Here is a 351,096-nt window from a genome sequence, read left to right on the forward strand (position 1 = left end):
CGGCCCTTCCAGCTCACCCGGCAGGATCGACGAGACATAAGCTGATGCGCTGTCCAATCCCGCCGTGAGGCGGTCGGTCTTCTGGCGGATCTCTTCGTTGGCCCGCTCCAGCGCGGCTGTTCGGTCCTGTACCCGTTGTTCCAGTTCGGCGTAGACCTGCACGTTTTCCATGGCGATCGACGTCGCGTCCGCCAGGGCCTGCAGGAGGGAGACCTGCTGCTCGGAGGGCTGCCGTGCAGTCGCCCAGTAGTTGCCGATCGCCCCGATCGGGTCGAGCTTGCGGATCGGAACCATCACCAGGCTCTTGACGAAGGTGGGCCGGTACGCCTCGTGGGGTATGCGGGCATCGAGATAGATATCCGGGATCACCGCCGCATCGCGGTTGAGCATCGCCCAGCCGCTGATACAGCTCTCTAGAGGAAACCGCATGCCCTTCCACAGCGGGGCGATCGCATCCTCGTCCGCGTAGTAGCACTTGCCGTCATCTCGCAGCACGAAAGTTGCGCCGTCGCAGCCGGTGAGTTCGCGAGCAGCCGTACGAACAATGCGCTGCACCTCCGGCAGGCTCCGTGCCAGCGAAAGTTCCTGAACCGCTTGCACCAACCGTGCCATGCCACGGGCATAGTCAATGAAGTTGAATTCGCCGCTGTTGGCGAAGAAACTGGCCGGGAAGGTCTGAGTCTCCATGACGCCCCCTTCGCTGACCCCCCAGATGTCGTGAGTACGGCGGGTAACTGGCAGCGTCAGCAATTCACTATCCCATAAACGAAACGAAAAGTTGCCACGTTTCTTGGGGCGAACTCGTGATCAGCGGCTAACGGTCTTCTTCTTCGTGCAACCGTTCTTCGAAGGGCAACCAGCTACGTCGTGGTGGGTGGCGATGATGGCGCGCAGCGTGCGTCGGCACCGTCCGCAGTCACCGCCGGCGCCGCAGGCTTCGGTGATCTGCTTCGACGTGCACGCGCCGTTGGCCACGGCCTTGTCGACGTCGTGACTCGTCACTCCCATGCACAGACACACAAACATCGGCGGCTCAGCTCTGCTCGTCGATACTCAAGAGGTGGGCGAACCTGCCCACGAACTGGCTGGGGTAGGGGCCGAGGCCCGCATTCGACATCCATTCCGCGGCGGCATCGGGATGGTCGATCCACTGCCGCGCCGCGGTCTCGTCCTCGATCTCCTGCAGGATCATCACTTCCTGCCCGTCGTCGAGCGCACGGTAGACCCAGATCTTGCGCACCCCGCCACGCTTGAAGCGCTCGACTCCGTCGTGCAACTTGACCATCAGCGCCGAGACGTCTTCAACCGAAGACATGACGCCGACAACGACACGGCCGACATGCTCCTCAGACGACGGGGGATACAGGTCGATCTTCTCGACGACCTCGCCCCCGAAGATCGGCGGAATGTCGTCGGCTCCCGAAATGTTGAACCACTCGAAAATGGCGGGTGACCGCAGGACATCACGCATCGAACGGACATGCCGAATGCCGATCGTCACCAATACCCGATTTTGTTCCCAAATTGACGTATAGAGAACGACATGATGGGCTCCGATCGAAGCGAGCCCGTCGGAATGTTTCTTGAGCCATTGCCACATGCGATCGACGTCGTCGACGCGAAAATCGCAGGCGAGAATAAGTGAGTGCAGATCGAAATCACTCATTCCCATTCCTTATCGCTTAGGCGAGGCTTGCAACTGTTAGCGCAGTCTAACCTTACTTAGCCTAGGCAGTCCAGAGTAGGGGCCTGATCTGCGCCCCGCGGTTGACCCGAACTTTCGCGATCGGCCCGAAAACACGCCTAGCGCAACGAAAAAGATGCGCCGTGAGGCATTTCCTGCACTAGATTGGGTACTGCACGATCGACGGCGACAACTGACAGCCCTCAAGTTGCTTAGGAGCCATGATGCAAGGCGATCCCGACGTTCTGAAATTGCTCAACGAGCAATTGACGAGCGAGCTGACTGCCATTAACCAGTACTTCCTGCATTCGAAAATGCAGGCGAATTGGGGATTCACCGAACTGGCCGAATACACTCGCAAAGAGTCGTTCGAGGAAATGCAGCACGCGGAAGCAATCACCGACCGGATCCTTTTGCTTGACGGGCTGCCGAACTATCAGCGGCTTTTCTCACTGCGAATCGGTCAGACCCTGCGTGAACAATTCGAGGCCGACCTGGCGATCGAATACGAGGTGCTCGCGCGCCTCCGCCCGGGCATCATCATGTGCCGCGAGAAGGAAGACGCCACCTCAGCGAATCTGCTGGAGAAGATCCTGGCCAACGAAGAGGATCACATCGACTACCTCGAGACGCAGCTCGAACTGATGGTGAAGCTCGGCGAGGAGCTGTACGCAGCTCAGTGCGTTTCCCGGCCGCCTGGCCACGCATAGCACCGTTCAGAACGAGGTTTTGCACGCGGTCGCGCGTCTACTCTTCCTGGGTGACGTAACTTTCATAGCCTGTCTAACGATAGGTCTGATGGGCACGTCACCAAGGGAAGGTAGGTATGACGAGTACGCGAGCCGATACAGCAGTCGCGGATTGCGAATCTCCCAGCGCCCGTATCAGCCTTCAGCGCCGCAACGTCATATTCGTTGCGGTCTTGCTCGGCATGCTGTTGGCGGCGCTGGATCAGACGATCGTCGCGACCGCGTTGCCGACAGTCGTCGCTGATCTCGGCGGAGCCGGCCACCAGTCGTGGGTGGTGACCAGCTATCTGCTCGCGTCCACGATCGTCACTGCGATCGTCGGAAAGCTCGGAGATCTCTTCGGTCGAAAGACCGTGTTCCAGGTGGCGATCCTGTTCTTCATCGCCGGATCCGTGCTGTGCGGGCTCGCCGGCTCGATGACGATGTTGGTCGCCTCGCGCGCGCTTCAGGGCATCGGCGGCGGCGCGATGATGGTGACGGCCATGGCCGTCATCGGCGAGGTCATCCCGTTGCGTGAACGCGGCCGATACCAGGGCGCGCTCGGCGCGGTCTTCGGAGTCACGACCGTCATCGGCCCGCTGCTGGGCGGGTTCTTCACCGATCACCTCACCTGGCGATGGGCGTTCTGGATCAACGTGCCGATCGGAATCATCGTGATCGCGGTGGGCACCATGGCTATACCGTCGTTGGCCAAGGCCGCCAAGCCGGTGATCGACTACGCGGGCATCCTGTTCATCGGCCTCGCCGCCTCCGGCCTGACACTGGCCACCAGCTGGGGCGGCAGCACCTACGCCTGGTCATCCCCGATGATCATCGGCCTGTTCGCCGGTTCTGTGCTCGCGCTCGCGATCTTCGTGTGGGTGGAATCCCATGTCCCGGAGCCGATTCTGCCGATCCGGCTGTTTGCGAGCCCAGTCTTCACGGTGTGCTGCATCCTCGGGTTCATCGTCGGTTTCGCGATGCTCGGTGCGCTGACGTTCCTGCCCACGTTCATGCAGTTCGTCAACGGCGTCTCTGCGACGGAATCGGGCATGCGCACCCTACCGATGGTGGCGGGCATGCTCATCACATCCATCGGAAGCGGGCAGATCGTCGGCCGCACCGGTCGATACAAAGTGTTTCCGATCGCGGGCACCGCCACCATGGCAGTGGGATTCGTGCTGCTGTCGCAGATGGGTGCCGCCACGCCGCTGTGGCAGCAATCGGTGTCGCTGTTCATCCTCGGCGCAGGTATCGGCCTGTGCATGCAGGTCTTGATCCTCGTCGTCCAGAACACCTCGAGCTTCGCCGATCTCGGCGTCGCGACGTCGGGTGTCACGTTCTTCCGGACCATTGGAAGTTCCTTCGGGGCAGCGATCTTCGGCTCGTTGTTCGCCAACTTTCTCGCGAGCCGAATCCCGGCCGCACTGACGGCCAGTGGTGCGCCGCCACGTGCTGCGGATTCCCCTCAGGCGTTGCACGCGCTGTCACCGGAGATGGCCGCACCGATAGTCGACGCCTACGCGGACTCGCTGGGGACGGTGTTCTTGTGCGGGTTGCCCGTCGCGATCGTCGGCTTCGTCGTCTCGCTGTTTCTCAGGGAGGTGCGGCTGCGCGAGATCGAGACCGTATCGGCGACCGACCTCGGCGAGGGGTTCGGAATGCCTAGTACCGAGTCGCCCGAGAAGATCCTCGAGGTCGCGATCGGGCGGATCTTCCGGGACTCACCCGAGATCCGGCTGCGCAGCATCGCCCAACTGCCCGGCTGTAGCCTCGACGTCACGCAGATGTGGGCGCTGCTCCAGATCTACCGGCAGAACCAGGTTTTCGGCACGGCCACCCTCACCGATATCTCGGAGCGCCTCCGGGTGCCTTATGAGGTCATCGAGCCCACGTTCGATGGGCTGATACGCGACGGTCTTGTGCTGGGGAGAGCGGGCAGGCTGTGGCTCACCCAGGCCGGGATGAAACAGGTCGACGCGATATCCGCTCTCATCGTCGGGCGCATCGTCGAGAAATTGGCCACGTCATCCTCGTTCGACGGACGACCGGACCGGGGTCAGGTGGAGGCCGCACTAGAGCGCATCGTGCACCGAATGTTGATGCAGCGGAGCTGGACCGAGGACCGTGGTGAACTGACCACCGCACGCTGACGCGCAGACAGGTCGATCGACTCATCCGTTGCGGCACAGGGCCACCGCGGTGACGTCGTCGGCATCGGCCAAGTCGCCCGCATTCACACAAAGGTGGTCGACAATCGCCTGCGGGGTTGTTCCAATATTGTTGGCGCACTGCAGGATTGCGTCCTCCAGCCCCTGCAGCGATCCGCCCCACAGGTCGAGTACTCCGTCACTGACGAGCAAGATCATGTCCCCCGGATCCAGGCGGTCCGCGATTTCTCGCCACTCGTTGCCCACTCCCACCGGCATATCGTTTGATGCCAGCCGCTCGATCCGGCCCAAGCTGGTACGGATGACAAAGTGCAAGCCGTGGCCCGCGTCTGCGAATCGGAAGTCGCCGGAGTCCATGTCGACCACGACATACGCGAGTGTGATGAATGCGCTGACCCTACGCAGATCGCCGTCGAGGATTCCCGCAGCGTCGTTGACGACATCTGATGGCGTCGTTGCGGGATCCCTGGAGCGCAGCGCCGTGCGCGTCGCCGCAGCGAGCATCCCTGCGTCCATGCCCTTACCCATGACGTCGCCGAGGCTCAGCGCGATAGCAGGTCGATCCACGCGCACGTCGTAGAAATCTCCGCCGATCTGTCTGGCCGGACTGGTGAATGTGCCGAAGGTCCAACCTGGGGTCGCGGGCAGGGTGCCCGGCACCAGGGCACGTTGTACCTCGATGGCCCGGTTCATCTCCGCCTGCTCGAGCTGGCGTAGCCGCTCCGATTCGGTGACATCGTGGAAGTGGAGGACGAATTGGGTTCCCTCGGGCTTCTCGCCGATTACGGCGATACTCACGTTGAGGCTGCGGCCATCGTCGAGCTGCACGGTCACCCGCGCGTTGTCGTCATCGGCGAGAGAATCGGCGACGGCCGAAAGCTCTTCCATGACAACCGGACCCATCAACGCGTCGAGGTTTGTGATCTCCTCGCGCAGCCCCGGCAGCAGGTCCTCTGCTGAGGGATTGGCCCGTTCGACGATCCATTCGTCTGCCGTACGGACGACCAGCAACTTGCCGGCGACAGAGGAATTGAAGCTCTTGCGGAACAACTCCTCACTCTCGTAGAGCTCGGCTTGTGCCGCCTGTGATGTCTCGAGCTCATCGACGATGCGCCGCCGCATATCGTTGGCATCCAGTGCAATGCCCTGAATATCGCTGGGCCCCTCGACCGGGATCCTCGCTTCGAATTCTCCCTGGGTGATCCGTCGGCATGCCGCCGCGACCGCGGCCACCGGTCGGGTAACCGCTCCGCGCACGAGGAAAGTCAGCATCAGCCCGGTGCCCAGGATCGCCACCAACACGCCGATCAGGACCCTGTTGAGTGACGTCTGGTCTTGCTGCAATTGGGTACGGGCGTCGGTTCTCGCCGAATTGAGGTTTGCGTTCTGTGTGTTGAACAGCGTGCGCAGATTATCGAACTGCGCCTTGCCGGAATCGGCCTCGGCCTCACTGAGCGGGTAGTGCCGACCGGGGGACACGCGCGCGATCACCGGTTGGGCGTAGCTGGTGCGCCACTGCTCGACAGCTGTTTCGATCGCGGTGAGATCGGCCAGCAGATCGTCGTTCCCACTCAACCGTTGGCGTAACGCAGTGGCCGCGGTGTCCTCGGCTTCTTGGCCGGCGACGTATGGCTCGAGGAATCGAGGATTTCCCGTGATGACGTAGCCGCGGACGCCAGTCTCCTGGTCGCGCAATGCGGCCTGTAATTGGAAGGCGGTGGAACGTGCCGGCGAAATGGTGTCTGCCAGTTGGTGAGTAGCGGTGTCGGTGCGGTGGAGCAGGATACCGACGACGACGGAACCGCTGATGACAACCACGCCCATCACGCACAGCACGATCGTCAGCCAACCCTGCACAGTCAGGCGGGAATCGAGCCGGCGCCGACGTGGGATTGCATCAGTCTCCGAGACTGAGGTGCTTACCGAGTGGCTGCTCGGTGGCTGCAGGCCTGGCCTATTCGGCACGGCTCAATGCCACCGCGGTGACGTCATCGGCATCTAGTAATTCGCCCGCATTCGCACACAGATAGTCGACGACCGCTTGTGGGCCCGTCGTCCCATTGCCGTTGGTGCACTGCGAGATTGCGTCTTCGAGTCCCTGCAGCGATCCACCCCACAGGTCGAGCACTCCGTCACTGACGAGCAGAATCATGTCGCCCGGGGCGAGACTGTCGGAGCGTTCCCGCCACTGGCTGCCCACTCCGACGGGCATGTCGTCGGACGAAAGCCGTTCGACCCGGCCGGATCTGGGCCGGATGACATAGTGGAGGCCGTGGCCCGCGTCCGCGAATCGGAAGTCGCCGGAGTCGGTGTCGACCAGGACGTACGACAGCGTGACGAACGCGCTGATGCGGCGCAGGTCTCCTTCGAGAATGTCCGCCGCGCTCGTGACGACCGCCGACGGGGTCGTCCCGGGATCGTGGGACCGTAGCGCGGTGCGCGTCGCGGCGGCAAGCATCCCCGCGTCCATGCCCTTGCCCATCACGTCGCCGAGACTGAGCACGATGGAGGGTTCGCGTACGCGCACGTCGTAGAAGTCGCCGCCGACCTGTCTCGCCGGGCTGTTGGACGTACCGAACGTCCAGCCCGGGGTTTCGGGGAGATTGCCAGGAAGCAGTGCACGTTGAACCTCGACTGCCCTGTTCATTTCCTCCAGTTCGAGCTGACGTAGCCGCTCCGATTCGGTGACGTCGTGAAAGTGCAACACGAACTGCGTTCCCTCAGGCTTCTCGCCGATGACAGCGATACTCACATTGAGGCTGCGGCCGTCCGTCACCTTCAGTGTGATACGCGCATTGTCGCCAACAAGAGAATCGGCGGCTGCTGAGAGTCTGGCAACGGCATCATCACCCATCAACGTGTCGAGGTTGCGAATTCCCTTTCGCAGTCCGGGCAGCAGATCTCGCGCGGAGGGGTTGGCGCGCTCGACAATCCATTGATTGGTCGTACGGATGCCCATGAGTTTTCCGGCGACAGACGAGTTGAAGCTCTTGCGAAACAATTCCTCGCTCTCGTGGAGTCGCGTCGCCATATCGCGCTCGGAACCCACCACGATGGACAGCGTGAGGAACACGGCCACCATCGACATCTGATAGACCTGCATCAGAACGGTTCCCGTCGAAACCCCCCACAGGTCGAACGACAACGGACCCATACCGAAAACACTGCCGTTGGCCGAGATACTGGCAACCCCGACCATCAGCATGGACAGCATCCAGGTAGACAACCGGAGGGCCGCCCATACCAAGGGCAGGAACGGCAGATATTCCAGTGGCAACGGCCCAACCGTGAACACCGCGGCGGTGACAGCGAGCGTCGCGACAGCGAGTCCTATCGATTCGGCAAGGCCGGCCTGTTGATTTCGCAGCGGCGGCGTGATGAACAGCGGAGTGAGCAGGGCGATGCCGGCCGCGTGCTTGAGCAAGGCGGTCTCCATCGACTCCACGGCGGATGCATGATCGCCGAGAAACGAAAAGGCGCAATAGGCGAGCGCGCTGTAGACCGCTGTCGATACCAGAGCAATCCCGAAGAACATGACAAGATCGCGTGGGGTTGCCAGCCGGGGTACGCGATCCCGACGTCCGCGCAGCAGCACCGCGCCGACCACCATCTCGACGGCGAAGGCTGCGACCAACGCAAGAGAGAGCGATAGCGATCGTCCTGACCACAGCAAGACCGGGAGCGACACCAGTGCGACGGCCGGTGCGAGGAACCACAGGTAGCGACGCGGGAAACAGACGCCTAAGCCCAGCGCGATGCCGGAGGCCGGCCACAGGGGCGGCGTGGCCATGCCCGCCGGTTGGCTGGTGAAGCTCAGCGCCGCCACCGCGGCCATCGAAAGCAGGTTCGTGACGATCACGGCGGCGTCGGGAGCCCGCCGCCCGTTCCATACGAAGGCCTGCTTGTGCGGCCGAAGGTCAGCTCGGAATAGGTGAGGGCTTGACGTGACCTGGTCAGACAAGCCGGCCGCGCCCGTCACCAGTTTCCGCGCCCACTCATTCTGACCGCCGCCGGATCAGCGTCCAGTGATTGCCGTCTGGATCACGGGTGTACGACAGCTTGTCGAGTACGCGATGCGCAAGCGCCAGTCCGCGCCCGCTCTCGGCGGCCTCGCCGGGCATGCTTATTCGAGCAAGGTCGACCGGCGCTGGATGACCATCGTCGGTGAATTTGACGGCTACGCTTTCCGGCGAGACGTCGACGACCATGCGCAATCGCACCGGCCGCCCGTCACCCGAATACTCGATGATGTTCGTCGCGATCTCGCTGACGGCGAGTTCCATGCACATCCTGCTGTGATCCGGGATTTCCTCTCCTGACCACGCCATATCGAGTGTTTGCTGAATCTCCGCCAGCGTGTCGGGCCCGGTCAGTACTTCCAGCGTGTGTTCACTCATCGAAGGCGCTGTCCGCAGAGGGGAAGGAGCGCAAGACCCGGTCCAGGTTGCTCAACTCGAGCACCGTGCAGACCTGCTGTGTGGGTGCGGCGATCCGGAGATCGCCACCCGCGTTGCGGGCGATCTTCAATCCGGCGATCAACGCGCCCAACCCCGATGAATCGATGAATTCTGTGGCGCTGAGGTCGACGACGATTCTGCTCTCGCCGCCGTCGACGATGTCGTTCAGCTGTTTGCGCAGCGCGGGGGCGGCGACCATGTTCAGCCGCCCCGTCGGTTGGACCACAACGACACCCGATCCCGTTGTGCGAGTGGAAAAGTCGCTCATCCCGTCCTCCTTCTTCGTCGCAGTCACCGTAGACACGCGCCGCTAGGGGCGGAACCAACGGCTAGACAAAGCCCCGAGTCAGCTTGCCATGTGGGCTGCGAATTCGGATCAAAGCGCGCAAAACGCCGCACCGAGTTTCGCGACATCGCGGGCGAGATTTCGCGCTTCACCGCGGGGAGTGTCCCGGCGTCTTACGCTGAGTCACGTGGATGACGCAATGCCGTCAGACGGGGGGCGAGCTACGGCGGGGCTTTCCGATGCTGAGAGGCGCGAGCTCAAAGAAGGCCTGATAGCTGCCGTGGTAGGCGTCGGAGTCGACGACGCTGCTTCAAGCTTGTTGATACAACAACTTTCGACGAACCCCGACGCACTGGAACCCCTGGTTCAGCACTCCTTGAACGAACCAGCGCGGCTGGCCGCGCTGCGCAGGACGGGGATGCTGGACCGCCCCGAAGACGGCAAGCTCGATGGTGTCGCGTTGTTGACGGCGGAGGCGCTTGCGACACCTTTTGCGGCCGTGTCTCTGCTCGACGAGAGCAGGGAGTTTCTTGTCGGATCCAACGTCGCCGTCAGCGACTCCGAAAGAGTGCGGCCGGCGGGCCTGTCAATCGGCAAGTTCACGGTGATCAGCGGTATCCCGTTCATCGTTGACGATGCGACTGTCCACCCATTGCTGGCCAACCTCCCGCCGGTGCTCAACGGTGAGATCGGGTCGTACGCAGGCGTTCCGATTTTCAGCGACGACGACGACGCGGTCGGTTCGCTCTTCAGCTGGACTACCCGTCCGCACAATTGGTCCGGCGGTCAGATACTCGTCTTGCAGGACATGGCCGACCTTGCAAGCGCAAAGATATTTCGCCGACCGATATGACGAATCGCCAAGGTGAATTGAGCGACTGATGGCGATCCAGACCGAACCAGCTGGCACGGCACCGAACGACGAGGCGCCCGTCCATCCTGCGCGCCAAAAGTACAAGGCGCTTGCCGGTTTGGTTCGGGTCGGTCGAATCGGCACGGTGGTAGCCGTCGCCATCGACATCGTGTCTGCGTCGGCGGCAGTCGGTATCGGTTTGTGGTGGTCGTCGATGTCGGAGCAACTTCCGCCGTCATCGTGGATGGTCGTCCTGTTCGTGCCCTTTGTCGTGGTCCTTTTCACCGTGCAGAAGCTGTACCGACGCAAACTCGGCCGCCACTTCATCGACGAGTTCGGGCCAATCCAGACCAACGTCGCACTTGCCGCCGTCTTCGTGCTGGTCATCATGACCCTCACCCAGACGGGGCATGGTGCCGGGGCCTTGGTCTCCAAGATGTGGGTCTGCGCCGCCGTCCTGATGCCGATACCGCACTTCTTCCACTCGCTCATTCGGAAGCGACTGAGGAAGAATCACCATTTCATGGCGCCCGCCCTCATCATCGGGAGCGGGGAAGTCGCCAGCCGAATCGTTGAACGTTTGCGGTCTTTCCCCGAGTACGGCCTGACGCCTATCGGGCGTCTCGATGCCGAAGGTTCGGCAGCGAGGGCGGATGCGAGTCCGGACGTCCCGATTCTCGGGACCCCCGAGTCGATTGGTCCTGCGATAGAGAAGACCGGGGCAGAGGCCGTTCTGATTGCCTTCTCGCAGATCCGCGACGAGTCCCTGACCCGCGTCGTTCGGGTTGCTCACCGGCACAAGGCGCGGGTGTGGGTGGTGCCCCGCATGTTCGACGCAGTCGGCGAGCGGGCCACGGTCGATCACCTCGGCGGCCTGCCGCTGATGGCTCTGCCGAGCGCCGACCCGCACGGCTGGCAATTCAACGTCAAACACATCTTCGACCGAGTTGCGGCAGGCCTTGGTCTGCTTGCGATCTCCCCGTTGCTCATAACTCTGGTCGTGTTGGTTCGGCTCAGCTCACCGGGACCGATCTTCTTCCGACAGGACCGGATCGGACGAGACGGACGAGTCTTCCAGTGTCTCAAGTTCCGCACGATGCGGCCGGAAACACCGTCAGACGCAGAGTTTGAACTGAAGTCGAGTTCTGCCCCTGGCGGAGTCGAAGGTGTCGACAGACGAACCGGAATCGGCAAAATCATGCGGTCGACATCGCTGGATGAGCTGCCGCAACTGATCAACGTGCTCAAAGGGGAGATGAGCATGGTCGGTCCGCGCCCAGAGAGGCCGCAATTCGTCGAGTTCTTCGAAATACAGATTCACCGCTACGGCGAGCGCCACCGCGTGAAGGCCGGCATCACCGGCTGGGCGCAGGTGCACGGGCTGCGCGGCCAGACCTCGATCGCAGACCGGGTCGAATGGGACAACTACTACATCGAGAACTGGTCACTCGCACTTGACCTCAAGATCCTCGCGCTGACGGTGGGGGCCGTCATGCGCGGTGCCGAATAAAACAAAAACTAGAACGTGTTCCAATTCGCGGGGCTTCAGGCGTACGATGCCGTCATGAGCCGAATTGGACCTTTCGCCGACGACGACGCCGCAGCTTGGGTGGTCAAGTCGCCTGACATCGGTGTTGCGATGGCCGGATTCACGAACGCGGTCTACAACAAGAACCGCCTGCCGATGCGGGTCCGCGAACTGGCGCGGATGGTCATCGCACTCGACAACGAGTGCGTGGTGTGCCAGAACACACGCGACTCCGAGGGCATCGCCGCCGGCGTCGACGAGGATCTCTACGACCATGCCGCCGAATGGCGGACGTGGCCCGGTTACAGCGCACAGGAGCGGGTCGCCGCCGAATTCGCCGAGCGCTTCGCGAGCGACCACACGGGGCTGCGCGACGACGAGGACTTCTGGGCGCGGGCCGGGGAGCAGTTCGATGACGAGCTGCTGACGGATCTCGCGCTGTCGTGTGCGATGTGGCTCGGCATGGGCCGGATGCTGCGAACGCTCGACATCGGCCAAAGCTGCAAGATCACCCTGTAGCCGAAGCCGCACCGCGCACAATGGCGTAATGACGTCGAGGGCCGCAAAACCTCTCGCTGCAGCCGCCATCGCCGGTCTCGAGGCCGACGGTGTCGCCACGTTGATCGGTACCGTCGTGAACCCGGCGGGTCTGACGCACGCCAAGACCGTTCCATTGCGGCGGATGGGCGCGTTCGCGGACCCGGGACTCGGTGCCAGTCCTGTCTTTCACGTCTTCGCCATCGACCAGACCGGCATAGTGTTCGGCGATGCGATCGGCGTGGTGGGGGATCAGCGAATCCGGATCGACCTGGGAGCGTTGCGCATTCTCGGCGACGGATTGTGCTGGGCGCCCGGCGCTTTCTTCAATCAGGACGGTTCACCGGATCCCTATTGCAGTCGTGGCGCTCTCAGCAGGGTTTGCGAACGTCTGTCCGAGGCGGGCATCGACACGGTGGTCGGGCACGAGATGGAATTCGTCCTCGTCGCCCCCGACGGCGGCGAACTTCCGTCGCACCTGTGGGCCCAGTACGGGCTAGCCGGAGTGCTCGAGTTCGAAGGGTTCGTCCGCGACGTCACCAACGCCGCGACGAACTCCGGACTCGCGATCGAACAGTTCCACCCCGAGTACGGCAGGAATCAGTTCGAGATCTCGCTGTCCCCACAGGCGCCGGTGGCGGCGGCCGACGCACTGGTGCTGACGCGCATCATCATCGGCCGGGTTGCTCGGAAATACGGGCTGCGGGTCAGCCTCTCGCCGGTGCCGTTCGCGGGTAGCGTCGGATCCGGTTCCCATCAACATTTCTCGATGAAGCGCGGTGACGTCCCGCTGTTTTCCGGGGGCCCAGGCGCCGCCGGCATGACGGCGGAGGGAGAGAGCGCAGTCGCCGGATTGCTCGCCGGTCTGCCTCAAGCGCAGGGCATACTGTGCGGCTCGGTGCTGTCAGGACTGCGCATGCAGCCCGGCCACTGGTCGGGTGCCTACGTCTGTTGGGGAACGGAAAACCGGGAAGCGGCAGTCCGATTCCTCATCGGCGGCCCCAGCAATCCGCAGGGTGCCAACGTCGAGGTCAAAGTCATCGACCCGTCGGCCAATCCCTACCTCGCGACCGCCTCGATGCTCGGCCTCGCGTTCGATGGCATTCAGCGAAAGCTGACGGCACCGCCGGAGGTTACCGTCGACCCTGCATCGTTGACCGATGCCGAACGCGCCGATGCCGGAATCGCACTGCTGGCGGACAACCAGGCGGACGCGATCGATGTGCTCGACCAATCTGCGCTGCTGCGAGGGATTCTCGGTGACGAGCCGGTGGATGCGGTCGTGGCGGTGCGGCGCTACGAGCGGGAAAACTACGGCGAGCTGAACCCCGACGAGCTGGCGGAGAAGTTCCGTCTGTCCTGGAGCGTATGAACGCGCTGGCCGAGCACATCGAGAGTGTGGCGCTGGTCGACCACCACGTGCACGGCTGTCGGCTGCATGCGGTTGACCGTCGCCGTTTCGAGGACAGCCTGAATGAGGCCAACGTCGAACCGCTGGCCGTTTTTGATTCCGCGTTCGACACGCAACTGGGGTTCGCGGTTCGCGCCTACTGCGCCCCACTGCTGGGGCTGCCGCGCCACGCCGACGCCGACGCGTACTGGCAAGCGCGTAACGAGCATTCTGAAGCCGATCTCGCGCGGCTGTTCCTGTCGTCGGCGGAGGTATCCGACTGGGTGGTGGATACCGGATTCGCCACCGGAGTAGCCGATTTGGCGGAGTTGGCTGAGTTGTCGGTGGGCCGGGTGCATGAGATCGTCCGGCTGGAGTCGGTTGCCGAACAGGCAGTCCACCTGTCGGGTGACTACACGTCGGCATTCACGGAACTCCTGCACGAGCGGGCGGCGACGGCGGTGGCGAGGCGACCAAGTCGATCCTGGCATACCGCGGTGGCTTCGCCGGTGACCTCTCCGAACCCACCGCCCACGAGGTCGTCGCAGCGGCCGAGAGATGGCGCGACAGCGGCGATTCGCGCCTAACCGACCGTATCCTGTTGCGGTTCGGCCTGTATCAAGCTCTGCGGCTGGGAAAACCGCTGCAATTCCACGTCGGCTTCGGCGACCGGGACTGTGACCTGCAGACCACCAATCCGCTCCATCTCCTGGATTTCCTGCGACGCAGCGGCGATGTGCCGATCATGTTGTTGCACTGTTATCCGTACGAACGTGAAGCTGGCTATCTGGCGCAGGCGTTCTACAACGTGTATCTCGATGGTGGGCTGGCCATCAACTATCTGGGTGCGCGGTCGCGGGCGTTCGTCGGCCGGCTGGTTGAGATGGCACCGTTTCGCAAGATTCTCTATTCGTCAGACGGTTTCGGTCCGGCGGAGTTGCACTACCTCGGAGCACGGTTGTGGCGCAACGGAATCCGAGACGTATTCCAGGGTTTCGTCGACGCCGACGAATGGAGCGAGTCGGACGCGACCCGTGTGGTGGATTTGATCGCCCGGGGTAATGCCCAGCGCATCTACGAGCTCGGCTGAGCGTTAGATCAGGCCGGTGGCATCGAACATCGGCACAGTGTATGCGGCCGTCACGTCCTCGAGCCAGGTTGCGGGCGCGGTGTTGGTCAGCCCGCCCATGTCCCAGTAGTCCTTCCACACCGTGATCTTGCCGTCGTGGACTTTGTGCACCGTGACAAACCTCAGCAGAGCAGTTTCTCCGCTGACCCATTTCCATGTCTCGGAGTGCTCGTAGAGCACGTCGTCGCCGTTGCTCACCAGAGTGCCGTCGTGATTCTCATACGAGGCCAGCGGGTCGAGCCCGACCTTGAGTTTCGCAATGATGTTCTCGGGTCCACGAGTAGAAAGCGCCGGGCCTAGCGGCATATCGCAATAGATGCAGTCGTCCGACAGGAAGTCCGGCAGTGAATCCCAGTCGCGCGCCGACAGGGCCTTCCACATGCCCAGAACCGTATCCTCAACTGACACTTGACAACTCCGATTCTTTGATGGTCTGAGCCGGCGCCTTGTGCGCGGCCCGCAGGAATCTTCCGGTGCGCTGAGCGTCGACGGTATCGGTCGGCTCGCCGTCGAGGAACACCGCGCGACCGGCGACGAACACGGCACGCACGGTGTCCTCGTTGCGGTTGACCATCCGGGACAGGCCGCCGTACTGCTCAACAGGCGACTCGGCGTAGTCCTCCAGCGAGTCGTCCAGGCGCTCGGGGTCGATGACGACGACGTCGGCGCGGTCGCCGATGCGCAGATGGCCGGCGTCGATGCGGTACCAGTCGGCGAGTTCGCCCGTGAGCCGGTGCACCGCCTGTTCGATGGTCATGAACGGCTTGCCCGCCTTCTGTGCCTCGCGGACATGGCGCAGGAGTCGCAGGTTCATGTTGTAGAACGCCATGTTTCGCAGATGCGCGCCCGCGTCCGAGAAGCCCACCTGGATGCCAGGGTCTTGTGCCAGCTTCTTGAGGACCTCGGGCCGGTGATTGGAGATCGTGGTACGCCAGCGCAGCGCCGTGCCGTGCTCGAGCACCAGGTCGAGGAACGCGTCGACGGGGTGCAGACCGCCGCGATCGAGGCCCACCCGGCCAAAGGACTTGCCCACCACGGACTCGTCGGGGCAGGCGACGATCTCGGCGTCGAAGAAGTCGCGCTGCCACACCCGCATCCCGAACTTGCTCTCGTACTGCTTGCGGAACTTGCGCCGGTAGGTCTCGTCGCGGAGCAGTTCGTTGCGTTCGACCTCGTCGCGCAGATGCAGAGCCGCCGCGCCCGCCCCGAACTCCTCGAAGACCACCAGATCGATGCCGTCGGCGTACACCTCGAACGGCACCGGCAGGTGCTGCCAGCGGAAGTTGCCGCCGAGGCGATTGACCAACCGCGCCAGCGGGCCGAGCAATTTGATCGCGTACGGGTTCGATTTGACGTCCGCCGCCGACAGCAGGCTGGTCTTGAGCGGGTTTCGGAAGATACCCAGCGACTGGAAGACCTGCGACCCGAGGTTCAACGGGTTCTCGATGTCGGGCCCGGACTGCAGCACCCGGCCGGCCCGCCGTAGCTGCGACTTGAGGCGACGCAGCTCGCGTGGCTTGGCGTAGGTCGACGGCAGCGTGCGAGACCGGCAGACCTCGCCGTCGAGTTTGTCGAAAAGCAGTTGCTGCGAGGACATTCCGACGAAGCCGGCGCGCAGCGCCTCGTCGAGCCACTTCTCCATCTGAGCTTGTTCGCTTCGGGTCGGTCGCTGTCGCTTCTGGGTCGCGCGGTCCAGCCCCATGGTCGCGGCGCGCATATCCGAGTGACCGATGAACGCGGCGATGTTGGGGCCGAGTGGGCGTGCCTCCAGCGCCGCGATGTACTCCTCGCAATTCGTCCAGGACTTGTGGGTGTCGACCGCGTCGATCACGTGTTCGCGGGGGATCGCCTCGACGCGTCCGAAGATGTCGCCCGCGTCCACCCCGTCGACGTGGACGGTGGACAGTGAGCAGGACCCGAGCATCACGGTGGTGACGCCGTGTCGGAGAGACTCCGATAGCGACGGGCCGACCAGCACCTCGACGTCGTAATGGGTGTGGATGTCGAGCATGCCGGGAAGCACCCACTGCCCCGTAGCATCGATGACTCGTCGGCAACCCGTTTCGTCGAGGTCGTCGGCGCTGACCGCAGCGATGTGGCCGTTTCGGATACCGAGGTTGCGCACCGCCGACGGCGCACCGGAGCCGTCGAACCAGCGACCGTTTTTGATGATCGTGTCAAAACTCACCAAGTCATAGAACAGTGCGGACCCGCGGGTGTCAACGAAATCGGTGAACAGATTTCGATATTTGTCTACTTTTATGTCTGAGCTGCGGCTATCCGGGTGCCCAACAGTCGGGTTGACGGCCGTCGAGGTCGGTGAAGCCGTACTCGCGCGCGAGGTCGGCCGACGTGACCGACTGCTGATTGAACCGCGATCGATCGGCGTCCGCAGCGATTGCGGCGACGCCGCGTCCGACGAATCTTGGCGTCTCGGACATGGCGAAGCCCGGCGGAGCAACCGGGCCGTCAGACCGCAGCGGGTCCAGTGCGTCGTGCCAGGTCTCCTCGGTGACGCCCCAGTTGTCGAGCATCATCTCCGATCGCAGCCAACCCGGCGTCACGGCCACCGCGGTGGCGCCGAATGTCTCCAGTTCGTGGCCTTGGCTGTAGGCGAGCCGGTTGACCGCGACCTTGGCCAGGTCGTAGAACACCGACAACCGGTAGTTGTGGTCGTTGAAATCCTTTGTTCCATCGGTCACTTCGATGAGCAGCCCACCGGGCTTGCACACCAGCAGCGGCAGCAGGCAGTGCGAAGTGATGAGATGCGTGTCGATTCCGAGCCGCAGGATCCGCAGACCGTCGGAAAGGTCGTGCTCCCAGAGCGGCCGGTTCCACAGCGGAGGCCCGCCCTTGAGAATCTCCGCACCCCAGATGTCGTTGACGAGGATGTCGATCGCGCCATGATCGTCGCGGATGCGGTCCGCAAGCCGGCGCACCGCGTCGGCCTCGAGGTGGTCGACCTGCTGTGCGATGCCGGTGCCGCCCAGTTGAGTGACGAGTTCGGCGGTCTGTTCGATGGTTTCCGGCCGGTCGTAGTCGGATTGGTCATTGCCTGATGTGCTGCTGCGGCCGGTACAGATCACCGTCGCTCCGGCTTCACCGAGCGCCGCCGCGATACCTCGTCCCGCCCCGCGCGTCGCCCCGGCCACGACGGCTACGCGGCCGCGCAGCGCTTCCGGGTCCGGAGTCCAGTCCATGAGGGCATACTCGCGAATGTGACCCCGTTACAGCGGTATATCGCCGAAGAAATCGCGACCGATCACGTTGACGGGCTGTTGTCGAGGCGCGAAGCCCTGAGAAGGCTGGCACTGCTCGGTGTCGGTACCGCCGCGGCGACAGCGCTGATCGCGGCGTGCGGCGAGAACAAGCAACCGACGTCCGACGCCCCCGTGACATCGAACGAGCCGGCCACCGTCAGCGCGCCGCCGCCGGGGTCGGAGAACACCGTCCCGTCAACGCCGATCACCTGGGCCGGACCGCGCGGCGAACTGCAGGGTGCCTGGGCGCCCGCGGCCGATCCACGCGGGGGAGTACTCGTCATCCACGAGAACAAGGGCCTCAACGACTACATCCGGTCGGTGGCCGGGCGGTTCGCCGGCATCGGATACTCCGCGCTCGCGATCGACCTGCTGTCGGCACGGGGCGGTACCGGCACGTTCGCCGATCCCGCCCAAGCCACCGCGGCATTGGGCGAGCTGCCGCCGGAGGACGCGCTGGCCGATCTGAAGTCCGGAGTCGACGAACTCCAGCGCCGGGTGCCGGGCAAGAAGGTGGCCGCGGTGGGCTTCTGCATGGGCGGCGGTTTTGTCTGGCGATTGCTGGCCTCCGGTGAGCCTCGGCTCGCCGCTGCGGTGCCTTTCTACGGTCCGACACCGGACAATCCCGATTTCGCGGGCTCCAAAGACGTTGCGGTGCTGGGTATCTACGCCGCTCAAGACCAGCGCGTCAACGCCACCGAGCCGGTGGCGCGGGCGGCTCTCGAGAAGGCCGGCCTGGTGTTCGAGCTTGTCACCGAACCCGACGCCAACCATGCGTTCTTCAACGACACCGGCGACCGCTACAACGCCACCGCCGCCGAGGATGCCTGGCGTCGCGTACAGGAATGGTTCACTCAGCACCTGGCCTGACCTGATTTCCGCGAGCGTGCGTGTCAGAGGGCGACACGCCGCCTTTCTCCACGAGTTCACGCACGGTCGCCGGAGTTGAGCCTCATTCGCGACGGGACCGAATTCGTGTGCAATTCAGCTGGGCGTTGATGTCGCGTTGTTGACCGCACATGCTTCCAGGTCAAATTCAGCTCATGCGGGTGGTGCAGGTCGCGAACTTCTACGGCCCGCGTTCAGGGGGCCTGCGCACGGCAGTGGATCGTCTGGGCGCGGAGTACTGCGCTCGTGGCCACGAGGTCTTCCTGGTGGTACCGGGCCGGACGTCCGAATGGCATGAGCTGCCGTCGGGAGTCGTTCGAGTCTCCCTGCCGGCCCGGCTCATTCCGTTCACCGGCGGATACCGTGCCGTGCTGCCCAGGCCCGTCACCGAATTGTTGACACAACTGGCGCCTGACGCCTTGGAAGTGTCCGACCGTCTCACGCTGCGTTCGCTCGGCGAATGGGGTCGACGCCACGACGTCGCTACCGTGATGATCTCCCACGAGCGGCTTGATCGCCTTGTCGGACAAATACTTCCGGCGCGTGCCGCCCGGTCGATAGCCGACGCCGCCAATCGCCGCACCGCCGAGAGCTACGACGCGGTCGTGTGCACAACGGCGTTCGCACGCGAAGAATTTGACAGAATCGACGCCACCAACGTCGTCACGGTGCCGCTCGGAGTCGATCTCGACCAGTTCCACCCAAGCAGGCGATCGACCTCGGTCCGTCAGCAATGGGCCAGCCCGGAACAGACGCTGCTGGTGCACTGCGGCCGGCTGTCGGTGGAGAAACATGCCCACCGCAGCGTCGATACCGTTGCCTCGCTGAGGGACTCGGGTGTGGATGCCCGCCTCGTCGTTGTCGGCGAAGGCCCGATGCGCGCCAGGCTCGAACGCCAGGCTGCGGGCCTTCCCGTCGACTTCACCGGCTACATCGGGTGTCGCGACACCGTAGCCACCATCCTGGCGACCGCCGACGTTGCGATCGCTCCTGGCCCGCACGAAACGTTTGGCCTCGCCGCCCTCGAAGCCCTGGCCTGCGGTACGCCCGCGGTGGTTTCGCGGACGTCAGCGCTCGCCGAAATCCTGACCGCCGAAAGCGGCGCGGCGGCCGACAACGATCCGGCTGCCATCGCGGAGGCGGTGACCACCATCATCAGCCGTCCAGAGCTGTTGCGCCGCAACGATGCACGACGCCGCGCCGAACAGTTCACCTGGCCTAGGGCCGCGACCGGAATGCTCAACGCGCTGGGCGCGGGCTAGGCAGCAACGACAAACGCAGATTAGGTTGTCGGGCATGGGTGGCCTACCGACCGGCCCACAGGACATCGAGCGAACCCGAACCCTGTGGTTTGCCCTACTGTTGACGCTGGCCAATGGCTTCCTCGACGCGCACACCTACATCGCCCGCGGTGGGGTTTTCGCCAACGTCCAGACCGCCAACGTGATTTTCGGTGCGATCGACACGTCGGAAGGCAAGTGGTCTGCGGCGCTCGCGCACGTCTGGCCGCTGCTCGCGTTCATCGTCGGCATGGCCTTGGCGTCGCATATCAAGTCCGGCCGCGTGGACCGCTTCATCGCGCACCCACTGCGCTGGACCATGGCCGTGCAGGCCGTCGCGCTGGGCATCATCGGATTCGTTCCCGCCTCCGTACCCCACAGCTACGTAACGGTGCCGATCTCCTTCCTGGCCGCCGTGCAGATCGGGCTCTTTCGCAACATCGGCGACCTCGCCTACCTGCCGGTCGCGACCACGGGCAACCTGATGCGCTTGATGGAATCGGGGTACGACGCATTCGTCGATAAGCACACCGAGTCGCGGCGGGCCTTCGGCGTCTACGGCGCGCTGATCACCGTCTTCGGGATTGGTGCCCTAGCGGGATCGTTCGCCAGTGTCGCGTGGGGTGTGCATGCGATCTGGCTGCCCGCCGGATTCCTGGCGATCACACTTTGTCTCTTCATCATCGATGAGCACTACCTGCGGTGATCTACGATCCAGGGATGATCCGGTCGCTGACGCTCCTCATCGCTGCAGCGACGCTGCCGCTTGCCGGAACCGCCGCTGTCGCCGTGGCCGAACCACCGCCCACCTGCAGTTACAACCTGACCGCGCCGCAGGTCGTGGACGTCTCGGGCACCAGCATGGTCACCGCGACGATCCAAGCGGGCGCATGCGAGCGGTCGAACGTCTACCTCTCGGTGGCCTGCGTTCAGATGCAGGGCAACCCCGGACCCCCCAAGTGCGCGGAGAACAACGGGGTGCTGCCCGCACAGGTCTTCTACGCGCCCTATGAGCCTGGCGCCACCTACGTCTCCACCGGCCGCGGATGCGCCTACACCGGGAATCCGCCCCTGCCGGTGTGCACGCCGGTCGGGCCGTACACCGCGACGATTTAATCCCGCGCGGTTGCACAAAGCGGTTTGGCTGAACCGCAACCGGTCGATAATCGTGTTCTCGGAGGACGATCTTCAGGAGACACGATGAAGAAAATCTTGCTGTTGTGTATGGCTGTTTGCCTGGCCATTGTGGTTGCGGCGTGTGACAGCGAATCCAGCTACACCACCTCGGAGGGCGACAGCGGCACTGCCACCGCGACCGCGAGTCCGGAAACCACCAGTGAAGCCCCTCCCGCGGAAGCATCGGGCCCGACGATCACCATGGCGAACATGAGTTTCGGCGAGCCGATCACCGTGGCACCGGGGGCGACGATCACCGTCAAGAACGACGACTCCGCCGAGCACTCCGTGACATCGCAGACCGAAGGCAAGTTTGACGTGCACGTAGACGCAGGGGAGCAAGGCACCCTCACCGCGCCGACCGAGCCGGGCGAGTACGCGTTCTACTGCATCTATCACCCGTCCATGAAGGGCACCCTGATCGTCCAGTAAGCCGCGCAAGCGGCCGGCTCCTACGACCCATCTCGGTTTAGATGCATCGATGGGCGGGCATCCGCAGAATTAGCGGGTTCGTCAATCGTCGTGACCCCGAGGCAATTCGAAGGAGCCGACATGGATAACAACGCCATGATCTGGATCGTTGTCGCAGTCGCGGCCATAATCGTCATCGCGCTCGTTGCGTGGACGGTCCGCAAATCACGCCGTCGCGCCGAAGCCGAACGACTTCGTGGTGAAATCGGGCAGCGCACAGAGCATCTCGAGAAGCGCGAAGTCGTCGCCGCGGAAACCGAAGCGAGGGCGAAGGCTGCCCAGGCGGAGGCGGAGGCAAAGGCGGCCGAGGCTGCGCGCCTGCAGAACACCGCGCGCACCCACCGTGAAGAGGTGAACAACTCGCGCGAGGAACTCGACGCGCACCGGGAGCGGGCAGACAAGCTGGATCCGAAGGGCAGCACGACCGAAGACGCGCCTGGCAAGGCAGACGAGGTACGGACAGACATGCCCACGACGCCACAGCAGCGTCCCGCGACACAGGACCACCTGCGTTCGTGAAGTCCGGCAAACGCGACCCGGCTGCGGCGGTGCTGTTCGACATCGACGGCACGCTTGTTGATTCGAACTACCAGCACGTCCACGCGTGGTCCCGCGCGTTCGCCGACATCGGAATTCCGGTGGACGCGTGGCGGATCCACCGTTGCATCGGCATGGACGGCAGCACCCTCCTTTCGACGCTGACCGACGGTGCCGACGACGACGTACAGAAGCGGGCGAAGGATCTGCATTCCGGTTACTACAAGGAATGCGCGTCGCTCCTGCGGCCGCTGCCAGGTGCCCGAGGACTCCTCGAAGCCGTCGAAAAGCTAGGTGTGCAGGTCGTTTTGGCCACATCGGCGCCTGACGACGAACTCCAGATCCTGCGCGACGTGCTGGAGTGCGACCACCTCGTGTCGGCAATGACATCGTCGGCGGACGTGGACACGGCCAAGCCCAAGCCCGACATCATCAACGTCGCCCTCGAGCGTGCGGGCGTGGAAGCCGCGCATGCTGTTTTCGTCGGCGATGCGGTGTGGGACGTCGAGGCCTGTAAGCGGGCCGGCGTCGTCACGATTGCGCTGCTCAGCGGCGGGGTGTCGAAGTGCGAACTCGAGGAGGCCGGAGCACACCAGGTTTTCGAGGACGCGATCGATCTGTGTCAACATCTCGATGACACCCCGATCGCGGCACTGGCCAACCTGGTGGGGGCCCGCTGATCAGGTGAGGGAGTAGCGAAGGACCGCGGCAATCCCATCCGAGGGTGAAATGCGCTCGTCCGTGCGGACCAGAGATGCATCGGTAGCGATCGCGACCACCGGCAGCGCCTCGTCGGCCCGCAGCGTCTGCGTCGGCGCAGCGCCCAGTTCGGACAGCACATTCGGATTCGGCGCGATGAGGGCAATGTCGTCGTCGGCAACCACGGTCGCATCGCCGAGTTCGCCGATGATCAGAGTGTCGACCGCGCCGGCCCGCAGCGCGGCCGTCACACCGTCGAGTCCCTCTGTCGCCAGCCCTGACCCGCGCCCGATCTCGGCGCTGAATCGCTGTGCGGCATCATCGATCACGGTCACCCGGCGGCGCTGAAACTCCTGCTCGATCTCGTGCTGCAGCGCGGTGTCGTCGAAGCCGCTGTGCCGGGCTCCGACGTGCAGCTCAACGACCCGCGACGTGACGCGTTCGGGCAGTTCGGCGGTGAGGTCGCTGCGCGACTGCACTTCGCCGACGAGAAAGACGACCTCGGGTGAGGCATCGTCGACAAGCTTCGCGAGCCGATCCGCCACAGCGCGGATGTTCTGGTGCCGGGCGCCCTCGGCCGTCCGCTGTGGGTCGCCGTAGCCCGCCGACTCCGCGCCGGATGCCTTGTGCACCGGGTACGCATCACCGTCGACGGTGTCGGTGACCGCGGTGTCTTCACGCCACAGCGTGACGTCGGCGCCCTCGTGATCGACGATCACCACCGCGTACGTCGCCTTATCCACACCGTGCTCGATGACGGGAACGATGTACGGCAGCGGGGACACCCGGACGACCGGCCCGGCCGGCCTGATCAGGTGTTCGTTGACCAGGACTCCCTCGGCGCTCGCGACCACACCGCGGCCACTCCGGCCGACTGGCGGTAGGGAGTCGAAGACAGCGTGTTGAATGCTTTCGGTGAGCACGGGTTCTGCGCGCTGCTGTTCGAGGTGTTTGCGAATCGTCCGCCATTTGATCTCGAGCTGGGCGACAGCGTCCTCAGTGTTGTGCGAGTCGTCGAAGTAGACCGAAGCATAGGGACCATGTGAGGACAGCAGCGTCTTGAAGTGTTCCGATTGCATGCTTCATGGGGTGCCCGGACGCGTGTCAGACAAACCGCAGCGAGGACCTTAGGTCGGTGGTGTCCAGGACACCGGCAGCCGCTTGATTCCGTGGATGAACGGCGACAACAGTCGCCGGGGTTCCTCGGTTGCGGCGATGTCGGGTATCTGGCGGTGCAACTCCTCGAAGACGACGCTGATTTCTCGGCGTGCGAGGTTGGCGCCGAGACAGAAATGCGCGCCGCCGCCACCGAAGCCGGCATGCGGATTCGGGTTCCGGCCCACATCGAACGTCCACGGATCGGCGAACTTGTCCTCATCGCGGTTGGCCGAGCAGTACCAGAGGGAAACCTTGTCACCCGCCGCCATCTTGGTGCCGCTCAGCTCGCAGTCCTCGGTCAGTGTCCGCCGCATATAGATGACCGGCGACGCCCACCGCACGATTTCCTCGACCGCGGTCGGTGCCAGTGCGTCGTAGTCGGCCCACCACCGCGCGCGTTCCTCTGGATACCGGGTCAGCGCGAGTACACCGTGACTGATGGCGTTCCGGGTGGTCTCATTGCCCGCGACCACCAGCAGGATGAAAAACGAGGCGATCTCGGCCGAGGTCAGCCGCTCACCGTCGACCTCCGCCTGCACCAGCGCGGTGGTCAGATCCTCGTGCGGGTTGGCCCTGCGGTCCTCGGCGTGCGCGGTGGCGTACGCGCCGATGTCCATCGCGACCTTGACGAACTCCTCGTAGTCCGTGGCGATGTCCTTGTCACCGAATCCGAGAATCACGTTCGTCCAGTGGAAGATCTGCTCGTGGTCCTCCTCAGGGAGGCCCATCATGTCGCAGATGACCTGCAGCGGCAGCGGCCCCGCCAGCTCCGTCACCACCTCACCCGAGCCGTCGGGATGCTCGGCGATCATCTTCTCGACGAGGCGGCGTGCCCGCTCCCGCACCGACGTCTCGGTCCGAGCGACAACGCGAGGGGTGAACGCCCTGCTGACGATGTTGCGCAGGCGTAGGTGCTTCGGGTCGTCCATGGCGATCATCGACCCGAAGAACTCCGACACGTCGGGGTTGGCGTCGTTGATGGTGATTCCCGGGCTGGAACTGAAGATCTGCGGGTGACGGCTCGCGAAGTGGACGTCGTCGAACCGGGTAATCGCCCAATGCCCGGGCCCGGCCACCACGCCCGGTGTTTCCAGCGGCATATGGAAGGAGACGGGCGCCTCGCGCCGCAGCGTGGCGAACGCGCCGTCGCGCATATCGTCGTCGAGGACCCAGAACTTCCAATCGGAGAGGTCAATGTCCGACATCGGCACGTCCGGGGGTGCTGATCCGTTCACTTTGGTCGAGATGCCCACAGTTCGGAGCGTAGGCCGCTTCGAGCGCGAGCAGACGTGAAACCCCCCATTTCCGCGGCAAATAGGGGGTTTACGCGTCTGCTCGCGGTAGAAAGGTTCGGTGCGCAACCCACATGCCGGACAACCCTTTACAGCGACTGACGACGAGATCGCCGAAGCGTTGCTCGACGTCAGCATCCCGACCCTGATGCTGTCGCTGGTGCACATGTCCGGTGACCCGTCGCTGATCCGAGGCGAGCTGAAGCCGGCGGGCCTGTTCCTCAACGAAGTCCAGGGCTATATGTCCGAAGAGGACAAGGCGGCGGTCCGCAAGATAGCGCTTGAGGTCATCACGGATTACCGCGACCGCGGCTGCCCGGAGCCTGAACCCGTCAGCGCCGAGCTGTTGCACGAGATGATGCAGTGGCTGGTGTGCGAGCCGGTGCCTGCCGAGTACGTGCCGATGGTGCTCGAAGAGATGGAGCTCGACGGCCGTGATGCCAGGGCGACCGGCGCGGTGACCGAGTCCGCCCGCGAGGATTTCCCGGTCGTCGTGATCGGATGCGGTGAATCCGGCCTGCTGGCGGGTATCCGGCTCAAGGAAGCCGGCATTCCGTTCACGATCGTCGAGAAGAACGCGGGCGTCGGCGGCACGTGGTATCGGAACACGTACCCCGGTGCGCGCGTCGACGTCGGAAATCACTTCTACTGCTACAGCTTCGAGCCGACGGATCACTGGACCCACTTCTTCGCTGAACAGCCCGAGCTGCAGTCGTATTTCCAGGACGTGATGGAGAAGTACGACATCGCGCCGCACGTTCGCTGGGAGACCGAGGTGACCGAGGCCGCCTGGAACGACGACGACGCGACGTGGACAGTTCGCGCCCGCGACCGCAACGGGAAACCGACGGAGCTCACCGCCCGCGCGGTGATCAGCGCGGTCGGTCAGCTCGACCGCCCGCACACGCCACAGATCAAGGGGCAGCAGGACTTCGCAGGCCCGGCGTTCCATTCCAACGAGTGGGACCATTCGGTGGATTTGCGCGACAAGAACGTCGCGATGATCGGCGCGGGTGCCAGTGGATTCCAGATCGCCCCGACGATCGCGCCGGATGTCAACCGGCTCACCGTGTTTCAGCGCACGGCCCAGTGGATGTTTCCGAACCCCAATTACCATGAACGCGTCGGGCCCGGCGTCCAGTGGGCGCTTCGCCACCTTCCGTTCTACGGTCGGTGGTACCGCTTTCTGATTTTCTGGCCGGGGTGCGACAAGGGACTGGACGCGGCGCGCGTCGACCCCGACTATCCGGACCAGCAGACCGCCGTCAGCGAGATCAACGAGATCACGCGACTCATGTTCACCGAGTGGATCACCAGTCAGGTCGGGGACGACGCGGACCTGGCGGCCAAGGTGGTGCCCGACTATCCGGCCACCGGCAAGCGCACCCTGCAGGACAATGGCAGCTGGCTGAAAACTCTGACCCGCGACAACGTCGAGCTGGTGCGCACCGGTATCGACCACATCGAAGCCGATGCGATCGTCACCGAGGACGGCAATCGGTATCCGGCCGATGTCCTTGTGTACGCCACGGGGTTCGAGCACACCAAGATGTTGTGGCCCATGACGATTCGGGGCCGCGACGACGAGATTCTCAGCGAACGCTGGGGGGAGAGGCCGTCGGCATATCTGGGCATCACGATTCCGGGCTATCCGAACTTCTTCTGTATGAACGGTCCCGGCACCTGGCTGGCGAGTGGTGGCAGCCTGATCTTCCACTCCGAATGCCAAATGCGTTACATCAGTGAATGTCTGGAGCTGCTCATCGAAGGCGGTCATGCCACGATCGAGCCGACGGTCGAGAAGACCAAGGACTGGCACGAGCGCAGCCAGGCCGAAATGCGCAAGATGGTGTGGTCACAGCCGACCATCAAGCATTCGTTCTTCAAGAACAGTTTCGGCGAGATCCACACGCTGAGCCCGTGGCGTCTCGTCGACTACTGGACCTGGACCCGCGAACCCGATCCGGAGGACTTCGTGATCGCTTAGGTCAGTGCCCAGTTCATGTTCTTGGCGAAGGTCCGGGCGTCCTCGGAAATGGTGCCCAATTCATGGCTGCGCTGGATGTAGCCCTGGACCATCGGCAGGAAGTTCGTCGGGTTGTAGGCGTCTTCCTCGTTGTGCCACATCCCGTTGCCGCCGTACCGCAGGATCGTGATGCACGGCGCCTCGAAGACGGTGCCGTCCCCGGGATCTTTCATCCGGTTCATGATCTCGCTGAAGACCCAGCCTTTGTCGGTGTCGATCGAGTACCACGTGACTGGATAGAACGGCATCTCGCTACCCGGGAAGGTGTCCATCGTCGACGCGATCCACTCGCTGATTTTGTCGCGTCCCGCCATCTTCCCGTACAGATGTTCGACGTAGGTCGCGTCCTCGGTGAACAGCTCGCCGTACCGCGCCCAGTCCCATGACTTGCCGATCTCGACGACCAGATCCTGGTGGTGCTGAAAGGTTTCCTCGATCTCCTCGCGTGACCATTTTCCCGCGGAGTACCCCATGACGTTTCTCCTTGATGTGTTAGGTCAGTTCCCAGTTCATGTTCTTGGCGAATGCTTTGGCGTCGTCGGAGATGGTGCCGAGTTCGTGGCTGCGCTGGATGTACTGCTGGATCATCAGCATGAAGTTCATCGGGTTGTAGGCGTCTTCCTCGTAACTCCACTTGTCATCGCCGGCGTACTCGAGGACGGTGATGACGCCGGCACCGTGGACGCTGCCGTCGCCGGGATCACGCATGGTGTTGATGTTCTTGAAGATGACCCAGCCCTTGTCGGTGTCGATCGAGTACCACTCGACCGGGTAGGTCGGCATCTCGCTGCCGGGGAAGGTGTTCATCGTCGAGACGATCCACTCGCGGATGTTCTCGCGGCCCTCCATATTGCCGAGGGCGTGTTCGACGTACTTCGCGTCCTCGGTGAAATGATCGGCGTAACTGGACCAGTCCCAGGTCTTTCCGACGTCGACGACTGACTGCTGGTAGCGGCTCCAGGCCTCTTCTAGTTCCTCACGTGACCATTTGCCCATCGCGGCGACTCCCTTGTCTGGCGAACGAAACTAGAACCTGTTCTACCAAACGAGACGGTGCCGAGGAGGGGATTCAGGACACCTCGGAACTCCGTGCTAGCGACCAGATCTGGTTCCGCGACGCCAGTCGTGCGGTCAGCAAATACGCGCTCAAGTCCTTGGCGGTGTTCCCGACCCAAAGCGCCTGCGGCACAGTGAAAAACGCTCAACTCTACCGGCGATCGGCAAATGGGCGTCGGGGGCGAACGGTGCGATTTTCCGATCCGGCGCTGTCTCGGTTCTCGACGTCGTTACTGTCGCAGCCATGACACTCGGTATCGACGCGCAGGTGCTCGCGGAGATGGCGCCCTTGCTTGCAGAGCTCGGCGAGGCAGAACCCGCAGCGGTCGGCGACGTCGAAGCGCGTCGCATCAGTGGCCACCGGATGTTCGACCTGGTCGGCTCCAGGCGGGCACCCACCGCAGGCGTCGACACGGAACAACACACCATGACCGCATCCGATGGCGCGACCGTCGACCTCACGTGGTACCGCCCGTCCAGTGGCGACTGGCCGGGTAGCGCCGCGCTCTACCTGCACGGCGGCGGCATGATCTTCAGCCTCGCGCAGATCGGCGTCCTCTACGACCTGGCGGTGCGGGAGTATGTCGCGGCGTCGGGTGTGCCGATGCTGGTGGTCGACTACCGCGTCGCACCCGAGCATCCGGATCCAACCCCGATCGAGGACTGCTACAGCGCACTGGTCTGGCTGGCCGAACACGCCTCCGATTTCGGAGTCGATCCCGCGCGCCTCGCGGTGATGGGAGACAGCGCCGGTGGTGGCCTGGCGGCGGGGGTGTGCCTGCTGGCGCGGGACCGCGGGGGGCCAGCGGTTGCACAACAGATCCTGATCTACCCGATGCTCGACGACCGGCCGGCGACGCCCGATCCCGAACTGCTTCCGTTCCTGACGTGGACCTACGACGACAACGTCACCGGATGGGGTGCGCTGCTGGGCGAAAGGGCCGGGGGAGACGGCGTTTCGCCGTATGCGGCGCCCGCCCGTGCCGACGACCTCAGCAGATTGCCCGACACCTATATCGACGTCGGTGACCTCGACGTGTTCCGCAACGAGGACATCGCCTATGCCCGACGGCTGGGGGACGCGGGTGTCCCGACGGAGCTGCATGTGTATCCGGGATGCCCACATGCGTTCGAGGCGCTGGCCCGCGAAGCGGCCGTGTCCAGGCGGGCGATCAGCGATCGCGTCCGTCGCCTTCGGGGTCTGTAATCGTCAGGCCGCGTCCGGTTCCTCGACGACAGCCTTGATCCGCTCCAGCGTCTTGCGCATGTCGCGGATATTGCGGCGGCGACGCAGCTGCCCACCGAAGACCGAGAAGAGTTTCATCGTGAGCGAGTCGTCGAGGCGGAAGGATTCGGTGACGTCGGTACCGCCGTCGGTTTCAGCGAGGCGGTAGTGCCAGTTGTTCACCGCCTTGCCGTTGAGCAGGACGGCGAAGCCGAACTCGCGTCCCGGCTCGCAGGCGGTGACCTCGCACGTCGTCCAGTAGACGGGGCCGATCTCGTTGCGCTTGACGTGACCGCGGAAGCGGGCGCCCAGCGCGGGACCCGTCGCCGCGCCGACCCACTCGGCCTCCATCACCTCCGGGGAGAAGCGTCCGGTGTTGCGTACGTCGGCGATGAGATCCCAGATCTTGTCCGCGGGTGCCTTCATCGACACCGTCACCGATCCGTCCATGGCTACTCCTGTTTCGGTAAACGCCTTGGCTGTCACGCGCTTTGCCACCGTAGCAAGAGCTTCCATCGCACGGTCCGTAGCATTGCGACGGAGTCCAGGAGGCACGGTTTGAAGATTCGTTTCGGTGTCGGGTTGGGCGCGGAAACTGGCCCGGACGAACTATCGGGCATCGTGGACCATCTGGAATCCGCGGGCGTCGATTCACTGTGGTTCTCCGAACTCGTCTACACCAAGGCAGTGGACCCGTTCATCGGTATGGCACATGCGTTGTCGCGTACCGACAACTTGAAGGTCGGCACATCCGTCGCGGTGCTGCCGGGCCGGCATCCGGTGCTGGTGGCAAAGCAATTGGCGTCATTGGCGGCACTGGCACCCGGGCGGGTGCTGCCCGTGTTCGGCCTGCGGCCGGCCATCCCGGCGGAGCGTCAGATCTTCGTCGTCCCCGACGGCGCGCGGGCCGCCGTCTTCGACGAGTCGCTGCGATTGCTGAGATCTGTTCTTAAACAAGACGATGTCTCGTTCACCGGCGACTACTTCTCGGTGAATTCGGTCGATATCGCCCCCCGCCCGGTCAAGGCTCTGGACATCTGGCTCGGCGGCTCAGCGCCGGCCGGCTTTCGTCGCATCGGTGCACTGGGCGACGGATGGCTGGGCAGTTTTCTCACCCCGGATGAAGCCCGGGCTGGGCGTGAGCAGATCCAGCAGGCGGCCGAGCAGGCCGACCGCGAAATCGATGCCGACCACTATGGGATCAACCTCGCGGTATCCGACGGCGCTCTGCCCGACGAAGTCGCCGCCGCGATCCGCCGCCGCAGACCGGACCTGGACCCGTCGGCTTTCATTGCGGACAGCTGGTCCCACCTGCAGCGTCAGCTCGACGCTTACATCGAAGCGGGACTGAGCAAGTTCGTCATCCGAGCGGCGGGTCGCTCGAACGCATCGGACTTCATCGACCGATTCGTCGCTGAACTTCTCCCACGACAGAACTGATCTCGCCGACGACTCAGGGTCCGCCGATGAACCATTTCGGCCGACAACGCGTGTTTAGAAATGTGTGGTCGGGCCATACATTTGCTGCGCCGTGCCCGAGAGGAGATCGGAATGAGGCTTCGATTCTTGCGGATTGGTCGTTCGTTGACACTGGCTGGGCTGGCGGTTCTGTTGGCGTTCGGCCTCGTCAGTCCGCCCGTCGCGATCGCTGATGACCGCCTGCAGTTCACCGGGACGACGCTGTCCGGGGCGCCGTTTTCCGGTGCGAGTCTGGTCGGCAAACCGGCGGTGTTGTGGTTCTGGACGCCGTGGTGCCCGTTCTGCAATGCCGAGGCACCGAGCGTGAGCCAGGTCGCCGCGGCCAACCCGGACGTGACCTTCGTCGGTGTGGCGGCCCGTTCGGACGTCTCGGCCATGCAGGGCTTCGTATCGAAGTACAACCTCAACTTCACGAACCTCGACGACGCCGACGGCTCCATCTGGGCGCGCTACAACGTGCCGTGGCAGCCCGCCTACGTGTTCTACCGCGCGGACGGCTCGTCGTCGTTCGTGAACAACCCAACCTCGGCGATGCCCCTGAAGGAGCTCTCCGACCGGGTTGCGGCGCTCGCCTGACCGGCGAGCGCGTGGACAACGAGCTGATCGGCCTGGCGTTCGCCGCTGGGCTGGTCGCGGCGATCAATCCGTGCGGCTTCGCGATGCTGCCCGCTTACCTGGCGCTGGTGGTGCGGGGCGAGCGCGAACGAAGCGGTTTGCTCACCGCGCTGCCCCGGGCAATCGCCGCGACCGTAGCCATGGCGCTCGGCTTCGTCGCCGTGTTCGGGGCCTTCGGACTGCTGACGATCGCCGCGGCGTCGACGGTCCAGCGGTACCTGCCCTACGTCACGGTGGTCATCGGCTTGGCACTCGTCGCTCTAGGTGTCTGGCTGTTGCTCGGACGCGACTTCACGGCGCTGATCCCGACGGTGGATACCCGCTGGGCGCCCACCGCGCGCCTCGGCTCGATGTTCGGCTACGGGTTGAGCTATGCCCTCGCATCGTTGTCCTGCACGGTCGGCCCGTTCCTCGCGGTCACCGGTGCGGCGGTCAAGGACGGTTCGCATCTCGGCGGGGCGCTCGTCTATGTCGCCTACGCCGCCGGCTTCACGTTGATCGTCGGCGCGCTGGCCGTCGCCGCCGCGTTGGCGAGTTCGGCCGTCGCCGATCGAATGCGGCGAGTCATTCCGTACGTCAACCGAATCAGTGGCGCGCTGCTGATCGCGGTCGGCCTCTACGTGAGCTACTACGGCTATTACGAGGTGCGACTGTTCACCGCCGGTGGCGATCCGGCCGATCCGGTGATCGCCGCGGCGGGCCGACTGCAGGGCACGCTCGCGGGATGGATCCACCAACACGGGGCATGGCCGTGGGTGGCCGGGTTGGTTGTACTCGCAGGCGTAGCGGCGCTGGTGGCGTGGCGTTCGAGGACTAAGCCCGCGTCGAGATATCGCCGTGCAGATCAGGCCACGGCGGGCGGCGCACCATAGCCACGCCGGCAAACGCGGCCGACACGAGGCCGACGCAGATGCCCAACAGCGCGATGCGGGTCGTGTCCGCCGCGGGGACCCACTTGGCCTCCCCGTCTTTGACGACGAACACACCCAGAGCTCCACCGCGCACCCTGCTGACCGGTATGACCGTTGTGCCGTCCGCGGTTTCGCACGGCTGCCCGTACGCACGTGAAGCATCGGCCGGCACGGCGTCGCGTAGTTCTGAGACGTCTCGCAGGTTCATGCCTCCATGCTTACTACTGTGTCGATGATTTCGGTGGGCCGTCGCAGTCTCCATGGCAGGAGATGGACATATATAGGAGGTTGTCATGGCCGTCCCGGAGGTTATCGTCGCCGGTCATCTGATCGTCGACCCCGCGCAGCGCGACGATTACCTGGCAGGGTGCGTGGAGGTCGTCCGGCAGGCCCGTACGACGGCGGGCTGTCGTGACTTCGCCTTGTCGGCGGACCTCATAGACACCGGGCGGATCAACATCCTGGAACGCTGGGATTCGCGCGCCGCGGTCGAGGCATTCCGCGGCAGCGGTGTCGGTGGCGAGCAGGGCGCCGCCATCCTCGCCGCGTCGGTAGCGGAGTACGACGTGGGCGCCTCCCGCGGTCTCAGCTGAGCGTGCTCGTGGATGTGACGAGTTCCTGACGTCTCGCGGTGCTGTCGTGGCCGCGGCGCGTTGCTGTACCGCGGCATGACCCGCACGACGACAGCGGATCGGCCGGTCATCCAGCCGGACCCATAGGCGCTTGAAAACCCGAGGACGTGGGTATAGACACCGTGGAATTCACATTCACTACGACACTGAACATCAGCCGTCACGACGCGCGCCAGAATATTCGCTGGCGTCAGTTCGCGGCGCGGCGCGACAGGCAGGATCTGCGCATGAGGCCATTAGGGGATGTCTCATGTACTGTGCGTAAACTGCGCAGATGACGGGGGAGGGCGCCCGCACCGACGCAGGGCCCTCGCAAATATTCCATGAACCAAAACGTCAGAGGCTATAACTTGCCAGAAACGACCAGCGACGAGCGGGAACTGAAGCCGCACTTCGAGAACGTCCAGGCGCATTACGACCTGTCCGACGAGTTCTTCCGGCTTTTCCTTGACCCGACGCAGACTTACAGCTGCGCGTACTTCGAGCGCGACGACATGACGCTCGAAGAGGCGCAGATCGCCAAGATCGACCTGTCGCTTGGCAAGCTGGGTCTGAAGCCCGGGATGACGCTTCTCGACATCGGATGCGGGTGGGGGGCGACGCTCAACCGCGCTCTGGAGAAGTACGACGTCAACGTCATTGGCCTCACCTTGAGTGAGAACCAGAAGGCCCACGTCGAGAAGATGCTCGCCGCATCGCCCAGTACGCGCACCAAGAAGGTGCTGTTGCAGGGGTGGGAGCAGTTCGATGAACCGATTGACCGCATCGTGTCGATCGGCGCCTTCGAGCACTTCGGCGCGGACCGCTACGACGACTTCTTCAAGATGGCTTATGCCGCGCTGCCGAGCGATGGCGTGATGCTGTTACACACGATCGTCAAGCCCAGCGACGAGGAGTTCGCCGAGCGCGGGTTGCCGCTGACCATGACGAAGCTGAAATTCTTCAAGTTCATCATGGACGAGATCTTCCCCGGCGGGATGCTGCCCTTTGTATCGACCGTCGAGGAGCACTCCGCCAAGGTCGGCTTCGAGGTCACCCGAGTCCAGCCGCTGCGCTTGCACTACCAGCGCACGCTCGAGATCTGGGCGGAGGCGTTGGAGTCCCGCAAGGGCGAGGCCATCGCGGTGCAGTCCGAAGAGGTCTACGACCGCTACATGAAGTACTTGACCGGTTGCGCCGACCTCTTCCGCGAGGGCTACACCGACATCTGTCAGTTCACCCTCGCCAAGAGCTAGGCGGGTCGACTCGCGCCGATCGTCGCGACAGCGTTGATCACCTCAGTCGGCGCATCGAGCGACACGAAAGTCCGCGCTTCGGGCACCTCGATCAGCGTCGAGTCACTGAACAACGCTGCCAGCCGGCGGCCGAGTGCCGGGGTGAACGCGCGGTCACGCTGACCCCAGACGATGGTGACCGGTTTGGTGAAGCGGGGCAACCGCGTCGACACATCGGTCAGGTCGGTTTTCGCGACAGCCCGCAACAGCTGCGCCAAATCGCGTCGGATCCGGACATCGGTGCGGGCAGGCTCCAACCACGACGCCGTCAGTTGGGCGTCGGGGTTGACCAGCAGGCCGAAGCCGAGCGGAGAGTGCCGCAGGGCCTTGAGCCGCATCTGCTCGAACAACAGCTTGATCGAGACCGGTCCGCGCAGCAGCGCAAACACAAGGGTGAACGGGAATGGCGGGAATTTGTCGAATGCGTCGCAGTTCGTCAGCACCAACCGGCCGACGACGTCGGGGTACGCATCGATGACCAGCTGACACAACCCGCCGCCGGTGTCATTGCCGACCAGGGTCACGTTCGAAAGGCCCAGTTCGACGATGAAGTCATGGATCATCGTCGCGACCGAGCGCGGGGACAACCCGACCCCGTCGTTGACGGGGACCGTGTGCGAGCCCAGCGGCCAGTTCGGCAGGTAGCACCGGAACCCACGCTTGGCCAGACCGTCGGCCACGCGGTCCCAAAGCCGGCTGTCGACGAGAATCCCGTGCACGAACACCACGGGAGTGTGCGGCGAATCCTCCGGTCCCAACACGCGGTACTCGATGGTGGCCTGATCCAGTACGACCTGGGGCATGTTCGCTATCCTTCCCGTAACTTACAAACACTTGGTATGAAAGTTACGTGCAGGCTGTATGAAAGTCAACGATCAGGCCGCAGCGACGGCAACGACCCGGCGCACCCAGGCGGAGCGGACGGCGGCGACCCGCGCGCTGCTGATCGATGCTGGCCGAAAGCTGTTCGCCGACAAGGGCTTCAACGATGTATCCACCCAGGCGATCGTGGCCGCCGCCGGGGTGACGCGTGGCGCGCTGTATCACCAGTTCGACGACAAGGTGGGCCTTTTCGCGGCGGTCTATGAGCAGGTAGAGCAGCAGCTGGTCGAGGACATCGCGCGTCAGATCATGGAACTGCAGCCCCTCGATCCGCTTGAGGCGATGCAGGTCGGGGCACGCCTGTTCCTCGACGGCTGTGCGGCGCCCGACGTGCAGCAGATCGTGCTGATCGACGCCCCGGCGGTGCTCGGATGGGATCGCTGGCGCGCCGTGGGCGTCAAGTACGGGCTCGGAGTGATCGAGGGCATGCTCGCCCATGCGATCGCCGACGGAGCCGTCCCTGAGCAGCCGATGCGCCCGACAGCGCATGTGCTCCTCGGCGCGCTCGATGAAGCAGCACTGTACGTATCGCGTGCCGCCGACCGCGAACAGGCCCGTGTGGAGATGGACGCCGTGTGCGCGCGGTTGATCAACGGGATCGCCGGACGCGGATAGCTTCGGTCATGGACAGCGACTGGATCTCCTCACGACGGGCGAGGGGATTGCTCTGGGCGGCGCTCCTGTTGTCGCTGGCTCTGGGGTCAGCGCTCATCATCGTCGGTCGACACGAGGCCGACGTGGCTCATCGGCAGTTCGCCTCCATCACCGATGAGCAGGCTGCCCGGCAAGTCGTCGACGCGGCCAAGCGCATCGTCGCGGTGGCGCACCTGCAGGAGGCTTCCGGCGGCTACACGTTCGTGTCGTGCGCCGGGGAGAACGAGCCGCCCTATCAGGCCGCGCTCTACATGAGTTTCAGCCTCCCGCACAGTGATTGGGATCGGTACTTGGATGACGTCGCCTCGGCGATGATTGCCGACGGCTGGTCGGATGCACCCGCGAAGGCTGAGCATTTCGGCCGCAAACTCGCCGGCGTCGGCGTCACAGCCGTGCTGCAACGCAACGTCGACGACCCAGCGTTCGCCACCATGCGTCTGTACGGCGAATGCCGGAACACCACGGATCATCGAAACGACAATCCAGCGTGGACTGAAGTCAGTCTGTAACGTCGGCGATGCTGTGTTGCAGCAGCAGCGTGTCAAGCCATCGACCGTGCTTGAAGCCGACCGCCCTCAGTCGCCCAGCGTCGATGAATCTGCGATTGCGGTGCAGTGCAAGAGAAGCCGCGGCGGACTCGGTATCCACGATGACGGCGATGATCTGCCGAACGCCTGCACGGCCACACTCGGTGAGTAGGGTGTCGAGCACGCGGCCGCCGATCCCCAGCCCAGTCGCGCCCGGCGCAAGGTACACCGAATTCTCTACGGTCTGGCGATAGGCCGGACGTGTCTTCCACGGCGCGCAGTAACCGTATCCCGCAATTTTGCCTTCCAAAGTCGCAGTGACAAACGGCAATTCGCGGTCGGTGACCGCGTCGAACCGACTGCGCCACTCATCTTCGTCCGGGGGAATCAGCTCGAAGGTCGCCACCCCGGTCAGGACGTGGTGAGCGTAGATCTGTGCGATCGCATCGAGGTCGTCGGTGACCGCGGGCCGGATCACGACGTCGTTGCGGCTCATCGACCGGTCAGCAGGAGACCGGATGCGATTCGCAGTATGGAGTGGTGCCGGGGAAGCGGTAGCGATGATCGGCCACCCACCGGTAGACCGCTTCCTCGAGCGACCCGATGCCCGGGATGCGGTAGATCATCAGCGGAATCCGCGTGCCCAGCGCCACTGATACCGCGGCGTTCGCCGCCTCGGCGCCTGCATACACGTTGCCGGCGGCATCGAGCCAGCGCACCGAATCCATCAGGCTTGATTCAGGAATGCCGAGTCGCTCCGCGGTGCCGGCCGACTGCAGTGGTTCGGTGTGCAGGTCGCCGCTGCGGTTGAGTTTCAGCAGGAAGTTTCGCGATCGCGTGCACATCCCGCAGTTGCCATCGAAGAACAGCGTTCCGGACATATCTTCATTATCCTCTCGGCCGTCCTCGCCATGGGACTACCTAGCCGGCGGTCCCGGCGGTGGGGCGTCAGGAGCGGCATCCCGGCGGCGCGCGGCCATGCCGCCCAGTGCCTCGAACACCACGCGATGCGCCGCATTGACGGTCAACTCCGCGTGGTCGTAAGCGGGGGCCACCTCGACCACGTCGACGCCGACGACATCGTGTTCGCGGCAGAGTTGCCGCACCAGCCTCAGCAGGTCTGCGGTGGTGATGCCGCCGGGTTCCGGTGTGCCGGTGCCGGGTGCGTGCGCGGGGTCGAGCACGTCGATGTCGACGGAGACATACAGCTTCTCGGCCTTGGCCAGCGCCTCGTTGACGGCGTCGCGCATGACCTCCTTGAATCCGCGCTCCCAGATCTCCTGCATGGTGTGCCACGTCATGCGTTGTTCTTGCATCCACTCGAAGGTGTCCTGTGGCGGCCAGTAGCCACGAAGACCGACCTGGACGAAATGGCTACCGGGTACGGCGCCGGACTCGATGAGCCGGCGCATCGGGGTGCCGTGGCTGGCGAGGTTGCCTTCGATCTCGTCGGCGGTGTCGGCGTGTGCGTCGAAGTGCACGATGCCGACGTTGCCGTAGCCGTGGACATCGGCGACGGCGGTCGCGGCGGGCCACGTGATCGAGTGGTCGCCGCCGAGGATGACCGGCACGATGCCGTGCGACGCGATGGCGTGCACGCGCTCACGGATGTTGTTGTGCGACTTCTCGGTCTGGCCGTGCGGGCAATACGCGTCGCCGAAGTCGACGACTTCGAGCCAGTCGAAGATCTCGAGCCCCAGATCCATGTGGTAGGTGCCCGGCTCGTAGGCGGTGGCGCGAATGGCGCGAGGGCCGAAGCGCGCACCCGGCCGGTTCGTGGTCCCGACGTCGAACGGCGCGCCGACGATCGCGACGTCCGGTTGCCACGACTCCAGTTGTTCGACCTCGGTGAGGAACGGCCGGTGCCCGAACGATGTCACGCCGGCATAGGCGAGCTCGAGCTGTTCGATCATGCCTGGCGGAAGGTCGCGCCGATGTCCGTGATCGTGACCGTGGCCCATGCCTCGACCGTACCGTCCCCGGCGTTCGGTGTGGGCTCAGTCGCAGGTTCAGCCGGGTACGTTATGGGCTTGACGCTCAACCGAAGTGAGCGCTTCGCGCAACACCGGCGGAATCGGACGCTTGGCCCAATCATCGGTTGAGACGACGACGTAGACGTTGTGGCCGCGGACCGCCGACTGCTCGCCGGCGGGGTCGCCGTCGCTGCCGCGCAATACGTTGAAGCTCAGCGTGAAGCTGGTGGATCCGATTCTCTCGCAGTGCACCTCGACGCGGACGACGTCGCGCCACCTGACAGGACCCTTGAAGTCGATCTCGCTGTGCACCACCTGTATGTCGTATCCGCTCGCGATCAAAGCCGGGTAGCTAACGTCGAGATGGTCGAGAAAGCCGGTGCACGCCTCGTCGAACCAGGTGAGGTAGTGACCGTTGAAGACGACACCCTGTTGGTCGACCTCGGCGTAACGCGGCGTGATCGGCAACGAAAACGAGGGCACGGCCACACACTATCGGCCCCGGCCGCTCAGCTGGTCGCGGCTTCGCGGAGTTCGGGTCGGCAACGGAACCCGACGCTACGATCTTGGCGTGAGCACCGGCCACGAAGCCCGGCAACGGCCGGAGGAGACCGCTGAGCGGCTGCTCACGTGGTGGCAACGAGCGCTGCGCTGGGTGCTGTGGCTGACGTTTCTGGGCCTGGCGATCTGGAACTCGCAGAGTGTGTCCTTTGGGCCGCTCGAGTTCGTGGCTCTTTTCGCGGCGATCGGCGTCAGCGTGTGGTGTATGGCCAAGCCGCTGGGCGGACCCAAGTTCGAACTGTCCGAGCCGACGCACGTGCTGGGCGCGTTCTTGTCACGAACCAACTGGGCGCTGGTGATCATCGGCGTGCTGTTGACGATCGGCGGTATCGCGGGCACCGGGGCGGCGATCTACGACATGTCCGCAGGACGGGCGAGTTTCGGTGACGTGCTGAAGGACATCGCGATTTTCGTCGAGGGCTGGTTCGCCGAGCTGATCGTCCCCACCTACGACGCCGAATTGGAAAAGACGCACGCGTACGCGTTGTTCTTGCTGATCGTGCCTGGGCTTCTGCTCTTGATGTTCAACCTGGTCCCGTTGCTCAAGCGCGGCAGCGAGTTTCAGGTGCATCCTGACGGGTCGGTTTCGGTGCGGCGCGGCGACAGCTGGGAACCGCTGATGGAGTACCAATATGCGACCGTGACGGCCGACGGCAGCTCAATCGAGTTCACCCCGTTAGCCGACGGCCCGCCCGCGATTCGGCTGCCCCAGGACCGGGTCTTCTCCCGTGAATACGGCGTGCGGCTGAAAAGCGACGTCAGTGCCGAGTTCTTTCGCCGGCTGCTGGTCGGCCGCGGGTTCGAGATCGAAGGCCCGGCAACCGGAAACAGTTTCACCGCACGCCGGAAGTGACCGGGAGTGCATCCCGGGGCGACGCTCGGGAAGACTGAATTCGTGGACATGGTGACCATCGACGACATCAGGGCGGCGGCAGCACGGATTCACGCGTTCGTGGTGCGCACGCCATTGCTACCGACGCTGTGGGCCGACGCCGACCGGCCGCTGTGGATCAAGCCGGAGAACCTGCAGCCCATCGGCGCTTTCAAGGTCCGCGGTGCGTTCAATGCGATCGGCAACCTCGACGAGTCGGTGCGCACCCGCGGCGTGGTGGCATATTCCAGCGGAAACCACGCGCAAGCCGTGGCATACGCCGCTGCGGTCTACGGCATTCCGGCACATATCGTCATGCCGAAAGAGACACCGGCGGTCAAAGTCGACGCAACCCGCGGTCACGGGGCCGAGGTGGTGCTCTGCGACGCGGGCCAACGCGAGCGCGTCGCCGTGGACGTACTGGAGCAGACGGGCGGGGTGTTGGTCCCGCCGTTCGACCATCCCGACATCATTGCCGGGCAGGGCACGATCGGTATGGAGATCGCCGAGGACCTGCCCGCGGTCGAGAACGTCCTCGTTCCGGTGAGCGGCGGCGGCCTGGCTTCCGGTGTCGGCACGGCCGTCAAGGCGCTGTGCCCGCGGGCCCGCGTCTTCGGCGTGGAACCCGAGCTCGCCGCCGACACCGCCGAGGGGCTCACGAAAGGTCATCGCGTCGACTGGCCGATCGAAGACCGGAATCGCACCATCGCCGACGGCCTTCGTTCACAACCGTCGGAGTTGACGTTCGCTCATCTGCAGCGGGTGCTCGACGGCATCATCACGGTGTCGGAGAGCGAGATCCGAAGTGCGGTGCGTGAACTCGCGGCTAAGGTGCATCTGGTGAGTGAACCCAGCGGAGCGGTCACCCTGGCCGCCTACCGCCAGGGCCGGACACCTCCGGGCCGCACCGTGATAGTGCTTTCCGGTGGGAACATCGATCCCCGCGCGCTGAACGACATCCTGGCGGGGTAGCGGTTTCCGCGTCAGTGCACGCCTTCCATCAGTCGGCTTATCCGGGGAGACAACGCGAATACGCCGATGCCGGCGATTACGGCGACGGCGCCGAGAATGCCGAAGTACGCGAATTCGTGCGCCGGATCGTAGTAGCCCGACAGCACGCCGGACATCGAGGTGCCGATGCCGACCGAAAAGAAGTACAGCGCCATCATCTGCGCCCGAAATGCCTCCGGGGCAAGCTTTGTCGTGACGGAGAGGCCGATCGGCGATAGCAGCAATTCGGAGATCGCGAAGACCGCCATGATGCCCAGCACCCACAGCGCGGGAACCGCCCGGCCCGTGGTGCCCGCCATAGGCAGGAACAACAGGAACGCGACTCCCATACCGATGACACCGTAGGCGAACTTTCGCGGGGTGGTGGGCGCCCGCTCGCCGAGGCGTGTCCACATGATCGCGAACAGCGGTGAGAGCAGGATGATCCAGACCGGCTCGATGGATCCGATCCAGTTCGACGGGGCGGTCCAGCCGAAGATCGACCAGTTCATCCGCTCGTCGGAGTAGATCGCGAGCACTGTGAAGATCTGCTGAAACAGCGACCAGAACACCGCATTGGCGATGAACAGCGGAATGAATCCCGTGAGCCTGGTCCGCTCGATCGGCGCCACCTTCGAACTCGTCAGCATCACGACGAAGTAGGCGACCGCCGCGGCGATGAGCACTCCCGTCGTCACCTGCGACAGATTGGACAACTTCACCAGACCTGTCGCGAAGGCCCCGACGACCGCCGCGACGGCGATGACGGCGATGCCCACGTACCAGCCAATAGCACTGCGGGGCAATGGGTTCGGAACAATACGACCGTGGTCGCCGAGGTTGCGGCGGAACACGACATACTGTGTGAGACCCAGCGCCATCCCAACAGCCGCTGCGCCGAAGCCCCAGTGAAACCCGATCCGCGTCTGCAACAGCCCCGTCACGAGCGGTCCGATGAACCCGCCGAGGTTGATGCCCAGATAGAACAGGGTGAAACCGCCGTCGCAGCGCGGATCGTCCTTCTCGTAAAGAGTGCCCAGCAGCGACGACGCATTGGCTTTCAGGGCGCCTGAGCCCAGCGCCACCAGCACGAGACCCACGGCGACTCCGCTGAAGCCCGGTATGAACGCGAGCGCGATGTGGCCGCACATCACCACCAGGCCGCCGTAGAAGACGGTTCGCTCCATGCCGAGCACTCGGTCGGCGATCCAGCCGCCGAGAACGGTGGCGAGGTAGACCAACCCGCCGTAGGCGCCCACGATGCCGGTTGCGGTGGCCCTGGGCATGCCGAGGCCACCCTCGGTGAGTGAGTAATAGAGGTAGTAGCCGAGGATTGTGAGCATCCCGTAGTACGAGAATCGCTCCCATAGCTCGACGCCGAACAGATTTGCCAGACCGATCGGATGGCCGAACACCGTGCGCCCGGCGGGCCTGCCTTCCAGATGTTCTGTCGTTGCCATGGGCGTCACCATGCCACTCGCCTCTGAATTGAGGTGGCCGATCGAAAGAGCCCGGACCGCGGGCAAAGTCAGAGCTCGAGAACGTGCAGTGATTTTGGTCGGCACAGCACATCTCGATGGGCCGACGAACACCTTTGCCCACCCGGGCGGAACCCCGCCCGGTGAGCCAGCTCACGAAGGCGCGGGTAAGGTCACCCCGAACAGATGGACGTCCGGAAGGGTGGTATGGACGCCGTACTCGGCTTATCGGTGACGCCGTCCGCCGTTGGTCTCGTGCTCGTCGAAGGGCAGGACGCCGACGGTTCAACGGTCGACCGCGAAGCCTTTGAGATTGTTTCCGGCCGGCATTCGACGCCGTTCGACACCTCCGAGAAGGCAGCCGCCGCCGTGCTGCGCACCGAGGCGATCGCGGCCAATCGCGGTCAGCGGCTGCATTCGATCGGTGTGACGTGGAGTGACGGCGCCGACGCTGAAGCCTCGCTGCTGTTGAAGTCGTTGAACGACAACGGTTTTGACAACGTCGTGCCCATTCGTCTGCCCGAAGCGACGGAAGCCCTGGCATGGGGTATCGCCGAGGTCATCGGATATGACGTCACCGCGGTCTGTGTGATCGAGCCCGACACGGTGATCACGCTCATCGTCCATGCGGGCGAAGGCGCGGTGCAGACCGCCGTCAATCATGCGATCGACAGCGAAGAAGACCTGCTTCGATGGTTGAGCGCCGTCTTCACGAGGGCGGACTGGCAACCCGAGGCGTTGGTCGTGGTTGGGTCGGGAAGCGATCGGCACCGAGTCGTGCCCCGGCTCGAGGGCGTCCTGGGTGTGCCTGTGTTCGTTCCGGCCGAGTCCGAGCTCGCTCTGGCCAGGGGCGCCGCGCTGGCGTCGGCACACAACACCGAGTTCATGCAGATCGGCCGCACGCCCGAGCGAGCGCCACGTGAGCGCCGTCGGCGGTTGGCTCAGACCGGCCCGCTGGCCATGCTCGCGGTCGGCGCGGTGACGTTCGTCGTATCGGTGTCGGTCGCCGTCAGCCTCGAAGTGACCCCCGAGCGGGACGTCGCGGCGCCTGAGCCACGACCCGCGGCGAAGACGTCGCCTGACGTCGGATCGGCTGCGGTCCGCGCCGCTCTGCCTGCGGCCCCGAGGGAAGCCATCCCGGCTCCGATCGCCGAATCACCACTGCCTCCGCCGGAGGCGCCGCCGATCGAGCCGCCCGCGGCTGCTCCCGTCGATATCCCCGAGGCACTTCCGGCCGACGGTTTGGCACCGGAAGCCGCTGCCGACGCGATGGCTCCAGAGGCACCCGTTCTGCCCCCGCCCGTCGCGCCTATCGAAGCTCTGGCGCCCGGAGCCGCCCCTCCCGCGCCCGGTCTCATCCCCGCGCAGCCGACTCCGGTGCAGCAGCGTCGTGGCCTGCTCACCCGGATCAGGGACCGGCTGTCGAACATCGGCGGGAACGACGAAGCACCCGCCGCGCAGCAGGCGCCCGCACCTGCCCCCGCGGGCGCACCCCCGGTACCGGGTGCACCGGCACCTCTACCTGAAGGCGCGGCACCCCCGCCGGACGCCGCTGTGCCGCCGCCGGGAGCGCCGCCCCTGCTGCCACCTCAGTGACGGCGTCTGTCACCGGTCCCGCACTTCTGCGCCTCGTGCTGCGGGTCGCGATCGTCGCGGCCGTGCTCGCCGCGTTGGTCGTCGTCGAGGTCTCCTCGCGATCGGGTGTGATGTGGCGGCTGATCACCTTCACCTACCAGGCCAACATCCTCGCCGCGGCGTACTACCTGTGGACCCTGGTGTCGCCCAGCGCCGATGCGCGGGTCGGCCTTCGCGGGGCCGTGGTGCTGTATCTCCTGATCACAGGAGTCGTGTGGAATCTGCTGTTGACGGAACGAAGCATGGGCTACACGGTCGCGAACTTCCTGCTGCACGTCGCGGTTCCAGCCCTGGCGCTCAGCGACTGGCTGCTCGTCGGGCGTGGGCAGGCAAGGGTGCATTGGTGGCATCCGCTGGCCTGGCTGGCGTACCCGGCGCTCTACGTCGTCGCGGCCATCCTGATTCTCAACGAGGCCGGCCGGCGGGCGCCGTACTACTTCCTGGATCCCGCCAGTGTCGGCGCGGGCACGGTGCTCCTCAATATTAGTGTGCTAGGCGGTGGTGTGCTTGCCGTCGGCTACGCGTTGCTGGCGGTCAACCGGCTCGCGACGCCCGCGCGAATCGATGCCGTCTGAAACATTCTGAGCGGCGGTTTCGATGATCAGACGACATGGAAAGCAACAATGGCGACGACATGCGGTAGCCCGTAGGACTTGCGGCTACCCTGCTAACACTCCCGGACGAACTAGGATAAAAGTGTGCTGAAGCTTCGTTTTGTAGCCGTGATCGGCTTCATGGTCGCCGCCCTTTCGGGGTCCGTCGCGACCGTTTCTGCCGGCGTCTCCGTTCCGACTGACGTCGTGAGCATCTCGCCGTCCGGCATGACGGTCGGCGTGGCGCATCCGGTCACGGTGACCTTCGCAGGGCGCATCGCTGACCGCACGGCGGCGGAGCGCAGCCTCGACATCACCTCACCGCAGACACCGGCGGGGGAGTTCACGTGGCTCAACGACCATGTCATGCAATGGCAACCGAGTGAGTTCTGGCCCGCGCACAGCACGATCGCGTTGTCCGTCGGTGATACGAAGGCGAATTTCCAGACCGGTTCGACCACCGTCGGAGTGGCCAGCATCAGCAACCACACGTTCACGGTCAGCCAGGACGGCGTGGTCCTACGTGAAATGCCCGCATCGATGGGCAAATACGGGTTTGCGACGCCGACCGGAAACTTCACCGCACTCGAGAAGCAGTCGGTCGTGATCATGGACTCGCGCACGATCGGAATCCCGTTGGATGACCCGGAGGGTTACAAGCTCACCGTTTACGACGCGGTGCGTGTCACCTGGGGCGGTGTCTATGTGCACGGCGCACCGTGGTCGACCGGTTCGCAGGGCTATGAGAACGTCAGCCACGGCTGCATCAACCTCAGCCCTGACAACGCGGATTGGTACTACAACACGGTGTCGATCGGCGATCCGATCATCGTCGAGCCGTAACTTGCACTGCGCGGAAGGTGCGGCGCCTCTACTACGCCGAGAGTTCGGCGTGCAGGTTCTTTGCGGTCGGTGAGTTCTCCACCGCGGCCGGGTCCGGGTAGGTCTGCAGCACGCGGTCGGCAGTGCCGGAGCTGGTGACCGTGAACCAGTAGTGCTCGTTCTTGTAGTGATGGTTGCGGTGATTGCGCCAAATCGCCCGGTAGGCAGCGGTTTTCGGCTTGTAATCGGTATGGATCAGGTAGTGGGTCCACTCGTAGACGAGCCCGGCCACCGCGATACACACCAGGAACGTCAGCCCCATCCCGAGGCGCGGGAACGCCAGCAGTGAGATGCCGATCGCCAGCGGAAGTACCCATGTCGCAAGCGATTTCCACGGTATGAAGATGAGCGGGATGCTGCGCGGGTCGACGTGATGCGCGCGGTGCTCCCTCGACAGCAACGGGTCGATCGTCAGCGGCCCGACTCGCCTAGGGCGCCAATGCAGGATGAACACGTGGATCATCCACTCGAAGAACGGGAAGACCGCCGCCATCGCCAGCGGCACGACGGCGTCGGTGAGCTGCCAGTCGCCGACGATGATCCGCGCGGTCACCGCCACGACGAGGACGGCGCCAATCATCCAGGGGGATGGGTACTTAACGAAAAGGCGCGCGGCGTCGCCCAGCGTCATCTTCTTGCGTGCGGTACGGCCGGTGGCGGTGGTCATGACTGCTCCTTCAGAACGTCGAGGGCGGCGAGTAGCGACGTCGTCGCGGGTTCGAGTAGGTCGTGTGCGGCCTGTCGGGCCCGCGCGGGATCACCGGCGGCGATCGCATTGGCCAGCTCGCGGTAAGCCTGCGGACGGCCCACTTCGTCGGCCATCACCGCGGCAAGGGCAGGCAACGCCGGCTCGTAGGTTGCGCGAAGCGTGTTGTACATCAACCGGAGCGCGATCGAGTCCGCGCCGTCGACGATGTGATCCCAGAACGTCAGGGCGCAGCGCTGCTGTTCGACGGGGTCGGTCTCGTCGGCCAGGGCGCGCAACGCGTCATCGAGGATTCCGGCGAGTTCGGGGGTACGCCGCTGCGCGGCGAGTTCGGCGACCTTGGGGCCGTTGTGCAGCCGGGTCTCCAGGATGCTGCGGACCACGGACAGATCGAGTTCGCCGCCGCGGATCAGCAGGCGGGGGAGCAGGTCGAGGCCCGCGTGCCGACGGAAATCGCGCACCGTGGTGGCGTCGCCCTGGCGCACCTCGACGAGGCCTGCCGCGGTAAGTCGCTTGAGCGCCTCGCGCACCGCGGGTCGCGAGACGCCGAGCACCTCTGCCAGCCGGCGCTCGCTGGGCAGCGATTCTCCGGGCTGCATCTGGCCGCTGAGCACCTCTGTGACGATCTGTTCGAAGACGTCCTCGGGCACCGAGCGGCGGTTCACCGGTTGCAGAGCCATGCCGACCACCCTGCCAGGCAACTGGCCAGAGGTCAAGTGGTCAGACCAGTTGCTTAACCTGCGGCGAGGCGCGCTTTCATAGCCTCGGCCAGTGCGAGCATGGCCTGCATGGGCCGCACCATGACCGTGAACTCGTCGATCGCACCGTCGGAGTCGAAGTGGATGAAGTCGCACCCCTGAAGCTGTTTATCGCCGACTCTGGCTTCGAACACCAGCGCATGGTCAGGTGCACCGTCGGCGCCGATCTCACGTACGTAGCGGAAGTCCTCGAAGACGTCGATGACGGCTGCCAGGATCTGCCTGAGGGCATCACGGCCCTCATACGGTGTGAAGACAACAGGGCTGCGGAAGACGACGTCCTCACGTAAGAGCGCGACGGCGGCGTCGAGGTCTTTGGATTCGATGGCCGCGCGGAACGGATGTACCACGTGTCAGCAGTTGGCTTCGATGCGGAACGACGCCGTCACGGCATTGCTCGGGTTGTCCTTGAAGGAACCGTCGGCCGATCCGGTGATCGTGAACTTGCCGCCGTCGGCCGCCACCTCGGCTTTGCCGATTCGGCCATCCCAGAACACGCCCGTGAAACCCGCGAAATCGCGGAAGTCGACTGATTGGACGGTGACGTCGCCGCCCTCGCTGTCCAGGAACGCAGTCAATGTGGTCGGTTCGCCGGGGGTCTTGATGTTCCACATCGACCCGGTCTGCGAGCACACCACGGCATGCGCATCGCCGGTGCTCTCTCCGTCGATGGTCACTTTCGCGTTCGTGCCGCCGAGAGCGGCCGGCGGTGGCGAGCAGCCTGCCGCTGCCGCGGCGAGCGCAACGGCGACCGTCGCGACGAGTCGATTGTCCATGTCGCCAGACTCTATTGCTGTTGGCGGTCCGTTATGGGCATTTCACTCCGAGCGCGGCGGCGGTCGCCTCGTCGGCTGGCAGAAAGGCCTCGATGGACAGCTCTGCCGCCGTGAGGTCGAGCGCGGTGCCGAACGTCGTCACGGTTGACAGGAACGTCAGTAGTTGACCCTGCGGGGTGTAGAGCTCCAACGGAACTGCCACACCGCCGAGATCGCGCGTTCCGTCGAAACCTCCTGGAAAGGACTCGATCTCGGCCAACAGTGCCGAACTGTCACTCGATCCGCTGACCGTCGCCTCGCGGCGCAGGCGCTCGATCACGTGGTGACGCCACTGCGCGAGGTTGCGAATCCGTGGTGCCAGTCCTTCGGGATGCAGCGAGATGCGGAGCGCATTCGGCCGCTCGAGAAGGCTCGGCGCGACGCCCTCCAGAAGTACGCCGGCGCCCGCGTTCGCGTGCACGATCTGCCAGCCCCGGTCGACGACGACGCAGGGGAACGGGTCGTAGGCGCTCAGAACGCGCTCGACACCGTCGCGCACTGCGGCCATATCGGGATCGTGGAGGGATCGCTCGCTGTACACCGGGGCGAGGCCCGCGGCCATCAACAACTGGTTCTGTTCGCGCAGCGGTACGTCGAGCACCTCGGCGAGGCGCAGCACCATGGCCCGGCTCGGGCTCGACCGTCCGGTTTCGATGAAGCTGACGTGGCGGGCGGACACGTCGGCCTCGATGGCCAGGTCGAGCTGGCTCAGCCGACGCCGCTGCCGCCAGTCGCGCATCATCGTCCCGAACGGCGGGGTCTGCACAGCGGCGGTGGTCATCGGCCCAGTGTCGCGCACCTACACGTTCGTGACCATTACGCGTCAGGTAATTGCGGCGCTTACGTGCGTCGGGGAGCGTAAGTGGTGACCGTCGAACAGAGGAGAACGATCATGCGGGCCGCATCATCCGTCGACCGACCGATCCCGCGGTGGCTGCACTTCGTACTGATCTCCGATCGGGCCGGTTCGTCGTGGTACATCGGCACCGGATTCTTCTTCGCACCGCTGCTGGTCGTGCTGTCGCCGTGGCCGACGGTCACCGCCATCGCGTGGGTGGTCATCGGGCTGGCTGGCCTGTGGCTGGGCGTCCTCGGCATCGCCATGGCGACCGGACTCGCCATGGCCATGCGCTCGAACGTCGAGATCCCCGAGGACTACTGGCGTTCGCTGGTCGATTATCCGGTCAGCTAGCGCCGGCGCCGGTGTAGTCGACCTGCCAGTGCTTGATGCCGTTGAGCCAGCCAGACCGTAGCCGCTCGGGTGCGGAAATCGGTGTGAGGTTGGGCATTTCGTCGGCAATGGCGTTGAAGATCAGGTCGATCGTCATCCGGGCGAGGTTCGCGCCGACGCAGTAGTGGGCGCCGGTGCCGCCAAATCCGACGTGCGGGTTGGGATCCCGCAGGATGTTGAACGTGTAGGGGTCCTCGAACACTTCCTCGTCGAAGTTGGCCGACCGGTAGAACATCACCACCCGGTCATCCTTCTTGATCTTGACACCGCTGAGCTCGGTGTCCTCGAGCGCGGTGCGCTGGAAGGAGGTAACCGGCGTCGCCCACCGGACGATTTCGTCTGCGGCAGTCGCGGGCCGCTCCCGCTTGAAAAGGTCCCACTGGTCGGGGAATTCGGTGAACGCCATCATGCCCTGGGTGATCGAGTTGCGAGTGGTCTCATTGCCCGCCACAGCCAGCAGGATCACGAAGAAGCCGAACTCGTCGTCGGTGAGCTTGTGGCCCTCGACGTCGGCCTGCACCAACTTGGTGACGAGGTCGTCGCCCGGGTTCTTGCCGCGCTCGGCCGCCATCGCCATCCCGTACATGATCAGTTCGACAGACGCGGCCGTCGGGTCGTTCCTGGTGTACTCGGGATCCTGGTCGCCGACCATCTGGTTCGACCAGTCGAACAACTTCATCCGGTCTTCCTGGGGCACGCCCATCAGGCCGGCAATGGCCTGCAGCGGCAGCTCACAGGACACCTGCTCGACGAAATCGCCGGATCCCTCCGCCGCCGCCCTCTTGACGATGTCGGCGGCCCGCAGGCGCAGCTCGTCGCGCAGTGACTCGATGGCGCGCGGGGTGAATGCGCGCGAGATGATCTTGCGCAGGTGGGTGTGGTGCGGCGCGTCCTGGTTGAGCAGTACGACCTTGCCGCCCTCCAACGAGTCGGGTTCGGCCTCGTCGCGGTAGCGCGGTAATGCGGTCTTCTTGTTGCTGGAAAACACGTCGCTGCGGCGCGACACCTCTTTGACGTCCTTGTGCTTGGTCACCACCCAATAGCCGTTGTCGCCGAACGCGAGGTTGCCCTTGGTCTGGTTCTGCCACCAGATCGGGGCGACCTTCCGCATCTCGGCGAGCTCGTCGACCGGCAGCCGCTCCGCGTAAATGTCGGGATCGGTGAAGTCGAATCCGGGCGGAAGGTTCGGAGTTGGCATCGATACATCCCTCATATGACGTTGTCTAGGCAGGTGATCCATTGCTACACCACAGTTGGGGCCCATTGCGGGCGGTTACAGATACTCCGAAGTAGAACGTGTTCCCACGGCCGGCTCATTCTTGACCGGTTGTTCACTCGGGACCCAGGTGTAACAATTTTGACGTTCAAATTGAAGCACTCGGTAGACCGGATCGGGTCAGCTTGTAAAAGGGGCTCAAGTGAGAATCGACATCAAGGTCACGGCGGCGACGGTGGCCGCGGCGAGCCTGGGCGCTCTGGCCGCGCTGCTGGCAGGAGCGTCGACGGCGCAGGCCGATCCCGGTGTTCCTCTTCCGCCCCCGGCGCCCCCCGCGGTGGTCGCTCCCGCACCTCCGGGCCTCCCGCCCGCAGCACCGCCGGCCCAGCCTGCGGCATCGCCGGCGCCCGTCGAGGTCGATGCCGCACCGCCCGCGGAGGTCCCGCACCTGGCGAGTCCCGAGAACTTGCCGCCGGGCACCAGCATGACCCCGGAGCCGAGCACCGGCGGTTCCTATCTTCGCGATCTTTGGCACGCGGTTCAGACGCAAGAGGTGAGCGGCAAAGACGCTCTGTTGCTGCTCACGCAGCGACCGATGAACGCCAATGCCACACCGCCGCCCGGGCTGTCCGCGAATCCGGCGCAGCAGATGCCCGTGGCGCCGCCTCCGGCTCCGGGTGAACCGCTGCCACCCGCTGCGGTTCCGCCGCCTGCACCCGCGGCGCCTGCGCCGACGCCGTAAGTCTGACTAGGCGGGTACCGCTTCGATCCGGGCCGGCACGTGCTTATGCCATGGCGTGCCGGCATATGCATCACGCCAGTCCGACGAGGTCAACGCGTTCGGCGCCACGCCCGGGATGTGTTCTCGGCCTTCGCCGTCGACGAAATCCAGGCCGAACCCGTTGGGTAGTGACGCGTGGCCGGGCAGCATCGCCTCGCTGATCTCGACGCTCGCCTCCGCACTGCCTGCTGCGGTGGTGATGCGGGCCCGCGCGCCGTGGACCAAGCCGAGCGCCTCGGCGTCCTCGAGGCTGACCCGTAGCGCGCCCTCGACATCGCGTTTGCGCCACGTTGGGTCGCGGAATATGTCGTTGGCGGTATAGGCGCGACGTTCGCCGGCGGACAGCACGATCGGGAAGTCGGCCGTGGTGAAATGTGGCTGCGCGTCGGCCAGCGCGCGAATCTCGTCGAGCATTTCCGGCATTTCCAGCGCGATCTTGTGATCGGCGTGGGTGATCAGCGCGAAGTCGTCCTCGTACTCGTGAACGGTGAACGTGACGCCGGAACGGCTCGACAGGATCGCGTCGAAAAGCGCATTGCCGTCGGTGTGCCCGGCTCGTTGCACCGCCTCGGGATAGGTCATGGCCGCCTTCTGGGCAAGACCCCACAACGCCGCGGCGCCCGAAAGTCCTTCGGGCAGAGTCGGTCCCAGGGTCTCGTATAGCACGTAGGGGAGTACCTTGCCCAGCATCGGGCTGGCCCCGACGGCGTGCAGGAAGGCCACGGTGAACGCCTCGCGACCTTCGGCCGCGGCACGCCGCAACGGTTCGAGATCGGCGTCGTCAACCACGTCGAGTGCTCGCATCAGCCGCGCCCAGATCTCGGGCTCGGGAAGCGTGCCTTCGAGTGGCTCCATCAGTCGATGACGCAAATGGAAGGTGTTGTGCGGGAATTCGAGGTTGAAGAATGTCGATTCCGCCTTCTCGTACTGCGACGCCGCGGGCAGCACGTAATGGGCCAGTCGGGCGGTTTCAGTCATCGCGACGTCGATCACCACCATCAGTTCCAGCGAGGCGAACGCCTCGCGGCACGCGGTGGAATCCGCAAGTGAATGCGCCGGATTGCTGCTCTCTACGATCATCGCGCGGAATCGGTCCGGGTGATCGCCCAGCATCTCCTGGGGTATGACATTGCTCGGGATGAGGCCCCCGACGATGGGGGCACCGGTGACCGGTGTGCGACCCACGTCTGGAGTGTGCCGGAACAGCGGCCCGAACGACGAATGCAGGTGCTGGGCACCGCGTTTCGCGAAGTTTCCGGTGAGAATCCAGAGCAGCTTGTTGAGGTAGGAGCACAGCGTGCTGTTGGGGGCCTGCTGGATGCCGAGGTCCTCGAACACAGACACGCTGGCCGCGGCGCCGATCCGTCGGGCCGCCGCGCGAATCAGTTCCTCGTCGAGCCCGCATCGCAGCGCATAGTCGGCGACGTCGACAGTGCGCAGGATGTCCAGGACAGGGTTGACACCCGTGACGTGCTTGGCGAGGAACTCCTTGTCGCAGAGATCCTCCTGCACCACGACCGCGGCCAGCGCGGCCAGCACCCAGGCGTCGGTTCCCGGCCGCACGCGCAAGTGGATGTCAGCCATTTTGGCGGTGTCGGTGATCACCGGGTCGATGACGATCATCGCCCGCTCGGGGTCCTTCGCGATGTCGTTGAGCACCGTCCTCGCCCGCGGGAAACTCTGCGACATCCACGGGTTCTTGCCAATGAAGACGGAAACGTCAGCATGCTCGAATTCGCCTCGGGTGTGGCCGCCATAGAGGTGGGCGTCGACCCACGCTTCGCCCGTCTTCTCCTGGGCCAGCGCATTGGAGCGGTAGTGCGAGCCCAGTGCTTTTAGGAAGGCGCCGCTGTATGCACCGCCGAGGTGGTTGCCCTGCCCGCCGCCGCCGTAGTAGAAGATCTTGTCGCCGCCATACGTCTCGGCGATGCGTTTGAAGCCCACCGCGATCTCGGCAATCGCTGTGTCCCAGTCGATCTCCTCGTAGCTACCGTCGGGACGCCGACGCATCGGAGAGGTCAGTCGGCTGCGATTGTTCTGGTAGTGGTCCAGTCGCAGCGCCTTGTTGCAGGTGTATCCCTGCGATGCCGGATGCTCCTTGTCTCCGCGGATCTTCGCCAACTTGCGGCCGTCGAGTTGCACGACGATGCCGCAATTGCACTCGCAGAGGATGCACGCGGTCGACTGCCAACCTTCTGGAGCCGCCACGGCGGCGACGTCTTCGTTAGCCATCTCCGGATTTCCTTTCCGAGGTTTCCGCCAGCACGAGGGCGCGCAACTGGCTGTGAACTAGGTCGAGGGCCTTGACGTCTCGAGATGCGCGCGCGACGACGATCGCACCTTCGACGGATGTGGTTGTCAGCATGGCGAGTTCGGCGGCGCGCTTCTTGGGGACGCCGTCGGATACCAGACGGGTGGTGATGAGGTCGGTCCACTGAGTGAAGGCCGCGGCCGCGCGTTCGATCACTGCGGCGGAGGCGTCGGGCTTATCGGGGTCGCCCGCCTCGACGCTCACCGCGACGACGGGGCATCCTGCGCGAAAGTCGCTCTTCAGCAATTGCTTTCGATAGTCGTCAAAGAGTTTGTCGAGTGCTTCGACGCCGGATTCGGCTTTGGTGATCTTCGCAGCGATGTACTCGCCGGCGTAATCGATCGCCTCGCACAACAGTTGCGTGCGGCCGCCGGGGAAGTAGTGATAGGCCGAGCCTCGCGGCGCCCCGCTGTGCTCCAGCACATCGGCGATGGCAGTCGGGTGGGCACCGCGCTCGCGGATGAGTAGAGCGGCCGATATGACCATCCGCTCGCGGGGGCTTGGCACGTGTGGAACCCTTCCGTCCGGCTGGCTATGTATGTCACCCTACATAATCGCCGCGCCGAAGCAATGCCGAGACTGCTGACAGATCGCCAAATCGCACGTATTCGCGATCTGTGCGCAGTCTCGGCGCGAGGAGGGCGGCTATTGGGTCGCCAGCCAGACGACCAGGAAGCCCAGCAGGCAGGCCAGGCACACCACGTGGTCGACGCACACCGCGCGCGCCAGCCGCGACTGCTCCGCGATATCGCCGATGCGCGCACCGAGTCGGACTGCGTTTGGGACGGTCCGCAGCATCGCCAGCAGGATCGGGCCGACGGCGAGCAATGACGCCGCGGCCAGTGGCCAGCCTGCAGTCGGCTCGCTGATCCATGCGAGGCCCAACGCACCGATCAGGACGGCCATCACCAGCGCGATGAGATAGCTCATCGGCCGCGATGTCGTCGTGGCCCGGCGGTAGTACGCGCAGATCGACGCGAGTACCGACTCCGGAAGTACGTCAGCGCCGCGGTGCCGGAGGACCTGACTGTCGAAGATCAGGTCCATCCACAGGACCGCGACGAGAAAGCCGGCGGATGCCGCGGCGATCAGACCGAAGCCGCCTCGTTGAGGTCGTTGAGGGTGGCGGTGGCCTCGAGGTACTCCTGCACCCACCGCTCGATCACGGCCGAGGACTTCTCCACCTTGGTGAACTGGCCGACAACCTGGCCGATCGGGTTGAACGCGACGTCAACACTCTCGTTGGGGTACTTGTGCGTGGCCGCGACCGCCATGCCGGACACCATGTACTGCAACGGCATTCCGAGCGGCTTCGGGTTGTCCGGGTTCTCCCAGGCCTCGGTCCAGTCGTTCTTCAACATGCGGGCGGGCTTACCGGTGAAGGACCGGCTGCGGACGGTGTCGCGGCTCTCGGCCTTCACGTATGCGGCGTGCTGAACGGGGGTGTGCTCGGACTCCTCGACCACGACCCACTGTGAACCCGTCCACGCGCCCTGCGCGCCAAGTGCCAGCGCCGCGGCGATCTGCTGGCCGCTTCCGATGCCACCCGCGGCGAGCACGGGAACCGGGGCGACCTCCTTGACGACCTGCGGCCACAGCACGATCGAGCCGATCTCCCCGCAGTGTCCGCCCGCCTCGCCGCCCTGGGCGATGATGATGTCGACTCCGGCGTCGGCGTGCTTGCGCGCCTGCGACGGCGAGCCGCACAGCGCGGCGACCTTACGACCTTCATCGTGGATGTGCTTGATCATGTCGGCGGGCGGGGTGCCCAGCGCGTTGGCGATCAGCGTGCACTTGGAGTGCTGCAGCGCGACCTCCACCTGCGGGGTCGCGGTCGCCTCGGTCCAGCCCAGCAGCTGCAGCGCATCGTCGTCGCTGTGGTCGACGGGTACGCCGTGCTCGGCGAGGATCTTCTTCGCGAACTCGATGTGCTCCTCGGGCACGAGTGCGTTGAGCTGCTTCTTGAGCACCTCAGGGTCCAGGTCGACCGAATCCATGCCCTCGTACTTGTTGGGGATGACGATGTCCACGCCGTAGGGGTGATCGCCGATGTTCTCGTCGATCCAATTCAACTCGATTTCGAGCTGCTCAGGGCTGAAGCCGACCGCGCCGAGCACGCCGAACCCGCCGGCCTTGCTGACGGCGACGACCACGTCCCGGCAATGGGTGAAGGCGAAGATCGGGTATTCGATGTTGAGTTCGTCGCAGATGGGGGTGCGCATGACTGCTCCTTGGGGCGCCGATCACGAATTGGAACGTGTTCTAGTTTAGTACGTCGCGATGCGAATGTGACCAGTCGGGGGTGTCAGAACTCGATGAGGACTATTCGGTCCGCAGGTCCTGGACGAAGGAAACCTCGTTGCCGTCCGGATCGGCGACATCGACGACCTTGACCATGTCGGCGATCACCACGACTTCGCCCGTCGTGATGCCTTCGTCCTCCAGCGTCGCGATCTGGGCCGCCAGGTCGTCGACGCCCAGGCGTACCGCGGTCTTGCCTGCCCGGTCGTGGTCCTCGGCGACTTGAAGCCACGCGGTCGCGGCGATCTGCCACTCGCCGACGCCGTCGATCGGTTCCAGGTCGGGCTCGCGACCGATGACTCGGACATACCAGGACCGGGCGGTGACGTAATCCTTCGTCGCGATGACCGCCGCGATGTCATTGAACTTGCCCGGCATTGCGTCTCCCTCAGTCGTAGCCGACGAACCTGCGCAAAGATGGGTGTCTGCGGCCTGCGGTGCCGACGACACGAAGTATCGGCCAGCCGTGCTCGGTGGCCAGTGCGGCGAGTTTCGGGCGTGGGTTCACCGGACGGGGGTTGCCGACCATGACCATCAGAGCCGCGTCCTCGTCGCCGTCGGCATAGAAGTAACTGCGTTGCAGGTCAAGCTGATTGGCATCGCAGAAGTTCGTCACTGCGGTGGCCTTGTTCCGACCCCATACGACTGGTTTCGCGATCTGACCGGTGAGGCGTCCAGAGCTGTCGAGCGCGAAGTGGTTGCACAGCACGTGGTCGATGTCGAGGAAGCGTGCCACCGGGTTGGCATGGATGGTGACGGCCGAGGTGGTGAGCACCACCGTGTGGCCGCGTTCCTGATGCGCCGCGACGATCTCGCGCATTGCGGGGAAGACGCGGGTGACCACACTGTCGACGAAGATTCGTTCGCAGACGTCGTCGAGGTCGGCGAGTGTCTCGCCCTGCAGATAACCCGCCGCCCTGGTCAGCAGGTGCTCAAACCGCATCCGGCCCAGGCGATACCGCATCGCCGCTTCGAAGACCCCGAGAATCTCGCCGATGCCGGCCTGCCTGCGTTTGAACCGGTCGCTGGCATGCGCTGCCGCAGTGAAACCGTCCACGACGGTGCCGTCGAGGTCGAAGAATGCACCGACGGTGGCCCCGGGTGCACTCGCGGCGATCTCCGCAATAGGGTCGTCCGCCACGCGCTGCGCGGTCATCGCGCTCAAGCCTACGTCGCCGCGACGACACCCTTGCCGGTCACGAGCGGCATATCCAATGTGGTGCGGATGCCCGCGGGCGCGGCGACGACGTCGGGGATCGCGTTCACGATGCGGCCTGCGGCAGCCAGGATGGCCGCGTACGGTGCTCCGCCGTTGCGGCTCATCGGAACGATGTCGCAGAAGTACGAGGGTTCACCTGTGATCTCGACTCGATATGAGCCACCCGGGTGCGCCGGCTGCGCCCAGTCCGGACGTAGATCGGGGTCCAGCCGTGTCACGTGCTCGACGACGATCACCGGCTTGCCGCCGACCATGCCTTCGATAAGGAAGCGGACCGCGGCGACCGTGCCCTTCTTGATCGTGCCGACCGCGACCTGGAGGTCCTGCGGGGCAGGCTCTTGTTCGACGGAATCACGGATCTCGTCGACCTCGATGCCCAGCCCCGCGGCGAGTTGACGGATGGCGGTGCCCCATGCGATGGACAGCACGCCCGGCTGATACAGGATCGGCAGATCGCCTATTGCATTGCCGAAGCCCATCACGTCGAACATCACCGTCTCGCCGTCGTAGGTGGCGTAGTCGGCGATCTCCATGGTGCGTATCTGCTCGATGCTCTGGCACGTGCCGGCCAGCGCGAAGGGCAGCAGGTCGGTGCAGAAGCCTGGGTCGACTCCGGTGAAGAAGACTGTCGAATTCCCCTCGCGCGCAGCGTCTTCGACCTTCTGGATGGCCTTCTCTGGGAGCAGGCCCCACGGGTACTGCAGCGCGCCGACGCTCGAACCGACGACGTTGATGCCCGCGGACAGAAACGTGCGCACGTCCGCGAGTGCCTCGCGGGGTCGCGTGTCACCCATCGCGGTGTAGACGACGCAGTCGGGCTTGGCGGCGATGATCGCGTCGATGTCGTTGGTCGCGGTGATGCCGGTGGTGACGTCCTGCCCGGCGAGTTCGCCGGCGTCCGTGCCCACTTTGGCCTCCGTCGACACCCACACACCGGTGAGGTCGAAGCGCGCATCGGTGATCAATTGCCTGAGCGCCAGGCTGCCGCAGTTGCCAGTTCCGAGGAGCGCGACGCGAATTGCCATGGCGAGCAGTATGCAAGCTGCCCTCCGAAATTGGAACAGGTTCTAGTTCGTAGAGGTCGTGCGGTAACCTGACGCCCCATGGGACGCGTGGACGGAAAAGTGGCACTGATCAGTGGCGGAGCGCGCGGCATGGGCGCTGCTCACGCTAGGGCGCTTGTCGCGGAGGGCGGCAAAGTGGTCATCGGGGACATCCTCGACGACGAGGGCAAGGCGCTGGCTGACGAACTCGGCGAATCGGCGCGCTATGTCCACCTCGACGTCACGGATGCCGAGCAGTGGGAAGCGGCGGTCAATGTCGCCGTGGAGGCGTTCGGCAAGCTGACCGCGCTCGTCAACAACGCCGCGATCGTCGCGCTGGGCCAGATCGGCAAGTTCGACATGGCGAAGTGGCAGCAGGTCATCGACGTCAATCTGACCGGCACGTTCCTGGGCATGCAGGCCGTCGTCGAAGAGATGAAGAAGGCTGGCGGCGGCTCGATCATCAACGTCTCGTCGATCGAGGGTCTGCGCGGCGCGCCGATGGTGCACCCCTACGTCGCATCGAAGTGGGCGGTCCGCGGCCTGGCCAAGTCGGCCGCGATCGAACTGGGTCCCAAGAACATCCGGGTCAACTCGATCCATCCGGGATTCATCCGCACTCCGATGACCAAGCATTTCCCAGACGACATGGTCACCGCGCCGCTGCGTCGGCCCGGCCAGTCCGAGGAGGTTGCCCCGTTCGTCGTATTTCTGGTCAGCGACGAGTCGTCCTTCGCGACGGGTGCGGAGTTCATCATGGACGGCGGCCTGGTGACCGACGTTCCGCACAAGCCGCTGCCGCTCGGTTGATCAGTCGACGGCGGCGAAATTGACCGTCGCCGTTGCCCCGATCTGGTCGTCGTTGGCCCGGTAGATGTCGACCTGCACGACGACAGATCGCTTACCGGTTCGCAGGATGCGTGCCACCGCGCGGGCCGGGCCGACCTTGATCGGCCGCAGGTAGCGAATGAACAGATCCGTGGTCGCGATCGCGTGCCCGAATGGGGTGGCCCGGGCGGCGAGTTGGCCGGCGGTCACATCGGCCATGGTTGCGATCAGTCCGCCCTGCAGACCGCCCGCAGTGTTGACGGTGCGCTCATCGACGGGCATCTCCATGATCACGCTGTCGTCCGTCGACGGGACTTCGGCGAGGCCGAGCTGATCGAAAAGTTCTCGCAGAGACCTCGGCGCAGTCATGCGGAACGACATTACCGACCGTCGTGCCCCATGTCCGATGTGCGTAATGTCGTACGGCGTGAGTGCGCGCGCGGGCATCGTGGTGACGGGAACCGAAGTCCTCACCGGAAGGGTGACCGACCGCAACGGTCCGTGGATCGCCGACCGACTGCTCGAACTCGGTGTCGAACTGGCGCACATCACCATTTGCGGCGACCGGCCCGACGACATCGAGGCGCAGCTGCGGTTCCTCGCAGCCGAGGGCGTGGATCTCATCGTCACCAGCGGCGGCCTCGGCCCGACTGCCGACGATATGACGGTGGCGACGGTGGCCCGGTTCTGCGGCCGGGAGTTGTTGCTGGACAACGATCTTGAGGTCAAGATCGCCGACATCGTGCAGCGACTCATGGCGCGCTTTCCCAACGTCGACATGGAGGCGGTGCGCGTCGCGAATCGCAAGCAGGCTCTGATTCCCGACGGTGCCCACGTCATCGATCCGGTCGGCACCGCGCCGGGTGTCGTTGTCCCCGGAAACCCGACGGTCGTCGTGCTGCCCGGGCCGCCGCGCGAACTACAGCCCATGTGGCCATCGGCGCTGCAGACGCCCGCGGTGCAGGAGGCGATTGCCGGCCGCACGACGTACCACCAGGAGATGGTGCGGATGTTCGGGCTGCCGGAGTCGGGGCTTGCCGACACGCTGCGCGACGCCGAAGAGCACGTCGACGGCTTCGAGCGCCTCGAGATCACGACTTGCCTGCGGCGCGGCGAGATCGAGATGGTCACCCGCTACGAACCCGATGCCGCGGCCGTCTACGCCGGCCTGATGGAACTGCTGCGCGAGCGCCACGGCTCCGAGATCTTCTCCGAGGACGGCGCCACGGTCGACGTTCAGGTTGCGGCGCTGATGGCCGGACGGCAGATCGCGACCGCGGAGTCCTGCACCGCCGGCCTGGTGGCGGCACGGCTGACCGAGCTGCCGGGTTCGTCGGCCTACGTCGCGGGCGGAGTGGTGTCGTATTCGAACGAGGCCAAATCTGAGCTGCTCGGTGTGGATCCGGCGCTGATCGAGGCGCACGGAGCCGTCTCCGAACCCGTGGCCGAGGCGATGGCCGATGGGGCTTTGCGCCGGTTCTCCGCCGACACCGCCGTCGCGATCACGGGGATCGCCGGGCCGGGCGGCGGCACCGCCGACAAACCCGTAGGCACGGTGTGTTTCTGCGTGAAGCTCGCCGACGGAACGACCGATGTCCGGAGGATGCGACTACCCGGCAACCGGTCCGACGTCCGCGAGAGGGCGACGACCGTTGCGATGCATCTCCTGCGCCGCGCGCTGGGCTGACAAGCCACCGCGGGGAGATGACGTACGCTCCTCGGCAGGAGGATTACCCAATGACTGCAGCTGACCAGCGCGAAGAGCTTTCGGAGCTCGCCGTGCAGGCCGGTTGGCACCACCGAGATGCCGACCGCACCGACTACTTCACCCGCAGCCCGGTACGTGTGCACGTGATCTGGCAGGGGACCGACGCGATCAGCGGTGGCGCGCTGTACCAAGACGATCTGCTGATGACGTACACCAGGGACCTCGCCACCGTGACGGGTTGGCTCAAGCGCTGATCAGCTGAGCGCCGGCGTCATCGTTGGCCGCCAGAAAATGGGATGCGACGGCCGACTTGTCTGTGGCACCGTCGAATTCCGTGCTGGTCCATGACACAACGACAGCGCTGACTGTCCGCTCGGCGTCCGACGCCGACTGGCCGGCAATCAACCTGTTGGACGCCACGTGCTTCGGCCACGTCGCCCATCCCGACACCGTCGCGGCATGGCGGTCGATGATTGCCCGGGACGGCTCAGTGGTGGCCTGCGACGGCGACGAAGTCGTCGGCGTGTCGGTCTACCTGGACTTGGAGCTCACGGTGCCGGGCGGCGCGGTGCTCCCGGTCGCGGGCGTCACGATGGTCGCCGTAGCACCGACCCATCGCCGGCGCGGTGCGTTGCGCGCGATGTACACCGAACTGCACAACCGAATCGCAGATGCGCGGTACCCGATCGCGGCGCTGACGGCGAGCGAGGGCGGCATCTATGGGCGGTTCGGCTACGGCCCGGCGACCGTCGAGGTGGAGTTGACCGTCAACCGCGCGAACGCCCAGTTTCGCGCCGACGCACCGGATCCCGGCGGAGTGCGGTTGGTCAGACCCGCCGAACACCGCGACGAGTTTGCGGGCATCTACGAACGCTGGCGTACCCGCACGCCGGGCGGCCTGATGATGCCGCAGGTGCTGTGGGACGACTGGCTGGCCGACCGCGAGAACGCCCGGCGCGGCGGGACCGAGATGTTCTCCATGCTGCACCCTGACGGATACGCGGTGTACCGGGTGTTCGGCGATGACCCGATGATGGTGCGCGTCGCCGAACTCACGGCGGTGACTCCCGAAGCGCACGCGGCGTTGTGCCGGGCGCTGCTTGGCCTCGACCTGATGGAGAAGGTCGCGTTCGGTACGAATCCGGCCGATCCGCTGCCCTATCTGCTGACCGATGCTCGGTGCGCCCGTGTCACCCACTATGAGGACGACCTGTGGTTACGCCTGATGGATATCCCTGCCGCGCTCGAGGCGCGACGTTACCAAGGTGACGTGACGACGGTGCTCGACGTGTCCGACGATTTCCGAAGCGACGGTGGCCGATTCGCCCTCGAGGTTCGCGATGGACGCGCACGGTGTGTGCCCACCAGCGCGCCCGCCGATGTCTTCACAGATCTCGACGTGCTCGGCAGTCTGTACTTGGGAAGCCATCGCGCCACGGTCCTCGCGGCAGCAAACCGCTTGCGCTGCAACGATTCCGGACTCATCGCACAGCTTGACGCGGCGTTCGCCAGCGACGTCTGCGCCGAGATCGGGTTCGGCTTCTAGGAGTCGTACTCGTCCCACACTTTGGTCATCGTGTGCAGGATCTCTTCGGCACGGCCGAGCCCGGCGAGGTGGCTTTCGCCGGGCATCGGATAGAGCTCGGCGTCGGTCAAGCGCGACACGACATGCTGTCCGTGGGCGTACGGCACGATGTGGTCGGCGTCGCCGTGCCACCAGCGCACGGGCACGGTGATATCGCTGAGCCGGAAGCCCCAGTCCCTGGCGAAAACGACGACGTCGGAGAACGGGGCCGACAACTGTTTGCGGCTTCCGTTGAGCAGGTCGTCGAGGAACATCGCCTTGATCTCCGGCCGGGCCAACAGCTTTCGATCGGCCTCCGGCGACACCCTGCCGTACAGGTCAGCGGCGGGGGAGGCGACCGGACGGATCATCCGGATGACGGCGCTGGCGACCAGGCCGATAGGCATTCCGGCGACCTGCAGCAGTGGTGCGACCCGCGTACCGAGGGTGCCCATCAGGCCGCCGGTGATGGCGTCCGAACCCATGGTCGGGGCGACGCCGCCGATGACACCGGCGGCCACGACGCGGTCCGGCATGGCCGCCGCGCAGCCCAGCGTGTAGGGGCCTCCGCCAGACAGCCCGACGACCTCCATCTTGTCGATGCCGAGGGTGTCTGCGATCGTGCGCAGATCGTCGGCGAAGGCGACCACGGTGTCGTAGCTGTGCGGTGTGGACGAGCCGATACCGGGCCGGTCGACCCCGATCAGCCGGATGTGCTGCTGTTCGGCGTAGACCCGGGCCTCCATCGGGATCTGACGCCTGGCCCCAGGCGTCCCGTGCAGCCAGAAGATTGCGCGGCCTTGCGGGTCGCCGAACTCGGCGAATCCAATTTGGCGGTCATCGCCGACAGCGATGTTGCCTTCGAGCTTGGGGCGGGCGATTGCGACAACCATGGCCAAAGTGTCTCATGCCGTCCTGAGTGGCACAGGCGCTACACCGTGCGGAATTGGTAGCACGCGGTCGTGACCAGTCGGTCGCCGTTACCTTCGTCGCGCATGAGGACGCGCACCGCGACCATGCCGTCGGCGCCGGTCATCGGTTCGGTCTCGAGGCGGAACGGGCCGGCCTTGCCCCGCGCAAGGAACATCACGTGTGTCGAGACACCCTGGAGCCGGTCGGTACCCGCAACGCTGGCTGCGGCGTCCATCGCGGCGGTTTCGAGCATGACGAACTGGGGTCCGATATGCAGTGCCGCGTCGGGCGAGGCGACCTCCACCGCGAGTTCAGGTAGCCCCCACAGACCGTCGGGCCGGCGGTAGCCGCCAAAGACCTGCCACAGCGGAGGCAGGTCGGGTGAGTCGATGACCTCGAGCGGGTTGGCCTCCATTCGTTCGAGTCCTTCGGGCGGCGTCCCGATCGTCACGCCTTGGCCTTCGATCAGCGCGAGCACGCGGTCTGGGTGGTCGGCGTCGACGATTTTCGCGCGGCTGTAGCCCATCTGGCGACCAGACTTGAGCTCCTCGGAGATGATTTCGATGCGACGTACGTCGTGGCCGGCGTCGATGATCTGGCATGAATGAATGACGGGGTTGGGCACCGCCTCCAGATCGGACATATGGCCGCTTTCCGGTGCCGATATGCCGAGCACGGCGAACAACAGTCCGCCGGTGGTGTTCCGCATGTCGTGGCGCAGCGCCACGGTGTTGTCCTCGGTGACGACATCCATCACCGCGTAGCTGCGGCCGATGTAGCGATAGCTCAACAATCCGCCCCAGCGGCGACGCAGTTCGGCCGCGTACTCCTCCGGCGAATCGATCAGTTCGCGAATATCACGCAGCATTGCGCACTCCGTCCGTCTTGATGTTTCAGCCGACATCGACAGCTGAGGCGCTCTGGCGCCGACATCGACGGAAGCACGAATCGGCGGCTAGCGCTAGATCACAGAACGGGATGTCGCGGGGTCAGGCTCATCACGTAGTCGGCGGGGAAGGACGCCTCGATCACCCGGATCTGATCGTGGGCCTTGGATTCCAGTTCTAGGACGACGCAGCCCTCGGCGAGCTTCTTGGACTCCAGAACTATGTAATGCTGACCGCCACCGTTGACGTCGGTGATTGGGTCCCCTGAGCGCAGTGCCCCGACCGGTACCAGGCCGGGGGCTTTAGTTCCTGGAGCAGGGTCTATTTCCATCTTTCAACGGTAGGTGACGACGTCGAGTCAGATGCGGGATTCGTCTGATGGCTACTCGTCGGTGCTCATCCGACGGCCAGCACGTAGCCGACGCCTCCGAGGAACACTGCGATCGTGCACAACGCAAGCGTCCCAACAGCTAACGGCCAGCTCCGCTTTCGTTGGAACAGTTGCACCACCGTCACGACGACGCCGACCACCCCGATGACGGCGGCGATACCGAGAGCGATCATCACCGCGGTGACGGCTCCCTCCACACTGCAGGTGGTCGGCGGGCAGGAGTCGAGGAACGCCAGCGAGAAGAGCCCGAAAAATGACGCGGTCGCAACGAGGAGCACGGTGAGGACGAGCGCCGTGACCGAGACGGCGATGTCGCCGCCGGACGCCGCACGCTTCGGTGGGCCGACCGGGGGATAGCCGTACTGCGCCATGCCACGTGATGCTAACGGCCCGGTTGTGCGTTTCCTGCCAAACAGCTGCGGCGATCGGCAATCATGAGTGCCTGCCCACCTATGCGCCTTGGGGGTGACATGGACAGCACGATGCAAGACTTTCCGCTGACCGTGACGGGAATCCTGCGGCATGGGACCACGTGGTATTCCGGTCGCAAGGTGATCACGAGGACTCCCGACGGCTATCGGGAGATCAGTTTCGGCGAACTCGGCACGCGCGTCGCCCGACTCGCGCATGGCCTGCGGCAAGTCGGCGTCACGAAGGGACAGCGCGTCGCTACGTTCATGACGAACAACCAGGAGCACCTGGAGGCGTACTTCGCCGCGCCGTGCATGGGCGCGGTGCTGCACACACTGAATATCCGGCTGGCAGCCGAGCAGATCGCGTTCATCGCGAATCAGGCTGAGGATTCCGTTGTACTGGTGGACATGTCGGTGGCGCCGGTGTTCGCCGCAGTGCTGCCGGATCTGACGACGGTGCACACCGTGGTGGCGGTCGGTCCCGGAGATCTGGGCCAGCTCAGCGCTTCCGGCAAGCAGGTGATTCGTTACGACGACCTGCTCGACGGCCAGCCGTCCGAGTATGCATGGCCCGATCTCGATGAAAAGAGCGCCGCCGCAATGTGTTACACCAGCGGCACCACCGGCAACCCCAAGGGCGTCGTGTACAGCCATCGATCGACCTATTTGCATTCGATGGCCGTGTGCTCAGCGAATTCGATCGGCCTCGTCGAGGGCGACCGTGTGCTACCTATCGCGTCGATGTTCCATGCCAACGCCTGGGGACAGCCCTATGCGGCGGTGATGGCGGGCGCCGACCTGCTGATGCCGGACCGATACCTGCAGGCCGAGCCGCTGGTCGACATGATCGAGCGACATCGGCCCACCGTCGCCGCCGCCGTCCCGACGATCTGGAATGACGTACTGCAGTACCTGCACGCCAACCCGAGTCGCGATATCTCGTCCTTGCGAACCGTCGCATGCGGAGGCTCGGCGGTCCCGCTTGCGATGATGAAGGAATTCGAGCAGCACTACGGTGTGACAATTGTTCAGGCCTGGGGCATGACCGAGACGTCTCCGCTGGCCGCGATCGCCATACCGCCGCCGGAGGCCACCGGAAACGACGCCTGGACGTTGCGTGCCTCGGCAGGCCGTGTCGTCAGCGGCGCGGAGGTCAGAGTCGTCGACGACGACGGCGCAGTCTTGCCCAATGACGGTAAAGCCGTGGGCGAGATAGAAATTCGCGGGCCGTGGGTCACCGGGTCGTATTACCTGAACGCCGACCCGTCGAAGTTTCACGACGGCTGGCTACGCACCGGCGACGTGGGGCACGTCGACCCGCAGGGTTTCATTACGCTCACCGATCGCGCCAAGGATGTCATCAAGTCGGGCGGTGAGTGGATCTCGTCGGTTGAACTCGAACTGTGCATCATGGAGCACCCCGCAGTCCTCGAGGCGGCCGTGGTCGCAGTGCCCGACGAGCGCTGGCAGGAGCGGCCGCTTGCCGCCGTCGTGATCAAGAATGACGCCTCATCCACCGCGCAGGAATTGCGGAAACATCTGTGCGACAAGGTGGCTCGCTTCTGGCTGCCCGAGCGGTGGACGTTCATCGACGAGGTGCCGAAAACCAGCGTTGGCAAGTTCGACAAGAAGCACATCCGTTCGCGCTACGCGGACGGCGCCTATGACGTCATCGAGTGCCGGGACTGAGTCAGTCGGCGGACGTCAACGCCCAACGGATGCCGCCGACGACGACACGACCCGATAGCCGGATGACAGTGGCTTCGACCGGCGGAACATAGGGCAGCCGCAGCGGCATACGGGCCCAGGCAGGCAGCATCGCCACCGACGTCGCTGCCAGCAGACCGTACGGTGCGCGTGCGACGACCGGCAGCGGGGGAGTCAGCAACAGGTACCTGGCCGCTTCTCGCGCTGACGGCGTACTCCTCAACTCCGGGCGGTAGGCCTTGATGCGTTCCGCCAGTTCCCGTTCGGTTCGAGGCGGATCGATGACACCGAGTGCCGCGGCGACACGGGCGGTGTCGGCCACATATCCGTCACGGCCGCTCTGGTCGAGCGGGCGCGCCCCATAGAGCTGATGCGCGAGCAAGAAGCTGTCGACCTCCGCAATGTGCACCCACTCGAGCAAGTGTGGATCGCCGGCGGCATACGGCCTGCTGTCCGGGGCGACACCGGTGACCCGCCGATGGATGCCGCGCACCCGATCGACCGCGCGTTGCGCATCGGTGGCCGTACCGAAGGTGGTCACCGCCAAGAATGTGCTGGTGCGCTGCAGTCGGCCCCACGGGTCACCTCGATAGTCGGAGTGCTCGGCGACACCCGCCATGGCCAGTGGATGCAGCGACTGCAGCAGTAGTGCGCGCAATCCACCGACGAACATCGACGCGTCGGCGTGCACGCGGCGAATCGGGCGATCCTCGTCGAACCACCGCGGGCCGGGGGTGTCGTGAATGCGGGAGCGCTTCGCCGGACCATCCGGGCCTGCAACCAAACCGAACAGGCTGCGTCCCAGCTTCTTCCGCACGACTTCGACGTCCGGCAGCACCGTCATGACTCAACCGTACGGAAATCGCGAGCGCGATGCCCGACCGTTTGCCGACCCGCTGGAATTGCCCAATGTGCCGCTGATCGGTGATTTACTCGGGACATGCGACAGACGACGCGGATTTTGACGCTGGCGGCGGCGATGGCTTTGGTGGCACCTCCGGCGGCCGCCCTCGCCGACGGGACCAGCGACGCAGGGGTGACTGCTGGCACCGGCGGCACTGTGCTGCCGTTCTCGCAGATCTCGCGTCGGTGCGATTTCAGCGAGACCGATTACAACGGCCCGACGGGGACCGCGGCGCCGATGGGCAACCTGCGGTCGGACGGTTCGACGCTGACGGCTGACGTGCAGTTGATGAGCGCCGTGCCGAACATGCATTACGACGTCAGGCTGATCCAGCTGCCCCGGTCGTCCGCGGCACACTGCTGGGGTGCCGACCCCGGCGTCGCGCAGGGTTCGTTGAACACCGACCGGGCAGGTGCGGCGTCGATAACCCTGCAGGACGCACTCGAGCCGTGGGCGACGGGCGCGTGGGTGATCATCAGCCGCCCGGACCAGTTCTCTCAAAATCCGAAGGAGTTCTACACGACGGACTTCATCGCGCCGGTCTAACAACCGGATCACGGTGGTGGCAAGCCCGTTTAGTCACGATCAACCCGCGATCACGACCGTCAACTGATTGCCTTCACGTTCCATTTGCATTCCGGCGCGACGCGCGATCGTCGCAACCGCGCTGGCGCTGCCGGGTTCGGATCGGGTGGATGCCAAGATGCGGGCCAGCCGCCCCTTGTGCGCCTTGTTGAAGTGGCTGACGACCGTGCGCTTGCCGTCCGCACGCTCGGACACGACATCGACGTGCACCGCGTCGGGCAACCTGCCGAGCGATGCGTAGGAGCCTGACCGCAGGTCGACGACCAGCTCGCCTGCCGCCGCCGCGGCCAGCACAGGTTCCAACAGTGGTCGCCAGCGGGTCGCCAGCGCAGGTTGCCCCGGCAGTTTCGACGTGGCTGAGAGCCGATACGCCGGAATCGAGTCGTCGGCGCGCAACAGCCCGAACAGTGCTGAGCCGACCGCAAGCCTGGCGCGAGCGCGGTCCGCGGCGGCTCCCGCCAGCGAGGTAACGTCGAGCGCGTCGTACAGAACGCCGGTGTAGCGGTTGATCGCGGGCATGGTCGCAGCGCTGCGCAGTGCGGCGTTGCGTTCGATTTCGCCGTGTTGGGATGCCGACAGCCCGAGAGCCCGACTGCACGCCGACTTGTCGGCGGCCAGCTCGACCAGTTCATCGACAAGTGCGGCGCGCAGCAGCGCGAGCTCGGGGTATGACAGGGCGTCGAGGCGTAGCGGTGGCCCGTCGCCGCCGGGGTGTTTGGTCTCCGACGGCGGCAGCAGCACAATCACGCCGCAGACGCTATCGGGTCAGGCAGGTGGCATCCCCGGCGCGGGAGGCATGCCCGGCGCGGGAGGTGGCGGCAACGGAGCTCCCGGAGGCGGGGGCAGAGGCGCACCCGGGGGCGGCGGCGCCATCGGTGGTGCGGGCGGGGGAGGCGGCGCCAACATCGGATCGACCGGGCCCGCCATCGGAGCGCCCGGTGGAGGCGGCGGTGGAGGAGGTGCCATCGGCGGTGCCGGCGGCATCGGGGCCGGCCCGTTCATCAGCACGATCGGGGCACCGGGGGGCGGCGGCACCTGCTCGGCCGGCATCGGCAGGAACATGTGGTTGGTGAACTGCGACTGGTACGCGCCGCCGCCACCGACCTTCACCCCACCGCCCTCACCGGAGGAAACCGGAGTCCCGTCGGGCAGCGTCGCGGCGGTATGCCCACCGTTCCAGCCGACGTTGAGGGCGCCGGGCTGCGAGCCGTACTGGAAGCCACGCGCAAGCAGTGCCTGCTCGATGTTCCCGGTGTGGAACCGATCCCCGTAAATGGGGCGTCCGGTCGCCGCATTGGTGACCCAGGAGACCAAACCTGAGCAGTCGGTACCGGCCGGGGAATCCCCGCCGGTGACGTAAGGCGTGCCGGACACGGAATTGACAAGCGTCAAAAGCGTTGCAACAGCAAACATGACGACGGACGTTAACAGAGCATTTTGTAAGCAGCCAAAATCTGTGACCACCTTCACCGAAAAGCGTGTGACCCCGTTCACAATGCCGCAGATCAGTGCGCTGATTCACTGAAATTTCAGCAGATAGATGCATATTCACCGAGTTGTTTGCTGGTCGTGACCTTTGTGAAAGCGATTTATGTTGTCACGAGCAACTATTCGCACCGATGACGCGATTTGACGACCGCAGAACACACGAAAAATGTTGCGATACAACCAGTTACATCAGTCTCCAGTCGATTGGCCAGCATCTCTCATCCGTAGGCGAGCAGCAGCGGGACGTTCTGTTCGGCGGTTGTCAGTGAGCCATGGTGGCCGATCAACGAGGACTCCAGCGGCTCGGTCGTTCGCCTCAGCAAACCTACAGAACCGCGGGCGGCCGCTACGACGTCGCCGATGCGGCTTCGCGTGGTGTCGCTGACGCGCTCACCGAACCATCCTGCGTGGATCGCCTCCTCGCGCGAAACCACCCACGCGCGGTCCGCGAGCGTCGCCCGCCACGTCGCCAATACGTCGTTTTCCGCACCGGGGACTACATATATATGTCGCGCTCGTGCCTCGCCCCCGATATCGGCCACGCCGACCGTGAGCGCGTGGTCGCTGTCGATGTCGACGTCGTCGGTGCCGACGGAGACCATCCCGTGGTCGGCCACCACCGCGAGGAGCGCACCCGGCGGCAGGCCCTCGACGATCGATTCCACCAGCCGATCGACCTGGCGCAGCTGCAGCGTCCACGCTGTCGATCCGGGCCCGTAGAGATGGCCCATCATGTCGAGTTCGCTGTGGTAGGCGTAGCAGAACCCGCCGGCGGCGACGGCTTCCCGCACCCGCGCGGACAGATCTCCCATGGCGTGTACGCCGACATACCGACCGCCGCGTAGCGCCGCGCGCGTCATGCCGGACCCGGTGAATTCCGCTCCGGAGATGATGCTGACCGAGGCCCCGGCCGAGACGGCCCGTTCGAACGTGGTCGGCATCGGCTGCACTTGCTCGGGCGGCGCGGCATCGCGCACGTCGGCGCCCCACGGGTGCAAGCGCCACCGCAAGGTGTTGACAACACCGACGTCGGGCAGCCGGAAGGAGTATCCGACGAGGCCGTGCTCGCCCGAGCGGCATCCGGTACCCAGCGCGGCGAGCCCGGCGACGGTGGTGGCCGGGAAGCCGACCTGCAGGGTGCGTCCGCGTAAGCCGGCCAAGACGGGCGCATCGACGGCGTGCTCGTCGAGAAGTTCGGCACCCAGTCCGTCGATCAGCAGCACGCAGGCGCCGGCGATATCAGCCTGTAGTGGTATCCGAGTGTCGAATCCCGCGACACCCATCGCGGAGAGAACCGACGGAACCACGTCGGCGAGGTGGGGGATATCCGGACTGGGCTGCGGCAGGTCCACAAGCCGAGCCTAGGACAACGCGAAATTGCAGTGCCTCATCAATGTTCTCCCCAGGTATCCCAGAACGTGATGGTCTCCGCAGGCGGCCGCGTCGCGGCTCGGAAGTCCGTGCCGATGGTGTACGCCACCGGGAAGAGTGCGGCCTGCGTTGCGGTCTCGGGGATTCCCAGCACTTCACCGACTTCCCGCTCTTTGGCCAAATGCAATGTCGTCCAAACAGATCCCAAGCCGCGGGACCGCAGTGCTAGTAGGAAGCTCCAGCCGGCGGGAAGGATCGACGCCCAGGCCGACGCCGCGACGAGGTGGTTGGACCCGTCGATTCGGTTGTCAAGGCAGGGGATTACGTGGACAGGTACTTGCGCCAGCGTCTCTGTGAGACCCAGAGCGCTTTGGTAAACACGTTGGGTCTGTGGGTCCGTCGCGGTCGCGGCGGCCTGGGTGAGGTATTCAGTGCCCACACTGCGGTAGATCTCGGCGATCGCCGCACGCTTCTCGGCGTCGGTAACCACCATCCAGCGCCAGTCCTGGGCATTGCTTGCCGTCGGTGCCTGCATCGCCAGCTGTATGGATTCGAGAATGACGTCACGCGGGACTGGCCGCGTCAGATCGAGTCGTTTGCGTACCGCTCGCGTGGTGGTGAGGAGCTGGTCGACCGAAGAGATGTCCACGGGGAGATCACACCCTTACGCCGCTAGGTCCGCGCAAGACGTTAAGCCTTGCGATCAAACAACTTTCCAACGCAATGAACATCGGCACCCTGTGAGGAAACCAGACCCGGCGTACCGCTGTCTACGGTGATGATCGCGAGCTTTACCCGATCTTGACCGCGTGTTTAATCCACTTTCTGACCATCACTATGTGAGTACGCTTCAACAGGTGGAGCTGGGGGTTTTAGGGCCTCTGCAGGTCCGGCAGTACGGACTGCCGGTCTCCATTCCGGGCGCCAAACCCCGCGCCATCCTGACGATGCTCGGGCTGCACGGCGGTTCGATCGTGTCGGCCGAGACCCTCGTCGAGCTGCTGTGGGGGGATGATCCGCCGCGCACCGCGGCGAAGGCGCTGCCGACCCATATCTCCACGCTGCGTCGCACCTTGGGCGACGGTTTCGTACTGACGGCGGGCACGGGTTGGGCTTTGGGCGCAGCCGACGTCGATGCCACCCGCTACAAGTCGGCGGCGAAACTGGGACGCGACGCGCTGGCCGCCGGGGATGCCAGCCAGGCAGTGACCCGCTTCGACGAAGCGCTGGCCTTGTGGCGCGACACCCCAGAACTGCCCGGCGGTCTCCGCGGGGTGTCCGAGAGGACCCGCTGGATTGAGGATCACGCCGCGCTCGTCGAGGACCGTGCTGACGCACTGCTTGCAACCGGCCGTGCCGCGGAGATCATCGGCGAGCTCGAAGCCGCCATATCTGAAGCGCCGCTGCGTGAGAGGCGTTGGGGTCAACTCATGCTCGCGCTTTATCGCGCCGGCAGGCAAGGCGAGGCGCTCGGTGCTTACCAACGAGCACGGTCACTGCTTGTTGAAGAGCTCGGCGTCGACCCAGGGCCGGATCTCCGAAGGCTCGAAGCTGCCATAGTCGCCCAAGATGCTGAACTGGAAGTGACTGTGCCACAGCAACTTCAAACGGCAACACGAACGGTCACATTTCTCCTCACCGACATCGAGGGGTCGACCGCCGCCTGGGAGACAGATGCCGACGCGATGGCGGTGGCGCTCGCCCGCCATGACGAGCTCGTCGAACAGGTCGTCACATCCCGCGGCGGCCGGCTGATCAAGACGCGCGGCGAAGGCGATGCGACGTTCTCAGTTTTTGATCGGGCGTCGGGAGCCGCCACGTCCGCCATCGAGCTGCAAGAGGCGATGCGTCATGAGCCGTGGGCTCTGCGAGAGCCCATGCGTATCCGAGTGGCGCTGCACACCGGTGAGGTCGAACTGCGTGACGGCGACTATTTCGGGCGGGCGGTCAACCGTGCCGCGCGTCTCCGGTCGCTCGCCGTGGGTGGCCAGATCTTGTGCTCGGGCGCAACAGCCGAGCTTGTGATCGACACCCTTCCGGACGATGTCGTCCTGGCGGACCTGGGCACGCGCCAACTCAAGAACCTCGCGCGTCCGGAGCACGTTTTCGAGCTTCGCTTGGAGACTGCCGCGGATGCCGGCGCTCCCAACGCGGACGCATCGATCGAACAACCCGAATTGCCCGCAGTGCTCGCTGGGACTGGCCCGTTCGTGGGACGTAGCCGCGAGCTCGAAGGCCTGTTGTCCGCATGGCAGACCGCGCTCGCTACGGGTACGCATGCCGTGCTCATCGCGGGCGAACCGGGCGTCGGCAAGACACGATTGGCCGGGGAATGGGCGCGTCAGGCTCACGAGTTGGGCGCAGTGGTTCTTTACGGTCGTTGCGACGAGGACCTCGGCGCGCCGTATCAACCATTCGCCGAGGCGCTGCGGACGCTGGTGCCCTGCCTCGGCAGTGACCGATTGCGCGGCCTTCGCGGCGTCAAGGCGTTGTTTCCGTTGATTCCCGGATTGGCCGATGACTTGCCCGACCTTGTCGCGCCCACTCATGCGGACGCTGATGCCGAACGCTATGCGCTTTTCGACGCTGTCGCTGCGCTGTTGGGAATCGTGTGCGCCAGTGCACCTGTGGTCGTGATTCTCGACGATCTTCATTGGGCGGCCAAGCCCACGCTGTTGTTGTTACGGCATCTGCTGCGCTTCGGCGAGCACGCACCCGTGCAGATTGTCGGCACCTATCGCAGCACGGATCTCGACCGTGCTCATCCGCTCGCTGCGATGCTCGCGGACCTGCACCGTGACGGCAGCGCTGACCGCCTTGCGCTCAGTGGTCTGGATCAAGACGACATCACGGCGTACGTCAATAAGGCCGGATACGACGACGACGAGCTGGCCCGGGCATTGGCGACAGTCACCGGCGGCAACCCGTTCTTCCTCATCGAGGCGCTTCGTCACGTCGATGAAAGCGGCGGCCGCTGGGATCCGAGAACGCTTCCACAGGGTGTTCGGGAAGCGGTGAGCCGCAGGCTTTCCCGGCTTACGGAGGAGACGAACACGGCGCTGTCCGCGGCTGCGGTCGTTGGTAGCCGCTTCTCGCTCGACTTGGTAGAGCGTGTGACCGGCGATGATCTCATCGATGCGTTCGACGAAGCGTCCAAGGCGGGGATCGTGATCGAGGAGCCGGGAGGTCGATACCGGTTCAATCACGCCCTCGTCCGGCAGTCGCTGCTCGCCGAATTGGCGTCCGTGCGGCGCATGCGGCTTCATCAGCGGATCGCCACGACCCTGGAGGCCGAGCCCGGTGCCGACGAAGAGTTGTTGGCCGAGTTGGCATATCACTACTTCGAGTGTGCGTGGGCGGGCAACGCGGTGAAGGCCGTCGAGTACTGTCGGCGCGCAGCGGACCAAGCGATGGCACGGTTGGCATACGAGGGCGCCGCCGACCTTTACGACAAAGCGCTGCACGCCCTCGACGAACTCGATGACGAACTGCCCAACCGGGACGACCAGCAAGCCGAGTTGCTGATCGCTCGCTGTGAGGCATTGCTGGCAGCAGGTGATGTGGTGTCGGCTGCCAAAGCGGTGTCTCAGCTGCAGGCGGCGGCTCGCGACTCGGCCCGTCTCACCGCGTGGGGTGCCTGCTTCGACGGTCAGCTTTCGATGCTCACCGATCCGGAGCGCTTGGACGATATAGAGGTTGCGGTGAGTGCCGCCGCCGAGAAGCTGGCCGAACTCGATGACGCTGCGGGGGAAGCGAAGGCACACACTGTCCGAGCCACGTGCCTGGCCCGGTTGGGCCGGATTGGCGACGCTGAGACGGCTTTGGATCAGGCTCTGACTGCAGCGCGGCATGCTCGCGAGCATCGCCGAGTCAACAACGTGCTGGCCAACGCACCACTGGCGGCGCTGTGGGGGCCGAACCCCGTCCCGCGAGCGGGCGGCCGGTGTCTCGATGTCGTTCGGCTGCTTCGCATCACCACAGGGTCTCCGGTCGTTGAGGCGACGTCGACGAGGTGCCAGGGTGTGCTGGATGCGTTTCGCGGACGTGCCGCTGCTGGTCGCCGCTTGATCGACTCCGCCAGACGCACGCTCACCGAGCTCGGCATGCGGCATGCATTGCTGGAAGTCGAGCAGTTCGCTGGCATCGTCGAGCTGGTGGCCGACGACCCCGCGGCCGCCGAGCCGCACTTGCGACGAGCCTGCGACGGATTCCGCCGCATGGGTCTGGATGCGGACACGGCCGAGACAGCGGCTTTACTGGCGCGCGCGTGTCTCGCGCTCGACCGAGTCGATGAAGCTGGCGAATTGTGTACGGAGAGTGAGCGGCTCGCCGGTCACGCGTTGAAGGCCTCAATTGCGTGGCGGACGGTCCGGGCGCAACTGATGGCGCGCAACGGCGACCACGGCGAGGCCAAGCGGATGGCCGAGGAGGCAGTCGATATCGCCGGGGGCACCGATCTGTTGGTCGATCACGGCGATGCCTGCGTGACACTGGCGACGGTGCTGTCCGCTGGAGGCGATGTCGCGGGAGCGCGAGCCGCCGCAGACAAGGCCGTCGCGCTCTACGAAGCGAAAGGTGCTGCGGCACTTGTCGATAAGGCGCGCGACATATTGGGCCGGCCTACTTTGCCGGGCGTTCCACCGGAGTCCGAAGCACCGCAACTCGAGCTGGACAATGAGTGCGTGCGAGTCGCCGACCGGGCGATGGATTTGATCAATCGCGAGGCTTTGGACGAAGCCGAGCAGCTGTGGGCGCCCGATCTCCAGATCGAAAGTCGTCGAAAGATCGTCCGCTTCACGTCGGCCGACCTTCCGCCCAATGAGTGGTATGCCCGGCGTGCTCTCCAAGTCGGTGGAGTCCGCGTCAGTGGGGTTGTCATCGCCATCCGGGGTGAGCGGCTGGCGCTCGCTCGAACGGCGATAGCTACCACAGACGCGAGTCCAGGGGCGGCGATCGACGAATTCCTCCGCGTATTCGGCCTCGATGAGGAGGGGCGGATCGCGCTGGAGGTGTGGTTCGACGTCGATGATATGGACGCTGCGGTCGCTGAACTCGACGCCAGGTATGCGCAACTCGAGGCGGAACATCCTCCGAAGGCACTGCAAAACGCAGCCAGCCGCGCTGAGGAACGTCTGAACCTTCTCTTTGCCGATAGGCGCTGGGATGAAATCGCTGTTCTGCTGGCTGACGACCTCCAAGCGGAAGAGCGGCGCCGTGGATTACGTCGAGAGAGCGGCGACGGGGTAAAGAGAATGATCGACGAGGTGCGTGTGATCGCCGACCTCGGCGTCAAAACGATCACATCGGATCCGGTTGCGATTCGCGGCGAACATCTCGTCCTCAGCCGCGTTCGCTTCGCGGGCCGAGACGTACGGCCAGATGCCTATCGAACCGATGTGTTCCGGCTCACGGAGATAGGTGACGACGGGCGGGTCGTCTCGTTCATGACGTTGGATATCGACGACCTCGACCCCGCGGTCGCTGAACTCGACGCGAGATACCTTGCGGGCGAGGCAGCCCCACACGCGGACAACTGGCAGGCGGTCATGGACGCGCTCGGCGAGCTCAATCGCCACGAGCGCGGCGCGATTCTCATGGGACTCACGTTCGAAAATCACCGGCGAGCATCGTTTGCCTCGGAGGACTATGGGCGCGCTGTGGAAGATCTGTGGGCGCTGGCGCCCGATGCCCATTACCGCGTTCCAGTGGTGTACGAATTGGACGCTGAAGGCGTCGTTTTCGGTCTCGTCGTTGTCGGCACAGATACACATGGGACCGAAGTGCAATGGGCAGGCAATATTTCGTGGCTGTTCGAGCAATCACGTGCAGAAATGTACGAAGCGGAAGATCTCGACGCTGCTCTTGCGCGGTTCACGGAGTTGCACGCGCTGCGACCACGGCTTGAAAACTCCGCAAGTCGAGCCGTCGAGCGCTACCTCGGAAATTTCGGTACACGTAACTGGGACGCTATTGCCCAAACGCTGGCTGAGGAGGTCGTCACAGACGATCGCCGGCGGACAGTCAACGCCGGGGTAAGGCATGGTCGAGAGGCGCCCATCGCGGACATGCAAGCCGGCGCCGAGGTGGGTGGCGAGAAGTTAACGGCGACCGTAATCGCCACGCGCGGTGAACACCTCGCACTTTGCCGTGTCTGCAGTTTCAACCGGGGCGCACCGGACGAGATCGGCGCAGAGTTGGTCGGCATCGCTGAGCTCAACGACGACAATCAGCTTGCAGCATTCGTCATGTTCGACCTCGGCGACATCGATGCCGCCTTCGAGGAGCTCGACGCTCGATACGAGACCGGCGAAGCTGCTGCGTGCGCGCAGACATGGTCAGTGATCAAGGAGGCTTACGCTGCGATCAACCGACGCGAGATCGTCGCGACCACGCCGGACTGGATGAGCCACGACTACCGGCGCGCGATAGCGTTCGAACCGGGCGAACTGCCCTCGTGGATCCGTGCCTCATGGGGGGACATGGCGCCCGACTTCACCATTCGCATCGAGGCTGTGCATCGCCTGACGGAAGTCGGCGCGGTCGTAACGCATACGGGCAGGGGCACCTCACAGGAGGGCTTCGGTGCCGAGTGGCGGATAGTCAGTCTCGTCACAGTCGAGGGCTCGCTGATCAACCGCGGCGAGTTGTACGACGAGGAAGACCTCGATACCGCGCTCGCGAAACTCGGAAAGCTCAGCCAAGCCGCGCATGGGCTCGAAAACTCCGCCAGCAGAGCGGTCGAGCGATACCTGGCGCACTTCACGACACGCAACTGGGACGCGATGGCGGGCGAGCTGGCAGAGGATGTCGTCGCTCAGGATCACCGTCGATTCGTGGGTGCCGGGACACGGCTCGGAAGCGACCTGCAAATCGCAGATATGCGAGCCAGCGCAGAGGTGGGGGCCGAAAAAATGACGTCGGCCGTGATCGCGACCCGCGGCGAGCGCATCGCCCTCAGTCGCGTCCGAGCCTATAACCGCGATTTTTCGTCCGACGAGTTCGGCGCCGAGATGCTTGGAGTTGTCGAGCTCGGCACCGATGATCGGATCGCAGCCATCGTCGTTTTCGACGTCGACGACATCGATGCTGCCTTCGCGGAACTCGACGTGCGATACCTGGCTGGTGAGGCTGCACCCTATGCGCAGACGTGGTCGCTCGTCTCGAAGGCTTACACAGCGCTCGATCGTCATGAACTTCCCGCGACGACACCGGACTGGGTAAATGTCGATCACCGGCAAATATCAACTATTGAGTCCGGCGCGTTGACCGCCAGCATCCGCGCGTCGTGGGACCTCTTCGCTTACGTCAGGTGGCGTATCGAGAATGTTCATCGGCTGAGCCAGCTCGGTGGCGTCTTCTCGCAAGTGGCGCAGGTGACTTCGCAAGAGGGATTTGAGGCGGAGGCCCGGGAAATCGCCGTTCTGACGTTCGACGGGGACATGATCGAGCGCTGCGAAATTTTCGACGAGGCCGACCTTGAAACCGCGCTCGCGACATTCGACGAGCTCACTCAGACGACCCATCAGCTGGAGAATGCGGCCAGTCGACTGGCGGGGAAATACTTGGCGCACTTCGCACCCCGCGACTGGAACGCGATGGGGGAGATCCTTGCCGACGATTTCTCGGCCGATGATCGTCGTCATGTGGTGAATGCCGGCGTACGCAGCGGTCGAGACGCCGAGATTGCGAACCTGAAAGCTATCGCAGAGATTGGGTGTGTCAGCGTCACGCCGACCCCGATTGCTACCCGTGGCGATCGCCTCGCTCTCGTACGCGACTGCTTCACGATCCCGGACTCGCCCGAAGCGCTGCAGCTGGAGGTGATCGACGTCATCGAGATCAACGCCGACAACCGAATCTTGGCTTACGTCACCTTCGATGCTGGTGATCTCGACGCCGCATTGGCAGAACTCGATGCTCGATACGTCGCCGGGGAAGCGGCAGCGCATGCGGACGCTTGGTCAACAATTGCGCGGGCCTACGCAGCGATCAATCGTCGTGAGATACAGGCGAATACAGAAAGCGTTGTCAACATCGACCATCGGCGCGTGGCATCCTTCGCGCCCGGTGAAGGATCCGCATATTTCCATGCTTCGTGGGAGCTCGCGGCCCACTTACACGTCTACATCGAGGTCGTGCATCGGCTGAACGATCTCGGAGCGGTTTTCTCCTATGTCGCGAAGGGGTTCTCGCAGGACGACTTCGAGGCCGATTGGCGAGCAATCGACCTCATCACGGTCGAAGGCGATCTCATCAACCGCAGCGAACTTTTCGACGAGTCGGACCGCGATATCGCGCTCGCGAAATTCGACGAGCTCAGCCAACCGGCACATGAACTGAACAATTCCGCCAGCCGGGCCGTGGGGCGCTACTTGGCGTACTTCACGACCCGTGACTGGGGCGCGATGGCGGGGGAAGTGGCCGAGGGGGTCGTCACAGAAGATCGCCGTCGGGTCATCGGCGCCGGAATTCGTCGGGGCAGAGACTTACATATTGCGGACATGCGGGCCGCAGCCGGGGTGGGGGGTGAAAGAACGACGGCAGAGGTGATTGCAACCCGCGGCGAGTGTCTGGTCTTGAGCCGCATCCGTACCTATAACCGCGGCATGTCCTCCGACGAGTTCGGCGCCGAAATGCTTGGCATTGCCGAACTCGACGCCGACGGCCAGATCGCACTCCTGCTAGCGACCGATGGAGATGATTTCGACGCCGCCCTCCAGGAGCTCGAGGTTCGGTACCTCGCCGGGGACGGCGCTGCCCATGCTCGAGTGTGGTCGGTGATCGCGCGGGGCTACGCGGGACTCAATCGGCGCGAGTTGCCGCCGCACACAGCAGATCTCGTGAGTATCGACCACCGGCGTGGAGCCTCAGCATTCGCGCCCGGGAATCTAACCGCCTACATCGGGGCCATCTTCGAACTCGCGAATATCGCCACATATGTAGAAGCCGTACATCGGCTGACCGATCAAGGGGTGCTCGTCACCCATGTGGGAAGCGCAGCATCTCCAGAAGGTTTCGACGCCGAGTGGCGGATGATCGTCTTGGTGACGGTCGAGGGAGACCTGATAAACCGCGCCGAGTTCTTCGACGAAGACGATCTCGAGGCCGCACTCGCCCGCTTCGACGAACTGGAACAACCCCCACGGCTGGAAAACGACGCAAGCCGAGCCTACAACCGCTTCACCACGTTCCTGACAGCTCGCGACTGGGACGCCATGAGGGAAATGATCGCTGCCGACATTTGGAACGATGACCGTCGTCGGGTGGTGAACACCGGCATCATCAGCGGCCGAGAAGCGCAGATCGCGAACGTGCGCGCAATCTTGGACGTGGCGACCACCGACGAAGGTGACGATGTCGCTGAACTCCGTGTCGAGTCGACCGTCATCGCGATCCGCGGCGAACGCCTTGCGCTCATTCGCAGCCGTGTGGGCAGCGGCCAGCAGGCAGTGGTGTGGAGAGTCGAGATGCTCAACGTTGTCGAACTGAACGCCGAGCATCGGATCGCGGCGGGAATCACCTTCGATATCGACGACCTCGACGCCGCGTTCGCAGAACTCAATGCCCGGTACGGCACTGGTGAAGGCGTCGCTGGGGCGCAGACGTGGTCGTTGGTCGGCCGCGCCATCGCAACGCTCAATCGACGTGAATTACCTGGTTGCACAACAGATTGGGTGAATGTCGACCATCGCAAAGCCGTTGCCTTCGCGCCTGGCGACATGACTGCGAACATCCGGGCCGCGTGGAACCAGAACTCTGATTTCTACATCTATATCGAGTCCGTGCACCGCTTGACCAATTTGGGTGCCGTGTTCACCCGATCGGTGAATGCCACCTCGCGAGAGGGGTTCGACGCGGAGTGGCGGGTAGTCGAATTACTCACGTTCCGAGACGATCTGGTAAGTCGCTTGGAAATCTTCGACGAAGCCGACATTGGTTCCGCGCTCGCGAGTTTTGATGAGCTCAGTCGATCCGTTTCGCAGGTGGAAAACACCGCGAGCCGAGTGTACGCCCACTTTCGGGGAGCTTTCTCGGCCCACGATTGGGACACGCTCCGCGAGATAATGACCGACGACATTATTCTCGACGACCGCCGAAGTGTTGTGAACGCCGGCGTCCGACAAGGTCGGGACACTCAGATAAATGATCTGCGTGCCATCGTCAGCGTCGGAGGCGAAGGCGTCAACGTGTGCTGGACAATCGTTGCCATACGGGGTGAGCGACTTGCCCTCGTTCGCAACCGATGGAGCATCGGCGACGAGCCCGAGGCTTTCCACAACGATGCCCTCGAAATTGTCGAGATAGATGCCGACGAGCGGGCGGTGGCCGCCGTCCAATTCGATTCGGATGACCTCGAGGCGGCGATCGCGGAGCTCGATGCGCGGTACCTCGCCGGCGAAGCCGCCCGTTACGCGGACGTGTGGTTGGTCGTGGCGGAAACCTATGCTGCGCTCAACCGGCGCAAGCTACCCGCGACGACCCCGGACTGGGTCAACGTCGACCACCGGCGTGGGTTCGGCTTCGCACCCGGCGATCTAAGCGCGTACACCCACGCGTCGTGGGACCTGTCGCCAGACCTCACTGTCTATATCGAAGCTGTTCACCGAATAGCCAGTTTCGGAGCAGTCGTCACGCACACGGCCCACGGAACCACCTCGGAAGGCTTCGCGGCCGAGTGGCGCGGAATCAACGTTCTGACAATTGAAGGCGAGCTGATCAATCGTTGGGAAGTGTTCGACGAGTCCGACATCGAGGCCGCGCTTTCCCGCTTCGATGAACTCGGTCGGCGTACGTCGCAGCTCGAAAACACGGCAAGCCGAACGTATGACCGCTTCAACGCGTCCCTAACAGCTCGTGATTGGGACGCCATGGCTGAAATGATCGCCGATGACGATGTCAATATCGATCGTCGCCGGGTGGTAAACACCGGCGTCCTGCGCGGCCGAGAAGCCCAGATCGAGAACTTGCGTGTCATCGTCGACGTCGGAGCCACGAACCATGAGTCGACCGTCGTCGCGATCCGCGGGGACCGCCTCGTGCTCACTCGCACCAGTTGGTCCGGCAGCAGCCGGCCTGGAGCGTTCGGCATCGAGCTGCTCGCCGTCATTGAAATCGATGACAACGACCGGATCGCGGCCGGTATCACGTTCGATCTCGACGATATCGATGCGGCGTTCAACGAACTCGAAACACGCTATCTCGCAGGCGAAGCAGCCGCCGATGCCAGCGCTTGGTCGCTTGTCACAAGCACATACGCCACGCTGAACCGGCACGAATTCCCTGCGACAACCCCAGACTGGGTGAATCTGGATCACCGGCGAGTGACAGGCTTTGCGCCCGGCGAGATGATCCCGTGGATCCGCGCCGCGTGGGAGGTCGCGCCGGACCTCGGCTTCCACGTTGTGGCCGTGCACAGGCTGACGAATCGCGGAGCAGTCATCACCCACGAGGCATACGGGACTTCGCAGGACGGCTTCGATGCTGAGTGGCGGACGGTCCTCCTGCTGATGTTTGAAGCCGGGGCGGTCAGCCGCTGTGAGACTTTCGACGAAGCCGACCTCGCAACGGCTCTCGCCAGGTTCGACGAGCTCGAGAGGTCGGCACTACGGCTCGAAAACACAGCAAGCCGAACGTATGACCGTTTCAATACCTATCTCACAGTTCAAGACTGGGACGCAATGGCAGAAATGATCGCCGAGGACGTTAGGCATGACGATCGTCGCAGGGTGGTAAACGCCGGCGCCATACGCGGACGAGACGCTCAGCTCGCGAACTTACGGGCCATCGTCGACGTCGGGGCGGTCACGCACCACGAGTCGATCGTAATCGCGATCCGCGGGGAGCGCCTCGCGCTCACTCGCAACCGCGTCTCGGGCAGCAGCGAGCATGCAGTGGCGTGGAACCTCGAGCTCCTCACTGTGGTTGAAGTCGACTCCGATCACCGGATCGCGGCTGGCATCACGTTCGACATCGACGACATCGACGCTGCTTTCACGGAACTCGATTCTCGCTATGCCGCAGGCGAAGCCGCCACCCACACGAACGCGTGGTCGGTTGTAAACGGGGCGTACAACGCCTTCAACCGGCGGGAGCTGTTCACAACAGCCCCGGACTGGGTGAGCATCGACCACAGGAGCGGGACAACTATTGCTCCCGGCGACCTGAAAGAATTCGTCCGCGCCTCCTGGGACGACATGCGTGACGTTCGCATCTACATCGAAGCTGTGCACCGGCTGAGTGATATCGGCGTGGTCGCAACCAGCACATCGCACGGCACGTCGCGAGAAGGCTTCGATGCGGAGTGGCGGGAGATTGCTGTTACAACAGTGCACGGCAACATGGTCAGCCGCAGCGAGCTTTTCGACGCCACAGACCTCGACGCAGCGCTGGCGCGGTTCGACGAATTGCAAACTACGGCACCGGGGCTCGAAAACGGGGCGAGCCGAGCCAGCAATCGCTTTGCGGCGCGATTTGCTGCGCGCGACTTGAATGCTATGGCTGAGATGCTGACCGACGACTTTTCCAATGTTGATCGCCGGCGGACCGTGAATACCGGGACCCGACGCGGTCGCGACGCCGAGATCGTGAATCAACGGACACTCGTCGAGCTCGGGTTCACACGCATGACATCTATCGTCTTTGCGACCCGTGGGGAACATCTCGTCCTCACACGAAGTCGCATAGCGTTCGACGATGAACGACCCGATGCCTTCGAGGGCGAATGCCTCCAGGTCGTCGAGGTCGACAGCAACGATCAGTTTGTGGCGCTGGTCGTGTTCGACATCGAAGACACCGACGCTGCCATCGCCGAGCTCGATGCTCGCTATGCCGCAGGCGAAGCACCGGCCCACGCGCACACGTGGGAGGTCGTCGCCAACGCCATCGCCGCATTCAACCTGGGCGAACTCCCCGCCAGAACTGCGGATTTTGCTTTCGTCGACCACCGGCAGTTCGCGATCATCGAGGAGGGTGCTCTGGACGGGTACGCCCGCGCTGCATGGAACCAGACTCCGGGCCTCAGCCTCCGCGTCGAGTCTGTCCTTTGTCTGAACGACGTCGGATCGGTATTTGCCATTTCCGCTCACGGCACCTCGCAAGACGGCTTCGATGCCGAATGGCGAATGATCGAACTCCTCGTGGTCGAAGGCGATCTGGTCACCCGTATCGAGCTGTTCGATGAGGCCGACATCGACACCGCTCTCGCCAGATTCAGCGAGCTCAGTGGCTCAACGAAGCCGCCGCACCCCGGCTGCTGACCTGCAGGCTTCGCGGCGATTTTGTTGACAAGGCAACGGGTTTCGCACGACCTTTACTATTTCTTGACCGGCCCCTGAATACCCGCCCTGACGATGTCTTCATGACTACGCTTCAACAGGTGGAGCTGGGGGTTTTAGGGACTCTGCAGGTCCGGCAGTACGGCCTGCCGGTGGCTATCCCTGGCGCCAAACCGCGAGCCATCCTCACCATGCTCGGGCTATACAGCGGTTCGGCCGTCTCGGCAGACATGCTCGTCGAGCTCCTCTGGGGAGACGAGCCGCCGCGCACTGCCGCCAAGGCATTGCAGACCCACATCTCGGCGCTTCGTCGGACCCTCGGCGACGGCTTCGTACTGACCGAGGGGACAGGCTGGACCGTCCGCACATCCAAGATCGACGCCACCCGGTACAAGGCCGCCGCTCGACTGGCCCGCGACGCCATCGTCGCGGGAGACGTCGGCCAGGCGGTGGCACGGTTCGACGAGGCGCTGAGCCTTTGGCGCGGCACACCCGAACTACCGGATAGTGCGCGAGGGACCTCCGAAAAAACGCGCTGGATCGAGGGGCATGACGCTCTGGTAGAAGACCGCGCTGACGCACTGCTGGCGACCGGCCGCGCCGCAGAGATCATCGGAGAGCTGGAGGCCGCCGTCGCCGACGCGCCACTTCGTGAGAGGCGCTGGGGTCAGCTGATGCTCGCGCTTTACCGGGCAGGTAGGCAAGGGGAGGCGCTCGGCGCATTTCAGCGCGCACGTTCACTGCTCGCCGAGGAGTTGGGTGTCGATCCCGGCCCGGACCTTCGCCGTCTCGAAGCGGCGATCGTCGCGCAGGACGATGCGCTAGAATTACCTGTCGCGCAACAACTCTCGGCCGTGACGCGCGCCGTGACCTTCCTGCTCACCGACATCGAAGGCTCAACTGCCGCTTGGGAGGCCGACGCGGACGCAATGGCGGTGGCGTTGGCGCGGCACGACGAGCTGGTCGAACAGGTCGTCACGTCGCGAGGCGGACGGCTTGTCAAGACTCGTGGCGAAGGCGATGCGACGTTCTCGGTCTTCGACAGGCCTTCCGGAGCGGCCGCGGCGGCGATAGAGCTGCAGGAAGCGATCCGACACGAGCCATGGGCCCTGGCGAACCCCATGCGCATTCGTGTGGCGCTGCACACCGGCGAGGTAGAGCTTCGCGGCGGGGACTACTTCGGCCGCGCGGTCAACCGTGCGGCGCGACTGCGGTCGTTGGCGCTCGGCGGCCAGATCCTCTGCTCGGGCGCGACGGCCGAACTCGTCATCGACACTTTGTCCGACGACGTCCTCCTCGTGGATCTGGGTTCACGTCAGCTGAAAAACCTCGCCCGCCCAGAGCACGTTTTCGAGCTGCGCTTGGAAGCCGCGGAATCGCCGGCAGCGCCCACCACCGAGGCACCCCCGATCGAGCGACCCGAATTGCCCGCTGTGCTGGCAGGAACCGGGCCGTTCGTCGGGCGCGCAACCGAACTCGAACGACTGCTGTCCGCGTGGGAATCCACGATGGAAGCTGGTGCCCGTGCCGTCCTGATCGCGGGTGAACCAGGCGTCGGCAAGACGCGTCTGGCCGGCGAATGGTCACGGCAGGCCTTCGAGCTAGGCGCCGTCGTCATCTACGGGCGGTGCGACGAAGACCTTGGCGTTCCATACCAGCCGTTCGCGGAAGCACTGCGGTCCTTGGTGCCGTGCCTGGGCGCCGATCGCCTACGCGGGCTGAGGGGTGTCGAGTCGCTGCTATCTATGGTCCCGGGTTTGACCGATGCGTTACCGGATCTAGTTGGGCCCGCTCGTGCTGATGCAGACTCCGACCGGTATGCGCTTTTCGATGCCGTTGTTGCACTGTTGGCGGTGGCCTCGGCGAGTGCACCGGTGGTGCTCATTCTTGATGACCTCCACTGGGCTGCCAAACCGACGCTGCTGCTGCTACGGCACCTCCTGCGATTCGGTGAGCACACACGCGTGCAGATCGTCGGTACGTACCGCAGCACGGACCTGGACCGCTCGCACCCATTGGCGGCGATGCTTGCCGACCTGCACCGCGACGGGACCGCGCATCGGTTACAACTCGACGGTCTCGACGAAGACGACGTCACGGCGTACGTCACCGAAGCGGGCTATGACGACGAAGAGCTGGCAAGAGCGCTGGCAGCAGTGACGGGCGGCAATCCGTTCTTTCTCATCGAAGCCTTGCGCCATGTGGATGAGAGCGGTGGCCGGTGGGATCCGAGCACTCTGCCACAAGGTGTTCGGGAAGCGGTGAGCCGCAGGCTTTCTCGACTACCAGCGCAAACGAACAAGGCGCTTGCAGCGGCGGCGGTGGTCGGTAGCCGGTTTGCGGTCGACCTGGTTGAGCGTGTGGTCGACCAAGATCTCATCGATGCGTTCGACGACGCATGCACAGCAGGAATCATCATCGAGGAGCCGGGCGGTCGATATCGATTCAACCACGCCCTCGTGCGGCAGTCGCTACTCGCCGAGCTTGCGTCCGTACGTCGCATGCGACTGCATCAGCGCATCGCTGTGACACTCGAGAACGAACCGGGCGCCGACGATGAGTTGCTGTCCGACTTGGCGTACCACTACTTCGAATGCGCCTGGGCGGGTAACGCAGCCAAGGCGGTCGATTACTGCCGCCGTGCCGCCGATCAGGCGATGACACGCCTGGCCTATGAAGGCGCGGCCGATCTTTACGACAGGGCGCTGCACGCACTGGAGGAGCTCGACGACGAGCTACCTGACCGAGAGGATCAGCAGGCAGAGCTGCTGGTCGCGCGGTGTGAGGCACTTCTCGCCGCCGGTGACGTGGTCTCAGCCAGCGGCGCAGTTGAGCAATTGCTGCAGGCCGCAGGCGATTCCGCCCGGCTTGCGGCATGGGGCGCCTGCTTTGACGGCGAGGTCTCGATGCTCACCAACCCCGAGCGGCTGGACGAGATCGAATCCGCTGTCGCTGCGGCCGCTGAGGAACTGGCCGGGCTGGACGACGCGGCGGGGGAGGCCAAAGCTCACACCGTGCGGGCGTTATGTCTGGGGCGCCTTGGGAGAATCGCGGATTGCGAAACCGCTCTGGATCAGGCATTGACTGCTGCGCGGCGCGCTGGCGACCACCGGCGTGTCAACGCCGTACTCGCGACCGCGCCGCTGGCGGCCCTGTGGGGGCCGAATCCGGTTCCGCGTGCCGGTGGGCGGTGTCTCGATGTTGTTCGACTGCTTCGTATCACGACGGGATCGCCGGTTGTGGAGGCCACGTCGACGCGATGCCAGGGAGTGCTGGATGCTTTCCGCGGCCGTGCTGCCGCGGGCCGCCAACTTATCGACTCCGCCAGGCGTTCACTCACTGAACTGGGGATGCGGCACGCACTGCTCGAGGTCGAGCAATTTGCAGGACTCGTGGAGTTGGTCGCCGACGATCCTGTGGCCGCCGAGCCCCACCTGAGACGCGCCTACCACGGTTTTCGCCGGATGGGCCTCGACGCGGACTCTGCCGAGACCGCCGCTATGTTGGCGCGTGCCTGTCTTGCACTCGATAGAGATGGCGAAGCCGACGAATTGTGCACGGAAAGTGAGCGACTCGCAGGCCACGCGTCGAAGGCGGCGATTGCCTGGCGAATTGTTCGGGCACAACTCCTTTCGCGTAAGCGCGCCCATCACGAGGCTCGCCGGGTGGCCGAGGAAGCTATTGCCCTCGCGGAGCGCACAGATGCGTTGGTCGACCACGGTGACGCTTGTCTGGCGCTGGCGAGCGTGCTGGCTGCAGCAGGTAACACAGCGGAAGCGCGTGCGGCTGCTGAACACGCGCTCGAACTGTACGACCGCAAAGGTGCTGCGGCACTTGCAGAAAAGGCACGAGGCCTGCTTGTCATTAAGCAACCGGAACCGCCTGCCAAACCCGAAGGGCCGACCGTCGAGTTGGAAAACGCCTGCGTCCGGGTAATGCATCAAGCGGATGCCGCTTTCGACCGCGGAGCATGGGACGAGTGCGAACAGTTCTTCGCCCCTGACGTCTTGGTTGAGAGTCGCCGTAAGGTGGTCGGCTTTATGCCCGGCGATCTTCGGCGGGGAGACTGGCCGCAAGTTGCCAGACATCTTCGCGAAGGCTGGTCCTGGCACCGAGCGACGGTTATCGCTCTCCGAGGCGAGCGTTTGGCGCTCGCTCGAATCGAACTCGGAACCGATGACCCGAGCCTCGGCGCGCCGCACGAGGAATTCCTCGGGCTGTGGGGCCTCGACGAAGACGGTCGAATCGCGTTACAAGTGTTCTTCGACATCGACGACACGGAAGCCGCGGTCGCGGAACTTGATGCCCGACATCGGGCAATTGAATCTGAACCCGGGGAACCGGACACCGCGTGTGTGCGTGTGGCTCGGCGGCTTGACGCCGCTTACGACCGCAATGCGTGGGACGAGCTCGAGCAGCACATCTCACCCGTTATTTTCTGCGAGAGCCGCCGGAAGGTGGTTCGATTCGGCCCCCTTGAGTGGACCAGAAGCGAATGGCTAGCCGAGGCAAAACATTACCGCGAAACGTTGGCCGAAGTACGGTACCGCCATGTCATCCTCGCCGTGCGGGGTGAGCGCTTAGCTCTCACCTCGTTCAGTGTCGGACCGACTGATGAGACCCCTGGAGCGCCGCGAGATGAACTGGTCCAGCTATACGGCCTCGACGAAGAGGGCCGACTTGCGCTGCAGATGTGGTTTGACGTCGAAGACATGGACGCAGCGATCGCTGAGTTGGACGCCGCGTACACGCGGCTCGAAGGTCGAGTTCCGCCGCCAACACTCGAGAACGCTGCGAGCCGAGTAGATAAGCGCTTTCAAGAGTGCTTCATTGCTCAAGATTGGGACGCGTTGACCTCGATGCTGTCAAGCGGCACAGTCGCTGAAGATCGCCGTCGAGTCGTGAACGCCGGAAGCTTAGATCGACGAGATTTCGAACTCACCGTCCGTGCATACGCCGCCGTTGAATCCCAGACTCTGACGTCGACGGTCATTGCAACCCGCGGGCAGCGCCTCGCTATGAGTCATCACCGATTCTCGGGACGAGACCACCGGCCCGACGCGTTCAGCACCGAAATGCTTGTCGTCATCGAGATAGACGCCGACGAGCGGATGGCCGCAATCGTCACGTTCGACCTCGACGAATTCGACGCTGCCATCGAGGAACTCGACGCCCGGTACATCGCCGGCGAAGCCGCCGAATACGAACAGACGTGGTCCAAGGTCGCTGAAGCGTACGCAAGGCTGAACCGGCGGGAGCTGCCGGCGACAACGCGTGGTTGGTTCAATACTGACCATCGACGGCTCGCGCCAGTCGAGGCCGGCCAATTAGCCGCGTTCGTACGGGATGCCCAAGATCAATGGGGCGTCATCTATATCGAGAGGGTGCATCGGCTCAGCGATCTGGGGGCGGTCGTCAGTCGAGCGATTGATGCGACGTCGCACGACGGGTTCGACGCAGAGTGGCGCGAGATCGATTTATTGACGTTTGAGGGCAACAGAATCAGCCGCCTTGAACTCTTCGATGCCTCGGATCTCGAGGGTGCTATCGCTAAATTCGACAGCCTCAGCCAACCGGCGCACAACATTGAAAATCGGGCGAGCCGAGTGGGCGATCGTTACTTCACGCATTTTGCCGACCGCGACTGGGACGCGCTTGCGGGCGTCGTGGCCGAAGACATTCTCAATGACGATCGCCGGAGTGTCGTGAACACAGGAATCCGGTGCGGGCGAGATAACGATGTCGAAAATATGCGTACTGCTGCGGATCTCGGATTCGTGCATATCACCTCAGATGTGCTTGCGACACGCGGAGAACGGCTTGTTCTCGCGCGTGTCTCAGGCCATGACGGCGGACGCGAAACGTTTGTCAACTCGATGCTCGCTGTCGTCGAAATCGACTCAGACGATCGGATCGCGGTCATCATCACCTTCGACCTAAGTGATCTTGACGCTGCGACCACCGAACTCGATGCCCGCTACCTCGCAGGCGAGGCCGCACTGCACGGGCACGCATGGTCGGTCGCCGCGGGCGTCTTCGCTGCGCTCAACCGTCACGAATTGCCGGCTGCAACGCCGGAATGGGTGAGCATCGATCACCGGCGAGGGACGCCACTAGCCGAAACCGATCTCAAGGGACTCGTCACCAACCTCAACGAGCTCACGCCGGACCTCACCAACTACATAGAGGTAGTGCATCTTCTGCGCGACCACGGAGCCGTTATCACCCAGGTGTCTCGTGGGACGTCCCCCGAAGGCTTCGACGCCGAATGGCGAATGGTCAACCTCTTGACGATCGACGGCGACGCGGTCAATCGCTGTGAATTGTTCGACGAGGACGATGTCGACGTCGCCGTTGCGAGACTCGACGCGCTGGTACGACCGGAGACGAAGCTGGATAATCTCGCGAACCGAGTGGTGGAGCAGTATCTGTCGCACTTCGCGACTCGCTCTTGGGATGTCATGGCCCAAGCAGTGGGCGATGACTTCACAGGCGACGACCGCCGACGCGTCGTTAACGGGGGTGTGCGGCACGGTCGAGAAAGCGAAATCGCGAGCTTGAAAGCCATGGCCGAAATCGGCTGCTCAAACATCACGTCCACGCCGCTTGCAGTCCGCGGCAAGCGTCTCGTGCTGGCTCGGCACACTTTCGATGCACCCGATTGGCCCGAGTTGGATGTCGAGACAGTCGATGTTGTCGAGGTGAACGACGACGGGCAGATCGTGGCTGAAATCGCTTTCGATGCGGATGATCTCGATGCGGCCTCGGCTGAGCTCGACGCCCGATACCTCGCTGGAGAAGCAGCGTCGAACGCGACGACGTGGTCGGTAGTCACCCGAGCCTATACCGAGGCAAACAACAAGAAGCAGCTCATGCTTTCACCGGATGCTGTCACGGTGGATCACCGGCGGGGCAGAGCGTTCTCACCCGGTGAGATGGCCGAATATATGTATGCCACCTGGAATCTCGCACCTGACGTCTGTGCCTACATCGAGGTCGTACACCGGCTGAGTCAGTTCGGGACCGTCGTCACCCACGTGGCGCGTGGAGCCTCACAGCAAGGGTTCGAAGCCGAGTGGCGGGAGCTCATTCTCGCGACGGTCGATGCCGACCTGATTGATCGCTGCGAGATGTTCGACGAGGCCGACCTCGATGCCGCGCTGGCGCGTTTCGATGAGCTCAGTCGTCCGGCACGACAGCTGGAGAACGACGCAGTCCGAGTGGGTGACCGCCTTCGGGCGTTGTTCGAAGCCCGCGATTGGACTGCACTTGCAGAGCTGTATGCAGATGACGTAGCCGGCGACGATCGCCGCCGTGTCATCGGTGGCGGGGCCCGCAGCGGCAAGGACACCGAGATCGTAAATATGCGTGCGATGGCGGAACTCAACGCGCCACGTATTCATGCGACCGTGCTTGCGGTTCGCGGACAACGGCTCGCCCTTTTTCAAGATTTCGTCATGGACGACGAGGAACTGGTCGAGGCATCGTTCCTCGGTGTCTTCGAAATCAACGCCGACAACCGGATCGTCGGAGTCGTTGGGTTCGACGACGAGGATATCGACGCCGCCTACGAAGAACTCGATAAGCGTTACCTCGCAGGCGAAGCCGCGGCGAATCCGCACGTGTGGTCGGTTGTCTCGGGGGCCTACGCAGCGGTCAACAGGCATGAACTCCCGCCGTGGACCGCCGATGCGGTAAGCATCGATCACCGGAGTGCGATAGCTCTTTCGCCCGGTGACCTGGCCTCCTACATTCACGCCATGTGGGGTCAAACACCGAATGTCAGAGTCGACGTCGTCGCCGTTCATCGGTTGACGAGATTCGGCGCGCTCGTCACGCACGTCGCGACCGGAACCACGGAGCAGGGGTTCGAGGGCGAATGGCGAGAGATCACCCTCTCAATTGTCGAAGGCGACCGCATAACTCGGAGCGAGATGTTCGATGAGGCAGACCTCGACGCCGCCCTCGCGAAATTTGACGAACTTAACCGGCCGAAGCAACTGTTCGAAAACGCGGCGAGTCGAATCTACGACAGTGTCCAGGAATACAACGCGGAGCGTAATTGGGATGCCGTGGCGAGCTTGCTGGCCGAAGACCTACTCGTCGACGATCGCCGACCGATGATGGGTGCCGGCATCCGACACGGTCGAGATGCCGCAATCTCCGACATGCGGACGACTGCCGAACTGGGCCTCACGCATGTGACGTCAGACATACTTGCCATCCGAGGCGAGCGCCTCCTACTGGTACGAAGCCACTATTTCCGCTCGGACGACGAATCCGACGACTTCGTGAACGAAGTGATTTCTCTCTATGAACTCAATGCCGATGACCAGGTGGCGGTTAGCGTCATTTTCAACCCGGATGAGATAGATATCGCCATAGAGGAACTCGAAACTCGCTATCTTGCGGGCGAAGGCGCCGCATACGCGCACACGTGGGCCAGCATCACTCGGAATGTCGCAGCGTTCAATCGGGGTGAGCGGTCCACGACAACCCCTGACTGGATCACCATCGATCACCGCAGTGTGACGCGCTTCGCTCCCGGAGAATTGTCTGCGGCTGTTAACGAATCCGCCGACCCGACAACGGAATTCCGAGCCCGCAACATCGCGGTACATCGGCTCTGCGCTCGCGGCGCTGTCGTGACAACTGTGTCGCAGGGGACCTCACCGCAGGGCTTTGAAGCCGAGTGGAAGGTGATTCAGATCCTGACAGTCGACGGCGATTTCATCAACCGTTGCGAGCTTTTCGACGAAACAGATCTCGATGCCGCGCTCGTGAGATTCGACGAAATCGCCCAGCCCGCAGAGCGGCTCGATAACACGGCGAGCCGAGTAGAGGCGCGCGCCCAGGCGTGCATCGCAGCAGGGGACTGGGATGCGCTGACAGGCGTTCTGGCGGGCGACGTCTCGATTGATGACCGTCGTCGCGTCGTCAATGCCGGTCTGCGGCGTGGTCGCGATGCCGTTGTCGAGGACCTGCGGGTTGGTGCCGAGATAGGTCTGACGCAGATCACGCCAACCGCGATCGCGACGCGAGGCGAGAATCTGACGCTCCGTCGTATCCGCTATTCAGGTGGCGAACAGCGACCTGAGGTCGGTGTGATCGACTTGGTTCAAATCGTCGAAATCGACGCGGAAGAACAGATCGTGGTGCTGGTTTTGTTCGACGCCGACGACCTCGAGCGCGCCCTCGCGGAGTTGGACGCCCGTTACATCGCAGGCGAAGCCGCCGCGCACGCACGGACGTGGTCGCAGATCAAAGATGATTGCGATGCTCTCAACCAACAGCAACTTCCTACGCGGCCGGACTTCGTGTTTGTCGACCGGCGGCGAGTCGCAAGTATTGGCGCGGCCGACGTAGAGGAATTCTTCCAGGCGGCGTGGGAACTCACGCCGGACATGACGACCTTTGTTGAAAGCGTGCATCGATTGAGCGATGTGGGTGCGGTCGTCAGTCAAGTGGCGCATGGGACTTCCCGCGATGGGTTTTACGCCGAGTGGCGGGTAATCAACCTGTACAAGGTCGATGGTGATCACCTGAGTCGCTGCGAGGTTTTCGACGAAACCGATATCGATGCGGCACTCGCGCGGTTCGATGAACTCACTCCTGCGAGATCCCTCCTCGCCAATACGGCAAGCCGAGTAGCTGATCGGTTCTGGTCGCGCTATGAGGTCCGCGATTGGGACTCGATGAAAGAAACACTGTGCGACGACGTCGCCACTGACGATCGTCGTTCGGTTGTGAGGTTCGACGCGGAACAACAGGGCGTCGATGCCGTCGTTCAGATCATGCGCGCGGCGCCCGACGTCGGCATACCGCAGGTGACGCAAACCGTTATCGCCACACGCGGCGAGCGCCTCGCCCTCGTTCACACCCGCTTCTCGGGCCGTGAGCCGCAGACCGAACCGTTCTATTCTGAATTGCTCTACGTGTTCGAGGTGAACTCCGACAACAAGATCGCGGCATTCGTCCTGATGGATGTTGATGCCGTCGACGCCGCACGCGAGGAGCTCGACAAGCGTTACCTAACAGGTGACGCTGCACCCCACGCACACACGTTCTCGCTGATCGCAGAGGCATTCGCTGCTGTCAACCGACGCGAACTGCCCACAACAGCAGCAGAGTTCGTAAGCCTCGATCACCGGCGACCAGTTGCGTTCGCGCCAGGTGAGATGATGGTCTTCCTCCAGGCCACCTTTAACGACGCACCTGAAATTCGTATCGACATCGATACGGTGCACCGACTCAGCAACTGCGGCGCGGTCGTCTCGCACACGTTGCGCAACACCTCACCACAGGGGTTCGACGCCGAGTGGCGGGTGATCGGCGTTTCGATGGTCGAGGGCGGCGTGATCAATCGTTGTGAGCTGTTCGACGAGGCGGACCTCGACGCCGCGCTGACGCGGTTCGGTGAACTGAGCCATCCGGTACGCATGCTGGAAAACGCGGCGAGCCAGGTAGTTCAGCGCTTCAACAGCTGTTTCGCGGAGCGCGATTGGCCCGCAATGGCGGAGATTCTTGCAGACAACATTTTCGACGACGATCGTCGACGTGTGGTGAACGCCGGTACGTTGCGCGGCAGGGCTGATGTGATCGGCGATGTGTCGGCACTCGCCAACATCGGGGCTCGGAATATCACGTCGGAACTGATTGCAACCCGCGGCGCGCGTCTTGTCCTTAACCGTGCGAGGTACTCCGGCCGTGAAGAGCGTCCGGAGTCGTTCCACATTGACGCCCTGGACATCGTTGGGGTTAACGCCGAGAACCAGATCGTGACACACATCGCGTTCGATCCCGACGATATCGACGCAGCCTTCGCCGAACTCGATGCCCGCTACCTCGCCGACGAAGCGGCGCCTTACGCGGATACCTGGACAGTCATCACACAGGCGTATGCCGCGCTCAACCGTCACGAGCTGCCCCCGGCTGTTTCGGACTTGGTCCACGACGATCACCACCGACTCCCGCTGTGGAAAGGCGACTTGGCGGCCAACATGCGTGCCGCGTGGGAAGGCATGCCCGACTGGCACATTCAAATAGTGGCCGTGCACCGGCTGACCGACGTCGGGGTAGTAGTGACGTGTATCGCCGATGGAAAGTCGCAACAGGGCTTCGGCGCCGAGGTGTCCGGCATCGCGATGTTGACGGTCCAAGGCGGACAGATCAATCGTTTCGAGTACTTCGACGATGCCGATCTCGACACGGCGATGGCGAGGTTCGAGGAACTAAGCCGCCCGATGCCGCGACTGGGGAATGCGGCTAGCCGGGTGTACGAACGCCGCAATGCCTACTTCGCGGCCCGCGATTGGGCTGCACTTGCGGAGACGCTCGCCGACGACGTATTCAGCGACGACCGTCGCCGGGTTGTGAACACCGGCGCGACCCGTGGGCGGGATGCTCAAATGGCGAATAACCGGGCGGCCGCCGATGTTGGGGTCACAACCATAACGTCGACCGTCCTTGCCACTCGCGGTGAGCGCCTCGCACTCAGTCAGAGCCGAATCTCCGGACGGGACCGGGGTCCAGAGGCTTTCCAACTTGAGTTGCTTGGGGTTGTCGAAATCGATGCCGACGAGCGGATGGTGGCATACATCGCGTTCGAGGTGGACGACCTCGGCGCAGCTCTTGCAGAACTCGACGCGCGGTATCTCGCCGGTGAAGCCGCGGTTCACTCACGAACATGGTCAGTCATCAAAGATGGTTACGCGGCGCTCAACCGTCATGAAATTCCACCGACGACGCCGAATTGGGTGAATGTCGACCACCGACGCGGAGGCAGCGCATTCGCATCCGGCGAGATGGCGACATATATTCGCTCCTCCTGGGAGGATTCACCGCAGAATAAGATCCACGTCGAGACGGTGCATCGGCTGAACGATCTCGGGGCCGTCGTCACCACCACGACGCGCGGGGTCTCGGTCACGGGCTTTTACGCCGAGTGGCGAGAGGTCGGTCTGGTGACCGTCGACGGGGAGAAGCTCGACCGCACTGAGCTATTCGACGAGTCCGACCTCGATGCCGCGCTCACAAAGTTCGACGAACTGAGCCGCCCAGCGAGGGTTTTGGAGAACGCAGCCGGCCGCATAGTCAAGCGAGCGCGCTCATATTTCGCGGTTGGTGATTGGGACGGCATGCGCGCCACTCTTGCGGAGGACTTCACCCTTGACGATCGCCGACGCACCGTAAACGGCGGGATGCGTCATGGCGGGGGTTCCATGATCAGTGATGCCCGCATAGCAGCCGATGTCGGCCTCACAGGTGTCGCTTACGAGGTCATGGCTGTGCGAGGAATGCGGCTGATCTTGACTCGGACGCGATATTCGGAGAAGGAGGGAGACACCGAGGCCTTTTTTGGCGAGGTACTCGAGGTCATCGAGATCGACGATGCCGGCAAAGTCTCCAACATTGTCACGTTCGACCCTGACGACATCGACGCGGCCTTCGCGGAACTCGACGCACGATACGCCGCCGGCGAAGCGGCGCCATATGCGCACACGTGGAACGTCATCGCAGACACCCACTCCGCATACAACCGGGATGGGAGTGTTCCCAACGAAAATTGGACAGGGATCGACCACCGGAAGGGTTACCCGGCGGAAAAACTTAGCGAGACGATCCGGATCGCTAGAGACCTCACTCCAGACTTCAGCATCTATATCGAGTGTGTGCATCGCCTGAGCGATCGCGGAGCGGTCATCGCAAACAAATCGTTCGCGACCGGGGAAAAGGGATTCGCCGCTGAGTGGCGAATGATTCAGCTAATGACAGTTGATGGCGACCGTGTCCTACGCTTGGAGATTTTCGACGAGGACGACCTCGACGCCGCGCTCGCGCGGTTCGACGAACTAAGCCGACCTGCGCAGCAACTGAGAAACACTGCGAGCGAGGTGAATCAACGCCTGTGGTCGTTGTATGAAACTCACGAATGGGACGCCATAGCAGGCCTTCTCGCCGAAGATATCGTTACCGAAGACCGTCGCGCGGTTGTCAACGCGGGCATCCAACATGGCCGAGATGTCGAACTGGTCAACATGCGTACCCTTGCTGAGATCGGGGCGAAGGTCACCTCAACGGCCATTGCCACGCGCGGACAGCGCCTCGTTCTCACCCTCGTCTGTACACGGAATCGAGATCTCCAGCGAGGCGAATTGTCCGCGGAGATGCTCGACATGATTGAGGTCGACAAAGACCATCAAATCGTGCGCGGAGTCCTCTTCGAAACCGAAGACATTGACGCCGCGTTCGCGGAACTTGACACGCGATATCTCGCCGGCGAGGCGGCGACTCATTCACAGACATGGACGGCTGTCACGCAGATATTCGACGCCATCGGGCGCCGCGAACTACCTGCGACGAGCCAAGACTGGGTACACGTTGACCATCGCCCAGCTGCGGCTCTCGAGACGAACGATTCGACGACGTTTCTTAGCGCCGTGCTGGAACAATTCTCGAGCCTCTCGATTCGTATCGAAGCCGTTCATAGGCTGACCGAGCTCGGAGCCGTGATTACTCATTCCTCTCATGGGACGTCCAAAGACGGCTTTGACGCCGAGTGGCGCATGATCGACTTGCTAACGGTCGAGAGGGGACTGGTCAAACGTGGTGAAGTCTTTGACGACACCGACCTCGACGCGGCGCTCGCCAAGTTCGATGCGCTAAATCTCCCGCCACGGCGACTGGAGAACGCCGCGACGCGCGCGGAATCGCGCTGTCAGAAATCGTTCGCCATGCGCGACTGGGACGCTATGGCCACCATGATGGCTCCGAATCTGGTCGGCGACGACCGTCGGCGTGATCTGGCATCTGGCGTGCGCCACGGCCGAGAAGCCGAGATCGAAAATCTACGGGCGTGGGCCGGTGTCGGGATCGAGCAGATGACGTCGGAGACGATGGCGATTCGCGGGGAGCATCTCGTCCTGAGTCGCACCCGATTGTCCGGTCGCAATTATGGGCCGGACGGATTCCACACCGACCTGCTTCGAATCGTCGAGACCAACGCCGACGAGCGAATCGTCGCGCGAGTCGTGTTCGACCCAGATGACGTCGACGCGGCCTTCGCCGAACTCGACGCACGATACGCCGCCGACGAAGCGGCGCCGCACGCACAGACATGGTCCGTGCTCGCACCGATTCCAGCTGCGTTCAATCGGCGGGAGCTTCCCGCGACGACACCAGACTGCATCAACATCGACCATCGGCGCGGAACAGCCTTCAGTCCTGGCGAACTGACCGCCTACGTACGCGCCACGTGGGACATGTCACCCGAGGCGCACGTCAACATTGAATCCGTCCAACGGTTGAGCGGTTTCGGGGCGGTCGTCACTCATGCCGCACACGCGGTTTCCCAGGACGGTTTCGCCGCCGAATGGCGAGTGGTGAATCTCTATGGTGTGACTGGCGATCGCATCAGTCGCTGCGAGATCTTCGACGAAGATGAACTGGACGCGGCGCTTGCCAGGTTCGATGAACTCAGCAGACCATCGCCAGCACTCGAGAATTCGGCGAGCCGAGTAGCCACGCGCTTCCGAGCATCTTTCGCAGCCCGAGACTGGGATGCGATGGCCAAGATGCTGGCCGGAGACCTGTACAACGAGGATCGCAGGCCAGTCGTGAACGCCGGGATTCGGCACGGTCGAGACTCGATGCTGGAAGATATGCGGTCTGCCGCTGACATCGGCGTTCCAGAACTCTTGTCCACCGACATCGCGACCCGTGGGGAACGCCTCGTTCTGGTTCGTGCGCAAGCGCCTTACGGTGTGCGACCCGAGGCGTTCTACGTCGACAACCTTGCGATAGCCGAGATCGACGGCGATGGGTTAGTTACAGCTCAGGTAGTGTTCGGCGTCGACGAATTTGCCGCGGCCCTGGTGGAACTGGACGCACGCTATGCCGCCGGAGAGGCTTCCGCGCACTCGCATACATGGTCGGCCATCGCAGAGGCCTATGCCGCCTTCAACCGGCGCGAGATGCCCCAGACGACGCCGGACTGGGTGAGTATCGATCACCGGCGAGCGGGGCGTGCGTTCGCGCCCGGCGACCAGACGTCATACATTCAAGCCACCTGGGAAGTCGCCCCGCGGGTTCATAGTTTCGCGTCGACCGTGCATCGGCTGAACGATCTCGGCGCCGTCGTCACCCAGGTGACGAGTGGAACATCGCACCAGGGCTTTGACGTCGAATGGCAGGACATCGTCATCCTGACCGTCGATGGCGCCTTGCTCAGTCGCTGCGAGGTCTTCGACGAAGCAGATCTCGACACGGCGCTCGCCACGTTTGACGAACTCACCGCGCCCCCTACTCGCGTCGAGAACGCGGCAACGCGAATCTGGGAGCGGCTTGCCGACGCATTCAATAGCCGCGATGTGGAAACCTATCTCGACCTCACCGCACCGGATGGCCATTTTGTAGATCGGCGCAAGGGCCTGCGCGACTCCCATGAAGGGGTAATGCGTCGGCGAGTCATCGAGACACTGTTCGAGTATCCACGATTGTGGCGGATGAGTGTCGAGCATATTGCCGTTCGCGGGTCACGTATGTGCCTGAGTCGTCAAACGTTTCGCGATCACGGCGACGTCGCCCGGCCGATCACCGTTGAAGTCCTGGCAGTGACAGACAGCGCCGGTGGTGACGTCGTGTATGACTTCGCGCTCTTCGATCCTGATGACATCGATGCCGCGTTCGAGGAACTCGAATCCCGATACGTGGCGGGCGAGGCCGCCGTTCATGCAGGCGCATGGTCCGTCATCGCGTCGACGTATGGCGCATTCAACCGACGTGAACTGCTCCCGACAAGAATGGCTCGTGTACACGTCGACCATCGATCGCTCGACACGTTAGGCCCGAGCAATCTGGCTGAATCTGTCCGCGCCTCGTGGAATCTCGTACCTGACATCGTCCTGTATGTCGAGATTGTCCATCGACTCAGCAGTTTCGGTGCTCTTGTGACCATCAGGTCTCACGGAACCTCGCACGATGGCTTCGATGCTGAGTGGCGAATGATTCAGATACTCATGATCGAAGGTGACCGGGTCGATCGCCTGGAGATCTTTGGCGAAACAGACCTCGACGCCGCGATCACCAGATTCGACGAACTGAGTGTGTCGGCACCACAACTTGCGAACGCCGCGACCCAAAACTTCGCGCTGATCGCGGATGCGTTCAATCGCCGTGATCTAAAGGCTTTCCTTGATGCGGTCTCGGCGGATGCACGCTACGAGGATCGGCGCAAAGGTCTCCGCAACGAGGGGCGGGTCGATGCCAACCTTGTACACGCGATGCTGTCGGAGGCGGCTGACGGCTGGCGGCTGACGATCGATCCGATTGCCGTCCGGGGTCATCGATTGGCGCTGAGCCGCTACACCTACCGCGATGCGAATGAGGCCGAGTGTCCGGTTGAGCTCGAAGCATTGGTCCTTACCGAGGTTACCGACGATCAATTGGCTGATCTCTCGATCGTTTTCGACCCCGACGACATCGACTCCGCATTCGCAGAATTGGACACCCAGTACGGCGCAGGCGAAGGGGCAGCGCAAGCGCATACCTGGGCACTCATTGTGCAGAACTACGCCACGTTCAATCGGCATGAGATGCCCGCGCAGACGCCGGACTGGACCAACATTGACCACCGGCGAGCAACGGCATTCGCGCCCGGTGACCTCACCGAGTACATCCACGCGGCGTGGAGCGTCACTCCGGACACCAAGGCCTATGTACAGAGGGTGCATCGGCTGGACAGCCATGGAGCGGTTCTCACCGCGTTGACGTATGGCACGTCACCACAGGGATTCCATGCGGAGTGGCAGGACATCCATCTTGCGACATTCGAGGGCGATCTGTGCAACCGCTTCGAGCTCTTCGACGAGACAGCGCTTAACGCCGCGCTGTCCAGATACGACGAACTCACCTCTGCGACAACGCAGCTCGAGAATGCGGCGACTCGCAATACTGCCTTGATTGTCGACGCGTTCAATCGCCGCGACTTGGATGGGGTTCTCTCGGCCTGGGATATGAACGCACGATACGACGATCGGCGGAAAGGCCTGCGTGACGCAGGTCAGATGGACCGGGACTACGCAACACACCTGCTGTTCGACGCACCGACAAGTTGGCAGATGGAATTCGAGCCTATAGCAATCAGGGGCCGGCACCTGGCGCTAACTCGACTCATCTGGCGTGATACCGCTGAGGCCGACAGAGCAGTCACAGTCGAGATGTCCAGTGTGGTAGCGGTCGCGGACAGTGAATTGCTCTATCATGCGACACTTTTCGACCCCAACGACGTCGACGCGGCCTTCGCCGAATTGGACACCCGCTGGATCGCCTTGGGCGAGGTCGAGCATCCCGATGTAATTCGTGCCACGAGCCGGCTTTTCGAAGCGACCAATCGCCATGACTGGGAAGCGCTCGCGGCGATTCAGGCCGGTGCCAAGTACATAAATCACCGCCAGTTGGCGACGGGGGAGGACATCGGTGACCACTGGTTCTCGCTGCGGACGATGGCGTCGCTAATCCCTGATATGCGCGTACTGGTTGCCGAAATTCCCGCTAGTTCGGCACGCGGTGTTGTCACCGACATCGTCGTGACCGGGACGACGGCCGAGGGCACCGCGATAGAGCTGCCCGCAGTGATCGTGCTTCTCTTCGACGGCGACCGTCTCACGCACATGGAGGCGTTCGATTCAGACCGGCGACCACAGGCGCTCGCTCGTTTCCAAGCGCTAGACAGCTAGGGCCGCGCGATTATCACGGAGTGAAGAAACGCATATCCGTGATGCTCCAACCCTATTGAGTCTCCGACAAAACCGACGATGAGCGGCTAGTTGTTGGTTGGTGGTTTGGGTTCGTAGGGGTCGTACCACTTCCATTGGGCGCGTTCGCCGATGGGGCCGCGGTAGGGCGGTGCGTCGGGTGGGGGTCGGTTGGGTGGTCGCGCGAGCGATGCTGAGGTGAGCGTGCGTCCGCGGGTGTCGGTGACGGTGATGTTGGGTGCGGGTCCGGTGACGGTGATCTCGCCGCGGTGGTGTGCGCGGTGGTGGTAGGGGCACAGCAGCACGAGGTTGTCGAGTTCGGTGTGCCCGCCGTCTTCCCAATGCTGGATGTGGTGGGCGTGCAGTCCGCGGGTGGCCGCACAGCCGGGCACCGCGCACGTGGGGTGGCGGTATTCCAGGGCGCGACGCAGCCGCCGGCTGATGGTGCGGGTGGTGCGTCCGGCGCCGAGGGGTTGGCCGTCACGTTCGAACCACACCTCACACGTCGCATCACAGGTCAGGTATTGGCGATCAGACGGCGAGAGCAGCGGCCCCAAATGTAGCTGCGCGATCTGGTCTTTGAGATCGAGGTGCACCACGACGGTGGTGTGTTGGCCGTGCGGGCGGCGCGCCACATCGGCGTCGGCGCCGGATTCGACGAGCGCCATGAACGCCGAACCTTTGGTGGGAAACGGCGGCCGATGCTGCGGCAGCAGGTCACCGTCTTCGTGGTCGCGTTTCCATTGGGCGATCGCGGCATCGAGTTGGGAGGCCACGGCGGCGTCGAACGTCGCGGCATCGAGGTGCGACAGTTTGATCTTCCAGTAGACGTACTGGTCGTCGCTGTGGGTTTTGGCGAGTTGGGGCGGCAGTTCGGGCTCGGGTTTGGGTGCGGGGTCGGGTTCGCGGTAGGGGTCGGGTTCGGGTGGCAGGGGTGGTTCGAGTTTGAGGGCGGTGTTGAGTTGGCTGACGGTGGCGACTTCGGCCAGTTTGGCGTAGTGCTCATCGGATCCGGTGGCGGCTTTCTTGGCGATGGTCCCGACCTGGTCCAATGACAGCCGGCCTTCGCGCATCCCTTGGACACAGCGCGGAAACTCCGGCAGCCGGTGCGCGATCGCGGCAATCGTGTTGGCGGTGGTCGTCGAGGAGCCGGTCTTCCAGCCGACCAGCGCCGACATCGAGCGACACCCGGTGATGCCCAACATTCTGCCGTGGTCCATCTCCGCAACGACCTCGACGATGCGGGCATCGATGGCGTTGCGTTGACCCATCAACTCGCCCAGTTCCTCGAAACACTCCGCCAGCCGGTCCTTCGGACCCATCACCGGAGCGTCGGTCAATGGGACAGCGGCCATGACCCCATCAAAACAGAAGGGTCCGACAAATCCTGGGCTGCTGGCGGAGGGCCGCACACGCTTCTGACCATTGACATGCAGCCGGTGGACTGCCTATGGTAGACATGCAGCCAGGCAGCTGCATAAACGCAGATGACACAAACAGACGAGGTATTTAGGGCGCTGGCCGATCCCAGTCGGCGACTGCTGCTCGACAGCCTCAACTCCCGCAATGGGCAGAGCCTGCGCGACCTGTGCGCGGAACTGTCCATGGCGCGGCAGTCGGTCAGCAAGCACCTGGCGGTGCTCGAGGCAGCCAACCTGATCACCACGGTGTGGCGGGGCAGGGAAAAGCTGCACTACCTCAACGCAGAACCGATCAACGCGATCGCCGACCGCTGGATCAACCAATACGACCGTGCGCGAGTGCAGACACTCGCCGATCTGAAGATTGCATTGGAGGCAGAACCGATGAGCGACAGCGCCGCATTCGTCTACACCACCTACATCCGCACTACGCCGGAACGGCTGTGGCAGGCAATCACCGATCCCGCGTTCTCAAACCGGTATATGGGGCACGCGTTGGTGTCGGATTTCCAGAAGGGCTCCTCGTATGTGTGGTCCGACTGCACGGGCCTCGAAATCGAGGACCCCGAGCAGCAGGTGATCCTCGAGTCCGATCCGTACCGCAGGCTTGCTTTCACCTTCCACACGTTCGTGCCGGAGCTCACGGAGTTGGGCCTCGACGGGGACGTCGTGAAGAAGGCCGCGGCGGAAAGGCGATCCAAGGTTTCGTTTGACATCGAGCCGGTCGACGACGGTCAGGTGAAGCTGACGGTCGTGCACGACGACTTCCCATCGGAAAGCACTGTGCGCGAGCTTATCTCAGGCGGCTGGCCGTGGAAGCTGTCGAATCTCAAGACAGCATTGGAAGAGTCGTGACAGGCCAGCCCGACATAGTCGACCACGCAACGTGGCAGGCGCAGATCGACGCGCTACGAGTCCGTGAAAAGGCACACACCCGCGAAGGCGACGCGATAGCTGCCGCCCGTCGCCGGCTCCCCATGGTAGAGATCGACGGCGGAACTCCACTGGTCGGCGCACAGGGCGCCACCACGTTGCTCGATGCTTTCGAAGGCCGCTCTCAGCTGATCGCCTACTACTTCATGTGGCACACAGGGCATTCCGCCGCCGAACAGTGCGAAGGCTGCACATGGTGCACCACCAGCGTCCAAGAGCTGTCGTATCTGCACTCGCGCGACATCACCTACGCGGTGCTGTGCCAGGGGCCGTACGACGAGAGCCGCCGATACCGCGACTTCATGGGCTGGGAAATGCCCTGGTACTCCGCACAGAAATCCCTGGACGCATTGCTTGTCGGTCGGCAGCAAGGCCTCATGCATCTCGTGTCGTACCTGCGCGACGGCGACCGCGTGTTCGAGACCTACTGGACCAACTACCGCGGCGTGGAGTCCATGGACTACAGCCTCGCGCTGATGGATCTCACCGTTTATGGACGTCAGGAGGAGTGGGAGGAATCGCCGAGCGGCTGGCCCATATACCCGCTCGGCGATGATCTGCAGCCAATGCGTTCAGACGGCCGTCCCATTGCGCAGTGGTCTCGACTGCAGGACGGGCGGTCCGATGATCTGACGTTGACGCAAGAAGGGAGTGACGCGAAGTGAAGACACCACCGATTGTGTCGGCAGGGGAGTGGGACGCCGCCCTGGCCGAGATGCTCACCAAGGAAAAAGAGGTTCAGCGGGCCCGTGACGCACTGGCCGCACAGAGGCGTCGCATGCCGTGGACTGCCGTTGAAAAGGACTATGTCTTCGACGGACCCGACGGCAAGCTGAGCCTGCTCGATCTGTTCGACGGCCGTCGCCAGCTGATCGTCTATCGCGCGTTCATTGAACCCGGCACGGGCAGTGACGATGTTCCCGGGCATCCGGGCTGGCCCGACCACGGTTGCGTGGGTTGCTCGTTGATGGCCGACCACGTTCCCAACCTGGCCCACCTCAATGCCCGCGATACCACCTTCGTCTATGTTTCTCGCGCAACGCAATCCGACCTCGAGCGGATGAAGTCGAAGATGGGGTGGCGGCACCCGTGGTACACGATCACAGACGACTTCGACAAGGACTTCGGCGTCGACCTGTGGCACGGCACCAACGCGTTCATCCGCGACGAGAACGACCGAATCTTCCGCACTTACATGATCTCCGGTCGCGGCGACGAGGTGTTCGTCGCCACCTGGAACCTGCTCGATATGACCGCGCTTGGCCGACAGGAGAATTGGGAAGACTCACCCGAGGGCTATCCGCAGACCCCGCCCTACGAGTGGTGGCGCTGGAACGACACGTACGCGGAGCAGGGTAGCGGCCATAGCGGGTGCTGCCACTAGGGCTTCACGCTCGCCAGTGCCTGGTCGACAATCTCCGACCACCGTGCCGCATTGACGGTTTCGACCGCCGTCTCGCCTGCGAAAGCACTTGAGATCACGATGTCGGGCTCGACCGAACCCAGCAGTTTGACGCTGTCGCGCATCGCCGCCGCGTCGCCCCTGCCGGGCACCACGAACGTCGACCAGGTGCCGTCGCCGGCGGGAAATATGGTGTCGCCGGTGAACAGATACCGGACGCCGCCCGTGCCCGTCACGAGGTAGCAGGTGCTCCCCGGCGAATGCCCTGGCGTCGGAAGCACTTCCACCTCGTTGACATCGACGTGTCGCACCGATTCCAGCAGTACGTCGACGCGACCGTGTTCGCTGATCTCCTTCAGTTCGGCTGCCGGAGCGTGTAACTGACGGCCGAAATGCTCGGCAATGCGCACCAAATTCGGGCCGGCTTCGTCGAGATGCGACAGATACTGGGCGCTGACCCCTCCCAATTCATCGATGGCATCGAAATCGACATCGCTGGCCGGACTGTAGAACAGCACATTGCCGGCTGACCGCGCCCACAGGTAGGCATGGGTGGTCAGACCAGGGAACGGTGAATCCATGCGGGTTTGATAGAGATCGTCATTGATCTTCGTCAAGGTAGCCATGACTCCACCCTGCTTCCTCAACCATTGTTGAGGTCAAGCGTGAATAGGTCGGAGGTTAGATTTCGCCGCTGGCGGCAACAGAGTACGTAGCCGACGGCTCTCCGCGGCTGAATCGAGTCGCTTCAGAACGAAGGGTGCCATTTTGGGTCGGATCGTCGTTGCCGCCAGCTCGCTGTCCGGCCATGTGCTTCCGATGATGCATATCGGCTCCTACCTGCGGCAAAGCGACCACGACGTCGTTGTCGTATCCGCACCGGAATTCCGGGACGACGTCGAGCGCGCTGGTCTGCGACTGGTATCTCTCGGCCCGGCGGCTCGGGTCCGCCCGCCGTCACACTCACCGCGTATCCCGATGCCAAATCTTCTGCGCCGCTTGATACTTGGACTCGCAGAATTGGAGTCGACGTTCGTATCACCGCTGGCAGCCCAGTTCGAGACGCTCGAGCAGGTGCTTTCCGAGGATTCAGTCGACGTCATATTCGCTGATCTGACGTTCACCGGCGTCTTGCCTCTGTTACTCAGAGAAGGGCCCCGACCAGCGGTGTTTGTGGTCGGAGTCGGTCCAGTCACCCTATCGAGTGCCGACACTCCGCCGTTCGGGATGGCGTGGGCGCCCCGGCCGGGCATGGACTACGACGGCGTCCACCGGGTGGTTCAGGGCGTCCTGTTGCGCGGTGTGCAGAAGTCTTTGAACCGGGCCCTCGACGCGCTTGGTGCACGACCGTCACCCGTCAGCCTGGTCGACTGGCCGCGGTTGGCCGATCGACTGGTCCAGCTGACGGTACCGGCCTTCGAGTACCCACGTCGGGACATACCCGAGAGCGTCGACTTCGTCGGGCCGGTGCTCCCCGGCGACGTCGAGACGTTCAACCCACCCGACTGGTGGCCCGAGGTTGTCACCGCGCGCACCGTCGTGCACGTGACGCAGGGGACCTTCGACAACCACGATCACAGCCGCCTGATCGGCGCGACAGTCGCAGCGCTCGATGGGACGGACACCGTCGTCGTCGCGACGACCGGTCGAGCGTTCGAACCCATCACGCTGCCACCCAACGTCTTTGTCGCCGAGTGGCTGCCCTATCACGCGCTTCTACCGCACGTCGATGTCATGGTGACCAACGGCGGTTATGGCGGCGTGCAGCATGCGTTGCGCTATGGAATTCCGTTGATCGTCGCAGGCGAGACGTCGGACAAGGCCGAGGTAGCCGCCCGCGTCGCGTACACAGGAGTTGGCGTCAATCTAGGCACTAACACGCCTTCGCCCGCGCAAATCAATTCCGCCATCGACGTCGTGCTCGCGCGGACCGGATATCGCGCTGCAGCCGAGCGCATCGGCGCCGACATCGCCGCGTCGCAGCCGCTGGACAGCATCGGCCAGTTGGTCAGCGATGTGATGCACACACCCACAGTTCACACCTGAGCCTCAAAGGCCACGAACGATATTCGAGATTTTCTCAGCGACCGAATCCACCGTGAGAAGCGCCCGAGGTTCAGTCGCGGGCCGATAGCGATCCGAAAGTTCGTCGTAGTCCGCACCGGCGATCGCGGCGTGGTCTGTCGGCAGTTCGGCGAGCTCGACAATCCACCCATTCCGCCGCAGGATGGCCGCGAAATCGCGGCTGGCCTCGACCGGAATGACGTCGTCCTGGACGCCGTGCAACAAGGTAAACGGTGAGCCCTCGCCGAACTCGGAAAGGTCGGTGGGCAGCGTCTGTCCGGAAACCGAGTCCGCTACCGTGAACGCGCCCGCCAGGCAGACCGTGTGGGCCAGTTCAAGACCGAACTTCGTCGCATGGATGGTCGCTCCCGCTGCCGCCGCTCCGCCAAGTGACCAGCCCACGAGCACGATCGGTGCCGTCCACCGCGTGCGGACGAACTCCAGCGACCCCATCAAGTCGGCATGACCACGGTCCGAAGCACGTGAATTCCAGTCCGCCACTACGACACCGGCAGCCTGGCGGGCAACGCGCTCGGCCAACGGACCCATCGTCGCCCGCGCGTCGACCTGCGCACCGTGCCACATGAGAACTGCGCGCTGGGCGGGATCACCGTAGACGTCGGCGAACCGACCCTGTGCGTATTCGACAGTCTCCATGCGTCCGGAGTTCCCGACCTCGACGAAGTTATGCGCCCCCGTTCACGCCGTTTTCGAATACCGCTCGACGAACCGCCGCAGAATCGCGTGTGGGTACTGGACATTCCACTGCCGCGCTTCGGTTTTCAACTCCTCGGCGGACTCAGGCGCAAAGTAGCCGTGGTTCTTGTACGCCTCGACGCGGGTATCGATGCCGTGGAGATCAAGTTCAGGATGAAATTGTGTGGCGTAGACGTTCTCTCGGACCCGGAAGGCCTGGACGGGGCACTGTGGTGACGTGGCCAGGCACACCGCCTCGGCCGGCAGCGTCGTCGCCGCCTCCTTGTGTCCGCCGTACGCATCGAAGACGTCGGGCAGCGCGGTGAACAGTGGATCGTCGCGACCTGCGCTGGTGATCGTGATCTGCATGCCACCAACGGGTTCGGGGTATGAGCGGTCGATGCCGGCTCCTATGACGGTGCCCAGCGTGCCCACGCCGTAGCAGCATCCGAGAAACGGGTAGTCCTCGTCGACGATTCGTCCGAGCAACGCGAACAATTCGGATTCGACTCGTTGCTGCGTCGCGGATTTCGACTCGGCTGCGTCGCTGACGTTGTAGGGGCCGCCACCGAGGATGATGCCCGACCAGTCATCAAGATCGATGGATCCCAGCGGCTCGTGGGTGAGGCTGATCCGATGCAATCCCGTCGAATCCAGTCCGCCGAAGCGCATCACTGCGCCGTACTCGTCGTCGGCCGCCTCGTCCTCGCCACGGATCGACAGGAGCAGGAAGGGTGCAGAATGCACGACACCCCGCGAGCCGTCGGAGCCCGCGGGGTGTCGCATGAAACTAATTAGGCCAGATCGAACCGGTCGCTGTTCATGACCTTGACCCAAGCGGCGACGAAGTCCTCGACGAACTTCTGCTTGTTGTCGTCCTGGGCGTAGTGCTCGGCGAGCGCCCGCAGCTGCGAGTTCGAGCCGAACACCAGGTCATTGGCCGTCGCCGTCCACTTGGTCTGGCCCGACGCGTCCTTGCCCTCGTAGACGTTCTCCGCAGACTCCGACGCCTTCCATTGCGTGCTCATGTCGAGCAGGTTCACGAAGAAGTCGTTGCTCAACGTGCCGACCTTGTCGGTGAACACACCGTGCTTGCTACCGCCGTGGTTGGCGCCGAGGACGCGTAGGCCACCGACGAGCACAGTGAGTTCCGGTGCCGTCACGTCCAGCAGGTAGGCCTTCTCGACCAGCAGCTGCTCCAGCGGAGCCTTCTCGCCCGGCCGGACGAAGTTGCGGAAACCGTCCCACCGCGGCTCGAGCACGGCGAACGACTCGACATCGGTGTCCTCCTGCGTGGCATCGGTGCGCCCCGGCGCGAAGTGCACATCGATCTCGAAGCCTGCATCCTTCGCCGCCTTCTCGACCGCCGCCGAACCGGCCAGCACGATCAGGTCAGCCAGCGACACATTCTTGCCGAACTCCTGCCGGATCTTCTCCAGCTCCGGCAACACCTTGGCCAACTCGGACGGCTCGTTGGCCTCCCAGTTCTTCTGCGGCTCAAGGCGAATGCGGGCACCGTTGGCGCCACCGCGCTTGTCGGTGCCGCGGAAGCTGGCTGCCGACGACCACGCCGTCTTGACCAACTGCTGCACGGTCAGGCCGGAGTCGAGCACTTTGGCCTTGAGCGCCTTGATGTCGGCGTCGTCGATCAGATCGCCCTCGACGGCAGGAACCGGGTCCTGCCACAGCTGCGGCTCGGCGATCCACGGGCCCACGTACCGGCTGATCGGACCCATGTCGCGATGCAGCAGCTTGTACCAGGCCTTGGCGAACGCCTCGTTGAGCTCCTCGGGGTGGTCGAGCCAGCGACGGGTGATGGCGCCGAACTCAGGGTCCTGACGCATCGAGACGTCGGTGACCAGCATCGTCGGCTTGCGGTTCGGACCGCCGAACGGATCGGGGATGATCGCCTCGGCATCCTTGGCCTCGAACTGCCAGGCACCGGCGGGGCTCTTGGTCAGCTCCCACTCGTGGCCGTAAAGGATCTCGAGGTACCGGTTGCTCCACTGCGTGGGCTTGTCGGTCCACACCACCTCGAGACCGCTGGTGACGGTGTCGCCGGCCTTGCCGGAGCCGAACGGGCACTTCCACCCGAGGCCCTGCTGCTCGATGGGGGCACCCTCGGGCTCAGGGCCCATTCCCTCGTCCGGGCCTGCGCCGTGGGTCTTACCCAGCGTGTGGCCGCCGACGATCAGCGCGGCGGTCTCCTCGACGTTCATGGCCATCCGGCCGAAGGTCTCCTTGATGTCGATCGCAGCGGCGATCGGATCCGGCTTGCCTTCGGGCCCTTCGGGATTGACGTAGATCAGGCCCATCGTGGTGGCGCCGTACGGCTCCGCGAGATCACGCTCACCGGAGTAGCGCCGATCGGTGCCCAGCCACTCGTCCTCCTCGCCGAAGAGAATTTCGACGGGCTCCCACACGTCGGGCCGGCCGAAGCCGAAGCCGAAGGTCTCGAATCCGGCCGACTCCAGCGCGACGTTGCCGGCGAACACCAGCAGGTCGGCCCAGGAGATCTTGTTGCCGTACTTCTGCTTGACCGGCCACAGCAGACGACGCGCCTTGTCCAGGTTTGCGTTGTCCGGCCAGCTGTTCAGCGGCGCGAAACGCTGCATGCCCTCGCCGCCACCGCCGCGGCCGTCATAGATGCGGTAGGTGCCGGCGGCGTGCCAGCTCATACGGATGAACAGACCGGCGTAGCTGCCGTAGTCGGCCGGCCACCAGTCCTGCGAGGTGGTGATCACCGACAACACCTCGGCCTTGAGCGCCTCGGGGTCGAGCTTCGCGAATTCCTCGGCGTAGTTGAAGTCGCCACCGTAGGGATCGGACGCCGAGCCGTGCGCGTGCAGCTTCGACACGTCGACCTGATCCGGCCACCAGTCTTGATTGGTCCGGGGTGCGTGCGCCTTGGGCTTGGGCGAATCGATTACCGGATTTTCGCTCTCACTTCCGCTGCTCGCCGTGGGCTTCTCCGGCGTCGGCGGCTTCGCGTCAGGTGAATCAGACACAACATTCCTTCCAGGGTGGGTGATGGGCTGTGATCACGGATGTGATCTGGAAGCTTGTGATGCCAAACAATCAGGGCACAGGCCCCAGTAGATGACTTCGGCCTCGTCCAGGACGAAACCGTCGAGCACGCCGTCCGGATCGGACGGCGTCAGGCAAGGCGTGTCGCCGACGGCGCAATCGATATCCGCGATGACCCCGCACGAGCGGCAGACCACGTGATGGTGGTTGTCACCGACTCGCGATTCGTAGCGGGCGACTGAGCCAGAGGGCTGGATACGACGAACGAGATTCGCTGAGGTCAACGCCGCTAGCACGTCGTACACCGCTTGCCGGGACACCTCGGGAAGGCCGACCCGAACCGCAGAGAAAATCGTCTCGGTATCGGCGTGCGGGTGCGCGCAAACCGCCTCGAGGACTGCGAGGCGGGGACGGGTCACCCGGAGGTCTGCCAGCCGAAGCTGCTCCGAGAAATCCGACGTTGTGGGCACAGACCCATCATGCCCCTTTTCTGGAATGAGTCAAGACTTGATCAGGGGCGTGTTCGGACGCACCTCGCCTCAACGGCGCTGGCGCGAGTTTCGAACGCGCTCAGAACGCGCTCAGAACGCCTGGTTAGCAACAATTCTGGTCATTCCACAGCGGATTGACAGCGTGTCTGAGTGTGCTGCCTGGGTGGTCTCGCTGGTAGCCTGCGGAACTGCCGGAAGCGTGGTCAGGGGACGCGGACCGCCCGGTAGATGACCGAAACTGATCGATTCCCTCACGAAGAGAGTGTTGTGCGCACCGGAGAGATCAAGGCCCTATCCGGCTTGCGCATCGTCGCAGCCGTGTGGGTCGTGCTCTTCCACTTCCGGCCGTTGCTCGAGCAGGCCGCCCCGGGTTTCAGGTCGGCGCTCGCACCGATCCTCGACTGCGGCGCTCAGGGCGTCGATCTGTTTTTCATCCTCAGTGGCTTCGTGTTGACATGGAATTACCTCGACCGGATGGGCGAGTCCTTTTCGTGGCGATCAACACTGCATTTCCTGTGGTTGCGGCTGTCCCGCGTATGGCCCGTCTACCTGGTGACGATGCACCTGGCAGCGCTGTGGATCATCTTCACGCTCAACATCGGCCATGTTCCCTCGGAGGCCGCCGAATCGTTGACCGCCATGAACTACGTCCGGCAGTTCCTGCTCGTGCAGCTGTGGTTCGCGCCCTACTTCGACGGCACCAGCTGGGACGGTCCCGCATGGTCGATCAGCGCCGAATGGCTGGCGTACCTGCTATTCGGTGCGTTGGTGCTGGTGATCTTTCGGATCGCCCGTGCCACGAGGGCGCGCGGCCTGATCTACCTGGCTGTCGCCGCGTCGCTGCCGCCCGTGGTGCTGCTCATGGCCACCGGCCTGTTCTATACGCCGTGGAGTTGGTTGCCGCGGATCATCATGCAGTTCACCGCGGGGGCGCTGGTGTGCGCGGCCGTCCGCAAGCTGCAGCCCAGCGATCGGGCCCGCACCGGCGCGGGTATCGCGTCACTGCTCCTGGCAGTGGCCATCATCGGGATCCTGTACTGGTTGGACGCCAATCCCATACCGACGATCTACGACTCGGCCGGGCTGGTCGACGTGCTGTTCGTGCCACTGGTGCTGACCTTGGCGATGGGCGCGGGTGCCTTGCCTGCGCTGCTATCCGTTCGTCCGATGGTCTACCTCGGGCACGTCTCGTTCAGCCTCTACATGGTTCACGAGTTGGTGCACACGACGTGGAACTGGATGGTTCTGCAGTTCGAACTGCGACTCGGCTCCGACCTTGCCGGTAAGGCGGTGCTGCTGGCGTTGTTCGCGGTGGCCTTGCTCGGCGCGGTCTTGCTCTACCACTTCGTCGAGGAGCCCGCGCGCAAATGGATGCGCGGCATGATGAAGCCGCCCCGCGACTCTCGCGGGATCTCAGCGCACGGCAAGCTGCAGACCATCGACGGTCAGCGTGAGGATCGAGCATCTGTGGTTTCTGCCCGTGCGGGATGAGTTCGCGCGTCGTCAACGTCGATTTGGTCAAATGAGCCCTAGGCTGGTCCGGTGAGGCGGTTGATCACGGCCATGCTTGCACTCGCGCTCCTGGTCAGCGTGAGCGGTGAGCGCCCAACGCGGTTAGGGCACAACGGCTCCGATGATGTAGCGATGCTGAATTCGTCCATGAATCGCATCGCGGTGATCGGCGATTCCTATACGACGGGTACCGACATCGGGGGCCTCGGTCGGGCGGGATGGACCGCCCGTGCCTGGGACGAGCTCGCGAACCACCGGATGACGGTCTCCGCGGACGTCGGCGCCGAGGGCGGAGCCGGATACGGCACACGCGGTAACCAGGGCAGCATCTTCGAGGATCTGACGGCCCGGACGATCAAGCCCGACGACTCGCTCGTCGTCTTCTTCGGCTCGCGCAACGACTTGAATGTCGACCCCGCGCAGCTGTCGATCCTGGCGTACGGCACCTTCCAATTGGCCCGGCGCATTGCGCCGTCGGCGACTTTCCTGGTTATCGGGCCGCCGTGGCCGACCGCGGATCCGCCCGCGAACCTCGTCCGGATTCGCGACGCACTTCAGTATCAGGCCGGCGTCGCGGGTGCGACGTTCGTCGACCCCATCGCCGAACGCTGGTTCGTGGGACGTCCCGGATTGATCGGCTCCGACGGCGTGCACCCGACGAACGCCGGACACCAATACATGGCGGACAAGATCGCGCCGCTCATCGCGGCACAACTGCCCGTTCGCTTATGAAGCTCGGCGAGCGCGTCTTCGAGCTGTTGACGCGTGTTCTTTCACTGCGTGTGATCGTCATCGTCGCGGCGCTTTCGGTTGTCGCATTGGTGATCACGCTCGGGGCGTGGGTGTGGTTCGGCGTGACGAACGACCAGTACAGCCAGCTGGATCGTCGACTCGATTCGGTGAGCAGTCTCGGCGACATCAGCACACTGCTGCGCACCGCGCAGCAGGCGGGAACCGATCAGCCGCAGGCGCCGGACGGCAACGTCGTACGTACCGCACGCGTAGATGGCCTGACCGTGTCGTTGCCGCGCGAAGTGGTGTTGCCGGAGTTCGACGTCGGCTACGCCAACACGACGATCGATGGTGTCGAGTACCGCGTCCGCACCTTTACCGCGGGTGACGCGAAGATCGCGGTGGGTGCGCCGCTCACCGAAACACAGCGGCGCATCAACGAATTGCACAGGCGGGTGCTGTTGATCTGCAGCGGCGTGATCATCGGCACCGTTGTGGTCGGCTCGGTGATGTGGTCGATCATGATCAATCCCTTCCGGCTGCTCGCACAGCAGGCTCGGGCGATCAACGCACAGTCCAACCCCGACGAGGTCAAGGTACGCGGCGTGCAGGAAGCCGTGGAGATAGCCGAGGCCGTGGAGGGCATGCTGGCCCGTATCGGCGACGAGCAGCAGCGCACCAAGGCGGCACTCGAATCGGCGCGTGACTTCGCCGCGGTGGCCTCGCACGAACTGCGTACGCCGTTGACGGCGATGCGCACCAACCTCGAGGTGCTCTCCATGCTCGAGATGCGTGAACATCAGCGTCAGGAGGTGATCGCCGATGTCATGCGGACGCAGACCCGTATCGAAGCGACCCTCACCGCACTCGAGCGGCTGGCCCAGGGCGAATTGACGACGGTCGACGACTTCGTGCCCGTCGACATCACCGAACTGCTGGATCGCGCGGCTCACGATGCAATGCGCAACTATCCGGATCTGGCCGTGTCGCTGGGATCGTCGACCACGGTGCTGATGGTGGGGTTGCCCGCCGGCCTGCGGCTGGTCATCGACAATGCGATCACCAACGCGGTCAAGCACGGCGGCGCGACCGAAATCCGCCTCAGCGCAGTCAGTTCCGGTGAGGGCGTGGAGATCGTCGTCGACGACAACGGGGCTGGTGTGCCGGAGGAGGAGCGGGCCGCCATCTTCGAGCGGTTCTCCCGCGGGTCGACGGCCGCGCGGTCCGGTTCCGGACTCGGACTCGCCCTGGTCGCCCAACAGGCAGACCTGCACGGCGGCACAGCAGCAATGGAAGCCAGTCCGCTGGGTGGCGCGCGGCTGGTGTTGCGGCTACCAGCGCCGAGTTAGTGTGTAGCGCCTACGAATTCGGTGATGACGGCGGCCAGTTCCGCGCCCTTCTGTTCTGCGATGAAGTGCCCGGCCCCGACGATGGTCGTGTGCGGTTGCTTCCGGGCACCGGGAATGTGCTCCTGGAAAACCTTGTCCCAGCCACGCGTTGGCGGGTCGCCGTCTGAATACGCGGTCAGGAACGGGCGTTCCCAGTGCCGCAGGGCGGCCATGGTGTCCCGGCCGATCGCCGTGCCGGGATCATTGCGCGTCAGCGGGATGAGTGCGGTCATCTGCCGCAGTCCGGCCTTGTAACTACGGTCGGGGAACGGCGCGTCGTACGCGGCGAGCACGGCGGCGTCGAGCGGACCTGCCACCGCGTCGACGAATATGCTCGGATTGATCTCCGGCGCACGCGAATACAACGTGACGTAGTCGAGCAGCGTCTCCTGCAGCAGCACTTGGTCGTCGTCGACGCCATGGTGGGCCCACGTGAGCTTGCCCGCCAACGCCGGGTCGCAGGTGTGGAGGATGGTGTTCGTCGCGACGACCCTCGCGAAACGGTCGGGTTCGCGGGCCAGCACACTCAAGCCGATCGGCCCGCCCCAGTCCTGGACAACCAGCGTCGCTTGGTGCAGGTCGAGGCTGTTGACCAGACCCTGGACCCAGTCGATGTGCCGGCGAAAGGTGTAGGCGGTCGGTTCGGTGAGCTTGTCGGAGCGACCGTAGCCGATGTTGTCCGGCGCGATGACCCGCATGCCCGAGTCCGCAAGCACGCGAACGACATTGCGGTACATGAACGACCACGTCGGCTGCCCGTGCAAGAGCACGACGACCGGCCCATCGGCCGGGCCGGCATCGACGTAGTGCATCTGCACCGGCGGTGCGCCGCGGGCTTCGACGACGGCGTAATTGGGCGCAAACGGGTAGTCGGGTAGCTCGTCGAAGCGCTCGTCGGGAGTTCTCAGTACATCCATGGATTGACGTGCGGCCCGCTCAGTCCTCCTTGGCGATCAGCCGCTTGAGCGCCTCACGGTCGGGTGCGAGCAGTTCGTCGATGCGCGTCTGGTTCACGTCGGCGACGATGATTTCGCCGACCTCCTGGTATACGTTGCTGAAAATACCGTGGGACTTCATCTTTTCGGTCTGATAGATGTTGTCCTCTGTAGGCGTCACGTAGTAGACGATCTCCGGCTTGAAGCGGTGGATCAGCCATAGGTGGATGACGTCCATCAACCGCTTCTTGCGCATCTTCTCGGAGAACGTGTTCTGGTCGCGCACCGTCAAGATGTTGCGGCCGTGACGGTCCTTGATCGGGTCGACGACGACGTTGGCCAACGGCTCCTCGCCGTCGCCGAGAATTTGCAGGTCGAGGACATCCGAGCCGGCACGGCGCGGACGCAGCTGCACCCGCAGATTTTCGCCGATCTGGTAGTGGTCGCTCCACAGCGCCAGCCATTCCTCGAGCAGCTTCTTCGGCACCTCGGTCTGCACCAGGTGCTGATGCTGAGTCGAGCCTTCGCCCATGGCCTTCGTGGTCGCCGTGCGACCCGAGGAGGCGGCCAGCGCGGCATCGCTGCGTGGGCCGCCGACCAGCGTCTGCGGTGTGCGATAGGGAGATTCGACCAACCGCATCTTGCGCTGCAGGCGAGCGAGCGCAAGCATGCCCTCCTGGCGCAGCGACGTGGCGAACTCCTCGCAGGCGACACCGTCGACCTGGTGGCCGCCGTAGGTGATGAAGTTGAAGACGAAGCCCATCTTTCCGAGTTCCTCAGGGAACGCGCGCATCTGGTCATCGGACATACCGGTGGTGTCCCAGTTGAACGAGGGGGACAGGTTGTAGGCCAGCATCTGGTCGGGGTAGACGGCGTGGATCGCGTCGGCGAACTGCTTGGCGTCGGCGAGATCGGCGGTCTTGGTCTCCATCCAGAGGATGTCGGCGAACGGTGCGGCCGCCAACGACTTTGCGATCGCATAAGGGATACCGCCGCGAATCTGGTAGTAGCCCTCCGGCGTCTTCGCGCGCTCGCAGTCCCATGCGACGTCGGCACCGAGTTCCTTGGCCTTCTCCCGTGCGGAGTACATCGACGCCGTCGCGGCGAACGTGCGCCAATCCGCGGCGTTCATCTCGGCCGGCTCGCCTTCGCGCTCGCGGAAGTCGAGCAGATCGCCAACCGCTTCGCCGTAGGTCTGCAGGCCGGCATCGACCTGCCAGGCGTCGACGAACTTCGACTCGACCTTGTCGAACATCGCATCGATCGAATCGTCGGCGCCGTCCTGCCATTCCTTGGCTGCATCGGCAATCACGGCCTGGATGCCATGGCGCTGCAGCCATGCGTCGGCGGCGGCGTACTCACCGTCGGGCAGCGCATACAGCAGATGCCCCCTGAGATCGGTGACTCCGGCCCCGTGGAACTGGCGCATCATGGCCAGGAAGCAGGACTTGTACGAGGGGATCTTGAGGTTGGTGACGCCGAGCAGGAACGGCTGATCGCGTTCGTCGGACCGGCCTTCGAGCAGGTTGGCGGCTTCAGCGTCCGTGCGCGCCACGATGATGCCGGGCACTCGCATGATGTCGAGCTGGAAGCGGGCGGTGTTGAGGCGCTTGATCTGCTCATCGGAGGGCACCAGCACCTTGCCGCCCTGGTGGCCGCATTTCTTGGTGCCTGGGCGTTGATCTTCGATGTGATAGCCGGGTACACCTGACTCGACGAAGCGGCGAATGAGGTTGCGCACGTGCGGATCACCGCCGTGGCCGGTGTCCGCGTCGGCGATGATGAACGGACGGTAGTCGTAGGCCGGGGTGGTCTCGCGCTGCTCCTCGCTCATCTTCAGCCGAAGGTATTGCTGATTGCGGTCCGCGGTCAGCAGGGCGCGCACCAGTCCGGCGGCCTCGTCGGGCACCTGACTGAGCGGGTAGCTGGCCAGGTCGGGTCCGGGATCCTCGCTGATCGAGCCCTTGGCCGACGTCGCCCAGCCGCCGAGATAGATACCCTCGATGCCCATCCGCTTCATGACCACGGCCTGCCCCGGCGAGTACGGGCCGAACGTGGTGATGCTCTTCTTCTGGGCGAACAGTTCGCGCAGGCGGGGATAGAACGCCGCGGCGGCCTCGCGCGCAATGGTGTAGTCGGACGGGATCGTCCCGCGCTGCTCGACTACCTGTCGAGCTGAGTACAGACGGATGATCCCCTCGAACCGCGGGCTGTCGAAGTATTGCTGGGTATCTGCAACGTCGCGCTCGAACGGTGTCTGGGGCGCTGCATCCGCTTCGATAATGGCCATGACTTCACACTACGACCGACGCCTGGCAGTCGATGGCGAATCGGCTACGGCCAGCTGTGACTCACACTCGCCGAGTGTGCGTTCACTGCGAGAAATCGGTCGAATCTTCGCAGCGGATTCACGTTCGGCGAGCCCACTCCTTCGCGAGTCGGGTGATGATGACCGCTTCGGTGTCCATGGAGGTTACGCGGATGTCGGTCCATCCCAGTTCGGTGACCTCGTCATGCCGGCGAATGTCCTTATTGAACCGGCTCGGGGCTCGATGGTGATCGCCTTCGTAATCGAGCGCCAGCTTGATTTCTTCCCACCCCATATCCAGGACGGCGATCAGCTCGCCGTATTCGTTGCGCACCGGTATCTGAGTCTTGGGCGGAGGAAAGTCATGTCGCATGACGAGTAAGCGCAGCCACGTCTCTCTCGGTGACTCGGCGCCCGGATCGACGAGTTCGAGAACTGTGCGGGCATTGCGGATGCCGCGCCGGCCCTTATGTCGCTCAGCGAGCAGTTCAACGTCAGCCATCTTGAGGTGTGTCGCACGGGACAGAGAATCGATTGCCGCGACCGCTCGGTCGCGCGGATATCGGCATGCGATGTCGAGCGCGGTGCGTGCGGGTGTCGTCACTCGAATGCCGTCGACTACTTCGATCTCATCGCTGGTGGCTACGTCGGACCACACCCGAATGCCGCGCGGCGATCGACGATTACGCCAGAGCACCTCGGCGGGCTGACGAGCATCGACCCATTTCGCATTGTGCAGTGCCGCCGCTGATTGGCCAGCCACCACGCCGTTACGCCCTGTCCACAGGAACGCGGCCTTCGCGCGGGTGATCGCCGTGACTTCTGCCTCTGGCGAGATGTAGACGTCGGGATGCACCGCGCGGTATTGGGCGCGTAATGCGTATGACGTCAGCCGCCCCTCCCTGACTGCCTCACTGCCAATAAATGGTTCCTCCATGGACGAAGTGTGGCGACGACCGCCGACACCTTCCCCGGCGTGCGTTCAATGCGAAAAATGCGCTGAAATTTCGCAGTGAACGCACGTTCGGCCTAAGACCTAGCGCACCGGGTTGGTCAGTGCCGCGAGGCCGTCGCCGAGTTCACAGCGCACCACGTCGCCAGGCTCGATCGCGACCGCACCCGGGGTGCCCGTTGACAGGATGTCACCGGGATAGAACGGCATCACCTGGCTGTGGAAGCTGAGCAACTCGGCAGGGGAGAACGTCATCCCCGAGACGGTGTCCTTACGGTGCACGGCGCCGTTGTGGATGGTCGCGACGCGCAAATCCGTCAGCGGAGCGTGGGCCAGCACCTCGTCGAGCGTGATCAGGTCCGGGCCGAAGGCGAAGAAGGTGGGGTAGTTTTTGACCCGCGTCAGATAGCGCGGGTTTTCCAGCAGCACCGCCTCGGCCGTCTGGTCCAGCACCGGCACGACGCCTGCCACATACGACATCGCGTCGTCGACGGACACTTGATAGCAGGTGTGGCCGATGACCAGACCCAACTCGGCTTCCGCGGTCACCTTGCCGATTCCCGGCGGCACGACGATCGGTTCACCGGGGCCGACGATCGTGTGGTCGCCTTTGATGAACGACGCGGGCGAGGTGCGCGGTGCCTGCTCTCCAAGATCGCCGGCGTGTGCGCCGTAGTTGAGTCCGATGCCCAAAATTTTCCGAGGCCGCGTCCAAGGCGCCAGCACCGGCGTATCGGGGTCGACGCAGTCCTCGTCGCCCACCGCGCTGTCCACCGCTGCGGCGAGTGCGTCCAACTGTTGAGCCGCGATGAGCGAGAACAGGTCTGACGGTGCGCCGGGCACCACCCGATCGACTCGGGCGAGGCGGCCGTCGGCCAGCGCGACGCAGGCGAGCCGTGCGTCGCCCAGCGCCACGGTACGGATGCGCATCAACCAACCCCGCGAATCAGTCCACCGTCCACGCGTACAACGGACCCGGTGACATACGAGGCTCTTTCGCTGCACAGGAATGCCGCCACGTCGGCGTACTCCTCGGGACGGCCGTAGCGTCCTACCGCCATCGTCGCCGCACTGTCCCGCATCACCTCGTCGGTCGTGCGCCCTTCCCGTTCTGCCCGGCGTTCGTCGAGGAATCGGGTCCGGTCGGTCTCGATTCGGCCCGGCACAATGACATTGGACGTCACGCCGTCGCATCCCACCTCGTCGGCGAGCGTCTTGGACCACACGTGCAAGCTCGCCCGGAGCGTGTTCGACAGGCCGAGGTTGGGGATGGGGGCGAGCGCCCCCGATGACGTCGACGTCAGGATGCGGCCCCAGCGACGCTCGCGCATCCCGGGCAGGACGCGATCGGTCAGCATGATCACCGACAGGACCATCTGGTCGAAACTCGTCCGCCATACGACGGCCTCCTGGCCGCTGACGGACGTCGGCGGCGGGCCGCCGGTGTTGTTGACCAGAATGTCGACAGGCCCGAGTGTGGATTCAACCTCTGTCACGACCGACTCCATGCGATCGAGATCGCCGAGGTCCCATGCCAGCGGCAATGCCCTCACCCCCGCGGCCTCCACCCGGGCAGCGGTCGCGGCCAGCGCGTCGGCAGAGCGTCCCGCCGCGGCGACATTCGCCCCTTCAGCGGCAAGGCGCGAGGCGATGGCGCTACCGAGGCCGCCGCTCGCACCGAGCACCAGCGCGGTGCGTCCTGCAATGCCGAGATCCATTGTGGCGCTCCTTCAGCGGTCGGAAATGGTCGACACGACGTGTTCTGCGATGGCCAGTGCGGACGTCGCCGCCGGCGAGGGGGCGTTGCGCAGCAGGACGATACGGTCGCGAACACTGATCCGGAAATCGTCGACCAACGTGCCGTCGGATTCGAGCGCCTGGGCACGGATCCCTGCCGGGCCGGGCACGACGTCGTCGTCGCGGATCTCCGGAACATAGTCGCGCGCCGCGGCGATGAACCGCCGCTTGCTCAGCGAGCCGCTCATCTCGCGGATCCCGGTGCGCCAATGATGGCGGGCAAATCGCCAGAATGCCGGTGTGCGAACGATTTCCGCGAGGTCGTGCTTCGACACCGTTCGCCAGTCGTAGCCTTCGCGCGCCAGCGCCAGCACGGCGTTGGGGCCGACGAGTACCTCGCCGTCCACGCGTGGGGTGATGTGGACTCCGAGGAACGGATACCGCGGGTCAGGCACCGGATAAACCAAGCCGTTGACCAGATCACGCCGTTCCGGTTTGAGCGCGTAGTACTCGCCGCGGAACGGCATGATCACCGGATCAGGTCCGTCACCTGCGAGTTCGGCGAGCCGGTCGCTCTGTAGTCCTCCGCAGGCGATGAGCTGGTCGAAGGCGGCCTGATACGTACCGCCCGCCGTCCGCGCGGTGACAATCACCTCGGAGCCGGTCGAGCGAAGCCCGATGACTTCCTGTCCGAGAAGGACTTTCGCCCCCGCATGGACGGCGTCCGCTGCGAGCGCGAGGGTCACCGCGGCGAAGTCGACGATCGATGTCGACGGCGAGTGGAGCGCGGCGACGCCGCGAACGTGCGGCTCGATCTCGCGCAATTCCTCCGGGCCGATAGTGCGGACACCGGGGACGCCGTTGGCGAGAGCGCGTTCTTCGATACCGCTCAGCCGCGCACGTTCGGCTTCGTTCAGCGCAACGAGCACCTTGCCGCACTTGACGTTCTCGATGCCGCGCTGCGAACAGAATTCCTCGAGGAGGCCGACGCCGCGCCGGCACAGCACTGCCTTCGCCGAACCGGGCTGGTAGTACAGGCCGGCGTGGACCACCCCGCTGTTGCGCCCCGTTTGGTGCGCGGCCAGCCGGTCCTCCTTCTCGAACAACGTCACCTGCGCGTCGGGACGCTGCGTGAGGATCTCGCGCGCGATGGCGACACCGACGATCCCTCCACCGATGACGGCGATCCGGTCGGTCATCGGCAGCGTCCGGCGCGCGGGTAAGCAGAAAGGTGCAGCGGAGAGCCTGGAACGTCCAGGTCACCCAGCATGGGCAAAGTCAACACCACCGATTCACGCACCTGCGCCCAATCGTAGACCTCGGGGATGGTCGAACAGGGTCGGGTCGGATCGCACGCCGACCGGGTGACCTGAACCACTCGCCGGAGCCGAGCGGTCACTTTTCGATCACGGTACGACAACTCATTGGCCATGTGCCATGGCGCAATTGGGCTGCACATAGTTGCTGGCTGTACAAGTGGAGTAGCGAATTGTGGGTCGATGTGGACCCGCACCGTTCGCGTCGTATTTCGAGAAAGAAGAAAGTCCGATGAGAAGGATCTACGCCTTGGCGATCAGCCTGGCGCTGTTGGTTGCTACACCCGGTCTGGCGACCGCTCAGCCGGCCCAGCGGCCCGTCAGTCAGCAGCAGGCGATCCAAACGGTGATCGCGCGTGGACTTGCCCAGCGCGGCGTTCCCTTTTCGTTCGGTGGCGGAGACGTCAACGGGCCGACCCGTGGCAGTGGCCCGACCGCAAACGCGCTCGGACTCGATACCGAGGGCAGGGTCGTCGGAGCCAACCCGGCAGCCGATGTCGTCGGATTCGACGCGTCGGGCCTCATCGTCTATGCCTTCGCGGGCGTGGGCGTGAAGATGCCGCGCTCGTCGAGCGCGCAGTACAAGGTCGGCCAGAAGGTCACACCCGCGCAAGCACTTCCGGGCGACCTGATCTTCTACGGCCCCGAGGGGAACGACAGTGTCGCGCTCTTCATCGGCAACGGGCAGATGCTCGAGGTCGGCGACGTCGTCCAGGTGTCACCGGTGCGCACCAACAACATGACGCCCTATCTGACCCGCATCGTCGCCTAAGGAAGACCGCACGCGACGGTGCGCTGCCTAGTCAACGCGGGGCAGCGTCCCGTCCATGACGAGTGCCCGCAGGGCCTTCCGATTGAGTTTTCCGCTCGCGAGGGTGGGGATCTGCTCGCTGGCCGCAAGCACCCATTGAGTGGGAACTTTGTAGGCGGACAACTGATCCCGGGTCCGCGCGGCGAGCGATTGCACATCGATCTGCGCTACGGCGGGCACGACGACGGCACACACCTCTTCGCCGCGCACCGGATCGTCGATCCCGACGACAACACACTGTGAAACGTCGGCGAAGCCCTCGATGACCGCCTCGACCTCCAGCGGCGACACATTCGCCCCTGCCGCCTTGATGAGTTCGCTGGTCCGGCCGACATAAAAGAGCCGCGGATCGCCGTCCTTGCGGTACACGCGGTCACCGGTGTGATACCAACCGTCTTCGTCGAATGTCTCGGCCCGTTCGCGCTTGTTGTAGCCGGCCATCACCCCGACGCCGCGCACGAGAAGTTCGCCGACACTGTCGTCGGTGATCGGCACACCCTCTCCGTCGACGACGCGCAGGTCCGTGAACACGAATCCACCCGCGGTCTCAGACATGGTGCGGTGCACGGGAAATCCGTCGGGAACATCCGTCATCGCAATATCCAGCGGCCCATCGCGCAACATCGGCGCACTGGACAGGTCGCGTTCGGTGAACGTCGGATGTTCGCGCAGTCGCTGGGTGAAAGCGGGCCATCCCACGATGCCCGTCGCTCGCTCGCGCTCGACCAGGTTCAGCGCCGTTTCCGCGTCCAGTCGGGGCATGACGATCAGCGTGACGTGGTCGTGCAGCGCACCTGTCGTCGCGAGCAGCCCGCCGATCCAGAAGAACGGCATCGCACACAGAATTCGGGCGTCAGAACCCGAACCAGTCACCGCACGGATCGCATCGGGCCACATCGATGTCTGCCGCACCAGCGTGCCGTGGGTGTGGAGCACGCCCTTCGGATCCGCCGTCGAGCCCGACGTATGGATCATGATGGCCAGATCGGCGGCAGACACCTCGGCTTCGACAGCGGTCAAAATGCTCTGCGGCACTCGAGGTTCGGCCGCGTCGTATTGCGTCGCCCAACGCCGGTCCGACTCCCCGGTGAACACGATGCGGCGCAGATACGGCACCGCAGTCAACGTGATCGCGTCGGACGGCTGATCGGAGAGTCCCGGCAGTGCCTCCTCGAAGCGTTCCGCGACGTCGATGGTGAGCACCTGAGCGGGGGCGATCAACAGCCCGACATCGGCGAGCCGGAGGACCTTGGCGATTTCCGCCGGTGCGTACAACGTGCTCAGCGGGACCACGACTGCGCCGATCCGCGACGCGGCGAGCCACCAGGTGACCCACTCGACGCCGTTGGCGAAAAACAGCCCGACGCGCGTGCCCTTGCCGATGCCTTCGGCCAGCAGCCAGCGGGCGAGATGCGCCGACTGCTGCTGCGCCTGTCGATAGGTGAGCCGCTCCGTCGGCGTGACCAGATAGGTCTCGTCGCCGAACTCGTTCGCGCTGCGCTCCAGAAGTGCGGGGATGGTCAGGCGCGCCTGGGTCACATGCGAAGTCTATGGGCCGCAAAAAATTACGCGTCGCTGGGTATCGAAATTCCTCCGGCATCCGGTTAAGGTCACCTCATGACGTCCACAATCGAAGCGGCCGACAGGGTTGTCGGGCTCGCGCGAGGCATGCGTGAACTGGTAAGTCAGCAGGCTGCGGAATCCGAGCGGGCACGCACCCTGACACCGGCAGTCGTCGACCAGATGTGGGCCAGCGGGCTGATGGCGGCGTTCAATCCGGTCGAGGCGGGGGGAGTGGAACCGTCCTTTCGCGAGATGATCGAGACCTGGATCGAGATGGCCTGGCAGGACGGCTCCTTTGGATGGGTGGGCATCGCGAACCTGCCGTCATCCTTCGCCGCGGCGGCCTATCTGCCCGACGAGGGTTTCGCCGAGGTGTTCACCAAGAACGACAACCGGGTGACGATGGGCGGCCAGTTCTTTCCGAACGGACAGGGCACCGCGGTCGACGGTGGCTACACACTGAGCGGGGCGTGGAGCTTTGGCTCCGGGACCGGCCACGCGGAATACGTCGCCGCGGGGTTCTTCCCGATGGACGACGGCGAGATGCGGTGGGTCAGCGAAGGTGTCCCCGATATGCGGGTGGCGGTGATCCCTCGCGAGCAGATCACGTTCAACGACGGGTGGTTTGTGCAGGGACTCAAGGCAACCGGGTCCTACGACTACAGCGTGCAGGACGTATTCGTCCCGGAATACCGGACGTTCGCGTTGTTCTCGCGTGCTGCGCTGCGGGGTTCGTCGCCGGCCACGCGCATGGGGCTGATGCCGGTCACCGCGGCCGGACACGCATCGTGGGCACTGGGAGTCGCGAAGAGCATGCTCGACGATGTCCAGGAACTCGCGGCGACCAAGTTCCGCATGAGTGACATGGCGTCGCTGGCCAGCCGTCCGACATTTCAGAAGGGTCTGGCGCATCATGTCGCGGCGTGGCGTGCCGCGCGACTGCTGGTCATCGAGGCGTTCACCACCGCGGAGGCCGCCGTCGCATCGGGCGAGGCACTGACGCCCGCGCTGCGCGCCGACATGCGCGTCGCCGCCGTTTATGCGACCGACGTCTCTCGGGAGTGTGCGGAATGGGCGCACCTGGTTGCGGGCACGAGCTCGATCCGGGAAGGGAGTCGGCTCGAGCGCGCGTTCCGGGACATGTACACCGGAAGTCAGCACGCGTTCATCAGCGAGAAGATCTCCATGGACGCGGCGCAGATCTGGCTCGGCATCATCGAGGATCAGTTCGGCCTCTAGTCCGGCGCTCGCCAGACGTCGGTCGGCATCGGATAGGCGAGCGCGTTCGCGACCCTGCTCGCGACGGCTTCACCGACCTCGCGTTGCACGAGCCACAGCGCAAGATCGATACCCGAGGTCACCGCGCCTCCGGTAACTACGTTGCCGTCATCGACGACGCGGTTCTGCCGGACAACCGCGGCGTACTTCGAAAGCTCCTCCAGCGCCGCGGGATTCGTGGTGGCGTTGCGGTCGCGCAGGATCCCGGCCGCACCGAGGAGAAGTGCACCCGTGCATACCGACGCCACCCACCGCACCGAATTCGACTGCTCGGCGATGATGCGTGGCAGCGTGCCGCGCCGAATCTCGCGTGGCACACCGGTGTCCGTCCCACCCATCCAGCTGCCGCCGGGCACGAACAACGCGTCCGGCGTGCCCAATTCATCGGCGACGTGTAGTTGCAGCCCCTCAGCGGCAGACACCACGAGGGCGCCGCCGACGCGAACCAGCGCGACCTCGAGGCCGGGATCGATGGTCGAGGCGCGGGCGAACACCTCCCACGGCGCGACGACGTCCAAGGCATCGAACCCGTCGAACACCACGATCTCGATTCGCATCTGCTCAGTCTTGTCCTGCCATAGGCTGCACGCCATGTCTTTGGACCGTGCAGCTCTGGTCGTGGGCGGTATCCGCCTCGCGTCGGGCATCTCGTTTCTCGTCGATCCGCTCCGCGCAAACAAGCTGTGGGGAGACTCCGGCGAACCGGCTCCGACAGCACAACTCCTGCTGCACTCGATGGGCTACCGCGATGCGCTCATCGGTGGGTTGATGATGGCGGCGGCAGTGCGCGGCAGAGACACCCGCGGCTGGTTTCTGGCATCGGGCGGAGCCGACGCGTCCGACCTGTTGGGCGGGATGCGGGTGCACAACGAGATGACACGCTCACAGCAGCTCATCGGCCTCGGCGGAGCGGTCGTCGGTATCGGAGTCGGGCTATGGGGCGCGACGCGTCGTCGACCGAAGCCCATTGCGGCCGAATAGATCACGCCGTTTCGTAGCACAATCCACAGATTCAGCCCCGGCCGGGCGTGAGTCGGCGATGCACATAGCTTTTGAGCTCAGCGGAGAGCGCATCGGCCGCCAGCAGCTGCGGAAGCAGGTCGGGCTCCGACATCTTGGCGCGGAAGACCAGGCTGATCGTCACGTCGTGGTCGGGCCGGTCTTCCACCGAGATCGTATCGCCGGCTTGCACGGCTCCCGGTGAGATGACTCGCAGGTACGCGCCCGGTTTCGCAGCCTTGGTGAAGGTTTTCATCCAACCGTCGATGTTCAGGAACGCGGAGAATGTTCGGCAGGGAGTGCGCGGTGCAGACACCTCGAGGACGAGCCCGCCCGTGCCGACGCGCCACCGTTCGCCGATCCGCGCTTGCGTGACCTCGACCCCGGATGTGGTCAGGTTCTCCCCGAACATCCCGTCAGTGAGCGGACGGTCGAGTCGCGCCTGCCACTCGTCCAGATCCTCGCGCGCATAGGCGTAGACGGCCTGGTCGTCGCCGCCGTGCAGCTTCTGGTTGCCGATGGTGTCACCGATCAGTCCACTTCCGAGACCACTGCGCATTGGGCCCGGTGGCCGCACCATGACAGCATCGTCGGTGGGGCACTTGTCGATGCCTGTTTTCCTCGACGGGGCATCTGGATTCGCGCGGACACGAGCCAGGTTGACCGATAACACCTTCGCCACGAGTTCAGCGTAGTGGCGGTGTGTGGGTCGCTCAGTGCCTAGGCAGGGGGAGCGAACGCGGGATCCGGCGGCGGCGGGGGTCCGACAGGCATCTGACGAGCCGGCGTATAGGGCACGGACGGGTTCGGGAAAAGATTGGTCACCATGTCGTTCGGACTGCTGAAGTTGGCGAAGACGTCACCGAGCGATCCGAGTGCGCCGGGTTGTTGTACCTGGCCGGCGGGAATCGCGGGCACGGTCGGTGCGCCCGGCGGCGGTGGAGGAGACGTGGGCAACGGGCCGTCAGCAGTCACGATGCTTGTCACGACACCGGGAATCTGCGGTACGACGGGATCTGTCGGCACCGGCTGCGCATTGGCGATGCCGACGCCGGTCAGGATGCCGGCGGCCCCGAGCGTGCAGCCGCCGACACCGAACGCCCAGCGATGCGGTCCACTCATGAATCGAGTTTCCCACGTAAATCACCCGTGTGCAGCTGTACAGCCACCCTGGCCGACGCGCTATTGCGGTTCACCGGTGGGAATTGTGTAAGGCGCGGTCGTGATCGGTGGCACTGCCACCGACGTCTCCGGGGATGACGGTGCCGTCGTCTCCGTCACCGTCTGACCGGTGGTGATCCCGGCACCGGACGGAACAGGCTGGGGGACAGCCGCATTCACGTCACCTATGGCGAAGGTCAATACCCCCGCCGCGAGGACGGCTCCGGCACCAGCGGTCGCCAACATAAACTTGATGTGCATCGAGTCCACTTCTGACCACTCCAATCGGTCCCTGCCGCTTTCGATTACGGCGGGACTCACTCTTCGCTCGTCGGACTTCGAGCCAAATCTTGACCCTTGCACTACGAGCCAACCGAGTGCGCCATCACGAAATTCCTTGATCCGGAAATCGGCGACGTGACGAAATGGCAAGAGCTTGCTGTAATGGCCTGCGATGCAGGAGAACTCCAGCTGAGCGAAGGTGCTCAGCTGGAATGGGTGTTCGCGTGTGTCAGATCAGCAGTTGAGGTGAACGACCGCGGCGCTGACAATTTCGCCTGCAGCAGAAACCGACACGCTGAGATCGTTGCTCACCATGATGACAGCCTCCGATGCTGGCGTGCCGCTACGAAGCGTGCTGCAGATCTTCGCACCCTCGGACCGCAACTGCTGGTCGGTGAGGAACGCGTAGGTGGTCTGCATCGTGCGAACGAATTCGTCTTCGTCGGCCGCTGCGGGCGCGGCCAGCGCAACCGCTGCAGAAAAAACCGACAAAAGGACCCCGACCCGGTACTTCAACTCGAACACCTTTCAGAACACGCGCGATCTCGCCGCGGGCATACGCGTGCGCGCGGACAGAATCACGACAATTGCTTTGGCGCTCGACCCCCTCGATGCGCCGGCAGACAGAAACTTTCGCTTGCGTTAGTTCTCGCTTAGCTTAGCTGCTGAACTGATCTTGGGCGGAATAACGATTAACTTAAGTTTACTACTTCACGTCGTAGCGTAAGTGTACTACTACGCGTAGTATTCGTGCCAAGCGTGGACGAATCATCTCGGAGGTGCGCCGTGAAGTGGAGTTTCGCCCAGTTCGGACTGCTGATCATCTGTGTGTTCCACGTCGTGCAGGCCATCATCGGGTTCATCGCCGAACCGAGTTTCGCGACCGGACCCGACGCGCCGACGGTCCAGATCTTGGGGATGGATTACAACGGGTGGCACGCCGTCGCCGGGCTGGCGCTGTTCGCGCCCGGCCTGGTGTTCGCGATGCGCAAGTCGTGGTCGGTGCTGTACCTGCTCGCGGCGGGAGTGGCTGGGGCCCTGCCTGGAATCTGGGCGTTCTTCTCGAACCAGGTCGCCTACATTTTCGCGTTCCCCAACAACATCACCGACGCGATCGTGCACATCGTGACGGCAGCGGTGATGATCACGGTCGCCGCCGTACAGATCCGCCTCGATGGCGGCTGGCGGAACTCGCTGGCCGATTTGCGCAAGACGCGGTAGTGCTGTGCGCCAGGTGCGATTAGTTGTCGCCGGTGCGCTCGAACGTGTCGGTGAAATCGCCGCCGCCAGCGCACGCGCCGCCGGCGGCTATGGTTTGGAGTCCGCGGCCGGTGAGTAGCGCTATCGGATCGTCCAACTGCGGAGGCATTGGATATTCGGCGGTGATCGTCGACTGTGCTGTGCCACCGTCGGGGCATGTCGTGGCGCCGACTTCGTTGCGTGCCCACTTGTCGTCTTTGAAGATGAGCGTGACAACCCCGTCGACCGCATGGAACAGGCTCATGCAACGGTCGCCGGTACGGAGGCAATAGGTGTTGGCGGACAGAACTTTTCCGCGTACGACGTTGCCGTTCGTGAACGTCGTCGTCTGCTGATAGCTGCCGTGCAGGGCTTCTGCCGGGCTGACAGCGCGCGGCGGGAGCACCGCGGGATCTGGCACTTTGTTGGGGTCGGGATCGCCGGTGCGGGTGAACTTCACGGTGCGCTTGGCGGCGCATGCGCCGTTGGTGGAGGCCCTGATGGTCTCACCGGTCAGCGTGCCGTCGGGGTTGGGCTGCAGGGTGAACATCACCCAGAGTTCTTCGGGCTGGTCGCCACCGCATTGCGCTGAGGCGAGGCCGACGGCGACCCACGTCCCGCCCAGCTGATCGAATGTCAGATTCGACAGTAGCGCCATTCCGGCGCCGCTGACGTTGGCCGCGGTCGCGACGCAACCGCTGGCGCCACAATCTGAGCGGACGCCCCAATTGCTGGTCGTGGCAGGCGCATTCGGGACAGGCTTACCCTCGAGGTCAGTACCCGGTCCGTAATCGGCGGTGTAGGTTCCGGAGAATTCGCCACCGCTCGGTGATGCGGAGGGTGTGGCGGCGCTGGGTTTGTCGCGTCCGGTGAACTCGACGATGGCGACGACGCCGGCTACGAGGATGAGGGTGGTTATGAACACCAGCGCACCAACGAGAAGTCCGCGGTTTCGCCCAGGACGCTTTGGTGATACCGCCATCGGCGGCACGTGCATGTGGGGTGTGCTGATCGGTGGGTAGGAATAGACCGGTGCGCTACGGGGTGGCTGTGCCCAGGATTGCTGGGCCGGCATCGGTGCGCTCGACGGTCCACTCGGAGCGAGCGTTTGCTGTGCGGTAGGGGTAGCGACGATCGGGGGAGTCGGCTTGGTGATGACTTCTCTTGCAGCAGAAGCCATATCGACGGCGCTTGAGTAACGCTCCGATGGCTGCTTGGCCAGCCCGGTGGCGATCACAGCGTCCAACGCGGTCGGAAGGGTTCGGCTGATCTCGGAAGGCTTCGGCGGCGGTGTGAAGATGTGGCCGCTGGCGACCTTCTCAAACGTGTTGCCGGGGAACGGTTGCTGGCCGGTGAGGCACTCGTACAGCACACAGGCCAGGGCGTAGATATCGGAGCTGGGGTTGATCTGGTCGGCACTGAAGCGCTCGGGTGCCATGTAGGCCCATGTGCCGATGGCCGCACCGGTCTGCGTCACGCCGTCCTCGGCGGTGCGGGCGATGCCGAAGTCGATGAGGTACGCGAAGTCGTTCTCGTCGATCAGGATGTTCGACGGTTTCACGTCGCGGTGCACGAGGCCCGTCTGGTGCGCGGCGTGAAGGGCCGCGGCGATCTGCTCGATGATCGCGACCGCGCGGGGTGGTTCGAGCGGGCCGTCGTCGAGCAGGCTGTGCAGGTCGGTGCCGGGAATCAGCCGCATCGTGACGAAAAGCCGACCGTCGATTTCGCCGAAGTCGTAGATCGGGACGACGTGCCGATCGTCGAGTCGCGCGGCAGCTCGAACCTCGCGGCGGAATCGCTGCTCGAATTCGGGATCGTCACTGAGATTGGGAAGCAGCATTTTGAGTGCGACCACGCGGTCGATCTGGCTGTCGTACGCGCGCCAGACCTCGCCCATCCCGCCGCGACCAAGCAATTCGATCAGCTGATAACGACCGAATGGCGTGCCTTCCACCGGCATACGATAACGGCCACTCGCCAGGATCGTGGTGCATAGGAGAGGAACCCGATGTCCGACAAGTCCGATCACCGCCCGCCGCGGCCCGCGGAGGGGGAGAAGGCGACCTTGGTGGAGTTCCTCAACTACCTGCGCCGCGCGATGGTTTCAAATCTGGAGGGAGCGCCGGAGCCGCAGGTGCGCATGGCCGGGGTGCCGTCGGGGACAAGCGTGCTGGGGCTGGTTAAACACGTGAGCTACGTCGAGAGGTTCTACTTCCTCGGGGAGGACGTCAGCGATTGGAGCGCGACGTTCCGCCCGACGCCCGAGGACACGATCGAGGCTGTGTTGACCTCGTACCGGGACGCCGTATCCCGCGCGAACGAGATCATCGATGCGTGCGAGGACCTGGGGCAGCCGGCTCCGCGCTCAGCGCGAGCACAATCTGCCCCGAGCATGCGATGGATCCTGGTGCACATGATCGAGGAGACAGGCAGACACGCCGGTCACGCCGACATCCTGCGTGAGCAGATAGACGGCGCGACCGGTCGCTGACGCGCGGCTAGCCCGCCGCGTCGAGAATCTTGATCGCGAAGACGAGCGTGTCGCCGGGCGCGATGCCGGCGGAGGGCTGCCCGTCGGCGTAGCCATCGGCCGAGGTCATCGCGACCGCGACGGTGGATCCGACTTTCTGTCCCGCGATGGCCTTCTGGAATCCCGGGACGACGCCGGTGAGCGGGAACTGCTCGGGTGCGCCGCGCTGGTAGCTGCTGTCGAACACCGAACCGTCACGTCCGTTGACGCCCATGTAGCAGACCGAAACCGTCGCCGTGGGTGAGACGACGGGCCCGTCGCCCGCCTGCAACGTGTGCACCTGGGTCTCGGTCACGCTGAACGGGGTGCCCACCTTCACTTCTGGCGCCGCCGTATCCGTCGAACCGGTGACCGCGACATTGCCGGTGGCGCCGTCCAGCGTCCACTCCGGCGTGCCGCCAGTAGGCGCGGTCGTCGGGCACGTCGTCGCCGCAACGCCCGGTGCCGGTTGGGCCGGCATGTTCGATTCGACCGAGTACAGGTCGGCGGGGTCGGCGGTGGACGAGCTCGCAGGTGACGCCTCGGGTTCGGAGTCGGAGCCGCACGCGGCGAGTGAGGTCACGAGCGCGGCGACGATCCCTGCGAGCGCGACGGTTGAAGACAGACGGGAGGAATTCACGGTCGTCACGTTACAGACGTGACGCGTGGTGACCGCCGATAGGTCGTTGTACTGCGTGTTTCAGCAGAACTGGTATTCGACTGACCAGTTTTCCACAGCCCACGTCGCCTTGAAATGACCGCCGAGCGCAGGGTCGGCGTCATGGATCATCCCGGCGCCGCCCTCGGGCGTGAATCCCGGGTCATCCCACGTCACAGATTCGAAGACAGGGGTGCGGTCGGGAGTGCAGACCGTCTGCATGGCGAGGTAGCCGTCCGCGATCGCGAACTCCGCGCTCTCCTGTGTCTGGACCGGCGCGTACGGATCCGCGCCGGCCGCTGGGGCGTGCACGAGCGCGCCGACGCTGACTGCCGCAGCGAACACGACGGCGATGGAGTCGAATAGCTTCCGCATGACGTCTCCCTGATCTTGAACTCGTGAGAAGTATCCACGGCAATCGTGGTCACTGCCCGAGAAACGGTCGGGGCCGATGAGTTCGTCCCGTCCTGACGGTCTACTTCCGAGAGCGGTACGACACGGAAGGCTAGACCAATGGGAATCACGCGACTGCGCGGTGGCCATCTACCGATCAACGGACTGAACCTTTATCACGAGGTGCATGGCGAACTCGGGTCGAAGCCGCCGCTGCTGTTGATTCCAGGTGCGTTCATGGCTGCGGACTCCATGCCCGAATGGGTCGATGCGTTCGCTGGCGAGCGTGCTGTGATCGTCTTCGACCCACAAGGACACGGTCGCACACCGGATACGTCGCGCGAGATGTCATACGAGCAGTTCGCCGACGATGCCGCGGAGTTGTTGCGCGCCTTGGGAATCGAGCGCGCGGACGTGATGGGCTACTCACAGGGCGGTGGAGTGGCGCTGCAGCTGGCTATCCGTCACCCATCGATGGTGAACAAGTTGGTGTCAATGTCGGCGACTTTCCGCAAGGAGGGCTGGTATCCGGGGGTGTTCGAATCCATTGCGGGCCTTACTGCTGAGGACTTCGCGGGAACGCCTGTCGAGAAAGCCTTCATGGAACACACTCCGGACGCCCAGGCGTTCGACGCCTACCTCGAGAAGATGAAGGTCCTCAACATCGACGACCAGCAGATCACCGACGAGCAGATGCGTTCGATCTCGGCCAAGACCATGGTCATCGTCGGCGACGCGGACGGGGTGACGCTCGAGCACGCAATGGCCATGTTCAAGCTGCGCGGTGGGTGCGACAAGGAGGCCGCTGCAACTGGGGTTTTGCAGAAGACTCCGGACGCGCGCCTGGTGGTGCTGCCCGCGATGTCGCACATCGGTCTGTCGGGGGAGTCGGAACTGTTGGTCCCGATGGTCACGGCGTTCCTCGACGACGCCCCGCCGAAGATGCCGGAGCTGTTCTAACTGGAAACGGACGCTTGCCGGGCCGGCCGGCCGCTGTCGATGGCGGGGAACCAGGGTGCCCCACGCAGTGGGCGGTAGTCAGCGACGGCGAAAGCGGTGACGGCCGTGGCGATCAGTGCGACGTACACACCGGGCTGACGGGTGGCACCGTCGGGGAAGTCGACAATCAGCCACGCGAATAGCAGCATCCCGACGAGGTTAAGCAAATCGGTTGCGCCGATGACGGATACGTCAGGGCGGCACAGCCCGTACCGTCCGCCGGTGATGGCGGTCGCGATGCCGAACACGCCGCCGATCGCGAAGTAGACAGCGGCGACGGTGTTGAACTGCCAACCGGTTTGGCTGGCGCCCGCGACGGACGCCCAGGGCAGGAACAGCGATGCGAGCGCGCCGGCACCGCCGACGCCGGCGATCATCCGCTGATGGAGCGGTGTTTCGGTAGTCATGGTGACACTCCAAGGAGTCATCGAGCAACCGCTAACAAAGCAATAACGATTGTTATTCCTGTTCAAGACCATAACGACCGTTATGGGATGATGTCAACGATGACTTCCGCCGATTCTGCGTTGAGCACCCGTGACCGACTGGTGGAGGCCGCTCTGGCCGTGCTCGAGAGAGACGGGCCTGCCGCGATCCAAGCTCGGTCGCTGGCGCGCGAGATCGGCGCTTCGACGATGGCGGTGTACACGCACTTCGGGGGCATGCCGAACCTGATCGAAGCGACGGTGCGCGAGGGACTCGCGCGCTTCGCGGAACAGACGCGGGGAGTGCCCCATACCGACGATCCGGTCGCCGATCTCATTGCCGGTGGATTTGCCTACGCGGAGTTCGCGATGAAGAACCCGCAGCTGTACCGATTGCTTTTCGGCCTCACCGACCTCGGCGTGCACAAGTTCTCGGCCGACGGGGTCACGCCGTGGGATCTCGCCGAATGGGTGGATGCGCTCTCGGTGTTGACGGCTGCGGTCGAGCGCGTGATCGAAGCCGGCCGGATCCGCCCGCAGGAGTCAGCTCCGGCTGCAACCCAGATATTGAGTGCCACACATGGTTTCGTGCTCCTGGTGATCAGCAGGGTCATAGACCTCCAGGCGCTGCAAGACGTCATGGCGCCCTTGGCGATCAATCTCATAGTAGGTCTCGGCGACACGCGGGAGCGCGCGGAGCAGTCGCTGGCCGTCGCGATCAATTCGCGGACGTCATGACCCAACCCAATCAAAGCGGCGGCAATTTCGTTCGAACAGGACATGGACGCCCGAGCACCTGCCGCCCAACCTTGTTGCACTGAACGCCCACCACCTCGACGGTTCGCGAGATGAACGGTGGTTGCGGACCCCGTATGAGCCCGGCCCTGCCGCAAGGAATTTCATGCAGATCAGCGGCGGAACCATCGCCGAAATGCTGGACCAGTCCGCGACACGCCTGACCGCGACCGCGACCGTGGTGTCCCAGCTGATCACTGACGTCAGCAGATTGGCTTACGTTCCAAGTCCATACTCCCGGCTGGCGGTTAGCGTGGTTGGTCATGCAGGTTTTGGCGGCCGCCGCGGGGCTCGGGCAGTCGGACTGTGAGCGGGCCGTGGGCACCACGTTGGCTCAGCCTGTACTCGCGATCACCAGCCTCGCGTACGTGGCGGTCGGCGTGGCCGTGCTGTGGTGGGCGCTGCGGGGCTGGGGAGTGCTGGCCTCGGCTGCCGGAATGGTGCTCGTCGCCGTCGGATTGGGGAGTTTCGTCTTCCACGGTCCGCAGCCGTCATGGGCAGGTCCCGCGCACGACTGGCCGATCATCGCTCTCGCAGCGGTGGTTGTCGCGGGGCTCATCGTCAGCGTCCGCGCTCAGTGGCGACTGTGGACGACAGCAGCCGCAATCTTCGCACTCGCCCTGCTTGCCTACGCCGCGGGTCGCACAGGGTCCCCCTTGTGCCAGCCCGACAGTCTGTGGCAGTTCCACGGCGCCTGGCACGTCCTCACCGCGGCGGGCGCCGGATGCGCCGCGGTGGCAATGGAACGCCGACGTGAGGGCGTTTCGGCCGCTCACGTCGGCGAAGATTCAACGCCTCGTCAGTAATCCCAGGTGGCGGGTACGCAGCGGAAGACGTCGCCGTGCGTCGCCACATGGCAGACGGACGGGAATGGCAGGTGCGTGGCGACCATCGCCTCGCCCGTCGCCGCCAGCTCCCGCAGCAGCTCGATCCGTACGCGCGCGGACTCCTCGGGATCGTGTTCGAATCCGTTGTGCCATTCGGGATTGTCGAACCCGGGGGCGAACACGGAGTCGCCGGCGAACGTCAGCGCGTCACCACCGGAGGCGAGGCGCACGATGCTGTGGCCGGGCGTGTGGCCTCCGTTGCGGGTGACCATCACGCCTGGCGCGAGCTCGTACTCCGTCTCGAATGTCTTTATCTGGCCGCGATATTCGTTCAGGAATCGCGAGGCGATCTGTCGCAGTGCGTCCGGCACTGGTGCCGGCATATCGGTGTGGGAGAAATCGGGGGCCTCCCAGAACTCGGCCTCACGGGTCGCGACGTGGACCTGTAGATCGGGGCGCAGCCGTTCTTTCAGTCCCGCGGTGAGCAGCCCGCCCACGTGGTCCATGTGCAGGTGGGTGAGCACGACGTCGGTCACCGCCGAGGGATCGATGCCTGCGGCCTCCAGTCGGTGGACTGTCTGTCCGGCGCGCGGGAAGTCGGGGAACTCCACGCCCAGACCCGCGTCGACGAGGATGGTCCGGCCGCCGCTGCGCACGACGACCACGTTCAGTGGCCAGTCGAGCACATCCTGTGGCAGGAACATGTCGCTCAACCAGTTCCCGTACTCGGTCGGATCGGCGTTGGTCGCCATCGTCCTCGCGGTAATCGGTAGGACCCCGTCGCTGATCACCAGCACCTCGATGTCGCCGACCTGAACCGCATAGCGCGACGGAACCAGTTCGTCGAGTCCGGTGCTACCGAGGGAAATGCTGTCCACGCTCATGTGTTGTCCTCCTGGGCTGACGTGCTGAATGACCTGTCACCCCCGGAGAACGCCCGCCCGCGTCGGAATTCATCCATCCCCCTGAAGCCGATTCACGACGGTTTTGGCGGCGGCCTATGGCGCTCCTCCGACGTTGCTGAAGTGCGGCGTTTTTGTGCGCTTGCCTGGTTGTGTCCCAGACTGCCGTAGAGCGGACAGTTGCGGAGCGATACGCTGTGGGCATCCAGTCCGACCGCCTTCCACGATCAACCGTGCTCGTTGCGCCGATGCCGATCGGCGCCCGGGTAGCGATGTTTCGTCTGGAGGTCGAGTTTGGTCGGGGGTGACGTGGCCCGATGGTCTGGGCAATGGTTGAAACAACCGGCTCAATATGACTGGCTCAGCGCTTATCTGAATGAGCGTGGACTGCAGGAGCTCTGGCGCCGTGCGACGTTCGGGTTCACCGTAACGACATCCGCGCTACCCATCGTGATGCTCTGGAGTCCATTTGGCCCAGACAATCCGGTGCGGGTCGCGCTTGCCGTCGCCGCTGCAGCGATCGCCGTCGCCGGTAGTTTCCTCTGGCTGCTTCGCTGGCCTACACGGCGGCAGTCTGTCATCTTTTCGACGATGGCCACGGTGGCAATCGCGGCCACATGCTTTGCGTTTTCCAACCCGTACTCGGGGTTGGGTGCGTGCGCGACCTTCGCCGTCATCGGTGGCTTCGCCGCCTACTTCCACACGATTGGCCACGTGCTCGCGAACCTCGGCGTGGCAACCATGTGCTCGGCGATCATGGCGTACCGCCTCATCGATACCACCGGCGACGTCGCGCTGACGATCGCATCATTGGTCTCGGTGGCATCGCTCAATATTGGTGTTCCATTCGGAATCTTGTCGTTGGTGCATACGTTGCGAACTGACTTACAGGGTTCTGACCGTGATTCCCTGACGGGGCTTCTCAATCGGCGCTCATTCCACAACTCGGTCTACGAACTCATGATGCTCCACAAGAGCCCCGCGGCTATTTACGTGGTGATGGCGATGATCGATCTCGACAACTTCAAGCAACTCAACGACACTCGCGGCCATGCCGCGGGGGATCAGGCGTTGGTCAGCGTCAGCGCCGCGCTTCGCGAGAACTGCCGCTCAACGGCGGTGATCGGCAGGGTGGGGGGAGAGGAATTTGTGGTCGCGGACATCGACACGGTCTCGAATCCGGCCAGATTGGCAGAAGGACTACGTCGGGCGATCGAAGAGATTCCTCTACCGGTGTCAGCGAGTATCGGTACGGCGGGCGCCGGGCTCCAGACAGACTCCACCAGAGACACTCTTCAACTCATCGACGATCTGATTCGCACCTCTGACACGGCGATGTACGAGGCGAAACGCGCGGGCGGCAACCGCGTGCGTCACTATCCGACGTTGCTTCCGCCGGCGGGAGTTCACCTCGAACAGTGAACTTTTGTGGGTTGCGTCCCGTATCTATGACGGCCCTGCAGGCCCCAACGCGCACAAGTGAGGAGTCGACCTTGGCGTATCCAAACCAATCCGGGTTCCCACCGGCCGGCCCGCCGCCTGTCTACGTGTCCGTACCGCAGACCAACGGCATGGCGATCGCGGCTCTGATCCTGGTGTTCGTGTTCTTCCCGGTGGGGATCGTCCTCGGGCACGTGGCACGGGGACAGATCAAGCGGACCGGCGAAGGCGGAAGGGGGCTGGCGACCGCCGCATTGATCATTGGCTATCTCCAGGTGGCGCTGACGGTGCTGGTCGTTGGTGTTGCCGGAGTCCTCGTTGCGCTCGGTGCACGGTAGGTACGGCTGTCCGTCGCGGTTGCCGCGCACGTGTGGGATCGGGCAGTTTTGGGCAGTGTGGAGGTATGAGCAACAACGAGAAGGTCACCGTAGAACGAACCATCGAGGCGCCTGTCGATGCGATCTTCGACGTCCTCTCCAATCCTCAGCGGCACCAGGCGCTCGATGGTTCAGGGTTCATCCGCAGTGTGGATCACGCTGATCGGATTCAGAAGGTCGGTGACGTATTCACGATGAACATGCAGGGTGACCACATGGGTGGCGAATACAAGACTGACAACCACGTGTCGGGCTATGCCAAAGACAAGCTGCTGGCCTGGAAGACCGCGCCCGCGGGCACTGAGCCTCCCGGGTGGGAGTGGCTGTGGGAGTTGGAACCGCAGGGTCCCGGCGAGACGTTGGTTCGCCACACCTACGACTGGTCGAAGGTCACCGACAAGAAGCTGCTCGAAAAGGTGAAGTTCCCGCTCGTGACCGAGGATCAGCTGACCGACACGCTCGGTCGACTCGCTGCCGAGGTTTCGTCCTGATCAGATTCCGCCTCGGTGTTCGAGTGCGAATCGACGGATAGAGGCATTCACCTCGTCGGGAACTTCGGCCGACAAGGCATGCGAGGCATCGGGCCACAGCTCATACCGCCACGCGGGGACGACCGTCCGCATCCGTTGCAGCGCCTTATGTGAATCGTGAATGGTGTTGCCGGCCAGAAGAACTTGGACAGGCAGCTCTACTGCGCGCAGCAAGCGATCATTGGGGAAGTGCAGTGCCGCGGTGCGCGCGGGTGGTCCGAATGTGGCGAATCCTTCCACGAACAATTCGGCAAGAGTGTCGATCGAACTGCCCGCTGTGGGGTCGCCCAAGACCCACGCCGCGGCGCGCCGAGCTCCTAGGGAACGTGGGCGCGACAACCAGATTCCAAAGCTTCGCCAGAACTTCGAGTAGAGCCGAGTCACCGTGCACGCCGGATCGATGAGTGTCAGCGTCGCCAGCCGACCGGGCAGGCGCGCCGCGGTGTGGGTGGCAAGCCAGCCGCCGTAGGAATGGCCAACGAGATTTACGTCGCGCAGACTCAGTGCCTCCAGGACGGCTTCGATGTTGCGCGCACAAGCAGCGGGGGTGAACATCGCCTTCGACTGAATGCTGGCTCCGGGCTGACCGAGCATGTCCAATGCGTAGACGGTGAAATCGTCTGTCAGGCCCGCGACTTGGTCCCACCACATGGCCGACGTGAGGAAGAAGCCGTGGATGAGGACGACGGGAACGTCGCCGTCGGGTCCGTGTTGGTAGACGCGAACGGTGCCAGCGTTGGTCTGAACGTCATGGACGATATCCGGCCGCGGGCTCAAGGCACGCACCTCGTCATACGCCGTCATGTACTGGCGCCGCGCGTCTGCACTTTTGAATCCAGCGGTCACGGCGACATCCATCAACGAGTCACCGTAGAGAGGAGATCGGCTGTCGGTCAACGCCACACACTGGAGGAGATTGCGGGCTCGTCTGCGCGGTAGATAGCACCGAAAGGCCGGTGACAGGGGGAGTTGGGATTCTCACGTTCATGTGCGTCGACCGAAGCGTTTCTCTACCGTCGGAACCCATGGCTGAGAAGACAATTCCAAAGCTGATGGCCTCGTCGATCCGACCCGTGGCCGATTTCTACATCGCACTGGGTTTCGAGATCACGTTTCAACAGACAGCGCCATACGAATTTCTGACCGTCAGGCGGGGAGATATCGAGCTGAACTTCTATGGCGACAAGACGTTCGACCAGGCGACTTCCGCTCATGGCTGCGTGGTCGTCACCGATGAGGTCGACCAGCTATACGCGCTCTTTGCTTCGCGACTGCGGAGTGCCTACGGCTCAGTGCCCGTGGCGGGCGTGCCTCGGATGGGGGCGTTGACGGATATGAGTTACGGGGTGCGACAGTTCCTGATGATCGATCCTGGAGGGAACACGATCCAGATTTTCCAGCCGATCAGCGAGGATTTGCACCATCGGCCATCGCCTCGAGGAACCTTTGAGCGAGCGATCCACATGGGTTCGCTGTACGCGGATTCCAAGCAGGATCTCAATTTGGCGCAAAAGGTCTTGGATAGGGCTCTGTACCGAACCGACGAAACGCCGACCGCGATCCAGTTAGTGAAGCTGTTGGTGTTACGGGCAGATGTAGCGGTCCGTCAGGGTGAGCACGACCTGGCCCGAGAATTACTGGATCGCGCCAAGGGGACCGGGGCCGACGGACCAGAACTGGCCGACGTCCGCAGACGAGTGACGGAGCTCGAAGCGGGGCTTCGATAGGGCCGTGAAGCGCACGCTTTGGTCGTGGTCAACCGTGGTCCCGCCATGTGACCACCTGCTTGAGCGATGTGAGGTCGTAGCCGTCGTCGGAGGTGAGTTCGGTCTGGAACAGCGTGACGCCCGCCGCGCGGAAGGCATCGGCGCTCTCCGCGTTCTCCCACAGTGTCGAGCGTTCGATGTCGGCGCCGTTGCGCCCAAACGTCGTTGCCAACTCGTCGACGCGGTCGCTGAGTCTGCGAAACGCGTCGAGGTCCTGAAATGCGTGCCAGATGTCGGCGTGCCTGGCAACCGCGGGCAGTGAGCGTTTGGGTCCCGTGCCGCCGATGAGGATCGGTACTTTGCGCACCGGCGGGGGATTCAGTGCGGCGAGGCGGTTCTCGATGCGGATCAGGCTCTCGTCGAAGAGATCGAAGCGGGACGCGAAGGTGCCGAAGTCGTATCCGTAAGTGGTGTAGTCCTTTTCGTACCACCCCGCGCCGAGGCCTAGGATGAGCCGGCCTCCGCTTATGTGGTCGACGGTGCGCGCCATGTCAGCGAGCAGGTCCGCGTTGCGGTAGCCGACGCCGGTGACAAGCAGCCCGATCTCGGCGTGCGAGGTGATCTCACCCCACGACGCGAGCGCGGTCCAGCCCTCAAAGTTGGCGACGTCGGGCTGCTCGTCGAACATGACGGGCTTGCCGTCGACGATGCCTTTCATGGCTGGGCGGTGGAAGTGGTCATAGCCGAAGATGACGTCGACGCCGAGGTCGTCGGCGGCCAGGACGGCGTCGCGCCACGTGCGGTAATCAGGCGTGCCGCCGGGCTGGATCTGTACGGCGACGCGGACGGGACGGGTCATGGAGAGGCTCCTGAGTCGGGGGAGGGTCGACTCTTGAGCCAAGTCATCGGGTTCGGGGTTTATTCCTGGCGCAATGTCACTCTCACTCCAGAATCGCCCGCGCCGCGCGTTCGGCGATCAGCATGACCGGTGCGTTGGTGTTCCCAGACGTGATGGTGGGCATGGCCGAAGCGTCAACCACACGCAGGCCCGCGACGCGGAACACGCGGCAGTCGGTGTCGAGCACTGTGGCGCTCGACCGTGGCTCACCGCGTGCATCGAAGGCTCCCATCGCGCAGGTGCCCACAGGGTGGAAGATGGTTGTTCCTAGTGCACTGGCTGCCTGCTGAAGGTCGTCGTCGCTCACCAGGTCAGGGCCCGGAAGCATTTCCTCGGGGTGATAGCGGGTCAGGGCCGGCGCTGCCATGATCTGGCGGGTCATCCGCAGGCCGCGTACGGCGACATCACGATCGGCGTCGGTGGACAGGTAATTGCAGAAGATCTTCGGGTGAGTCAGGGGATCCGCGTCGGCCATTCGCACGTGGCCACGCGAGGTGGGTCGCAGATTGCAGACCGAGGGAGTGATGGCGGCGTAGGGGTGCAGAGGGTCGCCGAACTTGGGCAACGACAAGGGCTGCACATGCCACTCCAGATCAGGACTGGCCAGCGCGGGTTCACTTTTGGCGAAGGCCCCCAAGGTCGACGGCGGCATCGTCAGGGGTCCAGATCGCATGAGCAGGTATTGAAATCCCATGCCCGCGCGGGTGATCCAGTTTCGGTACAGCGTGTTGACGGTTCGCGCACCGCGGATGCGGTAGACCGTTCGAAGCTGCAGGTGGTCCTGGAGGTTCTCACCCACGCCCGGCAGATCGGCGGCCACCGGCACGTGATGCTGGGAGAGCAGCCCCGCCGGGCCCAGACCCGAGACCTGCATCAGGTGCGGCGAGCCGATGGCTCCGGCGCTCAGGATCACCTCCTTGCGCGCCCGCACGTCGACGATTCGACCGTCCCTGAGCAGCCGCACGCCATCGACGCGATGCTGCGCCGTCGTCCAGGCGCCGCGGCGCTGATCCGGGCGGACCTGATCGTCCATCAGCAGCTTCAATGCCTGGGTCTCCGTGTAGACGGTGAGATTGGGGCGTCCGGTGATGGGGTGGAGGAAGGCGTCGGCCATCGACCAGCGCCGGCCACGCCGCTGATTGACGTGAAAGTACGCACTGCCGGAGTTGTCGCCCCGGTTGAACTCTTCTATCGGCTCGATGCCCAATTGCGCTGCGGCAGACTGCCAGGCGTCCAGGATCTTCCAGCGCACCCGCGGCCGCTCGACCCGAATCTCACCACTGGCGCCGTGCCAATCGTCGGCTCCGCCGAAATAGTTTTCCAATTCCTTGTAAATGGCCAATGTTTCGCCAGGGCGGTCGGGGCCACCCCACAGCCATCGTTCGTCGCCGGTGGCCTGGGCCCATAGTTCGTAATCGCTTGCCTGACCGCGCATGTGGATCATGGCGTTGATCGACGAACAGCCGCCGATCACGCGGCCGCGCGCGTAGATGATGCTGCGGCCGGCCAAACCTGGATCTGGCTCAGTGGTAAAGCACCAGTCGGTGCGGGGGTTGGCGATTGTGTAGAGATAGCCCACCGGCACCTTGATCCAGAACCAGTTGTCCCTGCCGCCGGCCTCGATCAGGAGAACCCGGCGATCGGGGTCGGCGCTGAGTCGGTTGGCGAGCAAGCAACCCGCACTGCCTGCGCCCACGATGATGTAGTCGAACTCGGGCGGGGGGCTCGCTTCCACCGTTTCCTCCATCGCCATCGGATACGTGTCCCACTGTGCGCGATGATGGCCCGGTAACACAGGACTTCGGTGCGGGGGTGGATCCGTTTGAGGGGAACAGGCTATCTGTGCGGCGCTCACTTGACATAATGTGGCTTATCGGCACTTTATCGACCTGGAGGTACAACGGCGGAAGGGGTTCACCGCCGCCTCCGTGTGTGTCCAACTCCCGTCGCGACCCGCTCGGCCGGTCGCATCGACCGCGGTCTCCAGTCGGTCGCCTCGAGCATCACGCGTGGTCCACGCCAGCCGTCGGCACGGCGTGACTCCATGGGCACCATCGGAGGCCCTATCGGACGGCCGTTGGAACGCAGGCCCCTTCTCCTCGGCGTGCACTACCAATACGTCACAGTGACGAAATGGTGGTGGATCAGCTTGACCAGACTTCCTCGTAGAATCCGAATCCGAAGCCGCGCAACGTGAATCGCCGCACCGTCTTCCTGTATGAATGGAATCCGAAGAGTAGCAACAATCTTCGTGGAGTCGGCGCCAGGCCTTTGGGCCTTCATTGCGGCAACTCTTCACTCATGAGCCTAGACGGCCACCGCTCCTCCGGCCCATTTGACCGGCGATCCGGTTCGTGAAACGTCACTGTGACGCAATGTCCACTCCCCAGCCGGTTGGGTTCTGTAGTCACCGAGTGATGAATGCCGCTCCGTCACTATCGATTCCGGTTCGCGGTGGCATTTGTGGATGATCCGCGCGAGCGTCGAAAGCAGCCCGCCACTCGGCAGCAATACGTCACTGTGATGAACTAGCTTGAGGCGCAGGGTATTCGGAGCCTAGCTATATTCCGCCTCGCGGTTCTTCATCCGCCGGTTGAATCGGTGCACGCGGTGCCTCGTCGTTGGACACCTGATCGGCCAGCTCCAAGCCGGCACCCGCATACACATTGAAGGCAATGTCGACGCCATGGTCCTTGGCCCACTGGACCTCATCGTCGTATCGGGCGACCGCGGCGACCCTGCCGTCGAACCCTGACTCCCGCAGACATGCGAGCGCGGTGACATTGGCGCCGTGACGCGGCATCGCGAGCACGGCGATGCGCACCGATTCGGAATGGCGCAGTTGATGCCAGAAATCCAAGTCGGTGGCATCCCCTTCGATGACGTTCAGGCCGTCCTCGGCCAGCCGCTCGACTCGCGGCCCGTCGAAGTCGACACCGACAACCCGCAATCCGTAGTGATCGGTCATGCGCTGGTACGCCGCGAACCCCACGCGGCCCATGCCGATCACCACTACCTCAGCATCGCCGGCGTCGGCAGGGCGTTCCTCCGGGACCAGGGTGCTTTCGTCCTGAGCAGGCAGTCGCGCCGCGATCTTCTCCACCATCAGGTGGCCGCGGCCGTTGACCAACGCTGCCAGGACGAAGCTCAGGGCGACGGCGATCGACATCTCCACCAGCCAGGCTTCTGCGAGCAGGCCGACCGAGACCCCGACCGAGACCACGATCAAGCCGAATTCGGAGTAGTTCATCAGGCTCAGCCCGGCGAGCAATGCAGTGCGATACCGCAGCTTCATGCGCGACAGCAGCAGCACATACCAGCCCGCCTTGAACGGCAGCAGCAGCACCATCAACAGCGCGACGCCGATGGTCGGTAGGTCTGGCAGCCCGGTCAGGCCGATCGACACGAAGAAGCCGACGAGCAGCAGTTCCTTGATGTGGAATAGCGACCGCGAGAGCTCCGAGGACGCCGAGTGCGACGCCAACAGCACGCCGATGATCAGCGCGCCGAGATCACCCTTCAGGCCCACCGCGGAGAACAGCGCGTACCCGGGCACCAACGCCATCACGATGCCGAACAGCGACTGCATCTCGCCGTGGCCCAGCCGACCCCAGATCTTGCGCACGATTCGCGTCAGCGGCCACAGCAGCACCAAGGTCAGCGCCCAGGGACTGGGCAGGTGCCCGCTGGTGGCGGTCAGGAACACCACGGCGACGATGTCCTGCATGACCAGGATGCCGATCGCGACGCGGCCGTAGAGCGCGTGTGATTCGCCGCGTTCCTCGAGCACCTTCACCACGAAAACCGTGCTGGAAAAGGACAGCGCGAAGGCCAGCAGGGCGATCGTCTGCACGCTCTGGCCGGACAGCATGGCCACCCCGGCCACCGCGGCCAGCCACATGGCGACACTTCCGAGGACGACGCTGACGATCATGTGTACCGAGGTGGTCAGCCACACCTCACGGCGCAGCAGGATACGGACGTTGAGCTTGAGACCGATCGCGAAAAGCAGCAGCGTGACGCCTAAATCCGCCAGCACTTCCAGTTGCGGCACGTCCTCGACATTGAGGGCGTTGATGACGAACCCCGCCGCAAGAAACCCGACCAGAGGCGGAAGGCGCAGCGCCATCGCGAGACCACCGAGACCGAATGTGATGACGAGATAGATGGCGACTACTGTCACGCGCGGCCCCTTGCTGTCGGTGTCGAGTTCTCCAAGTATCCCGGCAACCGCCGGATTCCTCTCCAGACGTGCCTTAAGGCGTCCAAATCGAGCTGGCTGCGCGTGAAAACTCTTGGATCCTCTCCCCTAAACACATTGTGCCGCAGATAGATACGTCACAGTGATCCACGTTTTGCAGCTAAAGGTCGAGTGGACCTCTGCGAAACGTGGTTCGGAGTGACGGAAGTGGGCTGGGTGACTTTGAGGAAGAATCCGCTGATCCCGCTCGAGAAAGACCGAGCCGATCGGCGAAAGGACAGGACAGTCCAACGTGCGTGCGGCACAGTTGATAGATGGCGAGCAAAGTTCCCGGCCCGAAAGACATCATGGCGGCCGCGCAGGCGGCCGCGGACAATGCGCAGGCGGCCGCGCGGGAAGCCGCGGAGACGGCGCAGTCCGCTGCTGGGGCCGCGTTGCGCATCCCGCCCGCGTCGATACAGCTGGCGAGCCAATTGCCAGATCTGATCGAGAACCTGGCGGTGGCCACGGAGCGGCTCAACCAGGCGATTGACCGTGCCGAACGCTACCTGGCACTGGCCGACCCGATGATCCGGACAATGGACGCGGTGCTGCCTCAACTCGAAGCACTTGTCGCGACAGGTAACGAGGTCTACGGCGCCGTATCGACGCTGCCCGGCGTATCCCACCTGGGGCGACTGGCCAACCGTGGGTCCGCAGCTTCGGCCAAGAAGTCGACAGGGCGCTCGACGCAGAAGAAGTCCGGCCGGTGACTCCGGCGCAAGCCTAGGCGTCGGTGCGGTGCAGCCACTCTCGTGACCGTATTCGCCAGGTCGCCTTTGCGTAGTCCAGTTCCGAGTGGGGCCACTGTGTGACGATCCGCCCGGTGGGCGACCGGTAGTAGCTGTCGCACTGCGTCCAGATCGTCCGCTCCAGATCGGTGGAAATCTGCTCGTTGTAACGCTGTTCGACATCCGGACGCACGTCGAGATAGCCGCCTCGCCCGGCCAACCTGCTGACCGCGCTGGCCACCATGCGTGCGCCGGCCTCTAGGACGTAGATGATCGAGTTGGCGCCCTGGTTGGTGTTCGGGCCGTACAGCATGAAGAAGTTGGGAAACCCGCTCACGGCGACGCCGAGATACGCCTGCGGATCCAGACCCCAACGGTCATGCAAGCTTTCGCCGCCAAGGCCGACGACGTCGAGGCCCGAGAGGTAGCTGCTCGTCTCGAATCCCGTCGCCAGGACGATCGCGTCGACCTCGACTACACGACCGCTCTGGGTGACGACGGCGGACTGGGTGACCCGCTGGATCGGGTCTGTCACCAGCTCGACGTGCGGTTGCTGCAATGCCAGATAGTACTTCTCGCCCAGCAGAACACGTTTGCACCGGAACGGATACCGCGGGGTCAGGGCATCACGCATCGTCTCGTCTGCGACGTGACGCCGCAGGAAGTTCGTCGACAGCTCCTGAACCACCGCCATTCTCGGATGGTCGCGCGTCAGCGCGGTGTTGTCGTGCTGCAGCTTCCACAGCCGCCACCGTTCACTCACGGCGGCCCACGGAACCCGGCGAAATCGGATGAGTTCGTCAGGGGTGTACGGCCGATCCTCTTTGGGCACCATCCATGGCGGGGTGCGCTGGAACACCGTGAGCTGGCCCGCGGTGGTGGTGAGTTCGGGAATGACCTGCACCCCACTGGCGCCGGTGCCGACGACCGCCACCCGCTTACCGGCCAGGTCTATATCCGCGTCCCATTGCGAGGTGTGCATCAAGTCGCCGCCGAATTCCCTGATGCCCTCGATGTCCGGATAGCGGGCAGCACCGAACAATCCCACCGCGCTGACGACGACATCAGCTACGAGATTCCGGCGGTCGGTGAGCTCGATGTCCCAATGTGTCTGCTGCTCATTCCAGACCAGCTTCTGCACGCTGGTGTCGACCATCAGGTGACGACGCAGGTCGAAGCGATCGGCCACCGACTCGAGGTAGTCCAGGATCTCGGGCTGATAAGCGTAGGTGCGGGTCCAGTGGCGGTTAGGCGCGAACGAGAACGAGTACAGGTGGCTCTGGATGTCGCACGCCGCACCCGGATAAATGTTCTGCCGCCAGGTGCCACCGACGCCGTCGGACCGTTCGATGATCACGATGTCGTCGATACCCTTGCGGCGTAAGGCAACCGCGGCGGCAAGACCGCCGAAACCGGCGCCGATGATCGCTACCCGCGGGGACCTGCCGCGGCGGGTCGATGCTCGAATACGACCGGCGAGATATCGCCTCCTCATCGATGAATACCCGTGCGGATCTCGAATCCTTCCGGTGTGCCGTTCGCGCGCGACGCTTCGAGGATCTCGGCGTACTCGGTCGGCGTGCCGTAGAAGAAGCTGCCCTGCCGTGTCTTAGCGTTCGCCTGGCCTTCGCGGTTGTAATAGCCCGGTGTACAAGATTTCGCGCGGTCTGCGCTCGCTGCCGACCGTCCGACCACGGTGTCGACCCACGCCGCTTCAGCGTCCACCGTCGCCTCCAACTCAGCTGCGTCATTGCTCAGCGCCCACGCAATCACCTCGGCGGTATGCTGCGCCTGCACGTCAAGGAGATACGGGAAGTTCACCGTGAACCCGGACTGTGCAATGGACTGGATGAAGCAGTTCGGGAAACCGTTGACCGCGAGACCGTGCAGCGTCTGCACACCGTCTCGCCATTTGTCGGTGAGCGTCACACCGTCTCGGCCGACGATCTCGAAGCCGGTACGGCGCGAGTAGTCCGTGCCGACCTCGAAACCCGTTGCAAAGATCAGACAGTCGATGCCGTGCTCTGTGCCATCGACCACAACCCCACCGCTGGTGATGCGCTCGACCCCCTTGCCCTTCGTGTCGACCAGCGTCACGTTGTCGCGGTTGAACGACTGCAGATAGTCGTCATGAAAGCAGGGCCGCTTGCAGAAGTAGCCGTACCAGGGTTTGAGCGCCTCGGCGGTGGCGGGATCGGTCACGATCGAATCGACTCGGGCCCGAATCTCCTCCATTTTTGCGAAGTCAGCCAATTCCACTGCACGCAAACGCTCTTCGTCGGACATCCCCTCGACGCGGGTCTGCCGCATGACGAACAGCTTCTTGACGATACTCGTCCACGCGTCGTCCACGAGATCCTCGTCGGCCTCACCGCCCGCGGTGAGCAGCTGGAAGTTCTCGATGCGACGCCGCTGCCATCCGTCTTGCAGCGATTCTGACCAGTCCTGGTCAGTCGGGCGATTGCCGCGCACATCCACGGTCGAGGGGGTGCGCTGGAAGACGAGCAGTTCCTTGACGGCCTTTGCGAGGTGCGGCACGCACTGGATCGCGGTCGCGCCGGTCCCGATGATTCCCACCCGCTTGTCCGCCAGCCCCGCCAGGTCGGACCCCGTGTAGTCATAGTCCCACCGGCTGGTGTGGAAGGTGTGCCCCCCGAAGGCGGTAATTCCTTCGATGCCAGGGAGTTTCGGCTTCTGCAGGTAGCCGTTGGCCATCGAGACGAAGCGGGCACGGATGCTGTCGCCGTGATTGGTGGCGATGATCCAGCGCAGAAGCTCGGGGTCCCAGCGGATCTCGTGCACCTCGGTCTGCAGACAGATGTCGCGGTACAGGTCGTAGTGCTTGGCGATGTTCTGGCAATGCGCGAAGATCTCGGGGCCCTTCGCGTACTTCTCGGTCGGGACGTAGCCCAGCTCCTCGAGCAGCGGCATGTACACATACGACTCGACGTCGCAGGCGATGCCCGGATACCGATTCCAGTACCACGTGCCTCCGACGTCGGCGGCCTTGTCGATCAACCGGAAGCTCTGCACGCCCAGTTCGCGCAGCCGGGCCCCGGTGAGAAGTCCGCCGAACCCGGCGCCGATGATCGCGACGTCGACCTCATCAGACAGCGGCTCGCGGGTGAAGGCCTGATCGCTCCAGGGATCAGTCGCGAAGTCGGCGAACACACCGGTGATCTCGACGTACTGCTCGATGCCGTCAGGACGCAGGCGGCGGTCGCGCTCCAGGGCGTATTTCTGCCGCAGCGCATCTACGTCGAATTCCACGCCCGGAATCTTGCCGCGAATCCTGGTCAGGCGTCGACGTAATCGGCGAGATGTTTGCCGGTCAACGTGGAACGCTTGGCGACCAGGTCAGCGGGTGTCCCCTCGAAGACGACGCGGCCACCGTCGTGACCGGCGCCGGGACCGAGGTCGATGAGCCAGTCCGCGTGAGCCATGACCGCCTGGTGGTGCTCGATGACGAGCACCGACTTGCCTGAATCGACGAGACGATCGAGCAGGCTGAGGAGCTGCGCGATATCGGCGAGATGCAGACCCGACGTTGGCTCGTCGAGGACGTACACGTCTCCCTTATCCCCCATCAACGAGGCGAGCTTGAGCCGCTGCCGCTCACCACCGGACAGCGTGGTCAGGGGCTGGCCGAGCGACAGATAGCCGAGACCGACGTCAGCGAGGCGATCCAGGATCTTCTGCGCGGCCAGGGTGGCCGCATCTCCGTCACTGAAGAAGTCGAGCGCTCCGGTCACCGACATCGCCAACACCTCGGCGATGTTGCGCCCGCCGAACGTGTATTCCAGCACCGACGCTTGAAACCTCCTGCCCTCGCACTCCTCGCACGGCGACTCGACGGTGGCCATCACGCCCAATTCGGTGAAGATCACCCCGGCGCCGTTGCAGGTCGGGCAAGCGCCCTCGGAATTGGCGCTGAACAGCGCTGGTTTTACGCCGTTGGCTTTCGCGAACGCCTTGCGGATCGGATCCAACAGCCCGGTGTAGGTCGCGGGATTGCTCCGCCGCGACCCACGGATCGGCGCCTGGTCGATCACCACGACACCATCCTGGCCGGCGACCGAGCCGCTGATCAGGGAGCTCTTGCCGGAGCCGGCGACACCGGTGACCACACACAGCACGCCCAGCGGGATGTCGACGTCGACCTTCTGCAGGTTGTGAGTCGATGCGCCGCGGACCTCCATGACGTCGACCGACGTGCGCACGGAGTCTTTGAGTGCCGCGCGGTCGTCGAGGTGGCGGCCGGTGACTGTGCCGCTCTTGCGCAACCCGTCGATCGTGCCTTCGTAGGCGACCTGGCCGCCGTCACCGCCGGCGCCCGGTCCGAGATCGACGACGTGATCGGCAATCGCGATCACCTCGGGTTTGTGCTCGACCACCAGGACTGTGTTGCCCTTGTCGCGTAGCTGCTGCAGCAGTTCGTTCATGCGCGCGATGTCGTGTGGATGCAGGCCAACTGTCGGCTCATCGAAGACATAGGTGACGTCGGTGAGCGCGGACCCGAGATGACGAATCATTTTGACGCGCTGAGCTTCACCACCGGACAGGGTGCCCGCCGGGCGGCCGAGTGACAGGTATCCCAGCCCGATCTCGACGAAGGAGTCGATGGTGTGCTGCAGCGACTTCACCAGCGGAGCCACCGATTTGTCGGTGATGCCGCTTATCCAATCGGCAAGATCGCTGATCTGCATTTCGTACACATCGGCGATGCTGCGGCCTTTGATCTTCGACGACCTGGCGGTGTCGGAGAGGCGGGTGCCGTCGCAGTCGGGGCACGTCGTGAACGTCACCGCCCGCTCCACAAAGGCGCGGATATGCGGCTGCATCGCCTCGACATCTTTGGCGAGGAACGACTTCTTGATCTGCGGGATCAGCCCGAGATACGTCAGGTTGACCCCGTCGATCTTGAGCTTGGTCGCATCCTTGTGCAATAGGGCGTCCAGCTCCTTCTTGGTGAACTTGTTGATCGGCTTGTTGGGATCAAAGAAGCCACAGCCGTTGAAGATTCGTCCGTACCAGCCATCCATGGAAAACCCGGGGATGGTGAGGGCGCCCTCGTTGAGTGACTTGCTGTCGTCGTACAGCGCGCTCAGGTCGATGTCGTTGATCGAGCCGCGCCCCTCACAACGCGGGCACATACCGCCCACGATGCTGAATTCGCGGCGCTCCTTGACGGTGCGTCCGCCCTTTTCCAGCGTGACGGCGCCTGCCCCGCTGATCGAGGCGACGTTGAACGAAAATGCTTGCGGCGAACCAATATGCGGCTTGCCTAGACGGCTGAACAGGATGCGCAAAATCGCACCCGTGTCGGTGGCGGTGCCAACTGTGGAACGCGGGTCGGAGCCCATGCGCTGCTGATCCACGATGATCGCCGTCGTGAGACCCTCCAGCACATCGACCTCGGGCCGTGCCAGTGTCGGCATGAAGCCCTGCACAAAGGCGCTGTAGGTCTCGTTGATCAACCGCTGCGACTCGGCGGCGATGGTGTCGAACACCAACGAGCTCTTGCCCGAACCCGAGACTCCGGTGAACACCGTCAGCCGGCGCTTGGGCAGCTCGACGTCGATGTTTTTGAGGTTGTTCTCGCGCGCGCCGTGCACGCGGATCAGATCATGGCTGTCGGCGACCTGTGGTGCACTCTTCGGCGTACGTGTCTTGTTAGCCATGTCGTTTCGGATCTCCTCTAAGTTAGAATCAACGCGTGAAGTTGCTGGGACGTCGCCCGGCTTTCCAGATTTTCGCTGCGGCTGCCAGTGCTGTACTTCTCGTCGCCGGGTGTACAACGGACTCGCCGACGGTGACGACCTCAACCGTCACCGTCACCAAAGAGCCTTCGGGTTCGTCCGCACCCGCAACACCTGGAGCCACGGAGTCCATGAGAGAGTTCCCCGCCGGCACGTTCACCGCGGTCGATTTGTCGGCTCCTTATGCCCTCGTGGTCACCATCGGAAGCCCGACATCGATACGCGCACAAGGCGACCCGGCCGCCCTGGAGCTGCTCGACATCCGGGTGGAGGGTGACACTCTCATCGCGACGGTAAAGCCGAACGCTCAGTGGCCGGCGAACGCTCGCGTCACCGTCAGCGTCACGATGCCGACGCTCGCCGCAGCGCGACTCAGCGGATCCGGCCAGATACGCATCGGAGCGCTTGAGACCGACCTGCTTTCGCTCGAGCAGAGCGGATCCGGTCTGATCGAGGCCCCGGAAATCGCTGTCGCGCGTCTGCAGATCTCGTCGTCGGGCGCCGGCAAGATCGTCGCGGCGGGCACTGCCGGCGACGCAGATGTCCGGCTCGTCGGTAGCGGAGAGGCCGCGCTGGGAACGCTCACCGTCACGCGAGCTCACATATCGATGGCCGGCGCTGGAAGCCTGACCATCAACGCGACTGAGACAGTGCGAGGTAGCACGGCCGGCTCTGGTGGGGTCGTTGTCACGGGGGGCGCCGACTGTTCGATCTCGAGTATCGGTATCGGTGACGTGACGTGCGGTTAGCCGCTGGTTCACGATCGGCCTGAGGGCTGCTCCTGGATACGGACTGTGTTGCCCGCGGGATCACGGAAAGCGCAGTCGCGCGCGCCCCAGGGCTGGTCGGTGGGCTCCTGCATGACGTCCGCGCCGGTTGCCTGCACCCGATCGAAGACGGCGTCGAGGTCGGTGGTGGCCAGCATGATGCTGGCGTAGGTGCCCTTCGCCATCATCTCTGCGATAGTGCGACGCTCGTCGTCGGTGACGCCGGGATCAGCGGCGGGCGGCGTGAGGACGATGTTCATGTCAGTCCGGCCCGGAGGACCGATGGTGATCCAGCGCATGTCCTCGTATCCGACGTCCTTGCGGACCTCAAAACCGAGTGCATCGCGATAGAAGGCCAGGGACTGCTCCGGGTCGGTGTGCGGAAGAAAGCTCGCGTTGATCGTGATGTCCATGACGGTCACGCTAGTTGCGGCGCAGAAGCCGATGCTTCTCGATTCCTGATCGGTCTGGTCACCAGCTTGGCGACGCACGACGGGATTCCCTCCGCTTCATTTGCTGCATTGCGCCGATAGGTGCTGGGCGGGACGCCAACCAACTCGGTGAACCGGGTGCTGAACGTACCTAGCGACGAGCAGCCGACGGCGAAGCAGACTTCGGTGACAGACATGTCGCCGCGACGCAGCAGCGCCATGGCCCGCTCGATGCGTCTAGTCATGAGGTAGGAGTACGGAGACTCGCCGTACGCGCTCTTGAACTGGCGCGACAGGTGCCCGGCCGACATGTTCACCCCGCGGGCGAGCGCCTCGACATCCAGTGGCTGAGCGTATTCGCGGTCCATGCGGTCACGAACCTTGCGCAGGAGTGTGAGGTCGCGCAGGCGCTGTTGGTCCACCGGCGGACTGCTCATGCACGAGATCGTACGTGGCGCACCCCGCCATACAGTGAATTGGCCTCGCGTCCTTTTGAATGTCGTTGGTGTGAATGAGTTTTCGGGCTGCCATGCGCGAGGGACATCGACGACGACTCCGCTCCTCCCCCTGGCGACCGGTCCGTTCGCAACGATCATCAGGACCCGGCCACCGAGCCCATTCCTATCAACAGCGGGGACTCCGGTGACGGCTGTGCCGATCCCAGCCGCACCACGCGCGGTGTGATCGTGCTGATCGGCCGTCATCGCCGTCATCGCCGTCGCCTGCACCGCTTCCTCCACCGCCCCCGCCGACGCAGGACGAGCCGGTGTACCGACGCAGTACCCCGCTCAAGCCCGTAACACCGCCCACGTCAGCCCGAAGTCGGTAAGCACAGCAGTAGCGGCCGCGGCCGGCAGCCACCCGCACCCCGCTATTCGTAATTGAGGCCGATCGGTGCAAACGACCTGCTGGCGAAGTCGATCTGCGCCGCCGGATTGGCGACCGCAGTGGTCATTCCCGATCCGAATGCGCCATGGTGGTCGTACAGGGTTGCCGTTCCCACGGCGATGCCATCGGACGCGTAGTGCGAATCACCCCGGATGCAGATCCAATCGTCAACCGGCAGTCGTGACAACGCGACGGTCAGATCGCCGTTGATGTAACCTACTCCCTCCGTGCCCAAATTGGTCACGAGGCTGGTCGACTCGGAGACTATCGCGGCCCGTACGAACGGCGAGTTCTTCTCCCCCGCAACGGCATTGATACCGCCATAGAAAAAGCTCTTGCGTGAATCGTTCTGATGCGCGGCCGGGCTGCGAGTCCAGCCGACATCGCTGCCGATGAACGGCAACGTCTGATCATCCGGACGCGGCGGCGACGGAGGATCGATCGGTGCGGTCCACAGCACCCCAGGTGGTGCCGTCGAGCGCCGGTACTGGACCAATGTCGCGCGCGCGACCGCCCGACCCTCCTGAACCACATCGCATTCCGCACTGCGCACTCTGCGGCCGTCACGCACCACTCGGACGTCCACCTTCGTCAACACCGAGCGGGCCGCCCGGAACAAGTCGACAGTGAGGCGAGTGGGCATGAAGTCCGGCGATCCGCAGCGGCTTTCGAGTACCTGCGCCGACAACCCCACGACAGCGGGACCGTTGAGATGGTCATCGCCCCAGTGGCTCAGGGCAAAACGGGTCGGCGTGAACAAGCCATCCTCGGTTTGCGTGAAATGCGCGGATTCCGTTGTCATTCGCGCATCCTCGCACAGGCACATTTGATGGTCTTCAGTCAGAAGCGGCGTTTTCCGCCTCACGGACGTCCCGTTCGGCCGGATCGCCGACATCGCGTCGACGTTCACGCAAGACGAAGGCCGCGACTGCCAGTACCAGCACGGCCACGCCCAGCACTGCGACCTCGACGATCGCGCGCGAGAACTGAGGCCCATCCTTGAGGAGTGTGGCCGCCTCCACGGACAGCACCACGATCTCCTTGATACAGGCCAGGATTCCGACAATGAGGAACGGCTCCGCGACGATCTCGCGCGACCGAAGGCATGAGCGGACGGCGTACAACAGCTCCACGAAGATGAAGATCAGCAGCAGGCCGTCGAGCACCTCCAGCATGACAGTCTTCGCCGGTGCGCTCCGCAGGCCCAGCATCGTGTTGAACTGCGCCACGAGTAGCGCAACAGACCCGACGATGAGCACGACGGCGATCGCCCAGTACACGACGTCCTCGAGAAACCCGAGCGCCCGATCCGCGAACCGCTGACGTTCTTCCTCGTCAGCGTCGGTGCTTCTCGCCTTGGCCATGCGCCACCTCCGGAAGGCCCGGTTGACCTGTCCGTCAGTTATTACCCCGAGGTCGACCGAACCAATCCCTCACGGACGGACGGCGCTCACCGTCCAGACGCCGCGGCGGCCGTCACCGTGTTGGCCCACCGCCACGTCGGCGAAGCCCGCTGTGCGGCATTGGGCGGCAAATGATTCCGCCTGCTGTTTCGTCCACCCGTGACTCGCCAGGCCCGTCGCACCGGGCCGCACGCGGCGTTCGACGGCGAGCAGGCGCCCGTTCGGCGTCAGGAGCCGGTGCGCCTCGCCGAGGCCCTGGCCGATGTCTTGCCAGTGATGCACGGTCGCCAACGACCACAGGACCGTCGCCGAGCCGTCCGGCAGCGGCACGCTTTCCGCGGTGCCCTCGACCCACTCGACACCAGCGTCGCGGGTGAAGGTGCGGGCCAACCGCAACATGACGGGCGCGGGATCGACACCGGTCATCCGCGCACCGCGGCGTGCGGCTTCCCGCACCGCGCCTCCCGGACCGCATCCGATGTCGACGACCCTGTCACTGGCCGAAACCTCGGTGACCTCGGCCGCTAGACGTGCATTGGCCCGCCCCATCCACAGCAGCATCAGCCCGATGATCGCCCCGGTCACGCCCGAGAAGCCCGGGTGGTCGGCGTGATGGTTGACGGGTAGTGCCTTTGGCGCGGTCATGCCACGAGCTTGCAGGTTCAAGTCGGCTTGAAGTCAAATGAAAAGCGATGGACCTCATCCCGATCGGCGAGGCCGCGGCCCGGCTGGGTTTGTCGACCTCCGCACTGCGGTACTACGACGAGCGTGGGCTCGTCCGCCCGCGGCACCGACAGGCCGGCAAGCGCATGTACGGCGCTGATGAGCTGCGCCGCCTGGCGTTCATCAAGATCTTTCAGCAGCTCGGCGTCTCACTCGACACCGCCGCCGCGGTGCTCGATGCGCCCGCTCCGCAGTGGCGAGGGCTCGTGCGCGAACAGATCTCCGCGCTGGACGAGGTGGTTCGTCAGGCGCGGGGCGCTCAGCAGTTCCTCACCCACGCACTGCAATGCCCGACCGAACATCCCGCGCGCGAATGTCCCACCATGATGGGCGCGCTGGATCGGCTCGTCGACGGTATGAGCGTGGCTCAGCTGGCCGACGAGCACGCCGACGACCCGGCTTGACGTCCGCGCCGGCGCTCCCACGGCCACGTCATCGCCGCCCAGATACCCGCCACGAGCACCGCGCCGACCACGACGTACCACGGCCACGGGCCCATCACATCGAGCAGTGACGCGGTCCCGGGTTTGGCGTTGAGGAAGCCGTAGTTGCTTCCCGCGATGCTGTTGAACGTCATCGTGACCGCCACCCACGTCAACGTCACCGCCACGACGAGCCGGTAGCTGCGCCAGCTGGGCCGCATACCCCGGCCCCAGGTGAGATAGATCGCCGCCCAGACGACCAGCAGATGAATCGCCCAGAACCCCAGGAACTGATAATGCGGGAAATCGGGACCGGTCAGCACCGGCGAAATCAGCGCCTGCACGCTGAGCACCAGGCCCCAGTAGTAGGTCAGCGTGTAGGCCCACTGCCGCTGCGACCACATGGCGTAGGCGGTCACCATCGTTGCCAAATCAGTGAGATGCAGGGGCACCGACCACCTCACGTCCAGCGGGAACAGCGCATTGACCAACGCCGCCGCGTAGATCGCAGCTGTGATCGCACCCACGACCTTGCAGAAGAGACGCGCCTGACGCTCGTTCTGCCTGCGGCCGAGCCACACCACGGCCCCCGCGCCCGCCACGAAGACCACCAGGGCGGCCCAATGCGAAGGGCCGTACGCCGTAAATTCGCCGTGTGTACTGATGCTGCAATTCTGGCGCAGCTTCACCGGTGCCGTGTGCGGGTAGATAGTGACTGGACACCAGAAGGGGCCAGTTCAGATGACTGAGATGAAGTATCTCGAGCTGCACGGCGATCGTGTGGCCTACCAGGATGAAGGCACCGGTTCTGAAGCGCTACTTCTCATCCACGGCATGGCGGGAAGCTCCGAGGCGTGGCGTTCGGTAATCCCCCAGCTGTCCAGGAGATACCGCGTCGTCGCACCCGATCTGCTGGGGCACGGGCAGTCCGCGAAGCCGCGCGGCGACTATTCGCTCGGTGCGTTTGCGGTGTGGCTGCGGGATCTGCTCGACGAGCTGGAGATTCCGCGGGTGACGATCGTCGGTCAGTCGTTGGGCGGCGGCGTGGCGATGCAGTTCGTGTATCAACATCCAGACCTCTGCGAGCGGTTGGTTCTCATCAGCAGCGGCGGCCTCGGCCCTGATGTCGGCTGGACGCTGCGCATGCTGTCGGCACCGGGGGCCGAGCTGATCCTCCCGCTCATCGCACCTCGACAAGTGCTGTCGGCAGGCAACAAACTGCGCTCGTGGTTCTCGACGGCCGGGATCCAATCGCCCCGCGGTGCCGAGATGTGGAGCGCCTATTCATCGCTGTCGGACGGCGAGACGCGCCAGGCTTTCCTGCGGACATTGCGCTCGGTGGTTGACCACCGCGGTCAGGCCGTCAGTGCGCTGAACCGACTGCATATGACCGCTGATCTACCCACGATGGTGATCTGGGGCGACCAGGACCGCATCATTCCCGTCGAGCACGGCATCGCTGTCGCTGAAGCGCGCGCGGGAAGCAGGCTGGAGGTGCTACCGGGTGTCGGGCACTTCCCTCATGTCGAGCGGCCCGGCGACGTGGTGGATCTGATCGACGACTTCATCGACACCACGCGTCAGACGGATTCGCCGCCCCTGCGCACCAATCGATAGCCCCCGTAGAGCACCGCGGCGACCAAAAGGTTGACGTAGTAAGCGATGTCGGCGCCGTGCCATGCGACCGCGACCGGTCCCTGGAGCAACGACGTGTTCATGAACGGGATCGCGGCCGCGTACGCCACGACGAACACCACCACCGCGACGACGGCATCGCGCACGTCGGTCGGTTCCGTCGCGGGGTTGAGGCTCCTCCTGCCGCGGATGCGCAACGCCCAGTCGATCGCGACGATCGCCGCGAACGCGGGAACCCAGTAGCTGACCAGCAGCAGGATGTCGAGGAATCGGGTCGCGGTGTCGGCGGCGTTGAGCCAGAGGATGAGCGCGAACGCCAATGCGGTGACGATCACCGCGGATACCGGCCGGCGCACCCGGACCCCGATGGTCTGCAGTGCGAGTGAGCCGCTGTAGTCGTTCATGACGCCTGACCCGATCGAGGCCACCGCGATGATCGCCAGCGCCAGCGCTCCCAGCAGACCGCCACCCATCACCGCATTCATGCCCGCTGCGGTGTGCTCACCGATGACATCGGCCGCCGCGATCCCGATGCCTTGAATGAAGCTGTAGGACAACACGAGTCCGGCGACCGTGTAGCCGAAGACCTTGACCCGCGACGACTCCACCGGCAGGTAGCGGCTGAAGTCGGCTGCGTAGCTGGCCCACGACACGGCGAGGCTGAAGGCGATGGTCACCTCGAGTACGAAGGCGCCGGCAAGGTCTGCTCCAGAAACCGCTGGCGGCGTGACGATCTGATGTCCACCAACGAGTTTCACCGCGAACACCACGAACGTCACGAAGAGCACGACGCTCAGCACCGCCTGCACGCGATGTATCAGCTCGTAGCCGAAGACCCCGACAGCACCCTGTATTCCGAGCACAATCAGCACGGCCGCCCAGAACGGGATGCCGAGCAGCGCTTGCAGCGCCTCTCCGCCGAATAGTCCGACCAACCCCGTCCACGCGATCGACGAGAACCATTGCAGAACACCGGGAATCACGACCGCACTGCCGAACGCCATTCGCGAGTTCGGCAGCTGTCCGGTTCCGGTACGCGGTCCCCACGTGGACAGGTAGCCGACGATGAGCGAACCGAGAACGGTCCCGATCACCATCGCCAGCAGACCCAGCCAGAAGCCCAGCCCGAGCACGATCGCGAGCGTGCCGCTGAACATGCCGGCGACGTTGATCTGCGGTGCGAACCACACCGTGAACAACCGGCCAGGCGTTCCGTATCGCTGGTCTTCGCCGACGGGTGCGATGCCATGCGTCTCGACCGACAGATCCCCCGCACGCGCTGGTCGGTGACCACTGAATGTCGATTCGGTCAGCGCACTCTTGGCGCCCTCGTCCGGCATGAGGTCATTCGATCACGACGGGCGGTCAGCGGGTCACGCAGACCGAGGAACATAATCGAGGGAGAAATTGAAGGTGAGCTAACGATCGGAGCGGTCCGTGGTCGAGACCGAGGCGAACCGGTCGACCGCGTCGGGCGATAACGACAAGCGGTCGAGGCTGCTGGTCGCAGGTTTGAGCATCGTGGTGCTGACCGTCGCCGTGCTGCAGACCGCTGTGGTCCCGGTGCTCGGAATCATCGCCGACCAACTTCGCGCCTCCGATGTCGGCGTCAGCTGGGCCGTGACCGCCAATCTGCTCGCCGCCATCGCCGCGACGCCGCTGATCGGCCGCCTCGCCGACCTGCACCCCAAGAAGCCGGTCCTACTTAGCGTCCTGGTGGTCGTGCTCATCGGCTCACTGCTCGCGGCCACCACAACATCGCTGCCGCTGCTCATCTTCGCCCGCGTACTGCAGGCCGCCTCGTACGCGCTCTATCCGATAGGCATCGCGATCCTGCGCGACGAACTGCCCGAGGACCGGTTGATGTCGGCAATGGCGGTGCTGTCAGGCACGCTGGGATTCGGCGGCGGCAGCGGTCTCGTCGTCGTGGGACTGCTGATGAGCGGAGACGCGGGTTATCACCGGGTGTTCTGGTTGACCACCGGGTTCACCGCCGTCGTGATCCTGATCGCGTTGTTCGTCGTCCCCCGGCGGCCCCGCAGCGTCACCGGGACGATCGACTGGATTGGCGCGCTCGGGCTGGCGGTCGGTCTGTCGGCCGTTCTGCTGGCACTCACGCAGGGGCAATCGTGGGGCTGGATATCGCCGGCGACACTCGGCTGCGCCGCTGGCGGTGTGCTCGTGCTGGTCGGCTGGTGGATGTGGGAGCAGCGCGCCAAACAACCGCTGGTCTCGACCGAGATGTTGAAGCGGCGCCCGATACTACTGACGAATCTCGCCACCGTCTTCGTCGGAGTCGGTCTGTACTTCGCGTTCCTTGGCTTGACGCAATTCGTTCAAATACCAAGGGAGGCAGCCGGTTACGGCTTCGGAGCGACCGTGCTGGAGGCCAGCGTGGTCTTTCTTCTGCCCGGAGTGTTCGTGGGCTTCCTCATTGCCTTGTTCAGCGGGAGGTTCATCGACCGGTTCGGCGCCCGCCCCGTACTCGTGGTGGCCGCGATCGCAGGAATCATCGGATTCCTTTTCATCGCGTTCGCCCATTCGCTGACGTGGCAGGTCATCGTCGCGGGCATCCTCACCAACGCGTACATCAGCCTTGGTTACGGTGCACTGCCTGCGCTGGTCGTCGCCGAAGTCGACGCCAACGAGACGGGCGTCGCCACGAGCATGAACGCGATCGCACGCACCATTGGGAGTTCGACCGCCGCGGCGCTGGTGGCCGTTCTGCTCAGCCGGGTGGTGGCCGGTACGGATGTGCCGATGGAAAGCAGCTTCTTCGTGATCTTCATCGGCGGAGCGGTCACCGCCGCATTGGCCATGGTGCTCATCGCGATTTCCCGGCCGGGAATCCCAGAGCGGGAATCCGTCGAGGCGCGTTACGAATCTCGCGCCATGAACCACGAGTGGGGCTAGCCGGATCTAACGCAGCCCGGCCAGGTTCGTCACCGATTTGCGGACGTCGGACTCGAGGACTTTGGCAACCAACGAGCCGACTCGGGTGTTGAGCAGACCGCCCGTGAGATCGGCGATGACCTGGAATTCGGAACCGGAGGCGACATTGTTCGAGGCTCCGGGTATCTCCTTCACGCACAGGCGAAGGGCGATGCAGACCGACGGCTTGCCGCGGCCAACCAACTCGATCGCCTTCGGTTCGTCGTAGCGCGTGACGCGCCAATGGATGACGTTGCGAAACCCTTTGACCTTGATGGTCGACGACACTGTGGTGCCGACTTCGACCTCCGTCGGCACTGGGCTCTTCCATCCGCCGAAAATGGTCAGCCACTCGTCAAACCGGCTCAGATCCGAAGCGAGTTCCCACGCCTTCTCGGGGCTGAGATCCGATGAGACCGAGACATCCACGCCTGCCATGTCCTCACCACTACCCGGGCAGGCCGCCGGGATAAACGAGTGATCAGATTTCACCGACCCGGAGGCGAACGGCTGCGAAACTGATCATGGGCGCGTAGTCGCCTCCTGCACAGCCGGCTGCCGGGACAGCCCGGCCGTGGCCTTCACGCGCGCGGACGCGGATTCTTGCGGTTGTCGGCCTTGTTAACGAAGGATTCCATTGTGGATATGTAAATTCGTTGCGGAATCGCTTGCGCAGGCCAGCATGATCGGCGATTGTTTTATCCACAGCTTCGGGGGGTTTTGAGGAGGATCCGCTCTGACCGGCTCGCACACCACCGCCGTAGATCAATCGACGGGACAACACGGGGCCGACCGCGCCAAGGGCGGTCCGGTCATCGAAATCGATCATGTCACCAAGCGCTTTTCGGACTACGTAGCGGTCGCCGAGGCGGACTTCTCCATCGCCTCGGGTGAGTTTTTCTCGCTCCTCGGCCCGTCCGGTTGCGGGAAGACGACAACGTTGCGGATGATCGCGGGATTCGAGAGCCCGACCGAGGGAGCCATTCGGCTCGAAGGGGTCGACGTCTCGCGGGTGCCACCGCACAAACGCAACGTCAATACCGTCTTCCAGCACTACGCCCTCTTCCCGCACATGTCGGTGTGGGACAACGTCGCGTACGGGCCACGCAGTCGCAAGCTGGACAAGGCCTCCGGAAAAGGCGAAGTCAAGAAGCGGGTCGACGAACTGCTGGAGGTCGTCAGACTGACCGACTTCGCCGACCGCAGACCCGCGCAACTCTCGGGTGGCCAGCAGCAGCGAGTCGCACTGGCCCGCGCGCTCGTGAATTATCCGAGTGCGCTGCTGCTCGACGAACCGCTCGGCGCGCTCGACCTCAAACTTCGTCACGCCATGCAGTTCGAGCTCAAGCGCATCCAGCGCGAGGTGGGGATCACGTTCATCTACGTGACCCACGACCAGGAAGAAGCGCTGACGATGAGCGACCGCATCGCGGTCATGAACGCGGGCAACGTCGATCAGATCGGCTCACCGACCGAGATCTACGACCGTCCCGCGACGGTGTTCGTCGCGAGCTTCATCGGGCAGGCCAACCTGTGGGCGGGTCGACAGACCGGGCGCACCAATCGTGACTTCGTCGAAGTCGAAGTTCTCGGAACGACGTTGAAGGCCCGCCCCGGCGACACGACGATCGAACCGGGCGGTCACGCCACGTTGATGGTGCGACCCGAGCGCGTTCGGGTGTCGGTCGATGCGCCTACCGGAGATGTAGCGACCGTCGCTGCGACGGTCAAGGATCTGACATTCCAGGGGCCGGTGGTGCGGCTGATGCTTGCGGCGCCCGATGATTCGACGATCATCGCCCACGTTGGACCCGAGCAGGACCTGCCGATGCTGCGGCCGGGCGACGCCGTCCACGTGTGCTGGGCACCAGAGGCGTCACTGGTTCTTCCCGCCGCGGACATCCCGACCGCCGAAGACCTCGAAGAGATGCTCGACGACTCCTGATCGCCTCGCCCCTGATCGCCTGTCCCCTCTTTCACACCGACGAAAGGCACAGTCGCCATGCCCTCCAAGAACATCGACCTCGAACTGGCCGCCCGGCTCGCCGCGAATAGGACCTCGCGTCGTCGCTTCATCGGCGGCGGTGCCGCGGCCGCTGCCGCACTTGCGCTCGGTCCGTCCTTCCTCGCCGCGTGTAGTTCCGACGGTGGCGGATCCGGCGAGACCTCGGCTCAGAACGGCGGTCCCGCGAGCGGCACCCTGCGGGTCTCGAACTGGCCGCTGTACATGGCCGACGGTTTCGTCGCCGCGTTCCAGACCGCGTCCGGGATCACCGTGGATTACAAGGAAGACTTCAACGACAACGAGCAGTGGTTCGCCAAGAACAAGGAACCGTTGTCCCGCAAGCAGGACATCGGCGCCGACCTGGCGGTGCCGACCACCTTCATGGCCGTGCGCCTGCACCAACTCGGCTGGCTCAACGACATCAGCGACGCGGGCTGGTCCAACAAGAAGAACCTGCGGCCCGACCTGCTCGAGGCCAGTGTCGATCCGGAACGCAAGTTCAGCGCGCCATACATGTCCGGCCTCGTCGGACTGGCCTACAACCGGGCAGCGACAGGAAGGGACATCACGAAGATCGACGACCTCTGGGACCCGGCCTTCAAAGGCCGCGTCAGCCTGTTCTCCGATGCGCAAGACGGCCTTGGAATGCTGATGCTCTCGCAGGGCAACTCGCCGGAGGATCCGTCCACCGAATCCGTGCAGAAGGCCGTCGACCTGGTTCGCGAACAGAACGACAAGGGCCAGATCCGCCGCTTCACCGGCAACGACTACGCCGACGATCTCGCCGCGGGCAATATCGCAGTCGCACAGGCATATTCGGGTGACGTCGTTCAGCTTCAGGCGGATAATCCCGACCTTCAGTTCATCGTTCCGGAGTCAGGGGCGACGACGTTCGTCGACACCATGGTCATCCCCTACACCACCAAGAACCAGAGCGCCGCCGAGGCGTGGATCAACTACATCTACGACCGCGCCAACTACGCCAAGCTCGTCTCGTTCGTCCAGTACGTCCCGGTGCTTTCAGATATGACCGAAGAACTCGAGAAAATCGACCCCGCCGCGGCGAGCAACCCGCTGATCAACCCGTCGAAGGAAACGCTCGACAAGTCGAAGGGCTGGGCTCCGCTGACCGACGAGCAGACCCAGGAGTACAACACCCTGTACGCAGCGGTCACCGGCGGCTGAGCCGATGGCAGGTGTAGCTACCAGCAGTCGACAGCGGAGCAAGATCGCTCCCTACCTGATGGTCCTGCCGGCGCTCGTGTACCTCGCGATCTTCTTCGTGGTGCCGTTCTTTACGCTGGCCCGGACGTCGCTGTCATCATCGGGTGGGTCGGTGTACATGCCGACGCTGTCGTTTGCGTGGGACTTCAACAACTACCTCGAGGCGTTCAGCCTGTACCGCGATCAGATCCTGCGGTCGTTCGGCTACGCGTTGGTGGCTACGCTGCTGTGCCTGCTGTTGGCTTTCCCGCTGGCCTACGTCATCGCGTTCAAGGCGGGACGGTTCAAAAACCTGATCCTCGGTTTGGTGATCCTGCCGTTTTTCGTCACGTTCCTGATCCGCACCATCGCGTGGAAGACGATCCTGGCGGACGAGGGTTGGGTGGTCCAGGCACTGGGCGCCATCGGAATGTTGCCCGAGGAAGGCAGGCTGCTCTCGACAAGTTGGGCCGTGATTGGCGGACTCACCTACAACTGGATCATCTTCATGATCCTGCCGCTGTATGTGAGCCTCGAGAAGATCGATCCGCGGCTCATCGAGGCGTCCAAAGACCTCTACTCGTCGAACGCACGTAGCTTCACGAAAGTCATTCTGCCGCTGTCGATGCCGGGCGTGCTCGCGGGAAGCATGCTGGTGTTCATCCCTGCGGTCGGCGACTTCATCAATGCCGACTATCTGGGCAGTACGCAAACCACGATGATCGGAAACGTCATCCAGAAACAGTTCCTGGTCGTCAAGGATTACCCTGCAGCGGCGGCTCTGAGCCTCGTGCTGATGCTCATCATTCTGGGCGGGGTGCTGTTGTATACGCGGGCAATGGGCACGGAGGACCTGGTATGACCCTCGCCGCCATGGAATCCGCCACCAGTCCGAAACCGGCGAAAACGGTCAAGGGCAGTCCGAGGTGGGGTGATTTCCTGTTGCGGGCCGCGGCCGGCCTGGTGCTGCTCTATCTGTTCCTGCCGATATTCGTCATCGTCCTGTTCTCGTTCAACAAGCCGGCAGGCAAGTTCAACTACACCTGGCAGGGCTTCACGCTTGACAACTGGGCGAACCCGTTCAAGTTTCCGCCGCTGACCGAGGCCCTGATACTCAGCCTGGAGGTCGCTGCCATCTCCACGGCGATCGCTCTGGTGCTCGGCACTTTGGTGGCGATCGCCCTGGTGCGGCAGCGTTGGCGGGGTCAGAAGGCCGTTGACACCTTCCTCATCCTTCCGCTGACCGCCCCGGAAGTTGTGATGGGCGCGGCATTGCTGACGCTGTTCCTCGACTTCGGGTGGGCCGCCGGCTTTACGACGATCCTGATCGCACATATCGCCTTCGAGGTCAGTTTCATCGCCATGACCGTGCGGGCACGGGTGCGCGGGTTCGACTGGACGCTGGAGGACGCGTCGATGGACCTGGGTGCCAGCCCCATGCGCACGTTCTTCAAAGTGACGCTGCCGCTGATCATTCCGGGCATTGTCGCCGCCGCGATGCTGTCATTCGCGCTATCGCTGGACGACTTCATCATCACGTACTTCGTCAGCGGAGCGACGACAACGTACCCGCTGTACGTGAACGCGGCGGTCAAGGCGGCTGTGCCGCCTCAGATCAACGTGCTGGCAACCGCGATCCTGGTGATCAGCCTCCTGCTGCTTGCAGCCGGAACGCTGCTGCGGCGCAAGAGGTTCGAGGGCTGACTACAGCTTGATCGACACCGATACGCGGCCGTTGGCGTCGCGGTTGGCGACCGCGTGGCCAGTGCGGTCCTGACCGTCGAATTTCAGCAGGGTAATGGGGCCACCGTCGCCGAGGAAGTTGCGCCACCATGTCTTGTTGTCGGGTGACATCACGTTGATGACGATCCCGTCGGCGGTGCGGCGGTAGCCGATTGGTGTCTCGATCGTCTTACCCGAACGCCGTCCGACATAGCGGATGTTGATCATGCCGCGCCGTACCACCGGCCCGAGAACCGGCGCGTCGATGAGCGCGACGAACAGTTTGTTCATGACTCCGACCATCGGTGATCCGTAAAATCCGCTTGCCATTCGACGAGCGTAGCTAGGAGTTGACCTCGGCGGGTACCGGCGCCGGCGTACGGGCACCGGTTCGTGCGGCGCCGATGCCGGCGGCCACCACGAGACCGATCCCGATGATCCCAGCGCCGCCAGGAACTTGGTGCAACACGATGAAGCCGACGATCATTGCGAACGCGGGCTCGAGCGCCATCAGCGTGCCGAATGCCGCGGTGGTCAGACGGCGCAGCGCCAGCAGTTCCAATGCGAACGGCACCACCGGCAGCAGGATCGCCAGTCCGATGCCTATCAGCAGAAGGTCGGGAGTCATCCGCTCGAACACCGCGGGGCCGACCGCGACGGTGGCCACTAATCCCGCGACAGGCATCGACACAGCAAGGCCGTTAATTCCCGCGACCTGATCGCCGACGCGCTGGGTGAGCAGGATGTAGGTGGCCCAACACACCGCGGCGCCGAGCGCGAGCATGACACCGACTGGATCGATGACGCCGGCCCACGGTTGGGTGAGCAGGACGACACCGGCAGCGGCCAAGCCCGGCCAGACAAACCGCTGCCTACCTTTGCCGTGCGCCACCGCGACGCAGAGCGGGCCGAGGAACTCGATGGCGCTCGCGGTCCCCAGCGGAATCCGGTCCAGTGCCGCCATGAACAGCAGTGTGATGGCCGCGGTGACCACCCCGAGCACCACACACATCAAGAAGCTCGACCGGGTGAACGCAGAACGTTTCGGTCGCACAATGAGCAGCAGCAGAATGCCCGCCCACGCCAGCCGCAGCCAGGCGGCTCCTTCGACACCGATCCGGTCGATCAATGTCACCGCGACCGCAAGGCCCACCTGGACGCACAGCATTGAGCCCATCGCCATGAAGGCCCCGGTGCGCGCCTCGCTCGTGGTCATCACTGCATTGAACGGGACACCCACCGTTCGCGTCCACGTGATTTTCTCGGACATACCGTTCATCAATCATGAACAATGGTCGGGTGGACACCCGTCGGCTTCAGCTTCTGCTCTCGCTCTCGCGGCTGGGCTCGATGCGGGCGGTGGCCGACGCGTATCACCTCACGACGTCGACGGTGTCGCAGCAGATCGCCGCGCTCGCAAAGGAAGCCGGTGCGCAGCTGATCGAGCCTGAAGGTCGCCGAGTCCGGCTGACTCCCGCGGGCGTCCGACTGGCCGACCACGCGGTCACGATTCTGGCCGCTATCGATAGCGCCCGCCTGGACCTCGACCCCGACGCGGAACCGTCGGGCACGGTGCGGGTCGGCGGATTCGCCACCGGTATCCGGGTGTCCTTGCTGCCGATCGTTGCCGACCTCGCCGACCAGTACCCCGGCGTCCGTCTGATGATCAGCGAGTACGAGCCCATCGAGGCCTTCGCGCTGCTCACGAACGACGATCTCGACTTGGCGCTGACCTACGACTACAACCTGGCTCCCGCCTCACCTGGCCAGGTGCTGCAGACCGAGGCGCTGTGGTCCATCACGTGGGGGCTGGGCGTCCCCGCATCGCTTCCGGATGGTCCTGCCGACGTCGCCGCCTACTCCGAGCAGAACTGGATTGTCAACTCGCGCAACACCGCTGACGAAGCGGCGGTCCGCACACTGGCGTCGCTCGCCGGCTTCGTGCCCCGTATCGCGCACGAGATCGACAGCCTGGACTTGGTCGAGGATCTGATCGTCGCGGGCTTTGGCGTCGGTCTGCTGCCGATCGGGCGTCCGACCAGTCGGGGGGTGAAGGTGCTACCGCTGCCGAACCCCGAAGCGGTGTTGACCGCATACGCGGTGACCCGCCGCGGGAGAGCCGAATGGCCGCCGCTGAGAGCGGTTTTGGATCGGATGCGGCCTCCGCCGGGAGCGACGCTGCCGTGCCCACAATGGCCTCGCCCGGAGGCGGACGCCTAGCGCTCAGGCTGCGCGGCGCTGCCGCCTCGTTCGCTTGCGCGTATCGGTCGACCATAGATACCCGCAGTCTGAACACTGCAGGTGCACGACTGTGCCTTTGTTGGTCAGAAGGTACTGCCAATGTGTGGCGCAATTCCTGCGCTGATGGCAATCCGCGCATTTGGTGGCGTGGTCGCAGCAGGGGCAGGGCAGCCACGCGCGGCGCCCGCGGTCCGCGGTGGGATCAATCGGCAGCATCGATCACTTCCGATCAGGCAGGACGCCGGCACGAACGAGATCGTCGTAGATCCGTTGCTGCTCATCGTCGAGATCGGAATAGAGCATTTCTTCGGCTCGTTGCTCGTCGGCCAGCACCGCGATCGGATCCCAGTCTTCACCGATCGCCGCGAGCACTGCGGTGCGACGCCGCGCCTCGTCGAGCGTCAAGTCGTAAGCGAATTTGAGGTCGGCCCGCACGGCTCCTCCAGTCATTCGTAAGCAAAACGAATGGTAAGGGTGACCTAATATGCCTGGTCAAGCAATGACCTACGTCACAGTTGCGGGTCCGAATTCGTCACACGGCTCGCGAGCCATCGTTGTTGTCGACGCACGAATCCGGCGTCGACGGTCGCGCCGTGACCAGGCACGTAGATCGCATCCGTGCCGTGTTGCACCAGCCGATCCAGCGTCCGAGGCCACGCCGATAGATCGGAGTCGGCGTCGATGTAGGGATCGTTGGACTCCTCGACGAGATCGCCGCAGAACACCACAATCCGCTCGCCGCCCTCGACGACGGCGATCAGGTCGTGGTCGGTATGGCCGCGGCCGGGATGGCTGACCGAGACGATGCGCTGGCCGAGATCGATCGAATCCGCGGTCGTCGGATGTTGCGGTATGCGCAAGGCGCCGATGGCGTCGTCGACCTCGCGTGGATCCGCGCCGTACCGCATGGCGTCAGCGCGCAGTCGTTCGGCGTTCTCGGTCATCGTCGCCGCAACTGCGGGTGCGCAGTACACCGCGGCACCGTCGAACGTCGACGCGCCGAGAACGTGGTCGAAATGATGATGCGTCAGCACGATGTGGCTGACCTCGCGGCCCGCGAGCTCCTCAGCGTCGGCGCGGACTGCGGCCGCCTCCGTCCGCGTGGTGCCGGCATCGATGAGTATTGCGCCCGCGGTGCTCCACACCAATCCGATCGTGACATCCAGGAATGGAAGCCGGCAGCGAGATACCCCGTCCGCCAACGATTCCCAGGTGTAGTTCACTGCCCCAGCGTCAACGGCTGCGCGGCGCGGTACTGATCCAGTACATCCGGTGTGGGAGTTGCCGTGTACGTCGTCGAGATGCCAAACGACCACGCAGGAGGCGAATCATCCTGTGAGAGCGTCCATGCGGCTTGGCGGGCCGCGCCCAGCGCGACGTACTCCGCTGGCGTCGGTACGTGGACGGGGGCGCCCCAGAGCGCCGGCGCGAGCCGCCGCACGGCCTCCGATCGTGCTCCCCCACCCACCAGGATGATGCGATTCACATCGACGCCGTGCGCGGTGATCCTGTCGATGCAGTAGGCCATCGAGCTGAGCAGACCTTCGACGCCTGCCCGAGCAACATTGGCGGCATTGAAGTTTCGAGTGGTCACACCGTGCAACGCACCCGCCGCAGCCGGCAGATTGGGCGAGCGTTCACCTTCGAAGTACGGCACCAGCGTGAGTCCCTCGGCGCCGGATTGTGCCGACATCGCCAACCGGTCCAGCTCGTCGAAATCGACGCCGAGCATCGTGGCGACGGCGGCAAGGACGGGAGCGCCGTTGAGCGTGCAGACCAACGGCAACTGCCGGCCGGTCGCGTCGGCGAAACCCGCCACGATGCCGTCAGCGTCGTGCGGCGCCACGTCACCGACCGCGCTCACGACCCCCGACGTACCGAGTGAGACGACGCAGTCACCCGGCTCGGCGCCCAGTCCGAGGGCCGCTCCCGCGTTGTCGCCGACGCCGGGCCCGAGCACCACACCGCTCGGCGTGCGCCCCGCCTGCTCGGCAGGGCCGAGCACGTCGGGAACATGGGGCCGGCGACCCCGCATCGCCATGTCGAGCAGGTCGAGTTGATAGTCACCGGATTCCGATGAGAAATACCCGGTTCCACTCGCGTCGCTTCGATCGGTGCGTAGGTCGGCGATGTCGGTCGAACCGCTCAACCGCCAGGTCAGGTAGTCGTGCGGAAGACACACCGCCGCCGTCGCATCGGCATGCGCCGGTTCGTGATCGGTGAGCCAGCGCAGCTTGGCCACGGTGATCGCGGCGACCGGCACCACACCGATGCGTTTGGCCCACTCCTGCGCACCGAGCTCGGCCACCAGCTCATCAGCAGCGGTGCTCGACCGAGTGTCGTTCCACAGCAGGGCATCTCGCACGACCGCGCCGGTGCTGTCGAGACACACCATGCCGTGCTGCTGTGAGCCGACCGAAACGGCGGCCACGTCATCGAGCCCGCCCGCGGCCCTGATCGTCTGCTGCAACGCCGACCACCACTGTTGTGGATCGATCTCGGTGCCATCGGGGTGCGGTGCAGCCGCCGAGCGCACGATCGCGCCGGTATCGGCGTCGCAGATGACGACCTTGCACGACTGGGTGGATGAGTCGATGCCAGCGACGAAAGCCACGCAGCCGACGCTACGCCGATGAATTCGATGCGCGCACGAGGTCTGCCTTTGCATGCGAAACCTCGTGATCACCCAGAACATCACCGTGGACGGTGCGGTCGAGATGCTCGGCGACTGGTTCGACCCGCAGCTCGCGGACGACGATCTGGTCGCGGAGTCACACCGCCAGGACGCCGAGGCCGACGCGTTGCTGGTCGGGCGTCGGACATTCGAGGACTTCCGCGGCTACTGGCCACAGCAGACCGACGACCCCACGGGCGTCACCGCCTACCTGAACGGGGTCGCCAAATATGTGGTGTCCTCGACGATGGACGATCCCCAGTGGGAGAACTCGACGGTGCTCACCGGCGATCCCGTCGAACAGACCCGGACGTTGAAGGGGCAGCCCGGCAAGGACATAGTGCTGACGGGGAGCATCACCCTGGCGCATGCGCTCATCGCTGCCGGGCTCGTCGACGAGTACCGATTGTTCGTCTATCCGACGGTGCAGGGCGGCGGGCGACGGTTGTTCCCCGACGGAACCGCGTTCCCGAGACTCGCGTTGGTCGAACCGCCGAAGGCGTTCTCGTCGGGCATAACGCTGCTTCGCTACCGCTCGGCTTGACCGTCAATGAGCCGCGTCCGGCAGGGTGCAGTGGGAGAATGCGGTGATGACCAGCGAGCATCCGGACACCGACGAGGAGCGTTGGGATGACGACCGCGACGAGACGGAAGCCCAACGGCTGGACCGCAACTGGTCGAGTCTGTTGCAGGAATTGCGAGTTGCCCAGACCGGAGTTCAGCTACTCACCGGCTTCCTGCTGATCCTGCCGTTCCAGCCGCGCTTTGCCGACCTGGACATCGTGATGCGCATGGTTTATCTCGTGACGGTTGGTTGTTCGCTCGGCGCGACGGTGCTGCTGGTCGCCCCGGTCAGCATGCATCGGGTGTTGTTTCGGCGACACCGGCTGAAGACGCTGGTGGCCGTCTCGCATCGCTACGCCGTCGTGGGGATCCTGCTGCTGGGTACCGCGCTTTCTGGTGTCGCGGTGGTCATCTTCGACAGCGTCGTGGGCAGAATCGGCGCCTGGATCGCCGGTGGATGCACCCTGGTGGCACTCATCGCATTCTGGTACGCGTTGCCCCTGCGGGACCGGGACCTGCGCGACAACTCCTATTGACGTTTGTGACGACCTACGCCGGGGAACACGGTGCCCATGTTGATCCGACGTGTTGCCCGCCCCATGTTGTCGGCAGCCTTCATCGCCCGCGGTGTCGATGCTTTGCGCAGCCCGAAACCCGCCGCTGATGCGGCCCGCCCCACGCTCGAGGGGTTGAGCAAACTGCCTGACCCCGTCGGCACCAATGTCCCGTCCAACGCTGAGACGGTCGCGCGCGTCAACGCAGCGGTGCAAATCGGTGGCGGTCTGTTGCTCGCCAGCGGAAAGCTGCCGCGGTTGGCGTCGGCGGCGCTGGCGCTCAGCGTCGTGCCCGGAAGCCTTGGCGGGCACACCTTCTGGAATGAGACGGATCCGCAGCGCAAGGCCGACGAACGGCGCGCTTTCTTGACTGACATCAGTCTCATCGGCGGGTTGATCATCGCCGCCGTCGACACCGAGGGCAAACCGTCGCTGGGTTGGCGCGGTCGTCGGGCTGCGCACAAGGTTTCCGACGCGGTCAGCGCCGCGCTGCCCGTCGGTGCGGCGACCGGCGGGACGCTCGCTGACAGCCAACTTGCCGAGAAGGTCGGTCATGGTTTGCAGGTCGGTGCCGAACGCGGTCGTGAATTCGCCCATGTCGCCCGCGAGCGGGCTCCCGAGTTCGCTGAACTGGCGCGCAAGCGCGGCGCCGAAATTGCCGACGTGGCACGTGAACGCGCTCCCGAAATCGCAGAGCTGGCGCGCAAGCGCGGTGCCGAAATTGCCGACGTCGCGCGGGAACGTGGGCCCGAACTGGCGGACCTGGCGCGCAAGCGCGGCGGCGAAATTGCCGACGTTGCCCGTGACCGCGGATCGGTCTGGGCAGAGGTTGCCCGCGACCGTGGGCCCGAAATTGCCGAGACCGCGCGCGATCGCGCGACGGAATTCGCCGATACGGCACGCACGCAGGGACGCAAGCAGATCAAGCAGGGACGTAAGCAGGTCAAGCAGGCGCGCAAGCAGATCGAGAAGGAGAGTCGGCGCCTGAGTTCATGATCGTCGTGCGTTGAACAGGCGTGTCCTGAGGTATTCGGTTGTAGCCTGTCTCCACATCTCAGCGGTGGGATTGCCTGCCGCGTAGCGGAGACGAGGAGTCGCCATGACCGTCAACCCTCAGCCAGGTCAATACGGTGAACCGGGACCCTATCCCGTAGCCGGAGGTGAGCCTGGCGGACTGTTATTGCGTTGGCTTGCCCGCGTGATCGACGGCATCATCGTCGCGATCGTCAGCTGGACACTGATCTTCGTCACGGACTCGATGTCCAGCTTTCTGGTGACGGGGCTGTTCACCGGCGGTCTCAGCTTCATCTACTTCGTCGCGTTCGAGGTCTCGATCGGGTCGACACCGGGTAAGAAACTGCTGGGTCTCAGCGTCCGTGGTCCAGGAGGTGCGCCGAAGCCGACAGCCGGCCAGTCGGCGATCCGCAACTCGTGGACACTGCTGCCGATCATTCCGTTCGTCGGTGGGCTGCTGGGTATCGTCGCGATCATCGTCATCGCGGTGACGATCAGCGGCAGCCCCACCAAACAGGGCAAGCACGACGAGCTCGCCGGCGGCACTCAGGTCATAAAGGGCTGACGCCCGCTCGGGTCATATAAAGATCCCGAGCAGCAGCACCAGCACGAGGCCGACGACCGAGAGCACCGTTTCCATGATCGACCACGACTTGATGGTCTGACCGACGCTCATCCCGAAGTATTCCTTCACCAACCAGAACCCGGCGTCGTTCACATGGGAGAAGAACAGCGATCCGGCGCCGACCGCGAGCACGATCAGCGACACCTGGCCTGTGCTCATGCCTTCGACCAGGCCAAGCATCAGCGACGATGCGGTGATTGTCGCGACTGTCGCGGAACCCGTTGCGAGACGGATCAATACCGCCAGCACCCAGGCCAGCAGAATGGTCGAGACCCCAGTCGTCTTCGCCCAGTCCGCGAGCATGGTGCCGATGCCGGTGTCGACCAGCACCTGCTTGAATCCGCCACCGGCGGCAACGATCAGGATGATGCCCGCCACCGGCGGCAACGATGAGTCGATGCACTTGACGATCTGATCGCGCGTCATCGCCGCGCCGCGACCCAACGTGAAGATGCCGACGATGACTGCGATCAGAAGCGCCACGAGCGGGCGGCCCAGGATGTCGAAGGTCTGGCGCACAAGATTGGTCTCGTCATCGATGAAGATATCGACCAGCGCCTTGCCCATCATCAGCGCGACCGGCAGGAGCACCGAGAACATCGTCATGCCGAAACTCGGCCGCTGCCGTGTACGCGTCGCCGTCTCGGTCGCAGTCCCCGCGCCGCCGTCGGTTTCGTTGGTTGCTCTCGGTCCGGGGCCGCCATTGCCGGAGAAGTCGTCGGCGTCGAAGCGGTCAGGCACGTCGAGTACCACCCACTTGCCCGCCAACCGGCCGAACAGCGGGCCGGCCACGATGATCGTCGGAATGGCTACTGCCACACCCAATGCCAGCGTGATACCGAGATCAGCACCGAGCAGGTCGATTGCCGTCAACGGTCCCGGGTGCGGCGGGACCAGCCCGTGCATCGCCGAAAGGCCGGCCAGGGCCGGGATTCCAACGGTGACCAGCGACAGCTGAGACCGCTTGGCCACCAGATAGATGACGGGCATCAACAGCACGAGACCGATCTCGAAGAACATCGGCAACCCGATGATCGAGCCGACGAGCGCCATCGCCCATGGCAACGCGCGTGGTGAGGCGTGGCCGACAATGGTGTCGACGATCTCATCGGCTCCGCCGGAATCGGCGAGCAGCTTCGCGAACATCGCGCCCAGTGCGATCAGGATGCCCACGCCTGCCGCGGTGGTACCGAATCCGTCTGCGAAGGAGTCGAATACATCCGCAAGATTGGTCCATCCTTGCGCGACGATGCCGACGGTGACGGCACCGAAGATGAGCGCGAGGAACGGGTGCAGCTTCGCGATGGTGATCAGCACGACGATGACCGCGATACCGGCCAGGGCCGCAACGATCAATTGCCATCCGGCGGCGACGGGTTCAGCCAACTCGGCGTCGGCCGCCAACATGGTGATGGCGGTATTCATCAGTTCTCCTGTTCGGTTGCGCGCGAATCGATTTGGGCGACGTAAATATCGATGATGGAATCGATGCTCTGGTCGACATCGATGACGAGGCCGCGCTCGTCATCGCCGAGCGGCTCGAGCGTTTCGAACTGTGAGGCCAGCAACGAGGCGGGCATGAAGTGGCCGGGGCGGCTGGCCTGTCGTTTCGCGATCACCTCGGGCGTGCCGCTGAGGTGGAGGAACTCGACGTCCGGGCAATGGCGACGGAGCAGGTCGCGGTACTTGTGCTTGAGGGCCGAACAACTCATCACGCCGCCGTCGGCACAGCGCTCGGCCAGCCACTCCCCGATGGCTTCCAGCCACGGATACCGGTCATCGTCATTCAGCGGCTCGCCCGCGGTCATCTTCGCGATGTTGGCCGGCGGATGAAAGTCGTCGGCGTCGGCGAAGGGCACCCTGAGGCGCTGGGCCAGCGCCGCGCCGACCGTGGACTTGCCTGAACCCGAGACGCCCATTGCGACGACTGGTGACGCCATCTACTCCACCTACCCTGTTGTGCTTGACGTCACACAGCATGCCTCAATAATCATACGATTACAAGTATCTATCTGAATCATATGTTTTAAGTAACGCCAGCAAAGTCTATGACAAGATGTATAAGTGGCGTACCAACCAAACGTCGGTGCTCTGCACGGCAATCTGCTAACCGCTCTGGGCACTGCGATCGTGTCCGGGCAATACCCGGCGGGCCAGGTCATCACGCTCGACGGCGTAAGCGCGCAGCATGGTGTCTCACGCAGCGTCGTGCGCGAAGCCGTCCGCGTACTGGAATCGATGGGCATGCTCGAGTCCCGGCGTCGCGTAGGCCTCACGATTCAACCCGCGAACAAGTGGAACGTCTTCGACCCCAGGCTGATTCGATGGCGTCTCGAGTCGGGTGACCGGACCGCACAGCTATTGTCTCTTTCGGAGCTCAGACGAGGCTTTGAGCCCGCCGCGGCAGCGCTCGCCGCGCGGCGAGCCGATCCCCATCAGTGCCGGATCATGGCGGCCGCGGTGTCCGACATGGTGGTGCACGGACGGTCCGGCGATCTCGATGCATACCTGTTGGCCGACAAGATTTTTCATCAGACGATGTTGGAGGCCAGCGGCAACGAGATGTTCCGCGCGCTGAACGGCGTGGTCGCCGAGGTGCTCACTGGCCGCACGCACCACGGCATGATGCCCGAGATCCCCAACCCGGCGGCTATCGAGTTGCACGACGAGGTTGCGCGCGCGATCAGGCTGCGCGACGAGGCGGCCGCCGAACGGGCCATGCGCGCGATCATCGACGAGGCGGCATCCGCTGTGACCGAAGAGTTTTCGCCGTCGGAACAACTTAAGGGCTAGTGGTTAACTGGGGACATGGCTAGGAACCCCAGACTCGCGCGGCGCTTCTTCGATCGACTCGAACCGGTACATGCCGTGACCTACTTCGCGCCGGACGTCCGCGCCGCCCTCGACGGGCTCGGATACCGGGGCTTCTGGATGGGGTACTTCGCCGCCCGTTCCGCGCCGTTCGGCGTGGTGCCGACCGAAGTGGTGACCGCAGCCTTCTACAACTTCGCCCCGCAACGTGTGGCGAAGGCGTTGCCCGCGGCCTGGGAGGTCGCGCCGCCGGCCGATGCGCTGCGAGTGCGTGAGCAATCAGCGGTCGACGCGCTGCGCCGCTACGGCGTCGGCACCGACGACGACCTGGGCACGGTCGCCGACCTAGCTGCCAAGGCTGCGCGAAGCGCTTCCTCCGACGGTCGCCCGCTGTTCGCGGCGAACCTGGCACTGGAATGGCCTGAAGAACCGCTGGCCAAGCTGTGGCATGCGGTCACGCTGCTGCGCGAACAGCGCGGCGACGGGCACGTTGCGATATTGACGTCGCTCGGTGTCTCCGGTCGCGAATGCAACGTCCTGCACTCGGTGGCGGGCCGGGTGCCCAAGGAAATGATCATGCGCAGCCGGGACTACGACGACGATCAGTGGGCCCACTATCGCGACCGGCTGATCCGACGCGGCCTGCTCGACGAGCACGACGAGCTCACCGAAGACGGGCACGAACTCAAAAAGCGCATCGAGGACACCACGGACGAACTGGCGCTCGGTGCGCTCGACGCGCTCGACGATGACGAGGTCGAGACTCTCTTCCGCGGCCTGACGCCCATCACCCGAAAGGTGGTCGCCGGCGGCGATGTACCCGCTGCGACCCCGATGGGCCTGAGCCGAGACGACCTCGACGACGACAGCGCCGGCCTGGGCTGACCCCTTTGGCGCGACCGTGCGTGTTTGCGGTCAACACGCCGGTGAGCAATCGCATTTTGCGCACGCTCGCGCCGCTCGCAGAGCGCTTCAGCGCGGCGCGTACATGATGAGGCCGACGCCGACTAGGGCAACGACGGCACCCGTCACGTCCCAGCGATCGGGACGGAAGCCGTCGGCGACCATGCCCCACAGCAGCGAACCGGCGATGAAGACACCACCGTATGCCGCCAGCACCCGCCCGAAATGGGGGTCCGGTTGAAATGCCGCGACGAACCCGTAGGCGCCCAGCGCAATGACACCGGCACCGATCCACGCCAGCCCGCGATGCTCACGCACCCCTTGCCACACGAGCCATGCGCCACCGATCTCCAGCAGCGCGGCCAGTACGAACAAGACGACCGATTTCAGCACCATCACGAGTCTCAGCCTGCCGCGAGAGTGCGAGAAATGGTGCGAGGACACGGCGTGTCGGCCGCAGACACGCACGCTCGCGCTAGTGAGTTAGTTCGGTGGCAGGTTGCGGTTCCATTCCACCCAGCCGACACCGGTGCGACCGTCGGCTGTGGTGACCGTCGCCCAGGCGCGCGGGAAGTGACTGATCCGTCCGTCAGGTGACGTCAACAGGACCGGCGCGTGCCCACGGATGTCGATAGTCGCGACGAGATCGCCCGGGTTGTACGCGATCGTGGTCGTCGCAGGCAGGTCGTTGTCCGCAAATGTCGCCTCCGCGCTGACGCCCTGTAGTTCGACCAGCGCGTCGCCCTGCCGTTGGGTGTACCCGATACCGATGGGCGGGGCGCCCGGGATGCGGATATCGACACCGTGGGCGTGGGTGCCGTCATCGAGATGCAGCGCGCTCCACACCCAGTCCATCGACCACCAGTCGCGCACTCCCCACGAGTGATCGCGTTGGCCCGGAACAGTGTTGAGCGCGTACTCGCGGCCGTCGACGGTGACCGTGCCCGACACGGTGCAAGGGATCTCGTATCTCGGTGTGATGCGGTACTGATACGGCACCCCCACCGTCGTCCAGACCAACTCCATCGTGGCTTCGACCGGCCTGCCCGGCCGACCGTGCAGAAGCGCGGACGGGTCGTCGTATGCCTGCCCGCTCCCCCGTACCGTCACCGTGTAGATCTGCAGCGGGTCAGTCGCATCCAGGGTGAGTTCGATGGCGCCGGTGTTCTCGAAATCGAGCAGCGCCACCGTCGGAATCTCAGGCCCGCACAGCAGTGCGTTGACCCAGGTGGTGTTCTCGTTGGGCATCAGGCCCAGTCGAACCCAGCCGCCGATACCCTGCTGTGGGTCGGCGAAGTCGAAGTACCAGCTCTCGCTCCACAGCGGCTCATCGCCAGCGGTGTGTGCTTCCTCATCGGCCGGATCAGGTGTGAGCGGTTGCGCCGCAACAGGTTCCGGTAAAGTGTCCAGCGCCCCGGTGTCGAGGACGTGATCGCCGTGGCGTGAAAGCATGGTCATGAACATCTCGTCACCGCGGTCGGTCTGCGCTACGAGCATGGAGCTCACGATCGCCATCATCACCCCGAAGAAACTCTGCCGCCGCACGCCGTCGCGGACCTCGTCGAGGCTGACTCGGGTGTCGGCACCCAAAGCGTCGTGATACGCCCGCAGCAGCGCGTCATAGTTCTCGCGACGGAGATCGCTCGGCAGCGCGCACCCGAGGAAATACGCGACGTCGGTCATGGCCGGGCCCCAAGTGACGGTCTGCCAATCCACGACCGTCAGCGGCCGTTCCGCCTCGGGCTGACCGAAGAGCATGTTGTCCAGCCGGTAGTCGCCGTGGACCAGGCCCATTAGCCGGTCGGCGGTACCCTCGGCCTCCAGGTACGCATCGAAGCTGCCGACAAGGCGCTCACAGACCGCACGATGCTCGGGCGCGATCTGATCGCCATAGCGGTCGACGAATCCGGCGTACAGCGTCGCGATCAACCCCTGGTTCATCGGCGCATCGCGGTTGAGCCAATCGGCCTGTGCCATCGAGGCGTCACCGAACGCGGGTGCGTGTAGCCGGGCCAGCTCTGCCAGCGCCAGCATGGCCTGTTCGGTTGTCGCACCGCGTAGTTCGTCGCCGACGACCGCCGGCGCGGCATCGCTGAGTAGGAGATGGAAGGCGCCGGTCTCAGGATCGAAGCCAGCCGAATAGCACGCCGCGACCGGGCCGCCGCCGAGGCTGGGCGCGATGTCGGTGTAGAAGCGCACCTCGCGCTCGTAAAGCCCCAGTGCCAGACCGGTCTGCCGGCTCGCCGGGTCGGTCGCCGCCACCTTCAGCACGACCGACGATGGCCCGGCGTCGGCTGAAGTCAGCTCGACGCGATAGCACTCGCTCATCTGCCCGGTGCCGATGCGATCGAACGTGAAGTCCGTGACGGCGATGCCGAGTGCGGCGGTCAACCAGGCGGCCGTCAGATCCGACGGCCGCTCCATGACGTCAGTGGTGCGCACTGGTCGAGGCGGTGTGGCACATGTCGGGCGGCGTTCCGACGACATCGAGGGACGGGTTGCGGTCGAAGAATCCGAACGGTTTGAGCCAGAACGACACGATGTCGACGGGCATCACCGGCCAGTCCTCCGGCCGGGTGATGTGGTGGATACCGAACACGTACCACATCACCACGTCGGTGTTGTCGATCGATCGGTTGGCCAGCGTCCATTTCGCCAGGCCGGTATCCGTCGAGGACTGATTGACGAATTCGCCAGCAGGCCAACGTTCGTCGGGATGGTTCGGAGTCACCCACAGAGTATGGCCGATGACGCTGGCCCGCTCGATCACCGGGGAGTCGGGATCGAACATCGGCGGGATAGCCCCGCTGGGCACCAGCTTGTACGACGGATTCGTACCGATCCCATTGACGACGTTGGGGTTGACGATCTTCCAGGTGCGCTGGGTCGCAAAGTTGACGTCTTGCTTGCCCTGGCTCTCGGTGCGCAACGGAAAGGTCCGCGTCACCAGCGACAGGCCGTAGGGATTGTCCGGCCCCATCGGTTCGGCATGCGATTCGGTCATGCAGACGGTGTTGTCGGTGCCGTCGATGTCCATGTCTAGCCGGGCCACCAGGAAATGCTGGTGGTACGGCGCATAAGTGCGCTCGTCGACCAAGGTGCCGTTAGGGTGCGGCTGCCCGGCCGCCACCGGCGTGGTAACCATGATTCCGGTGGCCCGGATCTCGCACTCGATGTTGCCGTCCTGGTAGAACCGCCAGTAGATCAGGTACTCGTAGTTGGCAACGGTCACGTGCGACGACACTGTGAGCCTGCGCATCCGGCGCACCTCTGCGCCGACGGTGTGATCGACGTGCTTCCACAGCACGGCGTTGTCTTCTTCGTGGATGCAGATGGCGTTCGTGATGGTGTACGGCTCGCCCCTGCTGTTGTGCAGCACCGCATCGAGGTAGCGGATCTCGCCGAGGCAATCGCAGCCCAGCTCCAGCGATGTGGTCATGAACCCGAGACCCCACTCGCCGATGTCGAAGGCGGTGCGCCGGTAGTGGTCCACCGAAGAGTCGCGGTAGGGCACGATCATCTCGGCAAGCGATATCCGGTGTGCCACAGAGCGTTCCCGATCACCGTCGCGGTACTTGACAGTGTGAAGCGTCATCCCCTCGCGGTGGTTGAAGCCGACCCGAAGCGACCAGTTCTGCCATTGCAGCAGGTTGCCGTCGAGGGTGAACGAGGGCCCATCGGGCTGCTCGATGTGCAGCGGCTTCAGCGGCTCTCTGCGCGACGCCGAGCGCACCGACTCGGGGATCATGCTCGGCACGTATTCGCCCATCACGTCGGGTTTCTCGACACCACCGGTGTCTTCGACGCGCAGCAACTCCATGGCGTTGAGGTCGATGACGCAGTGCAGTCCGCTCACCAGATTCGCATAGGGGCTTCCGCCCGCCGAATCCCTCAGCCAGGTGTCCGACCAGCCGATCCGCCGGTCACGGTACTCAGGAGGCGCGACCGCATTGCCATAAGTCCACGTGTCGAAGAAGACGAGGTCGATGTCCATGATGCCGCGCTTGTTCAACGCGGCCGCGACGTCGGGGTGCGAGCGTAGCAGTCGGTCACATTCGGCGAACTCGTCGACAGTGAAGTTGGCCTGTACCCCGGGAATGTGTTCGAACGACTCCACCCGGTCGTCGGTCAGCGACACCGTGCTCTTGTACGTCGCATTGGCCGCACGGTCGAAACAGGTCACCCGCGCGCGTCGGGGCGGACGCGCTCCCCCGCCGTCGAACTCGCGCAGTTCGGCCTTGCTGGGTTCGATCGATTCGATGGACGCGTACCGCCAGCCCAGGTCGGATGTCGCCGACCCTCCGGCTCCGGCACCGACACCATGCTCTCGTTGCAGGATTGACGCGACCGCCGTGAACTCGTCGCCGCTAAGCGGATCCAGGGGGTAAGCCACGGAGTCACGCAACCACATCCGCGGTTGGATGCGCAGCCATTTCCGGCACGGCAACGGATTCAGCGGCCCGCCAGTGTGAAGCCCTCCCACGCCTGGCGGCGGTCGGCGTGCGGATCCAATTCGACCCGCGGTCGGCTGTCGAAAACCCGGACCGCCCGCTGCGGGTCCGCGTACTCGGGCCAGTCGGCGCCGGGCACCCCGGTCTGGGCGAACGCGCGCCACCGCGCCTGCACGTCATCGCTGACGCGCAGCGCCGTCTTGCGATCCGCGGCGGCGGTGAGCAGTTTTCCGAAAGTTGTTCGGTAAACGTCGAACACCGCAAGCAACTCTGTCGCGTGCGTGGCGCCAAGGCCCGACCACCGCAATGTGCGTGGCGCATAGTCATAGCGGTACAGGTAGGTCGGGGCGTGCCTGCTGTGGGCCTCGGCGATCTGCCAGGCGGCGGATCCGAATGCGAAGTCCCCGCCGAATTGGATACACGCCGCCGAGTCCGGATATCCGGGGTAAGCCGAGGTAATGCGTTCACGCTCAGCGGGTTCCGCTCCCGAGAGCAGCCGCTCGATCATGGGTTCTGTCATCGGCAGCAGCTTGAGGAACCGACCGAACAGACGGGCCTCATCAGCGTTGGTGCCCACGATGAGTGGCACCCGATGGGCGTGCCCTTCGCGCATCGCGTCGACCGGATCCAGTGGCAGGTATTCGGTGCCGCTGGTGGGTCCTGCCGCGAATGCGCCGAGCATCTCGCGCTGGCCCGTCACGATGAGCCGTTCGAAGGCAGAGACCAGCTCCGTCGGTCGAGCCGCCATCACGGCTGCCGCCCCATTTGGTTCGTTCGGGTCGACCAGCTCGGCGAATTTGGCGGCGTAGTCGGCCGCAATGTCCGGCGTGCGCACCATTCCGGCGGCCGGGCTCTCGGAAATCGCCTGCGCAAAAAGGCCTTTAGCGGCGGGAACGGCCAGCAATGTCGCCACTGCGTGGGCACCGGCACTCTCGCCGAAAATCGTCACTTTCTCCGGGTCGCCGCCGAAGACCGCGATGTTCTCGCGTACCCAGCGCAGCGCCATCACCAGATCACGCAGGTAGAGATTGTCATCGAAGGCGTGAGCGCCGTTGGACAATGACGACAGATCAAGACATCCCAGCGGTCCCAGCCTGTAGTTCACCGACACGTAAACGCAGCCCTGGCGCGCCAAGGCCGCACCGTCGTAGATCGGTGTCGCCGAGCTGCCCATGAAGTAGCCGCCGCCGTGAATGAACACCATCACCGGCAGTGGCCCGGCCGATGGCCTTTTCGGCGCCACCACATTGAGCGTCAGGCAGTCCTCACTCATCGGTTGGTACTTGCCCGGCGCGAGGAGTGTGTACATGCGCTGCTGGGGTGCGCAGTAGCCGACCCCGTGGCAATACCGCACGCCCGGCCACGCCTGGACGGGTTGTGGCGCGCGCAAGCGCAGCGGACCCACGGGTGGGCTGGCGTATGGAATCGCACGCCAGCGATTCACCCCGTCGCGGGTGAAGCCCTCAACGGTGCCGGAGGCGATGGTCGCGCGGACCGTGTGCTCGTGCATTACCCGACGTTAGCGAATGCTGCGCGCCGCCGCGCCTGGACGGGATCGGCGAGTCGGCCCGCTAGCCTGGCCGGTATGCGAGTGGCTGGGCTGATCGCGATCTTGATACTGCTGGCAGGGTGTTCATCCTCGACCGATGGCGGGGCCGAACGAATCACTCCGATACCGCCGAACACCAGCAAGGCGTCGTCGACCACCACCCCGTCGACCACGGCAACACCGACCAAACCGCCGGACCCCGGCGCGCCGGTCGCCGCCGTCATCGCCTGGATCGAGGCGGGTGACACGGTCGATGCCGCGGAATATCACGCGGCGACGCGTGACGGGGTGACGACGAACCTCGGAGAGGACGTCGCGTTCATCACACCGTCGGGCAAGACCAACTGCATGACCGACTCCAAGTACGCAGGCGGTGCACTGGCATGTCTGGTCGACCTCACGAACCCGCCGCCGCGGCCGGAGAACGCATACGGCGAGTGGAAGGGCGGTTGGGTCGACTTCGACGGTCAGAGTGTCGACGTCGGATCCGTGCGGGGCGACCCGGGCCGGTTCGCCGCCGGCACCGGACCGGAACTGCCGTACGGTCGGGCGCTGGGCTTCGGTGACTACCAGTGCCGCGTCGACACCATCGGTCTGTACTGCGCCAACCGCGCGCACGACACGGCGGTCCGGTTCAGCGATGCAGGCATCGAGCCGTTCGGTTGCCTCCAGCCGGCCACCGCTCCTCCCCAAATCGGCGAGCGGTTCAGCTGCTGACCAAGAGCTTTTAGCTCCCAGGGTCGGCTTTGGCTCGTGCCCGGTCCGGATAGATCTGGGTCATGCCGATGGCGCCAATGATTACGACCACCGGGATGACGGCCTTGGTCCAGCTGACGGTCGAGGGCGCCGCCAGCGCGACATATCCCAGCACCGCGATGAGCGCGAACACCAGAGCCCACATCAGCGTGAGCACCTGATTGGTCCTCCGGAACGCCACTTTCTCCCACTCGTGGCGGGGCGCCAACGGCGGCGCGTACTGCTGCGTGAAGGGAACGAAAGCCAGTGAGCCGAGAGCCATCAACGCGAGGACTCCCCCGGACAGTGTCGTCGCGTATCTGTCCATCCAGTCCCGGTCCTGGGCGCCGACGATCATGCCCGCGGTGGTGACTCCGACAAAGAACACCACAGTGACCACGTCGAGTAACCTCGCCCCGCCCCTGCCCGCGGAGATGCCGAGGAACAGCGCCGAGATCACCGCGCAGATCGCACCGAACATCCAGGTGCTGGGGCCGTCAGCGACGACCCAGTAGACGATCCACGGCGCGAAGCCGACGAACGGGCTGCGCTCGAACCATTCGTCCACGAGTCAGGTTTACCTAACTAATGCGGCGGAGGCAAAAGCTGGCTACCCGAGGAGCGCACTCAGGCGACGCCCTTGTTCTTCAACAGCGGCAGGACGCCCTCGGCGAACCAGTAGGCCTCCTCCAAGTGCGGATACCCGGAAAGGATGAACTCGTCGAAGCCGACCGAGTGGTACTCGTAGATGAGATTCGCGACCTCTTCGTGGCTACCGACCAGCGCCGTGCCCGCTCCGCCGCGAACCAGGCCGACGCCGGCCCACAGGTTCGGGTAGATCTCCAGGTTGTCGACCCGGCCGCCGTGTAGCGCAGTCATCCGGCGCTGGCCTTCGGACTCCGATTTAGCGTGCAGCTCAGTCTGTTTGGCGATCTGCTCGGGACTGAGCTCGGCGAGCAGTTCGTCGGCCACACCCCACGCCGCCGCAGAGGTGTCGCGGCTGATGGTGTGCAGGCGGATGCCGAAGCGCACCTTGCGGCCTCGCGCTTCGGCGAGCTTGCGTACCTGCTCGATCTTGGCCGCCGCGGCCAGTGGCGGCTCACCCCACGTCAGGTAGACGTCGACATACTCGGCTGCGATCGGAAGCGCCGCCGGCGACGAGCCGCCAAAGTAGATCTGCGGCAATGGATCCGGCGCACTCGACACCCGTGCATCCTTGACCGTGTAGTGCTTCCCCTCGAAATCGAGTGATTCCTGACGCCACAGGGTATTGACGATGTGCAGGAACTCGCCGGTGCGGGCATACCGTTCGTCGTGTCCCAGCCAGTCGCCGAAGCGGCGCTGCTCGACGTCGTCGCCGCCGCTGACGATGTTGAGCAGCACCCGGCCCTCGGAGAACCGCTGAAGGGTCGCGGTCTGCTGCGCGGCCAGCGTCGGAGGAACCAGCCCGGGCCGGAATGCGACGAGGAATTTGAGCCGTTCGGTTTCGGCGAGCAGAGCCGAAGCCGTCAACCACGCGTCCTCGCACCAGGTTCCGGTCGGGGTCAGCACACCTTCGTACCCGAGACGGTCCGCGGCGCGGGCCACCTCGGCGAGGTACCTGCGCGAGGGCGCGCGGTAGTTGGCGGGCACCGTGTGGTGCGACGAGGCGTGCGATGCGCCGATGATGGATCTGCTGTCCCCGTTGGTGGGCAGGAACCAGAAGAACTTCGCAGGCGAAGCCAAATCGGCTTGCGGTGTGCCGGTGAAGGATTCGGACTGTGTCGACATGGTTACTCCTAGTCGCGATTGATGTAGAGAGGTGCCAGCACGTCGCTGTAGCGTCGGTCGACCCAGCGGGAGAACACCGGCGCCTCGCTGATCTGGTCCGATTTGGCGAACAAATCAGCCAGCTCTTGCTCGGACGCGACGAGTTGGTCGGACAGATCGGTCGGCAGCCGCAGGCTGCGGCCCTGGGCCAGCGCGGCGACCTCAGGTGCGAGGCCGACCTCCTTGCCATAGGCCTTCACCCACTGGTCCCGATTGTCGTGGGCCCACCGGACCGCCTTCGCGTAACGAACCAGCAAGTCGCTCAGCGCGGTATTGCGTTTCGGATCGGCCAGCGCGGTGTCGGAAGCCACTCCGAAGCCTGCGCCGTTGGTGATTCCGGTGGCCCGAGCGATGCTGCGCACCGCGAAATCGGTTTCGGCCTGAGCCGTGTACGGATCCCACACCGCCCACACGTCGACGCGACGTTGTGTGAACGCCGACAGCGCGTCGGCGGGCTGGAGGAAGACCAGCTCCACATCTGCCGGCGTCACACCTGCGCGTTCGAGCTGAACCAGTGTGTGGCCGTGCGCGGAGCTGCCCTTGGCGACCGCGATTTTCTTACCCCGCAGCTCACTGACCGACTGGATCGGCGAGTCGGCATGCACCAGAATCTGATCGCCGAATCCCCCACCGTCATAGGCGGATACGATCTTCACCTTCGCGTTGGATGCCGCGCCGAAGATCGGTGGCGTGTTCCCGGTGATCGCGAAGTCGATCTTGCCCGCGGTGGCCGCCTCGATCTGGGGTGGGCCTGAGGTGAACGTGGAGAAGGCGATTTTGTACGGCAGGTTGTCGAGCGCACCCGCGGCCCGCAGCAGCGCCTCGGTGCCGCCTTTCTGATCACCGACGTTGAGTGTCAGGTCGGACAACTGCGAAAGCGCCACTGTTTCCGGCGCTTCGGAGGGGCCCGAGCTGTCCTGACGGGAGACACATGCGGCGAGCAGCACCGCGAGCAGTGCAGTAGCAACAGCGAGTTTTCGCATGCAGATCCTTGTCGTCGAAGGTCAGTTGCGCACGCCGAGCTGATCGAGCAACTCGGCGCGATGCAGCTCGGAATTGGTGGATTGCCGCGGGTCGTCGATCTCGAGGGTGTAGATGACTTCACCGTCCTCGAGAACCACCACCCGGTCGGCGAGAGCGATGGCTTCATCCACGTCGTGGGTCACGAGTAGCACGCCGAAGCGGTGTTCGCGCCACAGGTCGAGTAGCAGCGAACGCATGCTCAACCGGGTCAGGGCGTCCAGCGCACCGAACGGCTCGTCCAGCAGCAGTAGCTCGGGTTCGGCAATGAGTGCCCGCGCCAACGAGACACGTTGTGCCTGACCGCCGGAGAGTGTCAGCGGCCACGCACCGGCGCGGTTCGTCAGGCCGACGTCGGCCAGCGCCCGATCGGCGCGGGCCAGTGCCCGTGACTTCGACACTCGGCTGCGAGTCAGGCCGTACGCCACATTGGTGCGCACATCGCGCCAAGGAAACAGCCGGGGCTCCTGGAACGCCAGCGCGGGCGCGCCGACAACGGCGCGATGACCGGTGTGATCGGTCGACAGGCCCGCCAGGACCCGAAGCACCGTTGATTTTCCGGAACCGCTCCGTCCGATCAACGCGACGATCTCGCGGGTGTCGACTCGCACCGAAATATTTTTCAGGACATGGTGATCGCCGTACCACTTGTTCACGTCGCGCAGTTCGCCGGCGATGTGCGTGGTGCGTGATGCCGTCAGTGTCATGTGCGGTACCTCAATGCTCGTCTTTCCAAGGCGCGGACGATAGCGTCGGTGCCGATGCCCAGCAGCGCGTAGACGATCAATCCGAAGATGATGATGTCGATCCTCAGAAAGTCGCGAGCGTTGTTGATGAGGAAGCCGATCCCCTTGTCGGCGTTGATCTGTTCGGCGACGATCAGGGTCAACCATGCGATGGCGAGCGACTGACGCAGTCCGACCAGTATCTGGGGCGCGGCACTGGGCACGATGATGGTGCGGAACCGTTGCCAGAAGGAGAAGCCGAGCACCTGAGCCGTCTCGAAGAGCTTTGGATCGACCTGGCGGATCGCCGAAAAGGTGTTCAGATACAGCGGAAAACTCACCCCGAGTGCCACCAACAACACCTTTGGTAGTTCGCCGATGCCGAACCACAGAATGAACAGTGGTATCAGGCCGAGGTGTGGCAGTGCTCGTATCATCTGCATCGGTGGATCCACCGTCGCCTCTAACCAACGGGACAGTCCGACGGCGGTTCCGAGCGCGACGCCGAGAACTCCGCCGAGCAGCAGTCCTTCGACGACTCGAATACCCGAGACCCGCAGCGCATCGGTCAACTGTCCGTTCTGAAGCACCTCGATGCCGGCCTCGGCGATCAACGAGGGTGCGGGCAGCACGTCTTGAGGTATGAGCCCCAACGCGCTGCCCAACTGCCATAAGGCAACGATCACGATCGGCGAGGCCAGCCGGATCAATCCCCACTTGCGCTGCCGCCATCCGGCATTGGCGGCGAGGACGGGCGCTATCGGCGCCGCCAGCTTGGCAGGACTAGTCACGGTACGTCGACGCTACGCACGCGGCCTTCGGGACAGTAGGTTTTGATTCTTCATGATGCAAAGACATAGGCCCTGCCGATGTGATCTGGCACACCGGCAGGGCCGTTGGGTAGCAACGACTTTCAGATGTCAGCCGAGGCGGAAACTGCCGTTCACCAGAGTCGGTGTCACGTCCTGGCCGTTGATCTTGGAGCTCATCTTGCCGGTGGACAGCCGCGTGATCTGCTGCGCCTGCTGCAGCTGGCGCTTGTTGCGCACCTCGGCGCGGAACTGAGCGTCGTTGAGCTGCTGAATCTCGGCCTGCGTGATGTCACCGACGCTGCTGGTTCCGAATTGCACGCCAATCGCCGAACCGTCCGCGCGGACGACCCAGGAGGCACGTATTCCGTCCAGTTCCGCGGTGTACATGCCTGCTTCCCCGGACACCGGAGCCGCAGTGAACTGATAGTCCACGCCGTTCATGTTCAGATCGCCTTCGACGTTGGTGCCGTCGAACTCCGCGTTGAGGGTGTCGCGGAACCTCGACTTGACGTCGATTTTGCCGTCGGTCTGGTTGCCGAAGAACCATGCCTCGTCGTCGGTTCCGTTGCAGGCGTAGGCAGCGATCTTGTCGCCTTCGACCGAGATGCCGATCGTCATCGTCTTGCCATCGGGCGCCGTCATGTCGGCGATGTAGCGTCCCGACTGGGGGAAGGCGGTCGGCGCGGCTTCAGTGGTGGCGGTGGTGGTGGTCGGCGCCTCCGACGAGGAGGTCGCTTGATTCGATGAGCCGCCCGAGCAGGCGGCGAGGGTGCCAAGCGCGACGAATGCGCTGATACCCACGAGCAGGGTGCGAGTGAGTTTCTTCATGTGACCAGCATGAATGTCTGGAACCGGAGATACATGAAGAATGTGTGGAGATTGCGTGGAGATCTGTGCGAGCGATGATTCAGACGGCCAGAAACTCGTCGAGCTCGGCCCGGAACACTTGCCACGCCGGCTCCGTTGCTGTCAGCAGATGGTTGTTGCTGGACAACGCGACCAGGCGAGAGTCCGGAATCAGCGATGCCAGTTCCTCGCCGAAGCGCAACGGGACCCGATGATCGTCACGCGCGTGCATGATCAGCGTCGGGCACGAAACCTCACGCGCCAGATCGCGGACATCGATGCGCCCGAACTCCTCGAGGAACCGCACCGCATTCTCCGGTGACGTGGTGCGCCGCTGCAACTGGTCGAATGCGGCCCAGTCGGCACGCGTTCCGTCGGGAATGAACTGCGCGGCGAACACCTGTCGGAACGCCGGATCGTCACGACCCCAGCCAACACGCGCGAGTTCCAGATCGAGCGCCGCGGCCCGTTTTTCGTCGTCGCCTGACGCGCGCACCGCGCGGCCTCGGGCGTACGCGCTGCACAGCACCAGACGGCTGACCCGCTCGGGGTGACGGGCCGCATACGCCACCGCGACCGCGCCTCCCTGTGACACGCCGAGCAGCGGAAAGCGTTCCAGGCCAAGCGCCTCCACCACCGATTCCAGATCGGTGACCCAGTCGTCGAACGTGAAATCTGTTGCATCCCAATCCGATAGGCCACACCCTCGCTCGTCGTAACGAATGAATTGGCGGTTACTGGATAGTTCGCGCACCCAGTGCTTCCACACCGGACTTTCGATGTCGTACCCGAGATGGGTCATCCAGTTCGCCGCCCGGACGAGCGGTGGCCCTTCGCCGGCCACGGCGTAGGCGAGCCGCACACCATCGGCGGCCTTGCAGAACGCGATGTGCTGACGCGGTGGCGGTGGCTCGTCGGGAACCTCTGAGGGCTTCTGCGGCGGTGGTGCCGACGGCTCGTCGGTGGTGAGGGTGCCGACGAATTGATAGCCGCGCCCGCGAACAGTCCTGATGAAGCGCTGCGATTCGCCGTCATCGCCCAGCGCGCGGCGCGCGGCCTTGATGCGGCTCGTCAACGCGGCCTCGGTGACAAAGCGTCCGCCCCACACCGAGTCGAACAGTTCCTCTTTCGACACGAACCGGTGCGCATTGCTCACCAGCTGGGTCAGCACGTCGAACACCTGGGGCTCGACGCGAATCAGGTCACCGCCCGAGCGCAACTCGTAGCGCTGCGTGTCCAGCACGAACTCTTCGAACCGCCACACGCCGGCCGAGGTGGGCATCGACTCAGGTGTTGACAAGGTCACGGCGGGTCCCATCGGGGAGGTTTGCAGGTCATCGTAACGACGAGCGACACCCAAAGGAGGTTCGAAACTAGCGCCAGCCGTCGGCCGCTTTGGCCGCGCGCATCAGCGCGTCACACAGCTGCCTCAACTCTGTGCCGTCAGCACCTTCCTCGACGGCGGTGGACACGTCCTCGGCGGCGCATCTGACCTGGTAGACGCGATCGGCGAGTTCGGCGGCCTCGTCGGCGGTCAGCACCACGGCGTCCGGTGCAAGTGACGTGCCCCGCACGATGGACCGCTGCTCGTAGGCCCGCTGACGGCACGACTGCCTGCAGTATTGCCTACGTCGGCCCATCCCGGCATCGGCGACTTCACGCCCGCACCAGCGACACGGTTGAGAACGAAGACGACGGACCACGGACCCGACTGTAAACGGGGTGGCCCAAGAATCCCGGTATCATCAATGGCCGAGTCGGGAACTGCGTGTCTTGCCGCTGCGTTGATTCTCCGGACAACATGCATTGATTGAGGAGTGTGGACCATGGCTGATCGCGTCTTGAGGGGCAGTCGTCTCGGGGCCGTGAGCTACGAGACCGACCGTAACCACGACCTTGCGCCTCGTCAGGTTGCTCGCTATCGCACCGACAACGGCGAGGAGTTCGACGTCCCGTTCGCCGACGACGCCGAGATCCCCCACACCTGGCTGTGCCGCAACGGCATGGAAGGCACCCTGATCGAGGGTGACGCGCCGGAGCCCAAGAAGACCAAGCCGCCGCGCACTCACTGGGACATGCTCCTGGAGCGCCGGTCCGTCGATGAACTCGAAGAACTGCTGAAGGAACGCCTCGACATCATCAAGGCCCGCCGCCGCGGCTGAATTGGCGGCCCGCCGCCGTGCTGAACTGGCGGCTCGCCGCCGTGCTGAATTGGTGGGCGTGACTGGCTAGCGCGTCACACCGACGCCGCGCGCGCGATCGAAACGCCCGCGGAAACCCCACTCCGCGACCTTGAAAAGCGCCTCGCGGATGTTGGATCCGCTCATCTTGGATTGCCCGAACTCGCGCTCGGTGAAGGTGATCGGAACCTCGACCACGAGGAAACCGTTGTTGATGGTGCGCCACGTCAAGTCGATCTGGAAGCAGTAACCCTTCGAGTCGACGGCCGACAGGTCGATCTTCTCCAGCACCTCGCGCCGGTATGCGCGATAGCCGGCGGTGATGTCGTGGATGTCGACACCGAGCACCACGCGGGCATAGCCGTTTGCCGTACGCGACAACGCCTGACGTCGCCGCGGCCAGTTCTTCGTCTCGCCGCCCTTGACGTAGCGCGAACCGATGACGAGGTCTGCACCGTTGTCGATGCTGTCCAGGAGGCGGTGCAGCTGCTCCGGCGGGTGGCTGCCGTCGGCATCCATCTCGACTAGGACCGCGTACTGACGTCCCAAGCCCCACTCGAACCCAGCCAGATACGCCGCTCCGAGGCCGCCCTTGCCGGCCCGGTGCATCACGTGCACGCGGTCTGGATCTGCGAGCGCCAACTCGTTGGCCAACTCACCGGTGCCATCTGGGCTGCCGTCGTCGACGACCAAGATGTGCACGTCCGGACACGCGTTCTGCACGCGTCCGACAATCAACGGCAGGTTTTCCCGCTCGTTGTAGGTGGGGATGATGACCAGCGTGTGCTGACTTGGGCGATCCCCGGGGCCTGGGCCCGTCGTCATTTAGCTCCTCTATCTTTCGTCGCCGTTCCTAGCCGACGGACGAACCTCCCATTGTGCAGCATCGCGGCAACCAGAGCCCCAACGCCGATTGCGGCCAGCGCGCCCTCGACCAGCGGACCCCACCGTGTGGCCGCCGTGAGCTGGGTCTTCAGCCGGACCTGCGTGTCGAGGTAGGCGGGTTCGAAGAACTCAGTGCGGGCAAGCTCACGTCCGTCCGGGGCGATGACCGCGCTGATACCGGTCGTTCCCGCGACGATGACGTACCTGTCGTGCTCTACGGCGCGCAGCCGCGCGAAGGCGAGTTGCTGCCGGCTCATCGCCTCGTCGAAAGTGGCGTTGTTCGTGGGGACGGCCAGGATCTGTGCGCCGTTGCGCACCGACTCGCGAGGGGCTCGGTCGAAGATCACCTCCCAGCAGGTGGCAACGCCGATGGGAACGCCGGCGGCGTCCACCACGCCGTTGCCGCTCCCAGGGATGAAGTAGCCGGCGCGGTCGGCGTAGGGCGACAGCAGACGGAAGAAGCTGCGCCACGGAAGGTACTCGCCGAACGGCTGGACGATCTTCTTGTCGTGGCGTTCGGCCGGGCCGGTCTCGGGGTTCCACACGATCACCGAATTGTTCGAGATCGGGTTATCCCGCGTGTAACCCGGCGCCGCCACGACGCTTCCGACCAGGATCGGTGCATCGATTGCGTCTGCCGCCGCCGAGATCTCCCGATTCGCGTCCGGATTGGCCAGCGGATCGATGTCTGAGGAGTTCTCCGGCCAGATGACGAACATCGGCTGCTGCGCCCGGCCCGCGCGCACATCGTCGGCCAGCCGGACCGTCTCGCGAACGTGGTTGTCCAACACCGCGCGACGCTGGGCGTTGAATTCCAGACCCAGTCGGGGCACGTTCCCCTGAACCGCGGCCACCGTGATCGGCTGTTCGTCGGCCGCGCCCACACCCGAGTGTCTGACCTGAGGCCAGACGAGTGCGGTCAGCAACAGCACGACAGCGATGCATGCGCCGGGTATCACCACAGCGGGCGGCCCGGCGGTCTTGGTGGTGCCGAGACGCCACCACTTCACGATCTCCAGAGTGATTGCAGCCAAGCTGAATCCGATCAGCACCACAGCGAACGACAACAGCGGTGCGCCACCGACCTGCGCGAGTGACACCACCGGTCCGTCCGTCTGGCTGTAAGCCACCACGCCCCAAGGGAATCCCCCAAACGGAACGGTCGACTTGAGCCACTCTTGGACGGCCCAGAGGCCTGCGAACCACAGCGGCCATCCCGGCAGCCGCCGAACCACTACCGCCAAGGCGCCGAACAACGCAGGGAACAGCGCCTCGAGAATGCACAGTGCAATCCACGGAATGGGACCAACGAATCCGCTGATCCAAGGCAGCAGCGGTAGGTAGAACGCCAGCCCGAAAAGGAATCCGTATCCGAATCCGCCTGCAACAGTGGTTGTTTCACGGGTCAGCGCCCACGACAGCAGCGCGAACGCCGGGAAAGCCAGATACCACCAGCCGAACGGCGGGAAGCTCAGGCACAGCGCCAGGCCGGCGACGATCGCGACGCTCAGCTGCGGTAGGCGGTCGATCACGCCGTGGCCTAAACGCTTTGCCCGCGACGGGCGCTCGGCGGCTACGCTGCCGGCATCGTCGTCGAGCGCGGCGGGACGCGCGTCGTCAGCCATGAATGACGACCCCTCGGTGCACGGTCTGGCGGCAGCGCGGCAGTGTGTCGTCGAGGCGTGGCAGGGCGGGCACTCGCGAGCGCGAATCCGTCGACCAGCGCTGCACCGCGTCGGTAGGTGCACTGACCTCTAGTTCGTCGGCCTCCCACACGGCGTAGCTTGCCGGTGCCCCGGGAACGAGGGTGCCGGTCGCGCCGTCCCGGACCCCGGCGGCGCGCCAGGCGCCCCGGGTGGCCGCCGCAAACGCCGCACGCGCGGACAGTGCGCTGCCGTGGGTCTGATGATGTGTCGCCGCACGCACCGTCGACCACGGATTCATGCTGGTGACGGGGCTGTCGGAGCCGAAAGCGAGTGGCACGCCTTGGGATGCTAGCAGCGCAAAGGGATTCAACGATCTTGACCGGTCGGCGCCGAGTCGGTGGGCGTACATGCCGTGTTCGCCACCCCACAGCGCATCGAAATTGGGCTGCACGCTGGCGAGCACACCCCACACGCCGAGGCGGTGCGCCTGATCCTCGGTGACCATCTCGAGGTGCTCGAGTCGGTGCCCGCAACCGGCGACTGCGGGTGCGCCGAACTCCTCGACGACGCGCTCGAAGGCGTCGACGACGGCACCGACGGCCGCGTCGCCGATCACGTGAAACCCCGCGGTTATCCGCGCCTCGGTGCAGGCGCGCAGGTGTGCCGCGATGGCATCGGTATCGAGATAGGCGTTGCCGCAACAGTCGGGGGCGTCACTGTAGGGCCGGTGCAGCCACGCGGTGCGCGAGCCAAGAGCGCCGTCGACGAACAGGTCGCCGGCCAGCCCGTGGGCGCCGGTGCGGGTGATCAGGTCCCGCGCTTCAGCGGCGCTGCGCACGGCTTGACCCCAGTAACCGACGACCTCCACGCCGTGCTCGATGCCACGCACCTCGTCCCAATCGGCGAGGCCACCGATGTCCGGACCCGCGCATTCGTGCACCGCGACGATGCCAAGCGCGGCGGCGCTGTCAAGAGCGGTCAGCTGCGCGTGCCGCCGCTGCTCTGCCGTCAGCCCGTCCCGCGCGGCGGCGCGGATCAGATGGTGTGCGTCGGCGGTCAGCGGCTGGTGCTCGGAAAAACCATGCGCGTCAGACAGACCCGACGTCAATCGGCGTAGTGCGGTCGAGGCGACTGCCGAGTGGACGTCGACTCGGGCCAGGTAGGCGGGCCTGCCGCCGACGGCTTTGTCAACATCGGCGGTGCTCGGCGGCGTCCCTTCGGGCCAGCTGGATTCGTCCCAGCCGTGCCCCCACACCGCACCGTCGGGGTGGGTGCGGGCGTACTCGCCGAGCAGTTCCATGCATTGCCGCAGCGAGGTCGCCGCACGCAGGTCCAGCCCGGCCAGGGTCAGCCCGGTCGCGGTGAGGTGAACGTGGCTGTCGACGAAGGCCGGCGCGACGAAGGCGCCGTCGAGGTCGACGATCTGCGCGTCGGGAAACTGCGCGCGCCCCACGTCATCACTGCCCAGCCACGCCACGACGCCGTCGCGTACCGCCATGGCGGACGCGTCAGGCATCGCCGGGGTATGCACCCGGCCGTTGAGAAGGAGGGTCGTCACTTACTCGGGTTTGCGCTCCAGGGCTGGAGGTTCGATATCGGTGACATCGATGACCTCGCCGTCAATGTAGTCGCCTCTCGGCGCGGTATATCCGGTGGCTCCCGCGACGGTGATCAGCGGCATCCGGCGTGCGGCCATGGCCGCCACCATGGGGCGTGCGGCCGCTCGGGTCGGCGGGAGCAGGAGCAGGGCGCCGACGACGGAGCTGGCCAGCCCGGGGATGAAGACGAGCACTGTGCCCAGTGCGACGAGTACGCTGTCGGCCGCCGCACCGTGCATCGAGGCTGGGTCCAGTCCGGAGCGCAGGCGTCGGAAGTGCCGTTTGACCTGCGATCCGGCCAATGCGATGCCGACCACAAAGGCGCCGAGGAGCAGCAACACAGTCCAGCCGAAGCCGATCGTCGACACCAGGGCCACGATGACCGCCAGCTCGATGACCGTATAGAGGAGAAACAGCCGCATCGCCATGTAATGCGCAACGTCCGGGATGGTGCCCCGGGTTCCGCGAGTCGAATCTACAAAGACCTGCCAGATGAACGGCCATGGCCTGACAATGCCTTCATCCGAAGGGAGGTGACGATGGCCATCGATGACGAAGGACTGGGCCCCGGCTATATCGCTCACTGGGTGGTCAAGACCGCACGTATGGAGGAGATGGTCGCCTGGTACGGCATCGTTTTCGGAGCTCGCATCGTCCATCAGGACAACCGGCTCACGTTCCTGACTTGGGATTCCGAGAGTCACCGCCTAGCGTTGCTCAGGGTCCCGACGGTGCTGCGGTACCTGTTACCGCTCGCGAAGTTGCGCCGCAAGTTCTACGGCATCGATCACATCGGTTTCACCGTCCCGACGTTGGAGCGTCTACTCGTCACCTACGAGCGACTCAAGGCTGTCGGGATCACGCCGGTGTGGGCCATCAACCATGGTCCCACCACGTCGCTCTACTACGAGGATCCCGACGGCGTCCGACTCGAGTTTCAGGTCGAAAATTTCGCGACAGCGGCGTCTACCGCCGAATTCTTCGATACCGCAGCATTCGCCGACAATCCGGTTGGAGTTACTTTCGACCCCGACTGTCTGCTGGCAGAGATGCGAAATGGTGCAGCCCTCGACGATCTGGTGAAACAGGGAGCGGGCACCCCGGCTGGGCAACAACCCAGAGCCAACCGAAGCGCTCTGACGTGGCGGAGCCTGTAGATCGGCTACGCGGCCGGTGCCACCTCGATGGCGCTGTGCACCTTGTCGACTCCCCCGCGCACGATCGCCTGCGGAATCCACCACCACGCGTGCCACCAGTATTTCCTGGTGACCTTGTCGAAGACCTTGCGGTTCTCCGACTTCGGCAGATTCCGGGCTACTGCCTTGACCGGCTCGCCCTTCGGCTTGTTTCCGATCGCGTAGGCCCGCTGGACGGTCACCCGGGGCGTGTTGTTGATGCGTTTGGTCTTCCACGAGCCGTCGTCGGTGGAAATCAGCAGCTTGCCGTCTTCGTAGACGCCCCACACGGTTGTCGGCTTTGGTCTGCCGTCCTTGGTGAACGTCGTCAGGATCAGGTACTTGGACCGCGCGACGTCCTCAAAAGTGTCAGCCATGGGTAGTGTTCCTCTTTCGATGCACAAACGATGCGCAAGAATACCCGATGATCGGCTGCTCAAAACCTTCGCAGCGGACTACGCAGCCTTCAGCTCGATCGTCACGTTGTTCTTCATGCCGCCGCGCAGCTTCGAGAACACGTTGAACGTCTTTCCCAGCAGCCCGTAGCGACTGCCGATCAGATCGTAGGTGTGGCCGTTTGCCGACTTGTCCAGGATCGCGGCGACTGCCTCGACGGCCTCCCCCTTCGGATTTCCGCTGCGGTCGCACTCCGCGATCGTCACGCGCGGGGTGTTCCGGATGCGCTTGACCTTCCACGACTTCTCCTGCGTGATGACCAGGAGGCGGTCACCGTCCGCAGGCGCCCAGACCGCGGTGGGCTTGGGCCGGCCATCCTTGGTGAACGTGGTCAGCAGGACGTATTCCGACTTCTTGAGGTCGGCGAAGGACGCTGGCATGGATCCAAACGTAGCGGTCAGCCCTCGAGTTCGCCTTCGGTCTCCAGCAGCACCTGCCGCAGCCCGTCGAGCGTCGCGGGATCCGGCTGTGCCCACATGCCGCGCCCAGCCGCCTCCAGCAGGCGTTCGGCCATGCCGTGCAGCGCCCACGGGTTCGACTCCGCCATGAACTTGCGGTTGTCACCGTCGAGGACGTACTCCGCCGACAGGCGCTCGTACATCCAGTCGGCCATCACCCCCGCGGTTGCGTCGTAGCCGAACAGGTAGTCGACGGTGGCCGCCATCTCGAAAGCGCCCTTGTACCCGTGCCGCCGCATCGCGTTGATCCACCGAGGGTTGACGACGCGGGCGCGGAATACGCGGGCGGTCTCCTCCGATAGCGTGCGGGTGCGCACCGCGTCGGGCCGGGTGTTGTCACCGATATAGGCGGCGGGCGCCTTTCCGGTCAGCGCGCGCACCGTCGCCACCATGCCGCCGTGGTACTGAAAGTAGTCGTCGGAGTCGGCGATGTCGTGCTCGCGGGTGTCGGTGTTCTTGGCCGCGACCGCGATGCGCCGGTAATTCTGGTTCATGTCGTCGGCCGCCGGCCTGCCGTCCAATCCGCGGCCGTACGCGAAGCCGCCCCAAGCCGTGTAGACCTCCGCGAGGTCGGCGTCATCACGCCAGTTGCGGCTGTCGATCAGCTGCAGCAGCCCCGCGCCATAGGTGCCCGGCTTGGAGCCGAATATCCTTGTGGTCGAACGCCTCTGATCGCCATGCTCAGCCAGATCAGCCTGCGAATGCGCGCGGACGTAGTTGTCCTCGGCAGCCTCGTCGAGCCCCGCGACGAGCTGCACCGCGTCGTCGAGCATCGTGACGACGTGCGGGAAGGCGTCGCGGAAGAAGCCTGAGATGCGCACGGTGACGTCGATGCGCGGCCTGCCGAGTTCCGTCAGCCCGATCGCCTCCAGGTTCACCACCCGCCGCGACGCGTCGTCCCATACCGGCCTTACGCCAAGCAGCGCCAGCACCTCGGCGATGTCGTCACCTGCGGTGCGCATGGCCGACGTGCCCCACACCGACAACCCGACCGAGCGCGGCCAGTCGCCGTGGTCCTCCTGGTAGCGCGCCAGTAGCGAATCCGCCATTGCCACACCGGTTTCCCACGCGAGCCGGGACGGCACCGCCTTGGGGTCGACGGAGTAGAAGTTGCGTCCGGTGGGCAGCACGTTGACAAGACCACGCAGTGGCGAGCCCGATGGTCCGGCTGGGACGAAGCGACCGTCGAGCGCACGCAGGATCTGCGGGATCTCGGCTTCGGTGCCCGCCAGCCGCGGCACCACCTCGGTTGCCGCGAAACGCAGGATCGCCGCTACGTCGGCGTTGTCGGTGAGGGCGTCGACGGCGCCGGGGTCCCATCCCGAGGCCGCAAGTGCCACAACGAGTTCACGGGCTTTTGCTTCGGCGGTGTCCACCGCGGTGCGCTCGTCGTGGCCGTCCTCGGCCAGACCAAGGGCCTGCCGAACTCCAGGCACGCTCTGGTCGCCGCCGAACAGCTGACGTGCGCGCAGGATCGCGAGCACCAAGTCGATTTCTGCGTCGCCCGTGGGCTTTTCGCCGAGAATGTGCAGTCCGTCGCGGATCTGTACGTCCTTGATCTCGCACAGCCAGCCGTCGACATGCAGCAGCATGTCGTCAAACGAGTCTTCGTCGGGCCGGTCGTCGAGCCCGAGATCGTGATCCATCTTGGCCGCCCGCATAAGGGTCCAGATCTGCTGGCGGATAGCGGGCAGCTTGCCGGGATCCAGCGCCGCGATGTTGGCGTGCTCGTCGAGCAACTGTTCCAAACGCGCGATATCCCCGTAGGTTTCGGCTCTGGCCATCGGCGGGATGAGGTGGTCGACGAGCGTGGCGTGTGCCCGGCGTTTGGCCTGCGTCCCCTCCCCCGGATCATTCACCAGGAACGGGTAGATCAGCGGCAGGTCACCGAGTGCGGCGTCGGTGCCGCAGGCCGACGACATGCCCAGCGTCTTCCCCGGCAGCCACTCGAGGTTTCCGTGCTTGCCCAGATGCACAACGGCGTCAGCGCCGAACACCGTGTCCAGCCAGCGGTAGGCGGCCAGATAGTGATGGCTCGGTGGTAGGTCCGGGTCGTGATAGATCGCCACCGGATTGTCTCCGAAACCGCGTGGCGGCTGAACCATCAGCACGACGTTGCCCGCCCGCATTGCGGCGATGACGATCTCACCCTCTGGATCGGTACTGCGGTCGACGAACAACTCGCCGGGCGGCGGACCCCAGTGCTCGACCATGGCATCGGTGAGCTCGGCGGGCAACGTGGCGAACCATTCCCGATATTCCGTGGCGGATACGCGGATCGGATTGCCCGCGAGCTGACCGTCGGTCAGCCAGTCGACATCCTGACCGCCGCGTTCGATCAACGCGTGAATCAAGGCGTCTCCATCACCGGCGTCCAGGCCGGGAATGTCGTCGATGCGGTACCCGTGATCGCGCATCGCTCGCAGCAGCGCGATGGCGCTGGCCGGGGTGTCCAGACCGACGGCGTTGCCGATGCGGGCGTGCTTGGTGGGGTACGCCGAGAACACCAGCGCCACCTTTTTCTGCGGTGCCGCGATGGCGCGCAAACGGGCGTGGCGCACCGCGAGGCCTGCAACGCGTGCACACCGCTCGGCGTCGGCCACATAAGAGATCAGGCCCTCGTCGTCAATTTCCTTGAACGAGAACGGGACCGTGATGAGGCGTCCGTCGAATTCGGGTACCGCGACCTGGGTCGCGACGTCGAGCGGCGACAACCCGTCGTCGTTGTCCCGCCACTGCGACCGCGAGCTGGTCAGGCACAGCCCCTGAAGGATCGGGGTGTCGAGAGCGGCCAGATGAGCGACGTTCCAGCTGTCGTCGTTGCCGCCAGCCGAGACCGTGGCGGGAGTGGAACCGCCGGCGGCAAGCACCGTGGTGATCAACGCGTCGGCGGTGCCGAGCAACTCCAGCAGTTCGGCGTCTGCTGTGCGCAGCGACGCGCAGAACACTGGAAGCGGCCTGCCTCCGGCGTCGTCGATGGCCTGACACAGAGCCTCGATATAGCCCGTATTACCGGCAAGGTGCTGCGCGCGGTAGTACAGCACTGCGATGGTGGGCCCGTCCGCGTCGGCGGACGGGCGCTCCAAGACGCCCCAGTTCGGGGTGGTGACCGGCGGCGCGAAGCCGTAGCCGGTCATCAACACCGTGTCGCACAAGAATGCGTGCAGCTGCCGAAGGTTTTCGACTCCGCCGTTGGCCAAGTAGACGTGCGCCTGCAGCGCGACGCCCGCCGGCGTCGTGGAATGCCCCATCAACTCGGCGTCCGGCGACTGCTCACCGCTGACCACGATCAACGGCACGCCAGTGGCCTCCAGTCCATCGATGCCGTCCTGCCAGGCGCGGTAGCCCCCGAGAATGCGGACCACGACGACATCGGCACTAACAACCAGCTCGTCGAGCTCGCCGTCGACCAGCCGGGACGGGTTCGCCCATCGATAGTCGGCGCCACTCGCGCGGGCGGTGATCAGGTCGGTATCGGAGGTCGACAACAACAAGACCGTCGGCAATTGAGTCGGCGGAGTCACCCGTCATTACTACCCCACGCGTTCTGCGGGTTGCGGACTAGCGTGGGACAGGTGAGCGCGATGTTCGCGTCCGGTGCTCCTCATCCGTCGCTGCGCGGCGTGGTGTTGCGCTACGAGGGGTACACCGAACGAGGCGGTAGTCCCGCGACGATCCGCGAACTGCCGTGCACATTCGTCCCGATCATCATCGACCTCGACGCGGGCTGGACCGTCGCGCACCGGGAGCACGCGCGGACCGGACCTCTGCGGCTCGACTCGTTTGTCGCGGGTATCACCGACGGGCCGGTCCTGGTCGGCCACGGCGGGTCCGCGCGTTGCCTGCAGGTCGATCTGACACCGCTGGGCGCCCGCCGGCTGCTCGGTATGCCGATGAGCGAGCTGGCCAATCGGACGGTGCCCATCGACGACGTGTTCGGCCGATTCGGATCCGAACTCGTCCAGCGGGTCGCGGACGCACCCGATTGGCCCGCGCGGTTCGCGCTGATCGATGCTGTGATCCGGGCGCGCCTCGCCGACACTGAGCCCGTTGACGCAGCAGTCGCGTGGTCCATGCACCGCATCACCCAGAGCAACGGAGCCGTTTCGATTTCCAGCCTGGCCGCCGAATTGGGCTGGAGTCACCGGCGGCTCATCGCACGCTACCGCGACGCCATCGGGTTGCCGCCGAAACTCGTTTCCCGGATTGTGCGGTTCGAGCAGCTCACAGCCTTGGTGGCCGCTCGGCCGGCGATCGACTGGGCCGGCGCCGCGGTCGAGTGCGGGTTCTTCGATCAGGCACACCTGGCACGCGAGGTACGGGAATTGGCCGACCTCACGCCCACCGAGCTTCGGGCGCAGAGCGTAAATTCCGTCCAAGACGGGGCAACAGCGTCGGCCTAGCGTCGATGTCATGACAGATACTCTGACCACTCACGGCGCCGTACCGATCGTGCCCTTCAGTGACCCGCGTGCCGGGATCGGTTGGCTTGAAAAGACATTCGGTGCCGTTGCGACCCTCGTGGTACCACCCGAACCCGACGAGCCGCTCAAGCATGCCGAACTGAAGGTCGGCAACGGCCTGGTGATGATCGATGACGCGGACCGCACCGACAGCCCATTTGCGCTGCCCGGGCCGGTCGTCCTCTATGTGGTGGTCGACGACCCTGACGCACTGCACGACCGGGCGGTCGCCGGCGGCGCCGAGATCGTGATGGGGTTGACCGACCAGGATTACGGCTCACGCGAATTCGCCGCGCGCGACCCGCACGGCAACGTGTGGTGCTTCGGCACCTACCGGCCGGGCCAGGGCTAGTGGCGGTTCCAGCGGTCGTAGGTGCTCTGCGAGTACGGCAGCAGCCCGAGTGCGCCGACGAGCACGACCATGAGGGCGCCGAAAACGATGAATTCGAACATCGTCGTTCCTTCCTGACATCGCTTACTACACACGCGTGTAGTTGTCTGGAACGTACTGCTCAAACGGCAGAAAAAGCGCAACATGTGTGGGACAGATCACTAGAGCCGATAGTGTGTCAGCCATCACATTCAGGCGGTTCGCACGTCGAAATCGTCGAGTTCAGGCGAGGCCAACAACTCGCGGTGACGCACCGGGTTCCATGGGAAAAGCTCTGGGAGACCGTCCTTGCCGATGTACCAGCTCTTGCACCCAGTCGCCCAAACCGTGTCGGGTAGAGCAGCTTTGACCTGCTCGTTGTAGACCTTGGTTGCCACCTCCGTTGGTGCGGCAAAGGAGACGCGGCCCTCGCGGATCTCGTTGATCCACCACATCGCGTAATCGGCCTGATCCTCGGCGATGATCACCAGCGACTGATTGCCGATCGGCGAGTGCGGCCCGATCAACATGAATAAATTCGGAAAGCCCGGCACCGCGATGGAGCGGTAGGCGTGCGGTCCATCGGCCCATACTTCGTCGATGGTCACGCCGTGCTCGCCAGTGATGTTCATCGGCCGAACGTAGGCACGTGCGTCGAACCCGGTCGCGAGCACAAGCAGGTCGATTTCGTGCAAAGTGCCATCCGCCGTCACGACCCCGTTCGGCTCGATATGGTCGATCGCGTCATCGACCACAGTTACCCCTTTCTTCTGCACTGATTGGTAGTAGTGACCCGCCGCGACCATTCGTTTGCACATCGCTTGGTAATCGGGTGTCAGCCTGCGGCGCAATTCACGATCGCGCACCGAAAAATTCAAGTTCCACCGGCACATCGCGGAGATGAGCCGGCGTTGCCAGCCCGGAGTGAGCATCGCCTGGAAGAAAAACTTCTCGTAGACGAGCTGCCATGCGCGGTAACCTATCCGGCTCATCGCGGGAAATCGCCGGTGTGCCGCTCTGCTGATCCGTGAATACTGCGGATTTGGGAACGGGAACACCCACTGCGGGGTGCGTTGAAAGATCGTCAGTCCTCGCACGTTGCCGCCGAGCGCGGCGGTGATTTGAACACCGGTAGAACCTGTCCCGATCAGCCCGATCCGCTTGTCCGGCAGTGAAAGTGAATCGTCCCATCGCGATGAGTGAAACGATGGCCCCGCGAAGGTGTCGAGGCCGGGGATATCCGGGTAGCGCGGGACGCGTAACACTCCGGTCGCTGTGATGAGGATGTCAAACGGTTCCTGCCCCGCGGCGGTGGTGATCCACCACTGCTCATCGCGGAACTCAGCGGAGGTCACCTCCGTGCCAAACCGGATATGGGGTCGAAAACCACGCTCCGTTGCAACCTGACTGAAATAGGACTGAACTTCGGCTCCGGGCGGAAGGACGTGGGACCACTCGGGATTCGATCGGAATGAGTACGTGTAGAGGCGCGACGGCACATCGCAGTGCAGCCCTGGATATCTGTTGTCGCGCCACGTGCCGCCGACCTCGTCAGCCGATTCGAAGATGGTGAATGTGTCGATACCGGCGTCCTGCAGTTTGGCCGCCATGCAGATGCCGGACATACCGGCCCCGACGATCGCTACATTCAGTGTCCTGTGCGCCATCACGACCCCCTAGCCCTGGCGGCACCGTACGCCTCGGCGACGAGTGAATTGACGCTTTGGCGGTATTGCCGTCACCGCTCGGTGACGAAGCCTTCGGCGACCATCCAGTCGCGGGCGACGACGGCCGGGTCGCGACCTTCGACGTCGACCTGCTTGTTCATCTCGATGATCGCGTCGTTGGTGAGCGCAGCCGTCACCGGGGCTGTGACCTCCGCGATTTCCGGATGGGCCTCGAAGAACTCGCGCTTCATCGTCACCGACGGGTTGTAGTGCGCGAAGAACTGTCTGTCGTCGGTGAGCACCACCAGATCGAGTGCGGCGATCCGTCCGTCGGTGGTGAACACCTCACCGAAATCGCACTGGTCGCCGTCCGCGGTCGCCTGGTAGATGATCCCGACCTGCAGCACGGGTGTCTGCGCCCGCGCGGGATCGAATCCGTAGGCCGCGGCCATGCCGGGATAACCGTCCTGGCGGGCGCGGAACTCGGTGTCCACACAGGTTTTCGCAGCGGCGGGATTTGTCCTGACCAACTCGGCATACTGCGACAGCGTCCGCACTCCGGTGCGTTCGACGACCCTCTTGCTGGCCGCCAGCGCGTACGTATCGTCCATCGGGCCCGGTGGCAGCCACACCATGTCGTTGCGCTCGAGGTCTTCGTCGCGAACCGCTTCGTATTGCTCGCGGCTGTCCGGTATCGGCTTCTCATGGCCGAGGTAGTTGATCCACGCGTTGCCGGTGAACTCGTAGGCCACGTCGACCTGGTCGCGTAGTTGCGCCTCGCGCGTGCTGCGGGACCCGACGATCCCGGTCAGATCCCGGACGTCGGCGCCTGCGGCCGCCAAGGTGTATTCGAGGATGTAACCCATGATCACCTGCTCGGTGTACTCCTTGGAGCCCACGGTGATCTTCACGCCCTCCAACGCTGCGTTCGGCTTGATCGAACCGGGTCCCACCATGAAGGGCACGGTGCCGCCCGAACCGAGACCGCAGGCCGATGCGGTCAGCGCGCACACTGTCGCGATGACCACGGCCAGGGTGCGCCGCATCAGCGAAGTCCCTTGGGGTTGAGGAAATATTCCGCGAGGCCGCCGAACCAATCGACCAGCAGCGCAAGACACACGGCAAGCACACTGCCCAGGATCAGCGTCACGTTGTCCTGCAGCTTGTAGCCCGTGTCGATGAGGATTCCGAGCCCGCCGGCGTTGACCAGGAATGACAGCGTCGCCGTGCCCACCGCGATCACCAGTGAGGTTCGCAGGCCAGCCAGGATGTACGGAATCGCCAGCGGCAGTTCGACTCTGAACAGCAATGCGCTGCGCGCCATCCCCTGACCGCGCCCAGCGTCCATCAGTGATTTGTCCACCTGATCGAGGCCGAGGATCGTGTTGGCAAGCACGGGCAGCAGTGAGTAGAGGGCGATCGGCAGGACCCCGATCCAGAAGCCCGTCTTGGCGGTCCACAGAAACAACAGCACCAGCAGACCGATCGCGGGCGCCGCCTGGCCGATATTGGCGATACCAACGAAGAACGGCCGCAATACTTTCGCGCCCGGGCGCGTCACCAGGACGCCGAGCGGGATGCCAACCGCCAGCACGATCGCGGTCACCGCGAAGGTGATCAGCAGATGCTGCCAGATCAACGCCGAAACGTTTCCGACGTTGATGTTCTCCTGCTGGGTGGCCGTCAGATCTCGGTCGAACGCCCAGAAGATGACCGCGGCGCCGACGACGAGCACCAGCGCAGGCTGGATCAACAACCGAAGACGCTCGGCTCCAGCCGTCTTCGGTGCGGCGTTGTCGACGGTGGTGGTCACGACTCGTCACCATCCGACGACTCGGCCTCGGATCGCAGCCGGGTGATGGTGTCGATCAGCGTATCCAGTGTCACGACACCCGCGTATTTGCTGCCTGGTCCTGAGACGACCGCCGAAGCATGCTGCTCGGCGAGGATCGCCTCCAACGCGTCCTCGAGCGTCGACTGGGTGCTGACCACGTCCAGCGGTTCAAAGGCATCGGCCAGCGTCTGGGCGTGCCGGAGGCGGCTCGAACGCACCCAGTTCACCGGCCGGTCACGATCATCGACGACGACAACCCAGTCGTACTCGCTGTTGGCCAACACATTTCGGACGCTCTCGAGCGAATCGCCCCGGTTCACCGCGGGGTGCGGCCGCAGTTCGACGTCCTTGACCCGCACGAGGCTGAGCTGACGCAGCGATGCGCCAGATCCGACGAACCCGGCGACGGTGTCGTCAGCCGGGCTGGCCAGAATCGCCTGCGGGGTGTCGTACTGCAGCACCTTCGACCGCTGCCCGAGCACTGCGATCCGGTCGCCGAGTTTCACCGCTTCCCCGAAGTCATGCGTGACGAACACGATGGTCTTGCGCAGTTCGGATTGGAGCCGCAGAAGTTCGTCCTGCAGTGTGCTTCTCGTGATCGGGTCGACGGCACCGAACGGCTCGTCCATCAGCAGCACCGGCGGATCTGCGGCCAGCGCTCTTGCTACACCGACCCTCTGCTGCTGGCCACCGGACAGCTGTCGCGGATACCGGTCTGCGTACTGACCGGGGTCGAGGCCGACCAGATCGAGTAGTTCGTCGACGCGATCCGCGATCTTCTTGCGCTCCCACCGCAACAGACCGGGCACCAGGCCGACATTCTGGCGAATCGTCATGTGCGGGAACAAACCTGCTTGCTGAATTGCATAGCCGATCGACCGTCTCAGCTCGGTCGGTTTGATGGACAACGCATCCTTGTCACCGATCAGGATCCGTCCCGACGTCGGTTCACTGAGTCGGTTGATCATCCGCATCATCGTGGTCTTTCCGCAGCCTGACGGTCCGACGAAAATTACGATCTCACCCGCGGGGATGTCGAGTGAGGTGTCGTCGACCGCTGGTTCCTTGGAGCCTGGGTAGACCTTTGAAACATGGTCGAGGACGATTTGCGCGCCGCTCGACGGCTGCGTCGTTCCTGACTCGAGTTGTGCTGTCACCGAATGCCTTTCGATGTAGTCAAGCGCCCGATGAGCACCAAGATCCCATCGAGGAGCAGCGCCAGAATGACGATGAGCAGGGTTCCGGTGAGTGCCATGGGGATGGCGGTCGGGCTGCCTACTCTGGCCAGGCCCGCGAAGATGATGTTGCCGAGGCCGGGCCCCTTGACGTACGCGGCGATCGCCAGGACGCCCATCGACATCTGGGTGCTGATGCGCATGGCCGACAGGATCGACGGCCACACCAGCCGTAACTCGACGCGACTCAGGGTGGCGAGCCGGCCCATTCCGAGACCACGCGCGGCGTCGGTCAATGCGGGATCGACGGCATTCAGGCCCACGATCGTGTTGCGGATGATCGGCAGCAGCGAGTACAGCACCAGGGCCGCGACGCTGGGGACCACGCCGAGCCCGAAAAGCGGGATGAGCAGCCCCAGCAGCGCGAACGCAGGCACGGTCAGGATGACGCTAGAGGTCGCTGTGGCGAGGTTGGAGGCCAGCGAATTGCGGTACGTGAGCACTCCGACGGCCACTCCGACGATGGTGGCGATGAGCACGCTCTGCACCACCGCGCTGACGTGCTGGTAGGAGTCGAACAACAACTGCGAATGGTGGGCAGCGATGTACTCCCACAGGGCATTCACAGCCCGACCGTACCCGCACACGAGCAAAACCAAACGAGAAGTGAATTCGATTCGTGCTGAGGAAAATAGTTGTCCGACCGCCGCCCAAAGACCAGCGTGTGCTGGGTTCATTCGACGGTTTGGAGGTGGACCGATGACCTCAGGGTTGCGGGTGGTGAAGCTCGGCGCGAATATCGGTGCGCGCATCGACGGTATCGACCTCAGTTCAGACGTCGATCCGGTAAGCGCCTCAAAGATCAACGCCGCCTTGCTCGAACACAAAGTGATCTTTTTTCGTGAGCAGCATCGACTCGACGACGACGGTCAGCTCGCCCTGGCGGCCAAGCTCGGTACGCCGACCACCGCGCACCCGACGGTGACCTCTCGTGGCACGAAGTTGCTCCCGATCGATTCCCGCTACGACAAAGCCAACGCGTGGCACACCGACGTCACATTCGTCGACCGGGTTCCGAAAGCATCACTGCTGCGTGCGATTTCACTTCCCGAGTACGGCGGCACCACCACGTGGGCGAACACCGAGACGGCCTACAACAGGTTGCCGGATCCGCTGCGGGCGCTCGCCGAGAATCTGTGGGCGGTACACACCAATGACTACGACTACGCCACCGACGTCGACCGCAGGGACGCAACCGTGGCCGACACGGTGCGCCAGTATCGCGAGGAGTTCGTGTCCGACCACTACGAGACCGAACACCCCGTTGTGCGGGTGCATCCTGAGACTGGAAACCGCGTCCTTCTGCTCGGCCAGTTCGTCAAGCACTTCGTCGGTCTGAGCTCGACCGAGTCGGCGACGCTATTCGGGCTGTTCCAGGCGCGGATCACCAAGCTGGAGAACACCATCCGCTGGAGCTGGCAGCCCGGTGACCTCGCGATCTGGGACAACCGGGCCACTCAGCACTACGCCGTATCGGACTACGACGACCAGTACCGGCGGCTCAACCGGGTCACGCTGGCCGGCGACATCCCGGTCGATGTCTATGGCCAGCGCAGCCGCACCGTGGTCGGCGACGCATCCGCGTACTCCGAGGTGGTCAGCCCCGTGCGGCTGGCCAGCTGATCTACAGCCGGCCCATCTCCCGCGACATCAGCGCGTTTTCGAGATAGGTGAATCGCTGGGCCTGGTAGCGCTGCGCCGACGGACGTGAGTCGGTGAAGACCGTGGTCATCGCGTGCGAGATCGCCTTGACCGCGGCGGACCAGTGGCTGGGGCGCACGCGCGGCACCGCCACCGCAGCCGCGGTAGCGAACAGCACCTGCTGTTCGGTGATCAACGTCGTTCCCTCGGACGAGGGGGCCGGGATCACGACCGGCGACGGAACGACTGTCTTGTGGAATGTCGGACGAGTAGTCGTCGTCAGATTGATCATGGCTCTCTCCCACCGTGTGGGCCCGAACTGCCCGGGCTCCTACCAGGAAAATTACGAGCGCAGGGTCGACAACACATGCGTAGGCGACTACCTCAATCCGTGGTGAACACGCCAGCAACGCGGGCGTACCGTGAACTGATGGCCAGGACCCGCGATCAGGACGCCTGCCCGGGCGCGCTGCAGGTCCACCCGGCCGCGGACGGCGCGCTGGCCAGGGTGCGGCTGCCCGGCGGGATGATCACCGCACCGCAGCTCGAATCCCTGGCGCTCGCGGCAACGCAGTGGGCGTCCCCGGCAATGGAACTCACCTCGCGCGGCAACGTCCAGATCCGAGCCATCAGTGATACCGAAGCGGTCACCGAGGCGTTGTCGGCATCAGGGCTGCTGCCCTCGGAGACGCATGAACGGGTGCGCAACATCGTCGCCTCACCGCTGTCCGGTCGCGTCGGCACGCACGCGGACATCCGGGCAATCGTCGCCGAACTGGACCATGCGATCCAGGGCCAGCCGGAGTTGGCTCAGCTGCCCGGCAGATTCCTGTTCGGCATCGACGACGGACGTGGCGACATCAGCGGACTGGCGGCAGATGCCGGAGTCCAGATCATCGGCGATTCGGCAGCGCTGCTGCTGGCGGGTCGCGATACCGGCGTGCGGCTGTCGCCCGGCGACGCGGTCCACACGCTCCTGACCGTGGCGAGCCGATTCGTCGAGAAGCGCGGAACATGCTGGCGCATCAGCGAGCTCGACAACACCGAGCACCTGCTGACGGGCTTCGCTACGACGGCGGAACCCGGTGAAACATGGCCGCCGGTGGGCAGGCCGCCGGTCGGCTGGATCGAGCAGAACGACGGCCGGGTGGCCTTGGGCGCCGCGGTCCCGCTGGGTGTGCTGAACGCCCGCGTCGCCGAATACTTAGCGGCCATCAACGCACCGATGGTCATCACGCCGTGGCGTTCGGTGTTCGTCTTCGACCTCACCGAGGACGTCGCAGACGCCGCGCTGCGGGTACTGGCACCCATGGGTCTGGTGTTCGACGAGAACTCGCCGTGGCTGTCGATCAGCGCATGCACCGGAAGCCCCGGCTGTGAGCGCTCAGCCGCCGATGTCCGCGCCGATGCCGCCGCTGCAGTGACGGAACCGACGACCGGACATCGGCACTTCGTCGGCTGCGACCGTGCCTGCGGCAGCCCTCCGACAGGTGACGTGCTGGTCGCGACCGGAGACGGATACCGGCCGCGAGAGGACCACCCGTAGGGTGATCGGGTGCTCGACTACATTCGCGACGCCGCCGAGATCTACCGGCAGTCGTTCGCGACGATCCGCGACGAAGCCGACCTGTCGCAGTTTCCTGACGACGTCGCACGCGTCGTGGTCCGGCTGATCCACACCTGCGGACAGGTCGACGTCGCCGACCACGTCGCCTACAGCGACGACGTCGTCGTCAAGGCCCACGCCGCGCTCGTCGCGGGAGCCCCGGTGCTGTGCGACTCGTCGATGGCGGCCGCGGGCATCACGAAGTCTCGGCTTCCTGCGGGCAATCAGGTGGTCTCGCTCGTCGCCGACGAACGGGCACCCGGGCTGGCGGACCGGCTGGGCTCGACGCGATCCGCTGCGGGTGTGGACCTGTGGGCCGACCGGCTTGGCGGTGCAGTGGTCGCCATCGGTAATGCGCCGACCGCGCTGTTCCGTCTGCTGGAACTCCTCGACGAAGGCGCCCCGACACCCGCCGCGGTGCTGGGTGGACCGGTGGGGTTCGTCGGCTCCGCGCAGTCGAAGCAGGAGCTGATCGAGCGGCCCCGCGGGATGTCGTACCTGGTGGTCAAGGGCCGTCGCGGAGGTAGCGCGATGGCCGCCGCTGCTGTGAATTCGATTGCGCAAGAACACGAATGACGGACAAGCGAGGAACCCTGTGGGGCGTCGGCCTCGGCCCTGGCGATCCCGAGCTGGTCACGGTGAAGGCGGCGCGCGTGATCGGCGCGGCCGACGTCGTCGCGTATCACAGCGCCAGGCACGGGAAGAGCATCGCTCGTGGCATCGCCGAGCCGTATCTGCGTGCGGGCCAGATCGAAGAGCATCTGGTCTACCCGGTGACCACCGAGACCACGGAACACCCCGGCGGCTACGCCGGCGCGATGGAGGACTTCTACCGCGAGTCCGCCGACCGGATCGCGGCTCACCTCGAAGCGGGTCGCGACGTCGCGCTTCTCGCGGAGGGCGATCCGCTTTTCTACAGCTCCTATATGCACATGCACACGCGGTTGACCGAGCGGTTCCACGCAGTGATCGTCCCCGGTGTCACATCGGTGAGCGCCGCATCGGCGGCGACCGGCACTCCCCTAGTCCAGGGCGACGAGGTGCTGACGATCCTGCCGGGAACCCTTCCGGTCGACGAGCTCAAGCGCAGGCTGGCCGACACCGACGCCGCCGTCGTGCTAAAGCTCGGACGTTCGTATCCTGCAGTACGCGAAGCACTTTCGGCCGCTGGCCGACTCGACAAGACTTTCTACGTCGAGCGCGCGAGCACGCAGGCGCAACGGGTGCTGGCCGCTGCTGACGTCGACGAGACATCGGTACCGTACTTCTCGCTAGCGATGCTGCCGGGAACTCCTCGGCCGCAGACGGAGCGCGGTAGCGTCGCGGTGGTCGGGCTGGGACCGGGTGACATCGACTGGATGACACCGCAGAGCCGACGTGAGCTTTCGTCGGCCACCGATCTCATCGGTTACGGCCCCTACCTCGACCGTGTCGGCACCCGCGACGGTCAGCGCCGTCACCCCAGCGACAACACCGACGAGCCCGCCAGGGCCCGGTTGGCGTGCACGCTGGCCGAGCAGGGTCGCGCCGTCGCGGTCGTGTCGTCCGGCGACCCGGGCGTTTTCGCGATGGCAACCGCCGTGCTCGAGGAGGCCAAGCAATGGCCGGGCGTGGCGGTGCGGGTCATTCCGGCGATGACCGCGGCACAGGCTGTCGCCAGCCGCGTCGGAGCGCCGCTGGGCCACGACTATGCCGTCATCTCGCTGTCCGACCGGCTCAAGCCGTGGGAGGTGATCGCGGCGCGCGTCACCGCCGCCGCAGCCGCCGACCTGGTGCTGGCCATCTACAACCCGGCATCCAAGAGCAGAACCTGGCAGGTCGGTGCGATGCGCGATCTGCTGCTCGAACATCGCGAGCCCGGTACCCCCGTGGTGATCGGCCGCGACGTCTCGGGTCCGGCCGAGCAGGTCCGGGTGGTGCGATTGGCCGATCTCGACCCGGCTGACGTCGACATGCGCACCCTCCTGATCGTCGGCTCATCCCAAACGCAGTGGTACCTGAGCGACTCCGGGGACACCGTCTTCACGCCGCGGCGCTACCCCACCTAGGATCTGACGACCATGGGCATTCCACACGGACCCGAAGATGTAACGGCGGCGTGGCTGGGCTCGGTGCTCGGCACCGACGTGAGCGACGTCGACGTCACCGCGATCGGAACTGGGCAGACCGGCGCGACGTATCGAGTGTCGGCGACGTATGCCACACCGAAGACGGACCTGCCCAACTCGTTCGCGATCAAGCTGTCCGCACAGGACGATGCGGTGCGCGAACGCGTGGCGCTCGGATACCGGTCGGAGGTCGAGTTCTACTCGCGGATCGCTGACCGGATGCGCATTCCGGTCCCTCAGAGCTTCCACTGCGACATATCCGAGGATGGTGCCGACGTCGTACTGCTACTTGGCGACATGGCGCCCGCGGTGCAGGGCGATCAGATTGCCGGTTGCACCGAACAGGAGGCGAGGCTTGCCGTGGAGGCGCTCGCGGGTCTGCACGGCCCCAGCTGGTGCGATCCGGAGTGGATGGACCTGGCCGCCATCGTGATGCCGAAGCCCGGTGACGACGATGCCGCCAAGGGCCTCGGCGACGTCTCGACGATGGCTGCTGACATTGTGATCGACCGGCTCGGGGCGCGCATCAGCCCCGAAGATCAGGAAACCCTTGTCGCCTCAATGGCTTCGGTCACCGCGTGGCTGCGGGCCGAGCCGAAACGCTTTGCGCTCATGCATGGCGACTACCGGCTCGACAACATGCTGTTCGATCCGGACCGCACGCGCATCACCGTTGTCGATTGGCAGACCGTCGGAATCGGCCTGCCCGGACGCGATCTCGCGTACTTCACCGGGACCAGCCTGGAACCGCGCTTGCGTGCCGATATCGAGCGCGGCCTCGTCGAGACCTACCACCAGGCGTTGACGGATTACGGCATCACGGATTACGGCATCGACACGTGTTGGCGCGATTACCGTCTCGGCGCGGTTCAGGTGCCGCTGCTGGTCGCCCTCGGCACCGCGTTCGCGAGCACCACCGATCGCGGTGACGACATGATGCTGGCCATGCTGAGCCGCGGTTGCCAGGCGATCCGCGACTTGGAGACGCTTGAACTGATCAACTCGTACGAGACGTCCTGACCCACGCGACCGCGTCCTCGACCGTATGCACGGTTTCGACACCGGACGGCAGGGGCGGCCGGTCGACCATGACGACCGGAATGTTCAGCGCGGCCGCGGCGTCGAGTTTGGGACGGGTCATCGCGCCGCCGCTGTTCTTGGTCACCAGCGCGTCGATGCGGTGTTCGCGCAACAACTCCAACTCGCCCTCGTAGCGATACGGGCCACGTGACAACAGGACCTGATGGCGCGCCGGCAGCGTGTCCGCATCGGGTGTCGTCACAGCGCGGATCAGGAACCAGGCGTCGGCGCCCCTGAAGGCGGCTGTCCCGGTACGTCCCGTTGTCAGGAACACCCGCGAAAATCTATGCTCGGCAATTACTTTCGCGGCGTACACGTCGGACGCCACCACAATTGTGTCACCCGACGGCCACGCGGGCCGAACCAGAAGCAGATGCGGCACACCCAGCTCCGAGCAGACCGCTGCGGCGTTGGCTGTGATGGTGGCTGCGAACGGGTGGGTGGCGTCGACGACCGCGTCGACGACGTTTTCGCGCAACCAGCCCCGCAGCCCCTCGGCACCGCCGAACCCGCCGATCCGCACTTGACCCACGGGCAGTGCCGGATCGGGCACCCGGCCCGCCAGGGAACTGATCACCTCGATATCCGGATGCAGGCGTGCTGCCAGCTCGCGCGCCTCAGACGTCCCGCCCAGCAGCAGGATCCGCATCAGTGGCGGTCCCCTCGGGTTCTTCCTGCGGAGTAGAGGTAGCTGTCTGTGAACCCCTCGGCCGCGAGTACATCTCCGACGAAGATGACAGCGGTCCGGGTGATTTCGGCGGCGTGCATCTGCTCGGCCAACTCGGCGAGTGTGCAGCGGAGCACCTGTTGCTGTGGCCAGCTCGCGAACGCCACTACAGCACAGGCTGTTTCGGGACTATATCCGCCGGCGAGCAACTGCGGAACGATGGCATCGATCTGCGCGGCAGCGAGGTGGAGCACCAGCGTGCCACCCACGGCTGACAGCGTCGCCAGGTCCTCCCCCGGCGGCATGGCCGTCGACAGCGTCGCGACGCGGGTCAGTGTCACGGTCTGTGCTACCCCGGGCACGGTGAGCTCGCGCCCGATGGCGGCCGCGGCTGCGGCGAAAGCCGGTACGCCGGGCACGATCTCGTAGTCGATGCCGAGCACATCGAGGCGGCGGCACTGTTCGGCAACCGCACTGTAGATCGACGGGTCACCGGAATGCAGTCTCGCCACATCGTGACCCGCGGCATGCGCATCGGCGATCTCGGTGATGATCGCGTCCAATGTCAGCGGGCCGGTGTCGATCACCCGTGCCTCAGGCGGACACAGTGCGAGCAAGTCCTCGGGCATGATCGAGCCGGCGTACAGGCAGACCGGGCAGCGACTCAGCAGCCGTTGGCCGCGCACGGTGATCAGGTCGGCCGCACCAGGGCCGGCACCGATGAAGTAGACGGTCATCGTTTGGTCACCGACCATTGCGTCACCGGCATTGCACGTCGCCAGCCGGTGAAGCCGCCGAGCGGTTCGCCGCGTTGGTACTCGAAGCGGGAAACCTCACCGCCGTATCGTGAATACCATTGGGCAATAACGGCTTCCGACTCGATCGTGACGGCGTTGGCGACCAGGCGTCCACCGACCGGCAACCGGTCGTAGCACGCCTCGAGCAGACCCGGCTGCGTCAGCCCGCCGCCAATGAAGATCGCGGCCGGTGGCGGCACGGATTCGAACGATTCCGGCGCGTCGAAGGTCACCTCGACGCGGACGCCGAAGGCAACCGCGTTCTCGCTGATCCGCTTGCGTCGCTCTTCGTCCCGCTCGAATGCGATCGCGCGACAACCGGATCCGCTGCGGCACCACTCGATCGCGATACTGCCCGATCCGGCCCCGACGTCCCACAGCAGTTCGCCGGGCCTCGGCGCCAGCGCGGTCAGCGTCAACGCGCGCACCGGTTGTTTCGTGATCTGGCCGTCATTGGCGTACGCCTCGTCGGGCATGATCGCGAACCGGCGCTCGTCGGGCAGGTATCGCACGGCGATCACGTTGAGATTGTCGACGTCGCCCGGCGGGCGGGCCGCCCACTCCCGCGCGGTGGCTGAGTGGCGGCGCTCCGCAGGTCCACCGAGCTGCTCGAGCACAGTGATCTCCGAGTCGCCACGCCCGGTATCGGTGAGCAAACGCGCCAACACTGACGGAGTGGTGGCGTCCTCGGACAACACGACGGCCTGCCCGCCCCGCCGTACCGCGGTGTGCGGCTCGCGGAAGACCAGGCTGATGATCTCGGTGTCCTGCACCGCCCAGCCGACCCGCGAGCACGCCAGCGTCACCGATGACACGTGGGGCAGCACGACGACGTTTTCGGCACCGTGCAGTCGGATCAGCGAGCTGCCGACGCCATGCAGTAGCGGATCGCCGCTGGCGATCACGTGCACATCGCCGTCCGCCCCGTCGAGGATCGTGCGGAGGGCGGGCAGCATGGGCGTCGGCCACGGCCGTCGCGTGGCGGTGACACTTTTGTCGAGCAGGTCCAACTGACGTCGCGACCCGTAAACGATTGTGGCCTTGGTCAATTCGGCCCGCGATGCCTGCGCAAGTCCGGACATGCCGTCGGCGCCGATCCCTACGACAATGATCATCTGGGCATCCTCCGCCAGACTGCCCGCGGCGTCATGCGGAACGCGAGTGCCAGGACTGCCATTGGCGCGGGTACCCACACCGCGTTGCGGCCCTGGCGTAGTGCCCGCACGACGGCGTCCGCGACCTGCGCAGGTGTAACGGACATCGGCGCGGGCTTCATGCCCTCCGTCATACGTCCGATGACGAACCCGGGCTTGACCACCAGCAGGCGCACCCCGGATCCGTGCATAGCGTCGGCCAGCCCGTTGCAGAACCCCTCGAGGCCCGCCTTCGCGGATCCATACACATAGTTGGCCCGCCGCACCCGGGCGCCCGCGATCGACGAGAACGCCACGATGCGCCCCGAGCCGGCCGCCCGCATCGTGGTCGCCAGCACCGTCATCAGGCTGGCCTGGGCGACGAAGTCGGTGTGGAGGATCGCTGCGGCGTGCGCGGCGTCCTTCTCGGCGAGTGGTTGGTCGCCGAGAATCCCGAAGGCGAGCACTGCAGTGCCGATCGGACCGAAATCGTCGACGATCGAGTCGACGAGCGCGCGATGTGTCTCCAGCGCGTCGGCATTGAATTCGCGCACCGCCACTGCGGCGGCGCCCGCCGCCCGCACGGCGACGACCTCGTGGTCAAGATCGCCGCAGCGGCGTGCCACCAGCAGCACGGTCGCGCCTGGCGCCAACCGCTTCGCCACCTCGAGCCCGATCTCGCTGCGCCCGCCGAAGATCACGACCAACTCGGTGTCTGCCGTGTCATTCACGGTTGTGATTATCGCCTGCGCTAAGTTGAGCCTTGATGGCCCAGTCAAATCGTCGGGCAACAACCCGACTCACCAACGACGCGATTTCGTTCCTGACCGAACGGCACCTGGCCATGCTGACCACGCTCCGGTCGGACAATTCGCCACACGTGGTCGCCGTGGGTTTCACCTTCGATCCCAAGACGCACATCGCCAGGGTCATCACCTCGGGCGGTTCTCAGAAGGCCGTGAACGCCGAGAACCAGGGCGTCGCGGTGCTCAGCCAGGTGGACGGTGCGCGGTGGCTGTCCCTGGAAGGCAAGACGACGGTCAACGGCGACGCCGACGCGGTGCGTGACGCCGAGCTGCGGTACGCACAGCGATATCGCACCCCGCGGCCCAACCCGAAGCGCGTGGTGATCGAGGTCCGCGTCGAACGGGTCCTCGGCTCCTCGGACCTGCTCGACCGCGCGGCCGACTAACCCGCGGCGGCCGGACCCGCCGGCACCACGACCAGGTCATGTGGGCGGTTGTTGACCGACAGCGCACCTTCAGCGGTGACGATCACGATGTCCTCGATCCGGGCACCCCATTGGCCCGCGAAGTAGATGCCGGGCTCGACGGAGAACGCCATCCCCTCCTCAAGGGGCAAATCGTTGCCTGCCACGATGTACGGCTCCTCGTGCACCGACAGCCCGATGCCGTGGCCGGTGCGGTGCACGAACGCCTCGGCCAGTCCTTCGGCGGCCAGCAGATCGCGCGCAGTGGCGTCGACCTGTTCTGCCGTGATGCCCGGCCGCACCGCGTCGACCGCGGCCTGCTGCGCGCGCTGCAGCACGGCGTAGCGCCGCGCGACTTCGGGGTCAGGCTCGCCGATGCTGTACGTCCGGGTGGAGTCGGAGTTGTAACCGGGTTCGTACGGGCCACCGATGTCGACGACGACGATGTCACCGGCGCGCAACTCGCGATCGGAGCATTCGTGGTGCGGGTCGGCGCCGTGCGGCCCCGAGCCGACTATGATGAATGCGACCTCCGAATGCCCTTCGGCAACAATGGCTTTCGCGATATCAGCAGATACGTCGGCCTCAGTTCGGCCGGGCACCAGAAATTCCGGCACCCGGGCGTGCACACGGTCGATAGCTGCGCCCGCCTTGCGCAACGCGTCGATCTCGGCGGCATCCTTGATCATTCGCAGTCGACGCAGCACATCGGTGGCGAGCACGGGAACCACGCCGAGCACGTCGGCTAGCGGCAGCAGATGCAAAGCGGGCATGGCGTCGGTCACCGCGGTAGCGACGGGAGCGCCGCCCAGCGCGTCGGCGACCAACCGGTACGGATCGTCGCCGTCGACCCAGTCCCGCACTGCCACAGGCAGTTCGGTGATCGCCGAGTCTTTCAGCGACGCCAGCTCCAGTCGCGGCACCACGACTGTCGGCTCCCCGGAAGCGGGCAGCACCAGCGCCGTGAGCCGTTCGAATGTCTGCGCACGCGAGCCGACCAGGTAGCGCAGGTCGTAACCCGGGGTGATGACGAGGCCCGCCAACCCGGCGTCGGCGGCCGCAGTGGCGGCCACCCGCAGGCGTTGTGCGTATATGTCGGTGTCGAATCGGGCAGTGTTGCTGACGGCCATGATTTTCAGGCTAATCGGACGGCTGATAGCTGGCGACCTCGATCAGGTTGCCCTCGGGATCCCGGCAGTAGTGTGACGTCATCGGACCCTGCGCCCCGATCTTTGGGACGGGTCCTTCGGCGACGGACACACCGCAGGCCCGTAGGTGCGCGCCCACATCCTCGGGACTCAAATCGGCGATGAAGCACAGGTCCAGCGAACCGGGGGCGTCGACGGCGCCGGTCGGCCAGTTTGGCGCCCCACTGGGCCGCACGTTGATCTTCTGATTGCCGAATAACAAAGCGATGCGTCCCTCTCCGAACACCTCGCGCTTCATGCCGAGCACCCGTACATACCAGTCGACGGTCTGCTCGACGTCGCGGCAGTTGAGCACCACATGGTCGATTCGGTCGACAGCGAAGGTCATACCTCACGCTACTGTCAGAAACCGTGTCCGGATCTCTGGTACTTCTCGACGGCGCCAGCATGTGGTTTCGCTCGTACTTCGGTGTGCCCTCGTCGATCACGGCGCCCGACGGGCGGCCTGTCAACGCGTTGCGCGGCTTCCTGGACGCCGTCGCGACGGTCATCACCCGTGAGCGGCCGAGCCGCCTGGTGGTATGCCGCGACGACGACTGGCGGCCGCAGTGGCGTGTCGACCTGATTCCGTCGTACAAGGCGCACCGGGTGGTCGAGGAGAACCCCGGCGACGAGCCCGACGTCGAGGAAGTTCCCGACGACCTGACACCGCAGGTCGACATGATCATGGAGATCCTGGACGCGTTCGGCATCGCGACGGCGGGCGCACCGGAGTGCGAGGCCGACGACATCCTGGGCACGCTGGCGATCCACGAGCGACGGGATCCGGTGGTCGTCGTCAGCGGCGACCGTGACCTGTTGCAGCTCGTCCGCGACGAACCGGTGCCGGTCCGGGTGCTCTATCTGGGTCGTGGCTTGGCCAAGGCGACCAAATGGGGCCCGGAAGAGGTGGCAGACACCTATAACGTGCCAGTCGAGCGGGCCGGTGCCGCCTACGCCGAACTCGCACTGATGCGTGGTGATCCGTCCGACGGCCTACCCGGAATACCGGGGGTCGGGGATAAGACGGCTGCGACGCTGCTGGCGCAGCATGGGTCGCTGGAGAACATTCTGGCCGCGGCGCACGATCCGAAGTCCAAGATGTCCAAGGCATATCGGACGAAACTGCTGAACGCCACCGACTACATCGAGAAGGCCGGACCCGTAGTGCGGGTGGCCAGCAACCTGGCCCCTGACACCACACTCAGCTGGTCGACGGCGTCCGACGCCTTGCCGATGGCCGCCGAGCATCCGCGAAAGGTCGTCCGACTCGCCGAGCAGTACGGCGTCACGTCCTCGATCGCCCGCCTACAGAAGGCCTTGGACGACCTGCCGAACCGTTAGCTACTTGGGACGGCCGACCTCGTAAGTGCCGTCGTCGTCCTGGAACGTCACCGTCACCTGGCGCTTGGTGCCGTCGATGCTGACCTCACAGTCGAAGGTGCCACCCTTTGTGACCGTGGGGTTCTGACCGTCATTGCACTTGACGTTCGAAACGTTCTTGGCGCCGTAACCGTTGGCCTCATCGGTAAGCACGCGCTGCACACCGGTCTGCGCAGCATCGATGTCGAGCTTGGTGGTGACAAAAAAGCCCGGCTTCCAGAAGCCCATCACCAGCACCACAGCCACGATGACCGCCGCCAACAGGCCGATCACACCGCCGATTACCGCCAGCGAGCGCTTTGAGCCCGCCTCGGCGCCGGACTGACCGAATTGGCCGGGCTGGCCATATTGGCCGGGCTGCCCGTATTGCCCTGGCTGGCCGTACTGGCCGGGCTGCTGACCGTATTGCGCCGATTGGTCGTACTGGCCGGGCTGCTGACCGTACTGGCCGGGCTGCCCATACTGCGTTGCGTACTGGGACTGGTCGTAGCCGGTGGGCTGCTGTCCGTACTGACCCTGCTGCGGGTAGGCCTGCGGGTTGTACTCGGTGGGCTGTTGGTACTCCTGCGGCGCCTGATAGGCCGGCTGGGAGTACTGCTGCTGTTGCGACGGGTCATACGCCGGTGGCTGCTGCTGTTGCGACGGGTCGTACGCCGGCGGCTGCCACTGCGGAGCGGCCGTGGTCGGCTCGCTGGCCGCCGGTTGCTGCGGCTGCCATTGATTGGTCGGATCGCTCGACGGCTGCTCCGCCGGCTGTTCCGGCTGCTGGCCACCGGTCCAGTGCTGCGTCGGGTCAGATCCCTGCGGTCCGCTCATCTCACTCCTTGATCACGCGGCCGAGCCGCGAATACACCGGTCCTGTGCTTGCCACACACTACCCCGCATCAACAGCTACGACGCCCCGCCGAACATCGTTGATCGCGCGTTTCGCGCTAGTCCGGAGCGCCGGGGCGGGCGCGGCGTTACGCACTTGGTCGAGCAGGTCCAGAACTTGGCGGCACCAGCGTACGAAATCTCCCGCCGATAACGGGGACCCGGTGCCGCCAGTGTCCGACGCGGCCAGCGCTCTGGTGAGGTCGCCGGTGGCGGCCCAGCGATAGATGGCCGCCACGAAACCTTCGTCGGGCTCGCGACTGTGACTGATCCGGTGGCGTTGTTCGTCGGCGCGCAGTTCGCTCCACAGCCTGCGGGTCTGGTTCAGCGCACGCCGCAAGTTCCCGGTCGGGATGTCGACACTGCCCGGGGCGGTCGGGGTGTCGCCGCGGGTCTCGTACAGCACCGCGGACAGCACGCCGGCCAGCTCCGCCGCGTCCAGGCCTTCCCAGATGCCGCTGCGCAGGGACTCGGCCACTAGCAGATCGCTCTCGCTGTAGATCCGGGCCAGCAGGCGACCATCGTCAGTGACCTTCGGGTCGTGGTCGCCACTCCCCGCCTGGATGAAGCCGCGCTCGGTCAGCAGCGTGACGATCTTGTCGAACGTGCGCGCCAGCGAGTTCGTCGCCGCGGCGACCTTCTGGCGGATCTGTTCGTTGTCGCGTTCGACCCGCAGATACCGCTCGGCAAGCCGTGATTTCTCCTCGCGATCAGGCAACTGATGTGCCGGATGCCGCCGAACCTGCTCACGCAGCGCCGCCAATTCGGGGTCGACGTCGCGTTCGACGGGCTCACCGCTGCGTTTGCGCTTCTGCGACGGGACGTCAAGTCCGGCGGCCGCCGACCGCAATGCCGACGCGAGGTCGCGGCGCGCGCGCGGGTTGCGGTGTTCAACCCGCTTGGGCAGCGACATGGACCCCAGTGGTGCCGATGCCCCCGAGTAGTCCGCTGACGAGATCCGGCCCGCCCAGCGGTGTTCGGTCAACACCAGCGGTCGCGGATCCTCGCTGTCGCGCGCCGGTTCCAGGACCACGGCGAGCCCGCCGCGCCTGCCCTGGGTGATGGTGATGATGTCGCCGCGGCGCAGCGAGTCGAGTGCCTCGTTGGCGGCCCTGCGCCGTTGCAGCCGCGAGGCTCTGGACTGTGCCCGCTCGCGTTCGGAGATCTGCAGCCGCAACCGCACGTAATCGAGGATCGGAGGGTCTGCGCTGCCGTCGCCGAGTTCGGCTGCGATCTCCTCAAGCATCTTCTCGCCCCGTTCGATGCCGCGCACCAACCCCACGACCGATCGGTCCGCCTGGTACTGAGCGAACGAGCTCTCCAACAGCTTGTGTGCCTGCGCTGGGCCCATCTGGTGCACGAGATTGATGGTCATGTTGTACGACGGCGCAAAGGAACTGCGGAGTGGGAAGGTGCGGGTGGACGCGAGACCGGCAACTTCGGCCGGAACGACATCAGGAGTCCACAGCACCACCGCGTGGCCCTCCACGTCGATGCCGCGACGTCCGGCGCGGCCGGTGAGCTGGGTGTACTCCCCCGGAGTCAACGGCATGTGCTGTTCACCGTTGAACTTCACCAAGCGCTCGAGCACGACGGTCCGCGCGGGCATGTTGATTCCTAAAGCCAGTGTCTCCGTTGCGAAAACGGCCTTCACGAGCCCCGCGACGAATAATTCCTCCACCGTGTGACGGAACACCGGCAACATGCCGGCATGGTGAGCGGCGAGTCCGCGCAGCAGCCCCTCCCGCCATTCGTGGTAGTCGAGGACGATCAGATCGGCTTCGGGCAGGTCCGCGCATCGACGATCGATGACCTCGGCGATGCGGGAGCGTTCGGAGTTGGTGGTCAGCCGCAACGACGAACGCAGACACTGCTTGACGGCGGCGTCGCACCCCGCACGCGAGAAGATGAACGTGATCGCAGGCAGCAGATTCTCCCGCTCCAGGGTGCCGATCACGTCCGGCCGACTCGGGCCGCGATAGATGCTCGGCCGGTCCCGACCGCGGCCACGGCCGCGCGGCTGCCAGTCGGCCAGCCGGTCGGCTTCGAGGCGATGTGAGATGTGGCGCAACAACTCCGGATCGACCAGCAGCTCGCGTCCGGGTCGGCGCGAGACCTGTTTCGCGCCGGTCGCGCGGTAATCGAACAGGTCGAATACCCGTTTGCCTACCATGACGTGCTGCCACAGCGGGACGGGACGGTGTTCGTCGACCACCACCGTGGTGTCGCCGCGCACCGTCTGGATCCAGCCGCCGAACTCCTCGGCGTTGCTCACCGTCGCCGATAGGCTCACCAGCAGTACGTCGTCGGGCAGATGCAGGATCACCTCTTCCCAGACCGCACCGCGCATCCGGTCAGCCAAGAAATGCACCTCGTCCATCACGACGTGGGAAAGGCCATGCAGTGCAGGGGAATTCGCGTACAGCATGTTCCGCAGCACTTCGGTGGTCATCACCACGATGTCGGCATCGCCGTTGATCGACTGGTCGCCGGTCAGCAGGCCGATCTTTTCCGCACCGTAGCGGCGTGCCAGATCGTTGTGTTTCTGGTTGCTCAGCGCCTTGATGGGCGTGGTGTAGAAGCACTTCCGTCCCGCGGCAAGGGCAAGGTGGACGGCGAACTCCCCCACCACGGTCTTACCGGCGCCCGTAGGCGCACAGACGAGCACGCCGTGGCCGTTCTCCAGCGCCTCGCATGCGGTCCGCTGGAACGGGTCGAGACTGAACGGCAGCCCTTCGGTGAAGCCTGCCAGAAGCGGCCCGCTAGGTGGCGTCGTCATCGACCACGAGCCGCGATGCCGTCGGCACGGCGGTAGGCGCGTCGATGTGCTCGACACCGCCGATCGGCGCCGCCTGTTCGTCGGGAACCTCCTCGAGGGCTTCGCGACGAGCCTTGCGCTTGTCGTGAATACGCGCGATCTGTATCGCGAACTCGAGCAGGACCGTCAGGGCCATCGCCAGAGCGAGCATCGAGAACGGATCCGAGCCGGGCGTGAAGAACGCGGCGAAGACGAAGAGCCCGAAGATCAGCCCGCGCCGCCAGGACTTGAGCCGCTCATAGGGCAGCACCCCGACGAAGTTCAGCATCACGATCAGGAGCGGGAACTCGAAGCTGAAGCCGAACACCAGCAGCAGGTTGATCAGGAACCCGAAGTATTGGTCGCCGGACAGGGCGGTCACCTGGACGTCGCTGCCGACGGTGAGCAGGAACCCGAGAGCGGTCGACAGCACCACGTACGCGAGGATCGCGCCGGCGATGAAGAGCACCGCACCGATGAACACGAACGCGATGGCGAATCGCCGTTCCTTCTTGTACAGGCCAGGAGTGATGAACGCCCACAGGTGGTACAGCCAGACCGGGCAGGCCATCACCACCCCTGCGGTCAGCGAAACCTTCAGGCGCAGCATGAACTGGTCGAACGGCGCAGTCGCGAGGAGCCGGCAGGCACCGTCGGGTGCGATCGTGGCGCGGTCCGACGCAGGCAGCGCACAGTAGGGCCCGCGCAGCCAGTCGCCGAGGCTGGGCAACCCGAAGACACCGTGGCTGTACCAAAGGAAGCCGAGAATCGTCGTCAGCACGATCGCAGTAACGGACAGCAGCAGGCGCGTCCGTAGTTCGTGCAGATGCTCGACCAGCGACATGGTGCCGTCGGGGTTCACCTGCGAACGACGCCGACGAGGATCGAGCTTCTTGAAGATTCCGGGGGTCTGCACGGCGTTGCCTATGGCGCGGCGTTATGCCACGCGTGGTTGGTCTGCGTCGGTCAGGCCGGCCGTTGGTCCGGCGGCGCGGCCTCCGGGGCCGGGGCAGCTGCCGAATCGGCGCGTTCCGAGGCGATCGGGGTAGCTGCCGGCGGCGTGTCCTGCTTGGAGTCGGACTGCATCTCCTTGATCTCCGACTTGAAGATCCGCATCGACTTGCCCAACGAACGCGCAGCGTCCGGGAGCTTCTTGGCGCCGAAGAGCAGGACGAAGACTGCGATGACGATTACCCAATGCCAGGGTTGTAGACCGCCCAATTTGGTCACCTCCAGAAGACGGCCACAGTCTACCCGGCGACGCCGTAGGCGCTCAGCGCCGCGGCGGCGGATTCCCGAACTCGTTGGGCCAGCGACTCGGGTTCTGACACCCGCACCGCCGAACCGAAGCCGAGGACGAACCGGGTCATCCAGTCCTCGGAGGCATAGGTCATCGCCGCCTCCCAGGCGCCGTCGGGCAGTTCGCGGATCTCCCGCAGCGGGTAGTAGTCGAACATCCATGACGCCGACCGTTCGATGCGCAGTGTGGCCGACGGCAGCGCGGGGTCGGCATCGAACAGTGAGGTATCAGGTGCGGCCTGCACCGCCGGTGGCGGCGGAGCCGAAGGCTCGTCGAGGACGTGCGCGTCGACGATGCGGTCGAAGCGGAACAGCCGAACGCCCTCGGCGGATCGGCACCACGCCTCCAGGTAACTGTGGTCGGCGACCAGGACGACGCGGATCGGGTCGACGATGCGGCTGGACAGCATGTCGTGGGATGCCGAGTAGTACTCGATCGCCAGCGCACGTCCGTCGCGCGCAGCCGCCCGCACCGCGGCGGCGGCCTCGCTTTCGATGGGGGCGGGCTCGTCGACGGCCGCCACCGTCGTGCCCTCACCGTGTCCAACCACCCCGGCGGCCGATTCGATCTTCGCGATGGCGCTGCGGGCAGCCTCGGGATCCACCATCCCTGGCACGTCGGCCAGTGCACGTAACGCCACCAGCACCCCGGTCGCCTCGGGTGACGTCAACCGCAGTGGGTGGTCGATACCGGCGCTGAACGTGACTTCGATTGTGTCGCCGGAGAATTCGAAGTCGATCAGGTCGCCTGGTCCGTAGCCGGGCAGCCCGCACATCCACAGCTGGTTGAGGTCGTCACGCAGCTGCTTGACGCTGACACCGAGGTCGGATGCCGCTTCGGCATAGGTGATTCTCGGGTTGGCCTGGAAGTACGGGACCATGTTCAGCAGCCGCACCAGCCGCGTCGAAATCGCGGTCACGCGCGCACCTCGTCCGTCTGACGTGCCTGTGCGCGCAGTCGCTCCAGCACATCGGCGCGCAGCGCCTCCGGTTCCAGCGCGACGGCGTCTGGCCCGTAGCTCGCGATCTCTCGCGCCAGCCGGTCGAGCATTCCGATGTCCAACTCGATCTCCTCACCGTCCCGCCCGCCCACCGTGCGCGGACCGATGACCGTCGCGCGGCGTCGCAGTGCGGTGGCACGGCCCTCGGCCACCCACACCTTCGCCAGCCCGCTGGTGGGGAACTCCCCGACGGCGCGGTCGACGATCTCGCGCAGGTCGGTCCCGTCGGGCCGTTGTACCGCCCCGCGGGGCCCGATGGTGCTCACCTCGGCTCCGATACGGGACAGCCGGAAGGTGCGGGTGTCGTTGCGGTCGCGGTCGTGTCCCACGAGGTACCAGCGTCCCCTGTTGGTGATCACGCCCCACGGCTCGACGGTTCGCGTGACGTAGGGCTCACCGCGGGACGGTCGATGCGGAAACTGGACCGCGTGCCGGGAGTCGATGGCGGACAACAGGACTCCCAACACCTCCTCCGAACCTCGCATGCTCGGCAGGGCCGCCGTCGAGGTGATCGCCACGTCGGTGTGGGGCGCATCGACATCGACGCCCGCGGCCCTCAGCTTCAGCAGCGCGCCCTGGGTGGCGGTGATGAGCTCCGGCGACTCCCACAGCTGGGTCGCGACGGCCACGGCCGCGGCCTCATCCGCGGTCAGCTCGACGGCGGGCAACGCGTAGGCCTCGCGGTTGATGCGATACCCCTCGGTCGGGTCGAACTGCGATACGCGGCCGGTCTCGAGCGGGATGCCCAGATCGCGGAGCTCGTTCTTGTCGCGCTCGAACATGCGTGAGAACGCCTCGTCGCTGGCGCTGTCGGCGTATCCGGACACCGTCTCGCGGATCCGCTCCGCAGTGATGAAGGTGCGGGTGGACAGCAAGGCGATGACGAGGTTCATCAACCGTTCGACTTTGGAAATCGCCACTCGTATGAGCTTAGGGTGAGTTGTGAGCAGTCGTTGGCAGGACACCGACGCGCCACGTGGCGACGCCTACGACGAGCGCTGGCGCAGACTGGCCGCCGCAGGTCAAGGCATCCACGGCGAGGCCGATCTGATCGAGTCTCTGCTCCGCGAGACGGGCGGCAGCCGTGTTCTTGACGCGGGTTGCGGGACCGGCAGGGTGGCGATCGAGCTCGCGGCGCGCGGATTCTCGGTGACGGGCATGGACCTCGACGAGGCGATGCTCGACGCGGCCCGCGCCAAGGCACCGGAGCAGCGGTGGATCCTGGCCGATCTCAGCGAGGCGAGCGCCCACCTGAACTCCCAGTTCGACGTCGTAGCGCTGCCGGGCAACGTGATGATCTTCATCGCACGCGGGAGCGAGGCCACGGTGATTTCCCAGCTTGCGACGCTCCTGGTGCCCGGCGGACTGTTCGTCGCGGGTTTCCAGCTCACCACCGGCCGGTTGACGCTGGACCACTACGACAAGGACGCCGCGGCGGCGGGCCTGGAATTGGTCGATCGCTGGGCGACCTGGGATCGCGAGCCGTTCCACGGCGGCGACTATGCGGTGTCGGTGCACCGACTCACATCGACGCGATCAACCGCTTGACGCGTTCGTCGACCGACCGGAACGGATCCTTGCACAGCACGGTGCGCTGCGCCTGATCGTTGAGCTTGAGGTGGACCCAGTCGACGGTGAAGTCGCGGCCGGCTTCCTGTGCGGCGCTGATGAACTCACCGCGCAGCTTGGCCCTGGTGGTCTGCGGCGGGGTGTTCACCGCGGCCTCGATCTCCTCGTCGGTGGTGATTCGCGCCGCCAGCCCCTTGCGCTGCAGCAGGTCGAACACGCCCCGGCCGCGCTTGATGTCGTGGTACGCCAGGTCGAGCTGGCTGATCTTCGGGTCGGACAGCTCCATGTTGTAGCGGTCCTGGTAGCGCTGGAACAGCTTGCGCTTGATGACCCAGTCGATCTCGGTGTCGACCTTCGCGAAGTCCTGACTCTCGACCGCGTCCAGCTGCCGGCCCCACAGGTCGACCGCCTGCTGGATCTGGGTGTTGGGCTCGCGGCTCTGCAGGTACTCCACGGCGCGCGCGTAGTACTCGCGCTGGATGTCGAGTGCGCTGGCCTGCCTGCCGCCCGCCAGCCGCACGGGCCGCCGGCCGGTGAGGTCGTGGCTGACCTCGCGGATCGCCCGGATGGGGTTGTCCAGCGAGAAGTCGCGGAATGGGACGCCTGCCTCGATCATCTCGAGCACCAGCGACGCCGTGCCGACCTTGAGCATGGTGGTCGACTCGCTCATGTTGGAGTCGCCGACGATGACGTGCAAGCGCCGGTACTTCTCGGCGTCGGCGTGCGGCTCGTCGCGCGTGTTGATGATCGGGCGGGATCGCGTCGTCGCCGACGAGACGCCTTCCCAGATGTGCTCGGCACGCTGGGACAGGCAGAAGGTCGCCGCCTTGGGTGTTTGCAGCACCTTGCCCGCGCCGCAGATGAGCTGACGGGTCACCAGGAACGGCAGCAACACGTCGGAGATGCGCGAGAACTCGCCGGCACGGACAATCAGGTAGTTCTCGTGGCAGCCGTAGGAGTTGCCCGCGGAGTCGGTGTTGTTCTTGAACAGGTAGATGTCGCCGCCGATGCCCTCGTCGGCGAGCCGCTGTTCGGCGTCGATGAGCAGGTCTTCCAGTACGCGCTCTCCGGCGCGATCGTGGGTGACCAGCTGGACGAGACTGTCGCATTCGGCGGTCGCGTACTCGGGGTGGCTGCCTACGTCCAGATAGAGGCGCGCACCGTTACGGAGGAAGACGTTGCTGCTACGTCCCCACGACACGACCCGGCGGAACAGATAGCGGGCGACCTCGTCGGGGCTGAGCCGACGGTGGCCGTGGAACGTGCAGGTGACACCGAATTCGGTTTCGATGCCCATGATTCGTCGCTGCACCTGTTCGAGACTACTGGTTGCTGGTCGGCCGCGGAGTGCTGCCGCGCCGATCGGGGGTTGACAGCGATTGGCGGTGGCGTCAGGGTCACGGCATGGCGGACGCTGTTGGACCGCGTGCGGTCCGTCAGGACACGGCGCCATGGAAGTCCGTCGGCATCTTCCTCGCGCTGACCATCGTTCTGTGCGCACCGTTTTGGGTCTTGATCAATGCGACGCAAACGGTGAACGCTGCCTACATCTTCGGCCTGATGTGGATGCCCGGCGTCGCAGCGATGGTGATGTGCCGCATCGTGGGGCGACCCCTGAGCAGTCTCGGGTTGGGTCGGTGGGACAGCCGCTTCGTGTTGGTCGGCTACCTCGTCCCGATCGCCTACTGTCTGGTGGCTTCTCTGGGCATCTGGCTATTGGGCTTCGGCGGATTTCCGAACTCCGAATTCGTCCGGCAGACGGCCGGATCGTTCGGCCTCGGCGACGCGCCGGACTGGGTTGTGATCGCGATGTTCGTGGTGCTGACCGGCACGACGGGCATGCTCGCAGGCGTCGCCACTGCCGCAGGTGAGGAGATCGGCTGGCGCGGATTCCTGGTGCCGGAACTGGCCAGGGTGTTGCCGTTCACCGGCGTGGCGCTGGTATCGGGCTTGATCTGGGCCTCGTGGCATTACCCGATTACTGCGGTGGTTTACCGCGACGCCGGTCTGCCGTCCTGGTTCTGGCTGCTGACATTCACGTTCGTGGCCGTCGCCATCAGTTTCGCACAGGCATATCTGCGGCTCCGGTCAAACAGCCTCTGGCCGCCGATCTTCCTGCATGCAAGCCACAACCTGTGGATGCAGTCGATCTTCGCCCCGCTGACCACCGATACGGGACACACCAAATGGGTCGCGGGCGATTTGGGCCTGGCGTTCGTCATCGTGGCCGCGGCCGTGGCCCTGGTGTTCTGGTCCATGCGCGGCAATGTCACCACCCCTGTGGATAACTCGAGCGCCGCTGCCGCCTGATCTGTCAGCATGAGGCATGGGGGGCGGTACGCGTCCGAGTGTGTCCGATGCGCATGCGTGGCAACCGAACTCGCTGCGTGAGGCTGCGGTCAATTGGCGGGTTGCGGCGACAGATATCCGTGTCGAAGTCGACATCGCCGTGCAGGGTGTGACCGCCACTCGCGAGGTCTGGACCGGGTCGGCTGCCGACGCTGCCCGCAAAGAGGCCCTGGCGGTCGGCCGCGAGTCCGATGCGCTGGCCCGGGCGATGGAATTGGCCGCGGTAGCGGCGTCTGACGCCGCGGGTCAGATCGCCAGTGCGAGGGACGCGGTGCTGGAACTGGTGCGAATCGCCGAGTCCGAGGGCTTCACGGTCGCCGAAGACGGCACGGTATCCGTCCACGATGCACCGACATCTCTGCTGGTCGCGCTCTCCGGTGGCAACGCCGGCGTCGCGCGCGATCTGCTCGCGGTTCGGGCCGAAACGCTGACCGGGCAACTACAGGGAGCGTTGGACCGGCTCGGTGCGGCGGACGCCGACGCCGCCTACGACATCGAGGAGGCGTTCGCGACTCCCGTGCGCAGGCCCGCCGCAACCGTGCCCGCCGCGGCCGTGCCCAGCGAGGTGGTGGCCGGGTGGCCCGCCATGAGCCAGGACCGGATCGCGACCCAGATCGCGGACATGACACCCGAGCAGCGGGACAGGCTCGTCGCCGACTTCCCTCATCAGGTGGGTAACACCGACGGTGTTCCTTGGCCGATGCGGATCGCCGCGAATCGGACGAATATCGCCCAGGCGGTCCTTGACGAACCCGATCCCCGCCGCGCCGCCTTCTACCGGACGCTGCTCGGTGAGGTAGACGATCCGGCGGGCGGCGCCCGCGTCGACCGGCAGATCCTGGCGTTCGATCCGGCAAGAGCGTCGCTCGTCGAGTTGAACGGCGATCTGGCGTCAGCCCGCAGCGTCGCGGTGCTGGTTCCCGGAATGAACACCACGATCGAGGGATCGGCCGCGAATACCGCGACCGCACGCCGGTTTGTCGCCGGTGGCGGGGGTGACGTTGCGGTCCTGACCTATCTGGGCGGACCGTTTCCTCGCGGCAACCTCATCGCAGGCGTGGTCGACGCGGCCAGCCCGCGATACGCGCTGGAGATGGCACCGCGGCTGGTCGCGTTCAGCGAGGATGTCGACCGCACCGTCGATGCGGAGGCGGCGGGCGCAGCACCGATACCCGTGACCTACATCGGACACTCCTACGGCGGTTCGATCCTGGGCACCGCCGAAGCCATGGGCCTGACGGCCGACCAGGCGATGTACGTGGCGGCTGCGGGGGCGGGTGTAGGTGTGAACGGTCCGGGTGATTGGCATAACCGCAATCCCGGTGTGGTGCGCTACTCGATGACGGCGCCCGGCGATTTCATTCAGGCCGTGCAGGGATTCCCTCGCGGCCCACACGGCGCGGATCCGGATGAGATGCCGGGCGTAATCCATTTGGCGACAGGCGATTACGATGACGGTCGCCTGATGGCTGGACCGGATGCGCACTCCGATGTCCTGAATTCGCCGTCCGATTCGTGGCGCAACATCCTGGCGGTCATCACCGGTGACCGTGAGCGGATCCGGGTGGCCGGGTGAAGGTGGCAAAACCAGCCATTACCGCCGATCGACGGCCAGAATGGGCCGATGTGGTCGCGCAGCGCCCCGGTCGACGGTTTCCGGCTCGCATTTGACCGATTCGGCGCCAAGGGCGCGCCGCCGGTGGTGTTACTGCATGGCTGGCCCGGCAACCGGCACGACTATCACCGGGTGGTTCCGCTGCTTAGCGGCGCCGCCGACGTCATCGTCCCGGACCTGCGCGGATTCGGCGGATCCGACAAGCACGCCGTCGCCGTGCGCCACTTCTACAGCGCCACCGCACAGGCCGGCAGCATCATCGGGCTCATCAAGGAACTCGAGTTGTCCCAGGTGGTGCTCGCGGGATACGACGTCGGCAGCCGCGTCGCCCAGAGCGTCGCCCGGATGGAACCCGACCTGGTGTCGGCGTTGGTGCTCTCTCCCCCGCTGCCCGGGGCCGGCGACCGGGTCCTGACCGCGCGGGCGCAGAGCGAGTTCTGGTACCAGGCTTTTCATCAACTGCCGCTCGCCGCTCAGCTGATCGATGGCAATCCCGATGCCGTCAGGGAATACCTACGACACTTTTGGACACACTGGTCCGCGCCGAATTTCACTGTGCCAGAAGATGATCTGGAGAGATTGGTGACGGACTATGCGCTGCCGGGGGCGTTCACCGCGTCGATCGCGTGGTTTCGCGCCGGTGCCGGAATGATCGCGCAGTCACTCACCGAACTCCCGCCGGATCGCGCCATCAAGATTCACGTGCCCACCGATGTGCTGTGGCCCCAGCATGATCCGCTGTTCCCACGCGATTGGGCTGACCGCCTCGACTCCTATTTCACCGATGTGGAGCTGCACTTCGCGTTCGATGCGGGGCATTTCACACCGATGGAATGTCCCGACCAGTTCGCGGAGCTCATTCTCATCCGGGCCACGCCAAGCGACGCCTGAGACTACGTCGGCTCCGATTCGCCTTCCCCGGTGGTTTCCACGGGCAGCAGCGCTTCCAGTGCTGAACCGGTGATACGCCGGAAGGCGCGGCGCGGTCGGTTCGCATCCAGGATCGCCACCTCCAGCGATGTCGGGCCCAACGTGCGTGGCTCCCCGTTTCCGCCCGCCTTCAAGGCGTCGATCGCGATTCTTGCGGCGTCCGCCAGCCCGGCGTTTTCGGTGTAGGACTCGTTGAGCTTCTCGGCGATCGGCTCGGTGGTGCCGCCCATCACGACGAAATGCGGCTCGTCCGCGATGGATCCGTCATAGGTGATTCGGTACAGCTCAGGGGCTTTCGATTCACCGAAGTGCGCCACCTCGGCCACGCAGAGCTCGACCTCGTACGGCTTGGCCTGCTCGGTGAAGATCGTGCCGAGCGTCTGCGCGTACACGTTGGCCAACTGACGGCCGGTGACGTCGCGCCGCGCATAGGCGTAGCCGCGCGTGTCGGCGTACTGGATCCCGCCGCGGCGCAGATTGTCGAACTCGTTGAACCGGCCGACGGCCGCGAACCCGACCCGGTCATACAGTTCGCTGACCTTCTGCAGTGAGCGCGAAGGGTTCTCGGCGACGAACAGCACACCGTCGGCGTACGCCAGCACCACAACGCTGCGTCCACGGGAAATGCCTTTGCGCGCGAGCTCCGAACGCTCACGCATCGCCTGCTCAGGCGAGATGAAGTATGGAAAGCTCACGAATCTCCCCGGGCGTCCGTGGAACGATGCGCCGCGTCAGGGCCGAACGTGTCTGCCCGGGAACGGCTTTCGATGACCTGTCGGGCGAACTGCGCGATGCGCTCCTCCGCGACCTCTTCGGCGCCCTCGGCCCCGATGACGACCGCGGTCGGGTAGATGCCACGCACCAGATCCGGGCCACCGGTCGCGGAATCGTCGTCGGCCGCGTCGTAGAGCGCCTCGACGGCGACCCGAAGCGCTGAGTCCGCGTCGGCGACCTGTGAATAGAGCTTCTTCATCGACGACTTGGCGAAAATCGAACCCGAGCCCACCGACTGATAGCCCTCGTCTTCAAAGTTCCAACCGCCCGCTGCGTCGAACGACACGATGCGGCCGGCCGCGACCGGATTGGGGTCGTCGAGGTCGTAGCCGGCGAGCAACGGCAGCGCCACGAAGCCCTGCAGGGCCGCACCGAGATTGCCGCGGACCATCGTGGCCAACCGGTTGACCTTGCCCGCGAACGTCAGCGCGACGCCTTCGAGCTTCTCGTAGTGCTCGAGCTCGACGGCGTACAGCCGGGCGAATTCCACCGCGATGGCCGCGGTACCGGCGATGCCCGTCGCGGTGTAGTCGTCGGTGATGTAGACCTTCTGCACGTCACGGCCGGCGATCATGTTGCCCTGCGTCGAACGGCGGTCCCCCGCCATCACCACGCCACCCGGGTACTTCAGCGCCACGATCGTCGTTCCGTGCGGAATCGCATCCGTCGGCACGACGCCAGCATGCTTGTTCACCGGCAGCAATTCAGGTGCCTGGCGGCGCAGCAGCTCAGAGAAGGACGAGAGATCGACGGGGACGGACGGCACACCCGGAAGTGCTGAGGGAAAGGCCAGCTGTTCGCGGTTCTGCCAGGTCACTGGCCACCCTTCTGGACGTACGCGCGCACGAAGTCCTCGGCGTTCTCTTCCAGCACGTCATCGATCTCGTCGAGCAGGTCGTCGGTCTCTTCAGCGAGCTTCTCGCGACGCTCCTGGCCTGCGCCCGCGCTGCCGGTGGGGTCGTCGTCATCGCCGCCGCCGCCACCACGCTTGGTCTGCTCCTGCGCCATCGCCGCCTCCTGCGTATGTCTGCGGCGGGCTTATCGCAGCCCGCCGTAACTCCACCCTACCGTTCAACGCGCAGAATGCCGTGGATAGCGCGCCACGTCGGGACAGCGGGTGGCGGGCGGGGGGTACTTAAGTGGTGAGCTGTTCCACCAGTTCGACGGCGCTGTCCACGGAGTCCAGCAGAGCGCCGACGTGGGCCTTACTGCCGCGCAGGGGCTCCAGCGTTGGGATCCGGACGAGCGAATCGCCACCGAGGTCGAAAATCACCGAGTCCCAGCTGGCCGCGGCAATGTCCGCGCCGAACCGCCGAAGGCATTCGCCACGGAAGTAGGCCCGCGTGTCTGTCGGCGGGTTGTCCACCGCGTCGATCACCTGCTGTTCGGTGACCAGCCGCTTCATCGACCCACGGGCGACGAGTCGGTTGTAGAGACCCTTGTCCAGCCGGACGTCGGAGTACTGCAGATCGACCAGGTGCAGACGCGGCGCCGACCAACCGAGGTTCTCCCGATTGCGGAAGCCCTCAAGCAGCCTCAGCTTGGCGGGCCAGTCGAGGATCTCCGCGCATTCCATCGGATCGCGCTCCAACAGGTCGAGCACGTTGGCCCATGTCTCGACCACGTCGAGGGCTCGCGGATCGCGGTCGCGGCTGTCGACCAGCTTGGCCACCCTGTCGAGGTAAATGCGCTGCAGCGCAAGGCCAGTGAGCTCGCGGCCGTCGGCCAGCGCCACCGTCGCGCGCAGGGACGGATCACGGCTGATGACGTGGACCGCGTGCACCGGCCGGGCGAGTGCCAAGTCGGTGAGGTCCATGCCCTCCTCGATGAGGTCGAGCACCAGTGCGGTGGTGCCGAGCTTGAGGTAGGTCGACGTCTCGGACAGGTTGGCGTCGCCGATGATGACGTGCAGCCTGCGGTACTTGTCGGCGTCGGCGTGCGGCTCGTCGCGGGTGTTGATGATGCCGCGTTTGAGCGTGGTCTCGAGCCCGACCTCGACCTCGATGTAGTCGGAGCGCTGCGACAGCTGGAACCCCGGCTCGTCACCTGACGGCCCGATACCGACGCGGCCCGACCCCGTCACCACCTGGCGCGACACCAGGAACGGCGTGAGCCCGGCGATCACGGCCGAGAAGGGCGTCTGGCGGCTCATCAGGTAGTTCTCATGCGACCCGTAGGACGCGCCCTTGTTGTCGATGTTGTTCTTGTAGAGCTGCAGCTTGGCTGCCCCGGGGACGCTGGCCACATGGCGCGCTGCGGCCTCCATCACGCGCTCGCCGGCCTTATCCCAGATCACCGCGTCCAAGGGGTCGGTGCACTCCGGTGCGGAGTACTCCGGATGCGCGTGGTCGACGTACAGCCGGGCGCCGTTGGTGAGGATCATGTTGGCTGCGCCGACCTCGTCGGCGTCCACCACCGGCGGCGGTCCCGCTGACCGGCTCAGATCGAACCCACGGGCATCGCGCAGTGGTGATTCCACCTCGTAGTCCCAGCGGGTCCGCTTGGCTCGCTGGATTCCCGCGGCCGCCGCATACGCCAGCACCGCCTGGGTGGAGGTCAGTATCGGATTCGCGGTGGGATCGGACGGCGAAGAGATGCCGTATTCGACCTCTGTTCCGATAATCCGTTGCATATGCCCAGCCTAGGGGACGGTCCGAAGTAGCCTGCGACCGTGCCGTCTGACAGGGACGCCCCCGCCGCTGAGCACTACGCGGCCGCGAGTCAGTTCGTCGCGGCGCTGGGCGCCGCGATGTCGGCCGCCAACTACCCGGTCACCATGGTGCACACCGTGATGGCGGCGACCTCGAAGGCCTACGGGCTCGACAATCACTTCCTCGCGCTGCCGAACTACGTCCAGGTCGGGAGCCCGACCGGCGACGGTCTCTACATCGCCAACCCCGACTTCGTAGTGCGCTACGACCAGTCCTTTCCCCTCGCGAAGCTGGTGGCGCGCGCACCGGCCGGCACCGTCGACCCCGCGGACGGAATGGCCGAACTCGATCGAATCCGTAATCTGGACAAGCGATTTCCGCTGTGGCTCACGATTCTCGGGTACGCGGTACAGAGCGCAGGCCTCGCGCTGATCCTGCAGCCGACAACCCTGAGCCTCATCGGTGCGGCGACGTTGGGACTGTTGGTCGGCGTGCTGTCGGTGGCGGGCCGGCGCATCGAGGCGATCGGCTACATGCTGCCGACCATCTGCGCGTTCTTGGTCGCGTTGATCGTGTTCTCGTTCAACGAACGCTGGCACGTCGGCGTCGACAGCCTGCGAGCACTCGCGGCGCCGCTGGCCACGTTCCTGCCGGGAGCGGCGATCACCCTCGCCGTCATCGAGTTGTCCACGCGCCATGTGGTTTCAGGCGCCAGTCGACTGGTCGCCGGTTTCATGCAGATCGGTCAGCTGGCCTTCGGGATCCTCATCGCGGCGCAAGTCGCGGGGATCGCAGACGCCAACCTCGTCACGACCGAACTCAACCGACTCGGACCGTGGGCGCCGATCCTCGGCGTGCTGGTGTACGGGATCGGCATCTGGCTGAACTTCGGTCCACCCACGAGCTTTCTGCCGTGGATGGGCCTGATGCTCTACACGGCCTACGCCGGCCAGTGGCTCGGTAACGAACTGCTCGGCAGCTATGCCAGCGGGTTCGGCGGCGGGCTGACTCTCATCCTGTTCGCGCTCGCGATATCGCACCGTCCCAACACACCGCCGACCATATCTCTCGTGGTGCCGGGCTTCTGGCTGCTCGTCCCCGGCTCCCTCGGCTTCATGGGTGTGACGCAGCTTCTCGGCACTCACAGCAGCGCCGCGTTCACCGCGACGTTGATCTCGTTGATGTCCATCGCCGTCGGCGTGCAGACCGGACTGTTGATGTGGCGGGCGGCGATCCAGCTGACTGATAACCCGCATCGACGGACGCTCCATGATTGACGTCCAACAGCGGCGGGCAGCCGACGCCTGGTTCCTCGACCGCGGGTTGCCCGCAGTGCTGCAACCCGGCCGGCTGGTGCGCCGGCTGTGGCCGCGGTCGGCGCCCGCGCTGGCGGCATTCGCGGTGTTCATGATCAATTCGGCCGTCGTCGTCGAGATCACCGGTAAGCACACCATCAACATCGCGGGTGAGCCCACGCGCACCGAGTGGTTCGTCCTGGGACTGCTGGTCCTCGTGTTGCCAGTGGCTGTGGTGGTCGGCTCGCTGGTGGCCAGGATCTCCACCGTGCGGGTCCGCACCATCGCGGCGGCCGTCTCGGTCGTGGCGGGGCTCATCGGCGGGATCATCGGCGGTCCGAGCCCCTCCGTCCTTGCCGACGTGATCTTCGAGGGTGTGGTCATCGCGTCGATCCTTGCGATGACTGCGTCAGGCCTGGGTTCAATCCTGGCGTGGACCGCACGTAAGACCTTCTCTCATCTCACGGCGATCGGGACGCTCATGATCAGGGCACTGCCGGTACTGCTCCTGACATTTCTGGTGTTCTTCAACTCACCGGTTTGGCTGATGGCGTCCAGCATCTCGCGCGGCCGACTGTGGCTCGCGCTGATATTCCTCTCGCTGATCGCCGCGACGTTCGTCGTCGCCGTCACCACCGACCGGTTCAAGCCGGTCATCGAGGCGCCCGACGCGACCGCAGTCCGCAACGCGCAACTGGACGACACGCCGTTTTCGGCGATGCCCGATCCGCCGCAGACCCAGCCCCTCAATCGTGCCGAACGACTCAATGTGATGTTTGTGCTGGCGGTTTCGCAACTCGCCCACATCCTGGTTGTCGCCATCGCCACCGCATTGATCTTCCTGGTTCTCGGCCTGATCCTGCTGTCACCCGAGCTGCTGGCGGCCTGGACACGTAACGAGGGGTCGAGCGACGGAACGTTCCTGGGAATGACTATCCCGGTGCCGGACGCCCTGATTCAGGTCACGATGTTCCTCGGCGCGCTGACCTTCATGTACGTCAGCGCGAAGTCCGCGGGCGACGGTGAGTACCGAACCCAGTTCCTCGATCCGCTGAGCGACGAGCTTCGGCTCACCTTGGTGGCCCGGGGCCGTTATCGGGCCGCCGTTCCGGCGAGCTGACACAAACCGGACCCCGGTTTCGCGCACAATATGCGCGTGTCCGACATGCGGGTGGTCCACGAATGGTTTCTCCATCGCGGGCTGCCGCTAGTGCTGACGCGGCGGGTCCGGTCCCGTGCGCTGATCGATCGGTCGGCTCCCATGGTCAGCGGTATCGGCGCGGTGATCTCGCTGACGATGACGCTGGCCGAGCTGACCGATGACGATCCGGATTATGGCTACGCGATCCGGCTGGGTGTGCTCACGCTGGTGCTGATCGCGGCACCATTCGCGCTTTACCTGCTGCATCGCTCCGGCACGACGCGCGGCGAGGCCGGACGCAGAACCGCTGCACTGCTCGTGATGGCGATCTTTGTGCTCGGGCTACCGTTCGCCGACAGCGGCTTCTCCGGAATCGCTGTGGCCGAGATCGTCGGTTTCGCGGTTGTCGCGATGGCAGCGATCTGGCTGACATACCTCGGTATCGGGTCAATTGTGTTGTGGGCTTTCAGGTTTGCCTGGCTTCAAGTGGGTGCGCTGGGCACCCTCATGAGTCGTGCACTGCCACTGCTGATGTTGACCGTCGTGGTTTACTTCACTGGCGAACTCTGGCAACTGGCGTCTCGCATGACCCGTGAACGACTGTGGCAGACAATCGGATTCCTCGCCATCGTGGCGATCCTTTTCATGGTGACGACGATCCGTGACGAGGTGAAGGCGTTGCGCGACGATCGGGCCGGACAGACGGATCCGACCAAACTCCTCGAGGGCACACCGTTCACCACCGCTGATGGTGACGCGCCAGCGCGCTCCCCGCTGTCCTTCGCCGAACAGGTCAACGTCGTCGCGGTGATGGTGGTCTCACAGGCGATCCAGGTGGTGCTCTTCACCGCCGGCCTGTTCGCGTTCTTCGTGGCGCTCGGGATCGTCGCGGTGCCCGACGATGTCGCGGTGCTGTGGTCGGCGGAGGAATCGTGCCCGATCGGCGAACCGCCCTGCGCGGGAACGTGGTTCGGTATTCACGTACCGGTGGCACAGACCATCGTGCACGTCTCGCTGTTCGTCGCCGTGCTGTCGGGCCTGTACTTCACCGTCAGCACCAGCGTCGACCCCATCTATCGGGAGCGGTTTTTCGATCCGCTGATCTCGGACGTCGCGGTGAGCCTGGCCGGTCGCGACGCCTATCTCGCGATGGACAAGGGTTAGGCCTGCGCCTGAAGCGAATAACTGTTGGCCAGGTTGTCCTGCGTCACGCTGGCTTCGGAGTTCGTGGTGTCCACTCGAAGCGCGGAGGTCGGTGTTCGCGATTCGTACCGCCAGCCGTCGGGTAGCGACAGGCGGCTGGCGAGACTCGGCAGATCGGCCAGCGACAAGGTGGGATCCACTGTCTGACTCCATGTCTGCATCACCCAACGCCTGCCGTCGGGATCGATCAGCTCATAGATCTCGCGGCCTGCGTCGAACGTGAAGAGCGCCTTGCGGTCCACCCGGTTGGGTTGATATGGGGCCGGATTCATCGACGACAGTTTTACCGTCGCCTGACGGAGCATCTCCAACCCGCCGAAGCTCTTGTGCTCTAAGTCTTCTCGATCACGTTTGCCGATGCCGCTCATCAACCAGTAGCGAGGTCCGTTGAGTAATGCTGCTACCGCATCGTTTTCCGCCGCGATGGCGGTGGCGTCCAGCTTGTCCCACAGGTCGGCGGGACAATCGTTGAGGGGAAAGGTGTTGTATACGGTGGCTTCGGGCCCCGATTCGGTGTTCCGAACCAGAAGCACTTCGCCATAGCGCTTTCCGAAGACCTCACCGATCAGCGTGACATCGTCGTCAGACATGGTGCGAAGTTACACCTCAACGGGCGCAGGGATAGATAACAAAGCTATAAATTGACGGTAACGAAGAAATAGCCCTAAACTGCGCCAATGCAACGTGCCGAGTGGTTACCCATGACCACACCAGGCTCGGAAAACGCTGCGGAACATCAGGGTGAAGGGAAATTGACTATGAAGAAGCTCGTAGTCTTCTCAATCGGAGCGCTCGCACTCGGCCTGGCGCTCGCAGCGCCGGCCTACGCCGATGACGCGGCCTTTTTCGACGCAGTCCAGGCGGGCGGCATCGAGCCGAATGACGCAGCGCTGCAGATGGGTCAGGCAGTGTGCAACGAGATCGACGCAGGCATTCCCGAGGGCACCACGGTGGTTTCGATCTACACGAACACCAGCAACGACATCACCGCAGAGCACGCACAGGTGCTGTATGACGCGGCCGCTGCCAACCTCTGCGGCTAATCCGAGGATTCGAACTGGGCCAGTGCTGCTACAGGTACTGGCCCAGATTCGACTCGGTATCAATTGCGCGTGAAGCGCTCGACGACTTGCCGGTGACCAGTGTGCGGATGTATACGATCCGCTCACCCTTCTTGCCCGAAATCCGCGCCCAGTCATCCGGATTGGTGGTATTGGGCAGATCCTCGTTTTCGGCGAACTCGTCGACGATCGAGTCGAGCAGATGCTGAATGCGGAGACCAGGCTGCCCCGTCTCCAGCACCGACTTGATCGCGTTCTTCTTCGCCCGGTCGACGACGTTCTGGATCATGGCACCCGAGTTGAAGTCCTTGAAGTACATGACTTCTTTGTCACCGTTGGCATAGGTGACCTCGAGGAACCGGTTGTCATCGATCTCGGCGTACATCCGGTCGACGACCTTCTCGATCATCGCCTTCAGCGTGAGCGACTTGTCCCCGCTGAACTCGGCGAGGTCATCGACGTGCACCGGCAGATCTTCGACCAAATACTTCGAGAAGATGTCCTGTGCCGCTTCGGCATCCGGGCGCTCGATCTTGATCTTCACGTCCAGACGGCCGGGCCGCAGGATCGCGGGATCGATCATGTCCTCGCGGTTGGAGGCGCCGATGACGATCACGTTCTCCAGACCCTCGACGCCGTCGATCTCCGAGAGCAGCTGCGGGACAACGGTTGTCTCCACATCCGAACTGACACCGGTGCCGCGGGTACGGAAGATCGAGTCCATCTCGTCGAAGAACACGATCACCGGGGTGCCCTCAGAGGCCTTCTCACGGGCCCGTTGGAAGATCAACCGGATGTGACGCTCGGTCTCGCCGACGAACTTGTTCAGCAGTTCGGGGCCCTTGATGTTGAGAAAGTACGACTTCGCCTCCCGGGCGTCGTCGCCGCGGACCTCGGCCATCTTCTTGGCTAGCGAGTTCGCGACCGCCTTTGCGATCAACGTCTTACCGCAGCCGGGCGGACCGTACAGCAGCACACCCTTGGGCGGCCGCAGCGAGTATTCGCGGTAGAGCTCCTTGTGCAGGAACGGCAGCTCGACGGCATCGCGGATCTGCTCGATCTGACGACCCAAACCACCGATGTCGTTGTAGCTCACATCGGGGACCTCTTCGAGGACCAGATCCTCGACCTCCGCCTTGGGGATGCGCTCGAACGCATATCCGGCTTTGGTGTCGACCAGAAGTGAGTCACCGGGCCGCAGCTTGCGCGGACGGTCGTCGTTGTCGTCGTCCGCTTCGTCGTCATCGGGCAGGAACTCGGCAGAAACCAGCGGCTCTGCCAACCAGACGATGCGCTCCTCGTCGGCATGACCCACGACGAGCGCGCGGTGGCCGTCGGACAGGATCTCACGCAGGGTGCTGATCTCGCCGACGGCTTCGAAATGGCCGGCCTCGACCACCGTCAGCGCCTCGTTGAGACGGACGGTCTGGCCCTGCTTGAGCGTCTTGGTGTCGATGTTCGGCGAGCACGTCAGCCGCATCTTGCGGCCGGAGGTGAACACGTCGACGGTTTCGTCATCCTGGACCGAAAGCAGCACGCCGTACCCGCTCGGCGGTTGACCCAGCCGGTCGACTTCCTCACGCAACGCGAGCAATTGCTGACGGGCTTCCTTCAGGGTTTCCATCAGCTTGGCATTTCGAGCGGCAAGCGAGTCGATCCGGGCTTCGAGTTGGTGCACGTCGCGCGCGCTACGCAGACCGCTTTGCGGCCCTACTGCACTCTCGAGCTGCTCACGTAAGAGGGCGGCCTCGCGGCGCAGCTCTTCGAGTTCGGCTGCCTCGTCGCTGGACATGCCGGACTCGTGGGGTGTTCCAAATCCTTCAGAACGCTCGGACTCGCTCATATTGCGCTCCCTCCCGCACCTGGTGTTGGTGCAGTAACAACTTCAAAGCTACCGGCGATTCAGCCTTTGTGTGCGCTCTAGCAATTCGACACACCATCGCTACTTGTTAACCTCATTCGTGAGTTGGGCCCATCGAAAGGACAATCGTGACCCTGAAAGCCCTCGTTAGCGGCGCGGCAGCAGCCGTCGTCATCGCCGGTGCCGCGGCAGGTGTGACTTCCATTGCATCCTCGGACGTGATGACGTCACCGCGCGTGGCGCCGGTCGTCTGGGACATCCCCATGCCGCAGCAGCCCGCGACGGACGTGCAGGGGCCGCTGCTTGCGACGCTCCAGGCTCTCGGCGCACCCGGTCTGTCGGCCTCCAAGGCTGCCTACATCCAGGGCGGTATCGGCCGCATCGAAGGCCGCGTCGCCGACAGTAAGCTGCGTGAGGCACAGGCCGAGGGCAAGTTCCCGCTGTCCTTCACTCTCGCCAACGTCCAACCAAGCGGTCCCGGGTTCACCGCCGACGTGACGGCAACGGCCGCCAATGGCGGCGTCGCGAGCCAGAACATCGCGTTCGTCCCCGGACCGAGCCCCACCGGCTGGCAGATGTCCAAGCAGTCGCTCATGGCGTTGATGTCGGCTGTCGGCTAGGCAGTCAGCGCACCGCGCTGCCGGTGCCGTAATGCTGAGCGCCGTCGCAATTGCGGCGGCGCTCGGGCTTGGCGCATGTAGTGCCGACAGCGAGCAGAAACCGCCGCAGGCACCCCGCGAGACCGCACCACCCACCACGGCCGTCCAGGCACCGCCGGGCGCGCCGTTACCCCCGCCGACGGCGCTCTCGGATGTGATGAACCGCATCGCCGATGCCAGCGTCCCCGGCGCGGACAAGGTCGGGCTGATCGAATCCGGCACGGCCGGCGACGCGGCCGCTATGGACAGATTCGGTCAAGCGCTGAACCAGAACGGTTACTCGCCCGCGACGTTCGAGGCACGGGACCTGCGCTGGGTGGAGGAGCCTCCCGACGCCGTGTCGGCCGTGGTCAGCCTGCGAACCGACAATCCGCAGGCCGGTGACTTCAGCTTTCCGATGGAGTTCGTCTTCGTCGACAACGCCTGGCAGCTGGCGCGCACGACCGCTGACGAGCTGCTGCAGCCCAGCGAGGGCACGCCGCAGATGCCTAGCGAACCGGCGCCGCCCGCGCCGCCGCGCTAGAAAACCTTTTCCAATGTGGATCGGCTGGCTCGAGTTCGACCTGCTGCTCGGGGATGTGCACTCGCTCAAGCAGAAGCGGTCCGTCATCCGTCCCGTCGTCGCCGAATTACGCCGCCGGTTCGCGGTGTCGGCAGCTGAAACAGGCTCGATGGACCTGCATCGCCGTGCGGGTGTGGGGGTGTCCGTGGTGTCGGCCGATCGTGCCCATGTCGTGGACGTGCTCGATGCCGCCGAGCGCCTGGTGGCGGCGCGGCCCGAGATGGAGCTGCTGTCCGTCCGACGCGGGCTGCGGCGGAGTATCGACGACTGAATTCGTCGGCGAGCCGACAATTCAGATGGAGCCGCCGAGTTGGCGCTTACGCCGCAGCGGCATCGGCGCGATCGCACCCGGCGCCAATTTGCGCACGTTGATCAGGAAAGCCGTGTGACCACGCATCGTGTGTTGCGGGCGCACGGCCAGGCCGACGACATGCCATCCACGCTGCATGCTTTCCCAGGCGCGCGGTTCGGTCCAGCACTTCTGCTCGCGCAGTGCCTCGACCGTTCGTGAGAGTTGCGTCACAGTCGCGACGTAGATCATCAGCACGCCGCCGGCGACGAGCGCGTCGGCCACGGCCTCAAGCACCTCCCACGGCGCCAGCATGTCGAGCACCACCCGATCCACTTCAGGACCGTCATAGTCGCGAAGGTCGGCGGTCACCAGCTCCCAGTTGTCCGGGCGATCGCCGAAGAAGGTCGCGACATTGCGCACCGCGTGCTCGGCGTGGTCGTCGCGGACTTCGTACGAGGTGACCTTGCCTTGGGACCCGACAGCGCGCAGCAGCGAGCAAGTGAGCGCACCCGAGCCCGCGCCAGCCTCCAGCACCCGTGCGCCGGGGAAGATGTCCCCCTCGTGCACGATCTGGGCGGCGTCCTTGGGGTAGACGACCTGTGCGCCGCGTGGCATCGACATCACGTAGTCGACCAGCAGCGGGCGCAGCACGAGGAACTGATCGCCGTTCGTGGACTTGATGACGCTGCCCTCTGGCAGCCCCATGACCGAGTCGAGGTCGATGATCCCGCGATGAGTATGAAACTCTCCGCCGGGCGTCAACACCATCGTGTAGTGCCTGCCTTTCGCATCGGTGAGCTGCACGCGATCACCGATTGCGAAGGGCCCGGTCCTGTTCACAGCAGTTCAGCCTGCCAGTCAACGCGCCGCGTCGGGTGCGCGGGTCTGTCCTGGTTGTTGTCGGGGTGTCGCCATACGCTGAACCCATGACTGACGAGCAGGAGCCGACCGGTTTCCGGCGGCCTGCGTTGTCACCGTCGCGGGCCGCGGACTTCAAGCAGTGCCCGCTGCTTTACCGGTTCCGCGCCATCGACCGGCTACCGGAGCCGTCCTCGCCGGCTCAGGTGCGTGGTTCGGTCGTGCACGCGGCCCTGGAACAGCTGTACGCCCTCCCAGCGGCGGACCGCGGCCCCGGCACTGCGCTGACGCTCGTCGACCCGGCGTGGGAGCGCCTCGTGGCCGAGCGGCCCGACCTTGCCGATGACTTCGAACCGGGGCTGCGGACCGAGCTGCTCGACGAAGCGCGTGCACTGCTGTCCGGGTACTACCGCCTGGAGGATCCGACTCGCTTCGACCCGCAGAGCTGCGAGCAGCGCGTCGAGGTCGAACTAGAGGACGGCACTCTGCTGCGCGGTTTTGTCGACCGCATCGACGTCGCGTCCACCGGCGAGCTACGCGTCGTGGACTACAAGACCGGCAAGGCGCCGCCCGAAGCCAGGGCGCTGGCGGAGTTCAAGGCCATGTTCCAGATGAAGTTCTATGCCGTGGCGCTGCTGCGTTCCCGCGGCGTACTGCCGGCGCGGCTGCGGCTGCTCTACCTGGCCGATGGCCAGGTCCTCGACTACACGCCTGACCTCGACGAACTGCTGCGCTTCGAGAAGACGTTGATGGCCATTTGGCGTGCCATTCAATCTGCCGGTGCCACAGGTGATTTCCGTCCGAACCCGTCGCGGATGTGCGACTGGTGCGCCCACCACGCATACTGCCCGGTCTTCGGTGGCACGCCGCCGCCGTACCCCGGCTGGCCGACGGCTCCCGGCGAGGGCGATGATGACACGATGCTGCACACCGAGGGGTCCGCGGCGTGATCGAGTGCCACTACCGTCGACTCGATGCCGACGGCGAGTTTCTGATGTTCGAATCGACCGACGGCACCCGGAGCAACTGGGATCCCGAAATCCAGCATGGCTCACCGCCTCTGGCGCTGATGACCAAGTTGATCGAGGAGTTGGCCACCGGTTCGGGGCTGCGCGTCGGTCGTCTGACGCTCGACATCCTCGGCGCCATTCCCGTCGCGCCGGTAAAGGTGCGGGTATGGGTTGAGCGTCCTGGCAAGCGGATCTCGCTGATGATGGCCGAGATGTCGGCGGCCAGGCCCGACGGCGCCGATCGCGCGGTCGCGCGGGTGACCGCGTGGCTGTTGGCTACCGGCGACACCGCCGACGTGGCGACCGACCGTTATCCCCCGGTGGTCGAAGGTGAGCCGGTTCCGTTGCCGCACAGCTGGGTTGGGGCGAAGGGCTATCTCGAGACGGTGAGCTGGCGGCGTCAGCCCGAGACTGGGGAAACCGGCAACGTGGTATGGATCAGTCCGCTTGTGCCGCTGGTGGATTCGGAGCCAACCACGGCGTTGCAGCGGCTCGCGATGGTGGTCGACTCGTGCAACGGCGCGGGAGCCGCGTTGGACCCGGAGCAGTTCATGTTCATGAACACCGACACCGTGATGCATCTGCACCGGCTGCCAGTCGGCGAGGACTTCGCGCTGCGCGCCCGTGGCTCGATCGGGCCCGACGCGATCGGCGTCACCACAGCGGAGCTTTTCGATCGGCAGGGATTCATCGGCACCTGCGCACAGACGCTATTGGTTCAGCGTCGGCCATGAAGGACGAGCTGTTGTGGCAGTTCGACCTGACGTGGGCGCTGGCCGACCTGCATCTGGCGGCGCTCGCCGAAGAAGACTTCCTGTGGGAGCCCGCGCCGTTGTGCTGGACGGTGCGGCCCGAAACCGCCGGGGTCTGGCGTCCCGACTGGGCCGACTCCGAACCCGATCCGATTCCGGTGCCGACGATCGGGTGGCTCACGTGGCACGTTCTGTGGTGGTGGTCGACGACGATCGACCGGGTATCAGGCGCCCCGCCGCGCGATCGCGACGACGTCGCATGGCCGGGTGACGGTGCCGTCGCGGTGGCGGCAATCCGGGAGTTGGCTGTGCGATGGCGGGCGCTGCTACCCGAACTCGACGTCGAGCACGTCCGCACCGCGCTGTGGCTGAACGCCGAGCTGATGAAGAACATCGCGGAGATCGGCCAATTGCGCCTGCTCCGCGCTGCAGGTGCATGAGCGGATTATATACGCTTGCATCTATATAGATAGTCGGCAATACTAGCTATATGGACGTCTTCGAGGCCGTCGCCGAACCGAGCCGCAGGGCGCTGCTGGACGCGCTGACCGACGGTGAGCGCACCGCGGGCGAACTCGTCGCGACCCTGCCAGGGCTGACCCAGCCGACGGTGTCACGGCATCTGCGGGTCCTGCGCGAAGTCGGTCTCGTCGAAGTGCGCCCAGACGCCCAGCGCCGCATCTACGCGTTGCGCGCGGACGGTCTGGTCGCGATCGACGAATGGATCGACCGCTACCGCCGCTACTGGGCCGATCATCTGGACGCCCTGGAACGACATCTGCACACAACTCATCGGGAGGACCAGTGACCGAACGCGAAGGACGGCTCACGATCGAAGGCGATCGTGCCGTGCTCACCTTCGAACGCCGCCTGTCGTTCCCCATCGAAGCGGTGTGGGCCGCGATCACCGACCCTGAGCAGCGAAACCAGTGGATGGGCCAGACCACTATCGACGCGCGTGAGGGCGGTGTCATCGAGATGATGCCCGACGGTCCCCCGGCGCCCCCAGAACACAAGAAGATGACCGGCCGGATCCGCGTGTGGGACCCCCCGCACGTGTTCGAACACGAATGGCGCCAACGGATCATCGAGGACAGCGTGGTGCGTTACGAATTGACCGCCGACGGTGAGGGCACGCTGCTGCGATTCACCCATCGCGGGCTCGGAGTCCGCAACGCCGAGGGGTTCCGCCCCGGCACGCATGCCTTTCTGGACCGGCTCGATGCCCATCTGGCCGGCGATCCACTGCCCGAATGGGCGCTGCGCTACCGCGAGGTGGCCGACTCAATGAAAGGCCAATAGTCATGGCATACAACGGCTCTGATATCGCCGCGCCGAGGTTGGCCGTCGCCTATCACTCCGGATACGGCCACACCGCCACGCTCGCCGAGGCTGTCGCCGCGGGGGCTGCCGAGGCGGGCGCGGACGTCACACTGATCGCCGTCAACAAGATGGACGATGCGGACTGGGACATCCTGGACGGGTCGGACGGCATCGTTTTCGGCTCAGCGACCTACATGGGCAACGTGTCGGCAGCGTTCCAGGCATTCGCCGAACAGACCGGGCGCCGCTGCATCACCGGCACCTGGCGTGACAAGGTCGCGGCCGGGTTCACCAACTCCGGCGGCAAGAGCGGCGACAAGCTGAACACCCTGGTGTCGTTGTCGGTATTCGCCGCGCAGCACCATATGCATTGGGTCAACCTGGGTTTGGGCCCGGGCTGGAACAGTTCGGCGGGCAGCGAGAACGACATCAACCGCCTGTCCTTTTTTCTCGGCGCGGCCGCGCAGACCGATATCGATGCGAACTCCGATCAGGTCCATCCCGCTGACGTACGGACGTGTCGCCATCTCGGGTGGCGGGTCGCGCACGTCACGCGCCAGCTCAACGTCGGGCGCGCCGCTAGTCCAGCGGCTGCAAGTCCTGGAGCATCGTCGGCACCAGCTCACTGACCGTGGGATGGATGTGCATGGTTCTGGAAATGGAGGTGTAGGGAACCCTAGCCGTCATGATGTCGAGGATCGAGTGGATGACCTCGTCGCCGCCGACCCCGAAGATCGTGGCACCGAGGATCTGTTCGGTCTCGGCGTCGACGACGACCTTCATGAAGCCCTGCGACTCACCCTTCTCGACCGCGCGACCCACGCGAGTCATCGGCCGCTTACCCACCAACGCTTTTCGCCCCGACTTGCGCACCTCGTCGACCGACAACCCGGCGCGCCCCAGCGGCGGGTCGATGTAGAGCGCGTAGGTGGTGATCCGGTCGCTCACCCGCCGCGGGTCTCCGTCGAGCAGATTGGCCGCGACGATCTCGAAGTCGTTGTACGAGGTGTGAGTGAAGGCGCCACGTCCGTTGCAGTCCCCCATGGCCCAGATGTGCTCGACATTCGTGCGCAACTGATCGTCGACGACGATGTAACCGCGGCGGTCTGTTTCGACGCCTGCCGCCTCGAGTCCGAGGTCATCGGTGTTGGGCTGACGCCCGACCGCCATCAGTAGATGGGTGCCGGCGATCGGTTCTGCACCCTCACGCGGAGTGACCTCGAAGCCATTGTCGTGCTTGGCGAACCGGATATCGCTGGCGTTGACCACCACGTCGATGCCCTCGGCCTCCAGAATCTCCTTGATGGTCGCAGAGACATCCTCGTCCTCGCGGGAGGTGAGGCGCGGACCCTTTTCGATCACCGTCACACGGGCGCCGAAACGTCGGTACATCTGCGCGAACTCCAGCGCGATGTAGCTGCCACCGATGACCACCAGATGCTCTGGCACGGTGTCGAGTTCGAGAATCCCGACGTTGGTCAAGTAGTCGATGTCTTCGAGCCCTGGCATATCGGGCGCCACCGCGCGGCCACCCACATTGAGGAAGATCCTGTCGGCCTCCAGCACACGGTCGTCGACCCGGATGGTGTGCGGGCCCTCGAAACGGGCGTGGCCGCGGATCAACGTGGCCCCGTTCATGCCCTCGATCCAGGACTCGACGCCCTCGCGGTCGCCGATCACGATCTTGTCCTTGCGGGCCTTGACGGCAGTCATGTCCACACTGACATCGCCTGTGCCGATGCCATATTCGGCTCCTCGGCGTGCGACGCGGGCGGCGTACGCACTGGCGACCAGTGTCTTGGTCGGAATGCAGCCTGAGTTGACGCACGTGCCGCCGACGAGTTTGCGCTCGATCACCGCTACCGTCTGGCCGGCATCGGTCAGACGGCCTGCCAAAGGCGGTCCGGCCTGGCCGGCGCCGACGATGATCGCGTCGAACTTGTCTGCCATAGACCGCGGCTCAGACGAGGCTGACCAGGAAGGCGACCAGGAATCCGCCGCCGACAGCCACGACGTCCTCGATGAACGCGCCCGGCCGGTCCTTACCGTTATTCGATTCGTAGAGCTTGGTTCTGACCGCGGCGCCGCCCATCGTGCCCAACACCGCACCGACGATGCCCGCACCGATGCAGCTGAAGGTGTGCAAGAACGCGCTGCCGATCACGGCGCCCGCGAAGGCGCCCATGATGAGCCGGGTGGCGAACTGCGGTGCCGTCTTGCGGCTCGGCGTCTTCGGCAGCTGATCAGTGACGAGTTCCACCAGCAGGAAAATGGTCAGGACAGTGACGGTGATCGGATGGGCCACCCACTCCGACCATTTGCCGTCGACGTCGATCCAGCCCAGCATGGCCCCCCACGCGACCACGGCCGGGGCGGTCATCGCTCGCAGCCCGGCGATCACGCCGATGAGCAAAGCGAGGACGATAACGAGGACCTGCGTCATGCCAACCTCCGTACCGGTGTAAAGGACACCCGGACGCTAACACGCGTCCTGCGGGATGACCTGTCGAATCAGAAGCGGCAGAACCGGATGTCGGACGCCAAGATCGCCTTGGCCCCGATGGCCGCGAGCTTGTCCATGATCGCGTTGACGTCACGTCGTGGCACCAGGGCGCGCACCGCCACCCACGCCGGATCGGCGAGCGGGGCGATCGTCGGCGACTCCAGTCCCGGGGTGACCGCGGTGGCCTCGTCGAGCACGGTGCGCGGGCAGTCATAGTCGAGCATCAGGTACTGCTGCCCGAACACCACGCCCTGGACCCGTGCGGCCAGTTGGTCACGGGCCGCGGAGTTCCCGGCCTCGGCGCCCTCGATCAGCACCGCTTCGGAATCGCACAGCGGCTCACCGAATGCCACCAGATCATGGAGCGCGAGCGTCCGGCCGGATCCGACGACGTCGGCGATGACGTCGGCAACCCCCAGCTGCACCGAGATCTCGACGGCGCCGTCGAGGCGGATCACCGTGGCATCGATTCCTTTGGCCGCGAGATCTTTTCGTACCAGGTTCGAAAACGATGTCGCGATCCGCTTGCCCGCGAGGTCGGCGACCGTCCACTCGCGGCCGATCGGACCCGCATAGCGGAAGGTCGAATTACCGAAACCCAACGCCAGCCGCTCCCGAACCGGCGCGTCGGAATCGGCGGCCAGGTCGCGGCCGGTAATGCCGAGGTCCAGCTGGCCCGACCCGACGTAGATGGCGATGTCCTTGGGCCGGAGGAAGAAGAACTCGACGTTGTTCGCCGGGTCGATGACGGTCAGGTCCTTCTGGTCCCTTCGCCTGCGATAGCCCGCCTCGGACAGGATCTCGGCGGCAGACTCACTGAGCGCACCCTTGTTGGGGACGGCGACGCGCAGCATGTCGGTCGCCGATGAGCCGCTTGCGCGAAGAGAATCTGTCATAGCTTCGCGTACACATCGTCGAGAGTGAGCCCGCGGGAGATCATCAGCACCTGCGCCCAATACAGCAGCTGGCTGATCTCGTCGGCCAGCGCTTCGTCGCTCTCGTGCTCGGCGGCCAGCCACACCTCGCCGGCCTCTTCCAGAATCTTCTTGCCGATGCCGTGCACGCCGCCGTCCAGTGCTGCGACCGTGCCGCTACCCGGCGGCCGGGTGCGTGCACGCTCGCTCAGTTCGGCGAACAGGGCGTCGAAGGTCTTCACGGGACGCGATTGTTTCACGGCGCCGCGAGCAAAGTCACGGCAGTTTCGCGCCGGCGCCCATGCTCAGGTGGATGCCTTGGGTGACTCGTGCAGAATCTCGCCGTGCATGTCCTCGAGGGACACGCCCTTCGTCTCCATGACCCACTTCCACACGAACAGGCCCGACAACACGGCGCAGAGGCCGTAGAACCCGTAGGCCAGCCCGAGATGCTCGCGGAGTCCTGGGAACGTGACCGTGATGAGCCAATTGGCGGCCCATTGACCTGCCGCCGCGATACCGAGTGCCGCTGCGCGGATGCGGTTGGGGAACATCTCACCGAGCAGCACCCAGACGACGGGGCCCCACGACATACCGAACGCCACCACGAACAAGTTCGCCGCAATCAATGCGATCACTCCCGCGGCGCCCGGAAGGCTCGGCGTTCCATCGGGGCCAATCGTCGCGTTGGCGAAGATGACAGCCATGGTGATGAGCGTGACCGCCATGCCCGACGATCCGATGAGCAGCAGTGGTTTGCGTCCGATCTTGTCGATCAGCGCGATGGCGATCAGTGTCGTCAGCACGTTGATCACCGACGTGATGACGGTGTAGATCGCCGACTCGTCAGCGCTGAAACCGACCGCCTGCCACAACACGTTCGAGTAGTAGAAGATCACGTTGATGCCGACGAACTGCTGGAAGATCGACAGGCCGAGGCCGACCCACACGATGCCGTAGATGCCACCGGTCGGCTTCTTCAGATCGCGCAGTGACGGCTTGTCCTCGCGCTCGAGTGTCTCCTTGATGCGGTCGATCGTGATTTCGAGGTTCTTCTGACCCAGGAGCATGCTGAGTACCTTGCGGGCTTCCGGAATCTTGTGGCTGGCAACGAGATACCGCGGCGACTCAGGAATGGTGAACGCCAACGCCCCGTACAAGACGGCGGGAATCGCCATCATCAAGAACATCCAGCGCCACGCGTCGAGACCGAACCAGAACGGCTCGTTCGCGCCGCCGGCCGCCCATTGCAGGATCCAGTTGACGGCGAACGACGCGAAGATGCCCAACACGATCGCCAACTGTTGCAGGGACCCCAGCCGGCCGCGGATCGACGGTGGCGATGTCTCCGCGATATAGGCGGGTGCGATGACCGAAGCCACGCCGACGCCGATGCCGCCGACAATGCGGAACAGGACGACCGACCAGACTTCATGAGCAAAGCCCGTCCCGAAGGCGCTGATGAGGAAGAGCAGCGCTGCGATCTTCATGACCGAGATGCGCCCGATCATGTCGGCGATCCGACCGGCGGTCATGGCTCCCGCTGCCGCACCCAAGAGCGCTGAGGCGACGGCGAAACCGAGTTCTGCGTTGCCGATACCGAAATCCTCTTGGATGGAGTCGACCGCTCCGTTGATCACCGCGCTGTCGTAACCGAACAGCAAGCCGCCCAGCGCGGCCACCGAGGCGATTCGGACGGCAGTGCCGCCGGAGGAGAAATCATCGTCGGCGATTGGCAATGAGGATTCGTCTCCGACGGGGGCATTGGAGCCTGCCATGGGCGTCCCTTTCGCAGCGTTGCGTGATCCGGGTCACGTGAGTACCCCCGTCTTACCACTGGGAAGCACGCTGTGGGTGGACTTACGCCGAGCGTTCTCCGAGTCCACCGCTGAGTCGGTCATACACCTGCCGCAGATCGTCAACACGCACGCCCGCCAGCGAACTCAGATGAGCCCGCCGTCGGCCAGTTGGCACCTCGACGTCGTTGGGCACGACCAGCACCGGGCATCCTGCACTCTCGGCCGCAGCCGTGCCCGTCACGGAATCCTCGATAGCCAGACACTGAGCCGAGGAGAAGCCCAGCAGCTCGGCCGCCCGAGCGTAGATGTCCGGTTCGGGTTTGGCGCGGCGTACCTCGTCACCGCATACCGATGCGGAGAAGTAGTGCCGACCAATGCTTTTCAGCGCCTGCTCGGTGAGGCCGCGACGAGTATTGGTAACCAACGCCATCGGGACCCCGTCGGCGAGAAGCGCGTCGAGCAGCTCGCGTGCGCCCGGCAACCACGGCAGACCGGCTTCGAAAAGCTCACCGGTCCTGTCGTGCAACCAGTCTGCGGACTCCGCCATCGCCGCGGGGTCGGGATCCAGACCGAGATCGGCGTAGACGGTCGCCATGACACTCTCGGCTGAACCGCCGACCGTCGACTCCCGCACCTCTGGGGTCAGGACACCGCCGAGGCGCGCGTAGAGCTCGTGCATCGAGATGTCCCAGAGCTTTTCGGAGTCGACAAGGGTGCCATCCATGTCGAACAAAACGGCCCGCATCTCGCGAATTCCGTTGTTATTCAGCAGGTCTCAGTCCTCCGGGTTATAGCCAAGATTGGGAGCCAGCCAGCGCTCGGCCTCGGCCAGGGTCCAGCCCTTGCGCTTCGCATAGTCGGCGACCTGGTCCTGCGCCATCCGGCCCACCACGAAGTACTGCGACTGCGGATGCGAGAAGTACCAGCCGCTGACTGCGGCACCGGGCCACATCGCCATTGACTCGGTCAACTCGATTCCGGTCCGCTTCTGGACGTCCATCAATTCCCACAGCGTCACCTTCTCGGTGTGCTCGGGGCACGCCGGGTAGCCGGGGGCAGGACGAATTCCGACGTACTTCTCAGCGATGAGCGCGTCGTTGTCCAACTGCTCGTCAGGCTGAAATCCCCAGAACTCCTTGCGGACTCGTTGGTGCATACGTTCGGCGAAGGCCTCTGCCAGCCGGTCGGCGACCGACTCCAGCAGGATCGCGCTGTAGTCGTCAAGCGCCGCCTTGAACTCTGCGATCTTCTCCTGGCTGCCCAGACCCGCGGTGACCGCGAAGGCACCGACGTAGTCAGCCAGCCCGGTGTTCTTGGGGGCGATGAAGTCGCCCAGTGACTTGTTCGGGATGCCGTCGCGGTGCTCGCCCTGCTGACGCAGGTTGTGCAACGTGGTCAGCACCTCGGTGCGGGTCTCGTCGGTATAGACCTCGATGTCATCGCCGACGGCGTTCGCCGGGAAGAAGCCGATCACCCCGTTGGCCGTCAGCCACTTCTCCTTGATCAGGGTGTCAAGCATCTCCTGGGCGTCGTCGTAGAGCTTGCGGGCGGCCTCGCCGGACGCCGGGTTGTTGAGGATATCGGGGAATCTGCCCTTCATCTCCCAAGCGTTGAAGAACGGCTGCCAGTCGATGTACTCGCGCAGCTCGGCGAGGTCGTAATCGAGTAATTCCCGCACACCGACTCCCTGGGCGGGCACCGGCGGCGTGTAGCCGTCCCACTCGATCGGCGTCCGGTTCGCGCGGGCCTTCTCCAGCGTCAGCATCGGCCGCTCGCTCTTCTTGGCGTGCCGTTCACGCAACGCTGCGTAGTCGGTCTCGGTGGCCTCCAGCAGGGCCGGCCTCTGCTTGTCGTCGAGCAACGCGGCGGCGACCGGGACGGAGCGCGACGCGTCTTTGACCCAGACCACCGGCCCGCTGCGACGCGGAGAGATTTTCACTGCCGTGTGGGCGCGCGAGGTGGTCGCGCCACCGATCAGCAGCGGGATCTCCAACCCCGCGCGCTCCATCTCGACAGCGAAGTTGGCCATCTCGTCCAGCGACGGGGTGATCAGGCCGGACAGCCCGATGATGTCGGCGTCGTGTTCTTTGGCGGCGTCCAGGATCTTCTGAGCTGGCACCATCACACCGAGGTCGATGACTTCGAAGTTGTTGCACTGCAGCACAACTCCGACGATGTTCTTGCCGATATCGTGGACGTCTCCCTTGACGGTCGCCATCACGATCGTGCCGTTGGTGTCCTTGGAGGCGGCCGTACCGTTCTGTTCCTTCTCGGCTTCGATGAACGGCAGTAGGTACGCGACGGCCTTCTTCATCACCCGGGCCGACTTCACGACCTGGGGCAGGAACATCTTCCCCGAGCCGAAGAGGTCACCGACGACGTTCATGCCGTCCATCAGCGGGCCCTCGATCACCTCGATCGGGCGGCCGTCCGCGGCGGCGATCTCGGCCCGCAGTTCCTCGGTGTCGTCGTCGACGTGGGCGTCGATGCCCTTCACCAGGGCGTGCGTAATCCGCTCGCGGACCGGCAGGCTTCGCCATTCGGCCGCAACCGGGTCCTCACCTTTGTCCTTGCTGTTGAACCGTTCGGCGATCTCCAGCAGCCGTTCGGCCGCGTCCTCGCGACGGTTCAGGACGACGTCCTCGATGCGGTCCCGCAGTTCGGGATCGATCGAGTCGTAGGGCACCAACGCGCCCGCATTGACGATGCCCATGTCCAGGCCGGCCTTGATGGCGTGGAAGAGAAACACCGCGTGGATCGCTTCGCGCACAGGGTTGTTGCCCCGGAACGAGAACGACACGTTCGAGATACCGCCGGAGATGTGCACCCCGGGCAGGTTCTCCTTGATCCACGCGCAGGCCTCGATGAAGTCGATCCCGTAGGTCGCGTGCTCCTCGATACCGGTCGCCAGCGCAAAGCAGTTCGGGTCGAAGATGATGTCCTCGGGCGGGAAGCCCACCTCTTCGGTCAGGATCCGGTAGGCGCGCCCGCAGATCTCCTTGCGGCGCTCCAGGTTGTCGGCCTGCCCCTGTTCGTCGAAGGCCATCACGACGACGGCGGCGCCGTACTTGCGGCACAGCTGGGCTTCGCGGATGAACTTCTCCTCGCCCTCCTTCATGGAGATCGAGTTGACGATCGGCTTGCCCTGCACGTTCTTCAGGCCCGCCTCGATGACCTCCCACTTGGAGGAGTCGATCATCACGGGGACGCGGCTGATGTCCGGCTCGGCCGCGATCAGCTTGGTGAACCGGTCCATCGCGGCGACGCCGTCGATCATGCCCTCGTCCATGTTGATGTCGATGACCTGCGCACCGACCTCGACCTGCTGCAGGGCAACCGACAGCGCAGTGTCGTAGTCCTCGGCCTTTATCAGGTTGCGGAACCGGGCGGAGCCGGTGATGTTGGTGCGCTCACCGATGTTCACGAATAGGGAGTCTTCGGTGATGTTGAGCGGCTCCAAGCCCGAGAGCCGGGTGGCCACCTCGATCTCCGGCAGCTGGCGCGGCGGCTTACCCTCGACGACCTTGGCGATCTCGGCGATGTGCGGCGGTGCGGTGCCGCAGCAGCCACCGACCAGGTTGACCAGGCCGGCCTCGGCGAAGTCGGCGATGTAGTCGGCCTGACGCTCCGGGGTTTCGTCGTATTCACCGAACGCGTTGGGCAGGCCGGCGTTCGGGTAGCACGAGACAAAGGTGTCCGCGATACGCGACATCTCGGCGATGTAGGGCCTCATCTCCGGCGCGCCAAGGGCGCAGTTGAGGCCCACCGCGATCGGCTTCGCGTGCCTGATCGCGTTCCAGAACGCCTCGGTGACCTGACCGGACAACGTGCGTCCGGAAGCGTCTGTGATGGTGCCCGAGATGATCACGGGCCAGCGGCGTCCACGCTCCTCGAACAGCGTCTCGACGGCGAACACCGCCGCCTTGGAGTTCAGCGAGTCGAAGATCGTCTCGATGATGAGGAGATCGGCACCACCGTCGACCAGGCCATTGGCGGCTTCGAGGTACGCGGCGACCAGCTGGTCGTAGGAGACGTTGCGGGCTCCTGGGTCATTGACGTCCGGCGAGATGGACGCGGTCCGCGTCGTGGGTCCGAGGGCGCCGGCCACATAGCGCGGCTTCTCCGCGGTGCTGAACTTGTCAGCCGCCTTGCGCGCCAGGGCAGCGCCCGCGTAGTTCAGTTCGTAGCCCAGCTCCTGCATCTCGTAGTCGGCGAGTGAGACCGCGTTCGCGTTGAACGTGTTGGTCTCGAGGATGTCGGCGCCCGCTTCGAGGTATTCGCGGTGGATGCCCTCGATGATCTGGGGTTGCGTCAGGGTGAGCAGGTCGTTGTTGCCCTGAAGGGCCGTCGGCCATTCTGTGAACCGGTCGCCGCGGTAGCCCTCCTCGTCCGGCCGGTCGCGCTGGATCGCCGTGCCCATCGCGCCGTCGATCACCAAAATTCGCTCGCGCAGAGCCGCCGTCAATTCGTCTGTGCAGTCGGGACGGATGTTCGGCGTGAAGGCTTTCGACTCAACGTCGGCCACATGCACTCCTTCCATAACGGAAGGCGTCCTTGACTTCGCCGAGCGTGGCGGAAACCGGCAGGTACCCGGAACCGTTGCAACGCCTCTCGACCAGGAAAGTCTACGCCGTCACCCAGTAGACGTCTGGACGCCCAACTCATCGCCGCGATCGACAGCTCTGAAGACCTTGTGGCGATGGTCTAAGTATCAAGGTTAACCGGATTGCGGTCGAACGCATTTCGCCCGGCGGCTTCGCCACCACGATCCGCGCACGACGATCAGCCGTGTGGCGATGCCGCTCCTAGCCCCCACACAGGGCTTACGCTGGCCTGGTGACGCCAAACCTGCCCGACTTGAGCGACACAATCGTCGTCGCCGCCTTCGAGGGCTGGAACGACGCCGGCGATGCGGCCAGCGATGCGCTGGAGCACCTGGATGCGATCTGGGAAGCCGAGCAGATCGTAGAGATCGACGACGAGGCGTATTACGACTACCAGGTCAACCGGCCGGTGATTCGGCAGGTCGACGGGGTGACCCGCGAGCTGGTGTGGCCCTCGATGCGGATTTCGCACTGCCGCCCACCCGGCTCGAACCGCGACATCGTGCTGATGCACGGTGTCGAGCCCAATATGCGCTGGCGTACCTTCTGCGCCGAGTTGCTGGCAATCGCCGACAAGCTCAACGTGCAGACGGTCGTCATCCTGGGTGCGCTGCTGGCCGACACGCCGCACACCCGCCCGGTTCCGGTGTCGGGCGCGGCCTACTCCCCCGACTCGGCGAAGGTGTTCGGCCTCGAAGAGACGCGCTACGAGGGGCCGACGGGCATCGCCGGGGTGTTCCAGGACGCATGTGTCCAAGCCGGCATCCCCGCCGTGACGTTCTGGGCAGCCGTCCCCCACTACGTGTCGCAGCCACCGAACCCGAAGGCCACTGTTGCGTTGTTGCGTCGCGTCGAAGATGTCCTCGACATCGAGGTGCCGCTCGCCGATCTGCCGACGCAGGCCGAGGAGTGGGAGCTCGCGGTGACCGAGATGACCGCGGAAGACGACGACATCGCCGAATACGTGCAGTCGCTGGAGGAACGCGGCGACGCAGAGGTGGATATGCACGAGGCGATCGGCAAGATCGACGGCGACGCCCTGGCAGCTGAGTTCGAGCGCTATCTGCGCCGGCGCGGGCCCGGCTTCGGGCGATAGCACGGCCTCGGCTAGGCGATGCGCTACGCCGGTTGGGCGAGCCTGGAAGTACCGCCCCTCGCGACGGGTGCCGGTGGCGAGGTCGTGCGCGAGATTTTCCTGCGCTTTGACAGGCAGACGCAACGCCAGCGCAGCATCCTGCGGCTCGCGCTCGTCTGCCTGATGGTGCTCGCCGTCTACAGCGACACCCCACGGACGCAGTGGGTGCCGCAGTTCGCCCTCATCGCCGTTTACGGCGGGCTTTCGTTGGTTGCCGCGTGGCTGTGGCTGCAACACCCCGATCGGGCGCGCAAGTTGCGGCGGGTGGAACCGATGGCGCTCATCGATGTCGCGGCGCTATGCATCCTGCCGTTCCTGTCGACGGGCAGCTATCTCGTCCTCGGGCTGCTGGCGTTTCTTCCGTTTTTCATCGCCACGCAGACCGGCCCACGCGCCGCTGTACTCTCACTTGCCGCGATCACGTGCGGCGCGGTCGCGGTGCTCGCCGACCCGAGGTACCGCCAACAGTTGTCGCCCGGGGTGATCGCGACTCTGCTGGCGATGCTCGCGCTGCTGTGCCTGTGCTCCTACACCGTGTCGCGGGTTCAGCAACGCAGGCTGGCCAGTGTCGCCGAGCTGACCGCCAGCCGGTCGCTACTGCTGGCCGACGTGATGAGCGCCGAGGAGCGCGAGCGGCGCCGGATCGCAGAGGCCTTGCACGACGGGGCATTACAGACCGTGTTGGCCGCCAAACAGGATCTGCGCGACGCGATCCGCGACAACGGTGACACCTCCGGTGTCCAGCGGGCCAGCGGGCTGCTGGCCGACGTGTCTCGTGACCTGCGGCAGGTGACGCGCGAACTGCATCCGTCGGTGCTCGACGAGGCGGGGCTCGCGGTCGCGATAGAGGCTCTGGCGCAAGCGTTCACCGAACGCACCGGCGTGCCCGTGCACTGTTCAGTCGACTATTCGCGGCGCCACCCCGACGATGGGTCGGTGTACGGCATCACCCGCGAACTGCTCAACAACATCGCGCGGCATGCCGATGCGACCACGGTGACGCTGGAGTTGCGCGACATCGGGGACGCCCTGATGTTGGATGTCCGCGACGACGGCGTCGGCATGGATCCCGCGGTGATCTCGCAGCGGGTCAGCGAGGGGCACATCGGGCTCGCGTCACACCGTGCCCGCATCGAAACACTCTCGGGAACAATGGATTTTCGGCCGGTCGAGCGCGGTACCTGGGTGCAGGTCCGGCTGCCGTTCGGCGTTCAGCAGGAGGCGCGATGAGCAGTTCGAACCGCAAGGTGTCCGTCGTTGTCGGCGACGACCACCCCGTGTACCGCGAAGGAGTCGTGCGGGCGCTGGACAACAGTGGCCGCACCGAAGTCGTCGCAGCCGTAGGCAACGGCGCCGATGCGCTGGCGGCGGTACGCGAACACCGGCCCGATGTGGCCCTGCTGGACTACAAGATGCCCGGCCTCGACGGAATCGCGGTGGCCCATGCCGTCGCTCGCGACCATCTGCCCACCCGAGTGCTGTTGCTGTCGGCGAGCACCGAGGGCTCCGTGGTGTACCGCGCGATCCAAGACGGGGCGGCCGGATACCTATCGAAGGAAGCCGACCGCGACGACATCGTGGCGGCCGTCATCGCCTGCGCGCGTGGGGAGAGCGTCATTCCGCCCGAGTTGGTGACATCGCTTGCGACACAGGTACATCAGCATGCGCATTCGACGGCACCGCTGCTCAGCGGACGCGAACAAGAGATCCTGCGGTTGATCGCCGACGGTAAGACCGTCCCGGAGATGGCCGCCGAGCTATTCCTGGCGCAGACCACGATCAAGACCCATATCCGGCGGCTCTACGAGAAGCTCGGAGTATCGGACCGCGGTGCGGCTGTCGCATACGCGATGCGCAACCACATCCTGGAGTGAGCACTGTCGTCCAAACGGATGACAGTACGGTCATCCGGCGGTTCATGCTTTCACACGATCCCGGTTTCAGCTGGTGAGCCGCAGTCTTGTTCGCATGACTACAGCGACCCGCACCCCCGCTCCCGCACGGAAAACCCGTCCCAACGTCGCGGTCAAGTACGCGACCGAAGCGATCGGAACGCTGATCCTGGTGTTCACGATCGGTGCCGCTGTTCGCAGCGGTAACCCCCTCGCGCCGCTCGGCATCGGCGCGGTCCTGATGGCCATGGTCTACGCAGGCGGCCATGTCTCAGGCGCCCACTACAACCCGGCAGTGACAATGGCGGTGCTCATCCGCCGACGCATCGATCTGCGCGAAGCGATCCGATACTGGGTCGCACAGCTCGGCGGCGCACTGGCCGGTGCGGCCGTCGTGGCGGCGGTCGTTCCCGCGGCCCAGTCAGCTGCCCCTTACCTGACCGGGCACGCGTTGGTGGCCGCTGTCGCCGCCGAGTTCGTATTCACGTTCGCACTGAGCTACGTCGTGCTCAATGTCGCCACGAGCAAAGACCATCCCGACAACAGCTTTTACGGGCTCGCGATCGGATTCACCGTGCTGGCGGGTGCCGTTGCGGTGGGCGGTCTCTCGGGCGCGGTGTTCAATCCGGCCGTCGCCGTGAGCGGCGTCCTGATGGGCACCCTCTCAGGGTCGGTGTTGTGGACCTACCTCGTGGTGCAAATGCTGGCCGGTGCCGCCGCGGGCATCGCGTTCCGCGCTCTCAATCCCACCGACAACTGACTTGGAGCCGTAAAGGCCTGGCCCGCAACGGGTCAGGCTTTTACTGGTTTTGGTGCCTGCCAGACTCCGTTGAGCGCATCGGGCTTCGGCCAGTACAGGCGCAGGACGACCTGGAAAGGTCCTTTGGGCGCCGGCAGCCAGTTGGCTTCTCTTTCGATTCCTGGCGACGCGTTCTGGATGTAGAGCGTGTAGCCGCCGTCGGCGTCGGGGACCAGGCTCGGCAGCATCGACGAATTGATCAGATACCGCTTCATCGGATTTTCCACGAGCAGACTCTGCGGCATCTCGTACATGGTGAGCGACCAGAATGCGTTGACCGGCGGCAGCTGGTCCTTGGCGAATCGGTACGTGTAGTTGTTGGCACCGGTCAGCGGTGCACCCGTGGAGTCCACCGCCGCACCGGGATAAATCGCCTCGGCGGCGGTGTTGCCGTAGATGCCGAGGGCGGCACCCGCCATGCGGTACAGATAGTTACCCTTGAGATCCGCTGCGGTGCCGAAGAATTGGGCCGATCCCACTTCGCCGGTGTCGACCTTGTCCCGCTTGAGCGTATCCAGTTCGGTCCAAGCGTCGGACATCCCGGCCTCGACCGCCGATCTCATCTCCGGCGTCAACTTGTCGGAGTCGAAATTCCCGTCGGGCCCGATCCCGATGGTGGCGAAACGGGCGCGCAGGTCCTGTTCGGTGGCCGGTGCCGGTGCGAATCGCAGCAGGAAGTTGAGGATCTCGAAGAACTGCGGAGACGTCTTCTGCTGGTCTCGGGTGAGCGGAGGGACGAAGTCGATAGGCGGGGCGGCTGCCGGCGGTGGCTGGTTCAAATAGGTCGACAGCGGTGTCACCTGATAGCCGGCCTGGATCTTCCTGACCTGGTCGATATCCGACGGGCCGAACAGCTGGGTGCGATAGAGCACCATCGCGAGCTCCGTGTCGGACTTGATGACCTCGTTGATGCCCTCGGGTTTCTCGCCCTGCCAGTTCGGGCCCGCCAGAAGGTACTTCCCGCCGCCGTTACCGGTCGTGCGACTTCCGACGTAGGCCATGTTGTAGGTGTAGAGGTCGACGAACTGCAGCGAGTAGTAGCGGTCCTGTTCGATGGGAGGAACAGTCAGCACCAACGGTTCGGCCCGCAGGTCTGCTCCGATCGCGGAGTACGGTGTATCGGAGTTCGGCGTCTGGATCGCCGTGTCTTCGGGTGTGTAAACCTGTGCACTGCTGTGGATTTCGTTCCAGCCACCTTTGTACTCGGGATCCTCCTTGTTGACGAAGTAGGAGTACATGACCCGGTAGTTGTCGACGATCGGGAAGCCGTAGATGTAGGCCTCCTTCGCGATGCCCCGCGCCTGGTCCGGTGTGACGGCAACCGGAGCAGGGGGTGGCTGCGACACCTCGGCCTCCTCGGACTTCTTGGCGCTACAACCCGCCAGCAGCGCGAGGGCGACCAGAACAGCCGCGATGTGGCGGATCAATGCTTCTCGAGCGCTTCGGTGCGGGCGCTCATCGAGCGGCCGTGCGCGGCCACTTCGGCGTCCATCCGCGGCAACAGTTCCGGAACGTGCTTCAAGGTTGTCGACTCGCCGAGCCGTGACGACAGCAGTGGCTTCAGCCAACGCAACGCGCCGACGAAGCCCGGACAGTTGATCTGGCGTTTGCGGCCTTCGATGCCCTTGATGAACGCCTCACCGCACTTCTCCACCGACGTGGTCTTGCCCAGCGGTCCCGGGAGCTTGCGCAGCATTTCCTGGAAGGCCGCTGACTCGCTCTTGGTCTCCTGGACCAACGGTGTGTCGATCCACAACATGTGTGCGGATCCGACATCGACGCCCCGGTGTGCGAGCTCGAGGCGAAGTGCGTTGGCGAAGTGCTCCACGCCCGCCTTCGACGTGTCGTAGGGCACCATGCCCGCGGCGGGCGCGTAGGCGGCGGCCGAGGACACGATCAGCACGTAGCCCCGCCGCTCGATGACCGAGGGCAGGGCGGCGCGCACGGTGTGGAATACGCCCATCACGTTCACGTCGATCAGCGTTTGGAAGGCCTTGGGATCGACAGCCAGCAGCGATCCGTGGGTTGCGATGCCGGCGTTGGCCATCACGACGTCGATACCACCGAACCGCTCGATACCTGCGTCGGTGGCCGTCTGCATAGCGGCGAGATCGCGTACGTCCGCGACCGCAGTCAGCACGCTGTCCTCACCGAGCCTGGTGGCAAGCTCCTTGAGCGGCACCTCATCGAGGTCCGTGAGCACCAGCTTGGCGCCCTTATCGCGAAGGCGGCGGGCTACCTCGGCACCGATGCCGTTGGCCGCGCCGGTGATCAGGACGACTTTTCCGTTTACCGAACCCATGGTCGTCAAACGTACTCCGCACCGAGTGTGGGCGAGGCAGGTCTACAGCTTGATGCCGAGCAGTGCGTCGATGGCCGTCGCCACCAGTCGCGGAGCTTCGGTATCGTGGCCACCGTACTGAAGGGCATCTGTCGTCCAGCCATCAAGCGCGGCAAGTGCTTTCGGAGTATCAAGATCGTCCGCCAAGTAACGTCGGACGCGCGCGACCACGTCGGCGGCATCGGGTCCGGCGGGCAAGGCCACGGCGTTGCGCCAGCGCTGCAACCGATCGTTGGCCTCGTCGAGAACTGCCGGACTCCAGAAGCGGTCGCTGCGGTAGTGACCCGCGAACAGTCCCAACCGGATCGCCGCGGGGTCGACGCCGTCGGCGCGCAAGCGAGAAACGAGCACCAGGTTGCCCCGGCTCTTGCTCATCTTGTGCCCGTCCCACCCGATCATGCCTGCGTGCACGTAGTGGCGGGCGAATCGCCGCTCCCCCGTGACGGATTCGGCATGTGCGGCGGAGAATTCGTGGTGCGGGAAGATCAGATCGGAACCGCCACCCTGGATATCCAGGCCGGTGCCGATGCGACTCAGCGCAATCGCGGCACACTCGACGTGCCAGCCGGGCCGTCCGGCGCCGAACGGAGAGGGCCAGCTCGGCTCGCCCGGCCGTTCCGCCTGCCACAACAGGGCGTCGAGAGCGTCGCTCTTACCGCGGCGATCGGGGTCGCCGCCGCGCTCGGCGAACAGCCGCATCATCGTGTCGCGGTCGTAGCCCGATTCATAGCCGAACTGGGGTGTGGCGTCGGCACGGAAATAGACGTCGGGAAATTCGGCGTCTTCGGCGACGTACGCCGAGCCGGCCGCAAGCAGCTTCTCGACCACCTCGATGACCTCCGCGATCGCCTCGGTGGCGGCGACGTAGTCGTGCGGGGGCAGCACCCGTAGGGCGGCCATGTCCTCGCGGAACAGCTCGGTCTCCCGATCACCGAGCTCGCGCCAGCCGATGCCGTCGCGATCGGCCCGCTCGAACAGTGGATCGTCGACGTCGGTGATGTTCTGCACGTAATGCACCTGATGGCCCGAGTCCAGCCACACCCGGTGGACGAGGTCGAACGTCAGATAAGTGGCGGCGTGGCCCAGGTGGGTGGCGTCGTAGGGGGTGATGCCGCAGACGTACATGGTGGCGACGTCACCGGCGGTGACAGGTCGCACCTGCCGGTCGGCACTGTCGTAAAGGCGTAGCTGCGGACCGCGGCCATCGAGGGCCGGGACGGTCGGCGCCGGCCACGATTTCATAGCGTCGACTTTAGGCATCACGGAATTCGACACCGCGATCGGCCGATTCATTCCCGGATCAGCGGTTCCGGTAGGCCGACAGGATGCCCTCGAGCAGCACATCGGCCAGTTCGGCTCGGCACATCAGCAGGTCGGGCAGGTACGGGTCGGCCCGGTTGTAGATCAACGGCGAGCCGTCGAGGCGTGTCGCGTGCATACCGGCGGCAGCCACCACACCGGCGGGCGCAGCCGAATCCCACTCCCACTGGCCGCCCGCGTGGAGGTAGGCATCGACGTCGCCGCGGACGACGGCCATCGCCTTCGCGCCTGCCGAACCGATCCGGACCAGCCTGATGTCAAGTCGATCGCGCAGCCACCACAGCACCGGCGGTGGACGGTTGGCACTGGCCGTGATGATGATCGGTCCGTCCGCGCGCGGCGGCGGTGGCGGCACGGTGTCGGTGCGGTAGACCTCGCCGCGGGCGGGCAGTGCCACGGCCGCATCGGTGATGCCGCCGCCGTGCGGGCCGTCGTTGCGCTGCCACAGCGCGATGTGCACCGCCCAATCCGTCCGGCCGGGCATCGAGAACTCGTGGGTGCCGTCGACGGGATCGACAATCCAGACGCGGTCGGCCTGAACACGGGAAATATCGTCAGCCGCCTCTTCGGACAACACAGCGTCGCCGGGGCGTGCGGCACGTAGCCGGTCGAGGATCAGCGTGTTGGCGCGTCTGTCACCCTCATCGCCCAGTTCGTAGGGATCGTAGAAACCGATCTCCTCACGCACCCCCAGCAGCAATTCACCGGCATCCTTGGCCACCTCGGCGGCAAGCGCCGCATCGGTCGCACTCACCGGCTCAGTAGATCACGGAGGTTTAACCCGTCACCGCAGTGGAATCCTGTGGCTCGTCAAGCGGGGGTCCAGGAGGTGGCCACAGGGGTGAAACAGCCAGTAAAGCTTGCGGCGCCCCAACGCGCAGCCGCCGTGCTATCCCGCGTGGGATTCCTCTCCGGCCTCGACGCCGGCGTTATTTTCGCGCTCTCCAACCAACTCCGACAGGTGGAGGTGTTGCGCGGCGAGATCGTCTACAGCCAGGACGAGCCTGCCGACGGGTTGCACATCATCGTGGCCGGCAAGGTCAAGATCTGCTGTCATTCCCCTGACGGCCGCGAGCAGCTGCTCGCGATACGGGGTCCGGGCGACATCCTGGGCGCGGTCTCGGTTTTCGACCGCGGCCCGCGCACCGCGACGGCAATAGCAGTCACGAACGTGTGTACAGCGGTGGTGGACAACGACACTCTGCAGTCGTGGATGGCCGAACGTCCGCAGATCGCACAGCAATTGCTCCGATTCATGGCTGGCCGGTTGCGGCTCGCCAACAATCATCTGCTCGACATCGTCTTCGATGACGTGCCCGGCCGCGTCGCCAAAGAACTGCTGCACCTGGCTCAGCGGTTCGGCACCCAGAGGGGTGAATCATGGCAGGTGACACACGATCTCACTCAGACCGAAATTGCACAGTTGATCGGTGCCACTCGCGAGAGTGTGAACAAGGCGCTGTGCGATTTCGTCCAGCGTGGATGGATAACGACGGACGGCAAGTCGACGCTGATCCACTATCCGCAGTTGCTCGCCAAACGCGCGGGGTGATCAGAACGCGGGCCACGGGATCGGGCGTCGACGATCCGGACCGGGCATCACCGGATCATCAAGCAATGCAACAGTTCTCGCTTTCAGTGCGGCGATCTCACGTTCGGTGATGTGCGCGCACAACGCGTCCGCCAGGCCGTTCGTCAGCTGGTCGCGCAGGGCGGTGACGGCCTCCAGGGTCTGGTCGTCCACCGGCTTGCCCGCCCAGCCCCACAGCACCGTTCTCAGTTTGTCCTCGACATGCAGGCTGACGCCGTGGTCGACACCGTACACATGCCCGTCGATTCCGGACAGGATGTGGCCGCCCTTGCGGTCGGCGTTGTTGATCAACACGTCGAAGACCGCCATCCTGCGTAATCGAATGTCGTCGGCGTGCACCAGGGTCACCTCGGCGCCGGCGTAGTCGTAGGCCTGCAGGATCGGCAGAAAACCGGGCGGGATATGCCCGGCGGGCAACAGGTCGACGAGGTCCGGCCCCGTCGCGGGTTCGTCGCCGACCTCGCCGAGGCTCTCACCGGGCTGGTCGACCCATAGCTGCAGCATGCCAGGTCCGGCGGGGCCGTCGCGAATGATGGTGTACGGCACGATGTTCCAGCCCAGCGCATCCGACACGAGGTACGCACCGAGTTCCCGTCCGGCCAGTGTGCCGTCAGGGAAATCCCACAAGGGCGCCTCCCCCTTGATGGGCTTGTAGACGCAATGAGCTTGCTGCTCAGCGAGATGCGCCTCACACAGGAAGGTGGCGTTGCTGGCCGAGCGGATCCGCCCGATGACGGTCAGCTCACCGCGCCGCAGCACCTCGTTGGCTTCACGACCGGGGGCTCCGCTATTCGTCGGCGTCATCGTCGGAACCGGTGATGGCGCCGCGCAGGTAACCGTTGGTGCGCACGCAGATGTGCCCCTCCGGATCGAGCGGCTCGTCGCACAACGGGCACGGCGGACGGCCCGCCGAGATGACCCGGTTCGAGCGCGTCGCGAACTGACGTGCCGATTCCGGCGTCAGAAAGACACGCACCGCGTCGGGTCCGTCCTCGGCGTCGTCGAGGACCACCGAGGCGTCGAACTCGGTCTCGGACACCGCGAGCAGCTCGACCACGACGGTCTGGGCCTCAGAGTCCCAGCCAAGACCCATCGTCCCGACCCGGAATTCGGCGTCCACAGGGGTGATCAGGGGACTCAGATCGTCCACGTCACCGGTCTCCGGCGGGACCGGAGTGCCGAACCGCCGGTTGATCTCGAGCAGCAACGCGGCGATCCGTTCGGCGAGCACGGCAACCTGCTGCTTCTCCAGGATCACCGAGACCACGCGCTTGTCGTGGACGGCTTGCAGGTAGAAGGTTCGGTTTCCCGGTTGCCCGACGGTCCCGGCCACGAAGCGGTCGGGTGTTCGGAAGACGTGAATAGCGCGGGCCATGGCATCTCCAAAATACCGGTAATGGCTGCGTCAGCCGCAATCCCGGGGGTTCACGGGTCAGTCGGTCGAGCCACCCACCACGGCGTCTTCGGGTGGCACGCCGCTGTCCCTGGACGCATCCTGCGCCCCGTCCTTCGGCGGTTTTGCGACCAGCCCGGAGGTCAGCTGGTCGCCGGTGTGGTTCACGTGGATGACGAACGGACGCACCGTCGTGTAACGGATCACACTCATGGACGCAGGGTCCGCGGTGATGCGCTGGAAGCTGTCAAGGTGCGTTCCCAGGGCGTCGGCGACGATCGCCTTGATCACATCGCCGTGCGTGCACGCGATCCACAGCACGTCGCCCTCGTGCTGTTCGGCGAGCCGGCGGTCGTGCTCGCGCACCGCGCTCACGGCGCGCGCCTGGACGGCGGCGAGCCCTTCCCCGTCGGGGAACACCGCCGCGCTCGGCTGTTGTTGGACGACCGCCCACAGCGGCTCCTTGACCAGTTCGCCGATCTTGCGGCCCGTCCACGAGCCGTAGTCGACCTCGGAGATGCGCTCGTCGACGACCGGATCCAGGCCCAGCGCCGCGGCCAGCGGCTCAACGGTGCGTTCGCAGCGCAGCAGAGGCGATCGCACGATCGCGCGGATCGGCAGCGTGCCGATGCGCGCGATCAGCCCTTGGGCCTGTTCCTGACCCTTGTCGTCGAGGTCGATGCCCTCACTGCGGCCGGCGAGAGTGTGGGCGGTGTTCGAGGTCGACCGCCCGTGACGCAACAGGATGACCGTCATACCGCAGACACCACCCCGGTGCCGAGGAGGATCAGCACGACGGTGCCGAGCAGGACGCGATAGCCGACGAACCAATACATGCTGTGTCGCACCAGGAATCGTAGGAACCAGGCGACCGCGGCGTATCCCACGATCAGCGCGATCAGCGTGGCGACCAATAGCTGCGGACCCGTGGCGCTCATCCCCTCACCGACCGGATGAAACGCATCGGGCAGCGAGAAAAGGCCGGAGGCGAACACCGCCGGGATGGCGAGCAGAAAGCCGAAGCGTGCGGCGAGCTCGCGCTCCATCCCGAGAAACAGCCCGGCGCTGATCGTCGCGCCGGATCTCGAGACACCCGGTATCAGCGCGAGGCACTGTGCGAGGCCGACGATGATGCTGTCCTTCAACGTGAGCTGTTCGACTTTCCGCGCCTGGCGGCCGTAGTACTCCGCTGCGGCGATGACCGCCGAGAAGACGATCAGCGCGATCGCGATCAACCACAGATTGCGTGCGCCCGTTCTGATTTGGTCCTTGAACAACAGGCCGAGAACGCCGATCGGGATTGTGCCGATGATGACCCACCAGCCCAGCCAGTAGTCAGCGGTGCGATGCGCGGCCACGAAAAGGCCGTTGAACCAGGCTTTGATGATGCGGCCGATGTCACGCGCGAAGTAGATGAGCACAGCCACTTCGGTGCCCAGCTGGGTAACCGCGGTGAACGACGCACCGGCGTCCTCGGTGAAGAAGACCCGCGATGCGATCGCCAGGTGTCCGGACGACGACACCGGCAGGAATTCCGTCAGGCCCTGCAGTATCGCAAGAACGATCACCTGGACCCACGACATCGCCGCTACGTCCGTCACGACGACGACCGTACCGGGGAGTTGTGTCAGCGGGCAGGTCGCGTCACCGGCTGCGCGGCCGCCACCGCATCACGCACCGCCGCCGCCAGGCTCCGCCGGTCGGAGAGGTCGATGTCGATCAACTTCCGGGTGCCGACCGCGACGATGTCTTCGTTCTGCGGGACCGGCCCGGTCAACCGCGGCCGGTACACCTCGATCATCAGTGTTTGGCGTTCGACGTGAAAGGAAAAGCTACGGCCGTCGCCGACTTGGCCAAACCCGCTAGCGTGTACACCAGTGGAAATGTCCTCAATAGCAAACTCTTGGCTTCCCAATTCACGGTCTGCGGCAAGGGTCATGGGAATGACCATAACTCTGCTCATGCCGGTAAGTCAGGCCGGGCGCAAGAGTTGCATGCAAAATTTCGGTTTGGTTGTCTGCCTAGACTGCTGGTCGAGAGAAATCCAATTCGCACGTCCGAGAGCTACCCCTTGCCGATTCGCGTAAACAGCCGACACCAGGTCCTTCGTTTTTTGGCCTGCGCGGTGGCAATTGCCGGACTTTCAGGGTGTTCATCGAACCCGGTCGATACGCCTCCACCCACTATCGCGCCCGCTGAGGCTGCGATATCGCCGCCTGTGACGGGTAGGCCGGCCGGTTCGGTACAGCCCCTGCCCGACCGCGCGATCGCCGCGGTGTTCGACACGAAAACCGCGTCATTGGCCGTACTCAGCCCCAAATCCGCCGACAAGTCGGAGATCACCGTCCTCGGCGAGTTCGACGGCGCTCGTGCGGTGCCCCTTCCGAGACCCGCGACGGCGATGACCGGAGATGACGAGGGCCAGCTGTACGTGTCGACGCGCGGAGGTTATTTCCGGGTAGACGTCGCCGACGACACCGCGACGCTGATAGGTGTCGACGGGCAGCAGGACACCGACTTCACTGCCATCGCACGCCGCGAGGACGGCAAATTGGTGCTCGGCAGTGCTGACGGGACCGTCTTCACCTTGAGTTCCGAAACCGCGGTCGCCGCACAGGTAAGAATCTTCGCCCGGGTGGATGACCTTGTCACACAGGGCAATACCACGGTGGTGCTGGACCGCGGGCAGACATCGGTTACCGCGTTGTCCCCGGACGGCACCGAGGCTGAGCAAGCGCTGCGCGCCGGAGAGGGCGCGACGACGATGACGGCCGACGAGGCTGGCCGGGTGTTGGTGGCCGACACTCGCGGCGGCCAGTTGTTGGTGTACGGCCTGGATCCGCTGATGATCCTTCGCCAGGCCTACCCGGTGCGCGAGGCACCGTACGGACTGGCTGGATCGTCGACACTGGCCTGGGTGTCGCAGACGGCGACGAACTCCGTGGTTGGTTACGATTTGTCCACCGGCATCCCCGTCGAGAAGGTGCGCTATCGAACCGTGCAGCAGCCGAACTCCCTGGCTTACGACGACGCATCCGGCACCCTCTATGTGGTGTCGGGCTCAGGGGCGGGTGTGCAAGTGATTCCGGGTGCGGCGGTGGGCTCGTGACGACGATGCAGCGCGGCCGGATGCCCGAGGGCTGGGATAAAGATCTGTCCGACGACTACGAGTGGATTCCGCTGCGGCTGCCGCCCGATCTGACCCGGATCAACGCTTCGACCCGGTTGTCGATCGAGGCCGAATACCGTGGATGGGAGCTAACCCGCGTGCGGCTGTACACCGACGGATCGCGGCGGGTGTTGCTGCGCCGCAAGAAGTCTGCGGTCCGAGGAGCGGTCATCCCGGAGCCTCCAGCCCTGTGAGCTCATGATGTACCGCGCGCTGCAGCGGGTGCTGTTCCTGGTTGCGCCCGAACGCATACACACCTGGGTTTTCGCGCTGCTGCGGGCAGTCACCGCGCTCGCCGTCACGCGGCGGCCGCTGACGCGATGGCTCGGACCCCGCGATCCGATACTCGCCAGCACCGTGTTCGGCGTGAATTTCGCCGCTCCCCTAGGGCTGGCCGCCGGATTCGACAAGGACGGCCGGGGGTTGAAGACGTGGGGGGCCCTTGGTTTCGGGTACGCCGAGGTAGGCACAGTGACCGCAGTGGCGCAGCCGGGCAACCCGCAGCCAAGGATGTTCCGGCTGACCGACGACCGGGCCCTGCTCAACCGGATGGGGTTCAACAACCACGGCGCGGGTGAGTTGGCCATCCAACTCGCGCGTGAAACCCCCGAAGTGCCGATCGGCGTCAACATCGGCAAGACCAAGACCACCCCGGCCGAGTCGGCCGTCGAGGACTACGCCGAAAGCGCGCGCCTGCTCGGACCCTTGGCGTCGTTCATGGTGGTGAACGTCAGCTCACCGAACACCCCGGGACTGCGGAACCTGCAGGCGGTCGAGTCGCTGCGTCCGATCCTCGCAGCGGTCCGCGCCCAGACGACGACTCCCGTGCTGGTGAAGATCGCACCCGACCTGGCCGACGAGGAGATCGACGAGATCGCGGATCTCGCAGTCGAATTGGGGTTGGCGGGCATCGTCGCGACCAACACCACGGTATCCCGCGAGGGTCTGAGCACGCCGGGAATCGACGAGCTCGGCCCCGGCGGCATCTCGGGAGCGCCCGTCGCGCAGCGGTCCGCGGAGGTGTTGCGGCGGCTCTACCGGCGGGTCGGCGGCCAGTTGGTCCTGATCAGCGTCGGCGGTATCGAAACCGCGGACGATGCGTGGGACCGCATCGTTTCCGGCGCCTCACTGCTGCAGGGCTACACCGGTTTCATTTACGGCGGCGGGCTGTGGGCCAAGCGGATTCACGACGGCCTGGCCCACCGCCTGCACGACGGAGGGTTCGCGTCATTGGCCGACGCCGTCGGCTCGGCCGTTCGCGAGAACTAGTTCTGCTCGTAAGTCCCGGTGATGATCGCGCGCGCAATCGCGTTACCGAACAGGTTGAAGCCCAGATACGCGGGAGTGGCCTCCGCTGGCAGGTCCAGCTTCTCCACCCCGACGGCGTGCACCGCGACGATGTAGCGGTGATGACCATGTCCCGCGGGCGGCGCGGCGCCGATGAAGCGCTTCACGCCGGCGTCGTTGGCCAAAGTGAGTGCGCTACCGGGCAGCCCGCTCCCGTCGCCGGCACCGGCAGGCAATTCGGTGACGGTCGCGGGCAGGTTCGCGACCGCCCAGTGCCAGAAACCCGAAGCCGTCGGCGCGTCGGGGTCGTACACCGTGACTGCGAAGCTGCGGGTTTCCTCGGGGAAGCCCGACCACGACAGTTGCGGTGAGATGTCGGAGCCGCCGGCGCCCATGATGCCGCTGACCTGGTCGTTGGCCCACGGCTGGCCGTCCTCGAACGACTGTGACGTCACCGTGAACGTCGGGAGCTTCGGCAAGAAGTCGTAGGGGTTGTAGTCAAACGCCATTTTTTCGATCCTTTCGAGTGGTCAGCAGTGCGGGTCAGCAGTTCAGCAGGAAATGTTCGAGAACCCGGGTACCGAACGTCAGCGCATCGACGGGTACCCGTTCGTCCACGCCGTGGAACAGAGCGGCGAAGTCGAGGTCAGGCGGCAGTTTCAGCGGCGCGAACCCGAAGCAGCGAATACCAAGGCGCGCAAAGTGTTTCGCGTCGGTGCCGCCGGACAGCATGTACGGGACCGTCCGGCCGTCGGGATCCGCGGACAGGATCGCGGCGTTCATCGCGTCGAGCAACTCGCCGTCGAAGCTCGTCTCGTAGGGCGGCAGGTTGGTGATCCATTCGCGGGTGATGTCGGGGCCGATGATCTCGTCGACCTCGCGCTCGAAAGCGGCCAGCCGGCCTGGCAGGACACGGCAATCGACGACGGCCTCGGCCGTGCCCGGGATGACGTTGGCCTTGTATCCGGCCTTGAGCATCGTCGGGTTGGCCGTGTCGCGCAGCGTCGCGCCGACGATGCGGGCGATCGGCCCGAGTTTGGCGATCGCACCCTCGAGATCGGCCGAGTCCACGTCGAAGGTGTAGCCGGTCTCTTCGGTGACAGCGGTCAGGAACTGCTCGACCGAGTCGGTGAGGATCACCGGGAATTGGTGCTTGCCCAGCTTTGCCACGGCCTCGGACACCGCGGTGACCGCGTTGTTGTCGTGAATCATCGATCCGTGGCCCGCGCGTCCGCGCGCCGTCAGCCGCATCCAGAGCATCGCCTTCTCGGCTGTCTCGATCAGGTACAGCGTCCGCTCGCCGCCGTCACGCCGCGGGATCGTCAGCGAGAAACCGCCGACCTCGCCGATGGCCTCGGTGATTCCATCGAACAGGTCGGGACGGTTGTCGACGAGCCATTTGCAGCCGTAGTTTCCGCCCGCCTCCTCGTCGGAGACGAAGGCGAACACGAGGTCGCGCGGCGGGACGGTGCCCGAGCGTTTGAAGTCCCGGGCGACGGCGATCATCATCCCGACCATGTCCTTCATGTCGACCGCGCCGCGCCCCCAGACGTAGCCGTCCTCGACCGCACCGGAGAACGGGTGCACGCTCCAGTCGGCGGCCTCGGCCGGCACGACGTCGAGGTGGCCGTGCAGCATCAGGGCACCGCGCTCACGATCGGCCCCTTCCAGCCGCGCGAACACGTTCGCGCGGCCAGGCGCACCGGCTTCGATCAATTCGGTCTCGTAGCCGACCTCCTGCAGCTGTTCGACCACCCAGGCGGCACATTCGGCCTCGCCTTTGGTGGTTTCTGGCTCGCCGGTGTTCGAGGTATCGAAGCGGATGAGCGCGCTGACGAGATCAACCACCTCGGCTTCGGCTGCAGACTGAGGGGTCACAGTCACCATTCGTACCATTGCCGCCTCCCGTTGGTTTGGGCCCGGCCCGGGTGATCCGATAACCTAAGCTGCCTTCGAACTGGTCCGAGTGGCGGAATGGCAGACGCGCTAGCTTGAGGTGCTAGTGCCCTATTAACGGGCGTGGGGGTTCAAGTCCCCCCTCGGACACATCCGGCGACACGACTCAGGTCGGCAGTCGCCGTGACTCGCCGAAGATGCGGGTCGTAGTCGAGACGCAGGCCCAAGCTTGCGTACACCTCGGCGCGCTCAGCTCCGGTTGCCGCGCCGAGGATGACCGACAGTCCGCCTAACTCCTTAACTAACTCACTGATCTCGGCGGCACACATGGCGCGGGGCCGCTCCACTCGCTCAACGCGTGCCCTCAGCTCGTCGCGCTCGGCGGTACGTTGACGCAACGCAGCAGTTAGATCCTCAACGGCCACGCCAGACTCCACGGCGGTGATCAAGGCAGCCACTTTGGCATTCGCCTCGCTCAGCTGGCGCTGCAAGGCGGCGTAGCCAGGTCCGGCCGCCGGGTCCACGTCTTGCCCGCGTGCGAGGTCTTCTGGATCGGCCAGAGTGGCGATCCATTCGTCGAGTCGCGCTGTCACTGCGTCTTCGCGGAGATAGACGGTGCGCGGATGATCACTCAGGTCCACAGGTACAGAACGTGACTTGCCGAACTCACAACGGTAGAGGATCCGCGTTGTTTGCTTCCCCGGCCGGGCGGCGCCCTGCATTCGCCGTCCACATGCGGCGCAGAACAGCAGCCCACGCAGCGCATACGGCACTGTCGATTCTCTGCTGCACACGCGACCGGGACCACGCCGCGCCTGCATCCGGAGACGAACAGCCTGCGCCAGCTCATCAGGGATCAGCTCTTCGTGCGTGCGTCGATCGGGTGCGATCCAGTCGGCCCGATCGCGCCACCGCATGCGAGTCTCATATCCCGCGGCGACATCATCGGGGTTCAAAAGGACCTCATACTTCTCCTGCTTGCCCCAGACACGGATACCGCGGTACGCAGGGTTGTCGAGAATGGCGCGGATCGCCGAATGGGACCATCCACGTGGGTCACGATGCCGGTTCCGTGCCGGGTCGTATTGGCTCGGTGATGGCACTCCATCGTCGGTGAGCTGCTGTGCGATGAAGCGCAAGCCAGCACCATCGGCATACATGCGATAGATCCGCTCGACGGTCGGGGCGGTCTCGGGGTCAGGCTCCAGGCGGTGAAGACGCTGCCCAAGACTTGCCTTGGCGGGGTTTGGGTGCGGGCCGGCATCGACGAGTTGATAACCGTACGGTGGGCGACCGCCGAGGTATCTGGTTGTGTCCTGCGCGAGTGCCGACATCGCGGTACGCACGCGCATCTGGATTCGCGCACGTTCTCCCTTGCTCATTCCGCCAAAGAGCGTCATCACGAGGTCGTGTGCCTCGGATCCGGGATCAACCGCTCCGCCAACTTCAGGCACCCATAGGCCGACCCCGTAGTGCGTGAGCACCGGGAAGGTGAGCGCAAATTGCGGTCCGTAGAACGCGCGAGCAGGTTCCCCGATCACGACGGCATCGAAGCCACGGCCACGAGAAGTGACATCTGCGAGCAGACGTGAAGCCTCCGGCCTGCGTTTCCAGGGAAGCGACCGGCTCTGGCCTATATCGAAGTAGTCGGCGGCGAGGACGCCGCCATGCGGACTGATCAGATCGATGGCACGACGTTTCTGCCAGCTGCGGCTCGCCTCCGGATCTTGGGCGTCCTCGGTACTCACTCGGCCATAGAAGGCGAACCTGAGGCTCATGCCACTCCCCTCCCTGATCTAGGCGTCCGGTCCCGCATAGCCAGTATGACGTTTACCAGCGCGCGGTTGGCCTCGCGCGGGAGCCGATACCGGTTCGGCAGGTCAATTTCAACACCTCCCTCTGACATGTTCGGAGCATCGACTCGAACGTCACACTCGGAGCGAGCATGTGTCGTAGTCGGGCATCTTTCAGCCATCGCTTGCCCCTAGCGGATCCCATTGTTCGTTGTGGGCTTGGCGACGTGCTTCTACCAGTCCGATGAGGCGGGAGTGGATGCGTTGGAGGGCCGCGGAATAGACGAGACTGCGATCGCCGAGGCTGCCGAGGCCGGCACGTTCGAACTCCCACGCCACCAGATCATCGCGACCGGCGAAGTCACAGTTGGGATCGTATTGGTATGCAGTGCTTTTCAAGCGTTCTTCACGCGTCCAAATGGCGCGCTGTTCGCGCAGCACGGTCATGGTAGTGGAATAACGGCGGGATTTGCTGGTGATGTGGCCGCGGAATCCGAGGGTGTGCAACCACCGCCCGATGCCGGACAGTCCTTTGTCCGCGAGATCGCTGATGGTGGTCAGGATGGTCCGCACATGCTCTGACACGTCCAGGTCGGGTATGGCTTCCGTAGATAGGCGGCGCGCGCTGATTCCGAGGTCTACCAAGGATTTGGTGACATACTTGGCGAGATAGCGTGCCACCAGCCGGCCAGACATGGACCGTCCTGAGCCTGACCCTGGTTCTGGTTCTGGTTCTGGTGGAGCACTTTTCACTGGTTTTGCGGATGCGGCGAGGGGTTGGGTGTCGATCTGTGTGCCGAAACGCATCGTCCGCGCATCGGTATCAGCGGTCGGATCGTCGATGGTGAGCGTGACGGTGCGGGCGGCGTGTTGGATGATGGTGGCGAGTTCGACTGCACCGATGGGTGATTCCCAATCGGTCTGATCGGGGTCGTCTTGGGGGTCCAGGCGGATCAGGGCGTGGATGTGTGGGATGGCGCGGGCTTGCAGTTCGACGATTTTGATGAAGCTCACCCGCACCGCATCCGGATCCACACCGGTGGCTTTCAGTTCTTTGCGGAGGGTGCGCCGCATGGTGATGGTGAAGCGTCGCCACAGTTCGGGAAGATGCCAGGCGAACAGGACATGCCCGGCATAGTCGTAGCACTCCGGACAGAGCGGCTGACCGACCCGCTCGTCGCCATGATCATGGGACATGCTGCACCACAATTGTTTTCCATGCGGGCAGCGGCGGTAGCCGCCGATCCGGTGCTGGTCTCGGCATACCTGCGCTTTCTTGTCCCCCGACGTCGTGGCGGTGTGGACGGCCCCGAAGCTGGGGGCAGTCAGGGTGAGGAAAACTTGCGGATGATCGCCCACCGCGGTGGGCATGCCGTGGTGGCCTCCCGCAGCGCCGGCGTGCACGAGTTGCCAGGTGTCGCGGGCGTAGAGATCTGAACACGACGGGCAAATGTGGGCGCGACGGTTGTTGCACCGCGTCCACACCACCCGCTGACGCCCGTACTCATCGGTACCGATCAGCTGGATGGGGTGAGCGCAGAATCCGACGGATTCTGCTCGTCGCCACCAGGATTGGTATCCCATCGACGCGGCCCGGCGCACCATCTGCTCGACCACTCGGGTGGTATCAACTGTATCCGGAACACCCGGCAGGGCAAGCTGCGCCGATGTCATGGAGCTATTCACCGCTGCCCTCACCCACGGTGTGCCCGGTATCGGTGTTGTGTGGATGGTGGGTCTTGTTCGGTCGGCTCGGGGGTCGGCGGAACCGAGTGGCCAGCGCGGTGATGTCGTGGTCGGTGACGTGGAAGGCCCGCACCCGCTGGGCGTAGGCGGTGCCGTCAACCATCATGTAGCCAACACCCGGTGTCGCGTCGGGGATGCGGTCACATTCGGCGCCGGCATCGCGTGCTCCCTGTCCCAGGACCATAGTGGTTTGGGTGGCTTCAGTCAGGCGCAACCCGATCCGCACCGTGAACAGCTGCCTTAACGGCAGGGTGTCTTTGGCGGGGTCTTGCACCGCGGCGACGACGCTGATGCCGACTGCGCGGCCTTGCGAGAGCAGGAGGCCCAGGAGTTGTTCGATTTCGGTGCGGACCTTGCGGTCGGTCACATACGCACTCAGTGCTGCGATTTCATCGATCACTACCACGAACAACGGCTCCGACGTCGTGGGAGTGTGTAGTCGGGTGTGGCCGCGCAGACGATTCGCCCGGGCGTGCATCACCGTGACGAGCTGGCGTAGCAGCTCCAGGGTGGTGTCGGTGGCGTCGTGGGTGAACACGGTGAACAGGGGTGCTCCGGCACCGAGTTCCATGCCACCTTTGGGGTCGATGACACATAACCGCACCAGTCCGGTCTTCACCGCGGGGGCGATGCCGGCGATCAACGACCACAGCACTGAGCCTTTACCTGCGCCGGTTGCCCCGGCGATCAGCACATGGTGACCGAGCAGCGGCACTTGCCACCAATGCCGCGTTTCGGTGATCCCGACCCGCACCAGCGCCAGGTCCACCGGGGTTGCCGGGGCGGGCATGGGCAGGACGATCGGTTCAGCGAGCACGTCTGCCCGCATTAAAGTGATGCGCAGTTCGCCAGGCGAGGTGGCGGTGATGCTGATGCGGTCGGCGCGCCACGCGGCGGCCAGCGCGTCGGACTGTTTATGCCAATCTGCCACGGACTGGCCGGTGACGATGCGCACCGCCAGCACATCGGTGGTTTTACCGATTGTCACCGTGCGCAGGGTGGGAGTGAGGGTGCGGCCGCCGAGTGTGGCCGTCAGGCCGTGCAAGGTGCAGGTCGATTCCCAGGTGCGGGTGTAGCGCGACCACGTGAGCCAGCGCCGCCGTACCGGTTCGGTCACCCAGGCGCGAAATGACCCCGGTTGGAGCCAGGCCCAGCCCGCATACCCGGCACTGCACACGATCGCGCAGATCAGGCCCACGCGTGGGCCGTGGCTGATGGCAAGCACGAGGCTGGCGATGATGGGCACGTTGATCGCCGGGAACAGCACCGCCCACCAGAGCACATACCCGGCTGCGGTGAACAGCGACATGACCAGTTCTCCGAACCAGTCGTCATCGCCTGATCCACTGTTGGTGGTGTTCTTATTGTTCGATGTCATGAGAGATGCCCTCCGTGAGCGTGTGGTCAACAGCAATGCCCGGGGTGGCGGGGTGCGGTGATCGGTTCACCGCACCCCACACCCGCTTGGGGTTACTTCTGCGGGCGTGTCTGCTCACTCGGCGCAGCACCACTGGCGGTGGCGGGGGTGAGGGCATCAGCGCGGAACGCCACCCCGCTGCGATCACCTTGGGCCCACGGGATGGCCACCAGACCAACCACCGAAATAGACTGCGTGACTGTAACTTTGGGGTCTCCTGCCACGGTGACATTGAGTACTTCGCCGCCGGAGTCATCCAGCGCGAGGACCTGGGTGGCGTACATCGGCATCCCGGTGGCGGTGTCGACTTTCGGGGCGCCGGTTTCGAAGTTCAGCCGTGGCTCCGGAGCGCGGGTGACGATAAAACGAGTTCCAGACGTATCGATTCTCAAACGCATTGTCCTACTAGTCCTTTCGTGAGATGTTGACGCCGGTCCGGCGCTGGATTCAGTTCACGTGGACATCACGGACGTTGCGAGAGACATGTGCCGACATTTCCGACACATCCACGGGCATTTCGGACACGGCCGGACATACCCACGGACATCACACCGACACTATCGCCGCAGGGTGGCGGCAATCGCATGGCAAACTAGACACCACGCGCTGAAGGATGGATACGGACGACACGGGAAGATGTGCGCTGACACGATGGACGAGCAGGACGGCACCGAGGCCGCCATCACTCCCAACGATCGCCTCGCGCAGCGGCTACAGGCCAAAGGTCTGTCCTCGCAGCGGTTCGCCACCGCGGTGGGTGTCGATATCAAGTCGGTGCGACGCTGGCTGGCCGATAGCGACTACAGAATTCGCGAACACAACGCCCGCAGCGCCAGCGAGGTGCTCGACTGCACTCCGCATGACCTGTGGCCCAAGCAGTACCCGGCCGCTACCCCCCGTGCAGTGACAACAGCGTCTGCGGGTGGGCCATTCACCGCGACCCTGTATGCCAGCCGTACTCAGCTGCCGATCACGACGTGGCAGCAGCATTTCGCCGACGCCACCACCGGCATCGACATCCTCGTGCTCGCGGCCACGTTCCTGTTCGACACCCTCGACGGATTCCTCGACACCCTGCTCGCCGCCGCCGCCCGCGGTGTGTCGGTGCGGTTTCTCGTCGGGGATCCCGACACTGCGACCACGATCTTGCGCGGTGAGGAGGAAGGGATCGGCGAGGCTGTCATCGCCCGCTGCCGCACGTCGGTGGAGTTGCTCGCCCCTCACGCTTGTACCCCGGGGCTGGACATTCGCACCCACGACACCGCGCTCTACACGTCGATCTTTCGGGTCGATGACGCCATGATTGTCAACTTCCACATCTACGGCTCACCCGGGCGCAACAACCCTGTGCTGGTTCTGTCACGTCACCATGAGCCAAGGCTCTGGACCACCCTCGAAGACGCTTTCACCCAGGTCTGGAACCGCGCCAGACCGCTGACCGCGAAAGGCTGACCCCCGATGCGCACCGACTACTACAATGACCCCAACGCCCCGGCGCCCAACAGTGTCGTTCCGTCCGCCTCGGCCATCGTCACCGACGAACAAGGTCGTATTCTGCTGATCAAACGCCGCGACAACACCCTGTGGGCGTTACCCGGCGGCGGACACGACATCGGCGAAACCATCGCCGACACCGCCGTGCGGGAAGTCAAAGAAGAAACCGGGCTCGACGTCGAAGTCACGGGTCTGGTCGGTGTCTACACCAACCCCCACCACGTGGTCGCGTTCACCGATGGCGAAGTGCGCCAACAATTCTCGCTACTGTTCGCCACCACGGTGCTCGGCGGGACCCTCGCCATCGACCACGAAAGCACCGACATCGCCTGGACTGCCCCCGACGACATCGCTGGCCTGGATATGCATCCGTCGATGCGACTGCGCGTCGAGCACTACCTGCAACGCCGCGACAGCCCCTACCTCGGCTGACCGCTGGGCTACAGCCAGTCGCGTACTCGCCGGACCGCCGCCAACAATTCGTCGCGGCCCGCGTCGACCGCCCGGTGCACCGGGTCCTCGGATCCATAACGCGCCAACACGTCGCGTAGTCGATCTCGCGGTGATATCGGCGCCCCGTCAGGTCCAGTCGTCAGATCGCAAAAAGTCAACGCATCAAGGACATTGCTGGGCGGATCGCTGAACGCGGACAAACCCGACAAGCCCCGCTCGGCAGCCTCCGCGTGCGCTCCGGTATGAAAGGCCACCAAGGAAGCGACCAGCTCCCCGAAACCCGCCGATCGCACGAACTCCGCTCCATCAAGGGGATGAAAACCGGTCCGGCGCACCGACGGTGCGTAACCGATATCGTGCAACCACCCCGCCGCGACCAGACAGTCCGCCGTTTGAGCATCGAAACGCCGGCTCAACCGCTCGGCAGTCGTCGCGACCCCCCGGACATGCGCCAACCGCCGCGGCTGCTCAGCCAGCCGCGCCTCGGCCTCGCGCCGTGCACGCTGCGCCAAAACTACGCTCACAGCCGCCAGCCTACGAGCCCCAGCACCATGCCGCAGCCCCGTCGCGGCTGATGGCGCAGATCCTGGACACCCGCGACCCGCAGGAACCGGCGGCCACCAGCAGGCTTCGCTACGCTCGCTCTGCTCCCGTCCGCTGGCGCTCCCGTCCGCGCCGCTCCCTGCGCTCCGCCCTCCGTCCGCCGCCACGCATGCATGCACCCACGACCGGCGCCGGAACTAAGTCGCAGGCCACAGCGCTGGCATCACGACGAGGCGCAGCTGCCCTCGCTGCTCGCCGCATCGAGACGCCGCGAGCGGCAGGCCGGACCAATAGCCTGACCGTCGCTGACCTGCGATGTGAGAACTTTCTTTACTGGTATCGAGACACCTGCTCGATACAGCGGCGAAGGCGTACCGCCGCTAACAGGAAGAAGTGCAGGTCACGTTCAAGAGTTTGGAGTTCCACGTGGTCGGCGTGCCGCTTGTTGAAGCGTCGGTCGATGCGTCCTGATTGGAGCGCCACGGCGTTGATCCAGTTGGTTGCCTCGGTGCGAAGACGCTCGACAGTGACGCCCTCTGATGGGGCATTGCGTTGACGTTCCGTTGCCCTCATTCTGTCCCTGCTGTGTGATCCATGGGGTGCGTTACACCGGGGAGGAAGTGGTGTCGGGGGCCGCTGGCCGCGTGCGGCAGAGCGATGAGGTGTGTGCCCGAAACCGCGGAGTCCGGTTGTTGGAGGTGGCTTCCGATCAGGTTGACGAGTGTGGCTGCGACCGCTACGAGGTCGGCTGCCGAGCCGTGGAATGTGGGGACCGAGCAGCCCCTGGTTGGTATAAGTTCGTCATCGCTGGGTTCTTGCCACAGCGTGTGGTAGAGCTCAAGTCCGCTGTCGCCCTGGATTGTTCGGCCAGCGTCTTGATCGATGCTGGAAACTGTCGCTGTTGCGCTTGCGGCGCACAGCACGGCTAGGCCGAGCGTGCCAGAGCGAGCGTCTGTGGCGACCTGAGCGATCAATGCCTTTCGCGTCGGCGCAGTTGCCAACGCATCGAGACAGCTCGTGATGCCGTTGTTCACTGTGGCGTCGATGATGAGATCCGCTGCCAGGCATGACGTGTGGTCTTCTGGGAGGTGCCCTTCTGCGACGGTGACCGTCAGGTCATCACGGATCGCGCGGAGCCGTCCAGCGAGTGCCTCGGCTTTGGAACGGCCAATGTCGTCTTCGACGTAGTTTTGTCGGACGAGCAAGCCGCCGGTGACGATGCCAGGGTCGCACACGGTGATCTCCGATGCTCCTGCGCGAGCGATGAATTCGGCGATCCATGATCCGAGCCCGCCGCAGCCCCAGATGTGGACAGTCTTTCGTTGAAATCCGTTCACGGGGCGGCCGTCGTCGCGGCGGGTTGTCACTTCGGGTCGTTCGTCGGACATCCTGCACCACTCAATCGGGATTTCAGTGTTGATCTTCGCGGGGTCGAGAACAACCCCCACACCCCGTTGCTGCGCGACCTCGCGGAGCGCATTCGCCGTTGGGGTGGGGAGCCGTCCGCCCAAGAGGTGGGGTGGGCCTCCAGCGGGGTGCGGCACGGCGAGGACGAAGTATTGCTCGGCGTCGTGGTGATTTCGTAACGCACTCGCCAGGAGGGCGGTGAGGAACGCCGGCGATTGCGGTGCGATCCGGGGAGCCCGTCCTTCGAGGCGGTCAAGGTAGGGGTCGTCCAGGAGAGCAAGCAGTAGCGCGAATGTGGATGCGGCACCGAACGGCAGCGCGGTGGCCAGGGTAATTACCGGTACGCGATGCCCGGCAGCTCCAGGCGAGTACGTCAGGTCGTATCGGTGCGTTGACCGGGCGATCAGGTGAGCCGTTTGGTGGCGCTTCGCCGGTCCGGGTTCTCGGGTAACGATCGTCGGTGTGTCATGTGCCTGATGCGGCACTCCGCCAACAGCGTGGTACATGGCGGTGGCGGCGTCGAAGTTTCCGGCGGCCGCGTCGACGAGCCAGTCCCAAAGGCGGGTGAGTAGGCCGGCCACACCAAGCGTCGGCTGCCATTCCCGTGAAGGATCCAAATAGATGCATAGTCGTTGACCCGCGAGCACATGGGGGTAGCCGAGAAACCGAGTGTGATCAACGTCGATAGCCGGTAGCGAGTACGAAGAGGGGCGAAGCTGAAGGATGAACTCCTCGGTCTCTTGAAGTTGCAGGCCACCCGGATGATGCGGGATGGCGGCCGTGCGTAGCGAGATGCGGAGCGACGCCTCGCCGCTAGCGTCGAGCGTGGGTCTTCCTCGGACCTGGATTTCGTTGGGACGTTGTTGCGCTAGCGCTTTGAGTTCGGCGAGGAGATGCTTCTGCCAGCCCGTCAGCGTGGGCTGGTGGCGTCTGGTCACCCTGCCCGACCAGAGCGCCCCACTGTTGAGTCCGCGGCAGAGGTGGCTGCTGGAAACTTCGCGCTAGCGGTTGTTGTGGCCGGCGCCTTGAATCCGTCGCCGAAGATGTTCTGCCACAGCTGGACACTGCGGTCTTTGTCTTTCTCCTCGTAGGCCGCTTCGATGTCGGCGGCATGCACGTGGATTCGGTCACGGAAGTAGCTGTAGGTCGCCTGAGCGCTCTCGGGGTCTGGTCCCCACCGGTGGTCGAACGTCACGCCGGAACCGGACGGGTCGGCGATGGAGGGCTTGATCGGGTTCGCTTGCAACCAGGTGTCGAGGTCTTGCACGACATGAAGAAGAGTTGTGGGGACGTTGCTGTAGTAACTCGGGTCCAGGAGCTTGCGCAAGTCTGTTACCTGCTCCCCCAGCATGGTGGTCAGCAGGACTGAACGTGTGCCGGTGAACGAATTCTTGTGATCACGAAGGTATTTCATGAGTCTGATCACTTTGCGTAAGTTCCCGCTGGCGATAGAGTCCTGTTTCTTCATCCAATCGGTGAAACCCTGCGGGTTCGTCAGCTCCCACTCGTTGTCGTCGCGGTTGACGATGACCTCTCGACCGTCGGCCAGGTTGAGGTGAGGGACGATGTCGACGTGCATGGAGTTGGCGTAGACGAGCCGCGCGCAGCGGCACTTACGTGAGTGCGGCATGGTGCCGTAGGTGCTGTGCCGATGCAGGGCTGCGTAGACCTCATCGATGTAGGTCTTGGGGTTGTCGGCCCAGTCCGGGTTCTGGCTCATGTCGAGCATGAAGTCGGCGTCGAACTCGTTGTCACCGACGGGGTTGATGATCGTGCGGTGTGCCCAGGAGCCTTGCGGCGTCTTGCCGGTGATCAGCGCACCGATTTCGACGTCGGCTTTGAGTGCCTTGTAGATGGCTTCGACGCGCTGGTTGAGTAGGTCCAGTTTGAACTGGCTGAGATTGACCGTGTCTTTCAGCAAGACGTTGAAGTGGTCAGCGAGTTGCATTGGGGGCCTCCGTGTGTGAAATGCTGCCCGGATCGTCGCGGTGTCGGCGTCCGTTCACCGGTGTGTATGCGGGCGCCTGGTGGTCAGCGAATTTCGCGGTGTAGCTAGGGCTGAGTTCTCGGCTGACTGAGGCAGCGAGGCCGGCCACGTCCTTTGGGTCCGCCGAGTCCAGTGCGTAGAGGCCGCCGGGCACTAGAGCGTCGAAGCGCGTGTAGTTGGATTTGCCGATCAAGTGTTCGGCGAGGCCCTGTCCGCCACGGCTGCTGGCGTTAAGGATCAGCGGGGCAATCGGTCTTGCCCAGTGTAAGAGTCCGCCGCGGTCCAAGCGCTTGGGGTGATCGGTCAGCTGATCAATGGTGCCGACGTTGAGGACGGTAATCGCGTCGAGAGGAACACCGAGCATGCTGACGGCCTCGGCGATCGCGACGACAGCCGGGTTGTTGGCCCATACTCCGCCGTCAATGAGCCTGTGTCCGTCGACGTACGCCGCGGGGAAGTACAGCGGCGCCGCCGAGGTCGCCAGTGCAACGTCCACCATCGGTATGCGCCAGTCGCGGGTCAGCCGTGTGTGGTGCGGAGTCTTGAAGATGTGCACGGCCCCGCGTTGTACATCCCACGCGGGAATGACGAGTCGCTTCGTGCTGTCGCCAAGGAGTCGGGCTCCGAGGACGCCGGTCAACGCTTGCCGCAGCGCCTCTGCGTCATAGATGGGCGATCTCAGCTGCCGTGGTCGGCGCCATCCTCGCCGCCTCGACGCCGGAAAGACTTTCTCGACCAGTTCTTCGTAGTGGGAGACAATCTCCTTCGGCGTGAGGCCCGCACCGAGACCCAGTGCGACGATGCCGCCCGCCGACGTGCCAGCAATGAGGTCGAAGGAATCGGTGATCCTAACGCCCAGATCCTGCTCCAGACGTGCAAGCACATGCGCAGTGAACAACGCCTTGGCGCCCCCTCCATCGAGAGCGAGGACCTGGAAGCGCTCGGGGCGCGGGCCAGCCGCCTCGCGCTCGGCTGCTGGATAGACCTGCGCGGCGAATTCGCCAGGTCCCGGCGAGGACGTACCATTATCAAGGTTGGCAGGCGTCGCGGGAACTACATCCATGTAACTAGACTACGCCGCTCCGCCGACAACGACCTAGCCGTTATTGCCACCGGCGTGGGGACCCGCGCAGCCAGCAGCCATGTCAATGCTCCGGCTCAGCATTTGCCGGCTCCGTCGAGACCGAAACCGTTTCGCTCGGCGTAGCCGCACGGAAACGAACGACTGTCTGCTGGTGCGTCATCGCGACACGATGGCGACATGGCGCCGGAGCAGCGCCCGCACTCTGGCCGGCACCCTCGTCGGCGGACTGGAGATCATCTGCGCTGCCACACGCGCAGCGTCGCCGCGCTCGCCGGCCTTTGTGATCTTGGGGTCGCCCAGGCGCCACGGCGAAGCGTGGTAATCGGGTTGTGACGCGACGATCTCCAGTAGTGTCTCGATATCCTGGAGGTCACGTTCGGAGTCGCGAACGGTACGTGCCAGCATCTTCAACACGAATGCTGCCTCGACGTCGGGAACCGGAATTTCGAACTCAACCGTGTCGCCGTCGGTGAGTCGGGCTGTGACGGCGACTTCGATCGGCGGTAGGGCGAGCGCCAACCGCAGCCCTGGCGCTCCGTCGAAGGCTCGTTCGCCGATGATCCGCTTGCCTGGTTTGGCTGCGGTGGGAACTAAGAGGTCGACCGCTTGCTCACCCCGCTCGTAGCGGTTGCCGCACTCAGCGGTGTACCCCAGTGCGGTGAGTCGATCGTGGAGGTTCCCGGTGGACGCCACGTTGACGTCGATCCCGGTGTCTGCGTCGGAGGTCAGTCGCGGTATGCCCGACACGTTGTAGACGTGCCGCAGCAGTCGCACCATGTGACCGCCGATGACGCGGTACTCGATGTCGGCAGTGACTGCGGCCACGTCACGCAGTGCACGCATTCCGTTGTCGTCGGCCACCGCAGTGCAGGCGATTTGCACCGATGCTGTTCCGGTCACCGGTGCACGATCCAGTCGCTGAGATGCTGCGGTGCACCGTCGCCAAGATCGGCACCGCCGCTGAGGTCCTGAAGCGCAATCACTGGATCCACAGTGATGATGTCGGAACGCTGCGTATCACGAACCCGCCGCCACCAGGCCGCGGTCGTCCAGACGGTCGGGTCGGCGGGAACCCGCACAGTCAAGGTCGCTTCCTCGGCGGTGGCCTCCACCAAACCGAACTCGGAGAGGTCGACCAGTTCTTTGGCATAGACCAGACCTCTGGTTGGTACCTGCCACGGTCGCAGGACGTCGGCGGCGACCTCGCCGCCAGCAAGGATCGGCACGGTGAGCTCGGCGCCGAGTCGGGTCGCACTGCGCACCTGCTCCACTACCGGATCCATTCCATACCAGTACGTTTCGACAAGTCCGCTGTCCGCAGGTACCAATGCCAGTTTCACCAGGAGCTCCCGGCGCGCAGCCTCGGTCATCGGCGTGTCCGGCAGCGGATCCTTCTCGGTCATTTTGGACACCGCCTGCTGGCTAACTCCGATGGCCGCGGCAATGTCGCGTTGGCGGAGGTGACCGCGCGTAAGCACACAGACCCGTTCAGCCGCCCGCCGCCGCCAGCTGCGCTCGCTGGCGGCGCGGGGCGGCCGTCCTGGTGTTGGCGTTCGGTAGGTTCGCCCGGAGAGCACCAGTTCGCCGGTGCTGCCGACGCTGAGATCCACGTCAGCCTGAGCCAGGAGCGCTGAACGTGCCTCATCTGAGATGGTCTCGCACACCACGAATACGCGGCGGCCTGGATGGCGGCGCACACGACTAAGGACTGCGGCCGGAGATGGCACACGTTCTGCCAGAACCAGGTCCGCTACTACGGCGCGGCCATCGATTCGGTATGTGATGCTGTGTGCATCACCAGTCACCATCCGCACGCCTGCGTCGACCAAGCGGGCAGGAATCGAAGCAGAGAGCACGTCTGTTACTCTACTCAGTGACTACTTGTCAAACAACCTATTGTCGATAAATAGCGTTCTGGTTGTTTGACTTCGACCAACCAGTGGCGTACAAACCGTCCATTGATCCGTCATACGCTGGTGGAGTTTAACGGGCCTAGCGTCGAGGAACCTGAGCAGATAGAGCTACTCTGACGTTTTCGCGGCGACGCCGGTAGCCCAGGCATCGCTGACAGCCGCTGACTCTTAATCAGCGGGTCTGGGGTTCGAAACCCTGACGGCGCACCATGCAAACGCAATGCTCAGGCAGGGTTGTTGTCGTTTCGGAGTGTTTGCTGCCTGTGACAGATGTGACCGATGTGACCGAAAGGTCTCCATATTGTCCCCGCGCTGCGGAAGCAGACCCACCACAGCAAACGGCGCGTCGGCGTGACATGTGAGACCGCCGTCCTAAGGTCGTGCCGTGTCTAATATGCCTCCCGACCCCGATGCATCTGACTCACGCGAGGACGGTGCACCTACCAAAGAGGCCTGTGCCAAGCTCTATCAGGAAGTGGGTCTGCTGCACGATCAGGTGACAATTTCGGTCACGCGGCCTGACTGGCCGTCGTGGTCATGATGGCTTCGTATTCGACGGGGGTCAACCGGCCGAGGGCGCCTTGGCGGCGACGTCGGTGGTAGGTGCGTTCGATCCAAGTGACGATGGCGATCCGCAGCTCCTCTCGGGTGGCCCAGCGGCGGCGGTCGAGGACGTTCTTCTGCAGCAGGCTGAAGAAGCTCTCCATCGCCGCGTTGTCGCCGGCCACGCCGACACGTCCCATTGAGCCGACCATGCCGTGATGGTGCAGGGCCTGGACGAACTTTCGACTTCGAAACTGCGACCCTCTGTCCGTGTGAACCACGCAGCCGGCGACCACCCCACGGCGGCCGACCGCGTTGCGCAGCGCGGCGGTCGCCAGGCGTGACTTCATTCGGGAGTCGATCGAATAACCCACGATGCGGTTGGAGAATGCATCCTTGATCGCGCAGAGGTAGAGCTTGCCCTCGCCGGTATAATGCTCAGTTATGTCGCTGAGCCACAACATGTTTGGCGTTTCAGCGGTGAAGTCGCGCTGGACCAGATCGTCGTGCACCGGCGGTCCTGGTTTGCCGTTCTTGCCGCGCTTCTTGCCGAACACGCTCCACAACTGCTGCTGTGAGCAGATGCGCCAGGCGGTGCGCTCGGCCATCGGCTCGCCGGCCTCACGGGCCTCCTCGACGAGGTAGCGGTAGCCGAACTCGGGGTCCTCGCCGTGCGCGTCGAACAGGGCGTTGGCGCGGTATGCCTCGACGAGTTCGGCATTGGTGATGGGATTTGCCCGCCAGCGGTAGTAGGGCTGGCGGGCGAGCTTGAGTACCCGGCGCGTCACCGCGACGGGAATCCCGTCGGCGGCGAGCTCACTTACGAGCGGGTAGACCCTTTTCCCGGCAGATTGGCCTGCGACAAGTACGCCGCTGCCCGCCGTAAGACTTCATTCTCTTGTTCCAACAACCGATTTCGGCGTCGTAGCTCGCGCAGATCAGCGGAGTCATTGGTGCTCTTACCTGGCTTGGCGCCCTCGTCGACGTCGGCTTGGCGCATCCACTTGGTCAACGTCATCGGGTGCACGCCGAAATCGGTGGCGATCTGCTCGATCGTCACCCCGTCGTCGCGGTTACGGGCAACGCGGACGACGTCGTCGCGAAATTCACGGGGGTAGGGCCTAGGCACACTGACATCCTTCCAGCCCGCCCGCTTTGGGCAAGCCAACTCAGATGTCACCTATTGGTGCAGCAGACCCGATGATCGTGGGCTGGCGGGTAGCGTCGCACATGCGTACCACCATGGTGCTGGATGCGTTGGAGATGGCTCGTTGGTCACGCGGAAACACATTGCCGGGCTTGACATGTCACTCCGATGCCGGATCGCAATTCACCTCTATCCGCTATGGCGAACGGCTCGCCGAGATCGGAGCGGTCCGCTCGATCGGCACGATCGGAGACAGCTACGATAATGCCCTGGAGACGGTGAACGGCTACTACAAGGCGGAGCTGATCTACGGGCCAGTCCGCACCAGGCCGTGGAAGACCGTCGAGGACGTCGAACTCGCGACCCTGAGCTGGGTGTACTGGCACAACACCAGCCGCTTACACAGCTACCTTAATGACATCCCACCCACCGAGTTCGAAGCCGCGTTCCACGATGCACATGGGACCGACCAACCCCTGGCCGGAATCCAATAACCCGAGCCTCCGGGAAAGTCAGGGCGATTCAATCAAGTAGCTAGAGTCCGATACGTTTGGCGATGACCTCGTTCATGATTTCGTTGGTGCCGCCGCCTATTCCGAGAATTCGGCAATCTCGATAGTGTCTCTCGATCTCAGACTCACGCATGTAGCCCATCCCACCGAAGATCTGAACCGCCTCATTGACCACGTAGTCGCACGCATACACAGCGGTGTTCTTGGCCATCGACACCTCGGCAACGACATCCTCCCCCGCTAGCCACCTCTGCATGACCGCACGGGTGTAGGTGCACGCCACGTCGACCTGTCGAGCCATCTCCGCAAGCTTATGGCGAATGATCTGGCGCCCCGTCAAGGGTCTACCGAACGTTTCACGTTCCCGCGCCCAACTCTTGGCAAGGTCGAGAGCCCGACCCGCCGTCGCGTACGCCTGGACGGCGATGCCGAGCCGTTCAGCCTGAAATTGCTGCATGATCTGCAAAAACCCACTGTTCTCTGCCCCCACCAGGTTGTCAGCCGGTACGCGAACGTCGACGAAAGACAACTCGGCGGTGTCGCTACATCGCCACCCCATCTTGTCTAACCGGCGGGACACTTCGAATCCAGGCGAATTCTTGTCGATCACAAGCAATGAAACTCCACCGTAACCCGGTCCGCCGGTGCGTACCGCCGTAGTAACGAAGTCCGCTCGAACTCCGCTGGTGATGAACGTCTTTGCTCCGTTGACCACGTAGGTGTCCCCCTCGCGCACCGCGCGTGTGCGCAGATTCGCGACATCTGAGCCTGCCCCAGGCTCGGTAACGCCCAGCGAGCCGATCATCTTTCCTGCGAGCGTAGGACGGACATATCGTTGAATCAGGGCGTCGGAGCCATTGGCGGCAATGTGGGGAAGGGCAATGCCATGGGTGAACAAGGCGGCGCAGACGCCAGTGGACCCGCCTGCGGCCAGGATGGCCTCAGTGACCAGTGCAGAGTCAATCGCATTGCCGCCGCTGCCGCCGACTTCTTCCGGGAACCCGATTCTGAGAAGCCCCACCTCGGCAGCATTGAGATGCAGGTCGCGCGGAATCTCACCCACGTGCTCCCATTCCGCTAGCTTCGGCGCGATTTCACGTTCCGAGAAAGACCGCGCCATTTGGCTCAGCGCTCGTCGCTCCGGCGTGGTCCACACCTCCGGGGCGATAGCGAAACGAGCAGCCCCATCCCTGCTTGCCGTGGTCGTGCCAGCGTCCGTCATCTCAGCCTCCCAGAGAATGTGATAGATGATCGATGAGGTGTCTGATGCTTGCCGTCCTCACGACGGGAAAGAAGGACCCGACGCCAACCACCCAAGGGGCCCGGCCGCATGATCTGCAGCAACGCAAGGACATGGAGACCAGCAGTGGGCATGATGCTCTTCAGAACCGGACCAGCCCTCGGATATTTTTTCCTGAACGCATATCCTGGTAGCCCTCATTAATTTGGTCGAGGGAGTATTCGCGGGTGACCAACTCATCGAGCTTCAACAACCCAGCGGAGTACAGCTCGACCAGTCGCGGAATATCGTGCGGCGCATTGGATGAGCCATACAAAGCGCCACGAATCTGCTTCTCGTAAAGCGTCATTTCAAGCAGTGATCCTGAGATCGATGAGTCGTCGGGGTGCCCGATGGCCGTGACCACGACGCGCCCGCGCTTTCCGACCAAGGCCAGCGCTTCCGCGGTGTAGGAGGCCTCAGCCACATCGGTGGTGAGGATGCAGACATCAGCCAGCTTGCCCAGCGTCATATCGCTGACCAGCGACCAAGCTTCATCCATCGAGGCCGCGGTGTGCGTCGCACCGAACCCGCTCGCTTGCTCTCGCTTGAACTTCACCGGATCGACCGCCACAATCGCCAGCGCTCCCGCGATTCGCGCGCCCTGAATCGCATTCATTCCGATTCCGCCCGCTCCCACTACCACGACGGTGTCCCCGGCGCGCACCTCCCCAGTCCGCACCGCAGATCCGTAACCGGTCGTGACGCCGCAACCGATCAAGGCTGCCCGATCCAGGGGGATTCCGCCGTCAATCTTGACCACGGACGCCTGCGGCACCACTGTGTACTCGGAAAACGTCCCGAGCAAACACATCTGCCCGACGTCCTCGCCTCGTGCGTGAAAGCGATAGGTGCCGTCGATCTGCGGTCCCATCATGAGCGCCGCTCCCAACTCACAGAGATTGCCCATGCCGCGCGCGCAGTACGAGCAGCGCCCACACGAGGGAAGGAAGGTCAAGATGACAGAATCACCTTCGGACAGTTCCTCAACCCCTTCGCCGCACTCCACGACTGTGCCAGCACCCTCATGACCCCCCACTACCGGCAATGGGATCGGGAGGTCGCCGGTCACCAGATGTTCGTCGGAATGGCACAAGCCGGTGGCCGCCAGCCGCACGAGGACCTCCCCGGGACCTGGCGGATCCAAATCGACTTCTTCGACCTCCCACTTCTGCTCCAAGCCCCACAAAACAGCCGCACGTGTCTTCATGTTGAAGTCCCTTCTATCGAATTACGCTTCTCGAGTAGTTATCCCGACCGCGCACGGTGGTCGCGCGAACTGTCCTGGATGATCTCCGGGCACATCGCCCAGAGGCCCGCGCCGCTCACCCGGGCCCGGGCGCGGTACCGCACCGACATCACACATTGAGCAGGTCGTGACGCTTGTCGGCCTCAAGGATTGCCCGGTATTCCGGAAAGAGGTTCTTTGCCTGCGGTATGAGCTTGATCAGTTTGGTGACAGGACCTTTCGCTCGTACAGTTCCTTTCGCCATCGCCATGGTCAAGTTCACCTTCCCCAACCAGAACCTGTTGCCGGTATCCGCGGACATGAACAATTCGACATTCGGTGTAACGCCACTGTCCGCGCCGGTCTCTACGACCTTCTCCGGCATATCCACGGTTACTACCGCATCCGGATCGGTGTAGTGGATCCGTAACACCACCCCGGACCCGGCAAGTCTGTTCGCAAGGTCTTCGTTCTCCAAACCTCGTCGAAAGATGCCGGCGAGGTAGCGGTAAACCTCTTCCGCATCAGCGAAGACAGCCATCGTGATTCTCCCTTCCTATGACACAATTCAAAGCGCTCAAATAAATCTGCTGGGTCGCAACCAGTTCGGCTTGCTCCGAAGCAATCAGAACTCATAGGAGTAGATCTCCTGCCTCCCTCAGCGCCTCCGCGAGTCGACGTTCGGCTGTCGGCAATTGCGCAGCCACGGACGCGGCGCCGCTCGCTCTTCGGTGCGGATCTGCACCGCGGTCATAAGCGGCGTGCGCAACCGCGGTCCACAACTCAGATGCGGTCTTTGCAGCCTCCGCTGCTTTAAACGCAGGTTCGAAACTCAACTCTTCAGCGACGCGCCGACATCCACGTGCTTGCAGATCTCGGAACAGACCGCCTCCGGTTCCGGCTTTTTCGATGAAGGCGCTCAGCGCAAACAAGGCTCCGTCGAGGGTGTCGTCGTCAAAGATCTTCGGCCACCGCTTGAGATCCTCCACAAAAGTCGATACCCCTGGTAGCCCACGCACCTGAATTTCACAATCGGAGTCCTCGGTGATCGGCGCGCTCACACACGAACCCTGCATCGCGTCCGCGGACCTACGGAAGGCCGACCGGGCAGCATTGCCGAGATCTGGTGCCGCGCCGGGCCACTCGACTACGTAGGTGGTGTGCCGCGTGGGGACGGGAAATCCCGTCGATGCCCGCGCCTTCCGTAGATTCTCGTAAGGCACGGCTTGAGGTGTATCGCGATCGTTATCGACCACGAAGGCGAGTTCCTCGTCGTCGTCGTACCCTACGATCACGACATCGTGCCGGCTCATACTCAGACGCGTTCTCAGATAGGGCAATTCGGCGATGTCAGTCCACACCATGACCGGCGTACCGGCATCGATCTGTTCGGTCACCCATTTCCACCCGAGATCGGGGTCGTCTGTCGAACGACACTCGAAGCGCGCGCCCAACCGGGTCAAGTATTCGTCTTCGAGGTCCGCGCTGCGTCCAACGAGGTAGATCGGTGGACGTAGGTGGGCCGAGCGAACATACGAGAAGTCGAGGGCCCCGCCGAGAGCAAACACGATGCCTTCGTCCGGGGTGTCATCACCCCAACGGATCCCGGCCCATTCGGTCAAATCCCGAAGAGCCCCCGATCCGCAGTGGCCGCCCATGTCGTGGCGATACGGCACCACCATCGATGCCATCAGTCCTCCTCCTCTAGATGACTAACGTGCGGGCGGCAACTCCTCTGAGTCATAGGGAACGCGAGATGATTTCCTTCATCACCTCGTTCGTGCCGGCATAGATTTTTTGCACGCGCTGATCCACCCACAACCTCGAGATGGGGTACTCGGTCATGTAGCCATATCCGCCGTGAAGCTGCATACAGTCATCGAGTACCTTCATCGCTCGCTCAGTGGTCCACCACTTCGCCATGGCGACGGTCTGCACGTCGAGTTGACCCGCAAGGTGCAGGTCGATGCAGTAGTCGAGGAACACTCGTGCGATGCGCGTTTCTGTCGCGGCTTCAGCCAGCGTGAACTTGGTGTTCTGAAAGCCAAAGACAGGCCGACCGAACGCCTCCCGCTCACGCGTGTACTTGAGCGTCTGCTCCAGGGCAAGTTCCATCGCTGCGACAGCCCCCACCGCGACGATGAGTCGCTCTTGTGGCAGCTGCGTCATCAGCTGAATGAAGCCCTGTCCCTCAGACTGGCCCAGTAGATGCGAGCGCGGAACTCTCACTTCATCGAAGAACAACTCGGAGGTGTCCTGGCCGCGCTGGCCGATTTTGTCGAGAACCTTGCCGCGCCGGAATCCCGCCCGGTCAGCCTCGACAACGATCAAAGAGATGCCCGCAGCGCCCTGGCTCGGATCTGTCTTGGCAACAACGATGATGAGGTCGGCCTGTTGGCCGTTGGTGATGAAAGTCTTGGAGCCGGTGATCACGTACTCGTCACCGTCCAGGAGGGCTTTTGTCTTGACGCTCTGCAGATCGGACCCGGTCCCCGGTTCTGTCATGGCGATCGCCCCGATCATTTCACCGGACGCCATCTTGGGAAGCCACTGCGCGCGCAGCTCTTCAGTCGCGTACTGCAGGATGTAGTGGGCGACGATTCCGCTGTGCAGTCCCGCGCCCCATGAGCTGTCACCTATGCGGGCCTGCTCTTCAAGCACGACCGCTTCGTGCGCGAAAGTGCCACCGCCTCCGCCGTATTCCTCAGGTATAGACATGCAGAGCAGGCCCAGCTCGCCTGCTCGGTTCCACAGTTCTCGGTCGACGTGGTGCTGGTCTGCAAAGCGGTTCGCATGCGGCGCCAATTCGGCCGAGAAGAACTTCGCAGCGAGGTCACGAAGCTCGAGTAATTCGGCATTCATCCAGGGAGAGATTGGTGAGGACATGATTACCTTCCGACTGTTGGAATTCCAGGGATTTGACGTTATGACGTTTCGATTTCGATGAGGTATTCGCCGGCAGAGTGGCGCGCACGGATGACCTTTTTGTCGTACTTTCCGACGCTCGTCCTCGGAATATCGGACACGAAGCTCCATCGCTCGGGAATCCACCATTTGGCGACTTTGTCCGCAAGGAACGATCGGAGTTGGTCAATGTCAACGTCGGTTCCGGGGTGGACGACGACAAGCGCCAACGGCCTTTCCTGCCATTTATCGTCCGCGACGCCGACTACCGCCGCTTCGTACACGGCAGGGTGGCCGATCAGCGTGTTTTCCAGCTCCACCGAGGAGATCCATTCGCCACCTGACTTGATGACGTCTTTCGAGCGGTCGGTCAGTGTCAGATAGCCCTCGGCGTCGATCTTGCCCACATCACCGGTACGCAGCCATCCTTCGTCGAACTTCTCCGTATCGTTGTTTCCGAAATAGGACCCGGTGATCCAGGGACCGCGCGCCTGGATCTCCCCAACTGATTGCCCGTCCCACGGCACGTCTTTCCCGTCGTCGTCCCGCAACCGGATTTCGACACCGCAGATCGGTCGGCCCTGGGATGCGCGCAGCTCCCAGCGCCGCGTCGCGTCGGCTCTGTGAGCCGGACGTGCAACGGTCGCCAACGGAGAGGTTTCGGTCATACCCCAGGCCTGCACAATGGGCACGTCGTACTTCTCTTCGAATGCCCGCATCAACGAAAGCGGAACAGCAGACCCCCCGCACGCGACCAGCCGTAACGAAGAAATGTCCCGCTCAGGGTGCGAATCCAGATATCGGTCGACATCGTTCCAGATCGTCGGCACTGCACCGGCCAAGGTCGGTCTGGTGTCTTCGATGATCGACACCAACGGTTCGGCTTGGAGATACCGGTCAGGCAGTACCAGATCCGCACCGGACATCAACGCTGCGTAAATAAGCCCCCACGCATTGGCGTGAAACATTGGGACGATGGCCAGCACACGGTCGGCCTCGCTGACTGACAAAGCGTTAGCTGTGCAGGCGGTCAGGGAGTGAAGGTACGTCGAACGGTGGCTGTAGACGACGCCTTTGGGATCTCCGGTGGTACCGCTCGTATAACACATGGCCGCGGCGGACAGCTCGTCGAGCTCAGGCCAGTCAAATGATTCTTCTTGGCCGGCAAGCACTTCCTCGTAACGCAGAACGGTCTTCCCGCATCCCTGGAGCGGGGCAAGGTCGCCCTCTCCGGTGACGATGACGGTGTGCACCGACGCCATCGCTGGGAGCGCGCGCGCCAACAACGGGGCAACCGAAGCGTCGACTAGGACGATCTGATCGCTCGCGTGATTGGCGATGTACGCCAGTTGCTCTGGGGCCAAACGAATGTTGAGCGTGTGCAGGACCGCGCCCATGGAGGGAATCGCACAGTAGGCCTCCAGATGTTCCTGGTTGCTCCACTGGAAGGTGGCCACGCGTTGGTCTGCCGTGACGCCAAGACTGCGCAGCGCATTGGCAAGGCGAGCCACTCGCGCCAGCACAATGCGGTAAGGCGTTCTCCGATATCCATTTCCGGTCGGAGTGACGACCTCGCTGTCACCGTGTATGGCTGCCGCATGCTGGACGATCGCCGACACCGTGAGCGGAACATTTTGCATTGTGCTTTGCATCGTGTAGTGCCCTTTCAGGCGAAGAGGTCGGGACGGCTGTTCGGCTGATCGATGAATGTGCCGTAATGCGTTCTCAGTGCTTGCAGGATGTCTGCTAGGGGTAGATCGTCGTAGGCTCCCCGGTCGCGCAGATACTCCATGTGCTGGGTGCCGTCAGCGGTGAAACCATGGAGTAGCGCGTCGCTACGGCCGTCGAATTCGATCGGCGAGACACCGAAGCGTGCGCACAGCTCGCGATTGAACGCCGGGGTGGCCTTTACCCACGCACCGTTGAGGAACATGAGACTGTAGCCGTGGTAGACGAAAACGTCGCTACCACCCATCCGCTCGCGCAATGCCTTGGTCTGGAGGTGGTTTCGGACGTCGGCGAACCCCAGCCGCGCCGGGATTCCCGCCGCTCGGCACGCTGCAGTCAAGAGCACGGCCTTCGGGACGCAGTAGGCCCGTTCTGCGGTCGCGACGGTGCTGGCGCGATACGCGTGCGGGTTGTCGGTCACCGTGTAGGGGTCGTACCAAATGGAGTCACGGACCGCGGTGAAGATGGCGATGGCCTTCTCGGTGTCGCCGCAGGCACCACGGATCGCCGATGACACGAAGTCACGTACCGAATCTTGTTGCCAGTCAAGAAACTCCGTGGGTTCGAGGTAGGGGCTGTGGTCGACGGTCATCGGCGCTTCATCTCCAACGGAAGTCCGTCCACCGGAATGGGCAGCGAGGTGTTGTCCCATCGGACGTGATAGTTCTCCGGAACCTTCCAAGTGAACGAACGCAGCATCCTGTGCAGGATTGCTTTGACTTCGAGCGTCCCGAATTGCATGCCGATGCACTTGTGCGCTCCACCTCCGAACGGAACCCAGGCGAATCGGTGGTGTTGGTCTTCGCGCCGAGGCTCGTCGAAACGTGAGGGATCGAACCGCTCCGGATCACTCCAGATCGTTCGATCGAAGTGATTCACGGCAGGCGTTATAGCGCATAACGTGTTCGAGGGGATGTGATATCCATCGATGGCGACATCTCGAACCGTCTTGCGCATCACCAGCGGAACAGGTGCAAGCAGTCTGAGCGCTTCCTTGATCACGAGGTCGATGACCGTCATCTTCTCCAGGGCCTCGATGTCCGGCAACCCGTCACCGATGGCCGCGGCTTCCGCAGCCGCAGCCTCCTGCCACTGCGGATACTTGGCAAGGAAATAGGTGACCGCTGTGGTGGTGATCGTCGAGGTGTCGTGGGCCGCCATCATCAAGAAGATCATGTGATTCACCACATCCTCGTCGGAAAACCGCTCCCCGTCTTCGGTCGTGGCTTGACAGAGAGCAGCGAACAGATCCTCCGTTTCACCGGCTCGCGCGGCCGGCAGATGCCGGAAGAAGTAGTCCTCCAAAACGCGCCGCCCTTGCACACCAGCGCGGAATCTGGTTCCCGGAAGCGGAGCACGCACAAGGGAACTCGCCGCCCGGACCGTAGCGACGAACGCCTTGTTGACAGCATCGCTCTCGTCCTTGCCGCGGCCGCCCATGAAGACGTCGGTAGCGATGTCGAGGGTGAGTTCCTTCAACAGTGGGTAGATTCGAACCGACGGGCCCACCGGCCACGCAGGCACTGCCGAGCGAACGCATGGCGTTACCTGTTCGACGTATCCGGTCAGGCGCGGACGCGTAAACGCCTCCTGCATGATGCGCCGGTGCATCAAGTGCTCGTCGAAGCTCATGAGCATCAAACCGCGATGGAAGAAGGCGTCGATCAGGAAGGACCAGCCATCCTGAGAGAATGCTTTCGCTTCGCTCGTGAACGCCTCTCGAGTGGCGTCAGGGCCGGCGATGACCACCATCTTGGTGCCGAACGCGCCCATCCACGACACCGAACCCAGACGGTCGTAGCGCTCTCGACTGAAATCCGAGCCGAATCGGATGTAGTCGAGCGTGTGACCTACGAAGGGCAGTCCGGCATCCCCCCGGACGGCTTTCAATCCACTGCCCGCGGGTGCCGGTGCCAGTTCACGAACCGGCCAGTCCCGGCTCCATCGACGCCATCTGTCGTCGACGGCGTGAGGCGCGGGGACCATGATCACAGAGGACAACCGCTCCTTCACGTGGTGCGCAGGTGCGAGAAGGTGATTCGTCATGGTTCCTCCTGGACGCTGGGCCGCTTTGACGGCGTCCACCAGTCTTTACAAAGATGCCATTGATGTCAATATCTAGACATTATTGGCCTAGCGGTTAAGTGCGCGTCTCGTGCCCTTAGTCGGCCAGGCTCGGTTCTGCAGGGTCTCCGACCTTTAGACGCCCGACGTTTCTCAAGACGTAATCGCCGCTGTGCGGCTTCCGGGTAAGGAGTCGATAAACCAAGGTAGGCCCCGGCCAGTTCGTCGGGATTTCCCCGCTCGAGGTTCGATACCAGCTCGCACACAGCGCCCACACCGACCTCCGTAGTCGCCTTCTCAAGCGCGTGTTGTAGCGTTGCGCGCTCTCCGTCCTGACATCGATCGCATGACCCGGATGAGCAGCCACGGCTTTGATGAGCGTTGCGATGTGACGGACTTGTGACTCGATCATGTAGAGGATCGACCCCGAGCCCACATTCGTGTTGGGACCATAAAGCAGGAACAGGTTCGGGAACATGGGGACAGTGATGCCCAGATATGCGTACGCCTGGGTCTTCCACACCTCGGCCAAGGAGACTCCGCGAGAGCCGCGCACGGACATCGGGGCGAGAAAATCGGTGGCGCGAAACCCGGTTCCGTAGATCACGACATCTGCAGGACGAAACTCTCCATCCACGGTCTTGACACCGTTGTCGCAGAGCTCTGCGATAGCCTTCGGCACCAACGACACGCGATCACTCGCGATTGCTGGATAGTAATCATTCGAGAACAGCACTCGCTTGCACCCTGGCGCGTCCGAAGGCATCAATTGCTCGCGCAAAGATGGGCTAGCAACCTGCCGATGTAGGTGGCGGCGCGCGATCGCACCGAGGACGCGTGAGAGGGGCTTCGCGTCGACTAGCGTCACAGCGAGCAACTCGAAAATTAGCCATACCGCGAAACGCTCGAGGCGCAGCGCCATCGGCAATAACTCGCTCACCCTGTCGTGAAGGACTCCATACCTGCTGTCCCACTTCGGCAAGATCCACGGAGCCGTGCGCTGATATAGCGTGACATGCTCCGCCTCCTGGGCGATGTGTGGCACGAATTGGATGGCACTAGCTCCTGTGCCGATGACGGCTACTTGCTTGCCGCGAAGCGAAACCGATCGGTCCCAACGCGCCGAATGAAAGCGCGGCCCCTGGAAGGTGTCTGCGTCGGCAATAACGGGTACGTGGGGCAAGGAGAGCTGACCCACGGCCGAGACGACGACATCGCAGGTTATTGTCTCGTTCGAGTTCGTAACCAGGGTCCAACGCCCTAGCTGGTCATCGAAGGTCATTGCGACAACTTCGGTCTGGGTACGCAGATGCGCGGCCAGTCCGCCACTCTCCACGAGTTGTTGGAGGTACTTGAGTATCTCGGGTTGCTCGGCATATCGCCGTGACCAACGAGGATTGGGCTTGTACGAGAGTGAGTACAACGCTGACGGCACGTCGCAGGCCGCTCCCGGATAGGTGTTGTCACGCCAAACACCCCCGATGTCTGCAGCCTTTTCCAGGATCGTGAAGTTCGTGAACCCGTCCTTCTTCAGCCGGTGGGCCATCGCAACCCCGGCGAAGCCGGCCCCGATGATCACGATCGACGGATCGTATGCGCGACAGGCCGTCGCGAAGTTGCTGCTCATGAGGCAGAGACGACTGACTTCACGCTGCGGCGGTCGAGGTGGTGTAGGTGTAGGAGCATTGCCTGTTCGGACACTTTCACCTGACTTCCGAGGCTTCAAGGAAGCGTCCCGCTCGATGAATCGCGTCTCGGGCTTCGGGAAGAATCCGGAACATAGCCTGGAATACATGGATCTGTCCCCGGTATACCTGGATCTCGACGTGGGATCCAGCTGATTGAAGTCGCTCGGCGAGACGGCGCGAGTCATCGATCAACATTTCTCTCCCGCCCACCTGAATGAGGATCGGCGGCATCGAGGTGAGGTCCGCGTCAAGCACGCTGAGGCGCGGATCTCCGCGATCTGCGCCACCTACGTAGAGGTCAAGAGCGCGCGCCGCTGATTGAGCGGAGGCAAAAGGATCCCGGCGGCGAATTTCACGCGCTCTGGCAAGTTCGCACCTGAGATCCAGGACGGGAGACATCAGCAGCATCGCATCAGGGAGCGGCAATCCAACTGCACGTGCGCCCAAGGCCGTGGCCATCGTGAGCTGACCGCCCGCTGAATCGCCGGCAACCGCGACGGTGCGCTGACAAGAACCCGGGGACCCTCCGCTGGTAAGCCAGCGATACGCATTCAGCGCATCGTCCGCGGCTGCGGGATAGGGATACCGCGGGGCAAGACGATACTTCACTGCGAAGATGGGGCGCCCGCTCGCCGAGGCGAGTTCACCAAGAAGACCGCGGTGCGTCTCCGGCGAGCACATAGAATAGGCGCCGCCGTGGATGTACAGCAAAGGGTTGGCATGCGGATTAATGGCAGGCGTGGTGATCCAGTCCCCACGAACCGGGCCTCCGGCGAATACAGTGTCAACCTTGCGCACTGTGACGCCGCGCCGAGGCCGTGAGGCTACGAGCGCTGTTCGAAGCACGCGATCCATCACCGCAAGTCCGTAGGCGTTTGATGGCATCAGCTGCGCCAGTGGCCGCAGCGTGGTTCGCGAGGACATCGCGACGAGATGACTGGCAAGACTGGGCTGCCAGTCAGGGGCATCCATTCTGGTCACCGGGGACACACCTCTTCGGGCCGATTCTCGAATCGGTAGTCCGAGAGGCGAAAGGTGCGGCTCCGCCAATAGGTCTCCAGAGTCGTTGATGGACGGAGTGGAACGTCACCGTGCCTGTCGAAGTAGTAGCTGTTGGCATTGGAACAGCTCGGCTGCCAGAAAACCTGTCTGTGACGCCGCCTTAGCACTTCGGCGAAATAACGGTCGTTCGCCTCCTTCTTGACCTCCACGCAGTTAGCACCCAGCGCCCGCGCGCGACGAAGACACCGGACGATGTGCCGACTCTGCGCCTCGATGAGCGTGAAGTACGAGGAACCGTTGTAGCCGTACGGGCCGAAGATGTTGAAATGATTCGGAAATCCCGGGACGCTCACCCCTTCGAAGGCCTGCAGTCGATGCTCGTCCCACCATGTAGCCTGCTCCAGCCCGCCGCGTCCCTTCAATACGTAAGTTGGCATGTTGCCCGACTCCATCACTTTGAAGCCGGTGGCCAGGATCAAGACGTCAATGGGATGAGCTTTGCCGTCTCGAGTATGGACGGATGCATGGTCGATATGGGTTATGCCGCTCGTCTCGAGCGAAACGTTGGACCGGTTGTACGTTGCGAGATAGGAATTGTGGAAGCTGGGTCGTTTACAGCCCAACGAGTAGCGCGGAATGAGTTGTTCTCTCGTCGTCGGGTCATGGACCTCACGCCGCATGTACCGCTTTGCGGCGCTCTCCATGACATCGGCGAACGGTATCACCGTATGAAAGTGAGCGGCGATTGGGAAAGTGATTTCCACGAACGCCTGGCTGGCGGTCCGGGTCGCCAATTGTGCCCCCGGCAGGAAATGTAGAAGCCTTCCACCCCACGTCGGTATGGGGAAGTCTGGCTTCGGCAGACAATAAATTGGAGTTCGCTGAAATACCGTCAGACTCTCTGCTTTCTTTGCGACTTCGGGTATCAGTTGCACCGCCGATGCACCGGTACCGATTACTGCAACCCTCTTCCCGCTGAGATCTTTGGCATTGTCCCATCTAGCCGTGTGGAGCGTAACGCCGGCGAAATCTCGCACCCCCTTGATTTCAGGCCACTTTGGCCGACTGAGAACGCCGGAGCAATTTATCACGAAGCGTGCCGTGAACTCCTCACCATTGGCACTGGTCAAATGCCACCGTGTTGCGTTCTCGTCGAAACAAGCCTCGGTAATGGTTGTGTTGAAACGAATATGGTCCCAGAGCCGATACTTTTCAACACATCGCTCGGCATAGGCTTTGAGCTCATTGCCGTGGGCGTACGTGCGCGACCAAGAGGGCCGCATTTCGTATGAGAATTGATAACTGAACGACGGTATATCGACAGCGATACCCGGGTAGGTGTTCCAGTGCCACGTACCACCTACGCCATCGGCGTCATCAACCATCAAGAAGTCGGTAAATCCCGCCTTCATCAAGCTAATGCCAGACCCGATGCCGGAAAATCCAGCTCCTATGATAATTATCTCGTAATTACGGTCGGACTTGCGATCCATTCCTGTATTTCACCGTTCTGACGGTCAGCCTTGCAAACTTGTATTCAGAGTGATTGCGTCAGCTCGATATCGTCGCGCCGGGTTATCACGTAATCATGAGGATCCAAGCGGGATAGTTCTCTCATAAACTGGGTCGCGAAACCTGGGTACATCGTGCCGTTGTAGCCGTCCTCGGTCAAATACCAACTGCTGCACCCCGAATTCCAAGTCGTTCGTCGAAGGCGGCGCTGAATTTCGGAGTGATAGCGGTCCTGACGATCCTCCCTCACATCCAAAGTGCCGATGTCATTTTGCTGAAGGAGCTTGATCGCCTTGACTATATAGTCAATTGCAGCCTCCATATATACGAGCGCCGAGTTGTGGCCTGGCCCGGAATTCGGTCCGAAAGTGAAGAATAAGTTCGGATACCCGGCCACGCTCACGCTCTTGAAGGCAAATGTCCCCTGAGACCATTCATCGCCGAGCTTCCGACCGCCGAGGCCGCTAATCGGGAACGGGGTGCCACGTTTGGCCACATCGAAGCCAGTGGCAAATACGATACAGTCCACTTCGTGCTCGACACCGTCGGCGGTCCGAACACCGTTGGGTGACAATGTGGCGATCGGCCAGCTGATCAGCTTGCAGTTATCCGCCTGTAGCGCAGGGTAATAATCACTGGTCATGAGCATGCGCTTGCATCCAGGCCTGAAATGGGGCGTCAACTGACGTCTCAACCAGGAGTCTTTCACCTGCCGACGGAGATGAGCCTTGGCCGCCAGCTGTATCGCGGACGTCGCGGCGGTGTTCCAGACCATACCCACTGCCATCACTTCGTGGGCCCAAAACCACGCGTCGCGGAGCGCTTGTTCGCTCACCGGCAGGTGTGTGAAGGTCGAACGCGCCCAGGCCGGATGCCTGAAGTTCACCCTGGGCAACACCCAGCCGGGCGTTCTCTGGAAGACTTTGACCGAGGCAGCCGACTTTACGAGCTCGGGAATGATCTGAACCGCGCTCGCGCCTGTCCCGATGACTGCAACCCTCTTACCGCCGAGATCGTAGCCATGGTCCCATCGAGCGCTGTGGATCTTTTTTCCACCGTACGAGTCAATACCCCGAATATCGGGAAAGCTGGCGTTGGCAAGTGGTCCACTGGCCATCACAACTGACCGGGTGTGATACCGCTTTCCATCTGCCGTGTCGGCCATCCAGATGCCGGCACTCTCATCGAATTCCAAGGCAGTCACGTCGGTATCAAACTGGATGAACCGGGCAAGATCGTACTTGTCGACCATATCGTCGATATATTCGAGGATCTCAGCGCTCCCCGAGTAGGTACGAGTCCAGCCCGGATTCGGCTCGAACGAGTAGGAGTAGAGAAGCGAGGGAATATCGCAGGCCGCACCGGGATAAGTATTGTCTCGCCAGGTGCCTCCGACGCGATCTGACCGTTCCAGGATGACGAAGTCATCCGTGCCCTCTTGAAGCAGTCTGATCGCCGCACCGATACCTGCGAACCCGGCGCCGACGATCAACGTCGTCGTGGTGCCTGTCATTTGGCAACCGGTTCGTAGGTCAGTTCGTCCGTCCAGGATGGCGGCCGACCGAAAATCTGAACAGGGAAAACATCGATCGCATTGCCAAGGCGCTGAGACACGAAGTGCAGAGGCTGGGACCGCTTGATGGACGACGACATGTGCGCCTTCAAGATGTGATAGCCGGGCACCCTCCGCGTATGCTCACTGCGATCGCCGACATTGGCATACCGCGTCACTGCGTTGTATAACTTCTCCTCGGACAGACCCATAGCGTTGAGATTCATCAACATGCGCGTCAGGAGCGGGATATACAGCAACGCGCCGGTGAGAATGCGCGGGTCGACAAGAGCACCCGCAGTTTGAATGGCGTGGATTCGCATCGGGCTGGCGCCCAGGTCATTCAAGACCTGGAAGCCAACCGCGAGATGCCTTGATTCGTCGCTGTTGACCTTGTTGAACACCTCCCCGCACACAGGGTCGTCAACCTCATCGAGGAGAAACTTCAGCAGCGCTCCATCGAGCGCAGTCTCCAGTGCCGGAATCGCGGCCCCGATGACGGTCAGGGGCAGGGCTTCCGCATAACGGTCCAGCCATTCGATGACCAGCCGAATATTCTTGTTCGGGACCGGTTTCTCGCCTTCCTCGAGCATGCCCCAGCGACGCATCAAGGCAAGTTCGGCATTGGCGTGACGCTGCTCCTCGGCGTGAAAGTAACGGTAAATGTCTCCGAGCGCTTCGAATGGCGCCTTTGGAGCCATCGCGGCGAAGGCACGTGCTCCAACATGCTCAATCCACACCACGTCGGACATGAATTGCTTGAGTTTGGGACGCTGTTCATCGGTGATCAGTTCCGCGCCAGGGGCGTTCCAATCGATATCGGCAAGAGCCCATTGCTTGTTTTTGATTGTCTCGAGCATGTCACTGTATGCGAAAGCCATTTTCCCTGCTCCTCTACTCGGCTGAATCGTTCCATGAGGCCATGCGCTCCACGAGGCCCAGCGTGCGAGTAAAGGGGCCGGGTAGGGCTCTCTTGAGTTGCCACAAGACTTTGGCATCGAGTTGGGGTACTACATAAATTTGTCCGCGATCGTGCGCGTTCAACGTCGTTCGAGCAACGTGCTGTGGCGAAATGCCGGTCCATTTCATCAGGTTGGCCGCGAGTCTTGCAGCCGCCTCGTCGATTTGAGGATTGTTGACGATGTTCGTCTTCACGAAGGTGGGGCAAAGCACTGTGACGTTGATGTCAGTACCGCTCAGTTCGGCCGCCAATGTCTCCGACAGAGCGAGCACCCCGGCCTTGCTCACGTTGTAAGCCGCCATCCGAGGGGCCGAGCCAAAGCTCGCTGCCGACGCCACATTGATGACTCCGCCATGCCCATTGCTGCGGAGCCGAGGCACAAAAGTCTCGCAGCCGTAGATAACGCCCCAGAGGTTGACAGAAATCGCCGCGTTCCAGTCCTCGATCGACGTCGCGCCGATGCGGTTGCCGCCCGCACCGATTCCGGCGTTGTTGATGACGAGGCTCGCAGCCTTCTCGAACCAGTCTTCGCTCACATCAGCGAGGTTGCGGACCTGCTCAAGATCGGTGACATCGCATTCGATGTCGAAGCCCTCGCCGCCAGCCTGCCTCACCAACTCTGCCGACTCTTTTGCAGTGACGGGATCTTTGTCGGCGCACACCACGCGTCCACCTCGGCGCGCAAGCTCCACGGCGAATGCGCGGCCGATACCGCTTCCTGCGCCCGTGACGACTGCATCGGCGCGGTGCGTTCTGCCTGGTGCGCCGCCGAAGGGCAGCAATCTCATCCGTCTGCCTTTCGGGTCGCGACATGGACGTCTGCTGTGGGGAAACTCTCATCTGGGGGCACCAGCCACCATTGGTGTCGCATGCCACCAGTTTGGTGGTGGAACGAGCACCTTGTCAAGATGGAGAGGTGCGGTCGAGAAACAAGCGCTGGGGTGGTCGGACCGGGGCCGAGCGTCGTGCCGAGCGACGGCAGCAATTGATCGAGGCCGCAACCGAGATTTGGAGTGAGAGCGGTTGGGCCGCGGTCACTATGCGCGGCGTATGCGCCCGCACAGGGCTGAACGATCGATACTTCTACGAGGGCTTCAAGACGCGCGATGAGCTGCTCGTTGCTGCGTGGGATGGCGTCCGCAATGACATGCTCGGCGAGGTCGCCGCGCTCTTCAACGAGCGTGCGAATCGGCCGCCGATCGAAACCATCACCGCGGCGATCACCATCGTGGTCGACCGGATCGCACGCGATCCCGGCCGGGCACGCATCCTCCTCGCTCAGCATGTCGGTAGCTCACCGCTACAAGACCGCCGCGCCGTGGCGCTACAGGAAGCAACGCAGTTGGTCGTTGAGGCAAGCCGGCCACACCTCCGACAAGATGCCGACGAGATAGCCCTTCGCATGGACACCCTGATCGCTGTCGGGGGATTCGTCGAAGTCATCACCGCCTGGCACTCCGGTTTGCTTGCGGTGACCGAGAAAGAAGTGGTCGCGCACACCAGCAGACTTGCTGAAACCCTGGCTCAACGCTATGTCATCAGCGACTGATCGAGGCTCACAACAGGCCAGCCAGCCCCGTGGCGATCGCTGCGAACCGCATTTGCGGGTCCGACCGCCACCTTCACCGGCCACCGAGCACCGAATCCGTGAGTCACCGACGCGTCGCACCCTGTTCGGAAGGAGCGACGCAGGAACGGTGCTCCTGCGTCGCCGCACTTCCGCATCTTTGCTATCCCGACGAAGCGATAACTCGCTGTGAACCGTCTTGGTCGAACAGTTCTTTGCTCCAATGCTCCAGGACCGCGGCGCTGTCCCAATCATCAGGATGGAAACCCGGGCGATTGTAGGAACGGAAACGCCGCAGCGCATCGGCGGTGAACATCGGGGTGCGACTAAAGCGGTACAGACTGCGCACCAGGGTGACCGGGTTATATGAGGCTCTATCAGCGGCCATAGACAAGGCAGTCTGCAGAATGAGCTCGCCGAACAGAATTACTGAAGCGATCCGCATGCCCCGTACACGGGTGCGCTCGGTTGCTCCCACCAGCCGATAGACATCAAAGGCAACCGCTTTGTGCTCCGACTCCTCGAAGGCATGCCACAGCAGAATCGGTCGAACCTCTGTCTGGCCGATGAGCTTCTGGGCGTCTTCGCTGGTAAGAATGATTTCTGCCAGCGTAGCGGTGTAGTGCTCCAACGCGGAGGTCATGGACAGCCGCATTTCCGGCGAAAAGCGCCGTTCCAATCGCTTGATCAAGCGTCCGACATGACGGTCGATTCGCGCGGTCGGATAACCCATGACCTGGAGTCGCTCGTTTAGGAGACGATGCTGGTGTCGATGTGTGGCCTCTTGTCCGATGAAACCCTTGACCGCTGTCTCTAGTTGGGGATCGTCGATGGAACTCTGGAAGTTCCTGACCGAGCGGATGAAGAAATCCTCGCCTTCCGGGAACGTCGCAGAAAGCACCGAGATGAAATGGCTCATCACCAGGTCGCCATCGACAAAATGTTGCCGCTTCGTGGAGGTCGGCATCGGAAACCGAACGCGCCTGGGTTTTGGCAGCACCCGGGTCGGGGTCGGGGCTTGATCGTCCGACATTTGAGGTCCTTCCTCGAAGTTTGGATCTGACTTTATGCCTTGTCAGATAAGACTGCCAGACTGTAGGACATGAGTCCAGCACGTGTCTATGGCGGGCTGTCCGCAACTCAACGCGATGCACAGCGTCGCGTGATGTTGATTGATGCCGCGGTCTCAATCATGGGCACCCACGGAGCTACCGCGTGCACCGTGACCGCCGTGTGTGCGAAATCAGGAGTGACGAGCCGGTACTTCTACCAACAGTTTCGCGATCGAGACGCGCTCTTGCGTGCGGTATTTGCCAAGATCTCCACTACCTTCCAAGCGGTGATAACCAGCGCCATTCCGGACGACACGGTTGCTCCTCAAGAACTGGCTTACGCTCCGATCAAGGCCCTGGTTCAGGTGATCGAGAACGATCCCCGCATGGCCCGCATACTGTTTGTCGAGTCGGGCGCAGAACCCCTCCTTCGGCAGCTGCGAAGCGATCTGATGACCGATTTTGCGGAGCTGGTGCTCAGAGAGGCCCGCTTGCACCTCGATATACCCAGCGATGTGCTCCAAGTCGCAGATCTCGCCGCTACCTACGGTGTCGGGGGCCTGTTCGAGATACTCCGTCGCTGGATAGATGGACAACTGAACCTCTCGACTGAAATGCTCATCGAGCACTGTGCGGGTTTTCTCGGCATTCTCGGCCTGTATACCCTCGGACAGGCGCCTGATCAGGCCGCTCCGCCGCTGGCCAAAGCCGAGGAGACCCGATAGATTCTGGCCGACCGGCGTTATGCACTACTCGGTTGGCTGAAGGGCATGGCGCGACACTGACAATCGCTGCGGGTGTTCACCCGAGATCGCGAACCGTAGACTCCACGCGCGCCGGACGAGGAACTCGATACGACCTCGCACGGGCCCTGTGTGCCGTCCCTCCCCAGTCAATTCCTTCGATCGCTCGATCTGCAGCGAACGCACCGCTTCGATCCTCGCCATTCGACGGAACCACGGCGCGGAACAAATCCGACGCCCGCCTGCGCCGTTGTCACCTGATGTTAATTGCGGCTAACATCAGCGCCTAGTAGATCGACGTCGATGCTCGCCCGGAAGGAAAACTTTGGTACAGGTCCTGCCCGATCGGGTCGACGACACCGCGCCCGGCTATCTCAAGAACCGCGAAGGACTGAGCGCGCAACTCGACACCATCGCGGAGCAACTGGCGCTGGTCAACGGCGGCGGCGGCGCGAAATACGTTGCGCGCCACCGTAAGCGGGGCAAGCTGCTTGTCCGCGAGCGCATCGAGCTGATGCTCGACCCCGACACGGCGTTCCTCGAACTATGCCCCTTCGCCGCCTGGGGCAGTAAGTTCCCCGTCGGCGGTAGCGTGGTGGTAGGCATCGGCGTGGTCGAGGGCATCGAGTCGATGATCATCGCCCACGACCCCACCGTCCGCGGCGGCGCATCGAACCCTTATACCTTCCGCAAGGTGTTCCGCGGCATGGCCATCGCGCGGGAGAACCGACTGCCCATCATCAACATCGTCGAATCTGGCGGCGCCGACCTGCCCACACAGGCAGAGATCTTCGTGCCCGGCGGACAGCTGTTCCACGACTTGACCCAGCACAGCGCAGCGGGGCTGCCGACACTGGCCCTGGTCTTCGGCAACTCGACCGCGGGAGGTGCGTACGTCCCGGGCATGTGCGACTACGTCGTGATGGTGCGCAACCGTTCCAAGGTGTTCCTCGGCGGTCCGCCGCTGGTCAAGATGGCCACGGGCGAGGTCTCCGATGACGAGTCGCTCGGCGGCGCCGACATGCACGCCCGCACCTCGGGGCTGGCCGATTACATGGCCGAGGACGAGCAGGATGCGATCCGCATCGGCCGTCGCATCATGGCGCGGCTCAACTGGCGGAAGAACGGCCCCGGACCCACCACGCCGCCGCACCCACCGGTGCACGACCCCGATCAGCTGCTCGGCATCGCGTCGGTCGATCCGAAGGTGCCCTTCGACCCCCGCGACGTCATCGCCCGAGTGGTCGACGGCTCGGCCTTCGACGAGTTCAAACCTCTCTACGGCACGTCACTCGTCACCGGCTGGGCCTCGATCCACGGCTTCCCGGTCGGCATCCTCGCAAACGCACGGGGCATCCTGTTCAGTGAGGAGGCCGAGAAAGGTTCGCAGTTCATCCAACTGGCAAATCAGATCGACACCCCCCTCATCTTACTGCAGAACACCACCGGTTTCATGGTCGGTGCCGAGTACGAACAGGGCGGCATCATCAAGGACGGCGCCAAGATGATCAACGCCGTATCAAACAGCACGGTCCCCCACGTGACCATCACCATGGGTGCGTCCTACGGTGCCGGGAACTACGGCATGTGCGGGCGATCGTACTCACCGCGTTTCCTATTCGCTTGGCCTAACTCGAAGTCGGCCGTGATGGGTCCGGCGCAACTGGCCGGAGTGCTGTCCATCGTGGCGCGCGAGTCCGCCGCCGACCGCGGGCTGCCCTTCGACGAGCAGGCCGACGCCCAGATGCGCGCCGCCGTCGAGGAACAGATCGAGCGCGAATCCGTCGCACTGGCCAACAGCGGCCGACTTTACGACGACGGGATCATCGATCCCCGCGATACGCGGACCGTTCTCGGGTTCTGCCTGTCGGTGATCCACAACGGCGAGGTCCGTGGCCAGCGTGGCTACGGCGTGTTCCGGATGTGATGGCGATGCCCAAGATCCGCAAGGTCCTGGTCGCCAACCGTGGCGAGATCGCGCGGCGGGTGTTCCGCACTTGCCGCGATCTCGGGATCGCCACCGTCGCGGTCTATTCCGACGCCGACGCCGACGCGTGGCACGTCGCCGACGCCGACGAGGCCGTGCACCTTCCCGGCTCGTCTGCCGCCGAGACCTACCTCGACATCCACCGGATCATCGCCGCTGCCTCGCTCACCGGCGCGGACGCAGTACACCCCGGCTACGGCTTCCTTTCGGAAAACGCCGGGTTCGCGCGCGCCTGTGCCGCCGCCGACCTCGTCTTCATCGGTCCGCCGCCCGGGGCGATCGACGCGATGGGCTCGAAGCTGCAGGCCAAGAAGACGATGTCCGACGCGGGGGTGCCTGTGCTGCCCGGTGGCGACACGACGGGGCTATCGGCCGAGCAGCTGGCGAAGCTGGCCGCCGACGTCGGCTACCCCGTGCTGGTCAAGGCCAGCGCCGGCGGCGGTGGCCGAGGCATGCGCATTGTCGCGTCGCCGGACGAGCTCGACGAAGCGGTCACCTCCGCTTCGCGTGAGGCCGCCGCCGCGTTCGCCGACGGCACCGTCTTCCTCGAGCGTTACGTCCAGCGCCCACGCCACGTCGAGATCCAGATCATGGCCGACACGCACGGAAACGTCGTCTCTCTGTTCGAGCGCGAGTGCTCCGTGCAGCGTCGACACCAGAAGGTGATCGAGGAGGCGCCGTCACCGGTCGTCGACGACGCGTTGCGCGCTCGGATGAGCGAGGCCGCCATCGCCGCCGCGCGCGCCGTCGGCTACGTAGGCGCCGGGACGGTCGAGTTCGTCTACGACGCCGCTCAGGATGGCAAAGCCGACTCCTTCGCCTTCCTAGAGATGAACACCCGGCTGCAGGTCGAGCACCCGGTTACCGAGCTGATCACCGGCCTCGACCTGGTGCGTGCCCAGCTGCTCGTAGCCATGGGCCGCCCGCTGCCTGAGGAGATGCACAACCCGCGAATTCGCGGTCACGCGGTCGAGGCCCGGCTGTGCGCCGAGGATCCGGCCGATGACTACCGGCCCTGTACCGGCACCCTGCGCACCTTGGATGTCCCGGCGCTTGCCGGCGTGCGGGTTGACTCGGGTTTTCGTGCCGGTTCGGTCATCAGTCATTACTACGATTCGCTGCTGGCCAAGGTCATCGCGTGGGCACCAACGCGCGACGAGGCACTTGCCAGCCTCTCGGCGGCGCTGGCCGGCGCCCGTATTCACGGCGTGACCACCAATCGCAACCTGCTTGTTCGCGTCCTGCGCCATGACGAGTTCGCCGGGCGGGGCACCGACACTGGGTTCCTTGACCGACACGACGTCGCCCAACTCGGCGCTGCCCTCCCAGACACGCAGTCCGAGCGCCTGCACGCCGTCGCGGCGACCGTGGCCGGGGTGGCCGCGCGGCGTGCCGTCGCAACTCTGCAGGCCACGTTGCCCGCCGGCTGGCGCAACAACCCTTCGCAGCCGCAGACCACAACCTGGCAGACCCAGGGCGGGCGCGAAGTGCGCGTCGGGTACACGTTAGGTTCGACAGGGACCTGCCTGCAGGTCGACGACGAGCCGTTGGCCGACGTCGAGGTTGTCGAGGGCAGTAGCGAGCGGGTGGTGCTGCGCGTCGACGGGGTGCGCCGCACTTATGATGTCGTCCTCGACGGCGATGTTGCCCACCTCGACTCGGTCGCCGGCTACTCCGCCCTGCGGCTGGCGCCACGCTTCGTCGACCCGAGCACTCTGAACCCGCCCGGGTCGCTCACCGCGCCGATGCCGGGCTCGGTGATCCGACTACCGGTCGCCGAGGGCGAGACGGTGTCAGCCGGTCAAACGCTCGTCGTCCTGGAGGCGATGAAGATGGAGCACACCGTCGCGAGCCCGATCGACGGGGTGCTGAGCGCCCTGCCGGTCCAGGTCGGCCATCAGGTCTCGAGCGGTGACGTCCTCGCCGTGGTCGAGGCGGTGGACGGCGGTGAAGTGGCGTCGGACGCCACGGAGCTCTAATGAAGCCGGCGCGCTCCCGATCGGTGGCGCGTCGATACCGATGTGAGGAGTGTCATGGAATTGCACGAGACAGAGGAACGTCAGGACCTGCGCAAGGCGGTCGCCGAGATCGCCAAGGACTTCGGACACGAGTACTACCTGGAAAAGTCGCTGGCCGGCGGGAAGAGCACCGAGCTGTGGCAGGCCGTGGGCAAACAGGGCTTCCTCGGGGTGAACCTTTCCGAGCAGTACGGCGGCGGCGGCGGCGGCATCTACGACATGCAGATCGTCGGTGAGGAGCTCGCCGCGGCGGGCTGCCCGCTGCTGATGACCGTCGTCTCGCCGACCATCTGCGGCACGATCATCCAGGCATTCGGCAGTGAGGAACTCAAGCAGCAGTGGCTGCCGGGCATCGCCAGCGGCGAGACGATCATGGCATTCGCGATCACCGAGCCGGACGCGGGCTCGAACTCGCACAACATCTCCACGACCGCGAAACGCGACGGCGACGACTGGGTCATCAACGGCACCAAGTACTACATTTCTGGTGTCGACGAAGCCGAAGCGATCCTGGTCGTCACCCGAACGTCTACCAACGACAGTGGTCGCGGACTACTCAGCTTGCTCGTCGTGCCCACCGATGTCCCCGGGCTCACCAAGTCACTCATCCCGGTGCAGGCGGTCACTCCAGAGAAGCAGTTCACTCTATTCTTCGATGACGTCCGCGTGCCGGCCGCCAACCTTATCGGCGCGGAGAACGAGGGCCTGCGCCAGGTCTTCATGGGCCTGAACCCGGAGCGAATCATGGGGGCGGCGCTCGGCAACGGCATCGGTCGCTACGCGCTGGATAAAGCCGCCGATTACGCCCGCAACCGCCACGTGTGGGGAACGCCGATCGGCTCGCACCAAGGCGTATCGCACCCGCTCGCCCACGCCAAGATCCAGGTTGAGCTGGCCCGGTTGATGACTCAGCGTGCCGCCTCCCTGCACGACGCCGGCGATCCGGGGTCGGGTGAGGCGTCGAACATGGCGAAATATGCCGCAGCCGAGGCGGGCATCCTGGCGCTCGACCAGGCGATTCAAACCCACGGCGGCAACGGCATGGCCACCGAGTACGGCCTCGCCACGTTGTGGGGTCCGGCCCGGCTCATGCGCACCGCGCCGATCAGCCGCGAAATGATCCTCAACTTCGTGGCGCAGCACAGCCTGAAACTGCCCGCGTCCTACTGAGTCGCCGCGGAATGAAAGGGAATCGAATGCAACTCGGCATCGGTCAGTGGGTGAGCCGGCGCGCCTTCCTCAACGGCGGGCGCACCGCGTTGATCAGCAACGGCGCGCACATCACCTACGCCGACCTCGATCGGCGCACCAACCAGGTCGCCGCCGCACTCATCGCCCTCGGCGTGCGCAAGGGCGATCGGGTCGCGATGCTGCTGGTCAATTCGACCGAGTTCATCGAGGTGCTGCTGGGCTGCGCCAAAATCGGCGCACTTGCAGTTCCGCTCAACGTGCGCCTTGCCGGACCCGAGATCGGCTACATCCTGGCCGACTCAGGCGCCGATGTTCTGGTCTTCCACGAGCCGTTCGCCGCGCAGGCCAGGAGCGCCGTCACCGAGTCCGGAGTCCGCGTGCGCCATGTCGTGCGCGCCGGTGGGGTGCCGGCGCCGGGCGAGCTCGGCTACGAAGACGTCGTCTCGGGCGCCGCGCCCGAACCGCTCAACGGTGACGTCGACGGCCGCGACCCCGCGTTCATCATGTACACGTCGGGGACGACGGGCCGACCCAAGGGCGCGATCCTCACCCACGACAACCTGCTATGGAACGCGATCAACGTCCTCGGCACCGACATCGGCCTGCGGGGCGAGGACGTCACCGTCGCGGTGGCGCCGATGTTCCACATCGGCGGGCTGGGAGTACACACCCTGCCGCTGTTGTACGTCGGCGGCACCAGCGTGATCATGCCGTCCTTCGAGCCGCGAGCGACGTTACAGGCGATGGCCGACCACCACGTCACGGTCCAGTTCATGGTGCCGGCCATGTGGACCGCACTCACACAGGTGCCCGACTTCGACTCCTTCAACCTGTCTGCGCTGCGTTTCGCCATGGGCGGCGGGTCGCCCGTCCCCCTCACGGTCATCGACTTCATGCGCGAGCGAGGCGTGCCCTTCACCGAGGGCTTCGGCATGACCGAGACCGCTCCCTTGGTGACCGTCCTCGACGCCGAGAACGTCAGCACGCGGGCCGGGTCGATCGGCCGCGTCGCAATGCATGTCGACGCCCGCATCGTCGACGACGACGACCGCGACGTCGCGACCGACACCGTGGGCGAACTGATCGTGCGCGGCCCGAATGTGTTCACCGGCTACTGGATGAAGGCCGAGGCGAGCGCCGAGGCGTTACGCGGGGGCTGGTTCCACACGGGCGACCTCGGGCGCATGGACGCCGAGGGCTTCATCACCCTCGTCGACCGCAAGAAGGACATGATCATCTCCGGCGGCGAGAACGTCTACCCGATCGAGGTCGAGCAGGTTCTCTTCCGCCACCCGGCGGTGTTCGACGCCGCCGTGATCGGCGGTAAGGACGCGAAGTGGGGCGAACGCGTCGTCGCGGTCGTGGTCGCCGACCCGGCGACACAGGCGCCGAGCGCCGAGGAGATCGTAGCGTGGTGCCGGGAGCGGCTGGCACACTTCAAGTGTCCGCGTGACGTGCACTTCGTCGCCGAACTGCCGCGCAATGCCACCGGCAAGCTGCTCAAGACCGAGCTGCGCGCGCAGTTCACGGGCATCGAGGGCGGAGTCGTTTTGCGCTGAGTCGTGCCGCTGCACATCGCGGGTTCGAAGCAGGGCCCCTAAATCATGAACTGAGAAGAGGATGCGACAGCATCGGCGGGGGCTAGCGGTTTCGTTCACCTCCCTTGATTTGGTGCGGCGGGTGCCGACGCAGGCAACCCCAGCGCCGGTAGGATCCCAGCCCGGCCCAGCGGATCGGACGGCGAACAACGTAACCACAAATCGACAGGAGGCCTGAAAGTGGCCGGTTTGCGCCGCAAACTGCTCCTCGAGGCCGCCGCCGACCTGTTCGCGCGGCAAGGCTTTCACGCCGTGGGCATCGACGACATCGGTGCCGCAGCAGGGGTGAGCGGGCCGGCCGTCTACCGGCACTTTCAGAACAAGGACGCGATCCTGCGCGAGTTATGCGACGCCGCCATGACTGAGCTGCTGGCCGGCGCCCGGCGCGCCACCAACGCCGGCACACCGACGGAGGTCCTGCACGCCCTTGTCGACCTACACGCGGCCTTCGGCGCGCGACGACGCGGCCTGTTGGCCGTCTACGCCCGCGAGCACCGCTCGCTGTCGCCGCTGGCGACCCGTGCCCTGCGACGCCGACAGCACAGGTACGAGTCCTTCTGGGTCGACGCGCTCGTACGAGCACGGGGCGATCTGGACCGTGAGCGCGCACAGGGCCTGGTCGCCGCCGTGCTGTCATTGCTCAACGCGTCCGCGTACATGCCGGCGTCGCTGGACGACGCGACGATTGAGGCGATGCTGGCCGCCGCGGCCGTTGCGGCGCTGTTCAGCCGCGCGGTTACACAGCAGGTAGACGGCGCCCCGCACCGGATTTAGTGTGTGTCGAGCAGCGATTCGGGAACGTCCACCACTCGGGATCGCACGTACTCCCCGAGCCCCTTGGCCTGCGCGTCCGGCCGGGTCGAGGAGGCCACCCCGTCACCGAGCAAGCCGTGCACCACCACGTTGAGCGCGCGCAGGTTCGGCAGTTCGAAGCGCTCGATGCGCAGGTGCGCCGTCTCCGGCCCGAGCAGTGTGCGCAGCCGCTCGACGCTCAGGTACTCGCGCGCCCACGCGTAACCGGGGTCGTCGCGTGCCCACAGTCCGAGGTTGGCGTTGCCGCCCTTATCTCCGGACCGCGCACCGAGTACCGACCCGAGCGGCGCGAGCCGCGTCGGCCCGGATGGCGCCGGCAGCTTCGCGGGCGGGGCGATCCCAGCCGGCGGGACCGCACCGGTCGGCGGGTCAGGGATCACGTGCCGATTGCCGTCGGCGTCGACGAGCACGTGCGTGAGGGCCGAGCGCGGAACGTAGGCCGGCCGGTAGACGCCGAACGCGGTCTCCGAGGACGGTGGCGTGGTGGTGTGGAAGCCGGCGAAACCAGCCAGGGCGATCTCCATGACCCCGCCGGAGAAGGCTCGGCCCACCTTTCGCGGGTCGGCGTCCTTCACCGTCACACGCAGGTGCGCGCAGGCTTGCTCGTTCGTCGGCGCATCGGAGACGTCGAAACGCAACAGTCGCACGTCGACTTCGTCGAAGGCGTCGCGTCCGCCGAGAACGTCGAAGAGCTGCTGTTCGGCGAAGGCCGCCTTGGCCTCGATGTCGAGGCCGGTGAGCACCATGGTCATCGTGTTGCGGAAGCCGCCCACCTCGTTCAGCGCCACCTTCAACGTGTCCGGCGGCGGACTGCCTTTCGTACCGCTGATCGCGACACGGTGCTCACCCTGTTGAGCCAGGCGAATGGTGTCGAAGTGGGCGACGACGTCGGGGCCGAGGTAGGCAGGTTCAGCGATCTCGTAGAGCAGCTGGGCGGTGACCGTGCCGACTGAGACCAGTCCCCCGGTGCCGGGATGCTTCGTGATCACCGAAGAGCCGTCCTCGGCGACCTCGGCGATCGGAAACCCCGGGTAGCGGCGGTCGGTGATCTCGTCGAGGAACGCGTAGTTGCCGCCCGTCGCCTGAGGGCCGCACTCGATCACGTGCCCGGCGACGACCGCACCCGCGAGCCGATCCCAGTCGGCGCGTGCCCAGGCGTGCCACCAGGCCGCGGGACCGACCACGAGGGATGCGTCGGTGACCCGGCCGGTCACGACGACGTCGGCGCCCGAATGCAGCGCCTCGGTGATGCCCCAGGCGCCGAGGTAGGCGTTGGCCGACACCGGTTTGATGTCGCCGACGGGCGGCGTGATTGCGTGGAGGTCGCCACGTAGGTCGTCGCCCTCGACGTGCGCGACGCGCGCGGTGAGGCCGAGACGTGCGGACAGCTCGCGCAACGCGGCGGCCAAGCCGGCGGGATTCAGCCCGCCCGCGTTCGCGACGACCTTGATGCCACGATCGAGACAGGTGCCCAGCACCTGTTCCATTTGGGTGAGGAAAGTCCGCGCGTACCCGCCGGACGGGTCTTTGGCCTGGGCCTTGGCCAGGATGAGCATGGTCAGCTCGGCCAGATAGTCACCGCACAGGACGTCGATCGGTCCGCCCTCGACCATCTCGCGGGCTGCGGCGATGCGGTCGCCGTAAAAGCCGGAGCAGTTGCCGATGCGGACCGGGACGCTCACCGCTGACCCCCTGCGAACTGGCCCGCCACGCGCCCGCCGCCAGGGGGCCCCGCGAAGGCCTGGGCGATCGCGAGCCACTGGTCGGCCAGCGGTCCGTCGGCGACCAAAGCGGTGTCGTCGCGGTGGCGGCGTTGGGTCACCAACAGGCAAAAGTCCAGCGCCGGCCCGCTCACGCGGTTGGCGGCGTCGGCTGGCCCCCACGTCCAGACGCTGCCGTCCGGAGCGGTCAGCTCGACGCGTACCGGGTCCGCGGGGAGGTCCAGACCGTTGGCCAGGTAGCTGAAAGCGCGCGCACCCACCCCGATGTGGGCCACGTGCCGCAGCCGTGCCGTGGCCTCGCGGGTCGCGCCGAGCGCGTCGACGATGTCCTGGCCGTGCGCCCAGGTCTCCATGAGTCGCGCTGTCAGCGACGAGACCGCGCTCATCGTCGGCCCGAACCACGGCAGGCGGGTCGCCGGGGCAATGTCCGCGAACGCCGCAACGAGGGCTGCACGCGACGTGTCGAACCACGCGAGCAGGTCGGCAGCCGGCATTTGACGGTAGCGCTCAGCGATGACGTCGGGTGAGATGCTTCCGTCGGCCATCATCGGCAGGTAGTCGCTGCTGAAACCGTCGGGGTCGGTGGCCGAGCGCACCGCCACGTCGTCGAAGAACGCCAGATGGCTGATCTGGTCGCGGATCGCCCAGCCCACGGCCGGAGTCGGCGCGTCCCAGCCGCGCGGACCTTCGGGCAGCGGTGCGATGAGTTCGCGCAACGCGGCCGTTTCGGCTTCGATGTCGGCGATTACCGACTGCATGGTCACCGCCATGTCAGCGTCCCTTCCACTGTGGTGCGCGCTTCTCGCGGAACGCCGTCGGGCCTTCCTGCGCGTCGTCGCTCAGATAGACCGGCTCCCATATCTCGTCGGCCAGGTCGTAGGCGGCGGCGAGGTGGTGCTGTGCCGAGAGGTACACGGTGCGCTTGGACGCAAGCACCGATAGCGGTGCGTTCGCGGCGATGCTGAGCGCCAACTGCCGGGTACGCTCGCGCAACTGATCGGCCGGCACCACCTCATTGACTAAGCCGACCTGGTGGGCGCGCTCGGCGGTGATCGGGTCGCCGGTCAGCAGGATCTGCATGGCAACGCGTGGGGGCACCAGCCACGATAGCGGTGCCGCCCACGGCGACCCGCGGCCGACTTTGACCTCGCTGACGGCGAAGGTCGCGTGTTCGGCAGCCACGACCAGGTCGCACTGCTGCGCGAGCAGGAAGCCCCCGGCGAACGCGACACCGTTGACGGCCGCGATCGTCGGCTTCGCGACATCGATGTTGCGGCCGAACTGCGGAGCGAAGTCCTTCGGGGGCACCTTGAGCGCGTTCTGCGCCATCTCCTTCAAGTCCCCGCCGGCGCAGAACGCCTTATCGCCCACGCCGGTGAGGACGAGCACCTTCGCCGCGTCGTCGTCATTGAAGCGGCGTACCGCGTCGAAAAGCCCCGTGCGCACAGCGTTGTTCAGCGCGTTGCGCGCCTCGGGCCGGTTGATCGTCAGCCAGGCCACGCTGTCGACGACCTCGTAGCGAACCGGTTGCTCGGCCACCGAGCCTCCGTCCCTCACCGTCGCCTCGCATGTGAGTGGCAGCTCACCCCGGCACCTCGACAAACGGGTCGGCCAGCTCAACGGTGGCTTCACTCGGCACGCACGGACCATCTTCGCTCGAGACGAGCAACTCGAGGTCGACGAGGCGCCGTCCGCCATCGTCGCGTTTGGCCACGACCTTGCCGCTCAGGGTTGCGGTCTGGCCCGGATAGATCGACCGGATCATTGAGATTCTGCGGCGCCGGATGAGCGCGTCGGGTCCGGCCCATTCGTTGAGGCCGCGGTCGATGAAGCCATGGAAGAAGAGGGTTGACAGGTAGATCGTGCGCTGGCCCTGGCTGCGCGCGTAGTCGGGGTCGTGGTGACCGGGGAACCAGTCCCATGTCGAAGCCGCGTTCATGCAGATGCGCTTGTAGCTGATCTCGATCGAGACGGGCGTCAGGGTGTCGCCGACGGCGATGTCCTCGAACCGCACGGGGACGCGGACCATGCTGCGCTCGGTGGAGTCGTTCATGATGCGCCTTCACTATCGGCGGTGTCGTATCGGAAGAGCACGTTGGTGTTGCGGCCGATGACCTCACCGTGCTGGTCGGAGAAGGTGCTCACCGTGGTGATGAACACACCGGTGCCCACCCGCGTCGTCTTGGGCTCGGAGATCGAGGCGATCTCCTCCACGATCGACACGTGATCGCCTACCCGGGGCCGGCGTTCGAACTCCGTCGTCGTCGAGGCGTTGATGATGTGGTGGCCCGGCAACGGGACGCTGAGCGCGAACATCATGTCGGCACGCGCTAGGTACCCGGGCACCCACTGCGGCGCGAAGCCGAGGCTCATCAGCAGCCCGGGCGGGCAGTCCTCACCCTCCCAGTAACGGGGGTTCGCGTCCTCGACGAGCGAGCAGTAGTACAACACCATCGAGCGGTCGATCGGGAACCACGCATGCCGCGGTTCGGAGCGATGACCGACCCACGCCCGGCCTTCGTCGAAGGTCCCGAACGTCATCCCGAGGCCGGTGACGTCGCTCGTTGGCGCGCTCACCGGGTCACCTGCACGACGGCGCTCCCCTTTATCGCGGGTTCGCCGGTCTGGCGCGTGACCACGAGTTCGAGGTCTGCCACCTGCTGCCCTCCGGCCTCGCGCACGCCGGTGACCCTGCCGCCGAAGCTGAGCAGGTCACCGGGCCATACCTGACCGGTGAACCGGATGCGGAACGAGCGGATGTTGGCCAGCCCCACCCAGGCGGTCAGCCGCTGCGCGAGCACACCGCCGTGCAGCAGTCCCATGCCGAACACACCGGGCATGCCGGCCGCGCGGGCGAACTCTTCGTCGTGGTGGATCGGGTTGAAGTCGCCGCCGGAGCCGGCGTAGCGAACGATGTGCGAGCGCGTCAGCGGGCCGAACTGTGAGGTCGGCATCTCGTCGCCGATGGCCAACGCCACCGGCGCGGGGGATGTCGTCATTGGGTGGAGCCTCCGGTTTCGATCAAGACGTCGGTCTGGCGCACGACGAGTTCGTCGCGCTGGTTGGTGAAGTCGGTCTCGATCGTCACGATTGTCATGATGCCGCCGCGCTTCCCCTCGCGGCTGGTCACGTTCGACACCCGACGAGTCTCGGTGAGCTCGTCGCCGACGAACACCGGCGCGAAATACTCCCAGCCGCACTCACCGTGCAGTACGCGTCGCAGGTCGAGCCCGAGGGCGCCGAACATGTCGTCGTCGGCGCGCCAGTGAGCCGAGGAGACGACGAAGGTCGGAGGAGCGGGGATCGCGCCGAAGCCGGCGGCGCGGGCGGCCGCGACGTCCTGGTAGATCGGGTCGCGGTCGCCGAGCGAAAGTGCGAACTCGCGCACTTTGGACCGGTCGACGGGAAACGTGGTCCTCCCGAGTTGCGTCCCGATGAGCGATGCGTCAGCCACTCTGGTCACCTTTCCCGCCGGCGAAGGCCGGCGCACAATCGCGAATGAGGCTGCCGAGGTTCTCGGCGATGCGCTCGGGCGCGAGACCAATCGAGGGTGAGTAGAGAACGATGTGGTCCAGCACGCCCTCGTAGCGGCGCAGCCCTTCTCGGACCTCGGCGGCGGTGCCGGCCACCGCCATCGCGTCGATCATGTCGTCGGTGACCGCGGCGAACATGGCCGGCAGGTCACGCCGTGCGAACGCGTCGCGGATGGCCGCTGCCTGCCTGGCGAAACCGCTGACGTCGAGCACGTGCTCGTAGGTCTTCACCGAGGAGTAGAACGCGATCTGCTGCGCGGCCTCACGACGTGCGATCTGTGGGTCGTCGTGCACCGCGCAGATGACCATCGAGACGATCTCAATGTCGGCGGGATCGCGTCCGGCCCGCTCCGCACCGCGCACGACGGCTGGGCGGGCGACCTCCTCGACGTAAGTCGTGGTGAACAGCGGATGACCAGCCAACCCGTCGGCTACGCGCCCTGCCACCTCGCACATCCGCGGACGCACGCCCGCGGTGATGATCGGGATCGCTCGCTTCGGCGGCGCGACGTCGCCGGTTGGGACGAGATTCATCCGGTAGAAGCGCCCCTCATGGCGCACGGGGCCCTCGTGCAGGTTCCAGATCCGACGCACGAGCGGGACCAGCTCCTCCATGCGCAGAGCGGGAGCGGAGGTGTCCTCCACGCCGTGCCAGTCGCTCATCATGCGGCGTGTACCGTTGCCGAGCCCGAGTACGACGCGCCCGCCTGAAAGCTCGTCGAGGTCACGCGCCTCGGTGGCGAGCACGAGCGGGCTGCGCCCGACGCCATACAGGATCGACGACCCGATGCGGCAGCGCTTTGTGCGCGCGGCCATCGCGGCCATCGAGATCGAGCCGGAGCGCGAGTAGAACTCCGAGGCCCAGGCGGCGTCGAAGCCGGCGAGGTCGGTAGCCTCGGCGGTCTCGACAAGGGTGGCCAAGTCCGCGCCGAGCACCGAGACCCCGTACGTGGTCACGACGCCGCCAGCCTGAATCGGACCAGCCCAAGGTCCTCGTTCACCCGCTCGAACACTGCGCGCACTCTCGCCCCGATCGCAACTTCATCTGGGGCCACGCCCTCGAGACTGGCCAACAACTGCGGCCCCTCGTCCAGACGAACGAGCACGACGACGTACGGCTCGCTGCGCGGGAACGAGTCCCACGGGGGGCGGTACACCGGCGCGAAACTGACGATCTCACCAGTACCCGCCGCGGTCTCCCAGGCCAACTCACCGTCATGGCAGACGGGACACACCAGCCGCGGGTAGAGGAAAGGGTGGTCGTTCGCGCACCGCTGGAAGACGAGTACACCGCGGGCCGCTGCTGCGAAGTAGGGACGGTTGACATCGGTCAGCGGCGGCAGCGCCTCAGGATCGTGCAGACCGTCGAGAGAACTCGAAGCTGCGGTCATGACGCTCCCTCCATCACCATGCTGACGTGACTGCACAGCATCGAGCCGTAGCTGTGCACGAACGCGGTATCCGCCCCGGGCACCTGACGGCCCTCGGCGCGACCGGACAACTGCCAGTAACCCTCAAGGATCTGCGAAATGCCAGAGGAGGTCCCGGTGTGCCCGAACCGGATTAGGCCGCCGTCGGTGTTCACCGGAAGGTCGCCCCCCGGATCGGCGCAGCCGTCACGGTAGAAATCGCCTGCCCCACCGGGCTTCACGAAACCCGCCTCCTCAAGGATCATCGCCGGGTTGGAGGCGAAGGCGTCGTAGAGCAAAGCGATGTCGACGTCGGCCGGCGCCCGTCCGGAGCGCTCAAAGGCCATCGGACCCGAACGGGCGGCCCCGGTACGACCCGGCCGGGCCAGCGAGGTCAGAAAACCGTGGGTGTGACCCTCTCCAAAGCCCAGCAAATGCACCGGCCGGTGCTTGCCCGCGCGAGCCCGGCGGGCCGAGCCCAGCACCAGCGCGCCACCGCCCTCGCAGGGAATCGAGCAGTGGTAGAAGTGGAACGGCCCGGCGATCGGCCGGGACGCCAGCACGTCCTCCACAGTCAGGCGTTGAGCGCCGTGCGCGATAGCCGCGGGGTTCAGTGCGGCCCAACGGTCCTGCGACACGGTGACCTCGGCGATGTCCGCCTTGCCCTGTCCCGTCTCGTGCATCCAGGCCTGCGCGATCAAACCGTAGAGCGCCGGCACGGACGGTCCATAGGGCATCTCGAACGCGTGGTCACACACCAGCGCCATCAGTTCGCGCCCGCCATCGCGGATCGGTGGAAACTTGCCCGCCGACACGACCAGCACCGTCTCGGCCTCGCCCCGGGCGATGACGTTACTCGCCATGCGCGTCATGGCGAGATGGGTCCCGCCGCCAAGCTGACAGGTCATCTGAAGTTTCAGATTGTGCAGCCCGAGATAGTCCATGAGGTCCTCGGACAGGAAGATCGAACCCTCGTTCGTCATCGGCCCGGCGCACACCAGACCGTCGACCTCGTCTGGGACCACCCCTGCGTCGGCGAGAGCCGCGACCGCGGCGCGCACATGCAATTCAGTGGAGGTGTACGGAACGTTTCTCCCTGGAGCGAGTTCGGCGGCACCGATGATGGCCGGCTGGTCGTGTGGCATCCGGACTCCTCTCGACCACGCGTCCAACGCCGGTCCCGACGTGAACGACGGTTAGCATAGCGTGCCTAGAGGTCCGCGTCACCCCCGCCCGCACCCGCCGCTAGCGCGGTATGGATTCTCTGGAATGTCCTTGCGCCTCTTCCCAAGAGGGTGCTGCGATGACCGAAACCCGCGCCGATCGTGTCGTTTCTCGACGATGTCCAGGTGACAGATGAGGCCGATCGTGAAGCCCGCTGGTTCCGATGGTCGCCCGGCACACGCCGGGGCGGATCTATAGCCCTCAGTCGCGCGTTTTTCTGAAGTGGCGCGGTGAACGACCGGTCCACCGTTTGAAGGCATGTGTGAAGTTCGTGAGCTCCGCGTACCCGAGTTCTGCCGCGATCTCGCTTACAGACAACGATCTGTCGAGAAGTCGCAGAATTGCTCGCTCCCGCAAGAACGACTGACGCAATTCGCGAAAGGTGGTCCCCTCTTCGCGGAGGCGCCGCTTCAACGTGCTCGGGGATATCGAAAGCTCGCCCGCCGTCCGGCTGATGTTCGTTTTTCCGGGATCTTTTTCGAGCAGGTCCCTTACTTTTTCGGAGACCGACGTGTCACGTCGTTGATCGAGAGTTCGCTGCAAATCGGTGACGGCAATCCGGTACGCCACAGGATCGGAGAATCGACAGACCTCCTCGAGCGAAGCCGCGGGAACGTGGACGAACGAGCTGGGGGCGTCGAAGAAGATCCGACCCGCCAACACTTCGTCATGAAGAACCCACGACTCCGGCGCTGAATGACTTAAATGCAGTTCAATATTCGGTACGGCACCCGCGAGCATGTCGAGCAGACGCAACAGCGCCAGCCCACCGTAGGTGACGGCCAGGCAGTTCAGGCCCGCGTCACCGGTGCGACCGGTGAGCCCGATCGTGAGGCCGCGTTCCGTCGAATGGAACGTCGGGCTGAGGGCTGTGGTGATCACCGGCAGATAAGCAAGCAACTCGACAACCTCGGCTACCGAGCCCGCGCTGACCAAGGGAACACTGAGTGCCCCAAAGGACGTCAGTTTGGCGTGTTCAGCGAACGCGAAACCCAGACGGGTTCCCTGATCACAATCGAAATCGGAATATATCTCCCTGAACCACCGTAAGGGGACCTGCGCGTCGCGACCCACCAACATCGACTCGGTAACGTGCTCGCGAACCATGATGCTGCGGAGCGCAATGCTGGCGTCATGCCCCAGCGCCTCACTGTCCAGCATCTGCAGGAAAGCCAGCGCTGGCATACCCGAGTCGTCGAGTTTCACGTGCCTCCCTGCGCGTGAGCTAAAAACACAACTTTTTGACTCCTGCGAGCCTAGCGACGCTGGTCACGCGCGACAACGCTAAATAGAGGAGTTCCAAATTGAGGAGAGTTAATCATGGCAGTCGTCACCTTCGTCTCTCACGACGGCGAGAAGTACGAAGCCCCCTTGGCCGAAGGGCAGTCCTTGATGCAGGTTGCGGTCAACAACGCGGTGCCCGGCATCGACGGCGATTGTGGAGGGGAAGCCGCATGCGGAACGTGCCACGTGATCGTCGCTCCCGAGTGGTCGGACACGGTGGGACTCTGCGGCGCCAACGAAGAGGAGATGCTCGCGATGAACCCCGAGCGTCAGCGGACGTCGAGGCTGTCTTGCCAGATGTCCGCCTCCGAGGCATGGGATGGCTTGACGGTCGAGCTACCTGAGTTCCAGCTCTGAAACAACGTCATGGATTTGGAGGAAACAATAATGAGTATTCCCGCGGCAGTGGCCGCCAAAGCCCAGTCTGCCGTGCCTCTGGAGCTGCAAATCCGCGGCGCACACCTCTACGACAAGACACGCCGGTGGGTAACCGGAACCAATGGTAAGAAGATCTTCACCGAGACGCCCATTCCTCCGGTCGAGGACGTTGATATCGCCGACATCGATCTCAGCAACCCGTTCCTCTACCGCCAAGGCCGCTGGAAGTCCTACTTCGAACGCGTGCGCAACGAGGCGCCGGTGCACTACCAGGCTCACAGTGCGTTCGGCCCGTTCTGGTCGGTGACCCGCCACGCGGACATCATCGCCGTCGACAAGAACCACGAGGCTTTCTCCGCAGAGCCGTTCATCATCATCGGGAGACCGCCCCGCTTCATGGACATCGCCATGTTCATCGCGATGGATCCGCCACAACACGACTTGCAGCGCGCTTCCGTCCAAGGGGTTGTCGCGCCGAAGAACCTGCGCGAGATGGAGGGGCTGATCCGCTCGCGTGTCCAGGAAGTGCTGGACGATCTACCGGTGGATCAGCCGTTCAATTGGGTGCACCACGTCTCCATCGAACTGACAGCGCGCATGCTCGCGACCCTGCTGGACTTCCCGTACGAGCAGCGGCACAAGCTCGTGGAATGGTCGGACCTCGCCACCTCCATGGAGCAAGCCAATGGTGGTCCTTCCGACAACGACAGAGTGTTTCGTGGCATGGTCGACATGGCGAAGGGTCTCAGCGCTCTCTGGCATGACAAGGCGGCCCGTACCGCCAACGGGGAGCGACCGGGCTTCGATCTGATCACGATGCTGCAGGCCAACGAGGACACTAAGGATCTCATCGACCGCCCGATGGAATTCCTCGGCAATTTGGTACTGCTGATCGTCGGGGGAAACGACACGACTCGCAACTCGATGAGCGGAGGGGTTCTCGCCTTGAACCAGTTCCCCGATCAGTTCGAGAAGTTGAAGGCGAACCCTGACCTGATTCCCAACATGGTATCCGAGATCATTCGCTGGCAGACCCCGTTGGCGTACATGCGCCGAGTCGCGAAAAAAGACATCATGTTGAACGGGCAATTCATCCGCAAGGGCGACAAGGTCGTGATGTGGTACGCCTCTGGTAACCGCGATGAGCGTGTCTTCGAGCGGGCCGATGAGTTGATCATCGATAGGAGCAACGCCCGCAATCACATCTCGTTCGGGTTCGGCGTGCACAGGTGCATGGGAAACCGACTTGCTGAGTTGCAGCTTCGAATCCTGTGGGAGGAATTGCTCCCTCGCTTTGAGAACATCGAGGTGGTCGGCGAACCCGAGTATGTGCAATCGAATTTCGTCAGGGGTATCAGCAAGCTGATGGTTCGCCTCACTCCCAGGCCAAGTGCGTGACTCCCGAACGAGCGGTGATCGTCGGCGCGAGCCACGCCGGCGCGCAGTTGGCAGCTAATCTTCGAAGGGAGGGGTGGTCTGGGGAGGTCGTGCTCATCGGCGACGAGGGGGGACTGCCCTACCACCGGCCTCCGTTGTCGAAGGGATACCTGGCCGGCAAGAACGGCCTCGACGACCTCCTGATTCGCGGCGCTGATTTCTACGAAAAGCAGCACATTCGACTCTTGAATGCGACCGTGGAGGCGATCCACCGGAGTGCCAAGCGTGTGTCTCTGAGCACCGGCGACACGCTGACGTACACCAAGCTCGCGTTGTGCACCGGCGCAAGGGCCAGACGACTCCCCACACCAGGGGTGGATCTTCCCGGAATTCACTACCTGCGTACCGCTGCAGACGTCGAGTTGATCCGTGCCGCCGCTACACCGGGTCGGAGGGTTGTGATCGTGGGCGGCGGTTACATCGGGTTGGAAACGGCGGCCTCGCTGTGTTCGCTCGGCATGAACGTCACCGTCCTCGAGGCAACCGAGCGTGTACTCGAACGGGTCACCGCGCCGGAGGTTTCCGCGTTTTACACCCGAATCCACAACGGCGAGGGAGTGGAGATCCGAACACACGCTCTCGTAGAAGCCTTCTCCGGCAACGGCAGAGTGCAGGAGGTCGTGCTGGCAGGCGGCGAACCGATCCCCGCCGACTTGGTCATCGTCGGCGTCGGTGTGGTGCCGAACACCGAGCTCGCCTCGGCCGCAGGATTATCCGTCGACAACGGCATCGTGATCGACGACCAGGCCCGCACCAGCGACCCCGACATCGTGGCCGCCGGCGACTGCACCAGCCACACCATGGCTCGATACGGCTCGCGTATTCGTTTGGAATCCGTATCGAGCGCCGGCGAGCAGGCCAAGATCGCTGCGGCGACAATCTGCGGAAAACACAGCGCAATCGCTGCGCTTCCGTGGTTCTGGTCCGACCAGTACGATCTCAAACTCCAGATCGCCGGTCTCAACACCGGATACGACGAAGTGGTCTTCAGCGGCGACCCGTCGCGTGACCGTGACTTCAGCTGCTTCTACTTCCGCGATCGTGAACTCATCGCCGCCGACTGCGTCAACCGTCCTCGCGATTTCATGTTCAGTAAGCGGGCCATCAGCCAGCAGCTCCGAGTTGACCGCTCAGAGCTCCTCGCCGGCTCGATCTGACACGAGAGCTTGCTAGTTACAAACTGTGGACAACTCCCAGGTACCTGAGTGCTACGCGGGAGATCCGCTCACCGGTGGTGGCGATGTCCGCGGCTGGGAGTACAACATGACTCACTGTCAGTCGCACCAGAACATCTGCGACCTCCTCAACGTCTTCGGGATCGAGATCGTCGAAGTGGTCGTTAAACCACGTGATCAGAGCCGCGGAGCAGAGCTGAAGCAGGGAAGCCGACGTCGGCAGAAGAGGTAGGACTCCAGTAGACGACGAGCCACCGCGATCATTCCCCGAAGGGTTGGACGTCAGAACTGCCTTGAGGAGCGGGCTGTCTTCTGCTTCACAGAGGGTGAATTGCACCGCTGCGGTGATGCCGCCCCGCACGTCGCCCACGTGTTCGGCAAGGACGGCAAGAATGCCTTCCATAAAGCGCTGGCCCTCCGACACCACAAGCGCGTCGCCGAGCCCCTGTTTGTCGCCGAACTCTTTGTACAACGTCGGGCGGGAGACGCCGACCGATTCGGCAACCTCGCTCATCCGGACCTGATCCCAGCCCTTCTCGATGGCGAGTTCTCGTGTCGCCCTCAAAACCTTTTCGCGCACATGCCGGCGGAAAGACACCCGCGCTGGTTCAGTTGGCATAGGAGCAGGATAGGCGCCAGCCCTACATGGGCAGTCAACCGACAGCAGGGTTCATGTGGTCCTGTCGAGGAATTCGACGACCGCCGTCGAGAATGCGTCGTTGTTGTCGCCGGCAATCATGTGTCCCGCGCCCGATACGTCAACGGTTTGCGCGTGCGGAACGACGGTCAGGAAATGCTTTACTGTCTCTTCGGAGACCATGTCAGATAGTAGGCCCCGGACCAGCAGCGTTGGCGCGGACACCTGCCTCGCACCATCAAGAAGGAACGCGCTCATCATGTCGAAGTCTTTAGCGCCTTCGTCTGGATCACCCTGCAGGAACTGGAAATTCGACGTCACGAAAGCTGGATCCCATCGCCAGGCCCAGCGACCGTCTTCGCGACGGGCGAGGACTTTTCGGAGGCCGTCGAGGTTTTCGGGGCGAGGGCGGTGCGGGTTGTAGGCGGCGATCACGTCAGCGGCCGACTCTAGGCTGTCGAAACCTTCGGGGTGTGCCGACATGAACGCTACGACTCGTCGGGCGCCTTCCATCTCCATTCGCGGAGTGACGTCAACCAGGACGACGGCCTGCCATAGGTCCGGCGGGGCGAGCAAGTGTGTTCCGAGAATGGTCAAGCCGCCCAGAGAGGCGCCGATCGCGGCGACGGGGCGGCCGGAATCGGCGTATGAGCGCACGGCCAATAGGTCGGATCCAAGCCGGTCCCCGTCGTAGCGTCCGTCGGGGTCCCAGTCGCTGTCCCCGTGTCCCCTGGTGTCGTACGCGGCCACCGTGTAGCCCCGCTGGTGCAGGCGTTGGGCGGTGACGTCCCAGGCGTGTCGGCTTTGACCTCCGCCGTGAAGGAGCAACACGACCGCCCGCGGCGCATCACAGCGGTAGAGGTCGACCGCCAGCGTCAGCCCGTCCGCCGTGGGCACGCGCTCGACCACAGGAGCCGACGAATCGCCTGTTCTCTTTGCCGACATCAGGAGCTCGTCTTCGGTGCGACGACGGTGACGGTTCCCTGGGCCGCACACACCGCTCTGCCGTCGTTGCAGATGTCGATACGCGCCACACCGCTGGTTCTGCCCAGCGAGATGATCTCGGCTGTGGCTACACAGGTGCCGCTAGAGACCGGACGAAGCAGATTCAGTTTGAACTCCGTTGTCGCGACCCAAGATCCCAGTGGAATCACGGGATAAAACACCACTCCGAGGCAGTGGTCGACCATGGCCGATAAGCAGCCCCCATGCAGGTTCCCGAAAGGCGTCTTCAGGTCGTCGCGTGCGTCCATCTCCGCGACGAGCCGTCCCGCAGTGAATTCGGTGTGACGGAAGCCGAGGTAACCGGCCAACCCGCCCGTGGTTTCTGCTGCGCTCTTTAGTTGCTCAGCGACCTGTTCGTTGAACGTGGTGAATTGCACAGGCCCTCCTACCTCATCTGCCGTCGAGACATTACGCCATAGATGTCACATCGGTCGAGCGTGGTCACCCGCCAGGATCGCCGGAAGGAGAAACCTCGACAGAAACGCCCGGAGTCCGTCACGACTGCGCTCCCGCGGCCCTCGAACAGTCAGCAGGCTCAATATCGTGCGGACAACCCACTCGGCGGCGTCGTCGACGGAGACGCCCGGTTCCACGCAACTCCAGTGTCTCGTGAAGATGGGACGCAGAAATTCGGTGACGATTTCGAAGAGGGACGTCGAGGTCCCCGCCGCGAGACCCACGCCGGCGAGTTCCTCGTCGCTGCCGAACAACAATCCGATGATCTCTTCGCGGCGCGCGGCCTCAACCGTGTATTCCACGAAATCGACGAGCGCGGAGCCCAGGTCGGCGTGCGCCGCGATCCGCGGGCTGATGCGGTCGAGATAGCGCTCGGCGGCGCGAATGATGACACCCGACATCACCGCCTCCCGACTGGGGAAGTAGCGATACACCGTTGCCCTGGACACACCCGCTGTTCTGCCGATGTCCTCCATGGTCGTGCCCACCACACCGCAACTCTCGAGGCACCGCTCGGCAGCATCGAGCAACCGGTCGCGAGCGGACCCACGATCTGTCGGCGCGGCGGCGCCCCATCTCAACAACCTCGTCGACACACAGCCAGTATGCCGCGAGCGCACACCATTGTGACTTGCCCACGCACATGACACCATCGCAGTTATGTCTCAAGTCAGCCCCGTGGCCCTGAGCGGATGCCGATGCCGATGTTGGTAGAAGCGCGTACCCCGGTTGTCGTCGGCGTGGGCGAAGTTACCCATCGCGGGAACGACTTCGTGGACCCGATCGACTTGGCGGTAGAAGCCGCACGCCGCGCGGTCAAAGACGCAAGTCGCCCGGTCGAGCGGCGCATCGACACCGTCGCGACTCCGGGCATCCTGGTCATACCGCGCGACAATCCCGCCAGCAGGATCGCCGAAGCGATGCACATCAGTCCCGCCCGCCGCATCAGCTGTCCCGTCGGCGGAAACACCCCGCAGTATCTCGTCGAAGTGTTGGGTGGCGAAATAGGCGAAGGCCGTGCAGATGTCGTCCTGGTCGTCGGGGCGGAGAGCGGGCATTCCGCACGCAAGCTTCAGGGCGGGGCACTTCTCGACTCGCCGCCCCCACCCCGCTCCGACGACGAATCCCTGGGCGACGCCCGCCCCGGGCTGAGTCAAGCCGAATTGTCGGTGGGTCTGAGTTGGCCGCACGAGGTGTATCCCATCTTCGAGTCCGCGATCGCCGCGCGCCACGGCCGCGACTTCGATGCTCAACGGGAGTGGCTGGGCACGCTGATGGCCCCGTTCACAGCCGAGGCGGCACGCCATCCGGAACAGGCCTGGTTCCCACGCGCACGAAGTGCCACCGAACTCAGCGAAGTCACCGCGGAAAACCGCATGGTCTGCTTGCCCTATCCCAAGCTGCTCAACAGCATCATGTCCGTCGACATGGCTGCCGCCTTCATTCTCATGGCGGCCGAGGTGGCGGACGAATTAGGCGTCGCGCGCGATCGTTGGGTCTTTCCCTGGTCAGCAGCGACTTGCAACGACGTGTACTTCCCCGTGGAACGGCCGGACCTCAGCCGCTCATCGGGTATCGAGGTAGCGGCACGGAAGGCTCTCGATGCGGGCCGGTTGACCACCGACGACATCCGGTGGTTCGACCTCTACTCCTGCTTCCCGTCGGCAATTGAGATGGCTGCCGAGGCTCTCGACTTGGACCCCCTCGACGACAGAGGCCTCACAGTAACCGGAGGCCTGCCTTATCACGGCGGTCCCGGAAACAATTACGTCAGCCACTCGATCGTGGAGATGGTCCGACGGTGCCGACGCGACCCAACCGATGCCGGACTCGTCACCGGCCTCGGGTGGTATTCGACGAAGCATTCGGTCGGTGTGTGGTCGGCCACCCCGCCACCAGCCGGGTGGCGACTGCTCGACACGGCGGTCGAACAAGCTCAAATCGATTCATCGCGGCTGGCCGTCGCAGGCGCCGACGAGGCGACCGGTTGCGCGACAGTCGACGGATACACCGTCGTCTACGACCGAGACGGCCAACCTCGATGGACTCCGATCATCGCGCACCTGTCCGACGGGCAAAGAGTCGTCGCACGCAGCGACGATCCGCAGATCGCCGAGGCGATGGGCGCGGAAATGTACGTAGGTAAAACGGTGTGCCTCCGAAACACAGGGTCGTTCACCGGGTTCGAGCTTCCATGATCGCCGAGGCGATGGTGCTGACCGGACCGCGGAGTCTGCAGCGGCGCCAGATGACCATCCCCGACGTCGGCGACCGGGGTGCGATCCTGCGAGTTGAAGCATGCGGTCTGTGCGGAACAGATCACGAACAATTCACCGGACACCTGCCTGCCGGCTTCTCATTCGTTCCAGGGCACGAAATCGTCGGCATCGTCGAACATGTTGGCGCTGCGGCTGGCCAACGCTGGGGTGTACAAGCCGGCCAGCGCGTGGCCGTTGAGGTGTTCCGGTCCTGCCGAGACTGCCCCGAGTGCCGCCGCGGCGAATACCGGCGGTGCGCGGTGAACGGCATCGCCACCATGTTCGGGTTTGTCGACGTGGAGGTCGGCGCGGGCTTATGGGGCGGATACGCCACCCATGTGGAGCTTCCGTGGGACGCGATGCTGCTCCCGATTGCCGAAGACATGGACCCCGTTCTCGCCACGTTGTTCAACCCTCTCGGGGCCGGTATCCAGTGGGGGGCGACTCTTCCCGACACCAAGGCCGGGGACGTCGTAGCGATCCTGGGGCCCGGCATCCGCGGAATCTGTGCGGCGGTGGCGGCCAAAGAGGCGGGAGCCGCGTTCGTCGCGATGACCGGCGTAGGCCCACGCGACGAACAACGACTGGCCATAGCCAGATCATTCGGTGTCGACCTGCCCATCGATGTATCGCAGGACGATGCAGTGACCGCGCTCCAGCGTGAGACAGGCGGACGGCTTGCCGACGTGGTCGTCGACGTCACCGCTAAAGCACCCTCCGCGTTCGCCGATGCCGTCGGCCTTGCCAGGCCCGGCGGCACAATTGTGGTGGCCGGCACCCGTGGAGGAGGCGGCGCGCCCCGGTTTGAACCAGACTTGTTGGTCTATAAAGAATTACACGTCGTAGGCGCACTCGGCGTGGAGTATCCCGCCCACCGGGCAGCCCTCGAGATTCTCGCCCTGGGCCGCTGGCCGTTCGACCGGATCACCAGAGAATCAACCGGATTCGCTGGGCTCGCGCAGCTGCTCACTTCGCTTGCAGATGAAAGTGCCCGATCAAGTGGGGCGCTGCACAACGTCTTTTTGCCCACGCCCTAACGGCGTGGGCAGAGGTTCAACAGAGAGGGCCACCCGTGACCATGGCGGAACGCGTACCGATGCTCGACCGTGAGCAGGCCCAGCTGCGAGCTGCCGAATGTGGGTTGCCCGAAGAGTTGGCAGACCTGTCGGTATTCCGCGTGGCACTTCATCAGCCGCGTGTGGCGGTTGCGCTGTATGGGCTGCTAGACGCGTTACTCTTCCGCGGTTCCCTTGACGCGCGGCTACGCGAGCTGGTCATCATGCGCATCGGCTGGATTACTGGCTCCGAATACGAATGGACTCAACATTGGCGAATCGCCACACTGCTCGGCGTGCCTGAGCATGATCTCCTGGCGGTGCGCGACTGGCAGAATTCCGAAAGCCTCGGGCCAGTCGAGCGTGCGGTCCTCGCAGCGACCGATGATGTGGTACGCGACGGGGTCATCTCCGAGGAAAACTGGGCTGGGTGCCAGAAGGCATTCAATAGCGATCACGCCGTTTTGGTCGAACTTGTCGGAGCAATCGCCAATTGGCGGCTCTTTTCGATCCTGCTTCGATCTCTGAATATTCCGCTTGAGTCCGGTACCGACGGCTGGCCGCCCGATGGGCGAGCTCCTCAGGGTTGCGATTGAGCGAAAAACGTGGACCGGTGCTTGACCGAAGCGGTCAGCGCCCCAATCGCCAGACCACGACCCGTGTCGTAGACGGACAAGTCCCCCCTCGGACACAAGATGTACGTACCGTCTTTCAACCGGATCGACGACGACGGCGAGATTCGGCGGTTCGTGGCTTCGGCGCGATCCGCCGAGTTCGTCACGGTCGATCCTGACGGTGTTCCTGTCGCCACTCTCCTGCCGATCATGTGGTCCGACGACATAGTGGTGGCGCATATTGCGCGGGCCAACCCGCAGTGGAAGGCCATCACCCGTGACAGCCCCGCCCTGCTGATCTGTTCGGGGCCGCAGGCCTACGTCAGCCCGTCGTGGTACGCCGCGAAGGCCGAACACGGCCGAGTGGTGCCGACGTGGAACTACAGCGCGGTGCACCTGTCGGGAACCGTGCGGGTGCATGAAGACAGAGAGTGGCTGCGCGACGTCGTCACCCGATTGACCGGTGTACACGAGGACACGCGCGATGAACCCTGGCAAGTCAGCGACGCGCCCGCGCAATACATCCATGGCCAGCTCGGCGGAATAGTCGGGCTCGAGATCACCGTCACCCGCGTCGAGGGCAAAGCGAAGCTGAGCCAGAATCGCTCGGAGGCCGACCGCCGCGGGGTGGTGGCGGGCCTGCTGTCCGAGGAGGACCACGAAGCGGCTGACGTCGCCGCCGCAATGCAACCCAATCTCTAGTACACGTCCCGCACATAGCGTTTGGCGGCGACGAGTTCGCGCTTGTAGTCGTGAGCCCGCTCGCGCGACATTCCGCCGTGGGTCTCGATGATCGTCGTCAGCGCCGCGTCGACGTCGCCGGCCATCCGGGATGCGTCACCGCACACGTAGAAGTGCCCGCCGTCGTCGAGCCAGCGCCATACGTCAGCACCGCGATCGAGCATCTTGTGCTGTACGTAGACTCGCTTGGCCTGGTCCCGGCTGAACGCGACATCGAGTCGGCTGAGGAAGCCGTCGCGGGCCATGTCCTCCAAATCATCTCGGTAGTAGAAGTTTTCGGTTCGATGCTGATCACCGAAAAACAGCCAGTTGCGGCCCGCGTGTCCGAGGGCGCGTCGTTCCTGCAAAAAGCCGCGGAACGGCGCGATGCCCGTCCCTGGGCCCACCATGATCATCGGCGTGCCGCTGTCCTCGGGCGGCCGGAAGTGCGGGGAGCGTTGCAGAAACACCGGGGCCGACGCCGCACGATCGGCGAGGAACGTCGAGCACACTCCCCCACGCCGGCCGCCGTCGGAGCCGCGGTAGCGCACCACCGACACCGTCAGCTGCACCTCGTGCGGGCTCACCAGTGGGCTCGAGGAGATCGAGTAGTTGCGCGGGGTCAAACGCACCAGCACGTCGAGCCATTGGTCTGGGTCGGCGTGTACGACGAACTCCTGCACGAGGTCGAGTCCGTTGCGTCCGACCAGCCACTTGTCGAGCTTGTCCTTGCGGACGCGCAGCGCCTTCGCGTCGCGACTGTTCTCAGCGATGAACCGCAGCAGATCGGGGGTGACACGGCAGAAGTCGTAGCGCGATGTCAGCGCTTCGCGCATGGTCTGCTCGGTACCGTCGACCACCACGACGTGCTCGCCGTACATACCGGTGGCCGCCAACCAGGCTTCGACGGCGACCGGATCGTTCGTCGGGAACACCCCGACCGAGTCCCCCGCCGCATAGCTGACACCGAATTCGGAGATGTCAAATCCGAACTGGCGCACCTCTTTTCGCGCCGACGGTGAGCTCAGTAGGGTATTTCTGCACAACGGCGCGACGATCGGATTCATGCGGGTGAACGGTTCGGCCGTCGCCGCGGGGGTCGAGGCCACCGAGCGTCCCAGTAGGGCCGCGACCTGGTCCACCCAACAGCCCATGGGTTCGTCGTCGTACGCCTCGCATTCGACACGGTCGAGCAGCCGTGTCGCGCCCAGCGCCGCCAACCGGGTATCGACGGACTTGGCGTGGCCACAAAAGGACTCGTAGGTGCGGTCGCCGATTCCGAGCACCGCGTAGCGCACACCGGTCAGCGTCGGAGCATTCGCGGAGTTGAGCCGGCTCCAGAAGTCGGCGCCGTTGTCGGGTGGCCCGCCGTCGCCGAACGTGCTGGTGACGATCAACACGTCGCGCGTCGCGAGGTCAGCGAGGGCGAGGTCGTTCATGCTCACCAGGTTCGGCGCGCCGATCGCGGCGGCTACCTTGCCGGCGAACTCCTCGGCGGTGCCGGTCTGCGAGGCCCACAGCACGAGCGGCCCGTCGGTGAGTTCCGGAGGCGCCAGAGGCGTGGTCTTGCGTATCGGTGCCCCGACCGGTCGCAGGCTGACCGCGCAGGCTTTGAACTCGGGCTGCAGTGAGTCGGGGTCGACGGCGTCGTTGGTGAGTGCGTTGACGGTCAAGTACTCACCGTGTTCGTCATTCCAGTGGAACGGCACGAAACATGTGCCCTGACGCACGCGGTCGGAGATCACCGCAGGAAGCACGGCGCGACCACGCCGCGTGCTGAGCTCAACGGGTTGATCTCCGACGATGTCGAGGGCGGCCGCATCGAGCGGATGGATCTCCACGAACGGTCCGCTGTTGAGTTTGTTGAGCGCGCCGACCCGGCCGGTCTTCGTCATGGTGTGCCACTGGTGTTGCAGCCGGCCGGTATTGAGCACCATCGGGTAGTCGTCGTCGGGCAACTCGCGCGGATTCATATGCGGGCGGGCGTGGAAGACAGCGCGCCGCGAAGGGGTCGGAAAGGCCAGTCTGGGTGCATGGCCATGCTCGTCGACGAAGTAGTCCTGACTGATGCCATCGTTGACGTAGCGGATCGGGTGACGGTCGTTATCGTCGTCGGGCGGGCACGGCCATTGCAGCGACGTCTCGCGCAACCGTGCGTAGCTCGCACCACGAAGGTCGTAGCCGGTCTTCGGGTTGTGGAAGCGGCGGATCTCGTCGAAGATCTGCTCGCTGGATTCGTACGTGAAGTGCTCGCCGAACCCCAGATGCGTTGCGACCTGGCAGATCAACTGCCAGTCGGGCCGTGCTCCCCCGCGCGGCGGCAGGGACTGCGCGAGCAGCGTGAGGTTGCGCTCGGAGTTCACCATCACGGCGTCGGATTCGGCCCACAGGGTGGCTGGCAGCACGATGTCGGCGTAGCGGTTGGTCGCAGTGTCGCGATAGGCATCCTGCGTGATGACGAGTTCAGCGGCTTCGAGTCCGGCGATCACCGTTGCGCGGTTGGCAACGGTGGCAACGGGATTGGTGCAGATGATCCAGCACGCCTTGATGCTGCCGTCGGCAAGCTGGCCGAACATGTCGATGGTACCGGGTCCGACGTCGGTGCGGATGGTGCCCGGCTCCAGCGCCCACTGCTGTTCGACGAAAGCCCGGTCGTCTGCCGAAAGGACGGACCGCTGGCCGGGCAATCCGGGCCCCATATAACCCATTTCGCGACCGCCCATCGCGTTGGGTTGCCCCGTGAGCGACATCGGTCCGCTGCCTGGCCTGCAGATCGCGCCGGTGGCCAGATGAAGGTTGCAGATCGCGTTGGTGTTCCAGGTGCCATGGGTGCTCTGGTTCAGCCCCATCGTCCAGCAGCTCATCCACTCACCGGCGTCGGCGATCATCTCGGCGGCGGTGCGGATGTCTCCTTCGGCGAGGCCCGTGATCTGCGCGACCACCTCGGGCGGGTAGTCCGCAAGAAAGGTGGGCATGGTGTCCCAGCCCTCGGTGTGCTCGGCGATGAAATCGGCGTCGATGTCGTTGTTTTCGACGAGCAAGTGCAGCAGACCATTGAGCAGTGCGAGGTCGGTGCCGGGTTTGATCTGCAGGAAGAGGTCGGCGCGTTCGGCGGTCGCTGTGCGGCGAGGGTCGACGACGATCAGCTTCGCCCCGGACTTCAGCCGGTCGGCCATCCGCAGGAACAGGATCGGATGGCAGTCGGCCATATTGGCGCCGGTGACGAAGAACAGGTCGGCGGAATCGAAGTCGGTGTACGACCCCGGCGGTCCGTCGGCGCCCAGCGACTGCTTGTATCCGGTTCCGGCACTTGCCATGCAGAGCCGCGAGTTGGATTCGATGTGCACCGTGCGCAGGAATCCCTTGGCCAGCTTGGTGGCCAGATACTGCGCTTCGATCGACATCTGACCCGACACGTAGAGCGCTACCGCATCGGGACCGTGCTCATCGACGATGGCACGTAGTCGGCGCGCCGCCTCCTCGACCGCGTCGTCGACCGGTGTGGGTATCGCGTCTGCGCCACGGGTAGGCCGCAGGAGAGCGGACGTCATCCGTCCGTCGACCGCGGCCATCATCTCGGCGTGCGTCGAGCCTTTGGTGCAGAGCCGGCCGAAGTTGGTGGGATGCAGCTTGTCTCCGGAGACCCGCGCAATGACGGGCCGGCCGGTATCGGAGTCCGGTGTGGTCTGGACTTCGATACCGCAGCCGACACCGCAATACGAGCACGCGGTCCGGGTCACCATGGGCTTCATCGTGAATGCGGCCTGTTCCGGTTACTTTCCGTACGCGTTACTTGGAGGAAACGTTGCAGTTCAGGTCGCTGAAACTGGTTCTGCGGCCTGGCCCGTCGCCGTGCTGGAGGGCACCGGCTTCGGGTGCTGAATCCGGAGGAACACGAACCAGGTCACTATGGCGCAGATCACGTAGAAGCCGAGGAACACCCAGAACGCGTTGGTCGCGGACTTGGCGTCGCTGACATACGAAGCGCGCAGCACGACGTTGATGAACACGCCGCCCAGGGCGCCGATCGCGCCGGCGAAACCGATCAGCGCGCCCGACATGCTGCGTGACCATGCCGCCTTTTCTTCACGGCTCCACTCGTCGTGGCCCTGCGCTTTCGCCTCGAAGATCGACGGGATCATTTTGTACGTCGAACCGTTTCCGAGACCCGACAGGATGAACAGCAGAATGAATCCGGTGACGTAGGCGATCATCTGCCCGCCGGTCGCGGCGCCCGCCATACCGTCGTCGATCATGCCTGCGGCCACCAGGATTCCCGCCGCGAAGATCATCGCGACAAACACGTACATGGTGACCTTGCCGCCACCGATCCGGTCTGAGATCTTGCCGCCGAACGGACGGGAGATGGACCCGAGCAGCGGTCCGATGAAGGCGATCTGTGCGGCGTGCAGTGACGCCTGCGCGGCAGTGTCTCCGCCGGCGAGGAAGTTGATCTGCAGCACCTGGCCGAAGGCGAAGGAGAAGCCGATGAACGATCCGAAGGTGCCGATGTAGAGGAAGCTCATCACCCAGGAGTGCTTGAACCGCAACGCTTCTGCCATCGCGCCGATGTTGGAACGCTGGTTGCCGAGGTTGTCCATGAACAGCGCGGCGCCGAGCGCAGCGAGCGCGATCAGGACCAGATAGATCGCGCAGACGACGTAAGGCGCGGTGTTGCTGACCGTCGCGATCACGAGCAGGCCGACCAGTTGGATCACCGGAACGCCGATGTTGCCACCGCCCGCGTTGAGGCCGAGCGCCCAACCCTTGAGGCGCTGCGGGTAGAACGCGTTGATGTTGGTCATCGACGACGCGAAGTTTCCGCCGCCGAGGCCCGCGAACGCGGCGACGATCATGAACGTGGTGTACGTCGTATCGGGACTGCTCATCGCCCACAGCGTCAGCATCGTCGGGATGAGCAGCAGCAGTGCGCTGACGATGGTCCAGTTGCGACCGCCGAACTTCGCGGGAGCGACGGTGTACGGGATGCGCATGGCGGCACCCACCAGCGTGGGTACCGCGACCAGGTAAAACTTGCCTGCGGCATCGATTCCGTAGACGTCCTGCGGCATGAACAGCACCATCACCGACCAGATGGACCACACCGAGAATCCGACGTGCTCGGCGAAGATGGACCAGATCAGGTTGCGTTTAGCGATGCGCTTGCCGGTGCTCTCCCACGCATCGACATCTTCGGCGTCCCAATGCTCGATTGTGCGGCTGCGGCTCAAGGTCTTCACGAGCAATAGGGTCGCGTGCACCCATTCCACGTCGATTGCACGATCGTGTCCGAAACGTCAACACCCGCTCACTTGGTCACAAAGGCCCTATGCGCGGTGAATGAAACGCGACGGAAACATAGGTGACGCAGACCACGTCAGTTGTCGTCGGGCTTGACCGCCAGAACTGGTTTGGGGCATTCGAGCAGCAGGTGCTGTGAGACGCTGCCGAGCAGTAGCTTTCCGACCGGACTGCGGTGTCGGATGCCGATGACCAGCAGTTCTGCGTCATCTCGACCCATGGCCTTGAGCAGTTCCTCGGCGGTGTCCACCCCGACGGGCTGGGTGAGCTCGAACTCGACGCCGCATTCGCTGAGGCGGCGCTCGACATTGTGCACTTCACCAGATTGTGCGAATCGGGGGTCGACGTATGCCTCCCCCGACGTGGAATTGATGACAAGGAGCGTGGTGCCTCGCAGTTTCGCTTCGGCGATCCCGTGTTCGAGGGCGGCCCGTCCGAACGCGTCCGCGCTGTATCCGATGACGATCATGACTGGGCCGCCTTCTCCCGCTGGTCCTTGTCGTCCTCGACGATCAGCAGGGTCTCCTCGCTACGGTGCATGAGTTTGAGGATCAGCGGCATGAGCAGCAGGATCACCATGAGCACGTACACGACGATCGCGACCGGTTCGGTGAACAGGCTGGCCCAGTCTCCGCCGCCGAGCTGCAGACTCTGCCGCAGTTGTCGTTCGATGCGCGGACCGAGGATGACGCCGATGATGAGCGGCAGCACCGGTAGCCCGAATCTGCGCATCATCAGGCCGAGGAGACCGAACACCAATAGCAGGGCGAGGTCCAGTGGCTGCACGTTGACCGCGAGCGCACCGAGGCAGGCGAAGAAGAGGATGCCGGCGTAGAGATAGGGCCGCGGGGTGCGCAGCAGCTTGGCCCACAGGGGGGCCAGCGGCAGGTTCAGCAGCAGCAGGAGCAGGTTGCCGATGAAGAGGCTGGCGATCAGCGTCCAGATCAGCAATGGCTCTTTTTCGAACAGTGTTGGTCCTGGCTGGATTCCGTAGGAGACGAACGCGGTCAGCATGACGGCGGCGGTGGCGTTGGTGGGCAGGCCTAGCGAGAGCATCGGTACGAGAGTGCCTGCGGCCGAAGCATTGTTGGCGGCTTCCGGGCCGGCGACGCCTTCGATGGCGCCCTTGCCGAATTCCTCTTTGTGCTTGGAGAGTCGCTTCTCGGTGATGTAGGAGAGGAACGTCGGCAGCTCCGCACCGCCCGCGGGCAGCGCGCCGAACGGGAAGCCATATGCGGTACCGCGCAGCCACGGCTTCCAGGACCGCCGCCAATCGCTTTTGTCCATCCAGGGCAGACCGACCGGGATGATGTCGACGGGGCGGCGGCGCAGATGCGCTGCGACCCAAAGGGCTTCGCCAACCGCGAAGATGGCCACGGCGATGATCACGATGTCGATGCCGTCGGACAAAAGCGGAATGCCGAAGGTCGCCCGCGGCTGACCGGTGAGGAAGTCGATGCCGACCACACCGATCGCCAGACCGAGGAACAGCGAGATGGCGCCGCGCAGTTTCGACGAACCGAGTACCGCGGTGACGGCGACGAGTGCGAAGAGCATGATCGCCAGATAGGACGGCGCGCCGAGGGTGACGGCGAACCGTGAGATCGGCGGAGCGAAGGCGGCCAGCAGTACGGTGCCGATGGTGCCCGCGACAAATGATCCGATTGCGGCGGTGGCCAACGCTTGTGCCGCACGTCCGGCTTTGGCCATCTTGTTGCCCTCGATCGCCGTGATGACCGACGACGACTCCCCAGGAGTGTTCAGCAGGATTGAGGTCGTCGAACCGCCGTACATGCCGCCGTAGAAGATGCCGGCGAACATGATGAAGGCCGCACTGGAGGGCACGTTGTACGTAACCGGCAACAGCAACGCCACCGTCATCGCCGGCCCGATGCCGGGCAAGACGCCTACTGCAGTGCCCAGAAGAACGCCGATCACTGCGTACATGAAGTTTGTCGGGGTGGCTACCTGCCCGAAGCCCTGGATCAGCCAGTCAAGATTTTCCATGTCAGAGGATTCCATCCAGAATGCCTGCGGGCAAAGGGATTCCAAGCCCGGAGTAGAACGCGTAGAAGCTGCCGAGCGAGAGCACGGCACCGATGACGACGTTGCGAACGTAATGGCGGCTGCCGAGGACTGTCGCGGTGCCCGCGAAGAGGAGCGCACCGGTGATGGCCCAGCCGAGCGGCTGTACAAGCAGGATCGTGGCGACGAAGATGCCGACGAGCAGGCCGACCGTGCGCCAGTCTGCCGGCGCGTTGGGGTCGACGTCTTCACCGGCATCGGCTTCGCCCACCGACCCGCGTGGGATAGCGATGGCCAACACGATGGCCAGCGCGATCAGGATTACGCCGATGGCGACGGGGAACAACTTCGGGCCGACGGGATCGACCTTGGCGAAGCCTTCTTCGAGCGTGAGCCCGTCATAGATTACGAAGGCGCCGACCGCGACGAGGACGGCGCAAACGAGATATTGCGCCTTATCCGTTCGTTTCTCGGGCGTCAGGGTCACTGCATCGTCTGTGGAGGTCATAGCAGCCCCAGCTCGGTCAGGGTCGTCGAGACCCGGTTGTCTTGTTCCACGAGAAACTTCTCGAACGCTTCACCGGTCACGAACGCGTCGGTCCAGCCGTTCTTCACCAGTGCGTCCTTCCACCCCTGAGTGGCGTGCAGGTCTTCAAGCACCTTGATCATCGATTTTCTGGCGTCGTCCGAAATATCCGGTGGCGCAAGCACTCCACGCCAGTTGGCGAAGGTCATGTCGATTCCGGACTCCTTGAGTGTCGGGGCGTCGACACCTTCGACGCGCTGGTCGCTGGAGACGGCGAGCACGCGTAATTGGCCGGCCTCGATCTGGTCGATGAGCTCGCCGGGGCTCGACGTGCCGACGGTGATCTTCTTGCCGAGCAGTGCGGTGAGCAGGTCGCCGCCGCCGTCATAAGTGACGAAGTTGACCGACTTCGGGTCCACCCCAACGGTGCGTGCGACCTCCATCGGGAACAGGTGGTCGGGGCCACCTGGGGACGAGCCTCCGCCGATCGTCACCTTCGACGGATCGGCCTTCCATGCCGCGACGAAGTCCTGCACCGTCTTGAAGGGCGAATCGGCCGGCACGAAAATGGCGCCGGGATCCTCGATCAGCTTGGCGAGCGCCGTAGCGTCGGAGGCCTTGATTTTGGACCCGTTCGTATAGGTGGCGCCGACGACGCCGAGCCCCATGGTCATCATGAGGTCGTCGTTGCCCTTCTCGTTCATCAGGCGAGCCATCGCCACGGTGCCGCCAGCGCCGATCACGTTGAAGACCTCGACGCGACCGGTGATGTCGTCGTCCTCCATGATCTTCACCGCGGTGCGGGCGGTCAGGTCGTAGCCGCCGCCAGGGCTGTTGGGCACCATCATGCGCAGCCGATGCAGGCCGAGTTCGCCGCCGTCGCGCGTGACACCGCACCCCGACAGCAGCAGGGCGGCGATCAAGGCGATGACGAGCATCGTCCGGGTGTGCTTGGTTTTCACATCGTTCCCCAGTCACTTCAGTTGTGATGCTCAGCAATACTGGTACCCCGCCGTGACGTAGGTCACCCATGAGTACGCAAAGGACGTTTTGGTCGTTGTGAAACTTCTCCGGTCACCGGCGCGAGGCTTCCGCAGCCTGGCGGGCCAGTTCCTGGTCTTTCAGCTGCTGGTCGTCGCAATTGTGCTGATCGCGGTAGCTGCGGTGTCGGTGGCGCAGTCGACGCGGGAGTTCCGCGAGGTGCGCGGTGCGCGGATGATCGCCGTCGCGGAGAACATGGCGTCGACGCCGGTGGTGCGCGACAGGTATGCCGACCCTGGCGCCTCCAAGGTGCTGGCGCCCGAGGTGGACCGGGCGGTGGCGTTGTCGGGTGCGGGGCTCGCGGAGATCGTCGACCCCGCTGGGACGGTGCGGGTGTCGTCAGATCCGTCGCGCATCGGCAGACAGGTCGACATGGGTCCGTCACGCGCCGATGAGGGCCGGGCCTGGTTCGGCGATCTGACGATCGACGGGGTGCACAGCCTCGTGGGTGAGGTGCCGATTCTCGCCGATAGCGGAGACGTGGTGGCGGTGGCGTCGGTCAGCGAGCGATATCCGTCGGTATGGGAGTTGATGGGCGCGTCCGGAGAACGGCTGCTGTTCTATCTCGGGTTGGGTGCGGCCCTGGGTCTGCTGACGTCCTGGTTGTTGTCGCGGCGGATCAAACGGCATACCCGCGGATTGGAGATCGCCGAGATTGCCGGCCTGGCCGATCATCGGGAAGCGTTGTTGCACAGTATTCGCGAGGGGGTCGTCGCGGTGAACAACGAAGGCGACATCACCCTGCTGAACGACAGTGCTCAGGAACTGCTCGGCGTAGCCGACGATGCGGTAGGGCGTCCGGTGGACAGCGTCGGACTGGATCCAGCGATTGTCGACTTCCTGCTCTCTGGTGAGGATGGCCGGGATGTCGTGATCGTCACGCGGACAAGGGTGCTGGCGTTGAACCGGCGGGCAGCGACGAGTCAGGGCCAGCGCATCGGCACGGTGACTACGATGCGCGACAGCACCGAACTCGCGGCGTTGCAGGGGCAGCTGTCCTCGCACAAGAGCGTGACGGACACGCTACGAGCACAGACACACGAGTTCGCGAATCAGCTACACACCATCTCCGGTCTGGTGCAGCTGGGTGAATACGACTCGGTTCGCGACTTGGTCGGCACACTCACGAGACGGCGGGCAGAAATCAGTGATGCTGTGACGCAACGTATTTCCGATCCCGCTGTAGCAGCACTGTTGATCGCGAAGACGACGTTGGCAGGCGAGAGTGGCGTGTCGCTCGAGATTGCCCCGGATTCGCATTTGGCGGCGTTGCCGCCCGCGCTGGCGACCGACGTCATCACGCTGCTCGGCAATCTCATCGACAATGCCGTGGATGTGTCGGTCGGGTCGCAGCCGGCCCGGGTCGTGGTCAGCATCGGGGACCGCGAGGGGTTGACGATCTCTGTCGCCGATTCGGGGCCGGGTGTGCCTGAACACCTTCGGGAGTCGATCTTCGCCCGGGGTGTGACGTCCAAGCCGGATGCGCCAGGCGGGCGGGGTATCGGCCTGGCGCTGGTGCGGATTGTCACCTCGCAGCACGGCGGAACGGTGGAGGTGACCGACGATCCCTCAGGCGGCGCGCTTTTCGTGGTACGGCTGCCGGCGGGTGTCGTCGCTGAGAAGGCCGCGCATGCGTGATGTGTTGATCGTCGACGACGACTTCATGGTGGCCGAGATTCATCGCCGATTCGTCGAACAGGTGGACGGCTTTCGGGCGACGGGGGTGGCGCGTACAGGCACGGAAGCGTTGACCGCGGTGCAGGATTTGCAGCCGGACCTGATTCTGCTCGACGTGTATCTGCCCGACATGACGGGCCTGGAAGTGCTGCAGCAGCTGCGGTCGGGTGGCAACTTGGTCGGCGTCATCATGATCACCGCGGCACGGGAGTTGGACACCGTCAAAGGAGCGTTAGATGGCGGCGCGGCCGATTTTCTGATCAAGCCGTTCGAGTTTCCGCAGTTCAAGGCAAAATTGGAGGCGTTCGCGGCCCGGGCGGACACTTTAGAATCTGCCGGTGGAATCGACCAGTCGTTGGTCGATTCGTTGTTCGGCCGGCCCGGCGGGGCGTCGCAGGCGCTGCCGAAGGGGCTCGGTGCCGAGACAGGTCGGCTGGTACTGGATGCGGTACGCAGCGCGGGCGAGGTATCAGCGGCGGAATGCGCGGATTTGGTGGGGATTTCGCGAGTAAGCGCGCGCCGTTATCTCGAGCACTACCTGAGCACCGATGTGCTCGAATTGCGGCTGCAGTATGGCGCCGGCCGACCCGAACGGCGCTATCACCTACGCGGCGTGTAGGTCCGCGAGTTCGATGCCGATTCTGACTTCGACTTCACTGACGGTGATCAGCCGAGAACCCGGCAGCGGCGGGGCCGTCGATCGGTAATGCGCACCTGTGGGTGTGACGAAGTCCGCAGCGTGGACGCCGTCTTCCTCGCAGGTGGCCACCTCCCAGCCCGGTGACTCTTTGACGTAGTTACAGTGCGCACACATACCCAGCCCATTGAGTGCGTGTGTTGGTCCGCCGCGACTTCTGGGCACGGCGTGGTCACGATGCCGAATCGGGGCGTCACAATACGGTGTTCGACAAGTTTGGTCTCGCATCCCGATGAACAGCGCCAATCCCTTTGGAAAGCAACGGGACCGCGACTCCATCGCCACCAGAGCTCCGGACTTGGGATGCCGATACAGCCGTCGCAACGTGGCCTTCGACCGCTCGTCGCCTACTGCGGAGCCGACCAACTTACGGGCGACCTCTGCGGGAATCGGTCCGTAGCCGTCGACGAGTGCCGGGCAATTGTCCCCACCGAGCAAAGTCTGATCCGACATCACCAGGTTGACCGCGATCGGCTCGGGAGTCTCGGCCGGTCGACCGGTGACTCGCTCCACCAACGTGTCAGCCATGATCTGGCCGCGAGACCGATCGTCAAACGTCGTATCTGCAGAGCGTCGCAGTGCGGCATACACGCTTACCCCCTGTTTGACGGGCAACAGTGCGGTCACAATCGTCATCGCATCGGGTGCTGGACGAACACTCACATTGCGTTCAGCCTCGGCCTTGGCTGCCCGGTCAACAACCGCCTGCGGATCGAGGCGGTAGGCGATGTCTTTGGCTGTCGCGACGATCCGAGAGTCGCCCTTTCCGTCAAGTCTGCTGACGTCGGCACACATCTCGGCATCTAGCGTGCGCCGGTCCGCGATACTGAGGCAGGCCGATTCGCGCACGATCAGGGTGGCGCGCCATTCTGAGAGCGCGCCACATTCCAAAGCGGTCAGCGTGTATGGCATCTCGTACACCAGAGCTTTGGCGAATCCCACGTGGCGGTTTCCGCGCGCCGGGGAGTCGCGCCGCGCCAGGGCCACCTCACTGCACACGCCGCGACTTCGTAGCTTCGAGGGCACACCGGCGGCCGCCTCTGCAGCACGTCGCCGCTCGTCCAATGCAGCAGTGGCACGGGCTTGAGCAGCGGCGGCGGCCGACTTCAGCAGCTCGAGGTCAGCGATCGCAGCGATCAACTCCGCCTCATCCGCGGACGTATTGACCGAGGTCAACGCCGCAATATCGAACATGTGTTCGACTATATGCGAAGGGGCCGACAAGTTGAGTTTGACGGTGTGAGTCGCTCAGCCGTTCCGGCGGCGGAATATCCGGCGCAGTCGACCGCCGCGCTCTTCTGGCTGGGCGACAGGTGGTTCGGCCTTGGGTTGCACAACCGTGGCAGCAGTATCCGAAACCGGAGCGTCAGCGTCAGATTCGTCAGCTGTCTTCTCGTCCTCGGCGGACTCTTCGGCCTCAGCGTCCTCCGGTTCGGAGTCCTCCTCGCCTTCAGCCATTTCGTCGGGGGCATCCGCTGATGGATCATCGACGTCGCCGGACTCGTCGGGCTCAGACTCGTCACTCGACTCGTCCGCGGCTTCTGGCACTACCCCGTCGTCTTCGGCCTCGGCTTCGCCCCCGGTGGAATCGTCGACGTCGGCTTCGTCCTCAGCGGCTGCCTCTGCCGCGACTTCCTCAGCCTCATCGGCACTTTCGACCGCAGCCTCATGCGCCTCGGGCGCAGCTTCCTGCGCCTCGACAGCATCTTCACCCTCGACAGCACCGACACCGCCAACGGCGTCAGCCACTTCGTCGGGGGCATCCGCTGATGGATCATCGACGTCGCCGGACTCGTCGGGCTCAGACTCGTCACTCGACTCGTCCGCGGCTTCTGGCACTACCCCCG

Annotated in this window: 329 protein-coding genes, 1 tRNA gene and 3 pseudogenes (1 of these 333 running past the window's edge); 130 read left to right on the plus strand and 203 right to left on the minus strand. The window is 64.6% G+C overall.

The window, feature by feature from the left end:
• The 3 genes from ACIA48_RS12215 to ACIA48_RS12225 all read right to left on the minus strand — a co-directional run.
• Positions 1 to 687: the 5' portion of a PP2C family protein-serine/threonine phosphatase gene (locus tag ACIA48_RS12215; RefSeq protein WP_396731210.1), read on the minus strand. Its footprint begins 645 nt before the window's first position; only the first 687 of its 1,332 coding nucleotides appear in the window; its start codon is at positions 685 to 687; its stop codon lies off the left edge, out of view.
• A gap of 120 nt (positions 688 to 807) precedes the next feature.
• The gene (locus tag ACIA48_RS12220) at positions 808 to 1,026 is read right to left on the minus strand and encodes a bacterioferritin-associated ferredoxin (RefSeq protein ID WP_396731213.1); all 219 of its coding nucleotides are present in this window, start codon (positions 1,024 to 1,026) and stop codon (positions 808 to 810) included.
• 7 nt (positions 1,027 to 1,033) lie between these two features.
• A complete protein-coding gene (locus ACIA48_RS12225; protein ID WP_396731216.1) occupies positions 1,034 to 1,666 on the minus strand; it encodes a fatty-acid--CoA ligase in 633 nt (210 codons plus the stop codon).
• 242 nt (positions 1,667 to 1,908) lie between these two features.
• Here ACIA48_RS12225 and bfr point away from each other — a divergent pair, with 242 nt between their 5' ends.
• Together bfr and ACIA48_RS12235 are read left to right on the plus strand one after the other, a co-directional pair.
• Positions 1,909 to 2,394, plus strand: a complete 486-nt coding sequence (gene bfr / locus ACIA48_RS12230; protein WP_396731220.1) for a bacterioferritin — start codon at positions 1,909 to 1,911, stop codon at positions 2,392 to 2,394.
• A 116-nt stretch (positions 2,395 to 2,510) separates the two neighbouring features.
• A complete protein-coding gene (locus ACIA48_RS12235; protein ID WP_396731223.1) occupies positions 2,511 to 4,565 on the plus strand; it encodes a DHA2 family efflux MFS transporter permease subunit in 2,055 nt (684 codons plus the stop codon).
• 21 nt (positions 4,566 to 4,586) lie between these two features.
• Here ACIA48_RS12235 and ACIA48_RS12240 read toward each other — a convergent pair whose 3' ends face one another.
• From ACIA48_RS12240 to ACIA48_RS12255, 4 genes are all read right to left on the minus strand, one after another.
• On the minus strand, positions 4,587 to 6,407 hold the full coding sequence (locus tag ACIA48_RS12240; protein WP_396732753.1) for a CHASE3 domain-containing protein: 1,821 nt from the start codon (positions 6,405 to 6,407) through the stop codon (positions 4,587 to 4,589).
• Between the two features lie 130 nt (positions 6,408 to 6,537).
• The gene (locus ACIA48_RS12245; RefSeq protein WP_396731226.1) at positions 6,538 to 8,442 is read right to left on the minus strand and encodes a SpoIIE family protein phosphatase; all 1,905 of its coding nucleotides are present in this window, start codon (positions 8,440 to 8,442) and stop codon (positions 6,538 to 6,540) included.
• Positions 8,443 to 8,578: 136 nt separating this feature from the next.
• Positions 8,579 to 8,980 (minus strand): ATP-binding protein, encoded by a 402-nt coding sequence (locus ACIA48_RS12250; RefSeq protein WP_396731228.1) that lies wholly within the window; start codon positions 8,978 to 8,980, stop codon positions 8,579 to 8,581.
• Positions 8,973 to 9,308: an STAS domain-containing protein gene (locus tag ACIA48_RS12255; RefSeq protein WP_396731230.1), complete on the minus strand. Its 336-nt coding sequence runs from the start codon at positions 9,306 to 9,308 to the stop codon at positions 8,973 to 8,975. The genes ACIA48_RS12250 and ACIA48_RS12255 overlap by 8 nt, the downstream gene beginning before the upstream one ends.
• Positions 9,309 to 9,513: 205 nt before the next feature.
• On the opposite strand from ACIA48_RS12255, the gene ACIA48_RS12260 reads away from it, so the two are divergent.
• The 5 genes and pseudogenes from ACIA48_RS12260 to ACIA48_RS12280 all read left to right on the plus strand — a co-directional run bounded on the left by ACIA48_RS12260 (position 9,514) and on the right by ACIA48_RS12280 (position 14,724).
• Entirely contained in the window at positions 9,514 to 10,179 is a 666-nt protein-coding gene (locus ACIA48_RS12260) for a GAF domain-containing protein (protein ID WP_396731231.1), read from the plus strand.
• A gap of 28 nt (positions 10,180 to 10,207) precedes the next feature.
• Positions 10,208 to 11,689, plus strand: a complete 1,482-nt coding sequence (locus ACIA48_RS12265) for a sugar transferase (RefSeq protein WP_396731233.1) — start codon at positions 10,208 to 10,210, stop codon at positions 11,687 to 11,689.
• A gap of 54 nt (positions 11,690 to 11,743) precedes the next feature.
• On the plus strand, positions 11,744 to 12,226 hold the full coding sequence (locus ACIA48_RS12270; RefSeq protein WP_041303887.1) for a carboxymuconolactone decarboxylase family protein: 483 nt from the start codon (positions 11,744 to 11,746) through the stop codon (positions 12,224 to 12,226).
• Positions 12,227 to 12,254: 28 nt separating this feature from the next.
• Positions 12,255 to 13,616 carry a glutamine synthetase gene (locus ACIA48_RS12275; RefSeq protein WP_396731236.1) on the plus strand — a complete coding sequence of 454 codons (1,362 nt, stop codon included), beginning with the start codon at positions 12,255 to 12,257 and terminating at the stop codon, positions 13,614 to 13,616.
• Positions 13,613 to 14,724: pseudogene (locus ACIA48_RS12280) on the plus strand (amidohydrolase family protein). Before ACIA48_RS12275 ends, ACIA48_RS12280 begins: the two are co-directional and overlap by 4 nt.
• 3 nt (positions 14,725 to 14,727) lie before the next feature.
• Here ACIA48_RS12280 and ACIA48_RS12285 read toward each other — a convergent pair.
• From ACIA48_RS12285 to ACIA48_RS12295, 3 genes are all read right to left on the minus strand, one after another.
• The gene (locus ACIA48_RS12285; RefSeq protein ID WP_396731239.1) at positions 14,728 to 15,144 is read right to left on the minus strand and encodes a nuclear transport factor 2 family protein; all 417 of its coding nucleotides are present in this window, start codon (positions 15,142 to 15,144) and stop codon (positions 14,728 to 14,730) included.
• A 16-nt stretch (positions 15,145 to 15,160) separates the two neighbouring features.
• Positions 15,161 to 16,951, minus strand: coding sequence for an amidohydrolase family protein (locus ACIA48_RS12290; protein WP_396731242.1), 1,791 nt, complete (start codon positions 16,949 to 16,951; stop codon positions 15,161 to 15,163).
• A gap of 88 nt (positions 16,952 to 17,039) precedes the next feature.
• Positions 17,040 to 17,963 carry an SDR family oxidoreductase gene (locus ACIA48_RS12295; protein WP_396731245.1) on the minus strand — a complete coding sequence of 308 codons (924 nt, stop codon included), beginning with the start codon at positions 17,961 to 17,963 and terminating at the stop codon, positions 17,040 to 17,042.
• Positions 17,964 to 17,981: 18 nt separating this feature from the next.
• Here ACIA48_RS12295 and ACIA48_RS12300 point away from each other — a divergent pair, with 18 nt between their 5' ends.
• From ACIA48_RS12300 to ACIA48_RS12330, 7 genes are all read left to right on the plus strand, one after another.
• The gene (locus tag ACIA48_RS12300) at positions 17,982 to 18,893 is read left to right on the plus strand and encodes a dienelactone hydrolase family protein (protein ID WP_396731248.1); all 912 of its coding nucleotides are present in this window, start codon (positions 17,982 to 17,984) and stop codon (positions 18,891 to 18,893) included.
• A gap of 173 nt (positions 18,894 to 19,066) precedes the next feature.
• Entirely contained in the window at positions 19,067 to 20,173 is a 1,107-nt protein-coding gene (locus tag ACIA48_RS12305; protein WP_396731251.1) for a glycosyltransferase, read from the plus strand.
• Positions 20,174 to 20,207: 34 nt separating this feature from the next.
• Positions 20,208 to 20,897 carry a YoaK family protein gene (locus tag ACIA48_RS12310; RefSeq protein WP_396731254.1) on the plus strand — a complete coding sequence of 230 codons (690 nt, stop codon included), beginning with the start codon at positions 20,208 to 20,210 and terminating at the stop codon, positions 20,895 to 20,897.
• Positions 20,898 to 20,911: 14 nt separating this feature from the next.
• Positions 20,912 to 21,307 (plus strand): hypothetical protein, encoded by a 396-nt coding sequence (locus tag ACIA48_RS12315; RefSeq protein WP_396731257.1) that lies wholly within the window; start codon positions 20,912 to 20,914, stop codon positions 21,305 to 21,307.
• Positions 21,308 to 21,391: 84 nt separating this feature from the next.
• Complete coding sequence (locus ACIA48_RS12320) at positions 21,392 to 21,799, plus strand: cupredoxin domain-containing protein (RefSeq protein WP_396731260.1); 408 nt, start codon at positions 21,392 to 21,394, stop codon at positions 21,797 to 21,799.
• Positions 21,800 to 21,919: 120 nt separating this feature from the next.
• A complete protein-coding gene (locus ACIA48_RS12325) occupies positions 21,920 to 22,357 on the plus strand; it encodes a hypothetical protein (protein WP_396731263.1) in 438 nt (145 codons plus the stop codon).
• Complete coding sequence (locus ACIA48_RS12330; protein WP_396731265.1) at positions 22,354 to 23,055, plus strand: HAD family hydrolase; 702 nt, start codon at positions 22,354 to 22,356, stop codon at positions 23,053 to 23,055. The genes ACIA48_RS12325 and ACIA48_RS12330 overlap by 4 nt, the downstream gene beginning before the upstream one ends.
• Here the strand turns inward: ACIA48_RS12330 and ACIA48_RS12335 are convergent, their stop codons facing one another.
• A complete protein-coding gene (locus ACIA48_RS12335) occupies positions 23,056 to 24,153 on the minus strand; it encodes a hypothetical protein (protein WP_396731268.1) in 1,098 nt (365 codons plus the stop codon).
• 48 nt (positions 24,154 to 24,201) lie between these two features.
• Positions 24,202 to 25,437: a cytochrome P450 gene (locus tag ACIA48_RS12340; protein WP_396732755.1), complete on the minus strand. Its 1,236-nt coding sequence runs from the start codon at positions 25,435 to 25,437 to the stop codon at positions 24,202 to 24,204.
• A 148-nt stretch (positions 25,438 to 25,585) separates the two neighbouring features.
• On the opposite strand from ACIA48_RS12340, the gene ACIA48_RS12345 reads away from it, so the two are divergent.
• Positions 25,586 to 27,511, plus strand: a complete 1,926-nt coding sequence (locus ACIA48_RS12345) for a flavin-containing monooxygenase (RefSeq protein WP_396731270.1) — start codon at positions 25,586 to 25,588, stop codon at positions 27,509 to 27,511.
• Here the strand turns inward: ACIA48_RS12345 and ACIA48_RS12350 are convergent.
• Positions 27,508 to 28,023, minus strand: a complete 516-nt coding sequence (locus ACIA48_RS12350) for a nuclear transport factor 2 family protein (RefSeq protein WP_396731273.1) — start codon at positions 28,021 to 28,023, stop codon at positions 27,508 to 27,510. The two genes, ACIA48_RS12345 and ACIA48_RS12350, sit on opposite strands and share 4 nt — an antisense overlap.
• A 19-nt stretch (positions 28,024 to 28,042) precedes the next feature.
• On the minus strand, positions 28,043 to 28,546 hold the full coding sequence (locus ACIA48_RS12355; RefSeq protein WP_396731276.1) for a nuclear transport factor 2 family protein: 504 nt from the start codon (positions 28,544 to 28,546) through the stop codon (positions 28,043 to 28,045).
• 304 nt (positions 28,547 to 28,850) lie between these two features.
• Here ACIA48_RS12355 and ACIA48_RS12360 point away from each other — a divergent pair, with 304 nt between their 5' ends.
• Positions 28,851 to 29,813 (plus strand): alpha/beta hydrolase, encoded by a 963-nt coding sequence (locus ACIA48_RS12360; RefSeq protein WP_396731279.1) that lies wholly within the window; start codon positions 28,851 to 28,853, stop codon positions 29,811 to 29,813.
• Between the two features lie 3 nt (positions 29,814 to 29,816).
• Here the strand turns inward: ACIA48_RS12360 and ACIA48_RS12365 are convergent, their stop codons facing one another.
• Positions 29,817 to 30,281, minus strand: a complete 465-nt coding sequence (locus ACIA48_RS12365; protein WP_396731282.1) for an SRPBCC family protein — start codon at positions 30,279 to 30,281, stop codon at positions 29,817 to 29,819.
• A 108-nt stretch (positions 30,282 to 30,389) separates the two neighbouring features.
• Here ACIA48_RS12365 and ACIA48_RS12370 point away from each other — a divergent pair, with 108 nt between their 5' ends.
• From ACIA48_RS12370 to ACIA48_RS12380, 3 genes are all read left to right on the plus strand, one after another.
• Positions 30,390 to 31,271, plus strand: coding sequence for a TIGR03854 family LLM class F420-dependent oxidoreductase (locus tag ACIA48_RS12370; RefSeq protein WP_396731283.1), 882 nt, complete (start codon positions 30,390 to 30,392; stop codon positions 31,269 to 31,271).
• Between the two features lie 111 nt (positions 31,272 to 31,382).
• On the plus strand, positions 31,383 to 31,886 hold the full coding sequence (locus ACIA48_RS12375; protein ID WP_396731286.1) for a protein disulfide oxidoreductase: 504 nt from the start codon (positions 31,383 to 31,385) through the stop codon (positions 31,884 to 31,886).
• A gap of 11 nt (positions 31,887 to 31,897) precedes the next feature.
• Positions 31,898 to 32,797 (plus strand): cytochrome c biogenesis CcdA family protein, encoded by a 900-nt coding sequence (locus ACIA48_RS12380; protein WP_396731288.1) that lies wholly within the window; start codon positions 31,898 to 31,900, stop codon positions 32,795 to 32,797.
• On the opposite strand, the gene ACIA48_RS12385 is transcribed toward ACIA48_RS12380, so the two are convergent.
• Positions 32,739 to 33,044, minus strand: coding sequence for a hypothetical protein (locus ACIA48_RS12385; protein ID WP_396731291.1), 306 nt, complete (start codon positions 33,042 to 33,044; stop codon positions 32,739 to 32,741). The genes ACIA48_RS12380 and ACIA48_RS12385 overlap by 59 nt on opposite strands.
• Positions 33,045 to 33,129: 85 nt before the next feature.
• Here ACIA48_RS12385 and ACIA48_RS12390 point away from each other — a divergent pair, with 85 nt between their 5' ends.
• Both ACIA48_RS12390 and ACIA48_RS12395 read left to right on the plus strand, forming a co-directional pair.
• Positions 33,130 to 33,429: a putative quinol monooxygenase gene (locus ACIA48_RS12390; RefSeq protein ID WP_396731294.1), complete on the plus strand. Its 300-nt coding sequence runs from the start codon at positions 33,130 to 33,132 to the stop codon at positions 33,427 to 33,429.
• 362 nt (positions 33,430 to 33,791) lie between these two features.
• The gene (locus ACIA48_RS12395) at positions 33,792 to 34,703 is read left to right on the plus strand and encodes a cyclopropane mycolic acid synthase family methyltransferase (RefSeq protein WP_396731297.1); all 912 of its coding nucleotides are present in this window, start codon (positions 33,792 to 33,794) and stop codon (positions 34,701 to 34,703) included.
• On the opposite strand, the gene ACIA48_RS12400 is transcribed toward ACIA48_RS12395, so the two are convergent.
• Complete coding sequence (locus ACIA48_RS12400; protein WP_396731300.1) at positions 34,700 to 35,545, minus strand: alpha/beta fold hydrolase; 846 nt, start codon at positions 35,543 to 35,545, stop codon at positions 34,700 to 34,702. The two genes, ACIA48_RS12395 and ACIA48_RS12400, sit on opposite strands and share 4 nt — an antisense overlap.
• Positions 35,546 to 35,603: 58 nt before the next feature.
• On the opposite strand from ACIA48_RS12400, the gene ACIA48_RS12405 reads away from it, so the two are divergent.
• A complete protein-coding gene (locus ACIA48_RS12405; RefSeq protein WP_396731301.1) occupies positions 35,604 to 36,239 on the plus strand; it encodes a TetR/AcrR family transcriptional regulator in 636 nt (211 codons plus the stop codon).
• A gap of 8 nt (positions 36,240 to 36,247) precedes the next feature.
• Positions 36,248 to 36,787 (plus strand): hypothetical protein, encoded by a 540-nt coding sequence (locus ACIA48_RS12410; protein WP_396731304.1) that lies wholly within the window; start codon positions 36,248 to 36,250, stop codon positions 36,785 to 36,787.
• On the opposite strand, the gene ACIA48_RS12415 is transcribed toward ACIA48_RS12410, so the two are convergent.
• The 4 genes from ACIA48_RS12415 to ACIA48_RS12430 form a co-directional block, all read right to left on the minus strand.
• Positions 36,777 to 37,301, minus strand: a complete 525-nt coding sequence (locus tag ACIA48_RS12415; protein ID WP_396731307.1) for a GNAT family N-acetyltransferase — start codon at positions 37,299 to 37,301, stop codon at positions 36,777 to 36,779. The two genes, ACIA48_RS12410 and ACIA48_RS12415, sit on opposite strands and share 11 nt — an antisense overlap.
• 7 nt (positions 37,302 to 37,308) lie before the next feature.
• Entirely contained in the window at positions 37,309 to 37,686 is a 378-nt protein-coding gene (locus tag ACIA48_RS12420; protein WP_396731309.1) for a thiol-disulfide oxidoreductase DCC family protein, read from the minus strand.
• Between the two features lie 36 nt (positions 37,687 to 37,722).
• Positions 37,723 to 38,718, minus strand: coding sequence for an agmatinase (speB, locus tag ACIA48_RS12425; protein WP_396732758.1), 996 nt, complete (start codon positions 38,716 to 38,718; stop codon positions 37,723 to 37,725).
• A gap of 96 nt (positions 38,719 to 38,814) precedes the next feature.
• Positions 38,815 to 39,261, minus strand: coding sequence for an acyl-CoA thioesterase (locus ACIA48_RS12430; protein WP_396731312.1), 447 nt, complete (start codon positions 39,259 to 39,261; stop codon positions 38,815 to 38,817).
• 88 nt (positions 39,262 to 39,349) lie between these two features.
• Between ACIA48_RS12430 and ACIA48_RS12435 the strand changes: the two genes are divergently transcribed.
• Together ACIA48_RS12435 and ACIA48_RS12440 are read left to right on the plus strand one after the other, a co-directional pair.
• A complete protein-coding gene (locus ACIA48_RS12435; RefSeq protein WP_396731315.1) occupies positions 39,350 to 40,192 on the plus strand; it encodes a hypothetical protein in 843 nt (280 codons plus the stop codon).
• Positions 40,193 to 40,240: 48 nt separating this feature from the next.
• On the plus strand, positions 40,241 to 41,182 hold the full coding sequence (locus ACIA48_RS12440; RefSeq protein ID WP_396732762.1) for a threonine/serine dehydratase: 942 nt from the start codon (positions 40,241 to 40,243) through the stop codon (positions 41,180 to 41,182).
• Between the two features lie 11 nt (positions 41,183 to 41,193).
• Here ACIA48_RS12440 and ACIA48_RS12445 read toward each other — a convergent pair whose 3' ends face one another.
• Positions 41,194 to 42,660: a peptide MFS transporter gene (locus tag ACIA48_RS12445; RefSeq protein ID WP_396731317.1), complete on the minus strand. Its 1,467-nt coding sequence runs from the start codon at positions 42,658 to 42,660 to the stop codon at positions 41,194 to 41,196.
• A 204-nt stretch (positions 42,661 to 42,864) separates the two neighbouring features.
• On the opposite strand from ACIA48_RS12445, the gene ACIA48_RS12450 reads away from it, so the two are divergent.
• The 3 genes from ACIA48_RS12450 (at position 42,865) to ACIA48_RS12460 (ending at position 45,749) form a co-directional block, all read left to right on the plus strand.
• Complete coding sequence (locus tag ACIA48_RS12450; protein WP_396731320.1) at positions 42,865 to 44,274, plus strand: hypothetical protein; 1,410 nt, start codon at positions 42,865 to 42,867, stop codon at positions 44,272 to 44,274.
• Positions 44,271 to 44,888 (plus strand): Pr6Pr family membrane protein, encoded by a 618-nt coding sequence (locus ACIA48_RS12455; RefSeq protein WP_396731323.1) that lies wholly within the window; start codon positions 44,271 to 44,273, stop codon positions 44,886 to 44,888. Before ACIA48_RS12450 ends, ACIA48_RS12455 begins: the two co-directional genes overlap by 4 nt.
• A 123-nt stretch (positions 44,889 to 45,011) precedes the next feature.
• A complete protein-coding gene (locus tag ACIA48_RS12460) occupies positions 45,012 to 45,749 on the plus strand; it encodes a L,D-transpeptidase family protein (protein ID WP_396731325.1) in 738 nt (245 codons plus the stop codon).
• Positions 45,750 to 45,780: 31 nt separating this feature from the next.
• Here the strand turns inward: ACIA48_RS12460 and ACIA48_RS12465 are convergent, their stop codons facing one another.
• From ACIA48_RS12465 to ACIA48_RS12485, 5 genes are read right to left on the minus strand one after another with little or no spacing between them, the layout of a single operon-like run.
• Positions 45,781 to 46,455, minus strand: a complete 675-nt coding sequence (locus ACIA48_RS12465) for a sterol desaturase family protein (RefSeq protein ID WP_396731328.1) — start codon at positions 46,453 to 46,455, stop codon at positions 45,781 to 45,783.
• The gene (locus ACIA48_RS12470; protein ID WP_396731331.1) at positions 46,452 to 47,174 is read right to left on the minus strand and encodes a FadR/GntR family transcriptional regulator; all 723 of its coding nucleotides are present in this window, start codon (positions 47,172 to 47,174) and stop codon (positions 46,452 to 46,454) included. The genes ACIA48_RS12465 and ACIA48_RS12470 overlap by 4 nt, the downstream gene beginning before the upstream one ends.
• Before the next feature lie 53 nt (positions 47,175 to 47,227).
• Entirely contained in the window at positions 47,228 to 47,602 is a 375-nt protein-coding gene (locus ACIA48_RS12475) for a nuclear transport factor 2 family protein (protein ID WP_396731333.1), read from the minus strand.
• A gap of 3 nt (positions 47,603 to 47,605) precedes the next feature.
• Positions 47,606 to 48,028, minus strand: coding sequence for a lipoprotein LpqH (locus ACIA48_RS12480; RefSeq protein ID WP_396731336.1), 423 nt, complete (start codon positions 48,026 to 48,028; stop codon positions 47,606 to 47,608).
• Positions 48,029 to 48,059: 31 nt separating this feature from the next.
• On the minus strand, positions 48,060 to 48,848 hold the full coding sequence (locus tag ACIA48_RS12485) for a helix-turn-helix domain-containing protein (protein WP_396731338.1): 789 nt from the start codon (positions 48,846 to 48,848) through the stop codon (positions 48,060 to 48,062).
• A gap of 111 nt (positions 48,849 to 48,959) precedes the next feature.
• Here ACIA48_RS12485 and ACIA48_RS12490 point away from each other — a divergent pair, with 111 nt between their 5' ends.
• The gene (locus ACIA48_RS12490; protein WP_396731341.1) at positions 48,960 to 49,259 is read left to right on the plus strand and encodes a hypothetical protein; all 300 of its coding nucleotides are present in this window, start codon (positions 48,960 to 48,962) and stop codon (positions 49,257 to 49,259) included.
• On the opposite strand, the gene ACIA48_RS12495 is transcribed toward ACIA48_RS12490, so the two are convergent.
• The gene (locus ACIA48_RS12495) at positions 49,252 to 50,496 is read right to left on the minus strand and encodes a cytochrome P450 (RefSeq protein ID WP_396731344.1); all 1,245 of its coding nucleotides are present in this window, start codon (positions 50,494 to 50,496) and stop codon (positions 49,252 to 49,254) included. The genes ACIA48_RS12490 and ACIA48_RS12495 overlap by 8 nt on opposite strands.
• A gap of 220 nt (positions 50,497 to 50,716) precedes the next feature.
• Here ACIA48_RS12495 and ACIA48_RS12500 point away from each other — a divergent pair, with 220 nt between their 5' ends.
• Entirely contained in the window at positions 50,717 to 51,256 is a 540-nt protein-coding gene (locus ACIA48_RS12500) for a hypothetical protein (protein ID WP_396731347.1), read from the plus strand.
• A gap of 6 nt (positions 51,257 to 51,262) precedes the next feature.
• On the opposite strand, the gene ACIA48_RS12505 is transcribed toward ACIA48_RS12500, so the two are convergent.
• From ACIA48_RS12505 to ACIA48_RS12535, 7 genes are all read right to left on the minus strand, one after another.
• Positions 51,263 to 53,527, minus strand: coding sequence for a molybdopterin-dependent oxidoreductase (locus ACIA48_RS12505; RefSeq protein ID WP_396731349.1), 2,265 nt, complete (start codon positions 53,525 to 53,527; stop codon positions 51,263 to 51,265).
• Positions 53,520 to 54,113 carry a TetR/AcrR family transcriptional regulator gene (locus ACIA48_RS12510; RefSeq protein WP_396731352.1) on the minus strand — a complete coding sequence of 198 codons (594 nt, stop codon included), beginning with the start codon at positions 54,111 to 54,113 and terminating at the stop codon, positions 53,520 to 53,522. Before ACIA48_RS12510 ends, ACIA48_RS12505 begins: the two co-directional genes overlap by 8 nt.
• Before the next feature lie 138 nt (positions 54,114 to 54,251).
• Entirely contained in the window at positions 54,252 to 54,653 is a 402-nt protein-coding gene (locus tag ACIA48_RS12515; RefSeq protein ID WP_396731355.1) for a hypothetical protein, read from the minus strand.
• A gap of 41 nt (positions 54,654 to 54,694) precedes the next feature.
• The gene (locus ACIA48_RS12520) at positions 54,695 to 55,828 is read right to left on the minus strand and encodes a nitronate monooxygenase (protein WP_396731358.1); all 1,134 of its coding nucleotides are present in this window, start codon (positions 55,826 to 55,828) and stop codon (positions 54,695 to 54,697) included.
• A gap of 100 nt (positions 55,829 to 55,928) precedes the next feature.
• A complete protein-coding gene (locus ACIA48_RS12525) occupies positions 55,929 to 56,285 on the minus strand; it encodes a VOC family protein (protein ID WP_396731361.1) in 357 nt (118 codons plus the stop codon).
• 10 nt (positions 56,286 to 56,295) lie between these two features.
• Complete coding sequence (locus ACIA48_RS12530; RefSeq protein WP_396731364.1) at positions 56,296 to 57,063, minus strand: HAD family hydrolase; 768 nt, start codon at positions 57,061 to 57,063, stop codon at positions 56,296 to 56,298.
• Between the two features lie 11 nt (positions 57,064 to 57,074).
• Positions 57,075 to 58,151, minus strand: coding sequence for a diacylglycerol kinase (locus tag ACIA48_RS12535; RefSeq protein WP_396731367.1), 1,077 nt, complete (start codon positions 58,149 to 58,151; stop codon positions 57,075 to 57,077).
• Positions 58,152 to 58,229: 78 nt separating this feature from the next.
• On the opposite strand from ACIA48_RS12535, the gene ACIA48_RS12540 reads away from it, so the two are divergent.
• The gene (locus tag ACIA48_RS12540; protein ID WP_396731370.1) at positions 58,230 to 58,979 is read left to right on the plus strand and encodes a glucose 1-dehydrogenase; all 750 of its coding nucleotides are present in this window, start codon (positions 58,230 to 58,232) and stop codon (positions 58,977 to 58,979) included.
• On the opposite strand, the gene ACIA48_RS12545 is transcribed toward ACIA48_RS12540, so the two are convergent.
• Positions 58,980 to 59,366: a PaaI family thioesterase gene (locus tag ACIA48_RS12545; RefSeq protein ID WP_083128445.1), complete on the minus strand. Its 387-nt coding sequence runs from the start codon at positions 59,364 to 59,366 to the stop codon at positions 58,980 to 58,982.
• Positions 59,367 to 59,412: 46 nt separating this feature from the next.
• Between ACIA48_RS12545 and ACIA48_RS12550 the strand changes: the two genes are divergently transcribed.
• From ACIA48_RS12550 to ACIA48_RS12560, 3 genes are all read left to right on the plus strand, one after another.
• Positions 59,413 to 60,684: a competence/damage-inducible protein A gene (locus ACIA48_RS12550; protein ID WP_396731374.1), complete on the plus strand. Its 1,272-nt coding sequence runs from the start codon at positions 59,413 to 59,415 to the stop codon at positions 60,682 to 60,684.
• A gap of 50 nt (positions 60,685 to 60,734) precedes the next feature.
• On the plus strand, positions 60,735 to 60,959 hold the full coding sequence (locus ACIA48_RS12555; protein ID WP_396731377.1) for a hypothetical protein: 225 nt from the start codon (positions 60,735 to 60,737) through the stop codon (positions 60,957 to 60,959).
• Between the two features lie 80 nt (positions 60,960 to 61,039).
• Entirely contained in the window at positions 61,040 to 62,251 is a 1,212-nt protein-coding gene (locus ACIA48_RS12560; RefSeq protein WP_396731379.1) for an enhanced intracellular survival protein Eis, read from the plus strand.
• On the opposite strand, the gene ACIA48_RS12565 is transcribed toward ACIA48_RS12560, so the two are convergent.
• From ACIA48_RS12565 to ACIA48_RS12580, 4 genes are all read right to left on the minus strand, one after another.
• Positions 62,248 to 63,162 (minus strand): alpha/beta fold hydrolase, encoded by a 915-nt coding sequence (locus ACIA48_RS12565; protein ID WP_396731382.1) that lies wholly within the window; start codon positions 63,160 to 63,162, stop codon positions 62,248 to 62,250. The two genes, ACIA48_RS12560 and ACIA48_RS12565, sit on opposite strands and share 4 nt — an antisense overlap.
• A 38-nt stretch (positions 63,163 to 63,200) precedes the next feature.
• Entirely contained in the window at positions 63,201 to 64,049 is an 849-nt protein-coding gene (locus ACIA48_RS12570) for a hypothetical protein (RefSeq protein WP_396731385.1), read from the minus strand.
• 98 nt (positions 64,050 to 64,147) lie between these two features.
• Positions 64,148 to 64,399 carry a hypothetical protein gene (locus tag ACIA48_RS12575; protein WP_396731387.1) on the minus strand — a complete coding sequence of 84 codons (252 nt, stop codon included), beginning with the start codon at positions 64,397 to 64,399 and terminating at the stop codon, positions 64,148 to 64,150.
• Positions 64,400 to 64,464: 65 nt separating this feature from the next.
• Positions 64,465 to 64,830 carry a hypothetical protein gene (locus tag ACIA48_RS12580; RefSeq protein ID WP_396731390.1) on the minus strand — a complete coding sequence of 122 codons (366 nt, stop codon included), beginning with the start codon at positions 64,828 to 64,830 and terminating at the stop codon, positions 64,465 to 64,467.
• 99 nt (positions 64,831 to 64,929) lie between these two features.
• On the opposite strand from ACIA48_RS12580, the gene ACIA48_RS12585 reads away from it, so the two are divergent.
• Positions 64,930 to 66,561: a fatty acid--CoA ligase gene (locus ACIA48_RS12585; protein WP_396731393.1), complete on the plus strand. Its 1,632-nt coding sequence runs from the start codon at positions 64,930 to 64,932 to the stop codon at positions 66,559 to 66,561.
• A 1-nt stretch (position 66,562) separates the two neighbouring features.
• Here ACIA48_RS12585 and ACIA48_RS12590 read toward each other — a convergent pair whose 3' ends face one another.
• Positions 66,563 to 67,423, minus strand: coding sequence for an oxygenase MpaB family protein (locus ACIA48_RS12590; protein ID WP_396731395.1), 861 nt, complete (start codon positions 67,421 to 67,423; stop codon positions 66,563 to 66,565).
• Between the two features lie 96 nt (positions 67,424 to 67,519).
• Between ACIA48_RS12590 and ACIA48_RS12595 the strand changes: the two genes are divergently transcribed.
• On the plus strand, positions 67,520 to 68,029 hold the full coding sequence (locus ACIA48_RS12595; protein ID WP_396731398.1) for a hypothetical protein: 510 nt from the start codon (positions 67,520 to 67,522) through the stop codon (positions 68,027 to 68,029).
• 39 nt (positions 68,030 to 68,068) lie between these two features.
• Here ACIA48_RS12595 and yaaA read toward each other — a convergent pair whose 3' ends face one another.
• From yaaA to ACIA48_RS12615, 4 genes are all read right to left on the minus strand, one after another.
• Positions 68,069 to 68,815: a peroxide stress protein YaaA gene (yaaA, locus tag ACIA48_RS12600; protein ID WP_396731399.1), complete on the minus strand. Its 747-nt coding sequence runs from the start codon at positions 68,813 to 68,815 to the stop codon at positions 68,069 to 68,071.
• An 18-nt stretch (positions 68,816 to 68,833) separates the two neighbouring features.
• Positions 68,834 to 69,481: an NlpC/P60 family protein gene (locus ACIA48_RS12605; protein ID WP_396731402.1), complete on the minus strand. Its 648-nt coding sequence runs from the start codon at positions 69,479 to 69,481 to the stop codon at positions 68,834 to 68,836.
• Positions 69,482 to 69,774: 293 nt separating this feature from the next.
• The gene (locus tag ACIA48_RS12610) at positions 69,775 to 70,908 is read right to left on the minus strand and encodes an alkaline phosphatase family protein (RefSeq protein WP_396731405.1); all 1,134 of its coding nucleotides are present in this window, start codon (positions 70,906 to 70,908) and stop codon (positions 69,775 to 69,777) included.
• A 38-nt stretch (positions 70,909 to 70,946) separates the two neighbouring features.
• Complete coding sequence (locus ACIA48_RS12615; protein ID WP_396731408.1) at positions 70,947 to 71,576, minus strand: nitroreductase family protein; 630 nt, start codon at positions 71,574 to 71,576, stop codon at positions 70,947 to 70,949.
• A gap of 208 nt (positions 71,577 to 71,784) precedes the next feature.
• On the opposite strand from ACIA48_RS12615, the gene ACIA48_RS12620 reads away from it, so the two are divergent.
• Both ACIA48_RS12620 and ACIA48_RS12625 read left to right on the plus strand, forming a co-directional pair.
• The gene (locus ACIA48_RS12620; protein ID WP_396732765.1) at positions 71,785 to 84,183 is read left to right on the plus strand and encodes a BTAD domain-containing putative transcriptional regulator; all 12,399 of its coding nucleotides are present in this window, start codon (positions 71,785 to 71,787) and stop codon (positions 84,181 to 84,183) included.
• A 209-nt stretch (positions 84,184 to 84,392) separates the two neighbouring features.
• The gene (locus tag ACIA48_RS12625; RefSeq protein ID WP_396732768.1) at positions 84,393 to 101,936 is read left to right on the plus strand and encodes a BTAD domain-containing putative transcriptional regulator; all 17,544 of its coding nucleotides are present in this window, start codon (positions 84,393 to 84,395) and stop codon (positions 101,934 to 101,936) included.
• Between the two features lie 86 nt (positions 101,937 to 102,022).
• On the opposite strand, the gene ACIA48_RS12630 is transcribed toward ACIA48_RS12625, so the two are convergent.
• The gene (locus ACIA48_RS12630) at positions 102,023 to 103,309 is read right to left on the minus strand and encodes an HNH endonuclease signature motif containing protein (protein ID WP_396731410.1); all 1,287 of its coding nucleotides are present in this window, start codon (positions 103,307 to 103,309) and stop codon (positions 102,023 to 102,025) included.
• Between the two features lie 132 nt (positions 103,310 to 103,441).
• On the opposite strand from ACIA48_RS12630, the gene ACIA48_RS12635 reads away from it, so the two are divergent.
• Genes ACIA48_RS12635 through ACIA48_RS12645 form a run of 3 tightly spaced genes read left to right on the plus strand, consistent with a single transcriptional unit; the run spans position 103,442 to position 105,692 of the window.
• Positions 103,442 to 104,230, plus strand: coding sequence for an ArsR/SmtB family transcription factor (locus ACIA48_RS12635; protein ID WP_396731413.1), 789 nt, complete (start codon positions 103,442 to 103,444; stop codon positions 104,228 to 104,230).
• Positions 104,227 to 104,973 carry a DUF899 family protein gene (locus ACIA48_RS12640; RefSeq protein ID WP_396731416.1) on the plus strand — a complete coding sequence of 249 codons (747 nt, stop codon included), beginning with the start codon at positions 104,227 to 104,229 and terminating at the stop codon, positions 104,971 to 104,973. Before ACIA48_RS12635 ends, ACIA48_RS12640 begins: the two co-directional genes overlap by 4 nt.
• Positions 104,970 to 105,692: a DUF899 domain-containing protein gene (locus tag ACIA48_RS12645; RefSeq protein ID WP_396731418.1), complete on the plus strand. Its 723-nt coding sequence runs from the start codon at positions 104,970 to 104,972 to the stop codon at positions 105,690 to 105,692. The genes ACIA48_RS12640 and ACIA48_RS12645 overlap by 4 nt, the downstream gene beginning before the upstream one ends.
• Here ACIA48_RS12645 and ACIA48_RS12650 read toward each other — a convergent pair.
• Positions 105,689 to 106,336 (minus strand): MBL fold metallo-hydrolase, encoded by a 648-nt coding sequence (locus ACIA48_RS12650; protein ID WP_396731421.1) that lies wholly within the window; start codon positions 106,334 to 106,336, stop codon positions 105,689 to 105,691. The two genes, ACIA48_RS12645 and ACIA48_RS12650, sit on opposite strands and share 4 nt — an antisense overlap.
• Positions 106,337 to 106,478: 142 nt before the next feature.
• Here ACIA48_RS12650 and ACIA48_RS12655 point away from each other — a divergent pair, with 142 nt between their 5' ends.
• Positions 106,479 to 107,756 (plus strand): nucleotide disphospho-sugar-binding domain-containing protein, encoded by a 1,278-nt coding sequence (locus ACIA48_RS12655; RefSeq protein WP_396731424.1) that lies wholly within the window; start codon positions 106,479 to 106,481, stop codon positions 107,754 to 107,756.
• 3 nt (positions 107,757 to 107,759) lie between these two features.
• Here the strand turns inward: ACIA48_RS12655 and ACIA48_RS12660 are convergent, their stop codons facing one another.
• The 4 genes from ACIA48_RS12660 to ACIA48_RS12675 are packed head-to-tail and all read right to left on the minus strand — an operon-like array spanning position 107,760 to position 111,967.
• The gene (locus tag ACIA48_RS12660) at positions 107,760 to 108,431 is read right to left on the minus strand and encodes an esterase (protein WP_396731426.1); all 672 of its coding nucleotides are present in this window, start codon (positions 108,429 to 108,431) and stop codon (positions 107,760 to 107,762) included.
• 42 nt (positions 108,432 to 108,473) lie between these two features.
• Positions 108,474 to 109,256, minus strand: coding sequence for a glutamine amidotransferase (locus tag ACIA48_RS12665; protein ID WP_396731429.1), 783 nt, complete (start codon positions 109,254 to 109,256; stop codon positions 108,474 to 108,476).
• 8 nt (positions 109,257 to 109,264) lie between these two features.
• Positions 109,265 to 111,478 (minus strand): catalase/peroxidase HPI, encoded by a 2,214-nt coding sequence (gene katG / locus ACIA48_RS12670; protein ID WP_396731432.1) that lies wholly within the window; start codon positions 111,476 to 111,478, stop codon positions 109,265 to 109,267.
• Between the two features lie 33 nt (positions 111,479 to 111,511).
• The gene (locus tag ACIA48_RS12675) at positions 111,512 to 111,967 is read right to left on the minus strand and encodes a Fur family transcriptional regulator (protein ID WP_396731435.1); all 456 of its coding nucleotides are present in this window, start codon (positions 111,965 to 111,967) and stop codon (positions 111,512 to 111,514) included.
• A gap of 288 nt (positions 111,968 to 112,255) precedes the next feature.
• Between ACIA48_RS12675 and ACIA48_RS12680 the strand changes: the two genes are divergently transcribed.
• Genes ACIA48_RS12680 through ACIA48_RS12690 form a run of 3 tightly spaced genes read left to right on the plus strand, consistent with a single transcriptional unit; the run spans position 112,256 to position 115,581 of the window.
• On the plus strand, positions 112,256 to 113,479 hold the full coding sequence (locus ACIA48_RS12680) for an acyltransferase family protein (RefSeq protein ID WP_396732771.1): 1,224 nt from the start codon (positions 112,256 to 112,258) through the stop codon (positions 113,477 to 113,479).
• A gap of 51 nt (positions 113,480 to 113,530) precedes the next feature.
• Positions 113,531 to 114,232, plus strand: coding sequence for an Rv0518 family GDSL lipase (locus ACIA48_RS12685; RefSeq protein WP_396731438.1), 702 nt, complete (start codon positions 113,531 to 113,533; stop codon positions 114,230 to 114,232).
• Positions 114,229 to 115,581, plus strand: coding sequence for a sensor histidine kinase (locus tag ACIA48_RS12690; RefSeq protein WP_396731441.1), 1,353 nt, complete (start codon positions 114,229 to 114,231; stop codon positions 115,579 to 115,581). Before ACIA48_RS12685 ends, ACIA48_RS12690 begins: the two co-directional genes overlap by 4 nt.
• Here ACIA48_RS12690 and ACIA48_RS12695 read toward each other — a convergent pair.
• The 6 genes from ACIA48_RS12695 to lhgO form a co-directional block, all read right to left on the minus strand.
• Positions 115,578 to 116,537 carry a haloalkane dehalogenase gene (locus ACIA48_RS12695; RefSeq protein WP_396731444.1) on the minus strand — a complete coding sequence of 320 codons (960 nt, stop codon included), beginning with the start codon at positions 116,535 to 116,537 and terminating at the stop codon, positions 115,578 to 115,580. The two genes, ACIA48_RS12690 and ACIA48_RS12695, sit on opposite strands and share 4 nt — an antisense overlap.
• A gap of 19 nt (positions 116,538 to 116,556) precedes the next feature.
• The gene (gene aceA / locus ACIA48_RS12700) at positions 116,557 to 118,845 is read right to left on the minus strand and encodes an isocitrate lyase ICL2 (RefSeq protein WP_396731446.1); all 2,289 of its coding nucleotides are present in this window, start codon (positions 118,843 to 118,845) and stop codon (positions 116,557 to 116,559) included.
• A 118-nt stretch (positions 118,846 to 118,963) separates the two neighbouring features.
• Positions 118,964 to 119,800, minus strand: a complete 837-nt coding sequence (locus ACIA48_RS12705; protein ID WP_396731449.1) for a hypothetical protein — start codon at positions 119,798 to 119,800, stop codon at positions 118,964 to 118,966.
• A 99-nt stretch (positions 119,801 to 119,899) separates the two neighbouring features.
• Positions 119,900 to 120,745, minus strand: a complete 846-nt coding sequence (locus tag ACIA48_RS12710) for a fumarylacetoacetate hydrolase family protein (RefSeq protein ID WP_396731452.1) — start codon at positions 120,743 to 120,745, stop codon at positions 119,900 to 119,902.
• Positions 120,745 to 121,533 carry an SDR family oxidoreductase gene (locus tag ACIA48_RS12715; protein ID WP_396731455.1) on the minus strand — a complete coding sequence of 263 codons (789 nt, stop codon included), beginning with the start codon at positions 121,531 to 121,533 and terminating at the stop codon, positions 120,745 to 120,747. The genes ACIA48_RS12710 and ACIA48_RS12715 overlap by 1 nt, the downstream gene beginning before the upstream one ends.
• Before the next feature lie 12 nt (positions 121,534 to 121,545).
• A complete protein-coding gene (gene lhgO, locus ACIA48_RS12720) occupies positions 121,546 to 122,751 on the minus strand; it encodes an L-2-hydroxyglutarate oxidase (protein WP_396731457.1) in 1,206 nt (401 codons plus the stop codon).
• Between the two features lie 349 nt (positions 122,752 to 123,100).
• On the opposite strand from lhgO, the gene ripD reads away from it, so the two are divergent.
• Positions 123,101 to 123,640, plus strand: coding sequence for an NlpC/P60 family peptidoglycan-binding protein RipD (gene ripD, locus ACIA48_RS12725; RefSeq protein WP_396731460.1), 540 nt, complete (start codon positions 123,101 to 123,103; stop codon positions 123,638 to 123,640).
• A 27-nt stretch (positions 123,641 to 123,667) separates the two neighbouring features.
• On the opposite strand, the gene ACIA48_RS12730 is transcribed toward ripD, so the two are convergent.
• Positions 123,668 to 125,218, minus strand: coding sequence for a class I adenylate-forming enzyme family protein (locus tag ACIA48_RS12730; protein WP_396731462.1), 1,551 nt, complete (start codon positions 125,216 to 125,218; stop codon positions 123,668 to 123,670).
• A gap of 78 nt (positions 125,219 to 125,296) precedes the next feature.
• Between ACIA48_RS12730 and ACIA48_RS12735 the strand changes: the two genes are divergently transcribed.
• Positions 125,297 to 126,481 carry an acyl-CoA dehydrogenase family protein gene (locus ACIA48_RS12735; protein WP_396731464.1) on the plus strand — a complete coding sequence of 395 codons (1,185 nt, stop codon included), beginning with the start codon at positions 125,297 to 125,299 and terminating at the stop codon, positions 126,479 to 126,481.
• On the opposite strand, the gene ACIA48_RS12740 is transcribed toward ACIA48_RS12735, so the two are convergent.
• A complete protein-coding gene (locus ACIA48_RS12740; protein WP_396731467.1) occupies positions 126,478 to 127,113 on the minus strand; it encodes a DJ-1/PfpI family protein in 636 nt (211 codons plus the stop codon). The genes ACIA48_RS12735 and ACIA48_RS12740 overlap by 4 nt on opposite strands.
• Here ACIA48_RS12740 and ACIA48_RS12745 point away from each other — a divergent pair.
• Positions 127,112 to 127,501 (plus strand): DUF4267 domain-containing protein, encoded by a 390-nt coding sequence (locus ACIA48_RS12745; RefSeq protein ID WP_396731470.1) that lies wholly within the window; start codon positions 127,112 to 127,114, stop codon positions 127,499 to 127,501. The genes ACIA48_RS12740 and ACIA48_RS12745 overlap by 2 nt on opposite strands.
• A gap of 31 nt (positions 127,502 to 127,532) precedes the next feature.
• Here the strand turns inward: ACIA48_RS12745 and ACIA48_RS12750 are convergent, their stop codons facing one another.
• The 4 genes from ACIA48_RS12750 to ACIA48_RS12765 all read right to left on the minus strand — a co-directional run bounded on the left by ACIA48_RS12750 (position 127,533) and on the right by ACIA48_RS12765 (position 129,478).
• On the minus strand, positions 127,533 to 128,201 hold the full coding sequence (locus ACIA48_RS12750) for an MOSC domain-containing protein (protein WP_396731473.1): 669 nt from the start codon (positions 128,199 to 128,201) through the stop codon (positions 127,533 to 127,535).
• A 38-nt stretch (positions 128,202 to 128,239) separates the two neighbouring features.
• Positions 128,240 to 128,641 carry a hypothetical protein gene (locus ACIA48_RS12755; protein ID WP_396731476.1) on the minus strand — a complete coding sequence of 134 codons (402 nt, stop codon included), beginning with the start codon at positions 128,639 to 128,641 and terminating at the stop codon, positions 128,240 to 128,242.
• Positions 128,642 to 128,701: 60 nt separating this feature from the next.
• A complete protein-coding gene (locus tag ACIA48_RS12760; RefSeq protein ID WP_396731479.1) occupies positions 128,702 to 128,941 on the minus strand; it encodes a hypothetical protein in 240 nt (79 codons plus the stop codon).
• Between the two features lie 255 nt (positions 128,942 to 129,196).
• The gene (locus ACIA48_RS12765) at positions 129,197 to 129,478 is read right to left on the minus strand and encodes a DUF732 domain-containing protein (RefSeq protein WP_396731481.1); all 282 of its coding nucleotides are present in this window, start codon (positions 129,476 to 129,478) and stop codon (positions 129,197 to 129,199) included.
• A 270-nt stretch (positions 129,479 to 129,748) separates the two neighbouring features.
• On the opposite strand from ACIA48_RS12765, the gene ACIA48_RS12770 reads away from it, so the two are divergent.
• The gene (locus ACIA48_RS12770; RefSeq protein WP_396731484.1) at positions 129,749 to 130,183 is read left to right on the plus strand and encodes a DUF4383 domain-containing protein; all 435 of its coding nucleotides are present in this window, start codon (positions 129,749 to 129,751) and stop codon (positions 130,181 to 130,183) included.
• 19 nt (positions 130,184 to 130,202) lie between these two features.
• On the opposite strand, the gene ACIA48_RS12775 is transcribed toward ACIA48_RS12770, so the two are convergent.
• Positions 130,203 to 132,161 (minus strand): protein kinase, encoded by a 1,959-nt coding sequence (locus ACIA48_RS12775; protein WP_396731487.1) that lies wholly within the window; start codon positions 132,159 to 132,161, stop codon positions 130,203 to 130,205.
• A gap of 48 nt (positions 132,162 to 132,209) precedes the next feature.
• Here ACIA48_RS12775 and ACIA48_RS12780 point away from each other — a divergent pair, with 48 nt between their 5' ends.
• Positions 132,210 to 132,692 (plus strand): DinB family protein, encoded by a 483-nt coding sequence (locus ACIA48_RS12780; RefSeq protein ID WP_396731490.1) that lies wholly within the window; start codon positions 132,210 to 132,212, stop codon positions 132,690 to 132,692.
• A gap of 7 nt (positions 132,693 to 132,699) precedes the next feature.
• Here the strand turns inward: ACIA48_RS12780 and ACIA48_RS12785 are convergent, their stop codons facing one another.
• Together ACIA48_RS12785 and ACIA48_RS12790 are read right to left on the minus strand one after the other, a co-directional pair.
• A complete protein-coding gene (locus tag ACIA48_RS12785; protein WP_396731493.1) occupies positions 132,700 to 133,350 on the minus strand; it encodes an FKBP-type peptidyl-prolyl cis-trans isomerase in 651 nt (216 codons plus the stop codon).
• Positions 133,351 to 133,410: 60 nt separating this feature from the next.
• The gene (locus ACIA48_RS12790) at positions 133,411 to 133,743 is read right to left on the minus strand and encodes a hypothetical protein (RefSeq protein ID WP_396731496.1); all 333 of its coding nucleotides are present in this window, start codon (positions 133,741 to 133,743) and stop codon (positions 133,411 to 133,413) included.
• A gap of 138 nt (positions 133,744 to 133,881) precedes the next feature.
• Here ACIA48_RS12790 and ACIA48_RS12795 point away from each other — a divergent pair, with 138 nt between their 5' ends.
• Positions 133,882 to 134,721 (plus strand): alpha/beta fold hydrolase, encoded by an 840-nt coding sequence (locus tag ACIA48_RS12795; RefSeq protein WP_396731497.1) that lies wholly within the window; start codon positions 133,882 to 133,884, stop codon positions 134,719 to 134,721.
• On the opposite strand, the gene ACIA48_RS12800 is transcribed toward ACIA48_RS12795, so the two are convergent.
• Positions 134,718 to 135,167, minus strand: a complete 450-nt coding sequence (locus tag ACIA48_RS12800) for a hypothetical protein (RefSeq protein ID WP_396731500.1) — start codon at positions 135,165 to 135,167, stop codon at positions 134,718 to 134,720. The genes ACIA48_RS12795 and ACIA48_RS12800 overlap by 4 nt on opposite strands.
• A 99-nt stretch (positions 135,168 to 135,266) precedes the next feature.
• Here ACIA48_RS12800 and ACIA48_RS12805 point away from each other — a divergent pair, with 99 nt between their 5' ends.
• Positions 135,267 to 135,923, plus strand: a complete 657-nt coding sequence (locus ACIA48_RS12805) for a TetR/AcrR family transcriptional regulator (RefSeq protein ID WP_396731503.1) — start codon at positions 135,267 to 135,269, stop codon at positions 135,921 to 135,923.
• 320 nt (positions 135,924 to 136,243) lie between these two features.
• A complete protein-coding gene (locus ACIA48_RS12810) occupies positions 136,244 to 136,786 on the plus strand; it encodes a hypothetical protein (protein WP_396731505.1) in 543 nt (180 codons plus the stop codon).
• On the opposite strand, the gene ACIA48_RS12815 is transcribed toward ACIA48_RS12810, so the two are convergent.
• Entirely contained in the window at positions 136,780 to 137,691 is a 912-nt protein-coding gene (locus ACIA48_RS12815; protein WP_396731506.1) for an MBL fold metallo-hydrolase, read from the minus strand. The two genes, ACIA48_RS12810 and ACIA48_RS12815, sit on opposite strands and share 7 nt — an antisense overlap.
• A 351-nt stretch (positions 137,692 to 138,042) precedes the next feature.
• Between ACIA48_RS12815 and ACIA48_RS12820 the strand changes: the two genes are divergently transcribed.
• The 3 genes from ACIA48_RS12820 (at position 138,043) to ACIA48_RS12830 (ending at position 140,017) form a co-directional block, all read left to right on the plus strand.
• Positions 138,043 to 139,131 (plus strand): GGDEF domain-containing protein, encoded by a 1,089-nt coding sequence (locus ACIA48_RS12820; RefSeq protein WP_396731509.1) that lies wholly within the window; start codon positions 138,043 to 138,045, stop codon positions 139,129 to 139,131.
• A 71-nt stretch (positions 139,132 to 139,202) separates the two neighbouring features.
• The gene (locus ACIA48_RS12825; RefSeq protein ID WP_396731512.1) at positions 139,203 to 139,487 is read left to right on the plus strand and encodes a DUF4190 domain-containing protein; all 285 of its coding nucleotides are present in this window, start codon (positions 139,203 to 139,205) and stop codon (positions 139,485 to 139,487) included.
• Positions 139,488 to 139,552: 65 nt separating this feature from the next.
• Positions 139,553 to 140,017, plus strand: a complete 465-nt coding sequence (locus ACIA48_RS12830) for an SRPBCC family protein (protein ID WP_396731515.1) — start codon at positions 139,553 to 139,555, stop codon at positions 140,015 to 140,017.
• Here the strand turns inward: ACIA48_RS12830 and ACIA48_RS12835 are convergent, their stop codons facing one another.
• Positions 140,018 to 140,902 carry an alpha/beta fold hydrolase gene (locus tag ACIA48_RS12835; RefSeq protein ID WP_396731517.1) on the minus strand — a complete coding sequence of 295 codons (885 nt, stop codon included), beginning with the start codon at positions 140,900 to 140,902 and terminating at the stop codon, positions 140,018 to 140,020. It lies immediately after the preceding gene.
• A 227-nt stretch (positions 140,903 to 141,129) separates the two neighbouring features.
• Here ACIA48_RS12835 and ACIA48_RS12840 point away from each other — a divergent pair, with 227 nt between their 5' ends.
• Positions 141,130 to 141,783, plus strand: a complete 654-nt coding sequence (locus ACIA48_RS12840) for a VOC family protein (protein ID WP_396731519.1) — start codon at positions 141,130 to 141,132, stop codon at positions 141,781 to 141,783.
• A 28-nt stretch (positions 141,784 to 141,811) separates the two neighbouring features.
• Here ACIA48_RS12840 and ACIA48_RS12845 read toward each other — a convergent pair whose 3' ends face one another.
• From ACIA48_RS12845 to ACIA48_RS12855, 3 genes are all read right to left on the minus strand, one after another.
• Positions 141,812 to 142,621 carry an LLM class F420-dependent oxidoreductase gene (locus ACIA48_RS12845; protein WP_396731522.1) on the minus strand — a complete coding sequence of 270 codons (810 nt, stop codon included), beginning with the start codon at positions 142,619 to 142,621 and terminating at the stop codon, positions 141,812 to 141,814.
• An 82-nt stretch (positions 142,622 to 142,703) separates the two neighbouring features.
• The gene (locus ACIA48_RS12850) at positions 142,704 to 144,395 is read right to left on the minus strand and encodes a GMC family oxidoreductase (protein ID WP_396731524.1); all 1,692 of its coding nucleotides are present in this window, start codon (positions 144,393 to 144,395) and stop codon (positions 142,704 to 142,706) included.
• Positions 144,396 to 145,220: 825 nt separating this feature from the next.
• Entirely contained in the window at positions 145,221 to 146,843 is a 1,623-nt protein-coding gene (locus ACIA48_RS12855) for a cation:proton antiporter (protein ID WP_396731527.1), read from the minus strand.
• Between the two features lie 332 nt (positions 146,844 to 147,175).
• On the opposite strand from ACIA48_RS12855, the gene ACIA48_RS12860 reads away from it, so the two are divergent.
• Positions 147,176 to 147,613 (plus strand): hypothetical protein, encoded by a 438-nt coding sequence (locus tag ACIA48_RS12860; protein WP_396731530.1) that lies wholly within the window; start codon positions 147,176 to 147,178, stop codon positions 147,611 to 147,613.
• Between the two features lie 13 nt (positions 147,614 to 147,626).
• On the opposite strand, the gene ACIA48_RS12865 is transcribed toward ACIA48_RS12860, so the two are convergent.
• From ACIA48_RS12865 to ACIA48_RS12875, 3 genes are read right to left on the minus strand one after another with little or no spacing between them, the layout of a single operon-like run.
• Entirely contained in the window at positions 147,627 to 149,126 is a 1,500-nt protein-coding gene (locus tag ACIA48_RS12865) for a flavin-containing monooxygenase (protein ID WP_396731533.1), read from the minus strand.
• Entirely contained in the window at positions 149,123 to 150,910 is a 1,788-nt protein-coding gene (locus tag ACIA48_RS12870) for a flavin-containing monooxygenase (protein WP_396732774.1), read from the minus strand. The genes ACIA48_RS12865 and ACIA48_RS12870 overlap by 4 nt, the downstream gene beginning before the upstream one ends.
• Positions 150,911 to 150,927: 17 nt before the next feature.
• Positions 150,928 to 153,312 carry an ATP-binding cassette domain-containing protein gene (locus ACIA48_RS12875; RefSeq protein ID WP_396731536.1) on the minus strand — a complete coding sequence of 795 codons (2,385 nt, stop codon included), beginning with the start codon at positions 153,310 to 153,312 and terminating at the stop codon, positions 150,928 to 150,930.
• Between the two features lie 35 nt (positions 153,313 to 153,347).
• Between ACIA48_RS12875 and ACIA48_RS12880 the strand changes: the two genes are divergently transcribed.
• Positions 153,348 to 154,139, plus strand: coding sequence for a head GIN domain-containing protein (locus tag ACIA48_RS12880; protein ID WP_396731538.1), 792 nt, complete (start codon positions 153,348 to 153,350; stop codon positions 154,137 to 154,139).
• Positions 154,140 to 154,147: 8 nt separating this feature from the next.
• On the opposite strand, the gene ACIA48_RS12885 is transcribed toward ACIA48_RS12880, so the two are convergent.
• From ACIA48_RS12885 to ACIA48_RS12905, 5 genes are all read right to left on the minus strand, one after another.
• On the minus strand, positions 154,148 to 154,570 hold the full coding sequence (locus ACIA48_RS12885) for a VOC family protein (RefSeq protein WP_396731541.1): 423 nt from the start codon (positions 154,568 to 154,570) through the stop codon (positions 154,148 to 154,150).
• Positions 154,571 to 154,575: 5 nt separating this feature from the next.
• Positions 154,576 to 155,025 carry a helix-turn-helix transcriptional regulator gene (locus ACIA48_RS12890; RefSeq protein WP_396731544.1) on the minus strand — a complete coding sequence of 150 codons (450 nt, stop codon included), beginning with the start codon at positions 155,023 to 155,025 and terminating at the stop codon, positions 154,576 to 154,578.
• A gap of 434 nt (positions 155,026 to 155,459) precedes the next feature.
• Positions 155,460 to 156,278 (minus strand): acyl-CoA thioesterase domain-containing protein, encoded by an 819-nt coding sequence (locus ACIA48_RS12895; RefSeq protein ID WP_396731546.1) that lies wholly within the window; start codon positions 156,276 to 156,278, stop codon positions 155,460 to 155,462.
• Positions 156,279 to 156,312: 34 nt separating this feature from the next.
• Entirely contained in the window at positions 156,313 to 156,840 is a 528-nt protein-coding gene (locus ACIA48_RS12900; RefSeq protein ID WP_396731548.1) for a phosphate-starvation-inducible PsiE family protein, read from the minus strand.
• 69 nt (positions 156,841 to 156,909) lie between these two features.
• Positions 156,910 to 157,524 carry a class I SAM-dependent methyltransferase gene (locus ACIA48_RS12905; protein ID WP_396731551.1) on the minus strand — a complete coding sequence of 205 codons (615 nt, stop codon included), beginning with the start codon at positions 157,522 to 157,524 and terminating at the stop codon, positions 156,910 to 156,912.
• A 47-nt stretch (positions 157,525 to 157,571) separates the two neighbouring features.
• Between ACIA48_RS12905 and ACIA48_RS12910 the strand changes: the two genes are divergently transcribed.
• Positions 157,572 to 158,006, plus strand: coding sequence for a MerR family transcriptional regulator (locus tag ACIA48_RS12910; RefSeq protein WP_396731553.1), 435 nt, complete (start codon positions 157,572 to 157,574; stop codon positions 158,004 to 158,006).
• Here ACIA48_RS12910 and ACIA48_RS12915 read toward each other — a convergent pair.
• A complete protein-coding gene (locus tag ACIA48_RS12915) occupies positions 157,970 to 158,707 on the minus strand; it encodes a TIGR02206 family membrane protein (protein WP_396732776.1) in 738 nt (245 codons plus the stop codon). The genes ACIA48_RS12910 and ACIA48_RS12915 overlap by 37 nt on opposite strands.
• A gap of 58 nt (positions 158,708 to 158,765) precedes the next feature.
• Here ACIA48_RS12915 and ACIA48_RS12920 point away from each other — a divergent pair, with 58 nt between their 5' ends.
• A complete protein-coding gene (locus ACIA48_RS12920; protein ID WP_396731555.1) occupies positions 158,766 to 159,641 on the plus strand; it encodes an alpha/beta fold hydrolase in 876 nt (291 codons plus the stop codon).
• On the opposite strand, the gene ACIA48_RS12925 is transcribed toward ACIA48_RS12920, so the two are convergent.
• On the minus strand, positions 159,605 to 160,999 hold the full coding sequence (locus tag ACIA48_RS12925; protein ID WP_396731558.1) for a purine-cytosine permease family protein: 1,395 nt from the start codon (positions 160,997 to 160,999) through the stop codon (positions 159,605 to 159,607). The two genes, ACIA48_RS12920 and ACIA48_RS12925, sit on opposite strands and share 37 nt — an antisense overlap.
• 97 nt (positions 161,000 to 161,096) lie before the next feature.
• On the opposite strand from ACIA48_RS12925, the gene ACIA48_RS12930 reads away from it, so the two are divergent.
• On the plus strand, positions 161,097 to 162,572 hold the full coding sequence (locus ACIA48_RS12930; protein WP_396731561.1) for an MFS transporter: 1,476 nt from the start codon (positions 161,097 to 161,099) through the stop codon (positions 162,570 to 162,572).
• A gap of 6 nt (positions 162,573 to 162,578) precedes the next feature.
• Here ACIA48_RS12930 and ACIA48_RS12935 read toward each other — a convergent pair whose 3' ends face one another.
• Positions 162,579 to 163,028, minus strand: coding sequence for an SRPBCC family protein (locus ACIA48_RS12935; protein WP_396731563.1), 450 nt, complete (start codon positions 163,026 to 163,028; stop codon positions 162,579 to 162,581).
• A gap of 376 nt (positions 163,029 to 163,404) precedes the next feature.
• Between ACIA48_RS12935 and ACIA48_RS12940 the strand changes: the two genes are divergently transcribed.
• The 4 genes from ACIA48_RS12940 to ACIA48_RS12955 are packed head-to-tail and all read left to right on the plus strand — an operon-like array spanning position 163,405 to position 167,502.
• The gene (locus ACIA48_RS12940; RefSeq protein WP_396732779.1) at positions 163,405 to 164,535 is read left to right on the plus strand and encodes an ABC transporter ATP-binding protein; all 1,131 of its coding nucleotides are present in this window, start codon (positions 163,405 to 163,407) and stop codon (positions 164,533 to 164,535) included.
• 57 nt (positions 164,536 to 164,592) lie between these two features.
• Positions 164,593 to 165,780, plus strand: a complete 1,188-nt coding sequence (locus ACIA48_RS12945; RefSeq protein ID WP_396731566.1) for a spermidine/putrescine ABC transporter substrate-binding protein — start codon at positions 164,593 to 164,595, stop codon at positions 165,778 to 165,780.
• Positions 165,781 to 165,784: 4 nt separating this feature from the next.
• On the plus strand, positions 165,785 to 166,660 hold the full coding sequence (locus ACIA48_RS12950) for an ABC transporter permease (RefSeq protein ID WP_396731569.1): 876 nt from the start codon (positions 165,785 to 165,787) through the stop codon (positions 166,658 to 166,660).
• The gene (locus ACIA48_RS12955) at positions 166,657 to 167,502 is read left to right on the plus strand and encodes an ABC transporter permease (protein WP_396731572.1); all 846 of its coding nucleotides are present in this window, start codon (positions 166,657 to 166,659) and stop codon (positions 167,500 to 167,502) included. The genes ACIA48_RS12950 and ACIA48_RS12955 overlap by 4 nt, the downstream gene beginning before the upstream one ends.
• On the opposite strand, the gene ACIA48_RS12960 is transcribed toward ACIA48_RS12955, so the two are convergent.
• Together ACIA48_RS12960 and ACIA48_RS12965 are read right to left on the minus strand one after the other, a co-directional pair.
• The gene (locus ACIA48_RS12960; RefSeq protein WP_396731575.1) at positions 167,503 to 167,850 is read right to left on the minus strand and encodes a hypothetical protein; all 348 of its coding nucleotides are present in this window, start codon (positions 167,848 to 167,850) and stop codon (positions 167,503 to 167,505) included.
• 13 nt (positions 167,851 to 167,863) lie between these two features.
• Positions 167,864 to 168,736 carry an EamA family transporter gene (locus tag ACIA48_RS12965; RefSeq protein WP_396732782.1) on the minus strand — a complete coding sequence of 291 codons (873 nt, stop codon included), beginning with the start codon at positions 168,734 to 168,736 and terminating at the stop codon, positions 167,864 to 167,866.
• Between the two features lie 83 nt (positions 168,737 to 168,819).
• Here ACIA48_RS12965 and ACIA48_RS12970 point away from each other — a divergent pair, with 83 nt between their 5' ends.
• Positions 168,820 to 169,740, plus strand: a complete 921-nt coding sequence (locus tag ACIA48_RS12970) for a LysR family transcriptional regulator (protein ID WP_396732785.1) — start codon at positions 168,820 to 168,822, stop codon at positions 169,738 to 169,740.
• Positions 169,741 to 169,980: 240 nt separating this feature from the next.
• On the opposite strand, the gene ACIA48_RS12975 is transcribed toward ACIA48_RS12970, so the two are convergent.
• Genes ACIA48_RS12975 through xylB form a run of 3 tightly spaced genes read right to left on the minus strand, consistent with a single transcriptional unit; the run spans position 169,981 to position 172,375 of the window.
• Positions 169,981 to 170,211, minus strand: a complete 231-nt coding sequence (locus ACIA48_RS12975) for a DUF6400 family protein (protein ID WP_396731578.1) — start codon at positions 170,209 to 170,211, stop codon at positions 169,981 to 169,983.
• A 59-nt stretch (positions 170,212 to 170,270) separates the two neighbouring features.
• Positions 170,271 to 170,984, minus strand: coding sequence for an MBL fold metallo-hydrolase (locus ACIA48_RS12980; RefSeq protein WP_396731581.1), 714 nt, complete (start codon positions 170,982 to 170,984; stop codon positions 170,271 to 170,273).
• Positions 170,981 to 172,375, minus strand: a complete 1,395-nt coding sequence (gene xylB, locus ACIA48_RS12985) for a xylulokinase (RefSeq protein ID WP_396731583.1) — start codon at positions 172,373 to 172,375, stop codon at positions 170,981 to 170,983. The genes ACIA48_RS12980 and xylB overlap by 4 nt, the downstream gene beginning before the upstream one ends.
• A gap of 52 nt (positions 172,376 to 172,427) precedes the next feature.
• Between xylB and ACIA48_RS12990 the strand changes: the two genes are divergently transcribed.
• The 4 genes from ACIA48_RS12990 to ACIA48_RS13005 all read left to right on the plus strand — a co-directional run bounded on the left by ACIA48_RS12990 (position 172,428) and on the right by ACIA48_RS13005 (position 175,132).
• Positions 172,428 to 172,979: a dihydrofolate reductase family protein gene (locus ACIA48_RS12990; RefSeq protein WP_396731586.1), complete on the plus strand. Its 552-nt coding sequence runs from the start codon at positions 172,428 to 172,430 to the stop codon at positions 172,977 to 172,979.
• A 46-nt stretch (positions 172,980 to 173,025) separates the two neighbouring features.
• On the plus strand, positions 173,026 to 173,535 hold the full coding sequence (locus ACIA48_RS12995; RefSeq protein ID WP_396731589.1) for a DUF6328 family protein: 510 nt from the start codon (positions 173,026 to 173,028) through the stop codon (positions 173,533 to 173,535).
• A 36-nt stretch (positions 173,536 to 173,571) separates the two neighbouring features.
• Positions 173,572 to 174,549: a DoxX family membrane protein gene (locus tag ACIA48_RS13000; protein ID WP_396731592.1), complete on the plus strand. Its 978-nt coding sequence runs from the start codon at positions 173,572 to 173,574 to the stop codon at positions 174,547 to 174,549.
• 103 nt (positions 174,550 to 174,652) lie between these two features.
• Positions 174,653 to 175,132, plus strand: coding sequence for an RDD family protein (locus tag ACIA48_RS13005; RefSeq protein WP_396731595.1), 480 nt, complete (start codon positions 174,653 to 174,655; stop codon positions 175,130 to 175,132).
• A 12-nt stretch (positions 175,133 to 175,144) separates the two neighbouring features.
• Here ACIA48_RS13005 and ACIA48_RS13010 read toward each other — a convergent pair whose 3' ends face one another.
• Entirely contained in the window at positions 175,145 to 176,617 is a 1,473-nt protein-coding gene (locus tag ACIA48_RS13010; RefSeq protein WP_396731597.1) for a GntP family permease, read from the minus strand.
• The gene (locus tag ACIA48_RS13015; protein WP_396731600.1) at positions 176,617 to 177,132 is read right to left on the minus strand and encodes a gluconokinase; all 516 of its coding nucleotides are present in this window, start codon (positions 177,130 to 177,132) and stop codon (positions 176,617 to 176,619) included. The genes ACIA48_RS13010 and ACIA48_RS13015 overlap by 1 nt, the downstream gene beginning before the upstream one ends.
• A 124-nt stretch (positions 177,133 to 177,256) precedes the next feature.
• Between ACIA48_RS13015 and ACIA48_RS13020 the strand changes: the two genes are divergently transcribed.
• Complete coding sequence (locus tag ACIA48_RS13020) at positions 177,257 to 177,985, plus strand: FadR/GntR family transcriptional regulator (RefSeq protein WP_396731603.1); 729 nt, start codon at positions 177,257 to 177,259, stop codon at positions 177,983 to 177,985.
• Between the two features lie 15 nt (positions 177,986 to 178,000).
• Positions 178,001 to 178,888, plus strand: a complete 888-nt coding sequence (locus ACIA48_RS13025; RefSeq protein ID WP_396731606.1) for a hypothetical protein — start codon at positions 178,001 to 178,003, stop codon at positions 178,886 to 178,888.
• A gap of 87 nt (positions 178,889 to 178,975) precedes the next feature.
• On the opposite strand, the gene ACIA48_RS13030 is transcribed toward ACIA48_RS13025, so the two are convergent.
• From ACIA48_RS13030 to ACIA48_RS13045, 4 genes are all read right to left on the minus strand, one after another.
• Positions 178,976 to 179,302, minus strand: coding sequence for a YnfA family protein (locus ACIA48_RS13030; protein WP_396732788.1), 327 nt, complete (start codon positions 179,300 to 179,302; stop codon positions 178,976 to 178,978).
• Between the two features lie 87 nt (positions 179,303 to 179,389).
• Positions 179,390 to 181,393: a phosphotransferase gene (locus ACIA48_RS13035; RefSeq protein WP_396731609.1), complete on the minus strand. Its 2,004-nt coding sequence runs from the start codon at positions 181,391 to 181,393 to the stop codon at positions 179,390 to 179,392.
• A complete protein-coding gene (locus ACIA48_RS13040; RefSeq protein ID WP_396731611.1) occupies positions 181,335 to 183,317 on the minus strand; it encodes a primary-amine oxidase in 1,983 nt (660 codons plus the stop codon). Before ACIA48_RS13040 ends, ACIA48_RS13035 begins: the two co-directional genes overlap by 59 nt.
• A 41-nt stretch (positions 183,318 to 183,358) precedes the next feature.
• A complete protein-coding gene (locus tag ACIA48_RS13045; RefSeq protein WP_396731613.1) occupies positions 183,359 to 184,867 on the minus strand; it encodes a carboxylesterase/lipase family protein in 1,509 nt (502 codons plus the stop codon).
• A 75-nt stretch (positions 184,868 to 184,942) separates the two neighbouring features.
• On the opposite strand from ACIA48_RS13045, the gene ACIA48_RS13050 reads away from it, so the two are divergent.
• A complete protein-coding gene (locus tag ACIA48_RS13050) occupies positions 184,943 to 185,623 on the plus strand; it encodes a hypothetical protein (RefSeq protein WP_396731615.1) in 681 nt (226 codons plus the stop codon).
• Between the two features lie 10 nt (positions 185,624 to 185,633).
• On the opposite strand, the gene ACIA48_RS13055 is transcribed toward ACIA48_RS13050, so the two are convergent.
• The 8 genes from ACIA48_RS13055 to ACIA48_RS13090 all read right to left on the minus strand — a co-directional run bounded on the left by ACIA48_RS13055 (position 185,634) and on the right by ACIA48_RS13090 (position 192,556).
• On the minus strand, positions 185,634 to 186,209 hold the full coding sequence (locus ACIA48_RS13055; protein ID WP_396731618.1) for a hypothetical protein: 576 nt from the start codon (positions 186,207 to 186,209) through the stop codon (positions 185,634 to 185,636).
• Between the two features lie 59 nt (positions 186,210 to 186,268).
• Positions 186,269 to 187,411 (minus strand): LLM class flavin-dependent oxidoreductase, encoded by a 1,143-nt coding sequence (locus tag ACIA48_RS13060; protein WP_396731620.1) that lies wholly within the window; start codon positions 187,409 to 187,411, stop codon positions 186,269 to 186,271.
• 8 nt (positions 187,412 to 187,419) lie between these two features.
• Positions 187,420 to 188,433 (minus strand): ABC transporter substrate-binding protein, encoded by a 1,014-nt coding sequence (locus ACIA48_RS13065; protein ID WP_396731623.1) that lies wholly within the window; start codon positions 188,431 to 188,433, stop codon positions 187,420 to 187,422.
• Between the two features lie 21 nt (positions 188,434 to 188,454).
• Entirely contained in the window at positions 188,455 to 189,177 is a 723-nt protein-coding gene (locus ACIA48_RS13070) for an ABC transporter ATP-binding protein (protein WP_396731625.1), read from the minus strand.
• Positions 189,174 to 189,905 (minus strand): ABC transporter permease, encoded by a 732-nt coding sequence (locus ACIA48_RS13075; RefSeq protein ID WP_396732791.1) that lies wholly within the window; start codon positions 189,903 to 189,905, stop codon positions 189,174 to 189,176. The genes ACIA48_RS13070 and ACIA48_RS13075 overlap by 4 nt, the downstream gene beginning before the upstream one ends.
• 210 nt (positions 189,906 to 190,115) lie before the next feature.
• The gene (locus ACIA48_RS13080) at positions 190,116 to 190,835 is read right to left on the minus strand and encodes a hypothetical protein (protein ID WP_396731627.1); all 720 of its coding nucleotides are present in this window, start codon (positions 190,833 to 190,835) and stop codon (positions 190,116 to 190,118) included.
• Positions 190,836 to 190,914: 79 nt separating this feature from the next.
• Entirely contained in the window at positions 190,915 to 192,171 is a 1,257-nt protein-coding gene (locus ACIA48_RS13085) for an alpha/beta fold hydrolase (protein WP_396731630.1), read from the minus strand.
• 55 nt (positions 192,172 to 192,226) lie between these two features.
• Positions 192,227 to 192,556: a hypothetical protein gene (locus tag ACIA48_RS13090; RefSeq protein ID WP_396731632.1), complete on the minus strand. Its 330-nt coding sequence runs from the start codon at positions 192,554 to 192,556 to the stop codon at positions 192,227 to 192,229.
• A gap of 123 nt (positions 192,557 to 192,679) precedes the next feature.
• On the opposite strand from ACIA48_RS13090, the gene ACIA48_RS13095 reads away from it, so the two are divergent.
• A complete protein-coding gene (locus ACIA48_RS13095; RefSeq protein WP_006245254.1) occupies positions 192,680 to 193,015 on the plus strand; it encodes an RNA polymerase-binding protein RbpA in 336 nt (111 codons plus the stop codon).
• A 66-nt stretch (positions 193,016 to 193,081) separates the two neighbouring features.
• Here ACIA48_RS13095 and ACIA48_RS13100 read toward each other — a convergent pair whose 3' ends face one another.
• Genes ACIA48_RS13100 through ACIA48_RS13115 form a run of 4 tightly spaced genes read right to left on the minus strand, consistent with a single transcriptional unit; the run spans position 193,082 to position 197,590 of the window.
• Positions 193,082 to 193,858: a polyprenol monophosphomannose synthase gene (locus tag ACIA48_RS13100; RefSeq protein WP_396731636.1), complete on the minus strand. Its 777-nt coding sequence runs from the start codon at positions 193,856 to 193,858 to the stop codon at positions 193,082 to 193,084.
• A complete protein-coding gene (lnt, locus tag ACIA48_RS13105; protein WP_396731638.1) occupies positions 193,855 to 195,543 on the minus strand; it encodes an apolipoprotein N-acyltransferase in 1,689 nt (562 codons plus the stop codon). Before lnt ends, ACIA48_RS13100 begins: the two co-directional genes overlap by 4 nt.
• The gene (locus ACIA48_RS13110; RefSeq protein ID WP_396731640.1) at positions 195,536 to 197,122 is read right to left on the minus strand and encodes an amidohydrolase; all 1,587 of its coding nucleotides are present in this window, start codon (positions 197,120 to 197,122) and stop codon (positions 195,536 to 195,538) included. The genes lnt and ACIA48_RS13110 overlap by 8 nt, the downstream gene beginning before the upstream one ends.
• Entirely contained in the window at positions 197,123 to 197,590 is a 468-nt protein-coding gene (locus ACIA48_RS13115; RefSeq protein ID WP_396731643.1) for an FxsA family protein, read from the minus strand.
• Positions 197,591 to 197,701: 111 nt separating this feature from the next.
• On the opposite strand from ACIA48_RS13115, the gene ACIA48_RS13120 reads away from it, so the two are divergent.
• On the plus strand, positions 197,702 to 198,319 hold the full coding sequence (locus ACIA48_RS13120) for a VOC family protein (protein WP_396731645.1): 618 nt from the start codon (positions 197,702 to 197,704) through the stop codon (positions 198,317 to 198,319).
• A gap of 5 nt (positions 198,320 to 198,324) precedes the next feature.
• Here the strand turns inward: ACIA48_RS13120 and ACIA48_RS13125 are convergent, their stop codons facing one another.
• The 3 genes from ACIA48_RS13125 to cobN form a co-directional block, all read right to left on the minus strand.
• Complete coding sequence (locus tag ACIA48_RS13125) at positions 198,325 to 198,714, minus strand: PPOX class F420-dependent oxidoreductase (protein ID WP_396731647.1); 390 nt, start codon at positions 198,712 to 198,714, stop codon at positions 198,325 to 198,327.
• A gap of 78 nt (positions 198,715 to 198,792) precedes the next feature.
• Positions 198,793 to 199,173, minus strand: a complete 381-nt coding sequence (locus ACIA48_RS13130) for a PPOX class F420-dependent oxidoreductase (RefSeq protein WP_396731649.1) — start codon at positions 199,171 to 199,173, stop codon at positions 198,793 to 198,795.
• Positions 199,174 to 199,190: 17 nt separating this feature from the next.
• Positions 199,191 to 202,757, minus strand: coding sequence for a cobaltochelatase subunit CobN (gene cobN, locus ACIA48_RS13135; RefSeq protein WP_396732794.1), 3,567 nt, complete (start codon positions 202,755 to 202,757; stop codon positions 199,191 to 199,193).
• A gap of 78 nt (positions 202,758 to 202,835) precedes the next feature.
• Here cobN and ACIA48_RS13140 point away from each other — a divergent pair, with 78 nt between their 5' ends.
• Both ACIA48_RS13140 and ACIA48_RS13145 read left to right on the plus strand, forming a co-directional pair.
• Positions 202,836 to 203,654, plus strand: coding sequence for a helix-turn-helix domain-containing protein (locus ACIA48_RS13140; RefSeq protein ID WP_396732797.1), 819 nt, complete (start codon positions 202,836 to 202,838; stop codon positions 203,652 to 203,654).
• Positions 203,655 to 203,664: 10 nt separating this feature from the next.
• Positions 203,665 to 204,066: a VOC family protein gene (locus tag ACIA48_RS13145; RefSeq protein ID WP_396731652.1), complete on the plus strand. Its 402-nt coding sequence runs from the start codon at positions 203,665 to 203,667 to the stop codon at positions 204,064 to 204,066.
• 230 nt (positions 204,067 to 204,296) lie between these two features.
• Here ACIA48_RS13145 and ACIA48_RS13150 read toward each other — a convergent pair whose 3' ends face one another.
• The 5 genes from ACIA48_RS13150 to ACIA48_RS13170 form a co-directional block, all read right to left on the minus strand.
• On the minus strand, positions 204,297 to 205,751 hold the full coding sequence (locus ACIA48_RS13150) for a flavin-containing monooxygenase (RefSeq protein WP_396731654.1): 1,455 nt from the start codon (positions 205,749 to 205,751) through the stop codon (positions 204,297 to 204,299).
• A gap of 71 nt (positions 205,752 to 205,822) precedes the next feature.
• Entirely contained in the window at positions 205,823 to 206,797 is a 975-nt protein-coding gene (locus tag ACIA48_RS13155) for a glycine betaine ABC transporter substrate-binding protein (RefSeq protein ID WP_396731656.1), read from the minus strand.
• Entirely contained in the window at positions 206,797 to 207,564 is a 768-nt protein-coding gene (locus tag ACIA48_RS13160) for an ABC transporter permease (protein ID WP_396731659.1), read from the minus strand. Before ACIA48_RS13160 ends, ACIA48_RS13155 begins: the two co-directional genes overlap by 1 nt.
• Complete coding sequence (locus tag ACIA48_RS13165) at positions 207,561 to 208,742, minus strand: ABC transporter ATP-binding protein (protein ID WP_396731662.1); 1,182 nt, start codon at positions 208,740 to 208,742, stop codon at positions 207,561 to 207,563. Before ACIA48_RS13165 ends, ACIA48_RS13160 begins: the two co-directional genes overlap by 4 nt.
• Positions 208,739 to 209,386, minus strand: a complete 648-nt coding sequence (locus ACIA48_RS13170) for an ABC transporter permease (protein ID WP_396731665.1) — start codon at positions 209,384 to 209,386, stop codon at positions 208,739 to 208,741. Before ACIA48_RS13170 ends, ACIA48_RS13165 begins: the two co-directional genes overlap by 4 nt.
• Before the next feature lie 133 nt (positions 209,387 to 209,519).
• Between ACIA48_RS13170 and ACIA48_RS13175 the strand changes: the two genes are divergently transcribed.
• Positions 209,520 to 210,443, plus strand: coding sequence for a TauD/TfdA dioxygenase family protein (locus ACIA48_RS13175; protein ID WP_396731668.1), 924 nt, complete (start codon positions 209,520 to 209,522; stop codon positions 210,441 to 210,443).
• A gap of 1 nt (position 210,444) precedes the next feature.
• Here the strand turns inward: ACIA48_RS13175 and ACIA48_RS13180 are convergent, their stop codons facing one another.
• Positions 210,445 to 210,753, minus strand: coding sequence for a hypothetical protein (locus tag ACIA48_RS13180; protein ID WP_396731670.1), 309 nt, complete (start codon positions 210,751 to 210,753; stop codon positions 210,445 to 210,447).
• A gap of 138 nt (positions 210,754 to 210,891) precedes the next feature.
• Between ACIA48_RS13180 and cobG the strand changes: the two genes are divergently transcribed.
• The 4 genes from cobG to ACIA48_RS13200 are packed head-to-tail and all read left to right on the plus strand — an operon-like array spanning position 210,892 to position 215,195.
• Positions 210,892 to 212,007, plus strand: coding sequence for a precorrin-3B synthase (gene cobG, locus ACIA48_RS13185; protein WP_396731672.1), 1,116 nt, complete (start codon positions 210,892 to 210,894; stop codon positions 212,005 to 212,007).
• Between the two features lie 9 nt (positions 212,008 to 212,016).
• Positions 212,017 to 212,643 carry a precorrin-8X methylmutase gene (locus tag ACIA48_RS13190; protein WP_396731675.1) on the plus strand — a complete coding sequence of 209 codons (627 nt, stop codon included), beginning with the start codon at positions 212,017 to 212,019 and terminating at the stop codon, positions 212,641 to 212,643.
• Entirely contained in the window at positions 212,640 to 214,115 is a 1,476-nt protein-coding gene (locus ACIA48_RS13195) for a precorrin-2 C(20)-methyltransferase (RefSeq protein WP_396731678.1), read from the plus strand. The genes ACIA48_RS13190 and ACIA48_RS13195 overlap by 4 nt, the downstream gene beginning before the upstream one ends.
• Positions 214,116 to 214,127: 12 nt before the next feature.
• A complete protein-coding gene (locus ACIA48_RS13200; protein WP_396731680.1) occupies positions 214,128 to 215,195 on the plus strand; it encodes a phosphotransferase family protein in 1,068 nt (355 codons plus the stop codon).
• Here ACIA48_RS13200 and ACIA48_RS13205 read toward each other — a convergent pair.
• From ACIA48_RS13205 to ACIA48_RS13220, 4 genes are read right to left on the minus strand one after another with little or no spacing between them, the layout of a single operon-like run.
• Positions 215,173 to 215,904, minus strand: a complete 732-nt coding sequence (locus ACIA48_RS13205; RefSeq protein WP_396731682.1) for a cobalt-precorrin-6A reductase — start codon at positions 215,902 to 215,904, stop codon at positions 215,173 to 215,175. The genes ACIA48_RS13200 and ACIA48_RS13205 overlap by 23 nt on opposite strands.
• Positions 215,904 to 216,659 (minus strand): precorrin-4 C(11)-methyltransferase, encoded by a 756-nt coding sequence (gene cobM, locus ACIA48_RS13210; RefSeq protein WP_396731685.1) that lies wholly within the window; start codon positions 216,657 to 216,659, stop codon positions 215,904 to 215,906. The genes ACIA48_RS13205 and cobM overlap by 1 nt, the downstream gene beginning before the upstream one ends.
• Positions 216,656 to 217,834, minus strand: coding sequence for a precorrin-6y C5,15-methyltransferase (decarboxylating) subunit CbiE (gene cbiE, locus ACIA48_RS13215; RefSeq protein ID WP_396731688.1), 1,179 nt, complete (start codon positions 217,832 to 217,834; stop codon positions 216,656 to 216,658). Before cbiE ends, cobM begins: the two co-directional genes overlap by 4 nt.
• Positions 217,831 to 218,583 (minus strand): SDR family NAD(P)-dependent oxidoreductase, encoded by a 753-nt coding sequence (locus ACIA48_RS13220; protein WP_396731691.1) that lies wholly within the window; start codon positions 218,581 to 218,583, stop codon positions 217,831 to 217,833. The genes cbiE and ACIA48_RS13220 overlap by 4 nt, the downstream gene beginning before the upstream one ends.
• 35 nt (positions 218,584 to 218,618) lie before the next feature.
• Here ACIA48_RS13220 and ACIA48_RS13225 point away from each other — a divergent pair, with 35 nt between their 5' ends.
• Positions 218,619 to 219,044, plus strand: coding sequence for a F420-dependent biliverdin reductase (locus ACIA48_RS13225; protein ID WP_396731693.1), 426 nt, complete (start codon positions 218,619 to 218,621; stop codon positions 219,042 to 219,044).
• Here ACIA48_RS13225 and ACIA48_RS13230 read toward each other — a convergent pair.
• On the minus strand, positions 219,041 to 220,192 hold the full coding sequence (locus ACIA48_RS13230; RefSeq protein WP_396731696.1) for a M24 family metallopeptidase: 1,152 nt from the start codon (positions 220,190 to 220,192) through the stop codon (positions 219,041 to 219,043). The two genes, ACIA48_RS13225 and ACIA48_RS13230, sit on opposite strands and share 4 nt — an antisense overlap.
• 10 nt (positions 220,193 to 220,202) lie before the next feature.
• Positions 220,203 to 220,598 carry a VOC family protein gene (locus ACIA48_RS13235; RefSeq protein ID WP_396731699.1) on the minus strand — a complete coding sequence of 132 codons (396 nt, stop codon included), beginning with the start codon at positions 220,596 to 220,598 and terminating at the stop codon, positions 220,203 to 220,205.
• A 23-nt stretch (positions 220,599 to 220,621) separates the two neighbouring features.
• Between ACIA48_RS13235 and ACIA48_RS13240 the strand changes: the two genes are divergently transcribed.
• Positions 220,622 to 221,593, plus strand: coding sequence for a 5'-3' exonuclease H3TH domain-containing protein (locus ACIA48_RS13240; protein WP_396731702.1), 972 nt, complete (start codon positions 220,622 to 220,624; stop codon positions 221,591 to 221,593).
• Here ACIA48_RS13240 and ACIA48_RS13245 read toward each other — a convergent pair whose 3' ends face one another.
• Genes ACIA48_RS13245 through ACIA48_RS13270 form a run of 6 tightly spaced genes read right to left on the minus strand, consistent with a single transcriptional unit; the run spans position 221,594 to position 228,522 of the window.
• On the minus strand, positions 221,594 to 222,448 hold the full coding sequence (locus ACIA48_RS13245; protein WP_396731705.1) for a DUF4333 domain-containing protein: 855 nt from the start codon (positions 222,446 to 222,448) through the stop codon (positions 221,594 to 221,596).
• Positions 222,449 to 222,506: 58 nt separating this feature from the next.
• Positions 222,507 to 225,284 carry a DEAD/DEAH box helicase gene (locus ACIA48_RS13250; RefSeq protein WP_396731708.1) on the minus strand — a complete coding sequence of 926 codons (2,778 nt, stop codon included), beginning with the start codon at positions 225,282 to 225,284 and terminating at the stop codon, positions 222,507 to 222,509.
• A complete protein-coding gene (gene tatC, locus ACIA48_RS13255; protein ID WP_396731710.1) occupies positions 225,268 to 226,218 on the minus strand; it encodes a twin-arginine translocase subunit TatC in 951 nt (316 codons plus the stop codon). Before tatC ends, ACIA48_RS13250 begins: the two co-directional genes overlap by 17 nt.
• Positions 226,219 to 226,268: 50 nt before the next feature.
• Positions 226,269 to 226,523 carry a Sec-independent protein translocase subunit TatA gene (gene tatA / locus ACIA48_RS13260; protein ID WP_396731713.1) on the minus strand — a complete coding sequence of 85 codons (255 nt, stop codon included), beginning with the start codon at positions 226,521 to 226,523 and terminating at the stop codon, positions 226,269 to 226,271.
• A gap of 29 nt (positions 226,524 to 226,552) precedes the next feature.
• Positions 226,553 to 227,521, minus strand: a complete 969-nt coding sequence (locus ACIA48_RS13265; RefSeq protein WP_396731716.1) for a helix-turn-helix transcriptional regulator — start codon at positions 227,519 to 227,521, stop codon at positions 226,553 to 226,555.
• Positions 227,518 to 228,522 (minus strand): helix-turn-helix transcriptional regulator, encoded by a 1,005-nt coding sequence (locus ACIA48_RS13270; protein ID WP_396731718.1) that lies wholly within the window; start codon positions 228,520 to 228,522, stop codon positions 227,518 to 227,520. The genes ACIA48_RS13265 and ACIA48_RS13270 overlap by 4 nt, the downstream gene beginning before the upstream one ends.
• Positions 228,523 to 228,544: 22 nt before the next feature.
• Here ACIA48_RS13270 and ACIA48_RS13275 point away from each other — a divergent pair, with 22 nt between their 5' ends.
• Complete coding sequence (locus ACIA48_RS13275; RefSeq protein ID WP_396731721.1) at positions 228,545 to 229,150, plus strand: class I SAM-dependent DNA methyltransferase; 606 nt, start codon at positions 228,545 to 228,547, stop codon at positions 229,148 to 229,150.
• On the opposite strand, the gene pafA is transcribed toward ACIA48_RS13275, so the two are convergent.
• Positions 229,125 to 230,483 carry a Pup--protein ligase gene (gene pafA / locus ACIA48_RS13280; protein ID WP_396731724.1) on the minus strand — a complete coding sequence of 453 codons (1,359 nt, stop codon included), beginning with the start codon at positions 230,481 to 230,483 and terminating at the stop codon, positions 229,125 to 229,127. The genes ACIA48_RS13275 and pafA overlap by 26 nt on opposite strands.
• A gap of 92 nt (positions 230,484 to 230,575) precedes the next feature.
• On the opposite strand from pafA, the gene ACIA48_RS13285 reads away from it, so the two are divergent.
• The 3 genes from ACIA48_RS13285 to ACIA48_RS13295 are packed head-to-tail and all read left to right on the plus strand — an operon-like array spanning position 230,576 to position 234,026.
• A complete protein-coding gene (locus tag ACIA48_RS13285; RefSeq protein WP_396731727.1) occupies positions 230,576 to 231,481 on the plus strand; it encodes a lysostaphin resistance A-like protein in 906 nt (301 codons plus the stop codon).
• Positions 231,482 to 231,497: 16 nt separating this feature from the next.
• Positions 231,498 to 233,096, plus strand: a complete 1,599-nt coding sequence (locus ACIA48_RS13290; protein WP_396731730.1) for an alpha/beta hydrolase — start codon at positions 231,498 to 231,500, stop codon at positions 233,094 to 233,096.
• Positions 233,097 to 233,144: 48 nt separating this feature from the next.
• Positions 233,145 to 234,026: an alpha/beta fold hydrolase gene (locus tag ACIA48_RS13295; protein WP_396731733.1), complete on the plus strand. Its 882-nt coding sequence runs from the start codon at positions 233,145 to 233,147 to the stop codon at positions 234,024 to 234,026.
• A gap of 2 nt (positions 234,027 to 234,028) precedes the next feature.
• Here ACIA48_RS13295 and prcA read toward each other — a convergent pair whose 3' ends face one another.
• The 4 genes from prcA to dop all read right to left on the minus strand — a co-directional run bounded on the left by prcA (position 234,029) and on the right by dop (position 237,471).
• Complete coding sequence (gene prcA / locus ACIA48_RS13300; RefSeq protein ID WP_396731736.1) at positions 234,029 to 234,760, minus strand: proteasome subunit alpha; 732 nt, start codon at positions 234,758 to 234,760, stop codon at positions 234,029 to 234,031.
• Positions 234,757 to 235,632, minus strand: a complete 876-nt coding sequence (gene prcB, locus ACIA48_RS13305; RefSeq protein WP_396732800.1) for a proteasome subunit beta — start codon at positions 235,630 to 235,632, stop codon at positions 234,757 to 234,759. The genes prcA and prcB overlap by 4 nt, the downstream gene beginning before the upstream one ends.
• A gap of 20 nt (positions 235,633 to 235,652) precedes the next feature.
• Positions 235,653 to 235,847: a ubiquitin-like protein Pup gene (locus tag ACIA48_RS13310; protein WP_014213325.1), complete on the minus strand. Its 195-nt coding sequence runs from the start codon at positions 235,845 to 235,847 to the stop codon at positions 235,653 to 235,655.
• Positions 235,848 to 235,974: 127 nt separating this feature from the next.
• Positions 235,975 to 237,471, minus strand: a complete 1,497-nt coding sequence (gene dop, locus ACIA48_RS13315) for a pup deamidase/depupylase (protein WP_396731738.1) — start codon at positions 237,469 to 237,471, stop codon at positions 235,975 to 235,977.
• Positions 237,472 to 237,510: 39 nt separating this feature from the next.
• On the opposite strand from dop, the gene ACIA48_RS13320 reads away from it, so the two are divergent.
• The 3 genes from ACIA48_RS13320 to ACIA48_RS13330 are packed head-to-tail and all read left to right on the plus strand — an operon-like array spanning position 237,511 to position 241,090.
• Positions 237,511 to 238,767, plus strand: a complete 1,257-nt coding sequence (locus ACIA48_RS13320) for a threonine/serine exporter ThrE family protein (protein WP_396731741.1) — start codon at positions 237,511 to 237,513, stop codon at positions 238,765 to 238,767.
• Positions 238,760 to 239,905 carry a hypothetical protein gene (locus ACIA48_RS13325; protein WP_396731744.1) on the plus strand — a complete coding sequence of 382 codons (1,146 nt, stop codon included), beginning with the start codon at positions 238,760 to 238,762 and terminating at the stop codon, positions 239,903 to 239,905. The genes ACIA48_RS13320 and ACIA48_RS13325 overlap by 8 nt, the downstream gene beginning before the upstream one ends.
• Before the next feature lie 30 nt (positions 239,906 to 239,935).
• Complete coding sequence (locus tag ACIA48_RS13330) at positions 239,936 to 241,090, plus strand: hypothetical protein (RefSeq protein ID WP_396731746.1); 1,155 nt, start codon at positions 239,936 to 239,938, stop codon at positions 241,088 to 241,090.
• Here ACIA48_RS13330 and ACIA48_RS13335 read toward each other — a convergent pair.
• Positions 241,087 to 241,719 carry a hypothetical protein gene (locus ACIA48_RS13335; RefSeq protein ID WP_396731749.1) on the minus strand — a complete coding sequence of 211 codons (633 nt, stop codon included), beginning with the start codon at positions 241,717 to 241,719 and terminating at the stop codon, positions 241,087 to 241,089. The genes ACIA48_RS13330 and ACIA48_RS13335 overlap by 4 nt on opposite strands.
• Before the next feature lie 168 nt (positions 241,720 to 241,887).
• Here ACIA48_RS13335 and ACIA48_RS13340 point away from each other — a divergent pair, with 168 nt between their 5' ends.
• Positions 241,888 to 242,172 (plus strand): DUF732 domain-containing protein, encoded by a 285-nt coding sequence (locus ACIA48_RS13340; RefSeq protein ID WP_396731752.1) that lies wholly within the window; start codon positions 241,888 to 241,890, stop codon positions 242,170 to 242,172.
• A 28-nt stretch (positions 242,173 to 242,200) separates the two neighbouring features.
• Here ACIA48_RS13340 and arc read toward each other — a convergent pair whose 3' ends face one another.
• Positions 242,201 to 244,033 carry a proteasome ATPase gene (arc, locus tag ACIA48_RS13345; RefSeq protein ID WP_396731755.1) on the minus strand — a complete coding sequence of 611 codons (1,833 nt, stop codon included), beginning with the start codon at positions 244,031 to 244,033 and terminating at the stop codon, positions 242,201 to 242,203.
• A gap of 146 nt (positions 244,034 to 244,179) precedes the next feature.
• Between arc and ACIA48_RS13350 the strand changes: the two genes are divergently transcribed.
• From ACIA48_RS13350 to ACIA48_RS13360, 3 genes are read left to right on the plus strand one after another with little or no spacing between them, the layout of a single operon-like run.
• Complete coding sequence (locus ACIA48_RS13350) at positions 244,180 to 244,671, plus strand: hypothetical protein (protein WP_396731757.1); 492 nt, start codon at positions 244,180 to 244,182, stop codon at positions 244,669 to 244,671.
• 31 nt (positions 244,672 to 244,702) lie between these two features.
• Complete coding sequence (locus ACIA48_RS13355; RefSeq protein ID WP_396731758.1) at positions 244,703 to 245,233, plus strand: hypothetical protein; 531 nt, start codon at positions 244,703 to 244,705, stop codon at positions 245,231 to 245,233.
• A gap of 13 nt (positions 245,234 to 245,246) precedes the next feature.
• Positions 245,247 to 245,543 (plus strand): DUF503 domain-containing protein, encoded by a 297-nt coding sequence (locus ACIA48_RS13360; RefSeq protein ID WP_396731761.1) that lies wholly within the window; start codon positions 245,247 to 245,249, stop codon positions 245,541 to 245,543.
• 21 nt (positions 245,544 to 245,564) lie between these two features.
• Here ACIA48_RS13360 and ACIA48_RS13365 read toward each other — a convergent pair whose 3' ends face one another.
• The gene (locus ACIA48_RS13365; RefSeq protein WP_396731763.1) at positions 245,565 to 246,404 is read right to left on the minus strand and encodes a tRNA (adenine-N1)-methyltransferase; all 840 of its coding nucleotides are present in this window, start codon (positions 246,402 to 246,404) and stop codon (positions 245,565 to 245,567) included.
• 86 nt (positions 246,405 to 246,490) lie between these two features.
• Between ACIA48_RS13365 and ACIA48_RS13370 the strand changes: the two genes are divergently transcribed.
• Genes ACIA48_RS13370 through ACIA48_RS13395 form a run of 6 tightly spaced genes read left to right on the plus strand, consistent with a single transcriptional unit; the run spans position 246,491 to position 250,136 of the window.
• A complete protein-coding gene (locus tag ACIA48_RS13370) occupies positions 246,491 to 247,372 on the plus strand; it encodes a RecB family exonuclease (RefSeq protein ID WP_396731766.1) in 882 nt (293 codons plus the stop codon).
• Positions 247,369 to 248,166, plus strand: a complete 798-nt coding sequence (locus tag ACIA48_RS13375) for a thioesterase family protein (RefSeq protein WP_396731769.1) — start codon at positions 247,369 to 247,371, stop codon at positions 248,164 to 248,166. The genes ACIA48_RS13370 and ACIA48_RS13375 overlap by 4 nt, the downstream gene beginning before the upstream one ends.
• Positions 248,163 to 248,624: a DinB family protein gene (locus ACIA48_RS13380; protein WP_396731772.1), complete on the plus strand. Its 462-nt coding sequence runs from the start codon at positions 248,163 to 248,165 to the stop codon at positions 248,622 to 248,624. Before ACIA48_RS13375 ends, ACIA48_RS13380 begins: the two co-directional genes overlap by 4 nt.
• A 50-nt stretch (positions 248,625 to 248,674) precedes the next feature.
• Positions 248,675 to 248,992, plus strand: a complete 318-nt coding sequence (locus tag ACIA48_RS13385; protein WP_396731774.1) for an ArsR/SmtB family transcription factor — start codon at positions 248,675 to 248,677, stop codon at positions 248,990 to 248,992.
• Entirely contained in the window at positions 248,989 to 249,486 is a 498-nt protein-coding gene (locus ACIA48_RS13390; RefSeq protein ID WP_396731777.1) for an SRPBCC family protein, read from the plus strand. Before ACIA48_RS13385 ends, ACIA48_RS13390 begins: the two co-directional genes overlap by 4 nt.
• A gap of 2 nt (positions 249,487 to 249,488) precedes the next feature.
• Complete coding sequence (locus ACIA48_RS13395) at positions 249,489 to 250,136, plus strand: flavodoxin family protein (RefSeq protein ID WP_396731780.1); 648 nt, start codon at positions 249,489 to 249,491, stop codon at positions 250,134 to 250,136.
• Here ACIA48_RS13395 and ACIA48_RS13400 read toward each other — a convergent pair.
• The 7 genes from ACIA48_RS13400 to metH all read right to left on the minus strand — a co-directional run bounded on the left by ACIA48_RS13400 (position 250,087) and on the right by metH (position 259,263).
• Positions 250,087 to 251,457: an FAD-containing oxidoreductase gene (locus tag ACIA48_RS13400; protein ID WP_396731783.1), complete on the minus strand. Its 1,371-nt coding sequence runs from the start codon at positions 251,455 to 251,457 to the stop codon at positions 250,087 to 250,089. The genes ACIA48_RS13395 and ACIA48_RS13400 overlap by 50 nt on opposite strands.
• A 10-nt stretch (positions 251,458 to 251,467) precedes the next feature.
• Positions 251,468 to 251,950, minus strand: a complete 483-nt coding sequence (locus ACIA48_RS13405; protein WP_396731785.1) for a DUF4126 family protein — start codon at positions 251,948 to 251,950, stop codon at positions 251,468 to 251,470.
• A gap of 68 nt (positions 251,951 to 252,018) precedes the next feature.
• A complete protein-coding gene (hisG, locus tag ACIA48_RS13410; RefSeq protein ID WP_396732803.1) occupies positions 252,019 to 252,864 on the minus strand; it encodes an ATP phosphoribosyltransferase in 846 nt (281 codons plus the stop codon).
• A 38-nt stretch (positions 252,865 to 252,902) separates the two neighbouring features.
• On the minus strand, positions 252,903 to 253,184 hold the full coding sequence (locus ACIA48_RS13415; RefSeq protein WP_396731788.1) for a phosphoribosyl-ATP diphosphatase: 282 nt from the start codon (positions 253,182 to 253,184) through the stop codon (positions 252,903 to 252,905).
• A gap of 45 nt (positions 253,185 to 253,229) precedes the next feature.
• Positions 253,230 to 254,702, minus strand: a complete 1,473-nt coding sequence (locus ACIA48_RS13420; protein WP_396731791.1) for a sugar porter family MFS transporter — start codon at positions 254,700 to 254,702, stop codon at positions 253,230 to 253,232.
• An 82-nt stretch (positions 254,703 to 254,784) separates the two neighbouring features.
• Positions 254,785 to 255,468, minus strand: coding sequence for an HAD family hydrolase (locus tag ACIA48_RS13425; RefSeq protein ID WP_396731794.1), 684 nt, complete (start codon positions 255,466 to 255,468; stop codon positions 254,785 to 254,787).
• A 30-nt stretch (positions 255,469 to 255,498) separates the two neighbouring features.
• Positions 255,499 to 259,263, minus strand: a complete 3,765-nt coding sequence (gene metH / locus ACIA48_RS13430; RefSeq protein ID WP_396731797.1) for a methionine synthase — start codon at positions 259,261 to 259,263, stop codon at positions 255,499 to 255,501.
• 293 nt (positions 259,264 to 259,556) lie between these two features.
• Between metH and ACIA48_RS13435 the strand changes: the two genes are divergently transcribed.
• The 4 genes from ACIA48_RS13435 to ACIA48_RS13450 all read left to right on the plus strand — a co-directional run bounded on the left by ACIA48_RS13435 (position 259,557) and on the right by ACIA48_RS13450 (position 263,114).
• On the plus strand, positions 259,557 to 260,423 hold the full coding sequence (locus ACIA48_RS13435) for a PAC2 family protein (RefSeq protein ID WP_396732806.1): 867 nt from the start codon (positions 259,557 to 259,559) through the stop codon (positions 260,421 to 260,423).
• 18 nt (positions 260,424 to 260,441) lie between these two features.
• The gene (locus ACIA48_RS13440; RefSeq protein ID WP_396731800.1) at positions 260,442 to 261,692 is read left to right on the plus strand and encodes a sensor histidine kinase; all 1,251 of its coding nucleotides are present in this window, start codon (positions 260,442 to 260,444) and stop codon (positions 261,690 to 261,692) included.
• Entirely contained in the window at positions 261,689 to 262,336 is a 648-nt protein-coding gene (locus ACIA48_RS13445; RefSeq protein WP_396731803.1) for a response regulator, read from the plus strand. The genes ACIA48_RS13440 and ACIA48_RS13445 overlap by 4 nt, the downstream gene beginning before the upstream one ends.
• Before the next feature lie 94 nt (positions 262,337 to 262,430).
• Positions 262,431 to 263,114, plus strand: coding sequence for an aquaporin (locus ACIA48_RS13450; RefSeq protein WP_396731806.1), 684 nt, complete (start codon positions 262,431 to 262,433; stop codon positions 263,112 to 263,114).
• Positions 263,115 to 263,146: 32 nt separating this feature from the next.
• Here ACIA48_RS13450 and ACIA48_RS13455 read toward each other — a convergent pair whose 3' ends face one another.
• From ACIA48_RS13455 to ACIA48_RS13470, 4 genes are read right to left on the minus strand one after another with little or no spacing between them, the layout of a single operon-like run.
• Positions 263,147 to 264,580: a DUF1254 domain-containing protein gene (locus tag ACIA48_RS13455; protein WP_396731808.1), complete on the minus strand. Its 1,434-nt coding sequence runs from the start codon at positions 264,578 to 264,580 to the stop codon at positions 263,147 to 263,149.
• Positions 264,577 to 265,455, minus strand: coding sequence for an SDR family oxidoreductase (locus ACIA48_RS13460; RefSeq protein ID WP_396731811.1), 879 nt, complete (start codon positions 265,453 to 265,455; stop codon positions 264,577 to 264,579). Before ACIA48_RS13460 ends, ACIA48_RS13455 begins: the two co-directional genes overlap by 4 nt.
• A 42-nt stretch (positions 265,456 to 265,497) precedes the next feature.
• Positions 265,498 to 266,736 (minus strand): cysteine--1-D-myo-inosityl 2-amino-2-deoxy-alpha-D-glucopyranoside ligase, encoded by a 1,239-nt coding sequence (gene mshC / locus ACIA48_RS13465; protein WP_396731814.1) that lies wholly within the window; start codon positions 266,734 to 266,736, stop codon positions 265,498 to 265,500.
• A 58-nt stretch (positions 266,737 to 266,794) separates the two neighbouring features.
• Positions 266,795 to 267,568, minus strand: coding sequence for a 3'(2'),5'-bisphosphate nucleotidase CysQ (locus ACIA48_RS13470; protein ID WP_396731817.1), 774 nt, complete (start codon positions 267,566 to 267,568; stop codon positions 266,795 to 266,797).
• Between the two features lie 132 nt (positions 267,569 to 267,700).
• Between ACIA48_RS13470 and ACIA48_RS13475 the strand changes: the two genes are divergently transcribed.
• Complete coding sequence (locus ACIA48_RS13475) at positions 267,701 to 268,366, plus strand: Crp/Fnr family transcriptional regulator (RefSeq protein ID WP_396732809.1); 666 nt, start codon at positions 267,701 to 267,703, stop codon at positions 268,364 to 268,366.
• On the opposite strand, the gene ACIA48_RS13480 is transcribed toward ACIA48_RS13475, so the two are convergent.
• Genes ACIA48_RS13480 through ACIA48_RS13500 form a run of 5 tightly spaced genes read right to left on the minus strand, consistent with a single transcriptional unit; the run spans position 268,367 to position 271,737 of the window.
• The gene (locus ACIA48_RS13480; protein WP_396731820.1) at positions 268,367 to 269,209 is read right to left on the minus strand and encodes an SCO1664 family protein; all 843 of its coding nucleotides are present in this window, start codon (positions 269,207 to 269,209) and stop codon (positions 268,367 to 268,369) included.
• Entirely contained in the window at positions 269,193 to 269,780 is a 588-nt protein-coding gene (locus tag ACIA48_RS13485) for a DUF3090 domain-containing protein (protein WP_396731823.1), read from the minus strand. Before ACIA48_RS13485 ends, ACIA48_RS13480 begins: the two co-directional genes overlap by 17 nt.
• A 57-nt stretch (positions 269,781 to 269,837) precedes the next feature.
• A complete protein-coding gene (locus ACIA48_RS13490; RefSeq protein ID WP_396731825.1) occupies positions 269,838 to 270,554 on the minus strand; it encodes a histidine phosphatase family protein in 717 nt (238 codons plus the stop codon).
• Positions 270,551 to 271,381: an undecaprenyl-diphosphate phosphatase gene (locus ACIA48_RS13495; RefSeq protein ID WP_396732812.1), complete on the minus strand. Its 831-nt coding sequence runs from the start codon at positions 271,379 to 271,381 to the stop codon at positions 270,551 to 270,553. Before ACIA48_RS13495 ends, ACIA48_RS13490 begins: the two co-directional genes overlap by 4 nt.
• Before the next feature lie 44 nt (positions 271,382 to 271,425).
• Positions 271,426 to 271,737, minus strand: coding sequence for a hypothetical protein (locus ACIA48_RS13500; protein WP_396731828.1), 312 nt, complete (start codon positions 271,735 to 271,737; stop codon positions 271,426 to 271,428).
• Between the two features lie 132 nt (positions 271,738 to 271,869).
• Here ACIA48_RS13500 and ACIA48_RS13505 point away from each other — a divergent pair, with 132 nt between their 5' ends.
• Genes ACIA48_RS13505 through ACIA48_RS13515 form a run of 3 tightly spaced genes read left to right on the plus strand, consistent with a single transcriptional unit; the run spans position 271,870 to position 274,236 of the window.
• Positions 271,870 to 272,907: a YncE family protein gene (locus tag ACIA48_RS13505; RefSeq protein WP_396731831.1), complete on the plus strand. Its 1,038-nt coding sequence runs from the start codon at positions 271,870 to 271,872 to the stop codon at positions 272,905 to 272,907.
• A gap of 5 nt (positions 272,908 to 272,912) precedes the next feature.
• A complete protein-coding gene (locus ACIA48_RS13510; protein WP_396732815.1) occupies positions 272,913 to 273,161 on the plus strand; it encodes a DUF5703 family protein in 249 nt (82 codons plus the stop codon).
• Between the two features lie 7 nt (positions 273,162 to 273,168).
• Positions 273,169 to 274,236 carry a quinone-dependent dihydroorotate dehydrogenase gene (locus tag ACIA48_RS13515; protein ID WP_396732817.1) on the plus strand — a complete coding sequence of 356 codons (1,068 nt, stop codon included), beginning with the start codon at positions 273,169 to 273,171 and terminating at the stop codon, positions 274,234 to 274,236.
• Here ACIA48_RS13515 and ACIA48_RS13520 read toward each other — a convergent pair.
• The gene (locus tag ACIA48_RS13520) at positions 274,233 to 274,763 is read right to left on the minus strand and encodes a YbhB/YbcL family Raf kinase inhibitor-like protein (RefSeq protein WP_396731834.1); all 531 of its coding nucleotides are present in this window, start codon (positions 274,761 to 274,763) and stop codon (positions 274,233 to 274,235) included. The two genes, ACIA48_RS13515 and ACIA48_RS13520, sit on opposite strands and share 4 nt — an antisense overlap.
• A gap of 34 nt (positions 274,764 to 274,797) precedes the next feature.
• Positions 274,798 to 276,141: a M20/M25/M40 family metallo-hydrolase gene (locus tag ACIA48_RS13525; protein ID WP_396731837.1), complete on the minus strand. Its 1,344-nt coding sequence runs from the start codon at positions 276,139 to 276,141 to the stop codon at positions 274,798 to 274,800.
• Positions 276,142 to 276,214: 73 nt separating this feature from the next.
• On the opposite strand from ACIA48_RS13525, the gene ACIA48_RS13530 reads away from it, so the two are divergent.
• Positions 276,215 to 276,300: transfer RNA gene (locus ACIA48_RS13530), tRNA-Leu, on the plus strand.
• On the opposite strand, the gene ACIA48_RS13535 is transcribed toward ACIA48_RS13530, so the two are convergent.
• The 4 genes from ACIA48_RS13535 to ACIA48_RS13550 all read right to left on the minus strand — a co-directional run bounded on the left by ACIA48_RS13535 (position 276,282) and on the right by ACIA48_RS13550 (position 281,504).
• Positions 276,282 to 277,928, minus strand: a complete 1,647-nt coding sequence (locus tag ACIA48_RS13535) for a recombinase family protein (protein WP_011560558.1) — start codon at positions 277,926 to 277,928, stop codon at positions 276,282 to 276,284. The genes ACIA48_RS13530 and ACIA48_RS13535 overlap by 19 nt on opposite strands.
• A gap of 189 nt (positions 277,929 to 278,117) precedes the next feature.
• The gene (locus ACIA48_RS13540; RefSeq protein WP_011560559.1) at positions 278,118 to 279,617 is read right to left on the minus strand and encodes a replication initiator; all 1,500 of its coding nucleotides are present in this window, start codon (positions 279,615 to 279,617) and stop codon (positions 278,118 to 278,120) included.
• A gap of 4 nt (positions 279,618 to 279,621) precedes the next feature.
• The gene (locus ACIA48_RS13545) at positions 279,622 to 281,067 is read right to left on the minus strand and encodes an FtsK/SpoIIIE domain-containing protein (protein WP_011560560.1); all 1,446 of its coding nucleotides are present in this window, start codon (positions 281,065 to 281,067) and stop codon (positions 279,622 to 279,624) included.
• A gap of 92 nt (positions 281,068 to 281,159) precedes the next feature.
• Positions 281,160 to 281,504, minus strand: coding sequence for a hypothetical protein (locus ACIA48_RS13550; RefSeq protein ID WP_011560561.1), 345 nt, complete (start codon positions 281,502 to 281,504; stop codon positions 281,160 to 281,162).
• A 253-nt stretch (positions 281,505 to 281,757) separates the two neighbouring features.
• On the opposite strand from ACIA48_RS13550, the gene ACIA48_RS13555 reads away from it, so the two are divergent.
• Together ACIA48_RS13555 and ACIA48_RS13560 are read left to right on the plus strand one after the other, a co-directional pair.
• Positions 281,758 to 282,558, plus strand: coding sequence for a hypothetical protein (locus tag ACIA48_RS13555; RefSeq protein WP_011560562.1), 801 nt, complete (start codon positions 281,758 to 281,760; stop codon positions 282,556 to 282,558).
• 6 nt (positions 282,559 to 282,564) lie between these two features.
• The gene (locus ACIA48_RS13560; RefSeq protein WP_005110618.1) at positions 282,565 to 283,032 is read left to right on the plus strand and encodes an NUDIX hydrolase; all 468 of its coding nucleotides are present in this window, start codon (positions 282,565 to 282,567) and stop codon (positions 283,030 to 283,032) included.
• A gap of 8 nt (positions 283,033 to 283,040) precedes the next feature.
• On the opposite strand, the gene ACIA48_RS13565 is transcribed toward ACIA48_RS13560, so the two are convergent.
• From ACIA48_RS13565 to ACIA48_RS13600, 8 genes are all read right to left on the minus strand, one after another.
• A complete protein-coding gene (locus tag ACIA48_RS13565) occupies positions 283,041 to 283,577 on the minus strand; it encodes an HD domain-containing protein (RefSeq protein ID WP_005110615.1) in 537 nt (178 codons plus the stop codon).
• A gap of 349 nt (positions 283,578 to 283,926) precedes the next feature.
• Positions 283,927 to 284,169 (minus strand): hypothetical protein, encoded by a 243-nt coding sequence (locus ACIA48_RS13570; RefSeq protein ID WP_396731864.1) that lies wholly within the window; start codon positions 284,167 to 284,169, stop codon positions 283,927 to 283,929.
• Entirely contained in the window at positions 284,166 to 285,941 is a 1,776-nt protein-coding gene (locus ACIA48_RS13575) for a ThiF family adenylyltransferase (protein ID WP_011768281.1), read from the minus strand. The genes ACIA48_RS13570 and ACIA48_RS13575 overlap by 4 nt, the downstream gene beginning before the upstream one ends.
• Complete coding sequence (locus tag ACIA48_RS13580) at positions 285,938 to 286,951, minus strand: cyclic GMP-AMP synthase DncV-like nucleotidyltransferase (RefSeq protein ID WP_005110610.1); 1,014 nt, start codon at positions 286,949 to 286,951, stop codon at positions 285,938 to 285,940. The genes ACIA48_RS13575 and ACIA48_RS13580 overlap by 4 nt, the downstream gene beginning before the upstream one ends.
• Positions 286,938 to 288,053 (minus strand): CBASS cGAMP-activated phospholipase, encoded by a 1,116-nt coding sequence (locus tag ACIA48_RS13585; RefSeq protein WP_011560565.1) that lies wholly within the window; start codon positions 288,051 to 288,053, stop codon positions 286,938 to 286,940. The genes ACIA48_RS13580 and ACIA48_RS13585 overlap by 14 nt, the downstream gene beginning before the upstream one ends.
• Before the next feature lie 177 nt (positions 288,054 to 288,230).
• Positions 288,231 to 288,974 carry a nucleotidyl transferase AbiEii/AbiGii toxin family protein gene (locus ACIA48_RS13590; RefSeq protein WP_011560566.1) on the minus strand — a complete coding sequence of 248 codons (744 nt, stop codon included), beginning with the start codon at positions 288,972 to 288,974 and terminating at the stop codon, positions 288,231 to 288,233.
• The gene (locus ACIA48_RS13595; protein WP_017205323.1) at positions 288,971 to 289,882 is read right to left on the minus strand and encodes a hypothetical protein; all 912 of its coding nucleotides are present in this window, start codon (positions 289,880 to 289,882) and stop codon (positions 288,971 to 288,973) included. Before ACIA48_RS13595 ends, ACIA48_RS13590 begins: the two co-directional genes overlap by 4 nt.
• Before the next feature lie 614 nt (positions 289,883 to 290,496).
• Positions 290,497 to 291,659 (minus strand): IS3 family transposase gene (locus ACIA48_RS13600; protein ID WP_396731872.1). Its coding sequence is split into 2 segments (ribosomal slippage): positions 290,497 to 291,372 and positions 291,375 to 291,659, totalling 1,161 coding nucleotides; the frame shifts between segments, so codons are not numbered across the junction.
• 68 nt (positions 291,660 to 291,727) lie between these two features.
• On the opposite strand from ACIA48_RS13600, the pseudogene ACIA48_RS13605 reads away from it, so the two are divergent.
• A pseudogene (locus ACIA48_RS13605) lies at positions 291,728 to 292,171 on the plus strand (DDE-type integrase/transposase/recombinase); the annotation flags it as partial.
• 40 nt (positions 292,172 to 292,211) lie between these two features.
• Here the strand turns inward: ACIA48_RS13605 and ACIA48_RS13610 are convergent.
• The 14 genes from ACIA48_RS13610 to ACIA48_RS13675 all read right to left on the minus strand — a co-directional run bounded on the left by ACIA48_RS13610 (position 292,212) and on the right by ACIA48_RS13675 (position 308,895).
• Positions 292,212 to 293,411, minus strand: coding sequence for an acyl-CoA dehydrogenase family protein (locus ACIA48_RS13610; protein WP_011856018.1), 1,200 nt, complete (start codon positions 293,409 to 293,411; stop codon positions 292,212 to 292,214).
• Between the two features lie 160 nt (positions 293,412 to 293,571).
• Entirely contained in the window at positions 293,572 to 294,678 is a 1,107-nt protein-coding gene (locus ACIA48_RS13615; RefSeq protein ID WP_011560572.1) for an NDMA-dependent alcohol dehydrogenase, read from the minus strand.
• A gap of 148 nt (positions 294,679 to 294,826) precedes the next feature.
• A complete protein-coding gene (locus ACIA48_RS13620) occupies positions 294,827 to 295,237 on the minus strand; it encodes an SCP2 sterol-binding domain-containing protein (protein WP_005110592.1) in 411 nt (136 codons plus the stop codon).
• 91 nt (positions 295,238 to 295,328) lie between these two features.
• Positions 295,329 to 296,387 (minus strand): BtrH N-terminal domain-containing protein, encoded by a 1,059-nt coding sequence (locus ACIA48_RS13625; RefSeq protein WP_005086581.1) that lies wholly within the window; start codon positions 296,385 to 296,387, stop codon positions 295,329 to 295,331.
• A 49-nt stretch (positions 296,388 to 296,436) separates the two neighbouring features.
• Positions 296,437 to 297,582, minus strand: a complete 1,146-nt coding sequence (locus ACIA48_RS13630) for an acyl-CoA dehydrogenase family protein (RefSeq protein ID WP_005086582.1) — start codon at positions 297,580 to 297,582, stop codon at positions 296,437 to 296,439.
• A gap of 38 nt (positions 297,583 to 297,620) precedes the next feature.
• Complete coding sequence (locus ACIA48_RS13635; protein ID WP_017205326.1) at positions 297,621 to 299,240, minus strand: fatty acid--CoA ligase; 1,620 nt, start codon at positions 299,238 to 299,240, stop codon at positions 297,621 to 297,623.
• A 26-nt stretch (positions 299,241 to 299,266) separates the two neighbouring features.
• Positions 299,267 to 299,920, minus strand: coding sequence for a transglutaminase family protein (locus ACIA48_RS13640; protein ID WP_011560574.1), 654 nt, complete (start codon positions 299,918 to 299,920; stop codon positions 299,267 to 299,269).
• Positions 299,917 to 301,374 (minus strand): cytochrome P450, encoded by a 1,458-nt coding sequence (locus tag ACIA48_RS13645; RefSeq protein ID WP_011560575.1) that lies wholly within the window; start codon positions 301,372 to 301,374, stop codon positions 299,917 to 299,919. Before ACIA48_RS13645 ends, ACIA48_RS13640 begins: the two co-directional genes overlap by 4 nt.
• Positions 301,375 to 301,489: 115 nt before the next feature.
• Positions 301,490 to 303,019, minus strand: coding sequence for an NAD(P)/FAD-dependent oxidoreductase (locus ACIA48_RS13650; protein ID WP_011856019.1), 1,530 nt, complete (start codon positions 303,017 to 303,019; stop codon positions 301,490 to 301,492).
• A gap of 76 nt (positions 303,020 to 303,095) precedes the next feature.
• Positions 303,096 to 304,061, minus strand: a complete 966-nt coding sequence (locus tag ACIA48_RS13655; protein ID WP_012296509.1) for an alpha/beta hydrolase — start codon at positions 304,059 to 304,061, stop codon at positions 303,096 to 303,098.
• The gene (locus ACIA48_RS13660; protein WP_011560579.1) at positions 304,058 to 305,575 is read right to left on the minus strand and encodes an NAD(P)/FAD-dependent oxidoreductase; all 1,518 of its coding nucleotides are present in this window, start codon (positions 305,573 to 305,575) and stop codon (positions 304,058 to 304,060) included. Before ACIA48_RS13660 ends, ACIA48_RS13655 begins: the two co-directional genes overlap by 4 nt.
• Positions 305,576 to 305,619: 44 nt before the next feature.
• Positions 305,620 to 307,107, minus strand: coding sequence for an NAD(P)/FAD-dependent oxidoreductase (locus ACIA48_RS13665; RefSeq protein WP_011856020.1), 1,488 nt, complete (start codon positions 307,105 to 307,107; stop codon positions 305,620 to 305,622).
• Positions 307,104 to 308,027, minus strand: coding sequence for a hypothetical protein (locus tag ACIA48_RS13670; protein WP_005086594.1), 924 nt, complete (start codon positions 308,025 to 308,027; stop codon positions 307,104 to 307,106). The genes ACIA48_RS13665 and ACIA48_RS13670 overlap by 4 nt, the downstream gene beginning before the upstream one ends.
• A 13-nt stretch (positions 308,028 to 308,040) precedes the next feature.
• Positions 308,041 to 308,895 carry an SDR family NAD(P)-dependent oxidoreductase gene (locus tag ACIA48_RS13675; protein WP_011560581.1) on the minus strand — a complete coding sequence of 285 codons (855 nt, stop codon included), beginning with the start codon at positions 308,893 to 308,895 and terminating at the stop codon, positions 308,041 to 308,043.
• 197 nt (positions 308,896 to 309,092) lie between these two features.
• Here ACIA48_RS13675 and ACIA48_RS13680 point away from each other — a divergent pair, with 197 nt between their 5' ends.
• Positions 309,093 to 309,656: a TetR/AcrR family transcriptional regulator gene (locus ACIA48_RS13680; RefSeq protein WP_005131302.1), complete on the plus strand. Its 564-nt coding sequence runs from the start codon at positions 309,093 to 309,095 to the stop codon at positions 309,654 to 309,656.
• Positions 309,657 to 309,837: 181 nt separating this feature from the next.
• Here ACIA48_RS13680 and ACIA48_RS13685 read toward each other — a convergent pair whose 3' ends face one another.
• Complete coding sequence (locus ACIA48_RS13685; protein WP_011560583.1) at positions 309,838 to 310,707, minus strand: metal-dependent hydrolase; 870 nt, start codon at positions 310,705 to 310,707, stop codon at positions 309,838 to 309,840.
• A 69-nt stretch (positions 310,708 to 310,776) separates the two neighbouring features.
• Between ACIA48_RS13685 and ACIA48_RS13690 the strand changes: the two genes are divergently transcribed.
• The 6 genes from ACIA48_RS13690 to ACIA48_RS13715 all read left to right on the plus strand — a co-directional run bounded on the left by ACIA48_RS13690 (position 310,777) and on the right by ACIA48_RS13715 (position 319,037).
• On the plus strand, positions 310,777 to 311,451 hold the full coding sequence (locus tag ACIA48_RS13690) for a TetR/AcrR family transcriptional regulator (protein ID WP_011560584.1): 675 nt from the start codon (positions 310,777 to 310,779) through the stop codon (positions 311,449 to 311,451).
• A gap of 343 nt (positions 311,452 to 311,794) precedes the next feature.
• Complete coding sequence (locus ACIA48_RS13695; protein ID WP_396731911.1) at positions 311,795 to 313,396, plus strand: acyl-CoA carboxylase subunit beta; 1,602 nt, start codon at positions 311,795 to 311,797, stop codon at positions 313,394 to 313,396.
• Between the two features lie 5 nt (positions 313,397 to 313,401).
• Positions 313,402 to 315,435 carry a biotin carboxylase N-terminal domain-containing protein gene (locus ACIA48_RS13700; RefSeq protein ID WP_005116476.1) on the plus strand — a complete coding sequence of 678 codons (2,034 nt, stop codon included), beginning with the start codon at positions 313,402 to 313,404 and terminating at the stop codon, positions 315,433 to 315,435.
• Between the two features lie 54 nt (positions 315,436 to 315,489).
• Positions 315,490 to 316,644, plus strand: a complete 1,155-nt coding sequence (locus tag ACIA48_RS13705) for an acyl-CoA dehydrogenase family protein (RefSeq protein WP_011560586.1) — start codon at positions 315,490 to 315,492, stop codon at positions 316,642 to 316,644.
• Between the two features lie 26 nt (positions 316,645 to 316,670).
• Entirely contained in the window at positions 316,671 to 318,224 is a 1,554-nt protein-coding gene (locus ACIA48_RS13710) for a long-chain fatty acid--CoA ligase (protein WP_011560587.1), read from the plus strand.
• 219 nt (positions 318,225 to 318,443) lie between these two features.
• Positions 318,444 to 319,037, plus strand: a complete 594-nt coding sequence (locus ACIA48_RS13715) for a TetR/AcrR family transcriptional regulator (protein ID WP_011560588.1) — start codon at positions 318,444 to 318,446, stop codon at positions 319,035 to 319,037.
• Here ACIA48_RS13715 and ACIA48_RS13720 read toward each other — a convergent pair.
• The 11 genes from ACIA48_RS13720 to ACIA48_RS13770 form a co-directional block, all read right to left on the minus strand.
• On the minus strand, positions 319,034 to 320,758 hold the full coding sequence (locus ACIA48_RS13720) for an acyclic terpene utilization AtuA family protein (RefSeq protein WP_011560589.1): 1,725 nt from the start codon (positions 320,756 to 320,758) through the stop codon (positions 319,034 to 319,036). The genes ACIA48_RS13715 and ACIA48_RS13720 overlap by 4 nt on opposite strands.
• Positions 320,755 to 321,567, minus strand: a complete 813-nt coding sequence (locus ACIA48_RS13725; protein WP_011560590.1) for a TIGR03084 family metal-binding protein — start codon at positions 321,565 to 321,567, stop codon at positions 320,755 to 320,757. The genes ACIA48_RS13720 and ACIA48_RS13725 overlap by 4 nt, the downstream gene beginning before the upstream one ends.
• A 1-nt stretch (position 321,568) precedes the next feature.
• Complete coding sequence (locus ACIA48_RS13730; RefSeq protein WP_011560591.1) at positions 321,569 to 322,336, minus strand: enoyl-CoA hydratase/isomerase family protein; 768 nt, start codon at positions 322,334 to 322,336, stop codon at positions 321,569 to 321,571.
• A gap of 43 nt (positions 322,337 to 322,379) precedes the next feature.
• A complete protein-coding gene (locus tag ACIA48_RS13735) occupies positions 322,380 to 322,850 on the minus strand; it encodes a MaoC/PaaZ C-terminal domain-containing protein (RefSeq protein ID WP_011560592.1) in 471 nt (156 codons plus the stop codon).
• Complete coding sequence (locus tag ACIA48_RS13740) at positions 322,847 to 323,338, minus strand: MaoC family dehydratase N-terminal domain-containing protein (RefSeq protein WP_017205330.1); 492 nt, start codon at positions 323,336 to 323,338, stop codon at positions 322,847 to 322,849. Before ACIA48_RS13740 ends, ACIA48_RS13735 begins: the two co-directional genes overlap by 4 nt.
• Before the next feature lie 32 nt (positions 323,339 to 323,370).
• Entirely contained in the window at positions 323,371 to 323,796 is a 426-nt protein-coding gene (locus ACIA48_RS13745; protein ID WP_011560594.1) for a dihydroxy-acid dehydratase, read from the minus strand.
• Positions 323,793 to 324,251, minus strand: coding sequence for a MaoC family dehydratase N-terminal domain-containing protein (locus ACIA48_RS13750; protein ID WP_011560595.1), 459 nt, complete (start codon positions 324,249 to 324,251; stop codon positions 323,793 to 323,795). Before ACIA48_RS13750 ends, ACIA48_RS13745 begins: the two co-directional genes overlap by 4 nt.
• Positions 324,244 to 325,287, minus strand: a complete 1,044-nt coding sequence (locus tag ACIA48_RS13755) for an LLM class flavin-dependent oxidoreductase (protein WP_014382413.1) — start codon at positions 325,285 to 325,287, stop codon at positions 324,244 to 324,246. The genes ACIA48_RS13750 and ACIA48_RS13755 overlap by 8 nt, the downstream gene beginning before the upstream one ends.
• Positions 325,284 to 325,721 (minus strand): Zn-ribbon domain-containing OB-fold protein, encoded by a 438-nt coding sequence (locus tag ACIA48_RS13760; protein ID WP_011560597.1) that lies wholly within the window; start codon positions 325,719 to 325,721, stop codon positions 325,284 to 325,286. Before ACIA48_RS13760 ends, ACIA48_RS13755 begins: the two co-directional genes overlap by 4 nt.
• A complete protein-coding gene (locus ACIA48_RS13765; protein WP_011560598.1) occupies positions 325,718 to 326,884 on the minus strand; it encodes a thiolase family protein in 1,167 nt (388 codons plus the stop codon). The genes ACIA48_RS13760 and ACIA48_RS13765 overlap by 4 nt, the downstream gene beginning before the upstream one ends.
• Positions 326,885 to 327,164: 280 nt before the next feature.
• Positions 327,165 to 328,169, minus strand: coding sequence for an AraC family transcriptional regulator (locus ACIA48_RS13770; RefSeq protein ID WP_011560599.1), 1,005 nt, complete (start codon positions 328,167 to 328,169; stop codon positions 327,165 to 327,167).
• 114 nt (positions 328,170 to 328,283) lie between these two features.
• Between ACIA48_RS13770 and ACIA48_RS13775 the strand changes: the two genes are divergently transcribed.
• The 3 genes from ACIA48_RS13775 to ACIA48_RS13785 are packed head-to-tail and all read left to right on the plus strand — an operon-like array spanning position 328,284 to position 331,219.
• Positions 328,284 to 328,604 (plus strand): 2Fe-2S iron-sulfur cluster-binding protein, encoded by a 321-nt coding sequence (locus tag ACIA48_RS13775; protein ID WP_011560600.1) that lies wholly within the window; start codon positions 328,284 to 328,286, stop codon positions 328,602 to 328,604.
• Positions 328,605 to 328,634: 30 nt separating this feature from the next.
• Positions 328,635 to 330,023 (plus strand): cytochrome P450, encoded by a 1,389-nt coding sequence (locus tag ACIA48_RS13780; RefSeq protein ID WP_011560601.1) that lies wholly within the window; start codon positions 328,635 to 328,637, stop codon positions 330,021 to 330,023.
• Positions 330,020 to 331,219 (plus strand): NAD(P)/FAD-dependent oxidoreductase, encoded by a 1,200-nt coding sequence (locus tag ACIA48_RS13785; RefSeq protein ID WP_011560602.1) that lies wholly within the window; start codon positions 330,020 to 330,022, stop codon positions 331,217 to 331,219. The genes ACIA48_RS13780 and ACIA48_RS13785 overlap by 4 nt, the downstream gene beginning before the upstream one ends.
• A 16-nt stretch (positions 331,220 to 331,235) precedes the next feature.
• Here the strand turns inward: ACIA48_RS13785 and ACIA48_RS13790 are convergent, their stop codons facing one another.
• From ACIA48_RS13790 to ACIA48_RS13805, 4 genes are all read right to left on the minus strand, one after another.
• Positions 331,236 to 331,817: a TetR/AcrR family transcriptional regulator gene (locus ACIA48_RS13790; protein ID WP_005110548.1), complete on the minus strand. Its 582-nt coding sequence runs from the start codon at positions 331,815 to 331,817 to the stop codon at positions 331,236 to 331,238.
• 90 nt (positions 331,818 to 331,907) lie between these two features.
• Entirely contained in the window at positions 331,908 to 332,819 is a 912-nt protein-coding gene (locus ACIA48_RS13795) for an alpha/beta fold hydrolase (protein ID WP_011560604.1), read from the minus strand.
• Complete coding sequence (locus ACIA48_RS13800) at positions 332,819 to 333,256, minus strand: PaaI family thioesterase (RefSeq protein ID WP_011560605.1); 438 nt, start codon at positions 333,254 to 333,256, stop codon at positions 332,819 to 332,821. The genes ACIA48_RS13795 and ACIA48_RS13800 overlap by 1 nt, the downstream gene beginning before the upstream one ends.
• 45 nt (positions 333,257 to 333,301) lie before the next feature.
• Complete coding sequence (locus ACIA48_RS13805) at positions 333,302 to 333,988, minus strand: TetR/AcrR family transcriptional regulator (protein ID WP_011560606.1); 687 nt, start codon at positions 333,986 to 333,988, stop codon at positions 333,302 to 333,304.
• Between the two features lie 51 nt (positions 333,989 to 334,039).
• Between ACIA48_RS13805 and ACIA48_RS13810 the strand changes: the two genes are divergently transcribed.
• The 4 genes from ACIA48_RS13810 (at position 334,040) to ACIA48_RS13825 (ending at position 337,964) form a co-directional block, all read left to right on the plus strand.
• Positions 334,040 to 335,533, plus strand: a complete 1,494-nt coding sequence (locus ACIA48_RS13810) for an acetyl-CoA acetyltransferase (RefSeq protein WP_024445489.1) — start codon at positions 334,040 to 334,042, stop codon at positions 335,531 to 335,533.
• Positions 335,530 to 336,630: a zinc-binding dehydrogenase gene (locus tag ACIA48_RS13815; protein ID WP_011560608.1), complete on the plus strand. Its 1,101-nt coding sequence runs from the start codon at positions 335,530 to 335,532 to the stop codon at positions 336,628 to 336,630. The genes ACIA48_RS13810 and ACIA48_RS13815 overlap by 4 nt, the downstream gene beginning before the upstream one ends.
• A gap of 35 nt (positions 336,631 to 336,665) precedes the next feature.
• A complete protein-coding gene (locus tag ACIA48_RS13820) occupies positions 336,666 to 337,244 on the plus strand; it encodes a carboxymuconolactone decarboxylase family protein (RefSeq protein WP_014382408.1) in 579 nt (192 codons plus the stop codon).
• A gap of 99 nt (positions 337,245 to 337,343) precedes the next feature.
• Positions 337,344 to 337,964 carry an FMN-binding negative transcriptional regulator gene (locus ACIA48_RS13825; protein WP_396731930.1) on the plus strand — a complete coding sequence of 207 codons (621 nt, stop codon included), beginning with the start codon at positions 337,344 to 337,346 and terminating at the stop codon, positions 337,962 to 337,964.
• On the opposite strand, the gene ACIA48_RS13830 is transcribed toward ACIA48_RS13825, so the two are convergent.
• The 6 genes from ACIA48_RS13830 to ACIA48_RS13855 form a co-directional block, all read right to left on the minus strand.
• The gene (locus tag ACIA48_RS13830) at positions 337,961 to 341,725 is read right to left on the minus strand and encodes a molybdopterin-dependent oxidoreductase (RefSeq protein ID WP_396731932.1); all 3,765 of its coding nucleotides are present in this window, start codon (positions 341,723 to 341,725) and stop codon (positions 337,961 to 337,963) included. The two genes, ACIA48_RS13825 and ACIA48_RS13830, sit on opposite strands and share 4 nt — an antisense overlap.
• Before the next feature lie 69 nt (positions 341,726 to 341,794).
• Complete coding sequence (locus ACIA48_RS13835) at positions 341,795 to 343,228, minus strand: nitrate/nitrite transporter (RefSeq protein WP_396732825.1); 1,434 nt, start codon at positions 343,226 to 343,228, stop codon at positions 341,795 to 341,797.
• Between the two features lie 131 nt (positions 343,229 to 343,359).
• Entirely contained in the window at positions 343,360 to 343,752 is a 393-nt protein-coding gene (locus tag ACIA48_RS13840) for a universal stress protein (protein WP_396731935.1), read from the minus strand.
• Positions 343,749 to 345,290, minus strand: a complete 1,542-nt coding sequence (locus ACIA48_RS13845; protein ID WP_396731938.1) for a tripartite tricarboxylate transporter permease — start codon at positions 345,288 to 345,290, stop codon at positions 343,749 to 343,751. Before ACIA48_RS13845 ends, ACIA48_RS13840 begins: the two co-directional genes overlap by 4 nt.
• 1 nt (position 345,291) lies before the next feature.
• Complete coding sequence (locus ACIA48_RS13850) at positions 345,292 to 345,816, minus strand: tripartite tricarboxylate transporter TctB family protein (RefSeq protein ID WP_396731941.1); 525 nt, start codon at positions 345,814 to 345,816, stop codon at positions 345,292 to 345,294.
• Positions 345,813 to 346,772: a Bug family tripartite tricarboxylate transporter substrate binding protein gene (locus tag ACIA48_RS13855; RefSeq protein WP_396732827.1), complete on the minus strand. Its 960-nt coding sequence runs from the start codon at positions 346,770 to 346,772 to the stop codon at positions 345,813 to 345,815. The genes ACIA48_RS13850 and ACIA48_RS13855 overlap by 4 nt, the downstream gene beginning before the upstream one ends.
• 121 nt (positions 346,773 to 346,893) lie before the next feature.
• On the opposite strand from ACIA48_RS13855, the gene ACIA48_RS13860 reads away from it, so the two are divergent.
• Positions 346,894 to 348,513, plus strand: a complete 1,620-nt coding sequence (locus ACIA48_RS13860; RefSeq protein ID WP_396731944.1) for an ATP-binding protein — start codon at positions 346,894 to 346,896, stop codon at positions 348,511 to 348,513.
• The gene (locus ACIA48_RS13865) at positions 348,506 to 349,171 is read left to right on the plus strand and encodes a response regulator (protein WP_396731947.1); all 666 of its coding nucleotides are present in this window, start codon (positions 348,506 to 348,508) and stop codon (positions 349,169 to 349,171) included. Before ACIA48_RS13860 ends, ACIA48_RS13865 begins: the two co-directional genes overlap by 8 nt.
• Here ACIA48_RS13865 and ACIA48_RS13870 read toward each other — a convergent pair.
• Complete coding sequence (locus tag ACIA48_RS13870; RefSeq protein WP_396731949.1) at positions 349,157 to 350,443, minus strand: HNH endonuclease; 1,287 nt, start codon at positions 350,441 to 350,443, stop codon at positions 349,157 to 349,159. The two genes, ACIA48_RS13865 and ACIA48_RS13870, sit on opposite strands and share 15 nt — an antisense overlap.
• A gap of 54 nt (positions 350,444 to 350,497) precedes the next feature.
• Positions 350,498 to 351,096: pseudogene (locus ACIA48_RS13875) on the minus strand (prolipoprotein diacylglyceryl transferase); the annotation flags it as partial.

Origin of the sequence: Mycobacterium sp. NPDC051804 (assembly GCF_044452905.1) — a bacterium.
Taxonomy (GTDB): Bacteria; Actinomycetota; Actinomycetes; order Mycobacteriales; family Mycobacteriaceae; genus Mycobacterium.

Excerpts from the sequence above, each read along its gene's own strand:
- ACIA48_RS12220 (WP_396731213.1), bottom strand. The coding sequence starts at position 1,026 with ATGTTTGTGTGTCTGTGCATGGGAGTGACGAGTCACGACGTCGACAAG.
- ACIA48_RS12225 (WP_396731216.1), bottom strand. The coding sequence starts at position 1,666 with ATGAGTGATTTCGATCTGCACTCACTTATTCTCGCCTGCGATTTTCGC.
- bfr (WP_396731220.1), top strand. The coding sequence starts at position 1,909 with ATGCAAGGCGATCCCGACGTTCTGAAATTGCTCAACGAGCAATTGACG.
- ACIA48_RS12235 (WP_396731223.1), top strand. The coding sequence starts at position 2,511 with ATGACGAGTACGCGAGCCGATACAGCAGTCGCGGATTGCGAATCTCCC.
- ACIA48_RS12240 (WP_396732753.1), bottom strand. The coding sequence starts at position 6,407 with ATGGGCGTGGTTGTCATCAGCGGTTCCGTCGTCGTCGGTATCCTGCTC.
- ACIA48_RS12250 (WP_396731228.1), bottom strand. The coding sequence starts at position 8,980 with ATGAGTGAACACACGCTGGAAGTACTGACCGGGCCCGACACGCTGGCG.
- ACIA48_RS12255 (WP_396731230.1), bottom strand. The coding sequence starts at position 9,308 with ATGAGCGACTTTTCCACTCGCACAACGGGATCGGGTGTCGTTGTGGTC.
- ACIA48_RS12265 (WP_396731233.1), top strand. The coding sequence starts at position 10,208 with ATGGCGATCCAGACCGAACCAGCTGGCACGGCACCGAACGACGAGGCG.
- ACIA48_RS12270 (WP_041303887.1), top strand. The coding sequence starts at position 11,744 with ATGAGCCGAATTGGACCTTTCGCCGACGACGACGCCGCAGCTTGGGTG.
- ACIA48_RS12275 (WP_396731236.1), top strand. The coding sequence starts at position 12,255 with ATGACGTCGAGGGCCGCAAAACCTCTCGCTGCAGCCGCCATCGCCGGT.
- ACIA48_RS12285 (WP_396731239.1), bottom strand. The coding sequence starts at position 15,144 with ATGTGGAAGGCCCTGTCGGCGCGCGACTGGGATTCACTGCCGGACTTC.
- ACIA48_RS12295 (WP_396731245.1), bottom strand. The coding sequence starts at position 17,963 with ATGGACTGGACTCCGGACCCGGAAGCGCTGCGCGGCCGCGTAGCCGTC.
- ACIA48_RS12305 (WP_396731251.1), top strand. The coding sequence starts at position 19,067 with ATGCGGGTGGTGCAGGTCGCGAACTTCTACGGCCCGCGTTCAGGGGGC.
- ACIA48_RS12310 (WP_396731254.1), top strand. The coding sequence starts at position 20,208 with ATGGGTGGCCTACCGACCGGCCCACAGGACATCGAGCGAACCCGAACC.
- ACIA48_RS12315 (WP_396731257.1), top strand. The coding sequence starts at position 20,912 with ATGATCCGGTCGCTGACGCTCCTCATCGCTGCAGCGACGCTGCCGCTT.
- ACIA48_RS12320 (WP_396731260.1), top strand. The coding sequence starts at position 21,392 with ATGAAGAAAATCTTGCTGTTGTGTATGGCTGTTTGCCTGGCCATTGTG.
- ACIA48_RS12325 (WP_396731263.1), top strand. The coding sequence starts at position 21,920 with ATGGATAACAACGCCATGATCTGGATCGTTGTCGCAGTCGCGGCCATA.
- ACIA48_RS12335 (WP_396731268.1), bottom strand. The coding sequence starts at position 24,153 with ATGCAATCGGAACACTTCAAGACGCTGCTGTCCTCACATGGTCCCTAT.
- ACIA48_RS12340 (WP_396732755.1), bottom strand. The coding sequence starts at position 25,437 with ATGTCGGACATTGACCTCTCCGATTGGAAGTTCTGGGTCCTCGACGAC.
- ACIA48_RS12350 (WP_396731273.1), bottom strand. The coding sequence starts at position 28,023 with ATGGGGTACTCCGCGGGAAAATGGTCACGCGAGGAGATCGAGGAAACC.
- ACIA48_RS12355 (WP_396731276.1), bottom strand. The coding sequence starts at position 28,546 with ATGGGCAAATGGTCACGTGAGGAACTAGAAGAGGCCTGGAGCCGCTAC.
- ACIA48_RS12360 (WP_396731279.1), top strand. The coding sequence starts at position 28,851 with ATGACACTCGGTATCGACGCGCAGGTGCTCGCGGAGATGGCGCCCTTG.
- ACIA48_RS12365 (WP_396731282.1), bottom strand. The coding sequence starts at position 30,281 with ATGGACGGATCGGTGACGGTGTCGATGAAGGCACCCGCGGACAAGATC.
- ACIA48_RS12375 (WP_396731286.1), top strand. The coding sequence starts at position 31,383 with ATGAGGCTTCGATTCTTGCGGATTGGTCGTTCGTTGACACTGGCTGGG.
- ACIA48_RS12385 (WP_396731291.1), bottom strand. The coding sequence starts at position 33,044 with ATGAACCTGCGAGACGTCTCAGAACTACGCGACGCCGTGCCGGCCGAT.
- ACIA48_RS12390 (WP_396731294.1), top strand. The coding sequence starts at position 33,130 with ATGGCCGTCCCGGAGGTTATCGTCGCCGGTCATCTGATCGTCGACCCC.
- ACIA48_RS12395 (WP_396731297.1), top strand. The coding sequence starts at position 33,792 with ATGAACCAAAACGTCAGAGGCTATAACTTGCCAGAAACGACCAGCGAC.
- ACIA48_RS12400 (WP_396731300.1), bottom strand. The coding sequence starts at position 35,545 with ATGCCCCAGGTCGTACTGGATCAGGCCACCATCGAGTACCGCGTGTTG.
- ACIA48_RS12405 (WP_396731301.1), top strand. The coding sequence starts at position 35,604 with ATGAAAGTCAACGATCAGGCCGCAGCGACGGCAACGACCCGGCGCACC.
- ACIA48_RS12410 (WP_396731304.1), top strand. The coding sequence starts at position 36,248 with ATGGACAGCGACTGGATCTCCTCACGACGGGCGAGGGGATTGCTCTGG.
- ACIA48_RS12415 (WP_396731307.1), bottom strand. The coding sequence starts at position 37,301 with ATGAGCCGCAACGACGTCGTGATCCGGCCCGCGGTCACCGACGACCTC.
- ACIA48_RS12420 (WP_396731309.1), bottom strand. The coding sequence starts at position 37,686 with ATGTCCGGAACGCTGTTCTTCGATGGCAACTGCGGGATGTGCACGCGA.
- speB (WP_396732758.1), bottom strand. The coding sequence starts at position 38,718 with ATGATCGAACAGCTCGAGCTCGCCTATGCCGGCGTGACATCGTTCGGG.
- ACIA48_RS12440 (WP_396732762.1), top strand. The coding sequence starts at position 40,241 with ATGGTGACCATCGACGACATCAGGGCGGCGGCAGCACGGATTCACGCG.
- ACIA48_RS12445 (WP_396731317.1), bottom strand. The coding sequence starts at position 42,660 with ATGGCAACGACAGAACATCTGGAAGGCAGGCCCGCCGGGCGCACGGTG.
- ACIA48_RS12450 (WP_396731320.1), top strand. The coding sequence starts at position 42,865 with ATGGACGTCCGGAAGGGTGGTATGGACGCCGTACTCGGCTTATCGGTG.
- ACIA48_RS12465 (WP_396731328.1), bottom strand. The coding sequence starts at position 46,455 with ATGACCACCGCCACCGGCCGTACCGCACGCAAGAAGATGACGCTGGGC.
- ACIA48_RS12470 (WP_396731331.1), bottom strand. The coding sequence starts at position 47,174 with ATGGCTCTGCAACCGGTGAACCGCCGCTCGGTGCCCGAGGACGTCTTC.
- ACIA48_RS12480 (WP_396731336.1), bottom strand. The coding sequence starts at position 48,028 with ATGGACAATCGACTCGTCGCGACGGTCGCCGTTGCGCTCGCCGCGGCA.
- ACIA48_RS12485 (WP_396731338.1), bottom strand. The coding sequence starts at position 48,848 with ATGACCACCGCCGCTGTGCAGACCCCGCCGTTCGGGACGATGATGCGC.
- ACIA48_RS12490 (WP_396731341.1), top strand. The coding sequence starts at position 48,960 with ATGCGGGCCGCATCATCCGTCGACCGACCGATCCCGCGGTGGCTGCAC.
- ACIA48_RS12495 (WP_396731344.1), bottom strand. The coding sequence starts at position 50,496 with ATGCCAACTCCGAACCTTCCGCCCGGATTCGACTTCACCGATCCCGAC.
- ACIA48_RS12505 (WP_396731349.1), bottom strand. The coding sequence starts at position 53,527 with ATGGCTAACGAAGACGTCGCCGCCGTGGCGGCTCCAGAAGGTTGGCAG.
- ACIA48_RS12515 (WP_396731355.1), bottom strand. The coding sequence starts at position 54,653 with ATGGACCTGATCTTCGACAGTCAGGTCCTCCGGCACCGCGGCGCTGAC.
- ACIA48_RS12520 (WP_396731358.1), bottom strand. The coding sequence starts at position 55,828 with ATGCGCACCCCCATCTGCGACGAACTCAACATCGAATACCCGATCTTC.
- ACIA48_RS12525 (WP_396731361.1), bottom strand. The coding sequence starts at position 56,285 with ATGCCGGGCAAGTTCAATGACATCGCGGCGGTCATCGCGACGAAGGAT.
- ACIA48_RS12530 (WP_396731364.1), bottom strand. The coding sequence starts at position 57,063 with ATGACCGCGCAGCGCGTGGCGGACGACCCTATTGCGGAGATCGCCGCG.
- ACIA48_RS12535 (WP_396731367.1), bottom strand. The coding sequence starts at position 58,151 with ATGGCAATTCGCGTCGCGCTCCTCGGAACTGGCAACTGCGGCAGCCTG.
- ACIA48_RS12540 (WP_396731370.1), top strand. The coding sequence starts at position 58,230 with ATGGGACGCGTGGACGGAAAAGTGGCACTGATCAGTGGCGGAGCGCGC.
- ACIA48_RS12545 (WP_083128445.1), bottom strand. The coding sequence starts at position 59,366 with ATGACTGCGCCGAGGTCTCTGCGAGAACTTTTCGATCAGCTCGGCCTC.
- ACIA48_RS12550 (WP_396731374.1), top strand. The coding sequence starts at position 59,413 with ATGTCGTACGGCGTGAGTGCGCGCGCGGGCATCGTGGTGACGGGAACC.
- ACIA48_RS12555 (WP_396731377.1), top strand. The coding sequence starts at position 60,735 with ATGACTGCAGCTGACCAGCGCGAAGAGCTTTCGGAGCTCGCCGTGCAG.
- ACIA48_RS12565 (WP_396731382.1), bottom strand. The coding sequence starts at position 63,162 with ATGGTTGTCGCAATCGCCCGCCCCAAGCTCGAAGGCAACATCGCTGTC.
- ACIA48_RS12570 (WP_396731385.1), bottom strand. The coding sequence starts at position 64,049 with ATGCTGCGTGATATTCGCGAACTGATCGATTCGCCGGAGGAGTACGCG.
- ACIA48_RS12575 (WP_396731387.1), bottom strand. The coding sequence starts at position 64,399 with ATGGAAATAGACCCTGCTCCAGGAACTAAAGCCCCCGGCCTGGTACCG.
- ACIA48_RS12580 (WP_396731390.1), bottom strand. The coding sequence starts at position 64,830 with ATGGCGCAGTACGGCTATCCCCCGGTCGGCCCACCGAAGCGTGCGGCG.
- ACIA48_RS12585 (WP_396731393.1), top strand. The coding sequence starts at position 64,930 with ATGGACAGCACGATGCAAGACTTTCCGCTGACCGTGACGGGAATCCTG.
- ACIA48_RS12590 (WP_396731395.1), bottom strand. The coding sequence starts at position 67,423 with ATGACGGTGCTGCCGGACGTCGAAGTCGTGCGGAAGAAGCTGGGACGC.
- ACIA48_RS12595 (WP_396731398.1), top strand. The coding sequence starts at position 67,520 with ATGCGACAGACGACGCGGATTTTGACGCTGGCGGCGGCGATGGCTTTG.
- ACIA48_RS12605 (WP_396731402.1), bottom strand. The coding sequence starts at position 69,481 with ATGTTTGCTGTTGCAACGCTTTTGACGCTTGTCAATTCCGTGTCCGGC.
- ACIA48_RS12625 (WP_396732768.1), top strand. The coding sequence starts at position 84,393 with ATGCTCGGGCTATACAGCGGTTCGGCCGTCTCGGCAGACATGCTCGTC.
- ACIA48_RS12630 (WP_396731410.1), bottom strand. The coding sequence starts at position 103,309 with ATGGCCGCTGTCCCATTGACCGACGCTCCGGTGATGGGTCCGAAGGAC.
- ACIA48_RS12635 (WP_396731413.1), top strand. The coding sequence starts at position 103,442 with ATGACACAAACAGACGAGGTATTTAGGGCGCTGGCCGATCCCAGTCGG.
- ACIA48_RS12650 (WP_396731421.1), bottom strand. The coding sequence starts at position 106,336 with ATGGCTACCTTGACGAAGATCAATGACGATCTCTATCAAACCCGCATG.
- ACIA48_RS12660 (WP_396731426.1), bottom strand. The coding sequence starts at position 108,431 with ATGGAGACTGTCGAATACGCACAGGGTCGGTTCGCCGACGTCTACGGT.
- ACIA48_RS12665 (WP_396731429.1), bottom strand. The coding sequence starts at position 109,256 with ATGCGACACCCCGCGGGCTCCGACGGCTCGCGGGGTGTCGTGCATTCT.
- ACIA48_RS12690 (WP_396731441.1), top strand. The coding sequence starts at position 114,229 with ATGAAGCTCGGCGAGCGCGTCTTCGAGCTGTTGACGCGTGTTCTTTCA.
- ACIA48_RS12695 (WP_396731444.1), bottom strand. The coding sequence starts at position 116,537 with ATGGATGTACTGAGAACTCCCGACGAGCGCTTCGACGAGCTACCCGAC.
- aceA (WP_396731446.1), bottom strand. The coding sequence starts at position 118,845 with ATGGCCATTATCGAAGCGGATGCAGCGCCCCAGACACCGTTCGAGCGC.
- ACIA48_RS12705 (WP_396731449.1), bottom strand. The coding sequence starts at position 119,800 with ATGGAGGAACCATTTATTGGCAGTGAGGCAGTCAGGGAGGGGCGGCTG.
- ACIA48_RS12710 (WP_396731452.1), bottom strand. The coding sequence starts at position 120,745 with ATGCGCATCCGTACCGTGGCGCTGGGCGACGCACGGCTCGCCTGCGTC.
- ACIA48_RS12715 (WP_396731455.1), bottom strand. The coding sequence starts at position 121,533 with ATGGATCTCGGCATTGCAGGACGCACCGCGCTGGTGCTCGGTGCGAGC.
- lhgO (WP_396731457.1), bottom strand. The coding sequence starts at position 122,751 with ATGACCGACCGGATCGCCGTCATCGGTGGAGGGATCGTCGGTGTCGCC.
- ripD (WP_396731460.1), top strand. The coding sequence starts at position 123,101 with ATGAGAAGGATCTACGCCTTGGCGATCAGCCTGGCGCTGTTGGTTGCT.
- ACIA48_RS12735 (WP_396731464.1), top strand. The coding sequence starts at position 125,297 with ATGACGTCCACAATCGAAGCGGCCGACAGGGTTGTCGGGCTCGCGCGA.
- ACIA48_RS12745 (WP_396731470.1), top strand. The coding sequence starts at position 127,112 with ATGTCTTTGGACCGTGCAGCTCTGGTCGTGGGCGGTATCCGCCTCGCG.
- ACIA48_RS12740 (WP_396731467.1), bottom strand. The coding sequence starts at position 127,113 with ATGGCGTGCAGCCTATGGCAGGACAAGACTGAGCAGATGCGAATCGAG.
- ACIA48_RS12755 (WP_396731476.1), bottom strand. The coding sequence starts at position 128,641 with ATGAGTGGACCGCATCGCTGGGCGTTCGGTGTCGGCGGCTGCACGCTC.
- ACIA48_RS12760 (WP_396731479.1), bottom strand. The coding sequence starts at position 128,941 with ATGCACATCAAGTTTATGTTGGCGACCGCTGGTGCCGGAGCCGTCCTC.
- ACIA48_RS12775 (WP_396731487.1), bottom strand. The coding sequence starts at position 132,161 with ATGCCGGTGGAAGGCACGCCATTCGGTCGTTATCAGCTGATCGAATTG.
- ACIA48_RS12780 (WP_396731490.1), top strand. The coding sequence starts at position 132,210 with ATGTCCGACAAGTCCGATCACCGCCCGCCGCGGCCCGCGGAGGGGGAG.
- ACIA48_RS12790 (WP_396731496.1), bottom strand. The coding sequence starts at position 133,743 with ATGCGGAAGCTATTCGACTCCATCGCCGTCGTGTTCGCTGCGGCAGTC.
- ACIA48_RS12795 (WP_396731497.1), top strand. The coding sequence starts at position 133,882 with ATGGGAATCACGCGACTGCGCGGTGGCCATCTACCGATCAACGGACTG.
- ACIA48_RS12800 (WP_396731500.1), bottom strand. The coding sequence starts at position 135,167 with ATGACTACCGAAACACCGCTCCATCAGCGGATGATCGCCGGCGTCGGC.
- ACIA48_RS12805 (WP_396731503.1), top strand. The coding sequence starts at position 135,267 with ATGACTTCCGCCGATTCTGCGTTGAGCACCCGTGACCGACTGGTGGAG.
- ACIA48_RS12810 (WP_396731505.1), top strand. The coding sequence starts at position 136,244 with ATGCAGGTTTTGGCGGCCGCCGCGGGGCTCGGGCAGTCGGACTGTGAG.
- ACIA48_RS12815 (WP_396731506.1), bottom strand. The coding sequence starts at position 137,691 with ATGAGCGTGGACAGCATTTCCCTCGGTAGCACCGGACTCGACGAACTG.
- ACIA48_RS12830 (WP_396731515.1), top strand. The coding sequence starts at position 139,553 with ATGAGCAACAACGAGAAGGTCACCGTAGAACGAACCATCGAGGCGCCT.
- ACIA48_RS12845 (WP_396731522.1), bottom strand. The coding sequence starts at position 142,621 with ATGACCCGTCCCGTCCGCGTCGCCGTACAGATCCAGCCCGGCGGCACG.
- ACIA48_RS12860 (WP_396731530.1), top strand. The coding sequence starts at position 147,176 with ATGGCGAGCAAAGTTCCCGGCCCGAAAGACATCATGGCGGCCGCGCAG.
- ACIA48_RS12865 (WP_396731533.1), bottom strand. The coding sequence starts at position 149,126 with ATGAGGAGGCGATATCTCGCCGGTCGTATTCGAGCATCGACCCGCCGC.
- ACIA48_RS12875 (WP_396731536.1), bottom strand. The coding sequence starts at position 153,312 with ATGGCTAACAAGACACGTACGCCGAAGAGTGCACCACAGGTCGCCGAC.
- ACIA48_RS12885 (WP_396731541.1), bottom strand. The coding sequence starts at position 154,570 with ATGGACATCACGATCAACGCGAGCTTTCTTCCGCACACCGACCCGGAG.
- ACIA48_RS12890 (WP_396731544.1), bottom strand. The coding sequence starts at position 155,025 with ATGAGCAGTCCGCCGGTGGACCAACAGCGCCTGCGCGACCTCACACTC.
- ACIA48_RS12895 (WP_396731546.1), bottom strand. The coding sequence starts at position 156,278 with ATGACAACGGAATCCGCGCATTTCACGCAAACCGAGGATGGCTTGTTC.
- ACIA48_RS12900 (WP_396731548.1), bottom strand. The coding sequence starts at position 156,840 with ATGGCCAAGGCGAGAAGCACCGACGCTGACGAGGAAGAACGTCAGCGG.
- ACIA48_RS12905 (WP_396731551.1), bottom strand. The coding sequence starts at position 157,524 with ATGACCGCGCCAAAGGCACTACCCGTCAACCATCACGCCGACCACCCG.
- ACIA48_RS12910 (WP_396731553.1), top strand. The coding sequence starts at position 157,572 with ATGGACCTCATCCCGATCGGCGAGGCCGCGGCCCGGCTGGGTTTGTCG.
- ACIA48_RS12920 (WP_396731555.1), top strand. The coding sequence starts at position 158,766 with ATGACTGAGATGAAGTATCTCGAGCTGCACGGCGATCGTGTGGCCTAC.
- ACIA48_RS12925 (WP_396731558.1), bottom strand. The coding sequence starts at position 160,999 with ATGCCGGACGAGGGCGCCAAGAGTGCGCTGACCGAATCGACATTCAGT.
- ACIA48_RS12935 (WP_396731563.1), bottom strand. The coding sequence starts at position 163,028 with ATGGCAGGCGTGGATGTCTCGGTCTCATCGGATCTCAGCCCCGAGAAG.
- ACIA48_RS12945 (WP_396731566.1), top strand. The coding sequence starts at position 164,593 with ATGCCCTCCAAGAACATCGACCTCGAACTGGCCGCCCGGCTCGCCGCG.
- ACIA48_RS12950 (WP_396731569.1), top strand. The coding sequence starts at position 165,785 with ATGGCAGGTGTAGCTACCAGCAGTCGACAGCGGAGCAAGATCGCTCCC.
- ACIA48_RS12955 (WP_396731572.1), top strand. The coding sequence starts at position 166,657 with ATGACCCTCGCCGCCATGGAATCCGCCACCAGTCCGAAACCGGCGAAA.
- ACIA48_RS12960 (WP_396731575.1), bottom strand. The coding sequence starts at position 167,850 with ATGGCAAGCGGATTTTACGGATCACCGATGGTCGGAGTCATGAACAAA.
- ACIA48_RS12965 (WP_396732782.1), bottom strand. The coding sequence starts at position 168,736 with ATGACCACGAGCGAGGCGCGCACCGGGGCCTTCATGGCGATGGGCTCA.
- ACIA48_RS12975 (WP_396731578.1), bottom strand. The coding sequence starts at position 170,211 with ATGACTGGAGGAGCCGTGCGGGCCGACCTCAAATTCGCTTACGACTTG.
- ACIA48_RS12990 (WP_396731586.1), top strand. The coding sequence starts at position 172,428 with ATGCGAAACCTCGTGATCACCCAGAACATCACCGTGGACGGTGCGGTC.
- ACIA48_RS12995 (WP_396731589.1), top strand. The coding sequence starts at position 173,026 with ATGACCAGCGAGCATCCGGACACCGACGAGGAGCGTTGGGATGACGAC.
- ACIA48_RS13000 (WP_396731592.1), top strand. The coding sequence starts at position 173,572 with ATGTTGATCCGACGTGTTGCCCGCCCCATGTTGTCGGCAGCCTTCATC.
- ACIA48_RS13005 (WP_396731595.1), top strand. The coding sequence starts at position 174,653 with ATGACCGTCAACCCTCAGCCAGGTCAATACGGTGAACCGGGACCCTAT.
- ACIA48_RS13010 (WP_396731597.1), bottom strand. The coding sequence starts at position 176,617 with ATGAATACCGCCATCACCATGTTGGCGGCCGACGCCGAGTTGGCTGAA.
- ACIA48_RS13015 (WP_396731600.1), bottom strand. The coding sequence starts at position 177,132 with ATGGCGTCACCAGTCGTCGCAATGGGCGTCTCGGGTTCAGGCAAGTCC.
- ACIA48_RS13025 (WP_396731606.1), top strand. The coding sequence starts at position 178,001 with ATGGCTAGGAACCCCAGACTCGCGCGGCGCTTCTTCGATCGACTCGAA.
- ACIA48_RS13030 (WP_396732788.1), bottom strand. The coding sequence starts at position 179,302 with ATGGTGCTGAAATCGGTCGTCTTGTTCGTACTGGCCGCGCTGCTGGAG.
- ACIA48_RS13035 (WP_396731609.1), bottom strand. The coding sequence starts at position 181,393 with ATGTCGTCGGAACGCCGCCCGACATGTGCCACACCGCCTCGACCAGTG.
- ACIA48_RS13040 (WP_396731611.1), bottom strand. The coding sequence starts at position 183,317 with ATGTGGTTGCGTGACTCCGTGGCTTACCCCCTGGATCCGCTTAGCGGC.
- ACIA48_RS13045 (WP_396731613.1), bottom strand. The coding sequence starts at position 184,867 with ATGCACGAGCACACGGTCCGCGCGACCATCGCCTCCGGCACCGTTGAG.
- ACIA48_RS13050 (WP_396731615.1), top strand. The coding sequence starts at position 184,943 with ATGCGAGTGGCTGGGCTGATCGCGATCTTGATACTGCTGGCAGGGTGT.
- ACIA48_RS13060 (WP_396731620.1), bottom strand. The coding sequence starts at position 187,411 with ATGTCGACACAGTCCGAATCCTTCACCGGCACACCGCAAGCCGATTTG.
- ACIA48_RS13065 (WP_396731623.1), bottom strand. The coding sequence starts at position 188,433 with ATGCGAAAACTCGCTGTTGCTACTGCACTGCTCGCGGTGCTGCTCGCC.
- ACIA48_RS13070 (WP_396731625.1), bottom strand. The coding sequence starts at position 189,177 with ATGACACTGACGGCATCACGCACCACGCACATCGCCGGCGAACTGCGC.
- ACIA48_RS13080 (WP_396731627.1), bottom strand. The coding sequence starts at position 190,835 with ATGAAGAAACTCACTCGCACCCTGCTCGTGGGTATCAGCGCATTCGTC.
- ACIA48_RS13085 (WP_396731630.1), bottom strand. The coding sequence starts at position 192,171 with ATGGGACCCGCCGTGACCTTGTCAACACCTGAGTCGATGCCCACCTCG.
- ACIA48_RS13095 (WP_006245254.1), top strand. The coding sequence starts at position 192,680 with ATGGCTGATCGCGTCTTGAGGGGCAGTCGTCTCGGGGCCGTGAGCTAC.
- ACIA48_RS13100 (WP_396731636.1), bottom strand. The coding sequence starts at position 193,858 with ATGACGACGGGCCCAGGCCCCGGGGATCGCCCAAGTCAGCACACGCTG.
- lnt (WP_396731638.1), bottom strand. The coding sequence starts at position 195,543 with ATGGCTGACGACGCGCGTCCCGCCGCGCTCGACGACGATGCCGGCAGC.
- ACIA48_RS13115 (WP_396731643.1), bottom strand. The coding sequence starts at position 197,590 with ATGGCGATGCGGCTGTTTCTCCTCTATACGGTCATCGAGCTGGCGGTC.
- ACIA48_RS13120 (WP_396731645.1), top strand. The coding sequence starts at position 197,702 with ATGGCCATCGATGACGAAGGACTGGGCCCCGGCTATATCGCTCACTGG.
- ACIA48_RS13125 (WP_396731647.1), bottom strand. The coding sequence starts at position 198,714 with ATGGCTGACACTTTTGAGGACGTCGCGCGGTCCAAGTACCTGATCCTG.
- ACIA48_RS13130 (WP_396731649.1), bottom strand. The coding sequence starts at position 199,173 with ATGCCAGCGTCCTTCGCCGACCTCAAGAAGTCGGAATACGTCCTGCTG.
- ACIA48_RS13140 (WP_396732797.1), top strand. The coding sequence starts at position 202,836 with ATGTTCGCGTCCGGTGCTCCTCATCCGTCGCTGCGCGGCGTGGTGTTG.
- ACIA48_RS13145 (WP_396731652.1), top strand. The coding sequence starts at position 203,665 with ATGACAGATACTCTGACCACTCACGGCGCCGTACCGATCGTGCCCTTC.
- ACIA48_RS13150 (WP_396731654.1), bottom strand. The coding sequence starts at position 205,751 with ATGGCGCACAGGACACTGAATGTAGCGATCGTCGGGGCCGGTATGTCC.
- ACIA48_RS13155 (WP_396731656.1), bottom strand. The coding sequence starts at position 206,797 with ATGCGGCGCACCCTGGCCGTGGTCATCGCGACAGTGTGCGCGCTGACC.
- ACIA48_RS13175 (WP_396731668.1), top strand. The coding sequence starts at position 209,520 with ATGACCTCAGGGTTGCGGGTGGTGAAGCTCGGCGCGAATATCGGTGCG.
- ACIA48_RS13180 (WP_396731670.1), bottom strand. The coding sequence starts at position 210,753 with ATGATCAATCTGACGACGACTACTCGTCCGACATTCCACAAGACAGTC.
- cobG (WP_396731672.1), top strand. The coding sequence starts at position 210,892 with ATGGCCAGGACCCGCGATCAGGACGCCTGCCCGGGCGCGCTGCAGGTC.
- ACIA48_RS13195 (WP_396731678.1), top strand. The coding sequence starts at position 212,640 with ATGACGGACAAGCGAGGAACCCTGTGGGGCGTCGGCCTCGGCCCTGGC.
- ACIA48_RS13200 (WP_396731680.1), top strand. The coding sequence starts at position 214,128 with ATGGGCATTCCACACGGACCCGAAGATGTAACGGCGGCGTGGCTGGGC.
- ACIA48_RS13205 (WP_396731682.1), bottom strand. The coding sequence starts at position 215,904 with ATGCGGATCCTGCTGCTGGGCGGGACGTCTGAGGCGCGCGAGCTGGCA.
- cobM (WP_396731685.1), bottom strand. The coding sequence starts at position 216,659 with ATGACCGTCTACTTCATCGGTGCCGGCCCTGGTGCGGCCGACCTGATC.
- cbiE (WP_396731688.1), bottom strand. The coding sequence starts at position 217,834 with ATGATCATTGTCGTAGGGATCGGCGCCGACGGCATGTCCGGACTTGCG.
- ACIA48_RS13225 (WP_396731693.1), top strand. The coding sequence starts at position 218,619 with ATGGCCCAGTCAAATCGTCGGGCAACAACCCGACTCACCAACGACGCG.
- ACIA48_RS13230 (WP_396731696.1), bottom strand. The coding sequence starts at position 220,192 with ATGGCCGTCAGCAACACTGCCCGATTCGACACCGACATATACGCACAA.
- ACIA48_RS13235 (WP_396731699.1), bottom strand. The coding sequence starts at position 220,598 with ATGACCTTCGCTGTCGACCGAATCGACCATGTGGTGCTCAACTGCCGC.
- ACIA48_RS13245 (WP_396731705.1), bottom strand. The coding sequence starts at position 222,448 with ATGAGCGGACCGCAGGGATCTGACCCGACGCAGCACTGGACCGGTGGC.
- ACIA48_RS13250 (WP_396731708.1), bottom strand. The coding sequence starts at position 225,284 with ATGACGACGCCACCTAGCGGGCCGCTTCTGGCAGGCTTCACCGAAGGG.
- ACIA48_RS13285 (WP_396731727.1), top strand. The coding sequence starts at position 230,576 with ATGGCGGACGCTGTTGGACCGCGTGCGGTCCGTCAGGACACGGCGCCA.
- ACIA48_RS13290 (WP_396731730.1), top strand. The coding sequence starts at position 231,498 with ATGGGGGGCGGTACGCGTCCGAGTGTGTCCGATGCGCATGCGTGGCAA.
- ACIA48_RS13295 (WP_396731733.1), top strand. The coding sequence starts at position 233,145 with ATGTGGTCGCGCAGCGCCCCGGTCGACGGTTTCCGGCTCGCATTTGAC.
- ACIA48_RS13310 (WP_014213325.1), bottom strand. The coding sequence starts at position 235,847 with ATGGCGCAGGAGCAGACCAAGCGTGGTGGCGGCGGCGGCGATGACGAC.
- dop (WP_396731738.1), bottom strand. The coding sequence starts at position 237,471 with ATGCAACGGATTATCGGAACAGAGGTCGAATACGGCATCTCTTCGCCG.
- ACIA48_RS13325 (WP_396731744.1), top strand. The coding sequence starts at position 238,760 with ATGATTGACGTCCAACAGCGGCGGGCAGCCGACGCCTGGTTCCTCGAC.
- ACIA48_RS13330 (WP_396731746.1), top strand. The coding sequence starts at position 239,936 with ATGCGCGTGTCCGACATGCGGGTGGTCCACGAATGGTTTCTCCATCGC.
- ACIA48_RS13335 (WP_396731749.1), bottom strand. The coding sequence starts at position 241,719 with ATGTCTGACGACGATGTCACGCTGATCGGTGAGGTCTTCGGAAAGCGC.
- ACIA48_RS13340 (WP_396731752.1), top strand. The coding sequence starts at position 241,888 with ATGAAGAAGCTCGTAGTCTTCTCAATCGGAGCGCTCGCACTCGGCCTG.
- arc (WP_396731755.1), bottom strand. The coding sequence starts at position 244,033 with ATGAGCGAGTCCGAGCGTTCTGAAGGATTTGGAACACCCCACGAGTCC.
- ACIA48_RS13355 (WP_396731758.1), top strand. The coding sequence starts at position 244,703 with ATGCTGAGCGCCGTCGCAATTGCGGCGGCGCTCGGGCTTGGCGCATGT.
- ACIA48_RS13360 (WP_396731761.1), top strand. The coding sequence starts at position 245,247 with ATGTGGATCGGCTGGCTCGAGTTCGACCTGCTGCTCGGGGATGTGCAC.
- ACIA48_RS13370 (WP_396731766.1), top strand. The coding sequence starts at position 246,491 with ATGACTGACGAGCAGGAGCCGACCGGTTTCCGGCGGCCTGCGTTGTCA.
- ACIA48_RS13380 (WP_396731772.1), top strand. The coding sequence starts at position 248,163 with ATGAAGGACGAGCTGTTGTGGCAGTTCGACCTGACGTGGGCGCTGGCC.
- ACIA48_RS13385 (WP_396731774.1), top strand. The coding sequence starts at position 248,675 with ATGGACGTCTTCGAGGCCGTCGCCGAACCGAGCCGCAGGGCGCTGCTG.
- ACIA48_RS13395 (WP_396731780.1), top strand. The coding sequence starts at position 249,489 with ATGGCATACAACGGCTCTGATATCGCCGCGCCGAGGTTGGCCGTCGCC.
- ACIA48_RS13400 (WP_396731783.1), bottom strand. The coding sequence starts at position 251,457 with ATGGCAGACAAGTTCGACGCGATCATCGTCGGCGCCGGCCAGGCCGGA.
- ACIA48_RS13405 (WP_396731785.1), bottom strand. The coding sequence starts at position 251,950 with ATGACGCAGGTCCTCGTTATCGTCCTCGCTTTGCTCATCGGCGTGATC.
- hisG (WP_396732803.1), bottom strand. The coding sequence starts at position 252,864 with ATGCTGCGCGTCGCCGTCCCCAACAAGGGTGCGCTCAGTGAGTCTGCC.
- ACIA48_RS13420 (WP_396731791.1), bottom strand. The coding sequence starts at position 254,702 with ATGGCAGGCTCCAATGCCCCCGTCGGAGACGAATCCTCATTGCCAATC.
- ACIA48_RS13425 (WP_396731794.1), bottom strand. The coding sequence starts at position 255,468 with ATGCGGGCCGTTTTGTTCGACATGGATGGCACCCTTGTCGACTCCGAA.
- metH (WP_396731797.1), bottom strand. The coding sequence starts at position 259,263 with ATGGAAGGAGTGCATGTGGCCGACGTTGAGTCGAAAGCCTTCACGCCG.
- ACIA48_RS13440 (WP_396731800.1), top strand. The coding sequence starts at position 260,442 with ATGCGCTACGCCGGTTGGGCGAGCCTGGAAGTACCGCCCCTCGCGACG.
- ACIA48_RS13445 (WP_396731803.1), top strand. The coding sequence starts at position 261,689 with ATGAGCAGTTCGAACCGCAAGGTGTCCGTCGTTGTCGGCGACGACCAC.
- ACIA48_RS13450 (WP_396731806.1), top strand. The coding sequence starts at position 262,431 with ATGACTACAGCGACCCGCACCCCCGCTCCCGCACGGAAAACCCGTCCC.
- ACIA48_RS13460 (WP_396731811.1), bottom strand. The coding sequence starts at position 265,455 with ATGGGTTCGGTAAACGGAAAAGTCGTCCTGATCACCGGCGCGGCCAAC.
- mshC (WP_396731814.1), bottom strand. The coding sequence starts at position 266,736 with ATGAAATCGTGGCCGGCGCCGACCGTCCCGGCCCTCGATGGCCGCGGT.
- ACIA48_RS13480 (WP_396731820.1), bottom strand. The coding sequence starts at position 269,209 with ATGACGCCGACGAATAGCGGAGCCCCCGGTCGTGAAGCCAACGAGGTG.
- ACIA48_RS13485 (WP_396731823.1), bottom strand. The coding sequence starts at position 269,780 with ATGGCCCGCGCTATTCACGTCTTCCGAACACCCGACCGCTTCGTGGCC.
- ACIA48_RS13490 (WP_396731825.1), bottom strand. The coding sequence starts at position 270,554 with ATGACGGTCATCCTGTTGCGTCACGGGCGGTCGACCTCGAACACCGCC.
- ACIA48_RS13495 (WP_396732812.1), bottom strand. The coding sequence starts at position 271,381 with ATGTCGTGGGTCCAGGTGATCGTTCTTGCGATACTGCAGGGCCTGACG.
- ACIA48_RS13500 (WP_396731828.1), bottom strand. The coding sequence starts at position 271,737 with ATGACCCTTGCCGCAGACCGTGAATTGGGAAGCCAAGAGTTTGCTATT.
- ACIA48_RS13510 (WP_396732815.1), top strand. The coding sequence starts at position 272,913 with ATGCAGCGCGGCCGGATGCCCGAGGGCTGGGATAAAGATCTGTCCGAC.
- ACIA48_RS13515 (WP_396732817.1), top strand. The coding sequence starts at position 273,169 with ATGTACCGCGCGCTGCAGCGGGTGCTGTTCCTGGTTGCGCCCGAACGC.
- ACIA48_RS13520 (WP_396731834.1), bottom strand. The coding sequence starts at position 274,763 with ATGGCGTTTGACTACAACCCCTACGACTTCTTGCCGAAGCTCCCGACG.
- ACIA48_RS13525 (WP_396731837.1), bottom strand. The coding sequence starts at position 276,141 with ATGGTGACTGTGACCCCTCAGTCTGCAGCCGAAGCCGAGGTGGTTGAT.
- ACIA48_RS13535 (WP_011560558.1), bottom strand. The coding sequence starts at position 277,928 with ATGAGCCTCAGGTTCGCCTTCTATGGCCGAGTGAGTACCGAGGACGCC.
- ACIA48_RS13540 (WP_011560559.1), bottom strand. The coding sequence starts at position 279,617 with ATGACATCGGCGCAGCTTGCCCTGCCGGGTGTTCCGGATACAGTTGAT.
- ACIA48_RS13545 (WP_011560560.1), bottom strand. The coding sequence starts at position 281,067 with ATGACATCGAACAATAAGAACACCACCAACAGTGGATCAGGCGATGAC.
- ACIA48_RS13550 (WP_011560561.1), bottom strand. The coding sequence starts at position 281,504 with ATGCGTTTGAGAATCGATACGTCTGGAACTCGTTTTATCGTCACCCGC.
- ACIA48_RS13555 (WP_011560562.1), top strand. The coding sequence starts at position 281,758 with ATGGACGAGCAGGACGGCACCGAGGCCGCCATCACTCCCAACGATCGC.
- ACIA48_RS13560 (WP_005110618.1), top strand. The coding sequence starts at position 282,565 with ATGCGCACCGACTACTACAATGACCCCAACGCCCCGGCGCCCAACAGT.
- ACIA48_RS13570 (WP_396731864.1), bottom strand. The coding sequence starts at position 284,169 with ATGAGGGCAACGGAACGTCAACGCAATGCCCCATCAGAGGGCGTCACT.
- ACIA48_RS13580 (WP_005110610.1), bottom strand. The coding sequence starts at position 286,951 with ATGCAACTCGCTGACCACTTCAACGTCTTGCTGAAAGACACGGTCAAT.
- ACIA48_RS13585 (WP_011560565.1), bottom strand. The coding sequence starts at position 288,053 with ATGGATGTAGTTCCCGCGACGCCTGCCAACCTTGATAATGGTACGTCC.
- ACIA48_RS13595 (WP_017205323.1), bottom strand. The coding sequence starts at position 289,882 with ATGGTGACTGGTGATGCACACAGCATCACATACCGAATCGATGGCCGC.
- ACIA48_RS13610 (WP_011856018.1), bottom strand. The coding sequence starts at position 293,411 with ATGACGGACGCTGGCACGACCACGGCAAGCAGGGATGGGGCTGCTCGT.
- ACIA48_RS13615 (WP_011560572.1), bottom strand. The coding sequence starts at position 294,678 with ATGAAGACACGTGCGGCTGTTTTGTGGGGCTTGGAGCAGAAGTGGGAG.
- ACIA48_RS13620 (WP_005110592.1), bottom strand. The coding sequence starts at position 295,237 with ATGGCTGTCTTCGCTGATGCGGAAGAGGTTTACCGCTACCTCGCCGGC.
- ACIA48_RS13625 (WP_005086581.1), bottom strand. The coding sequence starts at position 296,387 with ATGGCATCGATGGTGGTGCCGTATCGCCACGACATGGGCGGCCACTGC.
- ACIA48_RS13630 (WP_005086582.1), bottom strand. The coding sequence starts at position 297,582 with ATGTCCTCACCAATCTCTCCCTGGATGAATGCCGAATTACTCGAGCTT.
- ACIA48_RS13635 (WP_017205326.1), bottom strand. The coding sequence starts at position 299,240 with ATGCAAAATGTTCCGCTCACGGTGTCGGCGATCGTCCAGCATGCGGCA.
- ACIA48_RS13640 (WP_011560574.1), bottom strand. The coding sequence starts at position 299,920 with ATGACCGTCGACCACAGCCCCTACCTCGAACCCACGGAGTTTCTTGAC.
- ACIA48_RS13645 (WP_011560575.1), bottom strand. The coding sequence starts at position 301,374 with ATGACGAATCACCTTCTCGCACCTGCGCACCACGTGAAGGAGCGGTTG.
- ACIA48_RS13650 (WP_011856019.1), bottom strand. The coding sequence starts at position 303,019 with ATGAGCAGCAACTTCGCGACGGCCTGTCGCGCATACGATCCGTCGATC.
- ACIA48_RS13660 (WP_011560579.1), bottom strand. The coding sequence starts at position 305,575 with ATGGATCGCAAGTCCGACCGTAATTACGAGATAATTATCATAGGAGCT.
- ACIA48_RS13665 (WP_011856020.1), bottom strand. The coding sequence starts at position 307,107 with ATGACAGGCACCACGACGACGTTGATCGTCGGCGCCGGGTTCGCAGGT.
- ACIA48_RS13670 (WP_005086594.1), bottom strand. The coding sequence starts at position 308,027 with ATGGCTTTCGCATACAGTGACATGCTCGAGACAATCAAAAACAAGCAA.
- ACIA48_RS13675 (WP_011560581.1), bottom strand. The coding sequence starts at position 308,895 with ATGAGATTGCTGCCCTTCGGCGGCGCACCAGGCAGAACGCACCGCGCC.
- ACIA48_RS13685 (WP_011560583.1), bottom strand. The coding sequence starts at position 310,707 with ATGTCGGACGATCAAGCCCCGACCCCGACCCGGGTGCTGCCAAAACCC.
- ACIA48_RS13690 (WP_011560584.1), top strand. The coding sequence starts at position 310,777 with ATGAGTCCAGCACGTGTCTATGGCGGGCTGTCCGCAACTCAACGCGAT.
- ACIA48_RS13700 (WP_005116476.1), top strand. The coding sequence starts at position 313,402 with ATGCCCAAGATCCGCAAGGTCCTGGTCGCCAACCGTGGCGAGATCGCG.
- ACIA48_RS13705 (WP_011560586.1), top strand. The coding sequence starts at position 315,490 with ATGGAATTGCACGAGACAGAGGAACGTCAGGACCTGCGCAAGGCGGTC.
- ACIA48_RS13710 (WP_011560587.1), top strand. The coding sequence starts at position 316,671 with ATGCAACTCGGCATCGGTCAGTGGGTGAGCCGGCGCGCCTTCCTCAAC.
- ACIA48_RS13725 (WP_011560590.1), bottom strand. The coding sequence starts at position 321,567 with ATGGCGGTGACCATGCAGTCGGTAATCGCCGACATCGAAGCCGAAACG.
- ACIA48_RS13735 (WP_011560592.1), bottom strand. The coding sequence starts at position 322,850 with ATGAACGACTCCACCGAGCGCAGCATGGTCCGCGTCCCCGTGCGGTTC.
- ACIA48_RS13740 (WP_017205330.1), bottom strand. The coding sequence starts at position 323,338 with ATGACGTTCGGGACCTTCGACGAAGGCCGGGCGTGGGTCGGTCATCGC.
- ACIA48_RS13745 (WP_011560594.1), bottom strand. The coding sequence starts at position 323,796 with ATGACGACATCCCCCGCGCCGGTGGCGTTGGCCATCGGCGACGAGATG.
- ACIA48_RS13760 (WP_011560597.1), bottom strand. The coding sequence starts at position 325,721 with ATGACCGCAGCTTCGAGTTCTCTCGACGGTCTGCACGATCCTGAGGCG.
- ACIA48_RS13765 (WP_011560598.1), bottom strand. The coding sequence starts at position 326,884 with ATGCCACACGACCAGCCGGCCATCATCGGTGCCGCCGAACTCGCTCCA.
- ACIA48_RS13775 (WP_011560600.1), top strand. The coding sequence starts at position 328,284 with ATGGCAGTCGTCACCTTCGTCTCTCACGACGGCGAGAAGTACGAAGCC.
- ACIA48_RS13780 (WP_011560601.1), top strand. The coding sequence starts at position 328,635 with ATGAGTATTCCCGCGGCAGTGGCCGCCAAAGCCCAGTCTGCCGTGCCT.
- ACIA48_RS13795 (WP_011560604.1), bottom strand. The coding sequence starts at position 332,819 with ATGTCGGCAAAGAGAACAGGCGATTCGTCGGCTCCTGTGGTCGAGCGC.
- ACIA48_RS13805 (WP_011560606.1), bottom strand. The coding sequence starts at position 333,988 with ATGGTGTCATGTGCGTGGGCAAGTCACAATGGTGTGCGCTCGCGGCAT.
- ACIA48_RS13810 (WP_024445489.1), top strand. The coding sequence starts at position 334,040 with ATGTTGGTAGAAGCGCGTACCCCGGTTGTCGTCGGCGTGGGCGAAGTT.
- ACIA48_RS13815 (WP_011560608.1), top strand. The coding sequence starts at position 335,530 with ATGATCGCCGAGGCGATGGTGCTGACCGGACCGCGGAGTCTGCAGCGG.
- ACIA48_RS13825 (WP_396731930.1), top strand. The coding sequence starts at position 337,344 with ATGTACGTACCGTCTTTCAACCGGATCGACGACGACGGCGAGATTCGG.
- ACIA48_RS13830 (WP_396731932.1), bottom strand. The coding sequence starts at position 341,725 with ATGGTGACCCGGACCGCGTGCTCGTATTGCGGTGTCGGCTGCGGTATC.
- ACIA48_RS13840 (WP_396731935.1), bottom strand. The coding sequence starts at position 343,752 with ATGATCGTCATCGGATACAGCGCGGACGCGTTCGGACGGGCCGCCCTC.
- ACIA48_RS13845 (WP_396731938.1), bottom strand. The coding sequence starts at position 345,290 with ATGGAAAATCTTGACTGGCTGATCCAGGGCTTCGGGCAGGTAGCCACC.
- ACIA48_RS13850 (WP_396731941.1), bottom strand. The coding sequence starts at position 345,816 with ATGACCTCCACAGACGATGCAGTGACCCTGACGCCCGAGAAACGAACG.
- ACIA48_RS13855 (WP_396732827.1), bottom strand. The coding sequence starts at position 346,772 with ATGCTCGTCATCGCCTTGATCGCCGCCCTGCTGCTGTCGGGGTGCGGT.
- ACIA48_RS13865 (WP_396731947.1), top strand. The coding sequence starts at position 348,506 with ATGCGTGATGTGTTGATCGTCGACGACGACTTCATGGTGGCCGAGATT.
- ACIA48_RS13870 (WP_396731949.1), bottom strand. The coding sequence starts at position 350,443 with ATGTTCGATATTGCGGCGTTGACCTCGGTCAATACGTCCGCGGATGAG.